The sequence below is a fragment of the Burkholderia sp. PR2 genome, assembly GCF_052372875.1.
Taxonomy (GTDB): domain Bacteria; phylum Pseudomonadota; class Gammaproteobacteria; order Burkholderiales; family Burkholderiaceae; genus Burkholderia; species Burkholderia diffusa.
This window is the reverse complement of record NZ_JBQRWH010000002.1, coordinates 115344-572032: the sequence shown is the minus strand read 5'-3', so window position 1 is coordinate 572032 and position 456689 is coordinate 115344. Positions and strand designations below refer to the sequence as shown.

The 456689-nt window shown below is 65.7% G+C and carries 406 protein-coding genes and 21 pseudogenes (1 of these 427 only partly in view); 199 read left to right on the top strand and 228 right to left on the bottom strand.

Translation table 11 applies throughout. The annotated features are described in order from the left end of the window. The first annotated feature begins 94 nt into the window (after nucleotides 1-94). The 3 genes from ACT2FV_RS14190 (at nucleotide 95) to ACT2FV_RS14180 (ending at nucleotide 6266) form a co-directional block, all read left to right on the top strand. Nucleotides 95-2173: a hypothetical protein gene (locus tag ACT2FV_RS14190; RefSeq protein WP_444504136.1), complete on the top strand. Its 2079-nt coding sequence runs from the start codon at nucleotides 95-97 to the stop codon at nucleotides 2171-2173. Nucleotides 2174-2864: 691 nt separating this feature from the next. Further along, nucleotides 2865-4997 carry a hypothetical protein gene (locus ACT2FV_RS14185; protein WP_444504135.1) on the top strand — a complete coding sequence of 711 codons (2133 nt, stop codon included), beginning with the start codon at nucleotides 2865-2867 and terminating at the stop codon, nucleotides 4995-4997. A 33-nt stretch (nucleotides 4998-5030) separates the two neighbouring features. Further along, nucleotides 5031-6266, top strand: a complete 1236-nt coding sequence (locus ACT2FV_RS14180; protein ID WP_444504134.1) for a S53 family peptidase — start codon at nucleotides 5031-5033, stop codon at nucleotides 6264-6266. Nucleotides 6267-6369: 103 nt separating this feature from the next. On the opposite strand, the gene ACT2FV_RS14175 is transcribed toward ACT2FV_RS14180, so the two are convergent. Together ACT2FV_RS14175 and ACT2FV_RS14170 are read right to left on the bottom strand one after the other, a co-directional pair. Further along, nucleotides 6370-6645 (bottom strand): hypothetical protein, encoded by a 276-nt coding sequence (locus ACT2FV_RS14175; RefSeq protein ID WP_151049349.1) that lies wholly within the window; start codon nucleotides 6643-6645, stop codon nucleotides 6370-6372. A 631-nt stretch (nucleotides 6646-7276) separates the two neighbouring features. Next, entirely contained in the window at nucleotides 7277-7423 is a 147-nt protein-coding gene (locus tag ACT2FV_RS14170; protein ID WP_124627542.1) for a DUF3096 domain-containing protein, read from the bottom strand. A gap of 230 nt (nucleotides 7424-7653) precedes the next feature. Here ACT2FV_RS14170 and ACT2FV_RS14165 point away from each other — a divergent pair, with 230 nt between their 5' ends. Next, nucleotides 7654-7830, top strand: coding sequence for a CsbD family protein (locus ACT2FV_RS14165; protein ID WP_151049351.1), 177 nt, complete (start codon nucleotides 7654-7656; stop codon nucleotides 7828-7830). 902 nt (nucleotides 7831-8732) lie between these two features. On the opposite strand, the gene ACT2FV_RS14160 is transcribed toward ACT2FV_RS14165, so the two are convergent. Together ACT2FV_RS14160 and ACT2FV_RS14155 are read right to left on the bottom strand one after the other, a co-directional pair. Then, the gene (locus ACT2FV_RS14160; RefSeq protein ID WP_151049353.1) at nucleotides 8733-8984 is read right to left on the bottom strand and encodes a hypothetical protein; all 252 of its coding nucleotides are present in this window, start codon (nucleotides 8982-8984) and stop codon (nucleotides 8733-8735) included. Nucleotides 8985-9489: 505 nt separating this feature from the next. Then, nucleotides 9490-11124: a hypothetical protein gene (locus ACT2FV_RS14155; protein WP_151049355.1), complete on the bottom strand. Its 1635-nt coding sequence runs from the start codon at nucleotides 11122-11124 to the stop codon at nucleotides 9490-9492. Nucleotides 11125-12204: 1080 nt separating this feature from the next. Here ACT2FV_RS14155 and ACT2FV_RS14150 point away from each other — a divergent pair. The 4 genes from ACT2FV_RS14150 to ACT2FV_RS14135 all read left to right on the top strand — a co-directional run bounded on the left by ACT2FV_RS14150 (nucleotide 12205) and on the right by ACT2FV_RS14135 (nucleotide 17216). Continuing rightward, the gene (locus ACT2FV_RS14150) at nucleotides 12205-12858 is read left to right on the top strand and encodes a common pilus major fimbrillin subunit EcpA (RefSeq protein ID WP_444504133.1); all 654 of its coding nucleotides are present in this window, start codon (nucleotides 12205-12207) and stop codon (nucleotides 12856-12858) included. 113 nt (nucleotides 12859-12971) lie between these two features. Next, nucleotides 12972-13679: an EcpB family pilus assembly chaperone gene (locus ACT2FV_RS14145; protein WP_444504132.1), complete on the top strand. Its 708-nt coding sequence runs from the start codon at nucleotides 12972-12974 to the stop codon at nucleotides 13677-13679. Between the two features lie 52 nt (nucleotides 13680-13731). Continuing rightward, nucleotides 13732-16407, top strand: coding sequence for a TcfC E-set like domain-containing protein (locus ACT2FV_RS14140; RefSeq protein ID WP_444504131.1), 2676 nt, complete (start codon nucleotides 13732-13734; stop codon nucleotides 16405-16407). Between the two features lie 224 nt (nucleotides 16408-16631). Continuing rightward, entirely contained in the window at nucleotides 16632-17216 is a 585-nt protein-coding gene (locus ACT2FV_RS14135) for a hypothetical protein (RefSeq protein ID WP_444504130.1), read from the top strand. Between the two features lie 59 nt (nucleotides 17217-17275). Here the strand turns inward: ACT2FV_RS14135 and ACT2FV_RS14130 are convergent. Continuing rightward, a pseudogene (locus tag ACT2FV_RS14130) lies at nucleotides 17276-17515 on the bottom strand (IS3 family transposase); the annotation flags it as partial. A gap of 613 nt (nucleotides 17516-18128) precedes the next feature. On the opposite strand from ACT2FV_RS14130, the gene ACT2FV_RS14125 reads away from it, so the two are divergent. Beyond that, nucleotides 18129-20285: an ATP-binding protein gene (locus ACT2FV_RS14125; RefSeq protein ID WP_444504129.1), complete on the top strand. Its 2157-nt coding sequence runs from the start codon at nucleotides 18129-18131 to the stop codon at nucleotides 20283-20285. Between the two features lie 2 nt (nucleotides 20286-20287). Here the strand turns inward: ACT2FV_RS14125 and ACT2FV_RS14120 are convergent, their stop codons facing one another. Continuing rightward, nucleotides 20288-22711 (bottom strand): ATP-binding protein, encoded by a 2424-nt coding sequence (locus ACT2FV_RS14120; RefSeq protein ID WP_444504128.1) that lies wholly within the window; start codon nucleotides 22709-22711, stop codon nucleotides 20288-20290. Nucleotides 22712-23060: 349 nt separating this feature from the next. On the opposite strand from ACT2FV_RS14120, the gene ACT2FV_RS14115 reads away from it, so the two are divergent. Both ACT2FV_RS14115 and ACT2FV_RS14110 read left to right on the top strand, forming a co-directional pair. Continuing rightward, the gene (locus tag ACT2FV_RS14115; RefSeq protein WP_444504127.1) at nucleotides 23061-23738 is read left to right on the top strand and encodes a response regulator; all 678 of its coding nucleotides are present in this window, start codon (nucleotides 23061-23063) and stop codon (nucleotides 23736-23738) included. Nucleotides 23739-23946: 208 nt separating this feature from the next. Next, nucleotides 23947-24837 (top strand): annotated as a pseudogene (locus ACT2FV_RS14110) (transposase). Between the two features lie 177 nt (nucleotides 24838-25014). Here the strand turns inward: ACT2FV_RS14110 and ACT2FV_RS14105 are convergent. From ACT2FV_RS14105 to ACT2FV_RS14095, 3 genes are all read right to left on the bottom strand, one after another. Next, entirely contained in the window at nucleotides 25015-27360 is a 2346-nt protein-coding gene (locus ACT2FV_RS14105; protein ID WP_444504281.1) for a sensor histidine kinase, read from the bottom strand. Then, nucleotides 27353-28186, bottom strand: coding sequence for a response regulator transcription factor (locus ACT2FV_RS14100; protein WP_124906360.1), 834 nt, complete (start codon nucleotides 28184-28186; stop codon nucleotides 27353-27355). Before ACT2FV_RS14100 ends, ACT2FV_RS14105 begins: the two co-directional genes overlap by 8 nt. Before the next feature lie 344 nt (nucleotides 28187-28530). Further along, nucleotides 28531-28851, bottom strand: coding sequence for a hypothetical protein (locus tag ACT2FV_RS14095; protein WP_444504126.1), 321 nt, complete (start codon nucleotides 28849-28851; stop codon nucleotides 28531-28533). Between the two features lie 805 nt (nucleotides 28852-29656). Here ACT2FV_RS14095 and ACT2FV_RS14090 point away from each other — a divergent pair. The 3 genes and pseudogenes from ACT2FV_RS14090 to ACT2FV_RS14080 all read left to right on the top strand — a co-directional run. Further along, nucleotides 29657-34345 carry a YadA-like family protein gene (locus tag ACT2FV_RS14090; RefSeq protein ID WP_444504125.1) on the top strand — a complete coding sequence of 1563 codons (4689 nt, stop codon included), beginning with the start codon at nucleotides 29657-29659 and terminating at the stop codon, nucleotides 34343-34345. A gap of 122 nt (nucleotides 34346-34467) precedes the next feature. Beyond that, nucleotides 34468-35130, top strand: a complete 663-nt coding sequence (locus tag ACT2FV_RS14085; protein WP_124629150.1) for an OmpA family protein — start codon at nucleotides 34468-34470, stop codon at nucleotides 35128-35130. A gap of 365 nt (nucleotides 35131-35495) precedes the next feature. Next, a pseudogene (locus ACT2FV_RS14080) lies at nucleotides 35496-35840 on the top strand (hypothetical protein); the annotation flags it as partial. Here ACT2FV_RS14080 and ACT2FV_RS14075 read toward each other — a convergent pair. Further along, nucleotides 35836-36249, bottom strand: a pseudogene (locus ACT2FV_RS14075) (hypothetical protein); the annotation flags it as partial. The pseudogenes ACT2FV_RS14080 and ACT2FV_RS14075 overlap by 5 nt on opposite strands. A gap of 657 nt (nucleotides 36250-36906) precedes the next feature. Here ACT2FV_RS14075 and ACT2FV_RS14070 point away from each other — a divergent pair. Further along, nucleotides 36907-39081 carry a TonB-dependent siderophore receptor gene (locus ACT2FV_RS14070; protein WP_444504124.1) on the top strand — a complete coding sequence of 725 codons (2175 nt, stop codon included), beginning with the start codon at nucleotides 36907-36909 and terminating at the stop codon, nucleotides 39079-39081. Nucleotides 39082-39110: 29 nt separating this feature from the next. Here the strand turns inward: ACT2FV_RS14070 and ACT2FV_RS14065 are convergent, their stop codons facing one another. Then, nucleotides 39111-39917 carry a response regulator transcription factor gene (locus ACT2FV_RS14065; RefSeq protein ID WP_151047953.1) on the bottom strand — a complete coding sequence of 269 codons (807 nt, stop codon included), beginning with the start codon at nucleotides 39915-39917 and terminating at the stop codon, nucleotides 39111-39113. Between the two features lie 317 nt (nucleotides 39918-40234). Between ACT2FV_RS14065 and ACT2FV_RS14060 the strand changes: the two genes are divergently transcribed. The 4 genes and pseudogenes from ACT2FV_RS14060 to ACT2FV_RS14045 all read left to right on the top strand — a co-directional run. Then, the gene (locus ACT2FV_RS14060; RefSeq protein ID WP_444504123.1) at nucleotides 40235-40474 is read left to right on the top strand and encodes a hypothetical protein; all 240 of its coding nucleotides are present in this window, start codon (nucleotides 40235-40237) and stop codon (nucleotides 40472-40474) included. Between the two features lie 591 nt (nucleotides 40475-41065). After that, a complete protein-coding gene (locus tag ACT2FV_RS14055) occupies nucleotides 41066-44659 on the top strand; it encodes a YadA family autotransporter adhesin (RefSeq protein WP_444504122.1) in 3594 nt (1197 codons plus the stop codon). 423 nt (nucleotides 44660-45082) lie between these two features. Further along, nucleotides 45083-45316 (top strand): annotated as a pseudogene (locus ACT2FV_RS14050) (IS6 family transposase); the annotation flags it as partial. A gap of 327 nt (nucleotides 45317-45643) precedes the next feature. After that, nucleotides 45644-45868 (top strand): annotated as a pseudogene (locus ACT2FV_RS14045) (zinc-binding alcohol dehydrogenase family protein); the annotation flags it as partial. Between the two features lie 5 nt (nucleotides 45869-45873). Here the strand turns inward: ACT2FV_RS14045 and ACT2FV_RS14040 are convergent. From ACT2FV_RS14040 to ACT2FV_RS13995, 10 genes and pseudogenes are all read right to left on the bottom strand, one after another. Beyond that, entirely contained in the window at nucleotides 45874-46578 is a 705-nt protein-coding gene (locus tag ACT2FV_RS14040) for an SDR family NAD(P)-dependent oxidoreductase (RefSeq protein ID WP_174912599.1), read from the bottom strand. Between the two features lie 22 nt (nucleotides 46579-46600). Beyond that, on the bottom strand, nucleotides 46601-47395 hold the full coding sequence (locus ACT2FV_RS14035; RefSeq protein ID WP_124629162.1) for a DeoR/GlpR family DNA-binding transcription regulator: 795 nt from the start codon (nucleotides 47393-47395) through the stop codon (nucleotides 46601-46603). 104 nt (nucleotides 47396-47499) lie between these two features. Continuing rightward, nucleotides 47500-48687 (bottom strand): sialidase family protein, encoded by a 1188-nt coding sequence (locus ACT2FV_RS14030; RefSeq protein WP_151047957.1) that lies wholly within the window; start codon nucleotides 48685-48687, stop codon nucleotides 47500-47502. Between the two features lie 23 nt (nucleotides 48688-48710). Next, nucleotides 48711-50130: pseudogene (locus ACT2FV_RS14025) on the bottom strand (sodium:solute symporter family protein). A gap of 110 nt (nucleotides 50131-50240) precedes the next feature. Beyond that, nucleotides 50241-51266 (bottom strand): 4-hydroxythreonine-4-phosphate dehydrogenase PdxA, encoded by a 1026-nt coding sequence (gene pdxA / locus ACT2FV_RS14020; protein WP_124629167.1) that lies wholly within the window; start codon nucleotides 51264-51266, stop codon nucleotides 50241-50243. Nucleotides 51267-51277: 11 nt separating this feature from the next. Then, complete coding sequence (locus tag ACT2FV_RS14015; protein ID WP_444504280.1) at nucleotides 51278-52555, bottom strand: four-carbon acid sugar kinase family protein; 1278 nt, start codon at nucleotides 52553-52555, stop codon at nucleotides 51278-51280. Then, nucleotides 52552-53718, bottom strand: a complete 1167-nt coding sequence (locus ACT2FV_RS14010) for an iron-containing alcohol dehydrogenase (protein WP_151047959.1) — start codon at nucleotides 53716-53718, stop codon at nucleotides 52552-52554. The genes ACT2FV_RS14015 and ACT2FV_RS14010 overlap by 4 nt, the downstream gene beginning before the upstream one ends. Nucleotides 53719-53732: 14 nt before the next feature. Then, nucleotides 53733-54629 carry a 4-hydroxy-tetrahydrodipicolinate synthase gene (gene dapA, locus ACT2FV_RS14005; RefSeq protein WP_124629173.1) on the bottom strand — a complete coding sequence of 299 codons (897 nt, stop codon included), beginning with the start codon at nucleotides 54627-54629 and terminating at the stop codon, nucleotides 53733-53735. Between the two features lie 980 nt (nucleotides 54630-55609). Continuing rightward, complete coding sequence (locus ACT2FV_RS14000; protein WP_124557756.1) at nucleotides 55610-56629, bottom strand: IS110 family transposase; 1020 nt, start codon at nucleotides 56627-56629, stop codon at nucleotides 55610-55612. Between the two features lie 426 nt (nucleotides 56630-57055). After that, nucleotides 57056-58309, bottom strand: coding sequence for a LysR family transcriptional regulator (locus tag ACT2FV_RS13995; protein ID WP_444504121.1), 1254 nt, complete (start codon nucleotides 58307-58309; stop codon nucleotides 57056-57058). Nucleotides 58310-58789: 480 nt separating this feature from the next. On the opposite strand from ACT2FV_RS13995, the gene ACT2FV_RS13990 reads away from it, so the two are divergent. The 16 genes and pseudogenes from ACT2FV_RS13990 to ACT2FV_RS13915 all read left to right on the top strand — a co-directional run bounded on the left by ACT2FV_RS13990 (nucleotide 58790) and on the right by ACT2FV_RS13915 (nucleotide 72635). Further along, complete coding sequence (locus tag ACT2FV_RS13990) at nucleotides 58790-59311, top strand: hypothetical protein (protein WP_124629177.1); 522 nt, start codon at nucleotides 58790-58792, stop codon at nucleotides 59309-59311. Nucleotides 59312-59404: 93 nt separating this feature from the next. Further along, nucleotides 59405-60709, top strand: coding sequence for a gallate dioxygenase (locus ACT2FV_RS13985; protein ID WP_444504120.1), 1305 nt, complete (start codon nucleotides 59405-59407; stop codon nucleotides 60707-60709). 125 nt (nucleotides 60710-60834) lie between these two features. Beyond that, nucleotides 60835-62184: an MFS transporter gene (locus tag ACT2FV_RS13980; RefSeq protein WP_444504279.1), complete on the top strand. Its 1350-nt coding sequence runs from the start codon at nucleotides 60835-60837 to the stop codon at nucleotides 62182-62184. A 72-nt stretch (nucleotides 62185-62256) separates the two neighbouring features. Beyond that, a complete protein-coding gene (locus ACT2FV_RS13975; RefSeq protein WP_444504119.1) occupies nucleotides 62257-63282 on the top strand; it encodes an amidohydrolase family protein in 1026 nt (341 codons plus the stop codon). 2 nt (nucleotides 63283-63284) lie between these two features. Then, entirely contained in the window at nucleotides 63285-63968 is a 684-nt protein-coding gene (gene ligK / locus ACT2FV_RS13970) for a 4-carboxy-4-hydroxy-2-oxoadipate aldolase/oxaloacetate decarboxylase (protein ID WP_444504118.1), read from the top strand. A gap of 14 nt (nucleotides 63969-63982) precedes the next feature. Continuing rightward, on the top strand, nucleotides 63983-64690 hold the full coding sequence (locus ACT2FV_RS13965) for a substrate-binding domain-containing protein (RefSeq protein ID WP_444504117.1): 708 nt from the start codon (nucleotides 63983-63985) through the stop codon (nucleotides 64688-64690). 199 nt (nucleotides 64691-64889) lie between these two features. Further along, the gene (locus ACT2FV_RS13960; RefSeq protein WP_151047962.1) at nucleotides 64890-66698 is read left to right on the top strand and encodes a tannase/feruloyl esterase family alpha/beta hydrolase; all 1809 of its coding nucleotides are present in this window, start codon (nucleotides 64890-64892) and stop codon (nucleotides 66696-66698) included. 108 nt (nucleotides 66699-66806) lie between these two features. Then, nucleotides 66807-67370 (top strand): annotated as a pseudogene (locus tag ACT2FV_RS13955) (porin); the annotation flags it as partial. A gap of 253 nt (nucleotides 67371-67623) precedes the next feature. Next, a complete protein-coding gene (locus ACT2FV_RS13950; RefSeq protein ID WP_151047963.1) occupies nucleotides 67624-68094 on the top strand; it encodes a PRC-barrel domain-containing protein in 471 nt (156 codons plus the stop codon). A 139-nt stretch (nucleotides 68095-68233) separates the two neighbouring features. Further along, the gene (locus ACT2FV_RS13945; RefSeq protein ID WP_012328521.1) at nucleotides 68234-68407 is read left to right on the top strand and encodes a CsbD family protein; all 174 of its coding nucleotides are present in this window, start codon (nucleotides 68234-68236) and stop codon (nucleotides 68405-68407) included. Nucleotides 68408-68888: 481 nt separating this feature from the next. Continuing rightward, the gene (locus ACT2FV_RS13940) at nucleotides 68889-69059 is read left to right on the top strand and encodes a hypothetical protein (protein ID WP_170296387.1); all 171 of its coding nucleotides are present in this window, start codon (nucleotides 68889-68891) and stop codon (nucleotides 69057-69059) included. Between the two features lie 688 nt (nucleotides 69060-69747). Then, entirely contained in the window at nucleotides 69748-70173 is a 426-nt protein-coding gene (locus ACT2FV_RS13935) for a PRC-barrel domain-containing protein (protein WP_124906028.1), read from the top strand. A gap of 177 nt (nucleotides 70174-70350) precedes the next feature. Beyond that, a complete protein-coding gene (locus ACT2FV_RS13930) occupies nucleotides 70351-70548 on the top strand; it encodes a CsbD family protein (protein WP_124906022.1) in 198 nt (65 codons plus the stop codon). 269 nt (nucleotides 70549-70817) lie between these two features. Then, complete coding sequence (locus ACT2FV_RS13925) at nucleotides 70818-71756, top strand: hypothetical protein (RefSeq protein WP_151047980.1); 939 nt, start codon at nucleotides 70818-70820, stop codon at nucleotides 71754-71756. A 232-nt stretch (nucleotides 71757-71988) separates the two neighbouring features. Then, nucleotides 71989-72192 (top strand): hypothetical protein, encoded by a 204-nt coding sequence (locus ACT2FV_RS13920; protein WP_444504116.1) that lies wholly within the window; start codon nucleotides 71989-71991, stop codon nucleotides 72190-72192. Beyond that, the gene (locus ACT2FV_RS13915; protein ID WP_444504115.1) at nucleotides 72189-72635 is read left to right on the top strand and encodes a hypothetical protein; all 447 of its coding nucleotides are present in this window, start codon (nucleotides 72189-72191) and stop codon (nucleotides 72633-72635) included. Before ACT2FV_RS13920 ends, ACT2FV_RS13915 begins: the two co-directional genes overlap by 4 nt. Before the next feature lie 580 nt (nucleotides 72636-73215). Here the strand turns inward: ACT2FV_RS13915 and ACT2FV_RS13910 are convergent. The 3 genes and pseudogenes from ACT2FV_RS13910 to ACT2FV_RS13900 form a co-directional block, all read right to left on the bottom strand. Continuing rightward, nucleotides 73216-73530 (bottom strand): hypothetical protein, encoded by a 315-nt coding sequence (locus ACT2FV_RS13910; RefSeq protein WP_059602377.1) that lies wholly within the window; start codon nucleotides 73528-73530, stop codon nucleotides 73216-73218. 205 nt (nucleotides 73531-73735) lie between these two features. Then, nucleotides 73736-74119: a type II toxin-antitoxin system VapC family toxin gene (locus tag ACT2FV_RS13905; RefSeq protein ID WP_444504278.1), complete on the bottom strand. Its 384-nt coding sequence runs from the start codon at nucleotides 74117-74119 to the stop codon at nucleotides 73736-73738. 181 nt (nucleotides 74120-74300) lie between these two features. Then, a pseudogene (locus ACT2FV_RS13900) lies at nucleotides 74301-75793 on the bottom strand (ISNCY family transposase). Between the two features lie 443 nt (nucleotides 75794-76236). Between ACT2FV_RS13900 and ACT2FV_RS13895 the strand changes: the two are divergent. After that, entirely contained in the window at nucleotides 76237-77457 is a 1221-nt protein-coding gene (locus ACT2FV_RS13895; RefSeq protein WP_444504114.1) for an ISL3 family transposase, read from the top strand. 84 nt (nucleotides 77458-77541) lie between these two features. Here the strand turns inward: ACT2FV_RS13895 and ACT2FV_RS13890 are convergent, their stop codons facing one another. The 3 genes from ACT2FV_RS13890 to ACT2FV_RS13880 all read right to left on the bottom strand — a co-directional run bounded on the left by ACT2FV_RS13890 (nucleotide 77542) and on the right by ACT2FV_RS13880 (nucleotide 80130). Then, nucleotides 77542-77862, bottom strand: coding sequence for a DUF4148 domain-containing protein (locus ACT2FV_RS13890; protein ID WP_151049169.1), 321 nt, complete (start codon nucleotides 77860-77862; stop codon nucleotides 77542-77544). 256 nt (nucleotides 77863-78118) lie between these two features. Further along, nucleotides 78119-79468, bottom strand: coding sequence for an ATP-binding protein (locus tag ACT2FV_RS13885; RefSeq protein ID WP_151049179.1), 1350 nt, complete (start codon nucleotides 79466-79468; stop codon nucleotides 78119-78121). Next, on the bottom strand, nucleotides 79468-80130 hold the full coding sequence (locus tag ACT2FV_RS13880; protein WP_151049166.1) for a response regulator: 663 nt from the start codon (nucleotides 80128-80130) through the stop codon (nucleotides 79468-79470). Before ACT2FV_RS13880 ends, ACT2FV_RS13885 begins: the two co-directional genes overlap by 1 nt. Nucleotides 80131-80292: 162 nt before the next feature. Here ACT2FV_RS13880 and ACT2FV_RS13875 point away from each other — a divergent pair, with 162 nt between their 5' ends. From ACT2FV_RS13875 to petA, 5 genes are all read left to right on the top strand, one after another. Continuing rightward, nucleotides 80293-80667 carry a cytochrome b562 gene (locus ACT2FV_RS13875; protein ID WP_151049164.1) on the top strand — a complete coding sequence of 125 codons (375 nt, stop codon included), beginning with the start codon at nucleotides 80293-80295 and terminating at the stop codon, nucleotides 80665-80667. A gap of 44 nt (nucleotides 80668-80711) precedes the next feature. Further along, nucleotides 80712-81278: a cytochrome b gene (locus tag ACT2FV_RS13870; RefSeq protein ID WP_151049162.1), complete on the top strand. Its 567-nt coding sequence runs from the start codon at nucleotides 80712-80714 to the stop codon at nucleotides 81276-81278. A 739-nt stretch (nucleotides 81279-82017) separates the two neighbouring features. Beyond that, entirely contained in the window at nucleotides 82018-83484 is a 1467-nt protein-coding gene (locus ACT2FV_RS13865; RefSeq protein WP_444504113.1) for a trypsin-like peptidase domain-containing protein, read from the top strand. A 51-nt stretch (nucleotides 83485-83535) separates the two neighbouring features. Continuing rightward, a complete protein-coding gene (locus ACT2FV_RS13860; protein WP_239007462.1) occupies nucleotides 83536-83970 on the top strand; it encodes a carboxypeptidase regulatory-like domain-containing protein in 435 nt (144 codons plus the stop codon). 106 nt (nucleotides 83971-84076) lie between these two features. Beyond that, nucleotides 84077-84694: a ubiquinol-cytochrome c reductase iron-sulfur subunit gene (gene petA, locus ACT2FV_RS13855; RefSeq protein ID WP_151049173.1), complete on the top strand. Its 618-nt coding sequence runs from the start codon at nucleotides 84077-84079 to the stop codon at nucleotides 84692-84694. 42 nt (nucleotides 84695-84736) lie between these two features. On the opposite strand, the gene ACT2FV_RS13850 is transcribed toward petA, so the two are convergent. Together ACT2FV_RS13850 and ACT2FV_RS13845 are read right to left on the bottom strand one after the other, a co-directional pair. Further along, nucleotides 84737-85606 carry an ADP-polyphosphate phosphotransferase gene (locus tag ACT2FV_RS13850; RefSeq protein WP_151049171.1) on the bottom strand — a complete coding sequence of 290 codons (870 nt, stop codon included), beginning with the start codon at nucleotides 85604-85606 and terminating at the stop codon, nucleotides 84737-84739. Nucleotides 85607-85678: 72 nt separating this feature from the next. Next, nucleotides 85679-88051, bottom strand: a complete 2373-nt coding sequence (locus tag ACT2FV_RS13845; RefSeq protein ID WP_444504112.1) for an HAD-IC family P-type ATPase — start codon at nucleotides 88049-88051, stop codon at nucleotides 85679-85681. A gap of 298 nt (nucleotides 88052-88349) precedes the next feature. Here ACT2FV_RS13845 and ACT2FV_RS13840 point away from each other — a divergent pair, with 298 nt between their 5' ends. From ACT2FV_RS13840 to ACT2FV_RS13825, 4 genes are all read left to right on the top strand, one after another. Further along, nucleotides 88350-88544 carry a hypothetical protein gene (locus ACT2FV_RS13840; protein ID WP_151049158.1) on the top strand — a complete coding sequence of 65 codons (195 nt, stop codon included), beginning with the start codon at nucleotides 88350-88352 and terminating at the stop codon, nucleotides 88542-88544. A 443-nt stretch (nucleotides 88545-88987) separates the two neighbouring features. Beyond that, a complete protein-coding gene (locus ACT2FV_RS13835; protein ID WP_151049156.1) occupies nucleotides 88988-89647 on the top strand; it encodes a carboxypeptidase-like regulatory domain-containing protein in 660 nt (219 codons plus the stop codon). A 427-nt stretch (nucleotides 89648-90074) separates the two neighbouring features. Next, nucleotides 90075-90470 (top strand): DUF302 domain-containing protein, encoded by a 396-nt coding sequence (locus ACT2FV_RS13830; protein ID WP_151049154.1) that lies wholly within the window; start codon nucleotides 90075-90077, stop codon nucleotides 90468-90470. 378 nt (nucleotides 90471-90848) lie between these two features. Next, nucleotides 90849-91064 carry a DUF2061 domain-containing protein gene (locus tag ACT2FV_RS13825; protein WP_170296430.1) on the top strand — a complete coding sequence of 72 codons (216 nt, stop codon included), beginning with the start codon at nucleotides 90849-90851 and terminating at the stop codon, nucleotides 91062-91064. Between the two features lie 573 nt (nucleotides 91065-91637). Here the strand turns inward: ACT2FV_RS13825 and pstS are convergent. Continuing rightward, nucleotides 91638-92666: a phosphate ABC transporter substrate-binding protein PstS gene (gene pstS, locus ACT2FV_RS13820; protein WP_174920270.1), complete on the bottom strand. Its 1029-nt coding sequence runs from the start codon at nucleotides 92664-92666 to the stop codon at nucleotides 91638-91640. A gap of 267 nt (nucleotides 92667-92933) precedes the next feature. Then, nucleotides 92934-94412 carry a sensor domain-containing diguanylate cyclase gene (locus ACT2FV_RS13815; RefSeq protein WP_151049148.1) on the bottom strand — a complete coding sequence of 493 codons (1479 nt, stop codon included), beginning with the start codon at nucleotides 94410-94412 and terminating at the stop codon, nucleotides 92934-92936. A 696-nt stretch (nucleotides 94413-95108) separates the two neighbouring features. On the opposite strand from ACT2FV_RS13815, the pseudogene ACT2FV_RS13810 reads away from it, so the two are divergent. Both ACT2FV_RS13810 and ACT2FV_RS13805 read left to right on the top strand, forming a co-directional pair. Continuing rightward, nucleotides 95109-95513, top strand: a pseudogene (locus tag ACT2FV_RS13810) (class I SAM-dependent methyltransferase); the annotation flags it as partial. A gap of 1705 nt (nucleotides 95514-97218) precedes the next feature. After that, on the top strand, nucleotides 97219-97878 hold the full coding sequence (locus tag ACT2FV_RS13805) for a carbonic anhydrase (RefSeq protein WP_034203524.1): 660 nt from the start codon (nucleotides 97219-97221) through the stop codon (nucleotides 97876-97878). A 282-nt stretch (nucleotides 97879-98160) separates the two neighbouring features. Here ACT2FV_RS13805 and ACT2FV_RS13800 read toward each other — a convergent pair whose 3' ends face one another. Next, the gene (locus ACT2FV_RS13800) at nucleotides 98161-98730 is read right to left on the bottom strand and encodes a lipocalin family protein (protein WP_151049146.1); all 570 of its coding nucleotides are present in this window, start codon (nucleotides 98728-98730) and stop codon (nucleotides 98161-98163) included. 251 nt (nucleotides 98731-98981) lie between these two features. On the opposite strand from ACT2FV_RS13800, the gene ACT2FV_RS13795 reads away from it, so the two are divergent. The 13 genes from ACT2FV_RS13795 to ACT2FV_RS13735 all read left to right on the top strand — a co-directional run bounded on the left by ACT2FV_RS13795 (nucleotide 98982) and on the right by ACT2FV_RS13735 (nucleotide 110366). Beyond that, nucleotides 98982-99593 (top strand): sigma-70 family RNA polymerase sigma factor, encoded by a 612-nt coding sequence (locus ACT2FV_RS13795; protein ID WP_124628877.1) that lies wholly within the window; start codon nucleotides 98982-98984, stop codon nucleotides 99591-99593. Continuing rightward, nucleotides 99590-100324 (top strand): anti-sigma factor, encoded by a 735-nt coding sequence (locus ACT2FV_RS13790; RefSeq protein WP_151049144.1) that lies wholly within the window; start codon nucleotides 99590-99592, stop codon nucleotides 100322-100324. Before ACT2FV_RS13795 ends, ACT2FV_RS13790 begins: the two co-directional genes overlap by 4 nt. A gap of 151 nt (nucleotides 100325-100475) precedes the next feature. Next, a complete protein-coding gene (locus tag ACT2FV_RS13785) occupies nucleotides 100476-101309 on the top strand; it encodes a DUF1295 domain-containing protein (protein WP_444504111.1) in 834 nt (277 codons plus the stop codon). Continuing rightward, on the top strand, nucleotides 101306-102406 hold the full coding sequence (locus tag ACT2FV_RS13780) for an SAM-dependent methyltransferase (protein WP_444504110.1): 1101 nt from the start codon (nucleotides 101306-101308) through the stop codon (nucleotides 102404-102406). The genes ACT2FV_RS13785 and ACT2FV_RS13780 overlap by 4 nt, the downstream gene beginning before the upstream one ends. Continuing rightward, nucleotides 102403-103023 carry a lipocalin family protein gene (locus ACT2FV_RS13775; RefSeq protein WP_444504109.1) on the top strand — a complete coding sequence of 207 codons (621 nt, stop codon included), beginning with the start codon at nucleotides 102403-102405 and terminating at the stop codon, nucleotides 103021-103023. The genes ACT2FV_RS13780 and ACT2FV_RS13775 overlap by 4 nt, the downstream gene beginning before the upstream one ends. A gap of 92 nt (nucleotides 103024-103115) precedes the next feature. Then, nucleotides 103116-104420: an NAD(P)/FAD-dependent oxidoreductase gene (locus ACT2FV_RS13770; protein WP_226116530.1), complete on the top strand. Its 1305-nt coding sequence runs from the start codon at nucleotides 103116-103118 to the stop codon at nucleotides 104418-104420. Continuing rightward, nucleotides 104417-105271 carry a DUF1365 domain-containing protein gene (locus ACT2FV_RS13765; RefSeq protein ID WP_444504108.1) on the top strand — a complete coding sequence of 285 codons (855 nt, stop codon included), beginning with the start codon at nucleotides 104417-104419 and terminating at the stop codon, nucleotides 105269-105271. The genes ACT2FV_RS13770 and ACT2FV_RS13765 overlap by 4 nt, the downstream gene beginning before the upstream one ends. Next, complete coding sequence (locus ACT2FV_RS13760) at nucleotides 105268-106485, top strand: class I SAM-dependent methyltransferase (RefSeq protein ID WP_444504107.1); 1218 nt, start codon at nucleotides 105268-105270, stop codon at nucleotides 106483-106485. Before ACT2FV_RS13765 ends, ACT2FV_RS13760 begins: the two co-directional genes overlap by 4 nt. A 1-nt stretch (nucleotide 106486) precedes the next feature. Then, on the top strand, nucleotides 106487-107014 hold the full coding sequence (locus ACT2FV_RS13755) for a chalcone isomerase family protein (RefSeq protein ID WP_444504106.1): 528 nt from the start codon (nucleotides 106487-106489) through the stop codon (nucleotides 107012-107014). Nucleotides 107015-107123: 109 nt separating this feature from the next. After that, complete coding sequence (locus tag ACT2FV_RS13750; protein ID WP_151049132.1) at nucleotides 107124-107294, top strand: DUF2256 domain-containing protein; 171 nt, start codon at nucleotides 107124-107126, stop codon at nucleotides 107292-107294. Between the two features lie 658 nt (nucleotides 107295-107952). Further along, nucleotides 107953-108678, top strand: a complete 726-nt coding sequence (locus ACT2FV_RS13745) for a hypothetical protein (RefSeq protein WP_444504105.1) — start codon at nucleotides 107953-107955, stop codon at nucleotides 108676-108678. A gap of 135 nt (nucleotides 108679-108813) precedes the next feature. After that, complete coding sequence (folE, locus tag ACT2FV_RS13740) at nucleotides 108814-109545, top strand: GTP cyclohydrolase I (RefSeq protein WP_059608020.1); 732 nt, start codon at nucleotides 108814-108816, stop codon at nucleotides 109543-109545. A 116-nt stretch (nucleotides 109546-109661) separates the two neighbouring features. Beyond that, the gene (locus ACT2FV_RS13735) at nucleotides 109662-110366 is read left to right on the top strand and encodes a sigma-70 family RNA polymerase sigma factor (protein ID WP_444504277.1); all 705 of its coding nucleotides are present in this window, start codon (nucleotides 109662-109664) and stop codon (nucleotides 110364-110366) included. Between the two features lie 310 nt (nucleotides 110367-110676). On the opposite strand, the gene ACT2FV_RS13730 is transcribed toward ACT2FV_RS13735, so the two are convergent. From ACT2FV_RS13730 to ACT2FV_RS13705, 6 genes are read right to left on the bottom strand one after another with little or no spacing between them, the layout of a single operon-like run. After that, nucleotides 110677-111378 (bottom strand): succinate dehydrogenase iron-sulfur subunit, encoded by a 702-nt coding sequence (locus tag ACT2FV_RS13730; protein WP_444504104.1) that lies wholly within the window; start codon nucleotides 111376-111378, stop codon nucleotides 110677-110679. A gap of 21 nt (nucleotides 111379-111399) precedes the next feature. Then, nucleotides 111400-113175, bottom strand: coding sequence for a succinate dehydrogenase flavoprotein subunit (gene sdhA / locus ACT2FV_RS13725; protein ID WP_151052550.1), 1776 nt, complete (start codon nucleotides 113173-113175; stop codon nucleotides 111400-111402). A gap of 3 nt (nucleotides 113176-113178) precedes the next feature. Beyond that, nucleotides 113179-113547, bottom strand: coding sequence for a succinate dehydrogenase, hydrophobic membrane anchor protein (sdhD, locus tag ACT2FV_RS13720; RefSeq protein ID WP_006399546.1), 369 nt, complete (start codon nucleotides 113545-113547; stop codon nucleotides 113179-113181). A gap of 4 nt (nucleotides 113548-113551) precedes the next feature. Further along, nucleotides 113552-113968 carry a succinate dehydrogenase, cytochrome b556 subunit gene (sdhC, locus tag ACT2FV_RS13715; RefSeq protein WP_175868010.1) on the bottom strand — a complete coding sequence of 139 codons (417 nt, stop codon included), beginning with the start codon at nucleotides 113966-113968 and terminating at the stop codon, nucleotides 113552-113554. A gap of 13 nt (nucleotides 113969-113981) precedes the next feature. Then, the gene (locus ACT2FV_RS13710; protein ID WP_444504103.1) at nucleotides 113982-114434 is read right to left on the bottom strand and encodes a DUF3429 domain-containing protein; all 453 of its coding nucleotides are present in this window, start codon (nucleotides 114432-114434) and stop codon (nucleotides 113982-113984) included. Nucleotides 114435-114436: 2 nt separating this feature from the next. Continuing rightward, nucleotides 114437-115189, bottom strand: a complete 753-nt coding sequence (locus ACT2FV_RS13705) for an SDR family NAD(P)-dependent oxidoreductase (protein WP_444504102.1) — start codon at nucleotides 115187-115189, stop codon at nucleotides 114437-114439. A 285-nt stretch (nucleotides 115190-115474) separates the two neighbouring features. On the opposite strand from ACT2FV_RS13705, the gene ACT2FV_RS13700 reads away from it, so the two are divergent. Further along, nucleotides 115475-116497 (top strand): NAD(P)/FAD-dependent oxidoreductase, encoded by a 1023-nt coding sequence (locus tag ACT2FV_RS13700; RefSeq protein WP_444504101.1) that lies wholly within the window; start codon nucleotides 115475-115477, stop codon nucleotides 116495-116497. Nucleotides 116498-116776: 279 nt separating this feature from the next. Here ACT2FV_RS13700 and ACT2FV_RS13695 read toward each other — a convergent pair whose 3' ends face one another. Then, on the bottom strand, nucleotides 116777-118306 hold the full coding sequence (locus ACT2FV_RS13695; RefSeq protein WP_444504100.1) for a cryptochrome/photolyase family protein: 1530 nt from the start codon (nucleotides 118304-118306) through the stop codon (nucleotides 116777-116779). A gap of 378 nt (nucleotides 118307-118684) precedes the next feature. On the opposite strand from ACT2FV_RS13695, the gene ACT2FV_RS13690 reads away from it, so the two are divergent. After that, a complete protein-coding gene (locus ACT2FV_RS13690) occupies nucleotides 118685-119656 on the top strand; it encodes a MerR family transcriptional regulator (RefSeq protein WP_444504099.1) in 972 nt (323 codons plus the stop codon). Between the two features lie 226 nt (nucleotides 119657-119882). On the opposite strand, the gene ACT2FV_RS13685 is transcribed toward ACT2FV_RS13690, so the two are convergent. Continuing rightward, the gene (locus ACT2FV_RS13685) at nucleotides 119883-120842 is read right to left on the bottom strand and encodes an alpha/beta hydrolase (protein WP_151050359.1); all 960 of its coding nucleotides are present in this window, start codon (nucleotides 120840-120842) and stop codon (nucleotides 119883-119885) included. Between the two features lie 759 nt (nucleotides 120843-121601). Here ACT2FV_RS13685 and ACT2FV_RS13680 point away from each other — a divergent pair. Next, nucleotides 121602-122114, top strand: a complete 513-nt coding sequence (locus ACT2FV_RS13680; protein ID WP_444504098.1) for a DUF2878 domain-containing protein — start codon at nucleotides 121602-121604, stop codon at nucleotides 122112-122114. A 98-nt stretch (nucleotides 122115-122212) separates the two neighbouring features. Further along, the gene (locus ACT2FV_RS13675) at nucleotides 122213-123733 is read left to right on the top strand and encodes a cryptochrome/photolyase family protein (protein ID WP_151050363.1); all 1521 of its coding nucleotides are present in this window, start codon (nucleotides 122213-122215) and stop codon (nucleotides 123731-123733) included. A 290-nt stretch (nucleotides 123734-124023) separates the two neighbouring features. On the opposite strand, the gene ACT2FV_RS13670 is transcribed toward ACT2FV_RS13675, so the two are convergent. Further along, nucleotides 124024-124608, bottom strand: coding sequence for a fasciclin domain-containing protein (locus ACT2FV_RS13670; RefSeq protein WP_444504097.1), 585 nt, complete (start codon nucleotides 124606-124608; stop codon nucleotides 124024-124026). 265 nt (nucleotides 124609-124873) lie between these two features. Here ACT2FV_RS13670 and ACT2FV_RS13665 point away from each other — a divergent pair, with 265 nt between their 5' ends. Both ACT2FV_RS13665 and ACT2FV_RS13660 read left to right on the top strand, forming a co-directional pair. Further along, nucleotides 124874-125563, top strand: a complete 690-nt coding sequence (locus tag ACT2FV_RS13665; RefSeq protein ID WP_444504096.1) for a hypothetical protein — start codon at nucleotides 124874-124876, stop codon at nucleotides 125561-125563. A 20-nt stretch (nucleotides 125564-125583) separates the two neighbouring features. Continuing rightward, the gene (locus ACT2FV_RS13660; protein WP_444504095.1) at nucleotides 125584-126252 is read left to right on the top strand and encodes a hypothetical protein; all 669 of its coding nucleotides are present in this window, start codon (nucleotides 125584-125586) and stop codon (nucleotides 126250-126252) included. 333 nt (nucleotides 126253-126585) lie between these two features. On the opposite strand, the gene ACT2FV_RS13655 is transcribed toward ACT2FV_RS13660, so the two are convergent. From ACT2FV_RS13655 to argH, 9 genes are all read right to left on the bottom strand, one after another. Continuing rightward, nucleotides 126586-127599, bottom strand: coding sequence for a hypothetical protein (locus ACT2FV_RS13655; protein WP_151050368.1), 1014 nt, complete (start codon nucleotides 127597-127599; stop codon nucleotides 126586-126588). A 304-nt stretch (nucleotides 127600-127903) separates the two neighbouring features. Beyond that, nucleotides 127904-129469 (bottom strand): methyl-accepting chemotaxis protein, encoded by a 1566-nt coding sequence (locus ACT2FV_RS13650; RefSeq protein ID WP_444504094.1) that lies wholly within the window; start codon nucleotides 129467-129469, stop codon nucleotides 127904-127906. Nucleotides 129470-129623: 154 nt separating this feature from the next. After that, nucleotides 129624-131030: an MmgE/PrpD family protein gene (locus ACT2FV_RS13645; RefSeq protein ID WP_444504093.1), complete on the bottom strand. Its 1407-nt coding sequence runs from the start codon at nucleotides 131028-131030 to the stop codon at nucleotides 129624-129626. Next, on the bottom strand, nucleotides 131027-131935 hold the full coding sequence (locus ACT2FV_RS13640) for a polysaccharide deacetylase family protein (protein ID WP_059602850.1): 909 nt from the start codon (nucleotides 131933-131935) through the stop codon (nucleotides 131027-131029). The genes ACT2FV_RS13645 and ACT2FV_RS13640 overlap by 4 nt, the downstream gene beginning before the upstream one ends. Next, nucleotides 131932-132804 (bottom strand): polysaccharide deacetylase family protein, encoded by an 873-nt coding sequence (locus tag ACT2FV_RS13635; RefSeq protein ID WP_444504092.1) that lies wholly within the window; start codon nucleotides 132802-132804, stop codon nucleotides 131932-131934. The genes ACT2FV_RS13640 and ACT2FV_RS13635 overlap by 4 nt, the downstream gene beginning before the upstream one ends. A 7-nt stretch (nucleotides 132805-132811) precedes the next feature. Further along, nucleotides 132812-133645, bottom strand: coding sequence for an ABC transporter substrate-binding protein (locus ACT2FV_RS13630; protein ID WP_444504091.1), 834 nt, complete (start codon nucleotides 133643-133645; stop codon nucleotides 132812-132814). A 69-nt stretch (nucleotides 133646-133714) separates the two neighbouring features. Continuing rightward, nucleotides 133715-134518: an amino acid ABC transporter ATP-binding protein gene (locus ACT2FV_RS13625; protein WP_151050376.1), complete on the bottom strand. Its 804-nt coding sequence runs from the start codon at nucleotides 134516-134518 to the stop codon at nucleotides 133715-133717. Next, nucleotides 134515-135408: an amino acid ABC transporter permease gene (locus tag ACT2FV_RS13620; RefSeq protein WP_059602935.1), complete on the bottom strand. Its 894-nt coding sequence runs from the start codon at nucleotides 135406-135408 to the stop codon at nucleotides 134515-134517. The genes ACT2FV_RS13625 and ACT2FV_RS13620 overlap by 4 nt, the downstream gene beginning before the upstream one ends. Beyond that, nucleotides 135402-136835: an argininosuccinate lyase gene (argH, locus tag ACT2FV_RS13615; RefSeq protein ID WP_444504090.1), complete on the bottom strand. Its 1434-nt coding sequence runs from the start codon at nucleotides 136833-136835 to the stop codon at nucleotides 135402-135404. The genes ACT2FV_RS13620 and argH overlap by 7 nt, the downstream gene beginning before the upstream one ends. Before the next feature lie 126 nt (nucleotides 136836-136961). On the opposite strand from argH, the gene ACT2FV_RS13610 reads away from it, so the two are divergent. Further along, entirely contained in the window at nucleotides 136962-137840 is an 879-nt protein-coding gene (locus ACT2FV_RS13610) for a LysR substrate-binding domain-containing protein (protein ID WP_124625148.1), read from the top strand. Nucleotides 137841-137871: 31 nt separating this feature from the next. Here the strand turns inward: ACT2FV_RS13610 and ACT2FV_RS13605 are convergent, their stop codons facing one another. The 6 genes from ACT2FV_RS13605 to ACT2FV_RS13580 all read right to left on the bottom strand — a co-directional run bounded on the left by ACT2FV_RS13605 (nucleotide 137872) and on the right by ACT2FV_RS13580 (nucleotide 141605). Further along, a complete protein-coding gene (locus ACT2FV_RS13605) occupies nucleotides 137872-138513 on the bottom strand; it encodes a GNAT family N-acetyltransferase (RefSeq protein WP_444504089.1) in 642 nt (213 codons plus the stop codon). After that, complete coding sequence (locus tag ACT2FV_RS13600) at nucleotides 138503-139252, bottom strand: amino acid ABC transporter ATP-binding protein (RefSeq protein WP_059681034.1); 750 nt, start codon at nucleotides 139250-139252, stop codon at nucleotides 138503-138505. The genes ACT2FV_RS13605 and ACT2FV_RS13600 overlap by 11 nt, the downstream gene beginning before the upstream one ends. After that, nucleotides 139239-139889, bottom strand: a complete 651-nt coding sequence (locus ACT2FV_RS13595; protein ID WP_124625151.1) for an amino acid ABC transporter permease — start codon at nucleotides 139887-139889, stop codon at nucleotides 139239-139241. Before ACT2FV_RS13595 ends, ACT2FV_RS13600 begins: the two co-directional genes overlap by 14 nt. Next, nucleotides 139886-140572 (bottom strand): amino acid ABC transporter permease, encoded by a 687-nt coding sequence (locus ACT2FV_RS13590; RefSeq protein ID WP_059536410.1) that lies wholly within the window; start codon nucleotides 140570-140572, stop codon nucleotides 139886-139888. The genes ACT2FV_RS13595 and ACT2FV_RS13590 overlap by 4 nt, the downstream gene beginning before the upstream one ends. A gap of 89 nt (nucleotides 140573-140661) precedes the next feature. Then, nucleotides 140662-141468: a transporter substrate-binding domain-containing protein gene (locus ACT2FV_RS13585; RefSeq protein WP_059602822.1), complete on the bottom strand. Its 807-nt coding sequence runs from the start codon at nucleotides 141466-141468 to the stop codon at nucleotides 140662-140664. After that, nucleotides 141465-141605, bottom strand: a complete 141-nt coding sequence (locus ACT2FV_RS13580; RefSeq protein WP_185715941.1) for a hypothetical protein — start codon at nucleotides 141603-141605, stop codon at nucleotides 141465-141467. The genes ACT2FV_RS13585 and ACT2FV_RS13580 overlap by 4 nt, the downstream gene beginning before the upstream one ends. 227 nt (nucleotides 141606-141832) lie before the next feature. On the opposite strand from ACT2FV_RS13580, the gene ACT2FV_RS13575 reads away from it, so the two are divergent. Continuing rightward, nucleotides 141833-142021 carry a hypothetical protein gene (locus ACT2FV_RS13575; RefSeq protein ID WP_260436622.1) on the top strand — a complete coding sequence of 63 codons (189 nt, stop codon included), beginning with the start codon at nucleotides 141833-141835 and terminating at the stop codon, nucleotides 142019-142021. 33 nt (nucleotides 142022-142054) lie between these two features. Here the strand turns inward: ACT2FV_RS13575 and ACT2FV_RS13570 are convergent, their stop codons facing one another. From ACT2FV_RS13570 to ACT2FV_RS13560, 3 genes are all read right to left on the bottom strand, one after another. Then, complete coding sequence (locus ACT2FV_RS13570; protein ID WP_444504088.1) at nucleotides 142055-142375, bottom strand: DUF4148 domain-containing protein; 321 nt, start codon at nucleotides 142373-142375, stop codon at nucleotides 142055-142057. A gap of 153 nt (nucleotides 142376-142528) precedes the next feature. Beyond that, the gene (locus ACT2FV_RS13565; RefSeq protein ID WP_444504276.1) at nucleotides 142529-143878 is read right to left on the bottom strand and encodes an ATP-binding protein; all 1350 of its coding nucleotides are present in this window, start codon (nucleotides 143876-143878) and stop codon (nucleotides 142529-142531) included. Further along, complete coding sequence (locus ACT2FV_RS13560) at nucleotides 143878-144540, bottom strand: response regulator (protein ID WP_151048667.1); 663 nt, start codon at nucleotides 144538-144540, stop codon at nucleotides 143878-143880. Before ACT2FV_RS13560 ends, ACT2FV_RS13565 begins: the two co-directional genes overlap by 1 nt. A gap of 163 nt (nucleotides 144541-144703) precedes the next feature. Between ACT2FV_RS13560 and ACT2FV_RS13555 the strand changes: the two genes are divergently transcribed. From ACT2FV_RS13555 to ACT2FV_RS13545, 3 genes are all read left to right on the top strand, one after another. Continuing rightward, on the top strand, nucleotides 144704-145078 hold the full coding sequence (locus ACT2FV_RS13555) for a cytochrome b562 (protein WP_059602810.1): 375 nt from the start codon (nucleotides 144704-144706) through the stop codon (nucleotides 145076-145078). A gap of 43 nt (nucleotides 145079-145121) precedes the next feature. Further along, nucleotides 145122-145688, top strand: coding sequence for a cytochrome b (locus ACT2FV_RS13550; RefSeq protein ID WP_444504087.1), 567 nt, complete (start codon nucleotides 145122-145124; stop codon nucleotides 145686-145688). A gap of 266 nt (nucleotides 145689-145954) precedes the next feature. Next, nucleotides 145955-146905, top strand: a complete 951-nt coding sequence (locus ACT2FV_RS13545) for a universal stress protein (protein WP_151048668.1) — start codon at nucleotides 145955-145957, stop codon at nucleotides 146903-146905. A gap of 12 nt (nucleotides 146906-146917) precedes the next feature. Here ACT2FV_RS13545 and ACT2FV_RS13540 read toward each other — a convergent pair whose 3' ends face one another. Beyond that, nucleotides 146918-149209, bottom strand: coding sequence for a heavy metal translocating P-type ATPase (locus ACT2FV_RS13540; RefSeq protein ID WP_444504086.1), 2292 nt, complete (start codon nucleotides 149207-149209; stop codon nucleotides 146918-146920). Between ACT2FV_RS13540 and ACT2FV_RS13535 the strand changes: the two genes are divergently transcribed. Both ACT2FV_RS13535 and ACT2FV_RS13530 read left to right on the top strand, forming a co-directional pair. After that, nucleotides 149208-149444 carry a hypothetical protein gene (locus tag ACT2FV_RS13535; RefSeq protein WP_059602800.1) on the top strand — a complete coding sequence of 79 codons (237 nt, stop codon included), beginning with the start codon at nucleotides 149208-149210 and terminating at the stop codon, nucleotides 149442-149444. The genes ACT2FV_RS13540 and ACT2FV_RS13535 overlap by 2 nt on opposite strands. Then, nucleotides 149438-150055 carry a hypothetical protein gene (locus ACT2FV_RS13530; protein ID WP_444504085.1) on the top strand — a complete coding sequence of 206 codons (618 nt, stop codon included), beginning with the start codon at nucleotides 149438-149440 and terminating at the stop codon, nucleotides 150053-150055. The genes ACT2FV_RS13535 and ACT2FV_RS13530 overlap by 7 nt, the downstream gene beginning before the upstream one ends. Before the next feature lie 51 nt (nucleotides 150056-150106). On the opposite strand, the gene ACT2FV_RS13525 is transcribed toward ACT2FV_RS13530, so the two are convergent. Together ACT2FV_RS13525 and ACT2FV_RS13520 are read right to left on the bottom strand one after the other, a co-directional pair. Beyond that, complete coding sequence (locus ACT2FV_RS13525) at nucleotides 150107-151060, bottom strand: cation diffusion facilitator family transporter (protein WP_444504084.1); 954 nt, start codon at nucleotides 151058-151060, stop codon at nucleotides 150107-150109. Nucleotides 151061-151101: 41 nt separating this feature from the next. Continuing rightward, on the bottom strand, nucleotides 151102-151449 hold the full coding sequence (locus ACT2FV_RS13520) for a carboxymuconolactone decarboxylase family protein (RefSeq protein WP_151048695.1): 348 nt from the start codon (nucleotides 151447-151449) through the stop codon (nucleotides 151102-151104). 188 nt (nucleotides 151450-151637) lie between these two features. On the opposite strand from ACT2FV_RS13520, the gene ACT2FV_RS13515 reads away from it, so the two are divergent. Further along, entirely contained in the window at nucleotides 151638-152042 is a 405-nt protein-coding gene (locus ACT2FV_RS13515) for a hypothetical protein (RefSeq protein ID WP_444504083.1), read from the top strand. Nucleotides 152043-152159: 117 nt separating this feature from the next. On the opposite strand, the gene ACT2FV_RS13510 is transcribed toward ACT2FV_RS13515, so the two are convergent. From ACT2FV_RS13510 to ACT2FV_RS13490, 5 genes are read right to left on the bottom strand one after another with little or no spacing between them, the layout of a single operon-like run. Further along, a complete protein-coding gene (locus ACT2FV_RS13510; protein WP_444504275.1) occupies nucleotides 152160-153539 on the bottom strand; it encodes an ATP-binding protein in 1380 nt (459 codons plus the stop codon). A gap of 5 nt (nucleotides 153540-153544) precedes the next feature. Beyond that, nucleotides 153545-154210, bottom strand: coding sequence for a response regulator (locus tag ACT2FV_RS13505; RefSeq protein WP_124625185.1), 666 nt, complete (start codon nucleotides 154208-154210; stop codon nucleotides 153545-153547). Between the two features lie 24 nt (nucleotides 154211-154234). Further along, nucleotides 154235-154972: a cytochrome b/b6 domain-containing protein gene (locus tag ACT2FV_RS13500; RefSeq protein ID WP_151048675.1), complete on the bottom strand. Its 738-nt coding sequence runs from the start codon at nucleotides 154970-154972 to the stop codon at nucleotides 154235-154237. Next, a complete protein-coding gene (locus tag ACT2FV_RS13495) occupies nucleotides 154938-155459 on the bottom strand; it encodes a diheme cytochrome c (RefSeq protein ID WP_151048676.1) in 522 nt (173 codons plus the stop codon). The genes ACT2FV_RS13500 and ACT2FV_RS13495 overlap by 35 nt, the downstream gene beginning before the upstream one ends. Before the next feature lie 12 nt (nucleotides 155460-155471). Next, nucleotides 155472-155864 carry a DUF1924 domain-containing protein gene (locus tag ACT2FV_RS13490; protein WP_239007304.1) on the bottom strand — a complete coding sequence of 131 codons (393 nt, stop codon included), beginning with the start codon at nucleotides 155862-155864 and terminating at the stop codon, nucleotides 155472-155474. A gap of 298 nt (nucleotides 155865-156162) precedes the next feature. On the opposite strand from ACT2FV_RS13490, the gene ACT2FV_RS13485 reads away from it, so the two are divergent. Both ACT2FV_RS13485 and ACT2FV_RS13480 read left to right on the top strand, forming a co-directional pair. Further along, nucleotides 156163-156657 carry a CreA family protein gene (locus ACT2FV_RS13485; protein ID WP_124625192.1) on the top strand — a complete coding sequence of 165 codons (495 nt, stop codon included), beginning with the start codon at nucleotides 156163-156165 and terminating at the stop codon, nucleotides 156655-156657. A 136-nt stretch (nucleotides 156658-156793) separates the two neighbouring features. After that, entirely contained in the window at nucleotides 156794-157267 is a 474-nt protein-coding gene (locus ACT2FV_RS13480; RefSeq protein WP_059602782.1) for a hypothetical protein, read from the top strand. A 128-nt stretch (nucleotides 157268-157395) separates the two neighbouring features. Here the strand turns inward: ACT2FV_RS13480 and ACT2FV_RS13475 are convergent, their stop codons facing one another. Further along, entirely contained in the window at nucleotides 157396-158088 is a 693-nt protein-coding gene (locus ACT2FV_RS13475; protein ID WP_151048677.1) for a CBS domain-containing protein, read from the bottom strand. A 264-nt stretch (nucleotides 158089-158352) separates the two neighbouring features. Between ACT2FV_RS13475 and ACT2FV_RS13470 the strand changes: the two genes are divergently transcribed. Both ACT2FV_RS13470 and ACT2FV_RS13465 read left to right on the top strand, forming a co-directional pair. Continuing rightward, on the top strand, nucleotides 158353-158637 hold the full coding sequence (locus ACT2FV_RS13470) for an E3 binding domain-containing protein (RefSeq protein ID WP_244108017.1): 285 nt from the start codon (nucleotides 158353-158355) through the stop codon (nucleotides 158635-158637). Continuing rightward, complete coding sequence (locus tag ACT2FV_RS13465; protein ID WP_444504082.1) at nucleotides 158634-158894, top strand: acyl carrier protein; 261 nt, start codon at nucleotides 158634-158636, stop codon at nucleotides 158892-158894. The genes ACT2FV_RS13470 and ACT2FV_RS13465 overlap by 4 nt, the downstream gene beginning before the upstream one ends. Nucleotides 158895-158990: 96 nt before the next feature. Here ACT2FV_RS13465 and ACT2FV_RS13460 read toward each other — a convergent pair whose 3' ends face one another. Further along, complete coding sequence (locus tag ACT2FV_RS13460) at nucleotides 158991-159521, bottom strand: flavodoxin family protein (protein ID WP_444504081.1); 531 nt, start codon at nucleotides 159519-159521, stop codon at nucleotides 158991-158993. Between the two features lie 296 nt (nucleotides 159522-159817). Further along, nucleotides 159818-159955 carry an Hsp20 family protein gene (locus ACT2FV_RS13455; RefSeq protein ID WP_444504274.1) on the bottom strand — a complete coding sequence of 46 codons (138 nt, stop codon included), beginning with the start codon at nucleotides 159953-159955 and terminating at the stop codon, nucleotides 159818-159820. Between the two features lie 182 nt (nucleotides 159956-160137). Here ACT2FV_RS13455 and groL point away from each other — a divergent pair, with 182 nt between their 5' ends. Next, the gene (groL, locus tag ACT2FV_RS13450; RefSeq protein ID WP_444504080.1) at nucleotides 160138-161772 is read left to right on the top strand and encodes a chaperonin GroEL; all 1635 of its coding nucleotides are present in this window, start codon (nucleotides 160138-160140) and stop codon (nucleotides 161770-161772) included. A 207-nt stretch (nucleotides 161773-161979) separates the two neighbouring features. On the opposite strand, the gene ACT2FV_RS13445 is transcribed toward groL, so the two are convergent. Continuing rightward, nucleotides 161980-162627 carry a BON domain-containing protein gene (locus ACT2FV_RS13445; protein WP_444504273.1) on the bottom strand — a complete coding sequence of 216 codons (648 nt, stop codon included), beginning with the start codon at nucleotides 162625-162627 and terminating at the stop codon, nucleotides 161980-161982. A 372-nt stretch (nucleotides 162628-162999) separates the two neighbouring features. Between ACT2FV_RS13445 and ACT2FV_RS13440 the strand changes: the two genes are divergently transcribed. Together ACT2FV_RS13440 and ACT2FV_RS13435 are read left to right on the top strand one after the other, a co-directional pair. Then, nucleotides 163000-163350: a hypothetical protein gene (locus ACT2FV_RS13440; protein WP_226117482.1), complete on the top strand. Its 351-nt coding sequence runs from the start codon at nucleotides 163000-163002 to the stop codon at nucleotides 163348-163350. A 69-nt stretch (nucleotides 163351-163419) separates the two neighbouring features. Further along, a complete protein-coding gene (locus ACT2FV_RS13435) occupies nucleotides 163420-163791 on the top strand; it encodes an HPF/RaiA family ribosome-associated protein (RefSeq protein ID WP_059602767.1) in 372 nt (123 codons plus the stop codon). 204 nt (nucleotides 163792-163995) lie between these two features. Here the strand turns inward: ACT2FV_RS13435 and ACT2FV_RS13430 are convergent, their stop codons facing one another. Further along, nucleotides 163996-166365: an exo-beta-N-acetylmuramidase NamZ domain-containing protein gene (locus ACT2FV_RS13430; protein WP_444504079.1), complete on the bottom strand. Its 2370-nt coding sequence runs from the start codon at nucleotides 166363-166365 to the stop codon at nucleotides 163996-163998. A 121-nt stretch (nucleotides 166366-166486) separates the two neighbouring features. Then, on the bottom strand, nucleotides 166487-166960 hold the full coding sequence (locus ACT2FV_RS13425) for a carboxypeptidase regulatory-like domain-containing protein (protein WP_124625208.1): 474 nt from the start codon (nucleotides 166958-166960) through the stop codon (nucleotides 166487-166489). A gap of 442 nt (nucleotides 166961-167402) precedes the next feature. Here ACT2FV_RS13425 and ACT2FV_RS13420 point away from each other — a divergent pair, with 442 nt between their 5' ends. Then, complete coding sequence (locus tag ACT2FV_RS13420) at nucleotides 167403-167900, top strand: lecithin retinol acyltransferase family protein (RefSeq protein WP_124901675.1); 498 nt, start codon at nucleotides 167403-167405, stop codon at nucleotides 167898-167900. 44 nt (nucleotides 167901-167944) lie between these two features. Here ACT2FV_RS13420 and ACT2FV_RS13415 read toward each other — a convergent pair whose 3' ends face one another. The 4 genes from ACT2FV_RS13415 to ACT2FV_RS13400 form a co-directional block, all read right to left on the bottom strand. Continuing rightward, the gene (locus ACT2FV_RS13415) at nucleotides 167945-168133 is read right to left on the bottom strand and encodes a hypothetical protein (RefSeq protein ID WP_151048687.1); all 189 of its coding nucleotides are present in this window, start codon (nucleotides 168131-168133) and stop codon (nucleotides 167945-167947) included. A 45-nt stretch (nucleotides 168134-168178) separates the two neighbouring features. After that, nucleotides 168179-169435 (bottom strand): putative glycoside hydrolase, encoded by a 1257-nt coding sequence (locus ACT2FV_RS13410; protein ID WP_444504078.1) that lies wholly within the window; start codon nucleotides 169433-169435, stop codon nucleotides 168179-168181. Further along, on the bottom strand, nucleotides 169428-170222 hold the full coding sequence (locus ACT2FV_RS13405; protein ID WP_444504077.1) for a polysaccharide deacetylase family protein: 795 nt from the start codon (nucleotides 170220-170222) through the stop codon (nucleotides 169428-169430). Before ACT2FV_RS13405 ends, ACT2FV_RS13410 begins: the two co-directional genes overlap by 8 nt. 118 nt (nucleotides 170223-170340) lie before the next feature. Next, complete coding sequence (locus ACT2FV_RS13400; protein ID WP_444504076.1) at nucleotides 170341-171276, bottom strand: 1-phosphofructokinase family hexose kinase; 936 nt, start codon at nucleotides 171274-171276, stop codon at nucleotides 170341-170343. A 208-nt stretch (nucleotides 171277-171484) separates the two neighbouring features. On the opposite strand from ACT2FV_RS13400, the gene ACT2FV_RS13395 reads away from it, so the two are divergent. Beyond that, nucleotides 171485-173281 carry an adenosylcobalamin-dependent ribonucleoside-diphosphate reductase gene (locus ACT2FV_RS13395; protein WP_444504075.1) on the top strand — a complete coding sequence of 599 codons (1797 nt, stop codon included), beginning with the start codon at nucleotides 171485-171487 and terminating at the stop codon, nucleotides 173279-173281. A 53-nt stretch (nucleotides 173282-173334) separates the two neighbouring features. Here ACT2FV_RS13395 and ftsH read toward each other — a convergent pair whose 3' ends face one another. From ftsH to ACT2FV_RS13380, 3 genes are read right to left on the bottom strand one after another with little or no spacing between them, the layout of a single operon-like run. Beyond that, complete coding sequence (gene ftsH, locus ACT2FV_RS13390; protein WP_444504074.1) at nucleotides 173335-175242, bottom strand: ATP-dependent zinc metalloprotease FtsH; 1908 nt, start codon at nucleotides 175240-175242, stop codon at nucleotides 173335-173337. A gap of 33 nt (nucleotides 175243-175275) precedes the next feature. Beyond that, nucleotides 175276-175785: a BCAM0308 family protein gene (locus ACT2FV_RS13385; protein ID WP_151048692.1), complete on the bottom strand. Its 510-nt coding sequence runs from the start codon at nucleotides 175783-175785 to the stop codon at nucleotides 175276-175278. A 39-nt stretch (nucleotides 175786-175824) separates the two neighbouring features. Continuing rightward, entirely contained in the window at nucleotides 175825-176472 is a 648-nt protein-coding gene (locus ACT2FV_RS13380) for a BON domain-containing protein (protein WP_124625235.1), read from the bottom strand. 289 nt (nucleotides 176473-176761) lie between these two features. On the opposite strand from ACT2FV_RS13380, the gene ACT2FV_RS13375 reads away from it, so the two are divergent. The 10 genes from ACT2FV_RS13375 (at nucleotide 176762) to ACT2FV_RS13330 (ending at nucleotide 188444) form a co-directional block, all read left to right on the top strand. Further along, the gene (locus ACT2FV_RS13375; RefSeq protein WP_059602737.1) at nucleotides 176762-176950 is read left to right on the top strand and encodes a DUF2964 family protein; all 189 of its coding nucleotides are present in this window, start codon (nucleotides 176762-176764) and stop codon (nucleotides 176948-176950) included. 222 nt (nucleotides 176951-177172) lie between these two features. Beyond that, a complete protein-coding gene (locus tag ACT2FV_RS13370) occupies nucleotides 177173-178666 on the top strand; it encodes an efflux transporter outer membrane subunit (RefSeq protein WP_444504073.1) in 1494 nt (497 codons plus the stop codon). After that, nucleotides 178663-179736, top strand: coding sequence for an HlyD family secretion protein (locus ACT2FV_RS13365; protein WP_444504072.1), 1074 nt, complete (start codon nucleotides 178663-178665; stop codon nucleotides 179734-179736). Before ACT2FV_RS13370 ends, ACT2FV_RS13365 begins: the two co-directional genes overlap by 4 nt. After that, on the top strand, nucleotides 179733-182555 hold the full coding sequence (gene rbbA, locus ACT2FV_RS13360) for a ribosome-associated ATPase/putative transporter RbbA (protein WP_444504071.1): 2823 nt from the start codon (nucleotides 179733-179735) through the stop codon (nucleotides 182553-182555). Before ACT2FV_RS13365 ends, rbbA begins: the two co-directional genes overlap by 4 nt. A gap of 2 nt (nucleotides 182556-182557) precedes the next feature. Next, entirely contained in the window at nucleotides 182558-183682 is a 1125-nt protein-coding gene (locus tag ACT2FV_RS13355; protein WP_174907425.1) for an ABC transporter permease, read from the top strand. Between the two features lie 156 nt (nucleotides 183683-183838). Then, on the top strand, nucleotides 183839-184060 hold the full coding sequence (locus ACT2FV_RS13350; RefSeq protein ID WP_151048012.1) for a DUF2964 family protein: 222 nt from the start codon (nucleotides 183839-183841) through the stop codon (nucleotides 184058-184060). After that, on the top strand, nucleotides 184057-185193 hold the full coding sequence (locus ACT2FV_RS13345; protein WP_124901629.1) for an ABC transporter permease: 1137 nt from the start codon (nucleotides 184057-184059) through the stop codon (nucleotides 185191-185193). The genes ACT2FV_RS13350 and ACT2FV_RS13345 overlap by 4 nt, the downstream gene beginning before the upstream one ends. After that, nucleotides 185190-185894 (top strand): ABC transporter ATP-binding protein, encoded by a 705-nt coding sequence (locus tag ACT2FV_RS13340; protein ID WP_174919943.1) that lies wholly within the window; start codon nucleotides 185190-185192, stop codon nucleotides 185892-185894. Before ACT2FV_RS13345 ends, ACT2FV_RS13340 begins: the two co-directional genes overlap by 4 nt. After that, on the top strand, nucleotides 185891-186976 hold the full coding sequence (locus ACT2FV_RS13335; protein WP_174907427.1) for an HlyD family secretion protein: 1086 nt from the start codon (nucleotides 185891-185893) through the stop codon (nucleotides 186974-186976). The genes ACT2FV_RS13340 and ACT2FV_RS13335 overlap by 4 nt, the downstream gene beginning before the upstream one ends. After that, a complete protein-coding gene (locus ACT2FV_RS13330; protein WP_444504070.1) occupies nucleotides 186954-188444 on the top strand; it encodes an efflux transporter outer membrane subunit in 1491 nt (496 codons plus the stop codon). The genes ACT2FV_RS13335 and ACT2FV_RS13330 overlap by 23 nt, the downstream gene beginning before the upstream one ends. 61 nt (nucleotides 188445-188505) lie before the next feature. Here the strand turns inward: ACT2FV_RS13330 and ACT2FV_RS13325 are convergent, their stop codons facing one another. Further along, on the bottom strand, nucleotides 188506-188955 hold the full coding sequence (locus ACT2FV_RS13325; RefSeq protein ID WP_444504069.1) for a hypothetical protein: 450 nt from the start codon (nucleotides 188953-188955) through the stop codon (nucleotides 188506-188508). Nucleotides 188956-189228: 273 nt separating this feature from the next. Between ACT2FV_RS13325 and ACT2FV_RS13320 the strand changes: the two genes are divergently transcribed. After that, the gene (locus tag ACT2FV_RS13320) at nucleotides 189229-190632 is read left to right on the top strand and encodes an MBL fold metallo-hydrolase RNA specificity domain-containing protein (RefSeq protein WP_444504068.1); all 1404 of its coding nucleotides are present in this window, start codon (nucleotides 189229-189231) and stop codon (nucleotides 190630-190632) included. A 94-nt stretch (nucleotides 190633-190726) separates the two neighbouring features. Here ACT2FV_RS13320 and ACT2FV_RS13315 read toward each other — a convergent pair whose 3' ends face one another. The 5 genes and pseudogenes from ACT2FV_RS13315 to ACT2FV_RS13295 all read right to left on the bottom strand — a co-directional run bounded on the left by ACT2FV_RS13315 (nucleotide 190727) and on the right by ACT2FV_RS13295 (nucleotide 195874). Next, a complete protein-coding gene (locus tag ACT2FV_RS13315; RefSeq protein WP_124901624.1) occupies nucleotides 190727-191767 on the bottom strand; it encodes a zinc-dependent alcohol dehydrogenase family protein in 1041 nt (346 codons plus the stop codon). After that, nucleotides 191764-192794: pseudogene (locus tag ACT2FV_RS13310) on the bottom strand (bifunctional enoyl-CoA hydratase/phosphate acetyltransferase). The gene ACT2FV_RS13315 and the pseudogene ACT2FV_RS13310 overlap by 4 nt, the downstream one beginning before the upstream one ends. After that, nucleotides 192791-194611: a PHA/PHB synthase family protein gene (locus ACT2FV_RS13305; protein ID WP_444504067.1), complete on the bottom strand. Its 1821-nt coding sequence runs from the start codon at nucleotides 194609-194611 to the stop codon at nucleotides 192791-192793. The pseudogene ACT2FV_RS13310 and the gene ACT2FV_RS13305 overlap by 4 nt, the downstream one beginning before the upstream one ends. After that, the gene (locus ACT2FV_RS13300; protein ID WP_059602690.1) at nucleotides 194608-195354 is read right to left on the bottom strand and encodes a beta-ketoacyl-ACP reductase; all 747 of its coding nucleotides are present in this window, start codon (nucleotides 195352-195354) and stop codon (nucleotides 194608-194610) included. The genes ACT2FV_RS13305 and ACT2FV_RS13300 overlap by 4 nt, the downstream gene beginning before the upstream one ends. Further along, the gene (locus tag ACT2FV_RS13295) at nucleotides 195344-195874 is read right to left on the bottom strand and encodes a hypothetical protein (protein ID WP_444504066.1); all 531 of its coding nucleotides are present in this window, start codon (nucleotides 195872-195874) and stop codon (nucleotides 195344-195346) included. Before ACT2FV_RS13295 ends, ACT2FV_RS13300 begins: the two co-directional genes overlap by 11 nt. 190 nt (nucleotides 195875-196064) lie before the next feature. On the opposite strand from ACT2FV_RS13295, the gene ACT2FV_RS13290 reads away from it, so the two are divergent. The 4 genes from ACT2FV_RS13290 (at nucleotide 196065) to ACT2FV_RS13275 (ending at nucleotide 199515) form a co-directional block, all read left to right on the top strand. Beyond that, nucleotides 196065-196904, top strand: coding sequence for a universal stress protein (locus ACT2FV_RS13290; RefSeq protein WP_444504065.1), 840 nt, complete (start codon nucleotides 196065-196067; stop codon nucleotides 196902-196904). Between the two features lie 8 nt (nucleotides 196905-196912). Continuing rightward, nucleotides 196913-198112 carry an acetate/propionate family kinase gene (locus ACT2FV_RS13285; RefSeq protein ID WP_124901620.1) on the top strand — a complete coding sequence of 400 codons (1200 nt, stop codon included), beginning with the start codon at nucleotides 196913-196915 and terminating at the stop codon, nucleotides 198110-198112. A 69-nt stretch (nucleotides 198113-198181) separates the two neighbouring features. After that, complete coding sequence (locus tag ACT2FV_RS13280) at nucleotides 198182-198685, top strand: universal stress protein (RefSeq protein ID WP_124901619.1); 504 nt, start codon at nucleotides 198182-198184, stop codon at nucleotides 198683-198685. After that, nucleotides 198682-199515 (top strand): universal stress protein, encoded by an 834-nt coding sequence (locus ACT2FV_RS13275; protein ID WP_124901618.1) that lies wholly within the window; start codon nucleotides 198682-198684, stop codon nucleotides 199513-199515. The genes ACT2FV_RS13280 and ACT2FV_RS13275 overlap by 4 nt, the downstream gene beginning before the upstream one ends. A 55-nt stretch (nucleotides 199516-199570) precedes the next feature. Here the strand turns inward: ACT2FV_RS13275 and ACT2FV_RS13270 are convergent, their stop codons facing one another. Further along, the gene (locus ACT2FV_RS13270; RefSeq protein ID WP_151048017.1) at nucleotides 199571-200041 is read right to left on the bottom strand and encodes a universal stress protein; all 471 of its coding nucleotides are present in this window, start codon (nucleotides 200039-200041) and stop codon (nucleotides 199571-199573) included. A 248-nt stretch (nucleotides 200042-200289) separates the two neighbouring features. Here ACT2FV_RS13270 and ACT2FV_RS13265 point away from each other — a divergent pair, with 248 nt between their 5' ends. From ACT2FV_RS13265 to fnr, 3 genes are all read left to right on the top strand, one after another. Then, nucleotides 200290-202290, top strand: coding sequence for a PAS domain-containing sensor histidine kinase (locus ACT2FV_RS13265; protein WP_444504064.1), 2001 nt, complete (start codon nucleotides 200290-200292; stop codon nucleotides 202288-202290). Next, nucleotides 202287-202934, top strand: a complete 648-nt coding sequence (locus ACT2FV_RS13260) for a response regulator (protein WP_444504063.1) — start codon at nucleotides 202287-202289, stop codon at nucleotides 202932-202934. Before ACT2FV_RS13265 ends, ACT2FV_RS13260 begins: the two co-directional genes overlap by 4 nt. Before the next feature lie 385 nt (nucleotides 202935-203319). Continuing rightward, nucleotides 203320-204093: a fumarate/nitrate reduction transcriptional regulator Fnr gene (gene fnr / locus ACT2FV_RS13255; protein ID WP_444504062.1), complete on the top strand. Its 774-nt coding sequence runs from the start codon at nucleotides 203320-203322 to the stop codon at nucleotides 204091-204093. A gap of 25 nt (nucleotides 204094-204118) precedes the next feature. Here the strand turns inward: fnr and ACT2FV_RS13250 are convergent, their stop codons facing one another. Beyond that, nucleotides 204119-205108: a zinc-dependent alcohol dehydrogenase family protein gene (locus tag ACT2FV_RS13250; RefSeq protein ID WP_124901614.1), complete on the bottom strand. Its 990-nt coding sequence runs from the start codon at nucleotides 205106-205108 to the stop codon at nucleotides 204119-204121. A 173-nt stretch (nucleotides 205109-205281) separates the two neighbouring features. Between ACT2FV_RS13250 and ACT2FV_RS13245 the strand changes: the two genes are divergently transcribed. The 5 genes from ACT2FV_RS13245 (at nucleotide 205282) to ACT2FV_RS13225 (ending at nucleotide 209990) form a co-directional block, all read left to right on the top strand. Further along, the gene (locus ACT2FV_RS13245; RefSeq protein WP_444504061.1) at nucleotides 205282-206289 is read left to right on the top strand and encodes an Acg family FMN-binding oxidoreductase; all 1008 of its coding nucleotides are present in this window, start codon (nucleotides 205282-205284) and stop codon (nucleotides 206287-206289) included. A gap of 19 nt (nucleotides 206290-206308) precedes the next feature. Then, complete coding sequence (locus ACT2FV_RS13240; RefSeq protein ID WP_059602656.1) at nucleotides 206309-206653, top strand: c-type cytochrome; 345 nt, start codon at nucleotides 206309-206311, stop codon at nucleotides 206651-206653. A gap of 22 nt (nucleotides 206654-206675) precedes the next feature. Beyond that, nucleotides 206676-207704, top strand: a complete 1029-nt coding sequence (locus ACT2FV_RS13235; RefSeq protein WP_444504060.1) for an LOG family protein — start codon at nucleotides 206676-206678, stop codon at nucleotides 207702-207704. Between the two features lie 174 nt (nucleotides 207705-207878). Next, the gene (locus ACT2FV_RS13230) at nucleotides 207879-208079 is read left to right on the top strand and encodes a hypothetical protein (protein WP_226117513.1); all 201 of its coding nucleotides are present in this window, start codon (nucleotides 207879-207881) and stop codon (nucleotides 208077-208079) included. 153 nt (nucleotides 208080-208232) lie between these two features. Further along, complete coding sequence (locus ACT2FV_RS13225) at nucleotides 208233-209990, top strand: SulP family inorganic anion transporter (protein ID WP_444504059.1); 1758 nt, start codon at nucleotides 208233-208235, stop codon at nucleotides 209988-209990. An 83-nt stretch (nucleotides 209991-210073) separates the two neighbouring features. Here ACT2FV_RS13225 and ACT2FV_RS13220 read toward each other — a convergent pair whose 3' ends face one another. Beyond that, entirely contained in the window at nucleotides 210074-210313 is a 240-nt protein-coding gene (locus ACT2FV_RS13220; RefSeq protein ID WP_174907459.1) for a hypothetical protein, read from the bottom strand. A 48-nt stretch (nucleotides 210314-210361) separates the two neighbouring features. Further along, complete coding sequence (locus tag ACT2FV_RS13215) at nucleotides 210362-211012, bottom strand: BON domain-containing protein (protein ID WP_124901609.1); 651 nt, start codon at nucleotides 211010-211012, stop codon at nucleotides 210362-210364. A gap of 230 nt (nucleotides 211013-211242) precedes the next feature. Here ACT2FV_RS13215 and ACT2FV_RS13210 point away from each other — a divergent pair, with 230 nt between their 5' ends. Further along, complete coding sequence (locus ACT2FV_RS13210; protein ID WP_124625330.1) at nucleotides 211243-211908, top strand: nitroreductase family protein; 666 nt, start codon at nucleotides 211243-211245, stop codon at nucleotides 211906-211908. A 104-nt stretch (nucleotides 211909-212012) separates the two neighbouring features. Here the strand turns inward: ACT2FV_RS13210 and ACT2FV_RS13205 are convergent, their stop codons facing one another. The 4 genes from ACT2FV_RS13205 to ACT2FV_RS13190 form a co-directional block, all read right to left on the bottom strand. Beyond that, nucleotides 212013-212447 (bottom strand): Hsp20/alpha crystallin family protein, encoded by a 435-nt coding sequence (locus ACT2FV_RS13205; RefSeq protein ID WP_151048000.1) that lies wholly within the window; start codon nucleotides 212445-212447, stop codon nucleotides 212013-212015. A 183-nt stretch (nucleotides 212448-212630) separates the two neighbouring features. Further along, complete coding sequence (locus ACT2FV_RS13200; protein WP_059602631.1) at nucleotides 212631-212906, bottom strand: DUF1488 family protein; 276 nt, start codon at nucleotides 212904-212906, stop codon at nucleotides 212631-212633. 31 nt (nucleotides 212907-212937) lie between these two features. Continuing rightward, nucleotides 212938-213408 (bottom strand): universal stress protein, encoded by a 471-nt coding sequence (locus ACT2FV_RS13195; protein ID WP_059602627.1) that lies wholly within the window; start codon nucleotides 213406-213408, stop codon nucleotides 212938-212940. A gap of 202 nt (nucleotides 213409-213610) precedes the next feature. Continuing rightward, on the bottom strand, nucleotides 213611-214144 hold the full coding sequence (locus ACT2FV_RS13190) for a hypothetical protein (protein ID WP_444504058.1): 534 nt from the start codon (nucleotides 214142-214144) through the stop codon (nucleotides 213611-213613). 308 nt (nucleotides 214145-214452) lie between these two features. Between ACT2FV_RS13190 and ACT2FV_RS13185 the strand changes: the two genes are divergently transcribed. Together ACT2FV_RS13185 and ACT2FV_RS13180 are read left to right on the top strand one after the other, a co-directional pair. Beyond that, nucleotides 214453-216837, top strand: a complete 2385-nt coding sequence (locus ACT2FV_RS13185) for an HAD-IC family P-type ATPase (protein WP_444504057.1) — start codon at nucleotides 214453-214455, stop codon at nucleotides 216835-216837. A 313-nt stretch (nucleotides 216838-217150) separates the two neighbouring features. Then, complete coding sequence (locus ACT2FV_RS13180; protein ID WP_444504056.1) at nucleotides 217151-218761, top strand: bifunctional aminoglycoside phosphotransferase/ATP-binding protein; 1611 nt, start codon at nucleotides 217151-217153, stop codon at nucleotides 218759-218761. Nucleotides 218762-218822: 61 nt separating this feature from the next. Here ACT2FV_RS13180 and ACT2FV_RS13175 read toward each other — a convergent pair whose 3' ends face one another. Beyond that, nucleotides 218823-219272 (bottom strand): CBS domain-containing protein, encoded by a 450-nt coding sequence (locus ACT2FV_RS13175; RefSeq protein ID WP_444504055.1) that lies wholly within the window; start codon nucleotides 219270-219272, stop codon nucleotides 218823-218825. A 323-nt stretch (nucleotides 219273-219595) separates the two neighbouring features. Here ACT2FV_RS13175 and ACT2FV_RS13170 point away from each other — a divergent pair, with 323 nt between their 5' ends. Further along, nucleotides 219596-220189, top strand: coding sequence for a rhomboid family intramembrane serine protease (locus ACT2FV_RS13170; protein ID WP_444504054.1), 594 nt, complete (start codon nucleotides 219596-219598; stop codon nucleotides 220187-220189). A gap of 31 nt (nucleotides 220190-220220) precedes the next feature. Here the strand turns inward: ACT2FV_RS13170 and ACT2FV_RS13165 are convergent, their stop codons facing one another. The 3 genes and pseudogenes from ACT2FV_RS13165 to ACT2FV_RS13155 form a co-directional block, all read right to left on the bottom strand. Further along, complete coding sequence (locus ACT2FV_RS13165) at nucleotides 220221-220685, bottom strand: hypothetical protein (RefSeq protein ID WP_124625339.1); 465 nt, start codon at nucleotides 220683-220685, stop codon at nucleotides 220221-220223. Nucleotides 220686-220838: 153 nt separating this feature from the next. Continuing rightward, nucleotides 220839-221383: pseudogene (locus ACT2FV_RS13160) on the bottom strand (AAA-associated domain-containing protein). A gap of 78 nt (nucleotides 221384-221461) precedes the next feature. Next, on the bottom strand, nucleotides 221462-222421 hold the full coding sequence (locus ACT2FV_RS13155) for an acetyltransferase (RefSeq protein WP_444504053.1): 960 nt from the start codon (nucleotides 222419-222421) through the stop codon (nucleotides 221462-221464). A 44-nt stretch (nucleotides 222422-222465) separates the two neighbouring features. Between ACT2FV_RS13155 and ACT2FV_RS13150 the strand changes: the two genes are divergently transcribed. Continuing rightward, nucleotides 222466-223452: a ribose-phosphate diphosphokinase gene (locus tag ACT2FV_RS13150; protein WP_444504052.1), complete on the top strand. Its 987-nt coding sequence runs from the start codon at nucleotides 222466-222468 to the stop codon at nucleotides 223450-223452. Here the strand turns inward: ACT2FV_RS13150 and ACT2FV_RS13145 are convergent. The 8 genes from ACT2FV_RS13145 to ACT2FV_RS13110 form a co-directional block, all read right to left on the bottom strand. Beyond that, nucleotides 223430-224506 carry a hypothetical protein gene (locus tag ACT2FV_RS13145; protein WP_444504051.1) on the bottom strand — a complete coding sequence of 359 codons (1077 nt, stop codon included), beginning with the start codon at nucleotides 224504-224506 and terminating at the stop codon, nucleotides 223430-223432. The genes ACT2FV_RS13150 and ACT2FV_RS13145 overlap by 23 nt on opposite strands. Then, a complete protein-coding gene (locus tag ACT2FV_RS13140) occupies nucleotides 224503-225879 on the bottom strand; it encodes a nicotinate phosphoribosyltransferase (RefSeq protein ID WP_444504272.1) in 1377 nt (458 codons plus the stop codon). The genes ACT2FV_RS13145 and ACT2FV_RS13140 overlap by 4 nt, the downstream gene beginning before the upstream one ends. Nucleotides 225880-225958: 79 nt before the next feature. Continuing rightward, complete coding sequence (locus ACT2FV_RS13135) at nucleotides 225959-226222, bottom strand: hypothetical protein (RefSeq protein WP_236873007.1); 264 nt, start codon at nucleotides 226220-226222, stop codon at nucleotides 225959-225961. A 394-nt stretch (nucleotides 226223-226616) separates the two neighbouring features. Next, nucleotides 226617-226856: a hypothetical protein gene (locus ACT2FV_RS13130; protein WP_151047991.1), complete on the bottom strand. Its 240-nt coding sequence runs from the start codon at nucleotides 226854-226856 to the stop codon at nucleotides 226617-226619. Further along, nucleotides 226840-227214: a hypothetical protein gene (locus tag ACT2FV_RS13125; RefSeq protein WP_444504050.1), complete on the bottom strand. Its 375-nt coding sequence runs from the start codon at nucleotides 227212-227214 to the stop codon at nucleotides 226840-226842. Before ACT2FV_RS13125 ends, ACT2FV_RS13130 begins: the two co-directional genes overlap by 17 nt. Before the next feature lie 225 nt (nucleotides 227215-227439). After that, nucleotides 227440-227889, bottom strand: coding sequence for a CBS domain-containing protein (locus tag ACT2FV_RS13120; RefSeq protein WP_444504049.1), 450 nt, complete (start codon nucleotides 227887-227889; stop codon nucleotides 227440-227442). A 61-nt stretch (nucleotides 227890-227950) separates the two neighbouring features. Further along, the gene (locus ACT2FV_RS13115) at nucleotides 227951-228163 is read right to left on the bottom strand and encodes a BON domain-containing protein (protein WP_444504048.1); all 213 of its coding nucleotides are present in this window, start codon (nucleotides 228161-228163) and stop codon (nucleotides 227951-227953) included. Nucleotides 228164-228235: 72 nt separating this feature from the next. After that, nucleotides 228236-228763, bottom strand: coding sequence for a hypothetical protein (locus tag ACT2FV_RS13110; RefSeq protein WP_444504047.1), 528 nt, complete (start codon nucleotides 228761-228763; stop codon nucleotides 228236-228238). Between the two features lie 297 nt (nucleotides 228764-229060). On the opposite strand from ACT2FV_RS13110, the gene ACT2FV_RS13105 reads away from it, so the two are divergent. Both ACT2FV_RS13105 and phaZ read left to right on the top strand, forming a co-directional pair. Beyond that, nucleotides 229061-229480 (top strand): hypothetical protein, encoded by a 420-nt coding sequence (locus ACT2FV_RS13105; protein ID WP_444504046.1) that lies wholly within the window; start codon nucleotides 229061-229063, stop codon nucleotides 229478-229480. Between the two features lie 304 nt (nucleotides 229481-229784). Beyond that, a complete protein-coding gene (gene phaZ / locus ACT2FV_RS13100; RefSeq protein ID WP_444504045.1) occupies nucleotides 229785-230999 on the top strand; it encodes a polyhydroxyalkanoate depolymerase in 1215 nt (404 codons plus the stop codon). Between the two features lie 503 nt (nucleotides 231000-231502). Here the strand turns inward: phaZ and ppsA are convergent. Both ppsA and ACT2FV_RS13090 read right to left on the bottom strand, forming a co-directional pair. Continuing rightward, nucleotides 231503-233914 carry a phosphoenolpyruvate synthase gene (gene ppsA / locus ACT2FV_RS13095; protein WP_174907500.1) on the bottom strand — a complete coding sequence of 804 codons (2412 nt, stop codon included), beginning with the start codon at nucleotides 233912-233914 and terminating at the stop codon, nucleotides 231503-231505. Nucleotides 233915-234258: 344 nt separating this feature from the next. After that, a complete protein-coding gene (locus tag ACT2FV_RS13090; protein ID WP_444504044.1) occupies nucleotides 234259-235032 on the bottom strand; it encodes a class I SAM-dependent methyltransferase in 774 nt (257 codons plus the stop codon). 579 nt (nucleotides 235033-235611) lie between these two features. Here ACT2FV_RS13090 and ACT2FV_RS13085 point away from each other — a divergent pair. Together ACT2FV_RS13085 and ACT2FV_RS13080 are read left to right on the top strand one after the other, a co-directional pair. Then, nucleotides 235612-235932, top strand: coding sequence for a hypothetical protein (locus tag ACT2FV_RS13085; protein WP_124625365.1), 321 nt, complete (start codon nucleotides 235612-235614; stop codon nucleotides 235930-235932). A gap of 533 nt (nucleotides 235933-236465) precedes the next feature. Continuing rightward, the gene (locus ACT2FV_RS13080; protein ID WP_444504043.1) at nucleotides 236466-238655 is read left to right on the top strand and encodes an ATP-binding protein; all 2190 of its coding nucleotides are present in this window, start codon (nucleotides 236466-236468) and stop codon (nucleotides 238653-238655) included. A gap of 50 nt (nucleotides 238656-238705) precedes the next feature. Here the strand turns inward: ACT2FV_RS13080 and ACT2FV_RS13075 are convergent, their stop codons facing one another. After that, on the bottom strand, nucleotides 238706-239416 hold the full coding sequence (locus ACT2FV_RS13075) for an MgtC/SapB family protein (RefSeq protein WP_444504042.1): 711 nt from the start codon (nucleotides 239414-239416) through the stop codon (nucleotides 238706-238708). A gap of 404 nt (nucleotides 239417-239820) precedes the next feature. Here ACT2FV_RS13075 and ACT2FV_RS13070 point away from each other — a divergent pair, with 404 nt between their 5' ends. After that, nucleotides 239821-240105 carry a helix-turn-helix domain-containing protein gene (locus ACT2FV_RS13070; protein ID WP_059602554.1) on the top strand — a complete coding sequence of 95 codons (285 nt, stop codon included), beginning with the start codon at nucleotides 239821-239823 and terminating at the stop codon, nucleotides 240103-240105. Continuing rightward, complete coding sequence (locus tag ACT2FV_RS13065) at nucleotides 240095-241399, top strand: HipA domain-containing protein (RefSeq protein ID WP_444504041.1); 1305 nt, start codon at nucleotides 240095-240097, stop codon at nucleotides 241397-241399. The genes ACT2FV_RS13070 and ACT2FV_RS13065 overlap by 11 nt, the downstream gene beginning before the upstream one ends. Before the next feature lie 159 nt (nucleotides 241400-241558). On the opposite strand, the pseudogene ACT2FV_RS13060 reads toward ACT2FV_RS13065, so the two are convergent. Further along, nucleotides 241559-242167 (bottom strand): annotated as a pseudogene (locus ACT2FV_RS13060) (Tn3 family transposase); the annotation flags it as partial. A 330-nt stretch (nucleotides 242168-242497) separates the two neighbouring features. On the opposite strand from ACT2FV_RS13060, the gene ACT2FV_RS13055 reads away from it, so the two are divergent. Further along, nucleotides 242498-251596 carry a hemagglutinin repeat-containing protein gene (locus ACT2FV_RS13055; protein WP_444504040.1) on the top strand — a complete coding sequence of 3033 codons (9099 nt, stop codon included), beginning with the start codon at nucleotides 242498-242500 and terminating at the stop codon, nucleotides 251594-251596. Here the strand turns inward: ACT2FV_RS13055 and ACT2FV_RS13050 are convergent. Next, nucleotides 251586-252098: a hypothetical protein gene (locus ACT2FV_RS13050; protein WP_444504039.1), complete on the bottom strand. Its 513-nt coding sequence runs from the start codon at nucleotides 252096-252098 to the stop codon at nucleotides 251586-251588. The two genes, ACT2FV_RS13055 and ACT2FV_RS13050, sit on opposite strands and share 11 nt — an antisense overlap. A gap of 45 nt (nucleotides 252099-252143) precedes the next feature. Between ACT2FV_RS13050 and ACT2FV_RS13045 the strand changes: the two genes are divergently transcribed. The 7 genes and pseudogenes from ACT2FV_RS13045 (at nucleotide 252144) to ACT2FV_RS13015 (ending at nucleotide 258435) form a co-directional block, all read left to right on the top strand. After that, complete coding sequence (locus ACT2FV_RS13045) at nucleotides 252144-252755, top strand: hypothetical protein (RefSeq protein WP_444504038.1); 612 nt, start codon at nucleotides 252144-252146, stop codon at nucleotides 252753-252755. After that, complete coding sequence (locus ACT2FV_RS13040) at nucleotides 252752-253024, top strand: hypothetical protein (protein WP_060310385.1); 273 nt, start codon at nucleotides 252752-252754, stop codon at nucleotides 253022-253024. The genes ACT2FV_RS13045 and ACT2FV_RS13040 overlap by 4 nt, the downstream gene beginning before the upstream one ends. After that, a pseudogene (locus ACT2FV_RS13035) lies at nucleotides 253021-253230 on the top strand (ShlB/FhaC/HecB family hemolysin secretion/activation protein); the annotation flags it as partial. The gene ACT2FV_RS13040 and the pseudogene ACT2FV_RS13035, both read left to right, overlap by 4 nt. A gap of 26 nt (nucleotides 253231-253256) precedes the next feature. Beyond that, nucleotides 253257-253805, top strand: coding sequence for a hypothetical protein (locus tag ACT2FV_RS13030; RefSeq protein WP_151052487.1), 549 nt, complete (start codon nucleotides 253257-253259; stop codon nucleotides 253803-253805). Next, entirely contained in the window at nucleotides 253802-254053 is a 252-nt protein-coding gene (locus tag ACT2FV_RS13025; RefSeq protein WP_151052485.1) for a hypothetical protein, read from the top strand. Before ACT2FV_RS13030 ends, ACT2FV_RS13025 begins: the two co-directional genes overlap by 4 nt. A 123-nt stretch (nucleotides 254054-254176) precedes the next feature. Next, a pseudogene (locus ACT2FV_RS13020) lies at nucleotides 254177-255589 on the top strand (hemagglutinin repeat-containing protein); the annotation flags it as partial. Nucleotides 255590-256698: 1109 nt separating this feature from the next. Beyond that, nucleotides 256699-258435, top strand: coding sequence for a ShlB/FhaC/HecB family hemolysin secretion/activation protein (locus ACT2FV_RS13015; protein ID WP_444504037.1), 1737 nt, complete (start codon nucleotides 256699-256701; stop codon nucleotides 258433-258435). Nucleotides 258436-259447: 1012 nt separating this feature from the next. On the opposite strand, the gene ACT2FV_RS13010 is transcribed toward ACT2FV_RS13015, so the two are convergent. The 4 genes from ACT2FV_RS13010 to ACT2FV_RS12995 all read right to left on the bottom strand — a co-directional run bounded on the left by ACT2FV_RS13010 (nucleotide 259448) and on the right by ACT2FV_RS12995 (nucleotide 261578). After that, entirely contained in the window at nucleotides 259448-259870 is a 423-nt protein-coding gene (locus ACT2FV_RS13010; RefSeq protein ID WP_151049270.1) for an ACT domain-containing protein, read from the bottom strand. Between the two features lie 97 nt (nucleotides 259871-259967). After that, on the bottom strand, nucleotides 259968-260447 hold the full coding sequence (locus ACT2FV_RS13005) for a hypothetical protein (RefSeq protein ID WP_239007298.1): 480 nt from the start codon (nucleotides 260445-260447) through the stop codon (nucleotides 259968-259970). 173 nt (nucleotides 260448-260620) lie between these two features. Next, on the bottom strand, nucleotides 260621-260842 hold the full coding sequence (locus ACT2FV_RS13000; RefSeq protein WP_082728952.1) for a hypothetical protein: 222 nt from the start codon (nucleotides 260840-260842) through the stop codon (nucleotides 260621-260623). Between the two features lie 289 nt (nucleotides 260843-261131). Further along, a complete protein-coding gene (locus ACT2FV_RS12995; protein ID WP_151049268.1) occupies nucleotides 261132-261578 on the bottom strand; it encodes a hypothetical protein in 447 nt (148 codons plus the stop codon). A 206-nt stretch (nucleotides 261579-261784) separates the two neighbouring features. Here ACT2FV_RS12995 and ACT2FV_RS12990 point away from each other — a divergent pair, with 206 nt between their 5' ends. Both ACT2FV_RS12990 and ACT2FV_RS12985 read left to right on the top strand, forming a co-directional pair. Then, nucleotides 261785-262132, top strand: coding sequence for a zinc ribbon domain-containing protein YjdM (locus ACT2FV_RS12990; protein WP_444504271.1), 348 nt, complete (start codon nucleotides 261785-261787; stop codon nucleotides 262130-262132). A gap of 92 nt (nucleotides 262133-262224) precedes the next feature. Then, nucleotides 262225-263061 (top strand): spermidine synthase, encoded by an 837-nt coding sequence (locus tag ACT2FV_RS12985; protein ID WP_444504036.1) that lies wholly within the window; start codon nucleotides 262225-262227, stop codon nucleotides 263059-263061. 13 nt (nucleotides 263062-263074) lie between these two features. Here ACT2FV_RS12985 and ACT2FV_RS12980 read toward each other — a convergent pair whose 3' ends face one another. After that, nucleotides 263075-263272 carry a ribbon-helix-helix protein, CopG family gene (locus tag ACT2FV_RS12980; protein ID WP_069228003.1) on the bottom strand — a complete coding sequence of 66 codons (198 nt, stop codon included), beginning with the start codon at nucleotides 263270-263272 and terminating at the stop codon, nucleotides 263075-263077. Nucleotides 263273-263381: 109 nt separating this feature from the next. Then, nucleotides 263382-264149 (bottom strand): YoaK family protein, encoded by a 768-nt coding sequence (locus ACT2FV_RS12975; protein ID WP_059602518.1) that lies wholly within the window; start codon nucleotides 264147-264149, stop codon nucleotides 263382-263384. A gap of 246 nt (nucleotides 264150-264395) precedes the next feature. On the opposite strand from ACT2FV_RS12975, the gene hyfB reads away from it, so the two are divergent. The 6 genes from hyfB to ACT2FV_RS12945 are packed head-to-tail and all read left to right on the top strand — an operon-like array spanning nucleotide 264396 to nucleotide 271537. Further along, on the top strand, nucleotides 264396-266402 hold the full coding sequence (gene hyfB, locus ACT2FV_RS12970) for a hydrogenase 4 subunit B (RefSeq protein ID WP_444504035.1): 2007 nt from the start codon (nucleotides 264396-264398) through the stop codon (nucleotides 266400-266402). After that, entirely contained in the window at nucleotides 266396-267346 is a 951-nt protein-coding gene (locus ACT2FV_RS12965; protein WP_124625383.1) for a respiratory chain complex I subunit 1 family protein, read from the top strand. The genes hyfB and ACT2FV_RS12965 overlap by 7 nt, the downstream gene beginning before the upstream one ends. Beyond that, nucleotides 267347-268006, top strand: a complete 660-nt coding sequence (locus ACT2FV_RS12960; protein ID WP_059602509.1) for a hypothetical protein — start codon at nucleotides 267347-267349, stop codon at nucleotides 268004-268006. Next, the gene (locus ACT2FV_RS12955) at nucleotides 267999-269462 is read left to right on the top strand and encodes a hydrogenase 4 subunit F (RefSeq protein WP_444504034.1); all 1464 of its coding nucleotides are present in this window, start codon (nucleotides 267999-268001) and stop codon (nucleotides 269460-269462) included. Before ACT2FV_RS12960 ends, ACT2FV_RS12955 begins: the two co-directional genes overlap by 8 nt. Before the next feature lie 3 nt (nucleotides 269463-269465). After that, complete coding sequence (locus ACT2FV_RS12950) at nucleotides 269466-271028, top strand: hydrogenase large subunit (RefSeq protein WP_151049258.1); 1563 nt, start codon at nucleotides 269466-269468, stop codon at nucleotides 271026-271028. Further along, nucleotides 271028-271537: an NADH-quinone oxidoreductase subunit B family protein gene (locus ACT2FV_RS12945; RefSeq protein ID WP_124901668.1), complete on the top strand. Its 510-nt coding sequence runs from the start codon at nucleotides 271028-271030 to the stop codon at nucleotides 271535-271537. Before ACT2FV_RS12950 ends, ACT2FV_RS12945 begins: the two co-directional genes overlap by 1 nt. Before the next feature lie 78 nt (nucleotides 271538-271615). Here the strand turns inward: ACT2FV_RS12945 and ACT2FV_RS12940 are convergent, their stop codons facing one another. Both ACT2FV_RS12940 and ACT2FV_RS12935 read right to left on the bottom strand, forming a co-directional pair. Beyond that, nucleotides 271616-271828, bottom strand: coding sequence for a DUF2909 domain-containing protein (locus tag ACT2FV_RS12940; protein WP_059511443.1), 213 nt, complete (start codon nucleotides 271826-271828; stop codon nucleotides 271616-271618). Further along, nucleotides 271825-272175, bottom strand: coding sequence for a hypothetical protein (locus ACT2FV_RS12935; RefSeq protein ID WP_151049256.1), 351 nt, complete (start codon nucleotides 272173-272175; stop codon nucleotides 271825-271827). Before ACT2FV_RS12935 ends, ACT2FV_RS12940 begins: the two co-directional genes overlap by 4 nt. Nucleotides 272176-272518: 343 nt before the next feature. Between ACT2FV_RS12935 and ACT2FV_RS12930 the strand changes: the two genes are divergently transcribed. After that, on the top strand, nucleotides 272519-272716 hold the full coding sequence (locus ACT2FV_RS12930; RefSeq protein WP_059602491.1) for a ribbon-helix-helix protein, CopG family: 198 nt from the start codon (nucleotides 272519-272521) through the stop codon (nucleotides 272714-272716). A gap of 23 nt (nucleotides 272717-272739) precedes the next feature. On the opposite strand, the gene ACT2FV_RS12925 is transcribed toward ACT2FV_RS12930, so the two are convergent. Both ACT2FV_RS12925 and ACT2FV_RS12920 read right to left on the bottom strand, forming a co-directional pair. After that, nucleotides 272740-273576, bottom strand: a complete 837-nt coding sequence (locus ACT2FV_RS12925) for a spermidine synthase (RefSeq protein WP_151049254.1) — start codon at nucleotides 273574-273576, stop codon at nucleotides 272740-272742. Nucleotides 273577-273622: 46 nt separating this feature from the next. Next, a complete protein-coding gene (locus ACT2FV_RS12920) occupies nucleotides 273623-273967 on the bottom strand; it encodes a zinc ribbon domain-containing protein YjdM (RefSeq protein WP_006752903.1) in 345 nt (114 codons plus the stop codon). Between the two features lie 366 nt (nucleotides 273968-274333). On the opposite strand from ACT2FV_RS12920, the gene ACT2FV_RS12915 reads away from it, so the two are divergent. The 4 genes and pseudogenes from ACT2FV_RS12915 to ACT2FV_RS12900 all read left to right on the top strand — a co-directional run. After that, nucleotides 274334-274597 (top strand): HPr family phosphocarrier protein, encoded by a 264-nt coding sequence (locus ACT2FV_RS12915; RefSeq protein ID WP_444504033.1) that lies wholly within the window; start codon nucleotides 274334-274336, stop codon nucleotides 274595-274597. A gap of 65 nt (nucleotides 274598-274662) precedes the next feature. Next, entirely contained in the window at nucleotides 274663-274884 is a 222-nt protein-coding gene (locus tag ACT2FV_RS12910) for a hypothetical protein (protein WP_059602484.1), read from the top strand. Between the two features lie 197 nt (nucleotides 274885-275081). Further along, on the top strand, nucleotides 275082-275636 hold the full coding sequence (locus ACT2FV_RS12905) for a GNAT family N-acetyltransferase (RefSeq protein WP_444504032.1): 555 nt from the start codon (nucleotides 275082-275084) through the stop codon (nucleotides 275634-275636). A gap of 324 nt (nucleotides 275637-275960) precedes the next feature. After that, nucleotides 275961-276170, top strand: a pseudogene (locus ACT2FV_RS12900) (c-type cytochrome); the annotation flags it as partial. A gap of 73 nt (nucleotides 276171-276243) precedes the next feature. Here ACT2FV_RS12900 and ACT2FV_RS12895 read toward each other — a convergent pair. The 8 genes from ACT2FV_RS12895 to ACT2FV_RS12860 form a co-directional block, all read right to left on the bottom strand. Continuing rightward, the gene (locus tag ACT2FV_RS12895) at nucleotides 276244-276642 is read right to left on the bottom strand and encodes a RidA family protein (protein WP_151049278.1); all 399 of its coding nucleotides are present in this window, start codon (nucleotides 276640-276642) and stop codon (nucleotides 276244-276246) included. A 116-nt stretch (nucleotides 276643-276758) separates the two neighbouring features. Continuing rightward, the gene (gene benD, locus ACT2FV_RS12890; RefSeq protein WP_059602478.1) at nucleotides 276759-277535 is read right to left on the bottom strand and encodes a benzoate diol dehydrogenase BenD; all 777 of its coding nucleotides are present in this window, start codon (nucleotides 277533-277535) and stop codon (nucleotides 276759-276761) included. Continuing rightward, nucleotides 277532-278554 carry a benzoate 1,2-dioxygenase electron transfer component BenC gene (benC, locus tag ACT2FV_RS12885; protein ID WP_124901595.1) on the bottom strand — a complete coding sequence of 341 codons (1023 nt, stop codon included), beginning with the start codon at nucleotides 278552-278554 and terminating at the stop codon, nucleotides 277532-277534. Before benC ends, benD begins: the two co-directional genes overlap by 4 nt. A 39-nt stretch (nucleotides 278555-278593) precedes the next feature. Further along, nucleotides 278594-279082 carry a benzoate 1,2-dioxygenase small subunit gene (gene benB, locus ACT2FV_RS12880; RefSeq protein WP_444504031.1) on the bottom strand — a complete coding sequence of 163 codons (489 nt, stop codon included), beginning with the start codon at nucleotides 279080-279082 and terminating at the stop codon, nucleotides 278594-278596. Then, entirely contained in the window at nucleotides 279079-280437 is a 1359-nt protein-coding gene (locus ACT2FV_RS12875) for a Rieske 2Fe-2S domain-containing protein (RefSeq protein WP_059602466.1), read from the bottom strand. The genes benB and ACT2FV_RS12875 overlap by 4 nt, the downstream gene beginning before the upstream one ends. 116 nt (nucleotides 280438-280553) lie before the next feature. Next, on the bottom strand, nucleotides 280554-281489 hold the full coding sequence (gene catA / locus ACT2FV_RS12870; RefSeq protein ID WP_444504030.1) for a catechol 1,2-dioxygenase: 936 nt from the start codon (nucleotides 281487-281489) through the stop codon (nucleotides 280554-280556). Nucleotides 281490-281562: 73 nt separating this feature from the next. Next, complete coding sequence (gene catC, locus ACT2FV_RS12865) at nucleotides 281563-281853, bottom strand: muconolactone Delta-isomerase (protein WP_059602461.1); 291 nt, start codon at nucleotides 281851-281853, stop codon at nucleotides 281563-281565. A gap of 55 nt (nucleotides 281854-281908) precedes the next feature. Then, nucleotides 281909-283045: a muconate/chloromuconate family cycloisomerase gene (locus ACT2FV_RS12860; protein WP_059602459.1), complete on the bottom strand. Its 1137-nt coding sequence runs from the start codon at nucleotides 283043-283045 to the stop codon at nucleotides 281909-281911. Nucleotides 283046-283070: 25 nt separating this feature from the next. Here ACT2FV_RS12860 and ACT2FV_RS12855 point away from each other — a divergent pair, with 25 nt between their 5' ends. Then, complete coding sequence (locus ACT2FV_RS12855) at nucleotides 283071-283343, top strand: hypothetical protein (protein ID WP_444504029.1); 273 nt, start codon at nucleotides 283071-283073, stop codon at nucleotides 283341-283343. Nucleotides 283344-283586: 243 nt separating this feature from the next. Here ACT2FV_RS12855 and ACT2FV_RS12850 read toward each other — a convergent pair whose 3' ends face one another. After that, on the bottom strand, nucleotides 283587-284771 hold the full coding sequence (locus tag ACT2FV_RS12850; RefSeq protein ID WP_174907544.1) for a sugar transporter: 1185 nt from the start codon (nucleotides 284769-284771) through the stop codon (nucleotides 283587-283589). A 202-nt stretch (nucleotides 284772-284973) separates the two neighbouring features. Between ACT2FV_RS12850 and ACT2FV_RS12845 the strand changes: the two genes are divergently transcribed. Then, complete coding sequence (locus ACT2FV_RS12845) at nucleotides 284974-285648, top strand: HAD family hydrolase (RefSeq protein WP_044843419.1); 675 nt, start codon at nucleotides 284974-284976, stop codon at nucleotides 285646-285648. 109 nt (nucleotides 285649-285757) lie between these two features. On the opposite strand, the gene ACT2FV_RS12840 is transcribed toward ACT2FV_RS12845, so the two are convergent. Further along, nucleotides 285758-286000, bottom strand: coding sequence for a DUF6566 family protein (locus tag ACT2FV_RS12840; protein WP_059602453.1), 243 nt, complete (start codon nucleotides 285998-286000; stop codon nucleotides 285758-285760). A 168-nt stretch (nucleotides 286001-286168) separates the two neighbouring features. Between ACT2FV_RS12840 and ACT2FV_RS12835 the strand changes: the two genes are divergently transcribed. The 8 genes from ACT2FV_RS12835 (at nucleotide 286169) to treY (ending at nucleotide 304932) form a co-directional block, all read left to right on the top strand. After that, on the top strand, nucleotides 286169-286657 hold the full coding sequence (locus ACT2FV_RS12835) for a phage protein NinX family protein (RefSeq protein WP_059602449.1): 489 nt from the start codon (nucleotides 286169-286171) through the stop codon (nucleotides 286655-286657). 181 nt (nucleotides 286658-286838) lie between these two features. Then, nucleotides 286839-290231, top strand: coding sequence for a maltotransferase domain-containing protein (locus ACT2FV_RS12830; RefSeq protein WP_444504028.1), 3393 nt, complete (start codon nucleotides 286839-286841; stop codon nucleotides 290229-290231). After that, a complete protein-coding gene (treS, locus tag ACT2FV_RS12825; protein WP_444504270.1) occupies nucleotides 290231-293641 on the top strand; it encodes a maltose alpha-D-glucosyltransferase in 3411 nt (1136 codons plus the stop codon). The genes ACT2FV_RS12830 and treS overlap by 1 nt, the downstream gene beginning before the upstream one ends. Continuing rightward, nucleotides 293638-295839, top strand: a complete 2202-nt coding sequence (gene glgB / locus ACT2FV_RS12820; RefSeq protein ID WP_444504027.1) for a 1,4-alpha-glucan branching protein GlgB — start codon at nucleotides 293638-293640, stop codon at nucleotides 295837-295839. The genes treS and glgB overlap by 4 nt, the downstream gene beginning before the upstream one ends. 32 nt (nucleotides 295840-295871) lie before the next feature. Beyond that, nucleotides 295872-297986, top strand: a complete 2115-nt coding sequence (gene glgX, locus ACT2FV_RS12815; protein WP_124901587.1) for a glycogen debranching protein GlgX — start codon at nucleotides 295872-295874, stop codon at nucleotides 297984-297986. Nucleotides 297987-297995: 9 nt separating this feature from the next. Next, on the top strand, nucleotides 297996-299867 hold the full coding sequence (gene treZ, locus ACT2FV_RS12810) for a malto-oligosyltrehalose trehalohydrolase (RefSeq protein WP_444504026.1): 1872 nt from the start codon (nucleotides 297996-297998) through the stop codon (nucleotides 299865-299867). Beyond that, nucleotides 299864-302170: a 4-alpha-glucanotransferase gene (malQ, locus tag ACT2FV_RS12805; RefSeq protein ID WP_444504025.1), complete on the top strand. Its 2307-nt coding sequence runs from the start codon at nucleotides 299864-299866 to the stop codon at nucleotides 302168-302170. The genes treZ and malQ overlap by 4 nt, the downstream gene beginning before the upstream one ends. After that, entirely contained in the window at nucleotides 302167-304932 is a 2766-nt protein-coding gene (treY, locus tag ACT2FV_RS12800) for a malto-oligosyltrehalose synthase (RefSeq protein WP_444504024.1), read from the top strand. Before malQ ends, treY begins: the two co-directional genes overlap by 4 nt. 83 nt (nucleotides 304933-305015) lie before the next feature. On the opposite strand, the gene arsH is transcribed toward treY, so the two are convergent. The 5 genes from arsH to ACT2FV_RS12775 form a co-directional block, all read right to left on the bottom strand. After that, nucleotides 305016-305738, bottom strand: a complete 723-nt coding sequence (arsH, locus tag ACT2FV_RS12795; protein WP_444504023.1) for an arsenical resistance protein ArsH — start codon at nucleotides 305736-305738, stop codon at nucleotides 305016-305018. Between the two features lie 20 nt (nucleotides 305739-305758). Next, nucleotides 305759-306829, bottom strand: coding sequence for an ACR3 family arsenite efflux transporter (gene arsB / locus ACT2FV_RS12790; protein WP_444504022.1), 1071 nt, complete (start codon nucleotides 306827-306829; stop codon nucleotides 305759-305761). A gap of 67 nt (nucleotides 306830-306896) precedes the next feature. Then, nucleotides 306897-307391, bottom strand: coding sequence for an arsenate reductase ArsC (locus ACT2FV_RS12785; protein WP_059602423.1), 495 nt, complete (start codon nucleotides 307389-307391; stop codon nucleotides 306897-306899). 21 nt (nucleotides 307392-307412) lie between these two features. Beyond that, nucleotides 307413-307748, bottom strand: coding sequence for an ArsR/SmtB family transcription factor (locus ACT2FV_RS12780; RefSeq protein WP_059602419.1), 336 nt, complete (start codon nucleotides 307746-307748; stop codon nucleotides 307413-307415). 149 nt (nucleotides 307749-307897) lie between these two features. Further along, entirely contained in the window at nucleotides 307898-308152 is a 255-nt protein-coding gene (locus ACT2FV_RS12775) for a hypothetical protein (protein ID WP_444504021.1), read from the bottom strand. A 118-nt stretch (nucleotides 308153-308270) separates the two neighbouring features. Here ACT2FV_RS12775 and ACT2FV_RS12770 point away from each other — a divergent pair, with 118 nt between their 5' ends. Continuing rightward, nucleotides 308271-309521 carry a phosphatidylserine decarboxylase family protein gene (locus ACT2FV_RS12770; RefSeq protein ID WP_444504020.1) on the top strand — a complete coding sequence of 417 codons (1251 nt, stop codon included), beginning with the start codon at nucleotides 308271-308273 and terminating at the stop codon, nucleotides 309519-309521. A gap of 41 nt (nucleotides 309522-309562) precedes the next feature. On the opposite strand, the gene ACT2FV_RS12765 is transcribed toward ACT2FV_RS12770, so the two are convergent. From ACT2FV_RS12765 to ACT2FV_RS12745, 5 genes are all read right to left on the bottom strand, one after another. Continuing rightward, the gene (locus ACT2FV_RS12765) at nucleotides 309563-309787 is read right to left on the bottom strand and encodes a hypothetical protein (protein ID WP_059602877.1); all 225 of its coding nucleotides are present in this window, start codon (nucleotides 309785-309787) and stop codon (nucleotides 309563-309565) included. A 262-nt stretch (nucleotides 309788-310049) separates the two neighbouring features. Then, entirely contained in the window at nucleotides 310050-310391 is a 342-nt protein-coding gene (locus ACT2FV_RS12760; protein WP_124625425.1) for a DUF1488 family protein, read from the bottom strand. A 3-nt stretch (nucleotides 310392-310394) separates the two neighbouring features. After that, entirely contained in the window at nucleotides 310395-310943 is a 549-nt protein-coding gene (locus ACT2FV_RS12755; protein ID WP_059602409.1) for a type 1 glutamine amidotransferase domain-containing protein, read from the bottom strand. A 302-nt stretch (nucleotides 310944-311245) separates the two neighbouring features. Then, a complete protein-coding gene (locus ACT2FV_RS12750) occupies nucleotides 311246-311611 on the bottom strand; it encodes a DUF3022 domain-containing protein (protein ID WP_444504269.1) in 366 nt (121 codons plus the stop codon). Between the two features lie 90 nt (nucleotides 311612-311701). After that, nucleotides 311702-312118, bottom strand: a complete 417-nt coding sequence (locus ACT2FV_RS12745) for a hypothetical protein (RefSeq protein WP_444504019.1) — start codon at nucleotides 312116-312118, stop codon at nucleotides 311702-311704. Between the two features lie 132 nt (nucleotides 312119-312250). Here ACT2FV_RS12745 and ACT2FV_RS12740 point away from each other — a divergent pair, with 132 nt between their 5' ends. Together ACT2FV_RS12740 and ACT2FV_RS12735 are read left to right on the top strand one after the other, a co-directional pair. Continuing rightward, nucleotides 312251-312607: a DUF3175 domain-containing protein gene (locus tag ACT2FV_RS12740; RefSeq protein WP_059680902.1), complete on the top strand. Its 357-nt coding sequence runs from the start codon at nucleotides 312251-312253 to the stop codon at nucleotides 312605-312607. Between the two features lie 45 nt (nucleotides 312608-312652). After that, entirely contained in the window at nucleotides 312653-313975 is a 1323-nt protein-coding gene (locus ACT2FV_RS12735) for a cation:proton antiporter (RefSeq protein ID WP_059602400.1), read from the top strand. A gap of 14 nt (nucleotides 313976-313989) precedes the next feature. Here ACT2FV_RS12735 and ligD read toward each other — a convergent pair whose 3' ends face one another. The 10 genes from ligD to ACT2FV_RS12685 all read right to left on the bottom strand — a co-directional run bounded on the left by ligD (nucleotide 313990) and on the right by ACT2FV_RS12685 (nucleotide 322053). Further along, nucleotides 313990-316764 carry a DNA ligase D gene (ligD, locus tag ACT2FV_RS12730; RefSeq protein ID WP_444504018.1) on the bottom strand — a complete coding sequence of 925 codons (2775 nt, stop codon included), beginning with the start codon at nucleotides 316762-316764 and terminating at the stop codon, nucleotides 313990-313992. 24 nt (nucleotides 316765-316788) lie between these two features. Beyond that, nucleotides 316789-317814: a non-homologous end joining protein Ku gene (gene ku / locus ACT2FV_RS12725; RefSeq protein ID WP_444504017.1), complete on the bottom strand. Its 1026-nt coding sequence runs from the start codon at nucleotides 317812-317814 to the stop codon at nucleotides 316789-316791. 265 nt (nucleotides 317815-318079) lie between these two features. Beyond that, nucleotides 318080-318466: a DUF3022 domain-containing protein gene (locus tag ACT2FV_RS12720; protein WP_151051876.1), complete on the bottom strand. Its 387-nt coding sequence runs from the start codon at nucleotides 318464-318466 to the stop codon at nucleotides 318080-318082. Continuing rightward, nucleotides 318463-318624 (bottom strand): DUF1328 family protein, encoded by a 162-nt coding sequence (locus ACT2FV_RS12715; RefSeq protein WP_027792525.1) that lies wholly within the window; start codon nucleotides 318622-318624, stop codon nucleotides 318463-318465. Before ACT2FV_RS12715 ends, ACT2FV_RS12720 begins: the two co-directional genes overlap by 4 nt. Before the next feature lie 54 nt (nucleotides 318625-318678). Beyond that, on the bottom strand, nucleotides 318679-318867 hold the full coding sequence (locus ACT2FV_RS12710; protein ID WP_151051873.1) for a DUF3008 family protein: 189 nt from the start codon (nucleotides 318865-318867) through the stop codon (nucleotides 318679-318681). 70 nt (nucleotides 318868-318937) lie between these two features. Continuing rightward, entirely contained in the window at nucleotides 318938-320371 is a 1434-nt protein-coding gene (locus ACT2FV_RS12705; protein ID WP_151051871.1) for an RNA polymerase factor sigma-54, read from the bottom strand. A 246-nt stretch (nucleotides 320372-320617) separates the two neighbouring features. After that, the gene (locus tag ACT2FV_RS12700; RefSeq protein ID WP_059602383.1) at nucleotides 320618-320929 is read right to left on the bottom strand and encodes a hypothetical protein; all 312 of its coding nucleotides are present in this window, start codon (nucleotides 320927-320929) and stop codon (nucleotides 320618-320620) included. 50 nt (nucleotides 320930-320979) lie between these two features. Next, on the bottom strand, nucleotides 320980-321291 hold the full coding sequence (locus ACT2FV_RS12695; protein ID WP_151052573.1) for a hypothetical protein: 312 nt from the start codon (nucleotides 321289-321291) through the stop codon (nucleotides 320980-320982). A 17-nt stretch (nucleotides 321292-321308) separates the two neighbouring features. Next, nucleotides 321309-321557, bottom strand: a complete 249-nt coding sequence (locus ACT2FV_RS12690) for a hypothetical protein (protein ID WP_444504016.1) — start codon at nucleotides 321555-321557, stop codon at nucleotides 321309-321311. A gap of 193 nt (nucleotides 321558-321750) precedes the next feature. Beyond that, nucleotides 321751-322053, bottom strand: a complete 303-nt coding sequence (locus ACT2FV_RS12685) for a hypothetical protein (RefSeq protein WP_124625620.1) — start codon at nucleotides 322051-322053, stop codon at nucleotides 321751-321753. Nucleotides 322054-322207: 154 nt separating this feature from the next. On the opposite strand from ACT2FV_RS12685, the gene ACT2FV_RS12680 reads away from it, so the two are divergent. The 5 genes from ACT2FV_RS12680 to ACT2FV_RS12660 all read left to right on the top strand — a co-directional run bounded on the left by ACT2FV_RS12680 (nucleotide 322208) and on the right by ACT2FV_RS12660 (nucleotide 325965). Continuing rightward, on the top strand, nucleotides 322208-322462 hold the full coding sequence (locus ACT2FV_RS12680; RefSeq protein WP_124625443.1) for a hypothetical protein: 255 nt from the start codon (nucleotides 322208-322210) through the stop codon (nucleotides 322460-322462). An 87-nt stretch (nucleotides 322463-322549) separates the two neighbouring features. Beyond that, on the top strand, nucleotides 322550-322981 hold the full coding sequence (locus ACT2FV_RS12675) for a CBS domain-containing protein (protein ID WP_059605984.1): 432 nt from the start codon (nucleotides 322550-322552) through the stop codon (nucleotides 322979-322981). Nucleotides 322982-323071: 90 nt separating this feature from the next. After that, the gene (locus tag ACT2FV_RS12670; RefSeq protein ID WP_124625445.1) at nucleotides 323072-323554 is read left to right on the top strand and encodes a PRC-barrel domain-containing protein; all 483 of its coding nucleotides are present in this window, start codon (nucleotides 323072-323074) and stop codon (nucleotides 323552-323554) included. 278 nt (nucleotides 323555-323832) lie between these two features. Beyond that, nucleotides 323833-325128, top strand: coding sequence for an MFS transporter (locus tag ACT2FV_RS12665; protein WP_444504015.1), 1296 nt, complete (start codon nucleotides 323833-323835; stop codon nucleotides 325126-325128). Between the two features lie 54 nt (nucleotides 325129-325182). Beyond that, a complete protein-coding gene (locus ACT2FV_RS12660) occupies nucleotides 325183-325965 on the top strand; it encodes a substrate-binding domain-containing protein (RefSeq protein WP_124625449.1) in 783 nt (260 codons plus the stop codon). A 24-nt stretch (nucleotides 325966-325989) separates the two neighbouring features. On the opposite strand, the gene dctA is transcribed toward ACT2FV_RS12660, so the two are convergent. Next, nucleotides 325990-327312, bottom strand: coding sequence for a C4-dicarboxylate transporter DctA (dctA, locus tag ACT2FV_RS12655; protein WP_444504014.1), 1323 nt, complete (start codon nucleotides 327310-327312; stop codon nucleotides 325990-325992). Between the two features lie 43 nt (nucleotides 327313-327355). After that, on the bottom strand, nucleotides 327356-328279 hold the full coding sequence (locus tag ACT2FV_RS12650; RefSeq protein WP_059605973.1) for a LysR family transcriptional regulator: 924 nt from the start codon (nucleotides 328277-328279) through the stop codon (nucleotides 327356-327358). A 539-nt stretch (nucleotides 328280-328818) separates the two neighbouring features. Here ACT2FV_RS12650 and ACT2FV_RS12645 point away from each other — a divergent pair. Further along, nucleotides 328819-329466, top strand: a complete 648-nt coding sequence (locus tag ACT2FV_RS12645; protein ID WP_444504013.1) for a UdgX family uracil-DNA binding protein — start codon at nucleotides 328819-328821, stop codon at nucleotides 329464-329466. Nucleotides 329467-329540: 74 nt separating this feature from the next. Further along, nucleotides 329541-329666: pseudogene (locus ACT2FV_RS12640) on the top strand (divalent metal cation transporter); the annotation flags it as partial. Between the two features lie 121 nt (nucleotides 329667-329787). Here ACT2FV_RS12640 and ACT2FV_RS12635 read toward each other — a convergent pair. The 7 genes from ACT2FV_RS12635 to ACT2FV_RS12605 all read right to left on the bottom strand — a co-directional run bounded on the left by ACT2FV_RS12635 (nucleotide 329788) and on the right by ACT2FV_RS12605 (nucleotide 334512). Next, entirely contained in the window at nucleotides 329788-330399 is a 612-nt protein-coding gene (locus ACT2FV_RS12635) for a hypothetical protein (RefSeq protein WP_124901567.1), read from the bottom strand. A 59-nt stretch (nucleotides 330400-330458) separates the two neighbouring features. Further along, complete coding sequence (locus ACT2FV_RS12630; RefSeq protein ID WP_151049045.1) at nucleotides 330459-331070, bottom strand: DUF4142 domain-containing protein; 612 nt, start codon at nucleotides 331068-331070, stop codon at nucleotides 330459-330461. Nucleotides 331071-331098: 28 nt separating this feature from the next. Continuing rightward, a complete protein-coding gene (locus tag ACT2FV_RS12625; protein ID WP_151049044.1) occupies nucleotides 331099-331956 on the bottom strand; it encodes an SDR family oxidoreductase in 858 nt (285 codons plus the stop codon). 112 nt (nucleotides 331957-332068) lie between these two features. Then, nucleotides 332069-332635, bottom strand: a complete 567-nt coding sequence (locus ACT2FV_RS12620) for a hypothetical protein (protein ID WP_151049043.1) — start codon at nucleotides 332633-332635, stop codon at nucleotides 332069-332071. A 67-nt stretch (nucleotides 332636-332702) separates the two neighbouring features. Then, complete coding sequence (locus ACT2FV_RS12615) at nucleotides 332703-333002, bottom strand: DUF2795 domain-containing protein (RefSeq protein ID WP_059605954.1); 300 nt, start codon at nucleotides 333000-333002, stop codon at nucleotides 332703-332705. Between the two features lie 46 nt (nucleotides 333003-333048). Next, on the bottom strand, nucleotides 333049-334077 hold the full coding sequence (locus ACT2FV_RS12610; protein WP_444504012.1) for an SDR family oxidoreductase: 1029 nt from the start codon (nucleotides 334075-334077) through the stop codon (nucleotides 333049-333051). A 27-nt stretch (nucleotides 334078-334104) separates the two neighbouring features. Further along, nucleotides 334105-334512, bottom strand: coding sequence for a BON domain-containing protein (locus ACT2FV_RS12605; protein ID WP_059605996.1), 408 nt, complete (start codon nucleotides 334510-334512; stop codon nucleotides 334105-334107). A 243-nt stretch (nucleotides 334513-334755) separates the two neighbouring features. Here ACT2FV_RS12605 and ACT2FV_RS12600 point away from each other — a divergent pair. Together ACT2FV_RS12600 and ACT2FV_RS12595 are read left to right on the top strand one after the other, a co-directional pair. Then, nucleotides 334756-335319 (top strand): annotated as a pseudogene (locus ACT2FV_RS12600) (glycosyltransferase); the annotation flags it as partial. Nucleotides 335320-335327: 8 nt separating this feature from the next. After that, a complete protein-coding gene (locus tag ACT2FV_RS12595; protein WP_174920159.1) occupies nucleotides 335328-335483 on the top strand; it encodes a hypothetical protein in 156 nt (51 codons plus the stop codon). Nucleotides 335484-335500: 17 nt separating this feature from the next. On the opposite strand, the gene ACT2FV_RS12590 is transcribed toward ACT2FV_RS12595, so the two are convergent. Next, nucleotides 335501-336868, bottom strand: coding sequence for a sigma-54-dependent transcriptional regulator (locus ACT2FV_RS12590; protein ID WP_124625462.1), 1368 nt, complete (start codon nucleotides 336866-336868; stop codon nucleotides 335501-335503). A gap of 350 nt (nucleotides 336869-337218) precedes the next feature. Here ACT2FV_RS12590 and ACT2FV_RS12585 point away from each other — a divergent pair, with 350 nt between their 5' ends. Next, on the top strand, nucleotides 337219-338283 hold the full coding sequence (locus tag ACT2FV_RS12585) for a sigma-54 interaction domain-containing protein (RefSeq protein WP_151049040.1): 1065 nt from the start codon (nucleotides 337219-337221) through the stop codon (nucleotides 338281-338283). Between the two features lie 26 nt (nucleotides 338284-338309). Here the strand turns inward: ACT2FV_RS12585 and ACT2FV_RS12580 are convergent, their stop codons facing one another. The 5 genes and pseudogenes from ACT2FV_RS12580 to ACT2FV_RS12560 all read right to left on the bottom strand — a co-directional run bounded on the left by ACT2FV_RS12580 (nucleotide 338310) and on the right by ACT2FV_RS12560 (nucleotide 342221). Further along, on the bottom strand, nucleotides 338310-339260 hold the full coding sequence (locus ACT2FV_RS12580; RefSeq protein WP_124625466.1) for a glycosyltransferase: 951 nt from the start codon (nucleotides 339258-339260) through the stop codon (nucleotides 338310-338312). Next, nucleotides 339250-340326, bottom strand: a complete 1077-nt coding sequence (locus tag ACT2FV_RS12575) for a glycosyltransferase family 9 protein (RefSeq protein ID WP_151049039.1) — start codon at nucleotides 340324-340326, stop codon at nucleotides 339250-339252. Before ACT2FV_RS12575 ends, ACT2FV_RS12580 begins: the two co-directional genes overlap by 11 nt. Beyond that, nucleotides 340323-341324, bottom strand: coding sequence for a glycosyltransferase family 2 protein (locus ACT2FV_RS12570; RefSeq protein WP_444504011.1), 1002 nt, complete (start codon nucleotides 341322-341324; stop codon nucleotides 340323-340325). The genes ACT2FV_RS12575 and ACT2FV_RS12570 overlap by 4 nt, the downstream gene beginning before the upstream one ends. Nucleotides 341325-341361: 37 nt before the next feature. Then, nucleotides 341362-341577 (bottom strand): annotated as a pseudogene (locus tag ACT2FV_RS12565) (BON domain-containing protein); the annotation flags it as partial. Nucleotides 341578-341855: 278 nt separating this feature from the next. Next, a complete protein-coding gene (locus ACT2FV_RS12560) occupies nucleotides 341856-342221 on the bottom strand; it encodes a chemotaxis protein (RefSeq protein WP_444504010.1) in 366 nt (121 codons plus the stop codon). Nucleotides 342222-342472: 251 nt separating this feature from the next. Here ACT2FV_RS12560 and ACT2FV_RS12555 point away from each other — a divergent pair, with 251 nt between their 5' ends. Beyond that, nucleotides 342473-344062 (top strand): PAS domain-containing hybrid sensor histidine kinase/response regulator, encoded by a 1590-nt coding sequence (locus tag ACT2FV_RS12555; protein ID WP_444504009.1) that lies wholly within the window; start codon nucleotides 342473-342475, stop codon nucleotides 344060-344062. A 4-nt stretch (nucleotides 344063-344066) separates the two neighbouring features. On the opposite strand, the gene ACT2FV_RS12550 is transcribed toward ACT2FV_RS12555, so the two are convergent. The 5 genes from ACT2FV_RS12550 to ACT2FV_RS12530 form a co-directional block, all read right to left on the bottom strand. Continuing rightward, on the bottom strand, nucleotides 344067-344399 hold the full coding sequence (locus ACT2FV_RS12550; RefSeq protein ID WP_175817575.1) for a four-helix bundle copper-binding protein: 333 nt from the start codon (nucleotides 344397-344399) through the stop codon (nucleotides 344067-344069). A gap of 29 nt (nucleotides 344400-344428) precedes the next feature. Further along, nucleotides 344429-344611 carry a hypothetical protein gene (locus tag ACT2FV_RS12545; protein WP_444504286.1) on the bottom strand — a complete coding sequence of 61 codons (183 nt, stop codon included), beginning with the start codon at nucleotides 344609-344611 and terminating at the stop codon, nucleotides 344429-344431. Nucleotides 344612-344664: 53 nt separating this feature from the next. After that, nucleotides 344665-346200: an FAD-dependent oxidoreductase gene (locus tag ACT2FV_RS12540; RefSeq protein ID WP_151049035.1), complete on the bottom strand. Its 1536-nt coding sequence runs from the start codon at nucleotides 346198-346200 to the stop codon at nucleotides 344665-344667. Nucleotides 346201-346564: 364 nt separating this feature from the next. Then, nucleotides 346565-347017: a phosphate-starvation-inducible protein PsiE gene (locus ACT2FV_RS12535; RefSeq protein WP_151049034.1), complete on the bottom strand. Its 453-nt coding sequence runs from the start codon at nucleotides 347015-347017 to the stop codon at nucleotides 346565-346567. Next, nucleotides 347014-347388 (bottom strand): LysR family transcriptional regulator, encoded by a 375-nt coding sequence (locus ACT2FV_RS12530; RefSeq protein ID WP_444504008.1) that lies wholly within the window; start codon nucleotides 347386-347388, stop codon nucleotides 347014-347016. The genes ACT2FV_RS12535 and ACT2FV_RS12530 overlap by 4 nt, the downstream gene beginning before the upstream one ends. A gap of 416 nt (nucleotides 347389-347804) precedes the next feature. Between ACT2FV_RS12530 and ACT2FV_RS12525 the strand changes: the two genes are divergently transcribed. The 7 genes from ACT2FV_RS12525 to trpS all read left to right on the top strand — a co-directional run bounded on the left by ACT2FV_RS12525 (nucleotide 347805) and on the right by trpS (nucleotide 357884). Beyond that, nucleotides 347805-348875: a Dyp-type peroxidase gene (locus ACT2FV_RS12525; protein WP_059605917.1), complete on the top strand. Its 1071-nt coding sequence runs from the start codon at nucleotides 347805-347807 to the stop codon at nucleotides 348873-348875. Further along, nucleotides 348868-349683: a family 1 encapsulin nanocompartment shell protein gene (locus ACT2FV_RS12520; protein WP_059605914.1), complete on the top strand. Its 816-nt coding sequence runs from the start codon at nucleotides 348868-348870 to the stop codon at nucleotides 349681-349683. The genes ACT2FV_RS12525 and ACT2FV_RS12520 overlap by 8 nt, the downstream gene beginning before the upstream one ends. Before the next feature lie 108 nt (nucleotides 349684-349791). Then, nucleotides 349792-350061, top strand: a complete 270-nt coding sequence (locus ACT2FV_RS12515; RefSeq protein WP_444504007.1) for a hypothetical protein — start codon at nucleotides 349792-349794, stop codon at nucleotides 350059-350061. A gap of 628 nt (nucleotides 350062-350689) precedes the next feature. After that, nucleotides 350690-353536: an ATP-dependent Clp protease ATP-binding subunit gene (locus ACT2FV_RS12510; RefSeq protein ID WP_444504006.1), complete on the top strand. Its 2847-nt coding sequence runs from the start codon at nucleotides 350690-350692 to the stop codon at nucleotides 353534-353536. 125 nt (nucleotides 353537-353661) lie between these two features. After that, a complete protein-coding gene (locus ACT2FV_RS12505) occupies nucleotides 353662-355941 on the top strand; it encodes an FdhF/YdeP family oxidoreductase (RefSeq protein WP_444504005.1) in 2280 nt (759 codons plus the stop codon). 565 nt (nucleotides 355942-356506) lie between these two features. Then, nucleotides 356507-356662, top strand: a complete 156-nt coding sequence (locus ACT2FV_RS12500; RefSeq protein WP_170296427.1) for a hypothetical protein — start codon at nucleotides 356507-356509, stop codon at nucleotides 356660-356662. Between the two features lie 208 nt (nucleotides 356663-356870). Continuing rightward, the gene (trpS, locus tag ACT2FV_RS12495) at nucleotides 356871-357884 is read left to right on the top strand and encodes a tryptophan--tRNA ligase (protein WP_444504004.1); all 1014 of its coding nucleotides are present in this window, start codon (nucleotides 356871-356873) and stop codon (nucleotides 357882-357884) included. Between the two features lie 117 nt (nucleotides 357885-358001). Here the strand turns inward: trpS and ACT2FV_RS12490 are convergent, their stop codons facing one another. From ACT2FV_RS12490 to ACT2FV_RS12475, 4 genes are all read right to left on the bottom strand, one after another. After that, complete coding sequence (locus ACT2FV_RS12490) at nucleotides 358002-358415, bottom strand: VOC family protein (protein WP_444504003.1); 414 nt, start codon at nucleotides 358413-358415, stop codon at nucleotides 358002-358004. A gap of 234 nt (nucleotides 358416-358649) precedes the next feature. After that, nucleotides 358650-359570 (bottom strand): bestrophin family protein, encoded by a 921-nt coding sequence (locus ACT2FV_RS12485; protein ID WP_444504002.1) that lies wholly within the window; start codon nucleotides 359568-359570, stop codon nucleotides 358650-358652. Nucleotides 359571-359746: 176 nt separating this feature from the next. Beyond that, nucleotides 359747-360754 carry a cytochrome d ubiquinol oxidase subunit II gene (cydB, locus tag ACT2FV_RS12480; protein ID WP_444504001.1) on the bottom strand — a complete coding sequence of 336 codons (1008 nt, stop codon included), beginning with the start codon at nucleotides 360752-360754 and terminating at the stop codon, nucleotides 359747-359749. Nucleotides 360755-360757: 3 nt separating this feature from the next. Further along, a complete protein-coding gene (locus ACT2FV_RS12475) occupies nucleotides 360758-362158 on the bottom strand; it encodes a cytochrome ubiquinol oxidase subunit I (RefSeq protein ID WP_059605895.1) in 1401 nt (466 codons plus the stop codon). Between the two features lie 407 nt (nucleotides 362159-362565). Here ACT2FV_RS12475 and fdhD point away from each other — a divergent pair, with 407 nt between their 5' ends. The 5 genes from fdhD to moaD all read left to right on the top strand — a co-directional run bounded on the left by fdhD (nucleotide 362566) and on the right by moaD (nucleotide 366908). Continuing rightward, nucleotides 362566-363435 (top strand): formate dehydrogenase accessory sulfurtransferase FdhD, encoded by an 870-nt coding sequence (gene fdhD / locus ACT2FV_RS12470; protein WP_174920161.1) that lies wholly within the window; start codon nucleotides 362566-362568, stop codon nucleotides 363433-363435. Further along, nucleotides 363435-364649 (top strand): molybdopterin molybdotransferase MoeA, encoded by a 1215-nt coding sequence (locus tag ACT2FV_RS12465; protein WP_444504000.1) that lies wholly within the window; start codon nucleotides 363435-363437, stop codon nucleotides 364647-364649. The genes fdhD and ACT2FV_RS12465 overlap by 1 nt, the downstream gene beginning before the upstream one ends. 202 nt (nucleotides 364650-364851) lie before the next feature. Continuing rightward, nucleotides 364852-365970: a GTP 3',8-cyclase MoaA gene (gene moaA / locus ACT2FV_RS12460; protein WP_124901543.1), complete on the top strand. Its 1119-nt coding sequence runs from the start codon at nucleotides 364852-364854 to the stop codon at nucleotides 365968-365970. 46 nt (nucleotides 365971-366016) lie between these two features. Next, on the top strand, nucleotides 366017-366580 hold the full coding sequence (locus tag ACT2FV_RS12455; RefSeq protein ID WP_124625499.1) for a molybdenum cofactor biosynthesis protein MoaE: 564 nt from the start codon (nucleotides 366017-366019) through the stop codon (nucleotides 366578-366580). A gap of 70 nt (nucleotides 366581-366650) precedes the next feature. Next, nucleotides 366651-366908 (top strand): molybdopterin converting factor subunit 1, encoded by a 258-nt coding sequence (moaD, locus tag ACT2FV_RS12450; protein WP_124625502.1) that lies wholly within the window; start codon nucleotides 366651-366653, stop codon nucleotides 366906-366908. Between the two features lie 58 nt (nucleotides 366909-366966). Here the strand turns inward: moaD and ACT2FV_RS12445 are convergent, their stop codons facing one another. Then, on the bottom strand, nucleotides 366967-367629 hold the full coding sequence (locus ACT2FV_RS12445; RefSeq protein WP_444503999.1) for a glutathione S-transferase family protein: 663 nt from the start codon (nucleotides 367627-367629) through the stop codon (nucleotides 366967-366969). Between the two features lie 169 nt (nucleotides 367630-367798). Between ACT2FV_RS12445 and ACT2FV_RS12440 the strand changes: the two genes are divergently transcribed. From ACT2FV_RS12440 to acnB, 3 genes are all read left to right on the top strand, one after another. Next, nucleotides 367799-368806: a helix-turn-helix transcriptional regulator gene (locus tag ACT2FV_RS12440; protein ID WP_444503998.1), complete on the top strand. Its 1008-nt coding sequence runs from the start codon at nucleotides 367799-367801 to the stop codon at nucleotides 368804-368806. Then, nucleotides 368803-368964 (top strand): hypothetical protein, encoded by a 162-nt coding sequence (locus tag ACT2FV_RS12435; protein WP_170296393.1) that lies wholly within the window; start codon nucleotides 368803-368805, stop codon nucleotides 368962-368964. Before ACT2FV_RS12440 ends, ACT2FV_RS12435 begins: the two co-directional genes overlap by 4 nt. Before the next feature lie 348 nt (nucleotides 368965-369312). After that, nucleotides 369313-371898, top strand: coding sequence for a bifunctional aconitate hydratase 2/2-methylisocitrate dehydratase (gene acnB / locus ACT2FV_RS12430; protein ID WP_124625504.1), 2586 nt, complete (start codon nucleotides 369313-369315; stop codon nucleotides 371896-371898). A gap of 122 nt (nucleotides 371899-372020) precedes the next feature. Here acnB and ACT2FV_RS12425 read toward each other — a convergent pair whose 3' ends face one another. Then, nucleotides 372021-372944, bottom strand: coding sequence for a LysR family transcriptional regulator (locus ACT2FV_RS12425; protein ID WP_444503997.1), 924 nt, complete (start codon nucleotides 372942-372944; stop codon nucleotides 372021-372023). A gap of 67 nt (nucleotides 372945-373011) precedes the next feature. On the opposite strand from ACT2FV_RS12425, the gene ACT2FV_RS12420 reads away from it, so the two are divergent. Beyond that, nucleotides 373012-373629 (top strand): LysE family translocator, encoded by a 618-nt coding sequence (locus tag ACT2FV_RS12420; protein WP_444503996.1) that lies wholly within the window; start codon nucleotides 373012-373014, stop codon nucleotides 373627-373629. A 124-nt stretch (nucleotides 373630-373753) separates the two neighbouring features. Here ACT2FV_RS12420 and ACT2FV_RS12415 read toward each other — a convergent pair whose 3' ends face one another. Further along, nucleotides 373754-375178, bottom strand: a complete 1425-nt coding sequence (locus tag ACT2FV_RS12415) for an aminotransferase-like domain-containing protein (RefSeq protein ID WP_124901537.1) — start codon at nucleotides 375176-375178, stop codon at nucleotides 373754-373756. A gap of 635 nt (nucleotides 375179-375813) precedes the next feature. Between ACT2FV_RS12415 and ACT2FV_RS12410 the strand changes: the two are divergent. Further along, nucleotides 375814-376722 (top strand): annotated as a pseudogene (locus tag ACT2FV_RS12410) (branched-chain amino acid ABC transporter substrate-binding protein); the annotation flags it as partial. A 31-nt stretch (nucleotides 376723-376753) separates the two neighbouring features. Here the strand turns inward: ACT2FV_RS12410 and ACT2FV_RS12405 are convergent. From ACT2FV_RS12405 to ACT2FV_RS12355, 11 genes are all read right to left on the bottom strand, one after another. Further along, on the bottom strand, nucleotides 376754-377665 hold the full coding sequence (locus tag ACT2FV_RS12405) for a hypothetical protein (protein WP_444503995.1): 912 nt from the start codon (nucleotides 377663-377665) through the stop codon (nucleotides 376754-376756). 59 nt (nucleotides 377666-377724) lie between these two features. Continuing rightward, nucleotides 377725-378048, bottom strand: coding sequence for a TfoX/Sxy family protein (locus tag ACT2FV_RS12400; RefSeq protein WP_151048113.1), 324 nt, complete (start codon nucleotides 378046-378048; stop codon nucleotides 377725-377727). Between the two features lie 90 nt (nucleotides 378049-378138). Continuing rightward, on the bottom strand, nucleotides 378139-379875 hold the full coding sequence (locus ACT2FV_RS12395) for a site-specific integrase (protein ID WP_151048112.1): 1737 nt from the start codon (nucleotides 379873-379875) through the stop codon (nucleotides 378139-378141). A gap of 98 nt (nucleotides 379876-379973) precedes the next feature. Next, the gene (locus ACT2FV_RS12390) at nucleotides 379974-381239 is read right to left on the bottom strand and encodes an MFS transporter (protein ID WP_444503994.1); all 1266 of its coding nucleotides are present in this window, start codon (nucleotides 381237-381239) and stop codon (nucleotides 379974-379976) included. Nucleotides 381240-381254: 15 nt separating this feature from the next. Beyond that, nucleotides 381255-382043, bottom strand: a complete 789-nt coding sequence (locus tag ACT2FV_RS12385; protein WP_444503993.1) for a peptidylprolyl isomerase — start codon at nucleotides 382041-382043, stop codon at nucleotides 381255-381257. Between the two features lie 9 nt (nucleotides 382044-382052). Continuing rightward, the gene (gene narI, locus ACT2FV_RS12380) at nucleotides 382053-382736 is read right to left on the bottom strand and encodes a respiratory nitrate reductase subunit gamma (RefSeq protein ID WP_444503992.1); all 684 of its coding nucleotides are present in this window, start codon (nucleotides 382734-382736) and stop codon (nucleotides 382053-382055) included. A gap of 24 nt (nucleotides 382737-382760) precedes the next feature. After that, nucleotides 382761-383456, bottom strand: coding sequence for a nitrate reductase molybdenum cofactor assembly chaperone (narJ, locus tag ACT2FV_RS12375; protein WP_444503991.1), 696 nt, complete (start codon nucleotides 383454-383456; stop codon nucleotides 382761-382763). Further along, nucleotides 383453-384982 carry a nitrate reductase subunit beta gene (gene narH, locus ACT2FV_RS12370; protein ID WP_124625530.1) on the bottom strand — a complete coding sequence of 510 codons (1530 nt, stop codon included), beginning with the start codon at nucleotides 384980-384982 and terminating at the stop codon, nucleotides 383453-383455. The genes narJ and narH overlap by 4 nt, the downstream gene beginning before the upstream one ends. Then, nucleotides 384979-388758, bottom strand: a complete 3780-nt coding sequence (locus ACT2FV_RS12365; RefSeq protein WP_444503990.1) for a nitrate reductase subunit alpha — start codon at nucleotides 388756-388758, stop codon at nucleotides 384979-384981. The genes narH and ACT2FV_RS12365 overlap by 4 nt, the downstream gene beginning before the upstream one ends. 816 nt (nucleotides 388759-389574) lie before the next feature. Continuing rightward, entirely contained in the window at nucleotides 389575-389766 is a 192-nt protein-coding gene (locus ACT2FV_RS12360; RefSeq protein WP_059511565.1) for a DUF2964 family protein, read from the bottom strand. Between the two features lie 15 nt (nucleotides 389767-389781). Beyond that, nucleotides 389782-390261 (bottom strand): universal stress protein, encoded by a 480-nt coding sequence (locus ACT2FV_RS12355; protein WP_059605845.1) that lies wholly within the window; start codon nucleotides 390259-390261, stop codon nucleotides 389782-389784. 266 nt (nucleotides 390262-390527) lie between these two features. On the opposite strand from ACT2FV_RS12355, the gene ACT2FV_RS12350 reads away from it, so the two are divergent. After that, entirely contained in the window at nucleotides 390528-391289 is a 762-nt protein-coding gene (locus ACT2FV_RS12350) for a 2-keto-4-pentenoate hydratase (protein ID WP_124625533.1), read from the top strand. 168 nt (nucleotides 391290-391457) lie between these two features. Here the strand turns inward: ACT2FV_RS12350 and ACT2FV_RS12345 are convergent, their stop codons facing one another. Then, the gene (locus ACT2FV_RS12345; protein ID WP_151048107.1) at nucleotides 391458-392375 is read right to left on the bottom strand and encodes a LysR family transcriptional regulator; all 918 of its coding nucleotides are present in this window, start codon (nucleotides 392373-392375) and stop codon (nucleotides 391458-391460) included. A 109-nt stretch (nucleotides 392376-392484) separates the two neighbouring features. On the opposite strand from ACT2FV_RS12345, the gene ACT2FV_RS12340 reads away from it, so the two are divergent. Both ACT2FV_RS12340 and ACT2FV_RS12335 read left to right on the top strand, forming a co-directional pair. Beyond that, nucleotides 392485-393084, top strand: a complete 600-nt coding sequence (locus ACT2FV_RS12340) for an NAD(P)H-dependent oxidoreductase (RefSeq protein ID WP_151048106.1) — start codon at nucleotides 392485-392487, stop codon at nucleotides 393082-393084. Nucleotides 393085-393217: 133 nt separating this feature from the next. Continuing rightward, complete coding sequence (locus tag ACT2FV_RS12335) at nucleotides 393218-394624, top strand: 3-deoxy-D-arabino-heptulosonate 7-phosphate synthase (RefSeq protein ID WP_151048124.1); 1407 nt, start codon at nucleotides 393218-393220, stop codon at nucleotides 394622-394624. A 207-nt stretch (nucleotides 394625-394831) separates the two neighbouring features. On the opposite strand, the gene ACT2FV_RS12330 is transcribed toward ACT2FV_RS12335, so the two are convergent. Together ACT2FV_RS12330 and ACT2FV_RS12325 are read right to left on the bottom strand one after the other, a co-directional pair. Further along, entirely contained in the window at nucleotides 394832-395668 is an 837-nt protein-coding gene (locus tag ACT2FV_RS12330; protein WP_059605832.1) for an alpha/beta fold hydrolase, read from the bottom strand. 220 nt (nucleotides 395669-395888) lie between these two features. Beyond that, complete coding sequence (locus ACT2FV_RS12325) at nucleotides 395889-396722, bottom strand: oxidoreductase (protein ID WP_151048105.1); 834 nt, start codon at nucleotides 396720-396722, stop codon at nucleotides 395889-395891. 94 nt (nucleotides 396723-396816) lie between these two features. Between ACT2FV_RS12325 and ACT2FV_RS12320 the strand changes: the two genes are divergently transcribed. The 3 genes from ACT2FV_RS12320 (at nucleotide 396817) to fucP (ending at nucleotide 400440) form a co-directional block, all read left to right on the top strand. After that, nucleotides 396817-397788, top strand: coding sequence for an AraC family transcriptional regulator (locus ACT2FV_RS12320; protein WP_151048104.1), 972 nt, complete (start codon nucleotides 396817-396819; stop codon nucleotides 397786-397788). 310 nt (nucleotides 397789-398098) lie between these two features. Continuing rightward, nucleotides 398099-399025, top strand: coding sequence for a ribokinase (rbsK, locus tag ACT2FV_RS12315; protein ID WP_444503989.1), 927 nt, complete (start codon nucleotides 398099-398101; stop codon nucleotides 399023-399025). 41 nt (nucleotides 399026-399066) lie between these two features. Next, nucleotides 399067-400440 carry an L-fucose:H+ symporter permease gene (gene fucP / locus ACT2FV_RS12310; RefSeq protein WP_124625542.1) on the top strand — a complete coding sequence of 458 codons (1374 nt, stop codon included), beginning with the start codon at nucleotides 399067-399069 and terminating at the stop codon, nucleotides 400438-400440. 38 nt (nucleotides 400441-400478) lie between these two features. Here the strand turns inward: fucP and deoR are convergent, their stop codons facing one another. Continuing rightward, a complete protein-coding gene (gene deoR, locus ACT2FV_RS12305; RefSeq protein ID WP_124625545.1) occupies nucleotides 400479-401249 on the bottom strand; it encodes a DNA-binding transcriptional repressor DeoR in 771 nt (256 codons plus the stop codon). Between the two features lie 146 nt (nucleotides 401250-401395). Between deoR and deoC the strand changes: the two genes are divergently transcribed. Continuing rightward, on the top strand, nucleotides 401396-402076 hold the full coding sequence (gene deoC, locus ACT2FV_RS12300) for a deoxyribose-phosphate aldolase (RefSeq protein ID WP_151048100.1): 681 nt from the start codon (nucleotides 401396-401398) through the stop codon (nucleotides 402074-402076). Between the two features lie 145 nt (nucleotides 402077-402221). Here the strand turns inward: deoC and ACT2FV_RS12295 are convergent, their stop codons facing one another. Together ACT2FV_RS12295 and ACT2FV_RS12290 are read right to left on the bottom strand one after the other, a co-directional pair. Then, nucleotides 402222-405743 (bottom strand): pyruvate carboxylase, encoded by a 3522-nt coding sequence (locus ACT2FV_RS12295; protein ID WP_444503988.1) that lies wholly within the window; start codon nucleotides 405741-405743, stop codon nucleotides 402222-402224. 278 nt (nucleotides 405744-406021) lie between these two features. Beyond that, the gene (locus tag ACT2FV_RS12290; RefSeq protein WP_226117293.1) at nucleotides 406022-406225 is read right to left on the bottom strand and encodes a hypothetical protein; all 204 of its coding nucleotides are present in this window, start codon (nucleotides 406223-406225) and stop codon (nucleotides 406022-406024) included. Nucleotides 406226-406389: 164 nt separating this feature from the next. Here ACT2FV_RS12290 and ACT2FV_RS12285 point away from each other — a divergent pair. Next, nucleotides 406390-406818: pseudogene (locus tag ACT2FV_RS12285) on the top strand (hypothetical protein); the annotation flags it as partial. 138 nt (nucleotides 406819-406956) lie between these two features. On the opposite strand, the gene ACT2FV_RS12280 reads toward ACT2FV_RS12285, so the two are convergent. The 5 genes from ACT2FV_RS12280 to ACT2FV_RS12260 all read right to left on the bottom strand — a co-directional run bounded on the left by ACT2FV_RS12280 (nucleotide 406957) and on the right by ACT2FV_RS12260 (nucleotide 412895). Next, entirely contained in the window at nucleotides 406957-407811 is an 855-nt protein-coding gene (locus tag ACT2FV_RS12280; protein WP_124613136.1) for a 3-hydroxybutyryl-CoA dehydrogenase, read from the bottom strand. A gap of 38 nt (nucleotides 407812-407849) precedes the next feature. Next, nucleotides 407850-409043, bottom strand: coding sequence for a beta-ketothiolase BktB (gene bktB / locus ACT2FV_RS12275; protein WP_124629830.1), 1194 nt, complete (start codon nucleotides 409041-409043; stop codon nucleotides 407850-407852). A gap of 49 nt (nucleotides 409044-409092) precedes the next feature. Then, on the bottom strand, nucleotides 409093-410721 hold the full coding sequence (locus ACT2FV_RS12270) for an electron transfer flavoprotein-ubiquinone oxidoreductase (protein ID WP_444504268.1): 1629 nt from the start codon (nucleotides 410719-410721) through the stop codon (nucleotides 409093-409095). A 79-nt stretch (nucleotides 410722-410800) separates the two neighbouring features. Next, nucleotides 410801-412591, bottom strand: coding sequence for an acyl-CoA dehydrogenase (locus ACT2FV_RS12265; protein WP_444503987.1), 1791 nt, complete (start codon nucleotides 412589-412591; stop codon nucleotides 410801-410803). Continuing rightward, a complete protein-coding gene (locus ACT2FV_RS12260; RefSeq protein ID WP_444503986.1) occupies nucleotides 412581-412895 on the bottom strand; it encodes a hypothetical protein in 315 nt (104 codons plus the stop codon). The genes ACT2FV_RS12265 and ACT2FV_RS12260 overlap by 11 nt, the downstream gene beginning before the upstream one ends. A 157-nt stretch (nucleotides 412896-413052) precedes the next feature. Between ACT2FV_RS12260 and ACT2FV_RS12255 the strand changes: the two genes are divergently transcribed. From ACT2FV_RS12255 to pntB, 3 genes are all read left to right on the top strand, one after another. After that, nucleotides 413053-413643 (top strand): dimethylsulfoniopropionate lyase, encoded by a 591-nt coding sequence (locus ACT2FV_RS12255; RefSeq protein ID WP_444503985.1) that lies wholly within the window; start codon nucleotides 413053-413055, stop codon nucleotides 413641-413643. A 453-nt stretch (nucleotides 413644-414096) separates the two neighbouring features. Further along, nucleotides 414097-415695 carry a Re/Si-specific NAD(P)(+) transhydrogenase subunit alpha gene (locus ACT2FV_RS12250; RefSeq protein ID WP_444503984.1) on the top strand — a complete coding sequence of 533 codons (1599 nt, stop codon included), beginning with the start codon at nucleotides 414097-414099 and terminating at the stop codon, nucleotides 415693-415695. 13 nt (nucleotides 415696-415708) lie between these two features. Further along, nucleotides 415709-417124 carry a Re/Si-specific NAD(P)(+) transhydrogenase subunit beta gene (gene pntB, locus ACT2FV_RS12245; protein ID WP_059683965.1) on the top strand — a complete coding sequence of 472 codons (1416 nt, stop codon included), beginning with the start codon at nucleotides 415709-415711 and terminating at the stop codon, nucleotides 417122-417124. A gap of 128 nt (nucleotides 417125-417252) precedes the next feature. Here pntB and ACT2FV_RS12240 read toward each other — a convergent pair whose 3' ends face one another. From ACT2FV_RS12240 to ACT2FV_RS12185, 12 genes are all read right to left on the bottom strand, one after another. Then, on the bottom strand, nucleotides 417253-417690 hold the full coding sequence (locus ACT2FV_RS12240) for an Lrp/AsnC family transcriptional regulator (RefSeq protein ID WP_124627122.1): 438 nt from the start codon (nucleotides 417688-417690) through the stop codon (nucleotides 417253-417255). Next, nucleotides 417687-418616 (bottom strand): homocysteine S-methyltransferase family protein, encoded by a 930-nt coding sequence (locus ACT2FV_RS12235; RefSeq protein WP_444503983.1) that lies wholly within the window; start codon nucleotides 418614-418616, stop codon nucleotides 417687-417689. The genes ACT2FV_RS12240 and ACT2FV_RS12235 overlap by 4 nt, the downstream gene beginning before the upstream one ends. A 104-nt stretch (nucleotides 418617-418720) precedes the next feature. Then, nucleotides 418721-419890, bottom strand: coding sequence for a trans-sulfuration enzyme family protein (locus ACT2FV_RS12230; RefSeq protein WP_175817181.1), 1170 nt, complete (start codon nucleotides 419888-419890; stop codon nucleotides 418721-418723). Nucleotides 419891-419934: 44 nt separating this feature from the next. Beyond that, entirely contained in the window at nucleotides 419935-420633 is a 699-nt protein-coding gene (locus ACT2FV_RS12225) for an ABC transporter permease (RefSeq protein ID WP_444503982.1), read from the bottom strand. Nucleotides 420634-420643: 10 nt separating this feature from the next. Continuing rightward, a complete protein-coding gene (locus ACT2FV_RS12220; protein WP_260437157.1) occupies nucleotides 420644-421327 on the bottom strand; it encodes an ABC transporter permease in 684 nt (227 codons plus the stop codon). 66 nt (nucleotides 421328-421393) lie between these two features. Then, the gene (locus tag ACT2FV_RS12215) at nucleotides 421394-422173 is read right to left on the bottom strand and encodes a transporter substrate-binding domain-containing protein (RefSeq protein ID WP_124902588.1); all 780 of its coding nucleotides are present in this window, start codon (nucleotides 422171-422173) and stop codon (nucleotides 421394-421396) included. A 31-nt stretch (nucleotides 422174-422204) separates the two neighbouring features. Next, a complete protein-coding gene (locus ACT2FV_RS12210) occupies nucleotides 422205-423002 on the bottom strand; it encodes an ABC transporter ATP-binding protein (RefSeq protein ID WP_012366578.1) in 798 nt (265 codons plus the stop codon). Nucleotides 423003-423082: 80 nt separating this feature from the next. Next, on the bottom strand, nucleotides 423083-424513 hold the full coding sequence (locus ACT2FV_RS12205; RefSeq protein ID WP_444503981.1) for an aldehyde dehydrogenase family protein: 1431 nt from the start codon (nucleotides 424511-424513) through the stop codon (nucleotides 423083-423085). Next, complete coding sequence (locus tag ACT2FV_RS12200; protein WP_444503980.1) at nucleotides 424510-425589, bottom strand: homoserine dehydrogenase; 1080 nt, start codon at nucleotides 425587-425589, stop codon at nucleotides 424510-424512. Before ACT2FV_RS12200 ends, ACT2FV_RS12205 begins: the two co-directional genes overlap by 4 nt. A 150-nt stretch (nucleotides 425590-425739) precedes the next feature. Then, complete coding sequence (locus ACT2FV_RS12195) at nucleotides 425740-426237, bottom strand: Lrp/AsnC family transcriptional regulator (protein WP_012366581.1); 498 nt, start codon at nucleotides 426235-426237, stop codon at nucleotides 425740-425742. A 30-nt stretch (nucleotides 426238-426267) separates the two neighbouring features. Further along, entirely contained in the window at nucleotides 426268-426948 is a 681-nt protein-coding gene (locus ACT2FV_RS12190; protein ID WP_151047496.1) for a hypothetical protein, read from the bottom strand. Nucleotides 426949-427175: 227 nt separating this feature from the next. Then, a complete protein-coding gene (locus ACT2FV_RS12185; RefSeq protein WP_226117261.1) occupies nucleotides 427176-428078 on the bottom strand; it encodes a LysR family transcriptional regulator in 903 nt (300 codons plus the stop codon). A gap of 99 nt (nucleotides 428079-428177) precedes the next feature. On the opposite strand from ACT2FV_RS12185, the gene ACT2FV_RS12180 reads away from it, so the two are divergent. Genes ACT2FV_RS12180 through ACT2FV_RS12155 form a run of 6 tightly spaced genes read left to right on the top strand, consistent with a single transcriptional unit; the run spans nucleotide 428178 to nucleotide 432467 of the window. After that, nucleotides 428178-429128: a ketopantoate reductase family protein gene (locus tag ACT2FV_RS12180; RefSeq protein ID WP_444503979.1), complete on the top strand. Its 951-nt coding sequence runs from the start codon at nucleotides 428178-428180 to the stop codon at nucleotides 429126-429128. Beyond that, nucleotides 429125-429517, top strand: coding sequence for a VOC family protein (locus ACT2FV_RS12175; RefSeq protein WP_444503978.1), 393 nt, complete (start codon nucleotides 429125-429127; stop codon nucleotides 429515-429517). Before ACT2FV_RS12180 ends, ACT2FV_RS12175 begins: the two co-directional genes overlap by 4 nt. Before the next feature lie 2 nt (nucleotides 429518-429519). Further along, nucleotides 429520-429978, top strand: a complete 459-nt coding sequence (locus tag ACT2FV_RS12170; protein WP_444504267.1) for a MaoC family dehydratase — start codon at nucleotides 429520-429522, stop codon at nucleotides 429976-429978. Beyond that, the gene (locus ACT2FV_RS12165) at nucleotides 429978-431198 is read left to right on the top strand and encodes a CaiB/BaiF CoA transferase family protein (RefSeq protein WP_226117255.1); all 1221 of its coding nucleotides are present in this window, start codon (nucleotides 429978-429980) and stop codon (nucleotides 431196-431198) included. Before ACT2FV_RS12170 ends, ACT2FV_RS12165 begins: the two co-directional genes overlap by 1 nt. Continuing rightward, a complete protein-coding gene (aroE, locus tag ACT2FV_RS12160) occupies nucleotides 431198-432031 on the top strand; it encodes a shikimate dehydrogenase (RefSeq protein ID WP_151047516.1) in 834 nt (277 codons plus the stop codon). Before ACT2FV_RS12165 ends, aroE begins: the two co-directional genes overlap by 1 nt. A gap of 19 nt (nucleotides 432032-432050) precedes the next feature. After that, nucleotides 432051-432467, top strand: coding sequence for a type II 3-dehydroquinate dehydratase (locus tag ACT2FV_RS12155; protein ID WP_444503977.1), 417 nt, complete (start codon nucleotides 432051-432053; stop codon nucleotides 432465-432467). A gap of 90 nt (nucleotides 432468-432557) precedes the next feature. Here ACT2FV_RS12155 and ACT2FV_RS12150 read toward each other — a convergent pair whose 3' ends face one another. Together ACT2FV_RS12150 and ACT2FV_RS12145 are read right to left on the bottom strand one after the other, a co-directional pair. Beyond that, the gene (locus ACT2FV_RS12150) at nucleotides 432558-433727 is read right to left on the bottom strand and encodes an AraC family transcriptional regulator (protein WP_444503976.1); all 1170 of its coding nucleotides are present in this window, start codon (nucleotides 433725-433727) and stop codon (nucleotides 432558-432560) included. Beyond that, complete coding sequence (locus ACT2FV_RS12145) at nucleotides 433727-435361, bottom strand: AMP-binding protein (protein ID WP_444503975.1); 1635 nt, start codon at nucleotides 435359-435361, stop codon at nucleotides 433727-433729. The genes ACT2FV_RS12150 and ACT2FV_RS12145 overlap by 1 nt, the downstream gene beginning before the upstream one ends. A 320-nt stretch (nucleotides 435362-435681) precedes the next feature. On the opposite strand from ACT2FV_RS12145, the gene ACT2FV_RS12140 reads away from it, so the two are divergent. After that, nucleotides 435682-436782: an AraC family transcriptional regulator gene (locus ACT2FV_RS12140; protein WP_124902577.1), complete on the top strand. Its 1101-nt coding sequence runs from the start codon at nucleotides 435682-435684 to the stop codon at nucleotides 436780-436782. 291 nt (nucleotides 436783-437073) lie between these two features. Here ACT2FV_RS12140 and ACT2FV_RS12135 read toward each other — a convergent pair whose 3' ends face one another. The 10 genes from ACT2FV_RS12135 to ACT2FV_RS12090 all read right to left on the bottom strand — a co-directional run bounded on the left by ACT2FV_RS12135 (nucleotide 437074) and on the right by ACT2FV_RS12090 (nucleotide 451552). Further along, nucleotides 437074-438567 (bottom strand): HAMP domain-containing sensor histidine kinase, encoded by a 1494-nt coding sequence (locus ACT2FV_RS12135; protein ID WP_444503974.1) that lies wholly within the window; start codon nucleotides 438565-438567, stop codon nucleotides 437074-437076. Further along, nucleotides 438567-439286, bottom strand: coding sequence for a response regulator transcription factor (locus tag ACT2FV_RS12130; protein ID WP_059606358.1), 720 nt, complete (start codon nucleotides 439284-439286; stop codon nucleotides 438567-438569). The genes ACT2FV_RS12135 and ACT2FV_RS12130 overlap by 1 nt, the downstream gene beginning before the upstream one ends. Before the next feature lie 292 nt (nucleotides 439287-439578). Continuing rightward, nucleotides 439579-440124 carry an HD domain-containing protein gene (locus ACT2FV_RS12125; protein WP_444504266.1) on the bottom strand — a complete coding sequence of 182 codons (546 nt, stop codon included), beginning with the start codon at nucleotides 440122-440124 and terminating at the stop codon, nucleotides 439579-439581. Nucleotides 440125-440262: 138 nt separating this feature from the next. Beyond that, complete coding sequence (locus tag ACT2FV_RS12120; RefSeq protein WP_444503973.1) at nucleotides 440263-441312, bottom strand: patatin-like phospholipase family protein; 1050 nt, start codon at nucleotides 441310-441312, stop codon at nucleotides 440263-440265. Nucleotides 441313-441404: 92 nt separating this feature from the next. After that, a complete protein-coding gene (locus tag ACT2FV_RS12115) occupies nucleotides 441405-444857 on the bottom strand; it encodes an adenylate/guanylate cyclase domain-containing protein (RefSeq protein WP_444503972.1) in 3453 nt (1150 codons plus the stop codon). Between the two features lie 181 nt (nucleotides 444858-445038). Continuing rightward, nucleotides 445039-446580 (bottom strand): UxaA family hydrolase, encoded by a 1542-nt coding sequence (locus ACT2FV_RS12110; RefSeq protein WP_444503971.1) that lies wholly within the window; start codon nucleotides 446578-446580, stop codon nucleotides 445039-445041. A gap of 69 nt (nucleotides 446581-446649) precedes the next feature. Further along, on the bottom strand, nucleotides 446650-447987 hold the full coding sequence (locus ACT2FV_RS12105; protein ID WP_124627164.1) for an MFS transporter: 1338 nt from the start codon (nucleotides 447985-447987) through the stop codon (nucleotides 446650-446652). Nucleotides 447988-448027: 40 nt separating this feature from the next. Further along, on the bottom strand, nucleotides 448028-449335 hold the full coding sequence (locus tag ACT2FV_RS12100; protein WP_124627166.1) for an enolase C-terminal domain-like protein: 1308 nt from the start codon (nucleotides 449333-449335) through the stop codon (nucleotides 448028-448030). A 64-nt stretch (nucleotides 449336-449399) separates the two neighbouring features. After that, nucleotides 449400-450512, bottom strand: coding sequence for a mannitol dehydrogenase family protein (locus ACT2FV_RS12095; protein WP_444503970.1), 1113 nt, complete (start codon nucleotides 450510-450512; stop codon nucleotides 449400-449402). A 17-nt stretch (nucleotides 450513-450529) separates the two neighbouring features. Next, on the bottom strand, nucleotides 450530-451552 hold the full coding sequence (locus ACT2FV_RS12090) for a zinc-binding alcohol dehydrogenase family protein (RefSeq protein WP_444503969.1): 1023 nt from the start codon (nucleotides 451550-451552) through the stop codon (nucleotides 450530-450532). On the opposite strand from ACT2FV_RS12090, the gene ACT2FV_RS12085 reads away from it, so the two are divergent. Both ACT2FV_RS12085 and ACT2FV_RS12080 read left to right on the top strand, forming a co-directional pair. Continuing rightward, entirely contained in the window at nucleotides 451539-451784 is a 246-nt protein-coding gene (locus tag ACT2FV_RS12085; protein WP_174912656.1) for a hypothetical protein, read from the top strand. The genes ACT2FV_RS12090 and ACT2FV_RS12085 overlap by 14 nt on opposite strands. A 145-nt stretch (nucleotides 451785-451929) precedes the next feature. Further along, nucleotides 451930-452631 (top strand): FadR/GntR family transcriptional regulator, encoded by a 702-nt coding sequence (locus tag ACT2FV_RS12080; protein WP_226117223.1) that lies wholly within the window; start codon nucleotides 451930-451932, stop codon nucleotides 452629-452631. A 158-nt stretch (nucleotides 452632-452789) separates the two neighbouring features. Here the strand turns inward: ACT2FV_RS12080 and ACT2FV_RS12075 are convergent, their stop codons facing one another. The 4 genes from ACT2FV_RS12075 to atzF all read right to left on the bottom strand — a co-directional run. Continuing rightward, entirely contained in the window at nucleotides 452790-453185 is a 396-nt protein-coding gene (locus ACT2FV_RS12075) for an AidA/PixA family protein (protein ID WP_244108022.1), read from the bottom strand. 93 nt (nucleotides 453186-453278) lie between these two features. Further along, nucleotides 453279-454187, bottom strand: a complete 909-nt coding sequence (locus tag ACT2FV_RS12070; RefSeq protein WP_059606234.1) for an ABC transporter ATP-binding protein — start codon at nucleotides 454185-454187, stop codon at nucleotides 453279-453281. Between the two features lie 45 nt (nucleotides 454188-454232). After that, nucleotides 454233-455207 carry an ABC transporter permease gene (locus tag ACT2FV_RS12065; protein WP_444503968.1) on the bottom strand — a complete coding sequence of 325 codons (975 nt, stop codon included), beginning with the start codon at nucleotides 455205-455207 and terminating at the stop codon, nucleotides 454233-454235. A gap of 64 nt (nucleotides 455208-455271) precedes the next feature. Continuing rightward, nucleotides 455272-456689, bottom strand: the 3' portion of a protein-coding gene (gene atzF / locus ACT2FV_RS12060; RefSeq protein ID WP_444503967.1) for an allophanate hydrolase. Its footprint extends 469 nt past the window's final position; 1418 of the gene's 1887 nt are visible here — the last part of the coding sequence; the start codon falls outside the window, past its right edge — the gene reads right to left on this strand; it ends in the stop codon at nucleotides 455272-455274.

The window sequence follows — 456689 nt, the reverse complement described above, 5'->3', positions numbered from 1 at the left end:
TGATCGCAAAAATCGCCTTTGCGAGAATTCCGCTCAGCGTGCATGCGCGTTGCGTATCGCACCTGACAACCAGAAGACTCGCGGGGGAAAAACAATGAAGCTCAAACCTGTCGTGTGGGGTATCGCAGCGCTGGTGGTGTCTGCTTGTGGAGGCGGCGGTTCATCTTCGTCACCATCCGAACCCGCCGCACAGACGGTCAGCGGCGTCGCGGCCGCCGGCGCGGCCATGCAGGCCGCGACGGTCAAACTGATGGATGCGACCGGCAAATCGGTCGACTGTCCCGCCGACGCCACGACCGGCGCGTTTCATTGCGCCGTGACCGGACTGACCGCGCCTTTCGCGTTGTCCGCTTACGGCAACGTCGCGGATTCTCAGGCCACGCTGATCGCACTCAGTGCCACGGGCGGCACGCAGACGATCAACATCACGCCGATCACGAATGCGATCGCCGCCACGATCATCGGCGACAACCCGACGAAGCTGCTGGCCGACACCGGATTGCTGCAGAGCAAGGTCACCGCCCAGGCGGTGGCCAGCACGGTGCAGGCCTATTCGTCCGCACTGGCCGACCTGCTGACCGCAACCGGCAATACGGGCGTCGACCTGATTTCCGGCCCGCTGACGGCCGGCGGCCCCGGCCTCGACCGGCTGCTCGACCAGGTGAAGATCAACGTGTTGCCGGACGGTGGGGTTCAGATCAGCTCGGTGGCGGGCGCGTCCAGCGATACGCCGGTGCAGCTTCAGCTCGCGGCCGGTGTCGCGCCGCAGCCTAGCGACAAGGCCAGCCTGCCGGCCGCCGCGACCATCAACGGCACGGTGGTGTCGAACCTGCCGAGCGCGAGCGACCTGGCGGGATTGCAGAGTGCGCTCAATCAGTGTTTCGCCGGTTCGACCGGCGCGGCGCGCGCGGGCGGCAACGTATCGGCGTGCGGCCGGATCTTTGTCGACGGCGTCGCGCCGGGCGCGCTGAACGCAGGCGTGCCCGCTGCCTATCTCAACAACGGCATGTCGGCCGACCAGGAATTCGGCGCGCATGCCGGCGGCGCGCCGGGCATCGTGGCCGACGATGCGATGAACAATACCAGCTTCAGCTTGCCGGAAGTCGTCCGCGTTATCGCCAGCGACACGATGTGGGTCAAGCTCGCGTGGACGCGCACCGACGGCATTCGCGACGGCATGCAGCAGCATGTGCAACTCGCGGTGCAGGCGAGCAGCCTCGCGAGCGGCGATACCGGCTGGCGCGTGGTCGGCAATCAGCGAGCCGTGCTGAGCAAGGTGAACGCGAATGCGCAGAAATGGGACTGGCTGAATCCGGCCAATCCGTCGACGGGGACCAACGCGTTCGTCGATTCGCTCAACCTGCAGGTCGGCACCGTCGATGCATCGGGCACCGCGGTGGATTTCGCGATCGTCAATGGCCCGGGATTGCGAAACGGCGTGTTCCTCCAGCCGTCGAGCGGTACGTGCGACACGCTGAACATCCGCGCGCAGATCGCGAGCGGGCAGACGCCGGCTCAGCTCGCCGCGCTGACGAAGAATGCGCAGTGCCGCAACAATTTCCGCTTGGCCGGCGTCGCGCAGGACCCGGCCAGCCAGAGCCTGTTCACGTGGCCCGGCGATGCGCCGCGCAACAACACCGCGTGGGCGAAGCCGCAACTGAGCGCCGCCGAGCTGGCCGACATCAAGCCCTTCAGTGCCTATACGATCGACGTCTACCAGAACGGCGACACCTCGGCGCCTGCCAGGCACTACACGGTCAGGCTGCGTACACCTTCGCCGTTGCCCGACGCGCTGCGCCAGTATGCGTGGCACGATCTGGCGCAGTCCACGCGCGATAGCCTGACGCCCGGCACCGCCAGCACGTTCGCGGGCGGCGCGACATTCCCGCTGAGCTGGACGTCGAAGGCAGGGCTGCCGTTCGTCAAGCGCGGCAACGTGCAGATTCGCTCGACCGCGTCGGGGCAGCCCGCGCCGACGTTCGTCAACGGTTCGGCACAGGCGTCGCCGGTCCTGCCGGGAGCGGCGGCGACGCTCAACGTGCCGGGCGACCAGGGCGTCGCGTTCCCGTCGGTGGCCGGCTGGACGGGCAGCACCGACTTCTCGTTCGTGAACCTGAGCTGGTCCGACACGGTCGACACGCTCTTTACCGAGTCCTTCGAGTACGACCGGTGACGGAGGCCGGGCAGATATGCCTGGTGAGAATGGGGCTGGCGGGGTGATTTTTTATCCCGCCAGCCCTTTTTGCGTCATGGCGTGGCGAGACGATGCGCGCCATGTCCTGAACGGCCTTCGAGCATGAATATTTTTATTGTCAATTCATCAGGCATGACTCGGGAGACGGCCACGCAGTCCACACGCGTGCAGCGCCGACGTTACTCGGCAGAATCATTCTCCGTCGATTCCCGGCGCTTGCGGATGCCCAGCAAAGGGCGTTGGCGACCCCGAGGCCCAGGCGCCGCCCCGCCAGACAACCTCACATCGCCCATCGCGACGCTTCCTGTCGGTTCGTCACATCGCGCCACCAGGTACGCCGTATCGAAGCTGTAACGTTTTCGGTGCGATTTTCCCTGTTCCGCGCGCTTTCCATGGCAGGTGGCTGTCGCGGCTGCGTGGTTGCGAGACTGGCACGTTGTTAGCTTCATGGATTGCGGTGGGAACGATAGTTGCCGCGCGTTCGTGATCGTCCGACGAATCGATGCACTTGCATGACCGGGCGTGTCCGCAACGCGGCACGTTCGCTCTCCCCCCTCAGCCGATGGCGCCACACGGCCCGGCCGCCGACCGCTCGATCACGATGGGCGGAACACGTCGGCCGCAACGTGTCGGGCATCGGCAGTTATCCCCCCTCCGACGGGAGAGCATAATGTTGGCCAACTCAATTCGGGCCCTACGAGCCTTTCTGATCGTCTTTTCCGTTTGCCTGTTGACGTTCGCAGCCGGGCCGGCGAACGCACTGTCGAATCAGTTGCTGTTGCTGCTGCCGGACAACTTTACGCTGCCTGACCCGCGTGTGTCCGCGTGGCTCGATTCGGCGGCGGAGGAGGGGTTGCAGATTTCGCTCATCAGCGACACGCAATTCAAGCAGGGCGGCACGTCGCTGCAGCAGTATCAGGGGCTCATCCTGCCGGACCAGGTGCATACGGTCGCCGACGATACGCTCGTGACCGCTATCCAGAACTACGCGCTGAACGGCGGGCGCGTGATGCTCGTCTATGATTTCGGTGTGCTGAACGCAACTGGATTCTATCCGGCCGGGCAATCGCGATTCAGCTCGATGGCCGGCGTCAACTACGTGCTCTACGATACGCTCGGCGGAAGCATGATCGGCCTCGGCCCTGTGACCGGGATGGGCAGCACGTTGCGCGCCCTTCAGATTCCGCCCGGGAAGTCGATGACATGGTCCGGCTCGACGACGACCGCGACGGCGTTGGCTGCAACCACGTCAACTTCTTCGACCGGCTCGACGACGAATCAGCTGCTCTTCCTGCAGCCGAGCACGTCGAACCCGGGCGGGCTTGCCGGGTACAACCATCAGGCGTATTTCACGTACAAGATGGATAACGGCCGCATGACCAGCGTGCCGCTGAATCTCGGGCGCGTGTCGACGGGCGGCAAGGTCAGATCCGGATCGTATTCGCCGACATCGACGACGCTGTCGTCGGTATCCACGGCGGTGAGTGGCGCGACGTCGCTCGCGACTGCGACACCGTCGGCGACGACGGACGTGCTCGAAGGAATTTCCGGCTACGTATACGGCTTCCTCACATATCCGAGCTACGTCACACAGGGCACGTATACAGGCACGACGCTGCTGACGTCGCCGAACTTCGGCCTCGTCTCCGGCTATCAGGCGTATGGAAACGGCGGCGTGATGTTCGTCAACCTGCCGCTCGCGTATCTCGACGGACAAACCGACAGCATGCCGATTCACGGCTTTCTGCGTTACTTCACGACGAACATCCTGTCGATGCCGCACCTGTCGCTGCAGCCGCGCGCGCAGGCCGGGATGGTCCTGAACTGGCACTTCTGCGCGGAAGACCAGATCCAGCCGGCGCAGTACCTGAAGAACTACGGTGTCTGGAACAGCGGCCCGTACTCGATCGTGATGACCGCCGGCCCGGACGACGTGACGATCGGCGACGGTCTCGGGATCAACCTGACGAACAATACGCAGGCGAAGCAACTTGTCGCGTTCCTGCTCAAGCGCGGGCACAAAGTCGGCAGCCACGGCGGCTGGGCGCACGACTACTGGGGGGCGAACGCCAGCGAAACGAATGCGAGCACGTTCACGCAATATCTGGTGCTGAACCACAATGCGGTCCAGTCGGTGACGGGCAAGCCGGACGTCGAATGGGCGGCGCCGGAAGGCAACACGCCGACGTGGGCGGTGAACTGGCTCGAGTCGAACGGCTATTCCGGTTACTACTTCACCGGCCATACCGGCAATGCGCAAACGCGGGCGTATCGCAACGGTTCGCTGCTGAATCCGGGCATCTGGGCGTTTCCGGTGATGCCGTTCGGCAAGTACGCGACGTTCGAGGAGTTCCAGGAGTTCGCGGTGCCGACGACAGACGTCCAGAACTGGTATCTGTCGCTGATGGACTTCGTCGTTGCGAACCGCACGAGCCGGTTGATCTACATGCACCCGCTGGGCGCGTCATGGTATCCGAACGTCGTTACGACGTTTCTCAGCTACGCGGCGTCGCTCGCGACGACGGGCCAGTTCAAGTGGTTCACGATGGACCAGCTCACGCAGTTCGACCGGCGCCGTCTGCTGGTGAACTGGACGGCGACAGATACCGGTACCAGCTGGACGTTCAGTGCAACGCATCCGACGAACCTCCAGGACATGACCTGGCTGTTGCCGAAGCGCACGTACCAGATGCCGAGCGTGAAAAGCGGAAGCGCGACGGTCGTCAGTACCGATCGGAACAACTGGCTGGTCATCGCGGGCACGGGAAAATCGCTGTCGTTCACGAGCGCGAAGGTGCAGTGACGCACCTCAGCTCGTTTGCCAAGGGGGAACACCATGAACCGAGCCTCGTTTGCGCGTGGGCTGTGCATGTTGGTCGTATCGGCGAGCGTCGCGCTTGTGACCGGCGTGGCGTTCGCGCAATCCTCGTCGCGAGCGCTGCATGGGTTTGCGAGGCCGCCGCTCCATCTGCACGGACCCGCGAAACGGAATCCGGTCGGCCTGTCGCCGCAGCAGATCCGCCATTTCTACGGGTTCGATCTATTGCCGGCGCGCGGCTATGGCGGCGACGATCAGGTCATCGCGATTGTCGATGCCTATGACAATCCGAACGTCGAGGCTGATCTGCGATTGTTCAGCAGCACGTTCGGCTTGCCGCCGTGCGCGTCCCCGCGCTGCTTCACGAAGGTGTACGCGACGCCGGACAAGCGGCCGCCGCCGCCCGATGCGCTGTGGGCGCTCGAAAGTTCGCTGGACGTGCAGTGGGCACACGCGATCGCACCCAATGCGCGGATCGTGCTGGTCGAAGCCGCATCGAGTTCGCTGGACGACCTGATGAGCGCGATCGCGCTCGCGACGAGTCCGGCACCGGGCGGGGTCGGCGCCAAGGTCGTGTCGATGAGCTGGGGGAGCGCCGAATTTCTGGCCGAAACGCAATACGACGGGCAATTCGCCAGCGCGAACGGCGTGTCGTTCGTCGCTGCGTCCGGCGACGGCGGCAATGGCGTCGACTACCCGGCCGCGTCGCCGTACGTGCTGAGCGTCGGCGGCACGTCGATCGCGACCGACGCAAGTGGCGCTTATGCCGGCGAAACGGCGTGGGCCGGCAGCGGCGGCGGACAGAGCGCCGTCGAGTCGGAACCGACGTATCAGTCGAACTTCGGGACGCCATCGGACAGCCTCGGGCTGCGCGGCGTGCCCGACGTCGCTTACGACGGCGACCCGGCGTCCGGCTTCGCGGTCTACGATTCGTACGGCTATGCGGGGCAGCGCGGCTGGTTCGTCGTCGGCGGCACGAGCGCGGGCGCACCGCAATGGTCCGCTTTGGTCGCGATCGTCAACAGCTTGCGCATCGCGCGCGGCAAGACGACGCTGAACGCGGTGAATGCGATCCAGAGCGTGCTGTACGGTCTCGCGTCGAGCGCTTACGCGGCGAACTTCCGCGACATTGTCAGCGGATCGAACGGCACATGCGGCACGCTTTGTACCGCGGCGGTCGGATACGACTACGTGACCGGCCTCGGGCGCCCGATGGCCGCCAATCTGATCCAGGCACTGATGGCCGCACCTTGACGTGGATATGTTGGCCGCTCGAGAAGATCAGGCGGGTCCGCGCGCCACATACGAGAATGTTGGTCGGTAGGCGTGTTCCCTCGTATCTGGCGGCGGGTCTGCGCTATTCACGATATTCGTGTTCGTGCATCCGCCCGCGCTCGTCCTCACGCCACGGATCATGTTCACGCGGATGACGATGCATCCACTCGTCGTGCTCCCAGTAGCGGTGGCCGTGCATGCCGATTGTGATCGACACACCCGGCGCCGGGGCGGGCTCTTCGTACCTCGGTTGCGGTGCAACGTAGACTTGCGCGAAGGCCGTGGTGGCCGCGACGAGTGCGCTGCCTGCCACGAGTGTCGCCAGAATTCTGCGGTTTGAAAGGGTCTTGGGCTTCATCGTGCTGTCCTCCATTCAGTACCTGACAACGAGCATGAATCGTTCTCGTACGAAGCGGCAGGCGCTTCGCTCCCTATTTCAACGACGCGATCCGCATCTCTTTGCAGCAATGCCGATCCGATGGCCGAACCCACGATGTCACCGTCGCCACAGGCCGGAAATGCAATCGCTTCGAGGCACGGCGTGTGAATAATGTGAAGGAATGCAGAGCATGATGGCGCAACGCGAAAGCGCACGCGGACAAGGTCCACAATGCAATCGGGATTTGCGTTCAGATCTGACAAAGCAACACTTACATTGAATTGAAATGAAGTGGAGGGAACCGCCCCATTCCCGCAGTGCCGATGTCGGGTCGAATATCGCTTCGCATCCGAAGGAATGGCCCCTGCTCTGCCTTGCGAGAGGGTGCGCACTGTTGGCATCACTGTTCTCCGCCCGGTGGCCAGTGCAGGGGCGGCGAGTCATTTCATCGACGAAGACGCACGACGTCGTTGTTCGATCATTCGCTCACATGCAGCGGGTATATGTGTTGCTCATTGCGCTGGCGGTGTTCGCCGGCACCGGACCCACGCATGGCGCCGCGATGTAACTGATGCGCGTTCGTAACAGGCTATCTCGTGGTCATATCAATTCAATGGAGACGTCCTCCGAACAGACCGAGCAGCCCGATGATGATCAGGTAGAGCGCAACGATGTAATTCAGGAGGCGGGGTACCACGAGGATGAGAATGCCGGCGATCAGCGAAACCAGCGGGCCGGCGCTAGTGAGCGTGTTCATGCTTCCTCCGCAAGATTGAGAACGAGTGGCCACCGCCTGCCTTGCCTCCGGCACCCGTTACAGAGATGCGAGCCTGGCGAGCGTCAAGCTTGCGGCCGTCAACTCATTGTCCACAAGCGCGAACGCTTCGACCGGCGCAATCGCCGTACCTGCACCGACGTTTCATCGCGATTGGGATCGGCGTGCCGGACCGCAGTTCGAGCATTCGTCAAGTTTCAAGGAGCAATGTCATGAACAAAGATCAGGTAAAAGGCCGCCTTACGGAAGCAAAGGGCAAGCTGAAGGAAATGGTTGGCAAGGTCGTGGGAAATCGAACAAGCAGATTGACGGGCAAGGCCGAACAGATCGTCGGCAAGACACAAGCATCATTCGGCGATGCAAAGGAGCGAATCAAGAAGCGGCATTAGAGCCTGACGTGGAAGACACCGAACTGGCTTCTCGTCAGACCGAAGCGGCCGGTGTGCATTGGAGTCGCTCTTCTGTGGCTTCGCGAAGCGTGCGTTGAAAGCGGCCACGACGGGAAGCGTGTAAACGTTGGCGTCTGCTGTCGTGTTGGTCCATCACAATCGCAACGCCTTGACCGGCCGATCGCGCATCGTCATCGTGATCTGGTCCGTTGGAGCCATCGCAGCCCTCGGCGCCGGACACCCACGGCCGTACTTCTGACACGGCCCAAAAGCGGACATTTCAATCTGGCCACTACACACCCAAAACGTTGAATGGCATCATGTAAAGTATGATTAGACATACGAATTGATTGACTCGCTGAGAAGAGATCCAACTTGAATCAGCACTGGTCACCAGGTCATCCCCACGGTCGCCGTGCACGCTGCTGGAGCGGTCGTATTACCCAAAGCAGCTTTTCGGGCGGCGCCGTGCCGTTGTGACGAACACGAGTGCACCGATCGCGCCGAAGTATCGTGATCGAAAGAGTGGTGCACCATGCATTGGGCATGGCAGGAAGCCTCAATGGATTGAGGGAGTGAAGGGCCGCGATCGTTTTTTGAGAAAGCACTGAGTCGAACTGACGGTCTAGCACAAAGCCACTAACGGTAACCAACGGGAAATTGGGCGCTGTGTCGCGAGTGGACCGGCTTCCTTCAGGTGTGACGGCGCGAAGTGTCGAACTGCCTGCTGCCGCGCACTTCGACGTTCAGAATGCGTGGAGAAATCCGCAGATGAGCGAACTTGTTCAGATTGCGCCCGGCGTTGCGTTCTGTAAGCGCTGAGCCCTTGATCGAGGGCCTGCCTACTTTCACGTGCGGACGGCGCGCGTTTCCTGACACCGCGCGCCTACGCCTACGGCAAATTAGTGATATTGGTACGGGATGTGGTTTTCAGCCGCTCCGCCAATGGTGTGCGTCAACTGGCAACGGGACATCAAATACTGGCGCTTCTCCCGGAGCTTCTGCGCCTTGATCCTGTCGCCATACCGGCTCGCAGCTTCGGCTTTGACTTCAAGTTTACGCAGCTTCTTTTGATAGCCGTAGCTATTGCATTGGCCTGCGAAGGCGGGCACGGCGAGCGCCATCAAGAGAAGAGTCAGGGTTATTTTTTTCATTGTTCAGAACGATCCCAAAAAATCTGAGTGAATGATTCGCAGGGAAGGAATCGCGTTATCAGGCCGACGCCTCCCACGCGAACCTATCGTCGCGAAATCGACTAATCGGAACAATCAGATACGTCTGAAAGAAAGTCAAAGATGGACAAGGACCGTCTCGAGTGCTGGTGTAAGCGCGCGAGGAGTCCTGATTTTTCACGAAAAGGACGACTGCACTCGATTAGACGGATTCCAATCCGACAAAGTCTTGTCGTGTGGAACCCAATGAGGAATTCTATAAAAGACCTACGCAAAATCGAATTGCGAGGTGTCACCAACGGCGATCGGGCGTGGGGATCGACAGCCGCTGATGCGGCTGCGGTCCCGTCTGTCGATCGCCGCTGGGAGCCTGAGACAGTCGTAGACGGAACCGTCGCTCACGATGCTGGCGAAGCGGTGCGGCATCGAAGGATTTATTCGCGGAATGTCTAATGTCAGCGCAGAGCACCGCCAAGGCCGCAGTCGCTTAGAGCCAGTCAGCGCGTACGCGGACTTCACCACTGGCCGAAACGGTACCAAACCAGGGCGCGCCTGACGTGTCGGTCGCTAGTTGCTTTGGATCGAGCGGGAAGCGCAGGTCCATATCGAGGGCCCCCTCGTACGCGAATGCGCCGCCGAGGGTCTCGCGCCACCTTAGCGTGGCAACGTCATACACGGTGCCGGCGCAATTGTCCGGGCGGTCGTCGAGCCCAGTGCCGTCATAAAAGCGGACGATTGACGGCACTGCAACCACTGTTGCACCACTCTTGTCGACGAATTTGCAACGTGGCCCGTCGGCGGTTTGCACACTGGGCGCGAGCACGTCTACCGACACCTTGGTCGCCTTCGACGCGCCATACTGGCGGATTGTGAGCGGCACGACGATCTCCGCATCCTGGCCGATCGAACCGGAATATTTGCCCATCGCGGCGGGGTCGCGCTCGTCGATCGCGACGCCGAATGTGAGACGTTTCAGTTCCGTATCTTCGAAAAAGGACACCCGCATGTCGACGGCCGTTCCACCGGTAGATTGCACGATCGCGCCGATGGTTTCGCCGAGCGGCTTCGCTTCGGCGTCGCCCAGCAGCGAATCCAGCAGACTCGACGTGACCACCAGTTTCGTTGTGCCTAAGGCAGTCGCAGAGACCTTCGACAACTTCTGCCCGCCAGCCGTCTTGAACCATACGTCGGATTGCTGAGAAGGCGGTACGATGAACGAAATGTTATCCATCGTGGCCGTGGAGTTGGCGGATATCGGGCATTCCATGTTGCCGTCCGTGATACGGCATACGGGCGGAACGGATACGAGCATTTTGCCGTTCGACACGCTGATGGTGCCGCTGATCGGTGACAGCGTGAGCGTCCGGGAGGCGGTTGGCGTCACCGTCGTTCTGTAAATGAACTGGCTGGAGTATCCGCAAAGGCCCATGTTCGAGAAGTTTCCATTCAACCACCAATCCGAAAGCTGCTGACCGCGGTCTCCAAGCATGATAGAGGAGTAGAACATATGCGCACCGAACGTCATCGGTGACTGGTTCAGGAAGGCGTCCGCCACCATCTTTCTGGCGGTCTGATCTTGCACTTGAGTACCCGGCCCGCGAACGAACTGCCCCAGCGAGTTGCTGGTTTGCTGCGTAAATTGAGCAATTGACGCGATTTGCATGCCGTTGATGATGTAGTCCGCGCTGAGACGATTTAGTGTGGTCTTGCTCGAATAGGGAAGATTGGGGAAGCGCACATCCTGGCTATTCGGAACAACGATCGAGCGCAAGCCGCCGCTCGCCGACAGCCATGCGCCGACAGCGACGTCCGGGAAATCGTCCCAGGTGGTCGCTTCCTTGAAGATGATTGCCAACTGCGTCAGTTGGGGATTCGTTTTGTGAATGCGCCCGACGAGTGCACCCATCGTACCAGTGGGAATGTCAGGCAAATAAAGATAATCACCCACCTCAATCACTAACGGCGCATAAGAGTGGTCGGAAATCGTCGGCGAACGGCTGCACGGAACGCTGAACGGGTCATCGGCCGCGGCATGGGCAGAGACAGCATGACCGAGCGCCAGCGCGCCGCTCAAGCAAAAGCGAATCGCAGCGCGTAGAAAAAGTGGTTTGAGATTTGACATTTCAATGCAATGGCGAGGAGAGGAGTAGACACATTCGGTGGAGCGCACATGATTTGTTGACCGCCATCCGGATTCAGGTCGACACGCAACGCACGTTCGACCACGAGCGGTTGAGCGGAGGGGGCCGCGATGAGGACCGGATAACCGAGTCGTCCCGCTAATCACACGCAAAATGGCTTTCGTATGCTAACGGAGGGGCGCGCGATCAGAATATGAGAACCGTCCTAAATGCATCCCGCGGATATCCGCGCAATGCCCGCTCGGCCTGCCGGCGGAGTCGGGGAAGGTCTCGACGATAGCTGCTGAATCGTTGCGAGAGAACGCACGGAGCGTACGCCTTCCGCGCTCGCGCCACTGGAGCGTCGATCAGATGTATCAGTCTGCGATTGAGCGCGAGGCCGTGTGAATGTTCTCGCGCGGACTACCGCGACGCGTTCGTTCGCGCCCGGATGCGTGCAGACCGGCCGTTGTGCAATGGCACCTGCAGGCGTCGGGCATGTCTTCTGGCTTGACGATCCGTAGAGACCGCGCATACGGCGCGGCACTCACGTTGCATACCGGCATCTTGTCCGCCCTCGAGCGACGCACGCCTGGAACCGGCCAGGGCGTATCGCACCCATCGCCGTGTGGCGCCATTCAGCGCAGGTGAAAACACACGCGGACGTGTTTCGGCAGCGCGTTGCGGGTGCGCCGCGAAATGCACCGACCATCGTGGTCGTGATGCGTGTTGTCTTCGGTTCCGGCGCACCTGCCGGTTTCGCACGTCCAAATCATCGCGTCCGCGGCAAACCTTTTTCTGTTGGCTTACTTGCCGGAGAGGGATGCGCTCGGGTGTGACTGTCATCCATCAGCACGGGCGCCGGGCCGCATGAGCATGTGCCGTTCGAAGCGGGTCAAGGATTTTTTAGGCCCATTCTTATATTACATTGGCCTTTCAATTGAAATAATTCGTTTCGCCGCCGTGATCTGGCAAACCCATTGAACCGGCAGTTGGTAGGACGGGCGGTCCAGAAGCATCCCCGGGTATGGGATGTCGTCTGGTCATCCAAGTTAATTGATGAACACCTTTGAGAGATCGATATGAAGAAAACTGCATTCCGCCTCGCAGTGGCATCCGCACTCGCAGTCGCGTTCGCTGTTCCGGCCATCGCCGCAACCGTGGGCCCGGAAGAAGCACGCGTGAAGTGGACGGCATCCGTTGTCAAGAAGTCCGACGTGACGCTGAGCGTCTTCGCGGAAGGTAGCACGACGCTCGATTTCGAGTGGAACCCGTCGAGCGAAGCATTCTCGACGCAGGACCGCACGCTGACCGTTCTCGCGGCGGGTTACGAAGGCGGCACGGGCTACAAGATCCAGGCGCAAGTCACGCAGAACACGCTGAATGCCGTTGCAGGTGGCGTGAAGGATTCGCTGAAGGTCGGCGTCGATCTCGGTGGCGTCGAGCTGAGCGAAACCCTCACCGACATCCTGTCGGGCACCGGCGGTGACGCGGCGCCGTCGATCGCGGCAAATGGCCTGCAGAACATGAATCTGTCGAAGGTCGGCCCGAACAAGACGCCGAACGGCTCGTACCACCAGGCGAATGGCGTGCCGGTGAAGTTCTCGATCGCAGAAGGCACCGACAGGGACGGAAACGCGCTGACTGGCACAGGTCTGTCTGGCGTCTCCGACGGCCGTTACAACGGCGACGTCGAAGTGCGTTTCGTCGCGAGCTGGGAAACGCCGACCGCGTAAGTTGCGCCGAATGCCTGCGTAGATTCGGTCGAAGCAGGCATTGACTCCGGTAATGCCGGACCTCGCGGTCTAGGGGTTCGGCATTTTCTTTTTCTTTTCTTTCGGAGGACACGATGAAGCCACTCAAACTCTTGGCGCTGGCGGCCGCGCTGATGGGCGCGCAGCATGCATCGGCCATTGGCATCGGATCGTTGACGACCGAAATGCAGGAAAACGAGTTCTACGTCGTCAAGCAGATCAAGAACGACGACTCGATAGCCAAATTCGTGTCGACGGAAGTCCAGGAGATTACCAATCCGCGGCAATTGAATGTGCTGCATGAGCAGAAAAAGGATGTGCTGATCTCGCCCGCAACGGTGTTTCTGCCGCCGCATCGAACGGCGGACGTCAAGATCTACTACCAGGGCAAGCGGGACGACAAGGAGCGCTACTACCAGTTGTCGTTCATTGAACAGGCCGTGTCGTCGCAATCGAACATCAGTGATGGCGTCAGCTTGTCCGCGAAGCAGCGCATTCGGCTGAGTTCGATCCTCGTCGTGCGCCCACGAATGATCCACTTCAAATTCGAACACGACGGCAACGGGCGTGTGAAGAACATCGGAAATACCTTCGTCCATGTCACGGCCACGGGGAAGTGCGAAGAAAAGGCCGCGACCGAACCGAAGGCGTGCAGCCGATCCACTTTCCTGCTCCCGGGCGAGTCGGGAGACATGCGCAAGGAAAAGGGCTTGGTATCCCTTCAAGGCATTGGCGTCTGGAAAGGCAGCGACTACCAGTATTTCCCGATGAATGCCGCACCGTCGAAGGTCGTAGCGAAGTAACCGAATCACGGTTATGTGACTTGGATAAACAGAGATTCAATTTGGACTGCGAATGAAAAAGTCGACAATGACAGCAATTAACGTCGCCGTATCCCTTGCGGGAGGATGGGTGTCGTCGGCTGTGCTTGCGGCGGATCATTCGGTGATGTTCGATCGGGGTGCGCGGGCAGTCGAGACACCCGAAGCTGACAGGGGGCGCGACGAGTCCGCATACGCCGTCGATGTCGACGCGATCACGGTCTCGGAATACGCATCGGTGTCCGTGCCAGCGTCGGACATGGAACCAGGCCGCGATGCTCGCTCGTTGAATCCGGAAATTGCCGATCGCGCGCCCGATCCTGCGGAGGGTGCACATGCCGATGGCACATTGGCTGCTGGTCAGTACGCCTTTCCTGACAACCTGCTCGGTGCACTCGAGCAGGGTGTCGACGTGCCCGTGCGGCTCAAGATCGATAGCGGTTCGGAGGAAGCGGGCCGGGCGACCGTCAAGTACGATGGTCGCACGCTGACGCTGGTGGACTTCAGCCTCGCGAAGATCGCCATCACGGATGCCGCGAAGCAAAGGATTGCGGATCGCTACGGCAAGCCGCTGCGCATGGTCGCGGAAACGTCGAGCGTACGCGAGGACGTATCTGACGTCCAACTGGAATTCAACCTCCGGACGTTCGAACTGGTTGCACAACTGCCGAGGGATGCCTATGCAAGCGAAGGCGCGCCGCGCTTGCATATGCTGCCCGACAGTACCGAGAAGCATCCGAGCGGTGTGCTGAATTACGACATGTCGGTCGTGAAGAACGCCAGAGCCGATGCGAACGGCTACCTCCACATGCAGTCGGTCAGCGCAATTGGTGTCAATCACGCGTATGTTGAGGGCGACATTCGCAGCGGCGACGATTTCAACCTGTATGAAGCGCGGCTGGAACGTGACTACCGCGGCGTATCGATCACGGCCGGCTATCTGAGCACCTGGTCGATGAATGCGCTGGGGCAGACAACGTTCCTTCCGGGCGGGCGCTTTCTTGGCGTCAGCGCAGGCACCGCAAGCCGCTCGGAGTTGAACGACGGCTCGCTGGCGCGCACGCCAATCTTCGCGTTCATGCCTGCATCGGGTGAAGTGCAGATTCATCGCGACGGCAAGCTGATCAACGTTCAGCATCTTCCCCTCGGCAACCAGGAAATCGATACGCGCCAGTTGCCAGTCGGGACTTACCCGATTCGCGTGGACGTCGTTGTCAACGGTCGTGTGGTGTCGTCCCGCAATGAGCAAGTGTACAAGCCGAGTAACGGCGGAACCGGTGCGGACACGCAGTATCAGTTCTATGTCGGCCAGTATGTTGCGAACAACGTTGGGGGGCGTGGTGCGATCAGCCGACAGCTCGTCGGCGCGAGCGGCAAGATGGCGACTCGGTTCGGCACGTTTAACGGCAGTGCATATTATTTTGACGGTCTGGCCGCCGCCGAACTGCGTTATCAACGGGGTTTCAAGCACGGTAACGTAGGCATCGACACGGGAGCGACGAGCGACGGCGGTTTTCGCGTGAATGCGAATGGCGCGGCGAACATCGGGCCTGTCGGCGCGTGGGCGAACTACATGCTGACGACGGGCAGCACCGCGAAAAACGGCGTATACAATCAGCGCACACTGAGCTTCGGTTCGAACGTGAACGTTGCGCGTATGTTCGGCTGGGCCAACAACGCGACGCTCAACGTGAGCGGCAGCGTATACGGCGGCGGCGGTCAGGACTACCGCATCGACTGGAGCCAGGACATTTACTCGAACAAATGGGTGCGCGTGATGCTCAATGGCGGCCAGATGTTCAGCCGGAATAGCGGCGGCATGGGCCGTAAGTGGAACAATGCGTTCTACGTCGGCCTGAATGCGACGTTCTCGTTCGGCGACGCAGGCATCGACTATTCGCGTTCGCTCGATACCGAGCAGATCGGCGCGCACGTCGGCTGGCGGCCGGAGCGTATCCCGGGCGTCGACTATCTGTCGGCAGGGGTCAACCGCTCGCGTTCGCTGTCGAGCGACTATGGCAATCCGTCGAGCACCCAAGCGAACCTTGGCGCGCAGGGCCACAACCGCTGGTTCGGCTGGCAAGGTAACGTGAACATCGACGATACCGGCGACGCCAGCGGCACCGCCGCGATGCAGGGCAGTGTCGGGTGGAACACGCGCGGCATCGGGTTCAACAGCAAGAAGGGCGAAAGCGGCGTGATCGTCGGCGTGGACAAGTCGGCACGTGGCAACCTCGAGATGGTGTCGACGAATGGGGCGTTGGCGCTCGATTCGCGTTCCACGTTCGTTCCGCTTACGGGATACCGCGAACACCGCGTGACGATCCGCACGCGTCGTGACACGCCGGAAAACTTCGATATCCAGGAAGGCGACGCCAAGCTCGTGCTGTATCCGGGCAACGTCGCGTCGATGATGCCGAAGGTCCGCCGGCTGGTAACGGTGTTCGGCGTGCTGACCGAGAACGGTTTGGTGAAGCCGAACACCGAGATTCGCAACCACATCGGCAAGGCTACGACTGCAGCCGACGGCGGTTTCGTGATCGACGTCGATACCGCCTATCCGGTCATTCAATACGAGACCGGCACCGGCGGAACGTGCGAGATCGACTTTGACCTCAGCAAAGCGCAAGGCGCGCTGTGGGTTGATCAGATCGAATGCAAACCGAAAAGCGTGGCCGATGCGCGCCCGGTTCGGCGTCGCGAAGGTTGATACCAAACCAAAATGGAGGAGACGTATCCATATGCGCGGCCGACGCAGTCGGTCGCGTGTCTATTTTTGTCGGGTAACGCGCGATGCCGGGTCGACTGGCTGAGTTGTAGCGGGTGAGATGCGTATGCGCGGACCAGTAACCAGTGAGGAATCGATTGAGGCAATTCGCAGCGTTCGTGATGTTGGTCTGGTCTTGCACAGCGCAGGCATTGTCCGTTGGCGACATGACCTATTTCATGGGGTCCGGGAAAGACTATCTCGTTCGCGAGGTCGTGAACGACAGCGACCAGACGCGCGTATACGGCGTGTCAGTGGAGGAGAGCGCTCCGCCGTATGGCGACGTCGCGACCTGGAAGCCGAAAGGCGGCGATCTGATGTACGCACCGAAGCAACTCGTGTTGCGCCCGAACAAGAGTGGGTGGTTGCGTCTCTATTTCAAAGGTGTAAGTGACGACTCGCCACGCTATTTTCGCGTGACGTTCCGGGAGGAGCGCGCGGTTTCGATCGATACAAATGCGGTCAAGGTGAAACCGCGTCTCGAGTTGCAGACAATCCTGGTCGTGCAGCCGAGGTCGCCAAGGCAGGCTTATCGGGTCGATGGGACGCTATTCGTTAATACGGGGAACACGGTCATGCTGGCAACCGCGCATGGGGAATGTGCGCTTTTGATTGACTGCATGCGAGACCGCTATTTGTCGCCTGGTGAATCACTCGATCTGGCCGGGCTGAATCCAGTGGGCGGCCCGGTCAGGGTCGTCTTGGCAAACGGGACCGACACGCATGAAGTGAAAGTGGTGCCGGCGAATTGATGTTCCCAGTTTCGTCTCATTTGCAAATTTGTCTTCCCCTGTTCTCCCGGACGGGTTTATCAGCCCGCAATACGGTGCTGGAACTGAACCGGGGTAAGGAAGTTCAGCGTTGAGCGCCGGCGGTACGAATCGTAGAGGCGCTCGATGTATTCGAACACATCGGCACGGGTGCGATAGGCGCGCCTGTTCACGCGCTCGGTTCTTCAGGATTGAAGAAGCATTCCATTGCGGCGTTGTCCCCAGGAATCGCCTCGACGGCGCATGCCAAATGCAATGCCCTCTTGCCTGAGTAGCGATCTTGGAAGCAGCTCGGCACCGGTATCAAGAATCAGGTGCCGGCGCCGGCGAGCTTGTGTCTGGAAAAACGGGGTAAGGCCAAAAGCCGACCACTAAGGCTCGGCACTCTCCGGGAAATCCAAGCGGTTCAGCCTGCGTCGCACTAGCACTAGCTCTAGAACTAACTTGTACGCCGGATTTTTAGAGCAGGTCAGAGTTGCGCCCTGATTGCTAACGGCCCTTCGTGAAGCCGTGGCGCGGATGACGTCGCCTTTTATTTTTAGGACAAATCTTATGTTGCGGCGTCACTTTGTAATACAGAATCCCCATCAAACAACGCGCGCAACAATGCGCAATACCGTTGACAAGTTCGCGCGCGATGTACCTTTCAAACCTTCTTCAAGCCTTCTATATGTGGGTGTTGCATTCTCAGGGTCTCCCATACGTAACACCTGAACCGGCAGCAGCGTGGTGATCCGACGTGCATCCTGCGGGATTCTGAAGGCGACACCTGAACGAGAAGCAAATTGTTGGGCTTTGTGCGATGTGTCGCCTGAGTCAAGGTCCCGCCCGCGACGCGGCGGCTCCTCGCGATTCATTCCATCAGCATCGTCATATTTCTAAGCTGCATCGATCATGAAAAATATACGCGCTTCGCGCTGGACCCAATGGTGTTCGCTCTGTCGTGTATTGCTTCCGGTTGTCTGCGTGGTCCTGCTGCCTGGCGCGGTTGCGTCAACGCTTTGGCAGAAACCGATCTTCACCGATGAAGAGCTGCGATGGATCGACGCACACCCGATCGTTCATATAGCAGTCGAGGCGAACTGGAGTCCAATCGAATATGTACGCAACGGAAAGCATGCTGGTCTTGTCGCCGGGTACCTGAACGCGGTTTCGAAAATGACCGGACTCACGTTCGACACGGTGCCTGGGACGGAATGGGGCCGTGCGTACGACGCGCTCGCTACCGGCAAGGTGGATTTGCTGCCGGGTGTGTGGCGAGAGTTGGTATCTGACCGTGTCGGCAGCGACGCACTAGTCAGTACACCTTATCTGGTCGGGCGGCTGACCGCCGTGACACGTGACAATTCCGCGATGGTTTTCAGTCTGAAGCGGCTCGAAGGCCGGCGCGTCGCGATCAAGGGGCGAGGCGCAGTCGAATACTTCACCCGTCATAGCGGCGTCGCGCTCGACGTGCTGACGTTCGACACCGAGGAACTCGCACTTGCTGCGGTGGCCAACGGCGAAGCCGACGCCGCGCTTGGCATCGACGTCACGATCCTGCCGATCGTTCGCCGGCAATTCCCGGGGCAGCTTTACATGTCCGGCATGCTGGCGGATCGCCCCGTGTCGTTGGCCATGCTCACGCGCGCCGATCTGCCGATTCTGGCGTCGATCATCGACAAGTCGCTCGCAGCGATTCCGGTGAGCGAAACCGCTGCGATCATGCAGGACTGGGTTGAACTCGGCGACAACGGCAAGCCGACACGACGCTCAATCCTGCATGATCGCGCGCCGGAGGTGGTCGCGATTGCTGCGACGTTGCTGATATTCGCGTTGTTCGCCTATCTCTACTGGAGATCCCGCGCGGCGGCGATTCGCAGCAAGCTGGACAAGGCGATGGTCCTCGCGTTCGTGAGCCACGAGATCCGCACGCCGATGCAGACTGTTCTGTCGTCGCTCGATTTTCTGCGGCGCTCGCATTTGCCGCCACGACAGGCCGATCGCGCGGATGCGGCCGTGTCCGCGTCAGGAACGCTCTTGGCGCTGCTGGACGATATCCTGGAATACTCCCGCCTCGAGTCGAGCAAGGTGACGTTTGCCGCGCAGGCAGTGGAGCTCGAGTCGTGGGCCCGAGAAACCGTCGATATGGTGCGCTGGCGTGCCGAATCCAAGGGAATCTCGATGACGCTAGACAGCGAGATCCCTCCGGCGCTGCATGTCGAGATCGATCCGGTTCGCGTGCGCCAGATCGTGCTGAACCTGTTAGTCAATGCAATCAACTTCACGGATGACGGCACCGTTACGTTGCGTGTTCGCATTTCCGCGACCCGCCGACGGCGAAACAGGACGCTGCTTCTGGAAGTCGGCCACACGGGAGTTGGCATTGCTGCGGATCAATTCAAGCATCTGTTCGATGCGTATTGGCAAGATGATCGTGCTTCACGTTCCGGCGGAGTCGGCAGCGGGTTCGGCCTCGCGATCTGCCGTAAGCTCGTCGAGTTAATGCGTGGAACGATTACGGTCAGCAGTACACCGCGTGTCGAGACCGTCTTCTCGGTCAAGCTGCCGGTTGCAGTCACGGATAACGCGTCGTCGGCACAGTCAACCGCGTGGGCGCCGGTGAGCCCACCAGCATCCGCCGCCCAATCATGCCGAAAAGTACCGTACATCCTGATCGTCGATGATAACGAAGCCGTACGGGACTCGCTGCAGGATCAATGCGAGGCGCTGGGCTGCGTCGGCATCATCGCTGACTCGGGGGAGGCCGCGTTGCAGCAGCTCGCACGCACGCATGTCGACATGGTGCTGCTGGATTGCAATCTCCCAGACGTAGATGGCTGCGCGCTCGTACGCGCGATCCGTCAACGCGAGTCTGCAAGAAAGGGGCGATACGTTCCGATCATCGTCATATCGGCAAATACCGGCGACGCGCACAAGGTGCGTTGCTTCGAGAGCGGCATGGATGGTGTGCTCGGCAAGCCGCTGCGGCTCGAAGCGTTGCGGCAGATGATCGCGATGTGGTGCCCTGCGTATGCGGGCGTTGCACCGGATCAGGCGGCAGCCACATAGGCTTATGTGCGCGTGCTGCAGGGCCTGGATTGGCCTGAATCCGGCGTAGCCGTCTCGATGCGATGCTGACGTAACAAATCATCATGAAGCGGGCCGACATTGCCAGGAATCGCGTCGGACACGGCCTCCAGGACGCGCTCGAGCTCGGCTGCCAGGTTACTCGTCCCCGCATGCCCGGCAATCGCGGCTGCCCCTTTGATTCTATGCGCCATATAGCGCGCCCTGTCAGCATCGCCGGCCGAGAGCGCGGTGCTCAGAGCCGCCAGATCCGCGTCGATACTTTGACGGTAGATCTCTGAGAATTCCCGACCTGCTATTGGTGTCGGTTCGACAGGCGGCTGGTGCCTGTCACGCTTGCTTGCCGGGCACCAAAGATCGATCATCTGCCGCAACGCTTCGAGCCGCAGCGGCTTGCCGAGCACCCCATCCATTCCGCTTTCGAAGCAGCGCTCACGATGCGCATCTTCCGTCGACGCCGAGATCGCGATAATCGGTGTGCGCGCCTGTCCGCGTTGTTGCTCGCTGGCGCGCATGCGCCGTGCGACCGTGTAGCCGTCGACGTCCGGCAGGTCGCAATCGAGCAGCACCATGTCGTACTGAGTGCGCTCGAACCGATCGAGCGCTTGCGCGCCGTTGCCGGCGATGGCCGAACGGCACGCGAGCGCATCAAGTTGATGCTGGATCGCATGTTGAACCGCTTCGTGATCGTCGACGATGAGGACCATCGGACCTTCGTCGACTCGCTGGGAAGCCGGCGTATCGGTCGTGTCGGGTTCACGTGAAGGCGCCTCCGGCACGACCGCATTCCGGGCTGCTACCCATCGGGTACGTTGCGCAGGCAGGATCACGGTGAAGATTGTGCCTTTGTCTGGGCTACTGCTGACGGTAATCACTCCGTTCATGAGCTCAACCAGTTCGCGGCAGATCGACAGGCCCAGGCCGCTGCCGTTCACGCGACGGCTGCCCGGCTCCTCGACGCGCTGATAGGGCTCGAAGATGTGGCTCTGACGCGCGGGCGGAATGCCGATCCCGGTATCGCGGACTTCGATCACAAGTGAACCGGCAGTGTTCGGCTTACCTTCCAGATAGTCGACACGCAGCGAGACTGATCCCTCCGACGTAAACTTGATTGCATTGACGAGCAGATTCAACACGATCTGCCGCGTGCGGACCGGATCGATCAGCAGGGTCAAATCGGCTGGGCAGGCGAGTTCAAGCGCAAGGTTCAGTCCTTTCTCGTCGACCCTCCAGCGCACCATGTCGGCGCTGCGGCGCAACCACGCCTCAATTTGCGTTGGTTCGGGCGCGAGTGTGACGTTGTGCGATTCGAGTCGCGAGTATTCGAGCACGTCATCGAGCAGCGTCAGCAGCGATTCCGAGGCGGCAACGGCTGCATCCGCTCGACCTGCTTGTTTCGGCGTGAGCTGCGACTGCTGCAGCAGCTCGAGCGACGAAAGGATCGTGTGCATCGGCGTGCGGATCTCGTGGCTCACGAACGCGAGGAACATTGCCTTTTCGCGCTCGCTGCGAACCGCAGCGGCGCGTGCGCGCCACGAAAGGAACGCGATTGCTGCTAGCGCGAACACGGTGGCGCCGGCTGCTGTAACCTGCCAGCGTCGATAGTAAAGGATTGAGCGCAGAGTCGGCTCGCCGTAGTCAGTCGACTCCATCCATTGGCGTGAAATCTCCTCGCCCGTGCGAGCGGGAATCGCAGCCAACGATTTATCGAGAATGGATGCGAGCAGGGGCATGTCGCTGCGGGTTGCCAGGGCCAGCGCATATGGCCGGTCCGGCAGGCCGCCCGCCAGGAACAGCCGACCCAGGAACTGTCGGCGTAGCAGCGGCATGATTGATATGTCCGTGCCGAGGGCGACATCCGCATTTCCGTCGACGACGGCAGTGAGCGCATCCTGTTCGTCGTCATAGGTCAGCAGCGTCACGGGCAGGCCGCTCTGGCGAATCGCATATTCCAGCCCGCCGTTGCCCTTGATCGCGATTCGTTTGCCGGCCAGATTGCGGGAATCGACGAACAGGTTCAGGTGTTCCGGCGCAACCACGAACATCGTGCCGACGAAGTACGGTTGGCTGACAGTGACGCCGGCGCGATACATCGACACATCTGCGCTTTTCGATACGTCGGGCACCACATCGATCTTTCCGGAGATCAGGGCGTCATGCGAGTCCGCCCATGACAGGCCGTCGACGTACTCAAAGCGCAATCCGCTCACGCGCGAAATCGCATCGAGGTACGACGGCACGATGCCAACTACTTTCCCGTGGTCGCGAAATTCGAACGGGCGCCAGTGTGGATCGATTGTGGTGCGCACCACCGGATGCGCGGCAATCCACGCCTTCTCTTCAGCTGTGAATTGCGGCGAATTGTTTGCCCATCCGAACGTGGGCGTCAGCCAGACGATTGCGCTCATTAGCACGGCACATCGTTTCAAACTCAGCTTGCTCACGTTGTTCAACCAGATTGTTGGCCGGTCTGCCGTGGACGGTCCTCAGACGAGTATCGGACGCCGAGATGGCCGCAGGTAAAACCGAAAAACGAGACCGACATCATAGGTCGCGCGTTGCGGAAACGCAATGCGGCACTGCGATCGCAGGACCTGCACATTGAGTCACCAGGGTTAAAAATTGCCCCAAAAGCCGGTAAGCTACTCGAAATAATCATGGATGGCATCCCGCGACAATATCGGGGCTAGCCGTTTCGCGCCGTATACAACAACGATAGGGGTAACTATGAGGCCTGGGCACCAGCCGATCCGCGTCGTGATTCTGGACGACCATGCCATCGTCCAACTCGGGATTGCAAATTACTTGACCGAGAAGAGCTCCATCAAACTGGTAGCGAGCTTCGGCAAGTCGCGCGACCTGATTCGCTGGCTCGAAGCGAACCGCGCCGATGTGGTGCTACTCGACTACACGCTTGGTCCCGACGAGATCGACGGCCTCGATCTCGTCAAGCTCATCAATACGCGATTCCCCGATTGTCGGATGCTGATGATGTCGAGCAACGACACGTCGGCAACCGTCAACATGACGATGCGCGCAGGTGCGCTCGGTTTTTTCGGCAAGAGCGAGGATCTCGGTGAGCTCGCACGCGCGATCCGCGTCGTGGCAAGTGGTCACTCATTTATCAGCGCCGAACTCTCGAACCGGATCAGGTGGGGCATGCCGACAGATTCGCGTGGGGCCGAACCGAGGGACGCTAGCGGTGACGATAAACCGTCGCCCGATTCTTGTTCGGCGGCGGACTTGCTGCTCAGCCCGCGCGAGCATGAAGTGTTGCGGTGCTTTCTTGCTGGTATGTCCGTGTCGGAGATCGCGTCGAAATTCTTCCGAAGTCCCAAGACGATCAGCGCGCAAAAGCAATCCGCATATCGTAAACTCGGTATCCGCAACGATGCCGAATTGTTCGCGTCCCGCAAGTTGATCGAGAAGCACTGAATCAACTCCGGTCATCGCCGTGGTCGAATATCGTTGCACACATGCGCGTGGTGGAGGAGTTGGACAGGTGACTGCGCTGCACACCTCAATGCCTCTTCTGGCGACACTATCCGATTGTTTCTATAAATTTTCTTCGGCATGACCTGAGCCGTTTCTCGTAGCCATCAGCAAGTGAGTTCTCTTTTGTCCTAGAGGCAAGGAGAACTCGATGAAGAAGCGATTTGCCGACGAGCAGATCATCCGAATCTTGCGCGAGACCGAGAGCCGGGACGAGCCGGTGGAGGATATGTGCAAGCGCCACAACATCTCGGAACAGACGTTCTATCGTTGGCGCAACAAGTTCGGCGGCATGGATGTGGCCGACGCCCGTCGGCTCAAGGATCTGGAATCGGAGAACGAGCGGCTCAAGCGCCTGATTGCCGAGCAATTGCTGGTAATCGACGGCCTGAAGGAACTCAGCCGAAAAAAATGAGCATCCCAACGGGCCGGCGCGAAGCGCTGGAAGTCCTGACTCGGCGGGGTGTCTCGCAACGCAAGGCATGTGGTTATCTGGGGTTGAGCCGCCGGGTGGCCACCTATACGCTCAAGCAACCGGAGAAGGATCGGAGCCTCGGCGAGCAATTGATGGCGGCCGCGCAGGAATTGCCGCGCTTCGGCTACTGGCGCATGTCGGCTTGGCTGGCGCTGGGCGAATCGCGCGTGCGATGAATGTGGCGAGCCTTGCAGCTCAACATTCCGCGGCGGCGGCCTCGCCGTCGTCGTTGTGGCAACGACATTCGCCTGCCCGGTGCGACACAACTGAATTCGGTATGGGGCTACGACCTCGTGCACGACCAACTGGTCGATGGGCGAGCGTTGAAGATGCTTTGCGTGATCGATGAATATACCCGCGAGTGCCTGGCGATCGAAGTCGGTGCCAGCCTGAGGTCGCAGGATGTCATCCTGACGCAGCCGTGCCGATGCAAAGGTGCTCGTCGAACGCTGGCGACAGTTCTACAACGAGCGCCGGCCGCATAGTGCGCATCGCTACCAACCGCCCGCCAGGGTCCGTCGAGCCTGGCTGGATTCCGATCATATCGACGCGAGACTCACTGCCTGATTGGTCACAAAATTCCGCCTCAGGTCATGGCGCCGCCGCGTCGAATCCGTGGCGCGAGCTCGACTGACCGGCGATGCCGGGCCAATTCGGGCACGCGCGGTTCGGGCCGATCATCGGCGGCGTCGAACGGCGGTCGAACGACGGCCCCGCCGGACCCGGAGCGGGCGCATTGCCGCGCTACCGGGTCGGCCCGGCCGTATCCGTCTCGGCGTCGAACGATGCCTCCGCGATACGCGCGCGTTTCAGCGAGCCGGCGAGCTTCTCGATCGCATGCAGATCGAGTGCGTCGAGGTGCTCGCGCGTCGCCTGCGCGAAGGCCGCATGGTCCGGCTCGTCCGCAAACCGGCCGAGCCATTCCTCGATATCGGTGAGCCGGCCCTCGCCGGCGAGCCGGATCAGTTCGTCGAGCGCATCGTCGGACGGGCCGCGCAGGACGGGGGCGGGGGTCTCGGGTCCGGCATCGCTCGCCGGCCGAAACCGCCGGACGAGCCACGACACCGGCACGAGCGCGTGACCGACGGCCGGCGCGACGACCGGGAACGAGAACGACGTGCCGACGCCGGGCTGGCTGGTAACGGCCAGCTCGCCGCCCATCGCGCCGACGATACGCTGTGCGATGAACAGCCCGAGCCCCGTGCCGCCGTTCACGGCCTGCACCTGCTGGTACGCGCGGAAGATGTCGCGCGTCCCGGCGATGTCGATTCCGATCCCCGTATCGGCGACCTCGAACACGAGGCGCCATGCAGCGCCTTCCCGCGACGCGCGAACCGACAGCGTGACCGTGCCGTCGCGCGTGAACTTCGATGCGTTGGACAGCAGGTTGAGCAGCACCTGCTGCAGCCGGATGCCGTCGATCGACAGCTTGCGCGGCAGCGGCGTCAGCGGCCGATAGTCGAACCGGTTGCCCTGTTGCGAACACAGCGCGACCGCATAGTCGCCGATATCGTTCAGCAGGCCGGGCAGGTCGGTCACGTCGGGGGAAATGCCGAGCGGCTGCAGTTCGGCCTTCGTGAACGTGAGCAATTCGTCGATCAGCGCGAGCTGGTAGCGGATGCTGCGGTCGATCGACCGGATCAGCCGCGCCTGGCTGCGCGTCGCGCTTTGCAGCAGCAGCTTCGCGTAGCCGTTGATCGTGGACAGTGGCGCGCGCAGGTCGTGACTGACATAGCCGAGCGTCTCGATCTTCTGCTGCATGTGCGTTCTCGCCTGCTGCAGCGCGTCGTTGAGCGCGACCGTGCGTTTCGCCACTTCATCGCGCAGGCGATCCTGTTCGGTGAGTTGCCAGTGCTCGAGCCGCTTGCGCGCGTCGGTGCGCTGGCGGCCCACGTGGTCGATCCATGCGGCCAGCACCAGCAGATGCGTGGCGAGTCCGATGATCGCGATGACGGGGTTCGGATAGAGGTCGGATTTCAGCCAGAACAGCCAGGCCGGCATCGTGTTCATGCCGTCGAGCATCCGGAGCAGGATGTTGAAGGTGGCGAACGTGACGGCGATCAGCATCACGCGGCTCGTCGGCGTGCGGCGGATCACGAGCATCAGCGCGAGGCTGATGTTCACGATCCCCATCGCCGTGTTCAGCCGCAGGCAGAACCACGTGAACGTCAGCAGGTCGCCGAACGCCGCGCCGGCCATGCCGACGCATTCGAGCGCGAGGAAGGCAACGTAGACCGCGCGCATCGGCATGCCGGCCTTCTCGCGGTGCGCGACCATCAGGATGAAGACGATGAAGCACGCGACCGACAGGTACGCGAAGATCACCTCGCCCCGCGCCGACCACGCGTAGGCGCCGGGCCACAGATACATCGCGGTATAGCCGCGGTACGTCGCTTCGAACAGCGTCGTGCCCAGGGCCAGCATCGCCAGCACGACGAACATGCCGCTGCGCGAAAAGAAACCGATCAGCAGTGCACACCATACGAGTGCGAGCAGCCCGCCGAAGAAGCCGAAGTTCCACATTGCGGCGTGAAGTTCCTGCGCGTCCCACGCGTCGCGGGTGAACGCGGCCGGCGCGAGCCTCATTTCCTTGCGCGACGTAACGCGGATCAACACGGGCAGTCGTTCGCCCGCGCGCAGCGTCATGTCGAGCACCGGATATCGGGAAGCCGCACGGTTCGCGTTGCCGTTATCCGCCGGGAATCGGGCGGCGAGCGTCCACGCGCCGCCGCGATCGACATAAAAGGCTGCTTGGTCGACGCGTGCGTCGCGAATCGCGAGCACCAGCGCGCGCTCGACGCTGTCGCGATTGGCCAGCGTTGCGCCTACCCACCACGCCGAGCGGGAAAACTCGATGTTGAAAGACGGTTGCGCTGCCGCGGGCGCGCCGCGTGCCGAACCTTCGAGCCGCGCGGCCACCTCGACGACGGACATCGCCGCACCCGGATCCTCGACGATCGACACCGCTTCCACGCGCGCGGTCTGGCCGGATGGTTCTGTCGCGTCGGCGCGGGGCGCCGCGCACGCGGCCACCAGCGCCACCAGGAGCGGCAGGACGGCGAGCCAGCCGGACGCGCGGCGCCTATGCATCGCGCTGGTGTTCATGCGACGGCGGCGGCGCGTCGACCGTCGGTCGCTGGCGCCGCCAGTCGGACGGCGTGATGCCGAAGCGTTCGCGAAACGCCGTGGCGAAATTGCCTGGTGTCGAAAAGCCGATCTCCTCGGCGATGTCGCCGATCCCCATCGACGTCTCCGCGAGAAAGTGCTTCGCCGCGCGCAGTCGCGTATCGCGCAGATATTCGAACACGGTCTGGCCAAGGTGATCGCGGAACACGCGAGACAGGCGCTTTTCGTGCGTGCCGACCTGCCGAGCGAGTTCGTCGAGCGCCGGCGGATTGCGCAGTTCGCGCAGCAGGATCTCGCTCGCCGCGCGCACCAGCGCGGCGTCGGGGTGATCGGGCAGTTCGGGCAGGTGCGCAAACGGCTGGCTGCGCCGCGTGCGCTTCAGGTGATTGCGGATCCGGGCGATCACCTCGGCCGGTTCGAACGGTTTCACGATGTAGTCGAGCGCGCCGGTTTCGAGCCCGGCGATCCGATCCTCGAGATCGCCCGCGGCGGTCAGGATGATGACGGGAATGTTCTGCGTCGATGGCGTGGACCCCAGCAGCCGGCATGCGGCGAAACCGTCCATGCGCGGCATCCGCACATCCATCAGGATCAGGTCGGGTGCGATGGCCTGCGCGCGGTGATAGGCCTGCAGGCCGTCGAATGCGACGCTGATCCGGCACCGCGCGGCGCGCAGGATTTCCGTCAGGAGCCGCAGGTCGTTCGGGCGGTCGTCTACGACGAGAATGTGTGCGCCAACGAGATCCGGCGTGGCGCGGGGCGACGCCGAACTGGACGAGCGGGATGACATGGTTGCTAAAGCTTAGGGGTAGGCCGGGGCGGACTCGCTGCATCTGTGTGCGCGATTGTTGCGAAAAATTATATGCCGACAAAGATGCCGGCGGTGGGGATTCCGTCCACCGCGTGTGGGCATGTTTGACAGCGCGACGGTCTGTCGTGATCGCCGCAGCCGGGGGCGGAAAATCGGATGGAAAAAAATTCCGATTTCGATATTAAATACTGGATTTTATTACCGATTGAATGGCATGAACATCGAATTGGCCCAGTAGATGAATTGGTGCTCTTTCTGTCGAGAAGATGGCCGGAACGGTGGTGGATCGAGTTCATCAATTCATAGTCTCCGTGATTAAGGTTTTATTTGTGGTTGATTAAAAATACTTTCACATATATCCGTTTGGCTGCATCGGATCGTATGAATGTAAATAACGTCAGCTCCAGAAAACAATTTGTCCGCTGCGGAAAAGGTTTGATCCAAGGAAGCCCTGCACACTTGGCGGGACGCGGCTGGAATCGGTTCTTCGGCATGACCCGGTTCTGCGCGAAATTTTCTGCCACAGCCGTTTTTCGGGGAATGCTGCATTCAATGTGACATTGAATGCTGGCAAATCCCAGTTTTCGGGACAACGGCGGTGCAACGAAGGTCGGCACGAGGGTAATGCGGGCTTCATCGTTCATCGAATGCACCGATATGAAAAATGATCGATGAATCATGAAGCAGATGCGAGTTTGGCACATCAGGCGACAAAAAATCGTCAAAGAAAGTCAGTAAGTTAATTCAGTGCAGGGGTCATCCGGCAGTCATCTTCCATTCTGGAAATCCGGAATGGAAGATGCGCGCCAGGATGGAAAGTGTGGGTGGGTTCGCGTCGATCGCCGGGTGGTTCGATCCTCCGGGAGGCGGTTGCGCGAAACCCACTCTCGAATCAGGCGGGCACGAAAAAACATGAACATCAAAAGCATGGCAGATCAAAGCACCGGTTCTCGCGAACCGTTGTCGGCTGTCAGCGGCCGCGGGCCGGCGGCGCATGCATCTGCTCCGGGGGCCACGTGGGGGCATCCTCCCCCCGAATGACACTGCGCGGGCCGCGCGCCGGTTCGGCGCGGCATCCGTCCATCCGGCGTCTGAACGACGCCCTCTCATGAGATTCGAGGTCGCCTGAGGTTCGGCGCGACGGCGTGCGCACGCGTTCTTTCGCGGTGTGGCGCGCCGCGCGCCGCCCCGGTCCGGTGGCCCGGTTTCCATGATTCGATAAACCGCGAGCGTTGTCGTGCCTCGTGTCGTCCGGACACGGGCCGCGTACGGTCGCGTGCTCGCGACGTGCGTCGCGTGTGTCGTGCAGAGCCATCCGGCATTGAAGTTAGAAGTCCGAAGTAGGTTGCGGCGCGTCGCGAGGCGGGTGAAAACGGAGACGGAGACAGTCTTCGCCCGGCCGCGTTCGCTGTTGCGTCATCCAGCACATGTGAACCGAGGGAAAACAAGATGAACAAGTCGTTCAAGTCGATCTGGAACGAAGCACTGGGCGCCTGGGTCGCGGCGTCGGAGCTCGACCGCGCGCGCGGCAAGCGGGTTGCGTCGTCGAGAAGCGCGTGCACGCATGCGGCGGACGCGGGCACCGTCGCGGGCATCGCGACGAAGCCGGTGCTCTCGCCCAGGCGGCTCGTCGTGATGATGGCGGCCGCGTATCTCGGGCTGTTCCAGACCGGTGCGCATGCGCAGTATTCGGCGGGCGGCGGCTCCGCGACCGGCGGTGCCAGTTCGATCGCGATCGGTAACGGCTCGGTCGCGTCGCAGGTGAATTCGACCGCATACGGCAACCTGTCGACGGCGGCGGGCGTGTCGTCCACGGCGATCGGGCCGGGCGCACACGCGATGGGCAGCGGATCGACGGCCATCGGCATCAATGCGCAGGCAACCGGCGTCAACAGCGCGTCGATGGGCGTGCAGGCGATCGGATCCGGCGACTATTCGGTCGCGATCGGCAATCTCTCGAGCGCGACCCAAAGCGGCGGGGTGGCGATCGGCAGCGGCGCGGCCGCGACCGGCGTGTCTGCGGTCGGGCTCGGCAACAATGCGCTGGCGTCCGGCCAGTATGCGGCCGCGCTCGGTCTCGGGGCGAGCGCGGCGGGGGCGCAAAGTGTCTCGCTCGGTTACGCGTCGAATGCAACCAATACGGGCTCGGTTGCGCTCGGCAATCAGTCGACGAGTTCGGGCGCGGCCGGAGTTGCGGTGGGCAGCGGCGCGCTGGCTTCCGGAAATTCAGGTGTGGCGATGGGCGTCAACAGCGGCGCGAAGGGCACCTCGTCGATCGCGATCGGCTGGGGCGGCACCGCCGGCGTGCCCGGTTCGGGCACGCAGTCGCTCGGCACCAGTTCGATCGCAATGGGCTCGAAAACGACGGCCGGCGCCGACAACGCGATTGCGTTCGGCCTGAGCGCCAATGCGTCGGGCCTCAGTTCGGTCGCGATGGGCGTTCAGTCGAGCGCGACGCAGCAGTTCGGCGTGGCGCTGGGCAATCTCGCGCTCGCAACCGGCATATCGGCGACGGCGCTGGGCCCCGGCGCGACGGCATCGGCCGTCAATGCGACGGCGATCGGCATCAACAGTGTCGCGGCGGCGGGTTCCACCCTGGCCCTGGGCGACAGCAATTCGGTTGCCGCCGCGGCGGGTGCGGGCTCGATCGCCGGCGGGAACAACTCGAAGGTGCTGGGCGGTATCGGTGCGGTGGCACTCGGGTTTGGCCAGACCGTGAGCGGCAACGGCGCGGTGGCAATCGGCGATCCGAGCACCGCGATCGGCACCGGCGCGGTCACGATGGGGTCGAACAACACCGCGAACGGCGACGGCGCGGTGGCGATCGGCAATACGAACAATGCGCAGGGCACCGGCTCGATCGCGCTCGGCAATACGTCGACCGCGGCGGCAGCGGGCGCGGTGGCGTTCGGCGCGTCGGCGGTGGCGAACAATACGAACGACGTCGCGCTCGGCTCCGGGTCGGTGACGGCCGCGCCGAATCCCACCTCGACCGGCACCATCGGCGGCGTCACGTATACCTTCAACGGCGTCAATCCGACCAGCGTGGTCAGCGTCGGCGCGGTGGGCAGCGAGCGACAGATCACCAACGTCGCCGCGGGGCGGATCAGTTCGACGAGCACCGACGCGATCAACGGCTCGCAGCTCGCTGCGACGAACGAGGCGGTGACGTCGCTGTCGACGTCGACGCTGTCCAGCATCACGTCGTTGTCGACCGGGGTGTCGTCGCTGTCGACGGGGCTGTCGTCGGCGAACAGTTCGATCACATCGCTGTCCACGTCCACTTCGACGGGGATCAGTTCGCTGTCTACGGGCCTGAGCTCGACCAACAGCTCGGTGACGTCGTTGTCGACGTCGACGTCGACGGGGATCAGCTCGTTGTCTACGGGCCTGAGCTCGACCAACAGCGCCGTGACGTCGTTGTCGACGTCCACCTCTACCGGCCTGTCGTCGGTCAATAGCGCGATCACGTCGTTGTCCACGTCGACGTCGACAGGGATCAGCTCGTTGTCTACGGGCCTGAGCTCGACCAACAGCGCCGTGACGTCGTTGTCGACGTCCACCTCTACCGGCCTGTCGTCGGCCAATAGCGCGATCACGTCGTTGTCCACGTCGACGTCGACAGGGATCAGCTCGTTGTCTACGGGCCTGAGCTCGACCAACAGCGCCGTGACATCGTTGTCGACGTCCACCTCTACCGGGCTGTCGTCGGCCAATAGCGCGATCACGTCGCTGTCGACGTCGACGTCGACGGGGATCAGCTCGCTGTCGACAGGCCTGAGTTCGACGAACAGCACGGTGACGTCGCTGTCTACCTCAACGTCGACGGGCATCAGCTCGTTGTCGACCGGCCTGAGCTCGACGAACAGCACGGTAACGTCGCTGTCGACGTCGACGTCGACGGGGATCAGCTCGCTGTCGACCGGCCTGAGTTCGACGAACAGCACGGTGACGTCGCTGTCGACGTCGACGTCGACGGGGATCAGCTCGCTGTCGACGGGCCTGAGTTCGACGAACAGCACGGTGACGTCGCTGTCTACCTCAACGTCGACGGGGATCAGCTCGTTGTCCACCGGCCTGAGTTCGACGAACAGCACGGTGACGTCGCTGTCTACCTCAACGTCGACGGGGATCAGCTCGTTGTCGACCGGCTTGAGTTCGACGAACAGCACGATCACGTCGTTGTCGACGTCCACCTCGACCGGCATCAGTTCGCTGTCTACCGGCCTGAGCTCGACGAACAGCACGATCACGTCGTTGTCGACGTCCGCGTCGACCGCCGTCGGCTCGCTGTCGACCGGCCTGTCCAGCACCAACAGCAACCTGACGTCGCTGTCGACCGCGACGTCGACGGGCATCAGTTCGCTGTCGACCGGCCTCAGTTCGATCGCATCGAACAACGGCAACCTCGGCAACAGCACGGCTGGCGCGCTCGGCGGCGGCGCGACCTACAACCCGACGACCGGGACGATCTCGGCGCCGTCCTACGTGACCTACAACAGCGACGGCTCGACGACGGTCAACAACAACGTCGGCTCGGCGATCGACAACATCAACGCGAACGGTATCAAGTATTTCCACGCGAACTCGACCGCACCGGACAGCCAGGCGCTCGGCGTCGACAGCGTGGCGATCGGGCCGAATGCGATCTCGCGGGTGGACGGCGGCATCGCGCTCGGCTCGGGTTCGGTGTCCGATCGTCCGATCGTGCAGTCGTCCGGGTTCCTGCGCAACGGCAGCGCGTCGATTCCGTTCGATACGACCGACGAGAAGCTGCTCGGCGCGGTGTCGCTCGGCGATGCGACGGGCAAGTCCTATCGCCAGATCACCAATGTCGCGGACGGCACGGGGCAACACGATGCAGTAACGGTGCGGCAGCTGACCGGCGCGTTGCAGTCGTTCGCGGTCACGCCCCAGAAGTACTTCCACGCGAATTCGACCGCGGCGGATTCGCTCGCGGTCGGCGCGGAATCGGTCGCAGTGGGGCCGACGACTGTGGTGAACGGCGATAACGGCGTGGGCATCGGCAACGGCGCGATCGTCGACCAGACGGCTCCCGGAGGCATCGCGATCGGGCAGGCCGCGAGTTCCGCGCAAGCCGACGCGATCGCGCTCGGCAGCGGCGCGACGGCGACCGGCGCACAGTCCGTCGCGCAGGGCGCCAATGCGGTCGCGGTCAGCGTGGGCAGCGTCGCGCTCGGTTCCGGCGCGCGCAGTACCGCGACCGATGCGCTCGCGCTCGGGGCCGGCGCGTCGTCGACGTTCGCGAACAGCGTCGCGCTCGGCGCGGGTTCGCTGACGACGGTCGGCGCACTGACGAACTACATCGCGTACGGCCTGACCAGCCCGCAATCGTCGGCAGGCGAAGTGAACGTCGGCAACCGGCAGATCACCGGCCTTGCGGCAGGCAAGAACGGCACGGACGCGGTGAACGTGTCGCAGCTCGACTCGGTCGCGAATCAGCTGACGACGCTGATCGACCAGCGCACGGCGAACGGCTCGTATTCGACGAATCCGACCGGCACGAAGATTGATCCGGTGACGGTCGGCTCGAATTCGTCGGCGGGCGGCTCGGGCTCGGTGGCATCGGGATCGAACAGCACGGCGGTCGGCAACGCGTCGACGGCGTCCGGCAACGGCTCGACCGCGCTCGGTGTCGGCGCGACCTCGTCGGGCAACAACTCGGCCGCGATCGGCGCCGGCAGCAATGACGGCGGCCGGTCGAACGTGGTCGCGGTCGGCTCGGCGGATTCGCCGCGGCAGGTCGCCAACGTCGCGGCGGGCACGCAGGGCACCGACGCGGTGAACGTCAATCAGCTGAATGCCGTGTCGAACCAGTTCACGCAGTCGCTGAACACGGTCAACAACCAACTCACACAGATGCAGCAGCAGATCCAGCAGACCGACTCGATGGCGCGCGAGGGGATCGCCGCAACGGCCGCGATGGCGTCGATCCCGCACATGGACCGCGATTCGAACTTCGCGATGGGGGTCGGCACGGCGACGTTCCAGGGCCAGAAGGCCATGGCGGTCGGCATGCAGGCGCGCATCACGGAGAACCTGAAGGCGACGCTGAACGGCGGTTTCGCCGGCAGCCAGCGCGTCGTCGGCGCCGGCATGTTGTATCAGTGGAAGTGATCGAGCGCGCAACGGTTCGCTCCGGCACGCGCTGCCGGAGCGAATCACACGGAACGCATGCGAATGCGGCTGCGCCGAGCGCATCGCATTCGCTGCGCCCATCGCATTTTCGGAGTTATCAAGTGAAAAAACACCATCTTGCATTGCTGGCATCCGTCGTTTCCCTGGCCGCGTGTTCGAGCGCATCGGGGCCGACGTACAACGCATACGAACTGCAGCCGCGCGACGGCGTTAGGACCTTCCGCGTCGACTGCCACGGCATCCTGTCGAGCGAGAAGACCTGCATGAAAGTCGCGACGCGCATGTGCGGCAGCGACGCAGTGCGCACGATCGATTCCACGGCGCCGTTCCGCGAAGGCGCGGACCCGCGCTCGCTCGTGTTCCAGTGCGGCGCTCCCGCCGCGCCGGCCCCGGCAGCCGCACCGGCCGCGCCCGTGGCCGCCGAGAAAGTCAGCCTGACGGGCGATGCGTACTTCGCGACCGACTCCGCCACGCTGACGCCCACCGCGCAGGCCGCGCTCGACACGTTGCTGAATCGTCAGGGCGACAAGCAATTCTCGCGGGTGGACGTGACCGGCTATACCGACTCGACCGGCTCGGATACACACAATCTGTCGCTGTCGCGACGTCGTGCCGAGGCCGTCGCATCGTATTTGCGCGAACATGGGCTGAAGGCGGATTCGTTTGCGGCGACCGGGCGAGGCGAAGCCGATCCGGCGGCGTCAAACGATACCGCGGAAGGGCGGGCGCGCAACCGCCGCGTGGAAATCCTGCTGCAGAAGTAGCCGGGGCGACATGGCGATCACACGCGCGGCCGTCGAAACCGGACGGCCCGCGTGTCGCTCCGCGCGTTGCCGGCCTGCCCGGTGGCGGGGTGGCGATCCCGTCATGGAAAACTGTATGAATATACGGCAGAGTATCCGTCGAACCGGAGCCGCCCGGGCATGACCCGTGCGGCACGTGCGCCGCGCGTGCGGGCATCCGCCGCAGCGTTTCGGCACCGAGAATTCCGGCTAACTCATCCAGACGGGCAGGCAAATTGTCATCCAGCAATCTGATCCGCATTCGCGGAGCACGTCAGCACAACCTCAAGAACCTCGATCTCGACCTGCGCACCGGCGAAATGACGGTCGTCACCGGCCCCCCGTCGGGCTCCGGCAAGTCGAGCCTCGTCTTCGACACGCCGGAAGCGGAAAACGCGCTGGCCGAGCCGCAGGTGTGGCGTTTCTCCACCGGGCTGCACGACCCGGACAGCGACCTGCGCTACGCGGAGCCGCAGGCGGCACTGTTCTCGTTCAACTCGGCCTACGGCGCATGCGAGACCTGCCGCGGCTTCGGGCGCGTGATCGGCGTCGATCTCGGCCTCGTGATCCCCGACGCGCGCAAGACGCTGCGCGGCGGCGCGATCAAGCCGATGCAGACGCCCGCCTGGAAGGAGTGCCAGGACGACCTGATGCGCTACGCGGCGAAGGCGGACATCCGCCGCGACACGCCGCCGACAGCGTGATCGACGCGTCCGTCGCCGTGTAGACGGGCGTTGCCTCGAACCCGTCGACCGTCACCGTCGAGAACTGCGCGGATCCGGCCGCGCCGTCGATCAGTGCGATGGTGTCGCCGGCTTTGGGCGTGTAGCCGTTCACGAACTTCACGTGCAGCGTGCCGCCCGCGACGGTGAACGAGCCGCCCACGCGCAGGCGTCCGCCGCCGTTGCCGTCGATGTCGATGTCGAGTTCGAGCGTCGTGTTGTCGAGCTGCGTATAGCGGGCGGCGATCGTCACGGGCGCGCTGGCCGCGATCCGGATGCCGCCGCCGGAGCCGACGTACACGTCGCCGTTGCCGAACGCCGTCGGGGACGCGGCGGCGAGCGTGCCGCCGCCGACCTGCGTGCCGCCCGTATAGGTGTTGCACCGGATCCGGGCCGAAATTGCCTGTCGTTGATGGTTGCGTCGTTCGTTGGCGAGACCCGCTCGCGGGCACCGCGGGCGAGCGGGGCGACGCCTCGCCGGGTGCAATCTTGAGCACCATTGAAATCAGTCATCGCATGACGGCGCGAAGTGTAACGGAAGCATCACCGCGACGAAATAAAAAGTTGTCACGAAACAACTTGTCGATCCGATAGTGATTGTCACGAATCGATTGATTAACATGCTATTGAAATTGAAATAAATGGTGATTGATGTGCTTGCGAGATATTATCGTCGCCGGCCTGCGCGAAGGACACGCATCATGTGTGTCGACCGATATCGGATCGTTTTTTCCGTGTTGTCATACAACCGATAACATTATGTGGTTCTACACACCGTATGTCGGCTCGCGGGCCGGGACAACCCCATCCAGGCGCGGCTATGCCGGCGTCGTCCGACGGATGAACGACCACCGCGCGACGTTCGGCCGGTATGATCGCTGCGCTCGCGAACGACGCAATCGGCCAGTGCATGCCGACGCGTGCGTGACCGACGTCACCGGCACGGCACTCGCGGCAGCGCAGGACGGACGCCGGCGACTCACCGGGCCTCGATCGGGCCGAACGGGCCAGGACAGCACGACGGAGTATTGAAACGATGTTGATGGAGACAGGTGCGGCGCGACGCGCGTGGGCGATCGCTGCCGGGGGAACATTGTGCATGGCGGCCGCAGGCGGCGCGCATGCGCAGGCGCCGAACGCCGGCGCCACGACGGCCGTGCTGCGGCCCATCGACGTGACCGGCAACGCCGGCGGATCGTCGGTCGGGCTCGTCGGGCTGCGCACCGCCGCCGGCACGAAGACCGACACGCCGGTGGCCGAGATTCCGCAGACGACCAACATCGTGACCGCGCAGCAGATCGAGATGACCGGCGCGGCCGACCTGAACCAGGCGCTGCGTTATGTGCCGGGCTTCGCGACGTTCGGCGCCGACAGCCGGACCGACTGGTATGCGGCGCTGCGCGGCTTCACGCCGACGCTGTACGTCGACGGCGTGCCGGCGCCGAATACGGCCGTCATCGCGAACTGGCGTGTCGACCCATACACGATCGACTCGATCGCGGTGCTGCGCGGGCCGACGTCGGTGCTGTACGGCGCGGGCGAGCCCGGCGCGATCGTCGACGCGCACACGAAACTCGCCGACGGCGAGCGCGTGCGCGAAGCCGGCGTGCAGATCGGCAACCATGCGCGCAAGCAATTCATGGTCGATGTCGGCGACCAGCTCGACCCGGACGGCCGGTATGCGTATCGCTTCGTCGGCATCGCACGCGACGGCAACGCATGGACCGGCCCGAATGCCGACCGGCGCGTCGCGCTCGCGCCGTCGTTTCGCTGGCGGCCGACCGCCGACACGTCGCTGACATTCTCCGCATCGTTCCTGCAGGACAGCGGCGACATCTCGTCGAACTTCCTGCCCGCGTCCGGGACGGTGCTGCCGAACCCGAACGGCCGCCTGTCGCAGGACATCTACATGGGCGACCCGTCGTTCAACGACTACCGGAAGAAGCAATGGTCGCTCGGCTACGCGCTGGAGCACCGCGTGGATGCGATATGGACGCTGCACCAGGACGTACGCTGGTCGCACCTGTCGCTCGACGACGCGACGGTGTTCGGCACGGGCCTGGTGCCCCGCAGCACGACGAACATGATGCGTTTCGCGGGGCTGTTCCAGCTCAACTACAGCCGGCTCGATATCGACAACCACGCGCAGGCGCGCTTCGGCACGGGGCCGCTCGAACACACGCTGCTGCTCGGCGTGCAGTTCGACCGGCAGACGACGACCAACAGCGTATGGCTCGCGCTGGCGCCGTCGCTGAACCTGTACCACCCCGTCTATCGGCCGGTCACGGCCGCGATCTTTACCGGCCCGACGTCGCTCGGCCATGTCGACCAGTACACGGCGATGAACGCGGTCGGCGTGTACGCGCAGGACCAGATCCGCTGGCAGCGCTGGACGATGACGCTCGGCGGCCGCGAGGATCGTGTGAATACACGGTTCGACGGCCGGACGGTCGGTACGCATTCGCGGCAGGACGACAGCGCGTTTTCCGGGCGCGTCGGGCTCGCCTATCAGGGCGATGTGGGGCTGTCGCCGTATGTGAGTTATTCGACGTCGTTCGATCCGGTCATCGGCGTGCGGATTTATGGTGGCGGCCTGCCGAAGCCGACGCGCGGCACGCAGACGGAAGCCGGGCTGCGCTGGCAACCGCCGGGCAAGAATCTGATGCTGAGCGCGGCCGTTTATCGGATCGACCAGACCAACGTCGTGACGCCGGCGCCGGCGAATCTCGACCCCACCGGCACGACGTCCGTGCAGACCGGCAAGGTGCGCTCGCGCGGCATCGAGCTGAGCGCGCTCGGCAAGGTGACCCGCGAGCTGTCGATCGTCGCGTCGTATATGTATCAGGACGTCAAGAACGTGCAGGCGAACGACGCGTCGCTGAACAACTGGCCGGTGTCCGTGCCGCTGCCGCGGCAGATGGCGTCGATGTGGGCCGACTGGACCTGGCATGCGGGCGCGCTGTCGGGCCTCGGGATCGGCGCCGGCGTGCGCTATCAGAGCGCGTCGGCCGGCGCGCCCGACAATTCGCTGACGGTATCCAGCTTTACGCTGTACGACCTGGCGATGCACTACGAGATGCGCCACTGGCGGTTCGCGTTCAACGTCGCGAACCTGTTCGACCGGCGTTACGTCAGCGGCTGCCAGTCGTACGCCGTGTGCGTGTTCGGCAACGAGCGGACGGTGCTGGCCAGCGCGAGATACAACTGGTAGCGCAGCATCGCGGGCACGCCGAACGCGGCCTACGCGCCGCGTTGCGGTTCACGGGTCGCGGCGCGCCGGCTCGCGTGGCGCTGGCGCCGCCACTCGGTCGGCGTGATGCCGAAACGTTCGCGGAAGGCGGTCGCGAAGTTCGCCGGCGTGGAAAAGCCGATTTCCTTCGCGATGCTGGCGATGCTGAGCGACGTCGAATCCAGGAGATCCTGCGCGATCCGAAGCCGCTCGTGCCGCAGATACTCGAACACGGTCTGGCCGAGATTGTCGCGAAACGCGCGCGACAACCGCTTTTCATGCGTGCCGACCGCACGCGCCAGTTGCTCGACCGTCGGCGGATCGTTCAGCGTCCGCGACAGGTGGCGAATGGCCGCGCGCACGATGATGTCGTCGTCCATGCCGGCCGCGAACGGGCTTGCCGTGTCCGACGGCCGGTCGCGCTTCGCCCGCGCGAGCTGCACGCGAATCCGCGCGAGTACCTCGACCGGTTCGAACGGCTTCACCACATAGTCGACGCCGCCGATTTCCAGCCCCTCGAGGCGTTCGTGCAATTCGCCGGCCACGGTCAGGAAGATGACCGGAATCGCGCTCGTCAGCGGATCGGCGGCAAGCCGCCGGCACGCGGTGAAACCGTCCATGCGCGGCATGCGGACATCCATCAGGATCACATCGGGCATGAGCGCCTGCGCGCGCTGGCACGCCTGCGCCCCGTCGGATGCGATGCTGATCCGGCAGCCCGTACCGCGCAGTATGTCGATCAGCAAACGCAGCTGGTCGGGCTGATCGTCGACGATCAGGACATGGGCGTCGCTCAATGCGGAGATCGATGGGGGCATCGTGCACCTGTTCTGGAAAGGCGGCTGGCCGAGATCCCGCGGGCGGCCTGCCCGGTGTGGGGAATCGTCGGACGCCGCTCTATGACGACGCGCAAATGCGTCGCACGCTCGTATCGATATTCGGATTGCGCCGGACTGCGCGGCCGGCAACCGGCCGGCGCAATACCGGGCGTTCGTTGTTTTGATCGCTGAACCGGTAATGACACGGACGATTGCGGTGGTGGCGTCGTGAGTGATCGCGGCTGCCGGTATCGATGCGAGCGGAATTGTAGGAGCATATTTCGATTCCCGCCAGATGGTCTGTCGATAATCGAGTCATGGCGTTTTACATATTTTCAATTATGTGGTGGTTCGTGCCTGCGGTGCCGGGCGTCGATATTCGTCAAAAACCCGCGGATTCCATGTGTGTCCGGGATGCAATCGTGCAATTTTCTGGCTCTCCGGTGGAGGGTTGTCCGATGCCGTTTTATTTGAATGCGCTCGATCAAAGTATTTATCCGCTTCTAAAAACATTCCGATTGAATACGGTAGATCGCAATCGTTTGCGAGATGATTGAATTATAGGTAACTCATTGAATATATTGAATTTTACAATCTATAAACAATGTCGCCTTTAATAATTATCGATCGTGTCTCATAATTCGTCCGAACTTTGAGCGACGGATGGCGCCGGACACCGGGAGACGAGGCGAACAGCGGCGGATGTTGCGCAATTGGAGTCCGAGGCATCAGTTGATGCATGCGTGGGCGAATGTCCTGCGCATGCGAACAGAAATCCGGTCGCCGGAGATGCAATAAAAGAAACGGGGTTGGTCGCGCTCGGCGCGTCATCAGATTCGGAGTGTTTATAAAGACGGGTTGAATCTCGCGATTCAACGGGGATGAGCTCGTCCATAAATAACGATACGCATTCCTGATGATGTGGCGATTTAACGGAATGGGTCGTAAAGAGACGGCGTGCCTGTGCCATCGAATGCCCTGGCGATTTGCTCGGTGTCGATGCATGTCGCGCTCGCCATGGCGAGGCTGGGCATCGTGGCCAGGTTCCGCACCGAAGTCGTATTCGTAATCGCAGTCGAAGTCGAAGCTGTCAACAAAATTAAGTAGTCCGTATTCAAACCAGACGCTACAAAACGGAGCAGAACAGCATGAAGAGGAACCAGATTTCGGCGCTTGCCGCCGCCATGTTCACGGGTGCAGGTGTGCTGATCGCGGGGGTCGCGCACGCGGACAATTTCGTCGACCGTGGCAACCCGGACAACGCGCTGAACGGCCAATGCATCGACGGGACCAACCCGCTTTGCGTGGCGACGAAAAGCGGGAGTTTCGTCGCGGTGAGCACCACGAACGTTACGCAGGGCACGAATGCGAAGGCCGGTTCCAGCGGTATCGCGATCGGCGACCAGTCGAATGCGAGCAGCAAGGGCGGCAGCAGCAGCGGCGGTGCGATTGCGATCGGGGTCGGCTCGCAGGCATTGGCGAACTCGGCAACGGCAATCGGTACGGTGGCGGTCGCGCAAGGCAATACGGCGCTCGCGATCGGTCGCCAGTCGGCTGCAATCGGCGATTTCTCGATGGCGCTCGGCAACGTCGCCGATGCGCACGGCACGAGCTCGATCGCGCTCGGCCACTCTGCGCTGGCCAGCGGCGATCGCTCGATCGCGATCGGCGGCGCGAACCCGACGTCGAGCGACGGCGTATCGAACGGCGCCGCGTACGACGCAGCGACGCAGACGCGCGCCGGCGGCACGCAATCGGTGGCGATCGGCGCGGGCGCACAGACAAACGACAACAACCAGGTGGCGATCGGCTCGGGCAGCGTCGGCGCGAACAACGGCGGCACGCCGGTGTTCGGCGGCACGGCAGCGCCGGTCGGCGGCGCGGTGTCGTTCGGTGCGCTCGGCAGCGAACGCCAGCTCAAGAACGTCGCGGCCGGCGCGGCCGATACGGATGCCGTCAACGTCCAGCAGCTGAAGAACGTGAACAGCGCGCTCAGCACGAGCATCGGCAACGTCGACGCACACGTGACGTCGGTCGGCAATTCGCTGTCGACTTCGATCACGAACGTCGACCAGCGCGTGACCAGCGTCGGCAACAGCCTTAGCACGAGCATCGTGTCGGCAACGCAGAACGTGGTGAAATACACCGACGATTCGCATGCGGCGATCACGCTCGACGGCAGCAACGGCACCACGATCAGCGGCGTCGCGGCCGGTGTTGCAGACACCGATGCGGTGAACGTCGGCCAGTTGAGGGGCAGCGTCGCGCCGCTGCAAACGTCCATGTCGACGGCGGCTTCGAACATCACGAACCTGCAGAACAGCGTCTCCGGCATCAACTCGTCGCTGAGCACAGCGGCGTCGAACATCGTCAACCTGCAGGCGGCCGATGCGCGCAACGTGAAGTACGACGGCGCGAGCGGGTTCGATTCGGTGACGTTCGCCGGCACGAACGGCACGACCCTGCACAACATCGCGGACGGCAAGGACGTGCACGACGCGGTCAACGTCGGCCAACTGAACGGCGGCCTCGCATCGCTCAGCACGAGCGTGACGAACAACCTCAGCACGACGCTCGGCAACCTGAGCACGTCGATCACCAGCCAGATCGGCAACGCGACGAAGAACGCGGTGCAGTACGACGACGACGCGCACGGCGGCGTCACGCTCGGCGGCAAGGGCGCGCAGGCACCCGTCGGCCTGCACAATGTCGCGGACGGCGTAGCCGCGGGCGATGCGGTGAACGTCGGCCAGCTCGGCAATGTGACCGACACGCTCAATCAGTCGATCACGACAGTCGGCAACCAGGTGACGACGAATACGGGCAACATCGCCGCGCTGCAGCAGGATGCGCTCCAGTGGAACGCGAGCCTCGGCGCGTACGATGCAAGCCACGGCGGCAACGGCCCGCAACTGATCAGCAACGTCGCGGCCGGTAAGAATGGAACCGACGCGGTCAACGTCGACCAGTTGAACGCGGCGATTCAAAGCGGCACGAGCCAGCTCGATGCGCTGGCCGTGAAGTACGACGATGCGAGCAAGCGGCAGGTTTCGCTCGGGGCGGGCAATGGCGGGAGCCCGGTGCGTGTGACCAATGTCGCGGAAGGCAACGTGGCGTCCGGCAGCACCGACGCGGTGAACGGCGCGCAGCTGCGCCGCGCGACCGACGGCACCGCGGCTGCGCTCGGCGGCGGCGCCACGGCGAACCCGGACGGCTCGATCACCGCGCCGGCCTACAAGGTTGGCGGCGGCTCGTTCAACAATGTCGGCGACGCACTCACGAACCTCGACGGCCGCGTCGGCAGCAACACGACGACGCTCGAGAATCAAGAAACGCGCCTCGGCAACGCCGAAACGAACATCGCCGGCAATACCGCCGCGATCGCCGGGCTGCAGCAGGACGCGCTGCAGTTCGACCCGAAACTCGGTGCCTATAGCGCGGCGCGCGGCGGTGCTCCGACCAAGCTGACGAACGTGGCCGACGGCAACGTCGCCGCGGGCAGTACCGACGCGGTGAACGGTGGACAGCTGTCGGGCGTGAAATCCGATCTCGAACAGCAGATCACGCAGGTGTCCAATCAGACCGGCGAGGCCGTGAAGAACGTCGTCAAATACGATGTCGATACGAACGGCAACCGGCTGAATTCGGTCTCGCTCGTCGGCGGCGACGCCAATTCGGCGGTCGTGCTGAAGAACGTCGCGGCGGGCACCAACGATACCGACGCGGTGAACGTGAAGCAACTGAAGGACGTGCAGTCGAATCTCAACCAGCTCGGCGCACTCGCGGTGCAGTACGACGACAGCTCGAAGAGCACGATCACGCTCGGCGGCGCCGGCGGCACGCGCATCACGAATGTGCAGGCCGGCACGCTCGGCGCAACCAGCACGGACGCGGTAAACGGCTCGCAGCTCTACGCGACCAACCAGCAGGTGTCGAAGAACACGACCGACATCTCGAACCTGCAGGGCAGCGTGACCAACATCGCGAACGGCAAGGCCGGCCTCGTGCAGCAACAGGATCCGAACGGCGCGATCACGGTCGGGAAGGACACGGGCGGCACCAGCGTGAACTTCTCGGGCACGGCGGGCGACCGCGTGCTGACCGGCGTCGCGGCGGGCGTGAACGCGAACGATGCGGTCAACGTCGGCCAGTTCAACGCCGCGCTGCAGAACGTGGCGGCCAACGACAAGATCCACACGGCGGCAACCGATGCGAATACGACGTGGATCGCGCGCGCCGATGCGGGATCGATCGGGTCGACGGCGACCGCAACCGGCAAGAACGCGGTGGCGGTGGGCCAGGGTTCCGTCGCCGATCGCGACAATTCGTTCTCGGTCGGCGCGCAGGGCAGCGAGCGCCAGATCACGAACGTCGCGGCCGGGACGGCGCCGACCGACGCGGTGAACGTGCAGCAACTGAACGACAACCTCTCGACCGCTTCGACGCAGGCGAAGAGCTACACCGACCAGCGCATCGGGCAGGTGTACAACTCGTTCAACGACCTGAAGAAGGACATGTACGGCGGCGTCGCGTCGGCGATGGCGGTGGCCGGCTTGCCGCAACCGACGGGCGCGGGCCGCTCGATGGTGTCGGCAGCGACCGCGAACTATCACGGCCAGCAGGGGTTTGCCGCCGGTTACTCGTATGTGACGGAAAGCAACCGCTGGGTCGTCAAGGCGTCGGTGACGGGCAACGCCCGCTCGGACTTCGGCGCGGTGGTGGGCGCGGGTTATCAGTTCTGATGTCGGGCGTAACGCGTTGAACGTTCGGACGTGCCGGCAATGCGCGTGATACCCGGTGCTTGCGACAAGTCCATGGCCCGAGGTCGATTTCTCGACCTCGGGCTGTGATTTGCCGTCGAAAAGGTGAAGTCATCGAGTCCGCCAGGCGTCGCATGAACTTCCGAGTGCAATGCCGGGTGGGTGCATCCGCTCCTTCGGACAATGTCGCCGCGGTGTCACGTTCGACAGTGTCGTCACGCTATGCGTCGCATCAAGGCCAATCTGCCCTGCGGGCAGTCGCTTCGGAGCGTGGTGATCAACGTCGACCGTGATCGGTTGCGCGTCACGCCATCGATCGACGGCGGCCAAACATAAAGAGCCTGAGCCTGAACCGAGTTCGGGCATCAGCTTGGGAGTGCGTGCCTTGATATGCTGGATAAGTGAGCTGCTGTCCGACATGTGTTCGTCAGGGCAGCTGCCCGCGTGAACAATCGCGCCGAGAACAGCCACCAACCGGCTCCGGAACACGAGCGTCGTATGCGAGGGTTTCGCGACCCGCGACGCACGCAACACTTCCTGTCGTGCTTTGGTCCGATCCGCCAACATTTCGCGCTGAAGAGGCACCTATTACGCGCGGCGCTCCATCGCAAACAACTCGCTGCGCGCTTCGACGCCTAGCGCGAGTTCACCAGCGTGGCCCGGAATCCGTCTCCGACAAACTGACATTGTCGTCCGTTGCATTTTCATGCTCGATGGTCGTTAAGTTGACAATGTCGCGTGAACTAACGCAGCGAGCGCGCCACGATCATCGCGTTGGCCCGCACTACCGGAACCCTGACACGGACATCGCCGGTCGATCCCGACGGTCGCGATACGGCTATGCTCGCCCGTCAGTTGCAATGATTCTCCATTCGGTATGCTGAGTTTACCGCTTGCCCATGATCGACGCCCACGGCGGGCTTGTGCAGTGGCGCAGGTTCCGGCAGGTGCGCGCGCGCCTCGTACAAGCGGATTGCTAGCAGCCGCCCGACGGCACTGGGCGCTCCCAAGGCCGCCGCACTACCTTTGACTGCCATTACCGCGTGGGAACTACTGTTCGACCGGCTGAAGATTGCCGAGCGCGGCGGCGTCGAGCAGTGCATGCTGGTGATCAGCGCGGGTGGCGGCGTCGGGTCCATTCTCGTGCAACTCGCGCGCCAATTGACCGCCCTGACGGTGAGCGGCACCGCGCTGTCTTAAAGCGACGCACCGCCGCACATGACGATCTGCTGCCCGGTGATGGCGCTCGCGTCCGCGCTCAGCAGAAAGCCGGTGAGCGCGGCGACTTCCCCGGGCGTGATGAACCGCCCGATCGGCGGCAGGCGGGGAGGCGTTGCCGCGCGTGCCGGATCCCGCAGGAAAGGCGTGTCCGTGGCGCCGGGCGCGACGACGTTGACGGTGATGCCTTTCGGCGCGAGTTCCGCCGCCCAGGACCGCGCCAGGCCCACCAGCGCGGATTTGGTCGCCGCATACTGGCTGCGCGTGGCCGCGCCGTTGGCGGTGCGGCTGCCCAGCAGCACGATGCGTCCGCCGGGGGGCATCCGGGGCACCAGGCGATCGGCCAGAAAGCTCACAGACTCGACGTGCAGGCGCCACATTGCCGCTCCGTCGTCGTGTGAAAGCTGGCCGAGCGGCGCGGTACGCATGAAACCGGCCGCATGCACCAGCGCGTCCGCCGTACCCAGTTCATCGCACACGGGCCCGAGTGCGGCGAAGTCAGTGACGTCGACGGGCACGATTTTGAGCGAATCACGGGCCGTTTCAATGTGTGAGCGGCACAGGCCGGTGACGCGCCAGCCGTCCGACAGCAGACGCTCGACGATCGCCTGTCCGATTCCCGACGACGCGCCCGTGACGACTGCATGGCGCGAACCCGAACCCGACTGCTCCAATTGACCCACGATCGCTCCTGCTGCGTTTGAACTACGATGAACCGGCGGATGTCGGCGCTGTCTTTGTGCTGACCGCATGCACCGTGATCCGCGCTTGCGAATGGAACGGATCGAGCTGCTCGGGCAGCGCTGCGTCGTCCGTCACGAGCGTCCAGTCGCGCTCGAGCGGCGTCCAGTGCTGCTGGCTTGCGCGTCCGAGCTTGTCGGCGGTGACGAGCACGAAGACCTCCGCTGCCTGTCGCATCACGCACTCCTTCAGGTACGACTGCTCACTGCTCGCCTCGCACAAGCCCAGTTCGGCGACCACGCCGTCCGCGCCGAGGAACGCCTTGTCGACGCTCAGGCGACTCAGCGCGATCTGCGCGAGCGGCCCGAGCGTGCTCATGCTGGACGACCGGACGTCGCCGCCGATCACCGTCACCTGAACGCCCGACGCGACGAGCGGGCTCACGACCAGCAGGTTGTTGGTGACGACGTGAACAGCTGTCCGGCCGGCAAGCAGGCGCGCCAGCGCCGCAGTCGTGGTGCCGCCGTCGAGGAACACGGTGTCGCCGTCCTCGACGTACGCGCTCGCCGCGTGCGCGATCGCTTCCTTCTGCTCCTGCGAACTGACGCGCCGCTCCTCGAGCGAGGGCTCGGGCTCATGGCCGCCGACCGCGGCGGCGCCGCCGTAAGTGCGCAGAATGCGGCGGTCGCTCGCGAGCGCACGCAGATCCCGGCGAACCGTGGCTTCCGACATCCCGAAGTGCTCGCACAACGTCGCAACGTCCGTCATGCCCCCGAGCACGGCCTGCAGCATCGCCTCCCGGCGCCTGGTCACTTTCATGTGCGTGAATTCCTGGTCTGATCCAATGGGCGCGCTGGTCTGCGCCTCGAGACCGACAAGTTTATCCAATTGCCGCAGTGACCGGCTGGTTGCACCGGAGGGTGTCATCGGCCGCGAATCCACGCCTCGTCGACGCGCACGTACTTGATCTTCTGGCGGAACCAGGTGAATGCGATGTGCAGCGCGCCATCTTGCGACTGCACGATCGACGGATACGAGTATTCCCGGTTGCGCTGGTCTGCCGAGTTGTTCGTCATGCAGTAGCCGTCACCGATTTCCAGGTTGCGGCGGCGCCGCCACGTCTTGCCGCCGTCTTCGGAGATGGCCAGCGACATCGGCGCGCGTGGCGCGCCCCAGAACGCGGTGCCACGCGCGGACGCCTTCTGGTCGCGCAACTCGCCGTTGTCCTCGGAGTCTTCGATGTCGTCGTACAGCGATGCGCGGCGCTCCGTGCTGTGCGACGCATCGCTTTCGTTGAACACGAGCGCGAGGTGACCGTTCTGCAGCACCGTGAACTGGATAGACGAATTGTTGTTCGGCACCTCGGTCGGCTCGGGCGCGCTCCATGTGCGGCCGTCCGTCGAGCGGCTCGCGTAGACGAAGTCCGCCCAGCGGCTGCGATAGAGTGCCAGCAGCGAGCCGTCGTGCAGGACGTGAACGTTCATGTGCACGCACCCGACGCTGTTGGGCACTTCATGCAGGGTCCACGACGCGCCCTGGTCGTCGGAAACCATGACCGCGCTGACGTCGTCATTGCCGACCCAGCGCTCGCCGGGCTCCGTGCGGCACAGAAATACGGGGCAAATCCACGTGCCGCTATCCAGGGTGATGATCGGCTGGCGGACGAACGTCCCCGGGCGATCGAACAGGGTTTCGACGGGGCCCCAGGTGATGCCGCCGTCCGTCGACACGCGGCGGCGCACGATCGCGGTGTTCTGATGCCCTGACAATTGCGCGGTGTAGATCAGCCACAGGCGGCCGTCCGGTGCGGTGAACAGCACCGGGTTCTGTTCCGAGCGTGTCGGGTCGTCCGACAGCTTGTGGGGCGACGACCACGCGTTCGTCCCGGCCGCGAGACGCGACATGTAGATGGAGACGTCGGGAATGCCTTCCTGGGTACCGCCGAACCAGACGCACAGAAGGTCGCCGTTGTCGAGGCAGTGCAGATTGGCCGCGTGGTTCTGCACGCAGGCGGTCGGCAGAAACGCTTCTTGCCGTTGCGCGTCGGCATACGCCGTGCGAACGCAATGATCCGAAGCGGCGCTTGCCGCGTCAAGCAGGTTCGTGCTCATGAAATGTTTCTCGAGTTGCGAGGTTAGTGCGATTCGCGATGCGTGAGCTGCTTGTCGCGAAGGTTCGAGCCTTCGCCATGAAACAACAGCTTGGCGACGACCAGCACGATCGCGGGGGTGACGAGTGCGACGTACATGTTGTCGATGCCGAACGGATTGCCGAGCAGGTACCAGACCGTTGTGGCGATCGTCGCGAAGATGAGCGCCGAGACGGCGCCGCGCTTGCCGCTGAAGAACGGCAGGTAGATCCCGATCAGCGCAATGATCGAAACGGACAGGCGCAGCGCGCGGCTGAAGAACGATAGCGCGAGAATCTGCGGGACGAACAGCACGAAGAGCAGCGGGAGGAAGCCTACGATCAGCGAGATCCAGCGCGTCATTCTCAGCTCGACATCGGGCGTCGGCTTGAAGCGCGGCACATAGAAGTCCTTGACGATCAGCGAAGCGATCGCCAGCGCGACGGTGCATACGCTGACGAAGATGGATGCCACGAGCGAAATCGTGACGACGCCGGCAAGGATGGGATTCATGTGCTGCAGGAACACCGGCAGCGCGTACAGGCTCTTGATGTCCGGATACAGGTACTTGGCGGTCACGCCGATGAAGCCGAGCGCGAGGGCGATCGGCACGCACAGGAACGCGGCGATCAGCGCAGATGCACGCGCGCCCTCGGGGCTACGGGTCGACGAGATGGCCTGGATGATGAATTGTGTCGAGAAGATCGCGCCGGCCGTGCCGATGATCCATGCGCCGATCGTGCCGCCGGACAGCGCCCCCGTCCACGTGAAATAGTGTGCGGGCATGTGTTGAGCCATCGGCTTGATGCCGCCCGACAGCTTCCATGCGACGCCGACCAGGATGGCGATGCCGAGCAGCTTCACGGCGCTGTGAACGACGGTCAGATATGCGACGCTCTTGAGGCCGCCCCAGACGAAATAGATGGTGCTGACGATGGCAGTGATGAAGGCGGCCGTCGGCAGGTCGATGCGCATGACTGTCGAGATCGCCGCCGCCCCGCTCACGTAGTTGCCCACGTTCACCACGAACAGCGCATAGATCATGATCGCGGAGACGGCTAGCTTCGCGCCATGCCCGTACCGCTGGGCGATGAATCCGGAAATGGTGAACTCGCCGGACGCATACAGTCGCTTGGCCATGAACAGGCCGAAGAACAGAAAGCCGATGGCTGCCGCCAGGACCGACCACGAGGCGGCGAAGCCGGCCGAGAAGGCTTCCTGCGAAGTCCCGACGGTCGATTTGGCGCCGATGAATTCCGACATCAGCAGGATGGCGACCACCAGCGCGGGCATCGAGCGCCCGGCCACCATGAACTGTTCGGAATTACGGCTGCGCAGGCGAATGCTGATCACGCTCGTAATCACGATGTAGACGACCACCATGCCGATGATGGTGGCTGGTGTCCCAATAACTGAAGGTGGCCATCTCTTGTCTCCACGTTACCTTCGGTTGATGTGTGTTCGGGTATCTCGGGCGATCCGGCATGTTCCTGCCGGTATCGCCCGTTGGCCGATGCGCGTCGTTGCGGGCGCTGCTTACGCGGCGCTTGCGACGGGCGACGGCTCGTTGCGTCGCGTCGCGAGGTCCACGGCCTGGCGGAAGGCTTCCAGCAGGCTGCGCTCGTCAGCGATGCCCTTGCCGGCGATGTCGAAGGCGGTGCCGTGGTCGACCGACGTGCGGATGACCGGCAGGCCGACCGTCACGTTCACGCCGGCTTCGAGGCCCATCACCTTCACGGGCCCGTGACCCTGGTCGTGATACATCGCGACGACCACGTCGAAATCACCGCGGCCCGCGCGGAAGAACAGCGTATCCGCCGGCAGCGGGCCCTCTACGTCCCAGCCGCGTGCCTGCAGGACCTGAACCGCGGGCACGATCTTCTCTTCCTCCTCGCCATAACCGAACAGGCCGTTCTCGCCGGCGTGGGGATTGATGCCGCATACGCCGATGCGGGGATTCGCGATACCGGCACGAACCAGCGTGTCGTGTGCACGCTCGATCGTGCGTTGCACGAGGCCCGGCTCGATCTTGCGAATCGCGTCGAGCAGGCCGATGTGCGTCGTCACGTGAATCACGCGGAGATTGGGCGCGACCAGCATCATCGACACTTCGTCGATGCCCGTCAGGTGCGCCAGCATTTCGGTGTGACCCGGGAAAATATGGCCGCCCGCATGCAACGCTTCCTTGTTGAGCGGTGCCGTGCAGATCGCGTCGAGCTCGCCGTTCGACGTCAGCTCCACGGTGCGCGCGATGTATTGATATGCGGCGTCTCCGGCGATCGCAGAAAGCTTGCCATAGGGCAGGTCGGCCGGAATCAGCGCCATGTCGATACAATCGACCACGCCCACGCGGAACGCGCCTTCGGACGGACGGCTGACGGCACACACCTCGAGGTCGACGCCCGTCCGGCGGCCGGCGTCCCGCAGGCGTGCTGCGTCGCCGATGACCACGGGGCGGCATTGCTCATACACGGAGGCGTGCGCAAGGCTCTTCATGATGATTTCCGGTCCGACGCCGGCTGCGTCGCCCATGGTGATACCGATGATGGGACGGTTGTCCATGGCAGTTTCCTTCACAAATTGGTTTGAGCTGTATTGGTCGTCTTGCCTTCATTCGCAAGCCGGTGCCACGCGTGATGGATCGACGCGGGCTGGCCGAAGCCGCCCGCCTTGGTCACGACGGGGAGTGTCTTTCCTTGCAGCCGGCATTCGAGGAGCGGCATGCCGTCCTCGATTTCGTCGACGACCCGCAAGGCGCTCGCGCCGGCTGCGGTGAGCAGCGCGCGCGCTGTTTCGCCGCCCGTCGCGATGATCCCGCCTGCGTGGCGCACGGCGGGCGCCAGCAACGCGGCAAGACGGTTGCAGAACAGCAGGCCGTCCTGCACATCACCGCGCTGCGTCTGGCTCAACGAGACCACCACATGCTGGCCGCGACGCAGGGCGTCGCATACGACAGTCGTCACGTCGTTGCGCGGGTCATCCAGCGCTGCGACAGCGACCTCGAGCGCTACAAGGCTGGCGCCGGCGTTGACCTTGAGGCACTCCAGCTGCGCATGCGAGATACTCGACATGCTGCCGACGACCGTGAGCACGGGACCTTGCGGATCCTCGCGATCGGCCGCCGGACCGGTCGTGCTTCGGGTTGGCGCCAGCGCTTCGATGACGGCGGGCGCCAGACCTGCCGAGCCCACCCAGAATACGTCGTCGAGCATGACCGATGCGCGGGCGATGCGTTGCAGATCATCGTCGGACTCCGCATCGCATACGACGGCTTGCGCGCCGTCGGTTTGCCACTGGCGCAGGTATGCCGCGAGCGTGTCCGGTTCGCCGCGCACCGCGCCGATTGTCGCGTATGCGACGCGCAGATCCTCGGCTGAAAGCAGCGCAACCAGGTCGGCCTTGCCAGGGATGTTTTCGTTGCGCCAGTATTCGCTCGCTTCGACCGGCACGCCGCGAACCCATTGGCGGCCGTCTCGCGTCGTGCGTCCGGATGCCGGGTAGGCGGGGCAGACGATCGCCATGCCGAGGACTGACGCCAGTGCGGCGACTTCAGCAGCGACATTGCCTCGCAACGTAGAATCCACCTTCTTGTAGACGCGCGTGCCTGCACGCGACAGCGACTCGACGGCGGCGACGTTGCGTCGGGCGGCCACGTCCTTCGATGCGCGGCGCGAGTCCACGTCGACCGACAGGATGTCGATACCGCTCATCGGCGCCGGCGCATGCTGCGCGTCGAGCACGACCATCGCCGTCAAACCGTGACGCAAGCCGGCCACCGCGCAATCGGCCGCGCCCGACAGGTCGTCGGCGACGATCAGCAGCCGCGGTGCGTCCTGTGTGACCGTGTTCATGGCAGCAGGCGACGGTAGATCGACTTCATGTCGTCGAGCGTCAGCGCCTTCGGATTGTTGCCGAGCAGGCGCTTGACCTTCGATGCCGCAATCGCCAGCGCGTCGAGATGTTCTTCCGACACGCCGAATTTGCGCAAGTCCTGGGGAATGTCGACGGCCGCCGTCCATTCCACCATCTTGTCGATCAGTTTGCGTGCTGCGACCGGGTCCGAATCCGTTGTCGCAGCCAGGTCGAGTGCGCGCGCAACGTTCGACAGCCGGCCTTCGATCGCATCGAGGTTGAAGGCCATCACGTGCGGCAGCAGCATCGCGTTCGCGACGCCGTGCGTGACGTTGAACATCCCGCCGAGCGGGTAGGCCAGCGCATGCACGGCGGCCGTGCCGGCGGCGGTGAGTGCGAGACCGCCGTACATCGACCCGAGCATCATCGCTTCGCGTGCCTTCAGCGATTGACCGTTTTCGTACGCCTCGACGATGTTCGCGCCGATCAGGCGCATCGACTCCATCGCGTACATGTCGCTGATCGGGTTCGCCTTCGTCGAGATGTACGATTCGAGCGCATGCACGAACGCGTCCATGCCGGTCGCGGCCGTGATCGGCTTCGGCAGGCCGAGCGTCAGTTCCGCATCGAGAATCACGATTTTCGGCAGCAGGTGACGACTGACGATTCCCACCTTCAACGATTCGTCCGGCAGCGTAACGATTGCGTTGGGCGTGACTTCGGAGCCGGTGCCGGCGGTCGTCGGCACCAGGATCATCGGCACGCCGGGGTGCTTGACGAGGTCGATGCCGAGCCAGTTGCGCAGCGGTTCGTCGTTGGTCAGCCGGACCGCGAACAGCTTCGCCGCATCGAGCACGCTGCCGCCGCCGATCGAGAGAATCGCCTGCGGCGCAAAAGGCTCGATCTGCTCCTTGTACACTGTCTCGACGTTGCCGATGGTCGGCTCCGGCTCGACGCCGCGAATGATGCGCACGTCGACGTCTTTCGCTTTGAGCGATTCGATCACGCGATCGGCGACACCCAGCGCTTCCATTGCGGGCTGCGTGATCAGCGCGATGCGCTCGACCGGCGTATCGAGCAACGACAGCTTGTCGGGGAGCGTGGCGAGGCTGCCGGCGCCGTGGACGATGTGCTTGACAGTCTGGAAGTGATAAGTCGTCATGCTGATGACCTGTTTCAGTGGCCGCGTGCGGCGTCGTGGTAAATGGAGAGCGCTTGCGCCAGTCGCTCGCGCGCACTGTCGTCAAGCGGTTGCGCGGGAGACCGCGCGGGCCCCGCGGGCATCCCGAGCATCTGCGCGGCGGTTTTAAGCACGACGGGCATCGTGCCCAGCGCGAACGCGTCGCGTAGCGCGCGCAGCGATTCCTGGGCGGCGCGCGCACCGGCGATGTCACCGGCCTGGAACTTGTTCCAGATCGACATGACCACGTGCGGGACGGCATTGGTCGTCGCGGCGACCGCACCGTCGCCACCCGCGATCAGCGTCCAGAGAATCATCGAGTCGGTGCCGGTGAAGACCGCGAAGTCGTCTCGCCGCAGGTTGATCAGCTGCAGCAAGCGATCGAAGTCGCCGCCGCTGTCCTTGATGCCGCGGATGTTCGAGATCTCCGACAGGCGGCGCACGGTATCGACCGTCAGCGTGATGCCCGCTTTCGCGGGGATCGTGTAGAGCATGACCGGCAGCTGCGTTGCTTCTGCGATCTTCTTGTAGTGCGCGTAGAGCTCGGGCTGCGTCGCGCCGTTGAAATACGGCGTGATCACCGATACGGCATCCACGCCGACCTCGGTCATCTTCCGGTTCAGGTCGATCACGTCACGCGTCGCGTAGGCGCCGGTGCCGGCGATGACGGGCACGCGCGAACGGGCCTGGCTGACCGTGATGCTCGCGATGCGCAGCTTCTCTGCTTCGCTCAGTGCGATGAATTCGCCGTTGGTACCGAGGACGAAGAGCCCGTGCACGCCCGACTCGATCAGTCGTTCGACCAGCGCGCGCAGACCCTCTTCATCGACGTTCTCGTCTGCCGTCATCGGCGTGATCAGCGCGGGAACGATCCCCTTGAACGACATTGACATGCTTGCTCCATCGAGGACGGGACGGCCCGTGGAATCGCCGTCTCCGGGGTTATGCCGGAATCAGTGGGGCCGAGCGCTGGCGGCAGAGACCGCGTCGCTGAGCACGCCATCCAATGCAATTCGTATGAGGGAACGCGTTGTCCGTCATGTTCTTCGATGGACTTGCGCGGTTCGATCAAAAATTTGCTTGATGTGTGCATTCTAGCGGATATCGTGATCGAATCAGTCAATGAAAACCCTTATATGATCGAATCGATCATTTTGGTCGTTTGCGGTAAGAAATGCGACAGACTTGGCTCCAGACCGCGCGTCGCACCCCGTTGCAATGAGTTGGGCCAGAAGAGCGGCCAGTGGCGGCGAAGGCCTGGACGCACAGCGCTTGACCTGCAGAGGAGTTTGATTCTCGTGAGCGCGAGGTATCTGATCGGAACGAGCAAATCGGCGATTCGCTTTGGTGCGTTTGAATGGCCCCGGGGGCGATGCCGCTGTCATCCGCAGTGGGTTGGTCAGTCCATGGCGAATGCTGACGATCCGAGAATAGCCCGTTGCATCGGTCTTGGAGCTGACCCTGTAATCCCGGACACAGCATCACACCAAGGATGCTGAACCCATCGCACGTCGGAACGCTCGTGGCGAACGATATTTCAACGCGCTCAGGGGAGGCTTCTCGTTGTAATGTATATGAACGCCTCCCTTTGCGAGAAGCTTTGCTTGAAATTCAGAACAAGACGGGCTGCAGCTGTATATCCGGCCTGATTGCAGCTCAAACCACTGCTGCGGGCCCCGATGAAATCCGCTGACTCGCACCTCATTGCTCAAACGAGCTCGGAGCTCACATTACAACCCAGGTTCAGCGAGTCCCGGTCCTACCTGTTCTGTCATATCAGCGAAGCGCCTGCGCAACCTGTTGATAGTACATGTACAGCACAATGAGTTTTTTGGCTGAGTTGCTGTTTACCGGCTCCGATGGGGGAGTATGTTCACGTCGGACGAACACTCCCATAGCTCTTTTCATAGGGCCGATCGTGTGCGAGGACAGCCCAGATGATTCGTGCAAGCTTGTTCGCCAGAGCGATAACTACCACGTTCGCTGGCCGTCGCTTCTTTAGCTGCTCGACCCAAGGACCCGGGTCTTTGGCATTTGCCAGTACGCAGCGCGCTCCGTGAGTTAAGAGCGTGCGTAAATAGCTGTCGCCCCTTTTGCTGATCCCAAACAGATTTACCTTTCCGCCCGATCCAGACTGTCGGGGAACGAGCCCTATAAACGCTGCAAACTCTCGCCCCGACCTAAACGACTTGGGATCAGCCATCGTGGCCACGGCCGCCGTGGCAGTAAGGAGGCCGACACCAGGAATTTCTGCGATGGCTGAACAGTTTCTGTCCTGCTTTAGCCAGACGCGAAGCCGTTGCTCAATCCTTGCGATCTGCTCATCCATTCGTGCGACTTCGCTCCATCTTTCACGCAACGTGTCGATCAGCATTTCCGGTAGACGTTCGGCGAGCCTTTGCAGGGTGCCTGGCATTTCTCTTTCGAGGGTCGCGCGGCTCCTGCCCATAACCTCTCCGTATTCGGTCATCAGACCGCGCAAAGCATTTATCTGCATCGTCCGCATCTTCACAAGCTGCTCGCGGACCCTATGCATGGCAAGCACTGCCTGCTGCGTTTCGGTTTTTACGGCAACCTGCTTGCCCGGCTGTTGGACAGCCAGCCAGATCGCTCGCGCGTCCGCCGCATCGCTCTTGTTGCCGATGTTGAATGCCTTCACGAATCTCGGTGAGAGCAGCCTGACCTGATGTCCCAGTTTTGTCAGTTCACGTGCCCAATGTTGCGCGCCACCGCATGCCTCCATTCCGATAAGGCAAGGGGGACGATTTGCGAAATACTGCAAAAAGCTTGCACGTTTGACCGTCTTGCTGACAGTGCGGCCCGTGGTTGCGTCCATGTGGTGCACCTGAATTACTGACTTCGCGATGTCAATCCCGACTGGCGTGAGCAGCATATCGACCTCCGACTTGTACCAAGACTCCTTGGCCGTCTAACTATAGGTCGGCACCGTCGTCTCGGCTTGGGTGGGAGGCGTTCATTTCATTGCTCGACGGCGATAGCCAGGTTGCGTGCCGCAGTCGTTCAGCGTCGTTCGCTTCGCCCCAACCGCAATTCGCTGTCGCGTGCCGATCCTGTCGTCGGGACGAGCGCGCCAGCAAGCTACGGAGCCTTGTCATCACAGCGTGATTGCCTGTTGAAACTCGGGTTCCGCGCAACGCGTGAGCGCGACTGCCGGCCCGGCGATGGCGCCGCAGGGAAGTTGATACTTTCCAGTGCGCGTCGCGCTTCGGCCAACAGCCGCACCGTATATCGACCGGATTGCGCGGCAACGCACGCGCCGGGCGCGATTCGAATCCGACGCGACAGCCATGCGCTTTCGTTATCGCTCAGCGGCCGTCGCGTGCGGCGTGCGTGCAACCTCGGTCGCCACCACTCGAAGCGCGTCAATCACTGCACGCGCAGCCGGTGTCGGCGGGCTGCCGGCGCGCGTCATCAGGCCGATGTCGCGGGTGGTTCCGTGCATCGGCACGTCGAGCACGGCGAGTAGTCCCGCTTCGCATTCATAGTGCAGCTGCTGCGCGGACAGCACCGCGAGCATGTCGGTGTGTCGCAGCAGGCCGCGAATCACCGCGAGGTCGGCGCTCTCGACCGTCGCCATCGGCGGCTTGAGCTTCATGCGCCGGAACAGCGATTCGAACAGGCCGCGCGCGGGCGAATGGCTGCGCGGCAGGATCCATTGCGCACCGGCGAGGCTCGCAAGCGCGAGGTTGCGCACGCCGGCGAGCGGGTGATCGTGACGCGCAAGGACGACAAGGTTCTCGGACATCAGCCGTTCGCTGTCGAGGTCGCTCGCCGGATCGCTCGCGCGCAGCGCGCCGAGGATGAAGTCGATGTCGCCCGCGCGCACGCCGGCGACGAGCGCCTCGTATGCGCTTTCGTCGGTGATCACGCGCACCTTCGGAAATCGCGTGACGACGCGCGCGACCGCTTCGGGCAGCATCAGGGTGCGGCCGAGCGGCAGCGCACCGACGGTCACGGCACCCTGGATGCTGCCGTGCAGCGCGGCGACGTCGTCGGCGATGTGCCGCAGTTCGTTCAGCGCGCGCCGCACGTGCAGCAGGAACGTCTCGCCGTCGGCCGTCAGCAGCAGGCCGCGCGGATGTCGATGGAACAGCGCGAAGCCCGCGCCGCTCTCGAGAATCCGGATCGCGCTGCTGACGGCCGGTTGCGTGACGCCGAGCACACGCGCGGCGCTCGGCATGTGCCGGTGCCGCGCGAGCGTCGAGAACAGCTGGAGCCGCCGCGTGTTGAGCAGGTACGCGGGCAGGCCGCCGTCGGCCGACGCGCGGCGGCGCGACTGGCGCAGCGCACACCAGTTCGCGAGCGCACCGAGTTCGGCGATCACGCGCTCGCCGCGCTTGAGCACCGCACGCCCGACCGGCGTCGTGAGCATTCCGGACGGCTTGCGATCGAACAGCGCTTCGCCGACCACTGTTTCGAGTTCCCGCACCGCGCGCGTGACGGCCGACTGCGCGCGAAACAGCGTCGCGGCGGCCCGGCTTACGCTGCCCGTTTCGGCAACGCGCTGCACCGCGTACAAGCAGGCGAGGTTCGGAAGTTCGGTGTTGTCCATGGGCGTTCGGGCGGTGTGCGTCGCGGCGGCAGCCGCGCGCACGACATGCTTGTATCCGGGCGGCCTGCGCCGGCGGCGCAGCTGGTTGAACGACTTTACCGGAACGGTGGCGGCAGAGCTTGCGTCGTGCTTATCGACCCATCTGTTTTATTTATCGGCAATGAATCACCTAGTGACCGGTTGCGGCTCGCGGGCCGCCGAACGCTGACGCGCTAGCGCCATATCCGGCGGGCTTCCGGGCGGTCGGCGAGGTGCTTCGCATCCCGGTTGAAAGCCTGCCAGATATGCAGATTCGCCAAAAAATCAGGGTTTACCCTGACTGTCTGGCCTGGCCGCCGACTGAGTAATTTCGATCCCGGGGACCGCAAGCACACGGTTGCCGGCGCATCGGGCCGCCATCTGATTCATTGTTCGCCCGATCCGATCACGAAAGGGGCTTGCGCGCGGCGCGGCACCTGCAACCACGAGCGAGGCAGCGCAATGGGACGACAGCACATCATCGGAGCAGGCGGATCGACGGACGCATCGGCGGGCAGCACGCCGCTTTCCGATACGGTACGCGCGGGCATTCGCGGCGGCTTCGCGGGCGCGGTGCTGATCTGGGTCTACGAGGCGCTCGTGTGGGTCGGCGCGCAGCATCTGATGCCGCTCGCCGGTATCCCGCGCAACGCGACGGGGCTCGTGTTCGGCAAGGCCGCACAGGACGCGCTCGGCATTGGCGCGTACTTCATTGGCACCGCGATCCATTTCGCCTTCGCGCTGTCGTGGGGCATCGTGTTCGCGGCGATCTGGCCGTGGTTTCGCCGGCGCGGCTTCGAGGCGACGTTCGTCGCGCTGTTCTTCGCGATCGTCGCGTGGATCGTGATGCACGCGCTGATCATGATCGCGTCGAGCAATCATCCGAACTATTTCGACCCGAACGTGATCATCGGCGGGTTCATGTCGCATTTCGTGTTCGCCGTTCCGCTCGCGCTGGTCGTGAAGCGCAGCCTTGCGCCGTAGCCGCACCGGCGCGCAGCGAGCGAACGCACACTCATTCAGTCAGTAACGAACGGCGCGGCCTGACCGCGTCGGAGCATACGAAGGAGCATTGGCATGGCACGGATTATCGGAGGCATTGCGGCCTCCCACACGCCCACGATCGGGTTCGCGTTCGACAAGAACAAGCACGACGATCCGGTCTGGGCGCCGATCTTCGAAAACTTCGCGCCGCTGGCCGCGTGGCTCGCCGACAAGCGTCCCGACGTGCTGCTGTTCATCTACAACGACCATGTGACGTCGTTCTTCTTCGATCACTATTCGGCGTTCTCGCTCGGCGTCGGGCCGCAGTGGCATCCAGCGGACGAAGGCGGCGGCGCGCGCGACCTGCCGCCGGTCGCCGGCCACCCGGCGCTCGCCGCGCATATCGGCCAGTCGCTGATGGCCGACGAGTTCGACATGTCGTTCTTCCAGAACAAGCCGCTCGACCATGGCTGCTTCTCGCCGCTGTCGGTGCTGTGTCCGCACCGGCCCGACTGGCCGGTGCAACTGGTGCCGCTGCAGATGGGCGTGCTGCAGCTGCCGGTGCCGTCCGCGCGCCGCTTCTACCGGCTTGGCCAGGCGCTGCGCCGCGCGATCGAAAGCTATCCGGAGGACCTGCGCGTCGCGATCGTCGCGACCGGCGGACTGTCGCATCAGGTGCATGGCGAACGTTCGGGCTTCAACAATCCCGAATGGGACGCACGTTTTCTCGATCTGCTCGAGCGCGACCCGGAGCGCCTGGCCGGCATGCCGCTCGGCGAATATGCGACGCTCGGCGGCTTCGAAGGCACCGAGGTCGTGATGTGGCTCACGATGCGCGGCGCGTTGCCGGCGGGCGTAGTGTGCCGCCACCGCAGTTACTACCTGCCGTCGATGACGGGGATCGCAACGGCCGTCTACGAGCCGGCGGACACTGAAGTCGACGAGGCGGTGGCAGAGCGTCACCGGCAACGGATCGCGGCCGAACTCGCCGGCGTCGAGCAACTGCCGGGCACCTATCCGTTCACGATCGAGCGAGCCGTCCGCGCGTACCGGATCAACGACTATCTGCACCGGATGATCGAGCCCGCCCATCGCGCGCAGTTCCTGAGCGATCCCGAAGCGAGCTTCGCGGCCGCGGACCTCAGCACGGAGGAGCGCGACCTGATCCGCCGGCGCGACTGGCTCGGCCTGCAGCGCTACGGCGTGATCTTCTTCCTGCTGGAAAAGCTCGGCGCGGTGACGGGCGTATCGAACCTGCATATCTATGCGGCGATGCGAGGCGAATCGCTGGAGGACTTCCAACGCACGCGCAACGCGCCGGGCGCGCTGTACTCGGTAGCCGGAAAGAGCGCCGGGCCGCTCGGCTGGGACGGCGCGGACCAGCCGGGCAACACGTAACGAAGACGAAGGCGCACGCGGGATCGCGGCGCCTGCGCGACTGGAACGCTGGAAGTGAAACAGTTCATATAAATAGGATGACGAATCGATCAGTCGATCGTCGCAAAGGAGACAGGAGAGTCATGATGACAAGTGGAAAGACAATCGACATCAAGTCGTTCATCGACAAGCAGCCGGTGTCGCGCTACCAGTGGCTGCTGGTCGTGCTGTGCTGCCTTGTCGTGATCGCCGACGGGATGGACGTCGCGATCATGGGGTTCGTCGCACCGTCGGTGATTCGCGACTGGGCGATCTCACGTCCCGAATTCGGGCTCGTGATGAGCGCGGCGCCGATCGGGCTCGTGATCGGCGCGCTGCTGGCCGGCCCGAGCGCCGACCGGTTCGGGCGCAAGCGTGTGCTGATCGCGTCGGTGTTCCTGTTCGGCGTGTTCACCATCGTGACCGCGCACGCGCACTCGCCGTTCGAGATGGCGGTGCTGCGGCTGCTCACGGGCATCGGCCTGGGCGCGGCGATGCCGAACACGACGACGCTGCTGTCCGAGTACGCGCCGCAGCGGATGCGGGCGCTGATGATCACCGTGATGTTTACAGGCTTCAACCTCGGCTCGGCGCTGATCGGCTTCGTCGCCGGCTGGCTGATTCCGCTGCACGGCTGGCGAGCGGTGCTGCTGTTCGGCGGCGCGCTGCCGCTGCTGCTGATTCCGCTGCAGCTGTGGCTGTTGCCTGAGTCGGCGCGGCTCCTGGCCGTGCGCGGTGCGCCGTCGCAACGCGTCGGCGCGCTGCTGAACCGCGTGTGCGGTGCCCGGTTCACCGGCAACGAGACGTTCGTGTCGAACGAGCCGCCGCTGCCGACGCGCAAGCCGATCGGCGTTCTGTTCTCGCAAGGCTATGGCCGCGTGACGCTGTCGCTGTGGATCACGTACTTCATGGGGCTGCTGGTGATCTACCTGCTGACCGGCTGGCTGCCGACGCTGATCAAGGATGCCGGGTTATCCGTCAGCACGGCCGCGAACGTGACCGCGATGTTCCAGATCGGCGGCACGATCGGCGCGATCGGCGTGGGCTGGCTGATGGATCGCGTGCGGCCGGCGCCGGTGATCGGCGCCGCGTATCTCGCCGGCGGGCTGTGCGTGGCCGTGCTCGCCTGGGCCGGTGCGTTGTCGTCGTCGCTCGCGCTCCTGGTGTTCGCGGCCGGCTTCTGCATGAGCGGCGCGCAGACCGGGCTGAATGCGTATGCGCCGGGCCGCTATCCGACCGTGGCACGCGCAACCGGCGTGAGCTGGATGCTCGGGATGGGCCGCTTCGGCAGCATCTTCGGCTCGGCGATCGGCGGTGCGCTGCTCGGCTTCGGCTGGAAGTTCGACGCGATCCTGTCGATGCTCGCGGTGCCGGCCACGCTGGCGGCCATCGCGATCATGACGACGCAGCGTGCGGCCGTGCCCGGACCGCATGAACTCGAAAATCCGGCGCACTGACGCACGTCGCACACCGCCGTCCGGCGCGGCCGGTGCATGGTGCCGGACACCTCATCAAATGCAGGAGCATCAATGATCATCGATATTCACGGCCACTACACCACCGCGCCGAAGGCGCTGGAAGCGTGGCGCAATCGCCAGATCGCGGCGCTCGGCAGTCCGTCGGAGCAACCGAAGGCGGCCGAGCTGAACATCCGCGACGACGAACTTCGCGAATCGATCGAACACAACCAGTTGCGGCTGATGCGCGAGCGCGGCCTCGACCTGACGATCTTCAGCCCGCGCGCGAGCTTCATGGCGCATCACATCGGCGACTTCGCGGTGTCGAGCACGTGGGCGGCCGTGTGCAACGAGCTGTGCCATCGCATCCATCGACTGTTTCCCGATCACTTCGTGCCGGCCGCGATGCTGCCGCAAAGCCCGGGCGTCGATGTCGCGACCTGCATTCCGGAGTTTGTCCGCTGCGTCGAGGAATACGGCAACGTCGCGATCAACCTGAATCCGGATCCGTCCGGCGGCCACTGGACGAGCCCGCCGTTGTCGGACCGCTACTGGTACCCGATCTACGAGAAGATGGTCGAGTACGACGTTCCCGCGATGCTCCACGTGAGCACGAGCTGCAACGCGTGCTTCCACACGACGGGCGCGCACTACCTGAACGCCGACACCACGGCGTTCATGCAGTGCCTGACCTCCGACCTCTTCCGCGATTTCCCGACGCTGCGTTTCGTGATCCCGCACGGCGGCGGCGCGGTGCCGTATCACTGGGGGCGGTTCCGCGGGCTCGCGCAGGAGCTGAAGAAACCGCTGTTGAAGGACCATCTGCTGAACAACGTGTTCTTCGACACGTGCGTGTATCACCAGCCCGGCATCGACCTGCTGACCGGCGTGATTCCGGTCGACAACATCCTGTTCGCGAGCGAGATGATCGGCGCGGTGCGCGGCATCGACCCGGAAACCGGTCACTACTACGACGACACGAAGCGCTACATCGACGCATCCTCGCTCGATGCGCAAGCGCGTCACAAGATCTACGAGGGCAATGCGCGGCGCGTGTATCCGCGCCTCGATGCGCAACTGAAAGCGAAGGGGCTTTGATCATGACTGAACTCGGTGTGGTGTACCGCACGATCCAGCGTGCGGACAAGGATGTGGCGGCTCGGCTCGGCGCGCTCGGCTCGGCGACGGTGCACGAGGCAATGGGCCGCACGGGGCTGCTGAAGCCGTACATGCGGCCGATCTACCCGCGTGCGCAGGCGTCCGGCACCGCCGTCACGGTGCTGCTGCATCCGGGCGACAACTGGATGATGCATGTGGCGGCCGAACAGATCCGGCCGGGCGATGTGGTCGTTGCGGCGATCACCGCGGATTGTACCGACGGCTATTTCGGCGACCTGCTCGCGACCAGCTTCAGGGCGCGCGGCGCGAATGCGTTGATCATCGATGCCGGCGTGCGCGATGTCGCGGTGCTCGAGGCGATGCAGTTCCCGGTCTGGAGCAAGGCGATTTCGGCGAAAGGCACGATCAAGGCAACGCTCGGTTCGGTCAACGTGCCGGTCGTGTGTGCAGGCGCGCTCGTCCATCCCGGCGACGTGATCGTCGCGGACGACGACGGCGTGGCCGTGGTGCCGGCCGCGCGCGCGGCGCAAGTGCTCGAGAAGGCGGCGGCGCGAGAGGCGAACGAAGCGGCGAAGCGCGCGAAGCTCGCGTCCGGCGTGCTTGGCCTCGACATGTACGACATGCGCGAGCCGCTGCGTCAGGCCGGCTTGCGCTATATCGACTGATGCAGGTGGACGCGATGATGCAGACGCCGGAAGCAGCGGTGACGGTCACGGGCATTTCGTCGATGGCGACGCGGCCATTGCTCGCGCGGCTTGCCGCCGCTTACGAGCGCGACACGGGCACGAGCATCGCGATCACGTCGGTCGGTGGCGTCGACGCTGCGCGGCGCGTGCGAGACGGTGAACCATTTGATGTCGTCGTGCTCGCGTCCGAAGCGATCGAGCGGCTCGCGGCGGACGGTCACGTCGAGCCGGGCAGCCGCGTGGATGTCGCGCGCTCTGGCATCGCGGTCGCGGTGGCGACTGGCGCGCGGCGGCCGGAGATCGGTACCGAGACGGCGTTGCGCGATGCGATCCTGGGCGCCGGCCGGATCGGCTATTCGACGGGGCCGAGCGGCACGCACCTGACTCGCCTGTTCGCCCGCTGGGGCATCGCCGACGCGATCGCGGCGCGTATCGTACAGACCCCGCCCGGCGTGCCGGTCGGCGCGTTGATCGCATCCGGCGACGTAGAGCTGGGCTTTCAGCAGTTGAGCGAGCTGATGGACGTGCCGGGCGTCGCAATCGTCGGCGCGTTGCCCGACGCCGTGCAGGCCGTGACGGTGTTCGCCGCCGCGGTCTCTGCCGTCGCGCGCGATCGCGTGGCCGCGGCGCGGTTCCTCGCGTATCTTGCGTCGCCGCAAGTCGCGCACATGAAGCGCGAACATGGGATGGAGCCCGCATAAAGCCGATGCGACCGGATCGATAAACGAATCGGATGGGATTCACCGTTCTTCGCAACGGGTTCCCGAGATGAGATTAGTCATACTGATGAAGTGGTGAGCGGCGATCCGGATTGCGCGATTCATCGAAGAATCGATACAACGTCGCCGCTTCGTCCGTTTCGGGCGAGCGGCATATCCAGAAGAAAGACAGGAGACAGGCATGCAGATGAACTGCAGGGCAGGGTGGACGGTGCGCGCATGGTATCGCGCGGCACGCGTGAGGCGCGATGCGCTGACCAGGGTGCTGGCAATCGGCATCGTGTGGCTGTGTGCGGCGCTGACGGGCTGGCCCAATGCGGCGAACGCGGCGAGCACCGCCGGACTCGCGAATCTTCCCGCGGTGATGCCCGCGATGTCGTGCCCGTCGGTCGCGGCGCTCGACCTGAGCGGCGTGACCGACGGTACCGTCACGATCACGTCGGCGGTGCTGCTGCCGGCCGGCACGGTGGTCGGTAACAACACGCTGCCGGCGCCCGTGTGCGACGTGAAGGGCACGATCGGCCCGGGCGCGTCGCTGTTCGAACTGCAGCTGCCTACGCAGGGCTGGACGCAGCGTTACCTGCAGACGGGCTGTGGCGGCCTGTGCGGCAACCTGTCCGTCAATGCGCCGATGGCATCGACGTGCGTGCCTGTGACGAACGGCACGATCGCGATGGCCGCGACCGACATGGGCCACGAAGGCGGCAACGACGGTTCGTGGGCGCTCGACCCGAAGGCGAAGCTCGATTTCGCGTATCGCGCCGAACACGCAACGGCGCAGGTCGCGAAGGCGATCATTGGCAAGTTCTATGCACGGCCCGCGCGCTACGCGTACTTCGACGGCTGCTCGGACGGCGGACGCGAAGCGCTGATGGAGGCGCAGCGCTTCCCCGACGACTTCGACGGCATCGCCGCCGGTGCACCCGCAAACGACCTGCTCGTGCAGAACACGTTCCACCATGCATGGCCGAACGCGGTGAACACCGACCCGAAGACGGGCAACGCGATCCTGCTCGCCGGCAAGCTGCCGATGCTGCACGCGGCCGTGCTGAAGGCGTGCGACGGGCTGGACGGCGTGGTCGACGGCGTGATCGACAACCCGCGCGCGTGTCACTTCGATCCCGCGACGATCGTCTGCGCGCAAGGCCAATCCACTGCGACCTGCCTGATGCCGCAGGAAGCCGACGTCGTCCGCCGGATTCACGACGGCGCGACGACCCCGGACGGCACGCGGCTCGAGCCGCTCGTCTCGCGCGAATGGGGCTCGGAGCTGAACTGGACCCTCTTCGTCCCGGCGTCAGCAACCGCACAGAGCGGCACGATCGGCTTCGTGCTGCCGTTCCTGCGCTATCTCGACTACTACAACGCGTCGTATCCGTCCGCGGCGATCGGCGACCTGAAGTTCACGCTCGACGGCTTCGCGAAGATGGTGCCGGTATCGAACTACCTTGCCGCGACCGATCCCGACCTGAGCCGCTTTGCCGGGCACGGCGGCAAGCTGCTGCTGTGGCACGGGCTGGAAGACCAGCATATCTCGCCGCGTTCGAGCATCGAGTACTACGAAGCGATGAAGCGCTACATGGGCGACGCGAGAGTCGACCGCTTCGCGCGCTTCTACCTGTTCCCAGGCGTCGCGCACTGCGGCGGCGGGCAGGGGCCGAACGTGTTCGACATCCTGTCGCCGCTGATGGCATGGACCGAGACGGGCGCGACGCCGGGCAGGATCGTCGCATCGATCGTTGACGCGAACGGCAACACGACCCGCACGCGTCCGGTGTTCCCGTATCCGGCCACCGCGCGCTACACGGGCAGCGGCAGCACCGACGATGCGGCGAACTTCGTGGCCGATGCGCCGAGGGCCGACCCGTTCGTCGACCTGCACTGGGCCGGCGAATGGCTGTACTCGCCGGGTTACGAGGCGCAATGTCAGGTCCAGGATTCGCAACTCGTCTGCAAGGGCGGTAACGGCTGGCATGCGTATCGTCCGTGACCTGACGACGGTGTGCCACGACCACAACAACTCGCGCATTCAACAAGGCAAGGAAGGAGACAGATCGAAGAAGAAGCAGCATCACGGGGCGCGCTGACCGCCATCGCGATGGCGGCGGCCGCACCGGCGTTTGCGCAGAGCAGCGTCACGCTGTACGGGATCGTCGACAACGGGATCGGCTACCAGAGCAACGCGACGACGCTAGGCTCGACGATCGGCGGCAAATCGGTGGTGAGGATGAACCAGGGCGTGTGGGCCGGCAGCCGTTTTGGCTTGAAGGGGGCCGAGGATCTCGGCGGAGGCACGAAGGCGATCTTCACGCTCGAATCGGGCTTCAACTCGGGCACCGGCGCGACGCAGTACACCGATGCGATGTTCGGGCGGCAGGCGTGGGTCGGGTTGACCAATGCGACCTACGGCACACTGACTGCAGGGCGGCAATAAGCGTCGTATTACCAGACGATGTCCGCGTTCAGCCCGACGACGTGGATCACCGGCTACTACGGCGCGCACCCGGGCGACGTCGACGGGCTCGACACGACCTATCGCGCGAACAACACGCTCGAATACACGTCGCCGAAATGGTACGGGCTGACGCTGAGCGGCTCGTATTCGTTCGGCGGCGTGGCCGGCAGCACCAATGCCGGCTCGACGTGGGCGACCGGCATCCGATCGTTCATTCTCGAGGCCCGGTACGGCGCCGTACCGACTTCGTATCCCGGCACCGCGCATCGTTGCAACTCGCTCTCCCTTTACGATGCACCGGGCGCTCAGCGTGAGCGGCAGGTGCGCAACGGGTAGGGCGGCCAGAGGCGACGCCTGTCCGGCACGTAACCGTTCATATCGCGTGACCGGTGTGTGCCGTCCATCACGGCGAGCCGGCGATCCGCTCCGGCGTACCGCGAAATGAAACCAGGAGGGAATCATGACGATACTAGACCCGACCCATCGGCCATCGACCAGCGATACGGGTGCGGCGATTGTCGGCAGCGGGGCCGGCGACGGGCCCGGCCCCAACGTGATGGAAGCCGATACGCTCAAGGGAAACAAGCTCTTCACGTCCGACCGGCTGGAGATCGGGAAGATTTCAGACATCATGCTGGACGTACGCAGCGGCCGGGTTGCCTATGCCGTGCTGTCAAGCGGGGGCTTTCTCGGCATCGGCGGCAAACTTTACGCCATTCCGTGGAGTGCGCTGACCCTGGACACGGACGAAAAATGCTTCCGGCTCGACGTTACCGCGGACCACGTGAAAAATGCCCCCGCGTTCGACAAGGACCATTGGCCGTCGATGGCGGATGAGCAGTGGGGTTCGTCGCTTCACAAGTTCTACAATCGGCAGCCGTACTGGTCAGCGACCCCAGACGTCGCCACGAATCGTCCGCCCACACATTAAAACGCCCTCGCCAGCCGGTAAAAATATGGATATCTGATGATTTTTATCGAATACCGATTCACCGGTCGGACGGTGTCATCACCTGACGGCAACAGATAGCAGCAGCATCCACAGATCAGTTACGTATTGGAGCTTTACCATGAACAAGGATCAAGTCAAGGGAACTGCGGAGAAGGTCAAAGGTAAGGTGAATGAGGTCATTGGCCGTGCCACGCACAACACGAAACAGGAAGTCAAAGGCGATCTCCAGCAAGCAGCCGGCCAGGCGCGCAAGAATCTTGGCGACGCCAAGGAAGCTGTCAAAAAAGCCTGATTGGACACATAGGCTTCACGAGGGGGGCTATTCCCCTCTCGTACGGTGCTTCCGCATCGTGCCAACCTCACTGCGGCTACTACCGTACAGACATCCGCTATCGGATGCGAGAACGTCGAGTTGCGTCCTTCGCGCATCGGGTTCCCGGCCCCCGTCGCGAGGCGCGCCTTCGAACCGATAACCGGCTCAATCGCGCAAGTCTTTGCTGCGGAAAAACGTCGGGTATCGCTGGAAGCTTCGCCCGCGTGGCTCCGTGGCCCACAATCCGCGCAGCAGATCAGGTCGGCGTCTAACTTGAGGGGAGTTGCCATGTACAACATTGTCTGGCTCGTTGGAGCCGTGGTCATCGTTCTGTTCGTCCTCGGCTACTTGGGATTGAGATAGGGCATCTCGTTTACGTGCTCGTCACGCGATGGCTGGTCAACGACCGCGATCAAAACGATCCAGGTCGCGACAGCCATCGTTTATCGCAGGAAGCAAAATGAAGACGCTCAAGATCATCGGCTATGCGGGACTCGTGGCCGTCGCGATCATGCTGCTCGTCGCAATGTGCGCGATCCTGGAGGACGGCATGATTTCTCACGATGCGCAGCGACCGGGACTGACCGGCAACACGCTTTCCATCCCCGAATCGCCGAATCACTTCGGTTAAGTCGCCCGCTACCGGCTGACCGTTCCCGACTTGTCTTGAGTGACCCCGGCATGCGGAGGGTGCAGGCGCATACGCCATTGTCGATGTCCGCATGGATCGAAAATCGGCATGCCGTTTTCAATCGATGCTTGAGACCAAGACAGCGTCGCAACAGGCAATCTGTGACCGCATCCCACGATGCGACCGCATCACTGCCGTTCCCGCATGGGTACGGCAGCGTACCGACTCCCGGGCTGCTCGCGCATAGGGTAGGTTGAGTTGACTGGTACGCATGCCACGACAGTTCGGATGTGTTCTCCAGCCGCATGCCCGGTACGCGCACCGAGCACACATCGACACAGGGGGAGCCTCGGCACGGCACGTCGACGCGCATCGTACATGCGTCGCGCTTCCAATGTCATCTCGCCGACAGCAATGGATACCGGGGCCGAAAGCCGGTGCTGCTCGAGGCGATGCGCAGTGTGATACGGCAATGATCCAGGCTGGGCATAGCGCGGAAACCAGCGCGCATTTCAGCCCGAAACGCTGCTCGAATCGAGAATGTTTCGGCCCGAATGACGGCGGGCGATTGCAGGCGAAGCGCGCATCGTCCCGGCTCGGAACAGAGCCCGATCGGCGCGCGCTTCGCACCGTCACGCTGGCCGGCGACGCTCGCCGGCAATTCGTGCAACGAATACCGGAGCTGATCATGACACCTGTTTCTCCCAGCAATCCACTTCCGAGCAACGGCAGCGGCGCCCGCATCATCGGTCGCGCAACCACCACAGGCGGGCCTGGTCCTGATGTCATGGCGGCTACCACGCTGACCGGCGATAACGTCTTGTCATCCGATGGCAAGGAGATCGGGAAGGTCGTAGACATCATGCTAGACGTTGGCAGCGGCAGGATCGCGTACGCCGTGCTGTCGTGTGGCGGTTTCCTCGGGATAGGCGACAAACTTTTCGCGGTGCCGTGGAGCGCGTTCACCCTCGATACCGGCAAGAAATGCTTCCGGCTCGACGTAACAGAAGAACGGATGAAGAGCGCATCCGGATTCGACAAGGACCATTGGCCTGCGGTGGCGGATTCGCAATGGGGCGGGGCGCTTCATTCGGGTAATACGCCGCCGATGTAGCGGCACGTCAGCAGGAGGCTCGGCCGGCATTCCGCCATGCACGCGCCAGCGTGACTGCGGAATGCGGTGAGCGATTGCTGCTTTTTCAGATTCTGCCGTATCGCGTGCATCGCTCGATGCGCTCATCGCGACGGGCGGCAGGTCATCCATCCAGCAGCTGTGACCGGAGCATTCGCAATGAACAAGGATCAAGTCAAGGGCGTCGCGGAGAAGGCAAAGGGCAAGGTCAACGAGGAAATTGGCCGAGCCACTGGCGACACGAAGCAGGAAGTCAAAGGCGATGCCCAGCAAGCAGTCGGAGAAGTGCAGAAGAAGTACGGCGACGCCAAGGAAGCGATCAGGCAGCAGGCGAAGCAAGCGAAGAAGACGCATTGATCGCTGTGTCGGCCGCGACAGATGGATGCCGCGATACTGCGGCATCCATCGCCGCACAATCGCCGCAGTCGGGCGTTACCTCGTATCGCAGATTGCAGGACAGAACGTAGAGGCGCGGATCCTGCGCAGGTCTTTCACCCAATGTATTGGCGCCGGGCATGCCCGTGCGCGCCGCGACGCGCGGCGACATCCGCCAGCCGCGTCGACGAAAGAAATGTCTCGCGTTCGATCAGCCTAACGTGCATGCCGTCGCGAGCCGGAGCAAATCGATGAGTGCATCTGCCGGAAGCCCAACCAGCCACGCGCTACGCAAGGTGGCGCTGATGGCGTCGATGCTGATGGCGTGCAGCCTGCCATGCCTGGGAGGGACGCCTGCGGACGGTGCGGACGAGGCGACCAACTTGCGAGAGGCTTACCGGCAACTGATTCCCCGGCTCGATCACAACCAGTTCGAGCGCCCGTTGTATCTCGACTCGGAAGAATCGTCTTCCACGCTCAAGGGTGAGGTCTACGCGGTGATGGCCTACCCGTTCGCGACCGTCAACGGCGCGTTCAATGACCCTTCGCGAGGCCCGTTGAACTGGTGCGACGCATTAATCCTGCACCCCAATATCAAGTATTGCCGTACTACCGACGCCGGCGGCGGCAATATGCTGATCGTGAACGTCAGCAAGAAGGAAGTTGCCGAGGAGCTCAGCACGACTTACCGGGTGCAATTCGAATACGACGCGGCGACCACCGGCCCGGGATACCTGCAGGTCAAGCTCCATGCGGACCGGGGACCATTGAACACCCGCGATTATCGGATTGCGCTGGAAGCGGTGGCGCTTGGCGACAATCGCACGTTTCTGCATCTGACCTATGCCTATAGTTACGGCGTGATCGGTCGTCTTGCGATGAAAACCTATCTGGCCGCCTTCGGTCGCGGCAAGGTTGGCTTCACCAACATCGCCGATCCGTCCGCGGCTCAGGCGGAATACATCGGCGGGATGCGCGGCCTCATGGAGCGCAACACGATGCGCTACTACCTGGCCATCGATGCGTATCTCGGCGCGCTGTCCAGCCCGCCCGGCAAGCGACTCGAGCAACGCCTGACCGACTGGTTCGACGCCAGCGAGCGATATCCGCGACAACTGCATGAAATGGATCGGCAACAGTACATGCAGATGAAATATGACGAATACTTGCGGCAGCAGACCGAGCAGTAGCGCTGGGGATGAGCCTGCGAGATACGCGCGCGCCGGCGCCGGCGCACTGCGATTCGTCATGGAAATCGTTTCGCAAATCGGAGGTTGGCGGGTGCGGTTCGGCTTCGAGTGATCGGGCGCACGTTCGGATCAAGCGCCGGGGTCCATGTGGCCATAGCGCGCAGGACGACTCGGGATGCGACGCGTTACATCGCTTACGGTCGGGCCGTCGTCACCGAAACGGAGCTCCACCATGAATGCAATCACACGGGTTCTAACCGCCGCGCTTGTCGCCGCGGCATCAGCCTCGCTGTTGTCGGATCGCAAGACGGTCGGCATGCACCTGCGCGACAAGATCGGCAGAAAGATCGCAGATTGGAGCGTGCCTGTCCAACCGGGGCACGTGGTACGGGTGACGAGCACGGGGGACCTATCAGGTTCGCGCAAACTGCCATGAGAAAAATCCTCCTCAATGCACTGGCCGCATTCTTTGCGGGCGGAGTCTGGCTTGCCCCCGCGCCGAGCCACGCGTATGCGCTAGACGCTCAGTTCGACTGTAAAACCAACGCGCACGCGTTCATCGTGCGCCTGTTCAATCACGGCTATATCGATCGCGATCCGATGCGGGTCGAACAGAATTCGATCAACGCATTCCGGCCTACCAGTGACGCCGCGCTCACGGTGTTCGGCTTCAGCGTCTATGCCGTATTCGCCTATGAGCAGTATGACGCGCTGTTCAGGCAAGGAAGCGGCCACCCTCTGCCGGGCTCGATTTACGGCGTCGTCGTCAAGGCGCCGATCGATTCGGTCGAAGAGCATTCTCGGCTTGCGGGCAGCAAGGCCGTCGCGCATCAGGTCATTCCATTTATTCTCACAGCCATCGTCTGCGCAAGGCCCTGAGACTGGCGCTGCACAAGCCGCGCTAACGGTGCTTGATGTCACGTGGGGAAACCCTTGACGGCGATTGCATGGAGCATCCGTTCGTCACGCGCGGGTTCGCCGCAACCGCGCCGAACCTTTAGATCGCAAACTCGGACATCGTCGTCGAGCGAAACGCGCACCAGAACACGCCGGTAGGTCGTGGGACGGTACGATCGACAGCGTCAACGACGTGCGATCTGTCCACGAGAGATGGTTCACCGAGATCTGGTTGCCAGTGTCAATGCTCGAGTCCCATACGGCGCGTCATGGAGCCACATGGTTCGCATTCCTCTTCGATTTTACATAAGCTAAATCGTCGATGGGGCGCACGTCCCCGTGGTGGCCTGGACGCAACGTGCAGGGAAAGATGGCGAACACGTCTCGGTACCCTGTCGCGGCCCACTGCAGTTCCCCCTGTTTTAGTAGCTGCGCAGCTCGATTCAGTCCGACGTGTGGTTCCAACTCGACGCATATGTATTCGAAAGCGTGCGCTGGATATTCGCACCCCGGCCTCAAAAACAGGAGCAACTCTTCCGTCGGCTTCCATTCCGACCACCTTTTACGCGTCTTTCAGCCAGGGCATTTCCACGGGTGACACGACCAGTTGCCGGAATTCGCGTTTCAGATCGAAGATGAACCCGACCAGGATCATGGAGTCGGCGTAAGGAATCGGAAAGACCTGCGGATTCTCCGGAGTCCGCAGGGGGCGCTCGGGCGTGTCCGCTGTCGCCGCGGCATTCTCGCGAACGCTTTCCAGTTCGTCCGCCATGGCCAGGCCACCGACTTTCAGCACACGGCTACGCAGGTCGCTGAAGGGTTCGATGCGCGCGGCGTCTTCGTGGTATTCGGGTACTTCGTAAACGAACCAGGACATTTTGATCTCACATGAGAAGGGGCGATATTCTAACGCTGCGCGAGAATCTGCCGAAAATCGGCCATGTTGTGTGATGGCCGTGGTCGCTGCGGGGCGGGCTATAGGGGCGATTACGATCCGCTGCCTGCATTGTGGCCGTCTAGCGCTTGCTAGTGCGAGCAAAGGAATGTGGTGGCATCACTGCAGAAGCCGGCAACTGCTTCGCTCAATGCAGGTCTGGCTGTAGGTAGTGACCCCCGAATTGCTCCGCCAGTTGCACGAGCCGACGATCGCGCGTCCAGAGCTTAGTGCTCGGGGTCAGCAGCACCGACGCCAGCAGCGTGCAATCCACCGCACCGCATCCGCGCCCATACAGCTGTTCCCGCTCAATCCAGTCCGCTACCTCGCCTGGCGTCGCGAGGCGCGTTTGGCGCAATAGCGCGAGATATCCTAGGGTTCGGGCCCCCGGTTCGGGCGGCGTCCCGCACGTGAGCTCGAGCATCACTAATGGATGCGTCAAGACATCATCGACGCGCAGCAGCTGGATAAGCGCCGGTAGCGGTCGCCGGAAATGCTCGACCCAGACGGACGTGTCGACCAGAACACTCATCGGGCGGCTGTGAGTTGCAGTCGTTGCGCCGGCGCCGTATGCGTCGGCCAAGACCGGGCTCGCAGACGGCATTTTCTTGCGACCCTATGTCATACCCGGATTCAAATGTCCACCTTCCAGCTATTTAAAAATGTCCGGTTTCAAGGTGGGTTTTGCTACTTCTGTTTCCTCGTTTTGACCGTTACGCAGTGTCGAAGGTCGGCGCTTGAACGGGCAGGGCGCTCTCGGTTGTTTCACCGGCCTTTGCAGACCAACGGCCAGGTTTATTTGCCGGCTTGGCGGTTCGCCGACGTTGCGCCAGATCCACGATCACATGCTCGACGTCGGCCTGCGTGATCTCGCGTTGCTTCTTCTTGCCCGGTTCAGCCTCGTTTCGACTGGTTCGCGTCGAGTCGCCTCGGTGTGTTCGAGACGGAGCTTTAGCGATTCGACTGTTATCGCGTTGCGCCTGAAGGGCTTGCGCGACCTGCAGCACATGACTCAAGCGCTTGTGCTCGACGACGGCACCTTGATCGATTTCAGCCAGGCGATCGTACTGCCGGCAGCGCAACACACGATCGTCAGCCCGGATCTCGATCCGCCCATCCGGGTACTCCCAGACCTCGATCTGACGGTCGATCAGTTTCCGGTCGGCCGGCGTGTCTTCCAGCAAGTACATCACCCGGTCGTACTGCATCGTGAGCGACTTCGTCACTTTGCGCGGCTCGCGCCACGTCAGCACCAAGTCCAGACTCTCGTCGGACCGCAGCGGCCGGTGCGCATTGAAGTCGCTCTTCGGCGGCTTCGCGAAGCGCGCGTTGTAGGCGGCCATGAAGGAGGGCGCGTAAGCGTTGGCGTCGGCCACCGTATTGATCCCGCACAATCGCATCTCCTTGACCAATCGATCCTGCAACGTCAGGTGCGCTCGCTCCACGCGTCCCTTGGCCGAACTGCTGTTCGCACAGAACATGTCGATGTTCAGCTCGTACATCGCCCGCCCGAACGGCGTCACGCGATTGCCAGGCTTGCCCGGTGTCGAAACTCGGAACACGTTGGCCTTGTCGCTGTAGAACGCCCCGGGATTGCCGTGCCGTTCGATGTACGCTCGCGTTGCTTCGAAGTAGCTGAAGGTCGATTCCGTCTGTGTGAAGTGCAGCATCATCAGTCGACTCGTCGCGTCATCCACATACACCAGCAGCGTGCAGGCCGGCGCCCGTTCCTCGAACCATCGATGATCGCTGCCGTCGATCTGGATCAGTTCACCCAGGCAGGCCCGCCGTGCTCGCGGCTGATAAACCTTCGGCGGCCGTTTTGTCGACACGGAATCGACAAACCAGCCTCCGTCATCAGTTTCCTGACCGTCTCCTTGGCCAGCTCGATGCCGTGACATTCCCAGAGCTTCTCGCAAGCCAGCGTCGGCCCGAAATCGGCGTAGCGATCTCGGATGATCGACAGTGCCCGGTCGGCGGCTCCTGGGTCCAGGCGACGGTTGCCGGGCTTCGATCGGTGTCCCGACACCAAACCTGCCGGACCGTGCTCACGTAGCCGGGCGACCAGCCGGCGAACCTGCCGTGTCGTCAACGCCAGCCGTTCTGCCGCACGCCATGGGATGAGCTTGCCGTCGGCTACGTCCTGAATGACCTTGAATCGGTCCAGCTCGCGCATCGTCATCGTGATCCGTTCCGTTGCAGCCATCGCACCTCCGGCGCCGGACACCCGGCGGCCGGTCAGCTTACGCGGCCCGAAAGCGGACATTTCCATGTAGCCAAAAGCGGACATTTCAATCTGGCCACTACAACCAAAAACGTTGATCATCAGCATTATGTTAAATAATTTCGAAGTCCGACGTTAATCGCTAGTTTGCGTTTAATGATTCCTTAAGCGTCGCGTGTCAAAGTACCGTTTCGAGGCTACAACGTGATCACGCAAGTCATGTGTCGGTCGTCCACGCCGAGTGACGGCAAACGCGGCAAATCAACCGCAGTACGGTCCCTGATGTTCGGAGCTTGTCCGTCTGCCGCTCTCGTTTGACCCGGTTCGATACCGGGTCTTTTTTTGGTTCATCGCGGGAAACCGTGGAGCGTTTGAGGGGGATTGCGTAACCTGACGCCTGACTTTAAGGACGTCAGGAGGAGCAATTGCTCGATCGCAAGGCACTTCAGGCACTGGGCTGCTGGACGGGCTATCGGTTAGAGCGGGTGGAATGGCCGGAAGGAGAAGGCCGTACGCTATCGCTGCATTTGAAGCCGGTCAGCAAGGTGATGTACTGCGAGCAATGCGGTGCACGGTGCTATCAAATCCACGAGACGACGGTTCGCCGCGTGCGCGATCTGCCGCTGTTCGAGTACCGGGTGGTGCTGCACGTCCCCCGCCGCCGGGTCTGGTGCGAACGCTGCGACGGTCCGCGACTGGAGAAGCTGGCGTGGCTGGGCCGTTACCAGCGAGTGACGGAGCGATTTGCCAAGGCCTGCGAGAAACTGCTGCAAGCGGCCAGCGTACAGGCAGTGGCGGCCTTCTACGATCTGGGCTGGCACACGGTCAAATCGATCGACAAGATGCGCTTGCAAGCGCGTGTGGCTGAGCCGGACTGGTCGACGATCCGCTATTTGACGATGGACGAGTTTGCACTCCATAAAGGCCATAGGTATGCCACGGTGGTGGTCGATCCGATCGGCCGGCAGGTGCTCTGGATTGGATCGGGACGCTCACGCGAGACGGCCCGCGCCTTCTTCGAGCAGCTTCCTGAGGGTGTCGCCGAGCGCATCGAAGCAGTCGCGATCGACATGACCACGGCCTACGAGTTGGAAATCAAGGCGCAATGTCCGCAGGCCGAGGTGGTCTACGACCTGTTCCACGTCGTGGCCAAGTACGGGCGCGAGGTGATCGATCGGGTACGTGTGGATCAGGCCAATCAGTTACGCCATGACCGGCCGGCCCGCAAGGTATTGAAATCCAGTCGCTGGCTGCTGCTGCGCAACCGCCACAACCTGAAGCCCGAGCAGTCCGAGCATCTGAAGGAACTGCTGGCAGCGAATCAGCCCTTGTTGTGCGTCTACGTGCTACGTGACGAACTCAAACGGCTCTGGTTCTACCGAAAGCCTGCCTGGGCGGAAAAGGCCTGGGAACACTGGATCGAGCAGGCCCGGCAAAGCGGGATTGCCGCGCTGCAACTGTTCGCGCAGCGCCTACAGGGTTACTGGCACGGAATCCTCGCCCGCTGCCGCCATCCGCTCAATACCAGCGTCGTCGAAGGCATCAACAACACCATCAAGGTAATCAAGCGTCGGGCCTACGGGTATCGCGACGAGGAATACTTCTTCCTCAAGATCCGCGCCGCGTTCCCCGGTAATCCGCGATGAACCTAAATAAACGACCGACCGATGACTTCCGAGTCCAATTCTGAATACTCTACCGCGCGACTCGACGGTCGCATGTGCTTGGAGTCAATGATGCGCGTACAACGAACGCGACGAAGCGTGGCGCTGGATCATGGACCCCGAGCCGAACCCGGCCGGCTGGGCGGGCCCATAGCCCGACGCATCGGCTTGCGTAGCGGTTTCCGAAGACCGGATGCGAGCCTCGGCCTGCTGTATAGATTGTGGATAGTGAATGTCCTTTCGCGCGGGGTTGTAACCGGCTTTCTCGACCTGCACGATCTGGGCGCGAACTTCCGCCCTGGTCAGGCCACCGCTTGACTGAGAAGCGAATGCGAGCGCAGGCGAAATAGCCACGGCCAGAATAATGGTACGGATAGCGAACTTCATGATTTCGACCTCCAATGAACTGAACCGGCATCCGAGAACACCTCTTCTGCCGTAAGGACAGAATGCTCCGTTCAACATGAAGGCAATGTTAACTGCGCACCCTCGAAGGCATGAGCCGCGAAAGACACAGGCAGACTCCGAATCGCCCGCCCGGTGCCGTACGGCTGAAATCATGGCAGCGTGCGCCATCTGACGCCGCTGGACCTCGACCGTCTCGTCCGGACATGCGATCGACCGTCATACCGTCGATGCCAGGTCAGGTCGACACAGGCAACGTCACCCGCACGCCGAACCCCTTCCCGTTCAGCCCGTCGATGTAAGCGAAGCTTCCCCCGAGTTTGGCCACGATGCGCGCGACGATGGACAGCCCCAGCCCGCTGCCGCTTTCGTCGTGATCCTCGCCGCGAAAGAAGCGATCCTGCAATCGGGACAAATTCTCGTCCGAGACACCCGGACCGTCGTCCCGCACCTGAAGGACAATCGTGCCCGCATCTTGCCACGTTGCGATCTCGACGTTCCCCTGCTCGCGACCGTACTTGATCGCATTATCGACGAGGTTGTCGAGCAAGACGCGCAACAGGGTCGCCGGCGCATGCACGATGGCACGACCGTCGGAGCGCGATGTCAGCGAGATCCGTTTGCGATCCGCACGCGCCTGGTGGTCGTTCACGCATGTCTGGACCAGGCGCGCGAGCTCAATGTCCTCGCCGGGCACCGGTACCGTCTCGTCAAGTCGCGCCAGTGCAAGCAATTGGTCCGCGAGATGCGTGCTCCGGTCGACGCCCTCGACGACCCGTTGCATCGCGCGCCGCTGACGATCCGGATCGCGCGCCGTGAGCGCGACCTGCGCCTGAACCTTGAGCGCGGCGAGCGGGGTCTTGAGCTCGTGTGCCGCATCGCTGGTGAACGCGCGCTCGCGATCGAGCGAGGCGCGCAGACGGTGCAGCAACGTGTTGAGCGCGGCGACCAGCGGCCGCACCTCGTCGGGAATGCCCTTCGTGGCAATCGCATCGAGACTGTCAGGGGATCGTGCCTCGATCGCCTCGGACAGTGTCCGTAATGGCGTCAGGCTGCGACCGATCGCCAGCCAGATCATTATGGCCAGTACGGGCAACGCGAATGCAAGCGGCCGCGCGACGCGGCGGGCAACCTCGGCGGACAAGTCCGAACGATGCGTGCGTTGCTCGAAAATACGCACGGTGCGGCCGCGCGCGTCATCGGTCAGCACGTAGGCGTGCCACTTCGGATTACCGAACCGGATCGGGCTCGATGCCGCGGCGGGAAATACCGGCAGATCGAGCGATTCCAGCCCCGGACTGGCCGCCAGGATTCGTCCGCCGGCGTCACTGACCTGATACAGCATGCGCGGCGATGCATCGTTGTCGCCATCGTTGTCTTCGCCCGAGCCGAGGACGATGTCCGCAAAGGCCGGGAGATCGGATGCATCGAGCGCGACGAACGCCCTTGCGATCTGCTCGATGCGGGTTTCGTCCCATTCCTCGGCTTCGTGAATCGCCTGCCGGTAACTCGACACCAGCGAGTATGTCCAGACCACCACGACGCCCGACAGCACGAGCAAGGTGAGCCGTTGCCGGATCGAGCGCATCACGATGCTTTCTCCACCACGTACCCGACGCCGCGAATCGTTCGAATCAAGTCGCCCCCCAGCTTCTTGCGCAGATTCGAAACATGCACTTCGATCGCATTGCTTTCGATCTCCTCGTTCCAGCCATAGAGGCTGTCCTGGAGCCGGGCGCGCGAGAGCGGGCGACCCTGGTTGGCCAGCAGTTCGACCAGCAACGCGCATTCGCGCGACGTCAGCCCGATCCGTTCGGTGCCGCGCGTCACCGTCATCAGTGCGGGATCGACCGACAGGTCGCCGTAGTCGATCGTATCGGTACCGCGCCCCTGCGAGCGCCGCACGAGCGCACGACAGCGCGCGATCAGCTCGGTCAGGTCGAACGGCTTGCCGAGGTAGTCGTCGGCGCCCGCGCTCAAGCCGTTCACACGGTCGGCCACCGTGTCGCGCGCGGTCATCACCAGCACCGGCGTATGGTTGCCGCGCTTGCGAATCCACTCGAGCAATTCGATTCCCGACATGCGGGGCAGGCCCAGATCGAGCACGACGAGGTCGTACGGCGTGGTTTCGAGCGCCAGCTGTGCATGCCTGCCGTCGTGCGCCCAGTCGACTGTCATGCCGGCTTCGATCAGACCGTCCTCTACCCCGCTGCCGATCAGCTTGTCGTCTTCCACGAGTAGCACCCGCATGTGTCGTGCTCCAGTTACGTCGGACATGGCGTCATTGCCGCACGATAACCGCAGGCACCGGCAGGTATCAAGCGAGCCGCGGAAAAATCCGGTCCTTAAGAATCCGTTAACGTCGACGCCCTATGGTCGCGGTCACCGACACCCGCAATCGAATCGACGGCCATGAACCGGCTACCGTTCCGACTCCGTTTCTGCGCCACGCTGGGCGTGCTGCTTTCCGTGGCTGCCGCGCCGGCCTGTGCAGGCGAGATCAAGACACTGATGAGAGACATGAAGCATGCGATGCAGGGGGCCATGGCCAGTCGCACGACTGCGGAAATGAATGGCTATGTGACCAGGCTCGAAAGCGATGCTCAACAGGCGAGCCGCCAGCGGTATCGCGACGATCAGGCGACCTACGATGAAGGCATGCGCGCATTGAGGGACGAATTGACCGAAGTCGACCACGCCATCCAGGCCAACGATCTGACCGCTGCAAAGCAGGCATTGCGGCGGGTCAATAGTACGAAAAAGCACTATCACGACCTGCTCGGCTAATCCGACCCCGACACATTTCTGGTCACTGAACAGGCACGCCCGTCATGAAAACCGTTACCCGCTACCCGCTGTCGATCAGTCTGCTGCACTGGCTGCTGGCCGTCGCCCTGATCGGCAACCTGATCGTCGGCTTGCTGCTGGACGACAACGAAGATCTCGTCAGCCTGCACAAGTCGATCGGCATCTTCATTCTCGGACTCGTGGCCGTTCGCATCGTGAATCGGCTTCGCACGCGACACCGGCTGCCGCCGTCGGTCAACCCGTCCGGAACGCTGAACCATCGCGCCGAGCGCACCGTCCACGGCCTGCTCTATCTGCTGATGCTCGTCATTCCCGTGCTCGGCTGGATAAAGACGAATGCGGCCGGACACACGGCCAACTGCTTCGGACTCTTTTCACTGCCGACGCTCGTGCCGAAAGACCGCGCGCTGTCACACTGGTTGGGAGAACTGCATGCGCTAACGGCTTACGGACTGGCTGCGCTGGTCGGCTTGCACGTGCTTGGCGCGATAGCACACCGGATATTCACGTCCGAGAACGTTTTCCCGCGCATTCTGCCTGTTCCGACGCGCATCACCCGGCAGGAAATTTCATTGGGTGACGACAACTGAACGGTACCTTCGCTTGCGGAATGTTCGCGCAAAGCTGCAGGAAAAAGTATGTCATTACCTCGCGACCATCGCTTGGCGACGACGTTAAGCCGTTACTTCACGCAGATGACCTGCCGCGTATCGTGCGAAAGCAAGAGGACGCAAGTGGATCGTCGTGGTCGACGAGCAGACCGCGCAGTTTCGGTTCGTCGGAGAAGTTGGATTCGCGGGTTGCTTGCAGGCAAAAGCGCCAAGTGTGCGGGGAAACACGCGTCGCCCTCGTCGGCCCCGTGTACTACCGACCTTCATCCTGCCGTACCGCGGCGGCCTTGGCCGACCTTACGGCCCCCTTCCTTCCTGTAGTCGAAAATGAGCGGTTTGCCACCTTTCTTCTGATCATTGACTTGCCTGAGGTGCGGAGACCCGTGGGACTCGCCAGGACTGCCCTTGCACCCCGAAGAAGCGCCGCGCAGTTGGTTTGAGCATCCATTGACAGATCCTGACGTGGACACTCTGGGCCTTCGAAAAGCTCCCGATCATCGTCGTTGCCCTGCCTGCCAGAAAAGCGTAATCCAGAACGGCGTGCGGAGTTGTATAGCTGGATGCCGCGGTCATCCCGCCAACGTACAACTGATCAAGTAGTCATGTTCTTTAAGCGCAATTTAATTCTGGGGACCTACGGTTAAATTGTCGCGCCATGAAACAGCCGTACCGGTCGTTTTGGGCCATACGATCGGTGCTGCGCGACGGGAGCATGGACATGGCAAAAATCGGATTCAAGCGCATCGCGCTGGGTGGTCTGGCCATTGCAGTCTTGTCGGCGAATTGCATCTCTAAGGAAATGCTCGCGCCGGTACTGACAATACGGGCTCCGCCAGGAGCACTCGCCGCAAAACCACAACTGGCGGCCTACCCTGGGATTGCTTCCGACTTCGAGAACTTGGCTCGGATAGCAGGACCTGTCGTCGTTACCGTTATGGTGACTCAAATTGACAATACGGCGAGCGTGAAACAACTGTGGCCTCCGCCGGACATCACAAACGATCCGTTCCTTCGTTTCTTCAGGAAATTCTCCTCCGCACCCGACGGTGATCACGGGACCTCCGCACGACAGCATGCCAGCGGCTTCATCATCTCGCCGGACGGTGACATCCTCACCGATGCCAGCGACATTGCGGGCGCCTCAAAGGTTACCGTCACCCTCGCTGATGGTCGAACGTATCGCGCCAGGGTAATCGGTAGCGATCCGGCCAGCGGTGTCGCGCTCCTCCAGATTCATGTCAACGGGTTACCGTTCGCCAGGATTGGATCGTCATCCTCTGTCAAAGCAGGCGAATGGGTCGCGTCGATTGGTTCCCCATACGGACTTGGAGGTTCGATCGCCCGAGGTATCGTAAGCAATACCTGCCGTTTGCTTCCGGGCCAATCGTACGCTCCGTTAATTCAGACGGATCTTACCGAAAACGTCGGGGACGGTGGTAGTCCGCTCCTCAACCTCAAGGGTGAAATCATCGGCATCGAAACGCCTCTTCCGGACGACGGCAACGCTCACCAAGGCCTTGGCTTCGCGATACCAATCGATGAAGCCATGAAGGTCGAACGACAGTTGAAGTTACACGGCAAAGCTACACATGGACGGATCGGCGCAACAGTTCAAGAGGTGACAGGACCGCTTGCCAGATCGTTCGGGCTGATGCGGCCGAACGGTGCGCTCGTCGCGTCGGTCGACTCGGGCGGCCCCGCAGCGAAAGCAGGGATGCGAGCGGGAGACATCATCGTTGGCGTCAACGGCAATGTGGTTTCCGATTCGACGCATTTGCCGGCAACAGTGGCCGATCTGAGTCCCGCTACTGCGATCGATCTTGCTTATTGGCGAGATCACGCTGTGCGCCATGCAACGCTGGTTCTGTCGTCGATGAGCGCCCACCAGATGTCCGTCAACACAATAAACCACTCGTCTGCCGGCACGTACGGACTGGAGGTACGTAATTTGACTCACGACGAGGAATGGTCAACTCGAGTCCAAGGCGGCGTAGGCCTTGACCAAAGCAGCGGAGCGGCAGCCTTCGCCGGGATTAACCCGAGCGACATCATTCTGAAGATTGGCAACGCACCAGCGAGAAGTGCCGCCCAGTTCCCCAAGCAAATCGCTCGTTTCAGGCGTGCCGTAGCGCTCATTGTCGACCGGAAGGGCACGCGAATGTTCGTCACCATGAACGTGAGTTGAAGACGTTTCGATACAAGCACGTTGACATGGAGCACACTCGAGGAGGCAGTCATGAAGTACTCGACCAGAATGGCGCTCGGCGTCACGGTAGCGACGATCGCAGTTTTTGCCCATAGCGCATTGTCCGCTGAGCAGGCATCGCTGCCACCGCCTGAACATTCCGCCAAGGTTACCTATCTGTCAGGCGGCATCGGTAGCGATCAATCGGCTGAAATCAAACAGGAGATGGGCAAGTATTCGCTCGTGCTTGAGTTTGCCGGACACACGAGCAGCGGGAACGACTATCTGGCAGATATCCCGGTACAGATCACCGATGCGCATGGCAAGACTGTGCTCGCGACGGTGACTACGGGGCCATTCCTGCTTATATCGATGCCAGACGGTCACTATACCGTGACGGCCACGTACCACGGGCAAGTCATGCATCGCAACGTCGACGTGCGCGCATCTTCGCATTCCCGCGCAGTGTTCGTCTGGGCGATGTGACTTGGCATCGGGACGCCGAACCGATCCGTTTGACCAAGGTTTCAGAAACGACGGCGTCCCGGAAAACACAAAAGATTGCTGTCTCGAAGGATTTGACATGGACGAGATGCCGATTGAGTCCGCAGGACCAGACGTCAATCGCCGTCGTTGGCTCATCGCGACCTCCGTTGCGAGTGGTATCGGCGGAATTGCAGCGGCAATTCCTTTTGTGGAATCGCTGATGCCGCCAGCCAGTGCGCTCGCCGCAGGCGCGCCGGTCAAGGTCGACATCAGTCAATTGTTAGAGGGCGCGATGTTGACGGTTGCGTGGCGTGGAAAGCCGGTGTTCGTCGTCGACCGCTCACAGACTATGCTCGAAAGAGTGATCGAGGCGACTCCACTAGTCGCTGACCCAGACTCGTTCCACTCTTTCTCGATGCCACTGCCGAACTATTGCAAGAACCCCTTCCGCTCGCGTGCCGACCATCGGAACATTCTCGTCGTTGTTGGCGTATGTACGCACCTCGGTTGTACGCCAACTCCCCGGTTTCAATCGGGGCCTCAGCCAAACCTGCCCGATAACTGGCCAGGTGGCTTCTTGTGTCCATGTCATGGATCAACGTACGATCTCGCTGGACGCGTATTCCGCGACAAGCCGGCACCGCAGAATCTCGACGTTCCACGCTTCATGTTCCTATCGTCGACCGAACTGCTGATTGGTCAGGATGAACAGGGGGCGGCATAGTTCTATATCACTTCTTGTGTCGATCCTCGAAGCCCGCGAACATCAACCTTCGAGCCGCCTGCGAATTGCTTGCAGCTCTCGTCGCCGGCTCGCTGTCGATTTGGGGTAAGTCATCTTAAGAGACTCGAGTGCGTCTAGGATGATGAGAGAAACGATCAAACGCGTGTTCTTTTTGTCGTCGGCGGGTACGACGTACCAAGGCGCACAACGGGTACTCGTTGCGGCGAGGCATTGCTCGTACGCCTTTCTATACTGCTTCCAGAATTTTCGCTCCTCGATATCCGCCGCACTGAATTTCCAGTTCTTGTCCGGATCGTCGATGCGGTCCAGAAAGCGGCGGCGTTGCTCTTCCTTGGAGAGGTGAAGAAAGAACTTGATGATACGCGTTCCATTTCTTTCGAGGTGGCGTTCCAGATCCACGATCGACCGATACCGGTCCTGCCAGATCGCTTGCTTGTCGAGCGACGCATCCGGCATCCCTTCGCCTAGCAGAATCTCCGGATGGACGCGGACGATCAGAACCTCCTCGTAATACGACCGGTTGAAGATGCCAATTTGCCCACGCGCTGGCAAATCGCGGGTGGTGCGCCAGAGAAAATCGTGTTCCAGTTCAGTGGGCGTGGGATGCTTGAAACTAAAAACCTGGCATCCCTGCGGATTCACGCCCGACATCACATGTTTGATCGCACCGTCTTTGCCAGCCGCGTCCATTGCCTGAAAGATCAGCAAAAGAGCATGCCGGTTCGATGCATAGAGCAATTGCTGCAGCGAACTCAGTCGTGCAACATGCGCGGCGAGTAGGTCCTGGTAGTGCTTTTTTGAAGTGTACAGAGGATCCACCTTCGTTGGCCATTTTCCGAGAATGACTTCATTGCCCTCTTGCACACGAAAATCTTCAGACCTAGTTTTCATCTTGATCCCGCTTACGGTCATAACCGCATCAGTCACCGCCAATCCCGACATCAACAAAAACAATGCTTCGCACTATGTGATCCTCAGGTGAGCGAAGACAGGAATCTTCAGAACGGTCAGCACGAGCGAAAAAAACACTGCTGCAGCAAACACCCCCGCTACTACTGCGACGGGCAACGGCGTCATCGCAATTCCCCCAACGGCAAGGATTACCGCAATCACGATATCGGCACCCGACGACGCAACCAGCCAGAGGCTGGGACGGGAACCCCACATACGCCGGCGGTGACGAATCGCGTAGAGCGTCGCCTGACAGCCGAAGACGAGAACCAGGAAGGTCAGGGTCTGGAGTGCACCAGCGCTCAGATCCAGCGCGAACCTGCCAATTGCCAGCGCACCGGTACAGAAAGCCAGCAGGGCGAGACCTATGACCACGCCCGCAATCGTCAGATTGCGGATTCGCCACGTATTAGGCGAAGGCGACGGATCCACGTTGTCCGTCGTCAACGACATGGCGAGAAAATCCCCTGCGATCATCAGGATCACCATCAGCAACGGGGTCAGGATCGCGTGCCCCGTCATGACCAGACCGAACACCAATAAAAGCGCAGTCACAATCTTCTTGGTGATCGAATTCAGCGTGTAGGTCAGCATGCGCTGAAACGTCACGCGGCCCTCTTTCACCGCTGCCACGATGCCGCTGAGCCCGGGTTCGGTCAGCACCATCCCGGCGGCGGATTTGGCGACGTCGGTCGCCGTCGACACCGCGATGCCCATTTGCGCCTGGCGCAGCGCAGGCGCGTCGTTGGCGCCGTCGCCGCACATGCCGACAACATGGCCGCTCTGCTGGAACGACTTAACGAGCTTGTATTTGTCTTCGGGCAGCACGCCGGCGAACACCGCGAATGCTTCCGGCTTTACGGCGTCTGGAATGGGACCCGGCGGACAGATTGCGCCGTCGAGACCGACCGCGTGGGCGACAACCCCCGCAGTCGCTGGCGCGTCCCCCGTTACCATTACTGCGCGCACCCCGAGACCGTGTAACTCCGTGATGAGCGCGGCCGAATCGTCGCGCGGCGGGTCACTCAGCGCAACCATCCCGACAAGCTTTAGTGCCGCGGGTGCGCCTGCCGCCACCGCAAGCACCCGAAAGCCCTTCCCCTCGAGTTCACTGGCCAACGCCGCCGCTGTCGGCGACGGCTCCGCAAGCCCCATTATGACCGCGAAGGCGCCCTTCACAATCCGCTGCGCACCGCCAGTGGAATCAGTTACGCTTGCTTCCGACATTTTCTTCGCCGGATCGAAGGCGGTGAATTTGACCACCGTCGGTGCATCGGATGCGACATGGCTCGCGGCGGCCGCGCGAATCGCGGTGTCGACCGGGTCTTGCCCCCCTTCAGCGCTCGCCAGTGCCGCGAGCGTCAGCACATGTTGGTTATCGAAGCCGGGCATCGGCTGCACAGTCGTGACTGTCAACGCGTTGCGCGTCAATGTGCCCGTCTTGTCGGCGCACAGTATGTCCATAGTGCCTGCCTCGTCCACGGCGGTCAGGCGTGTGGACAGTACACCGCGCCCTGCAAGGGCGCGCGCGCCGAGCGCGGCCGATAGCGTGAAGGTAGCTGGCAATGCCACCGGAATCGACGCAAGCACGGCCGTCAGCACGAGCGGCACGATATCGGCCAGCGGCATGCGAAGATACAGCGCGCAGGCAAGCAGCATCGCAATGACAACGCCGCTGAATATCGCCAGATTACGCACGACAAGTAATACCGCCTTCTGCTGAGAGCTCACCACATGCGCAGTACGGACCAACTCCGCCGTGCGGCCAAAGCGGGTATGTGCCCCGGTCGCGGTTACGGTAGCCACCGCTTCACCTCGTCGTACCTGCGCGCCTGCAAATGTCTGCGCGCCGGCCGCGGCTTCGATCGGCACTGATTCGCCGGTAAGCATCGAATGGTCGAGCAGTGCGTTGCCCGAGACGAGCTTCATATCGGCAGCTACCACGTCGCCCAGCGACAGCTTGACTACATCGCCCGGCACCAGGTCCGCGGCTGGAACGATCGACCATGCGCCGTCGCGCCGTACCGACGCGTTAAGCGCAAGTCGCGATTTCAGCGCATTCAGCGTCGCCTGTGCGCGGCTCTCTTGAAAGAGCCCGAGCGCGGCGTTGAACACGATGAGCCCCGCAATGATTCCTGCCTCGACGAATTTTCCAAGGGCACACTCCAGCACGATGGCGGCTTCAAGCATCCACGGCACCGGCGCCCAGAACTTTCCGAGCGCCATGCGCACCGGGTGGGCCGAGGTATCCGGCATCGAGTTCGGACCGAACTCTGCGAGCCTACGGCGCGCCTCGGCGCTGCTCAATCCGCCTGCCTGCGGTGCTTTTTGCGCGCTTGCAGCATTGGTTGCCGAAGCGGTCTCGTTCACCGCGCCTGGGGCCATGGGGTTCTCCAGAGTTCTCGTGATTCGGCGCTACGACATCCGGTGCTTATCCGCCGACACTTCTACCAGCAACGGAATCAACTCACCGCCTCAGCCCGAAAGTTGGCTGCGGGAAAAACGCTAAAGTAGCGGGCATTCCCGACAACGGTCCTGATGAATACCACCGGGTTGAGGGCCATGCCGCTATCGTCGGCAGTTGCGTACCTAGTGTAAGTTTGATCTCCCTTGAGCGGCATGACGGAATGGAGGCAGTTCGTAGGGCTGAATGCGGTGTTGATTGCTCCAACCGGAAAGCTGCATGGAATTCAAGGTCGCACAACCATACAGCCAAGCTCAGGAATACCTCCTGCAGGAGATCCTTCGCGACTGCGCTATCGCCGACCCGATGAGTTATATCCCTGGACTTCCGATCGATATCGGCGCCACGCCATCCGAGCGCACCCATTGGGTGAAGTTGGTCATCTTGGGCTCCTGCAACGTAAGCGACGTCTGATTCCCGGGCCAGCCTCGCTCAAGATCACGTACTGTATCGTCTGACTCATGGGTGGCACAGTCAATAGATAGCTAGCGTGTTGTCACGCTGTCAGGTTTCGCGATCGCCCTGATTGACGCACCTCAATGGCCTTAACGCGGCTCGACGAACACTCGCCGCGCAACGAAGGCAAGGTATGGCATCAAACATGGATGCCCGTGGAAAACACCGATCATGAAATCGCCAAGCTTTGGCAACACGTTGCTGGCTCGCAAGAGCAGCTGTGTTGCAAGCACCTCGCATGACGCCGCGCGCATCCGATTGACTTATATCAAGCGACTGAGCGTTCTGCTGTCCGACTATCGTTCGCATACACCTCGCCTCGCATCTGGAGATCCAACATGCTCCCTCCTCTATCCAGGCTCTCGACGGCCCTGCTGATCGCAACAGCGTGTGTAGCATCCGTGACGACCTTCAACGCAAGTGCACAGCCGGCGTCGGGCGCGCGTGAAATGCAGCCCTATCAGTTGTTCAGTCCGGGCGAGCGGGCCACATTTTGCGAGCAGATGCACAGCGCCAAGACGCCCGAAGCCCGTCGAGCCATCGCGCAACGAATGCACGATACGATGCTTGATCGAGCGAATGAGCAAGGCGTCGCGCTTCCATCACCTATGCGAAACCGCGTCCCGATGATGGGCGGTGGTATGGGCATGGGCTATCGGGAAATGGGCTGCGCGCCCGACAGCAACGGCGCTGCAACCGCCGACAATCTGTCAGAGCGATACGACCACGGCATCGCGTATATCACGGGTGGTGTTGGCTTGGACGAGGTGGCTACGCTGCGCGGCATCGCCTCGCGTTACAGCATGCGGGCTCAGTTCGCGTCTGTTTCCGGCGAATCTCTGTCGGGCGTGCTCCTGATATTCCGCAAGATGGACGGGACGCTCGTGTTCTCCGCGACATCCGACGGGCCATACATATACGCAAAAATGCCGCCAGGATCCTATCGAGTGACAGCGACATCCGAAGGGGTAGAACGCAAGCGAACCATCACCGTGCCAGGGCGTGGCGGCATCAGCATCATGCTGACATGGCCGACCGCGCTTTCCGGCGTGGCGCACTGACATCGAGTGGTGCATGACGGGCTCGGAAGCAGTTTCATCAAGACTGCCGACTCGGCTGCAAGGTGGTCCAAGGAGTCATGAAGCAGCCGATTTTTAGGGCCGCTTCATGAATGTCGGTACGTCGCTCGAATCGGATACGGAAACACCGGAGGTGCTACAGCGACACATCCGGGCGCTCGGTGACCCGGCGCCCGTTCCCACGACCGCACCGGTGAGGTTGCTCGCGTCCGACAATGCATCGACGGATGCTGTGCTCGTGCAAAATCCAGCGGAGTCGATCGTGATCGTAACCACGAGTCATGTAGCCGCGCGTGGGACGGTTTAGTGGTAGTCCGCGACTGCGCAGTCGCGTCTTGATGCCCCCCCGGATCAAGCACTTGAGTAGCCCAGCTGGATGCCTGGCTTCGCTCGTCACTGGAGAAGAACCATGAGCAGCGTGTCGTACGGATTTGGTAAAACGGTTACATGTTCGTTCGATGAAGCAATCGAGCGGGTCAAACACGCACTCTCCGAAGAAGGCTTCGGTATCCTTAGCGACATAGATGTCGCCGGGGCGCTCAAGAAGAAGCTTGGCGAGACAATGCCCCCCTATCGCATACTCGGGGCCTGCAACCCATTGCTAGCCCATCGCGCGCTACAAGCAGAGCCGGAAATCGGCCTCTTGCTGCCCTGCAATGTCGTTGCTCGGCAAGATGCAGCAGGCGTGGTACACATCGATGTCATCGAGCCGACCGTGATGTTCGAACTGGTCGAGAAACCGGATCTGGCCGCGCTCGCGGAGGAGGTCAGCAAACGTCTCAAGTGTGCGCTGAACGCAGTCTGACGGACACGCAAGTTTGGTGGCGCTATTGACGTGACGCATCGAGCGCCCGACTTCATCTTTCCGGACCCAGCTTCGGTGATACCGCACCGCACGTTCAATCGTGATGAAACGTGACGCAGGAAGCGCTTGCGCGGGCGGGTCCATGGCGAAGGTGTGCCGGGCTCACTATGCTGAAACCCACGGCAATGAAACTGACCATTTCCTGCGATGCAATCCCCGCCGGGGCTAGCTTGTGAAATTCCAGCGCGACGCCGAAAACAGGTAAAGAGTTTCATTCGTGGCTTCTTGCGCGACGTTCGAACCAAGCGAGCCACGGTCTTTCGAGGTCGCTCAATCAATAAGTCGGATGACAGAAAGAACGTGTGCAAGGAAATCGACATGGGAAGAATCGTCAGCAGGCGTCGATCGGTGGTCAAGGCTATTACGTACCGAATTGTGATCATGTTCCTTGATTTCGGGACGCTCTATCTGCTCACCGGCACCGTTCATGTAGCGATCGGTTTCATGGTTGTAAGCAATATTTACACTTCAATCGGCTATCTCGTTCACGAGCGCTTATGGGCACGCATCAGATGGGGCATTACCGAATCGTAAAGGTGCCGTTACAAGACAAGGGACCGTTGTGGGGGATGAACAAGGTACGCGCGAATAATGATCATCTGTCCACGACGGCGTTCCGGGTCCGCTGGGTACGCGTAACTTCGTCGCTGTGCAGGTAGATCGAAGGCGTCGCGATCGAGGCATGGCGGAGCTTATCCCGTCAAGTGGTCAGCTCGGCGCCGCGCGCCGGCACAGGAGTGGGATGAGTGTGGCGAGTTCAATGCGGATTCGCTCGACGCAGCTTTTCCGCGAGTACCGGGTTGTCCGCCGCGATGACTCCGGTCACTTTCGAAAAAGCCGCTGGCGACCTCCCATAGCCGGACACCGCGGATGCCTACCGCAGAGTCGTTATCGAGGCAGCCGATGAGAAGCGTCTCGGGGATGCCGCAGGATCTCGATCGCGTCCGCAACCGAATTTGCCTCCCGTAAGTTCTCACCGGCAAAGTGCTGAAAAACGGATGCGAGATCCCGTCGGCCGCCCCGTTTCGAGACCTTCGTCAGTCGTCGGCGAATGGGGAGGACGCCCCGTGCCGACCGCTTGGCCCCGAGGCGCTGCAATGCCAGCGATTACTGGGACACAGGCTTGCCACCCGCGTCCTTGATCTTTGCCGTCCACTGAGCCTCGATCTCACTGATCACGGATTGCGGCAGCGAGATATAGTCGAGGCTGTCCGCTGCCGAGGTGCCGTTCTTGAATGACCAGTCGAAAAATTTGAGCGTTTCCTTCCCTTGCTCCGGCTTGTCCTGCGTGGTGTGCAGCAGCACGAATGTCGCGCCAACCACCGGCCACGCATCCTTGCCCGGCTCGTTCGTAAGAATCTGATAGAAGGACTTTTTCCAATCTGCACCAGCTGCGGCGGCCTTGAACGTTTCGGTCGTCGGCTCCACAACGGCCCCCGATTCATTCTTCATCGCCGTATAGGTCATGCGATTTTGCTTCGCGTACGCCCACTCGACGTACCCGATCGCGCCCGGCAAGCGTTGCACAAACGCGGCAACGCCGTCATTGCCCTTGCCACCCGAACCTGTTGGCCACGCCACGGTCGTGCCTTCGCCGACCTTGCTCTTCCACTCCGGGTTGACCTTCGACAGGTAGTTGGTCCAAATGAAGCTCGTACCCGAACCGTCTGCACGGCGGACTACGGCGATGTCGAGGTCAGGCATCTTGACCTTGGGGTTCAGTGCAACGATGGCCGGATCATTCCACTTCTTGATCTTGCCGAGATAGATGTCGCCGAGCACCGGTCCCGACAGCGTGATCTCTCCGGCCTTGATGCCCGGCACATTGATCGCCGGAACGACCCCACCAACCACCGTGGGGAACTGGAACAGGCCATCCTTCGCCAACTCGTCGTCCTTCAGTGGAGCGTCCGAGCCTGCGAAATCAACAGTCTTCGCCTGAATCTGCTTAATGCCGCCCGACGAACCGATACCCTGGTAGTTAATTTTGCCCCCACCAGACTTGTGGTACGCGTCTGCCCATTTTGTATAGATCGGTGCCGCAAAGGTGCTGCCTGCGCCGGTGATGTCGGTCGCATGGACGGCCGACGAGCCGACCAGCGCCAGCATCAGAATCGGGATCGCTTTCAATTTCATTTCCATTCCTTCCGGGTGTGGTAGCGCCGGACAATATCGATGAAATGTGACAGTTTTGAGACGCGTGACTCATAACCCACACCTGAAAATGCCAGCTTCCCGCAGATTCACAAAGATGGGCTTGATCCTTCGAAGACATGTCTGTGGCGCCGTGGCGCCCGTGCTTCGACGGCAATGTAGGGTTCTCTGTGGGGCCGCATGATTCCTACGCTGATCGAGTGAATTCGCAATGTCGTCGGCCCGTCCCGCGATCACACCCTCGCCCAGTCAAGCAGAGGGCTGGAAGCCAACGACTTTGTTTCGACCGGTCGCCTTAGCCGCGTAAAGCGCCTCGTCGGCCGCCTTGATAACCGCGCCGGCCCCATCGTCCTGATCTGGCGTCCAACTCGCGAAACCAATACTGGCGGTCACGCGCCCATGTTCGCTGCCGGCGTGCTCGAGTCCCATCTCATCGATTGCCGCACGAATCCGCTCGGCAATCTGGATGGCCCCCATCGGCGGTGTATCGGGAAGCAGCACGACAAATTCCTCTCCGCCGTATCGAGCCGCGGTATCGACGGGTTGGCGGATACTCTCGCCGATGCAACGTGCAATGGCAGCCAAAGCTTCGTCCCCGGCCTGGTGTCCGTAGGTATCGTTGTAGGCCTTGAAGCGGTCGACGTCGACGAACAGGAGCGAAAAGGCGGAACGCGTCCTCCTTGCGCGACGCCATTCGCGGTCCAGCACTTCTCCGAAGCTGCGGCGATTGCTCAGGCCGGTGAGACCGTCGGTGCGTGCCAGTAACACGAGCTCAGACTCAGCACGCATCCGGCGACGTAGTTGGGCGCCGAGCATGATGGACAGCCCTATGAAAGCGGCGCCGAAGGCCGCCACCAGCGCGCCGATCGTAACGGCACGGCGCCGCCACTTCGCGTAGATGTCCTGCTCTGCTTCCGCAACCATGATAATCATCGGCAGGTTCGGAAGATGCTTGAAGTAGTAAAGACGGCGAACACCGTCAATAAACGCCGTCTCCGAGAATGCCCCCTCCGATGCGGTCTGGAACTGCCGAAAGGTCGCAGCTTTGCTGATGTCACGGCCGATGGTGCGCACGTTGTACGGCTGGCGCATCACCATGATGGCGTCTGTGCCGATTAGCGAAATCGATCCATGCTGTCCAAGCGACAGACCGGCGAACAACCTGTGGAAGTACTCGAGGTTGACCTCAATGAGCGCGATTCCGGCAAACGAGCCGTCCGGATTCGAGACCCGCCGCGTGAGGGCAATGCTGAGCGCTCCCCCGCGCAGGGGCGACGCGAACGGGTCGCTGACAAAAAGTCCCGCATCTGGATTGTCGCGGTGGACGGTGAAATACTTGCGATTGGCGAAATTGCCTTGGCGCGGCACGTCACGCGCCGAATCCAGGATGATCTTGCCATCGGCATCAAGCACCAGCATCGAACCGAGGAATTGCGCCGTCATCGCATGATCAAACAATACGGCGCGCCGCAAGGCCGGCGCTGACGCCATCACGTCCGGACGTTGCAGACCATGAATCAGAGCTTGCAACGACAGGTCGTAAAGCTCGAAGTTGCGCTCGATGTCGCGCTCAGCCATCAGGCCAAGGTTACGCGAGGTCTCACTGGCGCGGTCCAGTGCATCGTCGCGGCTCTGCATCAACTGCATCACGCACAGGCCCATCAATGCGCAGGCGATCAGAATACCGACCACCACGATGGTGGAGGGGGCTGCCGTCCGTGGTGGCATAGCGCTCCTCACTGCGTCAACGTGCGCTCCGGTGCCGAGCGTAGTCTCCGCATGCTAAAAAAAGAATAGTGCATTGACAAGCGCGGACAACTGGGCGCTACGGCTGTGATGGAAACTCGATAAAGCACCCGTTCGACTCGCGCAGCATACAACTTATTTGGGGGCAGTACGTAGGCCAGGACCAGCCGATCGACGCCCGCCGTAAGTTCGCCAACAATCGAGGTTCCGTAAGCACATATGGCCCTGGAGTTTCGGGGCAGCTACACCGCCCCGGCGCGCGCGAGCGCGTCGATTTCGCTTGCACCTGACGCTACGTTCGCTTTTATGGTTGACACCGACGACCGCGAAAGCAATGCGAGCAGAGATCGGCGAACTGACGGAGAAGGCGGGATTGGGTGTTCGCCCCTGCACCACTGCGACGCAATCGCGCTACGGTCACCGTTGCAGCGTACCGACGGATGCGCGCGCATGAACGCTCAGCGAGGCGTAGCAACGATGCCGGCGTTGTGTGTCGCATGCACCAGCGCGTCTACGTCCATTCGCGCGATGCGCTTGCCCCCGACGGGTTCAACCCGTCGACTGCGCGCTGAAGTAGCGCGCCTTGCGCGTGCGAGTGCGTCCACTTTCCGGATTCATCATCAGGGAGGCGACTTCATGGCGTCAGCCGCCGAACTCAAACAGAACGCATCGCAGTAAGAGGGATTGGCGCGTGCGGGTTTCGATGCTGATTCGCCGGCCATTTTCAGTTGGCTCGGCCTGACGATGTATCTCGACAAGGTCGCAGTCATCGAGACGTTGCGCTTCATCGCCGGTTGCGCCAAAGGAAGTGCGGTCCTGTTCGAGTATGTAACGCCACTTTCGAGCTTGCCGCCGATCATGCGTATCGCGATGGAGCAGTTGACGGCGCAATTCGCCGAGCGCGGTGAGCCGTGGAAAACTTTCTTTGAACCGCCCGCCATTACCGAGACGCTGGGTGCATTGGGATTCAGCCGTACCAATGCGTGGACTCCCGAGGAGTTGAACCAGCGCTATATTGCGAATCGCGATGACGGATTGCTCATCGGTGTGACACCCGCGCGTCTGATTCTCGCAACTGTCTGAGCTACTTCCCGGGCTGAGGCGTTCCATACCCCGATCCAGATATGCTCGACTTGCACTTCGACCACGGACTGATTTCAACGTCTCCTTCGGGGAACATTGAAGGACTGCTCCGGGTCGATCACGGCGCGTGACGAAGTGAGGGCCGAACGATCTCGGACCTGATCTGACGCTGACTGAGAGATCAGGTGTCGACTTACGCAGCTTAGAGGCATCGAGCGCTCACCTTGGCGGAGCGCGTCATATCGGCTAGTCACGCGATGCATGCGCCGACATAAGTCGCTTGTTATTTATCGGGATGCTTGTCGCGCTTCTTCCTGTTAGCCTCCCCCGCTCGGAGTGCTGTCAGCCCGAGACTGAGCGCTATCACACCAAGTAACGCCAGGAAGTACCACCCCCAAGAGAACCGCAAATCCACGGCAACCTCCGCTGTCGCCCTCCACTGCATCGCTATGCAGACCCGTTCTCCAATTCTAGAAGTCGCGCGCCGAAACGGTTAGCCCAGAAACTGGTGCGCCGCAGCAGGTCCGGCCGCGGGGTGCTGGGTCGCACGAGGTGCTGACCGGTATGTGAGGGATTCCAGCAACTATTCGAGCTACCCATGCTTTAGTATTCTACGTGTCGTCCGCATGACCTCCCGCTCCGTGAGCGTCTGCTTGACGAGTGTCCTCCGTGTACGCGCGAGCACAGACAGTACAGCGTAGCGACGCTAGGCGGTCCACGTGCACAACAACATCGATGAATGGCCCTGGTTCCATTAACCCCGCGGTGCGACCAGCGGCACTGGAGAAGTGAAACAATGCGCTCAACTGTGTTTCCCCTGAGAGCCCTTGCATGTCTTGCCAGCCTGGGCATCCTGACGTATGGCATCCGTGGACTTGCGTCGCATCAGCATTTGCACATCGCCTATGTGGCGCTCACGACTATCGGAGTAGTTTCCGGAGCGCTGTTCACCGGTACGTGGTCACTTAAGGCATAGCTGATAATTAATAAATTTATGACTTAGCGCAAGACCGAGAATTTAAGTCGCAGTTTAAAGTTTAACCCATCCCCGACTTCACTGAAGCTCAAGGGGATTCATCTTCGACAAACTATATATTCAGTATTAACCTACGGTTTTCCGTTAATCTCGGTCAAATAACGAGCGATCTGCTCAATCTGATCGACAGCGAGCGGCGCGTCGTACCCCGCGCGCATCTTGCCCACCTCTGCCTTTCAATCTTGAAACGACAACGGTGGTTGCCGGGTTATCATTCCGGTGGAGTGACAGAGCACGCATTGTGAATTCGCGAGATGCGCCCCATTGCCAGGAGGCAACGTCGCACCACCATTGGGTAGCCGGACTTCGACGGTGCTGTTTGCCATGTCGCCAACTGTGTTCGGCGCCGCCGAACTGGACTGACCACATCCGCTCCGAACACCGGTCTTACACCCTCTGAATTATTAAAGCCGCGAGCAATCGGCAGCCACATGTTGCCCCGTAGCACCAGTTGGGCGCCCAGACAGCAACCATTTGATTTCGCAGTAGTATTTATTAGGGCCGGTCCGCATGGGCTTATGTAGGTTGAATTGCGCGAACCGGGAATTTTTATAGAAATCAAGGTCACCCCACCATACCCACGCTTGCCGGACATGCATTATGATGCTCGCCGCGCAGGCGTACCTGCCGCTACTGCGCTGATCATTCGACTGAAGTTCTGGAGCGAGCATGCAAGACATCATCGACGGTTTTCTGCGTTTTCAGCGCGACATCTACCCGCAACGTGAGGCGCTTTTCAAACAACTCGCGACGTCACAGAACCCCAAGGCGCTGTTCGTCACGTGCTCCGACAGCCGAGTCGTACCTGAGCTGCTCACTCAGCGCGAGCCGGGCGAACTGTTCGTGATCCGCAACGCGGGCAATATCGTGCCGTCGTACGGCCCGGAACCCGGCGGCGTGTCGGCCACCGTGGAATACGCGGTCGCCGTTCTCGGCGTTCGGGATATCGTGATCTGCGGCCACTCCGATTGCGGTGCGATGGGCGCGATTTCGCGCTGCACCTGCCTCGATCATCTGCCGGCCGTGGCGAACTGGCTGCGTCATGCCGATTCCGCGAAAGTCATCAACGCCGCGCATGAATACGACTCGCCGCGCGCGAAGCTCGACGGGCTCGTGCGCGAAAACGTGATCGCGCAGCTTGCGAACCTGCGCACTCACCCTTCCGTCGCGCTTGCGCTCGAGCAAGGACGCCTGAATCTGCACGGCTGGGTCTACGACATCGAGACAGGCGGCATCGATGCGCTGGATGGCACCACCCGACATTTTGTCCCGCTGGCCGAGTCGCCCACGGTGGTCGCGGTGAACTCGCGTAATCGCGGGCAGGTCTAGCCCCCGAACGGTTCGCGCCCGGTATCGGGCGCGAACACAACGCCCCGCCGAACAGAACGGGTACGCAGGCGCCCGTTTGTATCGATCAGCCCCGCGCGCATCTAGCGCCGTCGAGGCTGACGCCGTTTCGCGTGACGTGCATCGAGCAACGTCACGCGACTTCGGTCTTCGACCAGCCTCTCCGCTTCCTCTCCTTCGCAACCGTCATCGGCACGGCGCATACGGAACGCGGCGTTGCCCGCACCTAATGAGGCCGCGCATGCCGGTTGCAGTGTCGTCGCCCTAATGCGCAGTGCGCAGCAGCATCGTCGTGTCGTAACCGAGCGTCCGGACCCGCTCAACAAGCGCCGCGGCCTGTTCAGCGGAGGGCTTCGCGTCGCGCGTCAGGATCCACAGGAACCGACCCGACGGTTCACCGACGATCGACCATGAATAGTCGTCGGCGTGATCGAGCACCCAGTAATCGCCGAAAAAGAAAGGCCCGAAGAACGACACTTTCAGCTTTGCATTGCCGCTGTCGGCCACGATCTTTGCGCGCCCGTCGGAGGTTCGCGCGGGGCCGTCCGGTCCACCTTCGTGGCAGGTATTGCGCACGCCGATGAGACCGTCTTCCCGCTTCGCATATTCGGCCGTCACGCCGGCGCAGCCCCGCTCGAACCGGTTCTCGTAGCGCGCGAACTCGTACCATTTGCCGACGTAGCGATCGAGATCAACGGATCTCGCGGGCTGCGGAACGTGCGCATTGCCGCTCGGCCCGCCGGCCAGGCCTGCGCATCCCGCGAGCAGGAGTGCTGCGCCCGCAATGATCACACTCGCCGTCCGCAGCGGTCTACCAAGGGTACTTCGCTTCATTCAATGGCTCTCCAGGCACGAAACCCGGCCATTGTGCACCCAACCAACGGTGGGCTGCAGCATCCGCCGAATGTCGCGGCTGCCTGCATCCCCGTGTCCGAGTCGCTCGTATCTGGCTGAGGGTCTCACAACGCGCGTCGCCCGGCACAACCTGCAGCGGGTCGGCCGCAGATCGTTCAATCAAAATGCGTCCGACAGTGCTATATTTCGCTCGACATTCACACCATGGCGATCCGCGCCACCCACTTCGCATGAGCGACACGCCGAACGGTGCCAAAGGTTTCGACCAGTCAGCCCCTTCGCGCGATGCCGATGCGGATGTGGCGCGCCGCGAACATCTGAATCGGGTGATGCTTCAGGCAGCAGCCGGCGATCAGGCGGCTTTCGCGGAGTTGTACCGGCTGACCGCGTCGCGCGTGTTCGGGACGATCGTGCGCATGCTTCACGATCACGGGGAAGCCGAGGATCTCCTCCAGGAGGTCTACACGACCGCATGGCGACGCATCGACGCGTTCGACCCGGCGCGCGGCGGCGCGATGACGTGGCTGATCACGCTGGCGCGCAACAGGACGATCGACCGTTTGCGGCAGCATCGCGACGCGCAGCTCGACGACGAACAGGTGCTGGAGCTTCCCGACGAGGATCCGACGCCCGCCGCGCTGGCGGAGGCGACACAGGAGCGCCAGCGCCTCGAGCGCTGCCTGGCGCAACTCGATCCGCAGCAAGGCCGCGCGGTGCGCGAGGCCTTCTTCAGCGGTGCGACCTACAGTGAGCTGGCAGCGCGGCTGCGCGTGCCGCTCGGAACCATGAAGAGCTGGATCCGGCGCAGCCTGATGCAGCTGAAGGTGTGCCTGGAGCAATGAATACGCCGGCCGATCACGATTCCGAATTGCGCTGCGCAGAATACGCCCTCGGCGTGCTCGACGCAGACGCACGCCGCGAGCTGGAGCAGTCCGCCGCTCGCGATCCGGCGTTGCAAGCCACGCTCGATCGCTGGCAGCGCCGCCTCGCCCCGCTCGCGGACGACGTCACGCCCGTCGACCCGCCCGCGCGAATCTGGACGAGGATCCAGCACGACCTGGGCTTCATCCCGCCGCCGCGCGCACGCCGCTCCGCGCCAGCCGGCGGCTGGTGGAACAGCCTGCCATTGTGGCGCTGGGTCGGCATTGGCGCGAGCGCGGCGGCGCTGGGGCTGCTCACGGTCAATGTGATCCGGGTGGGCGAAGCGCCGCAGCGCCCCGCTGCCGTCGACAGCAGCTACATGGCGGCCACGCTCGCACAAGCGGATGGCGTTGCACGATGGACCGCCACGGTCGACTTGCGCCGTGCCCGGATGGTCGTGGTGCCCGCGAACACGCCACCGGTCGCCGCGGATCGCTCGACGGAACTGTGGCTGATCCCGCCGAATGCGAAGCCGATCTCGCTCGGCGTATTCGCGTCGAACGCACCGGCGTCGATGACGCTGCCGCAAGCGATCGTCGCGCAACTCGGTGCACGCGCGGTGCTCGCCGTGTCGCTCGAGCCTCGCGGCGGCTCGCCGAGCGGCCAACCCACCGGGCCTGTGCTCGCCACCGGCTCGATGCACATCGCCTGACGCGCGCAACGCGCGCTCAACGCGTAAAGCGCGGCAGCGTGCCGCCCGTTGCTTTGACGCTCGACGGGATCGCGCCGCATCTCGTCGCATCCGGTTGAATCCGTTCGGTCTCCGGCTCCGTATAAGGGGATATCGCGTCCCCGGAGCCCGTATGCCCGCCGTCGCCGTTGCCCTCCTCGCCTTCGCCGGACTGATCGTGTCCTTCACGGCAGTGTGGATTACCCAATTGCATTCCCGGAACGCCGGGATGATCGATCCGGTCTGGGCCGCGACGCTCGGCTGCGTAGCTATGTTCGTCGCCGTGCTGGCAACCGGCTCGGAACTGAATCGCGCGCTCGTGGCCGCCGGTGGCGGCATCTGGGGGCTGCGACTCGCGCGGCACCTGTGGCGGCGCAATCGCGGGCAGCCGGAGGACCCGCGCTATCGACAGTTCCGCCTGCAGTGGGGCGACGCCGCGCCGCGCAACATGTTCTGGCTGTTCCAGTTGCAAGCGCTGATCTCCATGTTGCTGTCGGTCGCATTCTTCATCCCCGCATACAGTGCGCAAGCCCCGTCCCGGTTCGCGATTGCAGCGGCAGTCGCGATCTGGATCTCCGCCGTCGCCGGAGAGACTGCCGCCGACCGGCAACTCAAGCGGTTCCTCGCGAATCCCGACCACGGCGGCCAGGTCTGTCGCATCGGCTGGTGGCGCTATTCGCGGCACCCGAATTATTTTTTCGAGTGCGTGCACTGGCTCGCCTACACGGCCCTTGCGATCGGAATGCCGTGGGGCTGGCTGACGCTGATGCCGCCCGTCCTGATGGCATGGCTGCTGCTCAAGGTATCCGGCTTGCCGCTGCTCGAAGCGCGTCTGGTGCAAACCCGTCCGGGCTACCGCGAGTACATGCGCACGACCAGCGCCATCGTTCCGTGGCCGCCGAGGCCGGCGCCCAGCCCTTCCCCCACTCGACCCGATCACCCTGAAGACCGGAGCACGCGATCATGACCGCTACCACCTCGCAACCGTCGCCGGCCTCTATGGCTGCACCCAACGACACCTGGCTGATTCGCTACTGCGAGCGCGGCTGGCTGCCGGACCGGCTGATCCGGACCGGAATGCGCGCGCTCATGCGGCAACGCCTGCGCGCCGAGTACGCGTATGACGGCGAACGGCGCGTGGCGGCCCTCGACGCACTGGTGCGCGAACTGGGCGCGAGCCCGATCGCAATCGAGACGCACGCGGCGAACACGCAGCATTACGAGGTGCCCGGCAGTTTCTTCGAGGCCCATCTCGGCCCGCGGCTCAAATATTCGTGCGGCCATTACCCGCGTGGCAACGAAACGCTGGCGCAGGCAGAGGAGGCAATGCTTGCGTTGTACGCGCAGCGCGCCGAGCTGGCGGATGGCCAGCGCATTCTCGACCTGGGATGCGGCTGGGGTTCGCTGTCGCTATGGCTCGCCGAGCGGTATCCGGCGGCGCAGATCGTCGGCCTGTCGAATTCGCACGGTCAACGCCACTTCATCGAGCAATGCGCGGCGCAGCGCGGGCTGACGAATCTGCGAATCGTGACCGGCAACGTGGTGGAGTTCGACTTCGGTCGCGAGGACGCCGGTTTCGACCGCGTGCTCTCGATCGAGATGTTCGAGCATATGAAGAACTACGGGCAACTGCTCGCGAAAATCTCGCGCTGGATGCACGACGACGGCAAGCTCTTCGTGCACATCTTCGCGCACAAGCTACTCGCCTATCACTTCGCGGTGCGCGACGACACCGACTGGATGTCGCGCCATTTCTTCACGGGCGGGACGATGCCGTCGGCCGATCTGCTGCTGCGGTTCCAGGACGACGTGCGCATCGCCCGCCAATGGTGGCTCGACGGCACTCACTACGCCCGCACGGCCAATCAGTGGCTCGCGTCGCTCGACGCGGCGCGCCACCGGGTCATGCCGATTCTCGAAACGGTCTACGGCGCCGACGCCCGCATCTGGTTCCAGCGCTGGCGGATGTTCTACATGGCTGTCGCCGAGCTGTTCGGCTATGCCGACGGACAGGAATGGGGCGTCGCCCACTACCTGTTCGACAAGCGCCGGGGGCGTGCATGAGGGCCGCCCTGTTGCACCGGGTTCTCCGCCGCGTCGCCGTCACGTTCGTGACGGCGCTCGCGATCGGGACAGCCGGCTGCTCGGGCAGCCCGCCGAACCCGAATCCGCGCGCGGCCGTTCCGCTGTCGACCGTGCCCGTCGACTTGCCGCGCTACATGGGTCGCTGGTACGTGATCGCCAACATCCCGTATTTCGCGGAGCGCGACTTCGTCGGCAGCCGGGCCGAGTGGAGCCTGCGCGAAGATGGCCGGATCGACGACGTATTCGTCGGCCGCAAAGGCGGCTTCGACCAGCCCGAGAAGCGCTATCGGTTCGTCGACTCCGTCAAGCCCGGCAGCGGCGGTGGCGAATGGCGCGTGCGGCTGTTCTGGCCTGTGTATGTCACGCAACTGACGCTCTACGTCGACCCCGACTACCGGTACACGATCCTTGGCTACCCGGGCAAGACGCTCGGCTGGATCTTCTCGCGCGAGCCGACGATGGACGAGGCCACCTATCGCTCGCTGCTCTCCCGGCTCGATGCGATGGGTTACGACACGTCGCGCTTCAGGCGGGTGCCGCAAACACCGGACCAGATCGGCAAGCCGGGCTTCGCATCGCCCGGCGAACGCGAATGAAGGCAGCAACTGCATCCGCAGCGTGCCGTGGCTCGTATATCCGCATATGTCATTCCCGAACCTGCTCTTGTGATTGACGGAGACCATTCGCGATGCACCCGGAACTCTCAGTGTCGTTGCCTGGCCGGCGTATCGCCGTCGTCGGCGCCGGCATCGCGGGCCTTGCCAGCGCGTACCTGCTTGCTCGCCGTCACCGCGTGACGCTGTTCGAGGCTGCCGACTATCTCGGCGGTCACACGCACACGGTCGACGTCGACCTCGACGGCGCACGCCACCCCGTCGACACGGGATTCCTCGTGTTCAACGACCGGACCTATCCGAACCTGATCGCGCTGTTCGACGAACTGGGCGTGGCCGCCCATTCGACCGACATGTCGTTTTCGGTTTCGGTCGACGGCGGCCGGCTCGAATGGGCCGGCAGCAACCTGAACACGGTATTCGCGCAACGCCGCAACCTGTTCTCGCCGACTTTTCTCGGGATGTTGCGCGACATCCTGCGCTTCAACGCGTCCGCGCACGATCACCTCGAATCGGCGAACCGGGAGCGCCTTTCGGTCGGGGAACTGCTCACGGCCGGCGGCTACGGCGCATCGTTCCAGCATCACTACCTGCTGCCGATGGCGGCCGCGATCTGGTCGAGCGCGGCCAACGACATCCTGCGGTTTCCGGCGGCGACGTTCCTGCGCTTCTGCCTCAATCACGCGTTGTTGCAGGTCAACAACCGGCCGCCGTGGCGGACGGTCCCGGGCGGCGCGCGGCGGTACGTCGAGCGCATCGCCGCGACGCTCGACGACGTGCGCTTGAATACGCCGGTCCGCGCGATACGGCGCGACGACGCGGGCGTGACCGTGGTCACCGACACGGCCGGTCACGAGCGGTTCGACGCGGTCGTGCTGGCTTGCCATGCGCCGACCAGCCTGCGGCTGCTCGCGGATGCCAGCGACGCAGAGCGCGAGGTGCTGGGCGCCGTGCGCTATCAGCACAACGTCGCGGTGCTGCATACCGATACGGCGTTGCTGCCGCGCCGCCGACGCGTGTGGTCGGCGTGGAACTACCTGAGCGGCCGGCCGGGGCGCAGCGGTGGCGAGTCGCCCGTGTGCGTGAGCTACCTGCTCAACCAGTTGCAGCCGCTGCCGTTCCGCTCGCCGGTCGTCGTCACGCTGAATCCGGTCGACGAGCCCGCCCCCGGCACGCAGCTGGGTCGCTACGATTACGAGCATCCGCTGCTCGACCTCGCGGCCGTCGACGCCCAGCAACGTCTGCCGGCACTGCAAGGGCCGCGTCATACGTGGTTCGCGGGAGCGTGGACGGGCTACGGCTTTCACGAGGACGGACTGAAGTCCGCGTTGCGCGTCGCCCGCGACTTCGGTGTCGCTCCGGCCTGGGCCAAGCCATGAGCGCGCCCTTTGCCCGCGACGGCACGGCCGCCCGGCTTCTCGTCGGCGACGTGATGCATGAACGGCTGCGGCCCGTGCGCCATGCGTTCACGTATCCGGTCTTCCAGGTCTGCTGCGACGTCGAACGGCTGGACGAAATCGATGGCAACTGGTTCGGTATCGATCGCTGGCGCCCGCTCGGACTCGCGTTGCGCGACTACGGCCCGCGCGACGGCCGCGCGCTCGGCCCGTGGATGCGCGATGTCCTCGCGCACGCCGGCATTCCAGCCGACGGCCCGATCTGGCTGCAGACGATTCCGCGCATCTTCGGCTACGCGTTCAACCCGGTGAGCTTCTGGTACTGCTACGACCGCGCGGGCCGGCTTCGCGCGCTGTACGCCGATGTGCGCAACACGTTCGGTGCGCACCACGGCTACCTGATGAGTGCGATGCACCACGCGCCGATCGGAGCCGACACCGTGCTCGTCTGCCGCAAGACATTTCATGTCTCGCCGTTTTGCGACGTTGTCGGAGATTACGCGTTTCGCGTGCGTCAGCGCGGCGATCATCTGAGCGTGGCGATCGACTATCGCGACGACGACGGTCTGCTGCTGCGCACGGCAATCGGCATGCGGTCCGCGCCGCTGACGGCGGCACGCGCGTGGCGCGCGCTGGCCCGGCAGCCGCTTAACGCGATCAACGTCGTCATTCGCATTCATTGGCAAGCGCTGCGGCTGTGGCTCGCGCGCGTGCCGTTCCACGGCAGGACGCCCCCCGGGCGCTCTGCCGCTGCCGATTCGCCATTGTCCCGTTCGCCGGGCGCGTCGCCACGCGGCCGCTCGGCGATGTCCGATCACGAGGCTCGTCCATGACCTTGCTGCGCCTGCTGTCTCCCGCATCGCAACCGGCGATGCCGCTCTCGGCCCGGTTGTTCATCGCGCTGCTACGACAAATCCGCGACGGTCACCTGACGCTTGTAACGCCCGAAGGCGCGCAGCATGTGTTCGGCGATCCGCACTGCCAGCCGGCCGCGACGCTGCAGGTTCGCGACTGGCGGGCGTGCCGTGCGATCCTGCGCGCGGGCGACATCGGATTCGCGGAAGCGTATCGCGCCGGCTGGATCGACACGCCCGAGCTCGTCGCGCTGCTGCGCCTCGCGATCCGCAATCAGCCGGTGATCGCGAAGACGGTGACCGGCGGCCGCCTGGCACGCGTCTGGTACGCGCTGCGTCACCGGCTGAGGATGAATACGCGGGCCGGCAGCCGCCGCAACATCCACGCGCACTACGATCTCGGCAACGACTTTTACGGGTTGTGGCTCGACGACACGTGGACGTATTCGAGCGCATGCTTCGACGGCGACGCGCAGCGTTCGCTCGCCGACGCGCAAACGGCGAAGTATCAGCGCATCGTCGATTCGCTCGGCCTGCGCGCGGGCATGCGCGTGCTCGAGATCGGGTGCGGCTGGGGCGGCTTCGCCGTGCATGCCGCACGGCAAGGCATCCGCGTGCATGGCGTCACCATCTCGCAGGCGCAATACACACTGGCCCGCGAGCGCATCGCGCGCGCCGGGCTATCCGATCGGGTCACGCTCGAATTGCGCGACTATCGCGACGTCGACGGCCAATACGATGCGATCGTGTCGATCGAGATGTTCGAGGCCGTGGGCGAAACGTTCTGGCCGGTGTATTTCGACACGCTCAGGCAGCGCCTGAAGCCCGGTGCCCGCGCGCTGATTCAATCGATCACGATCGGCGAGTCGCAATTCGAGGCTTACCGCGCGTCGAGCGACTTCATCCGCGAGTTCATCTTTCCCGGCGGGATGCTGCCGAGCCCGGAGCGCTTCGTCGATGCCGCGCGGCGGGCCGGCCTGGCCGCCGAACCGGTGCTCGCGTTCGGCGACGACTACGCACGCACGCTGCGCACCTGGCGGGCCACGTTCGAGGCACGCATCGACTCGGTGCGCGCGCAACGGTTCGACGAGACGTTCATTCGCACCTGGCGCCTCTATCTCGCCTATTGCGAAGCGGGATTTGCCGAGCGGCGAACCGACGTGATGCATTTCATCGTGTCGTCGGGCGGCTGACATGAGGCGCCGGCTTGCGTTGCTTGCCGCTGCCGCGGCGCTGGCTGCACCGCTGTCCGCCGGCGCGAACTGCGTCGACGATATCGCATCGGCGCGACTGATCGGATCCGGCCGGTTCTGCATACTGGGCATCTGTCTGTACGACGCTCAGCTTTGGGCGCCCCGGTCTCCCGGCGCGTTCGACACGCCGTTTGCGTTGTCGCTGGCCTACCGTCACGACGTGAAAGGCGAGCGGCTCGTCTCGACGGGCATGGACGAGATCGAGCGCCTCGCATCGGCGCCGTTGCCGGCTGCGACACTCGATGCATGGCGCCGCGATATCGAACGGGCGTTTACCGACGTATCGCGCGGCGACGTGCTTTGCGGCGTGTACTTTCCCGAGCGCGGCGCACGCTTCTACACCAACGGCCGCCTCACGGCCGACGTGACCGACCCGGCGTTCGCGCGCGCGTTCTTCGCGATCTGGCTCGACCCGCGCACGCGGGCAAAATCGTTGCGCCGTCAACTGCTGGGCGACGATGCGCGCTGATTCGATGGTGAGCGATGGTTAGCGGCGGTGACCGGTGCATCGTATCGATGCCGACAGCATCGATCGACGGGACAGTTCGCCAGTGATCCTTCTCTACGCGTGATTCGCGATGGCCAACAAGACGCACTTGCCTGACAAGATATGCGAGACCTGCGGCTTGCCTTTCAGCTGGAGAAAGAAATGGAAGGCGGTCTGGGGCGAAGTCCGATATTGCTCGGGGCGTTGCCGCCGGAATCGGCGGTCGCCCTCCGGCATGAAGACGAACGCTTCAGGCCGTTGAATTCGCATTGATGAGCCGATCGCGAGCAGCGCGCGGGCCGGGATAGCGCTTCGATCGGGCCGAGACGGAATGCTCGCCCTGCTTCGGTTCACCGGGATCGATCGGCGCCGGTGCGCGTAGGCGCGCTCGTCAGCGCGGCCCATCCCCCTTCCCCACGGCCGTCTGGTTTGGAGAGTGCGCGATCGCCTCCAGGCGATTCACTTCACCCCGTGTCGGCTTGCATGACGCTTGCGTGAAAGCGCGGTCATGTTCGCTTGCGCGAACAGCCGTGTTCCGACGCGGTGACGCATAAAAGTGAGACAAGATGGATGAGCGCATCGAATTTGCACACTTATAGGCGCACATTGTGGCCCATATAGGCATTGAATCGCTGCCAATTCGATGACGTCGAAAGGCGTTTCGCGCGCATTATTTCTATGCAACTCCCTCCTCGTAATGAGCGTTAGCGCACTGATAACGCCATTTTCCGACCCTGATTGGACGCTTGACGCAAAAATTTCCGGTACAAATTATTGGGTGAGTCGAGTTTCTGCTTCACTTTCCCGAAAATTTGCATACAATCCCAGCTGTGACGCATGAATCGACCGAGGGAGGCCCCGTGCCAACACGCAATCACGACATCAAGCCGCGCCGGTTCCCGGCCTGTCCGGCTTCACTGATGGCGCGCGTGGCCGTCGCCACGGCACGCAGCCCGTCACACCAGCCCGGTGAGGCGCCCGGCCGGCCGGTTGCATCGCGCTTGCGGGTCGCCGCGCAGCAACGCGGCCATCGCTGTCGACGCCGCTCGCCGCAGGTGACCGACCGGTGTTCAATCGCCGGTCTGAACGGCGCACTGCCTGAACGGCGATCGAACACCATCGCGGCTGGCGCGTGCCCGACGCTGCTCGTCACGGGCGGCCTGACTGCATCCGACGAAACGGTCGAGCGAGTCGGCCTGCACGTCAGCGAGCGTGTCGAATCGGTGTCGCGGGCGCTGCGGCAGCCCGGCCTCGATGTCGACGCCCTGATCGCCGAGGTCTCGTCGTTGCACGTGGATCTGGCGAATCAGTTCGTGTCGCTGGCGCAGGCGCGCCGTGTCCGCGCGGCCGCGATCGTCTATGAGTACGGCAGCGCGCAAGCCCTATCGGTGGTTCGCCTTGCAGGCTTCCACCTGTTTCGCTCGGTCGGCGGCCGCATCGACGAGGCGCTCGTGCTGGCGAAGCTGCAACAATCCGTCGCCCTCACATTCGCGGCGAAGCCGGCGGAGAACGACCCGATATCGCGGTTCCTCCGCGACGTCGACGGCTGGGCCCCGGCAACGCCGATGGGTCCGTCGTGCGCGATCAGAGCCGGATCTCCGGTGACGCTGCCGGGTCGCCATGCACGCCGGTGCGCGCGCAGGTGAGCGTCACCCGGTGGATGCGTCGTCGAAATGGCGGCAGCGTCCACACGGTTTTTACCCACGGAACACAAGTCAATCATCGCATCGTCTCAGTCGTGATCCATCGCAGCACCACCTAACCTCGAGAAACGAACCGAAATGGGAAATCTGATCGACGCTCCCGAGCACACCTTGACTGCGATCGACGAGGGCATTCCTCTGTCGCACATCATTCGTCGTCGGCTTGAGAACGCGGGCGCGCGCTTCCATGCAAACGACAACATCGCCGCGCACCTGCGCGACGGCGAGCTGGATGCGTTGCAAAACGAAGTCGCGCAGGGAATGGAAGCCGTGCTGCGCTCGCTCGTGATCGACGTCGACAACGACCACAACACCCGCGAAACCGCGCGGCGCGTCGCGAAGATGTTCATCCGTGAAGTGTTCGCAGGCCGCTACGACGCGGCGCCGTCCGTGACCGAGTTCCCGAACGTCGAGCGGCTGGACGAGTTGCTGATCGTCGGGCCGCTGCGCGTGCGCAGCGCCTGCTCGCATCATCTTTGCCCGATCATGGGCCGCATCTGGATCGGCGTGCTGCCCAGCGCCACGTCGAATCTGATCGGCCTGTCGAAGTATGGAAGGCTGGTGAACTGGGTCATGACACGCCCGCAGATCCAGGAAGAAGCGGTCAAGCAGATTGCCGACCTCCTCGAATCGCGCATCTCGCCCGACGGGCTTGCCGTCGTGCTCGAGGCCGAGCACTTCTGCATGCATTGGCGCGGCACCAAGGACGACCAGGCAAAAATGACCAACAGCGTGATGCGCGGAAAATTTCTCGCGGACGCGTCGCTTCGCCGCGAGTTTCTCGCCTTGTTGTCCGGAAAGAATGCGTAAAGCGCGCGGCAGGCATTCGCGACGAATGCACCGGCGCAGTGCTTGGTCATGATCCGCGTCCGCTCGTCACCGCGGGCGCGCAACAGCAGGAAGCTCAAAGCCATGCGGAGTTCCCGATGAACTGGTCGCACGATTCACTCCGCCCGTCCGCCGGCCAGGGTCGATCGACGACGCTGCAGTCAGGCAGGCAGCAGCGCCGGGGCGCGTCCCGCGGGAGATCACGCCCGGGCGGCAGAACCGAATTCACCGCCGATGCGGTCGTTCAGCCCGATGAAGCCTCCGACGCGCATGCGGAACTCGACCAATTGCTGTCGCGCGTCGCCGCCGGCGACGAGCACGCGTTCGCGCAGATGTATCGATTGACGGCGGCACGGCTGTACGGCGCGATCGTCCGGATGATCCGCGACCGCCATGAAGCGGAAGACCTGCTTCAGGACGTGTTCACGACGGCGTGGCGTCGTGCCGATTCATTCGATGGCAGACGCGGCACGGCGATGACATGGCTGATGACGCTCGCGCGCAATCGGACCATCGACCGGATCAGGCAGCACCGCGAGGTGCCGCTCGATGACGAGCTGGCGCTGTCGATCCCCGACGAAAGCCCGACGCCCGACCTCGGCGCGCAGGCGAGCCAGGAGCGCCAGCGTCTGGAGCGCGGGCTCGCGCATCTGGGCGAGCGGCAGGCGTATGTGCTGCGGGAAGCGTTTCACAGCGGCGCATCGTATGCGGAGCTGGCCGAGCGCATGCAGGTGCCGCTCGGCACGATGAAGAGCTGGATTCGCCGCAGCCTGATGCGACTCAAAATCTATCTCGAGCAATGAGCGGACGAGTCACTTCTCGGTTCGATCGCGTTGCGCGAGGCGGACCGAGCGACGGCCGCGATCCGCGCAGCCTTTGAATCGATATTTGTAGCGGTGGGAGCCGAGTATTGCGCGCAAGTTCGCCGATCCTTCGAGGTTCGGAAACGTGCCGTCACCATTGCGGGCCGTGTGGATAACGAACGATCGTCGATCGAGCGGCAACATGCCCGGGCAACATGCGCCCGGCGATCGTAGCGCAGATGCGCATGTGTACCCCACCCGAGCCGAGGGTGCCCATCGACACCCCCGCCATTTCACGCGCGCCGAGATCTCATAGCGCGCGACGAACCATCAGTTCCTTGATCTTGCCGATCGCCTTCGTCGGGTTCAGGCCCTTCGGGCAAACGTCGACGCAGTTCATGATCGTGTGGCAACGGAACAGACGGTACGGGTCTTCCAGGTTGTCGAGGCGCTCGCCGGTGGCCGTGTCGCGGCTGTCCGCGATGAAGCGGTAAGCCTGCAGCAGGCCGGCCGGGCCGACGAACTTGTCCGGGTTCCACCAGAAGCTCGGGCACGACGTCGAGCAGCTCGCGCACAGAATGCACTCGTACACGCCGTCGAGCTCGTCGCGCTCTTCCGGCGACTGGAGGCGTTCCTTCTCCGGCGGCGGCGCGTCGTTGATCAGGTACGGCTTGATCGAGTGATACTGGTTGAAGAAGTGCGTCATGTCGACGATCAGGTCGCGCACGACGGGCAGGCCCGGCAGCGGACGCAGCACGATCTTCTGCGGCAGGTCGTTCAGGTTCGTCAGGCACGCCAGACCGTTCTTGCCGTTGATGTTCATCGCGTCCGAACCGCACACGCCTTCGCGGCACGAACGGCGGAACGACAGCGTCTCGTCCAGTGCCTTCAGCTTGACCAGTGCGTCGAGCAGCATGCGCTCATGCTGGATCTCGAGCTCGTACGTCTGCATGCGCGGCGCCGTGTCCTTGTCCGGATCGTAGCGGTAGACTTCAAAAATGCGTTTTGCCATTTCGGATTCCTTTGACTCGGCTTAGAACGTGCGCGGCTTCGGCGGCACGGAGTCGACCGTCAGCGGCTTCATTTGAACCGGCTTGTAGTCGAGGCGATCGCCTTCGCTGTACCACAGCGTGTGGCGCAGCCAGTTGTCGTCGTCGCGGTGTTCGTAATCGCTGTGTGCGTGCGCGCCACGGCTTTCCTTGCGCGCTTCCGCCGACACCATCGTCGCGCGCGCGACTTCGATCAGGTTCTCCAGCTCGAGCGCTTCGACGCGCGCGGTGTTGAACACCTTCGACTTGTCCTTCAGGTGGATGTTTTCCACGCGCGCCTTCAGGCCGGCCATCTGATCGACGCCTTCCTTCAGCAGTGCCGACGTGCGGAACACGCCTGCGTGCTTCTGCATCGTCGCGCGGATGTCGTTGGCGACGTCCTGCGTGTACTCGCCCGAGGCCGACTTGTCGAGCTTGTTCAGACGCGCCAGCGAGAATTCGCCTGCATCGGCCGGCAGCGGCTTGTGTTCCTTCTGGTTCTTCACGTGCTCGACGATGTGGTTGCCGGCCGCACGGCCGAACACCACGAGGTCCAGCAGCGAGTTCGTGCCGAGGCGGTTCGCGCCGTGCACGGACACGCACGAGCACTCGCCCACTGCGTAGAAGCCGTTGACCGGATCCTTGTGGCCGCGCGACGTGCCGACGACCTGACCATGGATGTTGGTCGGGATGCCGCCCATCTGGTAGTGGATCGTCGGAACGACCGGGATCGGTTCCTTGATCGCATCGACGTTCGCGAACTTCAGCGCGATTTCGCGGATCGACGGCAGACGCTTCATGATCGTCTCGGCGCCGATGTGCGACAGGTCGAGCAGCACGTGATCCTTGTTCGGACCGACGCCGCGGCCTTCCTTGATTTCCTGGTCCATCGAACGCGACACGAAGTCACGCGGCGCCAGATCCTTCAGCGTCGGGGCGTAGCGTTCCATGAAGCGCTCGCCGTTCGCGTTGCGCAGGATGCCGCCTTCGCCGCGCACGCCTTCGGTGATCAGCACGCCCGCGCCAGCCACGCCGGTCGGGTGGAACTGCCAGAACTCCATGTCCTGCAGCGCGATGCCCGAGCGTGCAGCCATGCCGAGGCCGTCGCCGGTGTTGATGAACGCGTTGGTCGATGCCGCGAAGATCCGGCCTGCGCCGCCCGTCGCGAACAGCGTCGTCTTGCCTTCCATGATGTAGACGTCGCCCGTCTCCATCTCGAGGGCCGTCACGCCGAGCACGTCGCCTTCCGCGTCGCGGATCAGGTCGAGCGCCATCCATTCGACGAAGAACTGCGTCTTCGCCTCGACGTTCTGCTGGTACAGCGTGTGCAGCAGCGCGTGACCGGTACGGTCGGCGGCCGCGCACGCGCGCTGGACCGGCTTCTCGCCGTAGTTCGCGGTGTGGCCGCCGAACGGACGCTGGTAGATCGTGCCGTCCGCGTTACGGTCGAACGGCATGCCGAAGTGTTCCAGTTCGTACACGACGTTCGGTGCTTCGCGGCACATGAACTCGATCGCGTCCTGGTCGCCGAGCCAGTCGGAACCCTTGATCGTGTCGTAGAAGTGGAAGTGCCAGTTGTCTTCGCTCATGTTGCCGAGCGACGCGCCGATGCCGCCCTGTGCGGCCACCGTGTGCGAACGGGTCGGGAACACCTTCGACAGCACGCCGACCGACAGGCCCGCACGCGACAGTTGCAGCGCTGCGCGCAAGCCCGAGCCGCCCGCGCCGACGATCACCACGTCGAACTTGCGGCGCGGCAGGGAAGTTTTGATTGCAGCCATTCTTTACACTCTCCAGAGAATCTGCGCGGCGTAGCCCGCACATGCGAGCAGCCAGACGATGGTCAGCGATTGCAGCAGCAGGCGCACACCGACGGGCTTCACGTAGTCCATCCAGATGTCGCGCACGCCGACCCATGCGTGGTAGAAGAGGGAAAGCAGCGTCACGAAGGTCGCGAGCTTCATCCATTGCGCGGAGAAGATCGATGCCCAGCCTTCGTACGAGAAGTCGTGCGCGCCGAAGAACAGGACGAGCAGAATGACCGTGTAGACCGCCATGATCGTGGCGGTGACGCGCTGCGCGAGCCAGTCGCGCAGGCCGTAGTGCGCGCCGACGACGAGGCGCTTCGAGCCGATTCGGTTATTGGCTGCCATTTTCTTAGAATGCTCCGAACAGTTTGAGTGCCATGGCGATCGTCAGGGCGATCGAGACGACAAAGACGACGACGGCCGTCCGCTTGCCGCCTTCCTTCGAGACGGCGTCGTGGTTGACGTCCATCAGCAGGTGGCGAATGCCGGCGCAGAAATGGTGGAGGAACGCCCAGGACAGCGCGAGGACGATCAGCTTGACGACGATGTTGGAGAGGAAAGCCTTGAAGACTTCGAAGCTGAGCTCGGAGGTGAGACTCTGGTCGAAGAGGAACAGCAGGAACGGCAGGAACAGGAACAGCAGCGCGCCGCTGACTCGATGGAGGATCGACAATATCGCCGCCAAGGGCATGCGATATTTCATCGTGATATCGCCGAATCCGATGTTCCGGTATTCGGGTTGGCGTCGCGTTCGGGACGTAGTCATGGAAGGATCCGGATCAACCGTTCATCGAAGGTGTGGCGGCCAGTAGCGACAGGCCTGCCACACTCGTCAACAGGCACCGCAACGCGAAATACCAGGCCGGAATGAAATCCTTTCTCCACAGGACGCCGTCGACGGCCGCGCAGGCGACGAGCACGATCGCCATTCCCGTGAGCCGCGCGCCGATGCCAGGCATCATGAGCACGGCCCACGCCATCAATGCGGGAATCACGCTCCACCCGTAGAGAACACGCTGGCGGGGCGGCGATTCGGCTGCACGCAGCGCAACACCCCAATGCACGGCGCCGACGAACGACGCGATACACGCGGCGTAGTTCAGCAGCGCGTGCACGTAATCGTCACTGGCAGCCGACGCGTGGACACTCAGCCACGACAGCGAGATGAACGGCGCGAGGCCAGCCAGTGCCAACGCTGCGGGCACGCGGTAACGACGCAGGACCGCACGCATGGTCATGGCCTCGGCGGAACGATCAGCGCGCCCTGGCCGCCATCGACGCCGAATTGCTGGCCGGTCACCCATGATGCATCGTCGCTCAACAAGAACGCCGCAAGCGCGGCGGGATCGTCGCCGGCGCCGAGCCGTCCGAGCGGATTGGCGTCCGCGAGGCGCTTCGCGACCTGCGGCGCACTGGTCAGACGCGCGGACATCGCCGAGGCGATCAGGCCGGGATGAATGCAGTTGACGCGAATCCCGCGCGCCGCGTAGGTGGCGGCCGCCGACTGCGCGAGCGCGGCCACCGCGGCTTTCGCGCTGGCGATGGCTTCATGGTTCGGGAAGCCGGCTCTCGAAGCGACACTGCCGAACAGCACCGCACTGCCCCCTGCCCGAGCGGCGAGCAACACGCGGACGAACGCGCGCAATGCGTTCCATGCCGAGAAGTAATTCGCCGCGAACGCGTCGTGCAGTTCCGCATCCGAAATCGAATGCATCGGCTTGACGACGATCGAGCCGACGCAATGCGTGAGCCCGTCGGGCACGCCGAAGCGCTCGATGCCCGTCTCGAGCGCGCGATCGAGCGCCGCCGCGTCAGTCGCGTCGGCAGGCGCAACGACCACACGCTCGCGCGACATCGTCTCGGCAAGGGCGCCGAGACGATCCGCATTTCGTGCGGTGAGCACCATTGAAACGCCCTTGGCGTTCAAACGACGCGCGAGTGCGCTGCCAACGGCCCCCGTTGCACCGCAGATCCAGACAAAAGCCATGGCGACTCCTGTTGCGAGCATCCATCCCGTACGGCGACCCCGGCGCCTGCATGCACGGCGCTCGACGACCGCCGCGCGATGCGCGACCGGGTCGCGTCATGCCATTGATTACGGACTTCATTCTATGCCATTTTTGCGCCGCATGAAGCGACATTACGACTCACTATACGAACATGACGCAGTATATTCGGGTCAATAGTCACAGAATCCAGCCGATGGCGCTCGCATGACGTAGAATTATGGTGTGAGCGCGCAAAATGTGCGCACTATTCCGCATTTTTTAAGATGAATCAGATGACTGCATTTTCCGACTCACCCGCCACCATCGCGATCGTCGGCGCGGGAATTGCCGGCCTGGCGTGCGCGCGCGTCCTCGCCGAAGCGGGTCATCGAGTGACGGTGTTCGAGAAAAGCCGTGGAGTGGGCGGGCGAACGAGTACGCGTCGCGCGGACGGCTGGCAGGCCGATCATGGCGCGCAGTATTTCACTGCGCAACATCCGGCATTCGCCGCCGAAGTCGCGCGATGGGTCGCAAGCGGCGCAGCCGCCTCGTGGGCCGCGCGCGTCGCATCGATTGGCTCGCTCGGGCCGCGGGAATTGCTCGCGCCAGCTCAGCGATACGTGGGCGTGCCGGGCATGACTGCACCGGCGCGGCATCTGTCGGCGGGAATCGAGACGGTGCTCGAGACCACGATCACCGAGTTGAGGCGCGACGAACAGGGCTGGCGACTGATCTCGGCCGAGCAGGGTGCGCTGGCCGTGCATCACGATGTCGTCATCGTTGCAGTCCCGGCGCCGCAGGCCGTACCGCTCCTGCGGCGCGCCGAACCGGGTCTCGCGGTGATCGCCCAGCGTACCGAGATGCGCCCGGCCTGGGCAGTGATGGCGCAGTGCGGCCATTTGCCCGATCCGGGCTTCGATGCCGCATTCGTCAATTTCGGTCCGCTTGGCTGGATCGCCCATGACACATCCAAGCCGGGGCGCACCGGCGTGAGCACCTGGGTGCTGCACGCGACGCCCGAGTGGAGCCAGGCTCATCTGGAGGCACCGCCCGAGCGGATCACGCGCACGCTGCTGGACGCCTTTCGAGACATCGTGGGCGCCACCGCCGACACGGCAACCGCCCATCGCTGGCGCTATGCCGAGCTGGCGCCGTCGTCTGTCGCGGCTCCCGGCCGATTTGCGTGGCGGGCGGGGCCGCGCATCGGACTGTGCGGCGACTGGCTGGGCGGCGGCAAGATCGAAGGCGCATGGCTCAGCGGCACCGGCCTCGGCAGCGCGGTGGCCGACACCCTGATCACGCGCTGAGCGGCACCGCTCGGCGCTCCGCCGCATCACGGCGGCGACCCGAGCGCGCCTTCGCTTGCCGGCGCGGGTTGCTGTGCTCGCGTGATGCCTCGCTGTTCAAACCACGTCGACCACTCGAACCCGCTTCGCTTCGCGAACGCGCCGCTCGGCGGTCGGCAGGATTGCGCCGGCGCGAGGCAATGGAGATCATTGGCGATCCGAAGCGAATGACGCACTCACGCCGTACGCGCACGCTTCCCACACGCCGTTTTCGACGAAGGCGGCCGATGACGGAACGGCCTACAGCGATTCGATATTCCGTACGACGCTGTCCGCCTGCATGCGAATCGCTTCGAGCGCCTCGTTATCGAAACGCGCGAGCTGCCGATAGACCATCGCAAGCCGATGGTTGTGTTGCAGCGCGTCCCTGTGCCGATCGAAAAAGTCCCAGTACAACGCGTTGAACGGGCATGCGCGCGCACCGGTTCGGGCATTGCGGTCGTACGCGCAGCCCTTGCAGTAATTGCTCATCCGATGGATGTACGCGGCGCTGGAAACGTAGGGCTTGGTTGCCATTGCGCCGCCGTCGGCGAATTGACTCATGCCGAGCGTGTTCGGCATCTCGACCCATTCGAACGCATCGATATAGACACCGAGATACCATTCATGCACCGCGTGCGGATCCAGCCCGGCCAGCAGCGCAAAGTTGCCGATCACCATCAGCCGCTGGATATGGTGCGCATGCGCGTCTTCGAGCGACTGCCGCAACGCATGCGACATGCAGGCCATTCGGGTGCGGCCATTCCAGAACCAATGCGGCAACGGGCCGCGATGACCGAACGCATTGCTTTTTTCATAGCCCGGCATGCGTGCCCAGTACACACCTCGCACGAACTCGCGCCAGCCGAGTATCTGCCGGATGAACCCTTCGACCGCGGCAAGCGGTGCCGCGCCACTGCGATACGCGTGCTCGGCCCGCGCGACGACTTCGCGCGGATTCAACATTTTCACATTGAGCGCGAACGACAGCATCGAGTGGAACAGTCGCCGAGCACTCCCATGCATCGCGTCCTGGAACTGCCCGAAAAACGGCAGTGCGTGCCGGATGAAGGAGTCGAGGCAGGCGAGCGCTTCGGCTCGATCGACGGGCCAGCGGAAGTCGTCGGCCGACGGCTCCCCGAAACTGCGCACCCCAGCCGCCACGATCTGCCGCCACAGCGCGCGATGATCGTGATGCGGACGCCAGTCGGCCGGTTCCGCAGGCGAGCCGGACCAAGCCTGGCGGTTTTCGGCATCGTAGTTCCATTGCCCGCCTGCCGGCTGCCCTTCCCCGTCGAGCAATACGCGATGGCGCACGCGCATGTTCCGGTAGAAGCGATCCATGATCCATGATCGGCCCGTTCCGAGCACCCGCCCGACCTCGTCGCGCGTCGTGTAGAAATGACCGGTATCGACCGCGCGAACCGGCACGCTCGCCGCTGCTGCATAGGCGCTCAGTTGCTGGCCGACACGCCATTCGTCGGGCAGTAGATACTCGATGCACGCTGCGCCGTGAAGCTCGGCGACACTGTCCAGGTTGGCGGGAATGGCCTGGCGATTGAGCGGGTCGTCGATCTCGATGTAGTGCACGCGATGGCCCGCATCGCGCAACAGCTTCGCGAAGCGACGCATCGCCGCAAAAATGGCAATCAGCTTCTGAGCGTGATGGAGCGTGTAGTCGGTCTCCTGCCGAACCTCCATCAGCACGTATGTCGTTTCAGCCCGGACATCGGAAAACCAATGATGATTCGGGTCCAGCTGGTCGCCGAGGACAAGCCTTAATGTCTTCATGGAACGCTTCGCCATTGATGATTGCCGCCTGGGTTGTCGAGACACCTGCATCGCCACCTCGCGGCACGCCCCACGCCAGAATCTGTCGCCGCGTCACGACCACGCTCGCCCGTCCGTCGGCGGCGCTGTCTGGAAACGCCCGCGTCATTGCGCATCGAACGAAACACCTTGCCCCTCCTAGCTAGCGCCCCGCACCGCGCGACCTGACTGACCTCGCGACACCGAGCGGTGCCGCTCCGACGCATTCTAGTCGGCTCGCACTTCGCGAACCAGCTTTCCAGGCAAAAATCCGCATATTGAATCACTTTCCTGCTTCAAATTTCAGGCAAACTGCGTACAATCCTGAGACAACAGTACGTCGACTTTAGGAGAGCAACGATGCCCCCTCGCAAGGATCGCGATACTCCTCACCGCTATCGCAGCGGCGAGGCCGCGCGTCTGGCGCGCATGCCGGCAGCAACGCTGAGGATCTGGGAAAGGCGCTATGACGTGATTGCTCCGCCCAAAACGCCGTCCGGACAAAGGATGTACTCGGACGACGACGTACAGCGAATCCGTTTGCTGAAAGCGCTCGTCAATCAGGGCCATGCGATCGGCTCGATCGCCAGCCTGAGCCGCGAGGAACTCGAGGCGTTGTCGCTGACGAATACGCGTGGCCCGGCGTTTCCCGAGGCGGCGGTGAGCCTCGCGGTCATCGGTGCGCTTTCGATTTCGGAAGCCGCGGTAGAGCGAATGGGAATCCGGATCGCCGCACGAATCGACTCGCTTGACGACGCGAGCGAGCATGCGAGTACGCCAGTAGACGCCCTCATCGCGACGACCACGTCGCTCCATGAGGATGTCGTCTCGCAGCTCGCTGCGTTGGCGCAAAAGCTCAACGCGCATGCCGTGGCCGTCGTGTACGCGTTCGGCACCGCAGAGGCGGTCGAGCTGGCGCGTCTGTCGGGGTTCGAGCTTTTCCGGTCGACGGAAGGCCAGACCAACCCCGCATCCATCATTTCGAGACTGGCGCAAGCCGTCGTCAAGGCGCGCCAGTCGAACGAGGCGGATCGCGGGCTTTGGCTGCGCACGCGGCGACGCTTCGACGAAGCGACGCTGGCGTCGCTCAGCGGCCTGTCCACCACCGTCAAATGCGAGTGTCCGCGTCATCTCTCCGAATTGATCATGCAGCTCGGTGCGTTCGAGCGATACAGTGATGAATGCGTGTCACGATCGCCGGCCGATGCGTTGCTGCACCGCCACCTCGGAGACGCAGCAAACCGCGCGGCCGAATTGCTCGAGACGGCGCTTGCCATCATTCTTCGCGAAGAGGGATTGGGCGGAACGACGCCGGAGCTGAAGGCGCTGTAGCGCGGCAAGCGCCGCCGACTGTTCCGACCTGCCCGCGACGATAGGTGGCGATGCTGCGCAGCACACTTGTCAAGCGCATCGTCGCGCGCAATGTGCTGGCAACGAGTGCCACCCTCTTGCGACGCGTTCGTCGTTGAGCGGCGACGCCGCGGGTTTGTCCGACCGCACGACAAGCCGTCGATCCAGGACCGGCACACCTGCGGGTACAACGCAGGGCTTTCCTCGATCATCGAGCCGGAACCGAAGAGCGAGCCACCGCGGCAGGGGTTGTCGGCTGCCCGCTCGCGGTTCCAGCATTCGACGCCTTCGCGACGCGATCCGTGAACGCGGAGAGATCGTCGAGCACTGACGCCACCCCTCTCAACGGCGCGCCCAGAACACCGACGATCGACGCATGGCTCACGTTCCCGTAACGCATGACCACGACGGAGTCGCCCATGTCTTGCAATGCGCGCGCGAAGCGGTACGTGTTGCCGGGCTCGACCACCGTGTCGTTCTCCGCGACTGCCAGCCACATCGGCGGCTCTGTACCCTGAACGAATCGAATCGGCTGGCTCGCCGCACGCGCTTCCTGCGGGAATATCTTTTCAAGCGTTGCATCACGCAGCGGCAGGAAGTCATAAGCGCCGGCCAGACCAATCACGCCGGCGATATCGCTCTTCTGCATCTCCTGTGCCGCCAGATAGCGGCCGTCGGTCGCAAGCAATGCGGCAATCTGGGCGCCCGCGGAGTGCCCCATCAGAAACAGGCGACGCGGATCGCCGCCGAACGCAACTGCGTGCTCGCGTGCCCACGCCACCGCCTGCGCCGCATCGTCGACGAAACCGGGAAAGGTGGTCGCCGGATACGTCCTATAGTCGGGCAACACGGCAACAAAACCCCTCGACGCCAAGGCCTCTCCCACGAACAGATAGTCCTTGCGCTCACCGGACTGCCAGCTTCCGCCGTAAAGGAACACGACCACAGGCGCGCCCGCATTCGCATCGGCCGGCCAGTGATGCAAGACGCGCGCGGGCAAGTAGACGTCGAGCACTTGACGCTCGCCGGGTCCGTACGGGATATCTGCGAAAAGACTGAACGTGTACCTCGGCGTTAGCGCGTTCAGAAGCCGCACCGGACTACACGCGCAGAGGAAACCGACCGCGAGCAGCACCGACAGGACGGTCAGTCCGGCTTTCATGTTCATGCAAATCTCCTTACCTGACGATTCCGGTCGCATCCGCCGCCGTGTATGGGGATTTACGGAACTTGCGCGGACGCGGATGCATGCATCGCACGACAGCCGACACCCGCCGTCCAGGAGCTACAAGCGGATGTTCATTGTTCGGGCGCCGGCACGCTCAGGCAATCTAGCGTCTCGTTCGAACGCCCTGCCCGGATGCCGCCCCGTTGGCCCGTCGGCCCGGTTCAATCCCCGACGCTGCGCGACATCAGGCGCGCTATCCCAATGCGTCGCAGCGGCAACATCGTAAGCGGCCGTGCAGTCCACAGCGCTACCGGCCGCCGGGTGCCCCCTCAACGGCATCCAGATATTCCCTTCGCAAGTGCATCCGTCCGCAATGCAGCGTCGTATTGGAGATGAGAATCGACGCCGAATGCCGACAATCGCTCCCTGCAAAGCTATCGTCTGGCAATGGTTCCGCTCGTCGACGATATTGAGAGCCGTCTGCCATGAACGTTCTACCTGCCACTTTCCCCGAGATGCAACGTCGCCGTGGCGGCTGGATCGATTTCGCTTGTCGTCGAGGGCGACGTAGCGCTTTGCTCGGCGCGCACATATGTGCACCACTGATGCACGCGGCATGGCGACCATGCCGTTACTGATCCCGCGCGAACGATTATGACAAGTGCTACGAATCAAGGAACGTCGAGCACGCCAGCGCTGGGCGCCGTTCGCGTGTACGTCTACCTTGCGACGACCCAGATAGGATGGCTGGCATGCGTGATGACTGCCGCATCGCAACGCGCCGCGTGGGGAGTCGCGTATGCGCTGATCGCGACGGTCGGCCATCTTCTCTTCGCGCGCCGACCGTCCTCCGAGGCGCGGCTCGTCCTCACGGTCACGGTGTCCGGATGGTTATGGGACAGTGCCGTTGCGCATTCCGGCCTGCTTGTATACCCGAACGGCGTTTTGCTCGAAGGAACAGCGCCGTACTGGCTTGCGGGACTATGGGCGCTGTTCGCGATTCAACTCAATACTTTGCTGCACTGGCTCCGGGAGCGACCGCTCATCTCGGTGCTCGTCGGCGCATTCGCAGGCCCGGCGTCATTTCGCGCAGGTGCGGCGCTGGGGGCCGTTCATTTCAACGATCCGACTGCAGCGCTCGTCGTTATCGCAACCGGCTGGGCGTTCATCTTGCCGGCCGCGCTCGCGATTGCACGCCATTGGGATGGGGTAACGCCCCTTTCTCCGCCAACAATCGGCGCAGACGTCATGAATGACGCCCGCGACGAATAGAGACATTGGCTCGACAGAGCCGGAAACGCACAAGAGCGCTTCATCTCCGATTCTCCGATCACGTTCACATTGCCAACGCACCTTCTCAGGCAACGCACATGACAAGCTCCGAATTGCCGTATCAATCCCGCCCCGTTATCGTATGGTTTCGTGATGACCAGCGGCTCAGCGACAATCCCGCACTTTCTCATGCGGTCAGTACCGGCCATCCTGTTGTTTGCGCATATGTATACGACCCTGCCCCGAAGCTCGGGCGTCCCATGGGTGGCGCGCAACGGTGGTGGCTGCACGAGTCCTTGAGAAAACTCGATGACGCGCTTTCCGCTCTCGGTGGCTCGCTGATCGTGCTTCGCGGCAACGAACATGAAGCCATCATGAGTCTCGCCCTCGAGACCCAGGCGGCAATGGTTTTGTGGAATCGCCGCTACTCGAAAGCGCAAACGGAAATAGATGCATCGATCAAGAAAGACTTGATCGGCCGCGGAATCGAAGTTTCAACATTCAATGGCCATCTTTTGCGGGAACCTTGGACAGTCACCACACGTGAAGGCTTGCCGTTCCAGGTGTTCAGCGCGTACTGGAGAGCCGCTCAGCGCGATGATTTTTCCCCGCCATGTCCACTATCGGCGCCCTCTCGGATCACGTTCTTTGCCCTCTCCAAAAACGTCAGCGCACACCTCTGTACGCTTGCCGAGCTTGCACTGCAGCCCTCAACGCCTGACTGGGCCGAGGGGCTGCGTGCGACCTGGCGATGCGGCGAGGATGCTGCTGGACATCAACTTGAGGCCTTCATTGAAAACTCGTTTTCCGATTATGCCGGCGCACGAGATTTTCCAGCCACTCAAGCGACGAGCCGGCTTTCTCCCTATCTTCGCTTTGGCAACATCTCGGCTCGGCAAGTGTGGTACGCGACGTTATCAGCGGTAGACGCAATGCGAAGCAGGCGAGTTGTTCGCATTGAAGATTCCCAAAAAGAGTCGTTTAGCAAGTTCTTCAGTGAGCTCGGATGGAGAGAATTCTCGTATTATCTTCTCTATCACTGCAAACCCCTCCATCAGTTCAATTTTCGGCCTCAGTTTGACTCCATGCCGTGGCGCACCGACGCAAAGGCGCTTCGCATGTGGCAAATGGGAAAAACAGGATACCCGCTGGTAGACGCCGGCATGCGCGAGCTTTGGCACACTGGCTGGATGCACAACCGCGTGCGCATGGTGACAGCGTCATTTCTCACAAAGCACTTGCTCATCGATTGGCGTGAGGGCGAAGCATGGTTCTGGGATACGCTGGTTGACGCCGATGAGGCAAGCAATCCCGCCGGGTGGCAATGGGTTTCAGGAAGCGGCGCCGACGCAGCCCCGTATTTTCGAATCTTCAATCCTGTTTTGCAGGGGAAAAAATTCGATCCGAAAGGCGAATACACGCGGCGGTGGGTGCCCGAACTCTCCGCACTCCCCGCCGAATCCGTCCACAGCCCATGGACCGCTTCTACTGAAGCGCTGCAAGAAGCATCCATCAGTCTCGGCGCAAGTTATCCATTTCCGATCGTGGATCACCAGCTTGCACGCGCGCGAGCCCTCAGCTCGTTAGATCTCCTGGATACCCAAAGCCAAAGGAAGTGATCCTCGGTCGTTATCGAGAAGGTACGGGACGGCACGGGCAACTTCGGCTACAACCCGGCCACCGGCAAGTTCGTCGATCTCGTCGAAGCCGGTATCGTCGATCCCACCACGGTGACGCGGACTGCGCAGCAAGATCGATCGCTGCGATCGAGCACGAATCGTCGGTTGCAACGTTCGGGCTCGACCGTGCGAAAGAAGCGCCCCGACGACACACCGGGGTCGATGTGATGTGCAGGAGCGTGCCGCCCGCTTCCGCACATCACGTTCTCTGTCAGATACAGGCTGAAGTATCAGGGCATCAGCACGGAGTCGACCACGTGAATCACGCCGTTGGACTGCATGACATCGCCGATCGTTACGTGCGCAACGTTACCCTTGTCGTCGGTGATGGCCAGCCCGTTCGAGCCACGGCTGACGATCAGGGCATCACCTTCGACTGTCTTCAGCGTCGCCTTGCCGCCACCTTGGTCGACCGCCTTGACAAGGTCGAGTGCCGTGAGTCGTCCGGGTACGACGTGATACGTGAGCACCTTGACGAGCACACCCTTGTTCTCCGGCTTCAATAACGTCTGCACCGTGCCAGCCGGCAACGCGGCGAATGCCTCGTTGGTCGGTGCAAATACCGTGAACGGCCCTTTGCTCGACAATGTGTCGACCAGCCCCCCGGCCTTGACCGCTTCGACCAACGTCGTGTGATCATGAGAATTCACCGCGTTTTCGACGATGTTCCTGGACGGGTACATCGCAGCGCCGCCCACCTCGACCGTCTGCTCCATCGACATGGATCCTGTCTCGGCGGCCTGCGCGTAAATGCACGTTGCGAATGCAAGGGCGAGCGCCACGCCCCCCAGTTTTGCTTTGCTGCCAGATTTCATTTGGGTTCTCCGGGAAATTTGCCGCTGTTGGCTGGAAGCATTCGGATATACGAGTCGACCCGCGCAGCGGATGCGCGGTTGACCACTTCATCGTGACCAGATCTGCGGACGGGGGACTGGCAAGGGTGTCGAAACCATGTCCATCTGCGGACGTCACTGCATCCGTTCTTGCTTTGCCGCCGTATATAGGTGTGCCATCCAGCCAAGGTGCTTGGCGTCCCACCTCGGGAAATGGCGTCGCGATGGCATCCAGAGGAGACAACTCATGAAGCGTTCCATTGGTATCGCGGTTGCCGCAGCGGCGCTGTTCGCGCTCAGCGCTTGCGGAGGCGGAGATGACATTGCTCCAGCGGTCGCGCAACACCCGGAGAATCAGGCCATCTGGGCCGCGCTCGGTGGAGATTCGGCTGCCCCCGGCGTGGTGGCCGGCGTGGTCAATTCAGCTGTCGCAGGCCTTTTGGCGGACCCGGTCGAGGCGCCCTATTTTGCGGCGGTAACCGGTAATGCCAGCCACAGCAGTGCAGCCCATGACACCCCCGCACGGCTTGAAGCATGTCTCACGCTGCAGTTTGAATCGCTCCTCGGCGGTCCGTACACCTACCCTGGCCCGGTCAAGGTCGCTGGAGACATCGACTCCCAGCCGGAGATGTGCCAAGACATGACGGCTGCTCATAACGACGTCGGCGTTCCAGGCTGCGTGTTCGACCAGTTCATGGTGGATCTCGTCGCGACGCTGCAAAGCAAACTCTCGGCCGCAGACTTTGCAGCACTGACGTCGACGACAAACGGAACGTACGCGCTCACCGAGAAAAATTCAGCCGGCATCCCGGTTGGCACGAAGTTCCAGTTCAGTGCGGTACCAGCCCTGTTCAACCTGCGTAGTACCGTAATCAACGCCACGCCCGGCGGCCCGGTGTATCTTCCCCCGACGGTTGCAACATCATGCACGGGCTGACTGCGGTGCGCAGAACTCACGTGATTGCCTGGCTCACTGCGGCAATCCTCGTGAGTGTTGCCGCGATCGGCTGGTTGCACACGTCACAGGGGCGACGGCTCCTCACCGAGCTTGGCGTGCAGTGTCCAGTTGATTCCGTCGATACCCGAACGGTGCTGTCGATTCGCAACAAAGCCATTTTGCTGGAGAAGGGCGTATCAGCGGCCCCTAACCGTCCTGCGTTCGGCCTGCAGCTTGATCGCAGTACCGAACGAGAAGTGTTGGAAAGAATGTCGCAGGACAAAGCGCAGTGCCTCGAATTGTCCCGAGGCTTGCGCTACCTGCGCTGTCGGGGAGTGCCTGCAGAAACGCTCGGCTCGCATGGCCCACCAGTGAGCGAAATATGGTTCAGCTTCGCGCCGGATCGCACGCTGATGGCCATCAATGTGTACCGTCGCGACATGTCCGTAGCTGAAACACGGCAGAGCTGGCAGATCGCCGTCCAGAATCTGCGCAATTTGCTCGGTGCGCCAACATCCGTGTCTGGAGATACAACGCTGGAATCGCTTATAGGCAAACCCGTGGCGGTTGCACGGGTGAGCTACGCCTATTCGGATTACGTTGCGACAGTTACCGCATCCCACTTGCCATACGGGGGATTGGCAGTCCGCGAGCAGTATATGTCGACCGCGGTCAAGCAAGAAGGATGAAGACTCGGACGAGATGCCCGACCACGGTCCGGCATCTCGCGAACCTCACCGCTGGTGAAGATCGCCGGGAGTCAGTAAGCGAATCAGTTCGCATTCCAGCTACGACGACGTTCCAATTCAGCATCCGTTTGTTAGAACTCTTAATAATGTAACCAGTATAAAAATCGCCCCGACGACAAAGCGACTCACTTACTGCGCCGGCTTGTTCCACCGACTAACCCGCGCTCGCGCGTCCACACGATCGCCTCGCCGCGCCTGTTCACGTCGAGCACCGCGAAGCCGTCGGCCGTGACCTCGCAAAAAAAGCGTGAGCCTGAACGCAAGAACGAGCCATTAGAAATTGCGCGCCAGGCCGACCATGAACATGTCCTGATCCTTGTCGTTGCCCGTTGCGACACGATTGAAGCGCAAGCTGGCAGCCCAATCGTTCGTGACCTGATAGCTCACCTGCGCGCTGAGCAAGGCATTGAGTCTCGTCTTGCTCGAGACTTCGTCCCGATCGCGCGAGAGATACGGACCTACGCCTGCGGAAAGCGTCCATTTGCTCTTGATCGGCGCGACGTACCAGAGTTGCGCTGCCACGCCTCTTCGACCGGCGACGCCATTATTGCCTTCGTAGACGAAGCTCGCCGAATAGGCCCACGCATTGCCGAGCGGCCGCTTGACCTCGACCATATACCCTTTTTCGATCGGCACTTGAGGACGGTTCGTCTGCGACGTCCCGGCCCAAACGCCAACCTGAGTCTTGCCGTCCGAAAGCGCGGGGCCGGGATCGCCGCCGAAATCCGAGCCGATGCCGAAGAGCACTGCGTCGGAATTGAATCCGCCGATCATCTGGACGTGGTTGTACTGGACCTTGAGGAAGAAGCGGTTGGGAACGACGTAATACCGCACCCCTGCCGACGCACGCAGACCCCAGCGCTTGTCGTTGCGCACCGCGTTGTCGACATGCGTCGTGTCCATGCTGAAATACGGTCCCGCCGAGAATTCGAGCGCCACGCGGTTGCCGACCGGCCAGCGAAACGAACCCAGGGCGGCGAAGCCGTCACGGTGGTGATCCAGGGGATGCCCCTCGTTCACATACGCGAGGTAGACCGAGAGGTAGTCATTCAAGACGTCGCCGAAGCCGACTTCGTAGGCGCGCCAATGCATGTCGCCGCCCTCGGTCGCGCGTCCGTCGCCATACACGGCATAGACGTTGATTTTTCTTTCAGTTGGCTTGACCCCGGTCGCCAAGCTCGACGGACTGTCCTCGGCGTGAACGTGGCCTGGGCCGGCCAGAATTGCCAGACCGGCGATCGAGCTTGTGAGCACGAAGCGCGAATAGATGCGACGGCACTGTCCCATTTGGACACCCCCTCACTCTGGTCACAGCGATTTCCTGGACAAGCTGACAGCGATTATAGGCTGCCTCGGGTAACAGGGGCCAGGCCAGTCGCTACGCCGGTTGTAGCGTTTACGAGCGGCTCTCGCGATCGGTTGATGCCGGCATGGGTGGCAGTTCCTTCAACTTGCATTTCGCTGAACGCGGCCGTGTCATTCATGGCGACACCCTATCCGCAGGTCGCTGAACCTTGTCACGTGAAAGCGCCGCTCGGGCAAGGCTGCTCGCCATGTTACCGGCCATGTGGATTGAGACGGCCGCCCGGGATCACGAATCAGCTTGCGCGGAACCGATCCGAAAGACCGAGACAGTCGCCTCCAGCTGCCCCGCCTGCTCCTTCAGCGACAGCGCGGCCGCCGACGCCTGCTGAACCAGCGCCGCGTTTTGCTGGGTCACCTGATCCATTTGCGTCACGGCCTGATTGACCTGTTCGATGCCTCTGGACTGCTCGTCGGACGCGGCCGCAATCTCGCCCATCAGCACGTGCACGCGTTGCACCGACGTCAGGATATCCGCCATCGTCCCGGTCGCGCGATCGACCTGTCGCGCACCGGTCTCGACGCGTCTCAGCGAATCCGTGATCAGTTCCTTGATCTCGCGGGACGCCGTGGCGCTGCGTTGGGCGAGCGATCGCACTTCGCCTGCGACGACCGCGAATCCGCGTCCCTGCTCGCCTGCCCGCGCCGCTTCGACCGCCGCATTCAGCGACAGGATGTTGGTCTGGAATGCGATGCCTTCGATGACGGAGATGATTTCGGCGATCTTGCCCGACGCTTCCGACAGGCCGCGCATCGTGTTGACGACTTCCTGCGTCGCCTGATTGCCCTCTTCGGTCAGCAACGCCGCGTCTTGCACCACCTGATTCGCCTGCTTCGCATTCTCGGCATTCTGGCGAACCGTCGAAGTCAGTTGCTCCATCGAGGCGGCCGTTTCCTCCAGCGACGCGGCCTGCTCTTCGGTCCGTTGCGACAGGTCCATGTTGCCGGCCGTGATCTCGTGCGCGGCCGTCTCGATGGAGTGCGAGCCTTCCCGCACCACGCGAATCGTCTGCAGCAGCTTGCCTTGCATCGCCCGCAGGCCGGTCATCAGTTGCCCCATCTCGTCGGTCGAATCGACATCGATCCGCGTCGTCAGGTCGCCGCCGGCGATCGCGCTGAAATGGTCGAGTGCGTGCGCAAGCGGCGCACCGATCGCGCGCTGAAGCGACCACCACGTGAGTACGGCTGCGCCGAGCGCGACCAGGATGCCGGCGATCGCGATCCCGACGAACCAGTGGAAACGCGCCTGCGCGGCATCGAACGTGACCCGGGAAGCCGTGATCTGGATTCGGCCGAGGGCGTCCATCGCGTCGGAGACGTCGATGAATAGCGACGGCGGTATGTGCCGCCAGACGTCGGGGATTTTCACGGGATCGCGCGCGTCGATGGCGCTGAACATCGGTTCGAGGCCGTTCTCGACGAGCGCGTTGAACTTCGTGTTCGCGTCGGCCGCGCGGCGCGCTTCTTCGGGGCCGGAGAGCCGCAGCGCGCGATACGCGTCCCACGCCTTTTTCGACGCGGCCAGCAGTTCCCGGGATGTCGCGGTTTCCTGCGGCACGTCGGGACTGCTCGGATCGAGCGCGATGCGATACAGCCACAGGCGGGTTCTCGACAGCGCGACATTCGCCTGGCCGAGCGCCTCCGACGATGCGAGCCGGTCGGAATAAAGCGTCTTCACATCGTCGTTGCTTATCGCTACGCCAATGACACCGATGATGCCGCCGATGACGAGCAGTACGCCGAGAAAGCCCATCGCCAGCGCCAGCCGGACGCGAATGCTGAAATTCCTGATCATGATGAGGGAAGCGTTGAGCACGAAACCGTTGCATGCGACGCATGCGTGTCCAGCCGATCGAAGGCGGCACGTGCGAGACCGATGCCACGATAACGACCGGAGCGGCGCGTGAATTAGTGCGGAACCGACAAGGAACGTTTCCGGAAACGGGGCGTTATGGGCGGAATTTCGGCGTGGTAGGTGAATCGCCTGCATCGGCCGCGAGCAACGCGTTCAACACCCGCGCGTCCGGCAACCGCTCCAGCGACAGGCACGTGTCGCTCAGCGCATCGACCTGCGCGGGGACGAGCGCGATGCCCGCCAGTGCACGAAACTTCGCCAGCAGTGCCGCATCGGACAGCGGATTGCGTGGATCCCCAAGTGCGATTGGCACGTGATACGATTGCCGCCGCCCGTCCGCGCGATGCAGGATGACGGTCGGCTCGTCGAGATCGCCGAGTGCCGGATCGACCTCGATCGCGATGCGCGCGAGCAGCGCGGTGACGCGCGAATCCGTGCGCCTGTCGTCGCGATAAGCGCCGATTCCGGTGTCGCCGAACGCAAGCGCTGCCGCAACCGCGTACGGCAGGCTCATCTGCGACGACGACAGTGTCGACAGGTCGCGGCCGCCGCACATCCGGGCCACGAATGCGCTCGCCCGCACGACCACCCGCTCGATCTCGCCGGCCTCGAACGTGCGACCTTCGGCCAGTTGCAGCGCCGCGTCGACCGCCGCATGCGCACTGCGGCACGACGCGTGCGGCTTGATCGAGCAGCGCATCAGTTTCCAGTGCGCGCCGAGGTCGTCGGTCAATGCGTCGGGCGCATGCGATTGCGCGGCGAACGTGGTGAAGAAGCCGCCCCAGACGTCGTCGAACACACTGGCCGGGCCGCTCACGCCTTCGCGTGCCAGCAGCGCCGCGAGCACGCCGCCCTCCGCCGCCCGCCCGGCGTGCAGCCGCTTCGTCTGCGATCCGTCGTGGATGAAACCCCACAAGCCACCGGAGAAACTCGCCGCATGGCCGAGCGCGTCGCGCGTGCGCGCGGCGTCGAGCCCGAGCACGCGCGCGCTTGCTGCCGCCGCGCCGAACACGCCGCAACTGAGCGTCGAGTGCCAGCCGGCCCCGTTGTGGGCAGCGTAGCCGCCAGCCGCCTCGAGCACGCGCCGGCCGACGTCGTAGCCGAGCACGATCGCCGCCACGCATTCCCCGCCGGTGACGGGGTGGTCCGCGCACGATAGCGCGGCGAGCACGGCCGGCATCACCACCGCGCCCGAATGATCGCAGCCGCCGGAATCGTCGAGCTCGAGCGCGTGCGCGGCGATCCCGTTCACGAACGCTGCATCGCGTGCGCCCGCGGCCCGTCGTGTGCCCCACAGCGTCGCGCCGTCATGCGAGACCGTGCCGGTCAGCGCGCGCGCACTGCGTGTCTCGACCGCGGAGGTACCGGCCAGCGCCGAGCCGAACGTGTCGAGGATATGACGCTTCGCCTTCGCGACGACATCGTCCGGCAATGCATTGGCGTCTGTCCGCGCGACGAACGCCGCGAGCTGCGTGGCACGCGTTTCCGTCACCGTCTTCATCGCGCCGACTCGTCCGCCACGCAATGCGCGAACACGTCGACCGGATGGCCCGGCGGATTGACGGGCACCTGCGCGCGCCACCAGCGCGCGATGTCGCGCCCGGTCGCGAACCAGACGTCGCCCGCGTCGCGCAGATGCGCGAGCAACGCGCGCAGCAAGTCGATGCGCCCCGCGGTGCCGATGATCTCGGGATGCAGGCGCAGCACGCAGCACAGCCCGAAGCGGCGAAACCCGTCGACGTCTCGCCGCCAGTTGTCGAGCACGTCACGGTACGCCGCGATGCGCGGCTGGCCGGTCGGCACGGGCGGCGACAGGTTGAACTCGAAGTACGGCTCGTCCTCGAGCTCGTAGTGCAGCGGCAGCTCGACGAGCCGCGCACCGTCCACGTGGCCGTCGCCGCGCGGATGCACGTACGGCAGATCGTCGCCGCGCCACGACGACGACCACGTGAAGCCTTCCGCGACGAGCCAGTCCGCGAAGCCGTCGGCCCAGTTGCCGGTGAACGAGCGAAACCCTTCGACGTCGCGGCCGATCGTGTCCGCGAGCGCCGCGCGCCCGGTGCGGCACGCGTCGATCTGCGCGGCGAGCGGCAACGCGTCGAAGTCTTCGCAGCGATAGCCGCTCACGCCGAGTTCATGGCCGGCAGCGTCGATCTCGCGCACCGCATCCGCATGCGTCTTGGCGACGATGCCCGGGACGAACCAGCTCGCCGGCACACCGAATGCATCGAACGCATCGAGCAAGCGATCGACGCCGCGCGTCGCGCCGTAGCGCCATACCGACAACGATTTCTCGCGGCCGACGATGCGCGGCTCGCGTGTCTGGATACCGTGTATGTCGTTGAAATCTACCGTGATCGCGATCGCGCAACGCGCGCCGTCCGGCCAGGCAGGAAGTGTCGTCACAGGCCGCTCCGTTGTGTCGATTGCGTGTCGGGCGAGTGCTGCGCGAGCCACCAGTCGGCCACTTCGCGACAGCGCGCGAACCAGACGCCGTCCCGCGCGCGCATGTGTTCGAACCACGCTTCGAGCAGCGCGAGGCGGCCGGGCTTGCCGCAGACTTTCGGATGCAGCAGCGTCGTCAGGCACAGCCCTTCGCGGTATATACCGTCGAATTCGCGCGTCCAGTTGTCGAGCGTCGCATCGTAGCCGGCGATCCGGTCGAGCCCGACCGGGTAGTCGGGGTTGCGGTGATATGCGAGCGACGCGTAGTCGTCGGTTTCCCAGCGGCCGGGAATCTCGACGAGCGGCGGCTCGCCGTGAGCGCCGGGCAGCAGGTATGGACGGTCGTCGCCACGCATCGAACTCGAATAGCGCACGCCGGCTTCGCGCAGCACGCTCACTGTCGCCGCGCTCCAGTCGCCGGACGGCGTGCGGAACCCGACCGGCCGCACGCCGAGCGTACGATAGAGAATCTCGGCCGACTGCGCCATGATCTCGCGCTGCCGTTCGGGTTCGAGCGTCCAGAACGCTTCGTGGCGGTAGCCGTGATAGCCGATCTCATGCCCGCGCTCGACGATCGCCGCGCATTGCGCGGGCCAGGTCCGCGCGACCCACGCGGGCACGAAGAACGTCGCGGGCAGGTCGAACGACGCGAGCACGTCGAGCAGCCGGCCGAGCGCGCGCCACGGCCCGTAGCTGCCGAGCGTGAAATACGCGGGGTTGCGCCAGATCGACCCGTTCAGCATCGCGTCGCCGGTCGGGCCGTCGAGATCGAACGCGAGCGCGACGCACGCGCGCTTCGCGTCCGGCCACCGGGGAGCCAGGTCCGTCATCGCGCGCTCAGTGCGTGCCGTTGATCATCGCCTTCGCCACTGCGTGCTCCTGCAGTCCCCACTTCGCCAGGATCTTCTGGTAGGAACCGTCCGCGATCAGCTGGTTGAGCGCCGTCGTCAGCGCGCCGCTCAGCGCGGTGTTGCTCTTCGCGACGCCGATGCCCGTGTATTGCGACATGAACGGCTTGCCGACCGGTGCGTAGGCGTTCTGCTCGAGGCTGTTCTGGTAAGGCAGCGTCTCGCCGCCCTGCACGGCCGCGTCGATACGGTTCTGGCGCAGCTGCATGCGCGCATCCGACGAGCCGTCGGTGCCGACCACCACGATTGCCGGCTTGCCGGCCTTCACGCAGTTCTCCGCGCTCCACGCCGTCGTATTGTCCGGGAACGACGTGCGCCGGCTCGACCCGACGCGCTTGCCGCACAGCGCGCCCATCTGCGCGAACTCGCCCGCGCGCGTCTTCAGCACGTAGAACTGCGGCCCCGTCTCGATGTAGTCGACGAACGTCACCGCATCGCGACGCGTCGGCAGGTCGGTCATACCGGACAGGATCATGTCGACGCGCTGCGTCGCGACCGCGCTCATCATCTGGTCGAAGCTCGTCTCGACCCAGTTCAGCTTCGCGCCCATCTTCGCGGCGAGCGCCTCGCCGAGATCGACGTCGAAGCCCGCGAGCTTGTCGGTCGCCGGGTCCTTGTATTCGAACGGCGGGTAGTTCGGCACGATCGCAACGTTCAGCGTGCGCTTGACGTTCGCGGCCTGGGCGACTGCGAAGGAGGCATGAAGCGCGAGCGCGCCGAATGCGACAGCGGCCAGCGTGCGGGTCAGGACGGATGCTTTCATGGGGTGTCGCCTTGTCGTGGTGGTGTAAGGGAGTGCTGCGTTGCACGTCTCGTCGGCGGCGCGATCCGCTCAGGCAATCACGGCCGAGATGAAGTCGCGGGTGCGCGCATGCGTCGGTGCGGACAGCACCTGATCGGGCGGCCCGCTCTCGACGATCCGTCCGGCGTCCATGAACACGACGCGATCGGCGACCTCGCGCGCGAAGCCGAGCTCGTGCGTGACGACGATCATCGTCATCCCGCTCTTCGCGAGATCGCGCATCACGGCCAGCACTTCGCCGACGAGCTCGGGGTCCAGTGCCGACGTCGGTTCGTCGAACAGGATCAGTTGCGGATGCATCGCGAGCGCCCGCGCGATCGCGACGCGCTGTTGCTGGCCGCCCGACAGCTCGACCGGAAACGCGCCGCACTTGTGCGCAAGGCCGACGCGCGCGAGCAGCGCGCGGGCCTCTTCTTCTGCTTGCACGCGGCGGCGCTTGAGCACCTGCACGGGGCCTTCGATCACGTTTTCGAGCGCGGTCTTGTGCGGGAACAGGTTGAAGCGCTGGAACACCATGCTCGTCGCGAGCCGCTGGCGCGCGACCTGACGCTCCGACAGCTCGTGGAGCCGGTTGCCCGTGCGCCGGTAACCGGCCAGCTCGCCGTTGACCCACAGCGCGCCCGCGCTGATCGTCTCGAGCTGGTTGATGCAGCGCAGGAACGTGCTCTTGCCGGAGCCAGACGGCCCGATGATGCACAGCACTTCGCCCTGCGCGACGTCGAGCGTGATACCGTGCAGCGCCTGGAAATCGCCGTACGACTTGCGCACGTCGACCGCGCGAACGATCGCGTTCGTCATGACGTTCTCCTTACGGTTGTGGGTCGTGCCGCTCATTTTCGGCCCGCCGCGCGGCCCGCGCCGCGTGCGAAGCGCCGTTCGACACGAGCCTGCGCGAACGACAGCACGGTGACGACTGCGAGATACCAGATGCCCGCGACGATCAGCAGCTCGATCACGCGCGCATTCGCGTAGTAGATGTTCTGCGCGTTGTGCAGCATCTCCGCGTACTGCACGACGCTCGCGAGCGACGTCAGCTTGACCATGCCGATCAGCTCGTTGCCGATCGGCGGCACGATCACGCGCATCGCCTGCGGCAGGATGATCCGGCGCAGTGCCTGCAGGCGCGCCATGCCGATCGATTTCGCGGCCTCGTACTGGCCGGTGTCGACCGACAGCAGCCCCGCGCGCACGACTTCCGACGTATACGCGCCCTGGTTGATGCCGAGCCCGAGCACCGCCGCGAGGAACGGCGTCATCACGTCGACGGTCCGGAACTCGGCGATCCCCGGGATGCCGAGCGTCGGAAACACCAGCGCGAGGTTGAACCACAGCAGTAGCTGGAGGATCACCGGCGTACCGCGGAACAGCCAGATGTAGCCCTGCGCGATCGCACCGAGCACCGGGTTCGACGACAGCCGCATCACCGCGGTGACGACCCCGAGCACGATGCCGAGCGTCATCGCGAGGACGGTCATCACGATCGTGTTGCCGAGGCCGGTCAGGATCGAGTGCGCGGTCAGGAACTGGCCGACGACGCGCCATTCGATCTGCCCGCGCGCGAACGCGAGCGCCACGTAGGCGAGCGCGGCGATGATCGCGACCGACGCGACATAGCGGCCCCAGTAGCGCCGGCGCACGCGCACGAGTGCGGCGGTGTCGTCCGCCGCGGCGACGGCCGCGGCCGGTGCGCCGTGGAGACGGTGCGAATCGGATGCGCTCAGCATGACGGCCCCCGGTAGTCGGCCGCCCACGCGGCCTGGCGTTCGATCGCGTTGCTCAGGCGGCCGATCTGCTCGCGCACGCGCGCGGGCGACGTGCCGCCGGCGCCGCCGCGAGCGGCGACGGCCGCGTCGAGCGTCAGATGCGCGCGTACCGCCGGCGCGAGGCGCGCGTCGACGGCCTGCAGCTGCTCCGTGCTGGCATCCGCGAGCTCGATGCCGTCGCGTTCGCACGCGCGCACGAGCGCGCCGGTGATCTCGTGCGCCTCGCTGAACGGCACGCCCGACAGCGCCAGCCAGTCGGCGACCTCGGTCGCGAGCGTGAAGCCGAGCGGCGCCTGGCGGCGCATCTCGTCGACGTTGACGCGCATCGTGCGGATCATCCCCGCCATGGCGGGCAGCACGAGTTCGAGCGTGTCGATCGAATCGAACGCGGCGATCTTGTCTTCCGCGAGATCGCGGTTGTATGCGAGCGGCAGCGACTTGAGCGTGGCGAGCAGGCCGGTCAGGTTGCCGATCAGGCGCCCCGCCTTGCCGCGCGTGAGTTCCGCGATGTCCGGGTTCTTCTTCTGCGGCATGATCGAACTGCCCGTCGCGTAGCCGTCGTCGAGTTCCACCCAGCGGAATTGCCGGGACGTCCACAGGATCACTTCTTCCGACAGGCGAGACAGATCAACCGCCAGCATGCTGGTGACGAACGCGAATTCGGCGACGTGATCGCGCGCGGCCACCGCGTCGATCGAGTTCTCGCACGGCGCGTCGTAACCGAGCTCCTGCGCTGAAAGATCGGGGTGCACGCAGATTGCCGAGCCGGCCAGCGCGGCCGCGCCGAGCGGCGAGCGTGCGGTGCGGCGGTCCCAGTCGACCAGGCGGTCGGCATCGCGATACAGCGACTGCGCATGCGCGAGCAGCTGATGACCGAACACGATCGGCTGCGCGGGTTGCAGGTGGGTGAAGCCGGCGGTGACCGTGTCAATGTGCCGGCTTGCCTGGCCGACCAGCGCATCCTGCAGGTCGAGCACGCCGCGTACGAGCTGGCGCGCCTTGTCGCGCAGGTACAGACGCAGGTCGTTCGCCGCCTGGTCGTTGCGCGAGCGCCCGGCGCGCAGCTTGCCGCCGAGCACCGGCAGCCGCTGCGTGAGCACGCGTTCGAGGAACGTGTGCACGTCCTCGTCGGCGAGCGAAGGCGCGATCGCACCGGCCGCATGGTCGCGCGCGATGCCGTCCATCGCGGCCAGCAGCTGCGCGAGCTCGTCGTCATTCACGATGCCGGCGCGGTTCAACTCGCGTGCATGCGCGCGGGAGCCTGCCAGGTCGTACGGGACGAGTCGGTAGAAACTCGGATCGGAGCGCGACAGGTTCTGCAGCGCCTCGGACGGTTTCGACTGGAAGCGACCGCCCCACAGGCGCTCGATCGGTTCGGTAAGGCTCATTGCGGACGACCTCGTCTCGGTTGGAGTGTCCTCACTGTAGGCATTCAATTTTTTTTGTTGTAGCGAGAAATTGAATCCGCTTAAATGAAATTTTTCTCAGCACCGTCCTCGCCGACACGCTCGCCGATGCGCAACCGCCTCCCCCCGTTGAACCCGCTTCGCGCGTTCGAGGCCGCCGCCCGGCGCGGCAGCGTGTCGGCCGCCGCCGACGAACTGCACGTGACCGCGAGCGCGGTGAGCCACCAGATCCGGATTCTCGAGAGCACGCTCGGCGTCGCCCTATTCGTCAGATCAAAGGCGCGCGTGAAGCTTACGCCCGAAGGCGAAGCGCTGCTGGAGCCGGTCGGCACGGCGTTCGACATCATCGCGAACGCTACCGTCAGGCTCGATTCGCCGGCCGCCGTCGGCGATCTCGTCGTGTCGACGCCGCTGTCGCTGACGTCGCGCTGGCTCGCCCGGCACATCGGCGATTTTCTCGAGCGCTATCCGGGCATCCATCTGAAGGTGATTCCGTCGAACGACGAGCGCGAGATCTATTCGCCGGATGTCGACGTCTGCATCCGCTACGGGGAAGGCAACTGGCGCAACCGGCACGTCGAGCTGCTCGAGCATCCGGCGCTGTTCCCGGTCGTGAGCCCCGCGCTGATGAACGGGCGCGATGCAATCCGCAAGGTGCAGGATCTCGCAGGGCGCACGCTGTTCTGCGAGCACGCGGGCTCGTGGATGCGCTGGCTGGCCGAAGCGAAGGCCGACCGGCTGCCGGGCATCCGCATCCTCGAGATCGGCAACGCGCACATCGGCGTCGAAGCCGCGGTGCACGGCCAGGGCGTCGCACTCGGCGACAGCCTGTCGGTGCGCGACGACCTGATCGACGGCACGCTCGTGCGGCCGTTCAGCGAAACGGTGCCGTCACGTCATGCGTACTATCTCGTCACGCGTCACGAGCTGACCGAGACGCCGCTCGTGACCGCGTTCACCACCTGGTTGCGCGCGCGGCTCGCGTAATGCGCGCGCTCGCTTGCGGTCGGGCTGGACGTCAGGAAACGAGGCTCGCGAAGTCGTCCCACACCATGACGATGTTCTGCGAGCGCCAGATCGGCCCCGCATCGACGTACTCGCCCGCGAACCGGCCGTTCAACGCCTCGTAAAACGCGATCGCGGCCGCGTTTCCCTTGACGACACTCAACGCGGCGCCCGGATACCGTAACGCTTGCAGATGCGTTGCGAGTTGCGCAAGCAGCATGCGGCCGATGCCGCGGCGCTTGAAGAGGGGATCGACGTAAAGAAACTTGATTTCGCCACGACCGCCGAAAATCGGCTCCGACGGCGCGCAGGCTGCTCCGATGCCGACGATCCGGCCACCGGTTTGCGCCACGAGCACCAGCTGGTCGCGCTCGTTCGACGCCAGCTTCTCCCGCCATTTCCTGCCGCGATACTGCTCGTCGAGGGCGGCATGTGCTTGCGCCGGCGCGAGATCGCGATAGGTATGCCGCCAGACCTTGACGTGAAAATCGGCGATCGCCTGCGCATCGTCGAGGCTGGCGGACCTGATGGATATTCCGGACATGGAGGACTCTCTCGGGCGGCTCGGCGCGCGCGGGCGCGGCGCACACGCCGGATTGTCGGCGATCCGGGCAACGATGTCAGCAACGCGCAGGCGTGGCCGATCAGCGCGCAACGGCTTCCGTGTTCCGGACGCTGCCCAGAAAGCGCGCCAATTCCACCGTCTGCGGCCGCTCGAAGATCTCTTCGGCCGTTCCGCTCTCCCACACCCTGCCCTGGTGCATGAAGACGATCCGGTCGCTCACCGCACGCGCGAAGTTCATCTCGTGCGTGACCATGATCAGCGTCATGTCCTCGCGCGCGAGTTGCTCGACGACGCCCAGTACCTCGCCCACGAGTTCGGGATCGAGCGCGGACGTGATTTCGTCGCACAGCAGCACGCTCGGCTTCATCGCCAACGCACGCGCGATCGCGACGCGCTGCTGCTGGCCGCCCGACAGCTGCTCCGGGAACGCGTCGAACTTGTCGCCGAGGCCGACGCGTTCGAGCATCAGCTCCGCGATCGCGCGCGCCTGCTGGCGATGCGTGTTCTTCACGACGGACTGCGCCAGCATCACGTTTTGCCCGGCACTCAGATGCGGAAACAGGTTGTATTGCTGGAACACCATCCCGACCTTGAGCCGCAGCGCACGCAGGTCCGCGTGCCGCGCATCGACGCGTTCGCCGTCGATCGAGATCGTACCCGCGTCGATGCTCTCGAGCCCGTTGAGCGTGCGCAGCAGCGTGCTCTTGCCCGAACCGCTGCGGCCGATGATCGATACGACCTGCCCGCGCTCGACGGAGAAATCGATGCCCTTGAGCACATGATGGGTGCCGAAGTTCTTTTCGAGACCACGGGTTTCAACGAGCGGCATGCCATCTCCTTTGCAACGTGCGCGCATAGCGGGTAAGCGGATAACAGAGCGCGAAATAGATCAGCGCGACGAGGCCATACACGACGAACGGCCGGAACGTCGCGTTCGAGATCGCGATGCCGACCTTCGTCAGCTCGGTGAAGCCGATGATCGATACCAGTGCCGTATCCTTCACGGCCTGCACGCCGAAGCCGACCGTCGGTGCGATCGCGATGCGGGCGGCCTGCGGGAGGATCACGTGACGCAACTGCTCGACGTAGCTCATGGCCAGGCTCGCCGACGCCTCCCACTGCCCCTTCGGCACCGCCTCGACGCAGCCGCGCCAGATTTCCGCGAGATACGCGCTGGTGAAGAACGTCAGCCCCGCGGTGGCCGCGACCCACGGCGGAACGTCGAGCCCGACGAGCGGCAGGCCGAAGAACACGATGAACAGTTGCATCAGCAACGGGGTGCCCTGGAATATCTCGATATACAGCTTCGCGCAGCCGCGCAGCACCGTCGAACCCGACACGCGCATCACGAGCAGCCCGAGGCCGACGAGGCCGCCGGACACGAACGACACGATCGACAGCACGATCGTCCAGCGCGCGGCCAGCAGCAGGTTCGCGAGAATCTGCCCGAACGTGAAATCGGTCATCGCGCACCTCGTACGCGGCGGGAGAACAGGCGGCGCCCCATCGTGCCGAGCGCGCCACGCAGCAGCAGCGCCATCGCCAGATACGCGAGCGTGATGACGAAATACGTCTCGAATGCGCGGAAGTTGCGCGACTGAATGTAGCCCGCCGCATAGGTCAGATCGGCCACCGAGATCTGCGACACGACCGCCGAACCGAGCATCGTGATCACGATCTGGCTCGAGAGCGCGGGAAACACCTTGGCGAGCGCCTGGGGCAGCACGACATGGCGCAGCATCTGCGCGCGCGACATCGCAAGCGCCGATGCCGCCTCCAGATGCCCGTTCGGGACGGCGGCGACACCCGCGCGCACGATCTCGACCGAGTACGCGCCGAGATTGAGCGTCATCGCGAGAATCGCGGCCGTGTATTCGTCGATGTGCACGCCGAGCGCGGGCAATCCGAAGAAGATGAAGAACAGCTGGACGACGAACGGCGTATTGCGGATCGCCTCGACGTACGCGCCGATCAGCGGGCGCAGCCGCACGGCCGCGGGAGCGTCGGCGCTGTACGCGGCCGCGCCGAGCACGCCGATCGCCACGCCGAGCACGGTTGCGACCGCAGTCAGCGCAAGCGTGATCGCCGCGCCGCTCGCGAACACGCCGGCGTATTCGGCGAGCTCGCCGAATTGAAGCTGATAGCTCATGACGATTGAGTAAATTCGGGTTCTGACAATGACACCCGCCGCACCGGCGGTGCCGGCCGCGGCGAGGTATCAGGCGGCACGGCGGTTCGTCACAGGCCGGCCGGCAACGGCTGGCCGAGCCACTTCCTCGACATCGCACCCAGTGTGCCGTCCTGCTTCGCATGCGCGATCGCATCGTCGATCTTCGCGAGCAGGCGCGGTTCGTTCTTGTTGACGCCGACGAAGCACGGCGAGTTCTTGATCACGAACTTGACCTCGGGCCGGCGCGGCGGATTCTTCGCGAGAATCGCCGCCGCGACGATGTTGCCGGCGGCGATCAGTTGCACTTGCCCCGACAGGAATGCCTGGATCGTCGCGTTGTTGTCCTCGAAGCGCTTGATCGTCGCATTCGGTGCGAGTTGCGACAGCGCGATCTCCTCGAGCGCGCCGCGCGTGGCGCCGACCGTCTTCCCGGTCAGGTCGGCGGGCGCGCTCACCTTCACGTCCGCCGGCCCGAACACGCCCTGGAAATACGGCGCATACGCCGTCGAGAAGTCGATGACCTTCTCGCGCTCCGGCGTCTTGCCGAGCGACGAGATCACCATGTCGACCTTGTTGGTCGTCAGATACGGAATCCGGTTCGCGCTGTTGACGGGCACCAGCTTCAGCTTCACGCCGAGCGATTTGGCGAGCAGCTCGGCCATGTCGATGTCGTAGCCCTGCGGCTGCATGTCCGTGCCGACCGAGCCGAACGGCGGATAGTCTTCAGGCACCGCGACGCGCAGCGCGCCGCTTTTCGCGATGGTGTCGAGCGCGTCGGCATGGGCCGGCGCAGCAGCGAACAGCGCCATCACGGGGGCTGCGATCAGCGCAGCCAGCCAGGTGCGTCGGGGAAACGGTCGAGTCGTCGGGCTCACGGTGAATCTTCCTTGTCTGGTATGTCGTCGGGCAGCGCGCAACCGTTGCGCGGCCAAAACAACTCCAGCAAAAACCGGGCCATCGCCGTGTAACGCTTGCCGCGCCGGCACAAGACAGGAATTCCGGCGAACTGCATTCCTCATTTCGGTGCATGAACCGGCGCCGGAGGCGGCGGTTGCCCCCGCAGTGCGCGCCGGCGCACCAAATTACCTAACCGGTTCACCCTGGGGATTCGGACGCCGGCGTATTGGACGCACGCCGGCTCCTGTTCATCGAACGTGGATAGCCCGTCTTTCCGTCAGGCGGTGTCCAGACGGCGGCGCGTACGTCGCGCGAGAAACGGTCAGCCTGAAGAACGGCAAGGTGTTCGAAAACGCGTGTCACCATCACACCACCGAGACGTTCCACAATCCGGCGCTGACCAGCACGTCGGACGCCGACGACTGGCTCGCGCCAGGCGTCGGTCTGGTCGAGTCGGTCGCGGACACCGCAGGCACCCGGATCTTCACGCGTGAGCTCGAGTCGGCGAACGTTGCCGGCAAGTCGTATTGAACGTGGGGCGCCCCGACGCTCGCGCGTGTGCCGTCAATGATGCGTGTACAACCGCGGCGCCGCGGCATGATTCGGGATCGCGGCTCCCGAGTCGGCCCCCGCCCCGTATGCAGGCCCATAGCCCGACACATCGGCCTGCGGCGTCGATTCGGAAGACCGGATGCGTGCCTCGGCCTGCTGGATCGATTGCGGATAGTGAATGTCCTTGCGGGCCGGGTTGTAACCGGCCTGCTCGACCTGCCTGATCTGCGCGCGGACTTCCGCTCGGGTCAGGCCGCCGCCTGATTGAGCTGCCAATGCGAATGCGGGGATGATGGCCGCCGCCAGCACGATGGTACGGATTGCGAATTTCATGATCTCGACCTCCAGTGAACAGGGCCGGCATCCGAGGACACCTCTTCTGCCGTAGAGACAGCATGCTCCGCCAAACTGAAGGCAACGTTAACTTCACGTCGTCGAACGCATCGGATGTGAAAGACAGGGGCGGACCCGGAATCGCCGCTTCGGTCACGCCGATGACGGCAACGTCACGCGCACGCCGAACCCGTTGCCGTTCAACCCGTCGATGTACGTCAGACTCCCGCCGAGTTTTGCCACGATGCGCGCGACGATGGACAGCCCCAGGCCGCTGCCGCTTTCGTCGTGATCCGCACCGCGAAAGAAGCGATCCTGCAGTCGGGACAGATCTTCTTTCGAGACGCCCGGTCCGTCGTCCCGTACCTGCAGGCGGATCGCGCCGGCATCCTGCCACGACGTGATTTCGACGCGCCCTTGCTCGCGACCGTACTTGATCGCGTTATCGACTAGATTGTCGAGCAGGACGCGCAGAAGCGTCGACGATGCATGTGCGATAACCGGACCGCCGACGCATGAAATCAGCGACATCTGCTTGCGATCGGCGCGCGCCTGGTGGTCGCCGATGCAGGTCTGCACCACGCGTGCGAGATCGACGTCCTCGCCGGGCATCGGGACGGTTTCGTCAAGTCGCGCCAGTGCAAGCAACTGGTCCGCCAGATGCGTGCTTCGGTCTACGCCCTCGACTACCCGTTGCATCGCGCGCCGCTGACGGTCCGGATCGCGTGCGGTAAGCGCGACCTGTGCCTGAACCTTGAGCGCGGCGAGCGGGGTCTTGAGCTCGTGCGCGGCGTCGCTGGTGAATGCGCGCTCGCGATCGAGCGAGCCGCGCAGACGTTGCAGCAGCGTGTTCAGTGCGGCAACCAGCGGCCGCACTTCGTCGGGAATGCCCTTCGTGCCGATTGCATCGAGGCTGTCGGGGGAACGTGCGGCGATTGCCTCCGACAGCGTCCGTAGCGGCGTCAGGCTGCGTCCGATCGCCAGCCAGATCAACACGGCCAGCACGGGCAACGCGAATGCGAGCGGCCGCGCGACACGGCGCGCCACCTCCGCGGACAAGTCCGAACGGTGCGTGCGTTGTTCGAAGATGCGCACGGTGCGGCCGCGCGCGGCATCGGTCATCACGTACGCGTGCCACTTCGAATTGCCGAACCGGATCGGGCTTGATGCGGCAGCGGGAGACACCGGCAGATGGAGCGAGTCGAGCCCCGGACTGGCGGCCAGGATTCGTCCGCCCGCGTCACTGATCTGATACAGCATGCGCGGTGATGCATCGTTGTCGCCATCGTTGTCTTCCCCCGAGCCGAGGACGATGTCCGCGAAGACCGGCAGATCGGACGCATCGAGCGCGACGAACGCTCTTGCGATCTGCTCGAGGCGGGTTTCGTCCCATTCCTCCGCTTCGTGAATCGCCTGGCGATAGCTCGACACCAGCGAATACGCCCAGACCACCACGACACCCGACAGCACCAGTAAGGTCAGCCGTTGCCGGATCGAGCGCATCACGACGCTTTCTCCACCACGTAGCCGACACCTCGAATCGTGCGGATCAATTCGGCCCCCAGTTTCTTGCGCAGATTCGACACATGCACTTCGATCGCATTGCTTTCGATTTCTTCGTTCCAGCCGTAGAGGCTGTCCTGGAGCCGGGCGCGCGAGAGCGGGCGACCCTGGTTGGCCAGCAGTTCGACCAGCAACGCGCATTCGCGCGACGTCAGCCCGATCCGTTCGGTGCCGCGCGTCACCGTCATCAACGAAGGATCGACCGACAGGTCGCCGTATTCGATCGTGTCGGTGCTCCGGCCCTGCGAGCGTCGCACGAGCGCACGGCATCGGGCGATCAGTTCGGTCAGGTCGAACGGCTTGCCGATGTAGTCGTCGGCGCCCGCACTGAGGCCGCTCACGCGATCGGCCACCGTGTCGCGCGCGGTCATGACCAGCACCGGCGTATGGTCGCGGCGCTTGCGAAGCCAGTCGAGCAATTCGACTCCCGACATGCGGGGCAGGCCGAGATCGAGCACGACGAGGTCATACGGCGTGGTTTCGAGCGCGAGCTGCGCATGCCTGCCATCGTGCGCCCAGTCGACCGTCATGCCGGCCTCGATCAGGCCATCCTCCACCCCGCTGCCGATCAGTTTGTCGTCTTCCACGAGTAACACCCGCATGGTGTCGCGTTCCTTTTGGTCGGGACATTGCGTCCATTGGCGCACGATAACCGCAGAAACCGACCGGCATCAAGCACGGCGGGAAAAATCCGGTCCTTAAGAATCCGTTAACGTCGGCATTCTATGGTCGCCGTCACCGACACTCGCAATCGAATCGACGACCATGAGCAGACTACCGTTCCGACTCCATTTTTGCGCAACGCTGGGCGCGTTGCTTTTCGTGGCTGCCGCGCCGGCGTCGGCAGGCGAGATCAAGACGCTGATGCGAGACATGAAGCATGCGATGCAGGGTGCCATGAACAGCCGGGCAATCCCGGAAATGAGCGGCTACGTGGCCCGGCTCGAAAGCGATGCGCAGCAGGCGAGCCGCCAGCGGTATCGCGATGACCAACCGACTTACGACGAAGGCATGCGCACATTGCGGGATGAATTGACCGAGGTCGACCGGGCCATCCAGGCCAATGATCTGTCGGCCGCCAAGCAGGCGCTGCGGCGAATCAACGGATCGAAAAAGCACTATCACGACCTGCTCGGATAACCCGAGCAGGGCACGCTTTCACCACTGAACAGACATTCCCGTCATGAAAACCAATACCCGCTATCCGCTGTCGATCAGCCTGCTGCACTGGCTGCTGGCCGCCGCGCTGATCGGCAACCTGATCGTCGGCTTGCTGCTCGACGACAACGAGGACCTCGTCAGCCTGCACAAGTCGATCGGCATCGCCATTCTTGGGCTCGTGGCGCTTCGTATCGTGAATCGGCTGCGTATGCGCCGCAGCCTCCCGCCATCGGTCAATCCGGCCGGCACGCTGAACCATTTCGCGGAACGCAGCGTCCACGGGCTGCTTTATGTGCTGATGTTCGCCATTCCCGTGCTCGGGTGGATGAAGACGAACGCGGCCGGGCACACGGCCAGCTGCTTCGGGCTCTTCTCGCTACCGACCCTGGTGCCCAGGAGTCGCGAGCTGTCGCATTGGCTGGGAGAACTGCACGCGCTGACGGCTTACGGGCTCGCCGCGCTGGTCGGCCTGCACGTGCTGGGCGCGGTGGCGCACAAGCTGTTCAGGTCGGAGAACGTGTTTCCGCGCATTCTGCCTTTGCCCGCGCGCGTCGCCCGGCAGCAGGTCCCGTCCGGTGACCGGAATTGAGCGTCGAGCACGTCACCATGCCGTTGACCGTGAATGCCGGCAAACGCCTGATTTGAACCTTCGGTCGGGCCCTGGATGCCGGTGAGGTCGTCCTGGCAAGGAACATGGCATTCAACGTGGCAACGGCCATGCACTCGACGCAATCGAGCCGCCATTTCACCCGGCACTGCGAAGACGAACGTGCTTGACGAAGGTCAAGCCGGTAGACGGCTCTCGTGCGAAAAATTGCCGTGTACAAGACCGTCGGTTGTCACCGGGAGACATTCATGAATACCAGCACTTCACCCGTCCAGGCAGTCTCCGCCTCCCAGCGGGTATTGATCGCCGTCGACGGTTCCACCGCATCCACACATGCCCTCGCGTATGCCAAAGCGTTCCTCCCGTCGAATGCCGCGGTGCATATCGTCAGCGTTGCGGAAAATCCGCGAACGCTCGTCCCGCTCGGGTCGAAAGCCACGGCATTTCTCGAATCGGCCCGCGACGAATTGTTGCGAGACGCATCCGACGCGCTGTCGCGCGCCCAAAGCGCCATTTCGCGCGACGACATCTCGATCGACACGGAAGTCATCGACTTGTCCACGCACGGCGGGGATGTCGTGCATGCGCTGGCCGAAAGTGCACAAGCCTGGCAGGCCGAACTCATGATCGTCGGCACACGTCAGCATCATGGCCTGCTCGGATGGATCGAGGGAACGGTTTCCGGCCCGCTCGGCAAGCTCGTTGGTTGCCCGCTGCTCATCGTTCCGGAAGGTTTTGCGTCGGTCGCCGAGCACCTGCCGCGGCGGATGCTGTTCGCTGTCGACGGAAGCCCGATTGCGCTCCACGCATTGCAAACGGGGTTGAAATTCTCGCGTCCCGAGACCGAATTCCGGGCGATACACGTGCTCGATCGCCCCACATCGCTGGGTGATTTCGTCCCCGTCGAGACGCTGGAAGCCGCGTTGGTCAGCGAAGGCAATCGTGCACTGCAAAAAGCCATGGCCCTGCTCGATGGCACACCCGCGCACTCGCAGTCTCAACTGATTCAAACGGATCGCACCGGCGCGGACGTGCCTCACCTGATCGTGAACGACGCCATCGAATGGAGCGCGGACATGATCGTCATGGGCACCCATGGGCGGCGCGGCGTCACGGGCTGGCTCGTCGGCAGCGTGGCCGGACGCGTTGCGCGCATCACGAAAACGCCGGTTCTTCTGGTGAGTGCGCCGCATGCGTGACGCGTTTCAGGGTCACGCATCCGCTCCGACGGCGTGGAACAGTTCCTCCTCCTGAGCGCAATGCAGGCGTACGATCGCTTCCAGCCCGTACAACAAGCGCTGTATCGCCTGCACCTGCAGGGCGTTCGTTCCGTCTCGCGGCAGGTCCGCGACCATCTGCCTGAGCGATCGGACCATCTTGAAGATCTCCCGGTGTGCGCCGCTCATCGCCGCTAGCGGGTCCTCGCCACCGAGAAGCGGGGCGAGTCGCGCGTAGACGTCCCGATCCTCGGCGCGTTCGTGCGGCAGCAGCCGTTCGTCCAGCGAGTCGATCACGTGGACAAGCTCACTGGCGATGGCTGCCCCGGATAGTTGCGGCATACGATCCGCGAGATCCCTGATCTGGTCCAGCAACGGTGACAATGCCGCGTGCTCGCGCTTGAGTTGCTCGACGTCGACATCGGCGAGTCGGGCGTCGGTTGGCCTCGGGCGAACGAGCAGCACGCGTAACGCATTGATGATGACGACGACGTCGATGACTTCCTGAATGACCGCACCGGCAATCGGCTGCAGGAATCCGGCCGCCGCAATCGTCATTGCGACGACCGACAGCGACATGCCAGCCACCACGCTCTCGAGTGCGATTCGGCGCGACCGTCGTGCGATACGTATCGCATCCACGAGTCGATCCAGCCGATCCACCAGCAGTACCACGTCGGCCGCTTCGGATGACGCGGCCGCCCCCCGCGCACCCATCGCGATACCGACGTCGGCGGCCGCGAGCGCCGGCGCGTCGTTCACACCGTCGCCGACCATGATCGTCACGCCTTCCTTGCGCGCGGCCTGAATCGCGGCAAGCTTGTCCGTCGGCGTCTGCTCGGCACGCACGTCGGTAACACCCAGCAACTCGCCGACGGCCTGGGCAATGTCTCGCCGGTCGCCGGTCAGCATGACGAGGCGCTCGACGCCTTCCCGTTTCAACAGACGCAATGCCCGCGGCGTCTCCAGCCGCACCTGGTCGGCCATCTGAATCGCACCGATCATGACACCATCGACGCCGACGAACACGGCAGCCCCGCCCTCGATGCCGACCCGCTTGAGGAACGCGTCGCTCCAGGGGGCGACCGTTGAAGAGGCGGCGACGTATCCGAACTTGCCGATCGCGACGGTCCGGTTGTCGACCTGGCCTGTGACGCCCTCGCCCGCCGTTTCGATGACGACCGATGGCGGCGACAGATTGATCCGGCGTTCCCGCGCGGCGACCGTCAGCGCATCCGAAATGACGTGTCCCGAAGCCTGTGCCAATGACGCCGCGAAACGCAGCACATCGCCCGCGCCAACGTTCGTGCCGCATTCGATCGCAACGATGCGTGCCCGCCCGCCCGTCAGCGTCCCGGTCTTGTCGAAGAACAGAATCGTCGCTTGCGCGAGACGTTCGAGCGCGCCCCCGCCCTTGACCAGGATGCCGCGTTTCGAACAACGCGACATGCCGGACACGATGGCGACCGGCACGGCGAGGATCAACGGACAAGGCGTGGCGACGACGAGCACGGCGAGCGCGCGTGTGACGTCGCCGGTCAGCAGCCACGCGATGCCGGCGACGAGCAGCGAGGCGAGCACGAAGAATGCCGCGTAGCGATCCGCGAGACGCACGGCCGGACCGCGCTCGTGTTGTGCGCGCTCGACCATGCGGACGATGCCCGCAAACGTGCTGTCGCCTGCCGTGGTGCGGGCGACCATTTCAAACGGCGCGCCTGCGTTGACCACGCCGCTGCATGCGGTTTCGCCGGAACGTCGCCGCTGGGTGGACGACTCGCCCGTCAGCATGGACTCGTCCAGTTCCGCGTCGTCGGTCAACGTGCCGTCGACCGGCGCGCATTCGCCGCTACGCACGAGCAGCCTGTCACCCGGAACGATGGTTTCCGGCGCAACGGAACGCCATTCACCGTTCTCGAACCGTGTCGCCTGCCGGGGGGCACGGCCGAGCAGCGCCGTCATCTCGCGTTGCGCGCGGTCTTGCGCATACCGCTCCAGCGTCCGGCCGCTGGCCAGCATCAATGCGATGACCGCGGCGGTCAGCGTCTCGTCCAGCGCGATTGCCAGGCCGATCGCCAGCCATGCGAGCACGTCGATGCCGGCCTGCCGTTTCGCCACGGCCTTTGCAAGCGACACGGTCAACGCGAGCAAGACCGGCACCGTACCCAGCAGCCAGACGACCCGCGCGAGTGAAAGCAGACCGAACGCCACGCACATGCCCCCCGCGGCGAGCGTAGTCGCTGCGAGGACCAGCAACGCGAGATCGATCGACCAGCGGATTCGGGACATGACCATTCTTCCGATTGCCGTGCACGGCGGGGTTCGCCGCATCCGGTTCCGGTTGCTCACGGCGTGGCATCAGTCTAGGAAACGCCGCGGTTCGGCCGTTGACCTGAGTCACGGCGAAGCGCGTCACGCGAACGACCGGCACGGCGCGTTGCTTGACGTGAGTCAAGCGGGCGGCGCCTTTCGTCAGCACAATCGAAGCGTGACACCGAAGCGCCTGGAGGCGATATCGTGCTGACGCTGGCGGTACTGTTTCTGCTGATTCTTCTGCTGAATCTCATGCCGGCGTTCGCCCCGCCCACGTGGATGGCGATGTCGTGGGTCGGGTTCAACCTGCCCGAAGGCAATCCACTGATCTTTGCCATCGTGGCGGCCGGCGCGGCGACGACTGGCCGCGTCATCCTGGCGACCTTCGCAAGATCGCTCGTGCGCGCCCGCTGGATGCGGCAAGCGGATCGCGAGAACATCGACGTCGCCACGCACTGGCTGCGCAAGCACAGCACGCTCACCGCCGGTGCGTTCTTCTTCTATGCCCTGAGCCCGCTTCCGTCGAACTATCTGTTCATCGCATACGGCCTTTCCGGATTGCCGCTCAGGATCATTGCCGCGGCGTTCTTCGTCGGCCGCGCCGCGACCTATGCGATCTGGGCGCACCTCGGCCGCCTTGCGTCGACCCGGCTGGACGTGGAGTCCGGGCTCGAAGGCACTTATCTCGGCGGATACTTCATCGTTACGCAACTGGCGTTGCTCGGCGTCGTCTTCGCGTTGATGAAGCTCAATTGGCGCGCGCTTCTCAAGGAACGCCGGTTGACGTTCCGGCGCGGCCATCCTCCGCGCGGCGCGGAATGACACCCGGCATGCACGCCGTGCCGATCGGCCGCACCGGCTGACCGGTGCCGCTTACCGGCCGCGCATCCCGGACGCGGTTTCAGCGATGCGTTCCCGCTTGCGCGGATCGACGTGGGTCATCACGTTCAGGACGCGGTGATGCTTCATCACGCGAGCACGCGCGTCCACCGCGATGTCGTGCCCTTGCGCAACCGTGAGATCGGCGTCGATGTCGAGATGCACGTCGACGAGGATCAGGTCGCCGGTCTTTCGCGTGCGCAGGTCGTGCACGTCGAGCACGCCCGGCGTCGCGCGCAGCGTCGCGCGGATCGCCTGCACGTCTTCGGCGTCGGCCGCCCGATCCATCAGGTCGTGCAAGGCGTCCCAGCCGAACGTGCCGCCCATTTTCACGATCATCCCGCCGACGATCAGCGCGGCGACGGGATCGAGCAGCGGATAACCGAGCAGGTTGCCGACGATGCCGCAAGCGACGACCAGCGACGATGCGGCGTCCGAACGCGCGTGCCATGCGTTGGCGACGAGCATGCTCGACTTCACTCGCGTGGCGACCGCGAACATGTAACGGAACAGGCTTTCCTTCGCGGCGAGCGCGACGAGCGCGACCCAGAGCGCCGCGACGTGGACGCGCGCGATCGCTTCCGGATGCTCGAGCTTCTGGATGGCGGACCAGAGCATCCCGCCCCCCACCAGCAGCAGGATTGCGGCAAGTGCCAGCGACGCGCCGGTTTCGAAGCGCTGATGGCCGTAAGGATGCTTTTCGTCGACGGGCTTGCGGCTATGGTGACTGGCCAGCAGCACGACGAAATCCGCGATCAGGTCGGACAATGAGTGAATCCCGTCCGCGACGAGACCTTGCGATCGGGACAGGATGCCGATCACCACTTGCGCGATGCTCAGCGCGAGGTTGACCGCCACGCTCACCCAGGTGCTTCGCGTGGCCGCGGCGGCCATCGCGGGCGTCGCTTCAGCGACGGTTTCCGAAACAACGTCGGGATTTCTTGACATCACGATTCAGGTCACTTTCCAGGGTTGAGCAAGGCCGCACGTCACGTCGAAAGCTCGTCGAACGCGATCAACGCATGTGCCGCGTACATCATCGACGGGCCGCCGCCCATGTAGACGGCGACACCGGCGACCGCCTCGATCTCCTCGCGCGTCGCCTTCAGCTTGATCAGCGATTGTATGTGGAAACCGATGCAGTCGTCGCAGCGGCACGAGATCGCGATGCCTAACGCGATCAGCTCGCGGGTCTTCTTCGTCAGCGCGCCCTCTTTGGTACCGGCCGCGCCCAGTGCGCCGAAGGCGGACATGAGGTCTGGCTGCGATTGCCGAAGCTTGCGCATCTGCTCGGCGACTTCCGCGGTTCTTTCACGATAGTGCAATGAATTCGACATGGCTGGCAGCTCCGACAGGACAGGAATCGAGTGGGCGCACCACGCTTCGTCGCCGTGACGCCGAATGATGAGCCGCACGTTTGACAACAGCATGATCGCCGGCACTCCGCGGGGACTTGATCTGCGGCAAAGGTTCGATCGTCATCTTTGCGTACGGTTGAAACCATGCAAACGATTTGGAGAGCGTCATGTCCGCAGTGAGCAGGTTCACCGTTTCGTGCCTGATCGGCGTCGCGGTCGCGATGACGGCCAGTCTGGCCGATGCACAGCCGCGCCAGCCCGCTGGCGGTTCCGCCGTCGAGCCGGGCGGCATGATGTACGGCAGTCAGCTGATGACACCCGCCGAGCGCAGCGCATACCGTACCCGGATGCTCGCTGCGGCATCGGACGCCGAGCGCGAGAAAATCCGCGCGGCGCATCACGCCGAGATGCAGAAGCGCGCAAAGGCGCGCGGCATCAAGTTGCCCGACGTTCCGCCCAGGTGGGGCATGCATCGGGGGCAAGGCATGGGCACGGGCATGGGGCCGGGCATGGGGCCGGGCTACATGCACGGCCAGCCTGGCGGCCCTGCAAGCGGCGCCGCCGGCCAGTGATCGCGTGGCACGGCGTGCGCGGCGACGGGCACGCCGTGCCGGTCGCGATCGGCTGCTCGCGTAGCCTGCCGTGACCTGTCGAACGCGTGCGGTCTGATCGTAGATGTACATGGTTGACTAGTGCGTGGCCGCGTCCGTTGCATCGGCAACCGGCCACGAGACGACCACGCGCAGGCCGCCGAGCGCTGGCGATCGACCTACCTCGATGTCCGCGTCATGCGCGGCTGCGATTCGCCGTACGATCGACCAGCCGAGGCCACTCCCGCCCGGCCGGGCTCCCTGCGGCCGAAAGAACCGTTCGCCGAGCCTGTGCAGGTCGTCGTCGCCGATACCCGGGCCGCCGTCTTCGACCCGTAGCACGGTGTGCCCTTCCCGTCGGCAAACCGAAACGGATATGTGCGCCTGTGGCGGGCTGTAGCCAATCGCGTTGTCGACCAGGTTGCGCACCATCGACTCGAGCAATGGTTCGTTGCCGCCGACGACGCATGGCGATGGCGCATCGAGTTCCAGCCGCTGCCGTTTTCCGATCGACCGAGGCGCAGCCTCCGCGACCACCCGTTTCGCCAGGGCCGATACGTCGACCGGTGCGCGGTCCGTCAGTGCGCCCGCATCGAGACGCGAAAGCAACAGAAGCTGATCCACCAGGCGCGCGGCCCGATCGCACCCTTCGAGCACGCCTCGCAGCGCATGCCGGCGTCGCTCGTCATCGGGCTCCGCCATGGCGACCTGCGCCTGTGCCTTGACGGCCGCGATCGGCGTGCGCAACTCGTGAGCCGCATCGGCAGTGAATCGGCGCTCCGCGTCCATGACGGTGCGAATCCGTTCGAACAGCCGGTTCAGCGCATCCAGCATCGACCGCATCTCGAGCGGTGTCCGATCCGGCCGAATCGGATCGAGCGCCTGCGGATTGCGCCGCGCCAGCACTCGGCCGAAATCGCGCAGCGGCGCCGTGCCACGGCGAACCGCCCAGCCGATGGCGAGCACCAGCAACGGCAACGCGGCCGCCATCGGCCAGAATGCACTGCGCATGACGGCGCGCAGGATCGATTCGCGTGAAGCGATTCGCTCGCCCACGAACACCTGAACGTCGCTGCGCACGCCGTGCACGACGAATACCCGCCACGCATTCCCGTCGATCACGACGGTCCAGAATCCGGAGGCCCGATCGCGTCCGGTCAGCTCGGGCGCCACCATCGGCTTCGCCGGTGCGTTTTCGGAATGCAGGCCGAGCCGCCCGTCATGAAACACCTGAAAGGCCACACGCGGGCCGTACGGATGAAGGATCGGCGCGTCGATCGCATTGTCGTCGTCATCCGGCCCGCGCGCCTGCTGCGCGACGAGCAGTGCCGCCGCCTGCGCGAGATGGCCATCGAGCAACCGGTCGATCTCGCGCTGCGCATCCAGCCAGGTCAGCATCAGCGTCGATAGCCAGACGCCGAGAACCACGGCCGGCACGAGCGTCAGCAGCCGGCCATGCAACGAACGCGCGGGCAGCATGGCTTTCATGCGTCGCCCCGCATCAGCACGTAACCCACGCCGCGCACCGTTCGGATCAGCTCGCTGCCGAGCTTGGCGCGCAGGCGATGTATGTGGACCTCGACGGCATTGCTCTCCACCTCCTGCCCCCAGCTGTACAGATACTGCTCGATCTGCTCGCGCGACAGAACCCGGCCGGCATTCAGCATCAGGATGTGCAGCAGGTCGAACTCTCGCGTGGACAGCGCGACCGGCACGCCGGCGCGGCGCGCGGTTCGCGACGCGGGTTCCAGCTCGACGTCCTGCGCGTGAAGCCGCTCGGTCGGCCGACCGTGGGACCGCCGGACCAGCGCTCGCAGGCGCGCACCGAGCTCGTACAGGTCCACGGGCTTGATCACGTAGTCGTCGGCGCCCGCGTCGAGCGCCTTGATGCGGTCGGGCACGGCATCGCGCGCGGTCAGGACCAGGATCGGCGACGCCATGCCGTCGCGGCGAATGCGCTGCAGGACATCCATGCCATCCACGAGCGGCAGGCCGAGATCGAGGACCGTCGCGGCATGAACATGCGCGCGCAGCTCGCGCTGGGCCGCGTCGCCGTCACGCACCCAGTCGACCTGGAACCCTTGCTGGCGTAATCCGGCGCGGATTCCGTCGCCGAGCAGGACGTCGTCTTCCACGAGCAGGATGCGCACGATCGAGCACTCCGCCGGTGGCCGTCAGTCGTCGTCCCCGCCCGCGCCGTGCGCGGGGCGGCCGGTGTCCGTCGCGACGGGCCGGTCCGCTCGAGCGGGCTGCGGTGCCGCCTGCCATTGCGTCCACCACCAGCCGATCACCGCGGCCGTCATCACGACAGCGATCCCCCACCACGCACGCCGGATGCCGTCGATCGGTGCACCGCGCTTGTAGCCGGTCACCATCGCGCCGGCCAGATTCTCACGATGCACGACGCTGCTGACGAGAACGGCGGCGACATGGAACACGACGAGCGCGAGCATGGCGTTCGCCGCACCCTCATGCAGATCACCGAACGACTCGCCGTTTCCGGTGTAGGCCCCCCAGCCGGTCACCCCCGTGACGACCATCATCGCCAGCATGGCGACGATCGCCACCGCGCCGGCGGGGTTGTGGCCGACGTGATGTTCGGGCCGGCCTTTCGCGAGGCTCAGGACGTAGCGGAAAGCGGCCGCCGGCGAACGCACGAACGACGAGAACCGCGCATGACGCGTGCCGGCCACGCCCCAAACGACGCGAAACGCGACGAGCGCCAGCATCGTGTAGCCGAACGCGACGTGCATCAGCCGCCATCGCTCGCTCTCGGCGGTCAGCCACGCGCCGGCGAAGGCAATGACGCTCAGCCAGTGGAATACGCGCAGCGGAGCGTCCCAGACCAGTATCCGTGCGGGACGCGAGGGTGCCGGTTCACCGTGTACTCGGGATGCGGACGAATCGTTCATCGAAATTTCCTTTGTCTGCTTGCGTATGACATGCGGCGCAATTCGACGGCCGCTTCACTGCAGCGCTGCGCCACACGGACGCAGGAACCTCGTCGTGCGTGGCGGCGAACCACGCCGACCGGGTAATCCTGTCTTCCGGGGGACGGCGCGCCGCGCCGCCCGTCGCGGCATGTGCCGTCAGCCATGTCTCCAGTTGCCCGATCGTTGTCCGGTCCAGCGTCGCATCGGTGCCGAAGTGATGGTCGAGACCGTTCAGGATGCGTCGCCACGATTCGGCGGGCAGCGCCCCGGGCGGATAGGCGACATGGCAGGTCGCGCACTCCTGCCGGTACTTTGGCAGTAATGGAATCGCGACGCTGCGCATTTCGTCTTCCGCCCGTGCCGCGCACGGCAGCAGCGACATCAGCAGCATCGCGAGCACGCTTGCGCGTGCATGGCGCCGCGCGGCGATCCTGCGCGGCGACTTCGTCGAGTCGATGTTGTTCATGATCGTTCGCCGTCAGGGTTTCAGACTCATGAGCCAGCTCAGGACGTCGGCCTTCTCGGCCGACGAGCATTCGCGCCCGACGACGTCCTTGCAGTTTCTGCGGAACCACTTTTCGGTCCTGGCGCCGTCCGTGAACCGGGCCGGGTTGAAAGCGGGCGCAAGCGGCTCGATGGTCTTACCGGTAACGATGTGCGTGCCTGCACCGGTCGGCGTGCCGCCATGGCAGGTCGCGCAGCTCCAGTCGCGCCCATGTCGGGACGTGAAGAACTGCTGACCGCGCGACGGCATGGCGCCGACGCCTGACTGTGCCGTGTAGCCGGCCAGCAACTGGGCCGGCGTTTCGGCACCTGCGTCGGCGATGGCGGCCACGCATATGGCAGCCCCCAGGCCTGCCCGGCATAGCATGCGAACCGAGTCGGATATGCGCATCGTGGTTCTCCTGAGCGATGCGTTCATCTTCGGGGGAATTCCTTACCGGATTCTTAACGCACGGATGCGCGCGCCGTGTCGCGAGTGCGATGCCGCCCGCCACATGGCCGTTGCGTCGCGCCCGATCGGCCGCTCTTGCAGCAAGCATCCGGCCACCCGTTCATCCCGCCTTGACGCAAGTCAAGCGTTCGATACCGGCAGGCACCTAGTCTGAAGTTCAATCCGTCTCGTTGCACGGGAGTCCTGCCGAGACAGTTTTGCCGATCAGTCGAGGATGCTGGCGATGATCACGCTGCGAACACGTACATGGATTGCGTCCGTCGCGCTGGCGATCTCCTGCGCATCCGTCGTCGATGCGGAGGAACTGGCGCGCATTCCGCCACACTCTCAGCGCTACGGCGCGCATATCGGCATATCCGCGTACGACGACCCGAAGCTCCACGGAGTAACGTGCTTCGTCTCGGAGCCGCACGCGCGCGACGAACGACCGTCCTTGCGCGACAGACATGGCGCCGGAGCATCGGTGTCCTGTCACCAGACCGGAACGCTCGCCACGACCGCCCGCTTGCCGCGGCTGGCTCAGGTATTCGACGAATCCGTCGATCCGGTGTTTGGATCGATACACGTGGTCCGGATTGTCGATCTCCGGCGTCTCGTCGTCGTCTACTTCTCGTACATGGAAAGCGACGTGGCGGGCGATCTCCCGGGGCATGTGGATGTCGTCCGCTTGCCGGTGCACTGGGGTGGAACGGACGCATCCGCCGAATGATGCGGCGTCATGACTCTGGCGGCGGCATGACCTGCGTCAAGCCTGCGTTTTCGCGCGATGTCAGCATGGAAGCAAGATTCCGGTCGCTTTGCGTGCGCATTGCCGATGCGGTAAATCCACCGCCGAGGAGGCCCCTATGCGATCGCGAATTTTTCTTGTGCTGCTTGCCTGGCTGGCATTGCTTGTCGGCGCGGTATCGACCGCCGGTGCGAACGACCTGACGCGCAGCGTGACGACGGGCAAGCTCGTCGTCCACTACGGTGTGGTTCCGGCGAGTCGCGCCGCTACGCCGGGCGGCGGTTCCGGCGTGGCGTCGAACAACGTGAACCTGTTCCTGCTCACGGTCGCCCTGTTCGACAGGTCGAACGGAAAGCGCATTGATAATGCTCACGTCGTTGCTGTCGTGCAGGGACCGCGAAGCGAAGCCAGTGCCTTCCATTCAAAATCGACGCGGATAGCACTCGACCCGACGCAGGACGGCAATGCGGTCACGTACGGGAACGTGTTCGACGCACGTTGGAAAGGTGTCTATCACATCGATCTCACGATCACGAGAGACGGCCTCGGCCATCCGGAGCATGTCCGCCTCAACTACGATCAGCAGTTCTGACCGGTCGAGGTAGTCTCTCGTGTTCGCGTTCGTGCTGCTTCGCGCAGCACGAATGCACGCTCGTGCGCCACTCGGCATCGACGTGAGCACCGCCCTTTTCCCCGCTGATGTGTGTCGACCGCTTACGTTTACATCGAGGGAAGCGTAAGAGGATAGACGAGATGGCTGATCACCTGTTTGACGCCCGGTACAGTCTGGGCTGCCACGCACACCGCTTTGCGCTCCTCTTCGCTGAAGATCACGCCCCATAGATGTACCCTGCCGTTCCTGACGATGATCTGGCCTCGCGTTAGCGCCCAGCGTTGGCCAGACATCGCATTCAGTATCGCCTCGCGTATCTCGACGTCCGCATGCGCGACCGACTTCCGTTTGTCGTTCGTCTCGCTGGCAAGCGCGCGCACGAGATCGGCTCGACTCACCAGGCCTGCCACCTTGCCGTTGTCGACGACTGGCACGCGCTTGATGCGGTGCCGTTCCAGCAATTCGGCAACTTCGGACAGCGGCGTGTCCTCGGCGACCGTGACGACGTCGACAGTCATCAGGTCCTTCACGGTCTGCGCGTGTTCCTTTACATACTCGCTGGCCAATTCACGGCTGGACGCAAGAAGCTCCAGCCACCAGGAGCGGCGCCTGGCATGCGTGCCAATTTCGACACGGTGCACGAGGTCGCCTTCGCTGACGATCCCGATCAGCTTTCCGTCCGCATCGATTACTGGAACCGCGCTGATCGAGTGCTCCACGAGCAGCTTTGCGGTCTCCTGAACGCTCATCTCCGGACTGGCGGAAATGACCGCGGTCGTCATCACGTCACGCGCTCGCATAAGGTGCTCCTTCAATGCGTTGGCCCCTCGCCGGCTCGTCTGCGGCGAAAAGCTGCGCGCACTCACTGAGACCGGCTGGCCTGCAAGATGAATGCTTCACTCGGAAACCCGAGGCAAGCTTGAGCGATGTCAACCGACAGCCGATTGCACCGCAGATGCGGCGATCCAGGCGTTCAAGCGGCGTCGTGATCCGCGATCACCGGTTCTTTGCACTTGCGACGCAAGTGTCGGCCACGGTCGAATCGGGCGTCGGACGGGCAACACGTGGCGCCCCCGATCCCGGATGTGCCAGCCGCGCGCAAGCTTGCGCAGCAGCACCAGGTCGATCCCGACAGTGTCACGGGCACCGACCCGACAGGCTCGGTGACGCTTGCGGACGTCGAACGGGCGATCGCGGCGGCGGGTTTGCCTGCGGCCGGCACGCCCCGGAGAGCGCTCTCCGGCAACGAGACGGGTTATCGCGGCTGCGTATCCGACGGCAATCGCGGTGCGCTGTTCCTGGTTGAGCTGGGTGAATTGCTGCAGCACCCCGAGGAGTTGAACCGATGAACAATGCAGACATCCTTTCGGTCGTACTGGAAACGCTTGCATCCGTCGCGCAGGAACTCGAGCCGTCGACGCTTCGTGCGGATCGTCCGCTGCGCAGTCAGGTCGATCTCGATTCGATGGACTGGCTCAATTTTCTGACGGGCCTTCATGCGCGGCTGAAGGTGGAGATCCCGGAGCGCGACTATGGTCGTCTGGTTACGCTCGACGATATCGTCGGCTATCTCGCGGCCGCAGACGCACACCGACCGGTGTCTTGAGGCCGGTCCATCGCGCAAGCTGGCGTTTGCGCCGGCGTCGGAACGTCCGCCGCACCGTTACACGAGGGCGCACGGAACCGTGCGCCCGCGCATGCTTCAGCGCGCCGCAGGCGTTGCGACCGCTTCCGCCAGCCTGCGCGCTGCCTGTTCGGCAAATGCCGCCAGAATCGGGCTGGCATCGCCATGCAACGTTTCGCGCGGCGTCACGCGACATTCGGCGAGCGGCGACTTGCGTGCCAGCGTCCGCATTTGCGTTAGTGCGGAATCCGCACCACGTTGCGCGAAGCTGCAAAAGAATGCGACATGCGGCAGGCGCCGCTGATTCGCGACGAGATACGCCCGCACCGGCGACGATACGCAGCCTGCCCAGACCGGGGAACCGATCACCACGAGATCGTACGCGGACGGGTCGCGCTTCGCCGCGACGATCTCTGCCGGCTTCTGGTTGATTGCCTCGACGAGCGAACGCAGATAGCCGAACGGCCCCGCGCGATCGCGCGTCACGACGATTTCCTCGACGTCGGCGTCGAGCATCTCGGCCAACGCGGACGCGGCCCGGCGGGTCGTGCCGGTGCGCGAATAGAACACGACGAGAACCTTGCCGGCATACATGACGACCTCCCTCATGCACGCTTGTCGGGTGGCGCGTGCGTCCGTTGAATCCATTCGCCATGACGCGCGGGCGATCTGAAGAACATCGGTCCCGTGTGGGCGGATTGCACGCGACGGTGCAACCACTGGCGCAATGGCGCCGTGGCCGATATCCCGGTTATCGGCTCTGCATGCATGGCGAATGCAGGATCGCCTTTCATCGACCGTCCGAATGTCGGTGGTTCACGGCATGATCGAGCGATCGAGAGGAATACGGAAAGCATGTGCACCGGCATCCCCCGGCATGCGTCGGCGGATGCCCGCAACCTGTTTCAGCCTGCCTTGACCTCGATCTTCTTCTCGGCCTTGTGCGTTTCCGGCGTCTTCGGCAGCGTGACCGTCAGAATGCCTTTCTGGAACGATGCCTCGATCTTGTTTCTGTCATTCTCGATTGGTGATGACCGCGGCAATTGACAGAGATCAACGCTCAGGATCGAGAGACCGAAGGCGCTTGGGCAAGCACACGCGGTGCTAAACGCATTGCGCTCGTTGACCCAGGTCAATCGGCACGACGCGCCGGCAGGTGGAATATCCGTATCGGCGCCGGTCCCGAGACGCGTCGTGCCCGGCTTCGTCGCAGAGGAGGTGTATCGTGCCCGCAAAATCGCTTGTCTTTCACCAGGATGCTCGCCAACGGCTGCTCAAAGGCGTCAACGCGATTGCCGAGGCAGTCAAGATCACGCTCGGCCCGGGCGGCCGCAACGTGATCGTCGAGCGGGCCGGCGCCGCGCCGCTGGTTGCGAACTCGGGCGTCGTCGTCGCCGGCGCTGTCGACCTGCCCGACCCGTTCGAGGAAATGGGCGCCCAGTTGTTGCGCGAAGTGGCGACCCGCACGAGCGAAGTCGCCGGCGACGGCACGACCACTGCCACCACCCTGGCACAGGCAATCGTTGCCGAAGGCATCAAGTGCGTCACTGCCGGGCACGATCCGATGGCGCTCAAGCGCGCGATCGAAGCGGCCGGCCGCGACGTGGTCGCCGAACTGCACCGCTTGTCGAAACCGTGCGCGAGCGCGGACGAGATGCGCCAGATCGCGACGATTTCAGCCAGCGGCGACAGCACGATCGGCGCGCTTGTCGCACAGGCCGTCGAGCGTGTGGGCAGGGACGGCGCGATCAGCATCGAGGACGGCACCAAGCTCGACGACGAGCTCGAGACGGTGGACGGCTCGCTGATCGATCGCGGTTATCTGTCGCCGCTGTTCGTCGATTCGGACAATCATCGCGTCGTCCTTGACGAGCCGCGCATCCTGCTCTGTGACATGAATATCAGCGCGATCGCACAACTGCTGCCGGTACTCGAGGCGCTCAGCAGCACCGGCAAGCCGCTTCTCGTCGTCGCGAACGAAGTGGAAGGCGAAGCGCTGGCGACCCTTGTCGTCAACCACCTGCGCGGCACGCTGAAATCGTGCGCGATCCGCTCGCCCGGATTCGGCGAGGCACGCACCGAGCAGCTTGCCGACCTCGCCGCGCTGACTGGCGCGACGGTCATTTCCGCTCAGGCTGGCAGGACACTCGAGCGCACGACGCTGGACGATCTCGGTGCCGCGCGGCGCGTCGAGATCACGCGCGAGACGACGACCGTCATCGCCGGACGAGGCGAACGCCAGCACATCGACGACCGCGTCCAGGCGTTGCGTACACGTATCGCGGCGACACCGGCCGGATACGAGCGCGACGCGCTGACGCGCCGGCTGACGAAACTCGCGGGCGGCGTCGCGGTGATTCGCGTCGGCGCCGCGACGGAAACCGCGCTGCGCGAGCGCAAGAATCGCTTCGAGGATGCGTTGCATGCGACGCGCGCCGCGATGGAGGAAGGCATTGTGCCGGGCGGTGGCGTCGCATTGCTGCGTGCACGGCGCGCGCTCGTAGGCAATGGCACATACCTGACGGATGTGCAGCGCACCGGCGCGCGGATCGTGCACGACGCACTAGCGTCCCCGCTGCGTCAGATCGCCGAAAATGCCGGAGCGGACGCGCAGGCCGTCGTACACGCGGTCGATGTCGCAACCGGAGCGTTCGGCTATGACGCGGCGACGGCGACATATGGGGACATGATTGCTGCCGGAATCGTCGACCCCGTCAAGGTCGCGCGTTCGGCGCTACAGAACGCGATCTCGGTCGCGTCGCTGCTGCTCACGACCGATTGCATGATCGCGCATCGCCCAGGCACGGCCGCGTCACCGGGTGCCGCACAATCGGGAAACTGGGGCGCCGAACTCGGCTGAGCCATGCGCGTGCCGCCGGTGGATCTCGTACGACTCGCCAGCGTGATAGGCGGAATTCATGTCGGCAGCGGAGCCGCAGGCGCCACCGCTGCCGCAGGGCTGTCGATCCAACCCTGGATGCCGGTGACAGGAAACATCGAGCCGGGTGTTGATTCAAGCCACGTATTGCGTCAGTGCTACTGAATAATGATTCAGTTATCCGTCAGGTCATCCAATCGTCAGATGATCGACAACTTCCCGCACGCCCTTCACTGACCATGCCGCACCGCACGCGGCGCGCTTCTCCGCCATCGAATCGACCGTGCCGGTCAGCGTGACGACACCGTTCGCCACCTCGATGGAGATCGCCGCGCCTTTTCGCTGTGCACGGCGAGCCAACGCATCGGCAATCTCGGCGCAGATGTCCTGCGCGGTATGGGCGGCGCGCACTTGAATGCGGTTCGCGACGTCGACGACGCCGGCCATCCGGCTCACCAGCGCCTCTGCCGCTTGACGCTGAAAACCCCACTCCACTTCGCCGTCGAGCGTCACGCGGCCATGGTCGACCTCGACACGGATCGACTGGTCCTGCAACGCTTCCTGCCAGTCGAGCGCGGACATGATCCTGGCTTCCAGTTCCGCGTCCGAGCGACTGGCTGCCGGCGCGGCGATTTCGAGTTCCAGCAGCAGCACACGCACGCCGCCGACGCGCTGGACCGCCTTCTGCGCCGCGAACTTCTGCGCCCAGCTCGGGACCATGCCCAGCAGCGTCACTGTACCGTCGCGCACCGTGACCTCGATCTGGCGCGCGTCGACAGCCGGATCCCGGGACAGTTCCTGTTCGACATCGTGTTTGAGTTTCGCATCGGACTTCATGTCGGTCTCCTGTCGGATTGCAGGTTCAGCGGATCGGTTTCGCGTCGATGGCACGATCGTAATTGCTCTCTTCCAGCCGATCATGGGGCGCTCATATCGCCGATCGGTCGACCGATGCCGGTCGTAACCGCGTCAGGCTCGCATTCACAATGAAGGGGTGCCGTACACACGCCGTTGATGTTGGTCAAACCTTGTCGTCCGCGTTACGCCCTGGCCTGGACACTCTCTCGATGAAATCGTCGCGTTTCCGCGGGCCGACGCGGTCTATGAAAGTCGCCGTTGATGCGTGTCAAGCGGCGGTCGCCCCGGAAGCCTAGGCTGAAAACGTGGACGACATCGTCCTGACGTACGCGTTCAGGTTGGGAGGCAACCATGCAGACCGGACATCAATTCCTACCCGAGTTTCGGCATGCGACCTTGCCGACCTATTTCGTTTCCTACGTGTTTCCCTTGCTGCTGGCCGGATATGAGGTGTATCGGATCAGCTATTGGGTGAGCCGGCATGGCTGGAATTTTGCGCAACTGCCGCAGGCCGGCTACGAGTTCACGCTGATGCTGTTCGTATTTGCATTGCAGGTGATTCTCGACGGGTTGTTCTTCATTACGGCATGGTCAGGCAAGCATCCGGACGTCGGGCATCGGCTCGCGAACATGACGCTCGGTGTTCTGTGCTCGGCAGTGGTCATCGCGTTCGATGTCGCTCTTCAGATCGCCACGTTCTGAATCGGAATCTCTGGACCGCCGGCACGACGAGGCACGACCGGCATTCATCAACCATCAACGGATCAAACAATGAAGCCACCTTACGAACTGGTATTTCAAGGCATGCCGCGCTCGGACGCGCTCGAGGCGGAAGCCGCCCGCCATGTATCCAAACTCGATCGATTCCGGCAGGACATCTCGCATTGCAGGGTCAATGTCGTGCTGGACGAGAAGCGCGATCATCAGGGGAAACCGTTCAATATCCGGATCGAAATCACGATTCCCGGACATCAACTGGTATCCAGCAAAGAACACGACGAGGACGTCTACGTCGCGCTGCGCAATGCCTTCAGCAACGTCACGAGAATGCTCGAAGACACGGGACGCAAGCAGCGAGGCCGCGGCAAACGGCACGATGAACATCCGGCCGGTCCTGCCACGCAATCCGAGGCGCACGAATAGCGTGCAGTTGCGCGAGCGTGCGCCCGTGGACAGCCGCGCGACGCGCACGCCGATCGGTGCCCGCCACGATGGTGCGCAGACGCTCCACCGCGAGTCCGACCGAAACGAGCGCCCGTTCCGGCATTCTGCCGCCCATTCTCCGCACGTCGCGCCATGGCATGCGTCACGCATGCCATGCACGTCCGCCGCCTGTTTTCCATCCGTTCAGTACAGCAGAAATGCTGCTCTCTCAGGCGCGAACGCCGCATCCTGCGCGACAACCACGCGCTCGATCTCGTCGAGCGACCGCCCCGCCTCCAGCATGTCCGCCACCTCGCGCGAACCGACCGATGCACGGATCGCATCGATCCGGAACCGCGCCGGATAACGCCGGTGCAGCGCCAGTGCGAGCGCCAGCCCGATCTCGCCCGGCCGCGCCGCGCCGGGCGGCCGTTCGATGCGCACCCCTTCGCATACCTTGCCGCGATACGGCCCCTCCGCAGGCACGAAGCGGACCGCCGAGAACGTCGCGTCCAGCCTCATCGCGCGAAGATCGCCCGCGAGGATGCGCCCGTCGATCCACGGCGCGCCGACCACGCCGAACGGTGTCTCGGTGCCGCGCCCGACACTGACCGCCGCTCCCTCGATGAGCCCCGTCTCCGGGTACAGCGACATCGCGGCGCCATCGCGCAGGTTCGGCGATGGAGGCACCCAGCCGAGCCCGGTATCGCCGAAGCGCATCGCGCGCACGTAATTCGCCATCGGCACCACGGTCAGCGCCGCACCGATATGCAGGCGGTCATTGAACAGTCGCGCCAGTTCGCCGAGCGTCATGCCGGGCTGGAGCGGCAACGGGTAATAGCCGGTGAACGTGGCCGGCCCGGCATCGGCGACGGGGCCGCCGACCACATCGCCGCCCAGCGGGTCCGGGCGGTCGAGCACGAGCACCGGGCGATGCGCGGCGGCGGCGGCCTCGAGCGCGTAACCGAGGGTGGCCAGGTACGTGAAGAAGCGTACGCCTGCGTCCTGCAGGTCGAGCACCAGCACGTCGACATCGGCGAGCAGTGCGGGTGCGATCCTGCGGCGATCGCCGTAGAGACTGTGAACGACCACACCGGTCGCGGCGTCGACCGTGTCGCCGTAGGTCTCGTCGACGTCGGTGCCGAGCCCGTGCTCGGGCGCGAACAGGGCGACGAGCCGCGCGCCCGGTGCCTGCGCGAGCAGGTCGACCGTGCGCCGGCCGAACCGGTCGAAGCCGCTGTGGTTCGTGACGAGCGCAATGCGCTTGCCTGCGACGGCCGCGAAGCCGCTCGCCGCGAGCACGTCGATGCCGGCCAGAACCGGCCCGCGCGATGCCGGCAACCGGGCGACCTGCGCGAGCGCCGCCGCCATCGCGGGCACGCGCGTCGCGATCCACGACGACGTCACGGGCGCGGCCTCGCTCGAGACGATGCCGAGCACGAGCGCGCGCAATGGCATGGCCGTGCCGGTTTCGTCGGGGTACAGCCGGCTCGTGAGCACGATCGCGAAGCGGCGCGTCACGGGATCGATCCACAGCGCCGTGCCCGTGTAGCCGAGGTGTTGCAGCGCGCCGACCGGCGGTAGCCGGTAGCGGTTCGCGACGAGCGGCGGCCCGACCGCCCAGCCGGGCGTGTGCAGGTCGCCTTCCGCGTCGAGCGTGGTCGGCGTCTCGAGCGCGGCCACGCTGCGTCGCGTCAGCACGCGCACCGGGCCGAGCGAACCGCCGTTAAGCAACATGCGCGCGAAGCGCGCCAGATCGTCCGCACTCGCGAACAGGCCCGCATTGCCGGCAACGCCGCCCATCGCGGCCGCGATGGGATCGTGGACGCTTCCCCGGAGCAGACGGCCATCGCGAACGGTGGTGGGTGCCACGCGCGCGAACAGCGGCGCCGGTGACCGGAATGCGGTGCTCGCCATCCCGAGCGGCGCGAACACATGCGCGGCGCACCACGCGTCGAGCGGCCGGTGCGACACACGCTCGACGATCTCGCCAAGCACCACGTAGTTCACGTCGCTGTAGCGCACCTGTGTGCCGGCCGGCGCGCCGGGTGTCATCGCGACGATGTCGGCCAGCACGGCGGCGCGGCTGCGCAGCGCCCGGGACGACGACACGCCGGCCGGCAGCCCCGATACATGCGCGAGCAACTGGCTGATCGTGATGCCGGCCTTGTCGTGCGCGCCGAACGCGGGCCAGTAGCGCGCGGCCGGCGCGTCGAGGCTCAGCATGCCGCGCTCCGCGAGCTGCATGATCGCGACCGCCGTCGCCACCGGCTTGGTCAGCGACGCAAGATCGAAGACGGTATCGGCCGTCATCGCCTCGACGTGCTCGCCCGTCACGCGCAGGCCGCGCGCGACGCGCACCCGCACGCCGTCCGCGTCGCCCGTCACGACTACCGCGCCGGCAAGATGGCCATCGGCGATCTCGGCGGCGATCGCCTCGTCGATCGCGGCGGTCTGCTGCCGAGCCGCGGCCGTGTCGGATTCCGCGTGCGCACCGGCTGATGCAAGCATGAACAGCAGCGCGCCGGTCAGCGCGGCAGCACAGCGGGATCGTAGCGATCGAGCCTGTTCCACTGCATCCATTCCTTCGTGCCGAGCGCATCGCCGGAGTCGAGCTGCGTGCGGAGGCCTGCCACGTCGATGACGCGAGCGCCGCGCATTCCCGCCGCGCGGCGCCTGAGCGAAAAACGCGCGGCTAGCGGGCTGGTTGCTCCTGCGATCCGGAACATTCGCCACACAGACGTATCGCGCCCTGTCGTTCGGGGTCGTGCCAGTAAAAGCGCACATCGACGGCGCCGCGCGCCGGTACGACGACGTGCCGGACTTCCTGAACGGCCCTGTCGTGCGCGGACACGGTGTATCGCCCCGGCGGCACGCGCGCGAACAGGAACGGGCCCATCGTGCGTGCGTCGAGAATCGTCGACTTGCCGGACGACAGCGTGACATCGACATCGGAAAGATAATGGCCCCTCTTCGATGCGAACGTGATCCTCAAGTTGTAGCGAGGCGCGACATCGCGAAATGCAGTGACCTCGTCCTGGCCGATTCCGCCGGTGATATAAGCGACACCGTTGCGCACGATCGGCTCGGTCGACGTTTGAGCCAGCACGTTCGCACCGATGTTCAGCAGACAGGCTGCCAGCAGCATCTTCACGGTTCCGGTCCACATCTTCACTCTCCTGATTGAGCACGCATGGCTGCGATGCCGCCCGTCCGGTCGCGGAACGGGCTGCGTGCGGTGACGTCGCGCATTTGCGTCGACGACGATGTCAGCGTCGCGCGGAACGTCGATTTCCCGTTGACTCAAGTCAAGTGCGCGCCTGTCGAAGCCGAACGAGTAGTCATCGCGCCTCATCTGCCCGCGCGGCGCGCCTGAAAACACGGGGAGCGGGATACCGACGGCGCAATCGTCCGTGACGGCTGTCAGCCGATATTGCATGCCCCGTCGGAAATTTCCGACACGGCGGCCCGATGTCGGACAGCAAGTTCAGGCCACGCTGATTGTCCCGTGCGGCTTCACTGTCAATACTGGAGACGTGACAGGACGCAACGTGTTTCGCGGCCCGCGCGTGACTCTTCCGCCCCGCCGCCGCAGAACCGAGGAGCTCGCGATGATCGATTCGACCGCAGCGCACGCCGACGACGCCACGCTGGATGGCGAACCGCCGGTCGGTGCCCACCTCGTGACCCGCCGCCCCGGCTATCTCCATCACGGGATCTACATCGGCGACGGCAACGTGATTCACTACGCGGGATGGTCACGCCATGCGAGCGTCGGACCGGTCGAGGTCGTCACCCTGGACGGTTTCCGTGCCGGCTTCGGGTTCGCGGTCATTCGCCACGCGCGCACGCTGTACGACGGAACGGAAGCCGCGCGCCGCGCCGCCTCGCGCCTTGGCGAATGCCAATACCGGCTGCTCACGAACAACTGCGAGCATTTCTGCCTGTGGTGCCTGTTCGGTGTGGGGAGAAGCGAGCAGGTCGCGTCGTGCCTGCGCAACCCGGCGCACGGCATCGCGGTCGCCGTCATGCTGATGGCGTGCGTTCTGGCCGCGCGACTGCATCCGGCGATGGCCGGGCGCGAATGCCCGGCACGGTATTCGGCCTAGTATCGACGGCAGGGCCGTCGCTCAGTCATTCGTCGACTCGACCATCACCCGCGGCCCCGCAAGACGGCACGCGCACGCCCCCACCGTTTCGCCTGCGCGATCGCAATGCGGATCGCGCTGCCCTCGGTGCGCCCCTGCCGCAGCAGCGCGTTGGCAATCTCGATCGCCTTGCCGCGAACCGCCGGCGGCAGATTCCGCATCGAGGGCGGATAACGCTCGTCATTCCACGGCATGATCGATTCGACTCGTGCACGTTCGCGCCCGTCCGCACCTGCCGCTCAGCGCGGCAACGCGGCAGGATCGTAGCGATTGCGCGGATTCCACAGCATCCAGCCGTCCGTGCCCGCCGCATCGGCCGCATCGACCTGTGCGCGGATCTCGTCGGCATCGAACGGCCGGCGATCGAACGCATAGTCGCGAAACGCCTGGAGCCACGGCCGAAACCGGACACCGTCCAGTCCGGTCCGGCGCTTCGCCTCGGCCAGCGACCGTGCGACGATCTCGCCGGAATGTTCGGTGGGCTTCCGGCAGCCGGGCAAGCCCCACGTAAAGCCCGATGGATAGAGCATCGGCGACACATAGTCGACGACCGGTCCGAGCGCATCGAGCCGCTGCCCGATCGAGGTGTCGTCGCTGTTCCAGCAGACGTACCCGAAAATGTCCGCCGACACGTAGAGGTTGTACGGACGCAGCCGTTCCCGCGCACCGATCAGGAATCCGGTGATCGCCGCGACCCGGTTGGCCTCGGTATTGGCCTCGGCGAACCGGAGGCCGTTGGCGTCGGGAAAACGCAGGTAGTCGAACTGGATTTCGTCGAAACCCATGCGGGCGGCCTCTTCCGCGACGTCGTAGTTGTGTTGCCAGGCCGCGCGCGACGTCGGGTCGATCCAGCGCTGATGCTCGCGGTCCTGCCAGATCTCGCCGGCCGCATCGCGCACGGCCCACTCGGGATGAGCGCGAGCCAGCGGGTCGTCCTTGAACACGACGATGCGGGCAATCAGGTAGAGACCGCGCGCGTGGAACGTCCTCAGCAGATCCGGCAGATCTGGCGGACGAACGATGGCACCGGCGACATTGCTCGCGGCACCGGATATCTCACGCGCCAGGCTGCGATATGGCGTCACGCCGCTGTCGCCCTTCACGTCGATGACGAGCGCGTTGATCGCCGTCGTGTCCTGAAGGGACAGCGCCGCCTCGCGCAGCGTGCGGTCCGCGACGCCGTAAGCGGACAGATAGACGGCTTTCGGACGCATCGGGGTCATGCGGATCGTTTGTGCGCCCACGGCGGGTGCCAGTGTGACTTCGGTTCGCGCGTAGCCCGGCGCACGCACGCTCAGGCGTGTAACCGCCGCGTCGATCTCCAGTGAAAACGCGCCATCTCGATCCGCGGTACGGTTCGCGCCCGACGCATGGCCGATCGCGCCGGCCAGCGGGTGCCCGTTCGTCGCATCGACGACGGTGATCGTGACGGGCGCCGCGTGGGCGGCGAATCCGGCGAGCGACACGAGCAGACAGGCGATCAGGCGTTCAATCATGACTTCCCCCGGCGGTTCTCAGCAATCCGTTCATGCATCGTGTGTCGCAGGCGTCCGTCATCAGATAGCGCGGCAGCGCCATTGCCGGGTCGGTGACGCGCACGGGGCGCGCATCGAGCGTGAATGCCGCGATGTAGCCCTGGCGAGTGGCCAACTGGTCGGTCTGCGCATCATGGACGCCGAACGGCCAGGCCAGCATCCGGACCGGCTGGCCGGTTTCGGACTCGAGCCGTTCGCGCGACCGGCTCAACTGGAACGACACGAAGCGCAGATAGTCGTCCGGCGTGAGTCGGGCGCGTTCGGTGCGGAAATTCGGATGCCAGTACGTGTGGGACTCGATGTCGAACCCGCCGGACTGCCCGAGCATGCGCAACTGGTCCCATGTCATCGCATAGCTGGCGTTGGAAATGGCCGAGGGATAGATGAACAGCGTGACCGGCACGGGATGTGCAGCCAGCAATGGGCGCAGCACGTCGTAGACGGAGCGATGGCCGTCGTCGACGGTGATCGCGACCGCTCGCGCCGGCACGGCATCGGCCTGGCCGCCGTGCCAGCGCACGACGTCGGCGAGCGGCACGATGCGGTAGCCGTTCGCCTCGATCGCCTGAAGCTGGTGGCGGAACGTTTCGGTACGGACCGTCATCGAATCCAGTCGCGCGGTGGCGAACCGGTGGTAGACCAGGATCAGCACACGCTGGGATGGCGAATCGACGGTCGCGACGTCGGCGGACGAAACCGGCGGCACGCACGACAACAGGAGCAGGCAGGCGAGCAGGCGAAAGGCCATGGAAGATCTCGTGGAATGGCTGCCCCATTTTTCGCGATCGCGGCGCGAAAACCGCTGAGCCAGATCAACGATTGATCGTACGGGGACGCGATCGTGCGCGCGTCAGGCCGCCTGGTCGTCAGCTTGACTGCGCAACCAGTTCGGCATGAATCCGTTCGACGTCGTCGCGCGTGCACAGCGCCGTGCCCGGGTGCTCGACCGACGCAGCCGATGCCGCCAGCGCATAGCGGCACGCTTCGTCGAACGGCACGCCGCGCGCCAGCGCCCAGACCATGCCGCCGACGAAACTGTCGCCGGCGCCGACCGTGCTGCACACCGCTGCCGGCCTGCCGGGCAGGCGCAGCGCGCCGTCGCGCGTGACGACCCATGCGCCGCGCGCACCGAGCGTCAACGCGACGATGTCGGCTTGCCCGCGCGCCACGAGTTCGCTCGCCTTCCGGCATGCCGACGTGTCGTCGAGCGGTTCGCCGGCCAGCGCGCTCAGTTCGCCGAGACTGGGCTTCACGAGATGAACACCGGCCTCGAGGGCCGCTTGCAGCGCCCGGCCCGCCGCATCGACCACGACCCGGCTGCCCCTTGCCCGTGCCGTCCGCGCGAGCGTCGCATACAGGTCGTCGGGCGCGCCGGGCGGCAGGCTGCCGCTCAGCACGAGATAGCGCGGCGCAGGTTGCATGGCGTCGATGCGGGCTGCGCAGTCGCGCCACTCGGCCTCTGTGACCAACGGCCCCGGCATCAGAAACCGGTATTCGCGCCCGGTCGCGGTCTCGGTCACGCAGACGTTCTCTCGCGTCTCGCCGGCGATCCTGATGCGCACGGCCGGCAGGCGCTCGGCTTCCAGCAGCAGCGTCAATACGTCGCCGGTCGGCCCGCCTGCCAGGTACAGCGCGACGCAGTCGCCCCCGAGGCGGTGAATGGTTCGGGCGACGTTGATCCCGCCGCCGCCGGGGTCACGCCGCGGCCGTGCGCAGCGCAGCTTGTGCGTATCGACGATGTGCTCGACGGACGTCGCGACATCGACGGCCGGGTTCAAGGTAACGGTAACGATATCGGTCATGTGCGTGGTTCGCAGTCGATGGCTGGCGCGACGGCGCGGCGATTCGCGGCAACCGCCGCGTGCCGGCCGTGCCTCCACCTTACGTTCGACGCCGGTGACGGCGTTGACCGCCGTCAAGCGATGTCGCGAAGGGACACGGTTGCGCTCGATCAACGACACGTTCGGGCAGGCTCCTACAGTGAGTCATTCATCGTCGCCGAGCCCCGTCATGGACGAGCAGCCGCTTTGCACCACCGTGTTCGCCGAACGCTACGCGCAGCCCGGCGAGACGTCGCGCGCGGCCGTTTTCCATCGCGTCGCCCGTGCACTGTCGCTTGCCGAGCCGGCCGAGCTCCGTGCACAGGTGGAGCGCGCGTTTTTCGTGAACCTGCAGCGTGGCGCGATCGGCGCGGGCCGCATCCTCGCGAATGCCGGCGCGCATACCGGCGGCACGATGATCAATTGCTTCGTCCATCCGCTCGCGATTCCGGCGGACACGCCCGTTCATGGCCTCGACGCAGCGCTCGCGCATGCGCTCGACGACGCACGGGTCACGCTGGCGATGGGCGGCGGCATTGGCTACGACTTCTCGCCGGTACCGCCCGCCGACGCGTACGAACGGCGCCTGTCATCCGGGCGCGGCGCATGCGCGGCGATTGACCGCTTCGATACGATGTGCGGGGCGCTGCCGTTTTCCGGCCCGCGCCGGGGCGCGCAAATGGGCGTGCTGCGCTGCGATCATCCGGACCTCGTCGCATTCGTCGCGGCCAAGCGCGGACGCGCGCGCTGGCCGACGTTCAACCTGTCGGTCGGCGTCACCGACGCGTTCATGCAGGCGGTCCGGCACGACCTGCCATGGGCGCTCGTCCATCACGCACCGCCAGGCTACGTATCCGGCACACCGCCCCGGCGGCCGGACGGACGTTACCTTTACGCGACGGTTCAGGCCCGCACGCTCTGGCACGAGATCGTCAATGCCGCGCGCGACAGCGCCGAACCCGGGCTGCTGTTCCTCGACACGATCCGCGACGCGAATCCGCTGCGCGAGCACGAGCGGATCGACGCGACGAACCCGTGCGGCGAACAGCCGCTGCCGTCGTACGGCAGCTGTGTGCTCGGGCCGATCGACCTGTCGCGGTTCGTTCTACATCCGTTCGGTGTCGACAGGAAGCCGCGCTTCGACTTCGCGACACTCGCCGACGCGGTGCGCATCCAGGTCCGCATGCTCGACAACGTGCTCGACCTGACCGCGTGGCCGCTCGCCGCGCACGAGCACGAGGCGCGGCGGACACGGCGCATCGGGGTCGGCGTGACCGGGCTGGCCGACGCGCTGACGATGCTGCGGCTGCGCTACGACAGCGTGGAGGCACGCACGCTCGCACGCGGGATCGTGCTGACGATGCGCGAGCATGCGTTTGCCGCATCGGCCGCGCTTGCAGCCGAGCGCGGCGTGTTTCCGGCCTACGACCCGGCCGCCTATCTGACCGGGCCCGCATATCGCACGCTGTTGCCGCTGAAGGTGCATCACGCGATCGCGCGGCACGGGCTGCGCAACAGCCATCTGCTGTCGTTCGCGCCGGCCGGCAGCGTGAGCCTCGCGTTCTGCGACAACTGCTCGAACGGGATCGAGCCGGCCGTCGGCTGGACGCAGCGTCGCACGGTCCGCACCGCCGACGGGCAGGTCCGGTCGTTTCGTGCGGAGAATCACGCTTACCGGCTGTTCCGCGAGCTGCACGGCGAGAGCGTCAAGCTGCCGGGCTATTTCGTCACGGCCGCGGACATCGCGCCGGAGGATCATGTCGCGATGCTCGCGGCGCTGCAGCCGTGTGTCGACGCCGGCATCTCGAAGACCGTGACGATGCCCGGCCAGTGCTCGCTCGCGGAGGTCGACGCGTTGTTCTTCCAGGCGTGGCGCGACGGGCTCAAGGGCATCACGGTTTTCCGGCCCGATCCGCGGCTCGCGTCGGTTGTGACCGATGACGCGGCGCACGCGCGGCGCGACGGCCCTGTCTGCATCGGTTGTTGAACGATAACGATAGCCGACGGCAGGCGTCGGGCGCGATCGCGGCGGTCGTTCCTTCAGGCGGAGACGCCCGTGGTCGTTTCCGAGTCGGTTTCCGCCGGCCGGGGCTTGTCGCCGGCATCGTCCGCCGGCGCGATGAGCGCCACCAGCATGTCGTGATCGATCGATTCGTGCTGCAGCAAGCTGCGCGCGATCCGTTCGAGCGCATCGCGCTGCTCGCCGAGCGTTACCGTGACCCGCGCATGCGCATCCTCGAGCAGCGCGCGCACCTCTTCGTCGATCAGTTGCGCCGTGTGCTCGCTGCAGTGACCGTCGCCCGGCGTCCACACGCCCGGCGCCGCGCCCTGGCGTGCGCCATCGTCGAGCGTCACGAGGCCCACCTTCTCGCTCATTCCGTATTGCATCACCATGTGACGCGCCAGCGCGGTCGCCCGTTCGAGATCGTTCTGCGCGCCGGTCGACACGTCGCCGAATATGATCTCCTCGGCCACGCGTCCGCCGAGCAATACGTCGAGCCGATCAAGCAATTCGCTCCGGCGCAGCACGTAGCGATCCTCGGTCGGTACCTGCTGTGTGTAACCTAGCGCCGCGATTCCGCGCGGGATGATCGACACCTTCTTCACGGGATCGCAGTGCGCGCGGCTTTGCGCGACGAGCGCATGCCCCGACTCGTGGTACGCGATGGTCCGCTTTTCCTGTTCGTTCATCACGCGGCTCTTGCGCTCCATGCCGGTCATCGCGCGATCGATGGCTTCGTCGAAATCGGCCATCCCGATCGCGGGCTTGCCCAGTTCGGCCGCATGCAACGCGGCTTCGTTGACGACGTTCGCGAGATCGGCGCCGACGAAGCCCGGCGTGCGCTGCGCCAGCTCGGCCAGGTCGACTTCCGGCGCGAGCTTCACGTGCTTCGTATGCACGGCCAGGATCTGCTTGCGCCCGATCAGGTCCGGCCGGTCGATCGCGATGTGACGGTCGAAACGCCCGGGGCGCAGCAGCGCGGGATCCAGGATCTCCGGCCGGTTGGTCGCGGCCATGATGATGACGCCCGAATTGGCCTGAAAGCCGTCCATCTCGACGAGCAACTGGTTCAGCGTCTGCTCGCGCTCGTCGTTGCCCGACATCAGGCCGACACCGCGCGCCTTGCCGAGCGCATCGAGCTCGTCGATGAACACGATGCACGGCGCGCTCTGCTGGGCCTGCTCGAAGAGATCGCGCACACGCGCCGCGCCGACGCCGACGAACATCTCGACGAACGCCGAGCCGCTGATCGTGAAGAACGGCACCGCGGCCTCGCCGGCGACCGCACGGGCCAGCAGCGTCTTGCCGGTACCGGGCGCACCGACGATCAGCACGCCCTTCGGGATCTTGCCGCCGAGCCGCTGGTAGCGTTCGGGGTTGCGCAGGAACGCGACGATCTGCTGCAACTCGGCCTTCGCCTCGTCGATGCCCGCGATATCGTCGAACGTGATGCCGGTTTCCTTCTGCACGTACACGCGGGCGCGGCTTTTGCCCATGCCGCTCAGGTCCCTCATCCCGCCTGGCCTTCGCATCATGAAATTCCAGATCAGGACGAAGCCGATCAACGGGAATATCCATGACGCGAGCGTCCCGATCCAGCCCGTATCCGTCGCGCCGCGGTAGCGAATCCCGGCAGTCGTCAGCGTGGCGACCAGGCCTTCGTCGCTCACCCGATTCGTCGTGAAGCGCCACGGCGGGCCGGCTTCCTTCACCTCGGCCGCGTCGGACGCGGGCAGCGCGGCGCCGGCCGCCGGCATGCGCAGCGTGCCAGAGATCGACGATTGGCCGATCTCGAGATCGTCGACGAGCCGTGCGTCCACCAGGTGGTGAAAATCGCTGTAGGAAATCGACGTCGCCGCCGGCTGGCGCGCCAGCAGTTGAACCGCGACCAGCACGGCGAACGCGATCGGGATCAGCAACCCGGAGTAGTCGAATGATTTTTTCATGGGATCGAACCTGACCGGTGGACTACCACCCGCTCATGCGTCGTCGCGCTTCCAGTGCGCTCGCAGCACGTCCTCGCCGTCGCGATAGTTGATCTTGAGATCGCCGTGGTGCGCATGCAGCAACGCTTCGCCGAGGCGGCGGACCATATGCATGCCCGTCGTTCGAACGATGAGCGAATCGGCGGATTTCTCGATGTCCATGATGCGTTCGAGCGCGTGCTCGCTCGTCTCCAGATCGGCCTGACGCTCCAGCAACTCGAGAATCGTCGACCGGTGCGCGCGCAGATACTCGCCGTTCAACACCAGCTCGCCCGCTGGCACGTTTTCCCGCATGCGCTTGCAGGCCGGGCATTCGAGCTGGCGCCGGTCGAGCGTGGTCGCGGACCAGGTCCAGCGGCCCGCCTCGCAGACCGCGCCGCAGCCTTCGCAGATGTGGTCGCCTGTCGGCCGCTTCGGATCACGGTAACTGTCCTTCGTATGCGGCTGCATGCGCTTGTCGCGGCGCAGATGGTTTCGGCCGGGGCCGGTATGCGAACGGTTCATCGCTGTTTCTCCTGGTAGTAGACAGCACGTGCAAGCGGGTCAGGAAACGGTCAGCCGGTCGACGACCTGCCGGACCCCCTTCACCGACCCGGCCGCGCCGCATGCGGCGCGCTTTTCGGCCAGCGACGCGACCGTGCCCGTCAGCGTGACGATGCCGTCGGTTGCGTCGATCGAAATTCCCGCGGTTTCGCGCTGCGCACGACGCGCAAGCGCCTCGGCGATCCGGACGCCGACGTCCGGCACCGTATGGTCGGCGCGCACCCGGATGCGGTTCGCCACGCCGACGACGCCGATCATCCGGCTCACCATCGCTTCCGCTGCCCGGCTCTGATACGCATGATCGACTTCGCCGTCGAGCGTCACGCAGCCGTGATCGACCTCGACGCCGATCTTGTGATCGCGCAGCGCATCCTGCCATCCGAGCGCGAACGTGATTGCGATCGCCAGTTCCTGGTCCGCGCAGGCGTTCTCCGGCGGGTCGACATTCAGCTCGAGCACCAGCGCACGCGCATCGGCGATGTGCAGTGCCGTTTTCTGCGCCTCGAGCTTCTGGGCCCAGCTGTCGACCGTGCCGCGCAACGTCACGATCCGGTCGCGGACCTCGACGTCGATCCGGCGCGCATCGATCGCCGGATTCCAGAACAACGCCTGCTCGACATCCTGCTTGAGTACTGCATCGGACTTCATGTCGGTCTCCCGTCGGCCCGTGCCGGCCGCAAAGCTCGCGAGCGAATGCGTGCGACACCGTGTTCAGCATCGCCCACGGCCGCGCCGGCGGCTTGACGAGGATCAATCAAAGGCGGGCTGGCGGCAGAGTCTGGCGGGCAGGCGATGGCCGGTTTGCCCGTTGATGCAGATCAACCGCGCGACGAGGCGCGACGCGATCATGAATCCGCCGGCGTCGCGAAAACCGCAGCAACACGGACGTTTCGCATTTGTATGACCGTCGACGTCCACCGCTTTCCGGGAGACCGTCATGATCCACAAGCAGTACCGCATCATGCTCGCGACGCTCAGCGTGTTCATCGCGATTGCGTCGCTGGTCGGCATCGTTCACGGGATGCTGTTCGACGAGGAAGTGTTCCGGTACTCGATCGTCACGCTGATCTCCAGCATCCTCGCGTTCGTCGTGCTGCTCAATCTCAGGCCGGGCGACCGCCCGTGACGGGCACCGCGTGGTTCGGTCCGGCACGCCATCACGAAACCGGCCGAGGCACGCGGCGACCCGCGCGTCAAGCGAGGGGCCGCTCGAAACGCATTCCCGCCCGAGTGACACAGATCAAGGGGAAACCCGGCATTCGTCGGATATAAGTGAATCCGAATCGGCGACGCTTGGAGGGCTGCGCCATCCCGTATTCCTGCATTTTCGTATTCGACGAGGCATCCCATGCGCGCTGCCGCGCCTCCCGTTCGCTTTCATCCTGCCGCCATGCGGCGCCTGCGTGCCATTGCGCTCGCGGCGGGCATGGGGCTGCTGTCGGGCTGCCTGTCGCTTGCGCCACCGGACGAGCGTCCGGTCGCGCCGATTCCCGCATCCTTTCCGGATCCTTCCGCCGACGCGACAGCGGCGGCGCCCGTGCCCGAGTGGCAGGCTTACTTCGTCGACGCGCGCCTGCGCGCGTTGATCGGGCAGGCGCTCGCCAACAACCGGGATCTGCGCGCGGCGGTTGCACGCGTCGAGCAGGCTCGCGCGGTCTACGGCATCCGCAGCGCGGATCAATGGCCGACGATCGGTGCAGGCGCGGCCTATGCACGGTTTCGCACGCCGGGCGGCTTCCTCTCCCCGGCACCCGTCATCGGCCAGGTCTATGAAGTCCAGCTGGCCGAAACGCAATGGGAGATCGATTTCTGGGGCCGCGTGCGCAACCTGAAAGCAGCGGCGCTCCAGCGCTACCTCGCGAGTGATGCGGCCCGGCAGGCGGTGACGCTGAGCGTCGTCACCGGCGTAGCGGACGCGTATCTGACGCTGTGCGAGATCGACGAACGCATCGCGCTGACCCGCGCGACGATCGACACACGCCGTGAATCGCTGCGGATCTTCCGGCTCCGTCACGCGGCCGGCGCCATCTCGCGCCTCGACCTGACGCAATCGGAGATCCTGCTGCAGCAGGCGGAATCGCTCGGCGTCCAGTTGCAGCAAGCCCGCGCGGCGGCGGCCGATGCGCTGGCGTTGCTCGTCGGTGCGCCGCCCGCGCTGGCCGCCACGCCGCTCGCGCTCGACGACGGTGCGGTGCTGCCGTCGCTCGCCCCCGGCCTGCCTTCGTCGCTGCTGACCCGGCGTCCGGACGTGATCGCGGCGGAGCATGAACTCGACGCGACCCGCGCGAACATCGGCGCGGCGCGCGCGGCATTCTTTCCGCGCATCGCATTGACGAGCGCGATCGGTTCGGGAAGCAGCGCGCTGCATGACCTGCTGTCGTCCGGAGCGGGCGTGTGGTCGGTGATTCCCAACGTCACGCTGCCGCTCGTCGACGGCGGCCGCAACCGGTCGAATCTCGCGCTCTCGCACGCGCAACGCGACGAGGCGCTCGCGCAGTACGAGAAGACGCTGCAGCGCGCGTTCCGTGACGTGTCCGATGCGCTCGCGGCGCGCCACTGGCTGGCCGATCAGGTCGCCATCGAGCGCGCCACGCTGGCGTCGCAGGCCGAGCGGGCACGCCTCGCGAAGCTGCGCTACGACAGCGGAGCGACCCGCTTCCTCGAAGTGCTCGATGCGCAACGGGACCTGATGAACGCCGAGCAGCAACTGGTCATGACCCGTCGTGCGCTGCTCTCGAGCCGCGTCGCGCTGTACGGCGCGCTCGGCGGCGGCGTGATCGACACCGGCAAGACCGCCGCGGCAACGGCTCCCCTTTCGACAGACTCGGACAACACACCATGAAAACCATCCCGCGCCCTCTTCTGATCGGTGTCGGTGCGGCCGTGCTCGCGATCGGCCTCGCGTACTACGGGTGGACGCGCTGGCGCGACGGCCAGACGGATGCGGGGCTCGTCAGCGGCAACGGCCGCATCGAGGCGACCGAAATCGACGTCGCGACCAAGCTGCCGGGGCGCGTCACCGCCATGCTCGTCGACGAAGGCGACTTCGTGACGGCCGGCCAGCCGCTCGCGCGCATGGACGTCGTCGTCCTGCAGGCGCAGCTCGACGAGGCACGGGCGCGGGAGCAGCAGGCGGTGAACACCGCGGCGAGCGTCGACGCGCAGGTCGCGCAGCGCCGCAGCGACAAGGCCGCGGCCGCGGCCGTCGTCGTGCAACGGGAGAGCGAGCTGGACGCGGCCACGCGGCGGCTCGCGCGGTCCGAAACGCTGTCGCGCGACGGGGCGTCATCGATGCAGGAACTGGACGACGATCGCGCGCGCGCCGGCAGCCTGCGCGCGACGGTGAACGCCGCACGCGCCCAGGTGGAAGCGGCCCAGGCCGCCGTCGACGCAACCCGGGCCCAGCTCGTCGCGGCGCGCTCGGCCGTGACGGCCGCGCAGGCGACCGTGGCGCGCGTGCAGGCCGACATCTCGGACAGCGAACTGACGTCGCCGCGCGACGGGCGCGTCCAGTACCGGATTGCCGAGTCGGGCGAAGTCCTGCCGGCAGGCGGCAAGGTGCTCAACGTCGTCGACCTGTCCGACGTCTACATGACGTTCTTCCTGCCCGAAGCGGTCGTCGGCCGGGTCCCGCTCGGCGCCGACGTGCGGATCGTGCTCGATGCGGCACCGGAATACGTGATTCCCGCACGCGTGTCCTATGTGTCGAGCACCGCGCAGTTCACGCCGAAGACGGTCGAGACGGCCACCGAGCGGCAGAAGCTGATGTTCCGGGTCAAGGCGCGCATCGATCGCGATCTGTTGCAGCGCCACCTGAAACTCGTGAAGACCGGGTTGCCGGGCGTCGCGTGGCTGAAGACCGATCCGCACGCGGGCTGGCCGGATCGCCTCGCGATCAGGGTGCCGCAATGAATGCGACGACGCCCGTCGAGACGGATGCGGGATCGATCGACGGTTCGCCGGTGTCGGCCGAGCCGCGCATGGTCGCCCGGCTGTCCGGCGTCTCGCTGCGCTACGGCGACAAGTACGCGCTCGACGACGTGACCCTCGACATCCCCGCCGGCTGCATGATCGGGCTGATCGGGCCGGACGGCGTCGGCAAGTCGAGCCTGCTTGCGCTCGTGTCCGGCGCGCGCGCGATCCAGCAGGGCCGCGTATGGACGCTCGACGGCGACCTGTCGTCGCGCCGTCATCGCGCGCGAGTATGCCGGCGCATCGCCTACATGCCGCAAGGCCTCGGCCGGAACCTGTACGCGACGCTGTCGGTCGAGGAAAACCTGCAGTTCTTCGCGAGACTGTTCGGCCACGATGCCGCCGAGCGCCGCCGCCGGATCGACGCGCTGACGCGCAGCACCGGCCTGCAGCCGTTCCTGGATCGCCCGGCCGGCAAGCTGTCCGGCGGCATGAAGCAGAAACTCGGCCTGTGCTGCGCGTTGATCCATGATCCCGACCTGCTGATCCTGGACGAACCGACGACCGGCGTCGATCCGCTGTCGCGCGCGCAGTTCTGGGAGCTGATCGGACGCATTCGCGCCGCCCGCCCGGCGATGAGCGTGCTGGTCGCCACCGCGTACATGGACGAGGCTCGACGTTTCGACCGGCTGATCGCGATGGACGCGGGCCGCGTGCTGGCAACCGGCAGCCCCGGCGAGCTGCTCGAACGCACCGGTTGCGACACGCTGGAAGCCGCGTTCATCGCGTTGCTGCCGGAGGCCCGCCGGCGCGGACACCAGCCGGTCGTGATCGAGCCGTTCCAGCCTGATCAGGCGGCCGGCTACGCGATCGAGGCCGACGCGCTGACGATGCGGTTCGGCGATTTCGTCGCGGTCGACCACGTGAGCCTGCAGATCCGCCGCGGCGAAATCTTCGGCTTTCTCGGCTCCAACGGCTGCGGCAAGTCGACGACCATGAAGATGCTCACCGGCCTGCTGCCCGCGTCTGAAGGTACGGCGACGCTGTTCGGCCGGCCGATCACCGCGAACGACATCGACACGCGCAGGCGCGTCGGCTACATGTCGCAAGGGTTTTCGCTCTATGGCGAACTGACCGTCCGGCAAAACCTCGTGCTGCACGCGCGCCTGTTCGGCGTACCGGAACCGGATGTGCCCGCACGCGTGACCGAAATGATCGCGCGCTTCGGGCTCACGGACGCACTCGACGCGCTGCCCGAGCGCCTGCCGCTCGGGATGCGGCAGCGGCTGTCCCTCGCGGTGGCGATGGTGCACAAGCCCGAGCTGCTGATCCTGGACGAGCCGACGTCGGGCGTGGACCCGGTCGCGCGGGACGACTTCTGGCGGCTGATGATCGAGCTCGCGCGCAACGATCGCGTCACCATCTTCATTTCGACGCACTTCATGAACGAGGCCGCGCGGTGCGACCGCATCTCGCTGATGCATGCGGGCCGCGTGCTCGCGAGCGCCGCGCCCGAGGAACTGGTGCGCCTGCGCGGCGCGGCCACGCTCGAGGACGCGTTCATCGGCTACCTGAGCGACGCGCAGAAAGCGGATGGCGCGGGCGCTTCGGACGGCACGACGGCCGATGCGCCGTCCGACGCCGGCTGGCTCGCCGCGCCGCCCGCTGCGGCCGGCGCCGGCCATGCGGCCGCATGGTTCAGCCCGGCGCGCGCCGGCAGCTATCTGTGGCGCGAAGTGCTGGAACTGAGACGCGACCCGTTGCGCGCGACGCTGGCGCTGTTCGGCTCGCTCGTGCTGATGTGCGTGATCAGCATCGGGATCAGTCTCGACGTCGACAACCTGACGTTCGCGGTGCTCGACCGCGATCAGTCGATCCTGAGCCAGGACTATGCGCAGAATCTCGCCGGTTCCCGCTACTTCGTGCCGCGCGCACCGCTCGCGGACGACCGCGACATCGAGCGCCGCATGCGCAACGGCCAGCTGTCGCTCGCGCTCGAGATCCCGCCCGGTTTTGCGCGCGACGTCGCGCGCGGCCGCCGCGTGGAGATCGGCGCATGGGTCGACGGCGCGATGCCGATGCGCGCGGAGACGATCCGCGGCTACGTGGCCGGCATGCACGAAAACTGGCTGCGCGACCAGGCGAAGCGCCGGCTCGGCGTGTCGCTCGTCCCGGCCGTGGACATCGCGATCCGCTATCGCTACAACCCCGACGTCAAGAGCCTGCCGGCGATGATTCCGGCGATCATGCCGATGCTGCTGCTGATGCTGCCCGCGATGCTGACCGCGCTCGCCGTCGTGCGGGAACGCGAGCTAGGGTCGATCGTCAACCTCTACGTGACACCCGTCACGCGGGCCGAATTCCTGCTCGGCAAGCAGGCGCCGTACGTCATGCTGGCCATGTTGAACTTCCTGCTGATGGTCGTGCTGGCCGACGTCGTGTTCGGCGTGCGGATCAAGGGCAGTTTCGCGACGCTGGCGGCCGCGGTGCTGATATTCAACGTCGTGGCCACCGGCATCGGGCTGTTCGCGTCGACGTTCACCCGCAGCCAGATCGCCGCGATCTTCATGACGATCGTCGGCACGCTGATTCCAGTCGTGCAGTTTTCGGGCCTGCTCACGCCGCTGTCGTCGCTCGAGGGCAGCGGCAAGTGGATCGGCACCGTCTATCCGGCCACCTACATGCTCGCGATCAGCCGCGGCGTCTACAACAAGGCGCTCGGGCTGGCCGACCTGTCGTCCCAGTTCTGGCCGATGCTCGCGGCCGTGCCGGTCATCCTGTTCATGACCGGCGTGCTGTTGCGCAAGCAGGAGCGCTGACCATGTCCCGCCTGCTCGTCGTTTTCCGGCTCGGGGTCAAGGAACTGTGGAGCCTCGCTCGCGACCCGATCCTGCTCGCGCTCATCATCTATACGTTCAGCGCGTCGATCTACGTCGCCGCCACCGCCCGCCCGGAAACGCTGCACAAGGTGCCGATCGCGATCGTCGACGAGGATGCGTCGCCGCTGTCGGCGCGCATCGCGGCGGCGTTCTTCCCGCCGCAATTCGCACCGCCGCCGATCGTCGACGCCGGCGCGGCCGATCGCGGGCTGGACAACGGCGACTACACATTCTCGCTCGACATTCCGCCCGACTTCCAGCGAGACGTGCTCGCCGGCCGCCACGCGACGGTCCAGCTCAACGTCGATGCGACCCGCATGACGCAGGCGTTCACCGGCGGCGGTTACGTCCAGCAGATCGTGGCGGGCGAGATCGATGCCTTCGTGCGGCGCCACCGTGGCACGTCCTTGCCGCCCGTCGATCTCGCGATGCGGATGCGCTTCAACCCGAATCTCGACGAAGTCTGGTTCGGCGCGCTGATGGAGCTGATCAACAACGTGACGATGCTGTCGATGATCCTCACCGGGGCCGCACTGATTCGCGAGCGCGAGCACGGCACGATCGAGCATCTGCTCGTCATGCCGGTGACCGCGGCGGAAATCATGCTCGCGAAGGTCTGGTCGATGGGGCTTGTCGTCGCGGCGGCGGCAGTTGCGTCGCTGACGCTCGTCGTGGGCGGCGCGCTGCACGTGCCGATTCCCGGGTCCGTGCCGCTGTTCGTGGCCGGCATGGCGTTGCACCTGTTCGCGACCACGTCGATGGGGATCTTTCTCGCGACGCTTGTGCGCAGCATGCCGCAGTTCGGCATGCTGCTCGTCCTCGTGCTGCTGCCGCTGCAACTACTGTCGGGCGGACTGACGCCGCGCGAAAGCATGCCGCCCGTCGTGCAGGACATCATGCTGGCCGCGCCGACCACCCATTTCGTCGAGCTCGCGCAGCGCATCCTGTATCGCGGCGCCGGGCTCGATGCGGTGTGGACCCAGTTTGCCGCGCTGTTCGCGATCGGCTGCGTGCTGTTCCTGCTGTCGCTCACGCGATTCCGCAAGACGATTGGTCAGATGACTTGATCGACGAGTCGCGCCCGTGACACCGGAATTTGTCCGTTGATACAGATCAATCGTGCCGGAGCGCGGCACGCGATCATGACGCCATGTCTTGCGCAACCAGTGGCAGCTACGTTGACGGCAACGCCGTCCACGGCGGCCGCTTCCCGGGAGAACGTCATGATGGGCCTGCCATACCGAAGCGCGCTTGCGACGCTCTGCGTGTTCATCGCGCTCGCTTCGCTGCTGGGCGTCGTGCATGCGATGCTGATCGACGAGACGGTCGTTCCGTACGCGATCATTGCGCTGGTGTCGGGCATCGTCGCGTTCATCGCGCAGCTCGATCCCGCGTCGTCCGGACATCAGCGGCACGGACCGAACGCGCTGGATTCGTCATCGTGAACGGTATCCTCCGTCTCGCGTTCAAGCTGCTCGTCAACGACAGTGCGAAATTCACGGCGTTGACCGTCGGCATCACCTTCTCGGTGCTGCTGATGATCGAGATGACGTCGCTATTCGCCGGCATCCTGAACAAGTCGTCGGCGTCGGTCATCAATATTGGCGCGAAGGTCTGGGTGATGGACCCGGCCGTGAAGACGATCGCGAACAGCATCGGCATGCCCGACTACGTGCTCGACGCCGTGCGCAGCATCGACGGCGTCAAGTATGCGGTGCCGCTTTATTCCGGCGGCGCGCTCGTCAAGCTGCGTTCCGGCACCTACCAGGCCGTGACGGTCGTCGGCCTCGACGACGCCAGCCTGTTCGGCCGCCCGACGATGCTGCAGGGCCGCATCGAGGACATCTACGCGGAAAACGGCTTCATCGCGATTCAGGATCCCGAGTTTCGGAAGCTCGAGAATCCGTCCGTCGGCACCGATTTCGAGTTGAACGATCATCGCGGCGTAATCGTCGGCATCGCGAAGGTCGCCGCGAGCGGCCTGTTCGGCACGCCGACGCTCTACACCACGTACGCGCGCGCGATCCGCTACATTCCGTCGCCGCGCTTCACGACCTCGTACATCCTCGTCGAGCCGAAGTCCGATGCGGACGTTGCACACATCAAGGCGGTGGTGACGTCGCTCGGCTATCGCGCGTACACGCGCGACGAATTCATCGCGCAGATCGCGCGCTTCTACAAGTACGAGACGGGCCTCGGCACCAACATCATGCTGATGACGATCATCAGCTTCATCATCGGCCTGTCGATTTCAGGGCAGACGTTCTACGCGTTCATCCTCGAGAACCTGGACAAGTTCGGCGCGCTGAAGGCGATCGGCGCGAAGAGCCGCGAGCTGGTCGCGATGATCCTGTTCCAGGCGACCTTCACCGCGCTGACCGGCTACGGTATCGGCGTCGGGCTGTGCGTGCTGATGATCACGGTCGCCAAGCTGAGGATTCCGGACTACGCGGCGCTCATCACTTACGGCAACCTGTCGCTCGCGTTCGGCATGGTGGTCGTGATCGCAACGATCTCGAGCTATCTCGGCGTGCGGCGCGTGCTGCGCATCGAGCCGTTCGACATCTTCCGGGGCTGACGATGGCCGGCATCGCGATCGACGCGCGCGGCGTCAGCAAATGGTTCGGCGAAGGCGATGCACGCACGCAGGCGCTGCGCGACGTATCGATCCAGGCGAACTTCGGCGAGATGCTGCTGATCGTCGGGCCGTCCGGTAGCGGCAAGACAACGCTGCTCAGCGTGATCTCGGGCATCCTGCGGCCGGATGACGGCTCAGTGTCGATCGACGGCGTCGATCTGTGGGCGCAGTCGAACGATTCGATCGCCGATTTCCGGCTGAACCGGATCGGCTTTGTGTTCCAGGACTACCACCTGTTCCCGCGGCTCACGACCGCGGAAAACGTCGCGATCCCGCTGATCCTGAAGCGCCGGCCGTGGGATGACGCGATCAAGGAAGCGCACACGTACCTGGATGTCGTCGGGCTCGCGAACCGCGCGCAACTGCCGCCCGTCAAGCTGTCCGGCGGCGAGCAGCAGCGCGTCGCGATCGCGCGCGCGATCGTCAGCCAGCCCGACCTGCTGATCCTCGACGAGCCCACCGCGTCGCTCGACGGGGACACGGGCCGAATGATCATCGACTTCGTCAAGCACAAGGTGCTGAGCGACACGCGCTGCATCGTGATCGTCACGCACGACGCGCGGATCTTCGAATACGCGGATCGCATCCTGCGGATGGAAGACGGCAGGCTGAACGGGATCGAGCGCGGAGGTGCGCGATGAAGCACCGCCTCGTGTTCGTGCTGGCCGTGCTCGGCTTCCTGGCAAGCGTCGCCGCCGCGTGGTTCTACAGCCGCCAGGAGCCGCCGCAGCCGCCGGTATTCAAGCCGGCCGCCAATCCGTACGCGCGCGGCGTCTATGCGAACGGCATCGTCGAGAGCGAGCAACCGGCCGGCGCGAACGTGAACGTCTATCCGGACGTCTCGGGCGCAGTGACGCGCATCCTCGTGCACGACGGCGATCCGGTGAAGGCCGGCGACGCGTTGCTGACGATCGACGACGCGGTACAGCGCGCCACCGCCGCCCAGCTCGCGGCGCAGGCCGACGCGGCCGTCGCCCTGCTCGACGAACTGAAGGCGCAGCCGCGCCGCGAGGTGCTCGACGTGGCCAGTGCGCAGACCGCGGCCGCGCAGGCGAGCCTGAAGCTCGCCCAGGACCAGTACGACAAGCAGCGGCACGCGTACGACATCGATCCGAAGGCGGTGAGCCGCGACGCGCTCGACACGGCCGCGAACGCGGTGCGCGTCGCGGCGGCCAACCTGGACGTCGTGACGCGGCAGTATCGCCTGACGAAAGCCGGCGCCTGGGGCTACGACGTGCGCAACCAGGAAGCGCAGGCCATCGCGCTGCGACGCGCGGCGGATGCGGCGGCCGCCCTGCTCGCCCGCTACACGCTGCGCGCGCCGGCCGACGGGACCGTTCTGGCGATGAACGCGGCGGTCGGGGCCTACCTGAACTCGCAGGGGCTCTACGACACCTATACGCGCGGCAGCACACCGGTCGTGGTGCTCGGCACACCGGCCGACCAGCTGCAGGTGCGCTGCTACATCGACGAAATCCTGATCCACCAGCTACCCGACCTGCATGCGTTGAAGGCGCACATGTTCGTGCGCGGCACGTCGGTCGAGGCCGACCTTCAGTTCGTGCGCGTGCAGCCGTACGTCACGCCGAAGATCGAGCTGTCCGACCAGCGCACCGAGCGCGTCGACGTGCGCGTGCTGCCGGTCATTTTCCGTATCGTGCCGAACAGGAACGTGCGGCTGTTTCCCGGGCAGATCGTCGATGTCTACGTCGCAGGCAAATAACGGAGCGCGTCGCGCACCCGCGCTGCGCCGCGGAGCCGGCGCGCTGGCCGTCGCCGTGCTGCTCGCCGGATGCACGGTCGGGCCGAATTTCGTCCCGCCGCACGCGCCGCGCGTCGCGCACTTCGTGCCGCCCGACGATCCGGGCGCGGCGTCCGGCCCCTGGACCGGCGATGGACGGACGCAGGCCTTGTCGGCGGACACGGCGCTCACGCGCGACTGGTGGACGCGCTTCGGCAGCCGCGCGATCGACTTGACCGTCGACGAAGCACTGACCGGCAGCCCGACGCTCGATCTCGCCGAAGCGACGCTGCGGCGCAGCGAGCACGCGCTGCGGGCCGGCCAGGGGATCTTCTTTCCGCAGGTGGATGCACAGGCCGGCGCGTCGCGCCAGCGCGCCACGCCGCTGCGCACCGGCCAGGCATTGCCGGCATCGATCTTCAACCTGTTCACGCTGTCGGCGACGGTCAGCTACACGCTCGACCTGTGGGGCGGCGAACGGCGCCAGGTCGAAGCGCTCAAGGCCGACGTCGATGCGCAACGGCAGGCGCTGGCGGGCGCGTATCTGATGCTGACCGCGAACGTCGTCAATACGATGGTCGCGCGCGCGGCCTATCACGACGAAGCCGCGGCGACGCGCGAGATGATCGGCCTGCTCGACGAGCAGATTCGTCTGACGCGCGTACAGGTGGCGGCCGGCGCGGCGGCCTACGTCGCGGTGCTGACGCTGGAATCGCAGCGGGCATCGCTCGAGGCGACGCTGCCCGCGCTCGACCAGAAGCGTGCGCAGGCCGACGATCTGCTCGCGCTGCTGGCCGGCCGCTACCCGGTCGACTGGCGGACGCCGGATCTGTCGCTCGACGGGATCGAATTGCCCGCCAGCCTGCCGGACACGGCGCCGTCGTCGCTGGTGCGCCGCCGCCCCGACATTCTGCGGGCCGAAGCCGAACTGCACGTGGCCAGCGCGCAGGTCGGTGTCGCGACGGCCGCGCTCTACCCGAACCTCACGCTGTCCGCATCGGGCGGGTTCGAAAGCGTCGTCGCCGGCACGCTGTTCGCGCCGGCCAGCCGCGCATGGAGTGTCGGCGCCGGGCTCGCCGCGCCGATCTTTCATGGCGGCACGCTGCTGAACCAGCGGCGCGCCGCGCAGGATGCGTACGACGAAGCCGATGCGACCTATCGGCAGGTCGTCCTGTCGGCGTTCTCGCAGGTGGCCGACACGTTGCGCGCGCTTGCGAACGACGCGGCGGCGCTCGATGCGCAGGCGCGCGCAATGGCCGCGGCCCGTGACGCGCTGAAACTCACGCAGGCCGGTTACGACGCGGGGATCGCCGGCTACGTCCAGTTGCTGGTCGCCGACGTGCAATACCATCAGGCGCGGATTGCGTGGCTGCAAACGGTCGCGCAGCGCCTGCAGGACACGGTCGCGTTCTACGTCGCGCTCGGCGGCGGCTGGGGCGACGCGGGCTGACACGCGCGCCGCACGGGCATTCAGCTCCGTTTCAGGCCCATTCGAGCCCGTCTGGCCCCATTCAGCCCGTCTGCGCCGCGACGTCGGGCCGCGGCCACGGCGGCAATTCCGCCCAGCCGAGCGGCCCGTAGACGGTGCCGCCGGCGGCCTCGATCCTTTCGACGAACGTGGCGAGCGTCGCCCCGGCCGGCACGGTCAGCGTCAACGCATCGACGAAATCCTCGCTGCGCAGCCATGGCGCCGCGCCGTGGTTGATCTGCTGGACGCTCCACGCATGCCCGTGCCGCCCGGCCTCGGGCGGCAAAAGACTCGGCGCGTCGAACGCGACCCGGAGCAATTGCGCGCGCGAATCGCTGTACGGCGGTTTCGCGGCATTCTGGTACGGCACGTCCGCCCAGCGCTCGCCGCACTGCTCGTCGAGCGGCAAGATTGTGAACCACGCCCACGGCGAGCGGACGAAGCACAGCCGGTAAAGGGGCCCGGCGCCATCCAGATTGGCGATCAACGTCATGATGGGTTCATCCCGAAAGACTCGTGATGCCGATACGCATCGCGCGCACGGCATGCGCGGATAACGGGTCACGACACGACACCGCATGCGCGCACGAAATCACTATCCTGCCGCCGCCGCGGCTCAAGGTTGATCGTCGTCAAACCGGGCGCCGTCGGGGAATCTCGCCCGGACGGCATGGTGATCCCTCAATTCCTGATTTCGGTCAACCGCTGCCCGCGCGTTCGGAATCTAATCGACTTACTGTTCCGTCGACTTCCGGTGAGGCAATCCATGAAACTGACATTTCTCGGCGCGACCGAAACGGTGACCGGCTCGAAGTATCTGGTCGAGCACGGCAGCCGGCGCGTCCTGGTCGATTGCGGCCTGTTCCAGGGGACGAAGAACCTGCGGCTGCGCAACTGGCAAGCGCTACCGCTCGCGCCCGACACGCTGGATGCGGTCGTGCTCACGCACGCGCACATCGATCACACCGGCTATCTTCCGGTGCTGGCACGCGAAGGCTATCGCGGGCCGGTGTACTGCACGGCGGCCACGGCCGAACTCTGCGACATCATGCTGCGCGACAGCGCGCGGCTGCAGGAAGAGGAAGCCGACTTCGCGAACCGGCACGGTTACTCGAAGCATCATCCGGCGCAGCCGCTCTACACGCTGGACGACGCGCAGCGCGCGCTACGCCTGCTGAAGCCCGTCGCCTTCGACGAATGCACGGCGCTGGGCGGCAGTCTGTCGTTCCGCCTGCTACCGGCCGGGCACATCCTCGGCGCGGCGAGCGTCGTGATGCACTGGGATCACAAGGTGCTCGCGTTCTCGGGCGATCTCGGCCGGTATCACGACCCGATCATGCAGCCGCCGCGCCCGCCCGCGCATGCGGACTATCTGGTCGTGGAATCGACATACGGCGACCGGCTCCATCCGACGTCGGATCCCGAGAACGAACTGGCCGCGATGTTCGACAAGACCTTCGCGCGCGGCGGGGTCGTCGTGATGCCCTGCTTCACCGTCGGCCGCGCGCAGGAAATCCTGCACTACATCGCGCGGCTCAAGGCGTCCGGCCGCATGGCGCGCGTCCCGGTGTTCCTCGACAGCCCGATGGCGACGGACGTGACCGAGATCTATCGTCACCATATCCTCGAGCACCGCCTGACCGTCTCCGACGCGAATGCGCTCGGCCACGCGGCGACGATGATCCGCTCGGTCGACCAGTCGAAGGCGATTGCCGAACACCACGGCCCGATGGTCATCATCGCCGGCAGCGGGATGGCGACGGGCGGGCGCGTGCTGCATCACCTGACCCGCTATGCGCCCGATGCGCGCAACACGATCGCGCTGGTCGGCTACCAGGCCGCCGGCACGCGCGGCGCGGCGCTGGCGGCGCACGAGCCGACGGTGAAGATTCATGGCGAGTACGTTCGCGTGCGCGCTCAGGTCGAGTCGATCACGACGCTGTCGGCCCATGGCGACTACGAAGAGATTCTGAAGTGGCTCGGCACGATGCAGTGCGCGCCCGTGCGGACGTTCGTCACGCATGGCGAACCCGCTGCTGCGGACGCCATGCGCCGGCGCATCTCGGAGAGCCTGCACTGGCGGTGCGAGGTGCCGACCTACGGGCAGTGCGTCGATCTGGACGAGGCTGAATCAAGCAACACGCAGGAACCCGCCGCGCTGTCGTCCTGACTGCCGGCGAATTGCCGACAAATCGCGGGCGAAATGCCCGCCGCGCGTGACGGGAGGCGGAGGCCGCCGGTTCCCGCCGCGCACGGCCCGGCAATCAGCCGACTTCGATGATGACCTTCAACGCATGGGTTTGCGCGGCGCGCCCGAACGTGTCGTACGCGCGTTCCACGTCGTCGAGCGAGAACCGGTGCGTGATCAGGCGCGCCGGATCGAGGCGTCCGGCGCCCACGGTTTTCAGCAGCATCGGCGTGCTGACCGTGTCGACCAGCCGCGTCGTGATCGAGATGTTGCGATCCCACAGCTTCTCGAGGTGCAGGTCGGCCTTGACACCGTGCACGCCGACGTTCGCGACGACCCCGCCGGGCGCCACGAGCGACGTGCACATCTCGAACGTCGCCGGAATGCCGACCGCTTCGATCGCGCAATCCACGCCCACGCCGTCGGTCAGCTTCATGACTTCCGCCACCGGGTCGCCGCCGCTGCCGTCGAAGCAGTCGGTCGCGCCGAAACGCCGTGCAACCTCGAGCCGGTTGCTGTCCGGATCGATCATGATGACCCGCGCGGGCGAATAGAACTGCGCGGTCAGCAAGGCGGCCAGCCCGATCGGCCCCGCGCCGACGATCGCGACCGAGCAGCCCGGCTGCACCTTGCCGTTCAGCACGCCGCATTCGAATCCGGTCGGCAGGATGTCGGACAGCATCACGAGCGCGTCCTCGTCCGAACCGGCCGGAATCCGGTACAGGCTGGTCGGCGCATGCGGGATGCGCACGAACTCGGCCTGCGTGCCGTCGATCCGGTTGCCGAGTATCCAGCCGCCGGTCGTGCAATGCGAATACAGTCCGCGACGGCAATACTCGCAGCGGCCGCACGACGAGATGCACGAAATCAGCACGTGATCGCCCGGCTTCAGCGAATCAACCGCGGCGCCGACCTGCTCGACGATGCCGACGCCTTCATGACCGAGAATGCGGCCCGGTTCGCACGTCGGCACGTCGCCCTTGAGAATGTGCAGATCGGTGCCGCAGATCGTCGTGCGCGTCACGCGGACGATCGCGTCGGTGGGCGACTGCAGTTCCGGTTTGGGCCGCCGTTCGAGCGCCTTGCGCCCTGGGCCGTGGTAAACGAGTGCTTTCATCGCGATTCCTCCATCGAAAGGGGGCCTGTTCAGGCATGGGGGCGGCGTCAGGCCGGACCTGTGCCAGCAACACCGCGAGCGCACACGATGCGATCCGGACGGCGACGCCGTCGGCGCGGCTCGTCAGCACGATCGGCACGCGCGCGCCCACGACGACGCCCGCGTTGGCGGCACCGCCCAGGTATTCGAGCTGTTTCGCGAGCATGTTGCCCGCTTCGATATCGGGCACGACCAGGATGTCGGCACGGCCGGCAACCGGCGAGTCGATCCCCTTCTCGCGCGCGGCCCGCAGCGATATCGCGTTGTCGAACGCGAGCGGGCCGTCGACGATCGCCCCCGTGATCTGCCCGCGCTCGGCCATCTTCGCCAGCGCCGCCGCGTCGAGCGTCGAGCGCATCGCCGGATTGACGGTCTCGACCGCGCACAGCACGGCCACGCGCGGGCACGCAACGCCCAGCGCATGCGCGACGTCGATCGCGTTCTGCGTGATGGCCGCCTTCTGCGCGAGATCCGGTGCGATATTGACGGCCGCGTCGGTCAACAGGAACGGGCGCGGATAGGCGGGCGCCTCGATCAGGAAACAGTGAGACATGCGCTTGTCCGTGCGCAGGCCCGATTCCGCGGCGACGACCGCGCCCATCAGTTCGTCGGTATGCAGGCTGCCCTTCATCAGCGCGCCGACGCGGCCCGACTTCGCGAGCTCCACCGCCCGGGCCGCCGCCGCATGGCTGTGCGGCACGTCCTCGATCGTCCATTTCGACAGATCGACGCCCGCCTCGTCCGCCACGCGCAACACCTTCGCACGCGGCGCGACGATCAGCGGCTCGATCGACGCGCCCAACGGCGACGCATTGATCGCGGCAAGCGCGACGAGACTGGCCGTGTCGCACGGATGCACGACGGCCACCGTCAGCGGTGGCGCATGGCGCGCACGCTCGATCAGTTCGGGAAGTTCGCCGTCCGCGCGCGGCAACAGCCCGGGCAGGCACGCGCCGACGGACACATCCGGATGCAGGTTCATGTTCATGTCTCGAGCACGTACGTGCCAGGTGCGGCGCCGAAGCCGGCGGCCGGCGCCCGCGCCGGCACGTCGCCCGACGAGTGCGCGCGCAACCAGTCGCGCCAGCATGTCCACCACGATCCGTCGACCGCGGGTGTTTCGCTCACGAAGTCGTGCCGGCTGCGGTAAGGCGCGCCGGGCGCGCGCGTCGCGCAGCGATAGTGGCGCCCCGGATGCCCCGGCTCGGACACGATGCCGGCATTGTGGCCGCCGGAGGTCAGCACGAACGTCAGCGCGTGGTGCGTGAGCAGATGCAGCTTGTAGACGGAATGCCAGGGCGACACGTGATCGCGTTCGGTCCCGACCACGAACGTCGGCACGTCGATATCCGACAGCGCGACCGGTCGCCCGTCGACGCAGTAGCGGCCGGCCGCGAGATCGTTGTCGAGAAAGAGCCGCGTCAGGTATTCCGTATGCATGCGATACGGCATGCGCGTGGTGTCCTCGTTCCACGACATCAGGTCATTCGGCTTGGTGCGCGTGCCGAGCAGGTATTCGCTCATCATGCGCGACCAGATCAGGTCGCGCGCGTTCAGCAGCTGGAACGCGGCGGACATCTGCGCGCCGTCCAGGTAGCCCTGCCGCCACATCAGCGCATCGAGCGCGGACAGTTCGCTCGCGTCGATGAAGAGGCCGAGTTCGCCGGGTTCGCTGAAATCGGTCTGGGCCGCCAGCAACGTGACGGACCGCAATGCGTCGTGCTGCCGCCCGTCGCGCGCGAGCGCCGCCGCAGCGATCGCCAGCAGCGTGCCGCCGAGGCAGTAGCCGACCGCGTGGACGGCTTCGCCGCAGATCGACCGGACGGCGTCGAGCGCCGCCATGCACCCGTCACGCAGATAATCGTCGAGCCCGAGCTCGCGCGCTTCCGCGCCCGGATTGCGCCACGACACGGCAAACACCGTGTGGCCGGCATCGACCAGGAAGCGGATCAGCGAATCGTGCGGCTGCAGGTCGAGGATGTAGTACTTCATGATCCACGACGGCACGATCAGGATCGGCTCGCGTGCCACGGTGGGCGTCGTCGGGTCGTATTGCAGCAACTCGCACAGCGCGTTGCGCCACACGACGCGGCCCGGCGTGATCGCCACGTCGCGCCCCGGCAAATAGCTGCGAGTGTCGCGGGCCCGCGTGCCGCTCGTGCGATCGAGCAACGCATTCGCGTCGTCCAGCCAGTTCCGGAAGCCTGCCGCGAGATTCGCGCCGCCGCTGCGCATCGTCGCGTCGAGCACGACCGGGTTGGTCGCCAGGAAATTGCCCGGCGAGCACGCGTCGAGCCACTGTCGCGCGATGAACCCGACCAGTTCCTCGTGGTGCCGTTCGACACCCGGCACGCCGCGCGTCGCGTCGCGCCACCAGCGCTGGATCGACAGGAAGCCGTCGCGATACGCGCAAAACGGCCATCCGGCCCACGCGGGCGCGGCGAAGCGCGGGTCGGCCTGCCCGGCGTGCACGGCCAGGCCGCTCGTGTCGGCCTCGTCGGCCTCGCCCTCGCCCCGGCTTGCGGCCGGGGTAGCGGCAGCCAGCCACGCCTGCGTCGCGAGCTCGAAGCATTTTCCCGGCGACACGGCCAGATGCGCGCCCCAGTCGAGCATGGCCAGCGCCATCGACGCGGGCGACAGCCCGAAGGTCATCGCGGCCACGTTCGCATGCGCGGCGCGGTTCCATTGTTCGGCGGGCGACGTGCGGACCGGCCTGCATTCGGCCGCGCGCGACGCCGGTTCGCTCGTACCCGTTGGCCGCATCGATTCGTGCTCGATCGGCAAGTGCATGACGGATGCTTTCATCGCATGTGCATGCCGCCGTTGACGTCGAATTCCGCGCCCGTCGCGAAAGCCCCCGCGTCGGAACACAGGAAGGCGACGAGCTCGGCGATTTCGTCAGGATTGCCAAGGCGGCCGACCGGAATCTGCGGCAGGATCTTTGTGTCGAGCACTTCCTTCGGCACCGTCTCGAGCATCGCGGTCGCCAGATAGCCAGGCGCAACCGTGTTGACCGTGACGCCGTGGCGCGCGAGCTCGAGCGCCAGCGCCTTCGTGAAGCCGTGGATGCCAGCCTTCGCGGCCGCGTAGTTCGCCTGCCCGTATGCGCCGCGCGAACCGTTCACCGAGCCGATGTTCACGATCCGTCCGAAGCCGGCCGCGATCATTCCCGGCACGAACGGCTTCGTCATGTTGAACATGCCGTCGAGATTGGTGCGCAGCACCGCATCCCACATGCTCTTGGTCATCTTCACGAAGGTGGCGTCGTGCGTGATCCCGGCGTTGTTGACGAGCACGTCGACGCGCCCGAACTCGGCCAGCACGCGTGCCCCGCAATGCTGGCACGAATCGTAGTCGGCGACGTCGACCTCGAACGCGTGGAACGTCCTGCCCGCCTCGCGTTCGTGCGTGAGCCACGTCGCGACGTGGTCGTTGCCTTCGGTGTGCGACACCGCCACCGTCATGCCGGCATCGTGCAGGCGACGGCTGATCGCGGCGCCGAGCCCGCCCATGCCTCCCGTAATGAAAGCGACACGTTCAGCGCGCATGGCCGTTCTCCCGTGCGCCAGCCATGCCGTTCAGGCGGCGGGGGGTACCCGGCGCCGCGCCGGCCTCGTCCTCGATCCCGTGTTCCAGTGCCGTCATCCAGTCTGCCCACGGCATGCTGGCTTCGTTGACCACGGCCAGTCGTTCCAGATCGGGCAACCAGTCGGTCTGATAACGCGACAGCGCGCCTGCGCCGCATTCGCGCGCCCAGGTACGCCATGCGCCGGCGCTCTCGTATTGCGCTCGCATGCACAGCTCGGTCGCATCCTGCCAGATCGCGACGCTCGCGATCGCGTAGTCGCGCATCACCTGCCGGGCCGCCTCGCCGAAGGCCGTCCACTCCTTCGTGTCCGCAAGCGCCTGCTGCAGATGACGAACCGCGTCGCGGTCGCGCTCGATGCGCCGCCCTGCCAGCGCATGCCATTCATGCTGCCAGTCGCGGTTCTGCGCGACCATGCGCAACGCGAGATCGCAGCCCGCGCGGCAAACGTCATTCGGTGTCGTCAAAGCGTACGTACTCATCGGCTTTCCTCTTTCGATCCGGTCAATGGGTTGGCATTCCGCCACATGCCGCCTGCCCGGGATCGGCATCGCGACCGCTTCACTGTGCGGGCATCGCGCAAGGGGGCCGTTGATCTGAGTCAAGTACGCGGAAACCCTGCTCCGTAGACTGGATTGCACTGGCGGTTCCCCCGTCGATGGAGCGATCCCGATGAGCTACAAGAGCATAGTCGTGCACCTCGATTCGAGCGCCCGCGCGCATTCGCGGCTCGAGCTCGCGTTGCGTCTCGCCCGGCGATTCGGTGCGCATCTGACCGGCCTGTACGCGGTCTACACACCGGAACCGCATTCGTTCTACGTGATGGCCGGGTCCGCCGATTACTTCCGTGAACACCGCGAACAACGCGACGAACGGCTCGCCGCGCTGGAACGCCTGTTCCATGCGGAGACGGCCCGCGCGAAAGTGCAGGCCACTTGGGTGCGTGCCGACGATCGCGCGAACCTGGCCGTGCCGCGCGCCGCACGCCTGGCCGACCTCGTAATCGCGGGCCAGAGCGACCCGAACGATCCCGAGACCTTCATCGACGACCAGTTTCCTGAAAACCTCGTGTTGTCCGCCGGTCGCCCGGTGCTGTTCGTGCCTTACACCGGCGAATTCCCGTCGATCGGCGAACGGGTGTTCGTCGCGTGGGACGGCAGCCGGGAAGCGGTCCGCGCCGCGCAGGACGCGATTCCCTTTCTCGAGCACGCGAAGCGCACGACGGTCGCCGCCGTGATCGACGGCAATTCGGAAGCGGCAACCACGCGTATTCCGGCCGCCGACGCCGCGCTGATGCTGGCGCGCCATGCACGCGACGTGAACGTGCTCGATATCGATGCCGGCGCCGGCTCGGCGATCGGCGACACGTTGCTGTCGCGCGCTTATGAAACGGGTTCCGACCTGCTCGTGATGGGCGCCTACGGCCATCCGCGCTGGCGCGAGCTGGTGATGGGCGGCGCCACGCGCACGGTGCTGGCGTCGATGACGCTGCCAGTGCTGATGTCGCACTGAGCCGGCCGATGCGTACGCTCGCACTGCTCGTCGTGAATGCCGGTTCGTCGAGCGTCAAGTTCTCGATCTTCGCGTATCCGCCGCACGGCGATCCCGTGCGGCAGCCGTTGCACGGCGGCGAAGCGGTCGCGGCCGGCAACAGCGTGTCGATCCGGTTCGATGCCGATTCGGACGGTTCGCTGCCGCTCGTCGGGGGCGATCCCTACCGCGCCGTGCTCGCGCAGATCGCGATGTGGATTCGCGTACGGTTGCCGCACATCACGCTGGGCGCGATCGCACATCGCGTCGTACACGGCGGCGCGCGATACGTGGAGCCGATGGTCATCGACGGTGAAGCGCTGGACGCGCTGCGCACGCTGACGCCGCTGGCACCCTTGCATCAGCCGCACAGCCTGGATGCGATCGACGCGCTGCGCGACGCGTTTCCGGATGTCCCGCAGATCGCCGTGTTCGACACCGCGTTTCATCGCACGCTGCCGCGCGTCGAGCAGCTGCTGCCGTTGCCGCATGCGTGGTTCGACCAGGGCGTGCGCCGCTACGGATTCCATGGGCTGTCGTACGAATACCTGTCCATCGCGCTCGCCGAATCGTTCGGCGCACGTGCGCATGGCCGCGTGATCGCCGCCCATCTCGGCAGCGGCGCGAGCCTGTGCGCGCTGCGCGACTGCCGCAGCGTCGCGACGACCATGGGCTTCTCCGCGCTCGACGGATTGATGATGAGCACCCGCTGCGGGACGCTCGACCCTGGCGTCGTCCTCCACCTGCTCGAGGTCGGCAAGCTGTCCGGCGACGCACTGGGACACCTGCTGTATCACGAGTCGGGGCTCAAGGGCGTGTCGGGGGCATCCGGCGATCCGCGCGTGCTGCTCGCTTGCGAAGCGGCCGGCGACGAGCCGGCCCGCGACGCGCTGGCGCTGTACGTCCATCGCATCGTGCGTGAAACCGGCGCGCTGACCGCGCTGCTGGGCGGCCTCGACATGCTGGTCTTCACCGCCGGCATCGGCGAACACTCGGCGGAACTGCGCGAGCGGATCTGCGCGTCGCTCGGGTGGCTCGGCATCGCGCTCGACGCGCGCGCGAATGCCGCCCACGCGCATGTCGTGTCGTCCGCGTCGAGCGCGGTCACCGTGGTCGTCGAGCCGACCAACGAAGCGTGGGTCGCGGCGCGCGCCGCGGTGCGCGTGCTGCGCGGCAACCGCGACGGTTGATCCAGATCAGCGCGATCGGCGTGCGCGCGCCGATGATGATTGCATCAACATCCGTTCAGGGGACACGTCATGTACTCGAACATTCTGGTTGCGCTCGACGGCAGTGATACGTCGTCCCGCGCACTCGACGCCGCGCTGAACCTCGCGTCGGAGACGGGTGCACGGCTGACCCCCGTCTATGTCGTCGATTTCCTGGTGCCGGCCTACGACACGTACGGATACGACCCGTCGATCCTGATCGATGCGTTCCGCGAGGAAGGGCTGCGCGTCACGGAAGACGCGGCGAAACGCATGAAAGCGCGCGACGTGGCCGGCACGCCGCGGATCTCCAATGTCGCGCCGGCGGGTGAAGACGTCGCGCAACACATCGTCGGTCTCGCCGGCGAGATCAACGCCGACCTGATCGTGATGGGCACGCACGGCCGGCGCGGTTTCCAGCGCCTCTTCCTCGGCAGCGTGGCCGAGCGCGTGCTGCGTCAGGCCAGGTGCCCGGTCCTGATGATTCCGGCGAGCAGCGCGGCGAAGGCGTCCGCCGAGACCACCGCGGCATCAACCGAAAAGGAGCCGTCATGAGCTACAAGACCCTGCTCGTTCATCTCGACGACAGCGAGCGCTGTGCGACGCGCGTCGACCTCGCCCTCGAACTCGCGGGACGCTGGAACGCCCATCTGATCGGCCTCTACGTGGTTTGCCAGGACCTCTTCGAGCCGTTGCGACGGCCCGACGAACCGCTGAAGCTGGCGGTCTACGAACGCCTGTGCGACCAGCGGCGCAAGGACGCGGAAGAAAGGTTCCTGATCGCAGCCGAACGCGCCGGGCGCAGCGTCGAATGGCAAGCGCCGACCGGCAACGTCACCGAGGCCGCGGTCCTGCATGCGCGCCACGCCGATCTGCTGGTGCTCGGCCAGGAGAACCCCGACGACCGCCTGACCTACGTCGCACGGCATTTCGTCGAGGACGTCGTGATGGGCAGCGGGCGCCCGGCGCTCGTCGTGCCCTACGCGGGCGACGTGCGCACGCTCGGCGAGAACGTGCTGATCGGCTGGGACGGCGGGCGCGAGGCCGCGCGCGCGATGGCCGACGCACTGCCGCTGCTCACCCGCGCGCGCTTCGTCAACGTCGAGACGGTCGCCCGCGGGCAGCCCGATCCGGACAAGACGCCGGCGGGTGTCGACGTCGCCGCGTATCTCGAACGGCACGGCATTCGCGCCTCGTTCTCGACCACGCCGCGCGAACGGTCGGTGAGCGTGGGTGCGACGCTGCTGAACCGGGCGACCGACCTGCACGCGGATCTGCTGGTGATGGGCCTGTACAGCCATGCCCGCATGCACGAACGCGTGCTGGGCGGCGCGACGCGCACGATCCTCGAGACGATGACGGTGCCGGTCCTGCTGTCTCACTGAGCGAACCAAAACGGGGGCAGCCACTCGCGGCTACCCCCGTTTCCTGCTCCGACCGTCACAACATGCTGGCGCAGGCGCCCGGCCCCTCCCGTACGACCAGCACCGGCCGATTTGCGATTCGCACCAGCGATTCGGCGACGCTGCCGAGCAACGCACGGCGCACGCCGCGCCGGCCATGCGTGCCCATCACGATCAGATCCGCATCGCATTCGGCGGCGGCTCGCGCCAGCACGTCCGAGATGTCCTCTCCGCACGCGTCGATCGTTTGCGCGATGCCACGCACGCCGGACAGCTGGAACGCGGTTTCCGCGTCCGAGACCGCGACAGCGGCCCTGTCCGCGTCCAGTCCGGCCGGGTCGCGCTGGTCGATATAGCCGCTATCGACGTCGGCCAGCCGTGGCGCATCCGATACCACGCACATGGCGATGACCAGGCTGCCCGAATCGCGGGCGAGCGAAATCGCCTCGTCGAGCGCGAGCCGCGCACTGCGGCTGCCGTCGAGTGCCACAAAGATCCTTTGGTACATGGTGCCTCCCTGCCGTCGTCCGGATTCGACCGGTTCGTGAAACCAGTCTGATCCCGGCGGGCGCCTTTCCGTTGACACGGGTCAAGCACGCACGGTGCCGCCCGTACGAATCGGTCCCGATTGGCGAACGTCAGGAAAACGCGCACAATCCGGGGCGATATCGCAGTTGCGGCCCGCCACGCTGTTCGTGCCTCGCGTCCGGCCCGCCGCCAGCCAGCCACCGACGAAGTCGGTCAGGATCAACGGCAATGACAACGAATTCGCCCCCATTCAGGGCCGGGCCGGCGTCGCGCCGGATCCGGCCCGCGCGATATGCAGCCATGGCCGCGCTGCTGACGCTGGCGCTTGGCCTGACTGCAACGTTTGCGGCGTCCCGGGCACTGCAGAACGGGGCACGGCACGTCGCCCAGGCGAGGTTCGAGCAAACCGCGATACTCGCGACGGCCGACCTTCGGCGCACCCTCCTCGGCGCGGCTGCCGTATTGCGCAGCGCGCGCGGCTTTGCGTCAACCCTGCCCGCGCCGCAATCCGGGGCTGCGTGGCGCCGCTATCTCGCCAGTCTGAATCTGGACGGATTGCAGTCGCCCGTCCGCAGCCTCGGGAGAATCGAGCCGAGCGCGGCGGAGGACAATCAGGCGACCCGGCAGGCGCTGCAGCGCACGGCGGAAACCGGCAGGGTCGCGCTCGCCGCGAACGCGATCCAGGACAGCACTGATTCAATGATTGCCCGGACGGACCTGACGCTGTACCTGCCGATTTATGGGAGCGCTCAAGATATCGCTTCGTCCGGGCCGCAGCACGCGACGGCCACCGGGTACGTTTTTGCGGCGCTGAATCCGGATCGCCTCGTCGATTCGTCCGTTCTCGACCGCTTGCACCTGGAAATCACGGCCGACAATCCGGCCGCGCCGGTGTACTCCGGAGGCGTCGCCGTCGGCGTCGGCGACTCGACTGCCGCACGCGACATGCTCCAGCGAACCGATTCGCTGACGTTCGGCGGCACGCCGCTCTCGCTGCGCTACAGCGCGCCGCGCGCCGATACGTCCGGCTTCATGATGGCCGTCCTGCTGGCCGGCACCGCGCTCTCGCTGACGCTGGCCGCGCTCGTGCAGCAGGTCGTCGCGAAGCGAGGGCTCGCCGCTCTACCCGCCGGCGACAGCCAACCCACCGAGGCGCGGATGATGGGCATCATCCGGTCGTCGATGGAGGCCATCATCACCGTCGACGAAAGCCAGACGATCGTGATCTTCAACCCGGCCGCCGAACGCGTGTTCGGCGTCTCCGCGATGGAGGCGGTCGGTGCGCCGCTGTCCCGCTTCATCCCCGAGCGCTTCCGCGCCGCGCATGCGCGACACGTCGAGCAATTCGGCGTGACGGGCGTGTCGGAGCGCCAGATGGGGCGGCAGCGCGTGCTGTTCGGCTTGCGCGCCGACGGCACCGAGTTTCCGATCGAGGCGTCGATCTCGCAGATTCGCGACGGCACCGGCAAGCTATACACGGTCATGCTGCGCGACGTGACCGAGCGCATGCGCGCGGAAAATGCCCTCAAGCAGTCACGCGAGGAACTGCGCGACCTGTCCGCCAACCTGCAGAACGTGCGCGAGGAAGAGAAGACGCGCATCGCCCGCGAGTTGCACGACGACCTCGGCCAGCAACTCACCGCGCTCAAGATGGATCTCTCGGCCGTCGAGCTGGGGCTCGGTGGTGTTGTCGCCCCCAATACCGGTGTGCGCGAGCAGTTGGGCGGCATGCATCGCCTGATCGATTCGATCGTTGCGTCCGTCCGGCGCATCGCGGCCGATCTGCGGCCGGTGATGCTCGACGACCTGGGCCTCGTCCCGGCGATCGAATGGCTTGCAAACGATTTCACGCGCCGCTACCGGATCACGGTCGACCGGGACATCGCGCCCGTCGACACCGCGTTCACCGGCATCGGCTCGACCACGCTGTTCCGCATCGTGCAGGAGGCGCTGACCAACGTCGCTCGGCACGCGGACGCGACGCACGTGAAGCTGGCATTGAAAGTGGAAGACGGATATTGCATGCTGCGCATCGCGGACAACGGTCACGGCGCACCGGAGCACACCCGCGATGCGCAGGAACGCCCGTCGTTCGGCCTGATCGGCATCCGCGAGCGCGCGCACATGCTCGACGGGACGGTGACGATCGACAACCGGCCGGGCGCGGGATTCACGATCACCGTGGCGCTGCCGCTTCACGCCATCCAGCAAGGAGATGTGCTGTCATGATCAGGGTACTCATCGCCGACGACCACGCACTCGTCAGGGAGGGTCTTCGACACATCCTGCGGAGCGCGAGCGGTTTCGAGGTCGTCGGGGAAGCGCACGACGGTGCCTCGACGATCGCGCTCATGCGCGACACGGACGCCGACGTGCTGGTGCTCGACCTGTCGATGCCCGGCCGCAACGGTGTCGAACTCATCAAGCAGGTCAAGGACGAGAAGCCGGGATTGCATATCCTCGTGCTGACGATGCATGCCGAACAGCAATATGCGGTGCGTGCGTTCCGGGCGGGCGCCTCGGGCTACATGACCAAGGAAAGTGCCAGCGCCGAACTGGTCGCTGCATTGAGCAAGATCGCGGCCGGCGGCGTCTACGTCAGCCTGACCATGGCCGAGCAGTTCGCGCAGAGTCTGAACGAGCCGACCGATCTCCTGCCGCACCAGCGCCTGTCCGACCGCGAGTTCGACGTCTTCCGGCGCGTCACCACCGGCGAGTCGATTTCCGAAATCGCGCAGGCGCTCTGCGTCAGCGTCAAGACCGTCAGCACGTACAAGACGCGGATCCTCGAGAAGATGCAGATGCCGAACGACACGGCACTCGTGCGCTACGCGATGCGCCACAAGCTGTTCGAGGACCCGGACGACCTCTGACGGCGGCATCCGGCATGGCCGCGCCCCGGTCTTGATGCCCCGAAAGTATTGCTGACGACGGCCATGCGGGCGCGGCGACGCTCGCGACAAGTTGCCGCGCCTTTGTAGGAACCCCCCTACAAGACTTCCAACTCACCTACGCCAACTTCAATTCCGGCTGATTTTCTTGACGTTGCGCAACATCCATACTGCACATCAAGAAAAGCGAACAAACGTGCCTCCCGGAGCCAAGGCCGCATCATCGACGAGACCGGCATATCGGTCTCCCGGCGCGTCCGGTGGGGTTTTCCCGACAGGAAGGCGGCAGAGACCAAGGCCGCCGGTACAACGGTCAGCGCACCCCGCCCGACGGCGAGCCGCCGCTGCCCCCGAACTGGAGCCGATCATGCAGAGCAGTGCCGAAGTCTCGACGGCCATGCCGTTACGCCCGTTCATCCCGCTGCACGCCGTCGAACCGACGGATCAGCCCAAGCGCGCCGCGTCCCGTTGTTCGACGTGTGCATTGCGTACCGTCTGCCTGCCGCCCGATCTTTCGCCCGACGATTTCGTGCGCGTCGACGCGATGATCTGCACGACGCGCCACGTCAGGCGCGGCGAAACGCTGTTCCGCGCGGGCGACGCATTCAACAGCATTTATGCAGTGAGAACCGGATCGTTCAAGACCATCGTGATGCATCGCGACGGCGACGAGCAGATCACCGGCTTCCAGATCGTCGGCGAATCGCTCGGGCTCGATGGCGTGCACACCGGGCACCACAACGGCGACGCGATCGCGCTCGAGGACAGCACGGTCTGCATCATCCCGTTCGGCCAGCTCGAGCAGATGTGCCGTGAAGTGCGGCCCATGCAGCATCACGTGTATCAAATGATGAGCGGCGAGATCGTGCGCGAATCCTCCCAGATGCTGCTGCTCGGCACGATGAGTGCCGAGCAGCGGGTGGCCGCGTTCCTGCTGAATCTTTCCGCGCGCTTCAAGGCGCGCGGCTACTCGGCCGCGGAATTCGTGCTGCGGATGACGCGCGACGAAATCGGCGAATATCTCGGCATGAAGCTCGAAACGGTCAGCCGCATGCTGTCGAAGTTCCAGCACAAGGGGCTCGTCGCAGCGCAAGGGAAGCAGATCCGGATCGTCGATTCGGACGGCCTGCGGCAGATCTGAGCGCGCCGCGAAGCCGTCGAGGCGATCAGCCGCGCATACCCAGCACGGCGGCGCCCGATACGCGCCCGCCGCGCAGGTCGTCGAGTGCGCGGTTCGCATCCGTCAGCGCGTAGCGCACCGCCTCGACCCGCAGCGGCATCGCGGCGGCGATCCGCATGAATTCGACTGCGTCCGCACGCGTCAGATTGGCCACCGATGCGATGCGGCGCTCGCCCCACAGCCACGCGTACGGAAAGCCCGGGATGTCGCTCATGTGAATGCCGCCGCACACGACGATCCCGCCTTTGTCGACCGCGCGCAGCGCGGCCGGCACCAGCGCGCCCACCGGCGCGAAAATCAGCGCGGCATCGAGCGGCTCCGGCGGCGCTTCGTCGCTGCCGCCGGCCCACGCGGCACCCAGCGACAGCGCGAGCTGCTGCGCCGCCATGTCGCCGGGCTTCGTCAGCGCGAACACCTTGCGTCCTTCGAAATGCGCGACCTGCGCGACGAGATGGGCCGCCGCCCCGAAACCGTAGATGCCGATGCGGCGTGCGCCGCCCGCCATGCGCAAGGTTCGATAACCGATCAGGCCGGCGCACAGGAGCGGCGCCGCCTCCAGATCGGAATAGCGTTGCGGCAGATGCACGCAATAGCGGTGATCGGCGACCGCGCACTCGGCATAACCGCCGTCGATCGTATAGCCGGTGAATCCGGGGCTGTCGCACAGGTTCTCGCGGCCGGACGTGCAGTACGCGCAATGCCCGCACGTCGACCCTAGCCAGGGAACGCCTACGCGGTCGCCCACGGCGAAGGCCGTCACGCCTTCGCCCAGTCGGCGCACCGTTCCGACGATTTCGTGCCCCGGAATCAGCGGCAGCTTCGGGTGCGCGAGCTCGCCGTCGACGACGTGCAGATCGGTCCGGCACACGCCGCATGCATGTACGTCGATCAGCAGCTGGCCCGCCGCGGGCGACGGATCCGGCACGCGCGCTTCGCGCAAATGCGGTGTCGTGCCGTCAAACATCATCGCAAGCATGCTCGCCTCCCTGCGCGACCGGTTTCGCGCGCTTCGCTTCCCAAGCGTAGTCGTCGGGGACCGCCTGCGTTGGCCCCGATGAAGGGCGCTTGACGTGGGTCAACGGCCGCCGGACGGTTGCTGACACGATGAAGTGGCGTGACGCCGCCCGCGCGGCAACCTGGAGATGATCGATGATATCCGTTCCCCCGCTTGCCGCAAGCGCCCATCCCGAGCATCAGTTGAGGGAGTTGCTGGGCTATGCGGTGCTGGCTCCGTCCAGCCACAATTCCCAGCCGTGGCGCTTCCTGGTCAACGGCGCCACGATTTCCTTGTGCGCGGATCGCGTTCGCGCGTTGCCCGTGGTCGATCCGTTCGATCGCGAACTGATCATCAGCTGCGGCGCGGCGTTGCTCAACCTGCGTGTCGCGCTCGATCACGCCGGGCTCGCCCACACGATCAGCACGTTCCCTTCCGAAGTCGACCCCGATCTCCTTGCGACGGTCCGGATCTGCGACGACGGCTATTCCGATGCGTCCCTCGGCGCGCTGTTCGATGCGATTCCTGACCGCGTCACGACGCGCGCCCCTTTCGAATCGACGGCCGTGCCGGACGAGATCCAGCAAGCGTTGATCGCGGCCGGTGTCGCGGAAGGCGCCGACGTCGCGTGCGTCGACTCGATCGCGCATCGCGCACGCGTCGCGGAGCTGGTCGCCGAGGCCGACCGTCAGCAGTTCGCGGACCCGCGCTTCAGGCGGGAGCTGGCGAGCTGGATCGATCCCCGCCGGCACGTCGACGGCATGCCGGCATTCGCGGCAGGCGTGCCGACGTTGCTGGACTTCGCCGCGCCCGTCGTGACGATGGCGGTACGGACCTTCGATCTCGGCAACGGGCTGGCCGCGCTGCATCACCAGCTCGTCGGCGCATCGCCGTTGATCGTGTGCATCGCGACCTTGCGCGACGATCGCGAAGCGTGGCTCGCCGCCGGCCAGGCGCTGGAGCGCATCCTGCTCGTTGCGACGCGCGCGGGCTATACCGCGTCGTACCTGAACCAGCCGATCGAGACGGCCGGGTTGCGTGCACATCTATGCCATATGCTCGGACTGCGCGGCCAGCCGCAGTTGCTGCTGCGCGTCGGGCGCGGTCCGCATACGCCGCATTCGCCGCGTCGCCCGCTCGACGAAGTGGTCTCCTTCTCCTGATCTCGACGAGGAAACGAACATGAGCATCATGCGTTGCGCCGCCCTCTGCGCGATCGCCGTGACAACGGGCATGGCCGGCATGGCCGCCGCGCAGACGACCGTGCCCGAGCCGACCGAGCTCGTCAACGCGCAGCACTGCATGTTCTGTCATACGCAGGACATGACGTTCCTCGGGCCGTCGTTTCACGAGATCGCCGAGCGGTACCGCGACGATCCGCACGCCGCCGCGGAGCTGGAGAGCAAGCTGCGCGTCGGCGGTCGTATGCATTGGGGCGACACGCCGATGCCGTCGGCCATCGATCGCGGCGGGCCGCTGTCTGCCGACGACGCGCACCGGCTCGTGCAATGGGTGCTGAGCCAGTGACCGTCGCACGGCGCTTCCGTTGATGTCGACCACCGTCAAACGCGCTCCCGCCGGCATGGCAAAAGGCAACGCACGCCGCCGTCCCGCCGCCGTCGCGACCATCGCGAAGGCGCCTGGCAAACGGCTACGTACGAGGCCCGATGCCGTCGTCCGCATGGATGGCATCCAGCGCATCTCACGCCGCGCGCGGCGCACCGCCAAAATCCCGAACCGCACCCGGGCCAACGACGATGCGACCGTTCTGGAAGGCTCCGGCATGCGCGGTATCCGGCTGCAATTCGATTACTGGAAGGCCGAGGAGCGCCTGCAGAACGAGCGGATCGGCCATGCGGTCGTGATTTATGGCAGCACGCGTATCGTCGCGCCGTCGGTCGCCAACGCGCGGCTGGACGAAGCGAATCGCCTGCTCGCGGAGCGCCCGCACGACCCGAGCCGGCGGCGCGCCGTCATGATTGCCAGCCGGCTCGTCGAATACGGCGTGTATTACCGCGTCGCGCGCGAGTTCGGGCGCATCGTCGCCCATGCCGACCGGTGCACGCGCACCGCGCGGCTGGCCATCGTCACCGGCGGCGGCCCCGGCATCATGGAAGCCGCCAACCGCGGTGCCTACGAGCGCGGCGCCCCGAGCATCGGCTTCAATATCGAGCTGCCGCGCGAGCAGGCGCCGAATCCGTACATCACGCCGGATCTCTGCTTCCGGTTTCACTATTTCGCGATCCGCAAGCTGCACCTGCTCGAGCGCGCGAAAGCGGCCGTCTTCTTCCCTGGCGGCTATGGCACGTTCGACGAGCTGTTCGAGGTGCTGACCCTGCTGCAGACGCGCAAGATCGCGCCGCTCCCGGTCGTCCTCGTCGGCGAGGCGTACTGGCGCCGCGCGGTCGACCTGGCGTTTCTCGCGGACGAAGGGATGATCGACCGCCGCGATCTGGAACTGTTCACGTATTGCGAATCCGCCGCGGCGATCTGGCACGCGATCGGAAGCTGGTATGCGCGGCGTCGGGAACGCGCGCCGGCACGCTGCAAGGCGTCTGCGAAGCCCCGCGCAGTGTAGGAATCCGCCGACGACGCGGGCGTGTTTCCTACCGCGACTTCAGGGCCGGCTGATTGAATCGGGGGTGCGCGGCAACGATACTGAAACTACGGATACCGGCCGACCGGCACACCGATCGCACAACAACCTGGGAGAGACGTCATGTCACACGCCGACTATCGTTCCGATTCGGAGATGCGGGCCGCCACATCTGACACGTCCGACACAGCCGCGCTCGACACGGTGGCACTCGTCGCGCTCGCTCGAGACGCCGGCATGCTCGTGATACTCGACGGGCAGATCGGGCGCGAGCGGTACGAAAGCGTGACGGGATCGATCGCCACACTGGCCCGCTTCGCCCAGGCGCTGCAGCTTTCCACGCTCAAGGTGGCGTGATGCCCGGCGTCGTGGCGTCGTGCCTCGGCCTCCGTCGCCGCTGCGACGGTCCCTGTTGCTGCGCGGTTTCACGCGTCTATTCGGGGGCGGCCACATTCCGATGAACGTCTGGCTGTCGGGGCAAGGCAACCCTTTCGTCCCGACCTTTCCGCGATGAACCGCGCGTTATCCGGACGGATCACCCGCATGCTCCCGGGTGTAGCGCTGCTCGCGCACTATCGTCGTGCGTGGCTTTCGCGCGACCTGTACGCGGGGATCGCGCTCTCGGCCGTCCTGGTGCCGGTCGGCATGAGCTACGCGCAGGCAGCCGGGCTGCCCGCCATCACGGGCCTCTACGCGTCGATTGCTGCATTGCTCGCCTATGCGCTGCTCGGCCCGAGCCGGATTCTCGTTCTCGGCCCGGATTCCGCGCTGGCGGCGCTGATCGCGGGTGCCATCGCCCCACTTGCCGCCCATGATCCGCAGCGCGCGATCGCGCTTTCCGGCGCGCTGGCGCTGTCGGCCGGCGCGATCTGCATCCTGCTCGGCGCGCTCGGTCTCGGCTTCGTCACCGATCTGCTGTCGCGCCCGATCCAGTACGGTTACCTCAACGGCATCGCCATCGCACTCGTGGTCGGGCGGCTGCCCGAACTGTTCAGCATGCCGGTGTCGGGCAGCGACGTGTTTTCCACCGTGCCGCACATCGTGCATGCCTTCGTCGACGGTCGTTTTTCCACCGCTGCCGGTTTGCTCGGCGTCGCGGTGCTGGCGACCATCATCTTGATCAAACGCGTGACGCCGCGCTGGCCCGGCATATTGATCGCCGTGCTGGCGGCAACGCTCGCCGCTCGCCTGCCGTCGTTGCACGGCGTCGCCACGGTCGGCGCGTTGCCGGCCGGCATGCCCACCCCGCACCTGCCGGCCGTCTCGCTTGCCGACGTGGGCGCACTTGCGTCCGGCGCGATCGCCGTCGCACTGGTGTCATTCGCCGACATCAGCATGCTGTCGCGCGCGCTTTCCGCACGGGCAGGCGATGCGCCGGACCGCAACCAGGAGCTGATCGCACTGGGCGCGGCCAATCTGCTCGCCGGCGTGACGCAGGGCTGCGCGGTCAGCAGCAGCGCGTCCCGCACACCGGTCGCGATCGCCGCGGGCGCGCAAAGCCAGGTCACGAATGTCGTCGCGGCCGCGTGCATCGCGATTCTGCTCGTTGCCGCGCCGATGCTGCTCACGTTCGTCCCGCGCACGGCGCTGGCCGCTGTCGTGATCTATGCGGCGTTCGGCATCGCCGACGTGCGCAGCGTCGTGCGGCTATACCGGATGCGCCGCGGCGAATGTCTGATTTCGATGCTGTGTTTCGCCGGCGTGATCGGCATGGGCGTCGTGCCCGGCATCCTGCTGGCCAGCGCGCTGTCGCTGCTGTCGTTCGTCTGGCGAGCCTGGCATCCGTACGACGCGTTGCTGGGCCGGCTGACGGGCGTGCGCGGCTATCACGACGTCGCGCGGCATCCGGACGCGGTGCAAACGCCCGGGCTCGTGCTGTTCCGCTGGGATGCCCCACTCTTCTATGCGAACGTCGAGATCTTCTGCGAGCATCTGCTCACGGCGATCGCGCGAGCGGCGGATCCGGTCACGCGAGTCGTGGTCGCCGCCGAGCCCGTCACCGACATCGACGTCAGCGCCGCGGATCGGCTCGTGGCACTCCACAAGGAACTCGGGGACCGCGGCATTGCGATGAATTTCGCGGAGATGAAGGGGCCGGTGAAGGACCGCCTGCGCGCCTACGGCCTGTTCGACGTGTTCGGTGAGGCCAGCTTCTTCCCGACCGTGACCGATGCGGTTGCCAGGCATGTTCGACGGCCGGAGCGACATACGCGTGGCTGCAAGAGAAAGCGCGTGCAGCGCCGGCGCGTCTCGCACAAGACGCGGTAGACGACTGCGGCGCGAATCGATGTGGCGCTCGCCGCATCGCGCGACGGGACCGACGCCTTCGTCGACCTGCCCCGCCCACCGGTTCAGAGCGTGAAGGTGTTCGACTTCTTCATCTCGATCCACGTCATCCCGGCTCGCAGCGCGTCGATCGCGGCTTCGCGCTCGGTTGCATGCGTCCTGCTGTGCGAGAACGTTCGCTCGCAAGCGCCGTCCGGCGATTTGAGCGTGACGTGGATCCGGCAACAAAAGCCGCCGGATTCGGCCGCGACCGTCTCGATCGCGACCGACCAGTCCGCTTCGTGAAGTTCACCCGAAAGTGTCATCCGACCGCCCTCCTGGCCCGCCGCGAATCGCACATCCGCCAGCGGGATTTACTCGACCACCAGATCATCGACGACGGCACGCACGCCTCGCGCCGACCACGCGGCACCGCGCACGGCCTTGCGCTCGGAAAACGAGCCGACCTTGCCGGACAGCCGCACGGTGCCGTCATGCACGTCGATGGCGATGTGCTTCGCCTCGCGCTCCGCGTGACGCATGATCGCGCGCTTGATGTTCCCGCCGATGTCGTCCGCACCGACCGTCCCCTGTACCGCGATGTGGTCGGTCACGCCCGTCACGCTGCGCATCTGCGAGATCGTGCGCACGGCCAGGTGGCTCTGGTACGCCCAGTCGACCCTGCCGGACAACGTGATCCAGCCGCGTTCGACCTGGACCTTGACCGCGTCGTCATGCAGCCCGACCGTCCAGTGCAGCACCGAGCGCACCGCTTTCGCGATGTCCTCGTCGGTACGCACGTCGTCGTCCGGCAGATGCACGGTCATGTCGACGACGAGCGCCTTGACACCGGCCACGCGGTTCGCCGCGCGCTCGATCGCCAGTTTCTCCGCGTAGCTCGGCGGGTGCCCCGAAAGCGTCACGATCCGGTCGGTCACCTCGACGCCGATGCGTGTCGAATCGATCGACGGGTCGGACTCCAGTTCGTCCTCGACATCCTGCTTCAACTGCTTGTCGGTTTTCATCGTCTGCTCTCCTGTGAGCCGCGGCGTGCCTATCCGCCGCACCTAGCCAGATTTGCACATGTGCGGCGCCCGATCGCTGATACAGGTCAACGGATGCCGCGCGCCGCACATCGCGGCCGGCCGGTGCGCCACTTGACGGAAGTCAAGCCGCTACGGCCCGGCCGTCTTATCGTGAAATCGCCGATGCGCGCCGTTCCAGGCACGCGCAATCACGCTTCAAGGAGACTCGAATGACCGAACAGCAGCTGTTGACCTATTCGCCGGCGCCCGTGATGCAGCCGGCGTCGCCCGAGGGCGACTCGCCGGCGATCGTCGATCTGCCGCGCCCGATGCTCGACAACGACGTGCCGCTGATGGCGGCGCTCGCGACCCGAATGAGCACCCGCGAATTCGCCTCCACACCGCTCCCGCCGATGACGCTCGGCACGATGCTGTGGGCAGCGGACGGCATCAACCGCCCGGCGAGCGGCGGTCGTACCGCGCCGTCCGCGCACGCATTCAATGAAATCGACATCTACGTCGCGCTGCCGTACGGTGTCTATCGCTACGATGCGCCCGCGCATCGGCTGGTGCTGAAACACGCGGTCGATGCGCGCAACCTCACGGGCTATCAGGACTTCGTCGGCCGCGCGCCGCTGGATCTCGTCTACGTCGTCCGGACGGGGGCGATACTCGACATGCCGCCGCAGCAACGCGACGTGTTCTCGGCGATCGCGGCCGGCGCCATCGCACAGAACGTCTCGCTGTATTGCGCGGCGGCCGGCCTCGGAACGGTCGTGCGCGGCTGGATCAATCACCGCACGCTCGCCGACGCGCTGCGGCTGAACGAGGACGAGCTGCCGATCCTCGCGCAGACGGTCGGCTATCGGCCCGGCAGTACGCCATCGCATGCGTGAGGGAAAATGCTTGCGTTCCAACGAAACAGCGCGCGGATCGCTCCGCGCGCCGGGTTCTCCCGATGGGCGATGCGTGCCTGCATCGCCCGTTGCCCGTCGTCCGATCAGCTGATCGTGAGTTTCTTCTGCCCGACCTGCGCCTTCTTCGGCAGCGTCAGCGACAGCACGCCATCCTGATACGTCGCCGTCGCGCTGGCGTCATCGATGTCGCCGGGCAGCGAGAACGTGCGGCTGATCGCACCGCTGTAGCGCTCGCGCCGGATCACGCGTTCGCCGTTCTTCTGTTCGGTGTTGCGCTCGATCTTCGCGTTGACCGATACGGTATTTCCCGTCACCTGGACGTCGATGTCGTCCTTTGCGACGCCGGGCAGTTCCGCGTTGACCGTATACGCCTTGTCGTTTTCGGAGACGTCGATCTTCATCGACGCAAGATCGGGCTCGTCTGCCAGTGCCATGCCGCGTAGCGGCCTGAACAGCCCCTGGAACAGATCGGACACGGGTTCCATCGAAAACGGATCGTAACGCGTCATGTTGCTCATGGTTCGTACTCCTCATACGGTGACATGCGACCGGCGCTTTCGTCCCGACAGCATCGGCCGCAATGAAGATCGGATGGCGCGACACCGACACCACATGCCGCGCATGGGACGAATGATCTTTCGAAATCCAGCGTACCCGCACGCCCCGGCACGCGCTTGATGCGCGTCAAGGGTGGCGGTCGATTACGTACAGAACCGGAAATGGCCGCTGTGGAGCAGGATCGGCCGTCCGCCGATTTCCTCGAGCAGCCAGCGGGCAGTGCGCTCGATGGCGGGACGATGTCGCGCAAAGGCCTCGACGAGATCCTGCTCGCGAGGCGACGCCGCGCGGAAGTGGTCTTCCAGCGCGGCCGAGGTGATCGCGCAGCGCACGCGGCGACCTTCGACGAGCGCCGGAAAGCTCAGCGCGGAATCGAGGTCGCAATACGTCGGATGTTCGGAAGGAAACGATATCTGCATGATGATCACCTGCACAGGTGGCGCACTGGCCCTAGGCCGCGACCGTGGCGTGTGAGGTGTCCTCGCCGCGCACGAGCATGACCGCGCAACTCGATGCGCGAAGGAAGCGTTCGGCGACGCTGCCGAGCACCAGCCGCCGGACACCGCGTCGACCGTGCGTGCCGACCACGGCCAGATCGATCGAACGATCGACGACGTAGCGCTGCAGGCGCTCCGCGACGTCCTGACCCAGATCGGTCTCGATGATTTCCGTCTCGCCGTTGACTGCGGCGCGCGAGATCGTCCGGTCGGCGTCTCGCAAGATCGCGGCGCCATGGCGCCGGATCTCGTCGAGCAAGGCTTCCGGCTCCATGCGGCCGCCGTAGGCGAACAGCGTGGATTTGTCGACGACGAACACGGCAAACAGCCGGGCGCCGCATAACCTGGCCATCCTGAGGCCTTCGTCGAGCGCCTGATTCGCCGAAGGACTACCGTCCGTGGCGACCATGATATTCGTGTACATGCGAACCTCGCTGATGAAGCGACGCGCCGGCGGCGTCCGGATTCGCTTCCATCATCGGTGCTCGCCGCAAGCAGGCGTTGACCGAGGTCAATGGTTTGGAGCCGCGGCGAAACCGGTACGAGAAGAAACGAGCGCCGTTGGCCGGCATCCGGCCGACCGAGAGGCGAGACGCAGCATTGCCGACGGCTGACGGAATCTGTCGCTAGCCCGGCGGTTTCTCGTCTGACCGGAAGCCTTGCTCGATTTGAAGGATTTTCCTGGCGCACACATCGTATTGCCATCCCGGGCCGCCGTTGCTGTCATACATGCCCTTGCACATCGCCTTGAGCCGGATCACCGAGCCGCCGCCCGATTCCGCGCGTGATGCCCACAGATAGACTTCTCCAGCCAGATACGGTTGCGCCGTTTCGATCCGGTCCGCACTGAATTGCGTGATTCGGGTTGACGAATGATCCTGGACGTAGCGCCGCGTGCGGCTCCACGCGCGGTCGCATTCGGACGGGGTCGAACACTGCAGCGATGCGGCCTGACGCATCGCAAGTAGTTGCGTCTCCGTCGACCTGAAGGTCGCGAGCCGGTCCGGTCCTGCACACGCACCCAGCGCAAGCAGCACGCCAACCATCAACATCCGTCGTTTCATCGCCAATGCCTCGCGAGGCCGTGAGTTCCGCTCGCAACGGAACGGCATGATCGCGCTCGGCATCAAGCCGACCGCATCGCGACTGGCATGCGGCATTTCGCATGCAGTCACGCACCACCATTGCGCAAGCGCTGAATTCAACTGTATTGCCACTCCGCCAAACGCGGTTGATGTGTGTCAATCGCGCCTGTGCAGCGAGCGGCGGTGCGCCGATGCCGACCGCGCCGGTGCAGCGTCGGAGAAAGCGGCGCACGCTGCATCGATGCCGTTGACCAGCGTCAACGCCGACGAATCGGCGTGCGGTAGCGTCATTACAGGCAAGCAACGAGAACACCACTCGCGGCCCAGGCGCGCCGCCCTCGTCACTCGCGTCCACGTGCCGCTATCCATCCGGTTACTTCACAATGTCAGCTCCCGTCAACACGGCTCCTGCGGAACCGGCGCGCCAGACGGCGCACTCCTCGCCGGAACTCGCGGCACCGCCCGGCCTGTCGAGCGCTGAAGTACGCTCGCGCAAGGCCGAATTCGGCGCGAATGCGGTCAGGGAAACGACGCCTTCATTCGGTCGAATGCTCCTGTCCAAACTCTGGGCGCCGGTACCGTGGTTGCTCGAAGCCTCGATCGTCCTCCAGCTCGTTATCGGTGCGGATATGGAAGCAGCGGTGGTCATCGTTCTGCTCGCATTCAACGTCGTACTGTCCCTGATACAGGAGCAGCGTGCGGCAGCCGCGCTATCGGTGCTGCGCAAGCAGCTCGAACCGACGTCCCGGGTCCGTCGCGACGGCCGCTGGATCCGCGTTCCGGCCGCCGATCTCGTACCGGACGATGTCATCGAGCTGCCGATCGGGGCGGTTGTCCCGGCAGACGTGCGCGTGATGAACGGCTTCGCGACCGTTGACCAGTCGATGTTGACAGGCGAATCGACGCTGATGGACGCCCCCGCCGGATCGACGGTCCACGCAGGTTCGATCGTGAAGCGCGGTCGTGCGCTCGGCATCGTCACGGCAACGGGCACGCGGACCTATTTCGGTCGAACCGTCGAACTGGTGCGCATAGCCCATGCTCCGAGCGCCGAACAGCATGCGGTGCTGGCGGCGGTCAGGAATCTGGGGATGATCAACGGCACCATCGCGCTCGTCGCGCTCGGCTATGCCCGTCACCTTGGTTTCTCCTCCGGCGAGTTGCTCCGCCTCGCGCTCACGATGCTGCTCGCGACGGTCCCGGTGGCGCTGCCCGCGACCTTTACCCTGTCCGCCGCGCTCAGCGCACTTTCGCTCAGTCGGCGCGGTGCGTTGCCGACACGCCTGTCGGCCGTTCACGAGGCCGCGGCCATGGACGTGCTTTGCTCCGACAAGACCGGCACGCTCACACGGAACGCGGCGGAAGTCACCGAAGTCGCGCCTCAGCCCGGTTACACACCGGAACAGCTGTTGGACCTCGCGGCACTCACTTGCGAACCGGCCGGAGACGATCCGCTCGATGCCGCGATCCTTCGCGCGGTGGCCATGCGAGGCGGCGAACCGCGTCCGGACCGAACGGTTCGCCGCGTGCCGTTCGACCCCGACACGAAGATGTCGCAAGCCTTCGTGCAAAACACCGACGGAGAACCGATGCGCGTCGTAAAGGGCGCGTTGCAGGCGCTCGAACGGATCATGGTGTGCAGTTCCGACGTGCGCACGAAATCAGACGCGTTCGCGCGCGACGGACAGCGCATCATCGCGGTCGGTGTGGAGGCGGCGGGCGGCCGACGCAGCCTGGTCGGACTCATCGCACTCAGCGATCCGCCGCGCGCGGACGCCGCGACGCTGATCGAGTCGCTCCGCGCGCTGGGCGTGCGCACCGTCATGGTGACGGGCGACTCGGCCGCGACGGCCGCCGCCGTCGCGCACGACATCGGTCTGCGGCCGACGCCGTACCCGGGCGTCGACGGTTTCGATCGAGCGAAGCTGTCGCGGTTCGACGTATTCGCGCGCGTGATGCCCGAGGGCAAGTACCGCCTCGTCCAGGAACTGCAGGGAGCCGGTCACGTGGTCGGCATGTGCGGCGACGGCGTCAACGATGCGCCCGCATTGCGCCAGGCCCAAGTGGGCATAGCCGTGTCGAACGCCAGCGATGCGGCGAAGGCCGCCGCGGCGATCGTGCTCACGGAACCCGGACTGTCTGGAGTCGTCGCGGCCGTCAGCGAAGGGAGGATGGCGTCCCGGCGGTTGCTCACCTATACGTTGAACATGCTCGTCAAAAAGATCGAGATCGTATTGTTGTTGACGTACGGCCTCGTCGCCTTGCACCGACCATTGATCACGCCGATGATCATGATCATCCTGCTGGTCACGAACGACTTTCTGACGATGTCGCTGACCACCGATCGCGCGGAGCCTGCGCAAGTCCCGCAGCGCTGGAACATGCCCCGCATCGTTCTTGTCGCAACGCTCTTCGGTTTTGGCAAGCTCGCGTTTTCGGCTTGCGTGATTGCCTTCGGCGCATTCGAGGGCCATCTGGCGCCCTCGTCCATCCTGACGCTAGGTTTCCTGGCGATTGCGTTCGGCAATCAAGCGATGATCTACGTGCTCCGGTCGCGCAGGCATCTCTGGAGTTCGATGCCGAGCCTCTGGCTGCTCACTTCTTCCGTCGTCGACGTCGCGATCGTCTGTGCGCTCGCCCTGTCCGGCACCCTGGTGAGCGCGCTCCCGCTACAGTGGATCGTCGGCGTCGCCGTGGCGGCATCGGGATTCGCGCTCGTCGTGGATCAACTGAAGGTTCTTGCCGGCCGTGGACTGAACATCGGCTAGCATGCCAGCCGCATGCCCGGACCGCGTGCCGGGCCGCCCGCCTTGCCGTCTGCACGGCGCGGCGATGTCACACGGCAAGCGTGGCAGTCTACGATCGGCCCGCCCTCCCAGTCAGCCCTGCTTGACGGACATCAAGTCGAAACATGCGTGGGTCGGCTGCAATAGAGGGCGTCGAATCGGCGACCCTTGGCCGGTCAACCCGATCCAGTGACATCGAGCTGGCGAGAACGTGCCATGCCCGATGCTCGTTTCGAACCCACTCCAGCGGGTGCGGCAACCCGAACGCGCGCCCGGTATAACCGATCCGTTCATCATGCCCCGATCGCCGCATGTTCCGTTCGCGCTGAGTCGCGGAGATGCCCGACGAAAGTCGACGCAATTCGATCGCGCAATGCGCCGACCCGCCACCTATCCCCACCCCGCGGGCCGGATCGAGCGGATCGAAACCCACCTGTCCGTCGTTTATCTGGCCGGGCGCTACGCGTACAAGCGCATCAAGCCGGTGCACTTCGCCTTCGTCGATCTCATGCGGCCCGCACTGCGGCGCCGCTGCGCGCTCGCGGAGTGCACGCTCAATCGGCCGTTCGCCGGCCCGCTGTATCTGGGTGTCTGGCCGCTCGTCTCGCACGGCCGGCGATGCGCGTTCGCTGCACCGGTGCCGACCGGCGGGCGCCAGCGCCGGCGCCAGCAGCAGACGGTGCCTGGCGAGTACGTGGTGCGCATGCGCCGGTTCGACGCGCGGGCGATGTTGTCGGTTCGCAGCGCATCGCACGACGACGGTCTGGCGGATGCGGACGCCCTCGCCGATACGCTGGCCCGCCATCATCTGCACGCGTCGCGCCGTGCGCCACGCGGCCGTGCCGGCAGCGCAGCGAGCGTCGCCGCCCAGTGCCGGCCCTTGCTCGACACGCTCGACGTCACGGTGCCGGAAGAAGCCGCGCTGCGCGCCTGGTACGAAGCCGAACTGACCCGCATCACACCGCTGCTCGCCGATCGGCATGCGCTCGGTTTCGTGCGCGCGTGCCATGGGGACCTGCATCTCGACAACATCGTATGCTGGCGGAACCGGATCCTGATGTTCGACTGCATCGAATTCGACGACACGCTGCGCTGGATCGACGTGGCGAGCGATCTTGCGTTCGCGCTGATGGATTTCTCCGCTCATGGACGTGCGGATTGTGCCCACCGCCTCCTTTCCGGCTGGCTGGCACGCACGGGCGACCATGCGGCACTGGGCGTGCTGCCGTGCTACTTCGTCTACCGTGCGCTGGTACGCGCGCTGACCGCCCGACTGCGCGGCGACGAAGCGGCGCGCGCCGGCTACTTGCGCATTGCGTCGGCGATGGCCGATGCGCGACGCGAAGCGCAACCGGTGTTGCTCCTGTGTCACGGGGTTTCCGGCTCGGGCAAATCGCTGGCCAGCCGGGCGCTGGCCGCGCAACTCGGCGCCATAAGGTTGTCCAGCGACGTCGAGCGCAAGCGCCTAGCCGGTGCATCGACCGACACCCGCCTGTCCCCCGGCGCCTATTCGGACACGGCGATCGACGAGATTTACGAAAGACTGCTTTCGGAGGCGCGTGTGGTCCTCGACAGCGGCTACACGGCGATCGTCGACGCGACGTTCCTGCGCCAGCACAACCGTTCGGCGTTCGTCGCCCTCGCCGCACGGCTCGGCGTGCGCGTCGCAATGCTCGATTTCACCGCGAGTCGGGCAACGCTCACCGCGCGCGTCGCTGCCCGGGCGGCGCGCGGACGCGATGCCTCCGATGCCGACACCGCCGTGCTGGCCCGGCAGATCGGGCATGCCGACCCGCTCACCGAAGCCGAAGCCGCGATCGCAATTCGTTTCGACACCGATTGCGATGCCGCGGCGTACGAAAGCCGCACGTTCTGGGCGCCGTTGCTCGTCACGCTGCGCACATGAGCGCGCGGGGCGCATGCCTCGGGCAAGCCGCCCGGCCGCGCCGGGCGCCGGCCCCGCAACGTCACGCGCGGAAACGCTGCTCCTCGATCTGCTGCAGCTTGCCGACTTCCACGACGCCGCCGAGCAACCCCGCGAGATGCTCGACGATATCGTCGAGCGTCACGATACCGACGAGGCGGCCTGCGTCGTCGACGACCGGCAGTCTCCGAATGCCCGACCGGCGCATCTCTTCGAGCGCGACGCCGATCTCGTCCGTGTCGGACACGACGACGAGACCCCGCGACATGATCTGGCCGGCCGTCACGTCGCCCGGATCGTCGCCGCGGGCCATCACCTCGATCACCAGGTCGCGGTCGGTAATCAGGCCGATCGGAATGGCTTCGCCATTGCGGTACTCGATCACGACGATGTCGCCGACGTGCGCGTGCCGCATGCGATCGGCCAGTTCAAACGCACTGCATTCGGCCGTGCACGTTTCGACCGGTTGGGTACTGATTCTTCCGATGTGCATGATGAAGCTCCCATTGCCCTTTGCATGGACGATACGCATGCGCACCGCCCCGCGGCGACGCATGTTTCCCGAGTTCAGGGTAAGCGCGGCGCCCCGGGCAGGCTTGACGCACGTCAACCTGCCGCTCGCCGTCGGGGCCTGACGCGGCGCGGACGGCGAGGCGGCGAGGCGGCGAGGCGGCGAGGCGGCGAGGCGGCGACCGTCCATGATCTGCCTCAACGGCCACGCACGTGCCACCGATAACGTGGCGGTTAGTCGTGAAATTCGATTCCGGCCGCACCGCTGGCCGGCAACGCCACCTCCGTCCCGCGGATTCCGCCGCCATGACCTACGCATTGATTCTGGTGAACTTCGCCGTGTTCATCGCCGAGGCGAGCGGCTGGCCGGTGCTCATCGATCTGTTCGCGCTATGGCCGCCGGCACGACCGGGCGTGCCGGCGACACCGGGTTTCCACGTCTGGCAGTTGCTGACCTACAGCGTGCTGCATGCCAGCCTCGCCCATATCGCGTTCAACATGTTCGGGCTCTACATGTTCGGACGCGACGTCGAACGCGTGCTCGGGCGCGCGCGCTTTCTCGCGCTCTATCTGGCGAGCGTGCTGGCCGGCGCGATCACGCAGCTCGCGGTGATCCGGGCCCTGCCGCCCAGCGACGCACCGACCGTCGGTGCGTCGGCCGGCGTTTTCGGCGCGCTGATCGCCTATGCCGTGCTGTTTCCGAAACGACGCGTCGTGCTGCTGTTTCCACCGGTACCGATGCCCGCATGGCTCTTCGCGACCGGCTATGCGTTGACCGAACTGCTGTCCGGCCTCAGCGGCGACACGAGCGGTGTCGCGCATTTCGCACATCTCGGCGGAATGCTCGGCGCGCTCGCGTGCCTCGCCTTCTGGCGAACACGCGCGGACGAGCGCGCGTGACGCCGGTTCCCGCCGATGGCGGGAACGCACGCTAGATGCTGAGATATCCCTGGAACAGCCACGGTGGACCGGCTTTCTCACCGGTCGCGCAACCGCTCGCGGCGGGCGCGCAGACGCCCGAGAAACCGGGCGACCCGTCCTGCCAGAACGACGGCACGAAGGAAAATTCGCCGTTGACCGTCACGACGAAGTCGCAATTGAACTGCGACGGCGCGAAAATCGTCACCTCGCGGAAGAACGACGTGGCCTCGTCATGCGCCGTGCTGCGCGCGGCAAGCAGCCCCCTGGAGTCATAACGCGCCGGCAGCGTGTAGATCTTCCCGCCGCGCTCGACCGCCTCCGCCGGTGTGAAAACGAGTTCCACGCCCGGGTACGGCAGGCGGTAAGGCTCCCGACAGATCGGGCCGTCGGGCCCGAGCGCGAGCGGCGGATGGACCCAGAGCGAAAGCGCCAGCGGGCTCGTGCGCTGGGCGAAGTATTCGGAAAGCCAGTTCATGGTCAGTCCTCCCGTGAACGGTCATTGACGTCGAGTTACGGAGCGTGTCTGCCGGATCGACGCGGTTGCGTCGACGGTTCATCCAGCGTCGCACGCCCGGCCGTGAGACGCTTGATGCCGATCAAGCACGCGACCGACATGCAGCCCGAGCGGTCAGCGGCCGAACGTGCGGGTATGGTCGTCGTAGTCGAGCAATCCCGCATAGCGGCCCCAGTCGATCACGCCCCGCAGCGTCTGGTCCGCGCTGCGCGGATCGAGATGATCCTCCAGTTCGAGCTCGAAACGCTCGCGCGGTGCGCGATGCCCTTCGCGTTCGCCCAGCACTTCGTCGATATGCTCGGCGAGCGGCACGACCGGACGACATGCTCGCGAAACAGACACCGCCGGGCATCGTCGTCGCTTTGCGCGAATACATGGCCCGCGGCACTCAGCCGGATGGACCGGTCGCGCCATTCGGCAAACGCGAGCAGATCGAGCGCGGCCGCCGTCGAATACAGCGCGTCGGTCCGGAGCGCGAGCGCCGATGCAATCGTGCCGAGCAGCGCCCGCCGCGCACTACCTCCGCATGGTGCTCCACGACGCCTCTCCCCGCCGATGATGGTGGCTCGTCTTCCCGGGCGGGGCGGCCGGCAGGCTTGACCTGCGTCAACCGCCCGGCAATGCGCGGCGCCACGATTGCAGCGAGTCCTGCCGCGCAACGGCCACCGTTCAGGAGCGTCCCGATGACATCCGTTCCGGCTACGCCGTACCGCACCGATGAACGCGCCTGCGTCGGCTCACGCGGCGGGGTACGCGTTCGCGAGCGCCTCGACGAACGCGTCGAGGCGCTCCGGCGCGAGCCGGTTGATGCCGGCCGCCCCTTCCCGGCCACCGCCTTCCGGAAATGCGCGACAAAGACGATCGGCGCCATACGGCGCGGCGACGGGCGCGCGAACGCTGACGGTGTACCCACCCGAGACCGACAACGTCAGCACCGCGTGAGCGCGTGCCGCGTCGCCACGCGCGAGCCGATTGGCGAAAACGCCGCGCACGCGACGCGCCCAGCGCGTGGCGGGGAGGATATAGACGTCCGCCCCCGGCAGCGCGATGTTCGCGCGCTGTCGCTCCGCACGCGCGATATCGCGTCGCCGGTTGGCGTCGAGCCGCCGCGCGAGGGGCGATCTCGCGAACTCGAGCGGGTTCGCATATTGCCGCACCGCCGCATACACGGCCAGCGGTGCCATCAAGAGATCGTCCGGGCGATCGCCGTAACCGTTGTAGTTCACGGATTCGCCAAGCACCTGCAGACGGTAGGCATCGGCATCCGTCAGGCCGCAGGCGGCGGCGAGCTTGCCGGCCACGCCGACGAGATTGTCGCCATAGGCACCGACCACCGCCCAGAGTCGCTGCCGGCCCGCCAGGTACCGGTCGACGATGATGCTCGTACAGGTGTCCGGCGCCGTGTCGATATGCGCGCGAAGGTGCGGATGAGCGGGCACGGCGCCGGGCATGTGGTGATCGAAATAGTCGACGTCGACCCCGCGCGCCAGCAGCGCATCGAGTGCCGCGCGGTTCGCGTCGAGCGAAACGTCCAGGACGGTGACGATGTCACCTCGGGCAGCCGGCACGCGCGTGAGCAGCGCGATGTCGCGCTTGGGCCCCGTCACGAGCACCGACTCGGCCGGCATCTCGAGCCGGAGCTGCTGAAGCGAACAGATGCCGTCCGCATCACCGTTGAACACGTCAAAGCGCGTCATGATTCGCAACGCCCGATAACTGCATGAATCGAGGTAGCCATGCCATGGAACGACTCCCTTTCAGCCTGTTTGCCTTCGCCTCGTGTCGCGCCTTCGGTGAACGAATCGCGGCCCGTCTCGGCGTCACGCTCGCCGCGCACGAGGAACGTCCGTTCGAGGACGGCGAACACAAGACGCGTGCGCTTGTCAGCGTGCGCGGACACGATGTCTACGTCGTGCAGTCGCTGCACGGCGAGCCAGGCAGTTCCGTCAACGACAAGCTGTGCCGGTTGCTGCTGTTCATCGGCGCGTTGAAGGACGCGTCGGCCGCACGCGTTTGCGCGGTGACGCCCTACCTGTGCTACTCGCGCAAGGACCGTCGGTCCCAGCCGCGCGACCCGGTATCCACGCGCTATGTCGCCACGTTGCTCGAAGCTGTGGGCGTCGATCGCGTCGTCACGATCGACATCCACAACATCGCGGCGTTCCAGAACGCGTTTCGCTGCCCGACGGAGCATCTCGAGTCGAACGGCATGCTGGTCGAATGGTTCGCCGGGCAAGCCAGCGACCGGCCGGTCGTGGTCGTATCGCCCGACGCAGGGGGCGTGCGGCGAGCCGAGGACTTCCGTGCACGGCTGGAAGCGCGCACCGGGCGCCCCGTCGACGCGGCGTTCGCCGGCAAGCTGCGCAGCGGCGGCATCGTGACACCCAAGCCGATCGTGGGCGAGGTCGCCGGCCGTTGCGCCGTCATCGTCGACGACCTGATCGGCACCGGGACGACATTGGCCCGCACGGCCGAGGATTGCCGCACGCTCGGCGCGCAATCCGTCTACGCGGTCGCGACGCATGGGATGTTCTTTGAAGACGCGGCGGACCTGCTCGGCGGCGACGCGCTCGCCGGCATCGCCGTGACCGACACGGTGCCGCCCTGGCGCGTGCCGGCCGGGCCGCTCAGGGACAAGCTCGCGATACTCGACAGCGCGCCGCTGTTTGCCGAGGCGATTGCGCGTATCCATCGCGGCGGCTCGCTCACGGACCTGCTGCGGCGCTGACATGGCTTGCCACCCAAGCAAGCTCGCAGTCGTCGGCGTGCCGCCGGGCGAGCGCGACGTACGTGCTCGCGCGATCGCGCCAGATCGGCGTCGCCCTGAATGCGGGCTCGCGCAGGTGCCACGCGGCGAGCCGCGCGCGCGTCATGGCCCGGCAGCTCTGGTAGAAATTCACGCATCCGTCATCGACATCGTCGCCGCTCGCGGAGCGATAGGCATTGACGAGCGCGTCCGCGAAACCCGGTGCGCCGAGACGCTCGCATTCGAGCGCGAGAAAGCCGACCTCGTCGGCCGCATCCTGGACTCTCAGTCGTCTGCAGAATTCGAGGCAATCGATGATCGCGACCGGATCGTCGATGCAGACGTGTTCGGGACGCAGATCGCCGTGCCCTTCGACGACATGCCCCTGTCGCACACGCAGGTCGAAGCGCGCGGCTTCACAGACGAGCAACGATCGCTGCCGCGCGCAGAGCGTCCGCACGGTATCCGCGGACTGGCCCGCGAGTGGCTTGCACAACGCGCGTTCATTGGTGTCGATCGTGCAACGCAGCGCTTCGCGATAAGCCGAACCGTCGATTCGCGCGGGTGCCAGGGTATGGTAGAACGCGCTCAGGCGAGCCGCGATGCGACACGCATCACCTGCCGTAGCCATGCCACGCGACAACACGCGGTCGAGCATGCGTGCAGCCGGCAGGCGCCGCATCCTGACCAGCCAGTCGACGATTTCGCCAGGTCCGTCCGCATGCAAGCAACCGCGGGCGTCGATGACGAGCGGCACCACGTCGAGATAGACGTCGGCCGCGAGCCGACGGTTCAAACGCACCTCCTCGCAACAGAAGCGATGCCGCGCGGCCAGCGTTCGAAAATCGAGTTGCGGCGCGCGCACGGGCTTCTTGAGCTTCCACGCGTACCGGTCCGTCAGGAATACCCATGACATGTGCGTCTCCACGGCCTCGACCGATCCCGTGCCGTCTGGCCACGCTGCGGGCATGCGCAACGCGGCCACCTTGTCGCTCAGCGTGATCGCGCGGCCGGCCGGGAGATGGGCATCGATCATGCCGCTTGCTGCCCAGCGGGCGTGTCCAACCTGGCATTCTCCTGCGCGACGAGTGCCGACAGCGCCGGAGAAATCGCCGGCTGCAGCGGCATGACGGGCATCAGCGCATGCATCGGATCGGGTAGCGTGGACAGTTCGCGCATTGCGTGAATGCGGCTCTCGCCGAGCGTGGGGGCAGCGAGTCGCGCCCCTCCGATCATGACGGGCCGCAACAGCGAGGTTCCGTCGATGTGTTCGCCGTCGAGTCCGATGCTGTCGGCGGTGATTCGCCCGTCCGGGCCGTATTCCCGAAACACCTGCTTGCGGCCGGGCAGCGTGGCCTTGCCCTCCGAGCGTTTGCAGCGCGCCCGGCCCGCATACTCGACGAGCTTGTACGCGCAGTCGAGGCACGGTGCGTCCGCCGACGTACTCATCTGTGTGCCGATTCCGAAACCGTCGATCGGCGCATGCTGGTGGACAAGTTCCTGCAGCCGGTGTTCGTCGAGATTGCCGCTCGCGAAGATCGTCGCATCCGTCAGGCCGCCGTCGTCGAGAATCGCGCGCACGTTGCGCGCGTGCGCCGCCAGATCGCCGCTGTCGATCCGGACGCCCTTGATGTGCACGTTCTCGGGCGCAAGCCGCCGCGCCAGTTCGACTACCTTGTGCGCCGCGTGCTCCGTATCGTACGTATCGATCAGCAGCAACGCGTTATCCGGCTGCGATCGCGCGAAATGCTCGAACGCAAGCGCTTCGTCGTCGTGCGCCTGGACGTATGAATGCGCCATCGTGCCATAGACGGGAATGTCGTAACGCAAGCCGGCGAGCAGGGTCGCCGTGCCGGAAAATCCTGCAAGGTAACTGGCCCGCGCGGACAGCATCGCCGCCTCCGCGCCATGCGCGCGCCGCAGGCCGAAGTCGACCAGCAACCTGCCATGCGCGACGAGCGTGGCGCGTGCGGCCTTGCTGGCAACCAGCGTCGCGTAATGGAGCAGGTTCATCACGCGGCTCTCGACGAACTGCGCCTCGCGAAGCGGCGCCGTGATCCGCAGGATCGGTTCGTCGGCGAAAAACACCGTGCCTTCCGGCATCGCGTCGACGGTGCCCGTAAAGCGGAAGCTGGCGAGCGAAGCGAGGAACTCCGCTCGCAAGCGCCCGGTCGCGGCCAGTCGCTCGAGGGTGGCGGCCGTAAAGCACAGGCCCTCCAGATAGTCGAGCACGTGCTCCAGTCCCGCCGCCATCAGGAATGCCCGATGCTCGGGCAGCGCCCGCACGAAGAACTCGAAGCTGGCCGTGTCGTTCATTCCGGCATCGAACGCGGCCTGCATCATCGTCAGTTCATACCAATCCGCCAGCAGCACGTCGTCGACGTCAGCGTCCGGCCAGAATCCGTTCATCATGTGCCCTCCCGCGTCGCTCGCGCGCAATCGTGCAGCCGGTATCCGGCCGCTTCGTTGCGGACAAGCGTCGCTTCCGTCATTGCGGCGCGGGGCCCGGGGTCGACGGAACCGCGGTCCACACGCCATTGCACGACGCGACATACGGATAGTATCCGCGCGGGTCGTTGCAGTAGTACCACGCGCGTGCCGGCGGCAGCCGGGCCGGGGTCGGTGGCGGCCGCTGAACGACGATCGCCGGCGGAATGTAGGTCGGATACGGATACATCGGTTCAGGATAGATGTACCAGTAGCCGTCGACGATCCACCACCACGCGTAACGCCCGCCGTGCCAGTCCTGCACCCATCGACCGCCCTGCCATCGCGCACGCTCCCTCGGCGCGAAGTGGCGAAAGTCCCGCCCGTGGAAATCCCTGCGGTGAAATTCCTGGCGGGGGACATGACGCCCATGCTGGGCATGTGCCGGCTGCGTCGGAAGGCAGCACGCCGACGCGCACAGCACGAGCACGCGGCATGCGCGTCTGAGCCTGTTCATGGTCGTCACTCTTCGCGGAGATGCGATCCATCGTATTGAGGCCGTGCCGCGCGGCTTTGATCGGGATCAACGCATGCCCGCAGCCCGGCGGAATGCCGGCGACGCGGCCTTCGCAGGTCTCAGGTCATGCCGCGCGCAGGGTTCGTATCGCCGTGCTCGCCGGTTCGAATACAGCGCAGATGACGGTGAGCACCACCGTCCGTCAGTACGTGAAGGTGTCCGATTTCTTCATTTCGATCCATGTCATTCCGCTGCGCAATCCCTCCAGCGCTGCCTCGCGCTCGGTCGCGAATACCCGGTGATGCGGAAAGACATGCTCGCACTTGCAGTCGGGCGAGCGGACCATCACGTGGACACGGCAGCTATAGCCGCCGGTCGCGACGCCAACCGTTTCGATCGCCACGGTCCAGTCCGCCGCGTTCAATTCACCGGAAATCGTCATGATTGCCCCCTTGCTTGCCGCGCGAGCGCATGCCGCTTCGATCATCGGTCGCGCCACGCCGCGAGGCGCGATGACGATATCCGGCCCGCCGCCGGAAGATCCATATCGGGCCGGCAACGAGGCCCAGGATCGCGGCCCACAGCAGAAGCACATAGCCGAACAATTGCCAGAATTCACCGACCCGCTGCTGCAGAATCCAGGTGCGGTACGACGCGACGTCGCTCGCGGCATCCGGATACGATGCGCGATAAACGAACAGCGGCAGGCAGACGTCGTATTCGGGAATCGGTGTCATCAGCAGCGATCCAGCCGGCCGCGCACTCACGCGCCCACACTCCGGCGCGGTCATGCCGGTCAAGACACCGGTGCTCACCGGATGGTCGTGGATCGCCCCGAGCCACGTCGTCGCGCTCGACAGCAGCAGGCAGAGACCGATTGCGCCGAGCCACCGGCGCATCGGGGTGCACGGGCCGGTATGCCGGCCGCGTGTCATGGGATCGCGCGCGTCCGAGGGGCGCGTCGCACCTGCATCGAGACCGCCGCTGCGTCATGCACAGCGCGACGGAAGCTGGAACCGACCGGATCAGCCACGCTGTTTCTCCTCGAAATACGGCTGGCGGGCCGCCACGAGCCGCAACTCGTCGAGCAGCGCCGCGGCCGCGCGCAGCATATCGTCGAGCGAGACAATGCCGATGAGCTCGCCGTCGTCGCCGACGACCGGCAATCGACGGACGCCGTGCTGGCGCATCCGCTTCGCGAGCAGCCAGATGTCGTCGTCGACGTTCGCGGTCGCGACGGGCGCCGACATGATGTCACCGACGAACAGCGAACCGGCCTCCGCATCGGGGCTGACCACCGTCAGCACGATGTCGCGATCGGTCACCATGCCGACCGGCACGCATCGCCCCTCCTCTTCGCGCACGACGATCAGATCGCCGGCGTGCGCGTCGCGCATCATTTCCGCCGCCTCGACGACGGTTGCGCGTGCCGAACACATGGCGACATCGCGGGTACAGAGCATCGCGGCATTCATGTTCGTTCTCCCGGCCGGGGCAAGGCGGACCATCGATCGATGTCCGCCGCCGCCCGAACCATCATGCAACGGTAAGTTGATCGACCACGTCGCGCACGCCCGGCGCCGACCACGCGGCATCGAAGGCAAGCCGCCGTTCGCTCAGCGAGCCCATCTGACCAGTCGACGTCACGATGCGTTCGTGCACTTCGACGCCGATGCGCACCGCATCGATCGACGGATCCCACTCGAGTTCCTGTTCGACGTCCTTCTTCAGCTCGCTGTCGCTTTTCATGGCCATCGACTCCTGTCCGCAATCGATGAAGACAACGGTAATTCCCGCTGCGCCGCGCGGAATTGATACAGGTCAGCGCGCGGCGTGGAGCGCAATCCCGGCCGATGTTTCCGCCGCGATCGCGCGAAATGCAGTCGTGACGTCGACGTTGCGCCCTTGCCTGGCGCGATCGCTTCTGGCGAGTCGCAACACCATCTGGCGCCCGTCGGCCGACAGGCAGGCGGGCGCCTCGGCAAGCGACGCTGCATCCAGTCGAACGAGACCGCGATCGACGAGGCAGCGCAGGTCGACGGGGTCGCCCTGCTGGCGGCGCGGCTCGCTGGCGAGCACCATCAGGATCGCGATTTCGTGCGGACTCAGCAGCCGGTCGCCATCGGCGTCGATCCGGTGATGCTGGTGAGGCGTAGCAGCTGACACGCTCGGTGCCGATGCTTCGGAACGGGAAATGATCTGGCGATTCAACGTGTTCGTAATCAAGGCGGGCATGATGGTGTCCGTATCATGAACGTGAAGACGCAGACGGCACGGCACATGTAGAGGTCGACATGCAAGAACATCAATATTCGCTCCTGCCGGGCAATCGTTCTTGATGCAGGTCATCCGGCAGACGCGAGCGACCGAAACGTTCCCCGATTCGTCTGATGCGAGCCCATCGAAACACCGATGCGCACGCCTCGCGGGACAGCCCCGGATTGCTTGCCCGGTCTTCGCGTCGAACTTCCCGTCGCCTGGTGCGGCGTGCACCCCCTCTCTGGCAATACGCGCGCTGCTGAGGCCACCGTCGCCGAACGGTCCTGACTGCTGTGATTGACCGCCATCAACGTTCTCGCGCGACGTCGCTCATAGATTTAAAGGAAACACGCGGAGCAATCCGTTCCGCCAATCCGGACGCCACCCATGCCAAACGAAGCCGAAGCTCGCCGCGCCTTGCTCGTGCACCTGGGCAGCATCCTGCGAACGCTCAGTTGCGTGCTCGAATACGAACCGGATGACAGGACGCTAGATTCGCTGCTGGCCGCGCAGCCGATGCTCGCGGACATTCCACTGCTGAATCAGGTGTTCGCGCACATGACCGTGCGTGAATTCACGCGCGCGGTCCTCCACGCATACTGTCTGTGGCCGCAGCTGTTGCTCGACGAGCCGCTCGATCGCGATGCCCTCGCGGAGCCCGTATGCGCGTGGCTGTTCTCCGACAACCCGGGAGGCTGGGCACGGTATGTCGCCTCGCTCGGTGCCGAGATTCCGTGGTTCGGGCAAGGCATGGGGCCGTCATCGTCGTCCGCGAGGCGACCGGCTCGCAGATCGACGGTCGTGTGATCGACCGTCACGCATCGGGCGACGCGCGCGTCGTCCGCGCCGTCACGTTGCCCGCTACGCGCTCATGTGCCGTTCGCGGTCGGCAAGCCGCCGCTCGACCGCCGTCGTCGTTTCACTGCGCGAGTAGAAGACGACGAGCATGCGTCGAGACGTGTCCATGTTCCACTCCGTGCATCCGTCCGGGATCCGTACACCAGCTTATGCACCGGCGATCGGGGCGACGCTGATGCAAGTCAACCCGTCGCCGCATGATCCGGCGACAGTAGGCTTGTCCGAATTTCACGCGACTTCCCGCCCATGCGCCATGTGGTATGACCTGATCGAACAGCAACGGCAATGGTTGCGAACGTGGGACACGGCGGCGCGGTTCACATGCGGCCTTTGGCCCGATGCCGCTTCGTCGTACTACACCGACCTGTTCGAACCCCTGCTCGACCTGCAGCCCGACGCGCCACGGTTCGCCATCGAGTCGATCGACGTGGGCGGCCGTCGCATCGACCTCGACGAAACGATCGTCGCGCACACTCCGTTTTGCACGCTGCGCCGCTTCTCGCACGCGGGTGCGCAACGCGTGATCCTGCTCTGCGTGCCGCTGGCCGGCCATGTGGCCGTGATGATGCGGGAGACGGTCGAGACCCTGCTGGCCGACGGCGACGTCTGCATCACCGACTGGATCAATGCGCGCGATGTGCCGCGCGATGCGGGCCGATTCGGCCTGGACGAATACGTGTCGATGCTCGACGGTTTCATCGATACCCTGCTTGCGGACGCGCGACCGGTGCACGTCGTCGCAGTCTGTCAGGCGACGTTTCCGTCGCTCGGCGCCATCGCGCTGCGCGCACAACGCGATGCCGCGCTGCCTGCGAGCCTGACGTTGATCGGTGGCCCCCTCGATGCCCGCATCAATCCGAGTGCGCTCGGGATCGCGGCCCGCTCGCATTCGCTCGACTGGTGTCGCGCCACGCTGATCGATACGGTGCCGCAGGGCTTCGCCGGATACGGACGACAGGTATTTCCGGCCTATCTGCAGCGTGCCGAGATCGCGCTCGCCTATCCGCAACACTACGTGGCGCTGGTCGATCGCTATCGACGAGCGGTGTCGAGCGGCGACGCCAACGCACTCGCAACCGCACGCCGCGCGCTGCGGGAATACCTGACGCTCCTCGACATGCCCGCCGAGTACTTCCTCGATACGGTCGACATCGTTTTCCAGCGGGCATGCCTGGCAAACCGGACTTGGCACGTTCACGGCCAGCGGGTCGATCCCGCCGCGCTGCGCTCGATCGCGTTGATGACCGTTGAAGGCAAATGCGATGCCGTCACCGGTGCCGGCCAGACCCATGCCGCGCTGGCCATGTGCAGCGGTCTCGCAGCGAATGCGCGGCAACGCGTCGACATCGACGACTGCGACCACTACGGACTCTTTACCGGCGATCATTGGCTCACCGACGTGCATCCTGTACTGCAGGTGACATTCGCTCGCTCGGAAGATGGCCGACCGCGCACGGGCATGGCATGACCCTGTGTCCATTCCGATCCGGGACGGTCGTATGCGCGCCGCCACGCTCGGGAATCGGTCGGTTCAGCCGAATCCTCCCGCGCGTCGGTTCTGCTGACCTTCCAGGACGTCACGCGGCGCAATGCGACCGAGCGGGAATGGCGTGAATCGCGACACGCGCTGCGCGAACTGGCGCGCACATTGCAGCGTACCCGCGAGGCCGAACGGACCCGTCTCGCTTCCGAGCTTCACGAAGGGCTCGCGCAGGATTTGCCCTCACGATATGGTGTGAAGATTGGACCGGCGTGGACGCCGCGGCAGCCTCCGTTCTTTATCGGATCGCACGGGAAGCGCTCGAGTACGCGCGGCTGCGCGTGCCGGTTGCGCGCATTTCCGTGCATTTGCTGAAATCCGGCGGCTTCGTCAGATCGACGACGCGTTCGTCAGCGGCGAACGCTCGTCGGCGCTCTTTTCGATACGCGAGCAGGTCGCGACAATTGGCGGCAACGCCGACTGGATGTGGCTCATTCCGGCGACGCACGCTCACCGGGCGCAGCGCTTTCCGCGACGGCCACGCGCCGCTTGACCGCGATGAAGCTGTCGGGGCTGACGGAAACCGAGTCGATGCCGCACGCCACGAGAAAATCGACGAATGCCGGATGATCGCTCGGCGCCTGGCCGCACAAGCCGACCTTCGCCCCCGCGTTGCGGGCTGACTCGATCACGCGGGCGATCATCCACTTCACGGCTTCGTTCTGTTCGTCGAACAACCCGGCCAATTCCGCCGAGTCGCGGTCTACGCCGAGCGTCAGTTGGGTCAGATCATTGCTTCCGATCGAGAAGCCGTCGAAGCGCTGCGCAAACTGGCTCGCCAGGATGACGTTCGACGGGATTTCGCACATCACATAGATCTGCAATCCGTCTTCGCCGCGCTTCAGGCCGTTGGCGGCCAGGACCTCGAGCACGCGGTCCGCCTCGTCGAGCGTCCGGCAGAACGGGATCATCACGACCACGTTCCTGAATCCCATGCCGTTTCGCAGCCGCGCGATGGCCCGGCATTCGAGCGAGAATCCGTCACGGTAGCGCGGCGAATAGTAGCGTGACGCGCCGCGAAATCCGAGCATCGGATTTTCTTCCAGCGGTTCGAACTGCGCGCCGCCGACCAGATGCGCGTACTCATTCGTCTTGAAGTCGCTCATGCGGACGATCACCGGCGCGGGATGACAGACCGCCGCGATACGCGCGAGGCCGTGCGCCAGCCGGTCGACGAAATAGTTCGACGGGTCGTCGTACCCCGACGTCAGGGCGGCGATCTCGCGCTTCGCATGCGCGTCCGTCAGCGCGTCGTAGTGGGCCAGCGCCATCGGGTGGACCTTGATATGGTTGCTGATCACGAACTCCATGCGCGCGAGCCCGATTCCATCGGCGGGCAGTCGCCACCACCTGAACGCTGCGGCCGGATTCGCGAGATTCAGCATGACCTGCGTACGGGTGGCCGGCAGGTCGGTCAGGTCGATCGCCTCCACGTGGTATTGCGCGATGCCTTCGTACACGAACCCGGCCTCGCCCTCCGCGCACGACACCGTCACTTCCTGCTGATCGTGCAGCATGCGGGTCGCGTTGCCGGTGCCGACGATGGCCGGCAATCCGAGCTCGCGGCTCACGATCGCGGCATGCGACGTGCGGCCGCCATGATCGGTGACGATCGCCGCGGCGCGACGCATCACCGGCAGCCAGTCGGGATCGGTCGTGTGCGTCACCAGTACCGCGCCGTCGACGAATCGCCCCATGTCGTGCGGACTTTCGATCACGCACACGCTGCCGGCCGCGATCGCCTCGCCGACACTGACGCCGGTGAGCAGCTTGCGGCCGGTCTGACCAAGTCGGTAGGTCTTGATGGCGCTGGATTCGCGCCGGGATTGCACCGTTTCGGGACGTGCCTGCACGACGAACAGTTCTCCGCTTACGCCGTCCTTCGCCCACTCGATATCCATCGGCTGGCCATAGTGCGCCTCGATCGCGCAGGCCCACTTCGCAAGCGCCAGGATGTCGCTGTCCGCCAGCACGAAGGTGGCACGCTCGGCTTTCGAGGTCGGCACGTTGCGGGTCGGTGCATTCTCGTCGCGCGCATAGATCAGCTTGCATGCCTTGCCGCCGAGCGTCTTGCCGATGACCGGTGTGCACGCCGGATCGCCGAGCAAGGGCTTGAAGACCTCGTATTCGTCGGGGTCCACGGTGCCCTGCACGACATTCTCGCCAAGCCCCCATGCCGCGCTGATCAGCACCACCTTGTCGAATCCTGTTTCCGTGTCGAGCGAAAACATCACGCCGGCCGCGCCGAGGTCCGAACGCACCATCCGCTGCACGCCGATCGACAGCGCGACGCGCAAGTGATCGAAGCCCTTTTCTTCGCGGTAGGAGATCGCGCGGTCGGTGAACAGCGACGCATAGCACCGGCGGCACGCCGCGAGCAGCGCATGCTCACCGCGCACGTTCAGATAGGTTTCCTGCTGACCCGCGAAGCTCGCGTCGGGAAGATCCTCGGCGGTCGCGCTCGAGCGCACGGCGACATCGACGTCGTCTCCGCCGGCCTGTCGGCACAGTTGCCGATACGCGTCCCGGATCGCGTCGGCGATGTCGTCGGGCCAGTCTCCGCGGAGGATCGCCTGCCGGATCGACGCACCGGCCTCGGCGAGCGCCATCTTGCGTGCGCCGAATGCCTCGAGCGTGCTGCCGATGGCTTGCCTCAATCCGTTTGCATCGATGAATCGCCAGTAAGCGTCCGCTGTCGACGCGAACCCGGGTGGCACGCTCACGCCCTGTGCGGACAGGTTGCCGATCAATTCGCCCAGCGACGCATTCTTGCCGCCGACGCGCGCCACGTCGCCGCGCCGCAGGTCGTCGAACCAGACGACGTGTGCATTCCCGTGATCCATGACGAGCCCTCCGATGGCCGCGGCCGAGCCGCGAGGAGCGACAGGCGCGGGCCGGCATTGGCCGGCGCTGTCGGCCGAACACGTTCATCCTGATCCGACGCTTCGGCGTCTCACGTGACCTGCATCAAGAACGGCGGCCGACGCGCGAACGGCACTGCCTCGCGCGAGGCTTCATCTCCGTGGCCGGACGGCATCGACGGTGAAAGCCGCGAATGAGGCCGATCTCACGCCTGCCGGGCGACGTGCGTGGTGTGGATATCCGGCTCGGGATGATGGATCGCCTCCTGAACAATGGCGTCTCGGATTCCTGGCAACCGATGTCGCGGCTGACTGAGCCCCCCATTTCACTGAAAGAACTTCGAAAGCCACCCCGGCGCCGACGCACGATCGAAAACCACGTGCAATTCCGGGCTGAACGAGCCGAATTCGAGCCCATGCTGCGTCGCCAGCAGCGTCAGCGCCTGGCTCGTATAGAACGAAATATGCCCGTTGCGCGGCACGCAGTACCACCATTGCTCGATCCCACGCGCAAGGATCTCCGGCGTGATCAGGGACGTCTGAAACAACAGTGCGCCGGCAGGCCCCCTGTACCGGATGATGTCGGCGAACAGGCTGCGGGGATCCGGATGATGCTCGAAGACTTCGAACGACAGGATCGCATCGAATTGCCCCTGCGGCGCGACGGGATGGCTGAACGGATCGTACGAGGTCACATTCGCGAACCCGCGCGCGGACAACTTCTTTTCCAGCAGCCCGAGCCCCGAGCCGAAATCGAGAATGCGGTTCTCCCGCATCGACGGAAAGCTCGTGCAGATCAGGTCGGCATGCTGCTGCGGACGATGCTCGAGATACTCCGGATCGTGGCGCGCGTAGTCGTCGTTGTACACGTGACGCGCGAAATCATCGTGCGTCCAGTGGTCGAAGGCCGGCGTGCAGGTGAACCCGCATTGCCTGCATGCGTAGTAGTAGATTGGCACGCCGACGAACGGATCGACTTTTTTCCCGGCGATCATGTCCGCGCCGCAACGCGAGAAATCGACCACGCCGCAGATGTCCGCGTCGGCACCGCACACCTTGCAGGCGATCGTCGCCGGATGATTGGTCAGATGTTCGATCATGTTGCAGTCCCCTGGTTGGTTTCAAGTGCACGCGCCACCGCTCGATCACGTCGTCCCTGCGCCCAGGCTCCGTGCGCCGGAACATCCGGGCCGCCGGATACCACCGCGAATCGTCCCGATCCGCGAACCAGCGCCAGCAGCCGTCGAATCGCGACAGGATCCATGCCGACTCGTTCAGCGCACCGGCCGGGAAATTGATCGGCAATGCTTTGCGACTGCACGCGCGCTGTCGAATCGCGTTCAGATCGGGTTTTCGGGCCTGAGCGGTGTGCGGTCGAGTCCTTGTCGTTCGCTGATCGCTGCCGCTCAGGCCGCCCGACGCGCGTCGCCGGCGTACCGCGCCGCGTCGCGCACGAAGCGTGCGAAGCCCGACTTGTACCACGGCGCGCTCGTCCCGTGCCGCGCACGATACCCGGTTTCCATCGAACATTTGTTAAATAGCTTGAATAGCCGACAACCTGTCGACAATTTGCCTTAACATCCGGCCACACGATCGACCATGGCCTCCGACAAGGGCCGCGGTCGCCCTTTCAGCCGCTCGCAAACGGGTGCGGCTTTCATTCGAACGGACGGACGACCATGCTCCAATCACCGGGAGACTCCTTCGTCGGCGGATCGCTGCTCGGCCTGTGCGTCGAGGTGCCGCTCGCCGTGCTCGTTTCGCTGATGATGCATGGCGTCGACTGGAACGGGCCGCGCATCGCGATGCTCGTCGCGACACCCGTGTTGATCGCATGCACCGTGCTGCTGACCCGTCCGGTGGCATTCAGCACGGTATGGAAGCACAAGCGCTCGCCGTTCGAGCTGGACGACAATGTGCGCGCATCCATCTACGGCCGGCTGACCGGCATCGCGCTCGGCCTGGTGTTCGGCATCATGGTCGCGACGACGTTTTCCTGATGACAGGCGTTCGCGCGTAGCACATCGGCCTCGCGCCGCACGGCACCCCGTTGCATAGGAAGATCCCTCCCCCCGTGACCCGGCTCGCGTCCATCGGACGATTCCATCGATCGATATGACCGCGAGCACCGGTCGCCGCGCGTCGCACGGGCTGCGCGTAAAGTTCTGAGCATTTGGCCTTCGGGCGCCGGGATTGCGCCGCGCCACCCGACGCGCCGCGGGTTCGTCCGGCCTTGTCACTGACCGGCGAGACCACTCCGGTTCGGGACGGACCGTCGAGCCGCCTCTACCGCGCCCCCCTGATCGCGCATCCGTCCTGCGATCCGCGGCAGAATTTACAAACGCAGCGTCACCCGGCACCGCCCGCGCATGCCGGGCTCGTGCCGCACGGCCCTCGGGCATGGGGGCACGCGCGGCACGCGGCTTGCTCGCGTCGGCCCGGATATGGCTGCGGCACGGAATCGCCGGCCGCCAACGGCATTGTCTGGTCGTGAGCGATGAAAACTGCATCTCCCCTGCTGGAATCGGCACCGATGCGGGCCGATCACTTCGTCCAGTTCTACGAGTCCGATGCGCAGCTCGTGTCGGAAGTCGCACTGTTCGCGGCCGATGCGCTGCGCGCGGGCGGCAGCGCGATCGTGATCGCGCGACCCGACTGCCTCGCGGCGGTGCACGAACGCCTGCGCACGCTCGGCGCACCGATCGGCCACGCGGCCCGCGAGCGCATCTTCATGTCGAGCGCGCAAACGCTGCTCGACAGCTTCATGGACGGCGACCTCCCTGACCCCGCGCGCTTTCGCCGCTCGATCGGCACGATCGTCGAAGCGGCGGTCCGCGCCGGCCGGCCCGTGCATGTGTTCGGCGAAATGGTCGCGCTGCTGTGCGCGCAGGAGCGATACGCCGGTGCGCTGCGGCTCGAAGCGCTATGGAACGAACTGATCGAGCAACATCGCTTCTCGCTTTACTGCGGCTATCCGGGCGACGTGTTTCCAAGCGTCGAGCAATCGGAAACGTTCCGCCATGTATGCGCGCTGCATCGCCGCATCCTGCCCGACGCATCGCTGCGCAACGACGAAAACGAGCTGCACCTGACGCTGGCGCTGTCGCAGCAGCGCTCGCGCGCGCTGAGCGACGAGATCCGCCGTCGCGAGGACGCCGAGCAGCAACGCAACGGCGTCCTGATGCACGCGCCGTTGCCGATCGCACTGCTGTCGGGCGCCGCACACCGGATCGTGCTCGCGAATCATCGTTTCTCGGAGCTGTGCGGCCGGACCGACATCGTCGACCAGCGGCTGACCTCGGTGCTACCCGGCGGCGATACGCCGGCGATCGTGCGCGCGCTGGAAACCGCCCGCACGCTGGGCCGCTCGACGACGATCAGCGAGCACCGCGACCGGCCCGAGCCGGACGACGCCCGCGTGTACCGGCTGCACTTCAATCCGCAGCCGCTCGCGGACGGGCTCGGCGTGATCGTCAGCGCGGTCGAGGTGACCGAGCACGTCGCCGCGCGCGAGAAGCTCGTCGCCGCGAATGCCGAGCGCGACCGGCTGCTCGGCGAACTTCGTGACGCGAATCAGGCGAAGGATCAGTTTCTCGCGGTGCTCGGCCATGAGCTGCGTAATCCGCTGACGCCGATCTCGCTCGCGCTGGAGCTGATCCGCCATCGCGACGGCCAGGCGACGCCGAACGAGATCGCGATCATCCAGCGGCAGCTCGATCACATGGTCCGGCTGATCGACGATCTGCTCGACGTGTCGCGCATCACGCGCGGCAAGATCACGCTGAAGAAGGAACCCGTGCAGCTCGCGGACATCGTCGACCGCGCGGTCGAGGTCGCGAGTCCGCTGTTCGAGCAGCGCCGTCACCGCCTGCATGTCGACACCGATCCGGACGCGCGCTGCCACGGCGACTCGGTGCGGCTGTCGCAGGTCGTCGCGAACCTGCTGACCAACGCGGCGAAATACACGCTGCCGGGCGGCGACATCTCGGTGCGCGCGGCCCGCGGCGCCGACGGCACCGCGCTCGTCGAGGTAAGCGACAACGGCGCCGGCATTCCGCGCGACCGCCTCGACAGCATTTTCGAGCCGTTCTACCGGCTCGACGGCGACGCGAAGCAGGCGCACGGCGGCCTCGGTATCGGCCTCGCGCTCGTGCGCAGTCTCGTCACCCTGCACGGCGGCACGGTGCGCGCGGACAGCGCCGGACCCGGCTGCGGCAGCACGTTTACGATCTCACTGCCCGAGTACCGGCCGAAAGCCGTGGCAATGGCCGCGCCGCAGCCGCCGCACGGCATCCGCGACATGGCGCCGGGCCGCACCGGCCGGCGCGTGATGCTGGTCGACGACAACGAGGATGCCGCGTCGACGCTCGCGCAATGGCTGCGCGAGGCCGGTCACGAAGTCGCCGTCGTGCACGACCCGGTGACCGCGCTGGCCGCGTACCGCGCTTACCGTCCCGACGTCGCGATCCTCGACATCGGGCTGCCGGTGATGGACGGCTATGAACTGCTGAGGCGGCTGAAGGCGATCAACGAAGTCACGCCGTGCATCTTTCTCGCGCTGACCGGCTATGGCCGCAACGCGGATCGCGAACGCTGTCTCGCGACCGGGTTTCTGGAGCATTTCGTGAAACCGGTCGACCCGGCCGCACTTCATCTCGCGATGAGCCCGCCCAACCCGAACGGCGATTCGCACGACGGCGCCGGAGCGGAAGCCGGACGCTGAACGGGGCACGGGGCACGCAACCAACCTACGCTTGGAAAGCGTCGTGCGGCTCAGTTCTCCGCGGAACAACGGATCGAAGTCAGGCCAGCCAATTCGGCGATCCGGATCAATTGAGGCAGCATCGCATCGGCATTGGCCGGTTCGCGCCACGCTACGAACAGTTCCTCTTCGCGCGCCGCACGCGCGGCCGTTTCGCGAAAACCGCGCGTGCGACACGCGAAGCCAGCGTCGCGCAGCCCGGTCGTCAGACGCTCGCGCGCCGGCGAGCCGAATTCGTACTCGATCGTGATCAGTGCCGTCCTGACGCGCCGCACGCGCTGCTCGACCAGCCGCAGCGGCCACACGACGAGGAGTCCGAGCACGAGTCCGAGCGCGCCGAGCGACAACTGGCCGCCGCCGATGCACAGACCGACCACGGTCACGAACCACAGCGTCGCGGCCGTCGTCACGCCGGATACGAGGCCGTCGCGATGCAGGATCGCGCCGCCGCCGATAAAGCCCATCCCGGTCAGGATGCCGAGCGGCAGGCGCATCAGGTCGAGCACCGAGAACGCGCCCTGCGGCTTGCCGGCCTGCAGCAGCAACGCATTGACCTGAAGCATCGACAGGCACGCGGCAAGGCAGACGAGGATCGTCGTGCGCAGCCCGGCCGTCTTGCCGGATTCGCTGCGATCGAGACCGATCAGCCCGCCCGCGACCAGCGCGAGGGCGATCCTGACGAGGACCGCATCCCACTGAAGTACGACCGGCATCGGCTCCATGCGCGCCTCCCTCCCAATCCGTCATGTGTGACACGTCGCGGTGCGGCCGCGGGCGGCGCTTGCGGGGCGCAAGGTTCGGGCCCGACCTGTTTGTGGAATGACGGACGCGCGCCGCGCGGGCCGTCGACGACGACGTTGGCCCACTGACCGTGATCGCCGCCGGCGGATAACCGTCGGCGCCATGCGTCCTCGCCGGCCTGACCGGCTCGACACTTTTTCGTATTCGATTGGATACGAAGGCGGTTTCAACATGCAGCTCTACGAGTTTTTGTTCCCGTTCGGGTACGAAACGATGTTCCGAGTCCTTTTACTGGGCTTTCGTTCCTGTACGGATACGGAATGATGCCCGGGCCGCCGACTTGTGCAATACTGTTCCCGATCAGATACGAAGTACGGAGAACGTCATGTCGGAGTCCCAGTCCGTCGACACGATCGGCGCGCTCGCCCATCTCATCCGCGCGGCGCGGCTCCAGCAGGGGTTCACGCGCGACGAACTCGCGAACGCGACCGGGCTGTCGCCGAAATTCATCAGCCAGGTGGAAGCCGGCAAGCCGACCGCGCAAATCGGCAAGGTCATGATGCTGCTCGGCGAGCTGGGCGTGCGCCTGTACGCCGAGTCGTCGGTCGAGATTTCGGAAGCCACCGCGCTGAAGGCCGCGCAACGCCGCAGGAGCAGCCATGGCGGCTAGAACGCTGATCGCCTCCGCCAACGGCGAGCGCATGGGCACGCTGACCGACGACAAAGGGATCTGGTCGTTCACGTACGACCCGCAATGGCTCGCGTCCCCGACCGCCTATCCGCTGTCGCCGGCGTTCGCGCTGCGCGCCGGCACCTTCACCGATACGTCTACCGATCGCCCGGTCCAGTGGTTCTTCGACAACCTGCTGCCGGAGGAAGGCATGCGCACGTCGCTCGCGCGCGAGGCGAAGGTCGATGCCGCCGACGCGTGGGGCCTGCTCGCGTACTTCGGGCGCGAATCGGCCGGCGCGCTGACGCTGCTGGCCGACGGCGAACAGGAAGCGCCCGGCAGCCTGCAGCCACTGCCGCTCGACGAGCTCGAACGTCGGATCCAGGCAATGCCCGAGCGCGCGCTGACGGCCACCGCACCCAAGCGCATGTCGGCGGCCGGCGCGCAGCAGAAGCTGCTGGTGGTGCTGCGCGGCAACGCATCCGACTACACGCTGTACGAGCCGGTCGGCAGCGAGCCGTCGATGCACCTGCTCAAGCCGGACATGCGCGCGGCCGGCTACCCGCACTCGGCGATCAACGAATTCTTCTGCATGAAGCTCGCGAAGCGGATGGGGCTCGACGTGCCCGACGTGCACTTCCTGCGCGCGCCATCCGCGTGCTACGTGATCGACCGGTTCGACCGCGACGTCGCGTCGGCGCCGGCCGGGCGCGTGCATACGATCGACGCGATGCAGCTGCTCAACTACGACCGCGGCTTCAAGTACCAGCGCGCGAATGCGCAGGAGCTTGCCCGCGCGATCGACCGCACCAGCACGCGCGCGCTGGCACGCCTGTCGGTATTCCGCTGGACCGTGTTCAACGTGGTGGTCGGCAATGCCGACGCGCACCTGAAGAACCTGTCGTTCTTCGTCGACGCGCGCGGTTACCGGCTTGCGCCGTTCTATGACATCGTCAGCACGGTCGTGTATCACACGCCGACGCACCGGCCCGACCATCGTGGCGATCATTGGCCGCACTGCGAACTGACGATGCCGCTCGGCACCGCGACGCGATTTGTCGATATCGATGTGGATGCGCTGATCGCGTTCGGACAGGCAATCGGGCTCAGGGACAAGGCGGCGGAGAGCGAGCTGCGGCGCTTTCTCGAACCGCTCGATCGCCACGTGGCGCAGACGCTCGATGACGTGCGGGCAATCGCGCGCCCGGACGCCGGAGAGACGCGGTTGCTGAATTCGATCGCGGCGATGCCGATCGCCGAGATGGGGCGCGCGCTTCGGCGGACGCGCGATTGAGCAGGGATGCGCAGGCGGCGTCCGCCCTGCATCCTGCTCCGATCTCGTCCGGGACTTCGACGCCCGCGCGCCACGCACCTAAATACCGCAGCGCCGCCCCTTCCGACCGAACATGCCAGAGGGTCGGCCGGGATTCGCGAAATTTTCGCCAAAAAGTACTTAAGCGGCTGATTTAAACGAAAAATATATTGACGGGTCGAGCGGCGGAGCTTTGCGATGAAGGCCCAGCAGATATGACCCGAGCCGATTGATGTGGTCGCGGCGATACGGCGACAGCGCCTGCAGTACGTCGGCGTCGACGGGATGCCCCTTCTCCTGCAGCGCTTTCAGCGTCCTCGACATCCATTGCACGTTGTAGAGGATCACCATGTTCGCGACAAGCTGGTTGTATTTGATGACCTTGCGCTGCTCGTGCCGGAGATTTTCCGCAATGACTTCGCCGCCGAACATCAGCCATTTCGAGAAGTCGTTGAACTGCTCGCTCTTGTTGGTCGCCGCGTGAATCGTTTGGCGCATCTCCGGGTCGTTGATGTAGCGCAGCAGGAACATCGTCCGGATCACGCGACCGAGCTCGCGAAACGCGAAGTACAGCTTGTTCTTCACACTCCCAGAGCCGAGCCGTCGCAGGATCGTCGAGGGCGTCATTCGGCCGGCCTTGATTGAGATCGCGACGCGGAGCATGTCCGGGAAATGCCGCTCGATCAAGGACCAATCGATGCTTGCGCGAAACAGTGACTCGATGTGTTTGTAGCGTCGGCGGCGATCGGGCTAGTAGCGCGGCGGCGTTGCTGCTGAATGACGCCGAAGGCGACGCCGGAGACATCGGGTTGCCGCGTATGGGATGATGCCGGCCTCTCAGGTTCTGGCCGGGTTCCCCGACCTGCTGGAACATTTTCAAGCCGACGCGTTTGCGTCGGCTTTTTTTCGTTCGGCTTTCCGCTGCACGCCAGCAACGTGCCTCGTCAATCGGACGCGTCTGAAAACCGGAATTTGTCTTTTTCCGTCAACGGCTTGGCAATTGTTGACAGTCGTCTTTCGGGGATTTAGTAAGCTCGCGCAAAATAATCCAACGAATAGGCGCGGGCCGCGTCGGCAAGAATGAACAAAAATACGCATCGCCTGGTGTATTCCAGGCTTCGGGGTATGGTGGTGGCCGTTGCGGAGACGGCGACCACCGAGGGCAAATCGGCTACTGGCGAGGCGCGCGCTCGCCGGCGCTCATCCACGTCGGGCGCACTCGCCGCAGTCGCGGGTATCACCGCGCTCGGCATGCTGCCTACGCTGTCCGATGCGCAAATCGTCCTAACGCCGGGCACCCCCACGCACGTGATCCAGACGCCGAACGGCTTGCCTCAGGTCAACGTGGCAGCGCCGTCGGGCGCCGGCGTTTCGGTCAACACCTACAACCAGTTCGACGTCTCGCGCGCCGGCGCGATTCTGAACAACTCGGCCACGACGGTCCAGACCCAGCAGGCGGGCTGGATCAACGGTAACCCGAATTACGGCGCGGGCCAAGCCGCACGGATCATCGTCAACCAGGTCAACAGCCCGAACCCTTCCCAAATTCGCGGCGCTTTGGAGATCGCAGGCGCTCGAGCGGAGCTTGTCCTAGCGAATCCTTCGGGCATTTTTCTCGATGGGGCGTCCTTTATCAATACCAGTCGCGCGACCCTGACCACGGGCGTGCCGTACTACGGTGCCGACGGCTCACTTGCCGGCTACAACGTCAACCGGGGGCTCGTGACGGTCGCCGGCGCTGGCCTGAACGCGTCGAACATCGACGGGGTCGATCTGATTGCGCGCGCGGTGCAGGTGAACGCCGCTGTCTACGCGAAGAACCTGAACGTGATTGCCGGCGCGGCCCAGGTCAACCACGACACGCTCGCCGCGACGCCGATCGCCGGCGACGGCCCCGCCCCGTCGGTCGCGATCGACGTGAGCCAGTTGGGCGGTATGTATAGTGATCGGATCTTCCTCGCGTCGAACGAGTTCGGTGTGGGGGTGGCCAACGCCGGCACGATCGCCGCACAGGCCGGTGACCTGACGCTGCAGTCGAACGGCCGGCTCGTGCTGACGGGCAAGACCACGGCGAGCGGCAACCTCGCACTGTCGGCTGCCGGTGGCATCCAGAACAGCGGCACGACATACGCGCAACAGTCGGCGTCGGTGAATACCGCCGCCGATCTGACGAACACCGGGACACTCGCCGCGCAACAGAATACGACCGTGAACGCGGGCAGCGTCAACTCGACGGGCACGCTCGGCGCGGGCGTGAACAACGACGGCTCCGTCGGACGCGGCGGCGATCTGAACGTGACGGCGTCGGGCCAGCCGAGCGCGACCGGCCAGAACGTCGCGGGCGGCAATGCGTCGCTGACCGGCGGCAACGTGAATCTCTCCGGTAGCCAGACCGCGGCGAACGGCAATCTGTCGCTGAGCGCGACAGCCGGCGATGTGAATCTCGCAAACGCGACGACGAGCGCCCAAGGGGCTGTCTCGGCGAACGCGTCGGGCACGGTGATCAACGATCACGGCAGCCTGTCGAGCGGCGGCAGCACCATGCTTTCCGGCGGCAGCCTCTCGAACCAGGGCGGCAAGGTCTCGTCGCAAGGCCCGCTGTCGGTCAACGTGGCCGGCCAGGTTGCCAACCAGTCCGGCGAACTGGTCTCCGAAAGCACGGCGGACGTGCGCGGTGGCGCCATCGCGAACAATCAAGGCACGATCCAGAGCGCCGGGCACGCGTCGGTCGACGGGATCACGATCGACAACACGGCGGGCCGGATCACTTCGCTGAACGGTGACGGGCTGACGCTGAGCGCAACCGGTCAACTGACGAACGCGGCGGGTACGACGGCAAACGGTGCGCAAGGCGGCGTCATCGGCGGCAACGGTGACGTGTCGGTCCAGGGCGCAAACGTTGTCAACCGCGGCGCGATCACGTCCAATACGAATCTGCGTGTTGCGGGCGAGTCGGTCGACAACGGTAGCGGCACGCTGCAGGCCGCCCAGGCCGTCGTGGTCGATGCCGACGCGCACCTGGCGAACAGCGGTGGTTCGATTGTCGGCCAGACGGCGACGCTCAGCGGCACGACGCTCGACAACAGCGCCGGCACCGTGCAGGCTGCTCAGGTCTCGTTGAACGCAACCGATGTCGTGAACCACGGCGGCACCATCACGCAGACCGGCGCCGGCGCAATGGCCGTCAACGTGTCGGGCACGTTCGACAATTCCAGCCGCGGCACGCTGCAGACCAATAGCACCGACCTGACGCTCGCGCCAGCAGTGCTGAAGAACGACGGCGGCACCATCACCCATGCCGGCACCGGCGCGCTGACGCTCGGTAGCCAATCCGGCTCGCTATCAAACGTCGGCGGCTCGATCGCGAGTAACGGCCGAGTCGTCGCGCAAACCGGCACGCTGAACAACGCGTCGGGCTCGATCAGCGCGCAGAACGGATTGGCGGCAACCGTCGCCGGCACGCTGAACAATGCAGGCGGCAAGCTGTTGTCGAACACGGACGTGAGCGTCACCAGCGGTACGCTGACGAACGACGGCGGCCAGATCGGTGCGGGCACGAACGCGACGATCCACACGGGTTCGATGACGAATCAGGGCGGCTCGATCGTCGCGCCGAACCTGTCGGTCTCGGCCGACTCGACGCTGGACAACAGCAGCGGCAAGCTCGAAGCGAACCAGCTCACGCTGACAGCTGCGAACCTCGCGAACCGCGGCGGCACCATCACGCAGTACGGTTCGTCGGCGATGGGCATGAACGTCAGCGGCACGCTCGACAACTCGGCCGCCGGCGTGATTCAGACCAACAGCACGGACCTGACGCTCGCCCCTGCCGAGTTGAACAACGCGGGCGGCACCATTACACACGCCGGTACCGGCACGCTGACGATCGCACCGGGCAATGGAGCCAGTGCGCTGAACAACGCGTCGGGTACCATCGTGACGAAGGGACAAGCCATCGTCAACGCAGCGACCTGGAACAACGCGAGCGGCATCCTGGCGGCGCAGCGCGGCATCAACGCCGCGATCGCGGGTGACGTCAACAATGCACAGGGCTTGCTCCGCTCGGACGCGTCGCTGTCATTAACGAACGGCGGCACATTATCCAACCGCGGCGGGCATGTCCAGGCGGGGCAATCGAGCGCGGGCGACACCAGCACGCTCGATATTCAATCAGCCTCGATCGACAACGCGGACGGCGCCATTGTCGACCTCGGTGCGGGCAAGATGACGGTGCAAGGCGGCAGCCAGATCGCGAACAGCCATGCGGGTGGTGTGTCCGGCATGGGCGCCATCACCGGCAACGGCGATGTAACGGTCAGCGCAGCGTCGATCAGCAACACGCAAGGTGGTCAGCTTAGCGGCGCATCGCTTCATGTTCAAGGCAATACTCTCGACAACAGCGGCGGCTCCATCGGCAACGTCACGAATTCGAACGGCGACGTGAGCGTCACGACGATCGGCGCAATCACGAACACGAACGGCCAGATCAGCTCGACGCACGACCTGTCGGTCGCGGCGGCCACGCTTCAAGGCGGCGGCACCTACAGCGCATCGCATGACGCGAACGTGAACCTGCAGGGCGACTATACGGCGGCGGCCGACACGCAGTTCAACGTCGGCCACGATCTCGCCTTCACGCTGCCCGGCACCTTCACGAACAACGCGAACCTGCAGTCGGTCAACAACCTGAGCGTCAACGCGGGCAACATCGTGAACTCGGGCGCATTGACGGCTGGCGGCCTGCTGCACACGCAATCAACCGACCTCACCAATACGGGCGCGCTCGTGGGTGCCAGCGCGTCGCTCAACGCAACCAATACGATCTCGAACCTCGGACCGACCGCATTGATTGGCGCGTCCGACAGCAACGGCACGCTCGAGCTCCTCGCGCACGACATCGAGAACCGCGACGACACGAGCGCGGCCGATACGATGGCCACGACCGCCATCTTCGGCATGGGCAAGGTCGTGCTGGCGGGCGGCAAGGACGCGAGCGGCAGCTATACGAACGCAGCGCTGGTGAACAACGCGTCGGCGCTGATCCAGTCGGAAGGCAACATGGAACTGCACGCCGACAAGATCACGAACACGCGTCGCGTGATGACGACCTCGACCAGTTCGATCGATCCATCGCTGCTCGGCCAGTTTGGGATTCCGATCAGCGGCCGAACGGGCCAGATCGGCGTGAAGGATCCGGACAGCATCGGCGGCGTCTACACCGAGCCGCCCCACGGTGGCCAGTGGAACAGCACGTACCAGTTCACGACCTACTATGCGGACAGCGCGACGGCGACGACCGTGACGGGCATCAGCGCGGCCGGCCAGATCGTGTCGGGGGGAAACATCGATGCGTCGTCGGTCGGCACGCTGCAGAATTACTGGAGCCACATCGCGGCGGTCGGCGACATCAAGATGCCGGCGCACTACGACGCGGACGGCTGGGCGGCGTCCGGCCAGAAACTGCCGGGCGTCACGGTCTCCTATTCCGGGCAATATCACTACAACAACTACGACAACTCGGAACACGACTGGCAGTTGCCGTTCGGCAATGCGCCGTTCGTGACGGGGCGCCCGGGCGGTTACACCCAGGCGGCGCCGGCATCGATCAAGGATTACAAACTGCCGAGCTACGACTCGACGTTGAGTTCGAACGGCACGATTTCGGGCACGGGTGTCAGCGTCAACAATACGGCGGGCAACGCATCGATTCCGTCGCTCGGCTTGCTGCCGGGGCAGTCGGTGCCGGGTCTCACCCCCACCAATCTGAGCGGCAACGCGAGCGGCGCGAAATCGGGTGCGTCGGCCGTGCACGGCGGTCCGTCGGCGCCGGTCGATCCGATCATCGCCAGCGCGACGGCGCTGAACGTCCTGAACAACCTCACCATTCCGCAAGGCGGCTTGTTCAAGCCGACCACGGCGCCGAATGCGAACTACGTGATCGAGACGAACCCGGCGTTCACGAACCAGAAGAATTTCATTTCGAGCGACTACTTCTTCGGTCAGCTTGGCGTCGACCTCACGCATATTCCGAAGCGGCTCGGCGACGGCTTCTACGAGCAGCAGCTCGTCCGCAACGAAGTCACGGCGCTGACCGGCAAGGCGGTGCTCGGGCCATACGCAGACCTGCAGACCATGTATCAGTCGCTGATGGCGGCCGGCGCGGATCTGTCGAAGTCCCTCGATCTGCCGATCGGCGCGAGCCTGTCGGCCGACCAGGTGTCGAAGCTGACCAGCAACGTGATCATGATGGAGACGCGTGTGGTCGACGGCCAGTCGGTGCTGGTGCCCGTCGTGTATCTCGCGAAGGCCAGTCAGCAGAACATCGACGGGCCGTTGATCAGCGCGACGAACATCGACTTCCAGAATGCGCAGTCGTTCACCAACAGCGGCACGATCAAGGCCGACAACACGCTGGCGATTCAGGGCAAGCAGATCGACAACGCGTTTGGTGCGCTGCAAAGCGGCGGGCTGATGTCGCTGAAGACCGAGAACAACATCGACCTGACGTCGGCCAACGTGAAGGCCGGCAGCCTGCAACTGGATGCCGGGAAAGACCTGATTCTCGATACGGCGACGAAGACGAACACGCGGGTGAGCCGCGACGGCGCGACGAGCGTGGTGACCACGCTCGGGCCGACCGCCAAACTCGACGTGGCGGGCGATGCGTTGATCACGACGGGCGGCAACTTCCAGCAGAACGCGGGCAACCTGTCGGTCGGCGGCAATCTCGGCATGAACGTCGGCGGTAACTGGGATCTCGGTGCGGCGCAGACCGGCGAGCACAAGATCGTGCAGCGCGCGAACGGCGTGTCGAATACCGACATCAACAAGGTGGTCGGCAGCTCGGTCACCGTCGGCGGGCAATCGAGCATCGGCGTCGGCGGCGATTTGACGGCGCGCGGTGCGCAGATCGACCTCGGTCAAGGTGGGACGATCGCGGCCAAGGGCAACGTGACGCTCGGCGCAGCGAGCGCGACGTCGACCGTGAACAGCAACAGTTCCGGTAGCGATAGCCACGGCAGTTACGCGGAGACGCTGCATACGTCGGATCAGGCGCTGACCGGCACGACGCTCAAGGGCGGCGACACGGTCACGATTGCGTCGGGCAAGGATCTCACGATCAGCGGTAGCACGGTCAGTCTCGACAAGGGCAATGCGAACCTGATGGCGGCCGGTGACGTGAATATCGGCGCAGCGACCGAAACGCATGAGCTGAACTCACACGAGACGCATAGCCACAGCAACGTCGTGAGCGGCGTGAAGGTCGCGAGCGGGATCGACCAGACGATGACGCTGAATCAGGGTAGTCTCGTATCAGCGGACGGTGTGAACATCGTCAGTGGGAAGGACGTCAATGTTCAGGGCAGTACCATCGTCGGAACGAACGACGTTGCACTCACGGCCGCGCGTAACGTGACGGTTACGACGTCGCAGGATACCTTGCAGTCGTCGAGCTACTACGACAAGAAGGAGTCCGGGCTGATGTCGGGCGGTGGCCTGTCTGTGTCGATCGGCAGCAGTTCGCTGAAGACGACCAGTCAGACGACCGAGGTGTCGAACAACGCCAGTTCGATCGGTTCGCTGAAGGGCAACATCAGCATCACCGCTGGAAACGACCTGCACGTGACGGGAAGCGACCTGATCGCAGCGAAGAATCTCAGCGGCACTGGCGCAAACGTGACGATCGACGCCGCGCAGGACACGAACCACCGCGGCGAGACGCAGGAAGTGTCGAAGAGCGGCCTGACGCTGGCGCTGAAGGCGCCGGTAATCGACGCGGTGTCGAATGCGGTGGGTCAATCGCGTGCGTCCAGTAATAGCCAGGATGGCCGTGCAGCGGCGCTGCACGGGATGGCCGCGGCCAGCGCGGCGTGGGATGCAAACGTAGCCGCAGGCGATCTGGTTAGATCGCTGGGGGCTGGCGAGACGCCGCAGTTCAAGGTCGAGGTCAGCGTCGGCAGCAGCCATAGCAAGAGTGCATTTACCGAGAACAGCGTGACGAATCGCGGCTCGAACGTGAATGCGGGCGGAACGGTGGCATTTGCGGCAACGGGGAACGGGCAGCCGGGTAGCGGCAATGTGACGATCGCCGGCTCGAATGTGAACGCAAACGACGTGATTCTGGCGGCAAAAAATCAGGTCAATATCGTCAATACGACGGATACCGATTCGACGCGCAGCACGAATGAATCGAAGAGCGCGAGCGTGGGCGTATCGGTTGGCACGGGTGGGTTCGGTGTTTCCGCTGCGATGTCGATGGCCAACGGCGACGGCAACAGCGATCTGGCCACGCAGAACAACAGTCATGTGAATGCGGCAAACGGCGTGACGATCATCTCGGGCGGCGATACGAATATCATCGGCTCGAATGTGAAGGGCAATCAGGTGAACGCCGATGTGGGCGGGAATCTGAACATCGCGAGTGTGCAGGATACGATGTCGAGCGCGGCGCATCAGTCGAGTTCTGGCGGCGGCTTCAGCATCAGTCAGGGCGGCGCCAGTGCGAGCTTCAGCCAGAGCAAGGGCAATGCGTCGGGCAGTTATGCGGGCGTTAATGAACAAGCCGGGATTCAGGCGGGTGACGACGGCTTCAATATCAACGTCACCGGCAATACCGACCTGAAAGGCGGGCTGATTGCGAGCGCCGCCGATGCGTCGAAGAATTCGCTGACGACGGGTTCCCTCTCCTTCTCCGACATCCAGAACCAGTCGCACTACGATGCGAGCTCGAGCGGTTTCAGCGCGGGCGCGACGACCGGCGACGGCGGGATGAACTACAGCACGCACGGCAGCGCGTCGGGCAAGAATGCCGGTGGTGCCGCGCCCATGCTCGGCCAGAACGACAGCGGCAGCGACAGTGCGACGACGAAGAGCGGCGTCAGCGCCGGAACGATCACGATCACGGATTCGGCGAACCAGAAGCAGGATGTGGCGAGCTTGAACCGCGATACGACGAACACGAATGGTACGGTTGCCAAACTGCCCGACATGCAGAATCTGCTGGCCAAACAGGCGGACATGATGGCAGCGGCGAGCGCGGCCGGTGAGGCGGTGTCTCGCCGGATCGGGGACTACGCGGACAAGATGATGAAGGACGCGGCGGCCAACGGTGACCAGGCAGGCGTCGATGCGTGGAAAGAAGGCGGAGCGAACCGCGCGCTGATGCAAGGTGCTGGCGCGGCGCTGGTGACGGGACTGGCTGGCGGCAACGCAGTAGGCGGCGCTGCCGGCGCGGCGATTGCATCGATCGCATCGGGCAAGCTGAACGAGCTCAGCAGCGCGATCGCTGGCAGCGATCCGACCGGCAACGCCAATATGAATCAGGCGCTGGGCAACATCGTGGCGAACGCGCTTGCGACGGGGGCCGGCGCTGTCGTGGGCGGTGAAGCGGGGGCGTTCTCGGGCTACAACGTGGATCGCTTCAATCGGCAGTTGCATCCGGACGAATACGCGGGGGCGAAAAAGGATGCGAAGATCGTGGCAGAGAAGCTGGGAATCAGCGTGCAGGAAGCCGAAGGGCGAATTGTGGCTGAAATCCTGCGCAATTCCGACGAGCAGACAGCAGAAGCGTCTGGCGGCAAACACGATTGGGAAATTCGTAGCATTGTTGGTTGCCAAAGCCTGAATTGCGACGGGTCCAAGAATGATCCCCAGTATGCGAATCATGATTACAACAGCCAGTACATCAAACCAAACCAGGACGCGTACAACGCCGGGCAGCAGCAGCTTGACACAGGGCTGACCGATGCAGAATTGCGTAATCAGAATATCGCATATGAACGTACTGGAAAAACCGCGATTGCGGCGACCGCTTGTATAGTTTCTGGAGGTACTGCATGTAAAGCAGCGGTGACTGGGCTTGGAATCACTGGTTTGATCAATTACGCTACGGGTAAGCCTGTTACCACAGCAGAGGCTATCGGCGGCTTTCTCGGTGGAGGACTCGGTGGAATCTATGGCGCAAACCTAAGTGCATGGGCCGGAGAAGCAAGTGGATGGATTGAAAAAGCTGTGCTGGGCGTAACCAAGGCTGCTCCTACATACGCAGGCAAGCAGACTGGAATTCCGCTCGGAAATGCTACTGGACTAGGTGGGTCGGTCGATCCGCTGGTTGATCCGGCAACGAATTCGTGGTGGGGGTTCAAGAACACTTTGGAAAACTTGGGAGTTAAGAAATAATGAACTTCGGGATAGGGGTTGTTTTTATTACTCTGGGTTCGATGTTCGTGACATGGCTTATGTTCGGCGCAAGAAAAGTCGAATCAAGAAAGGAAAAATTTTTGTATTGGCTTAAATCAACCGCATTCTTGTGGGTGGCATTGATTTTATGGGTATCGTATATGGAGCCGAATATTAGCCTCGCCATTTCAGCGGGAGTAAGCCTGGTTTTTTCGGCATTGGCGAATCTCTTGAGATCGCAGTGGATTTTTATGCTCCCTTGAAAAATAGACGTTGTTGCATCAATCTCGTGGCGAACGCGCTTGCGACGGGCGCGGGCGCCGCTGTGGGCGGTGAAGCGGGAGCGTTCTCGGGATACAACGTTGACCGGTTCAACCGACAGTTGCATCCAGAAGAAAAAACGCTCGCGAAACAACTGGCAGAGAAAGGCAAGGGCAAATATACCCAAGCGCAGATCGAAGATCAGATGCGCATTATGGGCGTGTCCGTGAACGGAATCCACGAGTCGGGAGCGCCTACAACCCTCGTAGGGACATCGCCGACTGACATGGGTGCACAATGGGTCGGAGCACCGGCTACGGCTGACGGCAAGATGGTTCTGACGCAGAAGACGGCGCCTGCAAATCCCGAATTGCAATCGTATATCGTGGCAAATGCTGACTCGGCGACGAACAGTCAGGTGCCAAGCCGGTTCAACTACGATCGTACCGCAAGCAGTGGATGGGGGTTCCATCTGACTGGACCGTTTACGAAATTCGACCAGTCGGATGCGAATTATGTGAAGAGCACAACCGCGGACACAGCCTCGATGGTGTCGAACACCGCAGGATGGATCTCATCCAGCGCTGCGACCGGGGCTGCCGTACCATCACCCTTAGCGCCGGCATTTGGAACGATTGCTTACGGAGCGACGGTAGTAGGTATTGCTGCGGATGCCACATCGCAATTGGTAAATCCGAATGCTGGCCAATACACTTATGAAAGCGCTTTGGCACTGGGCGGTCAGGTGATCGGAGACAAGGTGCCGATCGCATCGTTGGTCATCAATGGAGCGTCCGAAGCTATCAAGAAGCAACCGGTCTCAACAACGGTCGGAAACTGGATCGGCCAGCAATTGAATTCGATTTTTGGTCCGAGTGCCAACAAGGAAAAGAAATGAGATTGATCGAGGACGGTAATTTCGCAGGATGGCTAAGAGTTGTGCTTTTTCTGACGGGCTTAGCCTTGGCGTTGGCAGGACTTGGGCTCGACCAAATACCCCGCTGGATCAGGGCAGGGGCATTTCTCCTTGGTTTTGCGACAATGGCGCTTGGAGGGATTTCCAGTCGAGCACATATGCTGAAGATTAAGCCCTTCGACCGCAGCTACAAGAAGGCGCGAGATAGCTACAAAACGAACGACAACGAAGACGCTGACAAGTCAAAATGAAAATTGCTCTGCGACTGTCGCTCCTACCGGCCGCCACCTTCGTTGCGACCGGTGTGTTTGCACAGGAAGCTTCGCGCCTGGTAATTCCGGGCAACGACCAGCAAACGCGACAGCAGGAGGAGGCGCGCGAGCGCGAGCGCGCCGTCTCCTCGCCCGGGGTGCGTTCGGGCGTGACGGCGAGTGCCGGGTATCCGACGCTGCCGTCGACCTGTCGGTTGGTGGCAATCTCGGCATGAACGTCGGCGGCAACTGGGATCTCGGTGCGGTGCAGACCGGCGAGCACAAGATCGGACTCGGTTTGGTAACAGGTGGTCCGCTCGCGTCGGCAGGAATGGTGAGCGTAGGCGGGCTGCTCGGATTGGGGGCTAATGGAGGTGTCCAACTGATGGGCAATCAGCCGTTTGACTGGACGAGCTTTGCGTTGGCAGGCGCGACGGGTGCAGCTTCCACGGGGATGAAATTTGTTCCGGTGTTCATGACGGGAGTTGGTAGTGCGCTGACGGGTTCGGCTATGCAAGGGCAAAACCCGAATTCGGCGATGGCGGGGGCTGCTGTGGGAACGGCGTTTGGGTATCCCCTGGGTGCGGGAGCTGAGTCTGGTTTGAATAAATTCCTCAATCCATGGTATCGACAGGAATGGCAGAACCTTGGCTTGGGGATATCGAAATATGTTCCGCCGAGTATGATTCCATCGTGGGCGGCCGGTATTTTGGGAGGTGTGGTGCAAGAGAAAGCAGGCGCAACGGTACAGAACGGGCTTGACGGAGCTGCAAAGAAATGAGTCCCAAGACCAGCTTTGAATGGTTTCGCTGGGTATACAACGTGTTGCTTTGGCTCACTATTATGGGAATTGGCGTTTCCATCTCAGAACTTGCCGCCGGTCCTGCATTGCAATGGTTGCTTCACGACATTCCATATCGATTGCCAACGTGGAATCGAGTCGAGCGAATGGCTGTGTTTGTAGTTGTGTTCAGTTTTTTCGCGGGCACGGTGACTTGGTTCACTGAAAAGAAGAGATCAGGTCGGTAGTCTTAAAAACGGGCCCGGCAATATGCCGGGTCCGTTGTTAGTTTCAATCGAAACTGAATTAGAACTCGACTACGTCCGTTAAAAGCGGCGACGAAATCCGTTATGAAAACCACTCTTCGAACAGCCGCGTTTGCGGCGACCGGCAACGGTAAGCCGGGCAGCGGCAATATGACGATCGCCGGCTCTAACGTGAACGCGAACGATGTGATTCTTGCGGCGAAAAATCAGGTCAATATCGTCAATACGACGGACACCGACTCGACGCGCAGCACGAACGAGTCGAAGAGCGCGAGCGTGGGTGTGTCGGTCGGCACGGGCGGGTTTGGTGTTTCCGCGGCGATGTCGAAGGCCAACGGCGATGGCAACAGCGATCTGGCCACGCAGAACAACAGTCATGTGAACGCGGCAAACGGCGTGACGATCATTTCGGGCGGCGATACGAATATCATCGGCTCGAACGTGAAGGGTAATCAGGTGAACGCCGATGTGGGCGGGAATCTGAACATCGCGAGTGTGCAGGATACGATGTCGAGCGCGGCGCATCAGTCGAGTTCTGGCGGCGGCTTCAGCATCAGTCAGGGCGGCGCCAGTGCGAGCTTCAGCCAGAGCAAGGGCAATGCGTCGGGCAGTTATGCGGGCGTTAATGAACAAGCCGGGATTCAGGCGGGTGACGGCGGCTTCAATATCAACGTCACCGGCAATACCGACCTGAAAGGCGGGCTGATTGCGAGCGCCGCCGATGCGTCGAAGAATTCGCTGACGACGGGTTCCCTCTCCTTCTCCGACATCCAGAACCAGTCGCACTACGATGCGAGCTCGAGCGGCTTCAGCGCGGGCGCGACGACCGGCGACGGCGGGATGAACTACAGTACGCACGGCAGCGCGTCGGGCAAGAATGCCGGTGGTGCCGCGCCCATGCTCGGCCAGAACGACAGCGGCAGCGACAGTGCGACGACGAAGAGCGGCGTCAGCGCCGGAACGGTCACGATTACGGATTCGGCGAACCAGAAGCAGGATGTGGCGAGCTTGAACCGCGATACGACGAACACGAATGGTACGGTTGCCAAACTGCCCGACATGCAGAATCTGCTGGCCAAACAGGCGGACATGATGGCAGCGGCGAGCGCGGCCGGTGAGGCGGTGTCTCGCCGGATCGGGGACTACGCGGACAAGATGATGAAGGACGCGGCGGCCAACGGTGACCAGGCAGGCGTCGATGCGTGGAAAGAAGGCGGAGCGAACCGCGCGCTGATGCAAGGTGCTGGCGCGGCGCTGGTGACGGGACTGGCTGGCGGCAATGCGGTTGGCGGCGCAGCCGGCGCGGCGATTGCGTCGATCGCATCAGGCAAGCTGAACGAGCTGAGCAGCGCGATCGCAGGCAGCGATCCGACCGGCAACGCCAACATGAATCAGGCGCTGGGCAACATCGTGGCGAACGCGCTTGCGACGGGCGCGGGCGCCGCTGTGGGCGGTGAAGCGGGAGCGTTCTCGGGATACAACGTTGACCGGTTCAACCGGCAGTTGCATCCGGACGAATACGCGCGGGCGAAAAAGGATGCGAAGATCGTGGCAGAGAAGCTGGGAATCAGCGTGCAGGAAGCCGAAGGGCGAATTGTGGCTGAAATCCTGCGCAATTCCGACGAGCAGACAGCAGAAGCGTCTGGCGGCAAACACGATTGGGAAATTCGTAGCATTGTTGGTTGCCAAAGCCTGAATTACGACGGGCCCAAGAATGATCCTAAGTATGCGAATCATGATTACAACAGCCAGTACATCAAACCAAACCAGGACGCGTACAACGCCGGGCAGCAGCAGCTTGACACAGGGCTGACCGATGCAGAATTACGTAATCAGAATCTCGCTTACGAGCGCACCGGAAAGGCGGCGATTGCTGTCACTGCCTGTTTGGTATCGGGAGGCGCTGCTTGTAAAGCGGCAGCTTCTGGATTGGCAACAACGCTCGGGTTGAGTTTTTTGTCAGGGAAGCCCTTGACAACCGCTGAAACTATCGGTGGATTTTATGGGGGAGCACTGGGCGGAATATACGGGCAAGCTTTGGGTACATGGGCGGGCGGCACAAATTCGCTAATGCAGTCTGCCGTTCTTTTCGTGACCAAGACGGGAACGATTGCCGCTGGAAAACAAATTGGTGTTCCGTTGGGTAATGCGACTGGACTATCGCAATCGGTGGACCCATTTTTCGATCCATCCACCAACCCTTGGTGGGGGATAAGAAATACCTGGGATCAAATTAAGGGACCGATGAAATGACGATGGAAGTTGGCACGGTAATAATTGCTCTCGCAGTCTTGCTAATTACATTTTTTCTTTTTGGAAGAAATCTGGAGGATTCGTTTAGAGCGAAATTTTTATACTGGTTAAAATCAACGATGGTCATGGCACCACTTCTGTTTGCATGGTTCGCTTACAACGAACCTGCTGCACTCAGTACTATTGGAGCGTTAGTGAGCGTCGGCCTTGCTGCTGCCTTCACCTTCGGGAGATCATACCTTCTTGCAATGTTGTAGCACGGAGAACGGAGGTGATGGGTTCTGCGTGTAGATCAGGTCAAGCGGAAGTAACACCCTGAAATTCCAATAAGCGCGTGACGTAGTCGACATTCACAATCAAGTTTATAAAAATACATGAGAACCATTCGCCGGGGGAATCCAGCCGCCGCACTGCTGCTTATTGCGGCCAGTGTGTCGGCGCAGGAAGCTCCCCGCTTGATCATTCCGGGCAACGATCAGCAAACCCGACAGCAGGAAGAGGCGCGCGAGCGCGAACGAGCGGTCTCCGCGCCCGGGGTGCGTTCGGGCGTGACGGCGAGTGCTGGGTATCCGGCACTGCCGTCGGAGTCGCCCTGCTTTCGCGTCGATCATTTCTCGCTCGACGTGCCCGACGCGCTGCCCGCTTCCGTGAAAGCGCAAGGCGCGTCGGCATTGCCGATGGACCGCTTCGCCTTCGCGCGCGAATGGCTCGATCACTATGCCGGCCAGTGCGTCGGCAAACAAGGCCTCGACGTGCTCGTCAAGGGCCTGTCGCAAGCTATCCTGGCGCGCGGCTACGTAACGACGCGCGTGCTGCTGCCTGAACAGGATCTGTCGACCGGCACCCTGAAATTGTCGCTGATCCCCGGCGTGATTCGCCACGTGCGCTTCGCCGACGAGAAGCTGCGCGGCACCTGGAAAACCGCCTTCCCGACCCGCGACGGCGAGCTGTTGAACCTGCGCGACCTCGAGCAGGGCCTCGAGCAGATGAAACGCGTCTCGAGCCAGGACGTGTCGATGCAGATCGTCCCCGCCGACGTGCCGGGCGAGAGCGACGTCGTGCTCGACGTGAAGCGCGGCAAGCCCTGGACGGTGGTCGCCTCGATCGACAACTCGGGCACGCGCGCGACCGGCCGGCTACAGGGCAACTTGTCGCTCGGCATCGACAATCCCTTGGGGTTGAACGACATCTTCAACATCGGCGTGAGCCAGGATCTCGAACTCGGCGACAAGCGGCTCGGCTCGCACGGCTGGAACGGCTTCTATTCGATCCCGTGGGGCTACTGGACCGCGACGCTTTCGGCGTACACGAACACGTACTACCAGCAGATCGCCGGCGTGAACCAGACGTTCGTCGCGAGCGGCAACTCGAAGACCGTCGATTTCAAGCTGAATCGTGTGCTGTCGCGCAGCCAGAACGACGTGTTCGGCGCGCAGGTCCGGCTCTCGCGCCGCTTCGGCCAGAGTTTTATCGAAGACACCGAAATCCCGCAGCAGCGCCGCAACAACACGTTCATCGAGTTCGGCCTGACCGATCGGCACTACTTCGGCAACGCGCAGTTCGACGGCACGCTCGCGTACCGGCAGGGAATCGGCGCATTCGGCGCGCAGGACGACAGCCTGGCGGCCGACGGCGGTCCGACCTACCGCTACAAGATGGCGGTGCTCGACGCGAACCTGTCGGTGCCGTTCGCGATCGCACAGCAGCCGTTTCGGTACGTCACGACATTTCACGGCCAGTACACAGGCAACACGCTGTACTACATCGACGACCTGACGATTGGCAGCCGCTACACCGTGCGCGGCTTCGACGGCGAGACGATGCTCGCCGCGGCACGCGGCTTCTACTGGCGAAACGAGCTGCAGGCGCCGATCGGGCAGACGGGGCTCGCGGCTTACGCGGGCCTCGACTACGGGCGCGTGTGGGGCCCGCAGCCGGTCGCGCTGGTCGGCACGCAACTGGCCGGCGCGGTGATAGGCGTCAAGGGCAGCGTCGCGACACGCTTCGGCGGTTATGGCTACGACCTGTTCGCCGGCACGCCGGTGTACAAGCCGTCCGGCTTTCCGACCGCTCGCGTGACTCTCGGGTTTCAGCTGACGGCCCAGTTCTGATGAGAGTGCACTCGAGTTCAAGCCGTCCAGTGCTTCGCCGCCCCGACGACACGAGAGAGGACAAGGAACTGACGGCGTTCCTGAACGCTCAGGTCGCTACCATCCTGTCGGCAAGCCACGAACCGCGTCCGCGTTGCCCACGCTGCGGCAGCAGCCACATCACCAGCGCGGGATTCAGGACGCGACCGAGCGGCCGTACGCGGACTTGCCGCGGCTTACGCCCGCCGAGTTCGACACCTTGGCCGTGGCTGCCCGTCAACGGCCCAGCCGCGGAGGCAGACCGATTTCAGCGCGGGGCCTCGTGCTGGCGCGCGCGGTACTGGTGGACGGCGTGACGTACCGTGAGGCCGAACGAGCGCTTGGACTCGGGTATTCGGTTGCGGCGCGCGCAGTAGCAGCGCTGTTGCGTTACCGGGACGCCACCCCGATGCAGCACCAATCGGTGCCGTTGCACGATCCGTTTGGCCACTTCCGCGAGACTGCGGCGCGCGGCGACGTGTAAAGGAGGCCGCACAACGCCAACGCATGGCGGAGCCGTCAACGAGGTAATCCTTTCCGAAGTTAAGCCAGACAGAACTAGACCGATAACCTGCGGCATGCATCGATCTCGACGACGTCGACCTACCTTCACAGCGACGAAGTACAGCGGGCTCGGCAGTTTGATCAGGCATTCGAAGCACGCAAAGGGTAAGTTCGTCGGGTGAAACGCTGCTCTCCCAGGTTGGCAGGAATTCAGAATTTATTCGTCAAATCATTGGGTTATGGATTTTTTGGCGAAAATTTCACGAATCCCGGCCGACCCTCTGCCAGGCGGCGAGTTCAACAGCGACATTCATCCGCATCGACGTTGTCGGGATAAGTATTCTTATCACAACGCGTCTATTTTTCATCCAAACTCAACTGTGAACGATTACCGTCGAGCTATTCAATCCACCTGCCCTCGCACCGTACTTGCCGCACATGGCACGACGAAGCGCGAAGGCACGCAAAGACACGGGACAACAACGGCTGGTCAAGCCCTTTGCAAAATGTCCATCGCCCTATCGGCGTCGGCCTGCGAGTCGAGCGCGAGATAAGCAATGAACTGCGAGCCGAGCACGGCAGCGGATACGCCGCGGAGATTGATCCCGCCGTCCGACAGTTGCTGGGTCAGCTCTGCGATGATCCCTGCTTGATCCAGTCCCATCACACGGATGGAGTACACGCCCGAGGTGGCATTGAATCCCGCCTGCGTGGCTGCACGGATCTCCTTGTCTCCCTGTAGCGGCGCGACAAACACGACCCCCTTGCCTGGTGCTTCGGGCGTGCGTCGGGCGACAACGAATTGCAAATCAGCGCCAGCATCCCGCAACGCGTTCAACACATGCGCAAGACCGCCCGGCTTGTCCTCGATGGTGGCCGCCCAAACGTCGACACGTTCGACGAATAGTTGCATGGCACCTCCAGAAAATCTGGACCTCGATGAAGACAATCTATGCCGCGCATGAGCGGCAAGCAAGTCCGTTTACGCGAGGGGCGGCATGCAGGTTTTCCTAGGAATCCGACGTTTTCTTCGACTGGGGGCGCAGCCCGAGCATGACCGCCTGCCGATGCCGCCATCGAAGCAGTTCGTCGCGGAACTCATCGGATGATTTCCCGGACGTTACCCGCAATGTTCCGGATTGAAAGGTTCTCGCGGCGAGCCAGAACGGTCGGCCATCCGGCAGTTCGTCGATCACGGTAATAGGCAACTGATACGTTCGATGCAGATACGACAGGAAGGCGAGACCATAGCCGCGGCGTCTCATCGACGCGAGAATTTCCAGTCGATGGACGAATACCCGATCGATTCGAGGTGCCAGACTGTACGTCGCCGTGCCGACGGTACCGCCGGACGCCGCCAGGATCGCGACTTCCCAGCCCGAATACGGAGCCCCGTCGATGCCGAGATCGATCGGCCTGGATTGAAAACGAACCACGGGAAGCCGGCGAAATTTGCGCCGAGCAAAAAGGGACCGCAGGAAGGAAAGCACGCTCAGCCCTTTGTCATGTCCGCAGCGATACGTTTCTTCATCTTCGCGCGCGACAGCAATCCGCAGTCGCGTACTTCCGCGTTGGCGCCTTTCATATCAGACGCAACCGCCCACAACATGAACGATGTTTGAATCAACGCGACCGTGCGATTCCTGAGCGATATCGATAAGAACTACTTCCGATTTTTCAGGAACGTCTGCCCGGCTGCCGTAATCGAAACGCTTCCGCGACCGTTCGTCGGATAGCGCACGAATCCAGCGCCGATGAGCTCTCGGGTAATGGACCAGCCAAGCGCGGGCGTATCGCGACCATAACGAATATCGGCAAGGCGCTCGAGCGCCCAGATCGCGGATGTCGAAAGAGTCGGAACCGTCGAAGTTTCCTTATCGCTCATGGCGTCTCCAAAGATTTGATCATGGTCAAGGGTGATGTATGTCTGGAACTCGAATGGCAAGGCACACCCTCAGGCGTGCCCGTCGCAACTGACGCCGACCTCGATGCGTACTGAGACATGCCACGACCGCCAAAGTCCAGTGAGACGAGGTGCTCGGTTTCCGCGACGAACGTCTTGCGGCGCCCCCGACCGAGGAAGCCGCACGCATGAAGGGAGATCGACAAGTGGCACGCAAAATAGACGACGGTTTTCATGTTCTTCGCGCGTGCCGTGCGACAGGCCCTGGTATTCAGTGGGAGGGGGCGACCTGGCAGGCCATCAGAAACGCCTGCAACTCGATTTCCCATGCCGCGTCGCGCACGTCCGTTTCGAAACCGGCGAGACGCTTCATCTCGCTGCTCAGATACACGGCGTTGAGCAATCGAGGAGGCACGCCCAGCGCAAAACAGCAGCCATCTGCATCGAGAAGCAGACTCGGGTGGTGCCGGAACCGCGCACTGGCCACTGAGATCGGATCCATCACGTGCCGAGCCGATTCCCTCGGATAAACGAAGGCCAGATGGATACCGGCGGCCGCGAGCCGTTCAGCCGCCTCATGGAAGCGGTGGACCATCTGGAAGCCTCGCTCGCCACCACGTCCGACGCCCACAACGATAAGCCCCCGGCTTCCCGCGACCTCCGACAGGAATACGGACCGCCGATCGGGCAGCAGTAGCATCCCATCCAGATCGAACATGTCGACTACCTCCGCGAATCCGCCCCCAACTCCGGCGATCGGCGGCAAGATTCGATTATAAGACAGCAATAAGCAAATGTGTATGGCATTATAATACAGTGTGCATTTTTTACGCTGAGCGAGCCGACGGCACGATGGCAACCTCGGTGATGAAAGTGAACGCCCGTTTTCCCCTGACGGCCCGAATCTGCCAAATGAAAGTCGCAATGAACCCTGCCGCGGCCTGCCCGCAGCGCGCGATGCAGGACACAGACCCGGACGGCGCGCTACCCCTGTGCGTGGACTACGGTCACGAATGGGCGGCCGGCGGCACCGGCACCGAATCCACTGACGAATCGGTCGAGCTGGCGGTCAAGGACATGAACGCCATCGTGCCGTCGGACGGCGATTCGGTCGTGCTGATCAAGGACTTGCGCGTGAAGGGTTCGTCGATCACGCTGGAGACGGGCACTGAGGACAAGGGCATCCGCCTCGTCGGCGGAGATCGCGAAGTCGATTGCAAGACCGACATGGGCAGCTTCATGCTCAACGCGTGCTGTCTCAAGAAAATGTGACGTCGTGCGCCCACCGACGGCGAACCCGCTTGTCGTTGCTGTTCGCTGCAGGCGCCCCCCACCTACAACTTGACTACCCGGATCGATCGAGCATGGAGCATGACCGCACATCCTACGATGCGTTCGTCGAATTTCTGTCGACCCCGCTGCATGACGGACGACCGTACGTTTTGGAGACGCAGCACGCAATCTCGCTGCACTTCGATCACCAGGCTACCCAAAGCTTCATGTCGCTGCGCACGCCCGACAAACTGGCGCTCGGCTATACGCGAACCATGATGGGATGTCTGCTGCTGCACCCGGCTGCCGGACATATGTGCATGATCGGGCTCGGGGGCGGCTCCTTGGCAAAGTACTGCTATCGGCATCTGCCCTGCGTGACCATCGACGCGGTCGAAATCAATCCGGAAGTGATCGCACTACGCGACGTGTTCAGGATTCCGGCAGACGACGCTCGATTCAAGGTGATCTGTGCAGATGGCGCGGAGTACGTGACACGGGAGGATGTCCACACCGACGTGATCCTGCTGGATGCCTTCGTCGCGGAAGGCATGCCGAGCCGGTGTGCGGATATCGCGTTCTTTACCGCCTGTCGCGAGCGATTGAGCGATTCCGGAGTGCTCGCGATCAATCTGGCGGACGACGACCCGTCGCTGCCCGCTCACATCGAGCGCCTGGCCTCCGTGTTCGGCCCTTCGTATGCGGTTGTCCGATGCGACGACGACAGCAATTTCGTCGCCTTCGCCTGGAAAGGGTCGCTTCGTTTGCCATCGAGGCAAGTTCTGTTCGAACGCGCGCTCTCGTTCGCGTTTGCCGGCGAACTCAAGCTGTCGTCAACCGCTCGGCGCATGAAAGAGGGAGAACGCCTCGATCCAAAGCGGTTGACCTGGCATGCGCAGGGGCATGCACACTGGGAAATCGACGCCTAGACGGCTTGCGAGCTCAGCCCGCGCTTCGCTTCACCCGCTTGCCGAGCGCGCTCTTCGTCCTGTAGCTCACGCCGTGTTGCTCGAGATACTCGCGAATCAACTGCCGCACGACTTGCGACGGCGTCAGGTCCTGCTCCGCGCAGAGCATGTCGAACGCTTCTTTCTTGGCGGGATCGATCAGGATGGTCAAGCGTGCGGTTTTCGTTTCCATTGCAGGATAGAGTCGGCAAATATGCTAATCGAATTATAATGCACCGGCCCTTGCCTACAGCACCGGAGAACATGCGGCACACGCGTGTTGATCCGGCTCGGCGACCGGCTCACGACCTGCGGTCAAGTCGATAGAGATATTCAAGCACGTCGTCGACAACGGGCACGATCGCCAGCGTGACGAGCGCTGCGGCAAGCGGCACGGTCGACACGTAGCCGACATGCTTGAAGCCGATTGCGCCGGCCAGCCCGCCGACGAAGAACGACGCCAGCATCGTTCCGTGAATCCTGAGCTTCGCGCGGTTTGCGATCACTGCATGCGCGTGCATGTCTGCATTCGAGCGATTCCAGTAAAAGAGTTTGCCGAGTTCGATGCCGAGGTCCGTCACGATGCCCGTCATGTGCGTCGTACGGATTTCCGCCCCCGACAGCTTTGTGATCATCGCGTTTTGCAGCCCCATGATGAAGCACAGCAAGATGACCGTAACCGGCATGAAGAACGCTTCCCACAGCGCGAGATGGCTGCCGAGCAGCCCGAACAGGAGCAGCAGCGCGGCTTCCACCAGCAACGGCAGTACATACTGACTCTGCAGGCCGCGGCGGCGCCCCCAGTTGACGAGCACCGCCGAGCAGCCGGCGCCAACCAGAAACGACACGAGCGAACCAACGCCGGCCAGCACAAGCCGGACGTCGCCAAGCGCCGTCTGATCCGCAATCGCCGACACGATCCCGCTCATGTGGGACGTGTATTGCTTGACCGCGAGGAAACCGCCGGCATTGGTTGCTCCGGCAACAAAAGCAAGCGAGAACCCGAGCTGGCGGTTCGCGGCCGCGCTACGGTGTTTTCCCGTCAGGCCTCGGAAGTACTGCGCAGGCATAGGATCTTCCCTCATTCGCCCGGATCGGGGGACAACGACGCCCTGGGCGGAACCCGGAGCGCCGCGACAAACCGCCACGCGTGCCCGTTCCATCCGAGGATTCATGAGACTTTAATGATAACGACATTATCATACCTCGTTATCGGGATTGGCCTTTCGGTGTCATAATGCGGGCAGGAATACGTCGCGGGAGATGCGGCCATTCCAACCACGTCGTCCAACCCGAGCGTACTGGAGACATTCCGGATGGCACCCGTGCCGGTCGTCCATTTCGTCCTGCTGGCCGTGGCCGCGTGGCTCGCGGTCGGCACGCTGGGGCTCGGAGCGCTGCGTCGCACGCGACTGGTGGCCCACGGCCTCTTTCCGCTCGGCGCATTGGTCGGACTGCTCGCCGGCGCGGCGGGCCTCTCCGGCATCTTTGCCGAACCGTCTGTGGCGGTGCTGCCGATCGGGCTTCCCGGCCTGCCTTTTCATCTGCGTCTCGATCGCTTGTCCGGCTATTTCCTGTTCGTGCTCGGCCTCGTCAGCACGGGGATCGGCGCCTTTTCAGCCGGCTATTTCCGCAAGGGTGAAGGATCCGCGCCCGGGTTGATCTGCTTCGAATACCACGTCTGCGTCGCAAGCATCGCACTGGTGTTGATCGCAGACGACGCATACGTTTTCATGGTCGCCTGGGAGACGCTGACGCTATCCGCGACGTTTCTCGTGATGACCAACCACCGGATCGGCGAGATCCGCCGGGCGGGATATCTCTATTTTCTGATCTCGCACGTCGGCGCGCTCGCGCTGCTGCTCTGCTTCGGCATTCTGCAGGCGCGCACCGGCGACTACACCTTCGCCAACCTGCGCGCGCAGTCGCTGGATACCTTCTCCGCGTCGTTCGCCTTCCTGTTCGCACTTGTCGGGTTCGGCGCGAAGGCAGGGATCTTCCCGCTGCACGTGTGGCTGCCGGAGGCCCATCCCGCGGCACCGTCGCCGGTTTCGGCGCTCCTCAGCGGATTCGTGCTGAAAGTCGGCCTGTATGGCCTGCTGCGCACCCTGTTCGACCTGTTGCACGTGCAGATCGCATGGTGGGGCGTGCTGCTCCTCGTGCTGGGCATCAGCACCGCTCTGCTGGGGGTGGTGTTCAGCACCATCCAGACCGACATGAAGCGCCTGCTCGCCTATTCGTCGATCGACAACGTCGGCCTGATGATCGTCGCACTCGGTCTTGCCGTGCTGTTTCGCGCATACGGGATGCCGAGCCTGTCCGCGCTCGCACTGACCGCGATGCTCTACCAGATCGTCGCGCATGCCGCATTCAAGAGCTTGCTGTTCCTGGGTACGGGCGCCGTCCTCCACGCCACCGGCGAGCGCAACCTCGGCAAGCTCGGCGGACTGATTCGCTTCATGCCCTGGACCGCATGGGCGGTGCTCGCGGGTGTCGCGGCGAGCGCGGGCTTGCCGCCGCTCAGCGGTTTCGCGGCCGAATGGCTGTTGCTGCAGAGTTTCCTGTTCGCGCCAGGCTTGCCGGATTCGGTGCTCGCCATGACGGTGCCGATCGCCGCCGCGCTGATCGCCATGTCGGCCGCGCTGGCCGGCTACACGATGGTCAAGTTCTTCGGCATCGTGTTCCTCGGGCAACCGAGAGAAGCGAAGCTGAACCGCGCCCGCGATGCGAACACGTGGGAACGGCTGGCGTTCTGCTGGTTCGCGACCGCCAGCGTGCTGCTCGGGCTGATGCCAGCGCAGTTCGTCAAGCTGCTGGATCGCGTCACGCACACGCTGGTCGGCGCCGGCGTCGGCGCGGAAAATCACGGCTGGCTGCTGTTCGCGCCCGTGTCGGCCGCTCGCGCGAGCTACATGCCGGCTGCTTTCATGTTGTTCTTCATCGCATGCTGCGGACTCGCGTGGGTGCTGGTGCGGCGTTTTTATCACGGCCGGCTGCGACGCGCGGCGCCGTGGGGCTGCGGCTTCCCGTTCACGACCGCGCGAATGCAGGATACGGCGGAAGGATTCGGGCAGCCGATCCGCGAAATCTTCGCCCCGCTGCTGCACATCGAACGGCAATTGCCATCGCCATTCGACGCACAGCCGGCCTACCGGGTGTCGGTGACCGATCGCACCTGGTCCGCGCTCTACTTGCGCATCGCGGCACTGACGCAACGCACCGCCGACTTGGTGGGCCGCCTGCAGACGGGCAAGATCGCGGTTTACCTGACATACAGTTTCGTCGTGCTGATCGTGCTTCTGATGCTGGTGAGACGATGGTAACCCTGTCCGGCGTCATCTCGCAGACTCTCGAAATCGTGATAGCGATCGCGGCCGCGCCGTTGCTCACGGGCTGGGTCAACCAATGCCGCGCCTGGCTTCAGAACCGGCGTGCGCCGTCCATCTGGCAACCGTACCGGATGCTCCACAAGCTGTTCAACAAGGAATCGGTCATCGCGCACGGCGCAAGCGCCGTGTTCCGCGGCGCGCCCTATGTCGTCTGGGCCGCCATGACGCTCGCGTGCGCGATCGTGCCAACCCTGTCGACGGAGTTGCCGCTATCGCCCGCCGCCGATGCAATCGCGCTCGTCGGCCTGTTTGCGCTCGCGCGCGTCACGCTGTCGCTCGCGGCGATGGACGTCGGCACGGCGTTCGGCACGCTCGGCGCGCGCCGCGAAATGCTGATCGGCTTCCTCGCGGAGCCGGCACTGCTGATGGTGCTCCTGTCGGCCTCGCTGATTACGCAGTCGACGCTGCTGACGAGCATCGTCTCGACACTCGGCCGTGGCGAGCTCACGATCTATCCGAGCCTGGCGTTCGCCGGCATCGCGTTCACACTGGTCGCGCTGGCCGAAAATGCGCGACTGCCGGTCGACAATCCGACCACTCACCTCGAGCTCACAATGATCCACGAGGCGCTGATCCTTGAATATTCGGGACGGCACCTTGCCTTGATGGAGTGGGCGGCAAGCCTCAAGCTGTTCGCGTATTCGTGCATCGGTCTCGCGTTGTTCGTGCCGTGGGGCATCGCGAATGCGGGCGATCCGGTTGCGCTGCTGCTGGCCGTGCCAGTGCTCTTCGTCAAACTGGCGGCAGGCGGCGTCACGCTCGCCGTGGTCGAAACGGCCAACGCGAAGATGCGCATCTTCCGGGTACCGGAATTCCTGGCGACCGCCTTCCTGCTGGCCGTGATCGGCATGCTCGTCCATCTGCTGCTGGGAGCATGAATGCACGCCTACGCGACACAACTGATCAATTTCCTCGCGGCCGTGCTGCTGATGCTGTCGTTCGCGATGCTGAGCCAGCGCAGGATCCTGTCCCTGATCCATCTCTATACGCTGCAGGGTGTCGCGCTCGTGTCGGCGAACCTGATCCTCGGCTTCGTCACGGACGACGTGCACCTCTACGTGTCGGCCGGACTGACGCTCGTGCTGAAGGTCGGCGTGATCCCGTGGTTCCTGTATCGGCTCGTTCGCAGGCTCGACGTCAAGACCGACGTCGAGCCGCTCATCAATATCCCGACCACGCTGCTGATCGGCATCGTGCTCGTCATCATCGCGTTCAATGTCGCGGCACCGATCAGCCAGCTCGCGACATCGGTCGCACGCGGCACGCTCGGCATTGCGCTCGCATGCGTGCTGCTGTCGTTCATGGCGATGATCACGCGCGCGAAGGCCATTCCTCAGGTGATCGGCTTCCTGTCGATGGAAAACGGGCTGTTCTTCGCGGCGGCTGCCGCGACCAACGGCATGCCGATGATCGTCGAGCTCGGCATCGGGCTCGACGTGCTGATCGGCATCCTGATCCTGGGCATCTTCATGTTCCAGATTCGCGAGCAGTTCGACAGCCTGGACATCCATCACCTCGAGAAACTCAAAGATGAATGACGCCCACGTCGTGCTCGCCGTGCTCGGCCTGCCGCTCGCGGGAGCAGCATGCCTTGCCTGCGTGCGGCCGAGCCGGGTCGCGCGCCATCTGAACATCGGCTTCAGCTTCCTGACGTTCGCGGCAACGCTGGTGCTTGCCGCGCGCACCGTCGAGCACGGTCCGTCGTTCGCATTCGGACGCGCGTTTTTCGTCGATCCGCTCAATGTCTATCTCGTGGCGCTCACGGCGTTCGTCGGCTGGACGACATCGCTGTTTTCCCGGCCCTACATGCAGATCGAGGAAGCCCGCGGCAGGATGACCGCCGCGCGCATGCGGCTCTATCACAGCATGTATCAGCTCTTCATGTTCGCGATGCTGCTCGCGCTGCTGACCGACAACGTCGGCGTGCTGTGGGTCGCGATGGAAGCCGCAACGCTCGCCACCGTGTTGCTCGTCAGTGTCTACCGCACCGCCGCGAGCCTCGAAGCCGCATGGAAATACTTCATCCTGTGCGGCGTCGGCATCGCCCAGGCGCTGTTCGGCACGATCCTGCTGTATCTTGCCGCGAGCCGGCAACTGACCGACGGCGACGCGCTGCTGTGGACGAGCCTGGCCGCGATCAGGACGCAGCTCGATCCGACGATCATGTCGATCGCCTTCGTGTTTCTGCTGGTCGGCTACGGCACCAAGGTCGGCCTCGTGCCGATGCATAGCTGGCTGCCGGACGCGCACGCCGAAGGTCCGACGCCGATTTCGGCGGTGCTGTCAGGCCTGCTGCTGAATGTCGCGCTGTATGCGGTGCTGCGCTGCAAGGTGCTGGCCGACGGCGCGCTCGGCAACGGCCTGCCGGGGCGATTGCTGGTCGGGTTCGGGCTCGCGTCGGTCCTGATCGCGTCGTTCTCGCTGTTCCGGCAGAAGGACGTGAAGCGCCTGTTCTCGTACTCGTCGATCGAGCATATGGGCTTGATGACGTTCGCGTTCGGGCTCGGCGGCCCGATCGCGACGTTCGCCGGATTGCTGCACATGACGGTCCATTCCCTCGTCAAGTCGGCGATCTTCTTCGCGGTCGGTCATGCCGCGCAAAAGGCCGGCACGCAGGCGATCGACGGCATTCGCGGGCTGCTGCAGGTCAGCCCGACGGTCGGCTGGGCATTGATGCTTGGCGCGCTTGCCATTCTCGGGCTGCCGCCGTTCGGCGTGTTCGCAAGCGAATTCCTGATCCTGACGACGGCGATGAACGTGCTCCCGTGGACCGCGCCGTTGCTGCTGCTCGGGCTCGCCGTCGCGTTCGCGGCGATCTTCGCGCGCGTGCAGCGGATGGTGTTCGGCGAAACGACGACGGCGACGCCGCTCGAACACCGGCCGGCGCTGCTGCCGGTGTTCGTGCATCTGGGGCTCGGCCTGATGCTGGGTCTGTACGTGCCGCCCTATCTGGCGATGTGGTACCGTCAGGCGGCAACGATGCTGGCAGGATAAGCGATGCGACTCGACTTGATTCAGGCGGACGGCTCGACTCGCCTCGGGCACGAAGCAGGCCAGGTGCCGGCTACCGTGGTTGACGTCGACGAAGCGCGATGGCGCGACATCGCGCATGCCGCGCGGACGGACCGTAGCCGGCTCGTTGCGATGTGGGGCACCGAAACGCCCGAGCGCGAATTTTCAGTCAACGCGGCTTACGAATGCGACGACGGCGTCCTGTGGGTGCGTCTCGCGACAGGGCCGGAACCGCGGGCCGACGGCGACTATCCCGATCTCGCGGGCGTATTTCCCGCCGCAACGCGCATGCAGCGCGCAATTTTCGACCTGACCGGCCTGCGCGAGCGCAACACGCGCGACACGCGCCCGTGGCTCAATCACGGTAACTGGCCGGGCAACTACTTTCCGCTGCAAAAGCGTGCAACCGGAATCGAGCGATTCGAATCGAACGAAGCGGATTACCCGTTCGTGCAGGTTGTCGGCGACGGCGTGCACGAGATTGCCGTCGGGCCGATTCACGCCGGCATCATCGAGCCGGGCCATTTCCGGTTTTCGGTCGTCGGAGAGAAGGTGCTGCGGCTCGAGGAGCGGCTCGGCTATGTGCATCGCGGCGTCGAACGGCTGTTCGAACGGACGGCCGCGTCGAACGGCCATCGCGTTGCGGGCCGGGTCGCCGGCGATTCGACCGTTGCGTTCTCGTGGGCCTATTGCATGGCACTCGAGCAGGCGTGCGGCACAGCCGTGCCGGCGCGTGCGCTGGTTCTGCGCGCACTCCTGCTCGAGCGCGAGCGCATCGCCAATCACCTCGGCGACCTCGGCGCGCTCGGCAACGACGCCGGATTCGCGTTCGGTCTCGCACAGTTCTCGCGGCTCAAGGAGAACTGGGTACGAACCAACGGCGGAATCTTCGGGCATCGATACCTGATGGATCGAATCGTGCCGGGCGGGCTGGCCGTCGACATTCATCCCGAGGACGCGGCGACCCTCACCGAACAGTGCGAACGCATCGCGCGCGAAGTACACGTGATGCGGAAGATCTACGAGGAGCAGTCCGGGCTGCAAGACCGGTTTCTCGGCACCGGCCGATTGAATGCCGACGTCGTCGCGCATTTCGGCGTGCGCGGCATGGCCGCCCGCGCCAGCGGCCAGACATTCGACGTGCGCGCGAACCTGCGGCCGGCCCCCTACGGCGATCTGGCCGTCAAGGCGGCAAGCGACCCGCGCGGCGACGTCGCCGCGCGGGTCGCCGTGCGGTTTGCCGAAATCGACGAATCGCTGCGTCTGATGGGCGAACTGCTGGCGAATCTTCCGGAAGGGCCGATCGCCGTCGGCGTCACGCCCGCGGCGGCGCCATCCCGGGGAATCGGCTGGGTGGAGGGCTGGCGCGGCGACGTATTCGTCGCGCTCGAGATGGCATCAGGCGATGCCATCGCGCGATGCCATTGCCACGATCCGTCATGGCAGAACTGGCCGGCGCTCGAGCACGCGATCATTGGCAACATCGTTCCCGATTTCCCGCTGATCAACAAATCGTTCAATCTGAACTACGCGGGGCACGATCTCTGATGTGGCAACTCATCCGTCAATTCGCGCGCACTGAATTTCCCGACGAGCCCGTGCCGACCGCCGAAGCCGCCTGGCGACACGAGGCGCAGCAGATTCGTCAGGACATTCTCGACCTCCTCGGCCGCGCGTTGTGCATCCGGCAGATCGATGCGGGTTCGTGCAACGGCTGCGAACTGGAGATTCACGCACTGAGCAACCCGTACTACAACATCGAAGGGCTCGGGATCAAATTCGTCGCCAGCCCGCGCCATGCGGACCTGCTGCTCGTGACCGGCCCCGTCACGCTGAACATGAAGGCAGCCGTGCTTGCCGCGTACGAGGCGACGCCGGCGCCGAAGCTGGTCGTCGCAGCCGGCGAGTGCGCGTGCACGGGCGGCATTTTTGCCGACAGCTACGCTGTGTGCGGCCCCGTTTCGTCGGTCCTGCCCGTCGATGTGACCATTCCTGGATGTCCGCCGCCGCCGATCGATCTGCTGCGCGGCATTTTGACTGCTTGCCGATCACGCTGATATTGAAACGGATGCCAGTGGCAATCCTTCCGTCGGCAATACCTCGTTTGCTGCGGCAGCGAGGGCGAATGCCGCGCATCACCGCCCGATCGGCAGCCCCGTCGGCTCGATCCACCCGAGCCGGTATGCGATCAGCAGCGACAGGAACAGCGTGATCGACAGCCCGACCCGCGCCGCGAGCGACCACGCCATCCGCTTGCTGCCGCCCCGGTCGTGATTCATGAAATACAGCGCGAAAACCAGGCTTCCGATAATCATCACGAAAGCCACCGAAACCAGCGCAATCTTCATTGTTGATGTTCCTCCAGGCCGGAATCGGCCTTCAGCAGTTCGGCCAGTCTTTGCCGCTCGGCAGCGACGTCGGCAACACCTGACGCCGGCCAGTCCAGCGCCACACCATTACCCAGCGAATCGCGAACGAGCGTCTGGTAACGCCGGTCGCTGATCCGGCCCTGCTCCATCGCTTCCGAGATTCCATGTCGAAACGGTAGCGGAAAGCTCGCGTATCCGCGCGACAGCGCCGCATATTGCCGCGCGTCGACCTCTTTCGACGACGGCGCGACTGCCCACACCACGACGGCCACGATGGCTACGAAAGGAATCGCCGTGTAGCGGAGAACGAACTTGATCGGGGTCATGAGGCGGATAGCGAAGTGGCTGGGTAGTAAACGCGAAGAGACGACCAGGCAGCGCCGCCGTCACGGTGCACGCACGCCGCGTGGAAACGGAAGCAGCCGGGTCACCGGCCGTGCGGACGACGGAGCCGCTCGGGCAAGCCGGAGCCGGCAGCCCCGGTCGATATTGTACTTAAAGCCCAATACAACCAACAGAGCATGATAATCTTGTTATCATGTTTTCCATATGCTTCGAGCAATCCGAGGCTCCCGGGTGTGCCGGTGCACGAACCGTGCATGACACATTTGGCACCGAAAGCGGATCGATTATAATTTGATTAACATATCGACCACCCCTGCCATCCCGATGGAAACGAAAACCGCCCGCCTGACCGTCCTGATCGATCCCGCCAAAAAAGAAGCATTCGAAATGCTCTGCGCGGAGCAGGACCTCACACCGTCGCAAGTCGTGCGTCAGTTGATCCGCGAGTATCTCGACAAACACGGCGTCACGTACAAGACCAAGAGCCCGCTCGGCAAGCGCGTGAAGCAAGGGCTGAAGTAAGCGCAGTCGAACCCGCGGCGCCGTCAGGCGCAGATTTCCCATCGTGGATGTTCGCGCGCGCGCCAGACGAGCCGCGCGGGATCGATGCACTCCCCTTCCTTCATGCGCCGAGCGGTGGACGAGAGCTTGAGCGCGCCCGCCGAGCCGAATCCAAGCGCGCGCTCGAGCAGGATGCGCAGCGACGGCAGCGGGTTGCCGTTCTTCCACGCGAACGCAATGAAGTTGTTGTCGTCGCCGCACGGCACCAGCGCGCACGAATCGTCGAACACCGCACGCAGTTGCTCGAGATGGCGCGGCAACGCGGGATCGTCGTCCATAAAGTTGATCGCGAGCACGCCCGTTTCGCTCAGCCGCGCACGGCACGCGTCGAGAAACGCGGTGCCCGTGCAGCGGCCCGGCATGCCATCGGCGACGAACGCGTCGTGCAGGATCACGTCCGCCTGGACGTCCGGCCGCGCGACGTAGTCTGCGCCGTCCGCGCAGACTACCGCGAAGCGCGCGTCGTCTTGCGGAATCCTGAACACGTCGCGTAGCGCGATCACGTCCGGATTGATCTCTACCGCGTCGATCGCCGTGTCGGGCAGGTGCCGATAGCAGTACTTCGCCAGCGATCCACCGCCGAGCCCGATCATGCAGATACGCGCGGGCGCCGGCTGCAGCAGCAGGAAACCCATCATCACGCGCGTATAGCCGAGTTCGAGCCTGACCGGATCCTTCAGCGACATGAAGCTCTGCGTGCCGAAGTGGTCGAAGTGCAGCGACACCGCGTGCTTCGTCTCGAGCACGAACGGACGGCCGTCGTTCAACGGCGCCGCCAGGAACTGCAGGAACGCGTCATAGGAAATTCGATCCTCGCTCATGCTCGACAGGCCCGGTTGATCGGAGAATCGCTCGTACCGCGTGCGGTCATACCTTCTTCAGGTAGCAGGCCTTCAGCATGAAGCCGCCCATGTCGGTCTTGCAATCGACTTCGTGATCGCCGCCGACGAGACGGATGCTCTTGACCTTGGTGCCCATCTTCAGCGTGATCGACGAACCCTTCACGCGCAAGTCCTTGATCAGCACGACCGAATCGCCGTCCGACAGCACGTTGCCATTCGCGTCCTTGACGACGTCGCCCGCCGGTTCGTCGCCCGCATCGGCGCCGGCTCCGGCCGACCATTCATGGCCGCAGTCCGCGCACACGGTCAGCGTGCCATCCGGGTAGGTGTTTTCCATCGCGCATTGCGGGCAGGCGGGGGCGGCGTTCATTGCAGCTTCCATTCGGTGGGAGTTCACGTCAATCGATAAAAAATGCCGGACACGCAAGCACGTGGCCGGACCGCGCGCCGTGCTGCCCCGTCGACAAATCGGCCAGACAGCATGCCGCGCACACGGCATTATAATGCAATACACATAAACACGTTGCTGTATTATAATTGTCAGCTTTCGATCATTCGCCGGACTTGATGGCGGTTTCGCTGAGGATGTCGACATGTTCGAGATGAATGATGCACCGATGCCTGGTACACAACACCCGGCGCCCCGTCGGGAAACCGCGCTCCGCGCGGTCCCGCCGTGCTGCCGGCCGGCCGTTGCACGCCGTTCCGGCGACTTTCCCCGAGGTTGATCCGCATCGTGGCAACCGTCGTCTACGTTGAAATCGGCCCCGCCTGGAGCCGCAAGCGTGCGATCGCGTCGTGTGACGCGATCGTCGCGGCGGCACACCGCTTCGAAAGCGACATCCTGCTGCTCGCCAACGGGCTCAGCGGCAGCGCGAAGGACGCGATGGCCATCGCGGCGCTACAGATGCTTGGCGGCACGTCCGCGCAGGTGCTCGCCACTGGCCCCGACGAGGATGCAGCGCTCCAGGCGCTGTTGCCCCTGCTGCAGGCACGCTGACGCTGCGTCGCCCGATCCCACGGCCTCGTGCCGTTCACCCTGAATCACTACACTTCGAGGAAGCGATGAACGACAACGTCACGTCCCACACCCCCAACCTGTCGGCCTCCGCGATCTGGGCGCTCGAGCGTCTCGCCGATGTGCGCTACGGCCGCGATGCGCCGGCGCTCGGCTGGTCGGTCGAGCAGGAACTCGTCGGCGCGGGCTTCGTCAGCCATTCCGCGAACGGCCGATCCGGTGCGTCGATCACCGCACACGGGCGCAGCTTCCTGAAAAGCCGCAAGTAGAAACCGCCCGGCACGGGCGCGATGCCGCCACGCGGTCGCCAGCCCGTGCCGGAATCATCGGACGACGGCAAGCCGGACGATGCGGCCGCATTCCCCGCCGCAGACGGGGATTTGCGGCTGCGCCGCAGTTTCCGCGGTATCGTACGGGACCCAAGCGCGGCTCACTGCGCCGCCTTCCTTTCCTCATGGAACGCCCGATGACACTCAGCGCCCTGCCGCCCGTCACGTCCCCACCGGTTCTCGATACCCCCCGCCTGATCCTCGAAGGTCACCCGCTCGGCGACTTCGACGCGCTCGCCGCGATGTGGGCCGAGCCGACCGTCGTCGCGCACATCTTCAACGGCAATCCGTCGGCGCCGCGTGACTCGTGGATGCGGCTGCTCGCGTATCGCGGACTGTGGCCGCTGCTCGGCTACGGCTACTGGGCGATTCGCGAGAAGTCGTCGGGCCGCTACGTCGGCGATCTCGGCTTCGCCGACTTCCATCGTGCGGTCGAGCCGTCGATTCGCAGCGTGCCGGAAGCCGGCTGGGCGCTCGCGAGCTGGGCGCACGGCAAGGGCTATGCGACCGAGGCGTTGTCGCATGCGCTCGGCTGGCTCGATGCGCAGCACCGGTTCGAGCGCAGCGTGTGCCTGATTGCACCGACCAACATCGCGTCGATCCGCGTCGCGCAGAAGGCCGGGTATGCAGATCCGGTGCAGATTCGCTTCAACGACGCCGATTCGCTGCTGTTTTCACGCGCGTGCCGGTAAGCGCGATGTCGCGCACCGGCCGCTTCGTCGCGGCAAAGGTGCGTGGACCGTCTGCGTCTGCGCCGGCGGTCGGCGAACGCCGTCGGCAACGGGGACGCCGAGCGTGAAAACCGGTGCGTGCATCGTTGACGTGTCCGGAATGACGCGGTACGGGATCCGGCCGCCCCCCTGCAAGCGCAGTTCCTGCATCAGCGTCGGGCGATACCGCGTTGCCGCGTCGCGTGCGTATCCGTGCCGGGGGCGGGACCGCGATTGACCGTTAGTTGCACTTGTGAGATCGCACGTCCAGGTCTCGACCGCCGGATTGCGGCGTTCATCGCGGGTCATGCCAGCGCGATCCGGATCGTCGTCGAAGGCGCGCGGCCGGCACCCGGCACGCACCGACCGGTGCAGCGGATGCCGGCGATGCGCAGCGCGCTGACGAGCGGCGAGATCGCCGCGGTGGTCAGCTATGTGCGCGGCGCGTGGGGAAATCGCGCCGCACCGGTGTCAGAACAGGACGTGAGGCGGTTGCGAGCGGCGATCCGGCGGTAGACGGGCCGCACGTCTGCATCCGATGCGGGCGGCAAGCGGTGGAATCGTGTCGTCTCACCAGCAGCGGCAGCGACTATCCCCGCAGCACGGCAACCGCCTTGATTTCGACGATATAACCGGGCGCCCCGCCGAGCATGTGCGCGCCGACCGCGGTCCACGCCGGCCGCGGATGCGCATGGAGATAGCGGTCGCGCACCGCCATGAACAGCGGCAGGTCGCGCATGTCGGTATGAAAGGTCGTCAGGTCGACCACGTCGTCGAGCGACGCGCCGGCCGCCTCGAGCACCAGCCTGAGATTCTCGAACGCCTGCACGATCTGCGCCTCGCGTTCTTCCACCAGTTGCATCGCCGCGTCGCGGCCGATCTGGCCGGATACGTACACGGTATCGCCCGCCTTGATCGCCGGCGCATAACCGATTTTTTCGTACACGACTTCCATTCCCGCGGGGATGATTGCTTCGCGCTCGCGCATGAGTGTCTCCGTGGCCGGACGTTCCACGTCGGCCGGTTGTTCGATGGTCATCGCGCGCACGCCTGACCGGGGCGCGCGCATCGCTGAAGCAGCGGGCGAACAGGCAACCCGGCCGCTCAACCCGTATCGCCGCCCGCGACCGGCAGCACCGTGCCGGTGATGTAACTCGCTTCGTCCGACGCGAGGAACAGGATCGGCGCGATCTGTTCATCGAGCGTGCCGTAACGCTTGAAGAACGTCGAATCGGTCACCTGCCGCACCGCTTCGGCCATCCACGCCTGTTCCTGCGCATTGTCGCCGGCCGCATTGCGCGGCACGCGACGCGGCGGCGCCGTGGTACCGCCCGGCGCGGTCGCGACCACGCGGATGCCTTGCTCCGCGTATTCCATCGCGAGCGCCGCCGTCAGCGCATTGACGCCGCCTTTCGCGGCCGAATATGGCACGCGCCGAATGCCGCGCGTCGCGTTCGACGACACGTTGACGATCGTGCCGCCGCCCCCGGCCAGCAAGTGCGGCAGCACCGCGTGGCAACTGTAGAGCGTCGGCATCAGCGAGCGGCGGATTTCCGCGTCGATCTGCTCGGGCTCGAACTCGGCGAACGGCCGCATCCGGATCGCGCCGCCGACGCCGTTGATCAGCACGTCGATCCGGCCGAACGTCGCGACCGCGCACGCCATCGCCGCGCGCGCGCCGTCGTAGGTCTCGAGATCCGCGACGAATCCGGCCGTGTTGCCGCCCGGCGCCTCGGCGGCCACCTCCGCCACGAAATCCGCGCGATCGACGAACAGCACGCGGCCGCCCTCGGCCGCCGCGCGCAGCGCGACGCCGCGGCCGATGCCCTGCGCCGCGCCGGTGACGACAACGACCTTTCCAGAGAATCGTTGCATGGTCATGCCGCCTTTGCCGTCACGTTCGGGGTGAACTTCTCGTAGTGGAAGCTGTTGGGCTTCACGCCTGCATCGTCGAAGTACTGGCGCACCGCGTCGACCATCGGCGGCGGCCCGCACAGGTAGACGTCCACGTCGCCGTCGTTCAGCGCATCGGCCGGAATGTGCTGCGTGACCCAGCCCTTGCGCGGATGGCTCGACCCCGCATCGGCAACGACGGTCGAGAAGCTGAAGTTCGGCAGCTTCGCCACATACGCTTCGATCGCGTCGACCAGCACCAGGTCGAGATCGCGCGTCACGCCGTAGATCAGGTGCACCTTCTGCCGCGAGCCGCTGCGCGCGAGCACCTCGAGCATCGACAGGAACGGCGCGAGGCCCGTGCCGCCCGCGAGGAACAGCAGCGGCCGCGCCGCATCGCGCAGGTAGAAGCTGCCGAGCGGCCCGTTCAGTTCGAGCGTATCGCCGGGTCTGGCCGATTCGAGCCACGTGCTCATCACGCCGCCGGGAATCTTCTTGATCAGGAATCCGACCTTCGTGTCGCCCGGCGCGGACGAGAACGAATACGACCGGTGCTGGCCGCTGCCGGGCACGCCGATGTTCACGTACTGGCCGGGCAGGAACACCGGCGCGGCCGCATCGACGTCGAGTTCGAGCACGATCGCCGCATCGTTGTGCGGCTCGACCTTCGTCACGGTCGCGGCGAACGCGCTGTGGCCGGTCTTGCAGGCGATCGACGAGCTCGGCACCGCGATCACGCAATCGCTTTGCGGCACCATCTGGCACGTCAGCACAAGACCGCCGTCCTTTTCATCCTCGGTGAGCGCGTCGTCGATGTAATCGTCGCCGAGATCGTAGCTGCCGCTCTCCGCGCGGCACTTGCAGGTGCCGCACACGCCGTCGGAACAGTCCATCGGCAGGTTGATCTTCGCGCGGAACGCGGCGTCGAGCACCTTCTCGCCGGCCTTGCAGTCGATGAAGCGGGTGACCCCGTCCTCGAAGTTCAGTGCAATCTTGTAGGTGGACATGACATCGTCTCCCGGTGTTACTTGTCGAATCGATCGGCGTCAGACGTGGTACACGTCGAGCACCTGCCTGATGTAGTCGTTCTTCAGCACGATCTTCTTGTTCGAGATCAGCCATGCGTCGCCCGAGCGGCGCAACGTAACGAACATCGTGCCGAAGAAGTGATCGGTCACGCGGTAGCGGTGGTTCAGCGTGTGGAAGTTGTAGCGCACGTCCACCTCGCCGTCGCGCTCGGCCAGCACCTCGACGTTCGTCACGTTGTGGCTGGTGCGCGGCTCGGGCGTCGACGCGCCGCTGCGCTCGGTCTTGATCCGGAACACGCGATCCTCGAGGCCGCCGCGATCCGCGTAATACATCAGCGAGATCTGGCTCTGCGGATCGTCGGTCGGCCGGTCGTCGTCGTCCCACGCGGGCATCCAGTATGTGACGTCTTCCGTGTAGCAGGTCAGCCACTCGTCCCACTCGCGGTCGTCGAGCAGGCGCGCTTCGCGATACAGCGCCGCGCAGATGGTCCGGTAATCGATGTTCATGCTTCCACCTCCCCGCGCTCCTTCTTCAGTGCATCGCGCATCACGTGCACCCAGTGTTCGTGCTGGCACACGAACAGCCCTTCGTCCTCGCTGCGCTCGCCCGAGATGCGCGGGTTCAACCCCATCCTTTTCGCGTTCTCGTCCGGCCCGTCGATCCATAGCGGCGCGCCGCGCGACAGGTCGTTCCACATCGCCGTGATGCCCGCATAGCCGGCCTGGCATGCACGGAACTCCTCGAGGTCGTCGGCCGTGCCCATTCCGGTCACGTTGAAGAAGTCCTCGTACTGGCGGATGCGCGTCGTGCGGTCGGCTTCGCTCTCGCCCTTCGGCGCGAAACAGAAGATGCTGACTTCGGTCTTGTCGACGCCGAGCGGGCGCACCACGCGGATCTGCGTGCTGAACTGGTCCATCAGGAACACGTTCGGGTACACGCACAGGTTGCGCGTCTGGTTCACGATGAAGTCGGCCTGCACATCGCCGACGCGCGCCTTGATCTCGTCGCGGTGCTGGTACACGGGCCGCACTTCGGGGTTCATCGTCTTGGTCCACAACAGGATGTGGCCGTTGTCGAAGCCGTACACGCCCGCGACCGACTTGCTCCAGCTGTTCGCGTCGACGGCCTTGGTGCCGTCTTCCTTGCGGCGGCCCATCGTCGCCGCGTAGTTCCAGTGCACGGTGCTCACGTGATAGCCGTCGCAGCCGTTCTCCATCTGCATCTTCCAGTTGCCTTCGTAGATGTAGGACGAGTTGCCGCGCAGCACTTCGAGCCCGTTCGGCGCCTGGTCGACGATCTGGTCGATGATCACGCGCGCCTCGCCGAGGTACTCCTCGAGCGGCAGCACGTCGTCGCTCAGGCTGCCGAACAGGAAGCCGCGGTAATTCTGGAATCGCGCGACCTTCTTCAGGTCGTGCGAGCCGTGCGTGTTGAACTGCACCGGATACTCGGTCGTCTTCTCGTCCTTCACCTTCAGCAGCTTGCCGGTGTTCGAGAAGGTCCAGCCGTGGAACGGGCACGTGAAGCTGCCCTTGTTGCCGTGCTTGCGGCGGCACAGCATCGCGCCCTTGTGCGCGCACGCATTGATCACCGCGTGCAGCTCGCCGGTCTTGTCGCGCGTGATGACGACCGGCTGGCGGCCGATCCACGTCGTGTAGTAATCGTTGTTGTTCGGGATCTGGCTCTCGTGCGCGAGGTACACCCAGTTGCCCTCGAAGATGTGCTTCATCTCGAGCTCGTACAGCGCCTCGTTCGTGAAGATGTCGCGGCGGCAGCGGAAGATGCCGGCTTCCTTGTCGTCCTGCACGGCAGTGGCGAGCAGGTGGTCCAGTTCGGTGGTGTGGTCGATCGTGGCGGACATGTTGGTTCCTCCTGTGTGCGTGCCGGGTCCTGCAAGCACGCTCGCATCGGTATCGATTGAATCTCGCGGGGACCCGGCCGGCGGTGGCGCAGGCGCGCCGCCGTGCCGTCGGGCGCTTATGCCGTGGCGGAAGCGCGCAGGCGTTCGACGATCTGGTTGTCCTTGCCCTCGACGCGTGGCGTCAGGACGAAGTTGAACTCGATGTCCTGATATGCGTCGGCCTTCAGCCCGAGCGCGGCGCCGCCGGTCTTGCTGGTGACGGGCGGAATCAGCTCCTCGCGCGTCGCATACGCGAAGTCGTCCCAGATCAGCGGGTCGCCGTCGATGTTGAACTGCGTCGTCAACTTGCGGTGGCCGTCGCTGGTCACGAAGAAGTGCACGTGCGCCGGGCGGTTGCCGTGACGGCCGAGGCGGTCGAGCAGCTGCTGCGTCGCACCTTGCGGCGGGCAGCCGTAGCCGACCGGCATCAGCGTGCGGAATTCGTACTTGCCATCCGCGCCCGTCTTCACCGCGCCGCGCAGGTTGAAATCGCTCTGTGCGCCGGTCGGGTCGAAATGCGAGTAGAAGCCGTGCGAGTTCGCGTGCCAGCACTCGACCAGCGCGCCGGCCACCGGCTTGCCGTCGACCCCCGTGACCGTGCCGTGGATCACGAGCGGGCCCGCGCCTTCATCCGCATCGAGGTCGATCTTCGCGACGCCGTCGCGCACCGGCGCGCCGCCGACGTACAGCGGGCCTTCGATCGTGCGCGGCGTGCCGCCGTCGAGTCCGATCGCCTCGTCCTCCGCGTCCATCCGGATGTCGAGATACTTCTCGAGGCCGAGGCCGGCCGCGAGCAGCGCCGCCTCGCCGTCCTGGCCGAGCTTGTTCAGGTAGTTCACACCGGCCCACACTTCGTCCGGCGTAATGTCGAGGTCGTCGATCGCCTTGAACAGGTCGCCGAGCAGCCGCAGCACGACCTGCTGCGTGCGCGCGTTGCCGCCATTGGCGCCCGCGTTCGACGCGGCCTTCAGCAGATCCTGCACTTCCTTGGTTTCGAATACTTTGACGCTCATGATGGTGTCTCCACGTGTATTTTGGGGAAAGGTGACCCGGTGCCCGCCGTTGCGGAAGAGGCGGCTCCGTGGTTCAAACGTCGCCGTCGTGTATCGACGACGGGTGGCGACACAACGGCGTCACCGAAATCTTCATGTACGGGAACAGCGGCAGGCCGGTCAGGATCTCGTGCAGCTCGGCGTTGCCGGACACGTCGAACACGCTGTAATTCGCGTATTCACCGGCGATGCGCCAGATGTGGCGCCATTTGCCGCTGCGCTGCAGGTCCTGCGAATACGCCTTCTCGCGGGTCTTGATCTCGTCGGCCACGCCGGCCGGCATGTCGGCCGGGAGGTTGACGTCCATGCGTACGTGGAAAAGCATCGTGATGTCCTGGTGCGTGATCGTGTTATCGCGGGTTGTCGCGCGTGATCGCGATTCAGCGGGAGACTTTCGTCAGCCCGTCGCGGGTGAAGCGCGCGACCTTCGCTTCGTCGAGCTCGATGCCGAGGCCCGGGCCGCTCGGCACGGTCAGTTCGAAATCGCTGTAGTCGAGCGGGGTCGTGAGAATCTCTTCGGTAATCAGTAGCGGTCCGAACAGTTCGGTGCCCCACTGCAGGTTCGCGAAGCTCGCGAACAGATGCGCGGACGCGACCGTGCTGAACGCGCCTTCGAGCATCGTGCCGCCGTACAGCTCGATGCCGGCCGCATCCGCGATCGCCGCGACGCGCTGCGCCGCGAAGAGGCCACCGCTCTGCTCGATCTTGATCGCGAACACGTCCGCGCCGTGATGCTTCGCGATCTCGAATGCGCTGTCCGGGCCCTGCAGGATTTCGTCGGCCATCAGCGCGACCGGGAAGCGGCGCATCAGCCGTGCGAGCGCCGCCGCCGACGCAACCGGCTGCTCGACCAGTTCGCAGCCGGCATCGGCGAGCGCCGGAATCGCACGCGCGGCCTGCGTTTCGCTCCACGCCATGTTCACGTCGACGCGCACCGAAGCGCGCTCGCCCACCGCCCGCTTGATCTCGGCCACGTGGCGGATGTCCGCGTCGAGCGCCTTCGCGCCGATCTTCAGCTTGAACACGTTGTGGCGGCGCAGGTCGAGCATCCGCTCGGCTTCGGCGATATCGGTCGCCGTGTTGCCCGATGCGAGCGTCCACGCAACGGGAAGGCGATCGCGCCGGCGGCCGCCGAGCAGCTCGCTGACCGGCACGCCGAGGCGCTTGCCGTGCGCGTCGAGCAGCGCGGTTTCGAGCGCGCTCTTCGCGAAATGATTGACCTTCGCGAGCTTGCCGAGGAACGCCATCAGCGCCTGGATGCGCGTCGCATCCTTGCCGATGATCGCCGGCGCGAGGTATGCGTCGATCGCGAGCTTCATCGCTTCCGGGCTTTCCGGGCCATAGGCCATCCCGGCAATCGTCGTGCCTTCGCCTGTGCCCGTCACGCCGTCGCTGCAGGTCACCTTCACCAGCATCAGCGTCTGGCCGTGCATCGTGGCGACCGACAGCTTGTGCGGACGGATCGTCGGCAGGTCGACGAGGCGGGTTTCAATGCGTTCGATGGTGACGGGAGACATGGGGCACGCTGCGTGTGGGGAGTTCATGGAACGGATTTATACGCGGCGGGGAAATGGACCGTCCAATACTTTTGGCCTCGCTTTTTCATACCTGTCAGGTATTGAAATTCGCTTCAGATCGGGAAATATTGCATCGCGCCATACCCGTTTTGTCTGGTTGGCGTGGCTGGAAGGCTTGCTGGGAGGAGCGGGACAGGTTTCAGGGCACCGCGTGGCGAGCAGTGAAATGCGGGCAGGCTGGTGGTTGGCGACGTCGACGGAAATCGAGGTCCGGGCGGGCGGATCAGGGTTTTCCTGATGGGAATGCGGTGTGGCCCGCCGACCGTATTCCGCACGAAGGCGCCGCGATCCGGCCACGTCCCCGTGGCCGGATCATTGCGGTGGCGATAGGCGCCTGAAGCGCTTCCACAGTGTCTTCAATGTCTGATGATCTGCAGCCACGCGAGCGACCAGAAAGCCTCGAGCAAAGGCCGCGCCCGGCATGGCATGTGGCATGTGGCATGTGGCATGCCGCATGCAGTGCGATGGCACTGACGGCGGACTACGCCACCGCCGGCCGCTCATGCAGCCGCAACGCGGCCCACGCGATCCCGGCGGAGAAGATCCCGACCACCCCGCCGAACGTGCCGATCCACGGCAGGCCGAAATCCCCGGCGATATGGTTGCCGAGCAGCGCGCCGGCACCGATGCCGACGTTGTACAGCCCGGAAAAGATCGACACCGCGAGATCGGTCGCCTCGGGCGCGAGCTTCAGCACCCAGGCCTGCATCGCGAGCCCGAAGCAGACGATCGCGCCGCCCCACACCAGCGTGTGAACCGACAGCGTGACGATGTTCAGCGCGCTCGGGAACAGGATCAGCAGACACGCCGACAGCGCGATGATCGACGCGAGCAGGAAATCGGCCGGCCGCTCCGGAAACACGCGGTTGAAACAGACCGCGGCCGGCATGCCGGCGACGCCGAACAGGATCAGCACGTAGGTAATCCGGCTGCTGCTCGCGTGATTGACGCTCTGCACGAACGGCTCGATGTACGTGTACGACGTGAAATGCGCGGACACGACCAGCACGGTGATCGCGTACAGCGATACCAGCGCCGGCTTCCTGAGAAACATGCCGATGCTCGACAGCGATCCGGCGCCCTGGCTCGGCAGCGTCGGCAGCGTCACGCGCAGCATCAGCAGCGCGACGGCCGCCGCGCCGCCGATCACGAGGAACGTCACGCGCCAGCCGAGCGCCTCGCCGATCACGCGCCCGAGCGGAATCCCGGCGACCATCGCGATCGCCGTGCCCATCGCGAGCAGGCTCAACGCGCGGCTTTTCCGGTCGCTCGGCGCGAGCCGCACGGCCAGCGGGACGGAAATCGACCAGAACACCGCATGCGCGCACGCGATGCCAAGCCGGCCGATCATCAGCACCGTGAAATTCCACGCGACGCCGGTGACGACATGGCTGCCGATGAACACCAGCAGCGCGCAGCTCAGCAGCTTGCGACGTTCGACATGGCGCGTGACGAACGTCAGCGGCAGCGACACGACCGCGACGGCCCACGCGTAGATCGTCAGCATCAGGCCGACGTCGGTCGGCTGCATCCGCAGGCTGTCGCCGATCGCGCTCAGCAGCGCGACGGGCACGAATTCGGTGGTGTTGAAGATGAAGGCAGTGAGTGCCAGGGCCAGGACGCCCCACCACGACTGTTCGGAACTGACGGCGTCCGGAGTTGCCATACGGGAATTCGACGAGGGTTGGGGGCGCGTGCGGCGCGGGCAGCCGGCCCGGCGCATCGGCGCGATTGTACCAGCGGCAAACGACACGCCGCTGCCGGCCGCGGCGCCGGGACATGGCGATGACACGGCCGCGCGCCGATAATGCGTCGAAGGACTTTTCGCGGACGATTCGCCCGAACCTCATCGGGCCAGGAGATTCAACATGCGCATTGAAACGTCGTTTCTGTTCGATCTCGACGGCACGCTCGTCGACAGCGTCTACCAGCACGTGCTCGCGTGGAAGGAAGCGCTCGATGCCGAGGGCATCGAGCTGTCGGTGTGGCGCATCCACCGCAAGATCGGGATGAGCGGCGGCCTGTTCCTGAATCAGCTGCTGCGCGAGACGGCCGGCGACATCGACGCCGAGCGCGTCGAACGGCTCGCGCGGCTGCACGCGGCCGCGTACCAGCGGCTGCGCGCGCAGGTCCGGCCGCTGCCGGGCGCCCGCGAGCTGCTGGCCGCGCTGTCGAACGCGGGCATCCGCTGGGCGATCGCGACCAGCGGCCGGATGGAAACGGCGGCCATCAACCTCGAGGCGCTGGGCGTCGATCCGGCGAAGAACGTGGTCGTCACGCGCGATCAGGTCAAGTATGCGAAGCCGGATCCCGATCTGTTCCTGACGGCCGCCGCGAAGCTGAACGTGCCGATCGAGCATACGGTGGTGGTTGGCGACAGCATCTGGGACATGCTCGCCGCGAGCCGCTGCCGCGCGCTGGGCGTCGGGTTGCTGTCCGGCGGTTACGGCAGCGACGAGCTGGAACGCGCGGGCGCGCTACGCGTGTATGACGATCCGGCGGATCTGCTGTGGCACCTCGACGAGATCGCGGCGCGGCCGTGATGCCTGAATCGCCCGCCTGACCCGCGGCGTCCGGCTCTCCGGCGTCACCTTCGTCGGTTTGTCGCCCCGCGTGCAAGCTTCCGGTCGGGTCGGGTCGGGTCGGGTCGGGTCAATCGTCATCGACGCGCTTGTCGACCAGATAACGCCCGCGCTCGACACCCGCGCGCAGCGCCTCGTCCTCGGTTTTCCAATCCGGGCCGGCCGGCTCCGGCACGCTGAGCTCGATGCGCGCGCCGTCGACATACACCTGCACTTCGTCATCCCACGCGCCGCGCGCGTTGCGCCGCGCCCAGACGCGAATCTCGTGGCCGCGATACGGGTCGCGCACCTGTGCGTCCTGTTGATGCTGCATGCTGGCCCCCTCTGCTTATCTGCGACGGCGATGCAAAAAATGCGCGCCGCATGATCGCCGCGCGCGCCGTCGGCCCCATGAGCACACGCCGTGCCCGCTATCCGGCAGCCCGGCACGCAGCTTGCGCACGCGTCCCACCGCGCTGACAAACCCTGACGGAGCTTGCCCATGCGAACCGACGAACTCGCCGGAACGGCCCTCGACTATTGGTGCGCGCGCGCGTTGTGCGCGGACGACGAAGACACGCTGTGCTTCACGGCCGTCGAGCCGCAACTGATCGTGACCGCCGCGTGCGATGCATTGCGGCGCCTCGATGCACATTTCGCGCCGTCGGCGTCGTGGGCCGACGCGGGAGCGGTGCTCGATCGCGTCGGCGACCTGCGGATCGCGCGGCGCGGCGACGGCGTCGAATGCGACGCATGCTTCATCGACGGCCCGTCGACCTGCGCGGCGCGCGCGACCGACCCGCGCACCGCGCTGCTGCGCGCCTTCGTGCGGGCGCGCTTCGGCGACGACGTCGATACCCCGCCGGCGTTCGCGCACCGGATCGAGCGCGGCGCGCCGGTGCGTTACGACCCCGGAGCGCCGCTTCCCGAAGCGGACGACGATCCGGCCGCCGGCGACAGTTCGGACATCCGCTCGATTCCGCGCATGTGACGACGCCGGACGCGCCCCGCTCCGCGCACGATGCAACGACCGTACGGCGTTTATGTAAAAACGACAGAGGTTCAGCACGCGGCATCCCGCACGCACGTTGCCGCGCGGGGCGCAGCGCCGCAGGCACGCGGGTTGCGGCGCACGGCCGTTACCGTTCGCCGCCGCCCGCCCACGCCATTCCATGAACGTCACGCCCCCCTTCGCCCCACATCTCTACTTCTGCGATGCCCGCCTCGTCGGTCCGCTCGACGCGTGGCCAGACACGTTCGCACACATCGCGGGCATGGGCTTCGATCACGTGCTGATCGGCGGCTTCTGGGCCACCAGCGTCGCGGGTTTTCCGCGTCACGTCGCCGACTTCCATCGGCCGGCCGCGACGTTCGCGACGCGCGCCGGCGCGCTCGAGACGTTCTCGCGGCTCGCGCAGCTTGCGCAAGGCCACGGGCTGCGCGTGATGCTCGAAGTCGTGCCCGATCGCATCGCGCGCGACAATCCGCTGCGCGTCGAGCATCCGGACTGGTACGTCGAGCGCTCGCACGACGACGCGCTGATCGATCCGCGCCGCGCCGCGCATGAACTCGACGTCGCGCATGCACAGGTCGGCGAGGATTCGACACACGACGCACTCGCCGCGTGGTGGTGCGCGCATCTCGCTGCGTTCGCGGACGCCGGCGCGGCCGGCTTCCTGATCGACGCGCCGCATCATCTGCCGGCCGCGTGGTGGCCCGGCTGGCGCGCGGCGCTGCGGCGCGCGCGACCGGACGTCGCGGTGCTGGCCGGCGTACCCGGCCATGCGCGCGACGCGCTCGCGCAATTCGAGGCGGCCGGCTTCGACGCGGTGTTCTCGTCGGTACGCTGGTGGGATCTGCGTTCGCCGTGGTTCGCGGACGAACACCGTCTGTTGCGGCGCATCGGCTCGCCGATCGCGTTTCCCGACGCCTACGACGGTCCGCGTCTCGCCGACGACTGGCGCGACGCGCCGGACGAGACGGTCGCCCGGGCGTATCACCGCGCTTTGTGGACCGCGGCGGCGGTCGGCACAGGCTGGCTCGTGCCGATGGGCTTCGAACGCGGCGTCACGCTGCCGCTGATGGCACGCGATGCGGATGCCACGCGCTATCGCGCTGCGTTCGACGGCGCGCGCTTCGACCTGTCCGGCGCGATCGCCGACGCGAATGCATGGCGCCGCGCGACGCCGCTCGCGGCCCAGCGCGGCGAAATCGCGCAACTGAGCGCGCCCGGCGCAGCCGCGACCGCGCTGTTGCGCGGCACGGGCCCGTCGCTCGAGCACGACGACACGGCACTGCTGATCGCGCTGAATCCCGATCTCGATGCCGAAGCGCTGGTCGATCCCGCCACGATCCTGCCCGGCGTGCCGGGCGGCTTCACCCATGTCGCGACGCCGGACGGCGCGCGCAAGCACGCGCCGGTCGCGCTGGAAGCGTTCACGCTCGAACCCGGCGGCTACGCACTGCGCGAAGCCTGGCGCGCGCCGCCAGCGATCCCGCGCGCCAACGCCGCGAGCGAGCGTACCGCGCTGTCCGCCGCGCTCGCGGCCGACCGGATCGCGATCGAACGCGTCGAGCCGGCCGTGGACGGCGGCCGCTTCGCGATCAAGCGCGTAATCGGCGAAACGCTGGTTGTACACGCATCTATTTTCTCGGACGGGCATGCGCATCTCGCGGCAGCGCTGCAATGGCGCGCGGACGACGAGGACGACTGGCGCGAAGTGCCGTTCGTCGCCGAGCCGAACGATCGCTGGCACGCGCGCATCTCGCTCGACCGGCTCGGCCGCCACGCGTTCCGCGTGATCGCATGGCGCGACGACTGGGCATCGCTCGTCACCGACATCGCGAAGAAGCGTGCGGCCGGTCAGGACGTGACGCTGGAGGTGCGCGAAGCGCAACTGCTGCTCGCGGCCGCGCTGAAGCAGGCCGACCCGGCCGATCCGCGCGCGATCGGGCAGATGGAACGGCTGAGCGCCGAATTCAAGGACGCGTCGCCCGACGAACGCCTCGCGCTGATCGGCGCGCCCGCGCTCGCCGATGACTTCGCGGCGCTGCGCTACCGGCCGTTCGTCACCCATGACGAAACGGTTTATCCGGTCGACGTCGAGCGCCGCGCCGCGCGCTTCTCGAGCTGGTACGAAATGTTCCCGCGCTCGGCGAGCAACGATGCGCACCGGCACGGCACGTTCGACGACGTGATCGCGCAGTTGCCGCGCATCCGTGACATGGGTTTCGACGTGCTGTATTTCCCGCCGATCCACCCGATCGGCACGACCGCGCGCAAGGGCCGCAACAACACGCTGAAGGCCGGCCCGGACGACGTCGGCAGCCCGTACGCGATCGGCTCGCACGACGGCGGCCACACGGCCGTGCATCCGCAGCTCGGCACGCTCGCGTCGTTCCGGACGCTGGTCGAGGCGGCGCGCGCGCAAGGGCTCGAGATCGCGCTGGACTTCGCGATCCAGTGCTCGCCCGACCATCCGTGGCTCGCCGCGCACCCGGGCTGGTTCGCATGGCGGCCCGACGGCTCGCTGCGCTTCGCGGAAAATCCGCCGAAGCGCTATCAGGACATCGTGAATCCCGACTTCTACGCGCCGGACGCGCTGCCCGACTTGTGGGTCGCGTTGCGCGACGCGGTGCTGTTCTGGGTCGACGCGGGCGTGCGGATTTTCCGCGTCGACAATCCGCACACGAAGCCGCTTCCGTTCTGGGCGTGGATGATCGCCGACGTGCGCGGCAAGCATCCGGACGTCGTGTTCCTGTCGGAGGCGTTCACGCGGCCGGGCATGATGTACCGGCTCGCGAAGGTCGGCTTCTCGCAGTCGTACACGTATTTCACGTGGCGCGAGACGAAGCGCGAGTTCATCGATTACCTGACCGAGCTGACGGCCGGCCCGCCGCGCGAGTTTTTCCGGCCGAACTTCTTCGTGAACACGCCCGACATCAATCCGCGCCACCTGCAGAATGCGCCGCGCTCGCAGTTCGTGATCCGCGCGGCGCTCGCGGCGACGCTCGCCGGCTCGTGGGGCCTGTATTCGGGCTTCGAGATCGGCGAATCGGCGCCGCTGCCCGACAGCGAGGAATACGCGGATGCGGAGAAATACGAGCTGCGCGCGCGCGACTGGAACAAGGCCGCGCACATCGGCGGCGAAGTCGCGCGGCTGAACCGCGCGCGGCGCGAGCATCCGGCGCTGCAGACTCACCTCGGCCTCACGTTCGCCGACGCGGACAACGACCAGGTCCTCGTGTTCGTGAAGGCGACGCCCGCGCACGACAGCGTCGTCGCGGTCGCGATCAGCCTCGACCCGTGGCACCCGCAGGCCGCGAACTTCACGCTCGACGCGTCGCTGTGGCGCGGCTTCGGGCTCGTCGACGGCGAACCGCTCGACGCGTTCGAACAGGACGCCGCGCATGCCGAAACGTGGCGCGGGCATCGCCAGTACGTGTCGCTCGACCCGCACGTGCGGCCGTATGCGATCTGGCGGCTCGCGCCGTCTCCCGGCGCCGCGCGAGCGGCGGCGCCCGAGCCGGGCGACGCCCGACACCCTTCCGGAGCACACGCATGATGAAACGCGAAGACTCCCTCGACGACGTGCGCCGCGCGCAGTTCCCTTCGCTCGCACCGGCCGGCACGCCGCGCCGTCGCCGGTCGCGACGCCGCGCACCCGCGCTCTGCGCGGACGATCCGCTGTGGTACAAGGACGCGATCATCTACCAGGTACACGTGAAGTCGTTCTACGACTCGAACAACGACGGGATCGGCGACTTCCCCGGCCTGATCATGAAGCTCGACTACATCGCCGAGCTCGGCGTCGACACGATCTGGCTGCTGCCGTTCTACCCGTCGCCGCGCCGCGACGACGGCTACGACATCGCCGATTACCGCGACGTGCACCCCGACTACGGCACGCTCGCCGACGTGCGGCGCTTCATCCGCGAAGCGCACGCGCGCGGGATCCGCGTGATCACCGAACTGGTGATCAACCACACATCGGACCAGCATCCGTGGTTCCAGCGCGCGCGGCGCGCGAAGCCCGGCTCGATACATCGCGACTACTACGTGTGGTCCGATACCGACACGAAATACACCGGCACGCGGATCATCTTCCTCGATACCGAAACGTCGAACTGGACGCACGACCCGATTGCAGGCCAGTACTACTGGCACCGCTTCTACTCGCACCAGCCGGACCTGAACTTCGACAATCCGGCCGTCGTGCGCGAGGTGCTCCAGGTAATGCGCTTCTGGCTCGATCTCGGCATCGACGGACTGCGGCTCGACGCAGTTCCGTACCTGGTCGAGCGCGAAGGCACCAACAACGAGAACCTGCCGGAGACGCACGCGATCCTGAAACGCATTCGCGCGACGATCGACGCCGAGTATCCGAACCGCATGCTGCTCGCGGAAGCGAACCAGTGGCCGGAAGACGTGCAGGAATACTTCGGCCACGAGGACGAATGCCACATGGCGTTCCACTTCCCGCTGATGCCGCGCATCTACATGTCGATCGCGAGCGAGGACCGCTTCCCGATCGTCGACATCATGCGGCAGACGCCGGCGCTCGCGCCGAGCAACCAGTGGGCCGTGTTCCTGCGCAATCACGACGAGCTGACGCTCGAGATGGTGACCGACTCGGAGCGCGACCTGCTGTGGCAGACCTATGCGTCCGACCGGCGCGCGCGGCTCAACCTCGGCATCCGACGCCGCCTCGCGCCGCTGATGGAGCGCGACCGGCGCCGCATCGAGCTGATCAACTCGCTGCTGCTGTCGATGCCCGGCACGCCGGTCATCTACTACGGCGACGAACTCGGGATGGGCGACAACATCCACCTCGGCGACCGCGACGGCGTACGCACGCCGATGCAATGGTCGTCGGACCGCAACGGCGGCTTCTCTCGCGCGGACCCGGAACTGCTGGTGCTGCCGCCCGTGATGGGCTCGCTGTACGGCTATGACGCGGTCAACGTCGAGGCGCAGACGCGCGACCCGCATTCGCTGCTGAACTGGATGCGCCGCATCCTGTCGACGCGTCGCGCGACGCAGTCGTTCGGGCGCGGCACGATCCGCTTCCTGCGCCCGGAGAACCGCAAGGTGCTCGCGTACCTGCGCGAACTCGAAGGCCACGAGACGGTGCTGTGCGTCGCGAACCTGTCGCGCTCGTCGCAGGCGGTCGAACTCGACCTCTCCGAATTCGCGGGCCGCGTGCCGATCGAGATGACGTCGGACTCGGCGTTTCCGCCGATCGGGCAGCTCACTTACCTGCTCACCTTTCCGCCGTACGGGTTTCTATGGTTCGTGCTGTCCGAGCACGGCCGCGAGCCGTCGTGGCGGCAGCCGCACGCGAAGCCGCTGCCCGAATACGTGACGATCGTGATGCGGCGCGGCGACGTGCGGCCCGACGTCGGGCAGCTGCATACGCTCGCGCACGATGCGCTCGCGTCGTGGCTCACGCGGCGGCGCTGGTTCGCGTCGAAGGACCGCAAGATCGGCAATGCGTGGCTGAATGTCGTCACGCCGATACCGGACGAGCCGTTCCAGTACGCGGAGGCCTGGGTGTCCGCGAGCGATGGCGGCGTCGAACGCTACGTCGTGCCGCTGGCTGCCGCATGGGGCGGCGAGACGTCGCATCCGCTGTTCGCCCAGCTCGCGCTCGCGCGCGTGCGGCGCGGCCACACGGTCGGCTACCTGACCGACGCGTTCGCGCTGCCCGCGTTCGCGCGCGGGATGCTGCGCAAGCTGCGCGACGGCGCGACGGTGCCGACGTCCGACGGCGGCCGCCTCGACTTCCTGCCCGAACATGCGCTTGCCGCGCTCGACCCCGGCGACGACGCCGACGTGCGCTGGCTCGCGGCCGAGCAGACCAACAGCTCGCTCGTGATCGGCGACGAGATCGTGCTGAAGCTGGTGCGCAAGGTCGCGCACGGCATCCATCCGGAAGCGGAGATGAGCCGCCACTTGACGCGGATCGGCTACGCGAACACCGCGACGCTCGCCGGCGAGGTCGTGCACGTCGATCCGGACGGCTCGCCGCATACGGTCGCGATCCTGCAGCGCTACGTCGACAACCAGGGCGACGCGTGGACGCGTTCATTCGACTTCCTGAAACGCGCGGTCGACGAGCTCGCGCTGCCCGCCGTCGCCGACGGCGAAGCGGCCGAGCCCGACGAGGAACCGGATGCGCTGCTCGGCTACGCGGCGTTCGCGGGCATCGTCGGCACGCGGCTCGGCCAGCTGCACGTCGCGCTGGCGCAGCCGTGCGACGATCCGGCGTTCACGCCGGAGCGCGCGACGCCCGAGCACGTCGACGGCTGGTGTTTCGACGCGATCACGTCGTTCAGGCACGCGCTCGACGTACTGGCCACGCGGCTCGATGCGCTCGATCCGGCCATGCGCGCCGCCGCCGACACGCTGCTCGCGTCGCGCGACGCGGCCGTGCAGGCGCTTGGCGAACTGGTGCCGCGCACGCTCGACGCACAATGCACGCGGATTCACGGCGATTTCCATCTCGGCCAGGTGCTCGACGTGCAGGGCGACGCGCTGCTGATCGACTTCGAGGGCGAGCCCGCGCGTCCGCTCGCGCGGCGCCGTGCGAAGTCGCATCCGCTGCGCGACGTGGCCGGCTTCCTGCGCTCGCTGTCGTACGTGAGCGCGACCGCGCAATTCGCGATCGAGAAGGCGCCGCCGCAGGCGGCCGGCCGCAAGCGTGCGCTGTTCGACCGCTTCGGGCAGGCCGCCGCCGATCGCTTCGTCGAATGCTATCGCGCGGCCGCCGACGAGGCGCCCGAACGCTTCGTCGACCCGCGCTACGCCGATCGCCTGCTCGCGCTGTTCCTGATCGACAAGGCGTCGTACGAGCTGTGCTACGAGGCCGCGAACCGCCCCGACTGGCTCGGCGTGCCGGTCGGCGGGCTCGCCGCGCTCGTCGAACGCCTGCTCGACGCGCACGGCACACCCGACAACGGAGGCGCCCAATGACCGACATGCTGTTCGACCGTCGCGATATCGATGCACTGCTCGCCGGCCGCCATCCAGACCCGTTTGCGTGCCTCGGCCCGCACGGGGATGCCGGGCGGATCGTCGTGCGCGCACTGCTGCCCGGCGCGCGGCGCGTGCGCGCGGTGACGCCCGACGGCGACGAGCTCGGCACGCTCGCGTGCGTGAACGACGCCGGCTGTTTCGCGGGGACGCTCGCGCACGACGGCCACTACAGGCTCGCGATCGACTGGCCCGACACGCGCCAGGTGACCGACGACGCCTATGCGTTCGGCATGCTGCTCGACGACGCGGCGCTCGCGCGTTTCGCGGCCGGCGACCCCGCCGCCGTGCTCGACTGCCTCGGCGCGACGCCCGCGCGCATCGACGGCGTCGACGGCGTGCGCTTCGCGGTGTGGGCACCGAACGCGCAGCGCGTGTCGGTGGTCGGCGACTTCAACGTCTGGGACGGCCGTCGTCATCCGATGCGGCTACGGCGGCCGTGGGGCGTGTGGGAGCTGTTCGTGCCAGGCATCGGCGCAGGCGAGCACTACAAGTACGAGCTGCGCGCGAGCGACGGGCGCGTGCTGCCGCACAAGGCCGACCCGTGCGCGCGAGCGACCGAGGCACCGCCGCGCACCGCGTCCGTCGTCGCCGACACGGCGGCGCTCGACGCGTTCGCGTGGCACGACGACGACTGGCTGCGCGCACGGCCGCACGCGGACCGCCGCTTCCGCATCCCATGGTCGATCTACGAGGTGCATGCGGAGTCATGGCAGCGCGTGCCCGAGGAAATGGACCGCAGCGCGACCTGGGACGAGCTCGCCGAGCGGCTGATCCCGTACGTGCGCGGCATGGGCTTCACGCACGTCGAGTTCATGCCGATTTCCGAGTATCCGTTCGGCGGCTCGTGGGGCTACCAGCCGCTCGCGCAGTTCGCGCCGTCCGCGCGCTTCGGGCCGGTCGACGGTTTCGCGCGCTTCGTCGATCGCGCGCATGCGGCCGGCATCGGCGTCATCGTCGACTGGGTGCCCGCGCACTTCCCCAACGACCCGCACGGTCTCGCGCAATTCGACGGCAGCGCGCTGTACGAGCACGCCGACCCGCGCGAAGGCATGCATCCCGACTGGAACACCTGCGTGTTCAACCTCGGGCGCAACGAGGTCGGCGCGTTCCTCGTCGCGTCGGCGCTCGCATGGGCACGGCGCTATCACGTCGACGGGATCCGCGTCGACGCGGTCGCGTCGATGCTGTACCGCGACTATTCGCGCAAGGAAGGCGAGTGGGTGCCGAATGTCCACGGCGGGCGCGAGAATCTCGAATCGGTCGCGTTCCTGCGCACGCTGAACGACACGCTGCACGGTGCGCTCGCGCCGCAGGGCGTCGTCACCTTCGCGGAGGAATCGACGGCGTGGCCGGGCGTCACCGCGTCGACCGGCGACGGCGGGCTCGGCTTCGACTTCAAGTGGAACATGGGCTGGATGCACGACACGCTCGCGTATCTGCGCGAGGATCCGGTCCATCGCCGCTATCACCACGACCGGATGACGTTCGGGCTCGTCTATGCGTTCTCCGAACGCTTCGTGCTGCCGCTGTCGCACGACGAGGTCGTGCACGGCAAGGGCTCGCTCGCCACGAAGATGCCCGGCGACGCGTGGCAGCGGCTCGCGACGCTGCGCGCTTACTTCGGCTTCATGTGGGCGCATCCCGGCAAGAAGCTGCTGTTCATGGGCAGCGAATTCGCGCAATGGGCCGAGTTCGCGCACGACGCGACGCCGCACTGGGATCTGCTCGACGCGCCCGCGCATCGCGGCGTGCAACGGCTCGTGCGCGACCTGAACCGCGTGTACGCGGCCGAGCCGGCGCTCCATGCGCTCGACTGCCACGCAGAAGGCTTCGCGTGGCTGATCGGCGACGATCGCGACAACAGCGTGTTCGCGTTCGCGCGCCGCGACGATGTCGGACGCCTCGTCGTCGCGGTCAGCAACGTCACGCCGGTGCCGCGCGCCGGCTATCGCATCGGGCTGCCCGCGCCCGGCCAGTGGCGCGAGCTGATGAACACCGATGCGGCCGTGTACGGCGGCACCAATGCCGGCAACGACGGCGCCGTGTGGGCGGAAGCCGTGCCCGCGCACGGCGAATCGTGGTCGGCCACGTTGCGCCTGCCGCCGCTCGCGACCGTGTGGCTGAGCCCTGCCTGACACCCGGCGACCTCGACACGGAGACCCGCCCCATGCCGACCGCCCTGCCATCCCGACTCGATCCCGGCCGCGCCTATCCGCTCGGTGCGACCTGGGACGGTCTCGGCACCAATTTCGCGGTGTTTTCCGCGCACGCGCAGCGCATCCAGCTGTGCGTGTTCGACCCGACCGGCCGCAAGGAACTCGCACGGCTCGACCTGCCCGAGTGCACCGACGAGGTGTGGCACGGGTACCTGCCGAACGCGCATCCGGGCACCGTGTACGGCTTTCGCGCGGACGGCCCGTATCAGCCGCAGCATGGTCACCGCTTCAATCCGACCAAGCTGCTGCTCGACCCGTACGCGCGCAAGCTGGTCGGTCATTTCCGCTGGTCCGACGCGCTGTTCGGCTATCGCGTGCATTCGAACCGCGCGGACCTGTCGATGGACCGCCGCGATTCGGCGCCCGCGATGCCGAAGGCCGTGGTCGTCGACGAGGCGTTCGACTGGCGCACCGACCAGCGCCCGAACGTGCCGTGGCGCAGCACAGTGATCTACGAGGCCCACGTGCGCGGCGCGTCGATGCGCCGCGCCGGGCTGCGCGCGCCGGAACGCGGCACCTTCGCGTCGCTCGCGCATCCCGCATTCGTCGATCACCTGCTGTCGATCGGCGTGACGACCGTCGAGCTGCTGCCCGTGCACGCGTTCCTGCAGCAGCGCGCGCTCGTGAATCGCGGACTGCGCAACTACTGGGGCTACGACACGGCCGCGTTCTTCGCGCCGGAGCCGTCGTATCTGTCGACGCGGCGGCTCGACGAAATGCGTATCGCGATCCGGCAACTGCACGCGGCCGGCATCGAGGTCGTGCTCGACGTCGTCTACAACCATACTTGCGAAGGCAACGAACTCGGCCCGACGCTGTCGTGGCGCGGCCTCGACAATGCCAGCTACTACCGGCTGCGGCCCGGCGACCCGCGTTACCACGTCGACGAGACCGGCTGCGGCAATACCTTGAACATGTCGCATCCGCGCGTCGTGCAGATGGTGATGGACTCGCTGCGCTACTGGGCCACCGCGTTCAATATCGACGGCTTCCGTTTCGATCTCGGCGTGACGCTCGGCCGCGAGGATCACGGCTTCGAGCCTGGCGCGGGGTTTTTCGACGCGTTGCGGCAGGACCCGGTGCTCGCGCAGCGCAAGCTCATCACCGAGCCGTGGGACCTCGGGCCCGGCGGCTATCAGCTCGGCCGCCACCCGCCCGGCTTCGCCGAATGGAACGACCGCTTTCGCGACACCGTGCGGCGCTTCTGGCGCGGCGACGCAGGGCAACGCCCCGAACTCGCCGCGCGCCTCGCGGGCTCGGCCGACCTGTTCAATCATCAACGGCGCCATACGTGGGCATCGGTGAACTTCGTCACCGCGCACGACGGCTTCACGCTCGCCGATCTCGTTTCGTATGCGCACAAGCACAACGAGGCAAACGGCGAAGACAGCCGAGACGGTCGCGACGACAACTGCAGCGCTAACTGGGGCGTCGAAGGCGCGACCGACGACGCGTCGATCTGCGACCTGCGCGCGCGCGTCGCGCGCTCGATGCTCGCGACGCTGTTCACCGCGCTCGGCACGCCGATGATCGTCGCCGGCGACGAATTCGGCCGCACGCAGCACGGCAACAACAACGCGTATTGCCAGGATAACGAACTGTCGTGGCTCGACTGGGACCTTGCACGCAGCGACGAAGGCGTGCAGATGACGCGTTTCGTGTCGCGGCTCGCCGCGCTGCGGCGCATGTACCCGGTGATGTCCGCGCCGCGCTATCCGTCGGGCGACCGCGACGGCGCGCCCGGCATGCACGAGATCGACTGGTTCGACGAGCGCGGCGGCGCGCTGAGCGTGCCCGCGTGGGAGGACGGCGAGCGTCGCGCGCTGACGATGCGACGCGTCGGCACGGGCCGCACCGGACGCACCGAGGCATTGCTCGTGATGCTGAACGCGTCGACGCACCCCATCACGTTCCGGCTGCCCGCGCCGGTGCTCGACTACCGCGTGCTGCTCGACACCGCGACGCCCGACGCCGGGCCGCGGTCATGGCCGGAGGCCGGCCTCGACGTCGCCGCGCACGCCGCCGTGATCGCCGTCGCTGCCGTGCCGCCCTCCCCGCCCGCGTAAGGAGCCGCCATGACGTCACGTACCGCCCATCCGCCCGTCTCACACGCGTTCGCCTCGTCGTTCGGCGCGACCTGCATCGACGCGGCGCACACGCGGTTCCGCCTGTGGGCACCCGCGAGCCGCACGGCCACCGTCGAACTGCACGGCGAGCAGCGCATCCCGATGCCGGCCGCGGGCGACGGCTGGTTCGAGGTCGTCGCGCCGTATGGCCCCGGCACGTTGTACCGCTACCTGCTCGACGACGGTCTCGCCGTGCCCGATCCGGCGTCGCGCTTCCAGCCCGATGGCGTGCATGGCCCGAGCCAGGTCGTCGATCCGGCCGCGTACCGCTGGCTCAACGATGCGTGGCGCGGCCGGCCGTGGCACGAGACGGTGCTGTATGAACTGCACGTCGGCGCGTGCGGCGGCTATGCGAACGTCGAGCGGCGCCTGCGGGATATCGCCGCGCTCGGCGTGACCGCGATCGAACTGATGCCCGTCAACGCGTTCCCTGGCGCGCGCAATTGGGGGTACGACGGCGTGCTGCCGTTCGCGCCCGACGCGTCGTACGGACGCCCGGAGGAACTGAAGGCACTCGTCGACACCGCCCACGGGCTCGGGTTGCAGGTATTGCTCGACGTCGTGTACAACCACTTCGGCCCCGAAGGCAACCTGCTGCCGCGCTATGCACCAGCATTTTTCCGTGCGGACCGGCAGACCGCATGGGGGCCCGCGATCGACTTCTCGCGTGCGCAGACGAGCGCGTTCTTCATCGACAACGCGCTGTACTGGCTCGACGAATTCCGTTTCGACGGCCTGCGCATCGACGCCGCGCATGCGATCGACGACGACGCGTGGCTGCGCGCGCTCGCGCGCCGCGTGCGCGCGTACGCGGGCGACGCGCGTCACGTGCATCTGGTGCTCGAGAACGAACGCAATGCGGCGAGTCTGCTCGGGCCCGGCGGCTTCGACGCGCAGTGGAACGACGACTTCCACAACAGCGCGCACGTGCTGCTGACCGGCGAGCGGGAAGGCTACTACCGCGCGTACGCCGATGCGCCGCTGCGCCATCTCGCGCGCACGCTCGGCGAAGGGTTCGCGTACCAGGGCGAGCCGTCGCCGCTGCACGGCGGCGCGCCGCGCGGTGAGCCGAGCGCCCACCTGCCGCCGACCGCGTTCGTCACGTTCCTGCAGAACCACGACCAGATCGGCAACCGCGCGTTCGGCGAACGCCTGCGCGCGCTCGCGAACGACGACGCCGTGCGCGCGGCCACCGCCCTGATGCTGCTCGCGCCGCAGATTCCGCTGCTGTTCATGGGCGAGGAAGACGGCAGCACGCAGCCGTTCCAGTTCTTCACCGACTATCGCGGCGAACTCGCCGACGCCGTGCGCGAAGGCCGGCGCCGCGAGTTCGCCGCGTTTCCCGCGTTCGCCGATCCCGCGCATCGCGACGCGATTCCCGATCCGAACGACGTCGGCACCTTCTTGCGCTCGTCGCCCGGCCATGCGGGTGAGGACGCTTGGCCCGACGCCGACGCGTGGCGGCGCTTCTATCGCAGCGCGCTGACCGTGCGCGCGGCGCTCGTGACGCCGTACCTGCCGGGCGCCCGCGCGCTCGGCGTCGAGCTGCTGGCCCGCAACGGCGACGGCGCCGAGGTGGCGCTCGTCGCACGCTGGCGGCTCGGCGACGGCAGCACGCTGACGATCGCGTTCAATCCCGGCTCGCACGACGCGGTGCTGTCGGCGCTGCCGGTCGGCAAGATCGTGTTCGAAACGCCGCCGCGCGCGCGCGACCGGCTGGCCGACGAGCGGCTGCCCGCACGCACCTGCATCGCGTGGCGCGACGGCGCGGTCAACCACGATGCGCTGAGCCACCGCTCGAACGGGCATACGCGGCCATGACGACCGACGTACCGATCGCCGAACTCGCGCGTGCGGCCGGGCTGGAGCCCGACTGGATCGATGCGGGCGGCGTCGCCCGGCGAGTCGACGACAACGCGCTCATGGCGCTCGTCGGTGCGCTCGGCTGGCCGTGCGGCACGCCGATCGAGCGGGTCGACAGCGCGGCCGCGCTCGCCGACGAGCACGACGCGACGCCGCGCGTCGTGACCGGCGACGCCGGCGTGCCGCTCACGCTGCCACGCGGTGTCGCACCGCCCGGCGCACGCTTCCGGATTTCACTCGAAACGGGCGGACACATCGACGGGCGCGTGAACGGCGCGGGCGAATACGGCACGCTGCCGCCGCTCGCGCTGCCCGGCTATCACGCACTCGACATCGGCGAGCAGCGGATCGGGCTTGCGATCGCGCCGCCGCGTACACGGCCGTTCGATGCCTGCGACGACGCGCCGGACGCGCAGCACCGCTGGGGCATCGCGGCTCAGATTTACAGCCTGCGCCGCACCGGCGACGACGGCGCGGGCGACTACACCGCGCTCGCCGGCCTCGCCACGCGTGCGGCGCGGCACGGCGCGCACGCGGTCGCAATCAGTCCGACGCATGCCGGGTACCCGGCGCTGCCCGAACACGACAGCCCGTATTCACCGTCGTCGCGGCGCTGGCACAACGTCGCGTATCTCGACTGCGATGCGGTGCCGGGGGCCGATATCGTGCGGCGAATGAGCGGCGCGGCGCCGGGCATGCCGAACGCAGCCGACACGCCGCTGATCGACTGGCCGCACGTGCTGCCGCTGAAGCTGCGCCGGTTGCGCGCGTGTTTCGATGCGTGGCGCGCGAACGGCGAGCCGTCGCGCGACGCGTTCGAGCGGTTCCGCGCGTCGGGCGGCACGGCACTCGACGCGCACGCGCGCTTCGACGCGCTGCAGGCGTTCTGCATCGAACACGGGATCGGCGCGGACTGGCGGCAATGGCCCGCGCAGTGGCTGACGCCGGCGTCAGCCGAGGTCGACGCCTTCGCCCATGCGCATGCCGAGACGATCGCGTTCCATACGTTCCTGCAATGGTGCGCGTCGGACGCGCTCGGCAACGCACAGCGTGCCGCGCGCGATACGGGAATGACGATCGGGCTGATCGCCGATCTCGCGGTGGGCTCCGATCGCGCGGGCAGCGATGCGTGGGCGCACGGCACGACACTGCTGCGCGGCGTGTCGGTCGGCGCGCCGCCCGACCTGTTCAATGCAGACGGCCAGGCATGGGGCGTGACGACGTGGACGCCCGCCGCGCTGCGCGCGAACGGCTTCGCGCCGTTCGTCGAGCTGCTGCGCGCGGCCTTCGCGCATGCGGGCGGGATCCGCATCGATCACGTGCTCGGCTTCGCGCGGATGTGGATCGTGCCGGAGGGCCGGTCGCCGCGCGACGGCGCGTACCTGCGCTATCCGTTCGACGATCTCGTGCGGCTCGTCGCGCTGGAAGCGGCACGGCATCGCGCGGTCGCGATCGGCGAGGATCTCGGCACGGTGCCGGAAGGTTTTCGCGAGCGGCTCGGCGCGCAGGGTATCGCGGGGATGCGCGTGCTGTGGTTCGAACGTGAAGCCGGTCGCGCGTTTCGGCCGCCGTCGGCGTGGGATCGCGACGCGATCGCGATGACGTCGACGCATGATCTGCCGACTGTGGCCGGCTGGTGGCGTGGTGTCGATCTCGAATGGCGGCGGGTCGTGGCCGGGGCGGGCCCGGACGCGGATGCCGATACCGATGCGGCCACGCATGCGGCTGACCGGAGCGACCAGGTGCGGCGAGCCGCGAGTGCACGCAATGCCGGCGACGACATCGGTCGCGCCGCGGCCGCACACGGCTCGGGCCGGGACGAACGGAACAATCCGGTCATGCGTGACGATACGCCGGCCACGGATGACAGCCACGGCGCGCCCTCCGCGCAGAACACACCGTCGCCCGCCCCGGACCTCACGGCCGCCCGGGCCGAACGCGCCACCGACCGCGCGATGCTGTGGCGCGCGTTGCAGCACGCGGGCTGCGCACCGGCGAGCGATCCGGTCCCGCCCGCCGATATGCCGCCGGTCGGCGCCGTCCTCGCGTACGTCGCGCGCAGCCCGTCGCCGCTCGCGATCGTGCCGCTCGAGGATCTGCTCGCACTGGCCGAACAACCGAACCTGCCCGGCCTGCCATGCGGCCACCCGAACTGGCTGCGCCGGCTGCCGCGCACGGTCGACGCGCTGTTCGACGCTGACGTGCGCACACGCATCGCGGCGATCGAGCGCGCACGCCATGTACCGGAGGACGATGCATGACCCCGCGCGCGACCCTGAGATTGCAACTGCATGCGGGCTTCACGTTCGAGGACGCGGCCGCGCACGCAGACTATTTCGCGCGGCTCGGCGTGAGCCACCTGTACCTGTCGCCGATCACGACGGCCGAGCCCGGCTCGACGCACGGCTACGACACCGTCGACCATCGCGCGACCCGCGCCGAACTCGGCGGCGAAGCCGGTTTCCGCCGCCTCATCGACGCGCTGCGTGCGCGCGGCCTCGGCGTGATCGTCGATATCGTGCCGAACCACATGGGTGTCGGCGGCGCATCGAACGGCTGGTGGAACGACGTGCTCGAATGGGGACCGGCGAGCCCGTACGCACACTACTTCGACATCGACTGGCATCCGCCCGATACGGCGCTCGACGGCAAGGTGCTGCTGCCCTGCCTCGGCGCACCCTACGGCGACGCGCTCGCGGCCGGCGACATCATGCTCGGCGCCGATCCTTCAGCCGGATGCTTCTTCCTCGCCTGCCCGGGCAGGAGGTTGCCGGTCGCCGCCGCAACTTATGCGGAAATCCTGCGCATCGCCAATCGGGCGGACCTGAACGCACTCGCCGAACGTTTCGCTGGCGCGCCGGTACGTGGCAGCGCGCGCCTCGCGGATGCACACGCGGCGCTGCGCGACTACGCCGCCACCCATGGCCCGCATGCGTTCGACGCGATCCTGCGCGGCGCCGATCCGCGCCGCGCGCGCTCGCGCGCGTGCCTGCACCGGCTGCTCGAACGCCAGCATTACCGCCTCGCATGGTGGCGCACGGCCGCCGACGAACTGAACTGGCGGCGCTTCTTCGACATCGCGACGCTCGCAGCCGTGCGCGTCGAAGACGAAGCGGTGTTCGACGCGGTGCACGCACTGCCGTTGGAACTTCATGCCGCCGGCTTCATCGACGGCCTGCGCGTCGATCACGTCGACGGCCTCGCCGACCCGCGTGCGTACTGCCGGCGCCTGCATGCGCTGCTCGCCGCGCAGCGCGACGAGCCGCCGTATGTCGTCGTCGAGAAGATCCTTGCTGCAGGCGAGACGCTGCGCGAGGAATGGGGCGTCGACGGCACGACCGGTTACGACTTCATGAACGACGTCGCCGCGCTGCTGCACGACCCGGCTGGTGCCGCGCCGCTCGCCGCGCACTGGGCGGCCGTGTCGGGTTCGGCGCGCTCGTTCGCTCAGGAAGCGGTGGCCGGCAAGCGGCGCGTGCTGACACGGCAGCTTGCGGGCGAGCATGAACGCGTCGCGCGGGCGTTGCACCGCGTCGCCCGTGCCGCGCCCGCGACGCGCGACATCAGCCGGATTGCGATCCATCGGGTGCTGGGCGAGCTCGCCGTGCATCTGCCCGTGTACCGGCTCTACCCGACCCTCGGCGACGAGCCGACCGGTGCCGATCGTCGCGTGCTGGCGCACGCGTACGACGCGGCGTGCGCGGCGATCGATCCGTCCGACCGCTACGCGCTCGATCGCGTCGCCGGCTGGCTCGCGCTGCCCGGCACGCGCGTGCCGCGCGCGGATGCCGCGGCGCTGCACGCGGCGCGTGTCGCGTTCGCGCAGCTCACCGCGCCGCTCGCCGCGAAGGGTGTCGAGGACACGGCCAACTATCGCTACGGACGGCTGCTGTCGCGCAACGAGGTCGGCGCCGATGCCGGCGAGTTCAGCCTGTCGCGCGGCGCGTTCCATGCACGCAACCGGCGACGCGCGCGCACCGTTCCGCACACGCTCGTCGCGACGGCGACGCATGATCACAAGCGCGGCGAGGATGCGCGCGTGCGGCTTGCGGTGCTGAGCGAAGTGCCGGACCGGTGGCGCGCGGTGTCGCTCGAGTGGTCCGCGTTGAACCAGCCATGGCGCGGCGGCGCGCATCGCGATCTTGCATGGACGCCGGGGCCTTCCGCGGAGGCGATGCTGTACCAGACGCTGGTCGGCTGCTGGCCGCCGGGGCTCGCGCCCGACGATGCGGCCGGACTCGCGGCGCTCGCGGAGCGCGTGGTGCGGTGGCAGACGAAGGCGCTGCGCGAGGCGAAACAGCATACGGACTGGCTCGCGCCGAATGCGGACTACGAGCGCGCTTGCGAGGCGTTCGTCCGCGCGATCCTGACGCCGCACGGTACGCGCGATTTCGCGCATCGACTGCATGCGTTCGTCGCGCGGATCGCGCCGGCCGGCGTCGTCAACAGTCTCGCGCAGGCGGCGTTGCGGATGGCGTCGCCGGGCGTGCCCGATCTGTATCAAGGTACCGAGTCATGGGATCACTCGCTCGTCGATCCGGACAACCGGCGCGACGTGCCGTTTGCGAAGCTGGCGGCCGAGCGGGTCGACGAACCGGTCGCCGCGTACCTGCGCGACTGGCCCGATGCGCGGGTGAAGCGCGCGCTCGTCGAGCGGATGCTCGCGTTGCGCACGCGCTGGCCCACGACGTTCGCGGACGGCGCGTACGTGCCGCTGCGCGTTCGCGGAAAACTCGGGCGGCACGCGGTGGCGTTCGCGCGCTGCGACGAAGCGGCGACGGTCGTGGTCGCGGTGACGCGGCTCGCGTGCCGGCTGCTCGGCGACGCGCCGGCGCTGCCGCGCGTGGAACCCCGGGAATGGGGCGATACGGCCGTGGTCGTGCCGCAAGGCGCCGGCGAGCGGTGGATCGACTGGCTGAGCGACGGAAGCGAAGTCGCGGCGCCTGACGGCGTGATTCGGCTCGATCGCTGTCTGGGTGCGTTGCCGGTGGCGGTGCTCGTCGCGGCACGCGTTCGGAATTGAATCGGTCCGGATGGCTGTGGATCGTGCTCGCACACGCTGCCTGTCTCGATCGTGTCTCGCGAGACGACGCACTCGCCGCTCCTTCAGATCGCCCGCTGATTCACCCGCTTCGACAATTCCTCCGCGCTCTCCTTCCGCTCGCTGTACCGGTCGACCAGATACGAACCGATGTCGCGCGTCAGCAGCGTGAATTTCACCAGCTCCTCCATCACGTCGACGACGCGATCGAAATAGGCCGACCGCTTCATTCGCCCTGCTTCGTCGAATTCCATGAACGCCTTGGCCACCGACGACTGGTTCGGGATCGTCAGCATCCGCATCCAGCGCCCGAGCACGCGCATCTGGTTCACCGCGTTGAATGACTGCGAGCCGCCGCTGACCTGCATCACCGCGAGCGTCTTGCCCTGGGTCGGCCGCACGGCGCCGATCGACAGCGGAATCCAGTCGATCTGCGACTTCATGATGCCGGTCATCGCGCCGTGTCGTTCCGGCGAGCACCACACCATCCCTTCGGACCACTGCACCAGTTCGCGCAGCTCGACGACCTTCGGGTGACTCTCCGGCGCATCGTCGGGCAACGGCAGGCCGCTCGGATTGAACATGCGCACCTCGGCACCCATCGCCGTGAGCAGGCGCCCGGCCTCCTCGACGAGCAGGCGGCTGAACGAACGCTCGCGCAGCGAACCATACAGCAGCAGGAAACGCGGCGGATGCGTGGACGGCGAAGCCGGCCGCAAGCGGCTTATGTCCGGCACGCGAAAGAGTTCGGGGTCGAGTTGCGGCAGGTCGGTCAGTCGGTCGGTCATGGATGGATTCCGTGGTTGGCTCAAGCGCGCTCGTACCAGCCCTTCGACCGGTTCACGATGCGCACCACCAGCAGCATGACCGGCACCTCGATCAGCACGCCGACGACGGTCGCGAGCGCCGCGCCGGAGTGAAAACCGAACAGGCTGATCGCGGCCGCGACGGCGAGCTCGAAGAAATTGGATGCGCCGATCAGCGCGGACGGGCACGCGACATCGTGCTTCTCGCCCACCGCGCGGTTGAGCCAGTACGCGAGCGCCGCGTTGAAGAACACCTGGATCAGGATCGGCACCGCGAGCAGCGCGATCACCAGCGGCTGCTTCAGGATCGCTTCGCCCTGGAACGCGAACAGCAGCACGAGCGTCGCGAGCAGCGCGGCGATCGACCACGGGCCGATTTTCGCCATCGCGGCATCGAACGCCGCCTGGCCGCTCCGCAGCAGCCGCTTGCGCCAGAGCTGCGCGAGAATCACCGGAATCACGATGTAGAGCAGCACCGACGTGAGCAGTGTCGCCCACGGCACGGTAATCGCGGACATCCCCAGCAGCAGCCCGACCAGCGGCGCGAACGCGATCACCATGATGCTGTCGTTCAGCGCGACCTGCGACAGCGTGAACAGCGGATCGCCGCCCGTGAGCCGGCTCCACACGAACACCATCGCCGTGCACGGCGCTGCGGCCAGCAGGATCAGGCCGGCGACGTAGCTGTCGATCTGGTCCGCCGGCAGCATCGGCGCGAACAGCTGGCGGATGAACAGCCAGCCGAGGAACGCCATCGAGAACGGCTTGACGAGCCAGTTCACGGCGAGCGTGACGCCGATCCCCCTCACGTGCCGTCGCACTTCATGCAGCGCGCCGAAATCGACCTTCACGAGCATCGGGATAATCATCACCCAGATCAGCAACCCGACCGGCAGGTTCACTTGCGCATACTCGATGCGGCCGATGCGCTGGAACAGGCCGGGCAGCACCTGGCCGAGCGCGATGCCGGCGACGATGCACAGCGCGACCCAGACCGTCAGGTAGCGTTCGAAGAAATTGATCGCCGGCTTCGCGGCGGCGTTGCAAGGCGGGATGGTGTTGGACGTATTCATCGGACAGGATTCGATGCTGGAAAGACGCAAGCGGCACACGGGTTCGAGCGTGCCCCAGTGCGGACGCTCAGTTCCGCGAGATCGCGATCAACGCCGCCTGGAGCTCGGCGTCGCTCAACCGGTCGAGCGGCAACGCCAGCAGTTGCAGCATCCGGTAACCGATCGCCTCGCGCGTCAGCTCGAATGCGAGCCGCTTGCCTGCGTCGCCGCCCTCGGCATTCGACGGATCGGCGTAGCCCCAGTGCACTTTCACCGGGCTGCCGGGCCAGTACGGGCAAGCCTCGGCGGCCGCGCTGTCGCATACCGTGATGACGATGCGCATGCGCGGCGCGCCGTCGCCGACGAATTCGTCCCAGCTCTTGCTGCGGTATCCGGTGACGTCGATGCCGGCGCGCGTGAGCGCGTCGAGCGCGAACGGATTGAGCCGGCCGCTCGGCGCGCTGCCGGCGCTGTAGGCGCGCACGTCGCGGCCGAGTTTCGCGGCCCAGTGATTGAGCATGCCCTCCGCGAGCACGCTGCGGGCGGAGTTGTGGGTGCAGAGGATCAGGACGTTGGTGGTCATCGGCGGGATGTGGACGTGTGCCTACGTTTGGTCGGAACAGGAGGTCGAACAGGCGGAGACCGGCGCGCACGGATTGCCGCCGCAGCAGTTCTCGGTCAGGTAACCGATCAGCCCGTTCATCGTCGCGAAGTTCGCGCAATAGAACACGAAGCGGCCTTCCTGGCGGCTCGTGACGAGCTGCGCATGGGCCAGTTCCTTCAGATGAAACGACAGCGACGACGGCGGCACGTCGAGCAGCGTCGCGATTTGCCCCGCAGGCAGGCCCGACGGGCCGGCCTGCACGAGCGCGCGGAATACGGCGAGGCGCGACTCGTGCGCGAGGGCCGACAGGGCGGCGATGGTCTGGTTCGTTTCCATTGTTCGATATTACTCGAAATATGGAAACGAAGGAATCAGTGCTACTTGGCCCCGACTCTTTCCGCGGCGACGATTCGATTCAGCTTGCGCTCGTCGCTTGCTATCGCCCGGAGCGACTGGCGGGCCAGCAACAAGCGCTCAAGGTCCGATCACTCTTCCGGCGGCATCGCGCCGCTGTCATCTTCCCAATGCGGCTCGGCGGTCTTGTGACCGCCGCTCGTCGCCACCGGCCCGTTCCCGCCGCCGCGTTTGGCCTGCCGTGCAGCGTTACCGGCGTTACGTGACGTCGCCGCGCGCACGCGTGCCCGCGTGCGGGTCGGCGCCACGGTCCGCTGTTCATCGCCGCCGCGCTCGTCGGTCGATGGCGCATCGTTCGTCTTTCGCACATTCGAGGCTGCGTTCATGTGTCCACTCCTGAGTCATCGAAAGCATCCATCGCCCCGATGCAGCAATTTCGATGCCGCGCACCGGGCAAGCGCATTGCTGCCTGCGTTCGTATCGCAATGCTTGCCGGAGATGACCATGCCGACCGATCCCAGCACGTCGCCCGCTACGCGCCATCGCCTCGGCGAATGGATGACCGAAGAGGAATCGCACATGGCCGCGTACCGCGAAAAAATCGCGAACGACGCACGCGCGCATGCCGGCGAACAGCTGCGCACACCGGCCGTGCAGGAACTCGCGCGGCTGTTCGACGACGACGCCGTGCTGCGCATGAGCCTCACCCGCGCGATCGACGAGGCACGCGAAGCGGGCCGCACGCTCGGCTACGCATCGATCGACGAACTGATGATGGTGATCGATCACCTGATGACCTACACGCCGCCATTCAGCGAAACGAGCCTGATCGTATGCCCGCTGAACGCGTTCCTCGACTGGCCGATGTGCATGCCGTCGGGCCACGCGGTGTTTCGCGACGCGGCGGTCAACGCGCATCTGAAGCGGGTGCTGAACGTGTGGTGCGACTTCCTCGGCGGCCCGCATTCGCGCGCGCATCTCGACACGTCGCCGCCCGACGGCTGGTTCTGCGACGAGGCGCGCAAGCGCCTCGGCCTGTCGCAGTTCCAGTATCGCGAGGACCAGCCGCACTGGGGCTTCGACTCGTGGAACGACTTCTTCACGCGACGCTTTCGCGCGGGTGCGCGGCCGGTCGCGGCACCGGACGATGCGCACGTGATCGTCAGCGCATGCGAGGCTGCGCCGTATCAAACCGCATCGAACGTGAAGATCCGCGACAGGTTCTGGATCAAGGGCCAGCCTTATTCGCTGCGCGACATCTTCACGCCCGCGCGACTGCCGCTCGCCGAACGGTTCGCCGGCGGCGATCTGTACCAGGCGTATCTGAGCGCGTACAACTATCATCGCTGGCACGCACCGGTACGCGGCACTGTCACGCATGCGTACCGGGTCGACGGCACCTACTACTCGGTCGCCGAAGCGGAGGGCCCGGACGCGGCCGGGCTCAACGACTCGCAGGGTTACATGACGGCCGTCGCCGCACGCGCGATCGTCGCGATCGACTGCGACGATCCCGGGATCGGGACCGTCGCGGCCGTGTTCGTCGGAATGGGTGATGTCTCGTCCTGCATCGTCGAAGTCGTGCCGGGGCAGCGCGTCGAGAAGGGCGACGAGATCGGCTATTTCCAGTACGGCGGCTCGACCTGCTGCCTGCTGTTCGAGACCGGCGTGATCGACCGCTTCCAGTTCGCGCCGCCGTTCGACGGCGATACCCCGGTCGTGCAGGTCAACGCGCCGGTCGCGATCGCACGCTGAACCGCGCGCCGGCCCCGCGCGCGAGCATCATGCGTCGCGTGTCACGCGTCGTGATTGCCGGCGTCGCGGCCGTCGTCCCGCTGCACGCACCGGACGACCGTCAACCCGTCGGCCGTCAGCGCGGGGCGGCTCGTGCCGGACGCGTCCGGACGCATCACGATCAACTGTCGTTCCACCAGCGCGACGATGTCGTCGCGGTCGGTCTGGATCTGTTCCGGTGCGCGATGCACCAGGAACAGCGCGGCAAATTCATGGGCGGTCAGCATGCTTGTTTCCCCGTTGACGGCTTCGCACGATGCAGCGGCGGCATCGCGGCGACGCACGGCGCGAAACGTGCGCCGGTGACGGGAGAAGCATGCAGGGAGCGTGCCAGATCGCGGGACGCGGCTGCCCCGCTCGCGGCCGGCGCGGGGCGCGATGTGTCACCACGAACCGCGTGACGGCTGCTGCAAAGTTTTCAACGGCGTGTAAGCGAGCACACGCGCGGCCCGCGAGCCGGCCCGCGCCGGCGTCGCGCAGCCGCGCGGATCACGACTTCCTCGAACGGAACAGCCCCGCCCGCGCCGTTTTCCCCGCCGCCTGATCGCGCGCGCGGAAATAGCCGCTGTGCAGTTCCACGCCGCCCTCGCCGTCCGCGAGCACTTCCTCGCACGCGGCCTCGATGCGCGCACGGCCGCGCTCGAACGCGTCGCGCAGGTCGGCCTCGAGCGCGGAGCGCGCGCCGAAATGATCCTCGAGCGCTTCGACCGTGATCGCGCATGTGAGCGGCTTCCCATCGACCTCGACCACGAAGCGCATCTGCAGCGCCGCGCCGTCGAACTCGGGCAGCCCGTCAGTCAGCGTCACGTGATGGATGGAACCGGCGGGCATCGCTCAGGCCCCCCGCGACGCCAGACACTGCACCAGCGCGCCGTTGAATGCGGGCAGGTCGTCGGGCTTGCGGCTCGTGATCAGGTTGCCGTCGCGCACGACCTCCTGGTCGACCCACTTGCCGCCCGCGTTGCGGATGTCGTCCTGCAGGCTCGGCCAGCTCGTCATCGTGCGGCCGTCCACCAGCCCCGACGACACGAGCAGCCAGCCGCCGTGACAGATCGCGGCGATCGGCTTGCCCGCACCGACTGCCGCCGTCACGAATTCGCGCGCCGCCGTCACCATCCGGATCGCATCGCCGTTGACGACACCGCCCGGTAGCACGACCGCGTCGTAGTCGCCTTCGCGCGCATCGTCGAACGTATGGTCGACCTTCACGCGATCGCCCTTGTCGACGTGCCTGAACCCCTGGATCTCGCCGGGCTTCTGCGAAATCACGTCGACCTGCGCGCCTTCGGCCCTGAGCGCGCGCTGCGGCTCGACGAGCTCGGCTTCCTCGAAGCCGTCGACCGCGAGTATCGCCACCTTGCAATGGTCCAGCTTGCCGATCATGGAGCGCCCTCCTGTTGATGTCGCGGCATCGGTCGTGCCGTACCTGTCGTGCAGCAATCTGCGTGCCTGCCGCGCGCACGGGGACGCCACCGCACGCACCATCGCGTCCATGGGGCGCGACCCGCAATCCCCGAATGGCCTCACGCGCATGAGCCGCCGCGTGACGCGTAAGGCCCGACGTCACGCCGCGCCGCGCGCGTCTGCAAAGATTTCAAAGGGATGTAACGCGACTGCCCGCGACTGCCGCCCGGCGCCGTCATGCAAGGTCGCGCCCGTGGCGGGTCGCTACCGGCTCGACACGCTCACTGCAGATGACGCGCTGCGTCAAGCATTGCGTCGGTCAGCTCGACTGTCAGCGTCAAATCCTCGGTGACGTCGGGCAGCGTGTCGAGCGTGGCCTGCACGGCATCGTGCAGCATCGCGTGCACGCGCATTCGGGCGTAGTCGTCGAGATCGACGTAGCGCTCCATCGTGTCGTAGTCGAGTGCGAGCACGACCGAGTGCCGCGCGGTATCGGGCGGCGCATCGGGCGCCAGGGCCCAGGCCGCATGAAACGTGATCCTGCCGGTCTCGATGTCGACATGCACCGTCGTATCGAGATCGTCCGTATCGACCTCGTCGGTGTCCAGTTCGGTCGGATCGAACGAGGTCCGCTGGTTCGAGTGCATCATGTCCTCCTGCGTGGTGGCGATGTGCCGCCCCGCGGCCGGCGCCCGCCATCGCGTCGCGCCGGTTACGCCGGCGCGACGCCGTGATCGTCAGTAGCCGCTGGAACCGGCGCCGCCCGTACCGCCCGCGCCGCCACCGCCCGCGCCCGTCGCGCCCGCCCCTGCGCTGCCACCGCCGTTGGCGCCGCCGGTGCTGCCGCTACCGCCGGTGCCGGCACCGCTCGGGCCGCCCGGCTTGGTGCGCACATGCGGGCGCGCGTGCGAACGCATGGCGCGTGACTCCTGCATGCGGGTCGCGGGCGGCGGCGCCGCCTTATTGCCATTCGACATGCTGCCGCCTGCGCTCTGTGCCGACGTGTCTGGCGGCGACAGGATCGGCGCCCCGGTGCCTTCGTCGGAACGCTGCGAATTCTGTGCCCACGCGGCCGGTGCGGCCGCGACGAGTGCGACGGACGCGCATGCAAGGATCCGGCGCGCAGCGAATTTCGATTCGAATACTGGCTTCATGGAACGGTCTCCCTCGATGGAACCGCTGTCGTGGAATTTCCTGCGTCCCTGGTTCAGCAAGGCACGTGCCGTCAGCGCTGCGCGGCATGCGGCTTGCTGCGCAGGACCATCGATCCCGTACGGAGCCCTGTCATGCCTTCAGCTTCCGCTTCCCGTCCGCACGGCAAACGCGTGACGCGCCGCCCCGGCCGCGCGCGCAGCAACGATCCGCATCATCGCAAGCGCTGGTCCGCCGACGTCATGAAAAAGAGCGATGCGCTGGACATCGAACCCGAGATCTTCAAGTCCGACGACCCGGGCGAGATCGCGGCGTCGCTCAAGCGCTCGGCCGAACACAGCCGCCGCCGCAAGGCGCCGCCGTTCCAGTCGGCGATGTCGATGCTCAACTTCTATGTGAACCGCGCGGGCCGCAACCTGCCGAAAACACGCCGCGCGACGCTCGAACGCGCGAAGCGGAAACTGCGCGAGGCGTTCGGCCGCAAGCCGTGACGCTCCCCCCCAACCGCTCCGTATCGACCTGCTCCGCCTGCACGCATGCATGAAACGCTGTGGTATCTGATCATCGGCGCGGTGCTGATGGCCATGGGTGTCGCGACGTCGGCGCTGCGTCACCTGCCATGCAGCAGCGCGATGATCTATCTCGCGCTCGGCGTCGCGCTCGGCCCGTCCGGCGCCGGACTCCTGCATCTCGACATCGAACGCGACGCGCCGCTGCTGCGCGAGATCGTCGAAGTCGCGCTGCTGGTGTCGCTCTTCGCGATCGGACTGCGGCTGCGCGTGCCGCTGTCCGACAAGTTGTGGCTCGTGCCCTGCCGGCTCGGCCTGCTTGCGATGATCGTCACCGTGCCGCTGCTCGCCGGCTGCGCGGTGGTGACGCTCGGGCTCGGCTGGGGCCCCGCGCTGCTGCTCGCGGCGATCCTCGCGCCGACCGACCCGGTGCTCGCGCACGACGTGCAGGTGCACGATCCCGGCGACCGCGACCTGGTGCGCTTCGCGCTGTCCGGCGAAGGCGGGCTGAACGACGGGATCGCGCTGCCGTTCGCGCTCGCGGGCCTCGCGCTGTGCGGTGCGTCCGACATGCCGCACGCGCGGCCAGCGCTGTCGGGTGCGTTCGCGCTGGCCGCGCTGTGGGGCATCGCAGGCGCGGCCGCGATCGGCGGCGTGCTCGGCGCGTCCACCACCAAGGCGATTGGCTGGCTGCGCACCCGCCATGCGCAGGCGCTCGGATTCGAAGGCTTCTTCGCGCTCGCGCTGATCGTGCTGTCGTTCGGCGTCGCGCAGCTTGCGAATACGTTCGGCTTCATCGCGACGTTCGCCGCGGGCGTCGCGATGCGCCGCGTCGAGCATCGCGCGAGCGGCGGCCGGCGACCGCGCGAAGTGATCGGCCGGATCGATTCGGAAGACGTGGTCGCGACCGAGAAGCATCCGGAGAAGGTGCACGCGTTCATGACCGAATCGGTGCTGGACTTCACGATCGAGCTCGAACGGATCGCCGAGGCGCTCATCATGACGATGGTCGGCAGCGTGCTCGCGACGCTATCGACGCCGCTCGTGACGTGGGGCGCAATCGGGCTCGCCCTCGTGCTGTTCGTGGCCGTGCGGCCGCTCGCCGTGTTGCTGACGCTGACCGGCTCGCGCGCGACCCACGCGCAACGGCGGTTGATGGCGTGGTTCGGGATACGCGGGATCGGCTCGTTCTATTACCTGCTGTTCGCGCTCGAACACGGGCCGTCGAGCGCGGTGCGCCCGCTCGCGGCGCCGGTGCTGGCCGTCGTGTCGGCGTCGGTGATCGTGCACGGTGTATCCGCGACGCCGCTGATGGCCTGGTATTACCGCCTGCAGCAGCGCCGGCGTTGACCGTGCCGGCGACGTCACGACGCGCCGAGCCGCGCGCGCATCTGCGCGGAGATGCGCTGCCGCGTGTCGTCGTAGCCTTCCCACGGATCGCGCTCGAGCCGGTCGAGCCGTTCGTGCAGCGTGTCGATCGTCCATTGCGCGCCGCCCGTCGTGTCGGGCACCTCGTCCCAACGCAGCGGCACCGACACGCCCATCCCGGGCCGCGCACGCGCCGAATACGCGGCGATCGTGCTCGCGCCGCGGCCATTGCGCAGGTAGTCGATGAAGATCTTGCCGCGACGATGACGCGGGCCCATCGTCGCGGTGAAACGGTCGGGCAGCGCACTCGCGATGTGTTGCGCGACCGCGCGCGAGAAATCCTTCACGTCGTCCCATCCGAGGTGCCGCGTGATCGGCACGACCACATGCAGCCCCTTGCCGCCGCTCGTCTTGCAGAACGACGCGAGCCCCAGTTCGTCGAGCAGCCCGCACACGAGTTGCGCGGCCTCGATCATCGCACTCCACGGCAGCGCGGGATCAGGATCGAGGTCGAACACGATTCGGTCCGGCCGCTCGATGTTCGACGCGTGCGCGTTCCACGTATGCAGTTCGATCGTGCCCATCTGCGCGGCGCCAAGCAGCGCGTCGATGCTGTCGAGCGACAGCAGCGGGCCGTGCCCTGGATCGAGCCCGGCGTGTTGCGTGACGAACGGGATCTCGCGGCGCTCCGCGTGCTTCTGGAAGAACAGCTCGCCGGCGATGTCGCCAGGCGCGCGCACGAGCGACACGGGTCGCCCCTTCAGGTCCGGCAACAGCCACGGCGCGATCCATTGCCAGTAACGCGCGAGATCGATCTTGCGCGTGCCGCTTCGCGGATCGAGCACGCGGTCGGGATGGGTGATGCGCACGCGGCCGAGCTGATCCGGGCCGGCATCGTTGCCCGCCGTGCGGGTGGATGCCCGTGACCGCGCGTGGTGCTCGCGGCCATTCGCCTCGTGAGCCGCGTGCGTGGTTCGATGTCGATCCATCTCCACCTCCGTTTCCGCATTTTTCGCATGTTTCGGCACTTCGCGGACGATCTGCGCGGCCGGCTTGTCTTCGCGCAGCGCGATGAACGCGGCCTGCCGCACGATGCCGTCGCCGGTCCACTCCGCGAATTCGCATTCGGCGACGAGCGTCGGCTCGATCCAGTGCACGCGCGTGCGCGAGCGTTCGCGCGGCGGCGGATCGAACGGCGCCGTTTCGCGCTCGTGCTTGCGCAGGATCGCGGCAAGCCGGTCGAGCATGCGTGCGTCGAAGCCTGTGCCGACCCGGCCGACATAGCGCAGCGGTGTCGGCCCGCGCCGCCGCTTGCCGGCCGGCGCCGGTTCGTGCACGCCGAGCAGCAGCGCGCCGAAGCCGTGGCGGCTGCCCGACGGCTCGGTATAGCCGCCGATCACGAACTCCTGCCGGCGTCGGCATTTGAGCTTGATCCACGCAGGTGAGCGTCCGGGCCGGTAGCGCGAGTCCGCGCGCTTGCCGATCAGCCCTTCGAGGCCGGTATCGCATGCGCTCGCGATCAGCGACGCGACGTCGTCGCCGAGATCGGGCGAAAAGCGCAGCCGCGCGGGGTCGCTGTCGGCCAGCAGGGGTTCAAGCAGCGCGCGGCGCGCGGTGAGCGGTGCGTCGCGCAAGTCGTAACCGTCAAGATAGGGCAGATCGAATACGAACAGCGTGACCGCATCCGAGCGCCCTGCGCCGAGGGCGTTCTGCAGCGCCTGGAAATCGGGAAGACCGTGCTCGCCGAGCACGACGGCCTCGCCGTCGAACCATGCGCCGTCGACGTCGAGCGCGGCGAGCGCGTCGCGTTGCGCGCGCAGCTTCGCGGTCCAGTCGCGGCCTTCGCGCGTCATCAGCTTCACATGCCGGCGTGTGCCCTTGCCCGCAATACGCGCAAGGATCCGGTAGCCGTCGAACTTCAGTTCGTAGCGCCAGTCGCCTTGCTCGGGCGGGCCGTCGACCAGCGTCGCGAGTTGCGGCGCGACGCGCTCGGGCAACGGCGCGCGCACTGCACCTTCGATCCCGGACGGGTCGGCCGGCGAATGGCCATGATCGTCGTGTTCGTCATGCCGCGCGCCATGTGCAGCGCATTTCGCGGCCTTGTCGCCGCGGCCGCGCGGCATATGGCGCGTACGCGTGGCGCCGTCGGGCGAATCCGGCAGCGCCACCGCACCATCATGCACACTTCCCGGCCGCTCGCCGACGACGTCGAATTCGTCCGCGCCGCGCGCGTCGTCGTCGCGCTCCTTGATCAGCAGCCACTGCTCCTGTCGCCCTTGCTGGCGCCCGCTGCGCACGAGCGCCCAGCCGCCGTGCAGCTTCTCGCCGTCGAGCCGGAACGTGAGCTTGCCCGCGCGATAGCCGTCGCGTGCCTGCGCGACGCCGCCGTCGGGCGTCCACGTGCCCTCGTCCCAAACGACGACCGATCCTGCTCCGTAATGCCCGGCCGGAATCTCGCCTTCGAACGACGCATATTCGAGCGGATGGTCCTCGACATGCACGGCGAGACGCTTCACCGACGGATCCAGGCTCGGCCCCTTCGGCACGGCCCACGACTTCAGCGTGCCGTCGAGTTCGAGCCGGAAGTCGTAGTGCAATCGCCGCGCATGATGCTCCTGGATCACGAAGCGCAGCGGATGGCCGGTGCGCGCACGCCCGCGCGCGGACGGTTTCGCATCCGACTTCGCACGCCGACGCCCGTGCGCGCCTTCAGGTTCCGGCGTCGCGCCGAAGTGGCGTTTGCGCCGATATGGATCGAGCTTGCCGGGCATTGCATCACCTCGCGTCGCGCGGCGTCATGCGGCGTGCTTGCGGCGCGCGGTGGCTTTCTTCACCGCATGCTCGCCGGTCGCGGCACGTTTCGCGGACGGCCGTTTCGCCGCCGCGGTTTTCGTGGCCGCGCCCTTCACCGCGGTTTTCGAAACCGGCTTGCGGCGCCCGCCGCCGCGCGACGACGAGGATGCCCCATCGGTATTCGCATCCTCGTCGTCGCCCGCATCGCGCAGATCCGCCGCACGCGCCCCGCCGCCGCCCTTCAGGCTGCGCTTCAGCAGCTCGGTCAGGTCGACCACGTTGGTCGCCACGCGGCTCGTCTGTGCGGGCCGCTCCTCGATCTCCTCGATCTTGCCCGCGCGCACCTTGCGCTCGACCAGCTCGAGGATGTCGTCGCGGAACGTGTCGTGATACTCGTCGGGCGTCCATTTGCCGGCCATGTCGTCGATCAGCTTCTTCGCCATTCCCAGCTCGCGCGTGGTCACGCCCGCGCCCTTCGCGTCTTCGGCCGGTACCGTCAGTTCGTCGAGGGGCCGCAATTCTTCCTGCCAGCGCAGCGTATCGAGCGCGAGCAGCGGCCCGACCGGAATCAGCGCGCCAAGATGCTGTCGGTCGCGCATCACCACGAGCGCAATGCCGATCTTGCCGCTGTCCTTCAGTGCGTCGCGCAACAGCGCATAGACCTTCTCGCCCTTGCGGTCCGGCATGAGGTAGTACGGCGTGTCGAGATAGAGGAACGACACGGCATCCTCGTCGACGAAGGTCAGGATGTCGACGGTCTGCGTCGATTCGGGGTTCGCCGCGCGGATTTCGTCGTCGGTCAGCACGACGTAGCGCTCCTTCTCGTACTCGTAGCCGCGCACGATGTCCTCGCGCGTGACTTCCTTGCCGGTGCGCTTGTTGATCTGCCGGTAGCCGACCGGATCCATCGAGCGCTTGTCGAGCAGCCGGAACGACGGCTTCACGGTGCGTGTCGCGGGAAACAGCTGCACGGGCACATGAACGAGCCCGAAGCTGATCGCGCCTTTCCATATCATCCGCGGGGCCATGCCTGTCCTCCTTGCCGCTTGCACGCGCGCCTGGCGTACCGGCTCCCCCGTGCAACGCTCCGCGCGCTGGCGCGATTTCGCGCCGTCGGGTGGCGGTGGATTGCCGGATCGGGGAGATGCGTCACGCGCGCGCCCTCCTGTCGGTTCGATGAAGGACGGCTGCGTGCGTCACGGCGCACACGGAGCCGTCATGGGAAACGAACGAGCCGCACGACACGTGCCGCGACGACCCGCTACGATGTCACGGCGGGCTGCTGCCGCGACGTCAGGGCGCGCGAATCGCGCGATCCAGCTCCTCGCGCGTCACGTCGAGCGCGACGCTGCATTCGATCTCGGCGTCCTCGACGCGCGGTTTCTGTTCATCCACCGCGCGCCGCGCCATGTCGCACACGTGCGTCCGAACGCGCAACCGGTCGGCCGAGTCGAGGGACACGTACCGCGCGAGGACGTCCGGCTCGAAGCGCAGGTCCACCACGCAGCGCCACTGACGCGCGCTCGCGTCGACCGGTACCCGCACCCACGACACCTGGATCGTCAGCCGCCCGGACGCGTCATCCGCATGCACGACGACGGTCGACTCCGACGGAAATCCGTTCGCGAGCGCAGCTTCGAGTTCAGCGATGCGCTGCGAACGGTCTGGCGTGACCGTCATCGGCGCACGACGCCCAGCAGCAGCGTGACCAGGAAGATCACGACGAAGATGTAGAACAGGATCTTCGCGATCTCGGCCGCGCCGGCCGCGATGCCGCCGAAGCCGAACACGGCGGCGACGATCGCGATGATGAAGAAGATGATGGCGTATCGAAGCATGAATTCCTCCTGGAGTCCTGACGAATGGCGATCGTCGACGCGTGTCGCCGCCGATCAAGCATCGTGCTTGTGCCTGGGTTTGCCGTGGGCCGGCGTCGAAGCCATTTTTTCGAGTTCCTTCTCGCTCATCGACTTGGCCATCGACTTCGCAGGCGGCTTCAGGTCCTTCATCTTGGTGTCACCGCGCTTGGCCGACAGGGCGGCCCCCGCGGCGCGCTGCTGTGCCTGGGACTTGGCTGGCATGGCTTTCCTCCTCTCGGTGGTGCGCGCGGGCTGCGCGGTGCGCAGGCCGCGCGCGGTTCGAACGGCATCGTCATGCGGCGTCGCGCCGCCGCAGTTCAGCCGGCGGAATCTTCATCGCCTGGCGATACTTGGTCACCGTCCGACGCGCAAGAAGGATGCCGCGCCCCGCCAGATTCTGGGTGAGCGCGACGTCAGACAGCGGGTCGGAGTGGCGCTCGGCCGCGATCATGTCGCGGATCAGCACCTTCGCGGCCAACGCCGAGCACACGCCCTTCCCGGCTGCTTCCAGCTTGCGCGGGAAGAAATACTTGAACTCGAACGTGCCGTGCGGCGTGGCCATGTACTTGTTGCCCGTCGCGCGCGACACGGTCGATTCGTGCAGGTCGAGCGCCTCGGCGATGTCGCGCAGCACGAGCGGCTTCATCGCGATCTCGCCGTAGCGGAAGAAATCGCGCTGCCGCGCGACGATGCATTCGCCGACGCGCTGGATCGTGTCGAAGCGCTTCTGCACGTTGCGGATCAGCCAGCGCGCTTCCTGCAACTGCTGGCCGAGCGGCGAATCGTGCTCGCCGCTCGACTGCGCGAACAAGGTTGCGTAGCGCTCGTGCAGCCGCGCGCGCGGCAGCACGGCCGGGTTGATCGTCACGACCCATTCGTCGCGCACCTGGCGCACGATCACGTCGGGTATCACGTAGTCGCCGCGCGTGCTGCCGTAGTGGTTGCCGGGACGCGGATCGAGCGTGCGCACCAGCGCGCACGCCGCCTGCATCGTCGCCTGGCTGCAGCCCAGGCGTCGCTGGATTTCCGCCGTCTCGCGCCGCGCGAGCCGTTCGAGATGGTCGCGCGCGATCGCCTTCGCCTCCGCGAGCGCCGGCGTGCCGGCTGGAATCGCGTCGAGCTGCAGCACCAGGCATTCGGACACCGAGCGCGCGGCGATGCCCGGACGGTCCAGCATCTGCACGAGCCGCAGCGCCACCGCGAGATCCTGTTCCGACAGCAGCAACGCCGGATCGGCCGCGACCAGCAGCTCGGCCAGTTCCTGACGCAGGTAGCCGTCCTCGTCGAGCGCATCGATCACGATGCGCGCAGCCTCGCGGTCGCGCTTGTTCAGCGGATAAAGGCGCAGCGCATCGTGCAGTTGCTGGTGCAGCGACGGCTCGGCCGCCATCCACTCGCCGGGCGACAGGTCGCTCGCGTCGTCAGCCTGGCGGCTCGTGCCGCGCGGCGCCGGCGCCGCTGTATACGACACCTCGCCGTCAGGCGGACGCACGTCCTCGCGCTCTGGCGGCGGCTCGGCCGCCGCGGCTTCGGCGGTGGATTCGGGCACGTCGGCGGCGGCTTCGTCGTCGCCCTGGCCATCTTCGAGAAACGGATTCGAGTCGAGCGCCTGCCGCAGTTCCTGCTGGAATTCGAGCGAAGACAACTGCAACAGGCGAAGGGACTGCTGAAGCCTCGGCGTGAGTGCCAGATGCTGTCGCATCTGGAGCGCAAGCGTGACGGACATCGATGCCCTCCTGACGGTGTGCGGAATTGCGTGCAGACGCAATCATGCAGCTTCCATGCCAAGGGGGCGAAGCGCCGTCCGTCGCGGCTCTCGCGGGTTCGCACCCCGCTTGCGGCGGCCCCGGCTGCTGCCTTTTTTACAAGTGCCGGCAAGTTGGAGGCACGGAATTCGCGCCGGGCGGACGCACCGGCTGCGCGCCGGCGCGCCGGTGTATCCGCCCGCAGCCGCCGCACGACGTGCCGCACGTCAGTACTGCATCGGCGGCGGCGTGCCCGGCATCGTCCGGTCGCCCTGCGCGCCGTTCGGTCCCGGCGGCGGCACGTCGGCCGCCTCACCGCCGGCCGCACCCGCCGGCATCGTGTTGTACGGCGACGGACGCGTGTCGTAGCGCGTGTTCGCGTCCGGCATCGTCGTGGTCGGCGACGCGCCATGACCGTCCGGCGGCGCCGGCGGAGCGCCGCGCGTGCCGTAAGTGGCCTGCGGTTGCGTGCATGCGCCGAGCGCGCACGCGGCGGCGAACGCACAGGCGCCCACACGCATCGACTGGATCGGCTTCATCGGAATCCTCCGTTGAATCGGTGGCGCAGGGCCGGCCGTGGCGACACGGCTCAGAGCCGGTTGAAATGGAAATCGCCGGCATACGCGGTCGGCGCGCGGCGCGCCATCATCGTGTCGAACTCGGCGGCGACGCGTGCCAGCGCACCACGTCGCCGCTCGATACCGGCCTGCTCGAGCGCCGCGAACGCATCGGCGTCGAAGGTGACGGTCAGCGACGCCGGATGGCCGTCGATGCGAAAGCCGAAACGCAGCGCGCCGGGCGGCTGCTCGTCGACATCGAACGGCATCGCCCGCGCCTCGAAATGGCGGCCGAGCGTCTCGGCCACGTCGCGCAGCATGCCGGGTTTCACGCGGATGCTCATCGTGGCCCCTCCTTGGATCAGGTGAACGCCACCGGCGGCACGCCCGTCGGCGACACGTGGATCGGCGGCTCCCGCGTCGGCGGCTCACGTTCCGGTGGCGGCTGCTCTGGCGGATCGCCTTCCGGATCGTGATATGGCTCGGGCGTGCCGGGCGGCAGGTCGTCCGGCGGGGGCGGTTGTGGGTCCGGCCCGACGTCGGGCACAGGCGGCTCGGGCCGGTGCATCGACTGAGCAGGGTTTCGGATGGCGTCTCTGTTCATGGGCATTCGATCGTTGCGCTCTCCTCGCGGAACCGGATCGCGGCGCGGCACGTTCGCCGCTCGATGCCCCAAGGTCCGCAAGCCGCATGCCGGCCGCTGTCAGCGCTTGCCGCGCGTCGACGCGCCAGCGTGCAGGCCGCCGCCCGGCGCGACGTGTCTTCGCTACACCGCGCGCTGCAATTCTTTCAAGACCATCGCGCTACCCGTCGTACGCAGCCATCACGAGCCACAGCTCGTGGTCGTCGTCGCGCACCCGCGCGGCGAGTGCATACGGATCGGTCGGGTCGCACGCGCGCTGCAGCGCGAAGCGCGCCGGCTCCGTCGAGCCGAACGTCTCGTCGAGCGGCCGCACGTCGGCCTTGCCTTCGAACATGCGGCGATCGGGCCGGTAGATCAGCGGCTCCTGCTTCCATGTGATGAAGTGGCTTTTCACCGACTCGAACCCTCCGCCACATACGTTGACTTCATAGCGCACGCCTGGCCGCCGTTTCGGAATCGTCATCGTGCCCTCCCGCTTGATGTGCGCATGCATGCGGCGCGTGGCGCGCCGTGGTGTCGTCGTTGCCGCCGACGCGGCAAGTCGCGTGCCGTCCGGATGCAGCGGGCACGGCCGTTGCGCGAAAACCGCCTCATCGTCACCGACACGGAGCCCTGCCATGAAGGATTCGACCCGTTCCGGCCGCGACGCGCCGGCGCACGAACCGCGTCCCGCCCCGTCGCCGCCGCTCAAGGACCAGGACCACACGAAAACGCGCCACTCGGAGCGGCATATCGACAAGCAGCTCGAGGACACGTTCCCCGCGAGCGATCCGCCCGCGACCGGCGGCATCACGCGCATCGAGCCCGACACGCCGCCGGGCACGCACGACGACGGCCCGTGGCAGGACCCGGCCAGGCGCCGCGACGCATGACCGTCGGCGATTCGACGGACACCCGTGCCGAACGGCACGCCGCTTGCTGAATCGCACGGGCCCGCTTCAAGCCGCAAGGAGGACTCCATGCAACGCGTCAACGAAATCATGTCGCAGGACGTCGTGCACATTGCGCCGACCGACTCGATCCGTCATGCGGCGCAACTGATGGAGCGCTACGACATCGGCGCGCTGCCCGTGTGCGACAACAACCGGCTGATCGGCATGGTCACGGACCGCGACCTCGCGGTGCGCGCGATCTCGGCCGGCAAGCCGCCGGAGACGCGGATCCACGAAGTTGCGTCGGGCCCGATCGAATGGTGTTTCGAGGACGATCCGCTGGACGAGATCCAGCACTACATGGCCGACGCGCAACTGCGCCGCCTGCCCGTCGTCGATCACGACCAGCGCCTCGTCGGCATGCTGTCGCTCGCGGACATCGCGACGCGCACGGCCGGCCCCGCGCGCGACGACGTCGCGAACACGCTCGAAGGCGTGTCGCAACCGAAGCGTACGTGACGGGGCGATCCTCGCCCCGCCCGACAACCCGCGCGACCCGCAGGGCCCATCCCGGGCACGGCCGCGCTCCACGCAACCAGGAGGACAACCATGCAGACTTCCGATCGAGGACAGACGCGCATCATCGGCAAGGGCGCCGCGACGGCGGCCGGCCCAGGCCCCGACGTGATGGCGGCCGACACGCTGGAAGGCGACAAGGTCTACACGACCGATGGCGATGACGTCGGCAAGATCAAGGACATCATGCTCGACGTGCGCTCGGGCCGCGTCGCGTACGCCGTGCTGTCGAGCGGCGGCCTGCTCGGCATCGGCGACAAGCTGCTCGCGATTCCATGGAGCGCACTCACGCTCGACACCGAACGCAAGTGTTTCCTGCTGTCGGTGTCGTCCGAGCGGATCCGCAACGCGCCGGGCTTCGACAAGGATCACTGGCCGGCAATGGCGGACCCGCAATGGGCCACGCCGCTGCACGAGTTCTATGGCAGCACGCCGTACTGGAGCGCGGGCGACGAGCTCGGGCTCACCGATCCGACCGAGGAACTGAATGATCCGCGCACGCGCGGGCGGCATTGACCGTTCGTGATTTGCCGGTGGTTCAGGCGACAGCCCCGCGAATGCGGGGCTTTTTTTGGGGTTTTTTGACGGATCTACGAGGCGTGCCGATCCTTTGAGGCCGGCGTCGCCGGTCGCCGGCCGTGCGCGACTGGCGTAGCGCGCCGCCCGATTGATAACCAAACGACATCAATCCTTCCGAAAATCGCACTTATCGTTTTCTCGTCTTCGGGTGAAGATTGCCGAAACGACAATCGATCGCTCCCCGCGCATTTCCCGCATTTTCTGGAGACACCCTGATGCACCCCTCGCCCAGCCTTCCGACCGGACGTTCGAAGGCCGCCGCGGTATTCCGCGTGACGGCCGGCAACTTCCTCGAGCAGTTCGACTTCTTCCTGTTCGGCTTCTACGCCACCCAGATCTCCGCCGTGTTCTTTCCCGCCGCGAGCGAGTTCGCGTCGCTGATGATGACCTTCGCCGTCTTCGGCGCGGGCTTCCTGATGCGGCCGCTGGGCGCGATCGTGCTGGGTGCGTACATCGACGACGTCGGCCGCCGCAAGGGCCTGATCGTCACGCTGGCCATCATGGCAAGCGGCACGATCCTGATCGCGTTCGTGCCGGGCTACGCGACGATCGGCCTGCTCGCGCCCGCGCTCGTGCTGGTCGGGCGCTTGCTGCAGGGCTTTTCGGCAGGCGCCGAGCTCGGCGGCGTGTCGGTCTATCTCGCCGAGATGGCGACGCCTGGCCGCAAGGGCTTCTACACGAGCTGGCAGTCTGCCAGCCAGCAGGTCGCGATCGTCGTCGCGGCAGCCCTCGGCTTCGCGCTCAATCAATGGCTGAGCACGTCGGCCATCGCCGCGTGGGGCTGGCGCGTGCCGTTCTTCGTCGGCTGCATGATCGTGCCGTTCATTTTCATGCTGCGCCGCAACCTCGAGGAAACGCAGGCGTTCAAGGCCCGCAAGCATCGTCCGGGCATGAAGGAAGTGTTCGGTACGCTGGCGCGCAACTGGGGCGTCGTGGTCGCCGGCATGATGCTGGTCGCAATGACCACCACGAGCTTCTATCTCATCACCGTCTACGCGCCGACCTTCGGCAAGACGGTCCTGCACCTGAGCACGGCCGACAGCCTGCTCGTGACGCTGTGCGTCGGCGTGTCGAACTTCGTGTGGCTGCCGATCGGCGGCGCCCTGTCCGATCGCATCGGCCGCCGGCCGCTGCTCGTCGGCATGACGCTGCTCGCGATTGCGACGGCCTATCCCGCGCTGTCCCTGCTCGCGCATGCGCCATCGTTCGTCAACATGCTGCTCGTGCTTCTGTGGCTGTCGTTCATGTACGGGATCTACAACGGTGCGATGGTCGTCGCACTGACGGAAGTGATGCCCGTCGAGGTGCGCGTGGCGGGTTTCTCGCTCGCCTACAGCCTCGCCACGGCCGTGTTCGGCGGCTTTACGCCGGCCATCTCGACGGCGCTCATTCACATGACCGGCGACAAGGCCGCGCCCGGTTACTGGATGAGCCTCGCCGCGGTGTGCGGGCTGCTCGCGACGTTCGCCCTGTATCGCCGGCGGACGGTCACGCTGACGCCGGCGCACTGAAACCTCCTCATGCCGAACGACCTGTCCCGACTCCATACGGCCAAGACCACGACCATGAAAAACCTGCTCCTGAAACTCTGCGCCACAGCGCTCGTCGCCACCTCGGCGGTCACCGCGAACGTGCAGGCCGCCGACCTGCACGTGATGAGCTCGGGCGGCTTCACCGCCGCCTACAAACTGCTCGGCCCGCGGTTCGCGTCCCACACGGGCAACACACTCGATACCGCGCTCGGCCCGTCGATGGGCAAATCGCCTGAAGCGATTCCGAACCGGCTCGCGCGCGGCGAGCCGGCCGACGCCGTGATCATGGTCGGCTATGCGCTCGACGATCTGATCCGGCAAGGCAAGGTGATCGCCGGATCGCGCGTCGAGCTGGCCGATTCGCGCATCGGCATGGTCGTGCGCGACGGCGTGGCGAAACCCGACATCAGCACGGCCGAAGGCCTCAAGCAGGTTCTGCTGCATGCTAAGTCGATCGCCTACTCGGACAGCGCGAGCGGCGTCTACATCGAGCGGGAGTTGTTCAGGAAGCTCGGCATCGAGGACCAGGTGAAATCGAAGGCGACCATGGTCCCGCGAATCCCGGTCGCATCCGTGGTCGCGAACGGTGACTACGAGATCGGCTTTCAGCAGGTGAGCGAACTGCTGCCCGTGAAGGGCGCGACCTTCGTCGGGAAGATTCCCGAGTCGCTGCAGTCCGTCACGCGCTTCGCGGCCGGCATCCCCGTCGGCGCGCACCACCCGCAGGAAGCGAAGGCACTTCTCGACTATCTCGCGTCGCCCGACGTGCAGGCGGAAGTGAACTCGACCGGACTGGATTCCGTTTCCGCGCATTGAGCACCAACCACGGGAAGGTGCGCGTCAGACCGCCTTCCCGTCGGGCCCGGTGCCGGCATCGGATTCATCCGCGCCATTCGGGTCAGCCGGTTCGGTCGCACTCAGCATCCGCGCGAGCCGCGCACGATCGCACGCCCCTTCCCGCATCGAAACGAAGATCACCGCGCACGCGTTGCTGATCACGCTCGTCAGCGCACGCGCCTCGGACATGAAGCGATCGATGCCGACCAGAAGCGCGACGCCGGCAACCGGCAGGTCGGGCATCACGGCGAGCGTCGCGACGAGCGCGACGAGCCCGCTGCCGGACACGCCGGCCGCGCCCTTCGACGTCAGCAGCATGATGGCCAGCATCGCCGCGATCTGCGGCGCGGAAAGCGTTACATCGCACGCCTGGGCGATGAACAATGCCGCGAGCGTCAGATAGATCGCGGTGCCGTCCAGGTTGAACGAGTAGCCAGCCGGCAGCACGAGCCCCACGACGCCCTTGTCGCAACCGAGCGACTCCAGCTTGACGATCAGCCGCGGCAATACCGGTTCCGTGGACGACGTCGCGAGGACGATCAGCAACTCCTCGCGGATGTAGCGCAACAGCCGCCACAACGCGAAACCGTGCAACCGCGCGAGCGGCGCGAGCACCAGCGCGACGAACAGCCCGCAGGCCACGTAGAACGAAACCATCAACCGTGCGAGCGAGCCGACCGAACCGATGCCGAAGCGGCCCACCGTGAAGGCCATTGCGCCGAATGCGCCGAGCGGGGCGAGCCGCATGATCATCGCGAGCACGCGAAAGACGATCTGCGCGACGCCGTCGATCAGCGCCAGCACGGGCCGCCCGGCCTGCGGATACGCGTTCAGCGAAAAACCGAACAGCAGCGACAGCAGCAGCACGGGCAGCACCTCGCCCTGCTGGAACGCGCCGAGCATCGTATCCGGGATCACGCTCAGCGCGAACGCGATGAGTCCGCGCGGTTGCGCATGCTGCGCGTATTGCGCCAGAACGCTCGCGTCGAGATGGCGCACGTCGACGTGCATGCCGGCGCCGGGCCGCAGCACGAACGCGGTGACGAGCCCGAATGCGAGCGCGGCGGCGGTCAGCAGGTAGAACAGCACCAGCGCGCGGACGATCGTGCGCCCGATGGCCTTCCCGTTCGTCAGCGACGTGATGCCGGAGACGATCGTGCAGAACACGATCGGCGCGATCATCATCCGCACGAGACCGACGAATGCATCGCTGAGCGGCTTGAGCGACGCGCCTGCCGACGGCCAGAAGTGGCCGACGCTCACGCCGAGCGCCATCGCCAGCAGAACCTGCACGTAGAGCGAATGCAGCGGTCTTCCCAGCCTCACGGTGTGGTCTTCCTCGATGTTCCGGTCGTATTCGTCGCATGCATTACTTCGATGCATCGCTGTGTGGCGCACTGCCGCGTCTGGCGTCGACGATCGCCCGGTGAAACTCCTCCGCGGCCGGCGTCAGCGGGCGTCCACGCCGTTTCACGATGCCCACCCGGCGCTTGACCGCCGGTTCGACGAGGGGCACGCTCGTGAGCAGCGGATGGTCGTGTCCGGGCATCGCCATCGACGGCACCGCGGCGACGCCGAGCCCCGCCTCGACCAGCCCGAGCATGGTCGTCACGTGGCGCGTCTCGCACACGCTCGGCGCACGCGGCGCGACGCTCGTCAATGCCTGATCGAGCAACAAGCGATTGCCGGATGTCTTGTCCACGGACACATACTCGTACTCGTAAAGCTCGTTCCAGGTCACGCGCTTCTTGCGCGCGAGCGGATGATCGCGCCGGCACGCGGCAACGAATCGCTCCTGCAGCAGCAGCTTGAACTCGACCTCGGACTCCTGGCTGCCCATGAAGCTCACACCGAAGTCGGCCTCGCCGCTGATGACGGCACTCAGCACCTCGTTCGCGCTCGCATCGAGCAGCTTGACCCTGATGCGCGGAAAGCGGCGATGATAGCTCGCGATCACGTTCGGCAGAAAGTAGTAGGCCACCGACGGCACGCACGCGATCGTCACGTGACCGAGGCGGCTCGACGAGACGTCGCGGATGCCGAGCAGCGCGACGTCGAGATCGTCCAGCAGTTGCTCGGCGCTCGGCGCGAACACGCGGCCGACCGTCGTCAGCGTGACGCTGCGCGTCGTGCGCTCGAACAGACGCACGCCGAGCGCTTCCTCCAGTTTGTCGATCCGGCGACTCAACGCGGGCTGCGAAATGCTGATCGCCTCGGCGGCCTTCCGGAAGCTTCCCAGCTCCACCACCGCGCGAAACGCCTGCAAGTCGGTCAAATCGAAGTTGATTCCCACGGGCCTGGTCTCCGCATCTCTGATGCCGGGTATTTTGCACGATTCGGACAAGCACACCCAGCCGGGAAATGCCCGGCTGCGATGCGCCAGCCGCGCCGCCGTATCGCATGCGGCGGGCGAATGCGCTCGGCACGACGACGCCCGATGCCGTTTTACATGTGCCGTGTAAGGCGCCCGATCGGCCACGCCTGATCGTCCGCGGCCACTCGCCGGTTCCAGACAGGTGCGGCGTCAGCGGCACGGCCGCGCATCACGGCAGCAGGTCGCCGGCGCCCGCATCGTCGTAGGGGTCGAATTGTATCGCGGCGTTCTCCCGTAACCGGATGCTGCCCCCAGCGCCAACTGCACACGCGTTTCGACTGCATGCGGCACGCCGGTTGCTGTACGAAGTGCACAGCGTCGATATGGGAACCGTCAATGCGCGCACTGCCGATATTCCGACCCGGACAGGCCTTCGATCCGCTGGCCGCCCACCGGCGAGCGCGCCGTCGTGCGCACGCCGACGCGGGCCCGGCGCCGACGGGTTCAGGAAGCACCGCATGATGCGCGATGCGTCCGCAAAGCGCGCGGCGGTCTCGCTCGTCGCCGACGACGATGCACCGGCCACGCTCGACGCCTGCCGCCGCTGCGGGCTGTGGGAACATGCGACGCAGCCAGTGCCCGGTGCGGGGCCTGCTGACGCACGCATCATGCTGGTCGGCGAGCAGCCGGGCGATCAGGAAGACCGCAGGGGCATCCCGTTCGTCGGCGCGGCGGGCGGCATGCTCGACCGCGCGCTCGACGAAGCCGGGATCGAGCGCACGTCCGTCTATCTGACCAACGCGGTCAAGCACTTCAAATGGGAGCCGCGCGGCAAGCGTCGGCTGCACAAGACGCCCGCGCAGCGCGAGGTCGCCGCGTGCCGCTACTGGCTCGAACGCGAACTCGATGCGATCCGCCCGCGGGTGATTGTCGCGCTCGGCGCGACGGCACTGCGCGCGGTGCTGCAGGACAACGAAGCAACGCTCGAGCGCACGCGCAAGCCGGTTCGCTCACCCGACGGCTGTTTCGTCGTCGCAACCTATCACCCGTCCTACGTGCTGCGCACGCGCGGCGCCGATTCGCGCGAGCACGCATACCGGACGCTCGTGGACGCGCTGCGCACTGCGTCGCGCCTCGCGCGCGGCGCAGCAGGGGACGCCGAATGAGCGGCCCGCGCGGCAACGACGCGGCGCGGGAAACCACGACCGCCGCATCCACCGGTCAGCCGTGGTACCGACGGCTGTCACAGCGACGCGATGCGGCCGGCCAGCCCGGCAGCGGCATCGCATCGAACGTGTTCGGGTGGCTGGCGGGCGTGCTGATGGCGGGATCGGTGATCGTGATGGCCGTGGACATGCTGACCTGACCGGCACGGTGTGGTTGCGTCAGCAACCGTTCAAGCGAGGCGGACGGGGACGGCAGAGCAACGATATCGGACAGCCGGGCGGCCGCGCAAGCAGCATGGCCCGGTTGCCCGATCGGCATGGTTACATCATCTTGCCGCGCGACTTTTCGGCACGCGCCGCGTCGGCCGCCGACTCGACCTTCTTCACTTCCTCCGGCGGCGGGAGCACCGCCTTGAAGCCCATCGATTCGATCCACATCTCGCGCGCCCAGCCGCGAGTGTGATACAGGTGATGGTCCTCGTCGGCCTCGACTTCATCGTGTGCAGCCTTCAGTGCCTTCGCCGCGTCGCCGTCGCGCAACTGGTCGGCCGCATAGCCGATCAGTTCCCAGTTCAGGTGATCCTTGGTTTCGGCCAGCACCACGCATTCGGCCGCGACGACCTGCGCGACCGCCGGCTCGGCCTGCTTCCTCGCCTGCTCGATCACCTGGACGAGCGACTTGCCGGTCGCCTCCACGGCGGCGCGGCCCGGCGACTTCGTATCCGGGTCGAGGCCGAGTGTTTCGAATACCTTGCGCAGTACGTCCTGGTGATGCATCGTTTCGCGGTGGTACTTCTCCCATTCCTTGTGCAGGTCCTCGTCGGTCGCGCACTGGAGCGCGGCCTCGTAGATCTTCGCGCCGCCAAGCTCGGTCTCGTATGCCTGGCAGAGCAGTTCGAGGATGCCTGCATGCTTCGATTGTCGTTGGGCCATGACTGCTTCTCCGAAAGAACGGGCCGCCCGCGCGGCCCTGGGGTTGAAACGGACGCGCGTTACTGCGCGCCCACCTTGCGCTGGAGTGCCTCCGCCATGCTGAGGTGATGCCTGAGCGTCGGCAGCGTGGATGTCGCGAACGCACGCAGTTGCGCGTCCTTGCCGTCGCGCGCCTCTTCCTCGAACAGCGCAACCGCCTTTTTGTGCGCGTCCGGGCCGACCGCGGCAACATAGGCGGTGTCGAAGTCGTGCCCGCGCTTGCCGCGCAATGCCTCGACGTCCGGATCCGTGATCTGCTCGACCTGCGGTTTCATGCCCTTGCGCGCGGCAATCTCGTTGAGCTTCATAGCGGCCTTGCCATGGTCGGCCACCATCCTCTTCGCGAACGTGCGCACGTCCGCGGACTGCGCCTGCTCCAGCGCGAGCTGGCTCGCCTGCACCTCGGCCTTGCCGGCCAGCGCGGCCTTGTCGACGAATTCCGCATCGACGCCCTGCGGTGCTTTCGCGATGCCCGGATCGCCCGCGCCGGCACCCGACGTCGGGTTGATCACGCCGCCCGGCACGTGCGAATTCGATGCGGGCGGCTCGCTCGGCATCTGTGCATGCGCGAATCCCGACACCGCGAGTACACCCGCGGCGAGCGCCGCGATCGTCCAGTTGGGCTGTTTCATGCGCTTTCTCCTTGTGTGGGCAGAATCGTCACCCGCCGACGATCGACCCGCCGTTCGGATGCAAGGTCTGTCCCGTCATGTAACTCGCGCCTTCGGACGCGAGCAGCACGTAGCAGCCGATCAGCTCGTCCGGCTGCCCCGGCCGCTTGAGCGGCACGTTCGCGCCGAACTTCGATACCTGTTCGGCGGTGAAGGTCGACGGAATCAGCGGCGTCCAGATCGGGCCGGGCGCGACGGCATTCACGCGAATGTCGCGCTCGGCCAGCTCGATCGACAGCGAGCGCGTGAACGCGACGATCGCGCCCTTGGTCGCCGAGTAGTCGGGCAGCTTCGGGCTGCCGTGATACGCGGTCACCGACGCGGTATTGACGATGCGCCCGCCCGCCTTCATGTGCGGCAGCGCGGCCTGCGTGCAGAACACCATTCCGTACACGTTCGTGCGGAACGTGCCTTCGAGCTGTTCCTCGGTCACGTCCTCGATGCCCTGCTGCGGATGCTGTTCGCCCGCGTTGTTGACCAGCACGTCGAGGCGTCCCAACCGCTCGACCGTGCGCGCGACCGCGTCGCGTGCCTGCCGGCGGTCGCCGACGTCGCATGCGATCGCCTCGCAACGCCGCCCCGCCTGCTCGATCAGGCGCTTCGTGTGCGCGGCATCGTCCGATTCGTTCAGGTACACGATCGCGACGTCAGCGCCCTCCTTCGCGAAACCGATCGCGACCGCGCGGCCGATCCCGCTGTCGCCGCCCGTCACGAGCGCGACCCTGCCGGCCAGCTTGCCGCTGCCGACGTAATCGGCCGCTTCGTCGCGCGGCTTCGGATGCATCTCCCGCTCGTGGCCCGGCTGTTGCGTCTGCGTCTGGGACGGCGGTGTCCTGGCGATGGTCATGGGTTCCTCCTTGAACGGGTGTCGCGAATGCATCGCAAGCTGCGTGCCGTGTACCGCGCACCGGCCCGCGCTGCGGCACGCCGCGCTGCAGGCACAGGCGGAAACGACTCGTTCAGCGCGGGCGGCCCTGCGCGGTGCCGTCCGGCCGGCGCACCGGATCGAAGTCGCGCCACTCGCCGTCGTGCCAGTCACCCTCGACGCGCTCGATCGATTGCGCGCCGGTCGCACGCAGCACGTCTTCCGCGGCGGCCGCGTTCGTCGCCGTCACGCGTGCGGCCAGAATCACGCCGGTTTCGGTATGCGCAAGCGTGCCTTTGCCTTCGGCCTGCTCGCCGCGCATCCGCCCGAGCGCGCCGCCGAATGCGCCGAGATACGCACCGGCGAGCGCGCCGGCGGCCGGCACGAACCAGTAGTGCACGCCGAGCGCATAGACGATCAGCCCGACGATCGCGCCGATCAGCAGCCCGCGCAGCGCGCCGACCATCGCGCCGCGGCCACCCGGCTTCGCGGCCGTATCGGCATATACGTCGCCGCCGATCGGAAAGCGCGCGTGCTGGCCGCCCGGGTTCAGGAAGAAGATCGACACGTCGTCCGGGCCGAACGCGCGCTCGTAAAGGTGGCGCGCGCCACCTTCCGCTTCATGGAACGTCGTGAAGCGTCCTGCGACGATCATCGCCATGTTCGTGCTCCTCGTGACCGTAAGCTGCCGCACACGCGACGGCGTGCGCGACGCGACGTGGCGGCGCTCACATCAGCCGCCCGAGCTCCTTCGATACCGATGCCGGCGTGCCATATTCGCGATCGGGTATCTGCCTGAGCATGTCGATTACGCGCGGGTCGGCGTGCGAGCGCTCCGCGCACTGGACGACTTCCGACTTGCTCGCCGGATAGTCCATCCCCTTCAGCGCCTTCTGCACGTCGACCGGGCCCGGCGCCTTGCCGTGCCCCGTCTGGTGGCCGCCCTTGTCGTGGTCCTGCTGCGTGCGCTCGCCTTCGTGCGCGCGAGCGTGGCTGTATTCGTGACCCGTATGTTGTCGGGATGACATGGAAACCTCCTTCGAATGAGAAACCGGGATACGGAAACGAACGCGGTTACGTCGAGGCACGCCGCGCACGTGCCAGCGCGGCAACCACGAGCGCCGCGGCGCCGAGCGCGACCGCGCCCGCGACCTTCGGCTGCTGCACCACCGCGTTGTACGCACAGCCGCGCAGCACGGGCCCTTCCATTCCTTCGCGCTCGTGCAGCGCATGGCGGGACTCGTACAGCGCGTTGTCGTCGCGCGGGCGCGCCGGTCGCACCGTGCGCTGGCCGCGCGAGAACAGCGTGGCGGCGACGCGATCGAACAGGCGCGGCGCGTGATAGGCGCTGGCCGACGTCAGCTTTGCGGCGCCGCCGACGAACAGCGCGCGGCGCGGGTGCGCGGCGGCGAACAGGATCGCGTCGGCGACGAGGTCCGGGTCGTAAATCGGCGGCGGCAGCTTCGCCTCGACGTTCATGTAGTTCTTCGCGTGCATCACGAACATCGTGTCGATCGCGGCCGGTTTGATGAGCGTGACGGACACGGGCAAGTGATCCGACTCGATCTCGAGGCGCAGCGAATCGGTGAAGCCCTTCACCGCGTGCTTCGATGCCGCATACGCGCTTTGCAGCGGCACCGGCGCATCGGACGCCTCGCTGCCCATGTTGATGATCGCGCCGCCGTGGAAATCGCTCTTGCGCCGGAAATGGTCCGACGCGACGAGCGAGCCGTGCACGACGCCCCAGTAGTTGGTGTCGAACAGCCGGCGCTGATCTTCGAGCGGCACGGCCGCCGCCGTGCCGAAGATCGACACGCCCGCGTTGTTGACCCACGTATCGAAGCCGCCATAGGTATCGACCGCTTTCGCGGCCGCGCGTTGCAGGTCCTCGAGAATGCCGACGTCGCCGGCGACCGGCACCGCAAGGCCGCCGTGCTGGCGGATTTCCTCGCACAGCGTGTTCAGCGCGGTCTCGTTGCGCGCGAACAGCACCAGCTTCGCCCCGCGCCGTGCCGCCTTGCGCGCGGTGACGAGGCCGATGCCGCTCGTGGCGCCCGTGATCACGATCGTCTGCTCGCCGACCGGTTTGAGCATGCAGTTCATCACTGGACTCCTTCTACGAGGCCGAAGTTATTTCGGGCGGATGGTCAACTGGTTGCGCACGTCCTGCACGCCGTCGATCTGCTTGACGACGCTGACGGCCTGCGTGCGCTGCTGTTCATCCGGCACGCTGCCGGTCAGCATCACGATGCCGTGGCGCGTCTTCACATGAATGTCGCCGGCCGACAGGCCGCTTGTGCCGACCAGCTCGGCTTTCGCCTTGGTCGTGATGGTCGCGTCGCGGATCTTCGTGCCGGTGCTCGAATGCGTCGACGACGACATGGATGACGATGCCGTGCCGTCGTCGCCTGCGGCGAACACGTTCGGCGCGACGGCGATACAGGCAGTGGCCGCGGCGATCGCGACCGCCATGCCGAGACGCTTCGCGGCACGACGGCGGAATCGCGGAGCGCGGGATTGCAACGGGAATACCTTCATCGTGACCTCCTGTCGGGTGATGCCGGCATGGCCGGCGGACATCCGGGTGGCGCAAATCGCGTGCCGCGCGCAATACGCGGCGCGCACGCGCGACGCGCTGACCAGACGCCCTTTCATCCAACGCGTTGTAATTTTTTCGGCTCGGGGGCGGGGCATGCGCCCAGCAAAGTGGCGGGTATGGTGATTGCCGAAGGGGGACGCAACGGAGCTGGCCGGCGTGGCCCCGCTCTCGGGAGCAGCACCATGCAAGGAATCGCGTTGATCGGTGAACATGCGTCGCCGCTGGGGGTGATCGGCGGCGTGGATGCGGGCGTGCAGAACATCTACGTCGCGAACGTCACGAAGCGCCGAGCGCGGCCTCGACGTCGACGTCCGCACGCGCTGCGACAATCCGCACCTGCTGGAAGTCGCGCGGATCGGTCCGCGCATGCGCGTGATCCACGTGCCGGTCGGGCCGCCCGCCGATATCCCGAAGGAACGGCTGCTGCCTTATACGGGCACGCTTGCGGACTACATGACGGCGCGCATGCGGCAGGAGCCCGACCCGGTCGACGTGATGCACGCGAACTGCTTGGTGTCGGGCGAGGCCGCGCTACGCGTGAAGAAGCATCTCGGGATTCCGCTCGTCATGACGTTCCATGCGCTCGACCACGTACACCGGCTGCATCAGGGTGTGCCGACGGTTTCCCCGACGAACGCTTCGCGATCGAGGACACGCTCGCGCGCCGCGCAGACCGGTTGATCGCGGAGTGCCCGCAGGATGCGCTCGACCGGACCACGCCCTACCGCGCCGATGCCGCGCGCATATGGTCCGCATGTTTCCGCGCCTATGGCTCGAACGCGGCATCGCGCCCGCGTTCGCGAGCCTGTTGTGGATCCTGGGCGAGCGGCGCACGTTGCCGCCGCATGTCGAGCGCATGCGCCGCCGGCTCGACGAAGAAACGCGTCGCCGTGCGGGTGCGCGCGCATGAGCATGTCCGGCACGACATCAGGAATCCGGTTTCTCCACTTCGTCTTCCAGTTGCGCGAGCCGGTTGTAGATCGTCTTCAGGCTGACGTCGAGCACCTCCGCCGCCTGCGCCTTCACGCCGCCGCATTGCGCGATCGTGCCGAGGATCAGCTTGCGGTCGACTTCCTCGAGCGGCGTGCCGAACGGTACCGTCACGCGCTCCTCGTCCGAGTCGACCATGTTCGACAGTTCTTCCATGATCGGCGGCGGCAGCGTGTCGATCACGTCCGCATCGGTGAAGATGCTCGCGCGCTGCACGAAGTTGCGCAGCTCGCGCACGTTGCCGGGCCACGCGTAGGTCTTCAGTGCTTCGCGCGCGGCCGGCGCGAAGCGCAGGTTGCGGCCGCTTTCCTCGTTGTAGCGCTGCAGGAACGCGTCGGCGAGCATCGGGATGTCCTCGCCGCGCTCTCTGAGCGACGGCAGCGGGATCGGAAACACGTTGATCCGGTGAAACAGGTCGGGCCGCAGCTTGCCGTCCGCCATCGCGGCTTCCGGATCGCGGTTGGTGGCCGCGACGATGCGCACGTCGACGTCGATCTCGCGCGTCGAGCCGAGCCGCGTGAGCCGCCCGGTTTCCAGCACGCGCAGCAGCTTGACCTGCGATTCGACCGGCATCTCGGTGATTTCGTCGAGGAACAGCGTGCCGCCGTCGGCGCGTTCGAAGAAGCCCTTGTGCTGCCGCTCGGCGCCGGTGAAGCTGCCGCGGTCGTGGCCGAACATCTCGCTCTCGACGAGGTTCGCGGCGATCGCGCCGCAATTCACCGCGAGGAACGGGCCGCGGCGGCGCAGGCTCAAATCGTGAACCGTCTGCGCGGCGAGCTCCTTGCCCGTGCCCGACTCGCCGGTGAGCAGCACCGACGCTTCGGTGCGCGCGACGCGGCCGATCGCATCGTAGACGGCCTGCATCGCGGGCGAACTGCCGAGCATCCGGCCGAAGCGGCCGAGACGCTTCAGCTCGGAGCGCAATTCGGCGATTTCCTCGTGCAGCGCGGTGGTGCGCGGCACGCGTGCGAAGATGCTGTTCAGCCGCTGCATGTTGAGCGGTTTCACCAGATAGTCGGTCGCGCCGCGCCGCAACGCGTCGATCGCGGTTTCGAGACTTGCGTGACCGGTGGTCAGCACCATTTCGCAATGCGCGTGCTTGGGCAAAGCGTCGAACAGATCCATCCCGTTGCCGTCCGGCAGCACGAGGTCGCACAACACGAGATCGGGGGTATGCGTCGAAACGAGCGTGCGCGCTTCTTCGAGCGTCGCGGCCGTGTCGCAGGCGAGTTGCTGCGCCTGGGCGAGCGTCGCGAGCATCATGCGCGTATCGGCATCGTCTTCGACGATCAGGACATAAGGCATCGAAGCTCCTTGTGATGCGGCCCCGGCGCCAAGCATCGGCCGAAACCGCGGCTGGCATGCAATGCGGGGCATGACGCCGGTACTTGGCATGCACGTCCGCACTGCACACGAATGAGCAGACTAGCTGTCCTGCCATGACAATCGAGTGCTTAGCAGTATAGAAGAAGCGCGTCGCGCAATCGCCACTCATCGAATAAATCTATCCGCCGGCGGCGGTGGCATTGCCAGATTCAATCCGCCGATTTCGGCATAAAAGGTATGATCTCCACATGAAAAAACGACGCGTGCCGGTCATTTTTTCATCCAGTCTTCGACGGTTTCGGTCAATATTTCCCGACGCGATATCACTCATGTCGAAATCCGACGATGACGGCACGCGACTGTTCGGCCGCTCGCGAACGATTCAGAACTTGCTGCTGAAAGTTTCGCGCGTCGCAAGCACACGCGTCAGCGTGCTGGTGGTCGGCGAGAGCGGCGCCGGCAAGGACATCGTCGCGCGGCTCATCCACGACATGAGCCCGCGCCGGCGCGGCCCGTTCGTGCCCGTCAATTGCGGTGCAATTCCGAAAGACATCGCGGAATCCCATTTGTTCGGACATGAGAAAGGCAGCTTCACCGGCGCCGTTGCACAACATGTGGGCATGTTCGAAGCCGCGCGCGGCGGGACGCTGTTTCTCGACGAAATCGCGGAAATGCCGGCGGAATTGCAGGTGAAATTGCTTCGCACGCTCGAGTCGAACACGATCATGCGCGTCGGCGGTCACGAAGCGATTCCGCTCGATGTGCGGATCGTCGCGGCCACTCGTCACGATCCCGTGGAGGCCGTGCGCAGCGGTCGGCTACGCGAGGATCTCTTCTACCGGATCGCGACGATCGCGCTGCACGTGCCCGCGCTGCGGCAGCGCGAGGACGACGTCGGCGACATCGCGCTGCAGATCGTCGAACGGCTGAACGCGCGGCACCGCACGCGCAAGCGTCTGTCGATGCAGGCGATGAAGGCGCTGCGCGCGTATACGTGGCCCGGCAACGTGCGCGAGCTGCGCAACGCGCTGGAGCGCGCGTTCATCCTCGCGGACGAACAGATCGAACTGCAGTTGCCGCGTCGGCAACAGCCGCGAGAGGAAGTCCGACACAATGCGATGACGCTGCATATCGGCACGACGCTCGCGCATACGCAGCAGCGCTTCATCGTCGCGTCGCTGCGTCATTTCAACGGCGACAAGCCGCGCACCGCGAAGGCGCTCGGCATCAGCCTGAAGACGCTGTACAACCGCCTCGCGCTATTGCCCGAACACGAGCGCAATGCCGCGAGCGGCGCGCCAGCACCGGCGTCAGGCGCGAATGATGCAAGTGGTGCAAGTGGCGCCGGCGGCGCCGCGAGCGCGGGCGCGCCACCGAGCGCGACGAGCCCGTAAGCGCGCCGCCTCGGCGGCTGAACCGCTCACGACGCGACGTCGCGCAACGCGCTATCCCATTCACGCACGAACCGCTCGATCCCGAATCGCTCGCACGCATCGCGCTTCGCCGCCGCGCCCCACTCGCGCGCGAGGTCCGGATCGCGGATCAACATGCGCATCGCGTCGATCAATACGGCAGGTCGCGTATCGGCGACCCCGTTGCAGCCACTCTTCACGAGCTGTGCCATCTCCGTCGTTGCGAGCGCAACGATCGGCAGCCCGATCGTCATCGCCTCAATCACCGCGAGCTCGAGGCTCGCGTAGCGGATCGGATTGAAGAAGAAGCGGTAGTGCGACAGGAACTGCGGCAGCGCCGGGTTCGGCACCTCGCCGATGCCGCCGAGCTCGTTCGACCCAATGCCCACCAGATCGAGCGGCACGCTGTGACGCACGACCTCGAACAGGTCAGCACCGAGACACCGCCCGCGCCGCGCGATGTTGTTCACGACCGTCACGCCCTTCGGCAGCGTGCCCCGATACTCCACGCCGTCGGGAATCCGCACGCCATGCTCGATCACGCGCGTCGGCGTGACGCCGTTGTCCCACATCAGTGCGTTGAACGGCGTGACGTGCACCAGCAACACGTTCGGATCCTGCACCGGGTGCAGTGTGTCGGTCGGATGTTCGCGCGGTGGATCGTGTTCGACGAACAGCGCCGGCAACGCACGCTGCGCGTCGCTCAGGAGCCGCAACCGGTCGTGCGCGTAGTGATCGTGATGCTGGTACAGCACGCAGTCGAACTCGGTGTCGCGCACGCACTCGACGCTCACCTCGTGCACGTTGTCGCCCCATGGCAGGTGCCCGGCCCGCCCCGCGTAGCCGGGCGGATGCTGCGGCTTCGTCACGATATGGAAATCGTGCGGCGCCTGCGACAGGTAATACAGATAGTTGCCATGCACGTGCCAGGTGAGCACGCGCAACCGCTTACGTGACATGACGTCTCTCCTCGGCGAGCAGTTCGCACGCCCGCTCCATCACGTCGTCGACACCGATCGCCGTCGCGCACGCGTGCCCGTACGGACACGTGTCGAACGTGCACGGCCGGCAAGCCGGATAGTTCGCGAGCACGCGATGGCGTTCGGCGTCGAGCGGCGCCCTGCGGGCCGTGTCGCTGCCGCAGGCGACGACGATGCTCGGCGTACCGAACGCCGCCGCGACATGCGACACGCCCGTGTCGTTGCACAGCACGAGCCGCGCGCGGCCGATCAGCGCGGCCAGCGCGCCGAGCGGCGTGCGCCCGCACAGGTTCACGCACGGCCGCGCGAGATGTTCGACGAACGCACCGGCCAGCGCAAGCTCCGCTCGCGTACCGGTCAGCACGATCTGCCAGCCGTCGTCCGCGAGCTGCCGTGCCACGCTCGCGAAGCGCTCGGCCGGCCAGCGCCGCGACGCCATCCGTGCGCCCGGATGAACGATCACGTAGCGGCGCGGATCAAGCGCATGTTCGTCGCACAGCACATGCCATAGCGCATAGTCGAGGCCGCCGAGCGGAAATTCCAGGTAATCGCCCCAGTCCGGATAGCCGAGCTTGCGCATCAGCGACAGGTAGCGCGTGACCTCGGGCTCCCCGTCGCGCCAGACGAGCGAACAGTCGAGCGCGGTCGTGCCGCCGTCAGGCGGCACGAAGCCGGCGGTACGCGTCGCACCGAGCGACGCGACGATCGCGTTGGTCTGCGCGCCGCTGCCGTGCAACTGGATCGCCAGATCGAAGTCGCGTGCGCGGCATTCCGCGACGAACGCCTCGCGCGCGGCCGGCTCGGCGTCCGGCTGCTCGTCGAGCCCCGGCGCGCCGGGAAACGGGATGAAGTTGTCGACGTAGTCCGAGAAGCGCGATGCGAACTCGCGTGCCCAAGGCAGCCCGATCAGCGTGATGCGCGCAGCCGGTTCGCCGCGCCGCAACGCGCGCAGCGCCGGCACCGCACACAGCATGTCGCCGAGCTGCAGCGCGCGGAATACCGCGATGCGGACCGGACCGGACGACGAAACGGATTCGAGCATCATAGGAAGAACACCCGGAAGTGAAGCGCGCCGCGCATGCGCCAGTACAGCGACACGGGCGGAATCGCGATCGACGTGACGATCATCTCGGCAATGTGCGACGGGGTGAGCCGCGTGCCGCGCAGCCGCTTCGCGCAGAACGCGGCGGTAATCACGGCCCAGGCCGCCGCGCAGGCGATGCCCGGCGCGCGCCACCCGGCCACGAAGCAACCGATCGCGCCGAGCACGAACAGCACGGCCGCGTAGTAATGCCATGGCGGCATCGGCCGGATATGACGCCGGTAGGTCGCACGATGCTTCTTGTACAGCAGCGCGTCGAAATACACCTTCGATTGCTGGCCGATGCTCGCGCCCCAGCGCGCGGGGCGCACCGGATGCACGATCCGCGCGGCGTCGACCTCGACGATCGGTCCCGCATGCTCGCGCAGCGCGAACATGAGGTCGGCGTCTTCGCGCCATGCGCGCGTGAAGCGCTCGTCGAACCCGCCGACGCACTCGAGCGCCGTGCGCCGTACGAAGCAGTTCGCGGTCGCGAATTCCGCACGCGCGAGGCCGGCCGCGTCGCGCTCGTAGTCGGTCGGGTGCGCACGCAGCGGCACGTCGATACGCCCCGCCGCAGCCACCGCGGCCGGTTCGGCGAGCAGCGCGGCCGCGCCATGACGCAGCCAGGTCGGATCGGGAATCGTGTCGTCGTGGGTGAACGCGATCAGCGCGCCGCGCGCGCTGCGCCAGCCGATGTTGCGCGCGCCCGCCGGCCCCTGCGTATCGGGTGCGGTCATATAACGGATCACGGGCACATCGCTCACGCGTGCGCGGCACGCGTCGACGGTCTCCCACGCGCTGCCGGCCGGGTCGTCGTCGACGACGACGATCTCGTAGGTGGTCGGATCGAATACCTGCACGCACAGCGCTTCAAGGCAGCGCTCGAGCAAATCGGGCCGCCGATACGTCGGCACGACGACCGACACGACCAGCGGCAGTTGCACGTCGCGCATGTTCATCTCGGCTTCTCCTGCAAGAACGAGCCGGTCACGAGCCTGCCGGGCGCTCGCTCCATTCGCTGCCCCAGTCTTCCGGGCCGACGTCCTCGCTCGCGAAGCGCCGGTACGCGGATTCGTCGTCGGCATCGTCCCGTCGGAATGGGTCGCCACGGAGATCGCGCTCGCCGGTGTCCCCGTACGCGCGTTCGCGGCGCGCCTGCCAGTCGGGCAGGCCGCTCCGTTCGGCTTGCGGTCCGGGATATCGCCGTTGCATCGTGTCTCTCCTTGATCCGCGCCTGTGCCGCGCACGGCCCCACGTCGCGTCGCGGCGCGCGTCGGGCAACCGGTTGCAAGTCATGTGCCGCCTGCCGGCGCGAAGGGACGGCACGCCGACGTCAATATTCCGGTCGACGCCGTGATCCCCGCACCTCGCGCCCGATGCCCGCCGACGGGCGGCGCTGATCGGCCACTCGTCGCCGCACGTCTCTTGCCGGGCGTCCCTATCTGCAACGGGATTGCAGTTTTTGCGCAGCCGGTCGTCCTGCTATGGCCCTATACGCCGCCCGTGCCGGGTTCCCCCGGCGCGTCCGGATCGTCGATGCCGCCGGGCTCGCTCAGCCGGTCCGTGCGATCCGGCTCGATGTCGGCGGCTTCCTCCAGCCCCGAATCGCCGTCCGCGGACGCGCGCTCGCCAGTGCCCGCGCGGTCCGTATCGCTGTCGCGGGCCGCGTCTCCGCGCTCCAGCGCGTGCTCGTCGAGCGGCGAATCGACGTCGAACGGATAGCGCCGCGCGCCCGCCATGTCGCTGCCGCTGTCGGACGAGTCGCTCGGCCCCAGCGCGCGGCCATCGCGGCCGCGCCGCGCGTTGTCGTCGTCCGGGCCGGCCGGTTCGTTGTCGGGGTTCAGTGTGCTGCTCATGTCGATGTCCTCGTGTAGCCGCAAAGCGCCGCGGCGGACCGGACAGAGATGCAATCGCCATGCCGCACCGCCGCCTCCGGCAGGATTTCGCACCACGTGCGCCGCGCGGCACAGGCCGTGCGTCCCCATTGATCAGGTGAATTGACCTCCCTTATGCTTTCGGGGTGTCAATCCAATTTGAATGGCCGCAGCCAGCCCGGCCGGCTGCGGCGGGGCGGCGTTCCTCCGCCCGCATACGACTTGCCGTTCCGATGAAGACAGACGACACCATTTCCAATCCGCCCCCGCCGCTCGGACCCAACGATGCGCGCGATCTGCGGCACCGCTTCGCCGAGTTTCGCTTCGAGACCGTCGTCGGCGCGATCACCGACTACGCGGTGTTCATGCTCGACGCGCACGGCAACGTCGCGACGTGGAACACGGGCGCCGAGCGCATCAAGGGCTATCGCACGGCCGAGATCGTCGGCCACCATTTCTCGCGTTTCTATCCGCCCGACGCGATCGCGGCCGGGCGGCCCGCATTCGGGCTCCGGGAAGCCGTCGCGCACGGCCACTTCGAGGACGAAGGCTGGCGCGTGCGCAAGGACGGGTCGCTGTTCTGGGCAAGCGTGACGATCACGGCCGTGCGCGACCATGCGGGCCAGCTCGCCGGCTTCATCAAGATCACACGCGACATGACCGAGCGCAAGCGGCTGGCCGAACTCGAAGTGTCAACGCACCGGCTCAGCGTGTTCATCGCGATGCTCGCGCACGAGTTGCGCAACCATCTCGCGCCGCTGCGCCATTCGGTCGGCGTGCTGCAGAGCCTGCCCGATCCGGCGCCCGAGCTCGCGCAATGCCGCGACGCCGTGCACCGCCAGGTCGGACACTTGACGCGACTGGTCGACGACCTGCTCGACGTCGGGCGCATCACCGCCGGCAAGGTCGAACTCGACGACGCGCCGGTGACCGTGCGCGACCTCGTCTGCCGCGGCGTGGAAAGCATCCAGCCGAAGCTGGCCGCGCGCGGGCAGCACATTCGCGTCGATCTGCCGGCCGATCCGCTGGTGGTGCGCGGCGACGCCACGCGGCTCGTGCAGGTGCTGCACAACCTGCTCGACAACGCGTCGAAATTCTCGCCGCAAGGCGGGCGCATCGACGTCGGCGCGCACACCGAAGGGCCGATCGTCGCGATCCGCGTAACCGATCACGGCGTCGGCATCGCGCCTGGCTCGCTCGAATCGATCTTCGACCTGTTCGAACAGGAAGCCGTGCCGGGCCGGCGCCCGTCGGACGGCTTCGGGCTCGGCCTTGCGATCTGCCGGTCGTTCGTCGAGTTGCACGGCGGGATGATCGCCGCTGAGAGCAGCGGCCCCGGCCATGGCGCGACGTTCACGGTACGGCTGCCGCTCGAGCATGCCACGCGCGCGACGCCGGGCGATGCGCCCGCACCGCGCACAACCGAACAACCGGCCCGTGCGCCGCTGCGCATCCTCATCGTCGACGACAACCGCGACTCCGCCGACACGCTCGCCGTGCTGCTGCAGGTCAAGGGCCACGCGCCGCGCGTCGCGTACAACGCGGACGACGCGCTGGCGCTCGCGGGCGACCTCGTTCCGCACCTGATGCTCGTCGACCTGTCGATGCCCGACGTCGACGGATTCACGCTGCTGCACCAACTGCGCGCGATCGACGCACTGGCCGGCATGACCTGCGTCGCGCTGTCCGGCCATGGGAGCCCGGCCGACTTCGCGCGCACCGCGAGCGCGGGCTTCGACGATCACCTCGTCAAGCCCGTCGAGATGGCGGTGCTCGACGCGCTGCTGCAGCGCGTCGCCCGCCAGGTTCGCGACGCGCGCTGATCGCTCAGGTCATCGCGCGGCACATCGCAGCGCAGGTGTCGCATGCCAGCGCGCAGCGGCGGCAGTGGTCCTGCGCGTGCTGCAGGCATTCAGCTGCGCACAGCTCGCACGCATGTGAGCAAAGCGCGCATACCTGAGGCGCGAGCGCGCTGCCGCGCGCCATCGCGCCCGATGCAAGGCGGCACAGCTGCGCGCACTCGATGTCGAGCGCGATGCAGCCTGCCAGGGTGTGCGATTCCGGTTCCGCCAGGCACCCCGCGATACATGCGTCGCACGCATGCGCACACGCGTCGCACGCGGCCATGCAGTTGTCGTAGCGATCGTCGATCTGGTTCATCACAGCCCTCCTCGTTCCGGTTCGCATCGTCATGGCGTCGGTTTCACCTTCATCCAGCCCGGCTCGCGCACGTCGAACGCGCGATACGCGTCGATTGCGTTCGGGAACCGCGTCGCGAACACCTCGATGGAGCAGCCGAAGTCGCGGTTTATCTGCTCATGTCCGGTTCGGCCATCTCCGCGCATGTCGCGACGATGCAACAACCGTTGCATACGCAACATCTTGACCGGAGCGTGCACCGCTCAACGCACAGTCGGCAGCCTGCTCACGCGTGCGTCGCGCCTTGCTGCTCGAGCGCCGCTTCCGCGCGCAGGCAGTCAAGATCGCGGCCGATCGTCGCGACCGCGAGCCGCTTGTCGCCGCGCCAGTACGTCACCGAACCGTCATGCGCGCGCAGATCGCCGTCGATCTCGACGCGATCCCATTGCTCCGCGTGGCCGACATAGCGTACCGTCAGGTCGTAGTGCTGGCTCCAGAAGAACGGCACCGCGTCGAACGGCTGCTGCCGGCCGAGCATGTTGCGCGCCGCGGCGATTCCCTGTCGCTCCGCGACGACCCAGTGCTCGACGCGAATGCGTTCGCCCGTCAGCGAATCGGGCCAGCGCGCGATGTCGCCGGCCGCGTAGATGTCCGGCGCGCTCGTCTTCAGGAAACGGTCGACCGTCACGCCGCGATCGACGAGCAACCCCGCGTCTTGCGCGAGCGCGACGTTCGGATGCACGCCGATGCCGACCAGCACGACGTCCGCCGGCAGCACATCGCCGTTCGACAGCGTTACGTGATCCTGCGCGATCTGCGTGGGCGTCGCGCCAAGATGAAACGCCACGCCGTGCGACTCGTGCAGCGCGCGGATCGTGTCGCCGAGTGCGTCGCCGAGCACGCGCGCCATCGGCCGCGCATCGGGCGCGACCACCGCTACGTCGAGCCCGCGCGTGCGCAGCGCGGCGGCCGCTTCGAGGCCGATGAAGCTCGCGCCGACCACGACGCAGCGACGCGCGGCCTTCAGCTTGCCGATCAGCGCATCGCAATCGGCGCGCGAGCGCAGCACGCACACGTGCGGAAGATCAGCGCCCGGTACGGTCAGGCGGTTCGGCTCGGCGCCGGTGGCGAGCAGCAGCGCGCCGTAGCCGACGCGGCTGCCGTCCGCGAGTTCGACCGCGTGTTGCGCGGGGTCGATCCGCGCGACGCGCGTGCCGCAGTGCACATCGATGCGCTGGTCCGTATAGAACGACGCCCCGCGCAGCGGCAGCCAGTCGGCTTCTGCCGTGCCGGCCAGATAGTCCTTCGACAGGTTCGGTCGATCGTACGGCGGCTCGCTGTCCGCGCTCAGCAGCGTGATCGCGTGCGGGTAGCCTTCCTGCCGCAGCGTCACGGCCGCCGCGATAGCGGCCGCGCCACCGCCGACGATCACCACCGATTCGGGCAATCCGGCCGCGTTCGACACGGGCGGCGACGCGGCAGGCTGCGCGCCGAGCACGACCGCCCGGCCGTCTCGACGTTCGACGCGCCAGCACGTCAGGCCGTCGAGCGCCGGCGCGCGCAGCCGTTCGCCGGTGCGCAGGCAGAACGCCGCGTGATGCCACGGGCAGCGAATCGTATCGCCGACCAGCAGCCCTTCGGCCAGCGGTGCGCCGTAGTGAGGGCATTGCGCGCCCACGGCAAACAGCGCGTCGGCGCGACGCACCAGCAGCACCGTGGTGTCGCCGACCTGACCCTCGATCATCGCGCCGTCAGCGATGTCATCGAGCGAAATGCCCCGCGCAAGATCGGGGCGTGAAGACGATGCGTCGCTTCCAGACATGGCGCGGCTCCCAGCTGAGGTAACGATCCCATTATCGGCGTCCTTCCTGAAAAGAGCAGGTACGGGCGACCCCGCAGCGCACGCAAACGCGGTTCATGGTTCGTATGCGATCCGCGACCGGCATGGAACGTCCGCGACGTTGCGGCGCAACACGCTGGATACGCGTGCGCGGGTGTCCGGCAACCGGAGCAATCCGCATGCCGTGTGCGGCATACGGCCTGGCGAGCGACCCGAGCGGGCGACCCTTGAACGGCCAATCCGTGCCGGGCACGGCAAGCTTGCCTGCTGTGTCCGTTTCAACGATGACACCGTTATCGATGTGGAATCCTTCGTTCTTCACCGACAGCGCCGGCCAGGCGCGGCCTTAACGACGCGTGTGCGCGTCCTCCTCGACATCGTCGACTTCCGCCGGAAAACGGTGCTGACCGAAGCTGAGGATCAGTACGCCCACCGCAAGCAGCACGATCCCGAACGTGGTCATCAGCATTCGCTCGGGGCTGTCGGTGGCGCCGCGCAGGATCAGGTCGCGCGCGAGCGACGTCATCGCGATGAACAGCGGAAAGCGCACTGGCAGCCGGCCGAGTCGCAGGTAGCGCACGTCCATCGCGAGCACTTCGAGATACAGGAACATCAGCAGCAGGTCGGTCAGCGACACCTCACCCGCGAGCACGACTTTCCACGCTTCCTGCGCCATCGCGAACGCGGTCGCTAGGCCGATCACGATCAGCCCGACCAGCTCGGCCGCATGGAGGAAGTGTCCGAAGCGGCGGCGGATGCGCTCGGCGGCCGTATCGGCGGAAACAGTGGACGTATTCAACGCGATGACTCGTGCAATGGCATAGGTTCCGCGATCGAAGATCCGTCGACACGGTCGATGGTTTCGAGCGGCGGAAAGCCCCCGACGGGTAAATCCTGAACGGTTGCGCACGCATCGATCTGGGCGATGGCTTGCGCGGCCTCGGACAGCGTGCTTCGGCAGCACGGGTGGAACGCGACGCCAGCATCGGTACACGCCATGGCGTCGCCTGCGCGGTCCGGCAACGATCTGCAGCCGGGATCCCGTTCGAGGCAATCGACCCGCGCGTTCACCTGCGCGTCGCCGCGTTTCAGGTCGGACGCCGCGCCGGACGCCCCGCCATGCTCGACCACCGCGACGAAAACCGGCATCGCTTCCGGCAGGTTCATCATGACGGTCCTCGTCGGTGGGCGGAGCGAAGCTAATCTACTGCACGCGCCACACGCGCTCAAGAGCACAGCGCCGCGCGCTTCAGGAGTACAGCCGCGCGCCCGCGACGCGAAAACGGACTCCGATCAATCCATTCGAATCACAGATTGCCGATACGTGTTCCAAAGACCCGCCGAAGCTGCTAGATTGCAGGCTCGACGACGTTACGCGGTGCGGCGAGGTCATGCGCCGGGCGAACGCGCGGCCATCCTGCCTGCCTCCCCTTGCGCGCCCGGGCGGCAGGCCGCCGCTGCCACGGCCCGTTGCGCGATGCCCGCGCAACGTCCTTCATCCGCATGTCACAAAGAGAACAGTCGCATGACACAGTCCAACCGTGCGTCTTCGCGCGCCGCGGCATCCTCGGCCCGTCCGTCCCGACATGACTGACCGGCAGGCCGCGATGCAAACCCTTCCCCCGCTCTCCCAGGCCGTTCACAGTCCGATCACGCGCAGCGCGATCTTCCTCGTCGCAACCGTCAACCCGGGCGCCGACCGAGCCGACACGATCCGCGCGTGGTGTGGCGACATCGCCGCGCTCGTGCGCTCGGTCGGCAAGCGCGTGCCGGGCGGCAACCTGTCCTGCGTGTGTGGCTTCGGCGCCGACGCATGGGATGCGCTGTTCGGCGATCCGCGCCCCGCGTCGCTGCATCCGTTCCGCGAATTCGGCGCCGGCCAGCGTGTCGCGGTCGCGACGCCGGGCGACATCCTGCTGCACATCCGCGCCGAGGCGATGGACCTGTGCTTCGAGCTCGCAACGCAATTGCTCGGCGCGCTGGGCGACGCAGTCACGGTCGTCGACGAGGTGCACGGCTTCCGCAACTTCGACCAGCGCGCGATGATCGGTTTCGTCGATGGCACCGAAAACCCGGAAGGCCGCGAGGCGGTCGACTTCACGGTGATCGGCAACGAGGATCCGGCATTCGCGGGCGGCAGCTACGTGATCGTGCAGAAGTACCTGCACGACATGGCCGGCTGGAACGCGCTCGCGGTCGAGACGCAGGAGCGCATCATCGGGCGCACCAAGCTGTCCGACATCGAGCTCGCGCCGGACGTGAAACCGTCGTGCTCGCACAGCTCGCTGACCACGCTCGACGAAGACGGCAAGGAAGTGAAGATCCTGCGCGACAACATGCCGTTCGGGCGCCCCGGCTTCGGCGAATTCGGCACCTATTTCATCGGCTACGCGCGCTCGCCGGCGCCGATCGAGCAGATGCTCGAGAACATGTTTGTCGGCCGCCCGCCCGGCAATTACGACCGGCTGCTCGACTACAGCCGCGCGGTCACCGGCTCGCTGTTTTTCGTGCCGTCGGCCGACCTGCTCGAAGCGCTCGCCGATCGCGCCGCACCGGCCGACGCCACCGCCGCGCCGCCGGCCCCCACCTCGCCCGAGTCGCGTCGTGACGGCTCGCTGAACATCGGATCGCTGAAAGGAGCCAAAGCCCATGAATAACCTGCACCGCGAACTCGCGCCGGTTTCCTCGTCCGCCTGGGAGCAGATCGAGGAGGAAGTGGCACGTACCTTCAAGCGCTCGGTGGCCGGGCGCCGCGTGGTCGACGTCGAGGGCCCGGCCGGCCCTGAGCTGTCGGCCGTCGGCACCGGGCATCTGCGCGAGGTCGCCGCACCGCGCGAGCAGGTGAACGCGCGGCTGCGCGAAGTGCGCACGATCGTCGAGCTGACGGTGCCGTTCGAATTGAGCCGCGATGCGATCGACAGCGTCGAGCGCGGTGCGCGCGACGCCGACTGGCAGCCGGCGAAGGACGCCGCGCAACAACTCGCATTCGCGGAAGACGGCGCAATCTTCGACGGCTATCTCGCCGCGGACATCGTCGGCATCCGCGAAGGCACGTCGAACCGCAAGCTCACGCTGCCGGCCGACGTCAGCGCGTACCCGGACGCGATCAGCGACGCGCTGGAAGCGCTTCGGCTCGCCGGCGTCGACGGCCCGTACTCGGTCGTGCTCGGCTCGGACGCCTACACGGCGCTGAGCGAAGCGCGCGACCAGGGCTACCCGGTCCTCGGCCACATCAAGCGCATCGTCAGCGGCGAGATCATCTGGGCGCCGGCGATCAGCGGCGGCTGCGTGCTGTCCACCCGCGGCGGCGACTATGAACTGCACCTCGGCGAAGACGTGTCGATCGGCTACACGAGCCACACCGACAAGGTTGTTCGCCTGTACCTGCGCGAAACGTTCACGTTCCTGATGCTGACGAGCGAGGCATCGGTGGCCGTGGCGCCGCAGGGCAACGCGGCGACCTGACCGCGGTTGCCTGCGCGCAATGCCCGACCGCCGGGCGTCGCGCGCGACCGGCCGCGCCGCCGGCCGCATGTTCGTCTCCGATCGGACCCATCTTGCATGGAGCATGTCATGAGCGATACGAATGATGCACTGCAGGCGCTGCAAGCGTCGGTCGACAATCTGAAGAGGACGGTCGACGCGAACGCGGGCAACCAGGCCGGCGACTCCGCCGTGCTGTTTACCGTCGTGTCGCTGATTCTGGCCGAATTGCCGCCCGACACGCGCAACCTGATCGAGGATTCGTTCTCCGTCTGGGCCAATGGTCTGCCGAATGCCGCGCTGTCGACGGACGTGAAGCAGATCGCCCGCCAGCGGCTCGCAATGAAACTGTCCGACTGATCCCGGTTCGCCACGGTGGGCGCCATGTCCGGCCCGTACCGTGCAACCCGGCCTCTCCTTCGCCGCCACGCACGCATCGGCTGCGGTGCGCGTGTGGCCGGCCATGACCGGTTCGCGTACGCCACCGGCGCGCGCGCTCGCACTGCGGAATTTCCGCGGCGCTCATCCACCCGCGTTGTCGCCCGTTTGCCGGCAACCGGCGCCCTGCGCGCCGATGTCGCACCGCGATACGCTCGCGTGCCGCTCCTCCCCGCCTCCAGTCACCGCACGCGGCGCATGCCGCACACACCCGTGCCGCCGCGTGCGCGCCCGTCTGTACTCCTTGCCCCCCGCGCGTGCGCGCACGTGAGGGTGCAATTCGCGGTCGGTCCGGTGTGGAACTGTGTCTTGGATGCCCCCCGCCGATTCGCTATTTTGAACGCAGTCGAAGCGATGCCGTGGGCTCCTCGCAGCACTCGCGCTTCCCGCCCCGACCGCGACCGTGTGACACGCCGGCGCGCGCTGCGCGACAGCGTGGGCGCAGCACGCGCACCACCGCGTCGTGTGTTCGCGGTCGGGACGCGCGAGCGCCGCACCGCATCGGGACGTCACCCTTCGACCCACGTTCACAGACAGGAGCCAGACCACCATGCCCGCACTTTGCGATATCTGCCACGCCCGGCCGGCCGTCGCGCGCGCCACCGTGATGCAGGACGGCGAGCGCAAGACGATCTCGATTTGCGATTACCACTTCCGCCAGTTGATGCGGCATCAGAGCATGCTGAACCCGTTCGATTCGCTACTGGGCGGAGGTGGCTCGTCGTCGCTGTTCGGCGAGCTCGGCGACGAATCGCCGCTCTCCGCCGAGGTGCCGCGCGAATCGGTCGACCCGACCGACGCGTTCAGCGAACAGACGCTCGAACTGCTGCAGCGCGCGGCCGAGAAGGCGCACGAACTGCGCCGCAGCGAGCTCGACACCGAACATCTGCTCTACGCGCTCGCGGACACCGACGTGTGCGCCGCGCTGCTGAAGGAACTGAAGCTGTCGCCGCAGGACATCAAGTCGTATATCGACGAGCATGCGCACACAGGCACGGCCTCCCCCGATGCACCGCTCGACAAGCTGTCGATCTCGCCGCGCGTGAAGAAGGCCGTGCAATACGCGTTCCAGGCGTCGCGCGACCTCGGTCACTCGTATATCGGCCCCGAGCACCTGCTGATCGGGCTCGCGTCGGTTCCGGACAGCATCGCCGGCACGCTGCTGAAGAAATACGGCGTGACGCCCGAGGCGCTGCGCCAGAAGGTCGTGAAGGTGGTCGGCAAGGGCGCCGAGGACGGCCGCGTCGACGCGCCGACCGGCACGCCGAACCTCGACAAGTTCGGCCGCGACCTCACCGCGATCGCGCGCCAGGGCAAGCTCGACCCCGTGCTCGGCCGCGCGCAGGAAATCGAAAGCACGATCGAGGTGCTCGCGCGCCGCAAGAAGAACAACCCGGTGCTGATCGGCGAGCCGGGCGTCGGCAAGACGGCGATCGTCGAAGGGCTCGCGCAGCGGATCGTCAACGGCGACGTGCCCGAGGTGCTGCGCAACAAGCGGCTCGTCGAGGTCAACATCAATTCGATGGTCGCCGGCGCCAAGTATCGCGGCGAGTTCGAGGAGCGCGCGAAGCAGCTGATCGACGAAGTGACTGCAAAGCAGGACGAACTGATCCTGTTCATCGACGAACTGCATACGATCGTCGGCGCGGGCCAGGGCGGCGGCGAAGGCGGCCTCGACATCGCGAACGTGCTGAAGCCCGCGCTCGCGCGCGGCGAGCTGAGCCTGATCGGCGCGACGACGCTCAACGAATACCAGAAGTACATCGAGAAGGACGCGGCACTCGAACGGCGCTTCCAGCCGGTGTTCGTGCCGGAGCCGAGCGTCGAGCAGACGATCGTGATCCTGCGCGGGCTGCGCGACAGCCTCGAGGCGCACCACCAGGTGACATTCGCCGACGACGCGTTCGTCGCGGCCGCGGAATTCGCCGACCGCTACATCACGTCGCGCTTCCTGCCCGACAAGGCGATCGACCTGATTGACCAGGCCGCCGCGCGCGTGCGGATCGGCGCGACGTCGCGCCCCGTCGACATCCAGGAGGGCGAAGCGCAGATCGCGCAACTGAAGCGCGAGCAGGACTACGCGACGTCGCGCAAGCGCTTCGACGAAGCGAAGCAGTTCGAGGAGCAGATCAACGCGAAGCAGAAGACGCTCGATGAAAAAATGGAGGCGTGGCAGCGCAAGACCGGCTCCGAAACGCTCGAGGTGACGGTCGAGTCGGTCGCCGAAGTCGTATCGCGGCTGACCGGCATTCCCGTGTCCGAACTCACACAGGAAGAGCGCCAGAAGCTGCTGAAGATGGAAGAGCAGTTGCGCGAGCGCGTAGTGGGCCAGAGCGACGCGGTGGTGGCCGTCAGCGACGCCGTGCGGCTGTCGCGCGCAGGGCTCGGCCAGACCCACCGGCCAATCGCGACGTTCCTGTTCCTCGGGCCGACGGGCGTCGGCAAGACCGAGCTCGCGAAGGCGCTGGCCGAGACCGTGTTCGGCGACGAGCAGGCGATCATCCGCATCGACATGTCCGAGTACATGGAACGGCATGCGGTCGCGCGGCTGATCGGCGCGCCGCCCGGGTACGTCGGCTACGACGAAGGCGGCCAGCTCACCGAGCGCGTGCGGCGCCGCCCGTACAGCGTGATCCTGCTCGACGAGATCGAGAAAGCACACCCGGACGTCTACAACGTGCTGCTGCAGGTGTTCGACGACGGCCGCCTGACCGACGGCAAGGGCCGCTTGGTCGACTTCAGCAACACGATCATCATTGCGACGAGCAACCTCGGCGCCGCGATCATCATGGACAACCTCACGCAGCCGGAAGCCGCGCGCAAAGCCGACAAGGCGATCCGCGACGAGCTGATGCAGGTGCTGAAGGGCCATTTCCGCCCCGAGTTCCTGAACCGGATCGACGAGGTGATCGTCTTCCACGCGCTGTCGAAGGAGAACATCCGCGCGATCGTGCGGATCCAGCTTGACCGCGTGGTGCGCACGGCCGCCGCGCAGGACATCACGCTCGTGATGGGCGATGCGCTCGTCGAGCACCTGACCGAAGCCGGCTACCAGCCGGAGTTCGGCGCGCGCGAGCTGAAGCGCCAGATCCGCCAGACCATCGAGACCAAGCTCGCGAAGGAGATCCTCGCCGACCGGCTGAAGTCGGGCGACCGCGTCGAGGTCGACTACGACACGGCCAGCGACGAAGTGAAGTTCGCCAAGCTCGCTGCGCTTGAAGCGAAAGACGCGAAGGACGCGAAGAAGGACGCCGACGGCAACGCGAAACCAAACGGCAAGGCGGCCGCCAACGCATCCGGCGACTCGAACGCCAGCGATGCGCCTGCCGACGTGCCGCTACCCACCGCAAAGCAGTCCGGCAAGAAGTCGTCCGGCGCGAAGAAGGACGCGCACTGAAACCCCGCCTGCCCCGCAGCCCGGGGTATGCATGACCGACTCCGTTCGCCGGACGGAGCCGCCTCACGCCGCGACGCGGCGCAACCCGAGCCACCCCGCAGCGGGTCCGGCTCATGGAGATTCACATGACAAATCGACGCGAGGTGCCAGGCATCAGGAAGTACGATGGGCCCGCTGGCGGTTGGGGCGCGCTTCGCGCGACTGCCGAGGCCGTGCGCACGCAGATGGAAACCATCGAAGCGCCGATCGTGCTGATGCGGACCAACCAGCCCGACGGTTTCGACTGCCCCGGCTGTGCATGGCCCGACAAGGAACACAAGTCGACGTTCCAGTTCTGCGAGAACGGCGCGAAGGCTGTCACGTGGGAAGCGACGACCAAACGCGTGACCCCCGCGTTCTTCGCGGCGAACACGGTATCGTCGCTGCTGCGGATGTCCGACTACGAGCTGGAGAACATGGGCCGGCTCACGCATCCGCTCGTCTACGATCGCGCGACCGACACGTTCCGCGCGGTCGAATGGGATGACGCATTCGCGCGCATCGGCGAGGTGCTGCGCGCGCTGCCACCCGAGCAAGTCGAGTTCTATACGTCGGGCCGCGCGTCGAACGAAGCCGCGTACCTGTATCAGCTCTTCGCGCGCGAGCTCGGCACCAACAACTTCCCCGACTGCTCGAACATGTGCCACGAGCCGACCAGCGTCGGCCTGCCGCAGTCGATCGGGATCGGCAAGGGCACGGTGTCCCTGGAGGATTTCGACCACTGCGAGCTGATCATCTCGATCGGCCACAACCCCGGCACCAACCACCCGCGGATGATGGGCACGCTGCACGAGTGCTCGCGCCGCAACGTGCCGATCATCGTGTTCAATCCGCTGCGCGAGCGCGCGCTCGAACGCTTCGCGGATCCGCAGGACATGATCGAGATGGCGTCGTTCGGCTCGACGCGCATCGCGTCGACGTACTACCAGGTCGACGCGGGCGGCGACGCGGCCGCGCTGAAAGGCATCATGAAGGCGCTGCTGCAGCTCGAGGCCGAGCGCGGCGACGTGCTCGACCGCGACTTCATCGCGCAGCACACCGACGGCTTCGACGCGTTTTCCACCGACCTGCAGGCGACGTCGTGGGACGACATCGAGCGCGCGAGCGGCCTGAGCCAGGCGCAGCTCGAGCAGGTCGCGCTCGCCTATGCGAAGTCGAACGCGACGATCGTCACGTACGGGATGGGCGTCACGCAGCACAACAAGGGCACCGCGACCGTGCGCCTGATCGCCGACCTGCTGCTGATGCGCGGCAACTTCGGCAAGCCCGGTGCGGGCATATGCCCGCTGCGCGGCCACTCCAACGTGCAGGGCAACCGCACGGTCGGCATCACCGAGAAGCCGTCGGCCGAGTTCCTGCAAAAGATCGAGGACGTGTGCGGCTTCAAGCCGCCCGCGCATCACGGGCACGACGCGGTGCAGGCGATGCAGGCCATGATCGACGGCCAGGCGAAGGCGCTGCTGTGCCTCGGCGGCAACTTCGCGGTCGCGCTACCCGACCCCGAGCTGTCGTTCCCCGCGATGGCGAAGCTCGATCTGAGCGTGCATCTCGGCACGAAGCTGAACCGCTCGCATCTTCTGGTGGCAAAGGAAACCTACATCCTGCCCGTGCTCGGCCGCACCGAGCTCGACATGCAGGCGAGCGGCCGACAGTCGATCACCGTCGAGGATTCGATGTCGATGGTCCATGCGTCGGCCGGCAAGCTCAAGCCGGCGTCCGACCAGTTGCGCTCGGAGCCCGCGATCGTCGCGGGGATCGCGCACGCGACGCTGCCGAACAGCAAGGTCGCGTGGCTCGACCTGATTGCCGACTACGACCGCATCCGCGACCTGATCGACAAGACGGTGCCCGGCTTCGAGGCGTTCAACGAGCGGATCCGCGCGCCGGGCGGCTTCCGCCTGCCGCTGCCGCCCACCGAGCGCGTGTGGCCCACGCCGACCGGCAAGGCGATGTTTTCGGTCTACAAGGGCGTGAAGGAAGACGCCGACGTCCTCGGCGCCGAGCAGGTGCTGCGGCTGATCACGCTGCGCAGCCACGACCAGTACAACACGACGATCTACGGGCTCGACGACCGCTATCGCGGCGTGTTCGGGCGGCGCGACGTGCTGTTCATGAACGCGACCGATCTCGCGAAGTACGGGCTCGAACACGGCGACCTCGTCGACATCGAGACGATCACCGCATCCGGCCGCACGCTGCGCCTCGAGCAGATCACGGCGATCGAGTACGACATCGCGCCGGGGTCGGTCGGCGCGTATTATCCGGAAGCGAACGTACTCGTGCCGCTCGACTACATCGACAAGGAAAGCGGCACGCCGTCGTACAAGTCGGTGCCGGTGCGGATCGCGCGTTCCGCGGTCGTGTGATCCGCGGGCGGGCAGGTTCGCGACGTACGGCACGCCACGAACCTGAATCTGCCCGCCGCCCCTGCTTAGCCTCTCCCGGCCGCCGCATTGCATCCGATGCGGCCGCCGCTCCCTTTCATCGCTTCGAACGATCCGCTTATCGCACCGCCGACGAAGGCAGCTGCGCACCCGTCTGCCGAGGCAGCCCGGTCCTTGATGCAATCGGCCGACAGATACCTTACGATCATCGGGCAGGAAAAATTGCATCGCTGCATCTGGACGACGACAGCCCGGGCTGGTAGCGTCTCGACGACTCGACGCTGCCCTTGCCGCCCCTGTCCCGACAATTCTTGACCTTGTCCACACCGCCGAACTGGTAGGATGCCCGTCGCCTGGGTGTGGACGGCAGCCAAACGACGTTCAACCGTCCCTTTTTTATGCCCGCGATCGGCCAGCCCGGCCGTCCGCCCAGACGACACGGTGCCCCAACCGCACCCAGCCCCCGTTGAAGCCCGCAACACCCCGGCGTCGCTCCATGCGACCCGTTGCAGCAACCGTTGGAGTGGCGCACGTTGCGCCTGCAAGCATGAAGAAACTGAAGCAGCACATCCGCACCCTGAACGACATGGACCGCACGCCGCTGGCACGCGCCGGCGCGCTGCTGCTGATGGCCGGCCTGCTGTACCTGCTGTGGCCGTCGGCAGAAACCGCCTATCTCGCGATGGAGTCGGTCCTGCGCTGACGCAACACCCATCCCCGCACTACGCTATACTCGCGCAATGCAAACCAAACCTGCCTCGCCGAACGTGCATCGCTGGTGGCGCGCCTGACCCAGGCGGCCCGTTTCCTTTTGCATGTCCCGAACGTGATGCCGCCAGCCATGGCGGCATTGTCGTTTCTGCGCTCACGTCATGGCTGGTAGCTTCGATAATCCGGAGCCAATCCACACCATGACGCACCCGACCCAACCGACCATCCTCACCGGCGACCGCACGACCGGCCCGCTGCATCTCGGCCATTACATCGGCTCGCTGCGCGCACGCGTGCAGATGCAGCACGAGGCGACGCAGTTCCTGCTGCTCGCCGACACGCAGGCGCTGACCGACAACATGGGCCGCCGCCAACGCGTCACCGAGAACGTGATCGAGGTCGCGCTCGACTACCTGGCCGTCGGCATCGATCCGGCGATCTCGACGATCGTCGTCCAGTCGCAGGTGCCCGAGCTCGCCGAGCTGTCGCAATACCTGCTCAACCTCGTGACGGTCGCGCGCCTCGAGCGCAATCCGACCATCAAGGAAGAGATCCGCCTGCGCGGCTTCGAGCGTGACATCCCGGCCGGCTTCCTGACCTATCCCGTCAGCCAGGCGGCCGACATCACCGCGTTCAAGGCGACACACGTGCCGGTCGGCGACGACCAGCTGCCGATGATCGAGCAGACCAACGAACTCGTGCGCCGCTTCAACGCGACGGTCGACAAGCCCGTGCTGGTGGAATGCGAGGCCGTGCTGTCGGCGGTCACGCGGCTGCCGGGCATCGACGGCAAGGCGAAGATGAGCAAGTCGCTCGGCAACGCGATCACGCTCGGCTCGACGCCCGACGAGATCGCGCAGGCCGTGAAGGACATGTACACGGACCGGAACCACCTGCGCGTGAGCGATCCCGGCCAGGTCGAAGGCAACGTCGTGTTCACGTTCCTCGACGCGTTCGAGCCCGACGTGCAGAAAGTCGACGAACTGAAGGCGCACTATCGCCGTGGCGGACTCGGCGACAGCGTCGTCAAGCGCGTGCTGAACGAGCGGCTGCAGGCGCTGATCGAGCCGATCCGTGCGCGTCGTCGCGAATTCGAGGCGGACAAGGCGGAGGTGATGGCGATCCTGAAGCGCGGCACGATGCATGCGCGCGAGGTGGCCGGCGCGACGCTGGCCGAGGTGAAGGGCGCGATGGGGCTGACGTACTTCGATTGAGCCGCGCGCGGCAAACGCGACCGGGCGGCGAGGCGCGGCGGCATGCCGGCGCCGCGCTTGTCAGCTACCCGCCGGCACAACACCGTGCCGCTGGCGATCAGCCGTCGGCAAGTGCCGTCACGACCGCCCGTGCGTCGACGGCGCAGCGTGGCACACGGCCTCGATCCGGTTGCCGGCCGGATCGACGACAAAGGCCGCGTAGTAGTCGGCGTGATAGTTCGGCCGCAAGCCGGGGTCACCGTCGGGCCGCCCGCCCGCCGACAGCGCTGCCTCGAAAAATGCATGCACCTGCTCGCGGGAAGCCGCCTTGAAGCACCAGTGTCGCTTGCTCGTTCCGACTTCGGCGGGATCCAGATAAATCGCCAGGAAGGTCGATGCGGTGTCGGTGGCACTGCAACGTTCGCCGTAACCGAGCGCGGTACCGCGGTCATAAACCCTGGTCGCGCCCAGCGCGGCCATGACACCGTCGTAGAAGGGGCGGGCCCGGTCGATATCCGGAACGCCGATGGACACGTGGTCAAGAAGTTGCATGATGTTGGCTCCATTGAACGAGCACGAGTCTACACAAACTTCCTAAGTCCACTCCGCCAATGTCGCGCCGGCGCGATCGTTTCCCCGTCATCAACGCGCACGCCACTTCACGCCATCATGACGCCCCGGAAAATGATCGACCGGTTCGAGATCGTCGACGAAGATGCGCGTCACGTAGATGCGCATGTGAAGTGCTTCCGATCGTGCGTGCCACTGCTTGCGTCGCGGTGCCGCTCACGTGATCTGATACGTCGACGCCGGCACGAACTCGTCCGGCATCGCGCGATCGCCCAGCTCGAGCACCGACCGCTCGATCGTGCGCGCCATCGCATCGAGCGCCAGCGCGTTCGGTGCGAGGCCGAACGGCTCCGCTACCTCGTTTGCGATCGCTTCGAGCGCGATCAGCGTGTACGAGATGAATACGCAAATCAGCGGCGTAAAGAATTCCGTCGAATCGACGAGGCCGAACGGCAGCAGCACGCAATAAGCATAGACGGTGCGATGCAGCAGCACGCTGTACGAGAACGGGATCGGTGTCGTCAGGATCCGCTCGCAGCCGCCCACCGCCTTGCCCAACTCGGCCAGTTGCGCATCGAACATCCAGCACGTTGCTTCGCTGCCTGGCGCGCGGCCCAGCGCGCGGACGATTCCGCCGCGCAGGTCATCGAGAATCGCGACCGGCTGGTAGCACTTGTGCGCGAACGTGGCGGCACGTTCGGCGCCAAGGATGCGCTGCAGGTCCCGCGCCGGATCGGTATGACGCAGCTGATGCTTCAAGGCATACGTGAACGCGATCAGCAGATCGGCGAGCCGGTTGCGCTCCGCGTCGCCGACGCTGTCGGGTAGGTAGCGCCGCAGCTGCGACGTGACGGTGCGCGCCGCGATCAGCAGGTTGCCCCACAAAAGCCGCGCCTCCTTGAAGCGCTCGAAGCTCGCGTTGTTGCGAAACGCGAGGAAGATCGCGAGTGCCAGCCCGAATAGCGTGAACGGCGCGGTGTTCAGCGGAATCTTCTCGCCGAAGATGCGCCCGTTCGTGAAGACCGCCAGCGTGCTGACGATCGCCATGAACACGAGTTGCGGAATGATCGACTGCAGCACGGAGCCGTTCCATACGAACAGCATCCTGAGCCAGTTTTGTCGTGGTCTGACGATCATGGTGTTGTCTCGACTGCCGATGAAATACGCAATGCGAATCACCGTCGCCCGATGTGCAGCGGCCCGCGCGTGGCGGGCCGCTGTCCGGTCGATACCGGGCCGGGTGACGCGATTCACCGCGCTTGCGCGTGATGATACGCCCGCGCACACCCTGCCCCGTCACCGGAGCGCGCCGGTCAGTGATAGCCGGCGTCACCCTCGCGAACCTTGCCGCGGAACACGCGGTACTGCATCGCGTTGTACACGAGGATGACCGGCAGCACGATCACAGTGCCGACGAGCGCGAACATCTGGCTCGAATGGCTCGACGACGCGTCCCAGATCGTCAGCGACGGCGGCACGATGTTCGGCCAGATGCTGATCACGAGCCCGGTGTAGCCGAGGAACACGAGCGCGAGCGTCAGCAGGAACGGCGTCGCCTCGTGCTCGCGCTTGACCGTGTGGAAGATGCCCCACACGCACGCGACGACGAGGATCGGCACCGGCAGGAACCAGCCGAGGTTGCCGCTGCCGAACCAGCGGTGCGCGACGGCGGGCAGCCCGATCACCGTCCACAGGCTGACCACGGCCATTACGCCGAGCAGCACGCCTGTGAGCGGCTTCATCAGCTGCCGCATCTTGCGCTGCAGCTCACCGTCGACTTTCAGGATCAGCCAGCCGCAGCCGAGCGTCGCATAGGTGACGAGCACGCCGATCCCGCAGAACAGGCTGAACGGCGACAGCCAGTCGAACGGCCCGCCCGCGAACTGGTTGTTCTCGATCTTGATGCCCTGCAGCAGCGAACCGAGCACGATCCCCTGGCAGAGCGCCGCGAGCGCGGAGCCGCCGATGAATGCGAGATCCCACATGTGTTGCGTGCGCGTCGCCTTGGCGCGCAGCTCGAACGCCGCGCCGCGGAAGATCAGCCCGACCAGCATCAGCACCAGCGGCAGGTAATTCGCCGGCAGCAGCGTCGAATACACGACCGGGAACGCACCGTACAGGCCCGCGCCGCCGAGCACGAGAAAGGTCTCGTTGCCGTCCCATACCGGCGCGACGGTATTCAGCATGACTTCGCGTTCGGCCTTCGCGTCGAAGAACGGAAACAGCAGGCCGATGCCGAGGTCGAAGCCGTCGAGCATCACATAGATGAACACGCCGAGGCCGATGATCGCGGCCCACACGACAGGAAGATCGATGTGCATGGCTTACTCCGCTTCGGTGACGTTCAGCGGCGTGGACAGCGCGCTCTTGCGCAGCCCCGGATGCCGGTGCAGCTCGATGTATCCGGCCTCGGCGGCCGGCCCGCGCTTCATCAGTTTCATCATGTAGTAGATACCCGTCCCGAACACCAGGAAATACACGACCACGAAGATCAGCAGCGACACGCCGACCTGCTGCGCGCTGAGCGGCGCGACCGAATCGACGGTGCGCAGCACGCCGTATACGGTCCACGGCTGCCGCCCGACCTCGGTCGTGATCCAGCCGGCCAGCAGCGCGACGATACCCGACGGCCCCATGCCCACCACGAACCACTGGAACCAGCGCGTTTCATACAGGCGCCCGCCCTTTCTCAGCAGCAGCCCGAGCAGCGCGGTCAGCAGCATCAGCATCCCGAGGCCCGCCATGATCCGGAACGTCCAGAACACGATTGGCGAATACGGGCGGTCCTGCGGCGGGAATTCCTTCAGCCCGCGGATTTCGCCATCCCAGCTGTGCGTGAGGATCAGGCTGCCGAGGTGCGGCACCTGGATCGAATAGCGCGTGGTTTCGGCCTGCATGTCGGGCAGCCCGACGAGGTTCAGCGCGGTGCCGCCCTTCTCGGTTTCCCACAGCCCTTCGATCGCCGCGATCTTCGCCGGCTGGTATTCGCGCGTGTTCAACCCGTGCGCATCGCCGGCGACGATCTGGATCGGTGCGAGCAGCAGCAGCATCCACAGCGCCATCGAGAAGCTGCGCTTCACGGGCTCGTCGCGGCGCCCCTTCAGCAGGTGCCACGCGCCGCACGCGGCGACGATGAAGCCCGCGACGATGAACGCCGCGATCGTCATGTGCACGAGACGGTACGGGAACGACGGATTGAAGACGACCTTGAACCAGTCGACCGGCACGACGAGACCGTTCTCGATCTTGTAGCCCTGCGGCGTCTGCATGAAGCTGTTCGACGCCAGGATCCAGAACGTGGAGATCAGTGTGCCGACCGCGACCATCAGCGTCGCGAAGAAATGGGCGCGCGGGCTCACGCGCTGCCAGCCGAACAGCATCACGCCGAGAAAGCCGGCTTCGAGGAAGAACGCCGTCAGCACTTCATACGTGAGCAGCGGGCCCGTGATGTTGCCGGCGACGCGCGAGAAGCCCGCCCAGTTCGTGCCGAACTCGTACGCCATCACGACGCCGGAGACGACGCCCATCCCGAAGCCGATCGCGAAGATCTTCGACCAGAACTGGAACATGGATTTGTAGGCGGCATCGCCGGTGACGAGATAGCGCCATTCCAGCACCGCGAGAAAGCTCGCCATGCCGATGCTGATCGCCGGAAACACGATGTGGAAAGACACCGTGAACGCGAATTGCAATCGGGCGAGATGGAACGCATCGAAGATTTCCATGACCGTAAAGTGCTCGTGGTTGTGAGAACGTCAGCTCGAAGCAGGAAGTCGCGCGACGGCTTCGCGACGGCACGTGCAAGCGTGGACGGATCGCGAGACACGGCAACGAAGCGTGAATGACGATATCGCGTTTCCGACGATACTCGCAATCGCGCGAACGTGCGCTGAAACTGTGCTTTCCCCTGGGCCGAAGATGTGTGTACGGAAAACCCGTTGCGGGGCCGCGAGGCCCTCAGCTGTACTGCTTTCCGCACCGCGACGCTGTGCATCCGCCGCACGGCCGAACGCCCGTACCATCGACTCGTAGCCTGCCGGTGGCGAGCCGGCGCGACACCGCGCACCACCCCGGCATAATTCGCGCCCATCGCTCGGCGCACGCGCCGAGCGATCTCCCAGGAGAAAACAGCATGGAGCCCAACGACCGCCCCGACGATCCGGCCGGGAGCTGCGCGTGTCACGTGACGCGTCATCGTGCCGGCGAAACATGGGACACCGTCGATCGCGTCGTCGACGAAACGCCGGTTGCACTCGTGTTCAACGGCATCGCACACGCGGTGATGATGGCGACGCCGATCGACCTCGACGCGTTCGGCCTCGGCTTCGCGCTGAGCGAAGGGATCGTCGAGCGCGCGTCGGACGTCTTCGACATCGAAAGCGAATATCGGCCGACCAGCGCCGAAGTACGGCTGACCGTATCGCAGCAGGCGTTCATGGCGCTGAAGGCACACCGGCGCGCGCTGGCCGGCCGCACCGGCTGCGGTGTCTGCGGGATCGAAAGCATCGCGCAGCTCGACCTCCATCCGCCGCGCATCGCGGCCGCGGGTGCGGCGGCCGGCATCGGTGCCGACGCCGTCGCGCGCGCGGCCCGCGCGTTGCCGCAGCGGCAGCCGCTGATGCGGGCGACCGGCGGCATCCATGCGGCCGCATGGTGCGACAGCGACGGCGCCGTTCAGGAAGTCTTCGAGGACGTCGGCCGCCACAACGCGCTCGACAAGCTGATCGGCTGGCTCGCGCGGCGTCGCGCCGACCTGAGCGCGGGCTTCGTGTTCCTGTCGAGCCGCGCGAGCTACGAGCTCGTGCGCAAGGCGGCGCGCGTCGGCATCCCGATGATCGCGACGATCTCGGCGCCGACGTCGCTTGCGATCGACGTCGCGCGCGAAGCCGGCGTGCGGCTGCTCGGCTTCTGCCGCAACGACGGCTTCGTCGAATACGTGTCGCCCGACGCGCTCCCGCTACCCGAACCAACGCGTGCGCAACCGCATGCGCTCACCGCTTGATGAAACCCCTGACCGATTTCGATACCGCCCAACGGCAGTTCGCCGCCGCGTTCGCGCCGCCGCATGCGGCCGTCTCCATTCCGGTCGAGCAGGCGGCCGGCCACGTGCTCGCCACGCCGCTCTCCGCCGTGCTCGACCAGCCGCCCGCCGACCAGAGCGCGATGGACGGCTATGCGGTCCGTCACGCCGACCTCGAACACGGCGAGCCGCTGCGCGTCGCGCAGCGCTGCTACGCGGGCGACGCGCCGTCGCCGCTGGCACCGGGCACGGCAGCGCGAATCTTTACCGGCAGCCTGATTCCGCCCGGTGCCGACACCGTCGTGATCCAGGAGCACGCGCGCGAGCAGGACGGCGGCGTCACGTTCGACGCACCGCAGCGCAGCGGATCGCATATCCGCCGCCGCGGCGAGGAAGTGCGCGCGGGCGACCTGCTGATGCCTGCCGGCGTGCGGCTCGGCGCGATGCACGTCGGCGTCGCAGCCGCGCAGGGTTGCGCGCGCATCGCCGTGCGGCCGCCGCTGCGGGTCGGCATCCTGACGACCGGCGACGAACTCGTCCCGTGCGGCGAGCCGCGTGCGCCCCGGCAGATCTACAACAGCAACGCGCCGATGCTCGCGGCTCTGGTATCGGGAACCGGTGCTGGCGTCACCGCGAGCGAACACGCCGCCGACACGCCGGCCGCCGTCGATCAGGCACTGCGCGAAATGGCCGCGCGCTGCGATCTGGTTGTCTGCGTCGGCGGCGCATCGGTCGGCGACAAGGACCTGCTGCGCCCCGCGCTGACCGCGCTCGGCGCGTCGTTCGTGGTGTCGGGCGTGCGGATGAAACCGGGCAAGCCCGTCGCGCTCGCGCGGCTCGACGAACGGCCCGTGGTGCTGCTGCCCGGCAATCCGGGCGCGGCGATGATCGCCTTCGCGCTGTTCGTCGCGCCGCTGATCCGCTGTCTGCAGGGACGCGACGACTGCCTGCCGGCCGTACCGTCGCTGCCGATCGACATCGACGCCGAACCGGATGCGCAGCGCGAACGCTTCGTGCGCGTGCGCCGCACCATCGACGCCACCGGCGCGCCCGTCCTCGACACACTGCGGCAGCAAGGCGCCGGCACGCTGCAATCGCTGCTGCAGGCGACCGGGTTCGCACGGCTGCCGGCCGGCCGACGCATCGCGCGCGGCGACGCCGTGCCGTATTACGATTTCGCGCACTGGCTCGCATGAGCACGAACATGAGCATGCGGCGGCTCGCCATGCCCATCTTTCGCGCATCCAGGATGACGAACTGTATTCCTGTATTCCAGGCGGGATTGTGTCTCTGCCGATGGAAGCCGGCGACCTATCCTCACGATGAGGCTCGTCACGACCCGTACGCCGACACGTCGGCACACGCACGGCCGATCGGCGACGCCGTTCCGCTCACTTCCTGCAGGCAGACGAACCCATCGTGAATGCCATCGCTTCCGCGCCGGCCGCCGCCGAATCCGGCAGCGCATCGCCCGGTGCCTTCTCCCGCCCGCTCGACACGCTCGCGCGGCCGCTGCGCGATCTGCGGCTGTCCGTCATCGACCGGTGCAATTTCCGCTGCGGCTACTGCATGCCGCGAGACAGCTTCGGTTCCGACTATGCGTTCATGCCGTCGTCCGAGCGACTGTCGTTCGCGCAAATGGAGAAGATCGCGCGCGCGTTCGTCTCGCTCGGCGTCGAAAAGATCCGCATCACCGGCGGCGAGCCACTGCTGCGCCGCAACCTCGAAGCGCTGATCGAACGGCTGGCGACGCTGACGACCGTCAACGGCAAGCCAGTCGAAATCGCGCTGACGACCAACGGTTCGCTGCTCGCCGCCAAGGCACGCGCGCTGCGCGATGCGGGCCTGTCGCGCGTGACCGTGAGTCTCGACGCGATCGACGATGCCGTATTCCGCCGGATGACCGACACCGACGTGCCGGTGGCGCGCGTGCTGGCCGGCATCGAGGCCGCGCAGGCGGCCGGGCTCGCGCCCGTGAAGGTCAACGCCGTGATCGAGCGCGGCGCGAACGACGGCCAGATCCTGCCGCTCGTGCGCCACTTCCGTCATAGCGGCGTGGCCGTGCGCTTCATCGAATACATGGACGTCGGCGGCGCGAACGCGTGGTCCGGCGACAAGGTCGTGCCGGCCGCGCGGATGCGCGAAATCATCGAAGCGAGCTATCCGCTCGTGCTCGTCGGCGAACCGGGACACGATGCCACCGCGATCCGCTGCCGGCACATCGACGGCGCGGGCGACGTCGGTTTCATCGCGAGCGTGTCGCATCCGTTCTGCGGCACGTGCTCGCGCGCACGCGTGTCGGCCGACGGCCAGCTCTATACATGCCTGTTCGCGATGCAGGGCACCGACCTGCGGCCGTGGCTCGACGATGCCGAATCGATCGACCGCCTTGCCGACACCGTGCGCGCGCGATGGATGCGGCGCGACGACCGCTATTCCGAACGGCGGGCCACGCGTGCGGCCAGGCCGTCGGGCAAGACCCATCCGATCGTGCGCATGTCGCTCGTCGGCGGCTGACGGGCTGCCGCGCGAAGCGGAGCGCACCGCCTACTGGAGAACCGTCATGACCAGATTCACCGAATCCCGTGCCGCGTCATCCGACGATCCGTCGCGTGACGGCGGACATTCCGAACCCGTCGACCCGCACACCGAGCCGCCGCCGGCGATCGCAGCCGGCTTCGAGGTGCGTGTGCAGTACGCGACGATCGACGCCGGCGCCGAGATCGCGCCGTTCATTCGCAATCCGAATGTCGGCGCGGTCGTGAATTTCCTCGGTGTCGTGCGCAACGAAGGCGACGTCGACGACGTGATCGCGCTGGAAGTCGAGCACTATCCGACGATGACCGAGCAGGCGCTGTGGAGCATCGTCGAGGAAGCCAGCGCGCGCTGGCGGCTCGAGGCGGTCAGGATCGTGCATCGCGTCGGGCGCATTCCGCTCGGCCACGCGGTCGTGATCGTCGTGGTGGCCGCCGCGCATCGCGCGCCGGCGTTCGATGCGTGCGAATTCATCATGGACTTCCTGAAGACGCACGCGCCGTTCTGGAAGAAGGAGATCCGGCACGACGGCGTGGCCGGCTGGGTCGAGCCGAAGGCGCATGACGATCAGGCGATGCGTCGATGGGGATGAACGTGCCGGCCAACGCCTTTCCGATTCCGCCGATATCACCGACTTCACCGATTTCGCTCGGGACATCGCAATGAAACTGACGATCAAATACTTTGCGAGCATTCGCGAACAACTGGATACCGACGAGGAAGTCATCCAGATCGATGCGCATGAGCTCACCGTCGACGCGCTGCGCGCCACGCTCGCCGCACGCGACGCGCGCAGTGGTGAAGCGCTGCGGATAGACCGGCCCGTGCGCGCGGCCGTGAATCGCGAGATGGTGACCGGCGGATTCGTCGTGCGGGAGGATAGCGAGGTGGCGTTCTTTCCGCCGGTGACAGGCGGGTGATTCGTGCACATCCAGCGGCGACTGACAGATCGTAGCCGCTCGATGCGCAACGGGGTGGCTAATAGAGCCCGCGAAGAAAATCCGGAACCGGATGGTCGATCGAAGCGAGATAATCCGCCATCGCACCGGCCACTTTCCGCACGGCCGGACGCGCGGTCATCCGTTCGCGCCAGGCGAGCAGGTTCGGTGTCTCCGCCGTCATCGGCGCGCCCTTGCGCGCGCCGAACAACTGCGCCATGTAGAACGCGATGTCGGCGTACGAATAGCTTTCGGCGAGGAATTCCCGGTCCGCCAGCACGCGCTCCATGCGTCGACAGTATTGCCGCGCTTCGTCGCGTGCGGCCTGTGCCGCGGGATGATCCGGCGTCTCTTCGAGGCCCATCAGCCGGATCACGTGCGGAAAATAAACCTCGTCGCTGCAGTGCTCGAGCTGACGCGCCACCGCGCGCGCTTTCGGCTGCGCGGGCCATAGCGCCGGATCGGGCTTCAGGTCTTCCAGGTACTCGAAGATCTGCGTGGAATCGAAAATCTCCATGTCGCCGTCGATCAGCACCGGCACCTGACGCTTCGGATTGATGCGCAAGACGTCCGGATGCTTCGGGTCATAGCCGCGCTGCTGGCTGAACGGCACCAGCACGCGCTCGAAGGCGATGCCCTTCTCGTGCGCCGCAATCTCGACTTTCGCGCCGAACATGCTCAGCGGACCGGTGATGATTTTCATGTGTCGCTCTCCTCGATGGGTTTCGCGCAGCGGCCTTCACGTGAGCACCGCCCGCGTGTCGGCAAGCCCGCGCCCGACTCCGTTGCGCGCAGGCCGATCGCGGATGTGTCGGATCATAGATCCGATAACATGACATCCTGTGTCATGTATTCCGGATCAGGTGCCGCACATGAAAGCCAGCCGGCTGTTGTCGATCATGATGATGTTGCAGGCGCGCGGCCGCATGACCGCGCCGGCGCTGGCTGCCGCGCTGGAGGTGTCCGAGCGGACGATCCTGCGCGATATCGACCAACTGTCGACGGCCGGCGTGCCGATCTGGGGCGATCGCGGACGCAACGGCGGTTTTCAGTTGCAGGAGGGCTGGCGTACCGATCTCACGGGACTGACCGAGCAGGAGGCACATGCGTTGATTCTGGCGGGTCTGCCGGGGCCGGCGCGAGAACTCGGGCTCGACGGGATGGCCGCGTCCGCGCGGCTGAAGATGATCGCCAGCCTGCCGCCGGACTCGCGCGAGCATGCCGATCGTGTCGCGAGCCGGCTGCATGTCGATACCATGGATTGGTATCGGGCGCAGGAAACACCGGCGTTTCTGCGCGAGGTCGCCGATGCCGTATGGCAGTCGCAGCGGATCGAGGTGACGTACGAGAGCTGGCGCGGCGTGTCGCGCCGGGCACTCGATCCCCTCGGCCTGGTGCTCAAGGGCGGTGCGTGGTACGTGGTGGCGAAGGTCGCCGGCAAGCGCGATGCACTGACTTTTCGGCTCGCGAACATTCGGGAACTCGCGGCGTCGCGCCGGCGATTCAAGCGGCCCGCGCGGTTCGACCTGCCGCAGCACTGGCGTGATGCGATGAGCCGGTATGAGGCGGAGCTTTACCGGTTGAGCGCGCACGTCGCGGTGTCGGCGCGCGGAGAGCGCTGGCTGGTCAATGCACGCGTGAAGGTCGTGCCTGTCCTGGAGAGCGCCGGCAATGCCGCGGTTCCGCCGGGATGGAAAGAATTCCTGATGCCGATCGAATCGATCGAGCACGGTGCGCGGAAGCTGCTTGGATATGGTGCGGAGTTGAAAGTGCTCGGGCCGCGGGAACTCGTGGTTCGACTGACCGACGAGGTTGCAGCGACGAAGGCGCTGTACTCACCCGCGCCGACGATCGACGACGCGCCAACATTTGCGGCGTGATCAGCGCGAAGTTGCTCGCACTCGCCGTGTTCACCGCGCACACCACCGTGATGGGCGCTTTTCGGACGCCGCCGCCGGTCGAGACCGCCTGGATCGGCATCGGTGTCTTCATCGTGCTCTATCTTGCTCGTCGCGCTCGTCATCCGTTGGGATCCTGAAGCTTCCTGACCTCGACCGGTTCGCCCCTGGATTTTCCACATACTGAAATCGCGCCGGTCGAGCGAATGCCTCATCTGCGACGCGCGTACGCCCCACAGCGCCCGGATCCGCGGTCACTCCCTGCACCACGCCGCTACCTAATCCGCCGAATTCTTCCGCAAGGTGCGCCGCGACAGCACGCGTTTCTCGACGTTGCACAATCAACTCTTATATAAGACATAAGACATTTGACGCCTGACCATATTGGGATTAGAATCCCGTCCAAGCAGTGAAGCAGTGTCCGGAACAGCAGCCTCGGCGTGCCTGGAAAGCCCTTCCCCTGAAACGCAATCTCAGCAGGTCCCCCCATGCTTGAAAACTTTCGTGCTCACGTGGCCGCCCGCGCCGCGCTCGGTATTCCTCCCCTGCCGCTGACGGCTCAGCAAACCGCCGAACTGGTGGAACTGCTGGCGAACCCGCCCGCAGGCGAAGAGCAGACGCTGCTCGACCTGATCACCCACCGCGTCCCCGCCGGCGTCGACGAAGCCGCGCGCGTGAAGGCCGGCTTCCTGGCCGCCGTCGCGAAGGGCGAGACGGCCTGCCCGCTGATCTCGCGCGAGCGCGCGACCGAACTGCTCGGCACGATGCTGGGCGGCTACAACATCCAGCCGCTGATCGAGCTGCTGTCCGACGACGCAGTCGCGGCCGTCGCTGCCGACGCACTGAAGAAAACGCTGCTGATGTTCGACCAGTTCCATGACGTGAAGGAACTCGCCGACAAGGGCAACGCGCACGCGAAGGCCGTGCTGCAGAGCTGGGCTGACGCCGAATGGTTCACGAGCCGTCCGGAAGTCCCGGAAAGCCTGACCATCACCGTGTTCAAGGTCACGGGCGAAACCAACACCGACGACCTGTCGCCGGCCCCGGACGCCACCACCCGCCCGGACATCCCGATGCACGCACTGGCGATGCTGAAGAACGCGCGCCCCGGCATCACGCCGGAAGAAGACGGCAAGCGCGGCCCGGTCAAGTTCATCGAATCGCTGAAGGAAAAGGGTCATCTGGTCGCCTACGTGGGCGACGTGGTCGGCACCGGCTCCTCGCGCAAGTCGGCCACCAACTCGGTGCTGTGGTTCACCGGCGAAGACATCCCGTTCGTCCCGAACAAGCGCTTCGGCGGCGTGTGCCTCGGCGGCAAGATCGCCCCCATCTTCTACAACACGATGGAAGACGCCGGCGCGCTGCCGATCGAGCTCGACGTGTCGCAGATGAACATGGGCGACGTGGTCGAACTGCGCCCGTACGAAGGCAAGGCGCTGAAGGACGGCAACGTGATCGCCGAATTCCAGGTCAAGTCCGACGTGCTGTTCGACGAAGTGCGCGCCGGCGGCCGCATTCCGCTGATCATCGGCCGCGGCCTGACCGCGAAGGCCCGTGAAGCGCTCGGCCTCGCACCGTCAACGCTGTTCCGCCTGCCGCACCAGCCGGCCGACAGCGGCAAGGGCTTCTCGCTCGCGCAGAAGATGGTCGGCCGCGCATGCGGCCTGCCGGAAGGCCAGGGCGTCCGCCCGGGCACGTACTGCGAACCGAAGATGACCTCGGTCGGCTCGCAGGACACCACCGGCCCGATGACCCGCGACGAACTGAAGGATCTGGCCTGCCTCGGCTTCTCGGCCGACCTCGTGATGCAGTCGTTCTGCCACACCGCCGCTTATCCGAAGCCGGTCGACGTGAAGACGCACCAGACGCTGCCGAACTTCATCAGCACCCGTGGCGGTATCGCGCTGCGCCCGGGCGACGGCGTGATCCACTCGTGGCTGAACCGCATGCTGCTGCCCGACACCGTCGGCACCGGCGGCGATTCGCACACGCGCTTCCCGATCGGCATCAGCTTCCCGGCAGGCTCGGGCCTGGTCGCGTTCGCGGCCGCCACCGGCACGATGCCGCTGGACATGCCGGAATCGGTGCTGGTCCGCTTCAAGGGCAAGATGCAGCCTGGCGTCACACTGCGCGACCTCGTCAACGCGATTCCGCTGTACGCGATCAAGCAGGGCATGCTGACGGTCGCCAAGCAAGGCAAGAAAAACATCTTCTCGGGCCGCATCCTCGAAATCGAAGGCCTGCCCGATCTGAAGGTCGAGCAAGCGTTCGAACTGTCGGACGCATCGGCCGAGCGTTCGGCAGCCGGTTGCACGGTGCACCTGAACAAGGAACCGATCATCGAGTACCTCAACAGCAACATCACGCTGCTGAAGTGGATGATCGCGCAGGGCTATCAGGATCCGCGCAGCCTGCAGCGCCGTATCGTGGCGATGGAGCAGTGGCTGGCCGACCCGCAACTGCTGTCGCCGGATGCCGACGCCGAATACGCGGCCGTCATCGAGATCGACCTGGCCGACATCCATGAACCGATCGTTGCGTGCCCGAACGATCCGGACGACGTGAAGACGCTGTCCGACGTCGCCGGTGCGAAGATCGACGAAGTGTTCATCGGTTCGTGCATGACCAACATCGGTCACTTCCGTGCCGCATCGAAGCTGCTGGAAGGCAAGCGCGACATCCCGGTCAAGCTGTGGGTCGCGCCGCCGACCAAGATGGACCAGAAGCAACTGACGGAAGAAGGTCATTACGGCGTGTTCGGCACGGCCGGCGCCCGCACCGAAATGCCGGGCTGCTCGCTGTGCATGGGCAACCAGGCGCAGGTGCGCGAAGGCGCGACGGTGATGTCGACGTCGACCCGCAACTTCCCGAACCGTCTGGGCAAGAACACGAACGTGTACCTCGGCTCGGCGGAACTGGCGGCAATCTGCTCGCGTCTCGGCCGGATCCCGACCAAGGACGAGTACATGGCCGACATGGGCGTGCTCAATGCCAACGGCGACAAGATCTACAAGTACATGAACTTCGACCAGATCGAAGACTTCAAGGAAGTCGCCGACACCGTGCAGATCTAAGCACGCGGTCGAGCTACGGCGGGCTGTGCCCGTCGTGGCGACACGCAATGGCGCCACGGGCTGAATGCCTGCGGCGCCATTTTTTTATGCTGCCGGCATCGCGCATCGATCCGGCTCACGCGTCAGACCATCGTCCTCAGCCAGTCGCGCAGCGCCCGCTGCGCGCTCCCGTCCTTCACGGGCGCCGGCGTCAGCAGACAATAGTGCGAGCCGTCCTCGACGAAACCCATCGGCGCGACCAGCACACCGCTTTCGAGGTCATCGCGAACGAGATGCCACGGACCGATTGCGACACCCAGCCCCGCGACGGCCGCCTGAAGGCTGAAATAGAAATGATCGAACACCTGCCCGCGCCCGCTGCCCGGCGGTCGATGCGCGGCCGCCGCCCATTCCTTCCACGCGTCCGGCCGTGTCCGGGCATGCAGCCGCGGCGCGCCGCGCTTCAGCGCGCGACCGTCCCGGCTGCCGGAAAACCACCTGTCCACCTTGTCGGGCCGGCACACCGGCCCCACCCTTTCTGCGAACAGTTTCTCCGCGTGATAACCGTCGGGCCACGCAAAGTCGTTGCGGCGGATCGCCATGTCGATGCCGTGGTCGAACGAGAACGGGCCACCCGCCGCGGCAAGGTGGATGTCGACGCCCGGGTACATTGCCTGGAAGTTCGGCCAGCGCGGGATCAGCCAGCGCATCAGCAGCGTGGGTTCGCACGACAGCACCGAACGCTGCGCACGAGCCGCCTCGGTCCGCAATTCATGCGCGGTCTGCCTGATCAGATGCAGACCTTCATGGACGGCCTGCGCCAGCTTGCGGCCCGCATCGGTCAGGAACACACGGCGACTGCGCCGCTCGAACAACGCCACGCCCAGATCGTCTTCGAGCAGGCGCACCGCGCGACTGACGGCGCCGTGCGTCACGTGCAATTCATCGGCGGCGCGGCTGAAATGCTCATGGCGCGCCGCCGCCTCGAAGCAGCGCAGTGCCATCAGCGACGGCAGACTGGCGCGGACATTCTGTGACTCCAACTCACCATCTTGGTCAGAAATCATCGCTTTTCCTGGTGAACCGTGATCCCTAATATTGGCGCATCACGGTGAAAATCAAAAGGACAATGCAATGACAGAATGGATACTCGTAGTCACCATCACTTTACTCGCGGTCATCAGCCCGGGGCCGGATTTCGCGATGGTCACGCGCAACAGCCTGACGCTGTCGCGCCGGTCGGGCTTGCTCACCGCATGGGGGATCGGGCTGGGCGTGACGGTACACGTGAGCTATACGCTGCTCGGCGTAGGCCTGCTGATCCGTCAATCCCTGTGGCTCTTCAATACCGTGAAGCTCCTCGGGGCGATCTACCTGATCTACCTCGGCGCGAAGATGCTCACAGCCAGGCCCGCGCGCGGACAGCCCGCAACGCCTGCCGCGCCGCTGTCCGATCTGGCGGCGCTGCGCACCGGTTTCCTGACCAATGCGCTGAATCCGAAAACCACCGTGTTCATCGTCAGCCTGTTCATGCAGGCCGTTCGCCCCGATACGCCATTGATCGTGCAGATCGGTTACGGCCTGTTCATCGCGCTGGCGCATGCGGGCTGGTTCAGCCTGGTGGCCGCCTGCTTCTCCGCCCGGGCCGTCCGCGATCGTTTGTTGTCCTTACGTCACTGGATCGACCGCACCTTTGGTGTCCTGCTCGTCGGCTTCGGGATCTTGCTGGCCGTTGCGCGCGGCAGTCGCTGAGCATCACGCGCTCGACCGGATCGACGCACCTCGCGCGCGTGTCCGGGTTTCTGCGCGTAAGGGCCGGCCGATCGCCGCGCTCCGCCGTCCGGGCCGATGCGTGCGACGCGCACCGGCCTTCGCTTCATCGCACGCACGAGGCGGCGAGCTTCCCGACCGCGATCACCGCTCGCTCGATCTCCGGCGACCACGGGCTGCTGTAGTTCAACCGGATGAAGTTCCGGTAGTTGTCGGTGATCGAGAACATGTAGCCGGGGCCGATCGTGATTCCCTGCTCCAGCGCGAGCTGATACAGCCGCATCGCGTCGACCTGCACCGGCAACTCGACCCACAGCACGTAGCCGCCGGCCGGGCTGGAGATGCGCGTGCCTTCAGGGAAGAATCGCGACACCATCGCGCGCATCAGGTTCGCCTGCTGCGCATACGCCTTGCGCAAGCGCCGCAGGTGATGCTCGTAGCCGTCGCGTTCGAGAAACTCGGCGATCGCGAGCTGCGGCAGCGACGGCGTGGCCAGCGTGTTCAGGAACTTCAGCTTCTCGACCTGATCGCGATACCGGCCCGGCAACGCCCAGCCGACCCGGTAAGCCGCCGTCAGGCTCTTCGAAAACGATGCGCAATGCAGCACGATCCCGTTGCGGTCGTAGGACTTCAGCGTGCCCGGATGCGACTCGCCGAAATACAGTTCGTTATACACACCGTTCTCGATGATCGGCATGTCGACGCGGGTCGCGAATTCCACCAGTTCGCGCTTGCGCTCGTCGGGCATCTGGAAGCCCAGCGGATTCTGGAAATTCGGCATCACCATGCACGCGGCGATCGGCTGCGACTTTGCGATTGCCGCCAGCGCGGCGATATCGATCCCGTATTCCGGATGCGTCGCGACCTCGATCGCCTTCATCCCCATCCGCTCGATCGCATGCAGCATCGCGTAGAACGTCGGCGACTCCACCGCGATCGTGTCACCCGGTTTCGCGACCGCCTGCAGGCACAGGTTGATCGCCTCCGTCGCGCCGACCGTCACGATGATCTCGTTCGGGTCGACCGACATGCCGTTTTCCAGGTAGCGCCGTGCGATCTGCCGGATCAGGCGCGGATGGCCGGGCGGCAGCCCGTCGGTCACGCCCCACAGCGACTTGTCCCGGCCGGCCGCATACGCGTAGCGGTTCAGCTTCTCGAACGGAAAGAGGCTCGGATCCGGATACGGCGAACCGAGCGGCACCGCGTCGTCGGTGCCGATCGAGCGCAACGTCGACAGCACGAGCCGGCTCATGTCGACCGACGACGAAATCGCGATCGGCTTCGACGGCCGCAGCTCGCGCACCGGCGCATGGTTGTCGTCGCGACGCAGGTTCACGAAGTAGCCCGACTGCGGACGGCTTTCCAGCAGCCCGCGGCTTTCGAGCAACAGGTACGCGTGCAGCACGGTCGTGATGCTGATCCGGTGCTGCTGGCTCGCCTGCCGCACCGACGGAATCCGGTCGCCGTGCCGGTACACGCCCTGGCGGATCAGACGTTCGATGTCGTCCGCTAGTTTTTCGTAGAGCTTCATTGCGTGCTCCCCGCCGCCCAGCGCATGCGCGCCGCCGCCCCGTGCACGCCCGTTCCGTGCGTGTGCTGCCTGCTGACCAGGCTGTCGTGATGCCTGATTGCTCCCTCGGGTTTTGCCTTTTCCATCGCAGTGGCTCGCTTTTGAAGATGCGCCGGAAGGCCCGTGATGTCTGGGCCTGCGGCACTGTGCACTTGATGATGGAATCTTAAGAGCAGAACAGTTGACGCAGAGTACACACATCGGACACGCACAGAAGAGTACAGTTCGTCGCGAATTTGCGACTTCGGGCGAACTGTACGTCTTACGAATTTGGTGCGGGGAGCGGCGACCGGAGAGCAATACGACGTGACGCGCAGCGCTGTCGGCGCTGGCTGGTCACGCCCGACCGGCCTGACAGGAAAAGGTCGAGGCTGCCCGAGCTGCACGGCCATGAAAATGGCACGAGAGCGATGGGGCGTGCCACGCGGGCGTCAGCGAGCCGACGATGAAGGGTTCGGGACGAGATGCGGACGCTGTCCGGTGGCGCAACGCGCTGCGGCTGTTCACCTGCGCCCGGTGCGGGCACCGACGTCGGTCTGTTCGACACGGGGAGCGAGCCGGCAGCCTTCGCCGTTGCACGCGGTATCGTCGCTACCGTGGCCGATCCGCGCATCGCGATCCAGGTCGCACAGAAGCTCGTCGACGACGGCGTGGTCGGTGTGATCGGCCACTACAACTCGGGCTGCAGCATCCCCGCGTCGGCCGTCTACAGGCAGGCGAACGTCGCGATGATCACGCCCGGCTCGACCAATCCGCAACTGACGATGCAGGGCTTCAAGAACGTGTTCCGCACGATGGGGCACGACGGCGTCGGCGGCGTGGTGGCCGGCCGCTTCGCGGTCGAGCAGTTCAAGGCGAAGCGGATCGGCATCATCGACGATCGCACCGCATTCGGCCAGGGGCTTGCCGACGCATTCGAGAAAGGCGTCAAGGACGCGCACGGCAGCATCGTCGGCCGCGAATACACGAACGACAAGGCCGTCGATTTCCGCGGCATCCTGACGACGATGAAGAGCAACAACGTCGACCTGCTGTTCTTCGGCGGCCTCGACGAACAGGGCGCGATGCTCGTCAAGCAGATGCGCTAGCTCGGCATCCGCGCGCAGCTGTTCGGCGCCGGCGCGTTGAAAAGCAATGCGTTCCTGAAGATCGCCGGCAACGCGGGCGAAGGCACGCAGGATCTCGAGCCGGGCCCGGCGCTCGACAAGCTGCCGTCCGCCATCGCGTTCGCGCAGCGCTACAAGGCGCGCTTCAACCAGGACGTCGAGCTGTATGCACCGTTCGCGTACGACGCGGCGCTTGCCATGATCGCGGCCGTTCGCAAGGCCGATTCGGTCGATCGCGGCAAGATCGTCGCGAGCCTGCCGGGGGTGTCGGTCACGGGCGTGACGGGGAAGATCTCGTTCGACGAACGCGGCGACCTGATCAAGCCGCCCTACACGCTGTTCCGCGTCGAACAGGGGCAGTGGCACAGCATTCGCACGGTCGGCGGCGCGTCGAACTGATCGGCGCCGAGCAGCCCGGCAGCAGGCGGCGTCATCGCGCCGCCTGCTGCCGCTGCACTTCCTGTGCCTTCATCTGCAGATACGCGCCACGCTCGACTTCGTGCAGTTGCTTCGGATACTGCTCGGTCGCGTCGAACCAGCGCGCAAGGCGCTGGTCGAGCGGCTTGTCGAGCGTCGCGAGATACGTGTCGATCGCGAGGTAGTAGCGCATCGTGTTGCGCTCCAGCAATCCGCGCACGCCGCCGATGTACTGCGGCTGCGTCGCCGATGCGCCGCTGGCTGCCGTGAACCCGACCTTGTCGCTGCCGACCGTCGCGAGGTAGGTCTTCATCGCCATGCGGCCGACGGCGCCGAAGCCGTACGAATACGTCAGGTGCAGAAACGTGCGCGACGCGCCGACCGGCACGGCCTCCAGCGCGATCCGGTAGTCCTTCGTGCCCATCGGACCGCTGTCGGCGGTCAGGTCGACCTGAAAATACTCAGGCGTCGCGGCGGCCACGCGGTAGCGGAACTGCACGCGATAGGTATCCGACAGCTTCTGCTCGATCTTGCGGCCGAGGTTCACGTCGAGCACCGGGCCGTCGCTGCCGGTCGACGCGTGACAGTACTTCGTGTTCAGATGCAGGATCAGCACCGCGCACCAGTTCGCGGGGCCCTGCGCGGGATCGTTGAGCTTGCCGTTCACGACGGAAAACGGATAGTCGACGACCGCGTAAATGTCGCCCTTCAGCGACGACGACGCCTCCGACGATTCGAGGTATAGCGGCCGGTGAAACGCGTTGTCCTTCAGTTGCGCACCGAGGCTGTGGTAACGGTCGAGCAGCGCCGCCGCGCCGTCCGCGCCGAACGACAGCGCGCACCAGCCGAGGCACAGGGCTGCGACGAGCGCGTGCCATGCGCGGCGCGCATATCGCGGTGCTTGCGGATGTTCGGATGTCTCCATTCTTGTGCTCCAGCGGGGGCGCGATGGTCGCGCACATGGTTCACAGAATACGCCGACCGCTATCGACCCCGCTTCACCGGCACCGGCAGTTGCGCAGCAGTGATCCGGATCAGCGCCGACAGCCATTCGCGGTCGTCCCAGCGCTCGCCCCCAATGACGAGATGCGGCTTCGCCGTCGGATACGGTGGCGCTTCGTCGCAGGTGCCGAGAAACGCACGCCCGTCAGGCGTCGGCTTGACGAACAACCGGTCGTCGCACACCAGCGCGACCATCTTGCCATCGCAGTAGATGCCGTACTCGCCGAACATCTTGCGCGCCGACACGGTACCCGCTGCAGCCATCTGCTCGACGACGAAATCGACGGTTCCCTGACTCGATGCCATCCATCCGCTCCGTTACCGAATAACCCTTCTGACCGTCACCGACGCGGTGTCGTTCCGTTCGGATTTCATGCGATCACGCGCGCGCCCTGCTCATTTGTCAGCCGAAAACGCACTCGACATCTGCCGTGCCCGCTTCACATCGTCCCCGTGCAGATAAATCGACGTCGTCGAGATCGACGCATGCCGCAGGTTGTCCCGCACCGTCGTCAGCTCCGCGCCGCGCGCGAGCGCATGCGTCGCATGCGTATGACGCATCCAGTGCGGGCTCGCCTGGCGCAGCTTCTGCGCGAGCGACGGGTTGTCGTCATCGACGAGCGCGGCCGTCTGCGCGAAGAAACGCTGCATCACCTTCCACAGCCGCACGCTCGTAATTCCGGCCGCCCCGTCTTCCGCAAGGCTCGGAATCAGCGGCGTATCGGGCCGCCAGCGCACCGGCGTGACCGGCAGCCGCCGCGCGACCAGATGACGATCGAGCGCCGTGCGCGCGAGCGGCGGCAGCGCGACGCGCGCGGCCTTGCTGCCCTTGCCGATCACCTTCAGCCACGCATCGCCGTGCGCGTCCGTTTCGATGTCGCCAAGCGTCGCGCCGACCAGTTCGCTCGCGCGCAGCCCGGTCGCATAGCCGAAATCGAGGATGAAACGCAGCCGTTGCGCGGCGGCCGGCGTCCAGCCGGACTGCGGTGCGCCGGACGGCTTGGCCTTGCGAAACTCGAGCCCGTCCGCGATCGTGCGCACGAGCAGCCACTCGCCTTCGGTGAACGCATGCGACGTGTCCAGCGCATTCGCGCCGCGCGTATCGCGCACCTTGACGCCCGCGAACGGATTCGCGAGCAGATAGCGCTGCTCGATCAGCCAGCGGAACAGCGCGCCGAGAACCGATAGCGTGTACGCGGCCGAACGCGCGGACAATCCGCCCGAAAACGGCCGCCAGTCCGGCGCGCCGCGCGGCCGCACCGGGCCGATCCAGCGTTCGTGCGGCGTCGGGTTGCGCAGGAACGCGCGATACGCAACCGCATCCTCGGTGGTCAGCGACGACAGCGCGCGCCCGCGCTCGACGATCGCCCACAGGATCAGCCGCTCGGCCTCCTTCCGGTACGCGCGGCGCGTCGCGGCCGATTCGTGCAGCGACAGCCACGCGTGCACGGCCGCGTAATCGTTGTCCGCGTCGAGCGTGCTGGTCGCGCGCGGCGCGCGGAACGTGCCGGCCGACCCGTCGACCTCGTGCGGCAACTTCAGGTGCTCCCACGGCACGATGGCGCTGCGCGGCGTCGCCGCGATCAGCGCGCGCGCCCGCTCCGTCAAGTCGGGATGCGCGGAAAAGAACGCCTCGATGTGGCGCGCGCTCGCCACGCCGAGCCCCGTTATTGCGCGCCACCACTGGCGCCGCCGCGGAATCCGCACGGTCAGGTCGGCCAGCGTCGCGATCCCGTGTGCGCGCAGCGCGACGACTGCGCGTGCGGGCAGCCACAAACCAACGTCGTCGCTGATCTGCGGCACCGGCGCTCGCGCATGGCGCAGCAGGCCGATCGCATCGGTCGCGGCCTTCGCCATCTGAATGCGCGCGCTGTCGGCATGACCCAGTTGCTCCGCGAGATCGGGCCGCCCTGCCTGCCGCGCGACACGCACGAGACGGCGACGAATCCCGCCGATCACGCCGCGCGCCGAGCGCCCTTCGCCGAGCCGATCGGGCAGGTAGCGCTCGACGGCCTGCCGCACGGTCATGCCCGCGTACCACGCGCGCAGCGCGGCCAGTTCGTCGGCGTCGGGGAAGCCCGCGGGCGCAGGTGTGGAATCGGAGGAAGGCGATAAGGCGAGGCGCGGTGTCATGGGCGCCAGTTTGACAGAACTGCGGACGCTCGAAAACGCCCGGCGTGCTGCAAGATGCGTGCGCGATGCCGCAGGCTACCGGCATCGCGCAGGAACGTTCAGCCCGTCACAGGCGTGCGCCGCACCTCGGACAGGTAGATCAGGATCAGCGACACCCACACGATCCCGTACAAGAACATGAAGCAGGTCGTGCGCACGCGCAGCAAGTCGAGCAGCAGGCCGAACAGGATCGGCAGCAGAAAGCCGCCGAGCCCGCCCGCGAGGCCGACGATGCCCGTGACGACGCCCATGTTGTCCGGGAAATCGTCGGCTACGTACTTGAAGGTCGACGCCATCCCGAACGCGAACACCGCACCGAGCACGAAGGTCAGCGCGACGAAGCCTGCCACCGGCATCGACAGATTCAGCGACGCGGTGCCGTCGATCGTGTGAATCACGAAGTCGGTCGCCGGATATGACAGCAGGAACAGGCAGATCCACGCGACCCACAGCCCCCACCAGGTGACCGCATGCGCGCCGAAGCGGTCGGACAGCGCGCCGCCGAGCGCACGCAGCACGGAGCCCGGCAGCGAGAAGCCGGCCGCGAACGCGGATGCCATCACGAGCGACATCCCGTATTCGCTCTTCAGGTACTGCGGGATCCACAGCGAGAGCGCCGTGAAGCCGCCGAACGTGATCGAGTAGTACTGGCAGAGCCGCCACACGCGCGGATCGCGCAACACCTTGAACGCGTCGAGCATCGATCCACCCCGTTTGCCTGCCCCTGGATCGGGTGCCGACGCGAACCAGAAGATCACGGCCGTGACGAGCAATGCGACTGCGTAGACGCGCGGCACGAAGCGCCATCCATATGCGGACAGCAGCAGCGGCGTGACGAATAGGTTGACCGCCGCGCCGCACGTGCCCGCACCGAACACGCCCATCGCGAGCCCGCGCCGCTTCGGCGGGAAAAAGCGCGCGACGTACGGCGTGCCGACCGCGAACGACGCGCCGACGCAGCCGAGGAACAGCCCGATCAAGAGGAACTGCCACAGCTGCGTCGCGTAGCTGACGATGTAGACGGGAATCGCGCACACGACGAGCAGCACCGTCATCACGATCCGGCCGCCGAAGCGGTCGGTCCACGTGCCCAGCGGCAAGCGCATCAGCGCGCCGGTCAGCACGGGCGTCGACGTGAGCAGCCCGAATTCCGTGCTGTTCAGCCCGAGATCGGTGCGCAGTTGCACGCCGAGCACGCCGAACATCATCCACACGACGAAACACACCATGAACGCGAGCGTGCTCGCGGCCAGCACCGACCATGCGCGCAGCGGAACGGCCGGCGTCTCCGCGGCCAGGCGAGCGCTACCTTGTTGAATTGCCATACGCAAAACCTCGTTTCATTGGACGAGCGGGCCGTTCGCGCCGTCGAAGGTCACGCCTTCGACCCGCGCGCCGCCCGCGAGTATCGCCACGTACTGCCGTATCGCCCGCTGCCGCACGCGTTTCGACAGGTACGCGGCGATCTGGCCGGCGGCCTCGTCGAACGGCACCACGTCGCCAGGCACGCGGTGCTCGATGCGCACGATGTGGAAGCCGAAGCGGGTATTGACGAGTTTCGGCAGCACGCCGAGCCCGTCCGTATCGAACAGCGCAGCCTCGAATTCCGGCACGGTGTCGCCGCGCAGGAGCTGCCCGAGGCTGCCGCCGACTTGTGCCGACGGACAATTCGAAGACGCGCGCGCGACCGCTTCAAACGTGTCGGGTGCGGCCACCACGTCGGCGAGCGCACGTTCCGCGCGCTGCCGCAGCGGTGCGAGCGGCACGCGGTCGGTCACCGCGAACAGCACGTGGCTCGCATACACGATGTCGCCGCGGCGAAAACGCGTCGGATGCTGCCCGTAGTAGCGCTCGCAATCGGCGCGATCGGGTTCGGGCACGTGAGTCAACTCGCGCTCGAGCAAGGCATCGACCGCTGCGTCGTCGAGCGGTGTGCTTTCATCGATCAGCCCGAGCGATACCGCGCGCTGACGCAGCAGTTCGCGCACCGCGAGCGCGTGCCGTGCCGCGTCGAGTGGATCGGGCGCATCGCCGTGATGCTCGGCCTCGGCCGCAATGGCCGCGTCGTTGATCGCAACGCCGTTGATCGCCAGCGGCGCGGTCGCGACTTCGGAGAGAACGTCGTTCATGTGGCCTCCTCAGCGCTTGCGCACGAGCTGGTACGGGCGGATCAGGTACGCGACCGACGCGATGCCGCTCCAGATGTGCACCATCCGCGTGAACGGCGACACGAGGAAGATCGTGAAGCCCAGCAGGATATGCAGCCGGTACGTCAGCGGCACGCCGACCAGCTGGCTCGCGATGTCCGGCCGGAACGTGACGACGCCCTTCACGTAATCGGTGAGCTGCTCGAACATCACACCGTCCATGTGGCGCGTCGACAGCACGACGGTGCCGAGCCCGAGCGCGAGTTGCACCCACAGCATCAGCACGATCAGGATGTCGGACTGGCGGCTGTTCTTGCGGATGCGCGGGTCGCCGAGGCGGCGCCAGATCAGGATCGTCAGCCCGATGATCGCCGCGACGCCGGCCGCACCGCCCGCCACCATCGCGACGAGCTGGTGCCCGGACGCCGACAGGAACGGCGACACGAGCCAGTGCGGTGCGAGGAAGCCACCGAAGTGCCCGAGCACGACGACCAGCACGCCCCAGTGGAACAGGTTGCTGCCGAGCCGCAGCATCCCGTGGCGCAGCAGCTGCGACGAATCGCTCTTCCACGTGTACTGCTCGCGGTCGAAGCGGATCAGGCTGCCGACCAGCAGCACCGCGAGACAGATGTACGGGTAGATCCCGAACAGGAACTGATGCAAATAAGCGTTCATGTCTTTCCCCAGTTGAGCCCGCGCTTATGCGCTGCGGGCCGGCCGCTTGTCGTGGAACCGCACCGTCTGCTCGGCCGGCGTTGCCGCGCCGACGAAGCGCACTGCCTCGTCCGCATACGACGCGTCGAGCGCGCGGTAGTCGTCGGCACTCGGCCGCTCGCCTGCGATGTCGTCGTCCGCGGCCGCCGGTGCGTCGACCGACGCGAGGCCGGCCATCGGCAGCAGCGCGCCGACAACGAAGCTGTAATGGCTGCCGCGCTGCGCGAGTTGGCCGGCCAACGCGCGCAGGATCTCGCCGGTCTCGCCGAGCAGGTTGCGCGCATCGGTCGCCGGCAGCCGCGACAGGTATTCGAGGAACACGGGCAGGTAGTCGGGCAGCTCGCCCGGATTCAACGTCAACCCGTGCCGCTCGTACATCTGCAGCAGGTCGACCATCGCCTGCCCGCGGTCGCGCGATTCGCCGTGCACGTGCTCGAACAGGTGCAGCGACGTCGCGCGGCCGCGATCGAACAGCGCGACGTAGTTCTCCTGCAGCGTCAGCAGGTCACGCTCGCGCATGTAGGCGAAGAAGCGGTCGAGGCCCGCGCGCACCGCCTTCGGCACGCGCGCGCATTCGCGCAGATGGGCTTCGATCGAGTCGAGCACGTCGACGAGCGCATCGTCGGGATAGTCAAGCAGCGCAGCGAACGCCGCGTAGGTCGGATCGGGTGCGGTGCTCATCGGGACGCCTCGTGGATCGGAATGGTTTTCGTGCCCTTCTTCGGACTGAACAGGCTGCCCTCCGAACGGCCGTCGGAACAGCCGTTGCCGAACGAGAAGCCGCACGACGCGCGCAGATCGTATGCGTTTTCCGCATACTCGCGGTGCGTCGTCGGGATCACGAAGCGATCCTCGTAGTTCGCGATCGCCAGATAGCGGTACATCTCCTCGACCTGCGCGAGCGATAGACCGACCTGGTCGAGCACGCCGCGCGCGTCGACGCCGTCCACGTGGCGCGCGCGCATGAACCCGCGCATCGCGAGCAGCCGTTCGAGCGCGAGCTTCACGGGCGCCTCGTCGCCGGCCGTCAACAGGTTCGCGAGATAGCGCAGCGGGATGCGCAACGATTCGACGTCCGGCAGATAGCCGTTCATCCCGAGCGCGCCGCTGTTGGCGGCCGAGTTGATCGGCGACAGCGGCGGCACGTACCACACCATCGGCAGCGTCCGGTATTCCGGATGCAGCGGGAACGCGATCTTCCAGTCGATCGCCATCTTGTAGGTCGGCGAGCGCCGCGCGGCGTCGAGCCACGCGGCCGGCACGCCGTCGCGCTCGGCCTGCGCGATCACGGCCGGGTCCTCCGGATCGAGGAACAGCGACAGCTGCGCTTCGTACAGGTCCTTCTCGTTCTCCGCGCTCGCGGCTTCACTGATTCTGTCGGCGTCGTACAGCAGCACGCCGAGGTAGCGGATGCGGCCCACGCAGGTTTCCGAACACACCGTCGGCTGGCCGGCCTCGATGCGCGGATAGCAGAAGATGCACTTCTCGGCCTTGCCGCTCTGCCAGTTGTAGTAGATCTTCTTGTACGGGCAGCCCGACACGCACATGCGCCACCCGCGGCACTTGTCCTGGTCGATCAGCACGATGCCGTCTTCCTCCCGCTTGTAGATCGAACCCGACGGGCACGACGCGACGCACGCCGGATTCAGGCAGTGCTCGCAGAGGCGCGGCAGGTACATCATGAAGGTGTTCTCGAACTGCCCGTAGATCTCCTTCTGCACCGACTCGAAGTTGTAGTCCTTCGCGCGCTTCTCGAACTCGCCGCCGAGGATTTCCTCCCAGTTCGGACCCCACTCGATCTTTTCGAGCCGCTGGCCGCTGATCAGCGAGCGCGGCCGCGCGACCGGCATCGCGCGCGTGTTGCCCGCTTCCTGAAGGTGGCCGTAGTCGAATGTGAACGGCTCGTAGTAATCGTCGATCTCGGGCAGGTGCGGGTTCGCGAAAATCTGCGCGAGCAGCCGCCACTTGCCGCCCATACGCGGCTCGATCCGGCCGTCCGCACGGCGTTGCCAGCCGCCGCGCCAGCGGTCCTGATTCTCCCAGTCCTTCGGATAGCCGATGCCCGGCTTCGTCTCGACGTTGTTGAACCACGCGTACTCCATCCCTTCGCGGCTGGTCCACACGTTCTTGCAGGTCACCGAGCAGGTATGGCACCCGATGCACTTGTCGAGGTTCAGCACCATCGCGATCTGTGCGCGTACCTTCATGACGTTTCTCCATCCCGTACGGCCTGTGTGGTCGGGTCGACCGCGGTTTCCTCGCCGTCGAGCCAGTCGATCTTGCTCATTCTGCGCACGATCAGGAACTCGTCGCGATTCGAGCCGACCGTGCCGTAATAGTTGAAGCCGTACGACAGCTGCGCGTAGCCGCCGATCATGTGGGTCGGCTTCAGCGCGATGCGCGTGACCGAGTTGTGAATGCCGCCGCGCGTGCCGGTGATCTCGGAGCCCGGCGTGTTCACGATCTTTTCCTGCGCGTGGTACATCATCACCATCCCGGACGGAATCCGCTGACTCACGACCGCCCGCGCGCACAATGCACCGTTCGAGTTGTAGCACTCGATCCAGTCGTTATCGACCGCGCCGATCGCTTTCGCGTCGTCCTCCGACATCCACACGATCGGGCCGCCGCGCGACAGCGTCAGCATCAGCAGGTTGTCCGTGTACGTGCTGTGGATCCCCCACTTCTGGTGCGGCGTCAGGAAGTTGAGCACGCGCTCCGGATTGCCGTTCGAGCGCTTGCCGACCATGTGCGCATAGCTGCCCGTGTCGATCGGCGGCTTGTACACGCACAGCGACTCGCCGAACGCGCGCATCCACGCGTGATCCTGGTACAACTGCTGACGGCCCGTCAGCGTGCGCCACGGCACCAGCTCGTGCACGTTCACGTAACCGGCGTTGTACGACACGTGCTCGGATTCGATCCCGCTCCACGTCGGCGACGAGATGATCTTGCGCGGTTGCGCCTGGATGTCGCGGAAACGGATCTTCTCGTCCGCGCGCGCGGCGGCCAGGTGCGTGTGGTCGATGCCGGTGATGCCAGACAACGCGCGCCACGCCTTCACCGCGACTTCGCCGTTGGTCTCCGGCGCGAGCGCGAGAATCACCTCCGCGGCGTCGAGCGCGGTGTCGATGCGCGGGCGCCCCTGCGTGGCGCCGCCGGCGACCTGGTAATTGAGCTGGCCGAGCAGCTTCACTTCGTCCTTCGTGTCCCAGCCGATGCCCTTGCCCGCGTTGCCGAGCTTGTCCATCAGCGGGCCGAGCGACGTGAAGCGTGCATAGGTATTCGGATAATCGCGCTCGACCGCGATCACCGACGGCATCGTACGGCCCGGCACCGGCTCGCATTCGCCGCGCTTCCAGTCCTGCACGTCGAACGGCTGCGCGAGTTCGCCCGGCGTATCGTGCGCGATCGGCGCGAGCACGACGTCGCGTTCGACGCCAAGATGCCCGTCGCACAGCTCGGAGAAGCGCTTCGCGATCCCTTTGAAGATTTCCCAGTCGCTCTTCGATTCCCATGCGGGATCGACCGCTGCCGACAGCGGATGGATGAACGGGTGCATGTCGGACGTGTTCATGTCGTCCTTCTCGTACCACGTCGCGGTCGGCAGCACGACGTCCGAATACATGCAGGTGGTCGACATCCGGAAGTCGAGCGTGACGAGCAGGTCGAGCTTGCCGCGCGGCGCTTCGTCGTGCCACTTCACTTCCTCCGGACGCGCGCCGCCCGTCGCGCCGAGGTCGTCGCCCTGCACGCCGTTGGTCGTGCCGAGCAGGTGCTTCAGGAAATACTCGTGGCCCTTGCCCGACGAACCGAGCAGGTTCGAGCGCCACACGAACAGGTTGCGCGGGAAGTTGTCGGGGGAATCCGGGTCCTCGCACGCCATCCGCAGCATCCCGGCTTTCAGGTGCCGCGCGACCTCGGCGCCGGCCTGCGCGGGGTCGCCGAGACTCGCACCGACCTTCAGCGGATTCACCGCGAGCTGCGGCGCGGACGGCAGCCAGCCCATCCGTTCGGCGCGCACGTTGTAGTCGATCGGCGAACCGTGGAACTGCGTCTTGTCCGCGAGCGGGGACAGCAGCGCGCCCGGGTCCATCGTGTCGTAGCGCCACTGATCGGTGTGCGCGTAGAAGAACGACGTCGCGTTCATGTGCCGCGGCGGCCGGTTCCAGTCGAGCGCGAACGCGAGCGCGGTCCAGCCCGTCTGCGGACGCAGCTTCTCCTGGCCCACGTAATGCGACCAGCCTCCGCCCGGCTTGCCGACGCAGCCGCACATGATCAGCATGTTGATGATCGCGCGGTACGACATGTCCATGTGGAACCAGTGATTGATCCCCGCGCCGATGATCACCATCGACTTGCCTTGCGTCTTGTGCGCGTTCTCCGCGAACTGCCGCGCGACCGAAATCACGTCCGCGCGCTTCACGCCCGTGATCGTTTCCTGCCAGGCTGGTGTATACGGAAGATCGTCGTCGTAGCTCGTGGCCACGTCGCGCCCGCCCAGCCCCTGGTCGAGCCCGTAGTTCGCGACGAACAGGTCGTAGACGGTCGCGACCAGCATCTCGCCGTCGCGCGTCGCGACGCGCCGCACGCCGATCCGGCGAGACAGCTCGGAGCCGTGCTGCGTCGAGTTGAAATGCGCGTGCGGCTGGTTGCCGAAGTACGGAAACAGCACGTCGACCACGTCGTCGTGCCCGGCCGTGCAGGACAGCCGTGGTGACAGCGCCGCACCCTTCGACGTCTCGCCTCGCAGGTTCCACTTGCCCTTGTCGCTCGATCCGTCCTTGGCCTGCTGCCCCCAGCGGAAGCCGATCGAGCCCACCGGCACGACGAATTCGCCGGTCGCGTCGTCGATCATCACGGTCTTCCAGTCCGGATGTGCAGCCTCGTCGAGCGCGTCGTCGAAATCGGACGCGCGCACGAGGCGCTCGGGCACGTAGCCATCGCCGTGCGGCACGAGACGCACGAGCGCCGGCATGTCGGTATAGCGCTTGCAGTAGTCGATGAAATAGTCGCTCTTGCCTGCGAGGTGGAACTCCTTCAGGATCACGTGACCCATCGCGAGCGCGAGCGCCGCGTCGGTGCCCTGCTTCGGATGCAGCCACAGATCACCGAACTTCGCGCCTTCCGAGTAGTCGGGGAACACCGACACGACCTTCGTGCCGCGATAGCGCGCCTCGACGAGGAAGTGCGCATCGGGCGTGCGGGTCTGCGGGACGTTGGAGCCCCACATCATGATGAACGTCGAGTTGTACCAGTCGGCCGATTCCGGCACGTCGGTCTGCTCGCCCCAGGTCTGCGGCGACGCGGGCGGCAGGTCGCAATACCAGTCGTAGAAGCTCAGGCACACGCCGCCGATCAGCGACAGGTAGCGCGAGCCCGCCGCGTACGACACCATCGACATCGCCGGAATCGGCGAGAAGCCGACGACGCGATCGGGCCCGTGCCGCTCGACCGTGTAAACGTTTGCGGCCGCAACGATCTCATTGACCTCGTCCCAGCTCGCGCGTACGAAACCGCCGAGCCCGCGCCGGCTCTGATACGAGCGCCGCGCGTCGTCGTCCTCGACGATCGAACGCCATGCGTCGACCGGCGCGAGCGTGCGGCGGCGTTCGCGCCACAGCTTCACCAGCGCGCTGCGCACCATCGGATGCTTGAGACGGTTCGCGCTATACAGATACCAGGAGTACGAAGCGCCGCGCGAGCAGCCGCGCGGCTCGTGGTTCGGCATGTCGGGGCGCGTGCGGGGGTAGTCGGTCTGCTGCGTTTCCCAGGTGACGATCCCGCCTTTCACATAGACCTTCCAGGAGCACGAACCCGTGCAGTTCACCCCGTGGGTCGAACGGACGATCTTGTCGTGCTGCCAGCGCAGCCGATAGCCGTCTTCCCATTTGCGGTCCTCGTCCGTGACGGCGCCGTGTCCGTCGGAGAATGTTGGCCTTGTGGTGGAGAAATAACGCAATCTATCCAGGAAATGGCTCATGGGGATCTCGTTTTTCCGGTCTTTTCGCAGACCCTGAGTATTTAAGGAGGTGATATTCCGGATGTAAAGGACGATCGGCATTCGGCTCGTGGCGTCCGGTTCCATCCCTTGCGTCCGGATCGAATGAATTCTCTTTCGGATCGACATATCACGATTTGATACAAATCACGATATCGTTGCCCCCGCACGCATCGGTATTAAATGGGGATCGATTCAGGAGCGCTAATGGCATGCTCGGCACCGGACCTTCGCATCACGCGTTCGTCCATCGCGGCCACTCGTAGCCGGAGCGAGGCTCGGGATTCACCTGCACCGTGTGGCGTTGAATCAACCGGTGTTTGCCATCTGGAACCGCCGCGCGGCTCCCGCCTTCACGAAGGACTTCGAAACGGGTTTGACGGGTTGCAGGCCGGCGCTCGATCACACGGTTATGCACGTGAGCCGCTTTGTCACGACATCACGCGCTTTCGCGGCGCGATGCAATCACGCACGGGTCGCTGCCACGCGCGCGCTAACGGTTGCCGTGTCAGGCCGGATCAATGCGGGTGCGCCACCGAAGGAAAGCTGCGAGGACAGGACTCGACCGCCGCGATGAGGTAAGCAGCGGCGTGCTCGCGCATGCGCGAGTCATTCAATCAAAGCGTGCGCTGCCTGATGCGGAATCGATGAGACGGGAGATGCCGGCCAGGGCGATGCCGGCCGGGCAGGATGACGCGAATGCGCCGGACATGACGGACGGAGAGAGGCGGAAAGACGGACCGGCGGTGCTGCTGCGGTGATTGCCGGTCTTGCATGAAACCGAGGAAGCGCCGCGCGTCACCCCTCGCCCTTCGGCCCCGGGTTGAGCATGACGACAAAGCAGGCCACGCCGACGATCAACGCGACCGCGCCGCCACGCAGCGCGATCGTTTCGTCGAACAGCAGCCCGGTCACCACGGCCATCATCCCCGCGAGCGACACGAACACGGCGATCGCCGCGACGACGATCCGGTATTGACGACGTATCATCGCGCGTCCGCCAGATCAGGCTGCCGCGGCGGAAGCCGGCTCGCCGGCATCGTCGCCGCGAATCAGCAGCACCGGGCACTTCGAGCCACGCACGAAGCGCTCGGCGACGCTCCCGAGCACCACGCGCCGGATGCCGCGCCGCCCGTGCGTGCCGACCACCGCGAGGTCGATCCCGCGCTCCTTGACGTAACGCTGCAGGCGTTCCGCGACGTCCTCGCCAATGCTCTCGGTCTCGACGAGTTCGCCCTCGCCCTTCGCGCCGGCCCGCGCGAGGACCTCTTCGGCTTCACGCAGCACCTTGCGCCCGTCGTCGCGGATTTCCTCGATGAGCGCATGCGGATCGAAACGACCCGCGTACGTAAACAGCACCGACTTGTCGACCACGTACACGACGCTGACGTGCGTGTCGCCCGCCAGTGCCACCTTCATTGCCTCGGCAAGCGCCTGTTTCGACGAAGCGCTGCCGTCGACGGCCACCATGATCTTCTTGTACATGCGAACCTCGCTGGGGTGAGTTGCCGCGCGCGGTCGCGCGTGGCCATGTCCCCATCATCGGCGGACGGCCGGCTGGAAGCTTGACGGCGATCAAAATCCACCCAAAACGCGGCGTGCGGCAAAGCGCCACGCGCAAAAATCGGCGCGCCATCCCCGAGGCCGCGCCGGGCAACCGGGCGGCCATGCCGCCGAAAGCGCTATCATCGACGTTGCGACCTTCGTCCGGCCCTTTTTTTGCCGGCTCACTTTCAACTCGCTCAACCGACATGACAACGACTACCGAACGCGTGGACGGCGCCGCCCAGCATCTCGTCGCCGCCCGCCATGCCGGCGTGCCCGGCCCGCTGCTCCCCGACGCCTTGCGCCCCGAGAGCGTCGATACCGCGCTGGCGATCCAGCATCGCGTCGCCGACCTGCTCGGCGAAGCCATCGGCGGATGGAAATGCGCGCTGCCGCCGCCCGACCGCGTGATCGTCGCGCCGATCTTCGCGTCGACGATCCGCGAAGCCGATGTGCCGTATCGCGTCGTCGGCGGCCCGATCGTGCGGATCGAGCCGGAGATCGCGTTCGTGCTCGATCGCGACCTGCCCGCGCGCGCGCAGCCGTACGACGAGAGCGACGTGCGCGGCGCGATCCGCGAAGTGCGCATCGTGCTCGAGGTGCTGGGTTGCCGCTATGCGGAGCCCGCGCGCGCGTCGAAGTTCGAACTGCTCGCCGACGGGCAGTTCAACCAGGGATTGTGCGTGGGCCCCGTCGTGCCCGATGGATTGAACGTGCCGCTCGAGACGCTCGCGCTGTCGTTCGAAGGTGCGCTGAATCGCACGATCGACGGCCGTCATCCGGACGGCGATCCGCTCAAGCCGCTCGTGTGGCTGGTCAATTTCCTCGCATCGCGCGGCGACGGCGCGCGTGCCGGCCAGATCGTAACGACCGGGTCGTATGCGGGCGCGATCGACGTGCCGATCGGCGACGCGCTGACGGTGCGCTTCGGCGAACTCGGCAGCCTGTCGGTGACGCTGACGGCCTGACGGCCGACGGCGGGGAACGCGGCGCGTATCGTCGTCGGCGCGCAGCGGGGTGTCGGCATCGTCGCGCTGAACGACTCACGCCGGCCGACACCCGTCACATATTCATCGCTCGCCGCCGGCACGTCGCGCCGTTTCCGCGAGCCTGCCGCATGCGCGGCTCGCCGCACGCTACGCCTGCGCCTCCACCTCGGCCAGTCGCGCCGGCAGCTGGTTCACGAGCGCATCGACGGCCGCGCGCACCTTCAGCGGCAGGTGCGACGTATGCGGCCACACCGCGTGGATCGCATAGGTCACGCCCGGCTGATCCGGCAGCAGCTCGCGCAACGCGCCGCGGCGAATCTCGTCGCGCACCAGCCAGTAAGGCAGCCACGCGACACCGAGCCCCGCGACAGCCGCGTCCAGCACCGCGCGCAAGTCGTCGGAGAGCAGACGGGCCGCCGGTTGCAACTCCTCCGTCCGGCCATCGACGACCACTTGCCAGCGATGCATCTGACCGTAACGCGTATAGGCCAGCGCCTTGTGCTGCGCGAGCGCGTCGACGGTCGCGGGTTCGCCGCAGCGTGCCAGATACGCCGGTGACGCACAAAAGGCCATCTTGTGCTCGCCGAGCGCACGCGCGACGAGGCCGCTGCTGTCGGGCAGCGCACCGACCCGCACCGCCAGATCGACGCGCTCCTCGACGAGGTCGATCGTCCGGTCGCTGAACGACAGGTCGAGATCGAGTTCGGGATGGTCGCGCGCCAGCCCGATCAGGATCGGCGCGACGCACAGATGCCCGAACAGCGCCGGCATCGACACGCGCAGCCGCCCCTTCATCTGCCATTTGCCGCTTTCGAGCAGCGCCTCCCCCGCGTCGATCTCCTCCACCGCGCGCAGGCAGTATTCATAGAACAACGCGCCCTCGTCCGTCAGGCTCTGGCTGCGCGTCGTGCGCTGGAATAGCACGACGCCCAGCCGCGCCTCGAGTCGCGCGATGCTCTTGCCGACCGCAGAACGCGTGATGTGCAGCGTCTCGGCGGCCTGCGCGAAGTTGTCGGCTTCCGCCGCAGCAACGAACACGGCGATGCCGTTGAGGTTGTTTCGCATGCAATTGGATCGATAAAGTCTACATTGACGGGAAATCTTATCGCTTTTTGAGACAAAAAGTGGATGATACGATCGGCTCCGTTGTTCATATATGAACGGAGAGATCCCGATGGCCCGCATTCTCGTACTCAAGTCCAGCATCAACCGCGACCAGTCGCAAACCAACGCGCTGATCGACGCATTCCTCGCGCAACGCAAGGCCAGCGGGCACGCGGACGACGTGGTCGTGCGCGATCTCGTCGATCTCGACCTGCCGGTGCTCGACGGCGAACTGTTCCATGCGCTGCGCGGCGCGGAGAATCCGGGCGAGCGTGCGCGGCAGGCGGTCGCGCTGTCCGACGAGCTCGTCGCCGAACTGAAGGGCAGCGACCTGCTGCTGATCGGCGCACCGATGTACAACCTGAACGTGCCGACCCAGCTGAAGAACTGGTTCGACCTGGTGGCACGCGCACGCGTGACGTTCCGCTACACGGACACCTATCCGATGGGGCTCGTCGAAGGCGTCGACGCGATCGTGTTCAGTTCGCGCGGCGGCGTGCACGTCGGGCAGCCGACCGACGCCGTCACGCCGTACCTGCGTGCCGTGCTGGGCCTGATGGGCATCCATCAAGTCCGGTTCGTCTACGCGGAAGGCCTCGACATGAGGCCGCACGGCTTCGAAGCGGGGCTGGCGAACGCACGCAAGCAGATCGAAGCGCTCCACGCGTAACGCACGTCGGGCACGGCCCGCGCCACGCGAACGGCGGCTTCGCCGTGGCACACGATGCAGCATGTCGGCACTGCGTGATACCGTTGCACATCGCCCGTCACGCACGAACCGCGTGCCCCTCCCGTCACTCGCCATGCCGCCGACACCGTTGCCTGCCCTGCTGGACGAAGTCCTGAGCACAGTCGATCGCCGCTACCGGCTGCCGCCGTTCGTGCGTGCGTCGTCGCTGACCGATGCCGCGAACCCGGCCGCCATCATCGCCATCGTGATCGAGGAAGCGCGCCGGATGCACGCCGACGGCCTCACGCCCGCCCCGGCATTGCAACGCCGGTTCATCGACGCGCTCGCGCGGATGATCGGCGACGCGATGGACGCACGGTCCGGCGACCCCGCATTCCAGGCCGCGGTGCTTCGACATGGTGCCCCGGCCGTGCGCGAATACGCATCGCTCGCCTCGCATGCCGAGCAGGATCGGCGCACGCTGCGTTCGGCCGTCAACACGATCGCGCATCCGGCCCGGCTCGAACGGCGCGCGCAGGCATGGCAACGCGAGCCGCTCGCACGGCTGCATGCGGCCGCGGCGGGCGCGTCGTGGGACGATCTCGATGCCACACTGCGCCACTTGCTCGCGCAACCGGAGACGGCGGCCGACACCGCGTTCGAACAGGACATCGCCAAACTGAAGGACAGCGCCGCGCTTGCCCGACTGCAGCGTCTCGACGCATTGTTGCCGGATCCGGACGTCCAGCGGTACCGCACGCTGTGGAGCCGCCAGGGTCCGCTCGAAGGCAGCGCGCTCGCCGTCGCGCAAGGCGTCACGTCGCAACAGCGGGGCGCGGCCGTCGAAGCGCTGGCCGCGCAGGCGCTCGACGCCCTGGCCGCGCAGCTCGATGCGAGCGACGCGCACCGCACGTATCGCGTGGTCACGTCGATGCGCGTGCCGGCCTCGATACCCGGCAAACACGACCGCGCGAAAACCGAGTGGGATGCGGTGCTGCTCGAGCGCGCGCGCGGCGACGATCCGTCGGCCGCGTGGCACGTCCTGTTTCTCGTCGAAGCGAAAGCGTCCGCGGATGCCGCGACCACCGACCTGCCGCGCCTGCTGCGCGGCCTGAGCCTGCTCGCACAAGCCGATCCGGACACCGTCTATGCGTTCGAAACACGCGAAGGCGCGGTACGCCTGCACGGTGCGTCGCTGCACGCACTGACGATCGACGACGCGTCACTGCAACGCGAGGTGTTGTACTGCTGCGATGCATCGGCAGACCCCGCGCCGCGCCTGCTGGGGGCCGCAAGCCGGATGCAGTTGCTGTCGGCGCCGGCGAGCCTTGAATACGCGAGCGCGCTGGCGCAGCACGCGGATGCCGATCCGCACGGCCTCGGCGCCGTATGGCAAGCGTTGCTGGAACTGCCGTCATGGCGCGCAGTGCTGCATCAGTACGAATCGCTGCGGCAGGTTCGAGCGTTGATGGTGAGCGTCGACGATCTGATGGCCGCGATCGAAGGCGATGTCGGCGACAGCGCCGCAAACAATGCGTGACGTGTGACGCGCGCGGCGCGACCCGGCTGCACGCGCGTTGCCGCCGACGCACCGGTTCAGCGGCAAGACGACACCGCGCAGACTCAAGTCGACGCGGTGTCCCCGCTCCGCGAAACGCACAGGACACCGAATCAAATCGGCGCCGAGGCGACCGGCGTGACCGGTCGGCGCGGCGCAGCCCGCGAAAGCGGGCATGCGCCGATAGCGTTACGACTGGATGAAGGCGAGCAGATCGGCGTTCAGCACGTCCGCATTGACCGTCAGCATCCCGTGCGAATAGCCCGGATACGTCTTCAGCGTGCCGTTCTTCAGCAGCTTGACCGACTTCAGCGCCGAGTCCGCGATCGGCACGATCTGATCGTCTTCGCCGTGCAGCACGAGCGTCGGCACCGAGATCGACCGCAGGTCTTCGGTCTGGTCCGTTTCCGAGAACGCCTTGATGCCTTCATAGTGCGCCTTCGCGCTGCCGATCATGCCCTGACGCCACCAGTTCTGGATCACGCCTTGGTGCACCACCGCGCCCGGCCGGTTGAAGCCGTAGAACGGGCCCGACGGCACGTCCAGGAAGAACTGCGCGCGGTTGTCGGCGAGCGCCTTGCGGAAGCCGTCGAAGACCTCGAGCGGCAGGCCTTCCGGGTTCGCGTCCGTCTTCAGCATCAGCGGCGGCACCGCGCTGACCAGCACCGCCTTCGCGACACGTCCGGCCGGCTCGCCGTGGCGGGCCACGTAGCGTGCGACTTCGCCGCCGCCGGTCGAGTGACCGATATGAACCGCGTTGCGCAGGTCGAGCGCTTCGGCCACCGCGAACGCGTCCGCCGCGTAGTGATCCATGTCGTGGCCGTCGGAAACCTGCGCCGACCGGCCGTGGCCGCGGCGATCGTGTGCAACCACGCGATAACCCTTCTGAACGAAGAACAGCAACTGCGCATCCCAGTCGTCGGAAGACAGCGGCCAGCCATGGTGGAACATGATCGGCTGCGCGTCCTTCGGGCCCCAGTCCTTGTAGAAGATGTCGACGTTGTCCTTCGTGGTGATGTACGGCATGGCTGCAGGCTCCTTTGAGGTAAGTGAACATACGTGCCGGCCGGCCACCCGGGCGGGTGTCGGTGACGAGCTGCGGCGCGGTGGCACACCGCGTCGGTCGACGCAGCACCTCAGTGTTGTAGCGGAAAACCGCGACCGTGTCATGAAGCCAATTACGTCGCGCCGTGCATCGGCACCCTGGTACTCACCGTGTGACGCGTCACGCACGACCGATCGCGCGTCAACCGTCCGTCGACACGGTCACCGCCTCCCACGTGCGAATTTCGTCTTCCAGCGCCGACCATTTGGCGCGCACGAGCCGAAGCGCATCGCTGCCGAGCAACAGATGGGCCGGCGGATGGTCCGCCGCGATGACAGCAAGCATCGCGCGCGCCGCCTTCGCGGGATCGCCCGACTGGCGGCCGTTTTTCTCCTCGCGCGCCTGGCGGATCGGATCGAAGAGCGCGTCGTAATCGGCGATCGAACGCGGCGTTCGCGTCATCGAACGGCCCGCCCAGTCGGTACGGAACGAGCCCGGCGCCACGGCAGTCACCGCGATGCCAAACGGCTCGAGCTCCTTGCCGAGCGTCTCCGAAATCCCTTCCAGCGCGAACTTGCTGCCGCAGTAATAGGCGATGCCCGGCATCGTGATGTGGCCGCCCATCGACGTGATGTTCAGGATGCGGCCGCGCCGGCGTTCGCGCATGAACGGCACGACGGCCTTCAACATCGCGACGGCGCCGAATACGTTCACGTCGAACTGTCGGCGCATCTCCGACAGCGGCGACTCCTCCACGATGCCTTCGTGTCCATAACCGGCATTGTTCACCAGCACGTCGACGGGCCCGACGCTCGACTCGATTTCCGCGACGACGCCGTCGATGCGCTCGAAGTCGGTCACGTCGAGCACGCGCCCGATGGCCGCACGCGGGGACAGCGCCTCGAACGCCCGTTTTGCCGCTTCGCTTCTCACGGTGCCGACCACCGTATGACCCGCGGCCAGCGCCGCTTGCGCGAGCGCACGGCCGAAGCCGCTGCTGACGCCGGTGATGAGCATGATGTTGCCGGATGCCATGTGAGCTTCTCCCGAATGTCGATCGAAGCATGCATGCTAGTCTGACGAACCAGGTCGAATAAGCCCGATTCCGCTGAATTTCTTGCCTGAAACTATGAACGCTGCCTCCTCCTCGTCCCGCTCGCGGTCGCTGCCCGCGCGCGGTCGCAAACGCCTGATCGCGTTGCTGCATGCGTTGGCGCCGGACGAAGGCTACAACCTGACCGCGCTACCGAGCGTGCGCATCCTGCGTTCGAACCGCGCGCTATCGCGCATGCCGGTGCTCTACGACCCGGGCATCGTGATCGTGTGCCAGGGCAGCAAGCGCGGCTATTTCGGCGGCGAACGCTATCTGTACGACGAGGACCACTACCTGGCCGTATCGGTGCCCGTGCCGTTCAGCATGGAAACCGACGCAACGGCGGATCGCCCGCTGCTCGCGCTGTATCTGCACCTCGATTTCCCGATGGCCGCCGAGTTGGCCGCGCAGATCGATCGCGAGGGAATCGCCGAACCCGTGCAAGCGCCGAAAAGCATGATGTCGACGCCGATGGACGATGCGATGCACGCGACCGTGCTGCGGTTCGTCGAGGCGATGCACCGCCCGCTCGAAGCGGCGGTGCTCGGCCCCGGGTTGCTGCGCGAACTGTATTTCCGCGTGCTCACCAGCGCGCAGGGCGGCGCAATGCGGAGCGCGCTGGCGATGCGTGGACAGTTCGGCCGGATCGGCCGTTCGCTGCGCATGATCCACGCCGACTACGCGAAGTCGCTCGACGTGACGCAACTGGCCGGGGAAGCCGGCATGAGCGTGCCGAGCTTCCACAGCCACTTCAAGGCGATCACGCAGGTGTCGCCGATGCAGTACCTGAAGTCGACGCGGCTGCATCAGGCGCGCCTGTTGATGGTGCGCCAGGACCTGACTGCGGAGGCGGCCGGCCATGCGGTCGGTTATGCGAGCGCGTCGCAGTTCAGCCGGGAATTCAAGCGGCTGTTCGGCCTGACGCCCGCGCAGGAGACGAAGCGCATGCGCGCGCAGTTCGCGATTCCGGCGCCATTCGACGATGCGGTGTTCGTGTCGTCGCATTGACTGGCTGAGCCGCGAGCCGCACGTATGACCTTCGCGGGCCCGATGCCCGGTGCGCGAACCTGGTCGGGACGCGCACGCTCGCCGCGTGCGGCGTCGCGCACCAGACCCGCCAGCGACTTCAGGATGAGCGCGGTCACGCCCAGATGTCCTGCGTCTGGTTCGCCCAGTACCAGGCGCACCCGGGCCGATCCCACATAGTGACCCGCATAACATCATACGATTGCATTATCACATTTATTGTGATTTTATTCTCATCCGTGGTGGCCGCCGTCGATCGCATACGCCCCCCCATTCCAAGGAAGAGACGCAGATGGAGACAATCGCCGTCATCGGCAGCAACATGGTCGATCTCGTGACCTACGTCACGCGCATACCCGCCCGGGGCGAAACGCTCGAGGCGCCGAACTTCGAGCTCGGCTGCGGCGGCAAGGGCGCGAACCAGGCCGTCGCGGCCGCGCGCCTCGGCGCGCGTGTCGTGATGGTCACGAAGGTCGGCGACGACGTGTTCGCCGACAACACGATCCGCAACTTCGAGCGCGAGGGCATCGACACCACGCACGTGCGCAAGGTCGCCGGCGTGCCGAGCGGCGTCGCGCCGATCTTCGTCGAACCCGATTCGAGCAACAGCATCCTGATCGTCAAGGGCGCGAACCGCCACCTGACGCCCGCCGACATCGACGCGGCCGCGCCGCAGCTCGTCGAATGCGCACTGATCGTGCTGCAGCTCGAGATCGAGCTCGACACCGTCTATCACGCGATCGAATTCGGTGCCCGGCACGGCATTGCCGTGCTGCTGAACCCCGCACCCGCCGTGGCCGATCTTGATTTCGAGCGGATCCGGTCCGTCGAATTCTTTGTGCCTAACGAGACCGAACTCGCGATCGTGTCGGGCATGCCGGTCGATTCGCGCGCGAGCGCCACCCGCGCCGCCGAATCGCTGATCGCGCGCGGGCTCAAGCACGTGCTCGTCACGCTCGGCAGCGACGGCTCGCTGTTCGCGTCACGCGACGGCGCGCGGCACGTGCCGGGCGTACAGGTCGATGCGCGCGACACGACGGGCGCCGGCGACGCGTACATCGGCTGCTTCGCGCGCTGCTACGCGGCGAAGCGCGATGCGATCGACGCGATGCGCTACGCGTCGGCCTACGCCGCGCATTCGGTCATGGGCCTCGGCACGCAGAAGTCGTACGCCGACGCCGCGACGTTCGAACGCTTCCTCCGCGACGCCGGCATCTGAACGGCGCCTTCATCGACGAGACAACCGGGAAGGAGACACCCATGGGCCGTACCAGAATCGAACACGCCCCCGACGGCTATTACCTGAACCGCACGCCGCTCTTCGCGTTCACGCTGCTGTGCTGCCTGTTCGCGCTGTGGGGCACCGCCGCGAACCTGAACGACGTGCTGATCGCGCAGTTCAAGAAATCGTTCTTCCTGTCCGACTTCGAATCGGCGTTCGTGCAGTCCGCGTTCTATCTCGGCTACTTCTTCCTCGCGATTCCGGCCGCGACCGTCGTGAAGAAGTTCAGCTACAAGACGACGATCCTCGTCGGACTGCTGCTGTACACGACCGGCTGCCTGCTGTTCTTCCCGGCCGCGTCGATGGCGAAGTACGGAATGTTCCTCGTCGCGCTGTTCGTGATCGCGGCGGGCCTGTCGTTCCTCGAAACCGCGTCGAACTCGTATTCGACACTGATGGGCCCGCGCGAAACCAGCACGCGGCGGCTGAACATCTCGCAGACGTTCTATCCGTTCGGCGCGATGGCCGGCGTGTACATGGGCAGCTTCCTGATCTTCAAGGAGGGCGATGCGTCGCATGCGCAGCTCGCCGCGATGTCGGCGGCCGAAGCCCACGTCCACCAGCTCGCGATGATCCAGGCCACGCTCGAGCCGTACAAGTGGCTGATCGTCGTGCTCGCGGGCGTGTTCGTCGTGTTTGCGCTCACGCCCTACCCGGCCTGCAAGGGCAACGGCCCCGGCGTGGCCACGCACCGGATCGACGCGCGCGGCACGCTGGCGCGCCTGTTCGGCAACCGGCGCTTCGTCGCGGGCATCGTCGCGCAGTTCCTGTACGTCGGTGCACAAGTGGGCGTCTGGAGCTTCACCATCCGGCTCGCGATGCAGATCGGCGGCCTCACCGAGCGCGGCGCGTCGCACTACCTGCTCGCGACGTTCTTCGCGTTCTTCGTCGGCAAGCTGATCGCGACGCTCGTGATGAAGCGCGTCGGCCCGGCCAAGGTTCTGATCGTCTACGGCATCCTGTGCATCGTGCTGCTCGCGTACACGATCAGCGTGCACAACATCACGGCCGTCTATGCAGCCGTGGGCGTGAGCGTGTTCCTCGGCCCGTGCTGGCCGACGATCTATGGCCTCACGATCGACGGGCTCGGCAAGGACACCGAATACGGCGGCTCGATCCTCGTGATGAGCATCGTCGGCGGCGCGGTCGTACCGCTGATCCAGGGGCTGATCTCCGATCACACGGGCGGCAACATGCAGCTCGCATTCGTCGTGCCGCTCGCGTGCTTCGTCGTGATCGTCTACTACGGCTTCTACTGCCTGCGGCACCAGCCGGCGGCGATGCCCGACGCAGCCGCCGACGGCAACGCGCCCGCGCGCTATGCCGCTGCGCGCAACACGTCAGGAGCCTGACGATGCGAGGCGAGATCGAACTGCGCCGCCATGCTGCATCAGGTCACGAGCGCGATCCCGTGTTCGCGGATCGTCGTTTCGTACCGGCGGCTCAGCTGCCCGTCCGAGATCACGTAGTTGAAGTCGGTCAGCTCGGCGAAATAGGCCGCGCGCACTTCGTCGAACTTCGTGTGGTCGACGAGCAGGAAGCGGTTCTGCGCGCGTTCCATCACTTTCTTCTTCGCGTCGACTTCGTGGAAGTTGAAGCACGTGACGCCGCAGCGGTCGCTCACGCCGGCCGCGGAGATGAACGCCTTCGACACGCGCACCGTGTCGAGGATGCCCGTCTCGGCCACCGACTCGAACACCATGTTCTTGCGGTGATACACGCCGCCGCACAGGATCACGCTGCAATGCGGTTTCTGCTGCAGCTTCGCGAACACGTTCAGCGAATTGCAGACGGCGGTGAATTCGAGGTCGTCGGGGATGAAGTCGACGATGAACGGCGTGGTCGAGCCGCAGTCGACGAAGATCGTGTCGCCGGTCGTCACGAACTGCGCGGCCAGCTTGCCAATGCGGCGTTTCTCCTCGGTCTGCCGGTTGTTCTCGGCGCTGACGACGTACTCGCCGATGTCGCTGCGCTGCGCGGCGAAGTGGCGCGTCACGTAGCCGCCGATCAGGCTGAGGCCGTGCGGATTGTCCGCGAGGTCGCGGCGGATCGTCATCTCCGACACGCCGAACAGTTCGGCGACTTCCCTCAGATGAATCGCGTTCTGCCCTTGCAGCACGTTCATCAGCGTCTTGATCCGTTCGCCCTTCTTCGTTTCCATGCCAGTATCCTGCGTACCCGTCGCATCCGTCGCGTGTCATGCCGGGCGCGCGGGCCCGGCCGGAATGTCGTATTTGTAACAAACCGATGTGAAAACATCAACTTTACGTGTGCCCTTCCCGCACACGATCCGTGGAGTCCTGAAACATGCCGCTTTCCAACGCCCAACTCGCTCAAACCATCGATCACACGCTGCTCGCGCCCGACGCGAGCGACGCACAGATCCGCGAACTCTGCCGCCAGGCGGCCGAGCATCGCTTTTACTCGGTCTGCGTGAATTCGGCGAACGTGCCGCTCGCCGCGCGCGAGCTGGCCGACACCGGCGTGCTTGTGTGTGCGGTGGTCGGCTTCCCGCTCGGCGCGGGCCTGTCCGCCGCGAAGGCGTTCGAGGCGTCGGCCGCGATCGCGGCGGGCGCGCGCGAGATCGACATGGTGATCAACCTCGGCGCGCTGAAGAGCGGCCGCGCCGACGACGTGAAGGCCGATATCGACGCCGTGCACCGCGCCTGCGGCACGGTGCCGCTCAAGGTGATTCTTGAAACGGGGCTGCTGACCGACGACGAGAAGGTGCGCGTGTGCGAGATGTGCCGCGACCTCGGCGTCGCGTTCGTGAAGACGTCGACCGGCTTCGGCCACGGCGGCGCGACGCTCGCGGATGTCGCGCTGATGCGCCGCACGGTCGGCCCCGTGCTCGGCGTGAAGGCGTCGGGCGGCGTACGCGACCGCGCGACCGCGCTCGCGATGATCGAGGCCGGCGCGACGCGGCTCGGCACGAGTTCGGGTGTTGCGATCGTGACCGATCAGGGGGGCAGCGACGCGGTGTACTGACCGATGGCGGGCCGGCTGCCTGCGCGTCGGCGCGTAACGACGCGCAGGCAGCCGTCGCCGAACAGTTCGGCACGCCCCCCGAGCAGGCGGTGTGCCGATTGCGATGCCATGCCCGGTCACCACACACGACCGATCGCGGCAACCCTCATTGTGTCGGGTCTTTCAACTCGATCAGCAGATCCTTCGCCGCCACCCGTTCGCCCGGCTTCACATGCACGGCCGCGATCTCGCAGTCGCGCTCCGCCGCGATGTGTGTTTCCATCTTCATCGCCTCAAGCGCGATCAGCGTGGTGCCGGCCGCCACGCGCTGGCCCGGCTGCACCGCCACCGTCACGACCGAGCCCGGCATCGGCGCGGCAACATGCATCGGATTCGCCGGATCGGCACGCTGCAGACCATGGCGCTCCTTGCCCGCCTGCACGACGCTCTTCTGCTCGACCAGCGCGGAACGCGACTGGCCGTTCAGCTCGAACAGCACCTTCACGATGCCGTCCTGCGCATCGGCATGCTGGCCCTGCAGCGATACGAGCAGCGTCTTGCCCGGCTCGATGTCGATCGCCACTTCCTCCTGTGGCTGCAGGCCGTACAGGAACGCGGACGTCGGCACGACCGACGTGTCGCTGTACGCGCGAACGTGCGCGTAATAGTCGACCGTCTGTTTCGGATACATCAGGTAGGACGCGAGTTGCCGGTCGTCGAGCGGCTGCTCGCACGCAGCCTCGGCCTGCTTGCGTACCGTGTCGAGGTCGACCGGCGGAATCTGGTCGCCGGGACGATACGGTGCCGGCGGCTCGCTCTTGAGCACCTTGCGCGACAGTTCGGCCGGGAAGCCGTCGGGCGGGAAGCCCAGCTCGCCCTTGAACAGCGATACGACCGATTCCGGGAACGCGATGTCCTTGTCCGGATTGCGCACGTCGTCCACGCTCAGGTCGTTCGCGACCATCATCAGCGCCATGTCGCCGACCACCTTCGACGTCGGCGTGACCTTGACGATGTCGCCGAACAGCCGGTTCACGTCCGCATACGCGCGCGATACCTCGGTCCAGCGATGATCGATGCCGAGCGAGCGCGCCTGCTCGCGCAGGTTCGTGTACTGGCCGCCGGGCATCTGGTGACGGTAGACGTCAGCCGTGCCCGCGCGGATCTCGGATTCGAATGGCGCGTAATACCGGCGCACGCCTTCCCAGTACATCGACGCTTCGTGCAGACGGTCCTGATCCAGCCCCGGATCGCGTTCGCCGCCGGCCAGCGCCGCCGCGATGCTCGACAGGTTCGGCTGCGACGTGAGCCCGCTCATCGCGTCGAGCGCGCCGTCAACCGCATCGCAGCCCGCACCGACTGCCGCAAGCACCGACGCCGCGGCGATGCCGCTCGTGTCGTGCGTATGGAAATGCACGGGCAGCCCGGTTTCCTCCTTGAGCGCCTTCACGAGCGTCGCGACCGCCTGCGGGCGGCAGATGCCGGCCATGTCCTTGATGCCGAGCACGTGCACGCCGGCCTGCTGCAGTTCGCGCGCGATGCCGACGTAGTACTTGAGGTCGTACTTCGAGCGCGACGTGTCGAACAGATCGCCGGTGTAGCAGATCGCGCCTTCGCACAGCATCCCGCTCTCGCCCACCGCATCGATCGCCACGCGCATGTTGCGCACCCAGTTCAGCGAATCGAACACGCGGAACACGTCGACGCCGGCACTCGCGGCCTGCTGCACGAAGAAGCGCACGACGTTGTCCGCGTAGTTCGTATAGCCGACCGCGTTCGAGCCGCGCAGCAGCATCTGGAACAGGATGTTCGGCACGCGTTCGCGCAGCAGCGCGAGCCGCTCCCACGGATCTTCCTTCAGGAACCGCAGCGCGACGTCGAACGTCGCGCCGCCCCAGCATTCGAGCGAGAACAGCTGCGACAGCTCGCGCGCGTAGAACGGCGCGATCGGCAGCATGTCGGCGGTGCGCATGCGCGTCGCGAACAGCGACTGGTGCGCGTCGCGCATCGTCGTGTCGGTCAGCAGCACCTGCTTCTGGTCGAGCATCCAGCGCGCGAATTTCTCGGGACCAAGCTCACGCAAGCGATCGCGCGTGCCCGCAGGAATCGCCACGGCCGTATCGATCTTCGGCAACACCGGCTTCGGCAACGGCAGAGCCGGCAGCGTGCGACCGCTCATCTCGGCGTTTCCGTTCACGTTCAGCTCGCCGAGATAGCGCAGCAGCTTCGTCGCGCGATCGCCGCGCTTCGCGAATGCGAGCAGCTCCGGAGTCTTGTCGATGAAGCGCGTCGTCACGTCGCCCGCGATGAAGGCCGGGTGATTGATCACGTTCTCGAGGAACTGCAGGTTCGACGTGACGCCGCGAATGCGGAACTCGCGCAGCGCGCGATCCATCCGGTGGATCGATTCGGCGGCCGTCGGCGCCCAGGTCGTCACTTTCACGAGCAGCGAGTCGTAGTACGGCGTGATCACCGCGCCGCCGTAGGCGGTGCCGGCGTCGAGGCGCACGCCGAAGCCCGCCGCGCTGCGATAGGCCGTGAGCCGCCCGTAGTCGGGCAGGAAGTCGTTCTCCGGATCCTCGGTCGTGATCCGGCATTGCAATGCGTTGCCGTTCAGCGGAATCGCCTGCTGTTCCGGCACGCCTGCCGCACGTGCGACGAGCGCGCCGTCGCCGTCCGTTGCGTCCTCGGCGAGACCAATACGGGCGCCTTCCGTGATGCGAATCTGCGCCTTCACGATGTCGATGCCGGTGATCATCTCGGTCACCGTGTGCTCGACCTGGATGCGCGGGTTCACCTCGATGAAGTAGAACTGGCCGGTGTCGGCATCCATCAGGAATTCGACGGTGCCCGCATGCGTGTAACCGACCGCGCGCATCAGGCGCAGCGCGGATTCGCACAGCGCCTGCCGGCCCGCGTCGTCGAGATATGGCGCCGGTGCGCGTTCGACGACCTTCTGGTTGCGTCGCTGCACCGTGCAGTCGCGCTCGTACAAATGCACGACCGTGCCGTGCAGATCGCCGAGCACCTGCACCTCGACGTGCCGCGCATTGCGCACGAGTTTCTCGACGTACACCTCGTCGTTGCCGAATGCGGCCAGCGCCTCGCGCCGCGCGACAGGCAGCAGGGTTTCGAGGTCCTGAGCGTTTTCCAGTACGCGCATCCCGCGTCCACCGCCGCCCCAGCTCGCCTTCAGCATCAGCGGATAGCCGACCTCCGCGGCCAGCGCCCGGCACGCGTCGAGATCGCCCGGCAGCGGCGCGGTCGCGGGCATCACCGGCACGCCGGCCGCGATCGCCGCATTGCGCGCGGCAACCTTGTTGCCGAGCGTGCGCATCACGTCCGGCGACGGGCCGATCCAGCGGATGCCGGCGTCGATCACGGCCTGCGCGAAGTCCGGGTTCTCGGACAGGAAGCCGTAACCGGGGTGAATCGCGTCGACCTTCGCCTGCCGCGCGACACGCAGGATGTCGTCGATGTCCAGATACGCGGCGAGCGGCTTCTTGCCCTCGCCGATCAGGTAGCTCTCGTCCGCCTTGAAGCGATGCAGCGCGAGCCGGTCTTCCTTCGAATAGACCGCCACCGTACGCATGTTCAGTTCGGCGGCGGCACGCATTACGCGAATGGAGATTTCCGAGCGGTTCGCGATCAGGATGGACTGGATGGGGGTAGGCGTCACGGCGGCCATGGATAGTGAAGAGTTGAATTGAGCTCGCCGACGCGCCGTCCTCCACCCGCCTGCCTCGCTGGGCGGCGTGCGGATTCTCGCGTCGGTCATTCGAGGTTGCATCGTCCCGGCTTTCGCCAGTCGACATGTTCGCCAGATCGCCGGACAGCCGCTATCGACATCGCGACGACGAATAGCATCCAGCCGACCAGCCGGAAATAAGGGACCGGCTCGCCGGCCGGTTCGGTCGCCGGTCTAACCACGGCGAGCCCGTGGCACGACCTGCGCTCGCGGGAGGATCAATCGCGGGGATCGAAAAGCGGCGCGTGATCCATCCAGTCGTAGCCTGGTGTTCCCTTTGCCCACGCCCAGTTGGTATCGTGGCGTCGCTCACCGAACGATTCGCGCGTCATCGCGGATCGACCTGCGTCCGCCTCGCGCTCCGGCGCTACGCGACGCGCGTCGTCGCCGGGTACCGTGCTTTGTTTACCGCTGCCAGTCATTGCATTCACCTTACGATTGAAAAGCGAGTCGCCTCTCGAACTGTCCGCTTCGTTTCGTCAGGAAAGACCCGTCAGGCGAGAGGACATCGAGCATGCCGCCCGGTTAATGCAAAAACCAGGCCATGTCGGATATCGACCAGACGGTGTGGATGTAGGGGGATCGGATGCGAAGCCCGGTCGCGCACGGGCTCAGATATGGAATCGAAGTTTCAATTCTGAAATCTCGCGCGTCGGGACGGATCGGCCGCGCGGATCGATGGGCCACGAGACATCAGTGTTTCTGGTTTCTTGCAAGTCGTTGGCCAAGATCGCACGCGGGTTCGGGCAACCTGCACGGTGCGCTCGCGCGCATCACGGACAGCCATCACCGGATGTTCGTCGACGAGCGGCTGATGCGCGACATCTGCCGCGCGACGCAGGCCGACCGTGCGCTGCAGGCGCTCGACCCCGCCGACGGGGAGTTTCTGGCCGGGCTACTCGCCGAAGCGTTAGCCAATGTGGCGCCCAGCGCCACGCGCACGCCACGCGGCGCGTTCGCTGAGCTGATGATGATTCGGATCGCCGCGGCCGTGCGGCATGCGATCACGTTGCAGCCGAAGGCGGCACGGCAGTTGCTCGCGATGTTCAAGCGGACGTTGCCGCGGAACCTGGCGATGCTCGACGAGCAAGCATGCCGCCCAAAGCACACGGCCGCCCGAAGGCGGCCGCGCGAAGAGGCATCGATGCACCGCTTACTTGCTGTAGTCGTACACCCCGCGCCCCGTCTTGCGCCCCAGCCGCCCTGCCGACACCATCTCGCGCAGCAGCGGGCACGCACGATACTTCGTGTCGCCGAAGTCCTTCAGGAACACGTCCATCACCGCGAGGCACACGTCGAGCCCGACGAGATCGGCCAGCGCAAGCGGCCCGATCGGATGGTTCGCGCCGAGTTTCATCCCCGCGTCGATCTCCTCGGCCGACGCGATGCCTTCGGCCAGCACGAAGAACGCTTCGTTGATCATCGGCACAAGGATCCGGTTCACGACGAAGCCCGGCGCATTGCGCACGCCGATCGGCGACTTGTCGAATCGCTCGGTCAGCGCGCGCACCGCCGATGCGGTCGCGTCGCTCGTCTGCAGCCCGCGGATGATCTCGACGAGCGGCATCAGCGGCACCGGGTTGAAGAAGTGCATGCCGACGAAGCGCGACGGATCGGCGAGCAGCGCCGCGAGCGACGTGATCGAGATCGACGACGTGTTGGTCGCGATGATTGCGTCGGGCCGCGCGACCGACTCGATCTGCTTCAGGATGCGGCTCTTCAGCTCGACATTTTCGGTTGCGGCTTCGATCACGATGTCGACCGCGGCGAGCTTCGCGTAGTCGGTCGACGTCGTGATGCGTGCGAGCGCGGCGTCGCGTGCGGCGGCGTCGAGCTTGTCCTTCGACACGAGCCGCTCGAGGCTGCCCTTCAGTGCGGCGACACCCTTGTCGAGTGCCGCATCGCTGACGTCGATCATCACGACGTTGAGTCCTGCAACGGCGGCGGTCTGCGCAATGCCGTTGCCCATGGTTCCGGCGCCCACGACGCCGACGGTTTCGATGGCCATGACGATTCCTGTGTATTCGGGTGCTGAACGGTCGATTATCAGATGTTCTCGAAGATCGCCGCAATCCCCTGGCCGCCGCCGATACACATCGTCACGAGCGCGTAACGCCCGCCGATGCGCTTCAGCTCGTACAGCGCCTTGACCGTGATCAATGCGCCCGTCGCACCGATCGGGTGACCGAGCGAAATGCCAGAGCCGTTCGGGTTGACCTTGGCCGGATCGAGGCCGAGCTCCTGCGTGACCGCGCATGCCTGTGCCGCGAACGCTTCGTTCGCCTCGATCACGTCGAGATCGGTGATCTTCAGGCCGGCGCGCTCGAGCGCCTTCTGCGTGGCCGGCACGGGGCCGATGCCCATGTACGCCGGATCGACGCCCGCATGCGCATACGCGACCAGACGCGCGAGCGGCTTCACGCCCTGCGCACGTGCGGCATCCGCGCTCATCATCAGCACCGCGGCAGCGGCATCGTTGATCCCCGACGCGTTACCGGCCGTCACCGTGCCGTCTTCCTTCACGAACACCGGCTTCAGCTTCGTGAAATCGTCCGGGCCGGCGTCGTGACGCACGTGCTCGTCGGTGTCGAACGCGACCTCGCCCTTCTTCGTGCGGATCGAGATCGGCAGGATCTGGTCCTTGAAGCGGCCTTCCGCGATCGCGCGCGCCGCACGGCGATGCGATTCGAGCGCGAGCGCATCCTGTGCGTCACGCGAAATGCCGTACTTGCGTGCGACGTTCTCGGCCGTCACGCCCATGTGGATCGTCTGGAACGGGTCGTGCAGCGCGCCGAGCATCATGTCGACGAGCTTCGCATCGCCCATGCGCTGGCCGAAGCGCGCGGACGGCACGCTGTACGGCGCGCGGCTCATGTTCTCCGAGCCGCCGCCGATGGCGATGTCGGCGTCGCCGAGCATGATCGTCTGTGCGGCCGACACGATCGCCTGCAGGCCCGAGCCGCACAGGCGGTTTACAGTCAGCGCCGGCGTGTGCTGCGCGACGCCACCGTTGATCGCCGCGACGCGCGCGAGATACATGTCCTTCGGCTCGGTGTTCACGACGTGGCCGAACACGACATGCCCGACCGCGTCACCCGAAACGTTCGCGCGCGACAGCACTTCACTCACGACCTTCGCGCCGAGATCGGTCGGCGAGAAATCCTTCAGGCTCCCGCCGAAAGCGCCGATCGCGGTACGGACACCGCTCACCACCACGACTTCCTTCGCTGCATTGCTCATCGTCTCACTCCGGTTCGTTCGCGCCCGCGGGCGCGGGGATGCGTTTGCGTTACATGTTCGGGTAATTCGGCCCGCCACCGCCTTCCGGCGTGACCCACACGATGTTCTGCGTCGGGTCCTTGATGTCGCACGTCTTGCAGTGCACGCAGTTCTGAGCGTTGATCACCAGCCGGTCGCTGCCGTCGTCGTTCTTCACGAACTCGTACACCGCCGCCGGGCAGAAGCGCCCCTCCGGCCCCGCGTAGGTCCGCAGGTTCACGTTCACCGGCACGTTCGCATCCTTCAGCGTCAGGTGCGCCGGCTGGTTTTCCTCGTGGTTCGTGTTCGAGATGAACACCGACGACAGCCGGTCGAACGTCAGCTTGCCATCCGGCTTCGGATACTCGATCGGCGTGCATTGCGAGGCCGGCTTCAGCATCTCGTGATCCGCATGCTTGTGGTGCAGCGTCCACGGCACGTTGCCGCCCATCACCTTCTGCTCGAGCCCGACCATCAGCGTGCCCAGGTACAGGCCCTTCGCCATCCACTGCTTGAAGTTGCGTGCGCGGTACAGCTCCGTATGCAGCCACGACTGCTTGAAGGCGTCCGGATACGCGTTGAGCTCGTCGCTCTGGCGGCCGGCCTGCAGCGCGTCGAACGCGGCGTCCGCCGCCAGCATGCCCGTCTTGATCGCCGCGTGGCTGCCCTTGATCCGCGATGCGTTCAGGAAGCCCGCGTCGTCGCCAATCAGCGCGCCGCCCGGGAACACCGTCTTCGGCAGCGACAGCAGGCCGCCGGCCGTGATCGCCCGCGCACCGTACGACACGCGCTTGCCGCCTTCCAGGAACGCGCGGATCGACGGGTGCGTCTTGTAGCGCTGGAATTCCTCGAACGGCGACAGATACGGGTTCGTGTAGCCCAGGCCCACCACGAAGCCGACCACGACCTGGTTGTTGTCCATGTGATACAGGAACGAGCCGCCGTATGTGTCCGATTTCAGCGGCCAGCCGGCCGTGTGGATCACGAGGCCCGGCTTGTGCTTCGCGGGATCGATTTCCCACAGTTCCTTGATGCCGATCCCGTACGCTTGCGGATCGGCGTTTGCGTCGAGCTTGAACTTCGAGATCAGCTGGCGGCCGAGGTGGCCGCGGCAGCCTTCGGCAAACAGCGTGTACTTCGCGTGCAGCTCCATGCCGAGCTGGAAGTTCTCGGTCGGCTCGCCGTCCTTGCCCACGCCCATGTTGCCGGTGGCGACGCCCTTCACCGAGCCGTCGTCGTGATAGAGAATCTCAGCGGCCGGGAAGCCCGGGAAGATCTCGACGCCCAGCGCTTCCGCCTGCTGGCCGAGCCAGCGCGTGACGTTGCCCAGCGAGATCACGTAGTTGCCGTGGTTCTTGAAGTTCTCGGGCAGCGCCCAGTTCGGCGTCGTCGCCGCGCTCTTTTCCGACAGGAACAGGAAGCGGTCCTCCGTCACCTCGACGGTGAGCGGCGCGCCCTGTTCCTTCCAGTCGGGGAACAGCTCGGTGATCGCGCGCGGGTCCATCACCGCGCCCGACAGGATGTGCGCGCCGATCTCGGAACCCTTCTCGAGCACGCACACGCCGATCTCGGTGCCTTTCTCGGCGGCCAGCTGCTTGAGCCGGATCGCCGCCGACAGCCCGGCGGGGCCGCCGCCGACGATCACGACGTCGTATTCCATCGATTCGCGCGGGCCGTATTGCGCGAGCAAGTCCTGTGTGGTCAAAATCCTGTCTCCTCCTGCGCCCCGACCGTTACGGTCAGAACTGGTCTTCCGTCAACGCGAGCACGCTCTCGCTACCCTTCGCGCCGACGATCGACGCTTCGAGCCCGCCTGCCTGCACGAGAACGTGTTCCGCGTAGCATTGTGCGATCGCGATCTTCGCATCGAAGAACGCCGTGTCGCTCGCGCGGTTCGCGTGCGCCGCCAGCAGCGCGCGCGCCATCTGCCATCCGCACAGCACCACGCCCGCCAGCTTCAGGTACGGCACGCTGCCCGCGAACACCGCGTTCGGGTCCTGCTTCACGTTCGCGACCACGTAGTCGACCACCGTCGACAGCGAGCGCGCGCCTTTCTCGAGCTGCGCCCTCATCGACGCGGCCGCAGCGCCGTCCACCTTGCCGAGCGCCGCGACGGTCTCGCCGATCTCCGCGATCAACGCCTTCGCCACCGCGCCGCCGTCGCGCATCGTCTTGCGGCCGACCAGGTCGTTCGCCTGGATCGCGGTCGTGCCTTCGTAGATCGCGAGGATTCGCGCGTCGCGGTAGTACTGCGCGGCGCCGGTTTCCTCGATGAAGCCCATCCCGCCATGCACCTGCACGCCCAGGCTCGCCACGTCGTTCACCATCTCCGTGCTCCAGCCCTTCACGACCGGCACCAGATATTCGTAGATTGCCTGATGACGCGTGCGCGTCGCCTCGTCCGAATGGCGGTGGGCAATGTCGCTGTGCGCGGCTGCCACGTAGGCCAGCGCCCGCGCGCCTTCGGTCAGCGCGCGCATCGTGCCGAGCATGCGGCGAACGTCCGGGTGATGGATGATCGTCACCGACTGCTTCGCCGACCCGTCGACCGGGCGGCTCTGCACGCGCTCCTTCGCGAATGCCGCGGCCTTCTGGTATGCGCGGTCGGCCACGCCGATCCCCTGCATCCCGACGCCGAAGCGCGCCGCGTTCATCATGATGAACATGTATTCGAGGCCGCGATTCTCCTCGCCGACCAGGTAGCCGACCGCGCCGCCGTGGTCGCCGTACTGCAGCACCGCGGTCGGGCTCGCCTTGATCCCGAGCTTGTGCTCGATCGACACGCAGTGCACGTCGTTGCGTGCGCCGAGCGAGCCGTCTTCATTGACGAGGAACTTCGGCACGATGAACAGCGAAATGCCCTTCACGCCTTCCGGCGCGTTCGGCGTGCGCGCCAGCACCAGGTGGACGATGTTGTCCGCCATGTCGTGCTCGCCCCACGTGATGAAGATCTTCGTGCCGAACACCTTGTACGTGCCGTCGCCCTGCGGCTCGACACGCGAGCGCACCAGCGCCAGGTCCGAGCCGGCCTGCGGCTCGGTCAGGTTCATCGTGCCGGTCCATTCGCCCGAGATCAGCTTCGGCACGTAGCGTTGCTTCTGTTCGTCGGTGCCGGCCGTCAGCAGCGCCTCGATCGCGCCGTCGGTGAGCAGCGGACACAGCGCGAACGACAGGTTCGACGCATTCAGCATCTCGATGCACGGCGTCGCGATCAGCTTCGGCAGCCCCTGGCCGTCATATTCGGCCGGGTGCTGCAAACCTTGCCAGCCGCCTTCGACGAACTGGCGGAACGCGGCGCCGAAGCCGGGCGTCGCCGTCACGACGCCGTCCTTCCAGCTGCTCGGGTTGCGGTCGCCCTCGACATTCAGCGGCGCCAGCACTTCACCGCAGAATTTCGCGGATTCGTCGAGCACGGCCTGCGCGGTGTCGTAGCCGGCTTCCTCGAAGCCCGGCAACTGCGCGACGGTGTCGATGCCCGCGAGTTCCTTCAGCACGAACAGCATGTCCTTGACAGGGGCGTTATAGCTCATGGTCGATGTTCCAAATCAGGCAGTGAATGAGGCGCGCGGCCCGGGCGGCTGCGGCAAAACCGGCCAGCGCCAGGCGACGTCGTGGCCCATCGTAATGCCGTGCCGGCGGTTTTCCATTGTCATATCCGGCCCACATGGTGACAAAACCGGCCACGCGATGCGCGCGGCGATGGCGGAAACGGGCGCCCGGGCGGCGGGTTCGGATGCCGATCGCGGCACAAACGACGCGCAATCCGCGTGCCGGCCCGATGGGTTGGCTGGCGACTCGAATCGCCGGCAAAGCCGAAGACCGGGAGTTGATCATGGAAAGTCGCCGACGGTGCCTCGGGATGGACGGAAGTCTCGGCGGGCACATGGCGGCCGGTGCCAAATCGGCCGCCCTTTTTCGCTGTCCGGGCCGGCGCGTTTCTGCGTAGACTTTCGTGTCATCAGGCCAAGCGAGCGCGGGAGCAGAGACCAGAATGAGTGTACGCCCGAAAGACATCGCGGATTTCGTCCGGGTCGCCGGCGATTTGTTCGAGTCGGACAAGCTTCCACCCGCCGCGCGCGCATTCGCGCCGCAAGTATTCGCACGGCTGCAGACCCCGTCGGACAACGGAACGCGGCGCTCGGTGCGATACCCCGCATGCGAATGGCTCGACCCGGCGCTCGAGTCGGTCGCACGCGCCAGCCCGACGTTCGCCACCGTCGCACGGCTGATCAAGTCGCTCGAACCCGTGATCGGATGGTCGCGTCGCACGTCCGGCAAGGACGGCAGCCCGAACTACATCGACGGGCACGTGAACGGGATGATCTGCGGGCCCGGCGGCGCCGAAAGCCGTGACGACATCCAGCTCGGCTTCTCGTTGATGATGCCCGACGTCAGATATCCGGATCACGGTCACGCACCGGAGGAAGCGTACGTGCTCATGACGGCCGGTGAATTCCGGCAGCAAAACGGCGCGTGGTTCGATCCCGGGATCGGCGGCGGCATCCACAATGCGCCTGGCGCCGTGCACGCGATGCGCTCCGGCCACGCGCCATTCCTCGCGATCTGGTGCCTGCTGAATTGATCCGACGACCGACGCGTGATGCCAACGGACTCGCCTGCGACAAGCAGCCGGCCATTGACCAGCCGGTCGGTCGGAATCGCCAATGGGGAGCCGGCCATGGGAACCCGCGCAGGAAGCCGGTTATGGGAAGCCCATGCAGTCCCGCCGCGCGGCTGCGCCGCACCGTGGAAGCGGTGATCCGATCCCATCGTCAACATCCATTCGGCCGACGCGATATCGCCCGCGCGTGGATAAAACGCAACAGAACACCGGAAAACGCGTTCGACGCATTTGTGTCCCCGATAGCCTCATCGTTATGCGGCATACTCTATCCGCATTCAGCGAACGGTCGTTCTATTTTTGACACAGACCGTCACGCACTCCACTAAACACGCACATGATTCTGGTACCTTGACGCACCGGCCCGCGCGCTTCGCGATGGCCATCACCGATCTATCACCCATCTTTCATACTATGACATTACAGATTGGGATTCCTCTGGAGACAGCCACTCAGGAGCGGCGCGTTGCGTCCGTCCCCGAAGTGGTCGAGAAACTGATCAAGCTGGGTTTTACGGTGGCCGTTCAAAGCGGCGCCGGGGCCGGCGCGAACTTTGACGACGACGCGTATCGCGCGGCCGGTGCGAGCATCGCCGCCACCGCCGCCGAGCTCTGGTCCGGCAGCGATATCGTATTCAAGGTCCGCCCGCCGAGCGCCGACGAAGTCGCGCTGATGCGCGAGGGCGGCACGCTGATCGGCTTCGTGTGGCCCGCGCAGAACCCCGAGTTGATGCAGCAGCTGGCCGCGAAGCGCGCCACGGTGCTGGCGATCGATTCGCTGCCGCGCACGCTGTCGCGCGCGCAGAAGATGGACGCGCTCACGTCGATGGCCGGCATCAGCGGCTATCGCGCCGTGATCGAGGCCGCGCATGCGTTCGGCCGCTTCCTGAACGGCCAGGTCACGGCAGCCGGCAAGATCCCGCCGGCCAAAGTGTTCATCGCCGGCGCCGGCGTGGCCGGGCTGGCCGCGATCGGCACCGCCGCGAGTCTCGGCGCGATCGTGCGCGCGAACGACACGCGCGCCGAGGTGGCCGATCAGGTCAAGTCGCTGGGCGGCGAGTTCGTCAAGGTCGACTACGAAGAGGAAGGCTCGGGCGGCGGCGGCTACGCGAAGGTGATGAGCGAGGGCTTCCAGCAGGCGCAGCGCGCGATGTACGCGCAGCAGGCGAAGGATGCCGACATCATCATCACCACCGCGCTGATCCCCGGCAAGCCGGCGCCGAAGCTCATCACCGCCGAGATGGTGCAGTCGATGAAGCCCGGCAGCGTGATCGTCGACATGGCCGCCGAGCAGGGCGGCAACTGCGAGCTCACCGTGCCCGGCGAGGCGGTCGTGCGCCATGGCGTGACGATCGTTGGCTACACCGATCTCGCGTCGCGCCTGTCGCGGCAGTCGTCCACGCTGTATGCGACGAACCTGCTGCGCGTGATCGAGGAGCTGTGCAAGGCCAAGGACGGCACGATCAACGTCGACTTCGACGACGACGCGATCCGAGGCCTCACCGTGATCAAGGAAGGCAACGTCACCTGGCCGCCGCCGATCAAGCAGGCGGCCGTCGCGCCCAAGCCCCCGGCAGCCGCACCCGCGGCGGCCGCCCCGGCGAAGTCGAAGGGCCACGGCCACAGCGGCGAACCGATGTCGGCCAAGGCGCTCGCGATCGTATTCGCGATCGGCGCGCTGGCATTCCTGCTGGTCGGCCAGTTCGCGCCGGCCAGCTTCCTGTCGCACTTCACGGTATTCGTGCTCGCGTGCTTCGTCGGCTACATGGTGATCTGGAACGTCACGCCGTCGCTGCACACGCCGCTGATGAGCGTGACCAACGCGATCTCGTCGATCATCGCGATCGGCGCGCTCGTGCAGGTCGCGCCGCCGCTGGACGAACTGGCCAACGCGGGCGACCGCCCGTCCGGGCTGATCCTCGGCCTGGCGGTGGGCGCGCTCACGCTCACGGCCGTCAACATGTTCGGCGGCTTCGCGGTCACGCGCCGCATGCTGGCGATGTTCCGCAAATAAGGGGACGACAACAATGACTTCCAACCTGACTACCGTCTCCTATATCGGCGCCGCAATCCTGTTCATCCTGAGCCTCGGCGGCCTCGCGAACCCCGAAACCGCGCGCCGCGGCAACCTGCTCGGCATGATCGGCATGCTGATCGCCGTCCTGGCCACCGTGGCCGGGCCGCGCGTGTCGGCCGCGGGCATTCCGTACGTGATCGCCGCGCTCGTCGTCGGCGGCGCGGTCGGCCTGTACGCCGCGAAGAAAGTGCAGATGACGCAGATGCCGGAACTGGTCGCGCTGATGCACAGCCTGGTCGGCCTCGCGGCCTGCCTGGTCGGTTTCGCGAGCTATATCGACACGTCGCTGCAATTCACCGGCGCGGAGAAGGCCATTCATGAGGTCGAGATTTATGTCGGCATCCTGATCGGTGCCATCACCTTCGCGGGCTCGATCATCGCGTTCGGCAAGCTGTCGGGCAAGATCGGCGGCAAGCCGCTGCTGCTGCCGGCGCGGCACTGGATGAACCTGGCCGCGCTGCTGATCGTGATCTACTACGGCCGCGCGTTCCTGCATGCCGAGACGATCCAGGACGGCATGCTGCCGCTCGTCGTGATGACCGTGATCTCGCTGCTGTTCGGCGTGCACATGGTGATGGCGATCGGCGGCGCGGACATGCCGGTCGTGGTGTCGATGCTCAACAGCTACTCGGGGTGGGCGGCGGCGGCCACCGGCTTCATGCTCGGCAACGACCTGCTGATCGTGATCGGCGCGCTGGTGGGCTCGTCCGGTGCGATCCTGTCGTACATCATGTGCCGCGCGATGAACCGCAACTTCATCAGCGTGATCGCGGGCGGCTTCGGCAGCGGCGCGGGCGCACCGGCGGCAGCCGGCGGCGGCGCGGCGCAGCCGGCCGGCGAGGCGGTCGCGGTGAGCGCGGCGGAGACGGCCGAGCTGCTGCGCGAAGCGAAGCGCGTGATCATCGTACCCGGCTATGGGATGGCCGTTGCACAGGCCCAGCACACGGTGTTCGAGCTGACGAAGCTGCTGCGCGAGAAGGGCGTCGACGTGCGTTTTGCGATCCACCCGGTTGCGGGCCGCATGCCGGGGCACATGAACGTGCTGCTGGCGGAAGCGAAGGTGCCGTACGACATCGTGCTGGAGATGGACGAGATCAACGGCGACTTCCCCGAGGCCGACGTGTCGATGGTGATCGGCGCGAACGACATCGTGAACCCGGCCGCGCAGGACGATCCGTCGAGCCCGATCGCCGGCATGCCGGTGCTGGAAGTGTGGAAAGCGAAGACGTCGATCGTGATGAAGCGCAGCATGGCGTCCGGCTATGCGGGCGTCGACAATCCGCTGTTCTACAAGGACAACAACCGCATGTTGTTCGGCGACGCGAAGTCGATGCTCAATGAAATCTTCGGTGCACTGAAAGCCTGAGTACGGCCACGCGCGTGGAGCGGGCAGCAAGCCGCTCCAGCGCCGCGTGGCTTCGATACGCCGACACGCACGCCGAACCGGGCGACGAGCAGATCCCCACCTGCCCTTTTTCCATTGCGCCGGTTTAGTCAGCGCTTGTGGACAACGGAGTCGAGCACGAAACTGGTCGTCATGTTTTGCACGCCGTCCAGCGCGCTGATCGTTGCCCAGATGTCGCTGATGCGCTCGTGTGTGGCCGCCTCGATCTGCACCAGCAAATCGACCTCGCCGCTGAGGACCGCGCAATCGCGCACCTCGGCGATCCGCTCGAGCGCGGCGAGCACGTCGGCGCCGCGCATCCGGTCCTTGCGATACACCAGCATCACGGCGCGCACCGGCACGACATCGTCGGGCACTGCGAGCCGCACCGTATAGCCGGCAATGATGTTCAGCGCTTCGAGCCGGTCGATCCGGTTCCGGACCGCCTGCCTGGACAGGCCGATCCTGTCGGCCAATACCGCGAGCGGAATCCGCGCATCGGCACACAACGCGTCGATTATCTTCTGGTCCAGGCCGTCGATCTTCATTGGCCGAATCCGGTGTGCCCGGCGCCGCGCGCATCGACCGCGTCCCGCAATGCCGCGATGTGGCCGGGCCCGATTCCGCAACACCCGCCGACAATCCGTGCGCCCAGCGCAAGCCACTGCTCTGCCCATCCTGCATAGCCGGGCGGATCGATGTCGCCGCGCAGGCCGTCGAGTTCCTCGTTCGCGCGCGCATCGGCGCGCTGAGGCGGAAACGCGTTCGCATAGGCGCCGATCACGAGCGACGTTCCCGCTCTCGCGAGCGTGCGCTGCGCCGTCTCGATCGCCGCACCCATCACTTCCGGCTGGCTGCAGTTGAACAGCAGCGCGGTCGCGCGCGCGGACACGGCGGCGTCGATCGCTTCGTCGAGCGTCTGTCCCGATCGCAGTACCGGCGTGGCACCTGCGTCGACGTCGTCGCGCAGCGTGAACGAGACCCAGAGCGGCTTCGGATTCGCATCGAGCGCACGCCGGACCGCGCCGATCTCGTCCGTCAGGCTCTGCGTCTCGGCCAGCCACAGGTCGACGTATGGATCGAGCCCATCGACGAGCGACGCCAGGATCGCATCCGCGCGCGCTGCGTCGAACAGGTCGGGGCGATAGGAACCGCCGGTCGGCGGAAGCGATCCTGCGACGCGCACGGGCCGCCCCGCGCGGTCCGCCGCTTGCCGCGCGAGTTGCCCGGCAAGTGCCGCGAGCGCGACACCGTCGCGACGGAACCGCTCCTCGCCGATATGGAACGGCACGACCGCATAGCTGTTCGCGGTGATCACGTCGGCACCCGCCGCGATGAATGCGTCGTGCGCGAGGCCGACGTAATGCGGCGCTTCCATCAGTGCGAGCGCCGACCATTCCGGCTGTCTGAACGGCGCGCCCATCCGCGCCAGTTCGCGGCCCATGCCGCCGTCGAGTACCGTGATGTCATGCATAGTCCGTGCTCCGTCGTTGCAATTCACGCATCTCGTGCGCGAATCGATTCAAAGGTCGGCGCGACGCGCGTCGGGCTTCGATCGAACGTGCGCGCGGGTCCGTGTCAGATCTGCTCCAATGCCTGCGCGATATCGCTTTTCAGGTCGTCGATGTGCTCGATGCCAACCGAATAGCGGATGAAATTGAGCGGGATGTCGGCAGCGCGCATCTGCTCCGCCGACATCGTGCCCGCCCACATGGATGCCGTATGGATCGCGAGCGAATCGACGCCGCCGAGATTGCCTGCATTCAGCGGCAAGCGCAGCGCCTCGACAAAGCGCTGCGCTTCGCCGTAGCTTCCCCGCACACCGAACGCAACCACGCCGCCGAAACCGCGCATCTGCCGGCATGCGAGCCCGTGCTGCGGATGGCTGCGCAGGCCCGGATAGAACACGCGCTCGATCTTCGCGTGCGCTTCGAGGAATTCGGCGAGCGCCTGAGCGTTCGCGTTGATCCGCTCGACGCGCATCGGCAGCGTGCGCAGCCCGCGCAGCAGCAGCCACGCGTCCATCGGCGACAGCACCGCCCCGAGCGTGATGTGCGTATGCCAGATCTGCTCGGCGAGCACGCGGCTCGTGCAGATCACGCCGCCCGTCAGGTCGTGATGGCCACCCAGATACTTGGTCGCGCTGTGCACGACGATGTCGACACCGAGCCGGTGCGGTTGCTGATTGATCGGCGACGCGAACGTGTTGTCCGCGAGCGTGAGGATGCCGCGGGCTCTTGCGATTTCGGTCACCGCGGCGATGTCGGTCACGAGCAGCAGCGGATTGACCGGCGACTCGAGCACGATCAGCCGTGTGTTCGGCCGGATCGCGCGATCGAACGCGGCCACGTCCGTCTGGTCGACGAACGTCACCTCGACGCCGAACCGGCGCAGCATGTCGTCGAGCAGCTTCGTGGTGCTCATGTAATGACGCGTCTGGCCGACCACATGATCGCCGGCCTTCACGACACTGAGGATCGCGGTCGCGATCGCGCCCATTCCGGATGCCGTGACGAGCGCGGTCTCGGTGCCCTCGAGCTCCGCCATGATCGCCTTCACGCGCTCGTGAACCGGATTGCCGTAGCGGGTGTAGTTGCGCGGATGCTGCGGCACGCTCGACATCTCCGCGAATTCCTCGCTGCCGGCTGCCTTGAATACCGCCGAATAGTGGATCGCCGGCGCGACCGACTTCTCGTCGGTCACGTCGCGGTCAGCGGCGAGCGCCAGCGTTTCAAGCTTGTATCCCATGTCGTCCTCGGATCGTTCGTTGTGTCGCGTTCATGCGGCGCCCGTCAGGCACGCACGCTGCCCAGATGGCGATTCAGCAGACCTTCGACGCGTTTGAGCGCGGTCGAAAGCACAGCCGTGATACCGACGTACACGATGCCGGCCAGCATCAGCGCGTCGGTCGTATAGGTTTCGATGGAGATGCGTCGTGCGACACCGGTCAGGTCGAGCACGGTGATCGTGCTGGCAAGCGCGGTGGACTTCAGCTGCAGCACGATCTCGTTGCCGAGCGTCGGTGCGACGATGCCGATCGCGCGCGGCACGATCACGAACCAGGTGAGCATGAAGCGGCTCATCCCGAACGCGAGCGCGGCTTCCTTCTCGCCGGCGGGGACGCCGGCGATCCCGCCCCGGATGTCTTCCGCCATGTAGGCCGCGAGATTGAGCGTCAGCGCGCACAATGCACACGAGAACGATCCGCCGACCAGCAGCCACAGAGGCGACGCACGCACGATCGAGAACTGCGCGAGCCCGTAATACAGCACGAAGATCTGCACCAGCAGCGGCGTGCCGCGAAACACCGACATGAACAGGCGGCTCGGGGTCGACAACCACCGGCACGCCGACGTGCGCGCGACAGCCAGCGGCACCGCGAGCGCAAACGCAAGCGTGCATGACAGCACCAGCAGCTCGAGCGTGATCCATATGCCGCGCGCGACGTCCGGGCCGGACTGCTCGATGAGGGAAAGAAAGTCGTTCATCATATGGCCCTCTTCAGGTGCGTTTTGCGTAACCGCGGCCCGCGATGCGCTCGAGCCACGCGAACACGGGGTTGGATGCGGCGAGAAAGCCGAAATAGACGATTCCGACCGTCACGTAGAAGACGAACGGCTGCTTGGTGAACTGCGCGGCGATGTTCGCCTTGCGCAACATGTCCTCGAGCCCGACGATCGACACCAGCGACGTGTCCTTCAGCAGGTTCTGCCACATGTTGTTCAGGCTCGGCAGGCAGATGCGCCATGCCTGCGGCAGCCGCACGTACCACAGTGTCTGCAGGCGTGTCATCCCGAACGCGCGCGCCGCCTCGATCTGTCCGGCCGGCACCGCGATGAACGCGCCGCGAAACATCTCCGACGAGTAGGCGCCGAACACCACGGCGAGCGCGATCACGCCGGCGGAGAACGGGCTGATGACCAGGGCGCCATCGAATTGCGCGTTGAGCAGATGCGACAGCCCGAAGTAGCAGATCAACAGGATCAGGAACTCGGGAATTCCGCGCAGGAAATTGGTCAGCGCATAGGTCGCATGCCTGAGCCACCCCAGGCTCGACAGTTTTGCCGACGCACCGGCGATGCCGAGCAGCATGCCGACACACAGCGCGGCGACCGCAAGCTCCAGCGTGACGAGCGCGCCAGCCGCGATCTGCGCGCCGTAGTTCATCAAGATGTCCATCGTCATGTCGCTCCGTGTAAGACGCGGATCGCGCAGGCCGCCGTCCGGCGCCCGCGCGGTGCCGATGCGCGGTTATTGCGGCGCGATGCTGAACGGGAAATAGCGCTTGTTGGCCGCGGCGAACGTGCCATCCGCCTGCACCTGCGCGATGCCCTTGTCGAACAGCGCCTTCAACGGCGCGTCGCCCTTGCGTACCGCGATCGCGGTGCCGTCGCCGAAGATCTCCGCATCGGCGATCGGCTTGCCGACGAAGTCGAAACCCTCCTTCCTGCCGGCCTTCGTCAGCCAGTCGTACGCGACCGTGTTGTCGGCAAACACCGCATCGACGCGCCCGGCCTCGAGATCGAGCCACGCCTCGTCGAGCGTCTGATAGACCTTCACGTTGATCCCCGACTTGCTCGCCGGCAGGCGGCGGCGCAAATAGGATTCGTGCGTCGATGCCGTCTGAACGCCGATCGTCTTGCCACGCAGCGTGGCGGCGTTGTCCGTGATGCCCGAGCCCTGCTTCGCGACGAGCTGCACGGGCGCCGTCGTGAAAATGCGCGTGAAGTCCACCGACTGCTCACGCTCCGGCGTCTTCGACATTTGCGCGAGCACCGCATCGATCTGCTTCGCCTTGAGTGCAGGAATCAGCGCGTCGAAATCCATCGTCACCCACTGGCACTTGACCTTCATCGTGTCGCACATCTTCTTGCCGATGTCGATCTCCATGCCCTGCAGCTTGCCGGATGCATCCTTGTATTCGAACGGCGCGTAATCGGCGAGCGTGCCGACCCGCACGACCTGCTCGGCATGCGCGACCGAACCGAGCAATGCCGCGCCCACGCACAGCGACTGAAGCAGCTTTTTCATGATTTCCCCTCCGGTTGACATTGAATCCGCATCAGATGATGCTGGACAGAAACTTCTGGAAACGCGGCGATTTCTGGCTCGCGAATACCTCGTCGGGACTGCCGTCTTCCTCGATTCGTCCCTGGTGGACGAACACGACGCGGTTCGCGACTTCGCGCGCAAATCCCATCTCGTGCGTGACGACGAGCATCGTGCGTCCCTCGTCCGCCAGCGAGCGCATCACCTTCAATACTTCGCCGACGAGCTCCGGATCGAGCGCCGATGTCGGCTCGTCGAACAGCATCACGTCGGGGTCGGTCGCGAGCGCTCGTGCAATCGCGACGCGCTGCTGCTGGCCGCCCGACAGCTGGTTCGGATAGTGTTCGCACTTGCCGGCGAGCCCGACCCGTTCGAGCATCGCGATCGCCTTGTCGCGGGCGTCGCGCTTCGGCACGCCGAGCACGCGCACCGGCACGAACATCACGTTCTGCAGCACGGTCATGTGCGCCCAGAGGTTGAACTGCTGGAACACCATCGCGAGCTTGCGGCGCACGCGCATCACCTGCCGCGCGTCGGCCGCGACGAGCGCGCCGTCGCGGCCTGCCCGTTTCAGCGCGAGCGTTTCGCCATTCACGCAGATCCGGCCACGGTCGGGCATTTCCAGCAAGTTGATGCACCTGAGGAACGTACTTTTTCCCGACCCGCTGCTGCCGAGGATCGACACGACCTCATGATTCTTCGCGGTCAGCGAGATGCCCTTCAGCACCTCGACACCGCCGAACGACTTGTGAATATCCTCGACCACCAGCGCGTCCGCCGCCGGTTTGCATGCAGGAATTGCTGCTGGCATCCTCGACTCCTTCTTCGATACGTTGCTCACACCGCTCCGGTTCGCGCCGCGCCGGCCCGCGAGGGGCCCGCGCTTGCGCATCAGCTCGACAGCCGCCGGTTGCGCCTGAAGCAGACCACCTTCGGCTGCGTCATTTCCGTCATCGCGAATCGAACGCCTTCCCGACCCAGCGACCCATGCTTGAATCCGCCGAACGGCATGCCGTCGAAGCGGTAATCGGACGAATCGTTGATCATCACGCCGCCCGCCTGCAGGCGCTCGGCCGCGCCGAGCGCCACCTCCAGGCGGTTGGTGAACACGCCTGCATGCAGGCAGCTCTCCGACGCGTTGGCTGCGTCGAGCGCCTGCTGCAGGTCGGTGAATTTCTCGATGGTCACGACCGGCGCGAATACCTCGTCGGTCCAGACACGCGCGTCGTGCGGCACATCCGCAAGCACCGTCGGTTCATACAGCGCCCCGCGCCGCCGATGGCCGGTCAGCACCGTCGCACCGCCCGCGACTGCTTCGTCGACCCAGCGCTCGATGCGGATCGCCTGCTCCTCGCCGATCATCGGCCCCATGTCGGTCGCATCGTCCAGCGGATCGCCGACGACCATCCTGCCGGTCAGTTCCACGAAATACCGCACGAACGGCTCGTACGCGGCCTCGGCGACGAAGATCCGCTGCGTGCCGATGCAGTTCTGTCCCGCCGCCCAGAACGCGCCCGACACGCACGATTCGGCGGCATCCTTCAGGTCACAGTCGGCCATGACGATCACCGGCGCATTTCCGCCCAGGTCCATCGCGATCTTCTTGAGTCCCGCATCGCGCGTGATGGCCTCGCCGGTCTGCGGGCCACCGGTAAAGGTCACCATCCGGATCCGCCGGTCGCGCACCAGAGCGGACGCGATATCCGCGCCGCCGTGCACGATCTGCAGCGCGGCGCGCGGCGCACCGGCATCCCACAGGACCTCGACGAGCGCCTGTGCGGACAGCGGCGCGAGCAGCGAGGGCTTCAGGATGACCGCATTGCCGGTCGCGATCGCCGGCCCGAGCTTGTGTGCGACGAGGTTCAACGGGTCGTTGAAGGGCGTGATCGCGAGAATCACGCCCAGCGGCTCCAGCGTGTAGTAGCCGCTGCGATCCTCCGAGCCGGGATACCCGTCGAACGGGATCGTCTCGCCGTTGAGTCGTTTCGCTTCCTCGCCCGACAGGCGCAGCGTGTTCACGCAGCGCGCGACTTCCTTGCGGGCCTGCCGCAGCGGCTTGCCCGCTTCGAGCGCGATCGTGCGTGCGAACGTCTCCGCTTGTGCCTCGACGCTCGCGGCTGCGCGAAACAGGATGTCGGCCCGCTGGCTGCGCGGCATGGTTGCGGCCGCGCGCGCGCCGTCGAGCGCGCGCTCGACGAGGACCGGCGCCGCATCGGCTCGCGACAGACGAACCTGGCCGACGATCGAGCCGTCATACGGCGACCGAACATCGGCTACGCCGGCTGCCGTGCAGTCGCCCATCACCGCATCGCGCGCGCTCATGCCGCCACCTCGTGCGAGGCTGCACCAATCCTGTCCGCCAGTTCGATCAGGTCGGAGAGGATCGCGAACGCCGTTTCCTCGCGGCCGGCTCCCGGCCCGCTGATCGTCACGCCGCCGAGCACGTCGGTGTCGAACGTGATCGCATTCGTCACGCCGCTCGCGGCAAGCAGCGGATGGCCGGCCGGCAGCTTGCGCGGTTCGACGCTCGCGGTAACGGTGCCGTCCGGATGGCGGATGGCGGATCCGATCAATCGCCAGGACGTGCGCTCCGCCGCCGCTGCGCGCACGTCGTGCTCGGTCAGTTCCACGATGCCGCGGCACGTCACGTCGCTACGCTTGAGGCCCGCATTCCACAGTGCATTCGCCAGAATGACGACCTTCAGCTGTACGTCCGAACCGTTGACGTCGGCCGCCGGGTTCGCCTCCGCATAGCCGCGCTGCTGCGCATCCCGGATCGCCGCATCGAAGCTCGCGCCGGCCTCGACCTCACCGAGCACGTAATTCGACGTGCCGTTCAGGATGCCGGCGAAGCCGTGGATGTCGCAGCCGCGCAGCGAGGTCGCGAGTTGCCGCAGCACCGGCGTGCCGCTCATCACCGTGCCCTCGTACATCACACAAGCACCCGATTGCGCGGCGATCCGCGCCAGCGCCGGCTGCGCGAGCGCGATCGGCCCCTTGTTGGTCGTGATCACGTGCTTGCCGCATTCGAGCGCGGTACGGCAATGCGACAGCGCGGGCTCACCGGTGTTCGGATCGGTGAAGGTCGCCTCGATGACGACATCCACGTGTTCCGACGCGATGGCCTTCAGCACCGCGCCGAGGCTGACGTCCGGCGACACCAGCGTGCCGGGATCGCGACGCAGCGCTTCGGCATCGACACCCCGCCGAGCGGTTTCGTCGAGGACGTCCAGCGCGATACCGCGAGGATTCGTCGCGATCCCGAGCCGCAGGTCGGCGACCGTCGTCACCAATACGTCGAGTCCCGCCGCACCCAGCATCGCACGCTTCTTTTTGAGCAAATCGACGAGTCCCTGATTGACTCCGCCGAAACCGACCAGTGCCAGTTTGAGTTCCATCTTGATCTTCTCCTGTTCATTGACGACACGACACAGGTTAGTTATGCGAATCGATTTTCAAATTAGGCGTTTCGCCCGATTCAAGTCATCATCCGTTGCGGTTTGTAATGCGGGACGGACGGATCGCCCGTCCCGCGCGAAACGAGTACGTCAGGTGGCCGACGGTTCGTCGTCGCCGTCCTTGTCGACCGGCACGAACAGCCCGACCTTGACCGCGCTCAGCACGACATTCGTGTTGATCCGGCGGATCATCGGATTGCTCTGCATGATCCGCGCGGACAGCCGGTCGTACGCCTCGACGTCGTGCGCGGTGATGATCGCGATCAGGTCGACGGAGCCGGTCACGTAGTAGATCTGCTGGATTTCGTCATGCGCCTTCGACCACTCGCGGAACCGGGCGACCGTCTCGTAGTTTTCGCGTTCGATCTCGATCGCCGCGATGAACGTCATCGGCCTGCCGACCGCCGCGCGATCGACCACCGCGATTTCCGCCGAAATGATCTTTTCGGTGCGCATGCGCTTCAGCCGCTTTTGCACGGCCGACGTGGACAGGCCGATTCGTTCGGCAATGGCATCCGCAGTCGCGGTGCAATCGCGCTGGACGATATTCAGGATCTTGCGGTCGAAGGAGTCGAGTGCGTCGGTCATGGCGTGGCCTGCCGGAAACGGGTGCTTGCGTCAAAGATAGAAAGGGCGCGCCGATCTGAGCCCGACCAGATGCCGGACACGGTCGAACGCGGTAACGAGCGTTTCGCGCCACTGCGCCGCTGGCCCGCAGATACGTACTGGTGCGAAATGGATCGTATCCACACCCGCGGGAATTCGGAACGGACGCTCGATGCCATCGTCCGATTCGGTCACGAGTGCAGTGCCGTCGACTTCGGTCAGGCTCATCATCAGATGGGCGGATGCAGTCGCACCGAGCAGGTCGCGCAGAGGCGACGCGTTCGCGGACAACTGTTCGAGCAGCGGCAACTCGTACGCGCCGGGCCACCAGGTGTCGTGCTCGTCGAGCCACGGGCCGACGGCCGGCATGCCGACCATCTCGAGAACCCGGTCCGCCCCGAGATGCGCATAGGCGCGACACCGGCCGGCCCCGTCGGTCGAAGCACGCGCCAGCCAGCCGCCGGCGCTCGGGACAGGGTCCGTCAAAACGACGTTCGCAGGCTTCAGTCGGCCGAGCACTTCAGCCGCGCTTGCAGCGGACCGGTGCCCTTCGCGGGACTGCTGCGCGTGCTCCGGGACGATCCTGCACACCCACTTGGGACCATCCTGCAAGGCGGCGGGGACGTCGCCGGCCCGGACTTGAGCGGTTCGCCTGCGGGCGTGTTCAACGATGACGATTGGCGTGTCCGGCATACAACTCTCTCGTGCTTGCGGGGCCGCGTCGCAGCGATGCTGGCGCGCTTCATGGTTTGGCCGACTATGTTGGGGCTGGAGAAATCATATCGCCTCGATGCGACTAAAAAAATCTCAACCGCATCGAACTTCGACGCAAAACGTCGAAAAATACCGCTCGACGGACGTTTTGCATCCAGCCAGGTGCCGGCCCGTCTGGCGTCCCTCGCGAACGCCAGAGCCGCAGGTCACTGCGATGCACCGAACAGTTGAATCACGACGCCGCGCAGCCACCGGTTGCCTGCCTCATGGTGATATCGCGCATGCCAATGCTGCCGTACCGCAAACCCGTCGACCGGGATCGGACACGCATGAACCGCCAGATCACTCGCCTGAGCCAGTGTCTGGCCGATATGACGGGGTAGCGTCGTGATCAGGTCGGTCGTCTGGACGATCGCACCCAGACCCAGAAAACCCGGCAACTCCAGCACCACGTCTCGCTCGATGCGCGCCTGCCGCAGCGCCTGTTCGAGGAGTTGCGCCCCGGTTCCCGCGGTGATGGCGACATGTCCTTCGGAACGATACTGCTTGGCCCCGAGGCGGCCGCGAATCCTCGGATGATGCCGGTTGGCCAGACATACCCAGTCCTGGTCGTACAGCTTCTGCTGATAAATGCCGCCACCCAGCCACGGCACATACCCGATCGCGAGATCGGCTTCGCCGGATTCGAGCGCGCGTTCCGTATTGCCGTCGATCCGTGCGACTTCCAGCCGGACGCCGGGCGCCTGCGCCCGGACATGGGCCAGCAGCCTTGGAAGCAGCGTGATGTGGCTCGCGTCGGTCATGCAGATACGAAAACGCCGCTGGGCCGTCGCTGGATCGAACGCGATCTCCCATGCGGTGAAGCGCCGAAGCGATTCGAGAATTTCCCGGCATGGCCCGATCAGCGCGTCGGCTTGCGGTGTCGGCGCCATCCCGCCGGGGGTCCGGATGAAGAGCGGATCGTGCAGGTGTTCCCTCAAGTGCCCGAGCCAGATGCTGACCGTCGGCTGGCTCTGCCCCAGTTGCTCGGCGACGCGCGTGACGCTGCGCACGTCGTACAGGAGATCGAAAAGCTGAAGCAGCTTCAGGTCGGGCAGATCGGCGGGCATCGTGGCGTTATTGTCCGTGGCAATGATGCCATTGTATCCATTGCATTGTCGGCATGAGCGGCGACTCCTATCGTGATGCCATACGTCAAGGAGAAGCCATTGAAAATAGCAATTCTGGGCGCTGGCGCGCTGGGCTGCGCGATCGGCGCGACCCTTACCCAAGGCGGCCACGAGACCTGGCTGATCGACCGCTCGCCCGCACACGTCGATGCGATGCGCCGTGACGGCCTGCGCGTCGACGACGCGGGCGGCACCCGCCACGTACGCGTCCACGCGACGACTCAGGCTGCCGATGTCGGCGTGGCCGACCTGGTGGTGGTGCTGGTCAAGTCGTTCCACACCGACGCGGCCATCCGCGGCGCCCAATCGCTGGTGGGTCCGGATACCGCCGTGCTGTCGCTGCAGAACGGCCTCGGACACGAGGACATCCTGATCGACGTCGTCGGCCGCGAGCGCGTCCTCGCGGGCAAGACCTACGTCGGCGGCGTGCTGCGCGGCGCGGGCCATATCGAATCCGGCGTGATCGGCAAGTACACCTATATCGGCGAACTCGACGGCCGCATCACGCCGCGCGTGCAGGCAATCGCCGCCGCGTTCGATGCCGCCGGCCTCGCCACGACGATCAGCGACAACATCGTCGGCACGATGTGGGACAAACTGCTGGTGAATGTCGCGACGGGTGCGCTGACCGGCCTTACGGGTCTCACCTACGGGCAGCTTTACGATGAGCCGCTGCTGAAGGCGACGTCGCTCGCAGCCGTGGCCGAGGCGATCTCGGCGGCGCAGGCGGCCGGCGTCAAGCTGTCGATGACCGATCCGGAACAGGCCTGGACGCTCGCCGCCGAGGGGCTCCCCGCGACCTTCAAGACGTCGATGCTGCAAAGCCTCGAGAAGGGCTCGATCACCGAAATCGACTTCATCAACGGTTCGGTCGTGCGCTGGGGGCAGCGCTACGGCGTGCCGACCCCGGTCAATGCAACGCTCGTCGCCTGCATCAAGGGGCTGGAACGCGCGATGGCCGATCGCCAACGGCAGGAGGCCGCCGCATGAATGCCACGAAAGCCTATCTCGAACACGTTGCGATCTGGGTGAAGGACATCGGCTGGCACATCCGCTTCTTCGAGGAAGTGCTCGGCATGACCCTGCGCGAAGTGGACGGCACGCTCGACGCGCCGCGGCAGTACTGGACGCTCGGCGGCCTGCAGTTCATCCACGCGCCGGAACACGATGGCCCGGAAGGCCGGCTCGCGCATCTCGGCGTGATGTGCGAAGACCTGGAAGCCGCGCTGGCCGGGGCACAACGGTTCGGCGTGTCGGAGATGCCGCAAGGGCGGAACTGGCTTCGCCTGCCCGACGGGCTCGCCGTCGAACTGATCCAGGCCCGGCCGGCTTCCTGCGTCGCGCAGGCACTGGCGATCAACCCGCGCGCGGAGGCATGACCATGACGATCGTCGAGAAATACTGGGACGACGCCCGCGAGGGTGACACGTGCACGAGCCCGACCTACATCGTGACCAAGGAGCGCATTCTCGCGTACGCCGACCTCACCGGCGACCATACGCCCGTCCACGTGGACGAGGAATACGCCAACGCGAGCCATTTCGGGTGCCTCGTCGCGCACGGGCTGTTCGGCTTGTCCATCGCCGACGGCCTGAAGACGCAGAGCGACTATCGCTTTCTGCCGGGCATGTCGCTCGGCTGGAGCTGGGATTTCCTGCTGCCGATCAAGGTCGGCGATGTGCTGCACGTGAAGTTCCGCGTCGGCTCGATGCGGGCCAGCAAGAGCCGCCCGGATTGGGGCATCGTCGTGCTGCCGTCGGAGCTGATCAATCAGGACGATCAGGTCGTTCAACGCGGCGAACATCGCCTGATGGTGCCGCGCCGCCCGGAGGCACTGTAATGCAGGCTCGCCCACTCGAAGGTATTCGCGTCGTCGACTACAGCCACTTCCTTGCCGGTCCGTATGTCGGGCGCTGTCTCGCGGCGCTCGGCGCCGAAGTCATCAAGGTCGAGCGCCCCGGATCGGGTGACGCCGGACGCCAGCACGCGACCGTGCTCGACGACCAGCAAAGCGGCTACTTCCTGCAGCTCAACATGGGCAAGCGCGGCGTCAGCGTCAACATGAAGGACGCGCGCGGCAAGGCGTTCATGCAGCGGCTGTGCGACTCCGCCGACGTGTTCATCGAGAACTATCGGCCGGGTGCACTGGACAAGCTCGGGCTCGGCTATGCGGAATTGTCGGCGCGCAATCCGGGCCTCGTCTACTGTTCGATTTCCGCGTACGGGCACACCGGTCCGGACGCGCATCGCGCAGGCTTCGGGCTGATCGCGGAAGCCAGGAGCGGAATCATGCAGATGGTGGGCACGCCGGGCGAGCGGCCGCCGCTGCTGCGCATCTCGCTCGGCGACATGTACACCGGCATTCATGCGGTCGCGGCCATCAACGCCGCGCTGCTGGGGCGCGTGAAGAGCGGCCGCGGGCAACACATCGACATGGCGCTGTACGACACGCTGGTATCGATGCACGAATATGCGGTGCAGTGCTACACGCTGCAGGGCGTGCTGCCCGAGCAGACCGGGCACGACATGCCGACCTCGACACTCTATGGCGTGTTCCGTGCCGCGGACGGCGATCTCGTGATCGCCGCACAAGTCGACGACGCGTGGAAACGCTTCGCCGGGCTGATCGCGACGCACGGCGGCCCGTCGGACTTCGGCGCCGACACACGGTTTCACGACAGCACCGGGCGTAACGCGCACCGCGCGGAGATTCTGTCGGTGGTCGAGCCGTGGGTGGCCGCGCGTTCCGTCGCGTCGGTGCTCGAACTGCTCGACGGCATCGACGTTCCGTGCGCGAAGGTGCAGCGCATCGACGAGGTATTGAACGATCCGCAGATCCAGGCGAGAGGCATGGTCGTCGAGCAACAGCATCCGCGCTACGGGACGCTGCGCCTGCCCAACCTGCCGTTCCGGTTTTCCGATTGCGATACGACGATTCGCGACGTCGCGCCCGATCTCGGGCAGCACAACGCGGAAGTCGCGCGCTCCCTCGGGTTCGATTCGGCCGAAATCGACGCGATGCAGGCCGACGGCGTCCTCTATTCAAAAGCGAGCCAATGATGACCGACCCATACGCGGTGATCGGCAATCCGATCGGGCACACGAAATCCCCACTGATTCACGGCCTCTTCGCGCAGCAGACGCGTCAGGACATCAGCTATACGCCCATCGAGGGGCCCGTCGAGCCGGCAGGCGCTTTCGCAGCCGCGGTTCGTGCCTTTTTCGAAGGCGGCGGCAAGGGCATCAACGTCACTGCGCCGTTCAAGCTCGACGCGTTCGCGATGTCGGACGAACGCAGCGAGCGGGCGCAGCTCGCGGGCGCGGCCAACGCGCTCAAGTTCGACGGCGGCCGCATCCTGGCCGACAACTTCGACGGCATCGGCCTGGTTCGCGATATCGAGGCGAACCTCAATCTGCCGATGGCCGGCAAGCGTGTCCTGATGCTCGGTGCGGGCGGCGCGGCACGCGGCGCGCTTTTGCCGTTCCTCGAAGCCGGACCGGCTGAACTGGTCATCGCGAATCGCGACGTCGACAAGGCGCGCGCCCTGGTCGCGCAGGTTGCCGGACGCGGTCCGCTCGTTGCCGGCGGCTACGCGGACCTCGCACGGATGGGGCGTTTCGACCTGGTCGTCAATGCGACGTCGGCGAGCCTGACCGGCGACCTGCCGCCGGTCCCGCCGAGCGTGTTCAGTCCGACCGGCACCGCCTACGAACTTGCATACGGCAAGCGTCTGACGCCGTTTCTGCGGCTCGCGAAAAACGCAGGCGTGCACGGAATTGCGGATGGTGTCGGCATGCTGGTCGAGCAGGCGGCCGAAGCGTTCGCATGGTGGCGCGGCGTACGCCCCGAGACCAGCTCGGTGATCGATCGGCTGGCCGTGCCCTTTGATTGAACACGCGATGGAGATTCGCATGAAGAAGATCCTGATGCTGCACGGCATCAATCACAACATGTTCGGCAAGCGCGACCCCGCACAGTACGGGACGATCACGCTCGCGCAGATCGATGCACGGCTGCAAGGGCTGGCGGAGGAACTGGGTGTACAGGTGGAATCGTTCCAGACGAACGGCGAAGGCGCGATGTGCGAGCGCATTCATCGCGCTTTCGAGGAACGCCAGGATGCGGTGCTGATCAACGCCGGGGCATGGACGCATTACAGCTACGGCATTCGCGATGCCCTTGCCATCCTCACGCGCTCGCCCTGTCCGTCGAATTCGTCGAGCGCGACGCGACGCCGCCCGCTCGTGACGGCGAACGACGCGATGTGGACGATCTTCGCGGTGCGCCATTCCCGATACGAAAAGCGCAACAGCATGCCGCACGCATGATGACGCGTGACGACGGGGAGCCGTCCATGGGAGCGCGCGAAGGATGCCGGTTATGGGAACGGGATTGAAATCGGGTTCGAAAAAACCGCACTACGTGCGCCGCCGGTAAGTCCCCGGCGTGCTGCCCGTCCAGTGGCGGAACGCGCGATGGAACGCGCTCGGATCGTCGAAGCCGATATCGGCGCCGATCGCGGCGATCGTGTCGAGCGTATCGGTGAGCCGCTGGATCGCGATGTCGCGCCGCAGTTCATCCTTGAGCGCCTGGAACGTCGTGCCTTCCGAGGCCAGGTGGCGGCTCAGCGTGCGCACCGAACAATGCAGATGCTCGGCCGCCTGGTCGATCACCGGCAGGTCGGGCAGCGCCGCCGACAGGTATTGCCGCACGCGATGGCACACGAGCTGTTCGCTGAACGATTCGAAGATCCAGTCGCCGGGCGCGCGCGCGAGGAACTTGCGCAGGTTGCGCTTGCTCTGCCGGATCGGCGCGTCGAGGTAGTCGGCGCTGAAGCGCATCAACGTGCGTTCGCAATCGAACTGCACGGAACCGGTGAAGAAGTACAGGTGCTCGACCGCATGGCGCGGCCGCGGGCACGCGAACTCGATCTTCAGCAGCGGGATCTTCTGCCCGATCAGCCAGGAACACACGCCGTGCACGAGCTTGAGCATCAATTCCTGGCCGAGCGCGCCGATCGGGCCGACGGCCGGGTTCGGCCGCAGCAGCACCTGCGCGACCAGACCATCGCGCTTCGATTCGACGAAGAAGTCGTCGAGCAGGATATGGAAGAACTGGCTGAAACGGTGCAGCGCCGTTTCGAGGTTGCGCGCATCGAGCAGGCTCAGGCACAGGTACTTCAGCGTGCCGCCGCGCAGCGGGCGCGAGAAGATGCCGGGCATCTCGTCGTCGAGGTCGATCGCGAGCGTGCGGTACAGCGTCGAGAACTGCTCTTCCGTCACGCGCGCATGCGGCTCGCCGAGCAGCTCGAGCGGGATGCCGGCCCCGCGCAGGTAGCGCTCGACCACGTCGCGGCGCGCGCCGGCGCTCGCCAGAAAACCGTTGACGAGCGAGATCGGCACCGTCGCGCTCGGCGACGGTAGCGCCTGCCCGGGCCGGGCGGAAGGTGAGTCTGAACCGGTCATCGCGTCCCCGTCGGTCGAACCGCTCGCATTGTACTTGAGCGGCCCGGACCGGGCCTTCGGGGCCTTCGGGGCTTTCGGCGTGCCGGCCCGCGCGCCGACGGGCGCGCGGCGCTTCGGCGCCATCAGTCGGCGCGGCTGAGTTCCCGGCGCAGGATCTTGCCGACCGTCGACTTCGGCAGCCGATCGACCAGGCGGATCAGCTTCGGCACCTTGTAGGCCGCGAGGTTCTCGCGGCAGTGCGCGACGATCTCCGCTTCGGTGACGGCCGCATCCGGCGCAAGCACCACGAACAGCTTGACGGCCTCGCCCGTGCGCTCGTCCGGCACGCCGATGCATGCGCATTCGGCCACGCCCGCCAGCGACGTGGCTGCGGCTTCCACCTCGTTCGGGTACACGTTGAAGCCCGACACGATGATCATGTCCTTCTTGCGGTCGACGATCTTCAGGAAGCCGGCCGCGTCGAACACGCCGATGTCGCCGGTGCGGAAGTAGCCGTCGGCGGTGAACGCCGCCGCGTTCGCTTCCGGCTTCTGCCAGTAGCCGCCCATCACCTGCGGCCCCTGCACGCAGATCTCGCCTGCTTCGCCGATCGCCACCTCGCGATCCTGGTCGTCGAGCAGCTTCACGTCGGTCGACGGCAGCGGCAAGCCCGTCGTGCCCGTGAACGCGTCGATCGACTGCGGGTTGAAGGTGACCACCGGCGACGTTTCCGACAGCCCGTACCCTTCGCGGATGAAGTTGCCCGTCACCGCCTTCCAGCGCGCGGAGATCACGTCGATCACCGCCGCGCCGCCGCCGGCCGACAGCTTCAGCCGCGACCAGTCCACTTCCTTCAGCCGCGGATGGCCCGCGAGCCCCGCATACAGCGTGTTGACGCCGACGAACACCGACGGCCGCGCCGCCTTCAGCACGTCGATGAAGCCGTCCATGTCGCGCGGGTTCGCGACGAGCCAGTTCTCCGCGCCGATCGCGAAGTAAGACAGGAAGTTCACGGTCAGCGCGAAGATGTGATACAGCGGGATCGCCGTGACGACGACCTCCTCGCCCGGCTGACGCGCGGCAGGCACGATCGCCGCGAACTGCTCGATGTTCGCGACGAGATTGCGGTGCGACAGCGCGGCACCCTTCGACAGCCCGGTCGTGCCTCCCGTGTACTGCAGCAGCAGCAGATCGGCGCCGCCGAGCGCGACCGGCTCGAAGGCGAGCGATTCGCCGGCGGCGATCGCGTCCGCGAGCGGGATCGAGCCGGGCGGCAGCGCGTCGCACGCGCCGGCCGGCGCATCGACGACGCCGAGATCGCCGCGCCCGACGCTCAGCACGGTTCGCATGCGTGTCTTGCCGACCACGTCGGCGAACGTGCCCATCGATCCGCCGCACACCACGGCCACTTCGACGCCCGCGTCGTTCAGCTGGTGTTCGAGCTCGTGCGCGGTGTAGAACGGATTCACGTTGACCTGGATCGCGCCGATCCGCGCGAGCGCGACGAACGTCACCGGAAACGCGAGCACGTTGGGCAGCATCACGGCCACGCGGTCGCCCTTGCGCACGCCCACGACCTGCTGCAGGTATGCGGCGAGCGCGGCCGACAGGCGGTCGACGTCGGCGTAGGTCAGCGTGCGGCCGAATGCACGGAACGCGGGGCGATCGGCAAAGCGGCGCATCGCTTCGTCCAGCAGCGCGGTTACGGAAGGATGGCGATCGGCATCGATCTCGGCGGGGATCGAGCCGTACGAGCCGATCCAGTGTCTCTTCGTCATGTCCTGCTCCTCGGGGGACGGCGCCAGGCAGCGCCGTTCGCACGGCGGCCCGCGCACCGGATGCGCATGGGCCGTCGCCTGACCGACGACTATCGCCCGCCAACGGTGCTTTGAAAATGATCCGGGCGGTCGAAAAGATGATCGAAACGGACACGCGGACGCGCGGCGCACCGCCAGCCACGGCTAGCGCTCGCGCGTCGGTTTGCCGTTGTCGGGCCGTGCAAGGCCATGTGCATCAGGGTGAACCCTATGGCGCGCCCGCGCGTTCCGGCGCAAAATCGCGAACCCGGAACGGTATCGAATCGGACGCAGAACCAGCCATGCCGCGCAGTGCGCTCTTGACCCCGACGGCCGCCGGCGCTGCCCCGCTGCCGGACGCCCCGCTCGCCCACGCGTTGCGCGAAAAGCGCTTCTCGCCGGCCAAGCTGGCCGTGCTGGTCGGTGTCGCCCAGGAACTCGGCCTCGACCCGACCGCCGTGCTCGACGGCACCGGCCTGTCGCCGGACGCCGTCACCGACCCGTTCACGCTCACATCGCAACTGCAGTTCCTGACCGCCGCGCGCAACGCGATCGGCCGCTATGACGGCACCGATCTCGGCGTGCGCGTCGGCCGCCGGCTGCATGCGTCGAGCTACGGAATGTACGGCTACGCGATGCTGTGTTCGGAATCGCTCGCGCATGCATTCGATTCGGCAGTCAAATATCACCAGCTCGCGAACGGGATGCTCGCGATCCGGTGGGTCGAACAGGGCGACACCGCGTCGTGGCTGTTCCCGGATCCGCATGAAACCGCACTGCCGGAGCCGGACCTGCCCCTCTACCGCTTCCTGATCGACATGCAATTCGCGCTGCACGTGACGATCATCAAGGACGTGATGGGCGCGTGGTGCGTGCCGGCCCGCGCGCAGTTCGCGCAGCCGCGACCGCCGCATGCGGCGCTGCTGTCCGATGCGCTCGAATGCCCGATCGCGTTCGACCAGCCGCACCATGTGTTGAGCTACCCGGCCGCGTGGCTCACGCGCGCGCCGCAGCTCGCGAATCCGATCACCGCCGCGCAGGTGTCGTCGCACTGCGCGCGCCTGCTCGACGAATTGCGCAGCCAGGCGGGCGTCACGCGGCGCGTCTACCATGAACTCACGCGCACGCCCGGGCAGTTTCCGGACATCGACGCGATCGCCGACACCCTGTGCATGACGTCGCGCACATTGCGCCGCAAGCTCGACGCCGAAGGCACGTCGTACAGCGAGTTGCTGACGAGCGTGCGCAAGGCGCTCGCGATCGACTACCTGAGCACCACCACGCTCAGCACCGAGGACATCGCGCTGACGCTCGGCTTCAGCGACGCGGTGGGATTCCGCCACGCGTTCAAGCGCTGGACCGGCACGACGCCGAGCGACGTGCGGCGCAAGCGCGGCGCGTAGACGCTACGCACGAGCGAGCGCGAGCCCGAACATCAGGTGAACCTGCCGTATCCGTCACATCGGCATCCGTCGGCCATCGTTCGCGCAAATCTCGCGTTCTGCCGGTCGCAAGTCGCGTGGTTCAAACGTGCCCGCACGATCGGCCAGACCGGCCCGGGCATCGATACGTAGCGCCTCCTGCCACGCCGCACGCGGCGCCAACTGCCGTGGACGGCCGATGGGTCGGCGTCGGCCGTCCACCATTCCACGCATGCCGATCGGCGGAAAACGCGACGACGGCGCCGGTCCGTTTCAGCGCGCCTCTCCGGCCGCCGGCTGCGCGACCGTCAGCGCGAACTCGAACACCGCGCCACGCCCCTCCCGGTCGACGAGCCGGATCCCGCTGCCGTTGAGCGCGAGCATCCGGTGCACGATCAGCAGCCCGAGCCCGCCACTCGTCGCCGCACCGCCGCTCATCGGCCGTTGCGGCCGCTGGAACAGCCCTTCGCGCCGCGCCGGCGGAATCCCTTCGCCGGTATCCGACACGGTCACCACCACGCGGTCTTCCTGCGGCGTCAGCGCCACTTCGACTTCGCCGTGCTGCGGCGTGTGCCGCAATGCGTTGTCGAGCAGGTTGGTCAGCACGCGCTCGATCATCCCGAGATCGGCCGACACGACCGGCACGCGCGGCGGGATGCGCGCATGCAGCGTGACGCCGCGCGACTGCGCGGCGAGTTCGAACTTCTCGAATACGTCCTGCACGAGATCGACGAGCGAGAACGGCTCGCGCTCGGCCTGCACGCCGCCCGATTCGAGCCGCGCGAGCTCGAACAGCGCCTGCGCGAGGCGGCCGACCTTCGTGCTCTGCGCGAGCGCGATCGACAGGTAGCGGCGGCGCTCGGACTCCGCGAGCGCGTCGGACTTCAGCGACAGCGTTTCGAGGTAGCCGTGCAGCGACGTCAGCGGCGTGCGCAGGTCGTGCGAGATGTTCGTGATCAGTTCGCGCCGCTGCTGGTCCTGACGCGTCAGCGCGCGCCACTGGTCGCCGATCCGGTCGGCCATCTGCGCGAACGCGGATTCGAGCACCGCGATGTCGTCGCCGCGCCGCCCGGGCGGCAAACGTGGCACCGGCGGCTGCGTGTCGGGCGCCGCGTTCGCGTCGAAGCGGCGCATCGCATCGGTCAACCGGCGCAGCGGGCTCGTGATGAAACTGAACGCGGTCAGGCCCGCGAGCAGGCCGAGCAGCGCGACAAGCGCCATCGACCACAGCGTCGTGCGCAGCACGTTGCCGGCGTCGACGCGCGCGGCCAGCCGGTCGTGCGCTTCGCCGAGCAGCACCACGTAGATGTAGCCGGAAGGCGGCTGTCCCGCACGCTGCAGCGGCGCGGCGCTGAACACCTTGCGCGCGTCGGGGCTGCGCGGATCGTCGCCGAGGATCGGCAGCGGATCGCCCGCGATGAAGCGCTGCACCGGCGCCAGATCGACGCGGTCGCGCTTCACGTGGCCGGGCGGCGCGTCGTCGCCCTGGATGCGCCCCGCGTTGTCGAGCAGGTACACCTCGACGCTCGGATTCACGCCCATCAGCTGGCCGAACAACGAGCGCACGGCGTCCGGGCGCAGCCCGTTCGCGTCCATCAGCGGCGTGCTGCTCGCGATATGCGCGGCGAGATCGCGCGACAGGCCCTGCACGACTTCCTTCTCGCGCATGTCGTTCGCGCGGATCTGCAGCCATGCCGACGCCCCCGAGCACGCGAGCAGCAGGACCGAGAACACGAGCGACAGCCGCTGGGTGAGGGTCAGCTTCATCACGTGTCCCGCTGATCCGGCGCGGCGAGCTTGTAGCCGCGTCCCCACACGGTGAGGATGCGCACGGGTTCGGCCGGATCGGCCTCGATCTTCGCGCGCAACCGGTTGATGTGGGTGTTCACCGTGTGTTCATAGCCTTCGTGCTGGTAGCCCCACACGGCATTGAGCAGGTCCATCCGCGAGAACACCTTGCCCGGATGCCGCGCGAAGAAATACAGCAGGTCGAACTCGCGCGGCGTGAGGTCGATGCGCGCGCCATTGACGGCAGCTTCGCGCGCGATCGGGTCGATCGACAGCCCGGCCACGTCGAGCGTGCCCGCGTCGATCCGCGAATCGCGCGCGAGCGCGTCGACGCGCCGCAGCAACGCCTTGACCCGCGCGACGAGTTCGAGCACCGAGAACGGCTTCGCGAGGTAGTCGTCGGCGCCGAGTTCGAGGCCGAGGATCCGGTGCACCTCACTCGAGCGTGCGCTCGTGATGATGATCGGCGTGTAGCGCGCCATCGCGCGCGCGCGCCGGCAGATTTCCAGGCCGTCGACGCCGGGCAGCATCAGGTCGAGGATCAGTGCGTCCCAGTTGCCCTGTTCGAGCAGGCGCAGCCCTTCCGTGCCGTCCGCGCTGTGAACCACTTCGTAGCGCTCGTCGCGCAGGTGCAGGCTCAGCACGTCGGCGATGTCGGCATCGTCCTCGACGATCAGGATGCGTTTGGGGTGGTCCATGGCGGTCGGCGGCGGCACGTCGTAGTGGTTCCGGAAGTCAAAAGACGGGTTCTGGTCTGCCCAGGGCCGAAAGACCGGCCAGCGAGAGCGAATCGCGGCAGCAACGCCGCGCTGCCGCCATTGTGCAAAATTTTGCAGCGGGAAGGGGTCACATTTCGTTTAAGTTTGGGTAGCGAGCGGGCTGAGGGGCAATACCGGCGCGACGTTTCATTCCGGCCCCCAAAAATTCAGACGGCAATCGCCCGGGCTCGAGCACCGCTTCGATCGATCATCACGTCGGCGCAGCCGTTCTTCATTCCGATTCGGAAACCGGCAAACCGAGCCGCCAGCTCAAATTCCTGCGGGCCTGCATCTCGCAACGCGTGTAGAAGAAGTCCGTCAGATAGATGCGCGGACGCACGAGCAGCCCGCGCAAAATGGTTCGCTCATGAAGGTCGTAGGCCCGGTCGTCAAGATCGGGACGCTCCGCCCGCAGACGCCGGCCGTCTTCGCGAAACCGGCTGCGGGAAGCGCCGAGCACGGCCAGGTCGATGTCGCAGACGAAACGGGCATCCAGTCCTGCGGCAATACCCGAGTGGGTCGTCGCGAGAATCATCGCGCAAATCTGGTCGCAGGCGCGGATTCGCTCGCCCGCCCGGCGCCGGAACCAGTCCGCGCTGTTCTGCTCGTTGTCCTTCGCGCCGGGCACGAAGATCACGTCATGGAACCAGAGCGCGAGTTCGACGGCGTCCGGTTCGGGAATCGACTCGCGTGCCAGGTCGAACTGGCGCAAGCATCGCCGCACGTGGACGAGCGTGTGGTAATGGCGCACCGGCTCCGCATAGCATCGCGCCAGCATCCGATAGACACCCTCGGCATCTGTCCCGCCGCTGCACGACCACAACGCGACGAACCGCTCCTGCATCCGGCTCACGTTCGCTCCTTGGCCCGGGGCGTCTGCGCATGATCGCCCCATGCCGACATTACCGCGATGCGTTCAGAGAAACTCCCTGCGGATGTCGATACTCGACCGCTGCCCGATGTTTCCGTAGTGATGCGCAAGCCATGCGTCGGCTTCGCGCCGACCATGGTCATGCAGTTCGCTGAGAAATGCCCAATCCGCGTTGTACTTGCTCGATACGCTCAACGCGCACATGGCGTCGTCGGCGCGAATCGAATGGATCAGCATTTCCTTCATCTCGCCGCGATCGATCGTGCCCTGCTGGATCAGTTCGGTGACGAACGCGATCGCCCGCATCTCGCGCATCAGCGACGAATTGAAACTGATCTCGCTGATGCGATTGAGGATTTCCGCCGCCGTGATCGGCACGCCGCGTCGCACGAGCGGATTGATGTGCACGATCACGACGTCGCGCGTCGCGCAATTGTAGATGAGCGGATAGATGGCCGGATTGCCCATGTAGCCGCCGTCCCAGAAATATTCGCCATCGATCGAGACCGCCTGGAACAGTGTCGGCACGCATGCCGAGGCCAGCACCGCGTCCGCACTGACGTCCTCGCCCGTGAAGATGCGTATCTTCCCCGTCTCGACGTTGGTGGCGCACAGGTACAACCGGATCGGACAGTGCTTGCGCAGTGCGTCGAAATCGACGTGGCTTTCGAGCACTTCGCGCAGCGGATTCAGGTTGTTCGGATTGAACTGATACGGCGAAAAGACGCGCAGCATCATGTCGGCGAACGCATAGAGCGGCGAATGATCGAGCCCGAAGCTGTGCGTGCCCTTCAGCCACGGCACCCAGCGCAGCGGGTTGTAGTGCTCCGCCGATCGCGCGACCGCCTGCCAGAAGTCGTGCAGTGCCTGACGCGCGCCGTCTTCGCCGCCTTGTTGCAGCCCGTACGCGAGTACGGCGGCGTTCATCGCGCCGGCACTGGTTGCACTGACACCCTCAATTTCGAGCCTGCCGTCTTCGAGCAGCCGGTCAAGCACGCCCCAGGTGAAGGCGCCGTGCATCCCGCCCCCCTGCAAGGCCAGCGCGATCGGTTTGCGCGGCAGATCGTTGCGGCGTCGCGTGTGCGTAATCGTCATGTCCGTCTCCCCAGTTCTTAGCTATACGGAACAACGGCAGTTCATGGACGGTGCGTCGTCACGCGATACGTCGTCGTGCATCGCAGGCCCATTCATTCTGCGCGCCCGTCCAAGGCATCCAGCAGCGCTTTCGCCTCTCGCAGATCGCACGTGTCGAATCCTTCCGTGAACCAGGCGTACACCTCGGACAGCGCCTGCCTTGCCTCGACAATCTTCCCCTGTCGTTGCAGTAGCCGAGCGAGGTCCGATGCTGCTCGCAATTCCAGCGCTCTGGCACCCTGCCGGCGCGCGCGCGCGATCGCCCGATGAAAACAGTCGACCGCTTCGTCTTCACGTGTGGCGGCAGCCCCCTTCTTGCTCGCCGCGCCGGCCAGATAGATTCCCGTGAGCCGGTACAGCTCGGCCTCGTAGCAATGCTCGCCGGAGTGCTCGACGATCGTCGTCGCCTCTTCCAGCATGTCCAGGGCGGCCCGCTCGTCACCCGCGCGCCAGTAACTGTCGGCGAGCAACGCAAGACCATAAGGCCGCTGATCTTCGCCGCCCGCTGCCCGCTGCGCGTCGAGGCCCAGCTGCATCTGCGCGATGCCGCCCTGGATGTCTCCTTGCGCGCTCATCGCCCAGCCTCGCAGAAGCGTCCCCCAAGCGAGCCAGTACGGCAATCCGTGCTCGGTCGATACGGCAATGACCGCGTCCGCGCGCTCGGCGGCAAGCATCGGCTCCCGCCTCAGTTGATGCAAGTGCGCCGTGTAGGTCAGGCTGAACGCCAGTGACGGCCCATAAGAAAGATGCCGTGCGAGCGCAAGTGCTTCAACGCTGCGCTTGAGCGCCTGGTCGGGATACCCCTGAATCCACAAGGTCAGCACCAGGAAACTGAGCGCCCGGATACCGGGATCCACTCCGTGGGCGAAGACGTGCGCCTGATGCTGCTCCGGATCGTAGATCGCAAGGGCCTGTTCCAGGTGTGTGCGAGCCGTGCCGAAATCGCCCTGCAGAAAAAAGCACGAGCCCAATGCACTGTGCGCCTCGACGAGGAGACCCGGATCATTCGCATTCCTTGCGGTTACGAGCATCTGCTTGCCGAGATCGGTCGCGAGAGCGTACTCGCCGCGCACCAGGTGGTACATCCGCAATCCCAGCTGCGTCGCAAAGCGCTGCGATGCCTCGCCCGTGCGCTCGCACAAATCGAGCGCACGCGTATAGGTCGTGCCAACCTCCGTCGCGCCATACCCGCGCACGTCCATCAGGACGGGCCCAAGGGAAAGCAGCACCGTCAGTTCCCAATGCGCACGCATGGGTGTGTCCGGCAGGCCCTTCAGCAACGCAAGCGCCGCTCCAAGGTGATTCATCGCATCGTGATGGGCGGCATGGCGCAGCGCCTGCTGTGCCGCGCGATGCAGGTATTCGACTGCCTTGGGAATGTTTCCGCTCTGACCGTAGTGGTGCGCAAGTTCGCTGCAGTAATCGGCGATGCGCGTCGGGAACAGCATCTCGATCGCCTGCGCGGTGCGCTCGTGCAGCGTGGTGCGCCGCTCCGTAAGCAACGAGCGCCCGGCCACTTCCTGGGTCAGCGCGTGCTTGAACGAGTAATTGACTTCGGGAAAGGCCGGGCGCTCGAAGATGAACTCCGCTTCTTCCAGGTGGGCGAGCAGACGACGCAGTTCGTCGTCGCGCGCCGGCGCCTCACCGCAAATTTGCCGGATCAGACTGAACGGGAATTCGTGGCCAATCACCGCGAGCGCCTGCAGCAGTTCCTTTTCCTCGATGGGAAGCCGGTCGATACGCGCGGCCAGCACGCCCTGCACGGTGGTGGGAATGTGCAGCGTGGTCGGGGTCTCGACGATGTGATAACGCCCGGCATCGCCGAGCAGCGATTGCTCTTCCACGAGCGTCTGGACCACTTCCTCCATGAAGAACGGGTTGCCCTCCGTCTTCTCCAGAATGAGCTGCTTGAGCGGCACGAGCGTGCGATCCTCGCCGAGCAGCACCGCGAGCAGTCCTTGCGCATCGGACGGGCCAAGCGGTTCGAGCCGGATCCTGCTGCAATGATCCGCGCCGGCCCATGCGGGCTGATATTCGGGCCGGTAGTTCACGAGAAGCAGGATGCGTGCGTCGGGCACGTGGTCGACCAGGTAGGTGAGAAACGCTTCCGTTTCGCGGTCGAGCCATTGCAGATCCTCGAACAGCAAATGGACCGGCTGATTCCAGCTCTCTCGCACGAGAAGCTGCCTGATCGCGTCGAAGGTGCGGTCGCGCCGGATTTGCGGATCCATGTCGACGAGTACCGACCCGCCCTCGCCGATTCCAAGCAGATAGAGGACGTAGGGCACGAGGTCCTCGAAACTGCGCTCGAGCGCGAGCGCCTTGCCGATCACCTTCTCCCGGCAGCGCCGCTCGTCGTCCTGCGTCGTGATCTGGAAATAGTTCTTCAGGAGTTCGATGAGCGGTAAATTGGGAAACGCCTTGCCGTGCGAGACCGAGAACGTCTCCAGCACCAGCGCGCCACGTCGCGAGCGCTCCTTGAACTCGTGGAACAGACGAGACTTCCCGACGCCCGCCTCCCCCACGACACCGACGACGCGCCCGTGCCCCGACCTCATGGCCTCCAGCGCACGGTTCAGATGCTCCATTTCCGTCTCGCGACCGACGAAGCGCGCGAGACCGCGATGTGCCGCCAGTTGCAGGCGCGTGCGCAAAGCGCCCAGGCCAAGCACCTCGTATACGCACAGCGGCGCGGGAATGCCCTTGAGTTGTGTCGCGCCCAGCGCCTTGAACTCGAAATAGCCTTCGGCGAGCTTATGGGTGGACTCGCTGACGAGAATCGACGTGGGCGTGGCGATGCCCTCGATCCGCGACGCGATGTGGATCGTATGCCCGAGCGGATCGTATTCGGTGTGCAGGTCGACGGTGCGGATGGAACGGACGACGACTTCGCCCGTATGAACGCCGACGCGAATCTGCAGAGGAATGCCTTCCTGCAGACGAATGCGGTCGCCATGCTGCCGCATCGCCTGCTGCATGCGCAATGCGGCGAACAGCGCGCGCTGCGCATGGTCTTCGTGGGCGATCGGTGCGCCGAACAACGCGAGGATGCCGTCGCCGAGCGATTTCGCGACGTATCCCTCGTAGTAGTGGACCGCTTCCATCATCAGCTCGACCACGGGGACGATCAGGCGATGCGCCACTTCGGGATCGAGATCGTGGATCAGCGCGGTCGACCCGGCCATGTCGGCGAACAGCGCGGTAACGGTCTTGCGCTCGCCGGCGCGCTCGCCGCGCGCTTCCATGGCCGCGTGTTCGGCACGGATGCGCTCGGCAAGATGATCGGGCGTGTAATGAATCGGGGTAGGTGGCGGTTCGCGGCCCGACGGTCGGGAAAACGACGGCGCGGCGGGCGGTGTCAGCGACGTTCCGCAATGGCTGCAGAAGCGGGCCGCCGGCGCCGCCTCATGCCCGCATTGCGGACACGTGCGGGACAGCACGGCCTGGCATTCCTGGCAGAACCTCGCACCGGGAGGATTCTCGGACCCGCATATTGTGCAGCGCATAAAACCCTCTTCCAGCCAAGGGTCGACCTCGAAACATTATGCGCCACTCCCTGCCGGGAATCAGGGCCTCGAGCGTGATCGTATGTGCCGACAGGGTGAGGGTCAGCACGCGTTCGGCCGTCAGTGCTCGCAGCGCGCGCGACACCGTCATCCGGGCCACACCGCAACGAGCAAAACGCGATCAGGTGATCACGCCAACCTGCCAGGGCACGAATTCGTTCTGGCCGTAGCCGTGCAGCTCGCTTTTCGAGCGATTGCCGGACGCGCAGTCGAGCATGTGCTGGAAGATCGCGGCGCCGAGCTGGTCGACACTCGACGTACCGTCGATCACCCCGCCGCAATCGATATCGATGTCGTCTTCCTGACGCACCCACAGCGCGGTATTCGTTGCAAGTTTCAACGACGGCGCCGGCGCACAGCCGTAAGCCGAACCCCGCCCCGTCGTGAAGCAAATCAGGTTCGCGCCCGACGCGACTTGCCCCGTCGCCGACATCGGGTCGTAGCCGGGCGAATCCATGAAAACGAGGCCACGCGCATCGATACGCTGCGCATATTCGTATACGTCGACGAGATTCGTGGTTCCGGCCTTCGCGATCGCGCCGAGCGATTTCTCGAGGATCGTCGTGAGCCCGCCCGCCTTGTTGCCGGCCGACGGATTGTTGTCCAGCGCGGCGCCGTGACGTGCGCAATAGGCTTCCCACCACGCGATGCGCGCGAGCAGCTTTTCGCCGACGTCGCGGCTGACGGCACGCCGGGTGAGCAGATGCTCGGCGCCGTAGATTTCGGGCGTCTCGGAAAGGATCGCCGTACCGCCCTGCCGTACCAGTCGGTCGACGGCCGCCCCCAGCGCGGGATTCGCCGAGATGCCCGAGTAGCCGTCCGAGCCGCCGCACTGCAGCCCCACCACGAGATGCGCCGCCGGCATCGCGACCCGCACCGCACGGTTCGCGTCCGCGAGCATGTCCGTGACCATCGCGATGCCGCGCTCGATCGTCCTGCGCGTGCCGCCGCTCTCCTGGATCATGAAGTGGTGCAGGCGCGCAGCATCCGCATGCCCGCCTTCGCGCAGCACGTCGCCGATCTGGTTGGTCTCGCAACCGAGACCGATGAACAGCACCGAGTGGAAATTCGGATGCGCGGCGTAGCCCGCCAGCGTGCGCCGAAGGATCGCGATTCCGTCTCCCCGCGAATCGATCCCGCAGCCGAGCCCGTGCGTGAGCGCGATCACGCCGTCGATGTCCGGATAGTCGGCCAGCGCCCGCGGGTTCACCTCTCGCCGGAAATGATCGGCGATCGCACGCGCCACCGTGGCGGAGCAATTGACGCTAGTCAGTATGCCGATGTAGTTGCGCGTCGCGATCCGTCCGTCGTCACGACGAATACCCAGGAAGGTCGCCGGTGTGTCGTCGAGACGTGTCGGACTCGCGGCAGCGCCGAACGCGTGCACGCGCGCAAACTCGGCCATGCCGAGATTGTGCACGTGCACATGCTGACCGCGCGCGATCGTCTCGCGCGCGACGCCGATGATCTGGTTGTAGCGCCTGACCGGCTCGCCCTTCGCGATGTCGCGCACGGCCACCTTGTGGCCCGGCGGAATCAGGCCGGACACGGCGAGCGCCTCGGACGCGATCAGGTCGCCGGACACGAGCTGGCGCGTCGCGATCACGACATCGTCGTTCGGATGGAGTCGGATCGCAACCGGCCCGGTAGGGGGAAAAGACATGACGGTAATCCTGGATTCAAGATGGGTGGTTCCGCGCCGGCAGGCCGCCTTGCGGCGCCGGCGAACGCTTCAGCGATGCGAACCGGCCTGCACGCCGCCCGGCCCGCTTTCCGCGCCCGCGTGCCCCATGCCGCGCAGCGAGCGCAGCAGCAGCACGCTGACGAAGCACAACGCCGCAACCACCACGAAGCCCGTGCGCGAATCGTGCGATGCCGCGTCCGCGAACGCCTTGATCTGCGGCGACACGAAGCCGCCGAGATTGCCGATCGACACGATGAACGCAATGCCGCTCGCCGCGCCCGTCCCGCCGAGATAACGCGTCGGCAGGCACCAGAACACCGGCTGGCACGCAACCAGCCCTGGGATCGCGATGCAGAAGGCGAGCAGCGCCAGCACCGGCGTGTTGATCACGGATATCGATGCGAATGCGAGAATCCCGACCGTCAGCATGCCGGTCGCGACCTGCAGATGGTTGTCGTGGCGATCCGCGAATCGCGTCGCGACGATCATCGCCGCAATCGTGCACAGCCACGGAATCATCAGCAGCAACCCGATCTTTCCATCGATCTGGGTGCCCATCGTCGCGGCGAATTTCGACGGCAGATAGAACGCGAGCGGCGCATTGCCGATCTGGATGCAGAAGTACGCGGCAATGAAGGTCAGCACGCGACGGTCCTTCAGCACGCCGAACACGGCTGCGGACAGGTGCCGCGATTTCGCGCGCTCTTCCGCGTCGAGCGTGTCGCACAATGCGCGCTTCTCGTCGTCGGTCAGCCAGCGCGCGTCTTTCGGCCGGCTCGTCAGGTAGAAGAACGCGATCACGCCAACCACGGTCGCCATCAGCCCCTCGACCAGATACATCCATTGCCAGTTCCGCAGACCGAACATGTCATGCATCTGCAGCAGGAAGCCCGACAGCGGATTGCCGATCAGCATCGCGACGGGCACGCCGAAGTAGAACAGTCCGAGCGCGCGGGCGCGCCCCTTCGCAGGAAACCAGTAGGTCAGATACAGGATGATGCCTGGAAAGAACCCGGCCTCCGCCGCGCCGAGCAGGAAGCGGATCGTATAGAACTGCGTCGGCGTATGCGCGAACATCATCGACGCCGAGACGAAGCCCCACGTCACCATGATCCGGCTCATCCACACGCGCGCGCCGATGCGATTCATGATGAGATTGCTCGGCACTTCGAACAATGCATAACCGATGAAGAAAATGCCGGCGCCGAATGCGAATGCCGCATCGCTCAAGCCCGTGTCGGCCTGATAGGCGAGCTTCGCGAAGCCGACGTTCGCGCGATCGATGAAGGCGAGCGCGTACATCAGCGTGAGGAACGGCAAGAGCCGGACGGCGGCCTTCCTGACCGCCCTGGCAAGGTGCTGCGATTGCTGCGAATCGTGGTTCATCGTTGTCTCCGATATGGTTCTTGTCGTGATGCCCGTTCGACTACGCTCGCCATTCGGGCCCGTCCGGGTACGCGAATGCATCGAGCGAAGCCGGCTTCATCGTGACGCCGTAACCAGGCGCCTCCTGAGGCATGTAGCGCCCGCGGCGAATCACGATCGGCGCCTCGAAATGCTCGTGAAGATGGTCGACGTATTCGAGCACGCGCCGCTCCAGCGAGCCCGACACCGCGATATAGTCGAACATCACGATGTTCTGCGAGTACTGGCACAGGCCAACGCCGCCGCCGTGCGGGCACACCGGCACGCCGAACTTCGCCGCCATCAGCACGACGGCGAGCACTTCGTTGAGCCCGCCGAGCCGCGCGGGATCGAGCTGGCAGAAATCGAGCGCGCCGGCCTGGAAGAACTGCTTGAACATCACGCGGTTGTGCGCATGCTCGCCGGTCGCGACACCGATCGGCCCGATCCGCTGCCGGATCGCCGCATGACCAAGAATGTCGTCCGGGCTGGTGGGCTCCTCGATCCACCACGGATCGAACCGCGCGAGCACCCGCATGTTCGCGATCGCCTCGTCGACGCCCCAGTTCTGGTTCGCATCCATCATCAGCTTGCGCTCCCAACCGAGTTCTTCGCGCAGGATGCGCGCACGCCGCACGTCCTGCTCGAGATCCGCGCCGACCTTCTGCTTCAGGTGGGTCCATCCGTCGGCCACGGCGGCGCGTGCGAGCGCACGCATCTTCTCCTCCGAATAACCGAGCCAGCCGGCCGCGGTCGTGTAGCCGGGAAAGCCGTGCTCGCGCATCTCCCGCTCGCGCTGCACCTTGCCGGGTGCGGCCCGGCGCAGCAACGCGACGGCCTCGTCGCGCGTCAGCACGTCGTCGATGTACGTGAAGTCGATGCAGTTCACGAGTTGTTCGGGCGGCATGTCGACCAGGAATTTCCAGACCGGCTTGCGCGCCGTTTTCGCCCAGAGATCCCAGATCGCGTTGATCAGCGCGGCCGTCGCGAGATGCACCACGCCCTTCTCCGGGCCGACCCAGCGCAACTGGCAGTCGCCCGCGACCATTTCGTGCCAGTACGCGCCGAAATCGGCCGTGATCTCGTCGAGCGACCGGCCGATCACGAACAGCTTCGCGAGCGCGTGCGCCGCGTCGACACACAGGTCGTTGCCGCGGCCGATCGTAAACGTTAGCCCATGCCCGCGAAGGCCGTCGCCGGCATCGGTGACGAGCGTCACGTAGGTTGCCGAATAGTCGGAGTTGCCGTTCATTGCATCCGAGCCGTCCATGCTCCTGGACGTTGGAAAGCGAATGTCACGTACCAGCACATCGATAATGCGTGTCGTCATCGTTGCGTGTCTCCATTCCATTTCATTTGATTTCACTTCGCTGGATGCCGGCCCGGACGCCCGCTCACCCGAGCGCCGCGATCAGGTACGGCTGCGCGACCGATAGCTTCAGCATGCGCGCCATCTCGACCACCGGGCGCAGGCGCCGTGTCTTCTTCATGTCGTGATTGCCCGCGATATCGGTCAGCCGATGCGCGAGGAACGGGTTCAGGAAGCGTTCGCGCACGTCATCGAGGTAGGCCAGCGCCGCGTCGCGCTCGCCGAGCGCATCGAACACCGGCATCACCTCTTCGCTCCATACCGCCTCGAGCGGTGCGCGGTACGCGGGATCGCCCATCGCCGCGCCCACCGTCATGTCAGGCGAGCCGCCGCGCGTGCGCCATTGTTCGGCGAGTACCGTATGCCCGAGATTGAGCAGCAGCAGCTTCAGGCGCTCGTAGCGTTCGAGATCGTCGGTCACGACGATGTCGGGGTGCTCGCACGGCAGCGTCATCCCCGCCGTGCGCCGCACCGCCCACAACGCATACGGTTCGGCGATCGCGCCGACCGGGTGAATCGGCTCCGACACGATCCGGTCGACGAGCGAGTTGACCCACACGCAGCCGTCGATCAGGTAATCGACGAAAGCCGCGTCCGCGCGCCAGCCCCGCGCGACGGCAACCACCAGGTCGCGCAGCGTGTCGCCGTTGCGCGCGACGAGTTCGCACGGCAGCAGCGTGACGGGTGCCCCGCCCGCGCGGAAACGCTCGTGCAGCAGCACCACGAGCTTCGCCGCGAAACCGCGCGGCGCGCGGTGGCCGGCAAGCAGATCGGCCCCGTCGTCGTCGAACGGCGCATAGCCGCTGTCGCCGGTGTTGGACACGATGGCCCGGACCTCGCATGCGACGCGCTCGCGCAACCGCGCCCAGTCGTCCGCCGCATGCAACGCTTCCGTGATCGCCGTGCAGTCGACCTCGCGATCGATCGTCTCGCCGTGCCGCCGGCCGCGAATCCGCACCGGGTAGCGCCCGGTCGCGCGCAACGCATCGATGCGGGCACGGCTTTCCGCGCTCGACGTCGTCTGCACCACGGTGATCGCACCGAGTGCGCGGCTGGCTGCCAGCGCTTCCGACACGAACAGGTCGACGTGCGCCTGGAGGAAGCGGCTGGTGCCGAACTGCAGGATCGGGTTGCCCATTGGTTCGCGCTCCGCGTTCAGCATTCGACGAGTGCCTTGATCACGCCGGCGTCCGGTTCGAGGAGTTCCGCGAACCGGTCGGGCAAGTCCGCGAGCGTCAGCGCGTGCGTCTTCAGCGCGTCGGTCGGCACCCGCCCCGCACGCATTGCGTCGAGCACGGTTTCGAAATCGGCCGGCGTCGCGTTGCGGCTCGCGAGCAGCGTCGTCTCGCGCTTGTGGAATTCCGGGTCGGAGAACGAAATGCGGCCCTTCACGAGCGAGATCAGCACGTACTTCCCGCCGTGCGCGACGAAGTCCAGGCCGCGCTCCATTGCGACGAGATTGCCGGTGGCGTCGAACACGACATCGAAGAATTCGCCGTCGGTGAGCGCCGCGAGGCGCTCGACATCGGCGCCGGCCCCGCTCACGTCGAGCGGCACGGTGGCGTGCGCGTCCAGCGCCGTCGCGCAGACTGCCAGCCGGTCCGCGCGGCCGTCGAGCACGCTGACCTGCGCGCCGCGCAGCATGGCGAAGATCAGCGCGGCCATGCCGATCGGGCCCGCGCCGACAACCAGCACGCGTTGCCCGGCCCGGACCTCGGCACGCGCGACCGCGTGCGCGCCGATCGCGAGGAATTCGATCATCGCGGCCTGGTCGAGCGTGACGCCGTTGGCCGCGAACACGAAGGCCTGCGGAACGGCGAGGTATTCGACCATGCCGCCGTCGGCGTGCACGCCCAGCACCTGGATCCGGGTGCAGCAATTGGTCTTGCCCGCACGGCACGCGACACACGTTCCGCACGACAGATACGGCATCACGTAGACCTGGTCGCCGGCCTTGACGCGTGCGCCCGCCGGCGCCGTCTCGACGACGCCGGCCAGCTCGTGCCCCATCACCCTGGGATAGGCGAGGTACGGCTGGTTGCCGGTGAAGATATGCATGTCGGTGCCGCATACACCAACCCGCTTCACGCGGATCAGGACATCGTCGGGGCCCACGGCCGGCACCGGGCGCTCGGCAACGACCAGACGACCGGGTTCTTCACAAATGACGGTTCTCATCGGTATCTCTGTAATGGGTGAAACAGGACGATGTGGCGCGCGGCACCACCAAATTGGCCTGACCAAACACATGCTATTGGTCTGGCCACCATTGGTCAAGCCAATCGCCGGAAATTTGGGGAAATCCCTAAAAGGCATGGTGACAAAGCGCGCATCGGGTGGCTCGAATACGCTCACCTTGCCGCTTTTTCATTGGGCGCAAAGCGGAATCGGCAAGAACCGACTGGATTGAAAACTTGGTAAGGCCAATTTATCCATCCAGCTCCCTGCGACATCGGAAGGCGCCATCGACTTCGTCTGAATTGGTCAGGCCATTCAAAGTGCAGTAGACTGATCGCTTCGGAACAGACATCCGCGGTATGCGGCAAGGGGGAGCGTTGCTGGACCAGTTCAAACAGGTGGATACACGCCGCCTGTATCAGCGCATCGCCGACCAGATTCGTTCGCTCATCGATGCGGGGCGGTTCGCCGACGGAGAACGCCTGCCGCCCGAGCGGGATCTGGCTCAGCAGCTGGGCGTGTCACGCCCGTCGGTTCGAGAGGCGCTCATCGCGCTGGAAATCGAAGGCATCGTCGAAGTCCGGATGGGCTCCGGCGTGTTCGTGTGCCCTCCAGCGAAGGCGTCGAATACCGCGGCGACACCGCTGGGCGAAAACCCGATCGAACTGACAAGCGCCCGCGCCGCACTCGAAGGCAGCGTCGTCGAACTCGCATGCGCACACGCGACGCCCGAACGGCTGGCGCCCGTGCGCCGCGCGGTCGATGCAATGCGGTCCGCCATCGCGGAAGGCCGTTCCCCGCTGCAGCACGATCGCGAATTTCACGTCGCGATTGCAGCGATGACCGGCAATTCGGTGCTGGTCAGGCTGGTGGGCGAACTGTTCGACGGACGCCACAGTCCGATCTCGTCGCGCGTCAGCGCGCGCACCGAAAGCAGGCAGACATGGGCCAAGGCGTTCGACGAACACGAGTCCATTCTTCACGCGCTGGAAAACGGCGAGGTGCTGATGGCCCAGGCGGCCATGCGCACGCATCTCTATGCATCGCAACGACGCTGGCTGGAACAGGAGCGAAACTAACGCTGGCGGGCCGTCCATGAAACGCGTGCGGCCCGCGAACCAAACGGTTCGGCATCCTGCTTGAACGCGGCATTCGCGCGGAAGATCGCCGGGAAACCGGTATCGGGCGCCAGGTTGACGTTGCCGTCGCGGCCCGACGACGGCCTGAAATCGGGCTGCTACGAATCCGCCCCGCCTCCGGCGATCTCGATCGACGTCTCCCAGCGGAAATAGCCGGACACGGCACCATCGCGATCCAGTACGGCGAAATCGGCCGTACACGTGGTGGCGCCCGCGGCCAGCACATCGCTGCGCCAGTAGTGGTCCGGCATCGGCCGGCACTGTGGATGGAGCAGGTCGTCGTCGGACGGCACCGGTGTCGCGGCATCGCGCACCTCCGGTTCGATCGGCGCGACGATGCCGGCATCCTTCAACGCGAACCGGATGAACAGAACGCTCGCTTCGGCACGCAGCGCCAGCGCCGTTTCGCGCAGGCGGAGCTGGTCGCCCGGCGACAGGCCGGCAAAGAGCCGGCTGTCGTTGCGGCCGAGCGGCCCGGTGTCGCCGGGGATCACCCCGCAGATGTGCCGGGCGCGCGCAACGGCATTATTTCGCCCTGCACGCCACCAGACACAATGAATAAAAACGCCGAACCATAACCACTCCCGTTACTCGACATTATCCGAAACGTCCGTCATCCGGATCATGTGCGGCTTCACCCCCTCATCGTCCGCCGCCTCCTCCTTCGGATGGATCAGCGCTTCGAGCCGCGCCTTCGTCGCGATGAATTCGGGCGTATTGACCTGCGAATAGTCCCGCGGCCGCGCCACGGGCACCTCGATCAGTTCCTGCACGCCGCCCGGGTTCGCCTTGAGCACGAGAATCCGGTCCGCGAGGAAGATCGCCTCGTCGAGATCGTGCGTGATGAACAGGATCGTCACGTCGATATTGCGCCAGATGTCGAGCAGGTGTGTCTGCATCCGCGCACGCGTCTGCGCGTCGAGCGCGCCGAACGGCTCGTCCATCAGCAGGATGCGCGGACGATTCGCGAGCGCGCGGGCGATCGCCACGCGCTGCTTCATGCCGCCCGACAACTGATGCGGATACACGTCGGCGAAACGCGTCAGTCCGACCAGATCAAGCCACTGCAGCGCCTCGCGCTCGGCTTCGCCGCCGCTGCTGCCATTCATTCGGAGGCCGAACATCACGTTCTTCTTCACGGTGAGCCACGGAAACAGCGTATAGCCCTGGAACACCATCCCGCGATCGGCGCCCGGCCCCTGCACGGGCTTGCCGTCCAGCAGCACCTCGCCGCTCGTCTGCGCCTCGAGCCCCGCCAGGATGCGAATCAGCGTCGACTTGCCGCAGCCGGACGGACCGATCACGCACACGAACTCGCGCCGGTGGGTACGGAAGCTGATGTCGTCGAGCGCGACGCACTCGCCCTGCGGCGTCGCGAAACGCTTGCCGACATGCCGCACGTCGAGAATCACGTCGCGGGCTTTGAGTCGCGCGAAGCGCTCGCGCACCGCGTCGGATTGAATCAGGTAATCGGGAACGGCTTGCGGATTCTGCATGATGCCCTCTACGGAAATCGGTCGATGGATGCGCGTCGACGGGCGTCACGCCTTCAGTGTGCGGTCCCACGGAAACAGCTTGCGGCCGAGCAGTCCGAGCGCGATGTCGGTGCCGAGGCCGATGATCCCGATCATCAGGATCGCCGCGTATACGTTGTCGAAATGCTGATAGCGCGCCTGCTGGCTGATGTACCACGTGATGCCCGAGCTCGTGCCGACGAGTTCGGCCACGATCAGGTAGGTCCACGCCCAGCCGAGCAGGATCCGCTGGTCGCGATACAGATCCGGCAGCACCCCCGGAATCACGACGTGCGTGAGCAGCTGAAGCTTCTTCGTGCCGAGCGTCATCGCGGCCTCGAACAGCCCGTATTCGAGCTTGCGCGTCGTGTTCGCAATGATCAGCACCTGCTGGAACAGCGTGCCGATCACGATGATCGCGACCTTCGGCGCGTCGTAAATGCCGAGGATCGCGACCATCAGCGCGCCGAATGCGGGCGCCGGCAGATAGCGGAAGAACTCCAGGAACGGCTCCTGCAGCCGCGCGAGCGCGCTGAAGGTGCCGCAGACGATGCCGAGCGGCACGCCGATCGCGGACGAGATCACAAAGCCCCAGAAGATGATCCGGATGCTGTGCCAGAGGCTCTCGTGCAGCCACACGCCATCGCGCGATGCAGGCGGCGTCGTGAACGCCGTGTAGAACGCGCGCAGCACCTGGTGCGGCGCAGGCAGGTACACCGGGTTCGCGCGCACGCCCTCGGGCACGGCCGCGTGCGTCGCACGCGCATGCGCGAGCTCGTCGTCGAACACGTCGCGGTCGATCTGCATGCCGGTCTGGAAATAGTCGACGCTTCCCGGATTCGTGATGCGCATTTGCGGATGCCAGACGAACGGCACATAGCTGATCAGGCACCAGACGGCGAACGGCAGCAGAAAGGACGCCAGGCCGAGCGTCCATTTGCCGCGCGCCGTCAGCTCGCGTCGAACGGCGAGCCAGCCGGTTGGGTTACGGGTCGTTGACATGGGAATCTCCGTATCGTTTCGGGTGCCGGTCGCGCGGGTGCCTAAGCAACGCGCGACCGGGCATTCATTGCAACGCGCCGCTGGCGGCCTGAGCGCGGTATGCGCGCCAGCCGCCGAAGTGCGTGATGTCCTGCGCATCGTCGAGCGCCGCGCTTTCACACAGGAAGCCCTGCACCCGCGAGCCGTCCGCGAGCGTCAGCGTGCCGATGCCGAGCGGCGCGGCAATCCCGGCGACGAAGCTGCCGTATGCGTCGACGGGCATCTCCCAGATCTCGACCGCGATCGGCGCGCCGCCGTCCGGCACGCGCACGAGGCCAGGCTTGGCGACGCCACCGCAGGCCGCCGCGGACAGCGCATAGAGTCGATAGGCGGCAGCCGTCGTCGTCGCGGCGACGAAGTGCGCGCCCCGCTGCGTGAGCTGCCCATTCAACGGTTCGCCACGCAGATGCGCGCCGACGACGGCCACGCGCACGACAGCGGACGACGCGTCGCAGGCCGATGCCGCCGGCGCTGGCGACCCGGCATCCCGGACGGCCGCATCGCCGGCAGCGACGGCACCGCCGGTCCACGCCTGGGCGAGATCGAGCAGCCGCGCATCGTCGTTTGCGCGGCCGACGAACGTGATCCCGAACGGCAAACCCGCATGCCGCCCGCTTTCGCACGTGCCGGCCGGCACGGCGATCGCCGACAGGTCGAGCATGTTGACGAAATTCGTGTAGTAGCCGAAGCGCGAGTTGACGCCGATCGGATCGGCTTCGAGCGCGTCGACGGTCGCGGTCGTCGCCGAGGTCGGCATGACGATCGCGTCCAGCCCGCTCCATGCGCGCGCCGCCTCGACGCGCAGCGTCGCGAGCCGGTCGAATGCCGCGAACGCGTCGGCCGCGCTGAAGCGCGACGCGCCGCCGACGATTTCGCGGATCACCGGATGCAGCGCATCGGGTTCCCGCGCGGCGAATGCGCCGATCGCGGCGAGCCGCTCGGCAACCCACGGGCCGTCATACAGCAGCCGCGCGGCCGCCAGGAACGGGCTGAAATCGATCTCGACGACTTCCGCGCCGGTCGCGCGCAGGCGTTCGAGCGCCGCGCCCCAGGCCGCGCGATACGATTCGTCGCCGAAGAATTCGAGCTGATCGGCTCGCGGTGCGCCGAAGCGCACTTGCGCGAGCGGCCGCGCCGGATGCGCGCGCAGTCCGGCCGCGCCCGCCGGCGGCTGCCATGCGCGCCCGTAAGGATCTCCTTCGATCACGCCATGCGCAACGTCGAACACCGCCCGCGCATCGGCCGGCGAGTGCGCGAACACCGACACGCAATCGAGCGACCGGCAGGCCGGCACGACGCCGAGCGTACTCACCACACCGCGGGTCGGCTTGAGCCCGACGAGGCCGTGGAACGCGGCCGGCACGCGCCCGGAACCGGCGGTGTCGGTGCCGAGCGAGAACGTCGCGACGCCGAGTGCGACCGCCACCGCCGACCCGGAACTCG

Bases quoted from the DNA above. Each gene is read 5' to 3' on its own strand.
- cydB (WP_444504001.1), bottom strand. From the start codon at position 360,754: ATGCACATCGATCTTCCTGTCGTGTGGGCCGCGATCATCGGCCTCGGC.
- ACT2FV_RS12635 (WP_124901567.1), bottom strand. From the start codon at position 330,399: ATGGCCCAACGACAATCGAAGCATGCAGGCATCCTCGAACTGCTCTGC.
- ACT2FV_RS12840 (WP_059602453.1), bottom strand. From the start codon at position 286,000: ATGCAGCATCAACAGGACGCACAGGTGCGCGACCCGTATCGCGGCCAC.
- treS (WP_444504270.1), top strand. From the start codon at position 290,231: ATGAAACGCGAAGACTCCCTCGACGACGTGCGCCGCGCGCAGTTCCCT.
- ACT2FV_RS13980 (WP_444504279.1), top strand. From the start codon at position 60,835: ATGACAAGTGGAAAGACAATCGACATCAAGTCGTTCATCGACAAGCAG.
- benC (WP_124901595.1), bottom strand. From the start codon at position 278,554: ATGTCCACCTACAAGATTGCACTGAACTTCGAGGACGGGGTCACCCGC.
- ACT2FV_RS14185 (WP_444504135.1), top strand. From the start codon at position 2,865: ATGTTGGCCAACTCAATTCGGGCCCTACGAGCCTTTCTGATCGTCTTT.
- ACT2FV_RS13110 (WP_444504047.1), bottom strand. From the start codon at position 228,763: ATGACCTGCATCAAGAACGATTGCCCGGCAGGAGCGAATATTGATGTT.
- ACT2FV_RS12150 (WP_444503976.1), bottom strand. From the start codon at position 433,727: ATGGCGCCGAAGCGCCGCGCGCCCGTCGGCGCGCGGGCCGGCACGCCG.
- ACT2FV_RS12595 (WP_174920159.1), top strand. From the start codon at position 335,328: ATGTTTCCGCGCCTATGGCTCGAACGCGGCATCGCGCCCGCGTTCGCG.
- ACT2FV_RS13295 (WP_444504066.1), bottom strand. From the start codon at position 195,874: ATGAGTACGTACGCTTTGACGACACCGAATGACGTTTGCCGCGCGGGC.
- ACT2FV_RS13785 (WP_444504111.1), top strand. From the start codon at position 100,476: ATGCCCGCCGTCGCCGTTGCCCTCCTCGCCTTCGCCGGACTGATCGTG.
- ACT2FV_RS13625 (WP_151050376.1), bottom strand. From the start codon at position 134,518: ATGAGCGGCACGACCCACAACCGTAAGGAGAACGTCATGACGAACGCG.
- ACT2FV_RS12490 (WP_444504003.1), bottom strand. From the start codon at position 358,415: ATGCAACTTCTTGACCACGTGTCCATCGGCGTTCCGGATATCGACCGG.
- ACT2FV_RS13780 (WP_444504110.1), top strand. From the start codon at position 101,306: ATGACCGCTACCACCTCGCAACCGTCGCCGGCCTCTATGGCTGCACCC.
- ACT2FV_RS14060 (WP_444504123.1), top strand. From the start codon at position 40,235: ATGGCGTTTTACATATTTTCAATTATGTGGTGGTTCGTGCCTGCGGTG.
- malQ (WP_444504025.1), top strand. From the start codon at position 299,864: ATGACGACCGACGTACCGATCGCCGAACTCGCGCGTGCGGCCGGGCTG.
- ACT2FV_RS14140 (WP_444504131.1), top strand. From the start codon at position 13,732: ATGAAAAAGTCGACAATGACAGCAATTAACGTCGCCGTATCCCTTGCG.
- ACT2FV_RS13745 (WP_444504105.1), top strand. From the start codon at position 107,953: ATGGCGCGCGTGGCCGTCGCCACGGCACGCAGCCCGTCACACCAGCCC.
- ACT2FV_RS12610 (WP_444504012.1), bottom strand. From the start codon at position 334,077: ATGAACTGCATGCTCAAACCGGTCGGCGAGCAGACGATCGTGATCACG.
- ACT2FV_RS12990 (WP_444504271.1), top strand. From the start codon at position 261,785: ATGAACCCTGCCGCGGCCTGCCCGCAGCGCGCGATGCAGGACACAGAC.
- ACT2FV_RS13245 (WP_444504061.1), top strand. From the start codon at position 205,282: ATGATATCCGTTCCCCCGCTTGCCGCAAGCGCCCATCCCGAGCATCAG.
- ACT2FV_RS13735 (WP_444504277.1), top strand. From the start codon at position 109,662: ATGAACTGGTCGCACGATTCACTCCGCCCGTCCGCCGGCCAGGGTCGA.
- ACT2FV_RS13490 (WP_239007304.1), bottom strand. From the start codon at position 155,864: ATGCTATGCCGGGCAGGCCTGGGGGCTGCCATATGCGTGGCCGCCATC.
- ACT2FV_RS13475 (WP_151048677.1), bottom strand. From the start codon at position 158,088: ATGCGAGCGCGTGACGTGATGACGACCGCGGTCATTTCCGCCAGTCCG.
- ACT2FV_RS13905 (WP_444504278.1), bottom strand. From the start codon at position 74,119: ATGAGTGTTCTGGTCGACACGTCCGTCTGGGTCGAGCATTTCCGGCGA.
- rbsK (WP_444503989.1), top strand. From the start codon at position 398,099: ATGGAGACAATCGCCGTCATCGGCAGCAACATGGTCGATCTCGTGACC.
- ACT2FV_RS12335 (WP_151048124.1), top strand. From the start codon at position 393,218: ATGCCGCCGACACCGTTGCCTGCCCTGCTGGACGAAGTCCTGAGCACA.
- ACT2FV_RS12280 (WP_124613136.1), bottom strand. From the start codon at position 407,811: ATGGCCATCGAAACCGTCGGCGTCGTGGGCGCCGGAACCATGGGCAAC.
- ACT2FV_RS12260 (WP_444503986.1), bottom strand. From the start codon at position 412,895: ATGATCAACTCCCGGTCTTCGGCTTTGCCGGCGATTCGAGTCGCCAGC.
- ACT2FV_RS12835 (WP_059602449.1), top strand. From the start codon at position 286,169: ATGCGAACCGACGAACTCGCCGGAACGGCCCTCGACTATTGGTGCGCG.
- ACT2FV_RS12350 (WP_124625533.1), top strand. From the start codon at position 390,528: ATGACAACGACTACCGAACGCGTGGACGGCGCCGCCCAGCATCTCGTC.
- ACT2FV_RS13695 (WP_444504100.1), bottom strand. From the start codon at position 118,306: ATGAAGACATTAAGGCTTGTCCTCGGCGACCAGCTGGACCCGAATCAT.
- sdhA (WP_151052550.1), bottom strand. From the start codon at position 113,175: ATGGCTGCAATCAAAACTTCCCTGCCGCGCCGCAAGTTCGACGTGGTG.
- ACT2FV_RS13875 (WP_151049164.1), top strand. From the start codon at position 80,293: ATGAACCGGCTACCGTTCCGACTCCGTTTCTGCGCCACGCTGGGCGTG.
- ACT2FV_RS12575 (WP_151049039.1), bottom strand. From the start codon at position 340,326: ATGATGCTCGAATCCGTTTCGTCGTCCGGTCCGGTCCGCATCGCGGTA.
- ACT2FV_RS13565 (WP_444504276.1), bottom strand. From the start codon at position 143,878: ATGCGCTCGATCCGGCAACGGCTGACCTTACTGGTGCTGTCGGGTGTC.
- ACT2FV_RS13215 (WP_124901609.1), bottom strand. From the start codon at position 211,012: ATGAAAACCGACAAGCAGTTGAAGCAGGATGTCGAGGACGAACTGGAG.
- ACT2FV_RS13805 (WP_034203524.1), top strand. From the start codon at position 97,219: ATGCAAGACATCATCGACGGTTTTCTGCGTTTTCAGCGCGACATCTAC.
- ACT2FV_RS14010 (WP_151047959.1), bottom strand. From the start codon at position 53,718: ATGACGACTTATCACTTCCAGACTGTCAAGCACATCGTCCACGGCGCC.
- ACT2FV_RS12345 (WP_151048107.1), bottom strand. From the start codon at position 392,375: ATGCGAAACAACCTCAACGGCATCGCCGTGTTCGTTGCTGCGGCGGAA.
- ACT2FV_RS13220 (WP_174907459.1), bottom strand. From the start codon at position 210,313: ATGACACTTTCGGGTGAACTTCACGAAGCGGACTGGTCGGTCGCGATC.
- ACT2FV_RS13120 (WP_444504049.1), bottom strand. From the start codon at position 227,889: ATGAATGCCGCGATGCTCTGTACCCGCGATGTCGCCATGTGTTCGGCA.
- ACT2FV_RS13930 (WP_124906022.1), top strand. From the start codon at position 70,351: ATGAACAAGGATCAAGTCAAGGGCGTCGCGGAGAAGGCAAAGGGCAAG.
- ACT2FV_RS13795 (WP_124628877.1), top strand. From the start codon at position 98,982: ATGAGCGACACGCCGAACGGTGCCAAAGGTTTCGACCAGTCAGCCCCT.
- ACT2FV_RS12755 (WP_059602409.1), bottom strand. From the start codon at position 310,943: ATGATCGGCAAGCTGGACCATTGCAAGGTGGCGATACTCGCGGTCGAC.
- ACT2FV_RS12585 (WP_151049040.1), top strand. From the start codon at position 337,219: ATGTCGAAATCCGACGATGACGGCACGCGACTGTTCGGCCGCTCGCGA.
- ACT2FV_RS13250 (WP_124901614.1), bottom strand. From the start codon at position 205,108: ATGCTTGCGATGATGTTTGACGGCACGACACCGCATTTGCGCGAAGCG.
- ACT2FV_RS13460 (WP_444504081.1), bottom strand. From the start codon at position 159,521: ATGAGGGAGGTCGTCATGTATGCCGGCAAGGTTCTCGTCGTGTTCTAT.
- ACT2FV_RS12715 (WP_027792525.1), bottom strand. From the start codon at position 318,624: ATGCTTCGATACGCCATCATCTTCTTCATCATCGCGATCGTCGCCGCC.
- ACT2FV_RS13075 (WP_444504042.1), bottom strand. From the start codon at position 239,416: ATGGAGCCGATGCCGGTCGTACTTCAGTGGGATGCGGTCCTCGTCAGG.
- ACT2FV_RS13165 (WP_124625339.1), bottom strand. From the start codon at position 220,685: ATGAACTGGCTTTCCGAATACTTCGCCCAGCGCACGAGCCCGCTGGCG.
- ACT2FV_RS13590 (WP_059536410.1), bottom strand. From the start codon at position 140,572: ATGAGCTATCAGCTTCAATTCGGCGAGCTCGCCGAATACGCCGGCGTG.
- ACT2FV_RS13445 (WP_444504273.1), bottom strand. From the start codon at position 162,627: ATGAAGTCCGATGCGAAACTCAAACACGATGTCGAACAGGAACTGTCC.
- ACT2FV_RS12115 (WP_444503972.1), bottom strand. From the start codon at position 444,857: ATGCGCTGCACAATATGCGGGTCCGAGAATCCTCCCGGTGCGAGGTTC.
- ACT2FV_RS14135 (WP_444504130.1), top strand. From the start codon at position 16,632: ATGACCTATTTCATGGGGTCCGGGAAAGACTATCTCGTTCGCGAGGTC.
- ACT2FV_RS12630 (WP_151049045.1), bottom strand. From the start codon at position 331,070: ATGAAACAGCCCAACTGGACGATCGCGGCGCTCGCCGCGGGTGTACTC.
- ACT2FV_RS13520 (WP_151048695.1), bottom strand. From the start codon at position 151,449: ATGTCGAATTCATTGCACTATCGTGAAAGAACCGCGGAAGTCGCCGAG.
- ACT2FV_RS12440 (WP_444503998.1), top strand. From the start codon at position 367,799: ATGAAAGCCAGCCGGCTGTTGTCGATCATGATGATGTTGCAGGCGCGC.
- benB (WP_444504031.1), bottom strand. From the start codon at position 279,082: ATGAACATCGATTACCGGACCATCTGCGCGGCGCTGTATCGCGAAGCG.
- ACT2FV_RS13975 (WP_444504119.1), top strand. From the start codon at position 62,257: ATGATCATCGATATTCACGGCCACTACACCACCGCGCCGAAGGCGCTG.
- ACT2FV_RS13015 (WP_444504037.1), top strand. From the start codon at position 256,699: ATGAGAACCATTCGCCGGGGGAATCCAGCCGCCGCACTGCTGCTTATT.
- ACT2FV_RS13025 (WP_151052485.1), top strand. From the start codon at position 253,802: ATGAGTCCCAAGACCAGCTTTGAATGGTTTCGCTGGGTATACAACGTG.
- ACT2FV_RS12295 (WP_444503988.1), bottom strand. From the start codon at position 405,743: ATGGCCGCCGTGACGCCTACCCCCATCCAGTCCATCCTGATCGCGAAC.
- ACT2FV_RS14090 (WP_444504125.1), top strand. From the start codon at position 29,657: ATGAACAAGTCGTTCAAGTCGATCTGGAACGAAGCACTGGGCGCCTGG.
- ACT2FV_RS13915 (WP_444504115.1), top strand. From the start codon at position 72,189: ATGAGAAAAATCCTCCTCAATGCACTGGCCGCATTCTTTGCGGGCGGA.
- dapA (WP_124629173.1), bottom strand. From the start codon at position 54,629: ATGTCAATGTCGTTCAAGGGGATCGTTCCCGCGCTGATCACGCCGATG.
- ACT2FV_RS12205 (WP_444503981.1), bottom strand. From the start codon at position 424,513: ATGAGCGCGCGCGATGCGGTGATGGGCGACTGCACGGCAGCCGGCGTA.
- ACT2FV_RS13225 (WP_444504059.1), top strand. From the start codon at position 208,233: ATGAACCGCGCGTTATCCGGACGGATCACCCGCATGCTCCCGGGTGTA.
- ACT2FV_RS12670 (WP_124625445.1), top strand. From the start codon at position 323,072: ATGCAGACTTCCGATCGAGGACAGACGCGCATCATCGGCAAGGGCGCC.
- ACT2FV_RS13560 (WP_151048667.1), bottom strand. From the start codon at position 144,540: ATGCGGGTGTTACTCGTGGAAGACGACAAACTGATCGGCAGCGGGGTG.
- ACT2FV_RS12255 (WP_444503985.1), top strand. From the start codon at position 413,053: ATGAGTGTACGCCCGAAAGACATCGCGGATTTCGTCCGGGTCGCCGGC.
- phaZ (WP_444504045.1), top strand. From the start codon at position 229,785: ATGTGGTATGACCTGATCGAACAGCAACGGCAATGGTTGCGAACGTGG.
- ACT2FV_RS13425 (WP_124625208.1), bottom strand. From the start codon at position 166,960: ATGTGGACCGGAACCGTGAAGATGCTGCTGGCAGCCTGTCTGCTGAAC.
- ACT2FV_RS12265 (WP_444503987.1), bottom strand. From the start codon at position 412,591: ATGAGCTATAACGCCCCTGTCAAGGACATGCTGTTCGTGCTGAAGGAA.
- ACT2FV_RS13070 (WP_059602554.1), top strand. From the start codon at position 239,821: ATGTCGGAGTCCCAGTCCGTCGACACGATCGGCGCGCTCGCCCATCTC.
- ACT2FV_RS13150 (WP_444504052.1), top strand. From the start codon at position 222,466: ATGGAACGACTCCCTTTCAGCCTGTTTGCCTTCGCCTCGTGTCGCGCC.
- ACT2FV_RS14170 (WP_124627542.1), bottom strand. From the start codon at position 7,423: ATGAACACGCTCACTAGCGCCGGCCCGCTGGTTTCGCTGATCGCCGGC.
- ACT2FV_RS12935 (WP_151049256.1), bottom strand. From the start codon at position 272,175: ATGACCCCGATCAAGTTCGTTCTCCGCTACACGGCGATTCCTTTCGTA.
- ACT2FV_RS12895 (WP_151049278.1), bottom strand. From the start codon at position 276,642: ATGCGCGAGCGCGAAGCAATCATCCCCGCGGGAATGGAAGTCGTGTAC.
- ACT2FV_RS13315 (WP_124901624.1), bottom strand. From the start codon at position 191,767: ATGAAAGCACTCGTTTACCACGGCCCAGGGCGCAAGGCGCTCGAACGG.
- ACT2FV_RS14125 (WP_444504129.1), top strand. From the start codon at position 18,129: ATGAAAAATATACGCGCTTCGCGCTGGACCCAATGGTGTTCGCTCTGT.
- benD (WP_059602478.1), bottom strand. From the start codon at position 277,535: ATGACCATGCAACGATTCTCTGGAAAGGTCGTTGTCGTCACCGGCGCG.
- pstS (WP_174920270.1), bottom strand. From the start codon at position 92,666: ATGAAATTGAAAGCGATCCCGATTCTGATGCTGGCGCTGGTCGGCTCG.
- ACT2FV_RS13395 (WP_444504075.1), top strand. From the start codon at position 171,485: ATGGACGAGCAGCCGCTTTGCACCACCGTGTTCGCCGAACGCTACGCG.
- ACT2FV_RS12235 (WP_444503983.1), bottom strand. From the start codon at position 418,616: ATGCATGACATCACGGTACTCGACGGCGGCATGGGCCGCGAACTGGCG.
- ACT2FV_RS12740 (WP_059680902.1), top strand. From the start codon at position 312,251: ATGCCTTCAGCTTCCGCTTCCCGTCCGCACGGCAAACGCGTGACGCGC.
- glgX (WP_124901587.1), top strand. From the start codon at position 295,872: ATGCCGACCGCCCTGCCATCCCGACTCGATCCCGGCCGCGCCTATCCG.
- ACT2FV_RS13200 (WP_059602631.1), bottom strand. From the start codon at position 212,906: ATGCAGATATCGTTTCCTTCCGAACATCCGACGTATTGCGACCTCGAT.
- ACT2FV_RS12225 (WP_444503982.1), bottom strand. From the start codon at position 420,633: ATGATGAACGACTTTCTTTCCCTCATCGAGCAGTCCGGCCCGGACGTC.
- ACT2FV_RS12140 (WP_124902577.1), top strand. From the start codon at position 435,682: ATGCCGCGCAGTGCGCTCTTGACCCCGACGGCCGCCGGCGCTGCCCCG.
- ACT2FV_RS13270 (WP_151048017.1), bottom strand. From the start codon at position 200,041: ATGTACCAAAGGATCTTTGTGGCACTCGACGGCAGCCGCAGTGCGCGG.
- ACT2FV_RS12415 (WP_124901537.1), bottom strand. From the start codon at position 375,178: ATGAAGCTCTACGAAAAACTAGCGGACGACATCGAACGTCTGATCCGC.
- pdxA (WP_124629167.1), bottom strand. From the start codon at position 51,266: ATGGACAACCGTCCCATCATCGGTATCACCATGGGCGACGCAGCCGGC.
- ACT2FV_RS13485 (WP_124625192.1), top strand. From the start codon at position 156,163: ATGCTGGCGATGATCACGCTGCGAACACGTACATGGATTGCGTCCGTC.
- ACT2FV_RS12360 (WP_059511565.1), bottom strand. From the start codon at position 389,766: ATGATACGTCGTCAATACCGGATCGTCGTCGCGGCGATCGCCGTGTTC.
- ACT2FV_RS14015 (WP_444504280.1), bottom strand. From the start codon at position 52,555: ATGAACACGGTCACACAGGACGCACCGCGGCTGCTGATCGTCGCCGAC.
- ACT2FV_RS12530 (WP_444504008.1), bottom strand. From the start codon at position 347,388: ATGATGAACCTGCCGGAAGCGATGCCGGTTTTCGTCGCGGTGGTCGAG.
- ACT2FV_RS13045 (WP_444504038.1), top strand. From the start codon at position 252,144: ATGGGTGCACAATGGGTCGGAGCACCGGCTACGGCTGACGGCAAGATG.
- rbbA (WP_444504071.1), top strand. From the start codon at position 179,733: ATGAATGCGACGACGCCCGTCGAGACGGATGCGGGATCGATCGACGGT.
- ACT2FV_RS12710 (WP_151051873.1), bottom strand. From the start codon at position 318,867: ATGCCAGCCAAGTCCCAGGCACAGCAGCGCGCCGCGGGGGCCGCCCTG.
- ACT2FV_RS12390 (WP_444503994.1), bottom strand. From the start codon at position 381,239: ATGGCAATTCAACAAGGTAGCGCTCGCCTGGCCGCGGAGACGCCGGCC.
- ACT2FV_RS12845 (WP_044843419.1), top strand. From the start codon at position 284,974: ATGCGCATTGAAACGTCGTTTCTGTTCGATCTCGACGGCACGCTCGTC.
- ACT2FV_RS14160 (WP_151049353.1), bottom strand. From the start codon at position 8,984: ATGAAAAAAATAACCCTGACTCTTCTCTTGATGGCGCTCGCCGTGCCC.
- ACT2FV_RS13105 (WP_444504046.1), top strand. From the start codon at position 229,061: ATGCCAAACGAAGCCGAAGCTCGCCGCGCCTTGCTCGTGCACCTGGGC.
- ACT2FV_RS12340 (WP_151048106.1), top strand. From the start codon at position 392,485: ATGGCCCGCATTCTCGTACTCAAGTCCAGCATCAACCGCGACCAGTCG.
- ACT2FV_RS13090 (WP_444504044.1), bottom strand. From the start codon at position 235,032: ATGATCGAACATCTGACCAATCATCCGGCGACGATCGCCTGCAAGGTG.
- ACT2FV_RS12465 (WP_444504000.1), top strand. From the start codon at position 363,435: ATGAAACCCCTGACCGATTTCGATACCGCCCAACGGCAGTTCGCCGCC.
- ACT2FV_RS13675 (WP_151050363.1), top strand. From the start codon at position 122,213: ATGACAAGCTCCGAATTGCCGTATCAATCCCGCCCCGTTATCGTATGG.
- treZ (WP_444504026.1), top strand. From the start codon at position 297,996: ATGACGTCACGTACCGCCCATCCGCCCGTCTCACACGCGTTCGCCTCG.
- ACT2FV_RS13515 (WP_444504083.1), top strand. From the start codon at position 151,638: ATGTCCGCAGTGAGCAGGTTCACCGTTTCGTGCCTGATCGGCGTCGCG.
- ACT2FV_RS12775 (WP_444504021.1), bottom strand. From the start codon at position 308,152: ATGAACGCAGCCTCGAATGTGCGAAAGACGAACGATGCGCCATCGACC.
- ACT2FV_RS12240 (WP_124627122.1), bottom strand. From the start codon at position 417,690: ATGAAGATCGACGGCCTGGACCAGAAGATAATCGACGCGTTGTGTGCC.
- ACT2FV_RS12980 (WP_069228003.1), bottom strand. From the start codon at position 263,272: ATGGAAACGAAAACCGCACGCTTGACCATCCTGATCGATCCCGCCAAG.
- ACT2FV_RS12400 (WP_151048113.1), bottom strand. From the start codon at position 378,048: ATGGCATCGAGTCAGGGAACCGTCGATTTCGTCGTCGAGCAGATGGCT.
- acnB (WP_124625504.1), top strand. From the start codon at position 369,313: ATGCTTGAAAACTTTCGTGCTCACGTGGCCGCCCGCGCCGCGCTCGGT.
- ACT2FV_RS12910 (WP_059602484.1), top strand. From the start codon at position 274,663: ATGAACGACAACGTCACGTCCCACACCCCCAACCTGTCGGCCTCCGCG.
- ACT2FV_RS12785 (WP_059602423.1), bottom strand. From the start codon at position 307,391: ATGACCACCAACGTCCTGATCCTCTGCACCCACAACTCCGCCCGCAGC.
- ACT2FV_RS13860 (WP_239007462.1), top strand. From the start codon at position 83,536: ATGAAGTACTCGACCAGAATGGCGCTCGGCGTCACGGTAGCGACGATC.
- ACT2FV_RS12175 (WP_444503978.1), top strand. From the start codon at position 429,125: ATGAATGCCACGAAAGCCTATCTCGAACACGTTGCGATCTGGGTGAAG.
- ACT2FV_RS12680 (WP_124625443.1), top strand. From the start codon at position 322,208: ATGAAGGATTCGACCCGTTCCGGCCGCGACGCGCCGGCGCACGAACCG.
- ACT2FV_RS12125 (WP_444504266.1), bottom strand. From the start codon at position 440,124: ATGCTGGCGCGATGCTATGCGGAGCCGGTGCGCCATTACCACACGCTC.
- ACT2FV_RS12985 (WP_444504036.1), top strand. From the start codon at position 262,225: ATGGAGCATGACCGCACATCCTACGATGCGTTCGTCGAATTTCTGTCG.
- ACT2FV_RS13355 (WP_174907425.1), top strand. From the start codon at position 182,558: ATGTCCCGCCTGCTCGTCGTTTTCCGGCTCGGGGTCAAGGAACTGTGG.
- ACT2FV_RS12070 (WP_059606234.1), bottom strand. From the start codon at position 454,187: ATGCAGAATCCGCAAGCCGTTCCCGATTACCTGATTCAATCCGACGCG.
- ACT2FV_RS13240 (WP_059602656.1), top strand. From the start codon at position 206,309: ATGAGCATCATGCGTTGCGCCGCCCTCTGCGCGATCGCCGTGACAACG.
- ACT2FV_RS13545 (WP_151048668.1), top strand. From the start codon at position 145,955: ATGAATACCAGCACTTCACCCGTCCAGGCAGTCTCCGCCTCCCAGCGG.
- ACT2FV_RS12660 (WP_124625449.1), top strand. From the start codon at position 325,183: ATGAAAAACCTGCTCCTGAAACTCTGCGCCACAGCGCTCGTCGCCACC.
- ku (WP_444504017.1), bottom strand. From the start codon at position 317,814: ATGGCCCCGCGGATGATATGGAAAGGCGCGATCAGCTTCGGGCTCGTT.
- ACT2FV_RS12850 (WP_174907544.1), bottom strand. From the start codon at position 284,771: ATGGCAACTCCGGACGCCGTCAGTTCCGAACAGTCGTGGTGGGGCGTC.
- ACT2FV_RS12830 (WP_444504028.1), top strand. From the start codon at position 286,839: ATGAACGTCACGCCCCCCTTCGCCCCACATCTCTACTTCTGCGATGCC.
- ACT2FV_RS13570 (WP_444504088.1), bottom strand. From the start codon at position 142,375: ATGAAATTCGCAATCCGTACCATCGTGCTGGCGGCGGCCATCATCCCC.
- ACT2FV_RS13380 (WP_124625235.1), bottom strand. From the start codon at position 176,472: ATGAAGTCCGATGCAGTACTCAAGCAGGATGTCGAGCAGGCGTTGTTC.
- ACT2FV_RS12170 (WP_444504267.1), top strand. From the start codon at position 429,520: ATGACGATCGTCGAGAAATACTGGGACGACGCCCGCGAGGGTGACACG.
- petA (WP_151049173.1), top strand. From the start codon at position 84,077: ATGCCGATTGAGTCCGCAGGACCAGACGTCAATCGCCGTCGTTGGCTC.
- ACT2FV_RS12200 (WP_444503980.1), bottom strand. From the start codon at position 425,589: ATGGAACTCAAACTGGCACTGGTCGGTTTCGGCGGAGTCAATCAGGGA.
- ACT2FV_RS13320 (WP_444504068.1), top strand. From the start codon at position 189,229: ATGAAACTGACATTTCTCGGCGCGACCGAAACGGTGACCGGCTCGAAG.
- ACT2FV_RS12210 (WP_012366578.1), bottom strand. From the start codon at position 423,002: ATGCCAGCAGCAATTCCTGCATGCAAACCGGCGGCGGACGCGCTGGTG.
- ACT2FV_RS12975 (WP_059602518.1), bottom strand. From the start codon at position 264,149: ATGCCTGCGCAGTACTTCCGAGGCCTGACGGGAAAACACCGTAGCGCG.
- ACT2FV_RS12290 (WP_226117293.1), bottom strand. From the start codon at position 406,225: ATGACTGGCAGCGGTAAACAAAGCACGGTACCCGGCGACGACGCGCGT.
- ACT2FV_RS13920 (WP_444504116.1), top strand. From the start codon at position 71,989: ATGAATGCAATCACACGGGTTCTAACCGCCGCGCTTGTCGCCGCGGCA.
- ACT2FV_RS12090 (WP_444503969.1), bottom strand. From the start codon at position 451,552: ATGAGAACCGTCATTTGTGAAGAACCCGGTCGTCTGGTCGTTGCCGAG.
- pntB (WP_059683965.1), top strand. From the start codon at position 415,709: ATGACTTCCAACCTGACTACCGTCTCCTATATCGGCGCCGCAATCCTG.
- ligK (WP_444504118.1), top strand. From the start codon at position 63,285: ATGACTGAACTCGGTGTGGTGTACCGCACGATCCAGCGTGCGGACAAG.
- ACT2FV_RS12860 (WP_059602459.1), bottom strand. From the start codon at position 283,045: ATGTCTCCCGTCACCATCGAACGCATTGAAACCCGCCTCGTCGACCTG.
- ACT2FV_RS13945 (WP_012328521.1), top strand. From the start codon at position 68,234: ATGAACAAGGATCAAGTCAAGGGAACTGCGGAGAAGGTCAAAGGTAAG.
- ACT2FV_RS13285 (WP_124901620.1), top strand. From the start codon at position 196,913: ATGCGTACGCTCGCACTGCTCGTCGTGAATGCCGGTTCGTCGAGCGTC.
- ACT2FV_RS13435 (WP_059602767.1), top strand. From the start codon at position 163,420: ATGAAGCCACCTTACGAACTGGTATTTCAAGGCATGCCGCGCTCGGAC.
- ACT2FV_RS13825 (WP_170296430.1), top strand. From the start codon at position 90,849: ATGGGAAGAATCGTCAGCAGGCGTCGATCGGTGGTCAAGGCTATTACG.
- ACT2FV_RS13510 (WP_444504275.1), bottom strand. From the start codon at position 153,539: ATGCTGCCCGCGCGTTCGTTGCATGGCCGGCTGCTGACGCTCGTGCCG.
- ACT2FV_RS12405 (WP_444503995.1), bottom strand. From the start codon at position 377,665: ATGGAGACATCCGAACATCCGCAAGCACCGCGATATGCGCGCCGCGCA.
- ACT2FV_RS12875 (WP_059602466.1), bottom strand. From the start codon at position 280,437: ATGTCCGCCACGATCGACCACACCACCGAACTGGACCACCTGCTCGCC.
- ACT2FV_RS13950 (WP_151047963.1), top strand. From the start codon at position 67,624: ATGACGATACTAGACCCGACCCATCGGCCATCGACCAGCGATACGGGT.
- catA (WP_444504030.1), bottom strand. From the start codon at position 281,489: ATGAGCGTCAAAGTATTCGAAACCAAGGAAGTGCAGGATCTGCTGAAG.
- ACT2FV_RS12615 (WP_059605954.1), bottom strand. From the start codon at position 333,002: ATGTCATCCCGACAACATACGGGTCACGAATACAGCCACGCTCGCGCG.
- ACT2FV_RS13535 (WP_059602800.1), top strand. From the start codon at position 149,208: ATGACCATTCTTCCGATTGCCGTGCACGGCGGGGTTCGCCGCATCCGG.
- ACT2FV_RS13710 (WP_444504103.1), bottom strand. From the start codon at position 114,434: ATGCGTGCGGTCCTGCGTCGTTACCGCGTGCCCGCAGCGTTGGCACTG.
- ACT2FV_RS12645 (WP_444504013.1), top strand. From the start codon at position 328,819: ATGATGCGCGATGCGTCCGCAAAGCGCGCGGCGGTCTCGCTCGTCGCC.
- ACT2FV_RS13465 (WP_444504082.1), top strand. From the start codon at position 158,634: ATGAACAATGCAGACATCCTTTCGGTCGTACTGGAAACGCTTGCATCC.
- ACT2FV_RS13850 (WP_151049171.1), bottom strand. From the start codon at position 85,606: ATGAAAACTAGGTCTGAAGATTTTCGTGTGCAAGAGGGCAATGAAGTC.
- ACT2FV_RS12420 (WP_444503996.1), top strand. From the start codon at position 373,012: ATGACAGAATGGATACTCGTAGTCACCATCACTTTACTCGCGGTCATC.
- sdhC (WP_175868010.1), bottom strand. From the start codon at position 113,968: ATGACTACGTCCCGAACGCGACGCCAACCCGAATACCGGAACATCGGA.
- ACT2FV_RS14065 (WP_151047953.1), bottom strand. From the start codon at position 39,917: ATGCCCCCATCGATCTCCGCATTGAGCGACGCCCATGTCCTGATCGTC.
- ACT2FV_RS12325 (WP_151048105.1), bottom strand. From the start codon at position 396,722: ATGGCATCCGGCAACATCATGCTCATCACCGGCGTCAGCAGCGGCTTC.
- ACT2FV_RS13420 (WP_124901675.1), top strand. From the start codon at position 167,403: ATGATCGATTCGACCGCAGCGCACGCCGACGACGCCACGCTGGATGGC.
- ACT2FV_RS12950 (WP_151049258.1), top strand. From the start codon at position 269,466: ATGCGACTCGACTTGATTCAGGCGGACGGCTCGACTCGCCTCGGGCAC.
- ACT2FV_RS13330 (WP_444504070.1), top strand. From the start codon at position 186,954: ATGTCTACGTCGCAGGCAAATAACGGAGCGCGTCGCGCACCCGCGCTG.
- glgB (WP_444504027.1), top strand. From the start codon at position 293,638: ATGACCGACATGCTGTTCGACCGTCGCGATATCGATGCACTGCTCGCC.
- ACT2FV_RS12555 (WP_444504009.1), top strand. From the start codon at position 342,473: ATGAAGACAGACGACACCATTTCCAATCCGCCCCCGCCGCTCGGACCC.
- ACT2FV_RS12120 (WP_444503973.1), bottom strand. From the start codon at position 441,312: ATGACGATTACGCACACGCGACGCCGCAACGATCTGCCGCGCAAACCG.
- fucP (WP_124625542.1), top strand. From the start codon at position 399,067: ATGGGCCGTACCAGAATCGAACACGCCCCCGACGGCTATTACCTGAAC.
- ACT2FV_RS13830 (WP_151049154.1), top strand. From the start codon at position 90,075: ATGAGCAGCGTGTCGTACGGATTTGGTAAAACGGTTACATGTTCGTTC.
- ACT2FV_RS12925 (WP_151049254.1), bottom strand. From the start codon at position 273,576: ATGAGCGAGGATCGAATTTCCTATGACGCGTTCCTGCAGTTCCTGGCG.
- ppsA (WP_174907500.1), bottom strand. From the start codon at position 233,914: ATGGATCACGGGAATGCACACGTCGTCTGGTTCGACGACCTGCGGCGC.
- ACT2FV_RS13870 (WP_151049162.1), top strand. From the start codon at position 80,712: ATGAAAACCGTTACCCGCTACCCGCTGTCGATCAGTCTGCTGCACTGG.
- ACT2FV_RS12105 (WP_124627164.1), bottom strand. From the start codon at position 447,987: ATGAACCACGATTCGCAGCAATCGCAGCACCTTGCCAGGGCGGTCAGG.
- hyfB (WP_444504035.1), top strand. From the start codon at position 264,396: ATGGCACCCGTGCCGGTCGTCCATTTCGTCCTGCTGGCCGTGGCCGCG.
- ACT2FV_RS13235 (WP_444504060.1), top strand. From the start codon at position 206,676: ATGTCGACCACCGTCAAACGCGCTCCCGCCGGCATGGCAAAAGGCAAC.
- ACT2FV_RS12545 (WP_444504286.1), bottom strand. From the start codon at position 344,611: ATGCAACGGTTGTTGCATCGTCGCGACATGCGCGGAGATGGCCGAACC.
- ACT2FV_RS12385 (WP_444503993.1), bottom strand. From the start codon at position 382,043: ATGAACGACGTTCTCTCCGAAGTCGCGACCGCGCCGCTGGCGATCAAC.
- ACT2FV_RS13280 (WP_124901619.1), top strand. From the start codon at position 198,182: ATGTACTCGAACATTCTGGTTGCGCTCGACGGCAGTGATACGTCGTCC.
- catC (WP_059602461.1), bottom strand. From the start codon at position 281,853: ATGCTTTTCCACGTACGCATGGACGTCAACCTCCCGGCCGACATGCCG.
- ACT2FV_RS13655 (WP_151050368.1), bottom strand. From the start codon at position 127,599: ATGGGACAGTGCCGTCGCATCTATTCGCGCTTCGTGCTCACAAGCTCG.
- ACT2FV_RS13080 (WP_444504043.1), top strand. From the start codon at position 236,466: ATGCGGGCCGATCACTTCGTCCAGTTCTACGAGTCCGATGCGCAGCTC.
- ACT2FV_RS12355 (WP_059605845.1), bottom strand. From the start codon at position 390,261: ATGTACAAGAAGATCATGGTGGCCGTCGACGGCAGCGCTTCGTCGAAA.
- ACT2FV_RS13300 (WP_059602690.1), bottom strand. From the start codon at position 195,354: ATGCGCGCTGAACGTGTCGCTTTCATTACGGGAGGCATGGGCGGGCTC.
- ACT2FV_RS13755 (WP_444504106.1), top strand. From the start codon at position 106,487: ATGAGGCGCCGGCTTGCGTTGCTTGCCGCTGCCGCGGCGCTGGCTGCA.
- ACT2FV_RS12185 (WP_226117261.1), bottom strand. From the start codon at position 428,078: ATGCCCGCCGATCTGCCCGACCTGAAGCTGCTTCAGCTTTTCGATCTC.
- ACT2FV_RS13880 (WP_151049166.1), bottom strand. From the start codon at position 80,130: ATGCGGGTGCTACTCGTGGAAGACGACAAGCTGATCGGCAGCGGGGTA.
- ACT2FV_RS12695 (WP_151052573.1), bottom strand. From the start codon at position 321,291: ATGAGCATCCGCGTGAAACCCGGCATGCTGCGCGACGTGGCCGAGACG.
- ACT2FV_RS13940 (WP_170296387.1), top strand. From the start codon at position 68,889: ATGAAGACGCTCAAGATCATCGGCTATGCGGGACTCGTGGCCGTCGCG.
- ACT2FV_RS13335 (WP_174907427.1), top strand. From the start codon at position 185,891: ATGAAGCACCGCCTCGTGTTCGTGCTGGCCGTGCTCGGCTTCCTGGCA.
- ACT2FV_RS12750 (WP_444504269.1), bottom strand. From the start codon at position 311,611: ATGCACTCGAACCAGCGGACCTCGTTCGATCCGACCGAACTGGACACC.
- ACT2FV_RS12100 (WP_124627166.1), bottom strand. From the start codon at position 449,335: ATGACGACACGCATTATCGATGTGCTGGTACGTGACATTCGCTTTCCA.
- ACT2FV_RS13800 (WP_151049146.1), bottom strand. From the start codon at position 98,730: ATGAAGCGAAGTACCCTTGGTAGACCGCTGCGGACGGCGAGTGTGATC.
- ACT2FV_RS12965 (WP_124625383.1), top strand. From the start codon at position 266,396: ATGGTAACCCTGTCCGGCGTCATCTCGCAGACTCTCGAAATCGTGATA.
- ACT2FV_RS13170 (WP_444504054.1), top strand. From the start codon at position 219,596: ATGACCTACGCATTGATTCTGGTGAACTTCGCCGTGTTCATCGCCGAG.
- ACT2FV_RS13760 (WP_444504107.1), top strand. From the start codon at position 105,268: ATGACCTTGCTGCGCCTGCTGTCTCCCGCATCGCAACCGGCGATGCCG.
- ACT2FV_RS13195 (WP_059602627.1), bottom strand. From the start codon at position 213,408: ATGTACACGAATATCATGGTCGCCACGGACGGTAGTCCTTCGGCGAAT.
- ACT2FV_RS12190 (WP_151047496.1), bottom strand. From the start codon at position 426,948: ATGCCGGACACGCCAATCGTCATCGTTGAACACGCCCGCAGGCGAACC.
- ACT2FV_RS13030 (WP_151052487.1), top strand. From the start codon at position 253,257: ATGAACGTCGGCGGCAACTGGGATCTCGGTGCGGTGCAGACCGGCGAG.
- ACT2FV_RS12540 (WP_151049035.1), bottom strand. From the start codon at position 346,200: ATGTCTGGAAGCGACGCATCGTCTTCACGCCCCGATCTTGCGCGGGGC.
- ACT2FV_RS12445 (WP_444503999.1), bottom strand. From the start codon at position 367,629: ATGAAAATCATCACCGGTCCGCTGAGCATGTTCGGCGCGAAAGTCGAG.
- ACT2FV_RS13190 (WP_444504058.1), bottom strand. From the start codon at position 214,144: ATGCCGCATGCCAGTCGCGATGCGGTCGGCTTGATGCCGAGCGCGATC.
- ACT2FV_RS12625 (WP_151049044.1), bottom strand. From the start codon at position 331,956: ATGACCATCGCCAGGACACCGCCGTCCCAGACGCAGACGCAACAGCCG.
- ACT2FV_RS13010 (WP_151049270.1), bottom strand. From the start codon at position 259,870: ATGCAACTATTCGTCGAACGTGTCGACGTTTGGGCGGCCACCATCGAG.
- ACT2FV_RS13350 (WP_151048012.1), top strand. From the start codon at position 183,839: ATGATGGGCCTGCCATACCGAAGCGCGCTTGCGACGCTCTGCGTGTTC.
- ACT2FV_RS12250 (WP_444503984.1), top strand. From the start codon at position 414,097: ATGACATTACAGATTGGGATTCCTCTGGAGACAGCCACTCAGGAGCGG.
- ACT2FV_RS12940 (WP_059511443.1), bottom strand. From the start codon at position 271,828: ATGAAGATTGCGCTGGTTTCGGTGGCTTTCGTGATGATTATCGGAAGC.
- ACT2FV_RS14100 (WP_124906360.1), bottom strand. From the start codon at position 28,186: ATGTCATCCCGCTCGTCCAGTTCGGCGTCGCCCCGCGCCACGCCGGAT.
- ACT2FV_RS13610 (WP_124625148.1), top strand. From the start codon at position 136,962: ATGCGCAACCGCCTCCCCCCGTTGAACCCGCTTCGCGCGTTCGAGGCC.
- ACT2FV_RS13000 (WP_082728952.1), bottom strand. From the start codon at position 260,842: ATGAGCGATAAGGAAACTTCGACGGTTCCGACTCTTTCGACATCCGCG.
- argH (WP_444504090.1), bottom strand. From the start codon at position 136,835: ATGAGCCTTACCGAACCGATCGAGCGCCTGTGGGGCGGTCGCTTCCAG.
- ACT2FV_RS13700 (WP_444504101.1), top strand. From the start codon at position 115,475: ATGAATCAGATGACTGCATTTTCCGACTCACCCGCCACCATCGCGATC.
- ACT2FV_RS13865 (WP_444504113.1), top strand. From the start codon at position 82,018: ATGGCAAAAATCGGATTCAAGCGCATCGCGCTGGGTGGTCTGGCCATT.
- ACT2FV_RS13205 (WP_151048000.1), bottom strand. From the start codon at position 212,447: ATGAGCAACATGACGCGTTACGATCCGTTTTCGATGGAACCCGTGTCC.
- ACT2FV_RS13750 (WP_151049132.1), top strand. From the start codon at position 107,124: ATGGCCAACAAGACGCACTTGCCTGACAAGATATGCGAGACCTGCGGC.
- ACT2FV_RS12455 (WP_124625499.1), top strand. From the start codon at position 366,017: ATGACCAGATTCACCGAATCCCGTGCCGCGTCATCCGACGATCCGTCG.
- ACT2FV_RS12690 (WP_444504016.1), bottom strand. From the start codon at position 321,557: ATGCCCATGAACAGAGACGCCATCCGAAACCCTGCTCAGTCGATGCAC.
- ACT2FV_RS12135 (WP_444503974.1), bottom strand. From the start codon at position 438,567: ATGAAGCTGACCCTCACCCAGCGGCTGTCGCTCGTGTTCTCGGTCCTG.
- ACT2FV_RS14190 (WP_444504136.1), top strand. From the start codon at position 95: ATGAAGCTCAAACCTGTCGTGTGGGGTATCGCAGCGCTGGTGGTGTCT.
- ACT2FV_RS13400 (WP_444504076.1), bottom strand. From the start codon at position 171,276: ATGACCGATATCGTTACCGTTACCTTGAACCCGGCCGTCGATGTCGCG.
- ACT2FV_RS13960 (WP_151047962.1), top strand. From the start codon at position 64,890: ATGCAGATGAACTGCAGGGCAGGGTGGACGGTGCGCGCATGGTATCGC.
- ACT2FV_RS13935 (WP_124906028.1), top strand. From the start codon at position 69,748: ATGACACCTGTTTCTCCCAGCAATCCACTTCCGAGCAACGGCAGCGGC.
- moaD (WP_124625502.1), top strand. From the start codon at position 366,651: ATGAAACTGACGATCAAATACTTTGCGAGCATTCGCGAACAACTGGAT.
- ACT2FV_RS14165 (WP_151049351.1), top strand. From the start codon at position 7,654: ATGAACAAAGATCAGGTAAAAGGCCGCCTTACGGAAGCAAAGGGCAAG.
- ACT2FV_RS13580 (WP_185715941.1), bottom strand. From the start codon at position 141,605: ATGCAGTTCGCCGGAATTCCTGTCTTGTGCCGGCGCGGCAAGCGTTAC.
- ACT2FV_RS12365 (WP_444503990.1), bottom strand. From the start codon at position 388,758: ATGAGCCATTTCCTGGATAGATTGCGTTATTTCTCCACCACAAGGCCA.
- narI (WP_444503992.1), bottom strand. From the start codon at position 382,736: ATGAACGCTTATTTGCATCAGTTCCTGTTCGGGATCTACCCGTACATC.
- ACT2FV_RS13815 (WP_151049148.1), bottom strand. From the start codon at position 94,412: ATGCCACCACGGACGGCAGCCCCCTCCACCATCGTGGTGGTCGGTATT.
- ACT2FV_RS13185 (WP_444504057.1), top strand. From the start codon at position 214,453: ATGTCAGCTCCCGTCAACACGGCTCCTGCGGAACCGGCGCGCCAGACG.
- ACT2FV_RS12720 (WP_151051876.1), bottom strand. From the start codon at position 318,466: ATGACGGTCACGCCAGACCGTTCGCAGCGCATCGCTGAACTCGAAGCT.
- ACT2FV_RS12475 (WP_059605895.1), bottom strand. From the start codon at position 362,158: ATGGAAATCTTCGATGCGTTCCATCTCGCCCGATTGCAATTCGCGTTC.
- ACT2FV_RS13595 (WP_124625151.1), bottom strand. From the start codon at position 139,889: ATGACCGATTTCACGTTCGGGCAGATTCTCGCGAACCTGCTGCTGGCC.
- ACT2FV_RS13365 (WP_444504072.1), top strand. From the start codon at position 178,663: ATGAAAACCATCCCGCGCCCTCTTCTGATCGGTGTCGGTGCGGCCGTG.
- ftsH (WP_444504074.1), bottom strand. From the start codon at position 175,242: ATGAAAAAATCATTCGACTACTCCGGGTTGCTGATCCCGATCGCGTTC.
- ACT2FV_RS12770 (WP_444504020.1), top strand. From the start codon at position 308,271: ATGCCGACCGATCCCAGCACGTCGCCCGCTACGCGCCATCGCCTCGGC.
- ACT2FV_RS13840 (WP_151049158.1), top strand. From the start codon at position 88,350: ATGGAATTCAAGGTCGCACAACCATACAGCCAAGCTCAGGAATACCTC.
- ACT2FV_RS13690 (WP_444504099.1), top strand. From the start codon at position 118,685: ATGCCCCCTCGCAAGGATCGCGATACTCCTCACCGCTATCGCAGCGGC.
- ACT2FV_RS12230 (WP_175817181.1), bottom strand. From the start codon at position 419,890: ATGGGATACAAGCTTGAAACGCTGGCGCTCGCCGCTGACCGCGACGTG.
- ACT2FV_RS13790 (WP_151049144.1), top strand. From the start codon at position 99,590: ATGAATACGCCGGCCGATCACGATTCCGAATTGCGCTGCGCAGAATAC.
- ACT2FV_RS12905 (WP_444504032.1), top strand. From the start codon at position 275,082: ATGACACTCAGCGCCCTGCCGCCCGTCACGTCCCCACCGGTTCTCGAT.
- ACT2FV_RS13405 (WP_444504077.1), bottom strand. From the start codon at position 170,222: ATGGCCTTTCGCCTGCTCGCCTGCCTGCTCCTGTTGTCGTGCGTGCCG.
- ACT2FV_RS12700 (WP_059602383.1), bottom strand. From the start codon at position 320,929: ATGAAGCCGATCCAGTCGATGCGTGTGGGCGCCTGTGCGTTCGCCGCC.
- sdhD (WP_006399546.1), bottom strand. From the start codon at position 113,547: ATGGCAGCCAATAACCGAATCGGCTCGAAGCGCCTCGTCGTCGGCGCG.
- ACT2FV_RS12570 (WP_444504011.1), bottom strand. From the start codon at position 341,324: ATGAACATGCGCGACGTGCAACTGCCGCTGGTCGTGTCGGTCGTCGTG.
- ACT2FV_RS14055 (WP_444504122.1), top strand. From the start codon at position 41,066: ATGAAGAGGAACCAGATTTCGGCGCTTGCCGCCGCCATGTTCACGGGT.
- ACT2FV_RS13600 (WP_059681034.1), bottom strand. From the start codon at position 139,252: ATGCCGCTCGTTGAAACCCGTGGTCTCGAAAAGAACTTCGGCACCCAT.
- ACT2FV_RS12110 (WP_444503971.1), bottom strand. From the start codon at position 446,580: ATGTCTTTTCCCCCTACCGGGCCGGTTGCGATCCGACTCCATCCGAAC.
- deoR (WP_124625545.1), bottom strand. From the start codon at position 401,249: ATGGAAACGAAGAAGGGCGAACGGATCAAGACGCTGATGAACGTGCTG.
- ACT2FV_RS12685 (WP_124625620.1), bottom strand. From the start codon at position 322,053: ATGACGATTCCGAAACGGCGGCCAGGCGTGCGCTATGAAGTCAACGTA.
- ACT2FV_RS13995 (WP_444504121.1), bottom strand. From the start codon at position 58,309: ATGGACAACACCGAACTTCCGAACCTCGCCTGCTTGTACGCGGTGCAG.
- arsH (WP_444504023.1), bottom strand. From the start codon at position 305,738: ATGACCGACCGACTGACCGACCTGCCGCAACTCGACCCCGAACTCTTT.
- ACT2FV_RS13385 (WP_151048692.1), bottom strand. From the start codon at position 175,785: ATGAACCGTTCGCATACCGGCCCCGGCCGAAACCATCTGCGCCGCGAC.
- ACT2FV_RS13180 (WP_444504056.1), top strand. From the start codon at position 217,151: ATGCCCCGATCGCCGCATGTTCCGTTCGCGCTGAGTCGCGGAGATGCC.
- deoC (WP_151048100.1), top strand. From the start codon at position 401,396: ATGCCGCTTTCCAACGCCCAACTCGCTCAAACCATCGATCACACGCTG.
- ACT2FV_RS14070 (WP_444504124.1), top strand. From the start codon at position 36,907: ATGTTGATGGAGACAGGTGCGGCGCGACGCGCGTGGGCGATCGCTGCC.
- ACT2FV_RS12320 (WP_151048104.1), top strand. From the start codon at position 396,817: ATGAACGCTGCCTCCTCCTCGTCCCGCTCGCGGTCGCTGCCCGCGCGC.
- ACT2FV_RS13540 (WP_444504086.1), bottom strand. From the start codon at position 149,209: ATGTCCCGAATCCGCTGGTCGATCGATCTCGCGTTGCTGGTCCTCGCA.
- narJ (WP_444503991.1), bottom strand. From the start codon at position 383,456: ATGAGCACCGCACCCGATCCGACCTACGCGGCGTTCGCTGCGCTGCTT.
- ACT2FV_RS12760 (WP_124625425.1), bottom strand. From the start codon at position 310,391: ATGCCCGCCGGTTCCATCCATCACGTGACGCTGACTGACGGGCTGCCC.
- ACT2FV_RS12945 (WP_124901668.1), top strand. From the start codon at position 271,028: ATGTGGCAACTCATCCGTCAATTCGCGCGCACTGAATTTCCCGACGAG.
- ACT2FV_RS13845 (WP_444504112.1), bottom strand. From the start codon at position 88,051: ATGGCCCCAGGCGCGGTGAACGAGACCGCTTCGGCAACCAATGCTGCA.
- ACT2FV_RS13765 (WP_444504108.1), top strand. From the start codon at position 104,417: ATGAGCGCGCCCTTTGCCCGCGACGGCACGGCCGCCCGGCTTCTCGTC.
- ACT2FV_RS13630 (WP_444504091.1), bottom strand. From the start codon at position 133,645: ATGAAAGCATCCGTCCTGACCCGCACGCTGGCCGCTGTCGCATTCGGC.
- ACT2FV_RS14120 (WP_444504128.1), bottom strand. From the start codon at position 22,711: ATGAGCGCAATCGTCTGGCTGACGCCCACGTTCGGATGGGCAAACAAT.
- ACT2FV_RS14035 (WP_124629162.1), bottom strand. From the start codon at position 47,395: ATGAAAGTGACCAGGCGCCGGGAGGCGATGCTGCAGGCCGTGCTCGGG.
- ACT2FV_RS12955 (WP_444504034.1), top strand. From the start codon at position 267,999: ATGAATGACGCCCACGTCGTGCTCGCCGTGCTCGGCCTGCCGCTCGCG.
- ACT2FV_RS13685 (WP_151050359.1), bottom strand. From the start codon at position 120,842: ATGAACATGAAAGCCGGACTGACCGTCCTGTCGGTGCTGCTCGCGGTC.
- ACT2FV_RS12930 (WP_059602491.1), top strand. From the start codon at position 272,519: ATGGAAACGAAAACCGCCCGCCTGACCGTCCTGATCGATCCCGCCAAA.
- ACT2FV_RS13130 (WP_151047991.1), bottom strand. From the start codon at position 226,856: ATGACGATTTCCGGTGAATTGAACGCGGCGGACTGGACCGTGGCGATC.
- ACT2FV_RS12605 (WP_059605996.1), bottom strand. From the start codon at position 334,512: ATGAAGGTATTCCCGTTGCAATCCCGCGCTCCGCGATTCCGCCGTCGT.
- ACT2FV_RS13555 (WP_059602810.1), top strand. From the start codon at position 144,704: ATGAGCAGACTACCGTTCCGACTCCATTTTTGCGCAACGCTGGGCGCG.
- ACT2FV_RS12960 (WP_059602509.1), top strand. From the start codon at position 267,347: ATGCACGCCTACGCGACACAACTGATCAATTTCCTCGCGGCCGTGCTG.
- ACT2FV_RS13085 (WP_124625365.1), top strand. From the start codon at position 235,612: ATGCTCCAATCACCGGGAGACTCCTTCGTCGGCGGATCGCTGCTCGGC.
- ACT2FV_RS12065 (WP_444503968.1), bottom strand. From the start codon at position 455,207: ATGTCAACGACCCGTAACCCAACCGGCTGGCTCGCCGTTCGACGCGAG.
- ACT2FV_RS12525 (WP_059605917.1), top strand. From the start codon at position 347,805: ATGACTGACCGGCAGGCCGCGATGCAAACCCTTCCCCCGCTCTCCCAG.
- ACT2FV_RS14105 (WP_444504281.1), bottom strand. From the start codon at position 27,360: ATGCATAGGCGCCGCGCGTCCGGCTGGCTCGCCGTCCTGCCGCTCCTG.
- ACT2FV_RS13770 (WP_226116530.1), top strand. From the start codon at position 103,116: ATGCACCCGGAACTCTCAGTGTCGTTGCCTGGCCGGCGTATCGCCGTC.
- ACT2FV_RS13965 (WP_444504117.1), top strand. From the start codon at position 63,983: ATGATGCAGACGCCGGAAGCAGCGGTGACGGTCACGGGCATTTCGTCG.
- ACT2FV_RS13265 (WP_444504064.1), top strand. From the start codon at position 200,290: ATGACAACGAATTCGCCCCCATTCAGGGCCGGGCCGGCGTCGCGCCGG.
- ACT2FV_RS13370 (WP_444504073.1), top strand. From the start codon at position 177,173: ATGCGCGCTGCCGCGCCTCCCGTTCGCTTTCATCCTGCCGCCATGCGG.
- ACT2FV_RS13055 (WP_444504040.1), top strand. From the start codon at position 242,498: ATGAACAAAAATACGCATCGCCTGGTGTATTCCAGGCTTCGGGGTATG.
- ACT2FV_RS12500 (WP_170296427.1), top strand. From the start codon at position 356,507: ATGAAGAAACTGAAGCAGCACATCCGCACCCTGAACGACATGGACCGC.
- ACT2FV_RS12550 (WP_175817575.1), bottom strand. From the start codon at position 344,399: ATGAACCAGATCGACGATCGCTACGACAACTGCATGGCCGCGTGCGAC.
- ACT2FV_RS12270 (WP_444504268.1), bottom strand. From the start codon at position 410,721: ATGGAATACGACGTCGTGATCGTCGGCGGCGGCCCCGCCGGGCTGTCG.
- ACT2FV_RS13500 (WP_151048675.1), bottom strand. From the start codon at position 154,972: ATGAACGATTCGTCCGCATCCCGAGTACACGGTGAACCGGCACCCTCG.
- ACT2FV_RS12220 (WP_260437157.1), bottom strand. From the start codon at position 421,327: ATGACGATGGACATCTTGATGAACTACGGCGCGCAGATCGCGGCTGGC.
- ACT2FV_RS13175 (WP_444504055.1), bottom strand. From the start codon at position 219,272: ATGCACATCGGAAGAATCAGTACCCAACCGGTCGAAACGTGCACGGCC.
- ACT2FV_RS12155 (WP_444503977.1), top strand. From the start codon at position 432,051: ATGAAGAAGATCCTGATGCTGCACGGCATCAATCACAACATGTTCGGC.
- ACT2FV_RS13495 (WP_151048676.1), bottom strand. From the start codon at position 155,459: ATGAACAACATCGACTCGACGAAGTCGCCGCGCAGGATCGCCGCGCGG.
- ACT2FV_RS13210 (WP_124625330.1), top strand. From the start codon at position 211,243: ATGACCGAACAGCAGCTGTTGACCTATTCGCCGGCGCCCGTGATGCAG.
- ACT2FV_RS14175 (WP_151049349.1), bottom strand. From the start codon at position 6,645: ATGAAGCCCAAGACCCTTTCAAACCGCAGAATTCTGGCGACACTCGTG.
- ACT2FV_RS12705 (WP_151051871.1), bottom strand. From the start codon at position 320,371: ATGTCCGTCACGCTTGCGCTCCAGATGCGACAGCATCTGGCACTCACG.
- ACT2FV_RS13990 (WP_124629177.1), top strand. From the start codon at position 58,790: ATGGGACGACAGCACATCATCGGAGCAGGCGGATCGACGGACGCATCG.
- ACT2FV_RS13705 (WP_444504102.1), bottom strand. From the start codon at position 115,189: ATGGCTTTTGTCTGGATCTGCGGTGCAACGGGGGCCGTTGGCAGCGCA.
- ACT2FV_RS13730 (WP_444504104.1), bottom strand. From the start codon at position 111,378: ATGGCAAAACGCATTTTTGAAGTCTACCGCTACGATCCGGACAAGGAC.
- ACT2FV_RS12520 (WP_059605914.1), top strand. From the start codon at position 348,868: ATGAATAACCTGCACCGCGAACTCGCGCCGGTTTCCTCGTCCGCCTGG.
- ACT2FV_RS14000 (WP_124557756.1), bottom strand. From the start codon at position 56,629: ATGCTGCTCACGCCAGTCGGGATTGACATCGCGAAGTCAGTAATTCAG.
- ACT2FV_RS12620 (WP_151049043.1), bottom strand. From the start codon at position 332,635: ATGGCGATGATCGTCGCAGGACGCTTCACGACGTTCCATGAAGCGGAA.
- ACT2FV_RS13230 (WP_226117513.1), top strand. From the start codon at position 207,879: ATGCGGGCCGCCACATCTGACACGTCCGACACAGCCGCGCTCGACACG.
- ACT2FV_RS13155 (WP_444504053.1), bottom strand. From the start codon at position 222,421: ATGACGCGCTTTGACGTGTTCAACGGTGATGCGGACGGCATCTGTTCG.
- ACT2FV_RS13260 (WP_444504063.1), top strand. From the start codon at position 202,287: ATGATCAGGGTACTCATCGCCGACGACCACGCACTCGTCAGGGAGGGT.
- ACT2FV_RS12505 (WP_444504005.1), top strand. From the start codon at position 353,662: ATGACAAATCGACGCGAGGTGCCAGGCATCAGGAAGTACGATGGGCCC.
- ACT2FV_RS13670 (WP_444504097.1), bottom strand. From the start codon at position 124,608: ATGAAATCTGGCAGCAAAGCAAAACTGGGGGGCGTGGCGCTCGCCCTT.
- ACT2FV_RS12485 (WP_444504002.1), bottom strand. From the start codon at position 359,570: ATGATCGTCAGACCACGACAAAACTGGCTCAGGATGCTGTTCGTATGG.
- ACT2FV_RS12130 (WP_059606358.1), bottom strand. From the start codon at position 439,286: ATGGACCACCCCAAACGCATCCTGATCGTCGAGGACGATGCCGACATC.
- ACT2FV_RS12580 (WP_124625466.1), bottom strand. From the start codon at position 339,260: ATGTCACGTAAGCGGTTGCGCGTGCTCACCTGGCACGTGCATGGCAAC.
- fnr (WP_444504062.1), top strand. From the start codon at position 203,320: ATGCAGAGCAGTGCCGAAGTCTCGACGGCCATGCCGTTACGCCCGTTC.
- ACT2FV_RS13550 (WP_444504087.1), top strand. From the start codon at position 145,122: ATGAAAACCAATACCCGCTATCCGCTGTCGATCAGCCTGCTGCACTGG.
- ACT2FV_RS14095 (WP_444504126.1), bottom strand. From the start codon at position 28,851: ATGAACGATGAAGCCCGCATTACCCTCGTGCCGACCTTCGTTGCACCG.
- ACT2FV_RS13275 (WP_124901618.1), top strand. From the start codon at position 198,682: ATGAGCTACAAGACCCTGCTCGTTCATCTCGACGACAGCGAGCGCTGT.
- ACT2FV_RS13525 (WP_444504084.1), bottom strand. From the start codon at position 151,060: ATGTCAAGAAATCCCGACGTTGTTTCGGAAACCGTCGCTGAAGCGACG.
- ACT2FV_RS13885 (WP_151049179.1), bottom strand. From the start codon at position 79,468: ATGCGCTCGATCCGGCAACGGCTCACCTTGCTCGTGCTGTCGGGCGTC.
- folE (WP_059608020.1), top strand. From the start codon at position 108,814: ATGGGAAATCTGATCGACGCTCCCGAGCACACCTTGACTGCGATCGAC.
- ACT2FV_RS12590 (WP_124625462.1), bottom strand. From the start codon at position 336,868: ATGCCTTATGTCCTGATCGTCGAAGACGATGCCGATACGCGCATGATG.
- ACT2FV_RS14150 (WP_444504133.1), top strand. From the start codon at position 12,205: ATGAAGAAAACTGCATTCCGCCTCGCAGTGGCATCCGCACTCGCAGTC.
- ACT2FV_RS13305 (WP_444504067.1), bottom strand. From the start codon at position 194,611: ATGAAAGCATCCGTCATGCACTTGCCGATCGAGCACGAATCGATGCGG.
- ACT2FV_RS12510 (WP_444504006.1), top strand. From the start codon at position 350,690: ATGCCCGCACTTTGCGATATCTGCCACGCCCGGCCGGCCGTCGCGCGC.
- ACT2FV_RS12515 (WP_444504007.1), top strand. From the start codon at position 349,792: ATGAGCGATACGAATGATGCACTGCAGGCGCTGCAAGCGTCGGTCGAC.
- ACT2FV_RS12560 (WP_444504010.1), bottom strand. From the start codon at position 342,221: ATGAGCAGCACACTGAACCCCGACAACGAACCGGCCGGCCCGGACGAC.
- arsB (WP_444504022.1), bottom strand. From the start codon at position 306,829: ATGAATACGTCCAACACCATCCCGCCTTGCAACGCCGCCGCGAAGCCG.
- ACT2FV_RS13375 (WP_059602737.1), top strand. From the start codon at position 176,762: ATGATCCACAAGCAGTACCGCATCATGCTCGCGACGCTCAGCGTGTTC.
- ACT2FV_RS13775 (WP_444504109.1), top strand. From the start codon at position 102,403: ATGAGGGCCGCCCTGTTGCACCGGGTTCTCCGCCGCGTCGCCGTCACG.
- ACT2FV_RS12215 (WP_124902588.1), bottom strand. From the start codon at position 422,173: ATGAAAAAGCTGCTTCAGTCGCTGTGCGTGGGCGCGGCATTGCTCGGT.
- ACT2FV_RS13680 (WP_444504098.1), top strand. From the start codon at position 121,602: ATGACTGCCGCATCGCAACGCGCCGCGTGGGGAGTCGCGTATGCGCTG.
- ACT2FV_RS13145 (WP_444504051.1), bottom strand. From the start codon at position 224,506: ATGATCGATGCCCATCTCCCGGCCGGCCGCGCGATCACGCTGAGCGAC.
- ACT2FV_RS12780 (WP_059602419.1), bottom strand. From the start codon at position 307,748: ATGGAAACGAACCAGACCATCGCCGCCCTGTCGGCCCTCGCGCACGAG.
- ACT2FV_RS12765 (WP_059602877.1), bottom strand. From the start codon at position 309,787: ATGCTGACCGCCCATGAATTTGCCGCGCTGTTCCTGGTGCATCGCGCA.
- ACT2FV_RS14155 (WP_151049355.1), bottom strand. From the start codon at position 11,124: ATGTCAAATCTCAAACCACTTTTTCTACGCGCTGCGATTCGCTTTTGC.
- trpS (WP_444504004.1), top strand. From the start codon at position 356,871: ATGACGCACCCGACCCAACCGACCATCCTCACCGGCGACCGCACGACC.
- ACT2FV_RS12855 (WP_444504029.1), top strand. From the start codon at position 283,071: ATGGAACGGATTTATACGCGGCGGGGAAATGGACCGTCCAATACTTTT.
- ACT2FV_RS14030 (WP_151047957.1), bottom strand. From the start codon at position 48,687: ATGAGCACGAACCTGCTTGACGCGGCAAGCGCCGCTTCGGATCATTGC.
- ACT2FV_RS13065 (WP_444504041.1), top strand. From the start codon at position 240,095: ATGGCGGCTAGAACGCTGATCGCCTCCGCCAACGGCGAGCGCATGGGC.
- ACT2FV_RS13890 (WP_151049169.1), bottom strand. From the start codon at position 77,862: ATGAAGTTCGCTATCCGTACCATTATTCTGGCCGTGGCTATTTCGCCT.
- ACT2FV_RS13440 (WP_226117482.1), top strand. From the start codon at position 163,000: ATGCAGACCGGACATCAATTCCTACCCGAGTTTCGGCATGCGACCTTG.
- ACT2FV_RS13040 (WP_060310385.1), top strand. From the start codon at position 252,752: ATGAGATTGATCGAGGACGGTAATTTCGCAGGATGGCTAAGAGTTGTG.
- bktB (WP_124629830.1), bottom strand. From the start codon at position 409,043: ATGAGCAATGCAGCGAAGGAAGTCGTGGTGGTGAGCGGTGTCCGTACC.
- ACT2FV_RS13650 (WP_444504094.1), bottom strand. From the start codon at position 129,469: ATGATCAGGAATTTCAGCATTCGCGTCCGGCTGGCGCTGGCGATGGGC.
- ACT2FV_RS12665 (WP_444504015.1), top strand. From the start codon at position 323,833: ATGCACCCCTCGCCCAGCCTTCCGACCGGACGTTCGAAGGCCGCCGCG.
- ACT2FV_RS12735 (WP_059602400.1), top strand. From the start codon at position 312,653: ATGCATGAAACGCTGTGGTATCTGATCATCGGCGCGGTGCTGATGGCC.
- ACT2FV_RS12745 (WP_444504019.1), bottom strand. From the start codon at position 312,118: ATGAAGCCAGTATTCGAATCGAAATTCGCTGCGCGCCGGATCCTTGCA.
- narH (WP_124625530.1), bottom strand. From the start codon at position 384,982: ATGAAGGTACGCGCACAGATCGCGATGGTGCTGAACCTCGACAAGTGC.
- ACT2FV_RS12145 (WP_444503975.1), bottom strand. From the start codon at position 435,361: ATGACGAAGAGACACTGGATCGGCTCGTACGGCTCGATCCCCGCCGAG.
- ACT2FV_RS13415 (WP_151048687.1), bottom strand. From the start codon at position 168,133: ATGCCGTGGAATGACGAGCGTTATCCGCCCTCGATGCGGAATCTGCCG.
- ACT2FV_RS12195 (WP_012366581.1), bottom strand. From the start codon at position 426,237: ATGACCGACGCACTCGACTCCTTCGACCGCAAGATCCTGAATATCGTC.
- ACT2FV_RS12085 (WP_174912656.1), top strand. From the start codon at position 451,539: ATGACGGTTCTCATCGGTATCTCTGTAATGGGTGAAACAGGACGATGT.
- ACT2FV_RS13985 (WP_444504120.1), top strand. From the start codon at position 59,405: ATGGCACGGATTATCGGAGGCATTGCGGCCTCCCACACGCCCACGATC.
- ACT2FV_RS13665 (WP_444504096.1), top strand. From the start codon at position 124,874: ATGAAGCGTTCCATTGGTATCGCGGTTGCCGCAGCGGCGCTGTTCGCG.
- ACT2FV_RS14180 (WP_444504134.1), top strand. From the start codon at position 5,031: ATGAACCGAGCCTCGTTTGCGCGTGGGCTGTGCATGTTGGTCGTATCG.
- ACT2FV_RS12995 (WP_151049268.1), bottom strand. From the start codon at position 261,578: ATGTTCGATCTGGATGGGATGCTACTGCTGCCCGATCGGCGGTCCGTA.
- ACT2FV_RS12165 (WP_226117255.1), top strand. From the start codon at position 429,978: ATGCAGGCTCGCCCACTCGAAGGTATTCGCGTCGTCGACTACAGCCAC.
- ACT2FV_RS12330 (WP_059605832.1), bottom strand. From the start codon at position 395,668: ATGCCGTACATCACCACGAAGGACAACGTCGACATCTTCTACAAGGAC.
- ACT2FV_RS13480 (WP_059602782.1), top strand. From the start codon at position 156,794: ATGCGATCGCGAATTTTTCTTGTGCTGCTTGCCTGGCTGGCATTGCTT.
- ACT2FV_RS12095 (WP_444503970.1), bottom strand. From the start codon at position 450,512: ATGGGCAACCCGATCCTGCAGTTCGGCACCAGCCGCTTCCTCCAGGCG.
- ligD (WP_444504018.1), bottom strand. From the start codon at position 316,764: ATGCCCGGCAAGCTCGATCCATATCGGCGCAAACGCCACTTCGGCGCG.
- ACT2FV_RS13620 (WP_059602935.1), bottom strand. From the start codon at position 135,408: ATGCTGAGCGCATCCGATTCGCACCGTCTCCACGGCGCACCGGCCGCG.
- fdhD (WP_174920161.1), top strand. From the start codon at position 362,566: ATGGAGCCCAACGACCGCCCCGACGATCCGGCCGGGAGCTGCGCGTGT.
- ACT2FV_RS12425 (WP_444503997.1), bottom strand. From the start codon at position 372,944: ATGATTTCTGACCAAGATGGTGAGTTGGAGTCACAGAATGTCCGCGCC.
- treY (WP_444504024.1), top strand. From the start codon at position 302,167: ATGACCCCGCGCGCGACCCTGAGATTGCAACTGCATGCGGGCTTCACG.
- aroE (WP_151047516.1), top strand. From the start codon at position 431,198: ATGACCGACCCATACGCGGTGATCGGCAATCCGATCGGGCACACGAAA.
- ACT2FV_RS13410 (WP_444504078.1), bottom strand. From the start codon at position 169,435: ATGATTGAACGCCTGATCGCCTGTCTGCTCGTGTCGCTCGCCGGATTC.
- ACT2FV_RS13115 (WP_444504048.1), bottom strand. From the start codon at position 228,163: ATGAAAAGCGACAGCGAGCTGAAGAAGGACGTCGAACAGGAACTCGAG.
- ACT2FV_RS12395 (WP_151048112.1), bottom strand. From the start codon at position 379,875: ATGACACCGCGCCTCGCCTTATCGCCTTCCTCCGATTCCACACCTGCG.
- ACT2FV_RS14145 (WP_444504132.1), top strand. From the start codon at position 12,972: ATGAAGCCACTCAAACTCTTGGCGCTGGCGGCCGCGCTGATGGGCGCG.
- ACT2FV_RS13290 (WP_444504065.1), top strand. From the start codon at position 196,065: ATGAGCTACAAGAGCATAGTCGTGCACCTCGATTCGAGCGCCCGCGCG.
- ACT2FV_RS13635 (WP_444504092.1), bottom strand. From the start codon at position 132,804: ATGACGGACCTGGCTCCCCGGTGGCCGGACGCGAAGCGCGCGTGCGTC.
- ACT2FV_RS12920 (WP_006752903.1), bottom strand. From the start codon at position 273,967: ATGAACGCCGCCCCCGCCTGCCCGCAATGCGCGATGGAAAACACCTAC.
- ACT2FV_RS13325 (WP_444504069.1), bottom strand. From the start codon at position 188,955: ATGACGTTGATCGCCAATCTGGATGGCGCCGGGCCCCTTTACCGGCTG.
- ACT2FV_RS13645 (WP_444504093.1), bottom strand. From the start codon at position 131,030: ATGAAGACGGTGACGGAAACGCGTGCCACGCAGCTCGCGGCGTTCGTC.
- ACT2FV_RS12675 (WP_059605984.1), top strand. From the start codon at position 322,550: ATGCAACGCGTCAACGAAATCATGTCGCAGGACGTCGTGCACATTGCG.
- ACT2FV_RS13140 (WP_444504272.1), bottom strand. From the start codon at position 225,879: ATGAACGGATTCTGGCCGGACGCTGACGTCGACGACGTGCTGCTGGCG.
- ACT2FV_RS13910 (WP_059602377.1), bottom strand. From the start codon at position 73,530: ATGTCCTGGTTCGTTTACGAAGTACCCGAATACCACGAAGACGCCGCG.
- ACT2FV_RS13925 (WP_151047980.1), top strand. From the start codon at position 70,818: ATGAGTGCATCTGCCGGAAGCCCAACCAGCCACGCGCTACGCAAGGTG.